The 335,865-nt window shown below is 50.7% G+C and carries 280 protein-coding genes and 3 tRNA genes (1 of these 283 only partly in view); 146 read left to right on the top strand and 137 right to left on the bottom strand.

Annotated elements, in window-relative coordinates; genetic code table 11:
• Positions 1-466: 466 nt before the first annotated feature.
• Positions 467-1,567: a DSD1 family PLP-dependent enzyme gene (locus ACN0YN_RS10690; RefSeq protein WP_417384994.1), complete on the top strand. Its 1,101-nt coding sequence runs from the start codon at positions 467-469 to the stop codon at positions 1,565-1,567.
• A 189-nt stretch (positions 1,568-1,756) separates the two neighbouring features.
• Here the strand turns inward: ACN0YN_RS10690 and ACN0YN_RS10685 are convergent, their stop codons facing one another.
• The gene (locus ACN0YN_RS10685) at positions 1,757-2,263 is read right to left on the bottom strand and encodes a hypothetical protein (RefSeq protein WP_417384993.1); all 507 of its coding nucleotides are present in this window, start codon (positions 2,261-2,263) and stop codon (positions 1,757-1,759) included.
• Between the two features lie 251 nt (positions 2,264-2,514).
• Here ACN0YN_RS10685 and ACN0YN_RS10680 point away from each other — a divergent pair, with 251 nt between their 5' ends.
• Complete coding sequence (locus tag ACN0YN_RS10680; RefSeq protein ID WP_417384992.1) at positions 2,515-3,891, top strand: DUF1501 domain-containing protein; 1,377 nt, start codon at positions 2,515-2,517, stop codon at positions 3,889-3,891.
• A 21-nt stretch (positions 3,892-3,912) separates the two neighbouring features.
• Here ACN0YN_RS10680 and ACN0YN_RS10675 read toward each other — a convergent pair whose 3' ends face one another.
• From ACN0YN_RS10675 to ACN0YN_RS10655, 5 genes are all read right to left on the bottom strand, one after another.
• Complete coding sequence (locus ACN0YN_RS10675) at positions 3,913-9,249, bottom strand: DNA repair ATPase (protein ID WP_417384991.1); 5,337 nt, start codon at positions 9,247-9,249, stop codon at positions 3,913-3,915.
• Positions 9,250-9,390: 141 nt separating this feature from the next.
• Complete coding sequence (locus ACN0YN_RS10670) at positions 9,391-11,490, bottom strand: flotillin family protein (protein WP_417384990.1); 2,100 nt, start codon at positions 11,488-11,490, stop codon at positions 9,391-9,393.
• 4 nt (positions 11,491-11,494) lie between these two features.
• Positions 11,495-12,115, bottom strand: coding sequence for a hypothetical protein (locus tag ACN0YN_RS10665; protein ID WP_417384989.1), 621 nt, complete (start codon positions 12,113-12,115; stop codon positions 11,495-11,497).
• Positions 12,116-12,522: 407 nt separating this feature from the next.
• Positions 12,523-13,344 carry an enoyl-ACP reductase FabI gene (locus tag ACN0YN_RS10660; RefSeq protein WP_417384988.1) on the bottom strand — a complete coding sequence of 274 codons (822 nt, stop codon included), beginning with the start codon at positions 13,342-13,344 and terminating at the stop codon, positions 12,523-12,525.
• Between the two features lie 223 nt (positions 13,345-13,567).
• Complete coding sequence (locus ACN0YN_RS10655) at positions 13,568-15,334, bottom strand: sigma-70 family RNA polymerase sigma factor (RefSeq protein WP_417384987.1); 1,767 nt, start codon at positions 15,332-15,334, stop codon at positions 13,568-13,570.
• A 1,054-nt stretch (positions 15,335-16,388) separates the two neighbouring features.
• Between ACN0YN_RS10655 and ACN0YN_RS10650 the strand changes: the two genes are divergently transcribed.
• Complete coding sequence (locus ACN0YN_RS10650) at positions 16,389-17,537, top strand: citrate synthase (RefSeq protein WP_417384986.1); 1,149 nt, start codon at positions 16,389-16,391, stop codon at positions 17,535-17,537.
• Between the two features lie 127 nt (positions 17,538-17,664).
• Positions 17,665-18,549, top strand: a complete 885-nt coding sequence (locus ACN0YN_RS10645) for a right-handed parallel beta-helix repeat-containing protein (protein WP_417384985.1) — start codon at positions 17,665-17,667, stop codon at positions 18,547-18,549.
• 53 nt (positions 18,550-18,602) lie between these two features.
• On the opposite strand, the gene ACN0YN_RS10640 is transcribed toward ACN0YN_RS10645, so the two are convergent.
• Positions 18,603-19,613, bottom strand: coding sequence for a lysylphosphatidylglycerol synthase transmembrane domain-containing protein (locus ACN0YN_RS10640; protein ID WP_417384984.1), 1,011 nt, complete (start codon positions 19,611-19,613; stop codon positions 18,603-18,605).
• 389 nt (positions 19,614-20,002) lie between these two features.
• Here ACN0YN_RS10640 and ACN0YN_RS10635 point away from each other — a divergent pair, with 389 nt between their 5' ends.
• A complete protein-coding gene (locus ACN0YN_RS10635; RefSeq protein WP_417384983.1) occupies positions 20,003-20,320 on the top strand; it encodes a hypothetical protein in 318 nt (105 codons plus the stop codon).
• A 19-nt stretch (positions 20,321-20,339) separates the two neighbouring features.
• On the opposite strand, the gene ACN0YN_RS10630 is transcribed toward ACN0YN_RS10635, so the two are convergent.
• Positions 20,340-21,917: an AAA family ATPase gene (locus tag ACN0YN_RS10630; protein WP_417384982.1), complete on the bottom strand. Its 1,578-nt coding sequence runs from the start codon at positions 21,915-21,917 to the stop codon at positions 20,340-20,342.
• Between the two features lie 359 nt (positions 21,918-22,276).
• Here ACN0YN_RS10630 and asnB point away from each other — a divergent pair, with 359 nt between their 5' ends.
• The 8 genes from asnB (at position 22,277) to ACN0YN_RS10590 (ending at position 31,607) form a co-directional block, all read left to right on the top strand.
• Positions 22,277-24,250: an asparagine synthase (glutamine-hydrolyzing) gene (gene asnB / locus ACN0YN_RS10625; protein WP_417384981.1), complete on the top strand. Its 1,974-nt coding sequence runs from the start codon at positions 22,277-22,279 to the stop codon at positions 24,248-24,250.
• A 51-nt stretch (positions 24,251-24,301) separates the two neighbouring features.
• On the top strand, positions 24,302-24,559 hold the full coding sequence (locus ACN0YN_RS10620) for an acyl carrier protein (protein WP_417384980.1): 258 nt from the start codon (positions 24,302-24,304) through the stop codon (positions 24,557-24,559).
• A gap of 19 nt (positions 24,560-24,578) precedes the next feature.
• Positions 24,579-26,135 carry a class I adenylate-forming enzyme family protein gene (locus tag ACN0YN_RS10615; protein WP_417384979.1) on the top strand — a complete coding sequence of 519 codons (1,557 nt, stop codon included), beginning with the start codon at positions 24,579-24,581 and terminating at the stop codon, positions 26,133-26,135.
• A 77-nt stretch (positions 26,136-26,212) separates the two neighbouring features.
• Positions 26,213-27,196, top strand: coding sequence for an NAD(+) synthase (gene nadE, locus ACN0YN_RS10610; protein ID WP_417385000.1), 984 nt, complete (start codon positions 26,213-26,215; stop codon positions 27,194-27,196).
• A 62-nt stretch (positions 27,197-27,258) separates the two neighbouring features.
• A complete protein-coding gene (locus ACN0YN_RS10605) occupies positions 27,259-28,272 on the top strand; it encodes a polysaccharide deacetylase family protein (RefSeq protein WP_417384978.1) in 1,014 nt (337 codons plus the stop codon).
• A 333-nt stretch (positions 28,273-28,605) separates the two neighbouring features.
• Positions 28,606-29,211: a 30S ribosomal protein S4 gene (gene rpsD, locus ACN0YN_RS10600; protein ID WP_417384977.1), complete on the top strand. Its 606-nt coding sequence runs from the start codon at positions 28,606-28,608 to the stop codon at positions 29,209-29,211.
• Positions 29,212-29,427: 216 nt separating this feature from the next.
• A complete protein-coding gene (locus ACN0YN_RS10595; RefSeq protein WP_417384976.1) occupies positions 29,428-30,042 on the top strand; it encodes an adenylate kinase family protein in 615 nt (204 codons plus the stop codon).
• An 89-nt stretch (positions 30,043-30,131) separates the two neighbouring features.
• On the top strand, positions 30,132-31,607 hold the full coding sequence (locus ACN0YN_RS10590; RefSeq protein WP_417384975.1) for a sulfatase: 1,476 nt from the start codon (positions 30,132-30,134) through the stop codon (positions 31,605-31,607).
• Between the two features lie 27 nt (positions 31,608-31,634).
• Here the strand turns inward: ACN0YN_RS10590 and ACN0YN_RS10585 are convergent, their stop codons facing one another.
• The 6 genes from ACN0YN_RS10585 to ACN0YN_RS10560 form a co-directional block, all read right to left on the bottom strand.
• A complete protein-coding gene (locus tag ACN0YN_RS10585) occupies positions 31,635-32,675 on the bottom strand; it encodes a transglutaminase-like domain-containing protein (RefSeq protein WP_417384974.1) in 1,041 nt (346 codons plus the stop codon).
• A gap of 94 nt (positions 32,676-32,769) precedes the next feature.
• Positions 32,770-33,513, bottom strand: a complete 744-nt coding sequence (locus ACN0YN_RS10580) for an SDR family oxidoreductase (RefSeq protein WP_417384973.1) — start codon at positions 33,511-33,513, stop codon at positions 32,770-32,772.
• A gap of 165 nt (positions 33,514-33,678) precedes the next feature.
• The gene (locus ACN0YN_RS10575; protein ID WP_417384972.1) at positions 33,679-34,164 is read right to left on the bottom strand and encodes a hypothetical protein; all 486 of its coding nucleotides are present in this window, start codon (positions 34,162-34,164) and stop codon (positions 33,679-33,681) included.
• 28 nt (positions 34,165-34,192) lie between these two features.
• Positions 34,193-34,990 (bottom strand): hypothetical protein, encoded by a 798-nt coding sequence (locus ACN0YN_RS10570; RefSeq protein WP_417384971.1) that lies wholly within the window; start codon positions 34,988-34,990, stop codon positions 34,193-34,195.
• Positions 34,990-35,844, bottom strand: coding sequence for a hypothetical protein (locus tag ACN0YN_RS10565; RefSeq protein WP_417384970.1), 855 nt, complete (start codon positions 35,842-35,844; stop codon positions 34,990-34,992). The genes ACN0YN_RS10570 and ACN0YN_RS10565 overlap by 1 nt, the downstream gene beginning before the upstream one ends.
• An 18-nt stretch (positions 35,845-35,862) precedes the next feature.
• Positions 35,863-36,690, bottom strand: coding sequence for a hypothetical protein (locus tag ACN0YN_RS10560; RefSeq protein ID WP_417384969.1), 828 nt, complete (start codon positions 36,688-36,690; stop codon positions 35,863-35,865).
• A gap of 305 nt (positions 36,691-36,995) precedes the next feature.
• On the opposite strand from ACN0YN_RS10560, the gene ACN0YN_RS10555 reads away from it, so the two are divergent.
• Both ACN0YN_RS10555 and ACN0YN_RS10550 read left to right on the top strand, forming a co-directional pair.
• Positions 36,996-38,294 (top strand): carcinine hydrolase/isopenicillin-N N-acyltransferase family protein, encoded by a 1,299-nt coding sequence (locus tag ACN0YN_RS10555; RefSeq protein ID WP_417384968.1) that lies wholly within the window; start codon positions 36,996-36,998, stop codon positions 38,292-38,294.
• Positions 38,295-38,322: 28 nt separating this feature from the next.
• Positions 38,323-39,105: a BPL-N domain-containing protein gene (locus tag ACN0YN_RS10550; RefSeq protein WP_417384967.1), complete on the top strand. Its 783-nt coding sequence runs from the start codon at positions 38,323-38,325 to the stop codon at positions 39,103-39,105.
• 464 nt (positions 39,106-39,569) lie between these two features.
• On the opposite strand, the gene ACN0YN_RS10545 is transcribed toward ACN0YN_RS10550, so the two are convergent.
• The 3 genes from ACN0YN_RS10545 to ACN0YN_RS10535 are packed head-to-tail and all read right to left on the bottom strand — an operon-like array spanning position 39,570 to position 41,723.
• Positions 39,570-40,118 (bottom strand): hypothetical protein, encoded by a 549-nt coding sequence (locus tag ACN0YN_RS10545; protein WP_417384966.1) that lies wholly within the window; start codon positions 40,116-40,118, stop codon positions 39,570-39,572.
• Positions 40,115-40,678 (bottom strand): SUKH-4 family immunity protein, encoded by a 564-nt coding sequence (locus ACN0YN_RS10540; RefSeq protein WP_417384965.1) that lies wholly within the window; start codon positions 40,676-40,678, stop codon positions 40,115-40,117. Before ACN0YN_RS10540 ends, ACN0YN_RS10545 begins: the two co-directional genes overlap by 4 nt.
• Positions 40,679-40,718: 40 nt before the next feature.
• A complete protein-coding gene (locus ACN0YN_RS10535) occupies positions 40,719-41,723 on the bottom strand; it encodes a 6-bladed beta-propeller (RefSeq protein WP_417384964.1) in 1,005 nt (334 codons plus the stop codon).
• A gap of 320 nt (positions 41,724-42,043) precedes the next feature.
• Between ACN0YN_RS10535 and ACN0YN_RS10530 the strand changes: the two genes are divergently transcribed.
• The 3 genes from ACN0YN_RS10530 to ACN0YN_RS10520 all read left to right on the top strand — a co-directional run bounded on the left by ACN0YN_RS10530 (position 42,044) and on the right by ACN0YN_RS10520 (position 47,208).
• On the top strand, positions 42,044-43,465 hold the full coding sequence (locus ACN0YN_RS10530) for a hypothetical protein (protein WP_417384963.1): 1,422 nt from the start codon (positions 42,044-42,046) through the stop codon (positions 43,463-43,465).
• Between the two features lie 458 nt (positions 43,466-43,923).
• On the top strand, positions 43,924-46,206 hold the full coding sequence (locus tag ACN0YN_RS10525; RefSeq protein ID WP_417384962.1) for a peroxidase family protein: 2,283 nt from the start codon (positions 43,924-43,926) through the stop codon (positions 46,204-46,206).
• A gap of 198 nt (positions 46,207-46,404) precedes the next feature.
• On the top strand, positions 46,405-47,208 hold the full coding sequence (locus ACN0YN_RS10520) for a GNAT family N-acetyltransferase (RefSeq protein ID WP_417384961.1): 804 nt from the start codon (positions 46,405-46,407) through the stop codon (positions 47,206-47,208).
• 9 nt (positions 47,209-47,217) lie between these two features.
• Here the strand turns inward: ACN0YN_RS10520 and ACN0YN_RS10515 are convergent, their stop codons facing one another.
• From ACN0YN_RS10515 to ACN0YN_RS10500, 4 genes are all read right to left on the bottom strand, one after another.
• Complete coding sequence (locus tag ACN0YN_RS10515) at positions 47,218-48,840, bottom strand: hypothetical protein (protein WP_417384960.1); 1,623 nt, start codon at positions 48,838-48,840, stop codon at positions 47,218-47,220.
• A 261-nt stretch (positions 48,841-49,101) separates the two neighbouring features.
• Entirely contained in the window at positions 49,102-49,515 is a 414-nt protein-coding gene (locus tag ACN0YN_RS10510; protein ID WP_417384959.1) for a hypothetical protein, read from the bottom strand.
• 100 nt (positions 49,516-49,615) lie between these two features.
• Entirely contained in the window at positions 49,616-50,260 is a 645-nt protein-coding gene (locus ACN0YN_RS10505; RefSeq protein ID WP_417384958.1) for a pentapeptide repeat-containing protein, read from the bottom strand.
• A gap of 75 nt (positions 50,261-50,335) precedes the next feature.
• Complete coding sequence (locus ACN0YN_RS10500) at positions 50,336-51,013, bottom strand: hypothetical protein (RefSeq protein WP_417384957.1); 678 nt, start codon at positions 51,011-51,013, stop codon at positions 50,336-50,338.
• Positions 51,014-51,147: 134 nt separating this feature from the next.
• Between ACN0YN_RS10500 and ACN0YN_RS10495 the strand changes: the two genes are divergently transcribed.
• Positions 51,148-51,693: a hypothetical protein gene (locus ACN0YN_RS10495; RefSeq protein ID WP_417384956.1), complete on the top strand. Its 546-nt coding sequence runs from the start codon at positions 51,148-51,150 to the stop codon at positions 51,691-51,693.
• 34 nt (positions 51,694-51,727) lie between these two features.
• On the opposite strand, the gene ACN0YN_RS10490 is transcribed toward ACN0YN_RS10495, so the two are convergent.
• Positions 51,728-53,023 carry a hypothetical protein gene (locus ACN0YN_RS10490; RefSeq protein WP_417384955.1) on the bottom strand — a complete coding sequence of 432 codons (1,296 nt, stop codon included), beginning with the start codon at positions 53,021-53,023 and terminating at the stop codon, positions 51,728-51,730.
• A gap of 219 nt (positions 53,024-53,242) precedes the next feature.
• Positions 53,243-54,526, bottom strand: a complete 1,284-nt coding sequence (locus ACN0YN_RS10485; RefSeq protein ID WP_417384954.1) for a glucose-1-phosphate adenylyltransferase — start codon at positions 54,524-54,526, stop codon at positions 53,243-53,245.
• Positions 54,527-54,848: 322 nt separating this feature from the next.
• Between ACN0YN_RS10485 and ACN0YN_RS10480 the strand changes: the two genes are divergently transcribed.
• Complete coding sequence (locus ACN0YN_RS10480) at positions 54,849-58,196, top strand: PVC-type heme-binding CxxCH protein (protein ID WP_417384953.1); 3,348 nt, start codon at positions 54,849-54,851, stop codon at positions 58,194-58,196.
• Positions 58,197-58,477: 281 nt separating this feature from the next.
• Complete coding sequence (locus ACN0YN_RS10475; protein ID WP_417384952.1) at positions 58,478-59,815, top strand: replication-associated recombination protein A; 1,338 nt, start codon at positions 58,478-58,480, stop codon at positions 59,813-59,815.
• Between the two features lie 34 nt (positions 59,816-59,849).
• Here ACN0YN_RS10475 and ACN0YN_RS10470 read toward each other — a convergent pair whose 3' ends face one another.
• The 4 genes from ACN0YN_RS10470 to ACN0YN_RS10455 all read right to left on the bottom strand — a co-directional run bounded on the left by ACN0YN_RS10470 (position 59,850) and on the right by ACN0YN_RS10455 (position 64,370).
• Complete coding sequence (locus tag ACN0YN_RS10470; protein WP_417384951.1) at positions 59,850-60,494, bottom strand: hypothetical protein; 645 nt, start codon at positions 60,492-60,494, stop codon at positions 59,850-59,852.
• A gap of 403 nt (positions 60,495-60,897) precedes the next feature.
• Positions 60,898-62,013: a tRNA-queuosine alpha-mannosyltransferase domain-containing protein gene (locus ACN0YN_RS10465; protein ID WP_417384950.1), complete on the bottom strand. Its 1,116-nt coding sequence runs from the start codon at positions 62,011-62,013 to the stop codon at positions 60,898-60,900.
• Positions 62,014-62,118: 105 nt separating this feature from the next.
• A complete protein-coding gene (locus ACN0YN_RS10460; RefSeq protein ID WP_417384949.1) occupies positions 62,119-63,858 on the bottom strand; it encodes a SulP family inorganic anion transporter in 1,740 nt (579 codons plus the stop codon).
• A 206-nt stretch (positions 63,859-64,064) separates the two neighbouring features.
• On the bottom strand, positions 64,065-64,370 hold the full coding sequence (locus tag ACN0YN_RS10455) for a hypothetical protein (RefSeq protein WP_417384948.1): 306 nt from the start codon (positions 64,368-64,370) through the stop codon (positions 64,065-64,067).
• Positions 64,371-64,736: 366 nt separating this feature from the next.
• Here ACN0YN_RS10455 and ACN0YN_RS10450 point away from each other — a divergent pair, with 366 nt between their 5' ends.
• The 3 genes from ACN0YN_RS10450 to ACN0YN_RS10440 are packed head-to-tail and all read left to right on the top strand — an operon-like array spanning position 64,737 to position 69,239.
• Positions 64,737-68,480: a S8 family serine peptidase gene (locus ACN0YN_RS10450; protein ID WP_417384947.1), complete on the top strand. Its 3,744-nt coding sequence runs from the start codon at positions 64,737-64,739 to the stop codon at positions 68,478-68,480.
• A gap of 35 nt (positions 68,481-68,515) precedes the next feature.
• Positions 68,516-68,926, top strand: coding sequence for a thioesterase family protein (locus tag ACN0YN_RS10445; RefSeq protein ID WP_417384946.1), 411 nt, complete (start codon positions 68,516-68,518; stop codon positions 68,924-68,926).
• 4 nt (positions 68,927-68,930) lie between these two features.
• Positions 68,931-69,239: a putative quinol monooxygenase gene (locus tag ACN0YN_RS10440; protein WP_417384945.1), complete on the top strand. Its 309-nt coding sequence runs from the start codon at positions 68,931-68,933 to the stop codon at positions 69,237-69,239.
• Positions 69,240-69,246: 7 nt separating this feature from the next.
• Here ACN0YN_RS10440 and ACN0YN_RS10435 read toward each other — a convergent pair whose 3' ends face one another.
• The 5 genes from ACN0YN_RS10435 to ACN0YN_RS10415 all read right to left on the bottom strand — a co-directional run bounded on the left by ACN0YN_RS10435 (position 69,247) and on the right by ACN0YN_RS10415 (position 77,699).
• The gene (locus ACN0YN_RS10435) at positions 69,247-72,381 is read right to left on the bottom strand and encodes a tetratricopeptide repeat protein (RefSeq protein ID WP_417384944.1); all 3,135 of its coding nucleotides are present in this window, start codon (positions 72,379-72,381) and stop codon (positions 69,247-69,249) included.
• A 303-nt stretch (positions 72,382-72,684) separates the two neighbouring features.
• Entirely contained in the window at positions 72,685-73,965 is a 1,281-nt protein-coding gene (gene serS / locus ACN0YN_RS10430) for a serine--tRNA ligase (protein WP_417384943.1), read from the bottom strand.
• Between the two features lie 182 nt (positions 73,966-74,147).
• Positions 74,148-75,887, bottom strand: coding sequence for an amidohydrolase (locus ACN0YN_RS10425; RefSeq protein ID WP_417384942.1), 1,740 nt, complete (start codon positions 75,885-75,887; stop codon positions 74,148-74,150).
• A gap of 327 nt (positions 75,888-76,214) precedes the next feature.
• Entirely contained in the window at positions 76,215-76,538 is a 324-nt protein-coding gene (locus ACN0YN_RS10420) for a hypothetical protein (RefSeq protein ID WP_417384941.1), read from the bottom strand.
• A 183-nt stretch (positions 76,539-76,721) separates the two neighbouring features.
• On the bottom strand, positions 76,722-77,699 hold the full coding sequence (locus ACN0YN_RS10415; protein WP_417384940.1) for an NAD-dependent epimerase/dehydratase family protein: 978 nt from the start codon (positions 77,697-77,699) through the stop codon (positions 76,722-76,724).
• Positions 77,700-77,884: 185 nt separating this feature from the next.
• Here ACN0YN_RS10415 and ACN0YN_RS10410 point away from each other — a divergent pair.
• Positions 77,885-77,958, top strand: a tRNA-Val gene (locus ACN0YN_RS10410).
• Between the two features lie 148 nt (positions 77,959-78,106).
• On the opposite strand, the gene ACN0YN_RS10405 is transcribed toward ACN0YN_RS10410, so the two are convergent.
• The 9 genes from ACN0YN_RS10405 to ACN0YN_RS10365 form a co-directional block, all read right to left on the bottom strand.
• Complete coding sequence (locus ACN0YN_RS10405; protein ID WP_417384939.1) at positions 78,107-78,331, bottom strand: hypothetical protein; 225 nt, start codon at positions 78,329-78,331, stop codon at positions 78,107-78,109.
• A gap of 19 nt (positions 78,332-78,350) precedes the next feature.
• Positions 78,351-78,782: a helix-turn-helix domain-containing protein gene (locus ACN0YN_RS10400; protein WP_417384938.1), complete on the bottom strand. Its 432-nt coding sequence runs from the start codon at positions 78,780-78,782 to the stop codon at positions 78,351-78,353.
• 322 nt (positions 78,783-79,104) lie between these two features.
• Positions 79,105-79,308: a hypothetical protein gene (locus tag ACN0YN_RS10395; RefSeq protein WP_417384937.1), complete on the bottom strand. Its 204-nt coding sequence runs from the start codon at positions 79,306-79,308 to the stop codon at positions 79,105-79,107.
• Between the two features lie 22 nt (positions 79,309-79,330).
• The gene (locus ACN0YN_RS10390; RefSeq protein WP_417384936.1) at positions 79,331-80,083 is read right to left on the bottom strand and encodes a hypothetical protein; all 753 of its coding nucleotides are present in this window, start codon (positions 80,081-80,083) and stop codon (positions 79,331-79,333) included.
• 441 nt (positions 80,084-80,524) lie between these two features.
• Positions 80,525-81,613: a GntR family transcriptional regulator gene (locus tag ACN0YN_RS10385; RefSeq protein WP_417384935.1), complete on the bottom strand. Its 1,089-nt coding sequence runs from the start codon at positions 81,611-81,613 to the stop codon at positions 80,525-80,527.
• Positions 81,614-81,717: 104 nt separating this feature from the next.
• Positions 81,718-83,331 (bottom strand): hypothetical protein, encoded by a 1,614-nt coding sequence (locus ACN0YN_RS10380; protein WP_417384934.1) that lies wholly within the window; start codon positions 83,329-83,331, stop codon positions 81,718-81,720.
• Positions 83,332-83,484: 153 nt separating this feature from the next.
• A complete protein-coding gene (locus ACN0YN_RS10375; protein ID WP_417384933.1) occupies positions 83,485-84,591 on the bottom strand; it encodes a sialidase family protein in 1,107 nt (368 codons plus the stop codon).
• Positions 84,592-84,622: 31 nt separating this feature from the next.
• Entirely contained in the window at positions 84,623-85,036 is a 414-nt protein-coding gene (locus tag ACN0YN_RS10370) for a hypothetical protein (protein WP_417384932.1), read from the bottom strand.
• A 55-nt stretch (positions 85,037-85,091) separates the two neighbouring features.
• Positions 85,092-86,015: a DUF1559 domain-containing protein gene (locus ACN0YN_RS10365; protein WP_417384931.1), complete on the bottom strand. Its 924-nt coding sequence runs from the start codon at positions 86,013-86,015 to the stop codon at positions 85,092-85,094.
• Positions 86,016-86,493: 478 nt separating this feature from the next.
• Between ACN0YN_RS10365 and ACN0YN_RS10360 the strand changes: the two genes are divergently transcribed.
• From ACN0YN_RS10360 to ACN0YN_RS10335, 6 genes are all read left to right on the top strand, one after another.
• The gene (locus ACN0YN_RS10360; RefSeq protein WP_417384930.1) at positions 86,494-89,541 is read left to right on the top strand and encodes a redoxin domain-containing protein; all 3,048 of its coding nucleotides are present in this window, start codon (positions 86,494-86,496) and stop codon (positions 89,539-89,541) included.
• A gap of 578 nt (positions 89,542-90,119) precedes the next feature.
• On the top strand, positions 90,120-91,511 hold the full coding sequence (gene mgtE / locus ACN0YN_RS10355) for a magnesium transporter (protein WP_417384929.1): 1,392 nt from the start codon (positions 90,120-90,122) through the stop codon (positions 91,509-91,511).
• 406 nt (positions 91,512-91,917) lie between these two features.
• Positions 91,918-92,985 (top strand): toll/interleukin-1 receptor domain-containing protein, encoded by a 1,068-nt coding sequence (locus tag ACN0YN_RS10350; RefSeq protein WP_417384928.1) that lies wholly within the window; start codon positions 91,918-91,920, stop codon positions 92,983-92,985.
• Between the two features lie 105 nt (positions 92,986-93,090).
• Positions 93,091-94,038, top strand: a complete 948-nt coding sequence (locus tag ACN0YN_RS10345; RefSeq protein ID WP_417384927.1) for a toll/interleukin-1 receptor domain-containing protein — start codon at positions 93,091-93,093, stop codon at positions 94,036-94,038.
• Between the two features lie 171 nt (positions 94,039-94,209).
• Entirely contained in the window at positions 94,210-95,070 is an 861-nt protein-coding gene (locus tag ACN0YN_RS10340; protein WP_417384926.1) for a hypothetical protein, read from the top strand.
• Entirely contained in the window at positions 95,067-95,624 is a 558-nt protein-coding gene (locus ACN0YN_RS10335) for a hypothetical protein (protein ID WP_417384925.1), read from the top strand. Before ACN0YN_RS10340 ends, ACN0YN_RS10335 begins: the two co-directional genes overlap by 4 nt.
• A 324-nt stretch (positions 95,625-95,948) precedes the next feature.
• Here ACN0YN_RS10335 and ACN0YN_RS10330 read toward each other — a convergent pair.
• Positions 95,949-96,021 (bottom strand) — tRNA-Thr (locus ACN0YN_RS10330).
• 379 nt (positions 96,022-96,400) lie between these two features.
• On the opposite strand from ACN0YN_RS10330, the gene ACN0YN_RS10325 reads away from it, so the two are divergent.
• The 5 genes from ACN0YN_RS10325 (at position 96,401) to ACN0YN_RS10305 (ending at position 101,970) form a co-directional block, all read left to right on the top strand.
• Positions 96,401-98,065 (top strand): CocE/NonD family hydrolase, encoded by a 1,665-nt coding sequence (locus ACN0YN_RS10325; RefSeq protein WP_417384924.1) that lies wholly within the window; start codon positions 96,401-96,403, stop codon positions 98,063-98,065.
• Between the two features lie 67 nt (positions 98,066-98,132).
• A complete protein-coding gene (locus ACN0YN_RS10320) occupies positions 98,133-98,930 on the top strand; it encodes an NIPSNAP family protein (protein ID WP_417384923.1) in 798 nt (265 codons plus the stop codon).
• Between the two features lie 493 nt (positions 98,931-99,423).
• Positions 99,424-99,954, top strand: a complete 531-nt coding sequence (locus ACN0YN_RS10315; RefSeq protein WP_417384922.1) for an RNA polymerase sigma factor — start codon at positions 99,424-99,426, stop codon at positions 99,952-99,954.
• Positions 99,941-100,609: a hypothetical protein gene (locus ACN0YN_RS10310; protein WP_417384921.1), complete on the top strand. Its 669-nt coding sequence runs from the start codon at positions 99,941-99,943 to the stop codon at positions 100,607-100,609. Before ACN0YN_RS10315 ends, ACN0YN_RS10310 begins: the two co-directional genes overlap by 14 nt.
• A 146-nt stretch (positions 100,610-100,755) precedes the next feature.
• Positions 100,756-101,970 (top strand): PDZ domain-containing protein, encoded by a 1,215-nt coding sequence (locus ACN0YN_RS10305; RefSeq protein WP_417384920.1) that lies wholly within the window; start codon positions 100,756-100,758, stop codon positions 101,968-101,970.
• Between the two features lie 92 nt (positions 101,971-102,062).
• Here ACN0YN_RS10305 and ACN0YN_RS10300 read toward each other — a convergent pair whose 3' ends face one another.
• A complete protein-coding gene (locus tag ACN0YN_RS10300; protein WP_002647797.1) occupies positions 102,063-102,605 on the bottom strand; it encodes an inorganic diphosphatase in 543 nt (180 codons plus the stop codon).
• Between the two features lie 153 nt (positions 102,606-102,758).
• Positions 102,759-103,115: an FKBP-type peptidyl-prolyl cis-trans isomerase gene (locus ACN0YN_RS10295; RefSeq protein ID WP_417384919.1), complete on the bottom strand. Its 357-nt coding sequence runs from the start codon at positions 103,113-103,115 to the stop codon at positions 102,759-102,761.
• Between the two features lie 389 nt (positions 103,116-103,504).
• Between ACN0YN_RS10295 and ACN0YN_RS10290 the strand changes: the two genes are divergently transcribed.
• Complete coding sequence (locus tag ACN0YN_RS10290; RefSeq protein WP_417384918.1) at positions 103,505-103,936, top strand: GNAT family N-acetyltransferase; 432 nt, start codon at positions 103,505-103,507, stop codon at positions 103,934-103,936.
• Between the two features lie 68 nt (positions 103,937-104,004).
• Here ACN0YN_RS10290 and ACN0YN_RS10285 read toward each other — a convergent pair whose 3' ends face one another.
• From ACN0YN_RS10285 to mfd, 4 genes are all read right to left on the bottom strand, one after another.
• The gene (locus ACN0YN_RS10285; protein WP_417384917.1) at positions 104,005-104,634 is read right to left on the bottom strand and encodes a peptidylprolyl isomerase; all 630 of its coding nucleotides are present in this window, start codon (positions 104,632-104,634) and stop codon (positions 104,005-104,007) included.
• A 268-nt stretch (positions 104,635-104,902) separates the two neighbouring features.
• Complete coding sequence (locus ACN0YN_RS10280; RefSeq protein ID WP_417384916.1) at positions 104,903-109,909, bottom strand: hypothetical protein; 5,007 nt, start codon at positions 109,907-109,909, stop codon at positions 104,903-104,905.
• Between the two features lie 411 nt (positions 109,910-110,320).
• Positions 110,321-111,571 carry a peptidylprolyl isomerase gene (locus ACN0YN_RS10275; protein WP_417384915.1) on the bottom strand — a complete coding sequence of 417 codons (1,251 nt, stop codon included), beginning with the start codon at positions 111,569-111,571 and terminating at the stop codon, positions 110,321-110,323.
• Positions 111,572-111,753: 182 nt separating this feature from the next.
• Positions 111,754-115,191 carry a transcription-repair coupling factor gene (mfd, locus tag ACN0YN_RS10270; RefSeq protein ID WP_417384914.1) on the bottom strand — a complete coding sequence of 1,146 codons (3,438 nt, stop codon included), beginning with the start codon at positions 115,189-115,191 and terminating at the stop codon, positions 111,754-111,756.
• 110 nt (positions 115,192-115,301) lie between these two features.
• Between mfd and aroB the strand changes: the two genes are divergently transcribed.
• From aroB to ACN0YN_RS10230, 8 genes are all read left to right on the top strand, one after another.
• Entirely contained in the window at positions 115,302-116,474 is a 1,173-nt protein-coding gene (gene aroB, locus ACN0YN_RS10265) for a 3-dehydroquinate synthase (protein ID WP_417384913.1), read from the top strand.
• A 174-nt stretch (positions 116,475-116,648) separates the two neighbouring features.
• On the top strand, positions 116,649-116,951 hold the full coding sequence (locus ACN0YN_RS10260; RefSeq protein ID WP_417384912.1) for a hypothetical protein: 303 nt from the start codon (positions 116,649-116,651) through the stop codon (positions 116,949-116,951).
• Between the two features lie 10 nt (positions 116,952-116,961).
• Positions 116,962-117,345 carry a hypothetical protein gene (locus ACN0YN_RS10255; protein ID WP_417384911.1) on the top strand — a complete coding sequence of 128 codons (384 nt, stop codon included), beginning with the start codon at positions 116,962-116,964 and terminating at the stop codon, positions 117,343-117,345.
• A 46-nt stretch (positions 117,346-117,391) separates the two neighbouring features.
• On the top strand, positions 117,392-117,985 hold the full coding sequence (locus ACN0YN_RS10250; RefSeq protein WP_417384910.1) for a response regulator: 594 nt from the start codon (positions 117,392-117,394) through the stop codon (positions 117,983-117,985).
• Positions 117,986-118,158: 173 nt separating this feature from the next.
• Positions 118,159-118,566 (top strand): PilZ domain-containing protein, encoded by a 408-nt coding sequence (locus tag ACN0YN_RS10245; RefSeq protein WP_417384909.1) that lies wholly within the window; start codon positions 118,159-118,161, stop codon positions 118,564-118,566.
• A gap of 134 nt (positions 118,567-118,700) precedes the next feature.
• A complete protein-coding gene (locus ACN0YN_RS10240; RefSeq protein WP_417384908.1) occupies positions 118,701-119,417 on the top strand; it encodes a YggS family pyridoxal phosphate-dependent enzyme in 717 nt (238 codons plus the stop codon).
• Between the two features lie 9 nt (positions 119,418-119,426).
• Positions 119,427-119,741, top strand: coding sequence for a DUF167 domain-containing protein (locus ACN0YN_RS10235; RefSeq protein ID WP_417384907.1), 315 nt, complete (start codon positions 119,427-119,429; stop codon positions 119,739-119,741).
• A gap of 354 nt (positions 119,742-120,095) precedes the next feature.
• Positions 120,096-121,400, top strand: a complete 1,305-nt coding sequence (locus ACN0YN_RS10230) for a PQQ-binding-like beta-propeller repeat protein (protein WP_417384906.1) — start codon at positions 120,096-120,098, stop codon at positions 121,398-121,400.
• Between the two features lie 79 nt (positions 121,401-121,479).
• On the opposite strand, the gene ACN0YN_RS10225 is transcribed toward ACN0YN_RS10230, so the two are convergent.
• Both ACN0YN_RS10225 and ACN0YN_RS10220 read right to left on the bottom strand, forming a co-directional pair.
• Positions 121,480-122,274, bottom strand: coding sequence for a hypothetical protein (locus tag ACN0YN_RS10225; RefSeq protein ID WP_417384905.1), 795 nt, complete (start codon positions 122,272-122,274; stop codon positions 121,480-121,482).
• Position 122,275: 1 nt separating this feature from the next.
• On the bottom strand, positions 122,276-123,748 hold the full coding sequence (locus ACN0YN_RS10220; protein ID WP_417384904.1) for a MotA/TolQ/ExbB proton channel family protein: 1,473 nt from the start codon (positions 123,746-123,748) through the stop codon (positions 122,276-122,278).
• Between the two features lie 392 nt (positions 123,749-124,140).
• On the opposite strand from ACN0YN_RS10220, the gene ACN0YN_RS10215 reads away from it, so the two are divergent.
• The 3 genes from ACN0YN_RS10215 (at position 124,141) to ppk1 (ending at position 128,990) form a co-directional block, all read left to right on the top strand.
• Positions 124,141-125,163, top strand: a complete 1,023-nt coding sequence (locus ACN0YN_RS10215) for an ROK family protein (protein WP_417384903.1) — start codon at positions 124,141-124,143, stop codon at positions 125,161-125,163.
• On the top strand, positions 125,160-126,779 hold the full coding sequence (locus ACN0YN_RS10210; protein WP_417384902.1) for an HD domain-containing protein: 1,620 nt from the start codon (positions 125,160-125,162) through the stop codon (positions 126,777-126,779). Before ACN0YN_RS10215 ends, ACN0YN_RS10210 begins: the two co-directional genes overlap by 4 nt.
• 81 nt (positions 126,780-126,860) lie before the next feature.
• Complete coding sequence (gene ppk1 / locus ACN0YN_RS10205) at positions 126,861-128,990, top strand: polyphosphate kinase 1 (protein ID WP_417384901.1); 2,130 nt, start codon at positions 126,861-126,863, stop codon at positions 128,988-128,990.
• Between the two features lie 577 nt (positions 128,991-129,567).
• On the opposite strand, the gene ACN0YN_RS10200 is transcribed toward ppk1, so the two are convergent.
• A complete protein-coding gene (locus tag ACN0YN_RS10200) occupies positions 129,568-130,866 on the bottom strand; it encodes a Gfo/Idh/MocA family oxidoreductase (protein ID WP_417384900.1) in 1,299 nt (432 codons plus the stop codon).
• Positions 130,867-130,899: 33 nt separating this feature from the next.
• Positions 130,900-131,160, bottom strand: coding sequence for a hypothetical protein (locus ACN0YN_RS10195; protein ID WP_417384899.1), 261 nt, complete (start codon positions 131,158-131,160; stop codon positions 130,900-130,902).
• 282 nt (positions 131,161-131,442) lie between these two features.
• On the opposite strand from ACN0YN_RS10195, the gene ACN0YN_RS10190 reads away from it, so the two are divergent.
• From ACN0YN_RS10190 to ACN0YN_RS10180, 3 genes are all read left to right on the top strand, one after another.
• Positions 131,443-132,042, top strand: coding sequence for a response regulator (locus tag ACN0YN_RS10190; RefSeq protein WP_417384898.1), 600 nt, complete (start codon positions 131,443-131,445; stop codon positions 132,040-132,042).
• A 215-nt stretch (positions 132,043-132,257) separates the two neighbouring features.
• Positions 132,258-132,953, top strand: a complete 696-nt coding sequence (locus ACN0YN_RS10185; RefSeq protein ID WP_350199418.1) for a PIG-L deacetylase family protein — start codon at positions 132,258-132,260, stop codon at positions 132,951-132,953.
• 35 nt (positions 132,954-132,988) lie between these two features.
• Complete coding sequence (locus ACN0YN_RS10180) at positions 132,989-133,480, top strand: DinB family protein (RefSeq protein ID WP_417384897.1); 492 nt, start codon at positions 132,989-132,991, stop codon at positions 133,478-133,480.
• An 11-nt stretch (positions 133,481-133,491) separates the two neighbouring features.
• Here the strand turns inward: ACN0YN_RS10180 and ACN0YN_RS10175 are convergent, their stop codons facing one another.
• A complete protein-coding gene (locus ACN0YN_RS10175; protein WP_417384896.1) occupies positions 133,492-134,529 on the bottom strand; it encodes a hypothetical protein in 1,038 nt (345 codons plus the stop codon).
• Between the two features lie 176 nt (positions 134,530-134,705).
• Between ACN0YN_RS10175 and ACN0YN_RS10170 the strand changes: the two genes are divergently transcribed.
• The 9 genes from ACN0YN_RS10170 to ACN0YN_RS10130 all read left to right on the top strand — a co-directional run bounded on the left by ACN0YN_RS10170 (position 134,706) and on the right by ACN0YN_RS10130 (position 142,891).
• On the top strand, positions 134,706-135,086 hold the full coding sequence (locus ACN0YN_RS10170) for a globin (protein ID WP_417384895.1): 381 nt from the start codon (positions 134,706-134,708) through the stop codon (positions 135,084-135,086).
• Between the two features lie 29 nt (positions 135,087-135,115).
• Positions 135,116-135,532, top strand: coding sequence for an HIT domain-containing protein (locus ACN0YN_RS10165; protein ID WP_417384894.1), 417 nt, complete (start codon positions 135,116-135,118; stop codon positions 135,530-135,532).
• 47 nt (positions 135,533-135,579) lie between these two features.
• Complete coding sequence (locus ACN0YN_RS10160) at positions 135,580-136,587, top strand: Gfo/Idh/MocA family protein (protein WP_417384893.1); 1,008 nt, start codon at positions 135,580-135,582, stop codon at positions 136,585-136,587.
• Between the two features lie 175 nt (positions 136,588-136,762).
• Positions 136,763-137,185 (top strand): cupin domain-containing protein, encoded by a 423-nt coding sequence (locus ACN0YN_RS10155; RefSeq protein ID WP_417384892.1) that lies wholly within the window; start codon positions 136,763-136,765, stop codon positions 137,183-137,185.
• Between the two features lie 183 nt (positions 137,186-137,368).
• Complete coding sequence (locus tag ACN0YN_RS10150) at positions 137,369-137,878, top strand: hypothetical protein (protein ID WP_417384891.1); 510 nt, start codon at positions 137,369-137,371, stop codon at positions 137,876-137,878.
• Position 137,879: 1 nt separating this feature from the next.
• On the top strand, positions 137,880-139,223 hold the full coding sequence (locus ACN0YN_RS10145) for a glutamine synthetase family protein (protein WP_417384890.1): 1,344 nt from the start codon (positions 137,880-137,882) through the stop codon (positions 139,221-139,223).
• A 179-nt stretch (positions 139,224-139,402) separates the two neighbouring features.
• The gene (locus ACN0YN_RS10140) at positions 139,403-140,140 is read left to right on the top strand and encodes a FadR/GntR family transcriptional regulator (protein WP_417384889.1); all 738 of its coding nucleotides are present in this window, start codon (positions 139,403-139,405) and stop codon (positions 140,138-140,140) included.
• A 75-nt stretch (positions 140,141-140,215) separates the two neighbouring features.
• Positions 140,216-141,634 carry a hypothetical protein gene (locus ACN0YN_RS10135; RefSeq protein ID WP_417384888.1) on the top strand — a complete coding sequence of 473 codons (1,419 nt, stop codon included), beginning with the start codon at positions 140,216-140,218 and terminating at the stop codon, positions 141,632-141,634.
• 135 nt (positions 141,635-141,769) lie between these two features.
• Positions 141,770-142,891 (top strand): leucine-rich repeat domain-containing protein, encoded by a 1,122-nt coding sequence (locus ACN0YN_RS10130; RefSeq protein ID WP_417384887.1) that lies wholly within the window; start codon positions 141,770-141,772, stop codon positions 142,889-142,891.
• A gap of 53 nt (positions 142,892-142,944) precedes the next feature.
• Here ACN0YN_RS10130 and ACN0YN_RS10125 read toward each other — a convergent pair whose 3' ends face one another.
• Positions 142,945-144,252, bottom strand: a complete 1,308-nt coding sequence (locus ACN0YN_RS10125) for a Gfo/Idh/MocA family protein (protein WP_417384886.1) — start codon at positions 144,250-144,252, stop codon at positions 142,945-142,947.
• A 327-nt stretch (positions 144,253-144,579) separates the two neighbouring features.
• Complete coding sequence (locus tag ACN0YN_RS10120) at positions 144,580-146,367, bottom strand: arylsulfatase (protein ID WP_417384885.1); 1,788 nt, start codon at positions 146,365-146,367, stop codon at positions 144,580-144,582.
• 205 nt (positions 146,368-146,572) lie between these two features.
• Here ACN0YN_RS10120 and ACN0YN_RS10115 point away from each other — a divergent pair, with 205 nt between their 5' ends.
• Entirely contained in the window at positions 146,573-148,105 is a 1,533-nt protein-coding gene (locus ACN0YN_RS10115; RefSeq protein WP_417384884.1) for a sulfatase, read from the top strand.
• A gap of 3 nt (positions 148,106-148,108) precedes the next feature.
• Here ACN0YN_RS10115 and ACN0YN_RS10110 read toward each other — a convergent pair whose 3' ends face one another.
• The 10 genes from ACN0YN_RS10110 to ACN0YN_RS10065 all read right to left on the bottom strand — a co-directional run bounded on the left by ACN0YN_RS10110 (position 148,109) and on the right by ACN0YN_RS10065 (position 160,053).
• Entirely contained in the window at positions 148,109-148,714 is a 606-nt protein-coding gene (locus ACN0YN_RS10110) for a thioredoxin-like domain-containing protein (protein WP_417384883.1), read from the bottom strand.
• 60 nt (positions 148,715-148,774) lie between these two features.
• Complete coding sequence (locus ACN0YN_RS10105; RefSeq protein WP_417384882.1) at positions 148,775-150,454, bottom strand: tetratricopeptide repeat protein; 1,680 nt, start codon at positions 150,452-150,454, stop codon at positions 148,775-148,777.
• 219 nt (positions 150,455-150,673) lie between these two features.
• Positions 150,674-151,633 (bottom strand): DUF1559 domain-containing protein, encoded by a 960-nt coding sequence (locus tag ACN0YN_RS10100; RefSeq protein WP_417384881.1) that lies wholly within the window; start codon positions 151,631-151,633, stop codon positions 150,674-150,676.
• Positions 151,634-152,096: 463 nt separating this feature from the next.
• Positions 152,097-153,074 carry a DUF1559 domain-containing protein gene (locus ACN0YN_RS10095; protein WP_417384880.1) on the bottom strand — a complete coding sequence of 326 codons (978 nt, stop codon included), beginning with the start codon at positions 153,072-153,074 and terminating at the stop codon, positions 152,097-152,099.
• Positions 153,075-153,772: 698 nt separating this feature from the next.
• Positions 153,773-154,756: a DUF1559 domain-containing protein gene (locus ACN0YN_RS10090; protein ID WP_417384879.1), complete on the bottom strand. Its 984-nt coding sequence runs from the start codon at positions 154,754-154,756 to the stop codon at positions 153,773-153,775.
• Between the two features lie 280 nt (positions 154,757-155,036).
• On the bottom strand, positions 155,037-155,426 hold the full coding sequence (locus ACN0YN_RS10085) for a hypothetical protein (protein WP_417384878.1): 390 nt from the start codon (positions 155,424-155,426) through the stop codon (positions 155,037-155,039).
• Positions 155,427-155,741: 315 nt separating this feature from the next.
• Positions 155,742-155,966, bottom strand: coding sequence for a DUF5989 family protein (locus tag ACN0YN_RS10080; RefSeq protein WP_417384877.1), 225 nt, complete (start codon positions 155,964-155,966; stop codon positions 155,742-155,744).
• 46 nt (positions 155,967-156,012) lie between these two features.
• Positions 156,013-156,429, bottom strand: a complete 417-nt coding sequence (locus ACN0YN_RS10075; RefSeq protein WP_417384876.1) for an SxtJ family membrane protein — start codon at positions 156,427-156,429, stop codon at positions 156,013-156,015.
• A 36-nt stretch (positions 156,430-156,465) separates the two neighbouring features.
• Positions 156,466-158,304 (bottom strand): carbamoyltransferase, encoded by a 1,839-nt coding sequence (locus ACN0YN_RS10070; RefSeq protein WP_417384875.1) that lies wholly within the window; start codon positions 158,302-158,304, stop codon positions 156,466-156,468.
• A 99-nt stretch (positions 158,305-158,403) separates the two neighbouring features.
• Positions 158,404-160,053 carry a CRTAC1 family protein gene (locus ACN0YN_RS10065; RefSeq protein WP_417384874.1) on the bottom strand — a complete coding sequence of 550 codons (1,650 nt, stop codon included), beginning with the start codon at positions 160,051-160,053 and terminating at the stop codon, positions 158,404-158,406.
• Between the two features lie 428 nt (positions 160,054-160,481).
• Between ACN0YN_RS10065 and ACN0YN_RS10060 the strand changes: the two genes are divergently transcribed.
• The 3 genes from ACN0YN_RS10060 (at position 160,482) to ACN0YN_RS10050 (ending at position 164,946) form a co-directional block, all read left to right on the top strand.
• The gene (locus ACN0YN_RS10060; protein ID WP_417384873.1) at positions 160,482-162,707 is read left to right on the top strand and encodes a tetratricopeptide repeat protein; all 2,226 of its coding nucleotides are present in this window, start codon (positions 160,482-160,484) and stop codon (positions 162,705-162,707) included.
• Positions 162,708-162,780: 73 nt separating this feature from the next.
• Complete coding sequence (locus ACN0YN_RS10055) at positions 162,781-164,007, top strand: SGNH/GDSL hydrolase family protein (protein ID WP_417384872.1); 1,227 nt, start codon at positions 162,781-162,783, stop codon at positions 164,005-164,007.
• An 81-nt stretch (positions 164,008-164,088) separates the two neighbouring features.
• On the top strand, positions 164,089-164,946 hold the full coding sequence (locus ACN0YN_RS10050; protein ID WP_417384871.1) for an alpha/beta hydrolase: 858 nt from the start codon (positions 164,089-164,091) through the stop codon (positions 164,944-164,946).
• Between the two features lie 8 nt (positions 164,947-164,954).
• Here ACN0YN_RS10050 and ACN0YN_RS10045 read toward each other — a convergent pair whose 3' ends face one another.
• From ACN0YN_RS10045 to ACN0YN_RS10010, 8 genes are all read right to left on the bottom strand, one after another.
• Complete coding sequence (locus tag ACN0YN_RS10045; RefSeq protein WP_417384870.1) at positions 164,955-167,315, bottom strand: heavy metal translocating P-type ATPase; 2,361 nt, start codon at positions 167,313-167,315, stop codon at positions 164,955-164,957.
• A gap of 27 nt (positions 167,316-167,342) precedes the next feature.
• Positions 167,343-167,615 carry a 2TM domain-containing protein gene (locus tag ACN0YN_RS10040; RefSeq protein WP_417384869.1) on the bottom strand — a complete coding sequence of 91 codons (273 nt, stop codon included), beginning with the start codon at positions 167,613-167,615 and terminating at the stop codon, positions 167,343-167,345.
• Between the two features lie 271 nt (positions 167,616-167,886).
• Positions 167,887-169,938, bottom strand: a complete 2,052-nt coding sequence (locus ACN0YN_RS10035) for a thioredoxin-like domain-containing protein (RefSeq protein WP_417384868.1) — start codon at positions 169,936-169,938, stop codon at positions 167,887-167,889.
• A 200-nt stretch (positions 169,939-170,138) separates the two neighbouring features.
• Positions 170,139-171,479 (bottom strand): ABC transporter permease, encoded by a 1,341-nt coding sequence (locus ACN0YN_RS10030; protein WP_417384867.1) that lies wholly within the window; start codon positions 171,477-171,479, stop codon positions 170,139-170,141.
• Between the two features lie 57 nt (positions 171,480-171,536).
• Positions 171,537-172,250, bottom strand: a complete 714-nt coding sequence (locus tag ACN0YN_RS10025) for an ABC transporter ATP-binding protein (protein WP_417384866.1) — start codon at positions 172,248-172,250, stop codon at positions 171,537-171,539.
• Entirely contained in the window at positions 172,247-173,842 is a 1,596-nt protein-coding gene (locus ACN0YN_RS10020; protein WP_417384999.1) for an HlyD family efflux transporter periplasmic adaptor subunit, read from the bottom strand. The genes ACN0YN_RS10025 and ACN0YN_RS10020 overlap by 4 nt, the downstream gene beginning before the upstream one ends.
• Positions 173,843-174,098: 256 nt before the next feature.
• On the bottom strand, positions 174,099-176,876 hold the full coding sequence (locus ACN0YN_RS10015; protein ID WP_417384865.1) for a TolC family protein: 2,778 nt from the start codon (positions 176,874-176,876) through the stop codon (positions 174,099-174,101).
• Positions 176,877-176,941: 65 nt separating this feature from the next.
• Entirely contained in the window at positions 176,942-177,481 is a 540-nt protein-coding gene (locus ACN0YN_RS10010; RefSeq protein ID WP_417384864.1) for a MarR family winged helix-turn-helix transcriptional regulator, read from the bottom strand.
• Positions 177,482-177,766: 285 nt separating this feature from the next.
• On the opposite strand from ACN0YN_RS10010, the gene ACN0YN_RS10005 reads away from it, so the two are divergent.
• Positions 177,767-179,191 (top strand): sulfatase, encoded by a 1,425-nt coding sequence (locus ACN0YN_RS10005; protein ID WP_417384863.1) that lies wholly within the window; start codon positions 177,767-177,769, stop codon positions 179,189-179,191.
• Between the two features lie 104 nt (positions 179,192-179,295).
• On the opposite strand, the gene ACN0YN_RS10000 is transcribed toward ACN0YN_RS10005, so the two are convergent.
• Both ACN0YN_RS10000 and ACN0YN_RS09995 read right to left on the bottom strand, forming a co-directional pair.
• Positions 179,296-179,793, bottom strand: coding sequence for a hypothetical protein (locus ACN0YN_RS10000; protein ID WP_417384862.1), 498 nt, complete (start codon positions 179,791-179,793; stop codon positions 179,296-179,298).
• 182 nt (positions 179,794-179,975) lie between these two features.
• Entirely contained in the window at positions 179,976-180,392 is a 417-nt protein-coding gene (locus ACN0YN_RS09995; protein ID WP_417384861.1) for a hypothetical protein, read from the bottom strand.
• Positions 180,393-180,788: 396 nt separating this feature from the next.
• On the opposite strand from ACN0YN_RS09995, the gene ACN0YN_RS09990 reads away from it, so the two are divergent.
• Positions 180,789-181,535 carry a sugar phosphate isomerase/epimerase family protein gene (locus ACN0YN_RS09990; RefSeq protein ID WP_417384860.1) on the top strand — a complete coding sequence of 249 codons (747 nt, stop codon included), beginning with the start codon at positions 180,789-180,791 and terminating at the stop codon, positions 181,533-181,535.
• Positions 181,536-181,629: 94 nt separating this feature from the next.
• Here ACN0YN_RS09990 and ACN0YN_RS09985 read toward each other — a convergent pair whose 3' ends face one another.
• The gene (locus tag ACN0YN_RS09985; RefSeq protein WP_417384859.1) at positions 181,630-183,339 is read right to left on the bottom strand and encodes a 30S ribosomal protein S1; all 1,710 of its coding nucleotides are present in this window, start codon (positions 183,337-183,339) and stop codon (positions 181,630-181,632) included.
• A gap of 181 nt (positions 183,340-183,520) precedes the next feature.
• Entirely contained in the window at positions 183,521-184,435 is a 915-nt protein-coding gene (locus ACN0YN_RS09980; protein WP_417384858.1) for a formylglycine-generating enzyme family protein, read from the bottom strand.
• A gap of 188 nt (positions 184,436-184,623) precedes the next feature.
• On the opposite strand from ACN0YN_RS09980, the gene ACN0YN_RS09975 reads away from it, so the two are divergent.
• The 6 genes from ACN0YN_RS09975 (at position 184,624) to ACN0YN_RS09950 (ending at position 189,851) form a co-directional block, all read left to right on the top strand.
• Positions 184,624-185,208, top strand: a complete 585-nt coding sequence (locus ACN0YN_RS09975) for an isochorismatase family protein (RefSeq protein ID WP_417384857.1) — start codon at positions 184,624-184,626, stop codon at positions 185,206-185,208.
• A 58-nt stretch (positions 185,209-185,266) separates the two neighbouring features.
• Entirely contained in the window at positions 185,267-186,466 is a 1,200-nt protein-coding gene (locus ACN0YN_RS09970) for a pyridoxal-phosphate-dependent aminotransferase family protein (RefSeq protein ID WP_417384856.1), read from the top strand.
• A gap of 257 nt (positions 186,467-186,723) precedes the next feature.
• Positions 186,724-186,797: transfer RNA gene (locus tag ACN0YN_RS09965), tRNA-Asp, on the top strand.
• A 184-nt stretch (positions 186,798-186,981) separates the two neighbouring features.
• The gene (locus ACN0YN_RS09960; RefSeq protein WP_417384855.1) at positions 186,982-187,425 is read left to right on the top strand and encodes a hypothetical protein; all 444 of its coding nucleotides are present in this window, start codon (positions 186,982-186,984) and stop codon (positions 187,423-187,425) included.
• Between the two features lie 142 nt (positions 187,426-187,567).
• Positions 187,568-188,377 (top strand): oxidoreductase, encoded by an 810-nt coding sequence (locus ACN0YN_RS09955; protein ID WP_417384854.1) that lies wholly within the window; start codon positions 187,568-187,570, stop codon positions 188,375-188,377.
• 388 nt (positions 188,378-188,765) lie between these two features.
• Positions 188,766-189,851 carry a hypothetical protein gene (locus ACN0YN_RS09950; RefSeq protein ID WP_417384853.1) on the top strand — a complete coding sequence of 362 codons (1,086 nt, stop codon included), beginning with the start codon at positions 188,766-188,768 and terminating at the stop codon, positions 189,849-189,851.
• A gap of 239 nt (positions 189,852-190,090) precedes the next feature.
• Here ACN0YN_RS09950 and ACN0YN_RS09945 read toward each other — a convergent pair whose 3' ends face one another.
• The 3 genes from ACN0YN_RS09945 to ACN0YN_RS09935 form a co-directional block, all read right to left on the bottom strand.
• Positions 190,091-190,537 carry a hypothetical protein gene (locus tag ACN0YN_RS09945; protein WP_417384852.1) on the bottom strand — a complete coding sequence of 149 codons (447 nt, stop codon included), beginning with the start codon at positions 190,535-190,537 and terminating at the stop codon, positions 190,091-190,093.
• 48 nt (positions 190,538-190,585) lie between these two features.
• On the bottom strand, positions 190,586-191,461 hold the full coding sequence (locus ACN0YN_RS09940; protein ID WP_417384851.1) for a HEAT repeat domain-containing protein: 876 nt from the start codon (positions 191,459-191,461) through the stop codon (positions 190,586-190,588).
• 157 nt (positions 191,462-191,618) lie between these two features.
• Positions 191,619-192,368, bottom strand: coding sequence for a LamG domain-containing protein (locus ACN0YN_RS09935; protein WP_417384850.1), 750 nt, complete (start codon positions 192,366-192,368; stop codon positions 191,619-191,621).
• A gap of 204 nt (positions 192,369-192,572) precedes the next feature.
• Between ACN0YN_RS09935 and ACN0YN_RS09930 the strand changes: the two genes are divergently transcribed.
• Both ACN0YN_RS09930 and ACN0YN_RS09925 read left to right on the top strand, forming a co-directional pair.
• Complete coding sequence (locus tag ACN0YN_RS09930; RefSeq protein WP_417384849.1) at positions 192,573-192,968, top strand: hypothetical protein; 396 nt, start codon at positions 192,573-192,575, stop codon at positions 192,966-192,968.
• 134 nt (positions 192,969-193,102) lie between these two features.
• Complete coding sequence (locus tag ACN0YN_RS09925; protein WP_417384848.1) at positions 193,103-193,594, top strand: hypothetical protein; 492 nt, start codon at positions 193,103-193,105, stop codon at positions 193,592-193,594.
• A 6-nt stretch (positions 193,595-193,600) separates the two neighbouring features.
• Here the strand turns inward: ACN0YN_RS09925 and ACN0YN_RS09920 are convergent, their stop codons facing one another.
• From ACN0YN_RS09920 to ACN0YN_RS09910, 3 genes are all read right to left on the bottom strand, one after another.
• A complete protein-coding gene (locus ACN0YN_RS09920) occupies positions 193,601-193,909 on the bottom strand; it encodes a hypothetical protein (RefSeq protein WP_417384847.1) in 309 nt (102 codons plus the stop codon).
• Positions 193,910-193,930: 21 nt separating this feature from the next.
• The gene (locus tag ACN0YN_RS09915; protein WP_417384846.1) at positions 193,931-195,286 is read right to left on the bottom strand and encodes an NAD(P)/FAD-dependent oxidoreductase; all 1,356 of its coding nucleotides are present in this window, start codon (positions 195,284-195,286) and stop codon (positions 193,931-193,933) included.
• Positions 195,287-195,351: 65 nt separating this feature from the next.
• Entirely contained in the window at positions 195,352-196,599 is a 1,248-nt protein-coding gene (locus ACN0YN_RS09910; protein WP_417384845.1) for a hypothetical protein, read from the bottom strand.
• Between the two features lie 368 nt (positions 196,600-196,967).
• Between ACN0YN_RS09910 and ACN0YN_RS09905 the strand changes: the two genes are divergently transcribed.
• Positions 196,968-198,389 carry a sulfatase-like hydrolase/transferase gene (locus ACN0YN_RS09905; protein ID WP_417384844.1) on the top strand — a complete coding sequence of 474 codons (1,422 nt, stop codon included), beginning with the start codon at positions 196,968-196,970 and terminating at the stop codon, positions 198,387-198,389.
• Positions 198,390-198,398: 9 nt separating this feature from the next.
• Here the strand turns inward: ACN0YN_RS09905 and ACN0YN_RS09900 are convergent, their stop codons facing one another.
• Positions 198,399-199,067: an RraA family protein gene (locus ACN0YN_RS09900; RefSeq protein ID WP_417384843.1), complete on the bottom strand. Its 669-nt coding sequence runs from the start codon at positions 199,065-199,067 to the stop codon at positions 198,399-198,401.
• 7 nt (positions 199,068-199,074) lie between these two features.
• Positions 199,075-199,833: an IclR family transcriptional regulator gene (locus ACN0YN_RS09895; protein ID WP_417384842.1), complete on the bottom strand. Its 759-nt coding sequence runs from the start codon at positions 199,831-199,833 to the stop codon at positions 199,075-199,077.
• A 166-nt stretch (positions 199,834-199,999) separates the two neighbouring features.
• Here ACN0YN_RS09895 and ACN0YN_RS09890 point away from each other — a divergent pair, with 166 nt between their 5' ends.
• Positions 200,000-201,472 (top strand): M81 family metallopeptidase, encoded by a 1,473-nt coding sequence (locus ACN0YN_RS09890; protein WP_417384841.1) that lies wholly within the window; start codon positions 200,000-200,002, stop codon positions 201,470-201,472.
• A gap of 44 nt (positions 201,473-201,516) precedes the next feature.
• The gene (locus tag ACN0YN_RS09885; protein ID WP_417384840.1) at positions 201,517-202,734 is read left to right on the top strand and encodes a mandelate racemase/muconate lactonizing enzyme family protein; all 1,218 of its coding nucleotides are present in this window, start codon (positions 201,517-201,519) and stop codon (positions 202,732-202,734) included.
• Positions 202,735-202,829: 95 nt separating this feature from the next.
• Here the strand turns inward: ACN0YN_RS09885 and ACN0YN_RS09880 are convergent, their stop codons facing one another.
• On the bottom strand, positions 202,830-204,527 hold the full coding sequence (locus ACN0YN_RS09880) for a formate--tetrahydrofolate ligase (RefSeq protein WP_417384839.1): 1,698 nt from the start codon (positions 204,525-204,527) through the stop codon (positions 202,830-202,832).
• A 214-nt stretch (positions 204,528-204,741) separates the two neighbouring features.
• Here ACN0YN_RS09880 and ACN0YN_RS09875 point away from each other — a divergent pair, with 214 nt between their 5' ends.
• The 3 genes from ACN0YN_RS09875 to ACN0YN_RS09865 all read left to right on the top strand — a co-directional run bounded on the left by ACN0YN_RS09875 (position 204,742) and on the right by ACN0YN_RS09865 (position 206,911).
• Positions 204,742-205,698, top strand: a complete 957-nt coding sequence (locus tag ACN0YN_RS09875) for a mannonate dehydratase (RefSeq protein ID WP_417384838.1) — start codon at positions 204,742-204,744, stop codon at positions 205,696-205,698.
• Between the two features lie 286 nt (positions 205,699-205,984).
• Complete coding sequence (locus ACN0YN_RS09870; protein WP_417384837.1) at positions 205,985-206,371, top strand: hypothetical protein; 387 nt, start codon at positions 205,985-205,987, stop codon at positions 206,369-206,371.
• A gap of 81 nt (positions 206,372-206,452) precedes the next feature.
• Complete coding sequence (locus ACN0YN_RS09865; RefSeq protein ID WP_417384836.1) at positions 206,453-206,911, top strand: SMI1/KNR4 family protein; 459 nt, start codon at positions 206,453-206,455, stop codon at positions 206,909-206,911.
• A 229-nt stretch (positions 206,912-207,140) separates the two neighbouring features.
• Here ACN0YN_RS09865 and ACN0YN_RS09860 read toward each other — a convergent pair whose 3' ends face one another.
• Together ACN0YN_RS09860 and ACN0YN_RS09855 are read right to left on the bottom strand one after the other, a co-directional pair.
• Positions 207,141-208,448, bottom strand: a complete 1,308-nt coding sequence (locus tag ACN0YN_RS09860) for a Gfo/Idh/MocA family protein (RefSeq protein ID WP_417384835.1) — start codon at positions 208,446-208,448, stop codon at positions 207,141-207,143.
• Positions 208,449-208,672: 224 nt separating this feature from the next.
• Positions 208,673-210,397, bottom strand: coding sequence for a response regulator (locus ACN0YN_RS09855; RefSeq protein WP_417384834.1), 1,725 nt, complete (start codon positions 210,395-210,397; stop codon positions 208,673-208,675).
• A gap of 411 nt (positions 210,398-210,808) precedes the next feature.
• Between ACN0YN_RS09855 and ACN0YN_RS09850 the strand changes: the two genes are divergently transcribed.
• From ACN0YN_RS09850 to ACN0YN_RS09835, 4 genes are all read left to right on the top strand, one after another.
• Positions 210,809-211,684 carry a diacylglycerol/lipid kinase family protein gene (locus tag ACN0YN_RS09850; protein WP_417384833.1) on the top strand — a complete coding sequence of 292 codons (876 nt, stop codon included), beginning with the start codon at positions 210,809-210,811 and terminating at the stop codon, positions 211,682-211,684.
• A gap of 67 nt (positions 211,685-211,751) precedes the next feature.
• Positions 211,752-212,612, top strand: coding sequence for a 3-deoxy-8-phosphooctulonate synthase (kdsA, locus tag ACN0YN_RS09845; RefSeq protein WP_417384832.1), 861 nt, complete (start codon positions 211,752-211,754; stop codon positions 212,610-212,612).
• A 140-nt stretch (positions 212,613-212,752) separates the two neighbouring features.
• Positions 212,753-214,444: a tetratricopeptide repeat protein gene (locus tag ACN0YN_RS09840; protein WP_417384831.1), complete on the top strand. Its 1,692-nt coding sequence runs from the start codon at positions 212,753-212,755 to the stop codon at positions 214,442-214,444.
• 38 nt (positions 214,445-214,482) lie between these two features.
• Positions 214,483-215,523, top strand: coding sequence for a bile acid:sodium symporter family protein (locus ACN0YN_RS09835; RefSeq protein ID WP_417384830.1), 1,041 nt, complete (start codon positions 214,483-214,485; stop codon positions 215,521-215,523).
• 12 nt (positions 215,524-215,535) lie between these two features.
• Here the strand turns inward: ACN0YN_RS09835 and ACN0YN_RS09830 are convergent, their stop codons facing one another.
• Positions 215,536-216,153, bottom strand: a complete 618-nt coding sequence (locus tag ACN0YN_RS09830; protein WP_417384828.1) for a helix-turn-helix domain-containing protein — start codon at positions 216,151-216,153, stop codon at positions 215,536-215,538.
• Between the two features lie 137 nt (positions 216,154-216,290).
• Here ACN0YN_RS09830 and tdh point away from each other — a divergent pair, with 137 nt between their 5' ends.
• Both tdh and ACN0YN_RS09820 read left to right on the top strand, forming a co-directional pair.
• On the top strand, positions 216,291-217,322 hold the full coding sequence (tdh, locus tag ACN0YN_RS09825) for an L-threonine 3-dehydrogenase (protein WP_417384827.1): 1,032 nt from the start codon (positions 216,291-216,293) through the stop codon (positions 217,320-217,322).
• A gap of 53 nt (positions 217,323-217,375) precedes the next feature.
• Positions 217,376-218,560, top strand: a complete 1,185-nt coding sequence (locus ACN0YN_RS09820; RefSeq protein ID WP_417384826.1) for a glycine C-acetyltransferase — start codon at positions 217,376-217,378, stop codon at positions 218,558-218,560.
• 57 nt (positions 218,561-218,617) lie between these two features.
• Here the strand turns inward: ACN0YN_RS09820 and ACN0YN_RS09815 are convergent, their stop codons facing one another.
• The 6 genes from ACN0YN_RS09815 to ACN0YN_RS09790 form a co-directional block, all read right to left on the bottom strand.
• A complete protein-coding gene (locus tag ACN0YN_RS09815; protein WP_417384825.1) occupies positions 218,618-219,010 on the bottom strand; it encodes a hypothetical protein in 393 nt (130 codons plus the stop codon).
• A gap of 326 nt (positions 219,011-219,336) precedes the next feature.
• Positions 219,337-220,212 (bottom strand): hypothetical protein, encoded by an 876-nt coding sequence (locus tag ACN0YN_RS09810; RefSeq protein WP_417384824.1) that lies wholly within the window; start codon positions 220,210-220,212, stop codon positions 219,337-219,339.
• Complete coding sequence (locus ACN0YN_RS09805) at positions 220,209-220,865, bottom strand: MotA/TolQ/ExbB proton channel family protein (RefSeq protein ID WP_417384823.1); 657 nt, start codon at positions 220,863-220,865, stop codon at positions 220,209-220,211. The genes ACN0YN_RS09810 and ACN0YN_RS09805 overlap by 4 nt, the downstream gene beginning before the upstream one ends.
• A 242-nt stretch (positions 220,866-221,107) precedes the next feature.
• Entirely contained in the window at positions 221,108-222,316 is a 1,209-nt protein-coding gene (locus ACN0YN_RS09800) for a 2,3-bisphosphoglycerate-independent phosphoglycerate mutase (RefSeq protein WP_417384822.1), read from the bottom strand.
• 221 nt (positions 222,317-222,537) lie between these two features.
• Positions 222,538-223,887 carry a glycosyltransferase family 4 protein gene (locus ACN0YN_RS09795; protein ID WP_417384821.1) on the bottom strand — a complete coding sequence of 450 codons (1,350 nt, stop codon included), beginning with the start codon at positions 223,885-223,887 and terminating at the stop codon, positions 222,538-222,540.
• Between the two features lie 34 nt (positions 223,888-223,921).
• Positions 223,922-224,665 (bottom strand): type 1 glutamine amidotransferase, encoded by a 744-nt coding sequence (locus ACN0YN_RS09790; protein ID WP_417384820.1) that lies wholly within the window; start codon positions 224,663-224,665, stop codon positions 223,922-223,924.
• 574 nt (positions 224,666-225,239) lie between these two features.
• On the opposite strand from ACN0YN_RS09790, the gene ACN0YN_RS09785 reads away from it, so the two are divergent.
• Positions 225,240-225,797: a fused DSP-PTPase phosphatase/NAD kinase-like protein gene (locus ACN0YN_RS09785; RefSeq protein WP_417384819.1), complete on the top strand. Its 558-nt coding sequence runs from the start codon at positions 225,240-225,242 to the stop codon at positions 225,795-225,797.
• Between the two features lie 11 nt (positions 225,798-225,808).
• Here ACN0YN_RS09785 and ACN0YN_RS09780 read toward each other — a convergent pair whose 3' ends face one another.
• The 5 genes from ACN0YN_RS09780 to ACN0YN_RS09760 all read right to left on the bottom strand — a co-directional run bounded on the left by ACN0YN_RS09780 (position 225,809) and on the right by ACN0YN_RS09760 (position 228,551).
• Entirely contained in the window at positions 225,809-226,153 is a 345-nt protein-coding gene (locus ACN0YN_RS09780; RefSeq protein ID WP_417384818.1) for a hypothetical protein, read from the bottom strand.
• Between the two features lie 31 nt (positions 226,154-226,184).
• Positions 226,185-226,871 carry a hypothetical protein gene (locus ACN0YN_RS09775; protein ID WP_417384817.1) on the bottom strand — a complete coding sequence of 229 codons (687 nt, stop codon included), beginning with the start codon at positions 226,869-226,871 and terminating at the stop codon, positions 226,185-226,187.
• A 114-nt stretch (positions 226,872-226,985) separates the two neighbouring features.
• The gene (locus tag ACN0YN_RS09770; RefSeq protein WP_417384816.1) at positions 226,986-227,642 is read right to left on the bottom strand and encodes a class I SAM-dependent methyltransferase; all 657 of its coding nucleotides are present in this window, start codon (positions 227,640-227,642) and stop codon (positions 226,986-226,988) included.
• 121 nt (positions 227,643-227,763) lie between these two features.
• On the bottom strand, positions 227,764-228,063 hold the full coding sequence (locus ACN0YN_RS09765) for a Rho termination factor N-terminal domain-containing protein (protein WP_417384815.1): 300 nt from the start codon (positions 228,061-228,063) through the stop codon (positions 227,764-227,766).
• A 32-nt stretch (positions 228,064-228,095) separates the two neighbouring features.
• Positions 228,096-228,551: a beta-lactamase hydrolase domain-containing protein gene (locus ACN0YN_RS09760; RefSeq protein ID WP_417384814.1), complete on the bottom strand. Its 456-nt coding sequence runs from the start codon at positions 228,549-228,551 to the stop codon at positions 228,096-228,098.
• Positions 228,552-228,892: 341 nt separating this feature from the next.
• Between ACN0YN_RS09760 and ACN0YN_RS09755 the strand changes: the two genes are divergently transcribed.
• The gene (locus tag ACN0YN_RS09755) at positions 228,893-230,146 is read left to right on the top strand and encodes a hypothetical protein (protein ID WP_417384813.1); all 1,254 of its coding nucleotides are present in this window, start codon (positions 228,893-228,895) and stop codon (positions 230,144-230,146) included.
• Here the strand turns inward: ACN0YN_RS09755 and ACN0YN_RS09750 are convergent.
• On the bottom strand, positions 230,143-231,195 hold the full coding sequence (locus ACN0YN_RS09750) for a CobW family GTP-binding protein (RefSeq protein ID WP_417384812.1): 1,053 nt from the start codon (positions 231,193-231,195) through the stop codon (positions 230,143-230,145). The two genes, ACN0YN_RS09755 and ACN0YN_RS09750, sit on opposite strands and share 4 nt — an antisense overlap.
• Positions 231,196-231,269: 74 nt before the next feature.
• Positions 231,270-232,715, bottom strand: a complete 1,446-nt coding sequence (gntH, locus tag ACN0YN_RS09745) for a guanitoxin biosynthesis MBL fold metallo-hydrolase GntH (protein ID WP_417384811.1) — start codon at positions 232,713-232,715, stop codon at positions 231,270-231,272.
• A 561-nt stretch (positions 232,716-233,276) separates the two neighbouring features.
• On the opposite strand from gntH, the gene ACN0YN_RS09740 reads away from it, so the two are divergent.
• The 5 genes from ACN0YN_RS09740 to ACN0YN_RS09720 all read left to right on the top strand — a co-directional run bounded on the left by ACN0YN_RS09740 (position 233,277) and on the right by ACN0YN_RS09720 (position 237,005).
• A complete protein-coding gene (locus tag ACN0YN_RS09740; RefSeq protein WP_417384810.1) occupies positions 233,277-233,831 on the top strand; it encodes a DUF3239 domain-containing protein in 555 nt (184 codons plus the stop codon).
• 53 nt (positions 233,832-233,884) lie between these two features.
• The gene (locus ACN0YN_RS09735) at positions 233,885-234,268 is read left to right on the top strand and encodes a VOC family protein (protein ID WP_417384809.1); all 384 of its coding nucleotides are present in this window, start codon (positions 233,885-233,887) and stop codon (positions 234,266-234,268) included.
• A 57-nt stretch (positions 234,269-234,325) separates the two neighbouring features.
• Positions 234,326-235,000 (top strand): DUF4253 domain-containing protein, encoded by a 675-nt coding sequence (locus ACN0YN_RS09730; protein WP_417384808.1) that lies wholly within the window; start codon positions 234,326-234,328, stop codon positions 234,998-235,000.
• A 114-nt stretch (positions 235,001-235,114) separates the two neighbouring features.
• A complete protein-coding gene (locus ACN0YN_RS09725) occupies positions 235,115-235,879 on the top strand; it encodes a DUF3050 domain-containing protein (RefSeq protein WP_417384807.1) in 765 nt (254 codons plus the stop codon).
• A 94-nt stretch (positions 235,880-235,973) separates the two neighbouring features.
• Positions 235,974-237,005, top strand: a complete 1,032-nt coding sequence (locus ACN0YN_RS09720; protein WP_417384806.1) for a carbon-nitrogen hydrolase family protein — start codon at positions 235,974-235,976, stop codon at positions 237,003-237,005.
• Between the two features lie 22 nt (positions 237,006-237,027).
• Here ACN0YN_RS09720 and ACN0YN_RS09715 read toward each other — a convergent pair whose 3' ends face one another.
• Positions 237,028-238,659, bottom strand: coding sequence for a mechanosensitive ion channel domain-containing protein (locus tag ACN0YN_RS09715; protein WP_417384805.1), 1,632 nt, complete (start codon positions 238,657-238,659; stop codon positions 237,028-237,030).
• Positions 238,660-238,932: 273 nt separating this feature from the next.
• Here ACN0YN_RS09715 and ACN0YN_RS09710 point away from each other — a divergent pair, with 273 nt between their 5' ends.
• The 9 genes from ACN0YN_RS09710 to ACN0YN_RS09670 all read left to right on the top strand — a co-directional run bounded on the left by ACN0YN_RS09710 (position 238,933) and on the right by ACN0YN_RS09670 (position 248,973).
• Positions 238,933-239,670, top strand: coding sequence for a class I SAM-dependent methyltransferase (locus ACN0YN_RS09710; RefSeq protein ID WP_417384804.1), 738 nt, complete (start codon positions 238,933-238,935; stop codon positions 239,668-239,670).
• 114 nt (positions 239,671-239,784) lie between these two features.
• Entirely contained in the window at positions 239,785-240,285 is a 501-nt protein-coding gene (locus ACN0YN_RS09705; protein WP_417384803.1) for a MarR family winged helix-turn-helix transcriptional regulator, read from the top strand.
• 57 nt (positions 240,286-240,342) lie between these two features.
• Positions 240,343-241,422: a sulfite exporter TauE/SafE family protein gene (locus tag ACN0YN_RS09700; RefSeq protein WP_417384802.1), complete on the top strand. Its 1,080-nt coding sequence runs from the start codon at positions 240,343-240,345 to the stop codon at positions 241,420-241,422.
• A gap of 147 nt (positions 241,423-241,569) precedes the next feature.
• On the top strand, positions 241,570-243,360 hold the full coding sequence (locus tag ACN0YN_RS09695; RefSeq protein WP_417384801.1) for an AAA family ATPase: 1,791 nt from the start codon (positions 241,570-241,572) through the stop codon (positions 243,358-243,360).
• Positions 243,361-243,373: 13 nt separating this feature from the next.
• Complete coding sequence (locus tag ACN0YN_RS09690; RefSeq protein ID WP_417384800.1) at positions 243,374-243,976, top strand: hypothetical protein; 603 nt, start codon at positions 243,374-243,376, stop codon at positions 243,974-243,976.
• A gap of 393 nt (positions 243,977-244,369) precedes the next feature.
• Positions 244,370-245,695: a Gfo/Idh/MocA family protein gene (locus ACN0YN_RS09685; protein WP_417384799.1), complete on the top strand. Its 1,326-nt coding sequence runs from the start codon at positions 244,370-244,372 to the stop codon at positions 245,693-245,695.
• A 21-nt stretch (positions 245,696-245,716) separates the two neighbouring features.
• Positions 245,717-246,487: a hypothetical protein gene (locus tag ACN0YN_RS09680; RefSeq protein ID WP_417384798.1), complete on the top strand. Its 771-nt coding sequence runs from the start codon at positions 245,717-245,719 to the stop codon at positions 246,485-246,487.
• A 147-nt stretch (positions 246,488-246,634) separates the two neighbouring features.
• The gene (locus ACN0YN_RS09675; protein WP_417384797.1) at positions 246,635-247,123 is read left to right on the top strand and encodes a GNAT family N-acetyltransferase; all 489 of its coding nucleotides are present in this window, start codon (positions 246,635-246,637) and stop codon (positions 247,121-247,123) included.
• Between the two features lie 122 nt (positions 247,124-247,245).
• Complete coding sequence (locus ACN0YN_RS09670; RefSeq protein WP_417384796.1) at positions 247,246-248,973, top strand: CocE/NonD family hydrolase; 1,728 nt, start codon at positions 247,246-247,248, stop codon at positions 248,971-248,973.
• Positions 248,974-249,393: 420 nt separating this feature from the next.
• On the opposite strand, the gene ACN0YN_RS09665 is transcribed toward ACN0YN_RS09670, so the two are convergent.
• Both ACN0YN_RS09665 and ACN0YN_RS09660 read right to left on the bottom strand, forming a co-directional pair.
• Complete coding sequence (locus ACN0YN_RS09665; protein ID WP_417384795.1) at positions 249,394-249,852, bottom strand: hypothetical protein; 459 nt, start codon at positions 249,850-249,852, stop codon at positions 249,394-249,396.
• A 212-nt stretch (positions 249,853-250,064) separates the two neighbouring features.
• Positions 250,065-250,385 carry a hypothetical protein gene (locus ACN0YN_RS09660; RefSeq protein ID WP_417384794.1) on the bottom strand — a complete coding sequence of 107 codons (321 nt, stop codon included), beginning with the start codon at positions 250,383-250,385 and terminating at the stop codon, positions 250,065-250,067.
• A 184-nt stretch (positions 250,386-250,569) separates the two neighbouring features.
• Here ACN0YN_RS09660 and ACN0YN_RS09655 point away from each other — a divergent pair, with 184 nt between their 5' ends.
• The 5 genes from ACN0YN_RS09655 to fae all read left to right on the top strand — a co-directional run bounded on the left by ACN0YN_RS09655 (position 250,570) and on the right by fae (position 256,670).
• Positions 250,570-251,901 (top strand): acetylxylan esterase, encoded by a 1,332-nt coding sequence (locus ACN0YN_RS09655; RefSeq protein ID WP_417384793.1) that lies wholly within the window; start codon positions 250,570-250,572, stop codon positions 251,899-251,901.
• A gap of 387 nt (positions 251,902-252,288) precedes the next feature.
• On the top strand, positions 252,289-253,614 hold the full coding sequence (locus ACN0YN_RS09650; protein WP_417384792.1) for an acetylxylan esterase: 1,326 nt from the start codon (positions 252,289-252,291) through the stop codon (positions 253,612-253,614).
• Positions 253,615-253,998: 384 nt separating this feature from the next.
• Positions 253,999-255,060 carry a hypothetical protein gene (locus ACN0YN_RS09645; RefSeq protein WP_417384791.1) on the top strand — a complete coding sequence of 354 codons (1,062 nt, stop codon included), beginning with the start codon at positions 253,999-254,001 and terminating at the stop codon, positions 255,058-255,060.
• A gap of 98 nt (positions 255,061-255,158) precedes the next feature.
• Complete coding sequence (locus ACN0YN_RS09640; RefSeq protein WP_417384790.1) at positions 255,159-256,028, top strand: phytanoyl-CoA dioxygenase family protein; 870 nt, start codon at positions 255,159-255,161, stop codon at positions 256,026-256,028.
• Positions 256,029-256,121: 93 nt separating this feature from the next.
• Positions 256,122-256,670 carry a formaldehyde-activating enzyme gene (fae, locus tag ACN0YN_RS09635; RefSeq protein ID WP_417384789.1) on the top strand — a complete coding sequence of 183 codons (549 nt, stop codon included), beginning with the start codon at positions 256,122-256,124 and terminating at the stop codon, positions 256,668-256,670.
• A 65-nt stretch (positions 256,671-256,735) separates the two neighbouring features.
• Here fae and ACN0YN_RS09630 read toward each other — a convergent pair whose 3' ends face one another.
• The gene (locus ACN0YN_RS09630) at positions 256,736-257,161 is read right to left on the bottom strand and encodes an RrF2 family transcriptional regulator (protein ID WP_417384788.1); all 426 of its coding nucleotides are present in this window, start codon (positions 257,159-257,161) and stop codon (positions 256,736-256,738) included.
• Between the two features lie 133 nt (positions 257,162-257,294).
• Between ACN0YN_RS09630 and hmpA the strand changes: the two genes are divergently transcribed.
• Positions 257,295-258,536, top strand: a complete 1,242-nt coding sequence (gene hmpA, locus ACN0YN_RS09625; protein WP_417384787.1) for an NO-inducible flavohemoprotein — start codon at positions 257,295-257,297, stop codon at positions 258,534-258,536.
• A 146-nt stretch (positions 258,537-258,682) separates the two neighbouring features.
• Here the strand turns inward: hmpA and ACN0YN_RS09620 are convergent, their stop codons facing one another.
• The 3 genes from ACN0YN_RS09620 to ACN0YN_RS09610 are packed head-to-tail and all read right to left on the bottom strand — an operon-like array spanning position 258,683 to position 260,710.
• On the bottom strand, positions 258,683-258,889 hold the full coding sequence (locus tag ACN0YN_RS09620; RefSeq protein WP_417384786.1) for a DUF3565 domain-containing protein: 207 nt from the start codon (positions 258,887-258,889) through the stop codon (positions 258,683-258,685).
• Positions 258,890-258,914: 25 nt separating this feature from the next.
• Positions 258,915-260,378, bottom strand: a complete 1,464-nt coding sequence (locus ACN0YN_RS09615) for a hypothetical protein (protein WP_417384785.1) — start codon at positions 260,376-260,378, stop codon at positions 258,915-258,917.
• 32 nt (positions 260,379-260,410) lie between these two features.
• Complete coding sequence (locus ACN0YN_RS09610; RefSeq protein ID WP_417384784.1) at positions 260,411-260,710, bottom strand: Dabb family protein; 300 nt, start codon at positions 260,708-260,710, stop codon at positions 260,411-260,413.
• A gap of 242 nt (positions 260,711-260,952) precedes the next feature.
• Here ACN0YN_RS09610 and ACN0YN_RS09605 point away from each other — a divergent pair, with 242 nt between their 5' ends.
• The 5 genes from ACN0YN_RS09605 (at position 260,953) to ACN0YN_RS09585 (ending at position 264,593) form a co-directional block, all read left to right on the top strand.
• A complete protein-coding gene (locus ACN0YN_RS09605) occupies positions 260,953-262,236 on the top strand; it encodes a hypothetical protein (protein ID WP_417384783.1) in 1,284 nt (427 codons plus the stop codon).
• Between the two features lie 79 nt (positions 262,237-262,315).
• The gene (locus ACN0YN_RS09600; protein WP_417384782.1) at positions 262,316-262,936 is read left to right on the top strand and encodes a hypothetical protein; all 621 of its coding nucleotides are present in this window, start codon (positions 262,316-262,318) and stop codon (positions 262,934-262,936) included.
• Positions 262,936-263,724, top strand: a complete 789-nt coding sequence (locus ACN0YN_RS09595; RefSeq protein WP_417384781.1) for a hypothetical protein — start codon at positions 262,936-262,938, stop codon at positions 263,722-263,724. The genes ACN0YN_RS09600 and ACN0YN_RS09595 overlap by 1 nt, the downstream gene beginning before the upstream one ends.
• 47 nt (positions 263,725-263,771) lie before the next feature.
• Positions 263,772-264,038 (top strand): DUF6959 family protein, encoded by a 267-nt coding sequence (locus ACN0YN_RS09590; RefSeq protein WP_417384780.1) that lies wholly within the window; start codon positions 263,772-263,774, stop codon positions 264,036-264,038.
• Positions 264,039-264,131: 93 nt separating this feature from the next.
• The gene (locus ACN0YN_RS09585) at positions 264,132-264,593 is read left to right on the top strand and encodes a hypothetical protein (protein ID WP_417384779.1); all 462 of its coding nucleotides are present in this window, start codon (positions 264,132-264,134) and stop codon (positions 264,591-264,593) included.
• A gap of 9 nt (positions 264,594-264,602) precedes the next feature.
• Here the strand turns inward: ACN0YN_RS09585 and ACN0YN_RS09580 are convergent, their stop codons facing one another.
• The 6 genes from ACN0YN_RS09580 to ACN0YN_RS09555 all read right to left on the bottom strand — a co-directional run bounded on the left by ACN0YN_RS09580 (position 264,603) and on the right by ACN0YN_RS09555 (position 270,567).
• The gene (locus tag ACN0YN_RS09580; protein WP_417384778.1) at positions 264,603-265,472 is read right to left on the bottom strand and encodes an aminoglycoside phosphotransferase family protein; all 870 of its coding nucleotides are present in this window, start codon (positions 265,470-265,472) and stop codon (positions 264,603-264,605) included.
• A gap of 42 nt (positions 265,473-265,514) precedes the next feature.
• Entirely contained in the window at positions 265,515-266,507 is a 993-nt protein-coding gene (locus ACN0YN_RS09575) for a hypothetical protein (RefSeq protein ID WP_417384777.1), read from the bottom strand.
• 506 nt (positions 266,508-267,013) lie between these two features.
• Entirely contained in the window at positions 267,014-267,199 is a 186-nt protein-coding gene (locus tag ACN0YN_RS09570; protein WP_417384776.1) for a hypothetical protein, read from the bottom strand.
• Between the two features lie 1,136 nt (positions 267,200-268,335).
• On the bottom strand, positions 268,336-269,340 hold the full coding sequence (locus tag ACN0YN_RS09565; RefSeq protein ID WP_417384775.1) for a D-2-hydroxyacid dehydrogenase: 1,005 nt from the start codon (positions 269,338-269,340) through the stop codon (positions 268,336-268,338).
• Positions 269,341-269,355: 15 nt separating this feature from the next.
• On the bottom strand, positions 269,356-270,162 hold the full coding sequence (locus ACN0YN_RS09560; RefSeq protein WP_417384774.1) for a biotin--[acetyl-CoA-carboxylase] ligase: 807 nt from the start codon (positions 270,160-270,162) through the stop codon (positions 269,356-269,358).
• A 36-nt stretch (positions 270,163-270,198) separates the two neighbouring features.
• The gene (locus ACN0YN_RS09555) at positions 270,199-270,567 is read right to left on the bottom strand and encodes an STAS domain-containing protein (RefSeq protein ID WP_417384773.1); all 369 of its coding nucleotides are present in this window, start codon (positions 270,565-270,567) and stop codon (positions 270,199-270,201) included.
• Between the two features lie 521 nt (positions 270,568-271,088).
• Here ACN0YN_RS09555 and ACN0YN_RS09550 point away from each other — a divergent pair.
• Together ACN0YN_RS09550 and ACN0YN_RS09545 are read left to right on the top strand one after the other, a co-directional pair.
• On the top strand, positions 271,089-271,679 hold the full coding sequence (locus tag ACN0YN_RS09550; protein ID WP_417384772.1) for a DUF2062 domain-containing protein: 591 nt from the start codon (positions 271,089-271,091) through the stop codon (positions 271,677-271,679).
• Positions 271,680-271,757: 78 nt separating this feature from the next.
• Positions 271,758-272,720, top strand: a complete 963-nt coding sequence (locus tag ACN0YN_RS09545) for a carbohydrate kinase family protein (protein WP_417384771.1) — start codon at positions 271,758-271,760, stop codon at positions 272,718-272,720.
• Positions 272,721-272,747: 27 nt separating this feature from the next.
• Here the strand turns inward: ACN0YN_RS09545 and ACN0YN_RS09540 are convergent, their stop codons facing one another.
• The 4 genes from ACN0YN_RS09540 to ACN0YN_RS09525 all read right to left on the bottom strand — a co-directional run bounded on the left by ACN0YN_RS09540 (position 272,748) and on the right by ACN0YN_RS09525 (position 277,607).
• A complete protein-coding gene (locus ACN0YN_RS09540; RefSeq protein WP_417384770.1) occupies positions 272,748-273,431 on the bottom strand; it encodes an SGNH/GDSL hydrolase family protein in 684 nt (227 codons plus the stop codon).
• A 125-nt stretch (positions 273,432-273,556) separates the two neighbouring features.
• Entirely contained in the window at positions 273,557-274,345 is a 789-nt protein-coding gene (folP, locus tag ACN0YN_RS09535; protein ID WP_417384998.1) for a dihydropteroate synthase, read from the bottom strand.
• Between the two features lie 1,259 nt (positions 274,346-275,604).
• The gene (locus ACN0YN_RS09530) at positions 275,605-276,024 is read right to left on the bottom strand and encodes a hypothetical protein (protein WP_417384769.1); all 420 of its coding nucleotides are present in this window, start codon (positions 276,022-276,024) and stop codon (positions 275,605-275,607) included.
• 176 nt (positions 276,025-276,200) lie between these two features.
• A complete protein-coding gene (locus tag ACN0YN_RS09525; RefSeq protein ID WP_417384768.1) occupies positions 276,201-277,607 on the bottom strand; it encodes an HD domain-containing protein in 1,407 nt (468 codons plus the stop codon).
• Positions 277,608-277,692: 85 nt separating this feature from the next.
• Between ACN0YN_RS09525 and ACN0YN_RS09520 the strand changes: the two genes are divergently transcribed.
• A complete protein-coding gene (locus ACN0YN_RS09520; protein ID WP_417384767.1) occupies positions 277,693-279,516 on the top strand; it encodes a TrkH family potassium uptake protein in 1,824 nt (607 codons plus the stop codon).
• Positions 279,517-279,592: 76 nt separating this feature from the next.
• Positions 279,593-280,282 carry a potassium channel family protein gene (locus ACN0YN_RS09515; protein ID WP_417384766.1) on the top strand — a complete coding sequence of 230 codons (690 nt, stop codon included), beginning with the start codon at positions 279,593-279,595 and terminating at the stop codon, positions 280,280-280,282.
• Positions 280,283-280,305: 23 nt separating this feature from the next.
• On the opposite strand, the gene glpK is transcribed toward ACN0YN_RS09515, so the two are convergent.
• Positions 280,306-281,793 carry a glycerol kinase GlpK gene (glpK, locus tag ACN0YN_RS09510; RefSeq protein ID WP_417384765.1) on the bottom strand — a complete coding sequence of 496 codons (1,488 nt, stop codon included), beginning with the start codon at positions 281,791-281,793 and terminating at the stop codon, positions 280,306-280,308.
• 265 nt (positions 281,794-282,058) lie between these two features.
• Positions 282,059-283,447: an ammonium transporter gene (locus ACN0YN_RS09505; RefSeq protein ID WP_417384764.1), complete on the bottom strand. Its 1,389-nt coding sequence runs from the start codon at positions 283,445-283,447 to the stop codon at positions 282,059-282,061.
• Positions 283,448-284,158: 711 nt separating this feature from the next.
• Between ACN0YN_RS09505 and groL (ACN0YN_RS09500) the strand changes: the two genes are divergently transcribed.
• The 12 genes from groL (ACN0YN_RS09500) to ACN0YN_RS09445 all read left to right on the top strand — a co-directional run bounded on the left by groL (ACN0YN_RS09500) (position 284,159) and on the right by ACN0YN_RS09445 (position 296,415).
• Positions 284,159-285,859, top strand: coding sequence for a chaperonin GroEL (groL, locus tag ACN0YN_RS09500; protein WP_417384763.1), 1,701 nt, complete (start codon positions 284,159-284,161; stop codon positions 285,857-285,859).
• Between the two features lie 152 nt (positions 285,860-286,011).
• Positions 286,012-286,302: a co-chaperone GroES gene (gene groES, locus ACN0YN_RS09495; RefSeq protein ID WP_417384762.1), complete on the top strand. Its 291-nt coding sequence runs from the start codon at positions 286,012-286,014 to the stop codon at positions 286,300-286,302.
• A gap of 161 nt (positions 286,303-286,463) precedes the next feature.
• Positions 286,464-288,083, top strand: a complete 1,620-nt coding sequence (gene groL, locus ACN0YN_RS09490) for a chaperonin GroEL (protein ID WP_417384761.1) — start codon at positions 286,464-286,466, stop codon at positions 288,081-288,083.
• A 180-nt stretch (positions 288,084-288,263) separates the two neighbouring features.
• A complete protein-coding gene (gene dnaJ, locus ACN0YN_RS09485; RefSeq protein WP_417384760.1) occupies positions 288,264-289,394 on the top strand; it encodes a molecular chaperone DnaJ in 1,131 nt (376 codons plus the stop codon).
• A 77-nt stretch (positions 289,395-289,471) separates the two neighbouring features.
• On the top strand, positions 289,472-290,029 hold the full coding sequence (gene grpE, locus ACN0YN_RS09480) for a nucleotide exchange factor GrpE (RefSeq protein ID WP_417384759.1): 558 nt from the start codon (positions 289,472-289,474) through the stop codon (positions 290,027-290,029).
• Between the two features lie 38 nt (positions 290,030-290,067).
• Positions 290,068-290,364 (top strand): FmdB family zinc ribbon protein, encoded by a 297-nt coding sequence (locus tag ACN0YN_RS09475; RefSeq protein WP_417384758.1) that lies wholly within the window; start codon positions 290,068-290,070, stop codon positions 290,362-290,364.
• A gap of 182 nt (positions 290,365-290,546) precedes the next feature.
• Entirely contained in the window at positions 290,547-290,753 is a 207-nt protein-coding gene (locus tag ACN0YN_RS09470) for a DNA gyrase inhibitor YacG (RefSeq protein ID WP_417384757.1), read from the top strand.
• Positions 290,740-291,828: a DMT family transporter gene (locus tag ACN0YN_RS09465; RefSeq protein ID WP_417384756.1), complete on the top strand. Its 1,089-nt coding sequence runs from the start codon at positions 290,740-290,742 to the stop codon at positions 291,826-291,828. Before ACN0YN_RS09470 ends, ACN0YN_RS09465 begins: the two co-directional genes overlap by 14 nt.
• A complete protein-coding gene (locus tag ACN0YN_RS09460) occupies positions 291,818-292,450 on the top strand; it encodes a gamma carbonic anhydrase family protein (RefSeq protein ID WP_417384755.1) in 633 nt (210 codons plus the stop codon). The genes ACN0YN_RS09465 and ACN0YN_RS09460 overlap by 11 nt, the downstream gene beginning before the upstream one ends.
• Before the next feature lie 143 nt (positions 292,451-292,593).
• The gene (locus tag ACN0YN_RS09455) at positions 292,594-293,925 is read left to right on the top strand and encodes a Gfo/Idh/MocA family protein (protein ID WP_417384754.1); all 1,332 of its coding nucleotides are present in this window, start codon (positions 292,594-292,596) and stop codon (positions 293,923-293,925) included.
• A gap of 352 nt (positions 293,926-294,277) precedes the next feature.
• The gene (locus ACN0YN_RS09450; protein ID WP_417384753.1) at positions 294,278-294,985 is read left to right on the top strand and encodes an EF-hand domain-containing protein; all 708 of its coding nucleotides are present in this window, start codon (positions 294,278-294,280) and stop codon (positions 294,983-294,985) included.
• Between the two features lie 71 nt (positions 294,986-295,056).
• The gene (locus ACN0YN_RS09445) at positions 295,057-296,415 is read left to right on the top strand and encodes a PQQ-binding-like beta-propeller repeat protein (RefSeq protein ID WP_417384752.1); all 1,359 of its coding nucleotides are present in this window, start codon (positions 295,057-295,059) and stop codon (positions 296,413-296,415) included.
• An 18-nt stretch (positions 296,416-296,433) separates the two neighbouring features.
• On the opposite strand, the gene ACN0YN_RS09440 is transcribed toward ACN0YN_RS09445, so the two are convergent.
• The gene (locus ACN0YN_RS09440; RefSeq protein ID WP_417384751.1) at positions 296,434-296,862 is read right to left on the bottom strand and encodes a secondary thiamine-phosphate synthase enzyme YjbQ; all 429 of its coding nucleotides are present in this window, start codon (positions 296,860-296,862) and stop codon (positions 296,434-296,436) included.
• 14 nt (positions 296,863-296,876) lie between these two features.
• On the bottom strand, positions 296,877-298,025 hold the full coding sequence (aroC, locus tag ACN0YN_RS09435; RefSeq protein WP_417384750.1) for a chorismate synthase: 1,149 nt from the start codon (positions 298,023-298,025) through the stop codon (positions 296,877-296,879).
• Between the two features lie 227 nt (positions 298,026-298,252).
• On the opposite strand from aroC, the gene ACN0YN_RS09430 reads away from it, so the two are divergent.
• Positions 298,253-299,005 (top strand): DUF1614 domain-containing protein, encoded by a 753-nt coding sequence (locus ACN0YN_RS09430; protein WP_417384749.1) that lies wholly within the window; start codon positions 298,253-298,255, stop codon positions 299,003-299,005.
• Here the strand turns inward: ACN0YN_RS09430 and ACN0YN_RS09425 are convergent.
• Positions 298,995-299,495, bottom strand: a complete 501-nt coding sequence (locus ACN0YN_RS09425) for a TlpA disulfide reductase family protein (protein ID WP_417384748.1) — start codon at positions 299,493-299,495, stop codon at positions 298,995-298,997. The genes ACN0YN_RS09430 and ACN0YN_RS09425 overlap by 11 nt on opposite strands.
• Positions 299,496-299,833: 338 nt before the next feature.
• On the opposite strand from ACN0YN_RS09425, the gene ACN0YN_RS09420 reads away from it, so the two are divergent.
• From ACN0YN_RS09420 to ACN0YN_RS09400, 5 genes are all read left to right on the top strand, one after another.
• The gene (locus ACN0YN_RS09420; RefSeq protein ID WP_417384747.1) at positions 299,834-300,637 is read left to right on the top strand and encodes a sulfite exporter TauE/SafE family protein; all 804 of its coding nucleotides are present in this window, start codon (positions 299,834-299,836) and stop codon (positions 300,635-300,637) included.
• Positions 300,638-300,692: 55 nt separating this feature from the next.
• Positions 300,693-301,640 carry a M28 family peptidase gene (locus tag ACN0YN_RS09415; protein WP_417384746.1) on the top strand — a complete coding sequence of 316 codons (948 nt, stop codon included), beginning with the start codon at positions 300,693-300,695 and terminating at the stop codon, positions 301,638-301,640.
• 69 nt (positions 301,641-301,709) lie between these two features.
• On the top strand, positions 301,710-303,062 hold the full coding sequence (locus tag ACN0YN_RS09410) for a cytochrome ubiquinol oxidase subunit I (protein ID WP_417384745.1): 1,353 nt from the start codon (positions 301,710-301,712) through the stop codon (positions 303,060-303,062).
• A gap of 1 nt (position 303,063) precedes the next feature.
• Positions 303,064-304,104, top strand: a complete 1,041-nt coding sequence (cydB, locus tag ACN0YN_RS09405) for a cytochrome d ubiquinol oxidase subunit II (protein ID WP_417384744.1) — start codon at positions 303,064-303,066, stop codon at positions 304,102-304,104.
• A gap of 201 nt (positions 304,105-304,305) precedes the next feature.
• On the top strand, positions 304,306-304,830 hold the full coding sequence (locus ACN0YN_RS09400) for a hypothetical protein (protein ID WP_417384743.1): 525 nt from the start codon (positions 304,306-304,308) through the stop codon (positions 304,828-304,830).
• Positions 304,831-304,850: 20 nt separating this feature from the next.
• On the opposite strand, the gene ACN0YN_RS09395 is transcribed toward ACN0YN_RS09400, so the two are convergent.
• From ACN0YN_RS09395 to ACN0YN_RS09375, 5 genes are all read right to left on the bottom strand, one after another.
• A complete protein-coding gene (locus ACN0YN_RS09395; RefSeq protein WP_417384742.1) occupies positions 304,851-306,014 on the bottom strand; it encodes a sulfotransferase family protein in 1,164 nt (387 codons plus the stop codon).
• 461 nt (positions 306,015-306,475) lie between these two features.
• Positions 306,476-308,008 carry a xylulokinase gene (xylB, locus tag ACN0YN_RS09390; protein ID WP_417384741.1) on the bottom strand — a complete coding sequence of 511 codons (1,533 nt, stop codon included), beginning with the start codon at positions 308,006-308,008 and terminating at the stop codon, positions 306,476-306,478.
• A 74-nt stretch (positions 308,009-308,082) separates the two neighbouring features.
• A complete protein-coding gene (locus ACN0YN_RS09385; RefSeq protein ID WP_417384740.1) occupies positions 308,083-308,847 on the bottom strand; it encodes a 3-keto-disaccharide hydrolase in 765 nt (254 codons plus the stop codon).
• A 94-nt stretch (positions 308,848-308,941) separates the two neighbouring features.
• Positions 308,942-309,709 (bottom strand): glucose 1-dehydrogenase, encoded by a 768-nt coding sequence (locus ACN0YN_RS09380; RefSeq protein WP_417384739.1) that lies wholly within the window; start codon positions 309,707-309,709, stop codon positions 308,942-308,944.
• 271 nt (positions 309,710-309,980) lie between these two features.
• Entirely contained in the window at positions 309,981-310,961 is a 981-nt protein-coding gene (locus ACN0YN_RS09375; RefSeq protein WP_417384738.1) for a threonine ammonia-lyase, read from the bottom strand.
• Positions 310,962-311,341: 380 nt separating this feature from the next.
• Between ACN0YN_RS09375 and ACN0YN_RS09370 the strand changes: the two genes are divergently transcribed.
• Together ACN0YN_RS09370 and ACN0YN_RS09365 are read left to right on the top strand one after the other, a co-directional pair.
• Positions 311,342-313,732, top strand: coding sequence for a DUF1553 domain-containing protein (locus ACN0YN_RS09370; protein ID WP_417384737.1), 2,391 nt, complete (start codon positions 311,342-311,344; stop codon positions 313,730-313,732).
• A gap of 4 nt (positions 313,733-313,736) precedes the next feature.
• Complete coding sequence (locus ACN0YN_RS09365; RefSeq protein ID WP_417384736.1) at positions 313,737-315,176, top strand: DUF1501 domain-containing protein; 1,440 nt, start codon at positions 313,737-313,739, stop codon at positions 315,174-315,176.
• 93 nt (positions 315,177-315,269) lie between these two features.
• Here ACN0YN_RS09365 and purB read toward each other — a convergent pair whose 3' ends face one another.
• Positions 315,270-316,700 (bottom strand): adenylosuccinate lyase, encoded by a 1,431-nt coding sequence (gene purB, locus ACN0YN_RS09360; RefSeq protein ID WP_417384735.1) that lies wholly within the window; start codon positions 316,698-316,700, stop codon positions 315,270-315,272.
• A gap of 77 nt (positions 316,701-316,777) precedes the next feature.
• Complete coding sequence (locus ACN0YN_RS09355; protein WP_417384734.1) at positions 316,778-317,458, bottom strand: metal-dependent transcriptional regulator; 681 nt, start codon at positions 317,456-317,458, stop codon at positions 316,778-316,780.
• A 384-nt stretch (positions 317,459-317,842) separates the two neighbouring features.
• Between ACN0YN_RS09355 and ACN0YN_RS09350 the strand changes: the two genes are divergently transcribed.
• Together ACN0YN_RS09350 and ACN0YN_RS09345 are read left to right on the top strand one after the other, a co-directional pair.
• The gene (locus ACN0YN_RS09350) at positions 317,843-319,603 is read left to right on the top strand and encodes a hypothetical protein (protein WP_417384733.1); all 1,761 of its coding nucleotides are present in this window, start codon (positions 317,843-317,845) and stop codon (positions 319,601-319,603) included.
• Positions 319,600-320,622: a hypothetical protein gene (locus tag ACN0YN_RS09345; RefSeq protein WP_417384732.1), complete on the top strand. Its 1,023-nt coding sequence runs from the start codon at positions 319,600-319,602 to the stop codon at positions 320,620-320,622. Before ACN0YN_RS09350 ends, ACN0YN_RS09345 begins: the two co-directional genes overlap by 4 nt.
• On the opposite strand, the gene ACN0YN_RS09340 is transcribed toward ACN0YN_RS09345, so the two are convergent.
• Positions 320,619-321,803: a DUF1570 domain-containing protein gene (locus ACN0YN_RS09340; RefSeq protein WP_417384731.1), complete on the bottom strand. Its 1,185-nt coding sequence runs from the start codon at positions 321,801-321,803 to the stop codon at positions 320,619-320,621. The genes ACN0YN_RS09345 and ACN0YN_RS09340 overlap by 4 nt on opposite strands.
• Positions 321,804-322,064: 261 nt before the next feature.
• Here ACN0YN_RS09340 and ACN0YN_RS09335 point away from each other — a divergent pair, with 261 nt between their 5' ends.
• Positions 322,065-323,417, top strand: coding sequence for a hypothetical protein (locus ACN0YN_RS09335; protein WP_417384730.1), 1,353 nt, complete (start codon positions 322,065-322,067; stop codon positions 323,415-323,417).
• A gap of 22 nt (positions 323,418-323,439) precedes the next feature.
• On the opposite strand, the gene ACN0YN_RS09330 is transcribed toward ACN0YN_RS09335, so the two are convergent.
• The 3 genes from ACN0YN_RS09330 to ACN0YN_RS09320 form a co-directional block, all read right to left on the bottom strand.
• Positions 323,440-323,910 (bottom strand): SufE family protein, encoded by a 471-nt coding sequence (locus tag ACN0YN_RS09330; protein ID WP_417384729.1) that lies wholly within the window; start codon positions 323,908-323,910, stop codon positions 323,440-323,442.
• Positions 323,911-323,982: 72 nt separating this feature from the next.
• Positions 323,983-325,065, bottom strand: coding sequence for an Mrp/NBP35 family ATP-binding protein (locus tag ACN0YN_RS09325; protein ID WP_417384728.1), 1,083 nt, complete (start codon positions 325,063-325,065; stop codon positions 323,983-323,985).
• Positions 325,066-325,200: 135 nt separating this feature from the next.
• Entirely contained in the window at positions 325,201-325,605 is a 405-nt protein-coding gene (locus ACN0YN_RS09320) for a hypothetical protein (RefSeq protein WP_417384727.1), read from the bottom strand.
• A 1,378-nt stretch (positions 325,606-326,983) separates the two neighbouring features.
• Here ACN0YN_RS09320 and ACN0YN_RS09315 point away from each other — a divergent pair.
• A complete protein-coding gene (locus ACN0YN_RS09315) occupies positions 326,984-327,319 on the top strand; it encodes a hypothetical protein (protein ID WP_417384726.1) in 336 nt (111 codons plus the stop codon).
• A gap of 202 nt (positions 327,320-327,521) precedes the next feature.
• A complete protein-coding gene (locus tag ACN0YN_RS09310) occupies positions 327,522-327,812 on the top strand; it encodes a DUF427 domain-containing protein (RefSeq protein WP_417384725.1) in 291 nt (96 codons plus the stop codon).
• A gap of 18 nt (positions 327,813-327,830) precedes the next feature.
• Here ACN0YN_RS09310 and ACN0YN_RS09305 read toward each other — a convergent pair whose 3' ends face one another.
• Entirely contained in the window at positions 327,831-329,105 is a 1,275-nt protein-coding gene (locus ACN0YN_RS09305) for a YkgJ family cysteine cluster protein (protein WP_417384724.1), read from the bottom strand.
• A 368-nt stretch (positions 329,106-329,473) separates the two neighbouring features.
• Between ACN0YN_RS09305 and ACN0YN_RS09300 the strand changes: the two genes are divergently transcribed.
• Together ACN0YN_RS09300 and ACN0YN_RS09295 are read left to right on the top strand one after the other, a co-directional pair.
• Entirely contained in the window at positions 329,474-330,868 is a 1,395-nt protein-coding gene (locus tag ACN0YN_RS09300; protein WP_417384723.1) for a hypothetical protein, read from the top strand.
• A 761-nt stretch (positions 330,869-331,629) separates the two neighbouring features.
• Entirely contained in the window at positions 331,630-332,865 is a 1,236-nt protein-coding gene (locus ACN0YN_RS09295) for a cysteine desulfurase (RefSeq protein ID WP_417384722.1), read from the top strand.
• Positions 332,866-332,968: 103 nt separating this feature from the next.
• On the opposite strand, the gene ACN0YN_RS09290 is transcribed toward ACN0YN_RS09295, so the two are convergent.
• On the bottom strand, positions 332,969-333,166 hold the full coding sequence (locus ACN0YN_RS09290) for a cold-shock protein (RefSeq protein ID WP_417384721.1): 198 nt from the start codon (positions 333,164-333,166) through the stop codon (positions 332,969-332,971).
• A gap of 498 nt (positions 333,167-333,664) precedes the next feature.
• Between ACN0YN_RS09290 and ACN0YN_RS09285 the strand changes: the two genes are divergently transcribed.
• Both ACN0YN_RS09285 and ACN0YN_RS09280 read left to right on the top strand, forming a co-directional pair.
• Entirely contained in the window at positions 333,665-334,972 is a 1,308-nt protein-coding gene (locus ACN0YN_RS09285) for a hypothetical protein (protein ID WP_417384720.1), read from the top strand.
• Positions 334,973-335,133: 161 nt separating this feature from the next.
• On the top strand, positions 335,134-335,865 hold the 5' portion of the coding sequence (locus ACN0YN_RS09280; protein WP_417384719.1) for a hypothetical protein. 426 nt of this gene lie beyond the right edge of the window; 732 of the gene's 1,158 nt are visible here — the first part of the coding sequence; the start codon lies at positions 335,134-335,136; its stop codon lies off the right edge, out of view.

Genomic DNA, 335,865 nt, shown 5'->3' with positions numbered 1-335,865 from the left:
AAACCCTTAAAAAATATGCCTATGACGGCAAGCCGTCATAAAAACAATAGAGAGTTTGACGCCAATCAACATCAAACAGGTCGCCTGCCTGATGCGCTACAGATTGGCTCAATAATTTTAGTTACCTGAATATGTTCCATCCACGATTCCCGAAAGAATCACTTCCAGAACATACCGGCTTCCACTCTTAAAATTTGGGGCCACCAACCATTTTGTCAAAGATCAACCACCAAAGCTGTCAGCTCTTAAGTGTCCAGTTTTCATCGACAATTAAGTGCCAGAACTTCAATGGGGACGCGGAGTTTATCGAGGTTTTTCAGAACTGTCAACGCAGTGGGAAAAGTTTTTTGAATATTGTCTGAATTCAAGAATTCTGCTCGTGAGACTGCGATTTTCAATCGTTTTCGGTACCATCTCATAATCAACTTTGATGCGTTCAACGACCTTTTGGAGTTTAGGAAGTTTCATGACTCAGTCCGTAATTGGATCACACAAATTCGATCTCGATACCCCGATTCTCTGCATCGACCTGGATATTATGGAATCAAATATTCAGAAGATGTCCGACTATATTCTCAGCCGCGGCAAGACCTGGCGGCCCCACGAAAAATGCCATAAAACCCCCGCGATTGCCCTGGCCCAGATGGGAGCTGGCGCCATCGGCGTCACCTGTGCGAAAGTCTCCGAAGCCGAAGTCATGGCAGCAGCCGGCGTCAAAGACATCCTGATCGCTAATATGATTGTCGGCAAAACCAAGTGGGAACGGGTTGTCTCCCTCTGCCGTCATGCCCGCCCCATCATCGCCTGTGACCATTATGCCCAGATCGAACCGCTGGCGAAAATGTGTGCCGATGCCGGCGTTGTCTGCCGCATGATGCCGGAAGTCAATATCGGGCTGAACCGCGTCGGCTCCCGACCGGGACAGGATACACTCGATCTCGCCATGGCCATCGACAAGCTGGAAGGGGTCGAACTGGCGGGCATTATGGGCTACGAAGGACACCTGCTGCAGATCCAGGATCAGGCCGAAAAGGAAGAAAAGATCGTCGAAGCGATGCGAACCCTCGTAGGCTGTAAAACGGCGATTGAAGCCAAAGGTATCCCCTGCGAAATCGTCAGCGCCGGCGGCACCGGTTCCTACCAGATCACTTCCAACTGCGAAGGGATCACCGAACTGCAGGCCGGCGGAGGCATTTTCGCGGACCCGATGTATGTCAATAAATGCAACCTGACAGGCCTCGACTACTCATTGAGTGTGCTGGCCACCGTGGTCAGCCGTCCGGAAAAAGGACGTATGGTCCTCGACTGCGGCCGCAAAACGATGCACCCCGACTTCCAGCTCCCCCTGGTCAAAGCCTGGCCGGATGCGGAAGTCACCGCGCTCAGTGCCGAACACTGTGCCGTCACCCTGGGACCGGAATCTCAGGATCTCAAGATCGGCGACAAGATCGAACTGATCCCCGGCTACGCCGACTTCACCACGATCCTGCACGAGAACTTCTATGGCTTCCGCAACGATCGCCTGGAAGTCGTCTGGCCTATCCAGGGACGTGGCAAGATTCAGTAATTCAAACCTGTCGGCAGTGAATGCAGTGAACCACCATCATGTTGCGCAGCCTTCTTGCGCAACATGATGTTTCAGGCTGTGTTCATGCCCTTGATCGTCCCCGAGATTTCTACCAGACCTCTGTATCTCAGCAAGAGTAAGCTGAATGTCAGCCGATCCAGCCTCACCTCTCTTGTTGTGGGACACTACTTAAGCCGCTCTTAACGCCAGTCCCACAAAAGAAATGAACAGATAAAACACAGCAACCAGAGCTAACACGATCAGATACTGACAAAGTACAACTCCCATCGCCCGCTTTAAAGTTGTCGGGAGCAATGAAGAAACGATCGCTGAAAAAATCACAAAAGTGATCGGCAAAACCACCAGATTAAAAAGCAATTCCATCCTGGGATCAATCCCCTCTGGTCCGATCGGAATCAGACCGGTAGCGCCAATAATCGCTCCAATCAAGAAGCCGACAATGACGTCGGCAATCGTTGATAACAACAGAATCCCCATGGCATTCAACATGCCAGGCTCAGGAACTCTGTAGGGACTGGCTTCATCAAAGCTGGCTAAATTGTTAAATAAACTGACGGAAGTACGCAGAATGACAGCCCCGATCAACAGTGCGATGGGAAGTACAAACACTACCACACAAAGCAGTGCCGCCACTGGATTCGCATCCCCCAATACCAGCATCGATGAATCAAGCATATATTTCTCCTCAAATGCCCCTCAAAAGCAATCACAATTGTCTACATAAACTCTAAGTACACATGCAACATAAGTAAGTCAACAACATAAATGGATTTACATGTTTTATTCCCGATTTGATTTCCCTCAGCACGCGTTTGTCACAAGTTGATTCCGTATCGTGTTTTCGTTGCACCCTGCTACAGTTTCCGTTAACATAAACACACTTTGATATGTCGCTCTGATAACAAACCTAAAAGGTCCGTTGAAGAATGAATCGAAGCCGACTACAAGCCGCATGTCCCGAATTTCAAAAAACTCTGCGATTCAATCGACGCGGCTTTTTGAAAGCGGGTGGTTTAGGACTCACAGGTCTGACACTCCCGGAACTCCTGCGCCATGAAGCACACGCAGGACCGGCCGCCAGAAAAGAGAACTCGGTCATCATTCTCTGGATGCGGGGCGGCCCCTCGCAGCATGAAACATGGGATCCCAAACCCCACGCACCCGCCGAATTTCGCGGCGACTTTGGAGCCATCAGAACCTCGATACCCGGAATTGAAATCGTCGACCTGATGCCACGCTGCGCGAAGATCATGGAAAAATGGTCCATCATCCGCAGCCTGCATCACACCAACGCGGGACATTCCGCCGGTGATCAGATCCTGTTTACCGGCCATCCACCGGGAACTGACCCGACCATCAATGTCCATCCCAGTTGTGGTTCCATTGTTTCGGAACAGGTGGGCCATCTGACTCCCGAACTCCCTCCGTATGTCATGATCCCGCGTCAGGTCCCCGGTACCGATTCCGCTTACCTCGGCGTTGCCCATAAGCCATTTGAAACATTAGCTGACCCGGCCAATGATGGACCCTTTACTTTACAGAACTTTTCGCTCGTCGAAGGCATCAACGACAATCGTTTTGCTCGGCGGAAAGATCTGCTGAAGGGCTTTGATCAGTTTCGCACGGACCTGGATCGTTCGGGACAACTCACGGCAATCAGCCAGTTTCAGCAGCAGGCATTTGGCATCCTGAGTTCCGACAAGGCGCGAAAGGCATTCGACCTGGATGCCGAACGCGAAAGCACACGGGAACGATATGGCTTCGTTCCCCGCTACGATCCCATGGATCCCACGCGCTGCAGTGCCAGCGCCTTTTCACAGCGGATGCTCTTAGGCCGCCGTCTGGTGGAAGCGGGTGTGCGACTGGTGACCGTCGACTGTCGCTGGTGGGATACCCACGTCAAAGGGTTCGACTCAATGCGAAACGGCTTCCTGCCTCGCTGGGATCAGGCTTATTCCGCGTTGATCGAAGACCTCGATCAGCGTGGTCTGCTGGAATCGACGCTCGTCGTGGCCTGGGGCGAATTTGGTCGCACTCCCCGCGTCAATAAGAATGCAGGCCGCGACCATTACCCGAATGTGTTCAGCGCCGCAATTGCCGGGGGACCAGTTAAGGGAGGCCGCGTGGTGGGATCATCGGATTCCAAAGGTGCGTTCCCGAAAGATAATCCGAAAACGCCACAGGATGTGCTCGCTACAATTTATCAGCATCTGGGAATTGATACTGAGAAGCATTACCTGGATCACTCAGGACGCCCGATTATCACGCTCCCGTTCGGCGAGCCGTTACACGAGTTGGCTTGAAAAGATCATACAGAACTGTCTCTACTCGTCATCGACACGTTTAATGAGGGCGTTGTAGTCTTTCATACAACGGGTCACCAGATCTTTCAGTTCCTGGAACTCGGCCTGGTTGGCATGAGAAGAGGTTAAGAGGGGCTGCATCCAGCCCTGCATCAGATCGAACTGCGTTTCCAGCACATTCAACAGAGAGCGGGGGATTTTATTCACAACCGTGATTCTGTCATCGGAGGTCGTAGCGGATGATTCGCCAGTTGGAGCAGGAGCAGACCCTGGCTGTGCTGACCTGGTTTTGATTGATTGCTCGAACAGGGAAGTTACATCTTTGGTTCCGGTTGTCAAAGCAGCCTGAATCGCATTCAGACTTTCTGACAGATGCTGAAAACGTTCTGCAAATTCTTTAGCATACAAATCCAGACTGGAATCCTTCTCTTTAGTGAGGCGACTGATGCCGGTATTCATACTTTCGCGTATGTCCTGCAGACCTTCACCGACATTGGCCAGCTGCAATATTGCCTGAGCCATCCGGTCTTCGCCGCCTACACTCTTCAGCTGCTGATTTTTGCGGAACGACTTTTTGATATCGTTCCAGCGTTCCAGTTCGGCTTCAGACAAGATCCCCATCAATTCCTTGAACTTCAGCAGGTTGGCTTCGGCATCGGATGTCAGCGTCTGGACGTCGTTTTCATAATTGGAAACAATCAGTGTCTCCAGTTCCTTCTCATTCATCACCGCAAATACTTTTTCAGCGATACGGTTCATATTGCGGTATGATCCCTGCAGCTTGAAGGCGGGTTCGGTACGATAATCATCCGACTGGGCCGCCGAGCGGATGTATTCGCGATTGACGCTCAAAATCACATCACGCACGCGGATCAGCTTCTTCATCGTGGAAACCATCTCGTTGAGTTCTTCCACCGAGTAGTTTCCTTCGAGATCACCCCGTTCGCCACTCCCGTCCTGGGCCATCTGAATGATGGTGTAGATATCTTTCTGGCTGCGTGAAGAGAGTTGGTTGAGCACGGGATTCGAGGTAATGCAGTTCTCCAGGTAACTCATTTCGAACGCATCCGCATGTTCGCCAATCACTTCACCCAGGTTATAGATGTCGGCACGGTTGGAGAGCATGTCCGGGATCTGGAACTTTTCGCCACTCTCCGTATAGGGGTTACCCGCCATCACGACGGCAACTTTGCGTCCACGTAAATCGTAGGTCCGGGTCTCTCCTTTGTAGACCCCTTCTATTTTTCGCTGGGCATCACAGAGTGAAATAAATTTCTGCAGGAATTCGGGATTACAGTGCTGAATGTCATCCAGATAGATCATGACGTTATCCCCCATCTCGAGCGACAGGTTTAACTTCTTGACCTCTTCACGAGCCCCGGCATTCGGTGCCGCAGCCGGATCGAGTGAAGTCACCTGATGTCCGAGTGCGGGCCCGTTGATCTTCATGAAGATGATCCCCAGACGATTCGCAATGTATTCCATCAATGTGGTTTTACCGTAACCGGGAGGAGAGACCAGCATCAAAAGTCCCATCCTGTCGGTCCGTTTATTCTCGCCTGCTTCGCCCATCTGCTTGGCCAGGTTATCTCCGATTACAGGCAGATAGACTTCATCCAGCAGTCGATTCCGGACAAAGGAAGTCAGAACCCTGGGTCGAAATTCTTCGAGCCGCATGGCATCACGAGCATGATCGACGATCTCTTTCTTGAGCGAGAGGTACGATTCATACCGTGGCACATTCACCGATTGAAACTCAGTCAGTCGCTTTGTGTAGCGGTTAAAGTGCAGATGGTATTCTCCATGCTGAATCCGTGCATGTGATCCGGAGAGACCAGAAATCTGTTCGGTTACCACCGCATCAATCAATCGGCTTCGATCCAGACTGTCATCAAGCAGCAGTAACGCCACTTCATCCAGATAATCGAAGTCTTCTTCTGAATTAAGATGATCCAGGTAAGCCTGCACCCAGTCGCGCGCCAGCAGAAACCAGTTTGCCGGATTGCCTTTCGTGGAGGAGAGACTGTCTTTCAACCGTTTCTCTGCATTGTTGTGTTTCAGAAATTTTTCGAACTCCTGATACAGATCGGCGGCTCGTTTACTGATGACAAAAGTGGAGCCATGTACCAGTTCCTGAAACAGGTACTCAGCAGCTTCAGAAACAAGAGCCTGATCGAGGCAGGAGAGCTGTTGTACGAATTGCGAAAGCTGCTGCCTGAGTTCGTTGATGTAATACTGCTGCTGTCCGGTTTGAGGAAAGACCTGCATCACACTGCCGAAACCAGCCAGCTTGGTTTCAAACAGTGTTTTGGTTTCCGTATCACAAAAATAATTCCAGTATAAACCAGCTAAAGCCCGCGCCGCTGATTGATATCGCAGGAGCCCTAGAGCCGGTTTGATTTTCAACAGAGACTTCAAGAGCAGCAATGCATCCTGATCGTGAACCCCTTTGATGTAACCTTCACTGTAACGCGGCCCCATGAATTTCTGGATATATGCGAGCAGTTCCTCATCGGTTTGTTTTGAAAGTGCCAGCAGCGACTGCTCCGGATCGGCTTCAACCGACTTCAGCAGACAGTAGGTTAAATATTCAACACGGTACACATCCTGGTTTTCAGAGACCACTTCCTGATCCCAGACTTCCCTGGTTGCCAGCAGGCGTTCGTCTTCAATCTCTTCAAAAAAATTGGTTCCGGTCAAATGCAGCTGCAGGCTGTCATCTCGAAAGACGGTGGTAAGATCCAATGTCTGGCGGTTCACCGTAAATTTCCGGTTCCCCAGTTTGATGATATTGTCACCGTCGACAAACAACTCCTGCTTGTCTTTTAACTGCCGAACCGTGTCTTCACGAATGCTTTTGAGACGCCCCTGAATGTCGTCGACTTTGACGGTATCCTGCAGCTCACCCAGCTGGCGGACGATGTCGCGAACTTTGTCGATCATCAGATCCGAAGCAAAATAGCCATTGATCTCGTTGATCGTCTTCAGTTGCTCGGCACGACTGCGAATGCCCGTCAGAATGCGATCGGCTGATTTCGCCAGTGAATTTGCCCGTTTGTTGCGGCTTTCTACAATTGCCAGTTTGCGCGATTCAAAGGCTGCGTAGATTTCTTCCCGTTTTTCAGTGAGCTGCTCGACGAACTCATCAAATTCAGCAAAACGGCCCTCCAGTTCCTCAACCTGAATCATCAGTTTGGTAAGGAAGTCATCGCATTTTTCGGGGGAGTCACAGACATCCAGATAGTTCACCACGCCCTGGTTCAGCAATTTCATCTGCGCGTTGAACTCGGCCACTCCTTCAACCGACATCAGTTCTTTGATGCGACGCTTAAGAGCAGCCCGGGACTGATTGATTTTCGAAAAATTAGTGGAGATATTATCGATGATCGCAGTGCGTTTGGTGGTATCTTCCACCTTCAGATTACTGACGATTTCAATCAGCATTTCCAGCTCTTTTGAACTGGCTTCGATCTCTTCTTCGACCTTCCGCGCATCGGAAACTTTTTCGACGGTTTCAATCTGTCCGCCAGCCGCTGCAATTCGATCTTCGTACGGCTTGAGTGCGTCTTCCCGCATCAGGAAGGAAACGCAACGCGCCGCGAGTTTCTCGTTTTTCTCACTGACACTTTTTTCCAGCTGATCGACCAGGCTGTGATCGACATAGCGTAGATCACGCAGCGAAATGACATCGCCTCGCAGGCTTCTCAAGCTGGCCAGGCTCTGTACGAAATCGTCGATTTTGTCAAAGCGACGATGATCGATGTCGGTCAACGTTTTTTTAGTGACCGTTTCTACTTCAGCTGTTTTCTGTTTCGTATTCTGGCGCAGCTGCAGTACTTTTTCGTACTCGGTGACAGCTGCTTCCGCGGCGCGCCTGATTTCGAGGACAATCTCGCCGAGCGCAAATGTTTCTTCCTGATTGATCCAGAAATAAGAATCAAGTACATCGCTGGTGACTTTCACCAGATCAACGTACAGGTTTTCGTAGGCATCTTTCCGATTAATCAATCCCAGCAGTTCGTGACATTCCGCCATGCCACGCACGATATCTTTATTCCCGATTTTGTTGAGGTACGAATCCTGCTTCTGCTGTACCTGAAACGAATCACTGATGTAGGGGGTCTTCCAGAGCTGCAGGGTATGGTGTTTCTGTGGTTCATCCTGACCGGTGAAACAGATCAGCTCTCCCCCCTCGAACAACGTAAACCCGTGGCAGATCATCGGGGTGTCGAGTTTCTGTTCGATCAGGTTATACCGCAGCAGGACATAGGCCCCCTGATCGGGTTGATAAAACACATACAGAAAATCTTCGCCGTTGGGAGACGCAATTCGCTCCTGGTAGAGCATGTCCTGCAGATCGGTTTCGAATGTTTTGGATTCCCCATTCTGCAGGTAGTAACCATTTGAAAATACGAGACCGTGATCATCGGGAAGCAGAATACAGGCATCCTGAATAGAATCGAGGCGTTGTGCTTTCTGCAGTTTTTCGTTGTAGATGAAGTAGCGGTACTTTGTTTCTTTGTAAGGTCGCACTTTCAGTAGAATCAACGAACCGATGAGGGCATAGAAGATTTCCGCATCATCCAGAATCTGATCGGGATCATCGACCGGTTCCGAATAGATACCTTCGCCGGATTCGGTGTTGTTCTCAATCTTGATGGTGAGATCGCCGCCTACGGTTTCGACAAATAATCGATCATCAATCGAAATATGAGGATGCACGCCAGCATAATGCAGATCGCGATGCGTTCGTGTCCATTGAAACTCCTGCTGCGCCGGATACTGGACTTCGTGATCACTGCGATTATCAATATAAACCAACTGATCACTCTGCAGCGCCCACTTGAAAGATTTAAAATCCTTCGGGCCATCTCCCACCTTGAACAGCATATACAAAAAAGGGCCCTTCGCGAAAAACTTTGCGAAGGTCGCTTTTTTATAGTAGCGGTAGATGTCTTTAAAATCTTTTTCAAACGCGTCGTTTCGAATCAGATCAAGAGGCTGTGCATGATAAGTGCCCTCTTTGAATTCGTAAACTGCGAAGACATCGCTCAGATTGATCTCGGTCTTCAAACCAAAATTGACGTTATAACCAAACAGAAATCGATTGCCGACAGCCAGTATGTCGCGGGGAATACAATTGTGCTCAGTGGTAATCCGATCGCTGCCAACCAGCCGGGTTTCGATCGAACCAAATACTTCTTTGCGAAGATCGTTCAGTTTCCCCAGGCGGGCCTGCAGTTCTTTACCGTGGCCTTTCAGGCGATTTTGAATAATTTCGTAGGTACTGCTTTCCAGGGCAATGCTGTCCGCATTACTTTCTGCAGTCTCTTCTGAATCATTTTTCAAATCGGCCATTGGAATGTATTTCCCGGGGAACTCTATACTGATTATTTTTGCAGACGAAAGAACCGGCTTCAATCGGCGATCTCTCCAGATGGTTTATTTCCAGAAAAGACAGCCGATTGAACGACGTTTCTGATGCAGAGAATGAAGTGCTTACTTCTCGACTTTGGCCTTCATGAAGGAAGACACTTTTTTATCCGCAATACCGAGGTTTTTCACGGTTGCAAGCAGACGGTTCAAAGTTGACCGGTCTTCTTCTCCTTCCGCCTGTACCAGCATCTGCGAAATCAACGCGGCAATCGAGAGGTTTTTGACATCTTCAAACGACATGCCAAACCGGGAAATAAAGGTCTGGAGCTGATCTTCAAAGTAGTCGGGGTTGCCGTTGAAGAACGTATTCTTGATGTCTGTCAGAGTTTCACTGTTGTGAACGAAACGATCGATTGATTTACCACTCTTAATCGAATCCACAATCTTATCGAAGAACGTCGTTTCGCCACCCACAATATCGATACGGGCTGATTTCAATGCTTCGCCCACGATCCCCGCCTGAGCTTCGGCGATCTCCTGTTGAGCAGCGATGGCCGCCAGTTCGATTTCCTTGTCTTTGTTGAGCCGAATTTTGAATTCTTCGTGATCTCGACCGACACCGTCGAAGAGTTTCATTGCCTTGGCTTTGTCTACAATACCAGTCGCTTCCGAGCTGTATTTGAGCTGCATGACCTTGGCTTCCGCAGTCCCGGTCTTTTCCGTGGCTTCCGCTTTGGCGATCAAGACATTGGCTTCCGCCTGACCTGTCTTCTCGGTTGCGGTTGCCTTGGCAATCATGACCTGGGCATCTGCCAGACCAACGGCAGCGCCGTCGGCGGTCTTGGCTTCTGCCATGACTTTGATGGCGTCCGATTTTTTCTCGGTAGCAGTTTTTTCTGCTTCTGCTTCAATGATCACTTTTTCAGCCAGCAGCTCGGCAGACGATTTCTTCGCTTCTGCGGCTTTGACTTCTTTGACCAGATTTTCCTGGGCTTCCATTTCCGCCTTGGTGACAGTGACCTGCTTCAGACGATCGGCAGTCGCAAATTCGTGAGTATCTTTGATCCGTTCTTCTTCTTCGACAACGGCCCGTTCCACGATCACCCGTTCGCGAATCACTTCCTGAATATTGCGTTTTTCCACTTCGATGGCTTTATCTTTGTCAATTTCAGCCAGTCCGACCACGCGGGAACGTTCGGTCACTTCGAGCAGTCGATCTTTTTCGACGCGTTCATTTTCGACCGCTTCTGTACGCTGTTTGCTCTTTTCGGCAACAATCACCTGGCGCAGTTTATTCTCTTCTGCGATTGCCAGTTCTTCATCGGTACGAATACGAGCCGATTCGGCTTTCAACCGTTCTTCGTGTTCGACACGTCGCGCTTCTGCACGCTCACGAGCCGTTAAAGAGGCAATTTCACGAGTCTGTTTCTCAACGGCTTCGACCCGCTGGCGTTCCAGTTCCAGGATTGCTTCCTGGGCTTCCACGTCCTGCTTCTTGATGGTTTTTTCTTTTTCCCGGGTAATATTGTTCGCCAGAACATGCTCGCGGGCTGTCAGATCGGTGATCTTCTTGATCCCCTCTGCATCGAGAATATTCGTGGGGCTCAATTTTTCCAGAGGTGTCTGTTCCAGGTAATCAATGGCACAGTCATCCAGAACATACCCGTTCAGATCGGTTCCAATGATCTTCAGAATCTCTTCCTTGAACTTGTCCCGCTCATTATAGAGTTCGACAAAGTCGAAATGTTTACCAACCGTCTTCAAAGCCTCCGAAAACTTGGCATCGAACAGTTCAACCAGTGCTTCCCGGCTGGAAGCGCGTTTACAGCCCAGAGATTGAGCTACATTGCGAATATCGCCTGCCGTATTATTCACACGTACGAAGAAGGCGACTTCGATATCTGCCCGAATGTTATCCCGGCAAATCAGACCCACTTCCCCTTTTCGGGCAATCTCAATCCGTTTCACCGACAGATCCATTTTGTCTGCCTGGTGCAAAACCGGAATCACAAAGATCCCTTCACCAGTGGCGACTTGTAATTTACGGACACCTGTCCGAACCAGCGCTTCCTCCGGCCCCACTTTGCGGTAGAACCGTGTTACCGCAACGGCAAAGCCAAACAGCGCGATTAAAATGATGGCCCCCCCCAGTGAGATTGACCAACCGAAGAGATCTACACCCAGCAGTTGAACTGAGGCAAGGTGAAACAATGAAATGGACATAATCTTAGGACTCCTGGTTAATCTTTACGACGTAAAAAACCTGTTTCTCTGTATTGAAGTCTGCCAATCGAACCAGATCTCCCTTCTGGATTGTTTCGTCTTCCGAACGAATATGCAGCTTCAGGGGAGCTCCGTCTGTTTCCAGTTCCGCCTGACCAAACTGTTCTGAAACCGTGCTGCTGGTGACACGACACGATTTTCCCAGTAATGTCTCAATCTGATTGGGAGGGGTAAACTGAAAATACCCCTTAAATGGTTGTGTGATCAGCTTCGTTACCACCAGACTGATCCCCAGATTCCTCAGGAATAAAGGTAGATAGTCCAGCCAGGTGTTGATCTCTACATCAGCATCGAAATTGACGGAAAGCATCCACATGCTCAATGAGAAAATACTCATCCAGAGCATCACGGGCACTTCACCAAGATTCAGAATCCGCAGCCCGATGAAACCAAAGTCCAGAACCGATGGACTGTCTGATCCAATGTCGAAATCCAGATCCAAATCCAGAAAATCGAAATCCATAATTCCCAAAATAACACAAAGCCAATACAGCACACACAGAGCAACCAGAACCGTTGCCGGCAGGGTGGGCCACTCCAGACTGACTTTGATTATTTCAGACACTGATTACTCCCGGATTCCGGGGTGATGAAAATAATGAGAGGTGACAAGCAACTCTAGCTGATTTAAAAACAATGCAACGTGTACGGTTCATCAAGTATGAACCTTGAAAGAAGACTTGCAGTCAGAAGAACGTGAAATTTGCTGATCGGATCACGAAAACCTGCGAAACCGGCAGTTTTTTTCCCGATATCGTAATCGTTAGCAAAAAGGGAGTCGTGCAGAGGGCATCCAATTTGAGGCACTGGAATGAGCAAATGCAGAAATTTATGCCACTGAGGAAAGATTCTCTCAAGATTCCAAATAGAACGGACAGGACACTCTGTTAAAGTAGACGTAAAAAAAGCCACCTGTTGTAACGATTGTGTTCAACAGATGGCTTGAATTGATTATAGGGCTTGAGGCTTTCGTTAAGCCTGAGCCTGTTCCTGCTGCAGCTCAATTGGCGGAGCTGCCATGACATGGTAACCGGAATCCACGTGATGATTCTCACCGGAAACACCGCTTGCCAGATCACTCAGCAGATACATGCCGGCTTTGCCAACATCGTCTGGCGTGATGTTTTTCCGAAGTGGCGACATCGTCTGATACAGCTTCATCATCAGGTCGAATTCACCGACTGCTGAGGAGCTGAGTGTCTTCAACGGGCCGGCACTCAGGCTGTTGACACGAATCCCCTGTGGTCCGAGTTCGTTTGCCAGGTACATCACCGAGTTCTCCAGAGCCGACTTGCAGATTCCCATTACGTTGTAACCGGGGATCACTTTCTCTCCGCCGAGATAGCTCAAAGTCAGAATACTGCCGCCTGGCTTCAGGATTTCTTTGGCTCGATTGGCAACTGCCAGCAGACTGTAAACGCTGATTTCCATAGAGAGCTTGAAGCCATCACGGCTCACGTTGTAAACGGGGCCTTTCAGGTCATCCATCGGAGCGTAGGCAATCGAGTGCAATACGAAATCAATCTCACCATATTCTGCTTTCACGGTTTCAAAAACCTGATCCAGGTCTTCGTCCTTCGTTACATCGCATGGAATCATGATTTTGGCGCCCTTAGGCTCGACCAGTTTCCGCAGGCGACGTTCCATGCGGGGACGCTCGGGATCTTTATCGGGAAGGTGTGTGAAAGCAATTTCAGCGCCTTCGTCATAAAGTTTTTCGGTAATGGCCCATGCAATTGAATGGTCATTCGCGATGCCCAGAACCAGACCTTTTTTGCCTTCAAAAAGACCCATTTGTACTACTCCGTAAATATGATGAAATCCAGGAAGATTGAAGTTACCGGAACCTTCAATCCAGGGTGCATCCCATTACTATCGCACCTCTCGTTCTTCTGTACTCGCTCCAGATGCGTATAAACTATTCGAATTGATCGAAATAGAAAAGCCAAAGGCGGCTTGTTGTTCGTGAAAACAGCAAACCGCCTTAAATCTGGTACAGGATGGTATATTTCAGGGCTTACTCAAGTGCCCCGACCATGGTGGAAGATTCCTGATCTGACTGCACGCCCTCTTCACCACCGTTTTCCTCGTCTTCCTTATTCGGGAAGATTGCGTCGACGAAACCTCGCAGATGGGCACTGCGTGTCTGATGCTGCAGTTTTCGCAGCGCCTTGGATTCGATCTGACGAATTCGTTCACGGGTCACTTTGAAGATACGACCGGTTTCTTCCAGTGTATAACTGTAGCCGTCACCCAGGCCATATCGCAGACGGATAATTTCACGCTCACGGTATGTCAGGCTCTTGAGAACATGCTCAATTTTGTCTTTCAGCATTTCACGCATCGCAGCATCTGCAGGAGAAGACTCATGTCCATCTTCCAGGAAATCACCAAAGCTGCTGTCTTCACTTTCCCCAACCGGGGTATCCAGGCTGATGGGATGTTTCCAGGTCTTCATGATCCGTTCGGTCTCTTCCACACCCAGGCCGACAGAGTCTGCCAGTTCTTCCATGGTGGGTTCACGACCGGTTTCCTGACGAATCTGTTCGCTGCGTGCTTTCAGAGTAGAAATGCTCTGGAACATATGCACGGGGATACGAATCGTGCGGGCATGGTCGGCAACGGCACGGGTGATAGCCTGACGAATCCACCAGGTTGCATAAGTGGAGAACTTATAACCACGGCGATATTCATATTTTTCCACACCACGCATCAGGCCGGCGTTTCCTTCCTGAATCAGGTCGAGGAAGCTTAAGCCACGATTTCGGTATTTTTTGGCAATGGAGACAACCAGTCGCAGGTTTCCGCCGGAAAGCTGCTGTTTGGCTTCGGTCCAGTCATCAAAACGACGTTTGATTTCACGGGATCGAGTCTGAAAATCTTCTGAAGATTCAACGACCATACTGGTCAGTTCAGACAGTTCACGTTCGAGCAACCGATGATCGGTCGCTTTATGACGCAGTTGCTTATAATCTTCCAGCTGTTCCTGAACTTCTCGCATCCGGCCGGCGATCTGATGAATTCGCTTCAGTACCGGCTGCAGACGCTGTGTACGCAGACAGAGTTCTTCACAGAGGGTTGCCATTTTCTGGCGACGAACGACCATCCGTTTCCGGGCTTCACGCTGCTCTACTTTTCCGAGTTCCCCAGACTGAATGAGCTCAAAGTCATCACTGTTTTTCTGGAGGAGCGCCTTCAAAGTTTCAATATTAAAAGGCATCCGCCCCATAATCTGATCTTTGGTCGCATCTTCGGTATCAGAGGTCCGTAAGGTCCGCTCAAAGGGAAGTTCTCCTGCGAACACTTTTTCCAGAGTATCGATCGCAATCTTGAGTGCGAAATCAGACTCCAGCACCGTGCGGCGAAATCGTTTACGGGTGATTTCAATTTTCTTGGCCAGAAAAATTTCGCGAGAACGACTCAATAGAGGGATGTTTCCCATCTGACTGAGATACATGCGAATGGGATCACGTGAGGAGAGTGATGTTTCCGGTTCGACGATTGAAGCATTGGCATCATCGGAATCTTCATCTGCCCCCGGGGCCACATCTGAGTGGGCATTCGCTGAAGCGTCGACGGCGGCAACTTCCTCATCTTCAATATCCGCATTCGGATCATCAATGAGATCAAGTTCACGTTCTTCCAGTCCCACGACAATATATTCAATCAGCGCGGGATCGCCTCCTTCGTCAGGGAGAAACGTATGAACCTGTTGAAATGTTAAAAAACCTTGTTTTTCCGCTTCCTGAAATAGTGAGTTCAGATTTGCATCGAAACGGTGCACGGGTCACTCCCTTAATTTGTATTATCAAAAAATTTTACGGCCACACGTCCGTGTGTAACCACGGCGTTTCTGTTTATGAGAATAAAAGCACAGTGAAATCAGCAGGCGTCAGAATTGATCTTTTCACTGTTCTTTTCCAATTTGTATTACTATGTCGACTCAATAACTGTAACTGTCACTCTACTCATCACTCACTCATACCTATAGCGATAGAGCTATGAAATAATCGCAAAAAACTCCAAAACACACTGGTGTTATTTTTACCTGTTGCAGAACCGATCTCCCTGACAGGAGCCAGGCTCAAGCTGGACCCGCAGCACAAGCTGATCGATAGAGGTAAGTTGGGCACTGCGTAGAGCATCTGATAAACTAAGTTGCTCAAATACGCTTTTACGCGCTTCGTCGGAGCATCCGATCCGCCAACAAAATTAATCAAGAGGGTTCTCTCCCAAGACATCCTTACTTCTCCCGAGAACCTGAAAAAAGCTAATAAGCCTCCCGCTCATATCGCCCCATCCTACCACAACTTTTCGTAACGTCTACGGAAATCCATAATGCCGATTTAAAAAATTTTAAAAAACCTCAGCAGCGTTACCAGATAACAACTTACGTATGCTAAAAAGATCCCTCCCCCCACCGGAAAACACCAAAATTCAAAAAACAGCTCAAGTCAGTAAACATTGATAAATCACATCCCGTCTCGATCTGAAAGCATTTCAACAGCAGAAATCGGATGTAACCTGATTCTCTACAGATATTTTCACACCACAGGTTGAATAGTCAATCCCCTGATTTCAAACAGGTGCTGAACAGATAGTGAAGTTATTCCGAAAAGATAGTTCATTTCAACAGGATTTCCGAAGACGTCTTGGGAAACATTTTCGCTTGATTGAACTTATGATCGGGCTTGATATACTGGGATGACACGAGTTTTCCATAGTTTGTTTAGTTAAAAGTCGGGCGACGATTACTGTCTCACCAGTGCCCCTGGTATGTGATCCTGAAACCTTACTGAAATTTATTGGCTGTAGTTGAGAAAGTGGAACCAGTTCAAATGAGCGCAGAAGACGTAGAGAAAACATCGAGCGAAGCTGTCAAGGGGCTGAAAGGGATCATAGCCGCTGACAGTTCTATCTGTTTAGTAAATGGAACCATTGGGAAACTGCTGTATCGTGGATATAACATCGACGATCTGGCAGAGAACGCGACTTTTGAGGAAGTTTCTTTTCTGTTGTTAAACGGAGAGCTTCCTACCGCCACTCAACTCGCTGCCTACCAGGCTGAACTCAAGCAGTACCGTAGTATTCCTGCGGAACTGATTGATACCCTGAAACAACTGCCGACTTCAGCACCGCCGATGGCGCTGCTGAGATCAATCACATCACTGGCAGGTGTTTATGATCCCAACGCGGAAGACGAGACATTTGAGAATCGAATGCAGATTTCGATCAAACTGATTTCTCAGATTCCAACCATCGTGGCGGCCATCCATCGTGTTCGCCAGGGACTGGAGCCAGTCGAACCAGATCCGGAACTGTGCCACGCCGGCAACTTCATGTATATGATCAATGGTGAAAAACCAAGTGAAGATGCAACCCGTGCCATGGACCTCATCCTCACTCTGCATGCAGAGCATGGATTGAATGCCAGTACCTTTACCGGTCGTGTCATCATCGCAACACTGCCTGACATTTATTCTGCGATCACAGGTGCCATCGGCGCCCTGAAAGGGAAACTGCACGGCGGAGCGAACACCGAAGTTCTGAAAACACTCTTCGAAATCGGTTCACTCGAAAATGTAGCTCCTTACGTGAAAAAAGTTCGTGAGGCCAAAGGAAAGTTTATGGGCTTTGGTCACGCTGTTTACCAGGTGGAAGACCCACGTGCAAAGCATCTCAAAGAACTTTCACGACGACTGGGAGAAGAGACCGGCGAACCCAAGTGGTACGAGATGTCCATCGAGATGGAAAAACTCGTCTACGAGGAAATCAAGCGAAACTGCAATGTCGATTTTTACTCAGCCAGTCTGCAGCATTACATGGGCATCCCGGGTGACCTGTTTACCTGCATCTTCGCCGCCAGCCGCATCGCTGGCTGGTGTGCTCATATCCTGGAACAGCTGGATGGGAATAAAATTATCCGGCCCAAAGCCAACTACATCGGGTATGAGGAACGACCTGTTATTCCGGTAACTGAACGATAACAGAGTCAGTATCAGACAAAATCAAAAACCCCGGTTTTCCACCGGGGTTTTTTCTGCTGAGAGAAACAGATTCTCATAGTCATAGAGACAAATTTAAAACACTGAACCAGACAGGAAGCCGCCAATCATGCGAAACGCACATCGTTTTGTAGAATTCCAGAACGGGTTACTTTGTATGCTGCTTCTGTTCTGCTTGATTCGGCCTGCTGAAAGTGGCGTCATCTATGTCGATAACAGGGCTGGAAACAATGCGCTGAATGGAATTTCTCCCAAAATTGTTTCCGGTCAAAACGGACCGGTCAAAACCATCAAAAGAGCCCTGGAGTACGCCCGGCCCGGCGACAAAATCATTCTGATCAAGAACGACACCCCCTACCATGAATCGTTTACTCTCTCGGGGAAACGTTTCAGTGGACTCGGCCAGGAGAAGTTTACAATCCTGGGAAATGGCGCGACGATCAGCGGTGCGATTCCTGTCCCCCAGGATGGCTGGAAGCCATTACAGGACGGCCTCTGGAAGGTCACTCCTTTCCGTAAGGGATACTTTAATCTGTACTTGGATGGCAAAACCCTGCCGGAATTTCGTTCCGAAACAGATGATGAGATCAAGCTGTCTGACATTCCCGCTGGTAGCTGGGCAGTCCATAAAGGGGCGATCGTTTACCGCGAACTGAAAAATCAGCTCCCTCCCAAAGAGGCGTTCTCTCTCGCCGGTATGTCCGTTGGTCTGTCGATGATCGATGTGGAAGGGGTGCAAATATCGGATGTGACTTTTGAAAACTTTCGCATTGACGGCATCAACGTCCATGACCGCTGTAAGGATATTGTCCTGGAAAAAGTCACCTGTACCGGCAACGGGCGGTGTGGCCTGGCTGTCAACGGAACTTCTCAGGTGGAAGTGATCGACTCAAAACTCACCGACAATCGAATGGAAGACCTGCTGATTACTGAGCAGGGCGTTGCCAACCTGAAGCAGACAACTCTGGGAAAGAAAGCCGCTCTGGCCCCCTGACCGGTCGCAAACCAAACGTGAACCGTTTTCCGGTAATGCGGTCTCAGTCTGAGCTACTCTTCTCCTTCCAGTTCTTCAAGCTCTTTCTCTGCTTCCTGCTCCGCTTCACTGAGTTTCAAACCTTCACGATGGGAATAGTATAATCCAATCAAAGTAACGGGGATGTACTGTGAAAGCTGGTAGTAGATTGAAGCAGAAAAAGCATCTGCATTTGACACTCCAAAAGCTTTCAGACTCACTGAAAAACAAAGCTGAACGACACCAAAAAAGCCGGGTGTTGAGGGCACTGTCACCCCGAAAGCAGTGACTCCCAGCACAACAAAGGCAGCCAGAGGTGAAACCTGAATATTAAAACTCCAGAGCGCAACATAAATACTGGCCCCGTTGACCAGCCATTGCGCAAATGATGTCCAGATAATGCCAAAGCAGAGGCGTTTGCTTTTCATGGATGCCATTCCCAGTGCGCCCGACCGCATCATCTCCAGTACGAGATGAGTCAATTTGTCAGGTAGAAATGGCAGGTAACTGAAGATGCTTTTAAATACGTTGATAACGGCCTCTGTCCAGATCAGATAAGCTGCTACCGAAACAATCGTGAACAATATCCCCAACGCGATAAATATACTGATCGTCTGATACTCTTCCGGAAGATTGGGGGCAAAATAAATCCCAATTCCCAGGTAGCAGAGTATCGCAACCACATCGAATAACCGCTCCAGCACCACGGTCGAAAGCACGGTAGTCTTAGGGATCTGAAACTGACGGCTCAGAACATAGACTCGTAGAAACTCTCCCAGGTGAGCGGGTAAAATATTATTGCCCATAAAACCAATCATCATGGCCGGAGTGACCTGGGACGCCGTCAGATTTTTTATCGGCTCCAGAAACATTCGCCAGCGTAATGCTTTGAGCCAGAAAAAGACGAACAGCAAAACCAACATGACAGGCAAAGTCCAGTAGTTAGCGCGTTCAAAGCTTGAGGCAATCTGATCCAGATCAATTCCCCAGAGCGCTGCCACTAAGCAGGCGATAGTGACAATCACGCCGAGAATCAACTTAATCAACTTTGACTTATTGATTGGAACTTCTCCCGATTGAGTCTGTAGAGGGTATCACTGCAACCAATGTTGGAGCGGAGTGAGTATTAACGAATTAGATGAAAAAATCATACAGCATTCTTTCTGGACCTGCTATCTTCCATTATCGCCATACCTCTAACTCTTCCCATTTTCACATATCCAGTCCATTTGCAGCAGGAATTTTTTACAATATTGACACCTTTGAGTTAAAACCTCTTGCCAACTTAATGGGAGAATTTTATCCTGCTTCCCTCTTCGTATGCTTCATCGAACCTTTCCTGTTTCAACAAATATACGAAGTCTACCCCCGGAAACATTCCCGTTCGGATTGACTGGAATATTTAATCAAGGGACTGAACGCAAGGAGCTCATGGATGAGCATTTTAAAAGTCTATTACCCGGAAGAACCCCAGACTGAGCCTGTCGTCTCTCTGGAAGAAAACACCCCGATGATTCTGCCGTTTCAGCGCGCTCATGTGAAGAAATCACAAAGCCGCAGACAGGAAGACTGGGTCCTTAAACGTGCCCGTACTATTTTTCTGAATCAGCACTGCACAGAGTGTGGCAGTTCAGCTGTCGAAAAGCTGGAGCTGCGGGATGGACTGCTGAACCAGAAAAACCGTCTGATTCCCGGTACAGCAACAGTCGTCGGATTCCGCTGCCATTCCTGCGATTCAGAATGGCCAGCCTGATCACGCAGCACAGCTGATTTCACATCACCGAAAAATAGTTTTCGACGGCAAAATCAAAGGCATCAGGCGTGAGTTTTCGCGGGACTTCTTTGTAGACGCAGAAGTTCTTGACCTGCAGTAGCAGGTCGCGCGGCTGACAGGCACGAAACGGTCGGTTGACGGCCTTATAATGAGTATCAACCAGATACTGAAATGCCTGTTCGTCGAACTGAAACCCCATCATCGGTGCCATCAATTCGAACAGAGCCCGAAATTCTTCTTCAGAAGGATCGAGGGCTTCAATTTTGTAGGGAATCCGGCGCAGGAAGGCGGCATCAACCAGATCCTTCGGCTCCAGGTTCGTCGAAAAGATAATCAGCTGGTCAAAGGGGACCTGAATTTTCTTACCGCTGGGCAGGTTCAAAAAGTCGTACCGTTTTTCCAGAGGTACAATCCAGCGGTTGAGCAGTTCATCAACAGGCATGCGCTGACGTCCGAAGTCGTCGATCACAAAAGTCCCACAGTTACTTTTCAGCTGCAGAGGCGCTTCACAGATTTTCGTCTGCGGATTCTGAGTGATTTCCAGTTCTTTCATGGTTAATTCACCACCGGCAATCACAGTCGGACGTACAATTCGAACCCAGCGCGGGTCGATCCCTGATAAATCAAACAACCCCTCTGAATGATCCTCCTGAATCACCTCCTCGTGCAGGCCAGGATCGAATATCCGTATAATGTCCCCATCGATTCCCAGGCAACGGGGAATCCAGATCGTTGAACCAAATGCTTTGGTAATCCGCTCGGCAATACTGGTTTTTCCATTTCCCGCTTCACCGAATAAAAACATCCCGCGTCCCGAATTCACTGCTGGTCCCAGACGATCCAGCATCTTCGGGTTGATAATCAGATCTGAAAAAGCTTCTTTTAAATCGGCTTCTGTCGCTTCCTGTTTGGCGATACTCTGTACTTCCATCGCCTTCAGATAATCCTTGAAGCTCACGGGAGCAGCACCAAAATAGGTACATTCCTGTGTATAACGACGGGCACGTTCGCGTCCCAGCTCCGTGATCGTAAACTCGTAGTCCCCCATCTCGGCTGTGCCACCAAAGGCAACCAGTTGATCCTGCTTGGCCCGTTTCAGAATGGCATCCACAATCCCAAAAGGAAGCTTGATCTGCTTACAGATCTGTCGTCCGGTCTGTGTACCTTTCGCAAGCAGATACTTCAGGATCAGGCGTTCAATTTCATCCTGGGTTAATCCGGTCTCTTCCAGGGTTTCCGGACAATGCGGAATAAACTGACCTTCCGTCTCCTCACTGTCTCCTTTCAACAGGGACTGCACCCGGTTAAACAACTGGCTGAGATGCTGATCTTTTCCGATGACACGCATCGGTTCACTCACCCCCTTTGTCAGAGGTAAGTGCGCAGCAACGATGCTACCTTCGGTTTCGCTCTGTGAATCGCTGGAACTCTCATTGGAACTGAGATTCAACATGCTGAGTGATGCGAGCAGTTCTTCCGTATTGACCGCATTCGAAGCAGTACGACTCGATTTTCCGGAGTCACTGTTCTCAGCTTTCGTATTCACTGCCACAGCTTCGGAGTCATTCACTGACATATTCGGTTCACAATCAATTATCTGCGCTGAATTAATATTGAATGGGTCATCTGATTTCAGGAGTTCCAGATGAATCTGATGTGTCTGTTAGAAAATGCGGCCCGAAATGCAATATGCAAAGTAAGCATAGTCCGCAAAACAAAAGAGTCAAACGGCTTCTCCTCTCCCGGGGATCCGATTACATCACTCATAGCGATTATGCATTCCAAGGCGAGTTGAGCGGTTGTTTTTTTTAAACATTGCGACGCTCAGTGACTTCCAGTTTGACTTGATAACCGTGTGACCTAGATTCCTTCTGTAAGAGTCTTTACTTGCGTAACGACGGATATGATCATTCTCATTAGCGTACTGGCACATCTATGTGTGGAATTGCAGGCATCATTCGCACTGACCAGGCTCCGGTCAAACAGTCTGAATTACAGGCCATGATTGAAACTCTGAACCATCGGGGACCCGATGCGTCGGGAGTGTCAACGAACGGACCAGTCGGTTTTGCACACAGTCGATTGAGTATTGTGGACCTTGCCGGCGGGCTGCAACCGATGCAGACACCCGATGGCCAGTTGACCGTCACATTCAATGGCGAGATTTTCAACCATATCGAATTGCGAGCCCAGCTCAAAAGTAAAGGCTACGAGTTTCGCACCCATTCCGATACCGAAGTCATTCTGCACATGTATGCGGAATACGGCCCGGAGTGTGTCCAGCACTTTAACGGGCAATGGGCGTTTGCCATTCACGATCGTAAACGCCAGGAGGTCTTCCTGTCCCGCGATCGCATGGGAATCCGTCCGCTGGTTTATACACAGACGCAGGGTCGAATTTGTTTTGCCTCCGAAGTCAAAGCATTATTTGCATTACCTGATGTGAAACGGGAAGTTGATCTGACAGCGTTAAACGAGCTGTTTACATTCTGGTCCCCCCTGCCTCCCCGCACATTTTTTGCCGGTATCAAAGAACTGCCTCCCGCACATTCGATGATAGTAAAAGAGGGACAGGTCAAAATCTGGCAATACTGGCATCTCGACTACCAGCCCAATGAAGAAAGCCGCTCACTCGATGACTGGGCAGAAGAATTACGGGCTCTGTTAATCAACGCGACCCAACTGCGATTACGCGCCGATGTCTCCGTCGGTGCCTATCTGAGTGGTGGACTCGATTCCTCCGTCACCGCAGCTATTATCCGTAATTATACGAATGCTCCCCTGAATACATTCTCGGTGAATTTCAACGATAAAGATTATGACGAAAGCAGCTATCAACAAGAGATGATCCGCGAACTGGGAACCGATCACCAGACGGTCTGCTGCTCTTACGAAGATATTGGAAGAGTTTTCCCAACCGTCATTCAACACACAGAAAAGCCGGTCCTGCGAACTGCTCCTGCCCCCATGTATCTGCTGTCAAAACTCGTCCGGGACAGTCAGTTCAAAGTCGTGATGACCGGCGAAGGCGCTGATGAAGTACTGGGCGGTTATGATATATTCAAAGAGACGAAAATCCGCCGCTTCTGGAGCCGTCAACCCGATTCAGTAATCAGGCCGCTGTTGCTGAAACGACTCTATCCCTATATGAAAAATCTGCAGGCACAGTCCCCCGCTTATCTTAAAGCCTTTTTCAAAATCCGTCAGGATGAGATCGACAGCCCGTTCTTCTCACACCTGCCCCGCTGGGACCTGACTGCCAAACTGAAAACGTTTTTCAGTAACGATGTCAAACAGCAACTGGTTAACCAGGATCCCTTTGCTGATTTTGAAAGCCAGCTGCCAGGGAAATTCTCCGAATGGCCTTCGTTCTGTCAGGCTCAATATCTGGAAGCAATCAATCTGATGCCGGGCTATATTCTCTCTTCTCAGGGAGATCGCATGGCGATGGGCAATTCGATTGAAGGCCGCTTCCCGTTCCTGGATTATCGCGTTGTAGAATTCGCATCACGTGTCCCCGTTCGATTCAAAATGAACGGCTTAAACGAAAAATATCTGCTGAAATACGCCATGCGGGATCTGATTCCCGACAGTATCCGCAAACGCCCCAAGCAACCTTACCGCGCCCCGGATGCACACAGTTTTATTGATACAGAGAAACAGTCTTCCCGCTTCGAATATGTGAACCACCTGCTGTCCGCAGAGAAACTCCAGGAAAACGGTCTGTTCCAGCCAGATTCCGTTCAGCGTCTTGTCAAAAAGATTGAGCAGGGTCGTGCTATCGGAACACGCGACAATATGGCCCTGGTCGGAATCCTCTCAACGCAGTTACTGGTCGAACAAATGATCCACGGCCAGACCGTTTCTACAAACCATACCCGCCAGACAAGTGCAACATCACTTGCGTAATCACAACAGTCTTTAGATTTACTTAATACAGAAATAATCAAAGGTAACGATATGAACTCAATCCAAAATGATGTGCGAAACTTTGTCGCGGAAAACTTCCTGTTCGGTGAAGATCCGGCTTCACTTCACAATGACGATTCGTTCCTGGAAACCGGCATCATTGATTCTACAGGCGTGCTGGAACTGGTCGCTTTTATTGAAGATCACTATTCCGTCGCAGTAGATGATGATGAACTGATTCCAGAAAACCTGGACTCCATTGATCGACTGATTGCTTTTATTGAATCCAAACTCAAAGAACTGGCTTAATTTCCAGAGGAGCAGGCCCTTGTTGCTGCAATCATTTTTAGAAAACAGTGCGCGCGAGTATCCCGACAAAGTAGCGTTGATCGTTGGTAATGAACGCTATACCTATCAGGAACTCGAATTACAGAGTAATCGCCTGGCACAGGCACTGCTCCAGCGGGGTCTGGAACGGGGTGATCGCGTTGCGATTCATCTCGAAAATTCACTGGAAGCAACGGTCGCCATCTTCGCTGTATTAAAAGCGGGAGGCGTCTTTGTGATGGTCAACCCCACCACAAAGATTGATAAACTGACTTATGTCCTGAATAACTGCAGAGCCACCGCGCTGATCATTCCGGACAGAAAGCAGGACCTGATCCTGGAACATGCTGCTCTGCTGCCTCACTTGAAAACCGTCATCGCGACTGGTTCGAGCTGTGACCAGCCGGAAAGTACCGAATGGCAACTCCTGCGATTTGAATCATGGGATCAGTTGCAGGATCAATATGCAGATCAGCTGACACCACCGGCGATTAATACCATCAGCATCGATCTGGCGGCACTGGTCTACACATCAGGTTCGACGGGAAATCCGAAAGGAGTCATGCTCACTCACTTGAACATGACCTCCGCCGCCCGATCTATTACGACCTATCTGATGAATGAACCTGCTGACATTATCTTAAATGTCCTGCCTCTCTCGTTCGATTATGGTCTGTACCAGTTACTGATGGCTTTCCGCGTGGGTGCCACTCTGGTTCTCGAAAAATCATTCACATATCCACATGCAGTGTTACAGAAAATCATCGACGAACAGGTTACCGGTTTTCCGCTGGTTCCAACCATGTCGGCGATCCTGCTTAAGATGGATCTCTCGAAGTATGATTTTTCCAGACTGCGTTACATCACCAATACGGGAGCCGCCTTACCCACAGAACACATTCTCACCTTCCGCAAGCGACTGCCTCACGTTCAGATTTTCTCGATGTATGGTCTGACGGAATGTAAACGCGTTTCGTACCTCCCTCTGGACCAGGTTGATATCAGAACTGGTTCCGTCGGGATCGCCATGCCCGACTCGGAAGTCTTCATCGTGGATGATGAAGGACACCGCCTGCCAGCAGAACAGACAGGCGAACTGGTCGTCCGTGGTGCCAATGTCATGCTCGGCTACTGGGAAGCACCAGAGCGCACAGCAGAACGATTAAAGCCGGGCGAACTACCGGGAGAGATGTATCTCTACACCGGGGACCTGTTCCGAATGGATACGGAAGGATACCTGTACTTCGTCGGTCGACGAGATGACATCATTAAAAGCCGAGGTGAGAAAGTCAGTCCCAAAGAAGTTGAAAATGTCCTGTTCGCACACCCGGCAATTTCGGAAGCAGCTATCGTGGGTGACCCCGATCCGGTTCTTGGACAGTCGATTCGTGCCATCGTCACGCTGATGCCGGATCAGGAACTGACAGAGAAAGAAGTCCTCGCCTACTGCCGGAAAAACCTGGAAGATTTCATGGTTCCCCAGAAGGTGGAATTCCGGGATGAACTGCCAAAATCACCCAATGGGAAAGTCGATAAGAAACAGCTGGTTCTTCCCTGAATCAAAACTCAAACATGACTGAATCAATACAGATCGCACAAATTGTGAGCAGCAAAACTCAAGAGGATGAAAAAACGATGATTACACAAACCAGATTCTTCAAACCGGAATTACTCAACCTGGACTGTGCCGCAGAAACAGATCGCATTGTCAAATGGATGCAGGAAACCGTCCGTAAAACGATGAGAAAAAAAGGCGCTGTCCTGGGTCTTTCCGGCGGTATTGACAGCAGCGTTGTCACAGCACTCTGTGTGCGGGCTTTTGGTGCAGATCGGGTACTGGGAATCATGATGCCCGAACATGACACGAAAGACGAAAGCCTGACTTATGGTCAGTTGCTGGCAGATCATTTCAACGTGGAAGCGATCGTCGAAAATATCTCCCCCATGCTGCAGGGAGCCGGGTGTTATGAACGCCGCGACGTTGCCATCAAACAGGTAATCCCCGAATACGAACCGCACTGGAAATCCAAAATTGTTCTCCCCAACCTGCTGAAGGAAGGCGGATACCGGGTCTTTTCGGTGGTCGTTCAGACACCCGAAGGCGAATTCATCAAAAAACGTCTGCCTCTCTCTGCTTATCAGACGATTGTCGCAGCGACAAACTTTAAACAGCGCTGTCGCAAGATGATGGAATACTATCATGCCGACCGTTTGAACTACGCTGTTCCCGGAACCCCTAATCGCCTGGAATACGATCAGGGATTCTTCGTCAAAAACGGCGATGGAGCAGCTGACCTGAAACCGATCGCCCATCTGTATAAGTCTCAGGTTTATCAACTCGCAGAGTATCTTGAGGTACCGGAAGTCATTCGGATGCGTCCACCCACAACAGACACTTATTCACTGGAACAGTCTCAGGAAGAATTTTTCTTTGCTGTTTCCTACGACAAACTCGACTGCTGCCTGTATGGCTTGAATAACGGTTTCACGCCAGAGGAGGTTGCCGCAGGAACCGGGCTGCCAGCAGAACAGGTTGCCCTGGTTTATGGAGATATCGAATCCAAACGCAAAGCAGGCCATTACCTGCATCTGCCGCCTCAGCTGATTGAATCCCTCTGAGAATCAGTTGTGTTATGAAGCTGTATCGCCAGATAAGAAATCGCCTGAAAGGAACCTTCCTTGTGAGTAAAAAAGAATTACTTGCCAAAGCGCTTGACTGGAGCGGAATGAATCTGCTGGCCCGCAATGCCTCCGTATGGAATGGTCTGCTGGTGTTGAATTACCACCGCGTTGGTGATATCAACAATTCTGTGTTTGATCATGACCTGTGGAGTGCAACCGCAGAAGATTTCGAAAAGCAGATACGGTTTCTCAGCCTGAATTTCGATATGATCCGCATCCGCGATCTGGATCACATCTGGAAACAGCCCCGGGGACGGTATGTTCTCGTGACCTTTGACGATGGTTACATTGACAATTATGAATGGGCTTTTCCGATTATTAAATCTTACAATGCGCCTGCCACATTTTTCCTGACAACCGGTTTTCTTGACGACAGAAAAGTAGCCTGGTGGGATGAAATCGCCTGGATGGTCCGTAACGCAACACGCGAGCAGATTCTGTCGAATGAATTGACAGGCGACTGTCTGTCTCTGCATCCCGATGATTCTGAACGGTCAATTAAAACTCTGTTGAGCAGATTCAAAAAACTGAGTGGCGATCAGACTGATAATTTCCTGAACTTCCTGGCAGAAGCAACCGGCTCTGGTCGTTGTCCGGAAGAGATCGCTGATTATGTCTGGATGACCTGGGATATGATTCGCGAAATGAGCGACGCCGGCATGGATATTGGCGGCCACACCGTCACACATCCCATTCTGTCCCGTCACTCTCCTGAAGTTCAACAGTTTGAAATTGAACATTGTAAAAAACGAATTGAAACGGAAATCGGACAGGAGATTACCAGCTTCAGCTACCCGGTCGGCGGCAAAGACTGCTTTAATCAACACACCCGGGACTGTCTGACTCAGGCCGGATTTCGCTGGGGCTTCAGCTATTACGGCGGCTTTGCTCCACTTGGAAAACCCGATCCGTGGGACCTGCCCCGCATTGCCGTGGAATCCGAAGAGCCCCACTCCCTGTTTCGTGCTTCAGTTTCGATCCCACAGGTCTTCAGCAGCAAAAAGTGTACATAAGAACCTGTCCGCTGTCAGATTCGGAGCGCACTCCAGCCTCTTTCCTGATTCTGTCTCCCGATATTTTCTGAGTTTTTCCGATCCTGAAGCCCAGTTGGTTGACGATTCATATGGAATTTGCGATAACAACGGACCGCTTTAAAGGTTGTGTTACGCGCTGTAAAGCTCTGTAACCCAAGACCCTGACTGCTCAAACTGGTCTGATTCTCTTGGCATATGACGGTAAACTATTATGTAAAAATAGTTTACTTCGATCAGACCTTAAGTATATTTCTTTGCCGTTCAACAAGTTAACTGTTCGGCAGCTTGTGATTAATCTGGGAGAAACTCTGAATGGGTCGTTACACAGGACCAAAAGGACGGGTCAACCGTCGTCTGGGAGCTTTGGTTTTTGAAGACGCAGGTGCAACACGTGCATTGGACCAGCGTAACCTTCCACCTGGAATGTCACAACGTCGCCGCAAAGCATCTAACTTCGGTCTGGCCTTAATCGAAAAGCAGAAGATCAAATTCTATTACGGTCTGCGTGAACGTCAGCTGCGTCGCTACTTCGACAAAGCTCGCCGTATCAAAGGGAACACCGGGGAAGCCCTGCTGGTTCTCTGCGAACGTCGTCTCGATAACGTTGTCTGCCGAGCTGGTTTTGCCCAGACTCGTCCACAGGCCCGCCAGGGAATCGTACACTCACACTTCCAGTTGAATGGTCAGACTGTCAACAAACCATCCATCTGGGTGAAACCCGGCGATGTCATCTCCGTTCGAAATCGTCCTAACCTCAAAAAGCTTTATGCAGAGCTGGTTGAATCAGGTCGTCCCGGATGTGCATGGCTCACACTTGAGAAAAAAGAACTGGCAGCAACAGTTGTCACCGCCCCCACCATGGAAGATGTCAGCCTCCCGGTTGACGTCGGTCAGGTCGTGGCTCTGATCTCACGCTAACAGTTACCTGCAAAACATTTCAACACTCCGAAAAACGGTCCGGTTTTCGGAGTGTTTTTTATTTACATTCATTAATAACTACCCGACTAGGGTGAGAATTGTCTGCTGAAACGTTATTGTAATGAACTGAATTCAAACAGTCTGTCTGGATTCAAAAAGCAGTAACCACTGTGGCTACTGAAACCACGATCGATCTAGATACATAGAGGCATAACTATGGCGACGGAACGTAGAAAAGCCGTCCTGCTGTTTGGTGCTCCCGGCGTTGGTAAGGGAACCCAGGGACGAATCCTTGGTCAGATTCCCGGATTCTTTCACCTCTCCAGCGGCGATGTATTCCGCTCGATCGATATCGAGTCGCCTGAAGGTCAGGAGATCTACAAATACAGCTCTCGCGGCGAACTCGTTCCCGATGAACTCAGTATTCGCATCTGGAAACAGGGTCTCGATGCCCGCGCCACCCTCTCGATGTACAAGCCTCGTAAAGACATTCTGATTCTCGACGGTATTCCCCGGAATATCCAGCAGGCCAAAATCCTGGAACAGCACATTGACGTCCTGAAAGTGCTGCATCTGACCTGTAGTGATGAAGAAGAGATGATCCACCGTATCCGTCACCGTGCGATTCGTGAAAACCGGGCCGACGATGCCAACGAAAAAGTCATCCGTCGCCGTTTTGAAATCTACCGTGAAGAATCAGCGCTCGTACTCAGCTGTTATCCGGAAGAAATCGTCGCTCACATCGATGCCATCGGCTCCCCCGCGGGCGTCTTACTCGCATGTCTGGAACAGCTCGTTCCCGTCCAGGATGCCCACTTCCGAGGCGAGTAATTTCCACGAGCATTGAAAAGCAGATCTCCTTTCCGGTAAGCTGGTTGTAAATAAGACACAACCCGATTGCTCACCGGAAAGGTAAATCCATGGCTGATACTGAAACACGATTTCCCTCGCTGCTCGTTAAAAACCGGTTCCACGGTATCAGCTTCCTGATGATCTGTCTGGCAACTCTGTCTCTGCTGCCGCATCAGGCGGAAGCACGACCGGCCCGCCAGCATCCCAACTTCGTCATCATCTTCACCGACGATCAAGGCTATCAGGATGTCGGCGTATTCGGTTCTCCCAATATCAAAACCCCCAACCTCGACCAGATGGCAAAAGAAGGGGTCCGCTTCACTGACTTCTACGCAGCTCAGGCCGTCTGCTCTGCATCGCGTGTCGCGCTGCTCACTGGCTGCTATCCCAATCGCGTTGGCATCCGCGGTGCACTTGGTCCTCATTCCAAAATCGGTATCAATGCCGAAGAAACTACCATCGCTGAAGTCGTCAAACCCCAGGGTTATGCCACCGCTATTTATGGGAAATGGCATCTGGGTGACAATCCCAAATTTCTGCCGACCCGGCATGGCTTTGATGAATACTTCGGACTCCCCTACTCCAACGATATGTGGCCTTTCCATCCCACTGCAGGCAATCGCTTTCCCGATCTCCCGCTGATCGAAAACGAAACCGTCATCAATCCCAAAGTGACCGGCAAAGAACAGGCCCAACTCACCACCTGGTACACCGAACACGCCGTCTCCTTCATCAATAAAAATCACGACAAGCCCTTCTTCCTGTATGTCCCGCATTCAATGCCGCACGTCCCCCTGTTTGTCAGTGATAAATTCAAAGGCAAATCGGAACAGGGTCTTTACGGCGATGTGATCATGGAGATCGACTGGTCCGTCGGTCAGATTCGCCAGGCACTCAAAGAAAACGGCATCGAAGAAAACACGCTGGTCATCTTCACCTCCGACAATGGCCCCTGGCTCTCCTACGGCGATCATGCCGGCTCCGCGCTTCCACTGCGTGAAGGGAAAGGAACCGCCTGGGATGGCGGACAACGCGAGCCCTGCATCATGGCCTGGCCCGGACAGATCCCGGCTGGTTCCGTCTGCAGCCAGATGGCTATGACCATCGACATCCTGCCCACCATAGCCTATCTGTCCGGCGGAAAAGTTCCCCAGGATCGGATCATCGACGGCAAAAATATCTGGCTGCTGATGAGTGGCGAACAGGGAGCCAAATCTCCTCACGATGTCCTCTACTTCTACTGGGGTGATCATCTTAACGCCGTCCGCAGCGGAAAATGGAAACTGCATTTTCCCCATCCTTATCGCAGCCTGAAAGACAAACCCGGTTCAGGTGGCACTCCCGGCCCCTACGTTCAGAAGAAAACCGACCTGGCCCTTTACAATCTGGAAGACGATGTCAGCGAAAGCAAAAACGTCGCCGACCAGCATCCCGATGTCGTCAAACGCCTGACCGCATTGGGAGAACAGGCCCGCGAAGACCTCGGCGATACCGGCACTAAACGCAAAGGCAAAAACAACCGCCAGCCCGGTCGTGTGGATTGAACCCCCGTCACAGCCATCGCTGCCAACTTACTTCGCGAGAAGCTTTGCCTTCCTCTGTTCAAGCTGTTTCTTTTCCTTTTGTAACTGTTTCCGTTTCTCGTTGAGTGAAACCTCTCTGGGAAGTTCGATAAACAGAATCTCGGTCCCCTCAATCGTAATCTGTCCTGCCTTAATCCCGGCTGAAGCGTTGGGGAAATACTTCTCCAGTGTCGCGATGGGAACCGTGGGCTGGCCTTCGTGTGTCGCAATGTAAAGGATATGCCCCTTCGCCAGCGGCAGATAGGTGTCGTAGCCGGTATTGAACGATTTGGCGACAGTCAATCCCTTCTGTTGTGCCAGCTTCGTCAGCTTCTGATAGTAGGGGGAATTCCCAATCACAAAACAGGATTTCCCCAGCACCAGTGATGCGGTCGAATCAACGGGCAGCAGACTCGGATCCAGTTTCGAAAAATACGCTCGGGTCTGCTGTTTCCAATCTTCCCACTGCAGAGACATAATCATTGCTTTGGGATCATTGCCTTTATGGTAGGCGAAGCGATTGCCCGGCAGGATGCGCGTCTCGGGTGAATAATTCAGATAGACACGTTTTGCGCCCGGATCGAGCAGCACCCATTTCCCGTCGAGATATACTTCCAGAAACACATGCCCCGACCAGGTCTGAAACGCGTCTCCTCGTTTCAAAGTCCAGATCCAGGGCACATCCATCGTCTTCACCCAGACTGTCGGGATGCCGGCACTTTTCAGCAGGACACCACAGGTGATGGCATAGTCAGCGCAACCACCATAGCAGCCATCACCGATCACCGAATCATAGTTTCGCCACTGATATGCCAGATCAGACTGATATTTCAGACTGGCATTCATCCAGTCCAGTACATTGGAAACCGTTTTCTGATCGCTGTCCGCCTTCAGAGTCAACGCCTGCGCCTTGATCTTCGCCTGATCTCCCAGGCTCTCAGGAGCGATCAGATATTTCTTGGGGGAAGCATAATCAATGACGTCAAATACAGGCTCCGCAGCCAGCAGACTCGAACCAGATAATAACAACGGAATCAAAAAACGCCACATTGAATCTCTCCTGTGAAAGCCATTCAAAACGATTCATTCTATTCGAACGGGGAGTCAACTCAATCATGTATTATCTGGCTCGAAGCCCCACGACTCAACCTTCCACCATCTCCGCTTCAATCACATTTTTTGCGAAGCTCTCGTAAGCAGATCCCATCTCTTTCGCCAGCGAATCGGGAAAGACATGAAATTCACCCGACTGCAGCGCGGATACAATCCCGTCCGCGACCAGTTCCGGTGGCTCGGCAATTTCATCAAAGCCAGCATCATGGCCCATGTCAGTTGCAATCGGCCCCGGATGCACGCTGACCACCTGGGTCCCCTGTTCCTTAAGCTGATCCTTTAAAGCCTGTGTCACCGCATAGGAAGCCGCCTTCGAAGCACAGTACGTCGTGAAATCGGGAAATGTTTTCAGTGAAGCGACCGAATTCAACTGCACCAGTGCCCCGCCTCCGTTCGCTTTCAGTACAGGAGCAAAGGCCTGCGCGACACGAATCAGACCATACACATTCGCATTCATCTCAAAATCGAGAGATTCCAGCGCATCTTCAGACAGGGCCGATGCCGCTTTCAATACCCCGGCATTATTTACCACCAGAGAGACATCACTGGCAGTTTTAGCAGCACTTTCAATCAAATTCGGCTTCGTCAGATCAAACTCCACAGGCACCACGCGCTCCCCATATTCATCGATCAATCCAGCCACCGATGATGTATCACGAACAGCCGCATACACTTTAGTAGCCCCTTCTTTCAGGAGCCCTTCCAGAATCGCCTTACCAATCCCCCGGTTTGCTCCAGTGACCAATGCCACCTGCCCCTGAATCTCATAGCCCATTTCAGACTCCTTTATCGATATTTCTAAAACACAATCTGGTTTCGTCAAGAACCATTTTGAGCGACAGAGGCATTCTACGCCGTGGCTCGAGTGAGACAATCCCCCATCTGATTCTTCATATTTGAATGACTTCGTATTCGCTTCTACTATTGATTAACAGAGTATTTATTCTTCCGTCGCCAGGACGATCAAACCGCAACGATTAGTCCCGGCTTCTGTAAACTTCCCCAGCAATCGTTCTCCTCTTTCCTCATCAGAAAATCGCACCGTTAGTTGAACCGATTGCCCTGGGAGAATGGAATAATCAGCCTTCCCCGTACCACACCAGTCCCAGTTTGCTTTTCGCCAGAGCCCCCGTCTGAATATTTCCTGATATAACCGGATACCGTCCGAAAATGTTCCTTCATATTCAAGAGACGTTTGCCCCGAATTTTTCACAACGACATGTATCTCGTCCTGCACCCTCTTTCTCGAAATGATCTGGGGACGATTCTTTAACGGCAAAGTTCCCTCAAAATACTCACGCCGCCAGGCAGGATCTGGAATCTGCTCGGGAGGGATCGTCAAGCGGACCCGTTGATCCTCCGCGGTAACTCCTGTTACAAAGCAGAAAGTAAACATCAGGACCAGAAGCCAATGGATTGATTTCATAATTAACCTCCCGCAATCACCAATGAGGTTATCCTTTCACAGATTGATGTACTGCTTCACTGTCATGCTCGGCAATCCACACCGCCAGGTCACGGAACGTTTCATAACCTGCTGGCAAGGGATTGAATCTGTAACAACAAATCGAGAAGACCTTCCAGAGTGCATAGGTTGTCGCAGTGGTTAACACGGGATACAGATAATTGCCATCCAGAAACAAGACCACTGAGATCAACAGAACAGGCCAGAACACCAGACAGCCACACCCCTCCATCAGAAACCAGAAAGATTTCAGCTCAGTCAGTCTGTTATCAGTCCGCCATTTCAGCTCGCTCCAGAAACCATCCAGCTGTCTTCCTCGAAAAGCATCCAGAATTCGTGTGGAGGGTGTTAATCGAGAGGCAGCCGGATAGAACTTTTCCGACAGCTCCAGCATCCCATAAAACGCACCAGCGGGAGCACATTCACGATCAATCACTGTTACGGGTTGAAAGGATATATGAGGAGCACGCTCGGCAATAGACTCAACAAGTGCTCTAAAAGTTAAATGCTGTCCCACATGCTCAATCCATTCTTCCGCAGATTGATAGCCTGCACCGAGCCCGAATATTTTTAGACGTTCCTCGCTCGAAAATTCAAAATGAAAAAAACGTTCGATTTGATAGACAAAGTCAGAAAAATCGAATTCCTGCCACTCATTGGCTTTCTTCAAAGACAGATCGATTCTTAATTCCACATCCGAAACCAGTTCCTGAGCTTCTTCTAGATCAATACCCAGAGTATAAATCAGGCTCTCTACGATACCACTTAATATCTGTTTCTCATTCATCAGGTGAGTCCCTTCCCTGCACTGTCTGTTTTCATGTTGCTTCCCCACACCGCCTCACAATCCAGATTGGCAATCAATACCGCCAGGTCGCGAAAGGTCTGCAGATCGGATGGCAGAGGGTTACTCCAACGCTGATAGATCCAGACTGCAAACATACCCACTGGAACAACTGCAAAAATGCTGGCGATATATACCGGTTCCAGCTTCAACAGACTGATTAATACCGCCACTACGGTCGTAAAACAGATCAGACTGGCGAAAGCAGTTACTTGCAGATAACGCCAGCCGGCGGGAAGTTCAACCACTCCCTGTTCCGTGATCCCGCGAAGTTGTGACCAGAAATAAACGACCGAATCTCCCTTCAAAACATCCCTGATTCTCGTACTTGGCCCGAAGTCCGGAGATCGCTTTTTCAACGATTTAACGAGTCCCTGAAGTCCATAAAACGCGCCCGCCGGTCCGCACTCAGTTCCCAGCACTTCTACCGGCTGAAAGGAAATCGCCGTCGCCCGCGCTGCAATAAATTGCGCCAACCTGCCGAAAGTAAAATCAGCGGCATAGAACTCTTCCCACTTTTCATAATCCGCTTTGTAGATATTGAGTTTGAAATACTCCGACCATTCAGAGTGAGAACTCTTAAACCGGAAGTAATATTCCATGTATTGGAAATATGCAAAGAAATCAGATATTTCAATTTCCTCATCCACCCACGTGGGAATCAATGACTGCAGGTAATGATCAATCCGTACTTCCGCTTTCAATGGAGGACGAGTCACAAGCAAATCCGGACCTAAGCATAACTGTTCCGCTATCCCACACAGAATCTGTTTCTCGCTATATCGTAACGGACTCATTGAGATTTCCTCTTAAGATTAATTTGGTGCGACATTCGCTGGAATCCATTCCGCATCACCACCGTGATCGACAATCCAGACCGCCAGATCCCGAAATGTCTGCAACTCGGGTGGCAGCGGATCAGAATAATGAGTATAGACAGAATCAGTAAACCAGATTGAAATCACATACAGGACTGCTCCAAGCAAGATATAAAAGTTCTCCATAAAGACTAACGCGGGGAAGGCTACCAACAGCACCCAGAAGGCAGTCATGCAGCCCCAGCTTGTGATAAAATCCCAGCGTCGCGTAAGTCTTGGCAGACGCACTTCCGATCTCCAGCTGAGCTCACTCCAGAACGAATTCAGTTGATAACCGCGAAACGCGTCAAGTATCTTTGTACTCGGCGTGACCTGACATTTTGCTGAAACCAGCTGATTCGAAATCTGCTCAATGCCATAAAACACACCCGCCGATCGGCACTCTTTATTGATCACCATCACGGGCTCAAACGAAACCGTATTCACAGCTCGCTTCTGAATAAACCGCGCCAGTGCACCAAAAGTAAATTGAGGCGCAATCTCGTTTTCCCACACTTCCACACTGGGCACATTCGCAATCCCCAGTTCTTCAGTCCATTCTTCCAGAGTGCTTAGAAATTTAAAATGCCTCTCCAGACGATAGAAGATATCCGCCAGATCGGTGTCTGCCCAATCATTGTGCGCTTTCATGTGTAGATCAATGCGAGTTTCGGCACTAAAGGGAGGATCCATTTCCATTTCATCTTCATCATACCCCATCGCATCACACCAGCATTCATACATACCATACAGAATCTGCTTTTCAGTATATCGCGTTTCCTGCATCAGAGTCCCCTTTCTGAATACACGTAAATCGGGATGAACGCATTCGCTGTTCGCCATCACTCAGCATAAAACATCTGACCCGCCAGTTATAGATTTTCTTTGACCATCTGCCCTGAATCTGAAATTTTTTATTTCCCCTGCAAATCAATCTATCGCACAATATGAAGATTTGATGCAGGTTTGATGAACCCGCTTTTTGACGCTTGAGTGAATCGTGAACCAAACTCAAAATGTTTCAACCATTTAGAAGTTTTCTTCCTGTGAAGATTCGAACCGTTTAACTCCCTCCAAAGGATGCACCGATTATGTACGCGAACCGGGCCTCGCTGATTCGGATGCTGATGCTGTTGCTGATCTGGAAAAGTTCTCCTCTCCCCCTCGATGCCTGCACCACCGCCGTCATCAGCGGCAAAGCGACGGTCGACGGCCGACCTCTGCTCTGGAAGAACCGCGATGCCCCTGCCCGGCACAATGAAGTCGCGCTGCTCACAGAAGGTCCACTGCGGGCCGTTGCCGTCGTCAATGCCGGCAGTCGTAAGTCGGCCTGGATGGGCATGAACGAAGCCGGCTTCTGCATCGAAAACTCTCTCAGTACCGACCTCCGCCAACCCGGCAAAAAAACGGGGCCCGCCAATGGTCTGTTGATCAAACGCGCCCTGCTGACCTGCCGCACTGTCGCTGATTTCAAACGACTGCTCGAAGAAACCAACCAGAGCGGTCGACGCACGGTCGCCAATTTCGGCGTCATCGATGCCCAGGGGGGCGCAGCCCTCTTCGAAACAGGCCCCACCAGTTTCACCATGTTCGATGCCAACGACCCGGCGGTCGCTCCGAACGGCTACATCGTCCGGTCCAACTTCGCAACCACCGCCCGCGATTTCCCCGCCAATCCGACACCAGAGCAGTTGGGAACCATCTACTCCGCTGAACGCTATTCGCAGGCCTGTTCTCGACTCGATATTCAAAAATCGAAAGGCATTTCCGTCGAGTATGTGATTCGTCATCTGACACGCGACCTCTCTCAAGCCACTGGCGCTCCCCATCCCGGCACCGTGAACAACGCCGCGAAACCACTGCCTGCGACTATCGCCACGAAAAATACGATCAGCCGCACCACAACGGTTTCCGCCGCTGTCTTTCAGGGAGTGAAACCAGGCGAAGATCCCCGACTGGCAACGATGTGGACGATTCTCGGCGATCCCAGTTTTTCTCTCGCCGTTCCCTCCTGGGTCGACGTTCAGACCATCGCTGATCCCCTGACAGACGAAAACGGAGCCGAACTGGGAGAAATCGCGATCACGCTCCGCGACTGGAATAAAACCGACGACGGAGACAGTATCAACACGGACTGTCTGCCGGGCATCTGGTCCGACCTCTGGCCTGTGGAAGACAAAATCCTCACACTCACCGCTAAATTCCAGGCAGCACGCAGAGAGCATGGCTACCCGACGGGTGCCGTCACCCGCTTTCATCAGAAAATGGCGAACCTCGCGATGAACGCCATGCAGCAGGAACTCCGCGAAATGAAGCAGGCAGCGGTGACGCTCCCTGCACCAGCACCGCCCGCGTTTGCTCCTGTCAAAAAGACGATTGTGATTCCCTGAATTCATCTTTTACTCTAAGGTTATTCCCATGTCACGTGTTTCACAATTTCTGCTGATCGTATTCTGCCTCACTCTGACTTCAGTTCCACAACCTGAAATCCTCGCGGAGGAAAGCAAGGCAGAAGAAACCGCGCCGGTCCGAGTTGCCATTTTTGATTTCCCCGGGTCCGGCTCCCTGGGTGATGAAAGCCTTCCCCGTTTTCTCACCCCGGAAAACGGCTTTCAATGCACGATCATTTCTCCCGAAGAGATTCGCAAAGGTCAGCTCAAAAACTTCGACGTCGTCATCATGCCGGGCGGCAGTGGCAGCGGTCAGGCCAAAGCACTCAAACCCGAAGGCCGGGCAGAAGTCCGTAAGTTTGTGAAAAACGGAGGCGGCTATGTTGGCATCTGCGCTGGTGCTTATCTGGCTTCTTCCCATTACAAATGGTCCCTCGATATTATCAACGCCCGTGTCTGGGATCGCTCCCACTGGAACCGGGGCAAAAGCAACGTCACGATCCAGTTGACCCCCGCCGGCTCTGAAGTCCTCAGCAAATCAAAATCAAAGTACAACATCTATTATTCAAACGGCCCCCTGCTCGTCCCCGACAATCAACCTGATCTTCCCGGCTATGAAGTCCTGGCGACTTTCGAATCCGAAGTCGCCCGGAACGGTGCGCCGGCAGAAGCAATGGTCGGCACTCACGCCATCATCCGGTCCAAATTCGGTTCCGGTCGCGTCATCTGTTTCAGCCCGCATGCGGAATTCAAAAAAGGACCACACTCCCTGATCGCCTCCGGCATCTACTGGGCCGCCAGTCAGGACTGAACCAGCTGCGCTTACTGCAGATCCCATCACCATTCGATTCCGTTTTTCCCATTCCAGTGCGCGATGATCAGCTTGACAGCCTCCCGCATCGGGACATGATGCGTGATCTGCGTCGCGCGCGAGGCAAATTATTGCTTGCCCGCTTTTGCTGTCCCTGACTCGACTTAGCGAAATCTGATGAATTATCCCCTGAGCCACCGAAATAGGAATTCCCTAAACTATAGAAGCTCATTTAACGCTACAGATAAAGATTATACTCGATATCACCCGCCCGATTTAGTTCAGTCTGAGCACCGACAAAAAAAGTGCGGGTCGACACGACTTCGGACCGCTGTCGGCCCCCTGTCAGACACCGTTCACACCCCTGTCGCGACGGGTTCGGCCCCGGATCGCCCCAGTTCGCCATACGGTACACCCCGAAGTCAGCAAAAGAGCAGTTGAACTCTGAAAAAAAAATGAGTTTCTCAGAAATCCCAACGGGAAAACCAGACGCGATTGTGCTCCAGGTCCAGGATCAGTATCTGACCATGTTGCCATTCCGCCCCCCGATCATGCGCCACATATCTGACCTGCGTTGACTCGAGCACCTGCTGAAAATCCAATTTGCTGATTTGATGATCGGGTCCTCCACCAGCGGGATCGGCACTCATCCCTTCGACACCAAAACCAGCCTGCCAACCCATGCCCTCCGGGATCGGTCCGGGATTCCATTTCAGTTGTTCCCACGGCGGTGCTTCTGTCAGCCATTGCTCCAGGGTTGCATGATCTACGTCAAACACCAGATGGAATTCGCCCTCTCCCACAAAGTCTAACCAGATATCTCCGGATGAAACCACCTGAGCCGAAGCAGGCCAGGCGATTCCCGTGTAACGCGTGAAGTCACCCCCGGGATCCGTCACGATACGACGTTGTGGCCCCTCTGGTCCTCCACAGCCAGCGAGCCAGATCCCGCCACACAAAACGAATAAGACCAGCACGATTCGACGGCATTGCGGGGGAGTGTATTCACTCATGAATCGCCTTCACGAAGCCGTTCCAGCTCCATAAACCAGAAACAACCTGGCGATATGCCAGGACTATCGATGCGTGCTAAATCATGATTGAGACGTACCAGAAGCGCTTCTGGAATATCACAATCTAACCAGGCATCCTCACCGTTTTGTTCCTGGCAATCACGAACAAACTGGCGATAGATCAAAAGAGACTCTGCCAGTGCCGTGATGGAAGAATTGATCAACACAGGTTTAAAATTGAGATCATGATTCAGATAAACGACCAGTCCGTTTTCTCCTTCATCAAGACAGACTGGATCACCCGATCCATTACTGCCGATTATCCGGTAGCGGCGAAAAGCGGAATCCTGATTCCATAAGTCCGAAACATCAGGAAGCAGCCCCGCTTCTGGAGCCTGAAAATCCAGAAAGGGAGCTGCGGAATCCGGCAGGCCAGCAGACGTCAAAAACTCACGGGACGTTTCAGGGATAGAAAGCCCCGTAACGGATTGCGCTGGAAATGCAATTAGAACTTCATCTTCATCATCACACCAGCGCTCACAAAATGTTTCAGGCGACATGAATTCTCTCTCATCAGAAGGCAACGGTCTACCTGGTAGTTTACTTCACCCGGACCAGTTTCATCAAACGTCCGGAGACGTTCCAGTCCTGGACATACAGGTTGCCATCTTTGTCCCAGTAGGAACCATGGGTGCCGCTGAAGATGCCTTCGCGCCACTGATCCTGGGGCACATTGAAATTGCGATTCGTTTTGGGATCTTCATTGTTCCCCAGCACAGCGACAATGGTGTTGGTCTTGTCCAGAATCACCAGCCGCCCGTGCAGATCGGGTACTGAAACATAATCACCCTGGATCGAAACAGATGTCGGCATCCCCAGACCGGTGATCACTTCTTCAATAAAGTTGCCTTCCAGATCGTAGTGCAGCAGTCGGCCTTTGGGCTGATGGTTGCGGTCGCAGATCAGCAGACGTGGAGGGTTGTAGCGTGTATCCAGTGTCATGCCATGCGCGGTATTGAATTCCTTCAGACCGTTCCCCTTTTTACCAAAGTGGGACTTGTATTTACCATTTTTGTCAAATTTGAAGATGTAATTGCTGGCATAACCGTCGGACAGAATGATATCGCCGTTCGGAGCGACAGTAATCGCCGTCGGCGCGAACTTCTTCAGATCGAGCCCCGATTCTTTCGGGAACGGCATTTTCAGGATCATCTCACCGGTGAGTGCGTTGAATTTGATGCCTTCCGCGTTCGCATTGCGGGCACCATAAATGAATTCGCCATCTTCTTCTTCGCGAATTTCCATATCATGAATGTTGGAATACTCGTCTCCCAGAAAACGACGCACGACTTTGCCATCGGGTGAAAAAACAACCACGCCGATTTTCGCACTCGTGTAAATATTGCCTGCTTTATCGATCACCACGCCGCCGTGGGTTGGCCCCAGCACCGAACGCCCCTGCTCATCAAAGCCCCAGCCGGGCACCGTGTCGAAGGTCATAATCCCGCAGCCCATCCGCACCGGTTCGACTTTTTCCGCCGCCGAAAGCGAGACAGTGATGCTTAATACCACAGCGACCGCAATACAATTCAAGCACTTTTTCATAATCCGGGTTCCTGTTGATTTCATGTCCAGAGAGGAATGGCGGGCCATTCGCATCCGTTGTAAGTAATGACAGACACCCACCATACAACGACGGCTATCTGTACTTCCAGTATCCCCCTCCGCACCACACTTTGCAACTAAACCCGCCTGAAACGGCTTTTTTTGCCCATTTCGGATTTTTTCTCAATCTCCTGGTAACACTTTCTGGCACCTCTCGCTTGGTAGTACATGCAGGGGGGATGACAACCTGCAACACAACAGTGAATCACCTGTGAAACGGATTCACTTCACCATAACAAAACATTTCAGGAGACAGAACAATGAAACGCATCGCACTCAGCCTGATGATCCTCACGATGGTCTTCAGCACCAGCATGTCAGATTTAGAAGCCGGTAACCGGGGCCGCTCCGGTGGCTCAAGACGCTCAGGTGGCTCCAGCTTTTCCCGCTCTTCACGATCCAGTAACTTTTCACGTGGCAGTATGCAGAGCCGGGCACCAAGAATGCAGTCGTCACAACAGCGGACACGGAATTTTTCCAACGTTCGTAAAAGTCCGACGAACTTTAACCGGAAACCAACAATGAACACGATTCGGGATCACCGCACTCCCACAGTTCGTGATCATCGAACCCCGACGGTCCGCGATCATCGTCAGATGAACGTCAGACCAAAACAGGTGAGTTCGGCTCCACGCCCACGTCAGACACTCAAGCCCATTGATACGGGCATCGGGAATGGCAAACCGGCGGGTGGCGGATTCAATCGTCCGACAACGAAACCCTTCACCGGAATTCGTCCACGACCTGTGAACAGCTCCGCACCGAAACCGCGACCGACGATGAAACCCATCGATTCAGGTATTGGTAACGGCAAACCAGCGGGTGGCGTGTTCAATCGTCCCACGACGAAACCGTTCAACGGGATTCGTCCGCGGCCGACAACTAAACCCCTTGATCCAGGTATCGGAAACGGCAAACCAGCCGGCGGTGGATTCACACGCCCTGTGAAAGATCCTTTTACCGGCATCAGCCCACGCCCCAGACCTAAACCCCTCGATCCGGGAATCGGAAATGGTAAACCAGGAACAGGCGGAATCAAACCTTTTCCCAAACCAGGTACAGGAGCACCTAAACCACGACCTAACCCCAAACCTCCGGTAGGAAACGGTCCTCCAAAACCACGTCCACCAAAGCCAAACCCAAATCCAAATCCGGGACAGGGTAACAACGGCGGCGGACATCATGGCGGAAATAACGGTGGTCATCACAATGGCGGACACCACAATGGTGGTCATCATAATGGACACCATGGACATCACTGGCACAACCATCGTCCCCGGTTCTCCTGGTGGTGGTTCAACTACTGCACGCCACTGCAAAACTATGGACCAGGTAACTACCAGTACTGCAACTATGTGTATCCCACCTGCGACTACGTCGCTCCCAACGGTCAGATCATTGAAGACGTCCGCTGGTACCTGGGAATGAAAGGACTGACATTACCCGGTAAGGGCATCGGAATCGAATCGGTCGAAGCCAATTCTCCCGCCGATCTGACCGGACTCAAACCTGGTATGGTCATCACCAAATGTAACGGCGTCGTCATCACCGACGATGCCACCTTCGGACAGGTCATCACTGCCTCAGGCGGCGTCCTGGAACTGGAACTGCTCGAATCGATCGACGGTCCCCAGCTCGAAGCAACCGTGCAGATGACTCGTCTGCCAGCCGCAAGTTTCTAGTGAGCATTACACTTAACCATGGCGTCCGTCAATCTAATATACTCGATCCAAATGGACTTGGAGACGCCACAGTAAAACTGGACACTGTCCAGGGAGCAGGCAACGCATGAGGCAAACTGGCAACCCCGAGAGAACGTCCGATGAGGTGCAAACCTTGTCGGGCGTTTTTTTGTTTCAGGAGGAAAGACAACCGATAATTCGTCCACTCGTACTCCCGACGTTTTAAAGAATCTGAAATTTTTTCTGACGAATTAATGTGGATTGTCGCAACCAGTTTCCGTTTCTAGTCTCCGAGACTCTCTAAGGACTACCCGCAGTCTTGGGTAGGCCGGTTGATCAACTCTTTTTGTAGGGCGGGCCTTCGTCATTACAAAATAACAACCACGCGTCTGGTGGCTTCTGTCGATCAGTTCGGAAGAACTGCGCGCACGCTGCTTCACGCTCCAGGAGATCCCATCATGCTTTTCTCAAAATCAAATCGCCGTCAGGCAACCCGTCAAGCATCATACATTTCCAATGTAGAACACCTTGAAGATCGCCAGTTGCTCTCGGCGATGAATTCTCCCGCAACAGACATAGTAGACGACACCGATTTGTGCACGATGTCCGATACGACTCCCGAATACGCTTCGATCGATGGAACGGGCAACAACATCGACAATCCGGAACTCGGCAGTACCTACACGGAACTGATCAGACTGGCCGCAGCAGCTTACGAAGACGGCCTGTCGTCTCCCGCCGGGGAAGACCGCCCCAGTGCCCGTGAAATCAGTAACGTCCTGGCTGCCGCAGATACATCCCAGACCAACGATCGCTACCTGACTGATATCTTCTGGGTCTGGGGGCAGTTCATTGATCACGATATCACCCTGACCGAATCCGCACACGATGAATACGGCAATCCACTGGAGTCATTTCCCATCAATGTTCCGACCGGCGACATGTACTTTGATCCCGACGGATCAGGAGATGATGTCATCGATATGAGCCGATCGATCTTTGAAGAAGACGCAAACGGCGTTCGACAGCAGATCAATCAGATTACTGCGTTCATCGATGGTTCGGTAATCTACGGTTCGAGCCACGAAGTGGCAGACAGTTTACGCACGTTTCAGGGAGGCTTGCTAAAGACCAGTGACGGAGATTTGCTCCCCTATGGAGATAACGGATTCTTTCTGGCAGGTGATATCCGCGCCAACGAAAATTCCGCTTTGACTTCGATGCAGACCATCTGGATGCGCGAACACAATCGCATCGCGACCGAACTGGCACTGCATAATCCCGACCTGACCGATGAACAACTCTACCAACAGGCACGGCAGATCGTTGCTGCAGAATTACAGGCGATTACTTTCAACGAATTCCTCCCCGCTCTGCTGGGCTCCAATGCGATCAGCAGATACCAGGGCTACGATTCAACCGTTGATCCGAGTATCGCCAATGAATTCTCCACCGCCGCCTATCGCTTCGGACACACGATGCTCTCCTCCGAACTGCTGCGGCTCGATGAAAATGGCAACGTCGCCGACGAAGGCAATCTCGCGCTCCTGAACGCCTTTTTCAATCCGAGTGAAGTGGCCAACAATGGCGTCGATTCACTGCTACGCGGGTTGACCGTCAACCTGGCTCAGGAAATCGATAACCAGGTCGTGGACGACGTGCGTAACTTCCTGTTTGGCCCTCCCGGTGCCGGCGGCTTCGATCTCGCCTCACTAAATATCCAGCGTGGACGCGATCATGGACTTTCTGACTACAACTCAACCCGGGTTGCCCTCGGACTGGACGCCGTCGAAGACTTCTCCGACATCACCTCAGATCCGGACGTCGCTGCCCGGCTCGAACAACTGTATGGCACTGTCGACAACATCGACCTCTGGGTGGGGGGCCTTGCCGAAGATCATCTGCCGGGCTCCAGCATGGGCGAAACCTTTACGGCGATTATCGTCGATCAATTCGAACGGCTCCGCGATGGAGATCGCTTCTGGTATGAAAACATCTTCTCCGGCGAGGCACTTGAAAAAATCAGTAACACCACGCTGGCCGACGTCATCGAACGCAACTCAGATGTCGCCGGGCTGCAGGAAAATGTTTTCTTTGCCCCCACAGTCATGCAGGTCGACCTGACGGAAACACACTCCGACGATGTATCGCTTCGCGTGAAAAAAGGCAACCTCGAAGTCGTCGACAATCAAACCAGAAGGGTCATCGCCAGTCAATCATTAGACAGTGTCGAACGTCTGATGCTGACAAGCGCCGACCCTGGTTCGCTGCAAATCCGCTTTAGAGGTATCAGACCATCAGACCTTCCAGGTGGACTGGTCGTTGAGGCCTCCCGGGGACGCCATGACACATTGATCGTTAACGGCACTCAACAGGACGATACCATCGTCGTCAACGAGAATACGCTTGAGGTCAACGGCCTGGAAGTGGAATTCACCGGCATCGATCGGATTGTCATTCAGCACACGGACGCTAATGACACGGTCGCAATCGCTGACGAAGTCGACATCGATGTCAACGTGCTGGATATGAATCATCGAGATCCCATGCCTCAGGGATCTCCCGGCAGAGAGCAACCACCACAACAGGATAGCCGTCGCCCCGCACAGGGACCGAACCGGGGACCAGAACAACGAGCTGATGAAAATCAGCAGGATGATTTCGGAATGCTCGACCAGGTCTTCGCTTCTTCTGACCTGGAGCAGGTATTAGATATGCGTCCCCCCAAACGTCGTCCGTAACGGTCTGAAATTCAGTTCAGGACTAACAGAAAGGAAACCCGCGAAAGCGTCCGATGAGGCATCTGCCTTGTCGGGCGTTTTTTTTCAAAACGGCTCCCGTAAAATATTCACTCAGCACCGAACCTTCACGAGAACGAAATTTGTCCTATACTGAGAAAAACCCTGATTCCAGCCTTTTACGAAATAGCGACACAAATCATGCTTCGCGAACTCACACCCGACGATCAGCAGACCATTCTCGATTTCGCGTATCAGCGGGAAATCGAAAACATGTTTGTCATCGGCAGCTTTATATTTTCTCCGAACCCGTTTGAATTCAACACGTATCTGGGTTACTTCGAAAACGGCACGCTGGTCGGTCTCGGCGTTTACTTTGGTCGCTGGAACGACATCACGCTCAACGCCGAGAGCACGACGATCATCAATGCCTTTGTGGATGAATTTGTAAAACAGAATCGCCCCGTCAAATATGTCGTCGCCTTCAAACGCCATGCGCTACCGACCATCGAACGACTGAAAGTCCATGGCATCGTGCCCGACAAGATCAGCGAACAGACTCTGAATCTGCTGACGCAGGAAAATTTCAACGACTGTTCCACCGGGGCAGAGGTCCAGGGAACAGCCGACGACATCGACGCCATCATCCGCCTGGGAAACATCATGGAAGGCCGGGACGCAGACCAACCGGTTACCGCAAATGAACGTGCGCGAATCTCTCCCGCTTATGAATGGCTGCTGAAACAGGAAGGTGAGATCATCGCCAAAGCCAACATTCACGGCATTTCACAACACTACGCCCAGATCGGTGGCGTGATGACGCATCCTGCCCACCAGGGAAATGGTTACGCCAAACAGACCGTGAGTGCGATCTGCAGGCACTGGTTCAACCAGGGAAAACAACTCACGCTGTTTGTCAACAACGATAACATTCCCGCCATCAGAGCGTATGCCAGGCTCGGCTTCCAACCCATCGACAACTATATTCACGCGGAATATCCATGAAGCGCAAGCTCACCGCACATACAGCGCACTGAATCGGATCTCGGATTTCTGTTCCCCCTCAAACGTCACCCGCAGCCGATACCGTTCGGGCAGACCCGTGACGTCCATCTGACCATTCCAGACCACAGGCGTCTGAAAGCCACTCTTCGTCACCACCGCAGCCTGCGCTCCCGCATAGTCAGGCAGCGGGACCGCATTTGCACTCAACAGTTCCACTTTCAGCCGCGCATCTTTTCCCAACCCGTCAGCATTCATGTAGAACTGGAGAGGCCCCTCCCCTTTGCGTGAAATCGCAGCGGTCAGAAATTCACTCGTCGTGACCGGCATCTGGTAGTCCCCGTTCCCGGTGGTCGTATCATCCACCCGCAGATCGGCAAACCGGTCGCGGGGCAGCGTGACAATCCCCACTCCCCCCCGAGGCGGAGAACCCTCCCAGTGCCGCGGATCCCAGGCACCGTAATACACAAACGTCTGCGCGCCGATGTTCTCAAAGCCCTGCCCCTGCAGTAAGCCTCCCTGGTCCCACTCGCCGTCGGCCCCCCGTTTCAAAAAAGTCCACTCATACGCAGGCTGACGAAACTGCACGCCGTCATTACTGACTACAAACCCCAGGTCGATGGTCACATCTTTCCATTCCCGGGCCCCGTGCCAGATCCCGGAAATACCCAGCAGCACATTTCCCCGGTTCCACACGCTTACCCCTTCGTGATTCTGTTCTCCCTCGCGGCTTCGCCCCGGTCCCAGCAGGTGATACTGTTGCGGCCGGACGAAACCGACCGTGCTCGCATGCGACCAGGTCTCGAAGTCAGGCGAAATAAACTGCCGCACCACCCGACCATGATAAGGTCGCGATGCCGCAATCGCATTCTGACCATTCACATAATACAGGCCGTCCCATTTATAGAGCCCGCCGACCGGCTCATAATGTAACGGAGGCAACAGCATCTCTTCCACCTGCAGCTCCGCCTGAACCGGTTTCGCAGCATGCAGCGTTTTCCACCGCAGACCGTCGGCACTCGCGTAGGTCGCCAGCGTTCCCAGCCGGACTTTGTTTTTGGGGAACCAGACATGCGCTCCCATTTTATACCGCCGCGACGGATCGGGATCGTCCGGCTCGTAGAGCACTTTGACGTTTAAAATCCCCATGTGCGGCTCAATCTGCACCAGGTTGTTCTTGCGATTCCCCGCGTACTCCACCAGCCCCAGGTCCGGTTTGGTCCAGTGCACGCCATCGCGGCTCTCGGCATAAGCCACCCGCCACGGAGACGAGCGAGGCACACTCTTATCCAGCCGATCCTCCCCCGCCGCCACATACCACATCCGATACACATCGCCCACGCGAATGACCGAACCATAAAACTGCACGGCCCACGAATCCGGCGTCCCGGCTCCCCCGCGCTGCACAACCGGATTCGCCGGATGCCGTTCAGGCGACCGCATCACCAGTTTCAGATTCTGTGAAAAAGGGAGCGAAACCTCATCAAAGGCAAACAGCGTCGTCGCCTGCGTCTCATCAAAATAACGACCGTGTGCATCACCGCCATGTTCATCACCGCTGTCTTCTGCAGCAGCGATCACACCAGCCAGACCAGCCCAGACAATCCCCGCCACCAGCAACAGACCCCAGCGCATCACCCTGCCCCCCGGAAGAAAGAAAAATTAATGAGATGTGTTCAGTGTAGAAGATTGAACCGGGGAAGCAATGAAATTATTGAGTATTTGAGCCTACGAACGAATGCGATCCAAATTGCGGTTCCAACTAACTGGTCCTGAATAGTATATCAAGATCTGGTCGCGGTTAGCGGGCAAGGTCAGCGTGACGCTGGAAGTATTGCGTAAACACAAATCAAAAAAGCAGCAGTGCCATTCGGACCTGCATCATTAAAATTCAAATCAATTATTAAATTGGGGAATACACTTTTCGCGTGGTGCGTACCCTCGGAGCCAAGTCCCTAATTCTAATGGGCTTACTGATAAAGTATTTGCAATTTCTCGCAAATCCTTTCCACTTCGAAGTTCATCAAGTGCCTGTTTCAGGATAGTTTCGCCTGGAGCATCTGGAAATATCATCTGAAGATTTGATGCTTGCGGATAACACCTGGTCATCTGAGTGATAGACCACTTACTGACACCTTCAGCTGATGCCCAGTCATCAACCTCAAGCTGTTTAAGAAAATGTAAAATGAGTACTTCATCAGCCTTTACAATTCGACATTCAAAAGGAGGAGATGCTCGATCACTCCACGACAACTCAATAATACTTTTGAGATATTCTCCCTTCCCAACGGCTTTCCAACTTGCACTCATATAATTTCCTGAATCGTTTAATTTAAAACCCTCTTCGAGTGTGAGATCGTAAAATTCATGCTCGAATATATGACTGGTGATTCTGGTGAAGAGTATTTCATTAACTGTCGGGAAACTCTCCTGTTTTTAACATGCGAAACTGATAACAGGCTTCGTTGAACTGTGCGCCTTCCAGCCGTGCGTCCTGAAAAGATGTGTTACTCAATACACTCCCGTGAAACTGGGCTCCACGCAAATCGGCGTTTGAAAAATCAGAGCCCTTCAACTCAGCATCCCAGAAATCAGCGCCTCGTAGGGATGCTCCCTGAAATGAAAGCTTCACATAAGCATTTCGGAGCACCAGACCATCCAGTTTACATCCCGACAAAGACTCGCGATCGTCTGTCTCAATACGACTGCCGTTGAAAACTCGTTCTCCTGCCTGGTAACGTGCCAGCAACTCTTCCGCTGAGCGGGCCGGTCGAATACCCCTCTGTGCAATCTCATACGCGGCTAGCAGTCGCGAGGCGATCAACTCATCCCCTCTTGGATCACTCAGACTTACTCCCAGCGAGTTCTCCCGCAGACGCAGCAGATGTGCCGACAACTTGCGTTCATCTGCCCCTTTCCTTAGCAAGTGGATGATACCAGTGATGTAGCTGGAATATTCTCTGGTTGCTGCTTCGTCAGCATTGACTCCCAGAGGATCCCACTCACGGAACAGAATGTCATGCACCAGTCTTAACAAGTGAGAGTCCACGTTCATAATGCTTCTCTTGGAAATGGCTGATATCAGCTGCCTTCAATTGCTCAAGAGAATCCTCTCCTGAAAATGTAAGAGCTATTGAGAAAATGAAATTTTCAGAATTCCACGACGTATAAGCTTATCAATACTTTTCACCCATCTTTCATCAGACAGTTTTATTAGTTCCAAATTATCATTGATTATCGAACAGTTTCTGTTTAATCCCCTGATTCTCTGGTTGTGAATTTCCACCAGTTCCTCAAAACAGACTTTCGGATAGTAAGCAATATCACCACCAGGATCTGAATAACACATAAATCGACCATTACTGGATGTGATATCACCGGTCACGTCGTTTAGAAATGTAAAAATAAAATAAGGACGCTTTTTTACCTGAGCGTCGTCAAAATCCAGAATGACTGATACTACTGAATCTCCTTTCTGATGACGTGAAATGATACCGACTCCCGTTAGCTTCAGTTCATTTAAACGGGAACCAGAAATAACTCCCGTAAGTAGTGGTTCTACAAAACCATAGCTGGCTAACAGATTCAGTTCTGCCTGAACTTCAGCCTGATAAATCACAGGTACCTGTTCCAGTTCCATGAGATTATCCTGAATCGAACGAAATACGGGAAATGGTTTTCGCTTCAGTTGCTTTAAATTAAGCTTGATTAGTATCCAAAACAGAACAGCTCTCAGAATATTTGGATACCACATTCCAATATATTCTCGTAAATAATATCTCTCGTAATGCTGTTCATAAAATTGCATTCGAATTGTTTCCCGCAAATAATATCATGGCGATCTCTATTCGTATTTATTTGAGTGAGGACTGAAAGTGTATCATAAAATGAAGCTTCACAATCTCCAGTCGAAAATCATGACTCAATAATCTATTTCACATAATGCAATATCTCACCATCGACACCCCTCTGGGTGAAATCAATTTTTTCGTTTTCGGCGTCACGAAAGCCGTTTCGATTCATCTCGATTCAGTACCGCTGTCCCTCACGCTTTCGCCTGGGATGTCAGTCTCTGGTCGCGTTGGCATCCTGTTGAGAGTTCACTGCCATGAACCGATTGACAATCTGATCTTCGAATGCCGTCTGCTCGAACATCAATTTACCGATCATGCAATTGACTGCGGAGAGCATCTCTACGCACACTCCTGGGAAAACGATCACACGATTCTGATGATTGGCACTGAAGACGAAGAATGCCTTAACGCCAGACTCCCCGAAGACCAGCAGGTTTACCCCGATTCAGTCGGCAGCGATGTCAAAGGCGTCTCGATTGAGCTGCCTGAATTAGCGAAAGGCAGCGAAAACACATTCCAGATGATCGTCGCCTGGAACGATCTACCCGAATCGACAGAGAGTTCCTGCTGGAACGCGGTTGATTTCAAGCATGCGGAACTGTTGAATGAATTCCATAAAAAAAGCAGCCCGTGAAGGCTGCTCAGCTTTTATCGTAATGGAATATTCCTTACTTATTTCTTTCAGCTTCGTACACATCCAGTACGGTCTGCAATCGTTCCTTCTGTTCGGGAGTCACTTCGAATTTCTGTTCCGGAGTGCTTTCGTGATGGACCGTAACAGTCGGGTCGGCGATCATTGCGCGAAGCATGGGGATTTGATCTGGCGTCAGCGGTGCATCCACCCAGAGCCAGCCCTGCTTATCTCGCTTTCGTCTGATTTCCTGTTCCGCCAGACTGGTATCTTCTAATTGAAGCAGTTCCGCTTCTATAAAATTAAGAGAGATTCCATAATGAAACGCGCGACTGACAATTTTTTTCTGTTCGGCGGTTAAGTTGGCAAAATGTAACTTGATTGCTTTACGTGCATCATCAGACAGTCTGAACTGATTTTGAACCAGGACATTTTTCGAATTCGCCAGCCGATCTTTTCGCTGCACTAATCGCTGGTAGTTACTTTCCGCTGACTGGATTTTCTGATTGAGTCGTTCCATCTCTGTGATCAGAGATAACCGCCGTTGATTGAGTTCCTGATAGGCTTTATCCTTACGGCTCTGATCATACTTAAATCCCTGGAATTCCTGCTTGTACTTCGCTTCAGCCTGTTGAAATTCCTGATGCTTTTCGTCGAGCCAGTCCTCAGATTGAATCAGTAAGATTTCCACTTTGACCGGTTCCCATTCAGGACTTCGCAAAGAACCGGCAAAGAACAGTCCCCGCTGATGGGGTTGTACAACTTCAGACTGGAACACGAAACGACCGCCGGCGGTTGTCACAACAAAAGGACCAGATCTGGACTGACCGGGAAGTAACTGTGCGATCCGCAAATAAAGTTTCTCAGGGCGGCCCGCTCGCTCTGTATAATACAGTTGAAAATTGTTGGGAGCGTAGCGGGTTGCCGGGGCGTGCTTATGGCTGATGCGATAGTAAGGCAGAAATGCACCATCCAGGCTCGGGACTTTTCTGAGCATCAACTTGCGGGCTGCCTCTTCAGAGATAGGTGGCAGGGTAATCGAAATCTGATCCCACTTATCTTCTACGCGGCGGATGATTCCCAGAATCAATTGATCCTGATGGGTGATCATGCTCAGTTTCTGATCTGCAGATCGGGGGGACCGCAGATAGCTGCCATTAATCACGCGGATCAGATCATTTTCCTTGAGACCAGCCAGGGAAGCACGCGAGTTTGATTCGACCAGTTTCACGATCACCGCACTCTCTGTGCGCGGGGGAAAATCAGGAATCTCTGTATTTGCTTCGCGTAGCGTTTTTTTATATTCAAAGACCGTCACGGTCTCAAAACCCATCTCATACTTCCTGGTCGGAAAATCTGCCTGCGCAGAATTGGAACCGAACAGCAACACAGCAACCGTGAACAGTACTCTCATCTTCCTGGCCCTCATCATTCACAACGAACACAACATACGTTCACAGTATAAACAACCGGGCACACATTCAAGTTGACCTGTAAAAAAAGGCAGCCCCGAAGGACTGCCTTTCTGATTGATCTATTTAGCTGAGGGGCTCTACAGCTTCCACCCATCCGCGAGTACGGTTCCTTTCGGGACCACAATGATTCCGTCGCGGATTAAGACGTCGGTGTGATCGAAGTCCTGTTCGCTGTGGCCGTTGGGTTCGATGCGGGCATTTTTGCCGACGCGGCAGTTTTTGTCGACGATCGCGCCTTCAATATAAGCGCCATCGCCGATGCCGATGGCCGGGCGGTCGTCGTTTTCCAGGGTCTCTTTGCATTCGTCCTGGTAGTAGTCGGCTCCCATGATCACCGAATTGCGAATCGTCACGTTCTTGCCGATCCGGCATCGCAGGCCGATCACACTGTTCTCGATCACGGCTCCTTCGTCAATTTCACAACCGTCGGCAATCAGGCTGCGTTTGATCGTCACCCCTTCGCAGCGCGTCGGCGGCAAAAAGCGAGGACGCGAATAGATGGGGGACTTCTCAACCACAAAATCGAAAGGCGGATTGGGATGCGCCAGCGCCAGGTTCGCATCATAGAATGATCGAATCGTGCCGATATCTTCCCAGTAACCATCGAACAGATGCGCGTGCACTTTGTGTGTGCGGATCGACATCGGGAAGATTTCTTTGCCGAAATCTTCGTAGTCGGTCTTCTTCAACAGATCCACCAGCAGATCGCGGTTGAACAGGTAGATCCCCATACTGGCCAGGCAGTCGCGGCCGCGGCTTTCGATCCCCTGCTGGTCGATCCATTCGGGAGGCGTGCGGACCATTTTCAGCTCTTCTTCGGTCTGCGGTTTTTCCAGGAAGCCTTTGACGCGACCGGAGTCATCCACGCGCATGATCCCGAATGCAGCCGCCTGCTCGCTGGAGAGGGGCACGGTCGCGATAGAGACATCGGCATTCGACTCGATATGGTTGGTCAGCATTTCAGCATAATCCATGCGATACAGCTGATCGCCGGAAAGGATCAGTACATAGTCGATGTCCGACTGTTCGATGCAGCGAATGTTCTTACGGACGGCGTCCGCGGTTCCCTGGTACCAGTCGGTCCCTTCCATCGTCTGCTGGGCCGCCAGGATTTCCACAAAGCCACCCCCGAAGGAATCAAACTTGTAAGTCTGACGAATATGGCGATGCAGACTGACCGAGTTGAATTGCGTCAGCAGATAGATGCGGCTCAGTTCACTGTTGATACAGTTGGAAATCGGAATGTCAATCAGCCGATATTTTCCCGCCAGCGGAACGGCCGGCTTGGAGCGAAACTGAGTGAGTGGAAACAGGCGGGTTCCCTTGCCTCCGCCAAGGATAAGGCTGACGACATTTTTCATAGAGCGATCCGATTCTAGTGCAAAAAGCACCTTATAGCGTGAGTTCGTACACTTTTGTTAGCAAACTTAATGAACAGATGGAAGAAGAACAACAGTCTTGCTTAGATGGTTCATGTTACTCAGATTGCGGTTCGCAAGCCAGTTGATAATGCAGTGTACTGCGCGGGTCGGACAAATTTTCTGACCAATTTCAAATCTGTATTGATCAGGCAGATTAGGAGAATCTCAGGCTGTGATCTGCTTAAATAGACCGTTAAGATAGTATCAATTCTTCTTCATCCATTTTCATTACCTGCCAGCCGTCTCGCCGAGGAGTGTCATCTTGTCGTACGTTTTCTGTCATAAACTGTCTCTGCTTCCCCGTCCTGTTGCGCTGGTTGCAGTCGTCTGTTTCGCTTCACTCCTGCCTCAACTGGCGTTTAGTGAAACTCCCTATTCGCCCGCCATCGCGGAGGCCTCGAAAGAAGGCGAACAGGCGATCCAGGGTTTCCGTGTTCCCGAGGGAATGCAGGTCAGCCTGTTTGCCGCCGAACCCCTGCTGGCGAATCCGGTGGCCTTCTGCATTGATGAGCAGGGGCGGTTCTATGTCGCGGAAACCTACCGCCAGGGAAAAGGGGTCGAAGACAACCGCAGTCACATGAACTGGCTGCACGACGATCTGGCAGCAGAAACAATCGAAGACCGGCTGGCCTACTTCCGGAAACACCTCAAAGACAAAATCAACGATTATGCTTTGGAGCACGACCGGATTCGTCTGGTCGAAGACCGCGACGGGGACGGCAAAGCCGACCATGCGAGTGTCTTTGCGGACGGCTTCAATCGTATCGAAGAGGGAACCGGTGCCGGCGTGCTGGCCCGCGGCGGATATGTCTATTACACCTGCATCCCCCACGTCTGGAAACTGAGCGATACCGCCCACGAAGGCAAAGCAACCCTGCGCGAAAAACTAAGCAGCGGTTACGGCATTCGCGTCGCGTTTCGCGGTCACGACCTGCATGGCCTGGTGCTGGGCCCCGACGGACGCCTCTACTTCAGCATCGGCGACCGGGGATATAACGTCACCACCAAAGAAGGCAAACACCTGTTCCGCCCTGATACGGGAGCCGTCTTCCGCTGTAACCTGGACGGGAGCGAACTCGAAGAATTCGCCTACGGTCTGCGCAATCCACAGGAGCTGGCGTTCGACAATTACGGCAACCTCTTCACCGGCGATAACAATTCGGACAGCAGCGACAAGGCCCGCTGGGTCTACGTTGTCGAAGGGGGAGATACCGGCTGGCGGATGTATTATCAGTACCTCAGCGACCGCGGTCCGTTCAACCGGGAAAAGATCTGGCACCCTGCCCATGAGGGACAGCCTGCTTACATGGTCCCGCCGATCATTAACATCGCAGACGGTCCTTCCGGGCTGACCCATTACCCGGGTGTGGGTCTCTCCGACCGTTACAAAGATCACTTTTTCCTCGCCGACTTCCGGGGCACCCCTTCGCAGAGCGGTATTCGTTCGTTCGCCGTCAAACCAAAGGGGGCTTCGTTCGAACTGACCGACGCGCATGAATTCATCTGGCAGATCCTGGCCACCGATCTCGACTTCGGCTACGACGGCAGCCTGTATGTCAGCGACTGGGTGAATGGCTGGAACGGACTGGGCAAAGGCCGCATCTATGAATTTACCGATACGAAGCACGCGAAAGCCGCTCTGGCAGCTCACTCGGCAGAACTGATGAAACAGGGCTTCGCCGAACGTTCTCCCGCAGAACTGACAAAACTGCTGGCCCACGTTGATCAGCGGATTCGCATGGAAGCCCAGTTCGCGCTCGTCGATCAGAATCAGTTAGCGGCCCTGCAGCAGGTCGCGATCTCATCAACAGATCAGTTCGCCCGCCTGCATGCGATCTGGGGCATCGGCCAGCTGGGGCGCAAAACCAGTTCCGCCGTCACCGGCATTCAAAGTCTGCTCCAGGACAGCGACAGGGAAGTCCAGAGTCAGACCGCCAAAGTCATCGGCGAAGCGGGGTTCAAACCTGCGATCCCGGCATTGATCGATCTGCTCAAAAATCCGTACGCCCGCGTGCAGTACTTTGCTGCTGTCGCACTCGGAAAGCTGGAGGCCCCGACAGCGGTCGCCGGTCTGTTGGAACTGCTCAAACAGAACAACAACGCCGATCCCATGCTGCGGCATGCAGGTATGCTCGCTTTGACCCGCATCGGAAATACTGACGCGTTAATCGCAGCCGCCAATCATGAATCAGCCGCGGTACGCCTGGCAGCCGTGGTCGCTCTGCGACGTCTGCAGCGAAAGGAAGTCAGCCTGTTCCTGCAGGATTCCGACCCGCTGGTCGTCCTGGAAGCAGCCCGGGCCATCAACGATGAACCCATTACGGATGCGGTAGCGGATCTGGCCGCCGTTTCGATCACTGCCGACATGTCGGATGCTCTGCTGCGACGCGTCATGAATGCCAATTTCCGCATGGGAACTGCAGAGAACGCTGCTGTTGTTGCCAGGATCGCCGCCGACACGAAAGTGCCCGAAGTACTGCGGCTGGAAGCGATCGAGGAACTCAACCAGTGGAACGAACCCGCGCCCCTCGATCGCGTTTTGGGCCGCTGGCAGCCGATTGAGAATCGCGCGCCGATTGAACTGACGGGCATCGTTGGTCCCATCGTCCCCGACCTGTTCCAGAGTTCTGAAAAGATTAAGGAAGCGGGAACGGGGCTGGCAGCGAAGTACGGCATCAAAGAAGCTGCCCCGATGCTGGCGGAAATGGTCGTCGACACGAAACGTCCGGTGGATGTACGGGTCGCTTCGCTGAATGCCCTCGATAAGCTTGGGTATCCAGAGATTGCGGACATCGCTCAAAAGGCAATCAAAGATCAAAAGCCGGCACTCCGCGTGACCGGTCTGAATGTCCTGGCGAAACACGATCCCCAGGCAGCGTTAACGCCGCTCGAGCAGGCGATTCAGAAAGGAACCACCATTGAGAAACAGGGGGCCCTCGCAACGCTGGCCGAGATAAAGCTACCGGCGGCAACCAGTATTCTGATTGACTGGATGCAGAAACTGGTTCAGCAGCAGGTTCCCGCGGAAATACAGCTCGACCTGCTGAAAGCAGCAAAACAGAAACAGTCTCCCGAACTGGATCAGCTGATTGTCAAGTTTGACGAGAAACGTCCCCAGGATGACCCCATTGGCGGATATCTGGAAACGCTGTCCGGCGGGAACGCTGCCCGGGGGCGTGAGATCTTTTTTGGTCGCAGCGACACTTCATGCCGTCGCTGTCACAAGATCAGAAATAATGGCGGGGAAGTTGGTCCTGACCTGTCGGGAATTGGCATCGATAAAGACCGCCGTTATCTGCTGGAGGCGATTGTCGCGCCCAATAAAGCGATTGCCAAAGGTTTCGAAACCGCCGTGCTGGCGATGCTGGACGGAAAAGTGATCGTCGGCATTATTCGCAACGAAACCGATACGGATCTGGAATTGATGGACGCGAAAGGGACGGTGATTCATGTCTCCAAGGATGAGATTGATGAGCGAGCGTCCGGCAAATCAGCCATGCCGGAAGAAATAGTCAAACAGCTCAGTAAAGATGACCTGCGAGACCTGGTCGAATTTCTGAGCCAGCAGAAGCAGAAACGAAAAGGCACGTCAACGAAACATGAAGGATAAGTAACCGTTGTTGCAACCGTTGATTAATTATAGAATCGTCTCCTTGTCTTGGGTGGACGAGCCGAGTAAAATGAGGACATAACAAAACAGAGAAACAACCTCTGTCATGTTGATTCAAAATCGTGAGTTGACCCTACAAATATTAAACTGGGGACCAACCAGATTCGGCCGCGTGTATATCCGGTATATCCGGCTCACACAACCCGGGTCATCAGGTTCCCACTTTGCAATCACGGGTTCTAATAACACCCGCGTATGAATCACTTGGCGGAGGTTTTTTTATGGGCTTGTTCGACCGGCAGGAATCCGGGAATCTGGAAAAAGCCAAACCGCTGGCCGCCCGCATGCGTCCTCAATCGCTCGATGAATTCGTCGGGCAGTCACATTTCCTCGGCGAAGGCAAACTGCTGCGTCGTATTCTGGCCGCCGACCGTATCGGCTCACTGATCTTTTACGGCTCTCCAGGTACGGGGAAAACGTCGCTGGCCGAACTGATCGCCCGCCAGTCCAACCGCCGCTTCGAAGCGTTGAACGCGGCTTCCGCCGGCATCAAAGAAGTCCGTGCGGCGCTCGACCGCGCCCGCGATGAACTGGCGACCGGCGGCAAACAGACGATTCTATTTATCGACGAGCTGCATCACTTCAGCAAAGTCCAGCAGGACGTGCTGCTGCCCGATGTCGAGTCCGGCGTTGTCGCGCTGATTGGCGCAACAACCTCTAACCCGTTCTTCTCACTTGTCTCGGCGCTCATCAGCCGCAGCCAGATCTTCGAATTTCAACCTTTGTCTGCTGAAGAAATTCAAACACTGATGCAGCGGGCCCTGCAGGACGAAAAGCGGGGACTGGCCCGCTACAACGTGACTGTGGAACAGGAGGCACTCGACTTTCTGATTGAAGTCTGCGACGGCGATGCACGACGCTCTTTGAACGCGCTGGAAATCGGCGTCCTGTCGCTGCATGGCTCAGAACGGGTGTTTGATCTGGACGTCGCGCAGGAATCGATTCAGAAAAAAGCGATCCAGTACGACCAGGATGGGGATGCACATTACGATTCCGCATCTGCATTGATTAAAAGCATGCGCGGCAGTGATCCGGATGCCGCGTTGTACTGGCTGGCGCGGATGATTGAAGCCGGGGAAGACCCGCGGTTTCTGGCCCGCCGCATCGTGATTGCCGCCTCGGAAGATGTGGGGAACGCGGACCCGACCGCATTGACGCTGGCCATGTCCGTGTTCAATGCCGTAGAAAAGATCGGCATGCCCGAAGGACGGATTCTGCTTTCGCAGGCCGTCACATATATCGCGACCGCTCCCAAATCGAACGCGTCATACGTAGCCATCGATGAAGCCCTGAATGATGTCCGCAACAAGGCACTGCTGCCGGTTCCCGTTCACCTGAAAGACTCGCATTACAAAGGGGCTGCACAACTGGGACACGGGGAAGGCTATCAATATGCCCACGCTGCGGAAGAGGGTTGGGTCGATCAGGATTACCTGGGAGTCGAAAAAGAATACTATCGGCCGGTTGAACGGGGTTATGAAGCGACAATCCGAAAACGACTGGATGTCTTCAAACAACGGCGCAAAAAAACAGGAACGGATGAAGACACCCGTTCCTGACCCCCTCAGTGCATCTCGCCGGCGAATCAGCAAATCAACAAAGTGGCTGCTGTTTCAAACCGACGATTGTGATCGCCTTGGCAACTTCGCGTTCCTGCAGCAACCCTTCCAGGTTGGGCATGAAGTCCACCGACATGAACCACTGCATCAGAACGTCAAGCATCGGTTCGATTGATTCTTCATCAATCCCGAACTCTTCTTTCATAGGCAGTGCTTCTTCAGGTGGCATGTCCTGGAACTGACTGATCAGCAGGAAGTCACCTTCGTTGGACAGATTCAAGTGCAGGTTACGAATTTCGGATGAAAGGAAATGATCCACGGAAATGTGCACGTCCAGTGGCCCCCCCGCCAGGTAGCGGCGTGCTTCTTCCGGTTGTTCATCAATGATGCGTGCTGCGGTTTCACAGACGGCATACACGACGCTTTCATCAACAAGGTCGCCTTCGACGTTCTCGCTGGACAGATGCTTTGCCCAGGTAACAGAGAGCAGATCCAGTTGCACGTGTGGCGGGACGCTGCGCAGAAACGGAACTTCGGTCAGAAAACCGAATGAATCAAACGGGTCATCGCCCACCTGCTTTGCCAGAGCGATTCGCTCCAGAGTATCCATGAACGCAATCCGGAATGCGATATAGCTTAGAAATGTTTGAGGCAGGACGTCTTTGGAGATTGTAAGCATGATGATAATCGCTTGGCAAAAGTTGTAATTCTCAGATGCTTCAGGCAATGTCATTCACGCTTCAAACACTGTCCTGAAATCAGTTACACTTCGTAAGTGACAGGTATTACTTTGCCAGACAGGTATCCCAAACACAATAAAAAAGTTTTGAAAATACTTTGAAAAACGGTGGATTGATTAAAGTGCATGACTCTCTGTCAACACTGTAATACAGGGCCTAAATTACTCACCAAACCACATTTCGACTAAAATGTGTAACCGGTAAACTGGCCCTGACTGGCATAATCGCTACAGCACAATAGACGGCGATCACATTGTAGGAATCAGCACTATTCCAAACCCGTTCAACCCGCCTGATCGTTACGGTTTCCACTGGAAGACACGACCATTTTTTTACGAAATCTCAGCGAGAACACCGGTTACGACTCAGATCCAGGCCGGTGTCCAGTTCCCGGGAAATCTGCTCCCAGTGATAACGGGCGGTAATTTTTCCGAGCCTGTCGCGCAGATCAGCGTCTGTTGAATCCGGTTGTGTTGATTGGGATAACGCCTCGATCCGCGCGACAAGAGATTCCGTGCTTCCGTCGTAAAAACATTCGGGCGTCTCAGCAAAGATTTCAGGGTAAGCCAGGCGGCTCGGCAGCACGGGCAGGCAGCCTGCTTCGACTGCTTCCAGAATCGAAATGCCGAAAAACTCGTGAATCGCAGTCGAGATCACCAGATCGGCATGGGCTAATACACGCTGATACTCCGACCGGTCTTCCAGAAATCCCCAGTGATCAATACGATCAGCGTACTCAGTATGCAGGCTGATAAAACAGTCGGGTATTTCGGGAGTCGACTGCCCTAAGACACTCAGTCGAAAATCAACTCCCGCCCGATCCAGCATGCGAATTGCATCACAAAACTGTTCCGGATTTTTGTCGTATTCCCAGCGGGCTACCCAGAGCAGCTGCAGTGATCGCTTCTGGTCTGATCGCGCTGTCATTTCCTTTTTCTGAATACCGGGTGAGATTACTGCTGCTTGCTGCACGCATTCTTCCAGGGCAGCGTTGAAAGCATAGTCGGGCATGCGCTGCAGAAAGTCACGAGACGCCTGAAAGAATTCCTGTTGATGAAAATCGGAATTGAACCAGAGTGAATCTGCAGCCAGCGCTGATTTCAGATTGATGAAGCCATATGTCAGATCGCGTGTTTCGCCTTGTGGAAGCGGATAGGTCCATTGATTTTCATGAAAGTATACAATGCGAGGCAGTGCCGCTGTTGCTGCTGGTATCAGCCCGAGAAATGCAGGCAGATCAAACATGTCGGTGACAAAGATCGCATCCCAGCGTTCACCGGCTTCTATCCGCTTGCGGACCTCCAGAGCCAGCGTTACCGCCGCATGCTGCATCCGCCATTTCCAGTGTCGCGCCGGTAGCGTGAGCGTGGTGAAGTCATGCACGCTGTGGGAAATCCACTGCATCAGAAATTCACGATGGCTGCCGCCATGGTAGGCATTGATTGCCAGAACTCGCATCAAACCGTTCTCTACCCGCATCCGGGCCTGAAATTAACGTTTGTAGAAAAAAACGCCTGCAGAAATAGACTCACTGGAGACAAAACTGCAGGCGTTCTGGTTTGATTAAACGTGTTCCAGAGTATCCTGTTCCACGTGTTCTGAGTGCGATCCCTGCTCCTGTTCAAGGTGCTGGATTCGCAGAATCGCATCATTAAAGGTTGCCAGGCAGTTTTCTTCGGTCACTTTTTCAATGATCTTCAAGCGGGTCAAGGTTCGTTGTACCTGAGGCCTGAGACCGGTGAAAAATACTGTTGCTCCCTGATCATGTGCTTTTTCAATAATATCGTCAAGCAGGTAAGCTCCCGACATATCAACCATGGGAACCCGCGCCATGCGGATAATCAGGTATTTGTAATCGACGAGTGAAGACGAAGCCCGATAGATCGTATCGGAAACGCCAAAGAACAATGGTCCCTCCAGCCGCAGCTTGAGAACTTTCTCCTTGAGTTCATTCGGCATGGAAACATCGGCAGGCAATGTCCGATCCATCTGATTCAGGCTGACGACGTTCTGCTCGTAGGCCTGTCCCAGTTCCTGCACGATGCGTACGAAGGCAATTGTGATGCCGACGCCCATGGCGACCAGCAGGTCGACCGAAATCGTCAAAATCAAAACCGTCCAGAAGCAGATGGAATCCATGAACGGCATCCGATGTAATACGGGCAGCACGCGGTAATCAATAATATCCATACCGACTTTGAGCAGAATCCCTGCCAGACAGGCCATCGGGATATAGCTGGCATACGGTGCCAGGCCCAGCATCAGCGCCAGCAGTACCACACCGTGGGTAATGGAAGCCAGGCCGGTTTTACCGCCACATTTGATATTTGCCACCGTTCGCATGGTAGCGGTTGCCGTGGTGACACCACCCACCAGGCCACAACCGATATTCGCAATCCCCTGCCCAAAGATTTCCCGGTCACTGTTGTGCCGTTCGCCGGTCATGTTATCCGCCACCAGGCAGGTCAGCAGGGAGTCAAAAATACAGAGTCCGGCTAACGCGAAGGCACCGCCAATCATATCACCAAAGCGGGAAAAGTCTGGAATATACAGGTGAGGCAGTCCGACCGGCATGGAACCGATAAACTCAATATCTTCGAAACCAAATCCGTGCGCAATACTGGTCCCCACAATCAGCCCCAGCAGCGGTGCCGGCAGCCATTGTTTCTTTGTCACGCGCGGCCAGAGCAGAATCGTAAAGAATGTCGCCAGCGAGACAATCAATGCATGTGGCTTTTCATGCATGATGTCGAAGGGAATCTGTTTGATGGCTCCTATGACGGAATTGGGTGTCGCGAAACCCAGCATCGGAGGAATTTCCAGCAGGATGATAATCACACCAATCCCGCACATGAATCCGGAAACAACGGAATAAGGCGTGTAATAGATGAAGCGGCCGATTTTCATGAGTGCCAGCGCGATGCAGATCAAGCCACTTAAGAAAACCATCGACATGGCGAACACCACATCCGGTTCGCCTGATGCCAGTTTGGTCGCGGCAATGATTGCCGCCAGCTGAACCACTTTGGGACCGGTGGGACCACTGACGCCGGTATTGGAACCGCCAAACAGTCCGACCAGGATGCCACCGCAGATCGCGGCCCACATCCCCGCTTCCGCTCCTAAACCGGATGCCACTCCAAAAGCCAGTGCCAGAGGCAGTGCGATGATGGCAACCGTAAATCCAGCGAGAATGTCATTGGGCACATTGGTGTGCATAATCCTGATATTATGCCACGGGTTAAAATCATTGATATATTTTGCAAAATTAAATTTGGGTTGATTCGAATCTGGTTGTGACATGTTGGGAATCCATAAAACGATTTACCTGAAATCATTCAGATGAAATCAATGAAGAATAGAGCAATGACTGTTGAAACAGCTCAAAGTAACCCAGATCGAACAGCATCATTTCTCAGGTGAAATGAATGAGGAACTGATCTGAGTGAGCGCAACAGGAAAGCGACCAGTGAAGCGAAATGATAAGCAAACCGAAAAAACGGGCTGCTTCAGCAGAGGGAGGGAGGACCGCGGCTGATATGAATCTCATCGCGGTCAGACTGTTTTACGTTGAAATCAACGTTTTGCAGCAGTAAGCCAAAGTGTGGCTGCGCGATTAAGAATTCGGCATCCTGGATCAGTGTTTCTTCTTCGACCGAGTCTTCACTCTCCTCCAGCTCATATTCAGCACAGAGCCAGTCAGGATTTGACTCGGGATTATCCAGTAAACTCGAACCACCCAATAGAAAAACGATGTCCAGTGCAATCACTGTACAGAGCAGGAACATCAGGTGGTGGCGGGTATTCTGAAGCATGTATCAAGGATATTTTATTTTATCACTTTGTCAATAACGCGTTTGTGAACTAACCTGAGAATAAGTGATTCCGTATTTGCCGGCTTCCGGGCTGCATTCGTAAGTACTTAGGAAGTCTACTCTATCTCGTATTTTCTCAGGACTCCAGTATTCACAAAGAGTACTCGGCATGTGAGAATATGAAAGAGTCTGGCAAAATACGTCCTATATTAAAGTATGGTCTACCAGGGAAGAAATAACGGTTAACGCCTGCCTGGCGTATCTGGTTCTCCAGAACAGATTCACCTTCCTGACTGATATAACCACTAAATATAAACCAATTCAAACAGGGCCAACCGCCCTGAATCCCGAAAGCGTGAGGGGCTGATGAGTCGTTTACATCGTGATAATCTGCTGCGTTCCTGTCTGGTCATGATCTGTCTGGTCTGCTGGTTGATTCAGGGCAGCCAGTCAGCATCGGCACAGATGAAAGAAGAATTGTGTGACTGTTCTCCGGAACTGACACTTCTGTTGCGTGTGAACGATGTGCGTCGCACAGCAGATCTGGTCACCAAAGCGGGAGGAAAAATTGTTTATGATCCGAACCTGGGAATTGGAAACGATATTCCGTTCCTGGTCGTGAATCTGCCTCCGACGAAACTCAACGACAAAAAATTCATCGATTCACTTAAGCTTCCTTCCGGCGTGATGGAAGAAATCGTCCCTACTAAGATCGTTCCCCAGGCGCAACCGGACATTGATCCATCAAACGTCGATTCAACCAACTCAGCAGAGTTGCAGGTGGCCCCGGAAGCCGATTTCGATTCGCTGTACGTCCCTCTCGATGACATCAAGGTACCTGCACTGCGAAAGCGGGTTGCCGGCAAAGGTCTGGGAGAAGGGACTATCGTCGCAATCATCGACACCGGTATTGATACCAGTCACCCCGTTTTTCAGGATCGTGTGATCTTCTGGAATGATGCCACACGGGAAGGTCGTTCGCCTCTGTCCAAGAACAGACAGCTGGATGGCAAGATCGAACTGGAACACAACAAGTTCGTCGCGTTACCCGAAAAAATCAAAGAAAATGAGTACGTCTTTTCCGGCTATATCGACGAGAAAAAGCTGGGATTCCAACAGGGTGACCTCTGGACCACACTCGATAAAGAAGGTGTGGATATCAATCGAAATGGCACCAAAGACGACAAACTGCTGGTCGTCGTCGGTATCATTCCGAACCCGGAACTGGCCAAACTGGAAGAAGCCAGCAAGAAAGCGGCCGAAGAACGCAAAGCGGCTGCGGCCAAAGACGAACCTATTCCAGCTGAAAAACCCGATCTGGAAAAACGGGACATGACCAAAGAATACGCGCTGGCATTCGTCGACGTGAACATGGATGGCAAGTTCAGCAAAGAAGAAGCCGACACCCCGATCATGGACTTCAATAGCGCACGGAAAATGCAGCGGGAAGATCTGAAACCACCGTATCAGATCATGCTGGAATTTCCTTCCCGTACCAAGCGCATTGCCTACCCGCTGTTGTTCCGTCCTGATGCGAAAAAACAGGTTACTGAAATCACCGTCGCTTTCGACCAGCAGTCACACGGCACCCATGTCGCAGGGATTGTGGCCGGCAGTGGTCTGCAGATTGAAGGCGCCGCTCCCAAAGCCGAACTGATGGCCATCAAGGTCTGCTCAGGTCGCAGCTGTACCGACCAGGCGATTCTCCGCGGAATCATCTCCGCCTTCTTCAATCCGCAGGGTTATGTTCCTGATGTGGTCAACATCTCGCTGGGCAGCCACGAAGGCTATCTCAAACGTCCTTTGAGTATTCTGTTGCAGGACCTCTCGGCAAAATTTGGAACGACCTTTTTTGTCTCCGCCTCCAACGATGGTCCCGGTTACCGTACGATCAACGGTCTGGGCGGATCCAGCCCGGCAGTCTTTGTCGGCGCTCATGTTTCTGCTAATACCTTACGCGAACATTATCGACTGGCCGAAGGGGTGAATGCCCCCGAGCATGGTTTGCTCTACTTCTCGTCTCTGGGTCCTTCCTACACCGGTGAAATGCGACCCAACGTGGTTGCCCCCGGATCGGCGCTGTCGTCGACTCCGCTGAACTCGGACGGTTCCAGCATGTTCAACGGGACAAGCATGTCTTCTCCCATCGCCGCAGGTGCAGCTGCCGCCATGCTGTCTCTGATCAAAGCAGACAAAGATTACGCCAAAGTCCTGGAACGACAGGAAAAGAAGATTGAAGCCATCCGGAAAAAATCTTCCGACAGTAAATACTCACTGACCTCGCTGGCATTGAGTATGCGACTGGCACTGGAAAATTCCGCCATGCGAATGAAGGGCTTTACCTACGCACAACAGGGAGCAGGTCTGATCGACATCGATAAAGCCTATCCCGAATTTTTGAGGCTCGCCAATCTGACGCTGGAGGCGAAAAAACAGACTGCGGAATTCAGCATCAATCACTATTCAAAATTCAATCGCCTGTATGATCGTTCGAATAATATCGAAGCACACAAACGCGTGGACCTGGATCTGAATATTGACGGCGAAGTCTCTGACCAGGGAAGCCTGTTATTAAAGAATACCCCGGCGATCGTCAAACTGGAAAAAGTAGAAGTTCAGGACAGTGACGGTACCGTTACAATTCTGGATGTCAACGGAAAGAACGACAAGGTCCCCTTCTCGATCGCGTTACCCGGTAAAGAAGAAGCACAGGGCAACCAGATTTCGCTGGTCCTGTCGAACAGCAGTAAATCGTTCTTCTACAGTACCCGTAAACGCGATCTGATGGAGACCGGAAAAACCTATCTCGCTTATTACACCGTCTCACAACACGGAGAGCGCGAATTCAGTTTCCTCGACGTGGTTCATAAACCGATTGAACTCTCGGACCTGAATACGGAAGTCAGTCTTCCCAGTTTGAATCTGCAGGATTCCGAACGGGTCGCTGCGTTCGTTGTACCACAAAAGACGATCTCCGCCGGTGCCTACCATCGGTACCCCATCGCCGTCACACGCCGCGACAGCAGCCTGACTGTGATGCTGGGTTTTGTTGCCAACAGTTCGGGACGGTTACTGGTCAGTGTCTTCAACCCCGATGGTGAAGAAATCGGTTATCGAGTCATTCAACAGACGGCCCAGCTGGGTGGTGACCGTTCCAATGCGTCTCTGACGGTCTCTACCAAAGATGAAGGCATTCATGAAGTGGTCGTCAGTACGTTCAGTGGAAACTGGTTGAACGAATCGAAATATGATCTGCTGATCGAAGCACAGCGGTTCCGTGCCTCGACAGACGACCTGGCTCTGGCAACGGTTGACTCCGGAAAAGAATCGGAAAAACTGATTACGTTTTCCAATTCTTCGAATCAGGTCAAAAGTATGTCCGCCAGCCTGGGAAGCCTGACCCGGGTTGTCCCTCAGGACAATTTCCCGATCCTGGCCAACTATCGTACATTCCGTAAGCTGGATATCCCTGAGTGGAGACCGGAAAGTGGTGAGAGCCAGACCACCAGCGTGCGGCTCACGTTTCCTCCCGATGACAAAAAATATGAAGGCTTCAGTGGACGCATTGACCACAGGCTCTACAAAAAAGGCCCCGACGGCAGTATGGTCGAAGCCCATAAAGGCATGTTTTTTGGACGCGGAAAATCGTTCAACAATATTCCCCGCCCGGAACCGGGTAAACCTTATGAAACGCTGTATGCTGCCGTCGATACTTATTTCACGGTTCCTTATGACGAAGGCCTGAAAGACAGTCAGGGAACGATCACCCTGGATGCATCCTTCCCCGGAATTCCGGTAAAAATGGAAGGCTCATTCGATCTGAAAATTCTGACTGTCGGCAGACCGGATGTGTATATCCTGCAGATCAAAGGTCCGAAGAGACTGATTAACGCCTCTGCTGCGAAAACGAATTACAGTAACTCATCGGAAGCGATTCTGGAAATCCCGACGCAGATCAATGGGATCTCCAAAATCAAAGTCACCTTACCGGTGACCGTCACTCCCGATATCAAATCCTCACTTGCGAAACAGTTGATTCGATCCTCCATCAGTATTTCGACCAGTGATTCCCGGATCTCAGACACGATTCCGATTGAGATTACGCAATAACCGGGCCATCAGCTTTAGTCAGGAACTGAGATCTCATGCAGGATCAGCAACCTCGTATAGGGGCACAACATTCGATTTCGTTTGAAGTGGAGAGCAGCCAGGCGATTACTTTTTCGCGTGAAGCAGAGATTTCCGTGCTCTCTACGCCGTCTCTGATTTGGTTTCTGGAACAGGCCGCGTTACAATTTCTGCTGCCGTGGCTGGATGAAAAGTCGATCAGCGTGGGCACACATGTGGACGTGGAGCATCTGGCTCCGACTCCCGTGGGTGCAACCGTAAACTGTACCGCGCAATTGATCTTTCAAGATGATCCCGTGTATCGCTTCAAAGTCGAAGCGTATGCCGGTGATGAAAAGATCGCGAAAGGTCTGCATTCCCGACGGATCATTCAAACCAGCCAGTTAGTACGACGCCTGCAGGCATTGGAATCGAAAAGCAGAAAGTAAACACATGATCTTCGTCATCGCTGATATTGAAATCGCAGAGGGTAAACAGGCCGCATTTCTGGAAGCCTTTCATCAGTTAGTTCCCCTGGTCCATGCAGAAGATGGCTGTATCGAATATGGTCCCGCGGTCGATGAAGAGACCGACATCCCGGTCCAGGTGAAGAACGGCAGCCAGATCGTAACCGTCATGGAAAAATGGGAGAGTGTTGAAGCGCTGAAAGCACACCTCGCTGCGCCCCACATGCTGACGTATCGGGAACAGGTCGCTGATCTGGTCAAAGGGACAAAGATCAAAGTTTTAAAACCGGCCTAAGCGAAGCTTATGGTTTAGGAGCAACCAGCGGCAGCTCCTCTGTTTCCGGTTCTGTCTGACCTGCGGGTGCTTCCGGCAGAACCGGGATCAGTTCTCCAGTCAACTGATACAGATAAAATCGGACCACTGGTCGATAAGCCGTCGCTGGTTCCGTTTCCAGTATCTCGCGCAAGTGTCCTGTCGCCAGTTCGGGTTGTCCCGCTTCGATTTCACACCGGGCCAGATTTAACAGCAGGGGAATCTGCTGCTGCGAGAGCCCATACAGATAATTCGCGATCGATACTGCATGCTGAGTAGGCCAGAAGCTGTTGGAAATCGGCTGGATCAGTGGCATGGACTGCAGGACTCCCGCAATGCGGGCTTCTTCATGCGCCCGAATTTCCTGACGCCATAAATCAAAACAGCCACGATAATTCCCATTCCCCAGGTTGGCGAAAGCGGCCTGAGCCCGCCAGGGAATCTGAGGATTCTGCACCGCTTTCTGCTCCAGCATGGACATCTGATTGTCCGCTGCTTCCGACTGACCGACTTCCATCAGAATGCTCGCATTCAGATTCTGTGCCAGTGGATTTTGCGCCAGGTAAACGGGATCATCCAGGTAACGCTGTGCCAGCAGGACAAAGCCGTTCTGATATGCCTGGCTGGCCAGTTGCAGTCGTTCGGCCCCTTTTTCCTGCTGGGCATCCAGTTCCTGCGTGATCTGAGTGATTTGCGAATTCAGTTTTTCCAGATGATCTGTATAAGCTCGCAGACGGGCAAATGCATCATCCGATAACTCATCCTGATCTTCGATCATTTCCAGATACGTTTTCAGTTCACGATGTGCCAGATCAACCTTCCCCATATTGGAATACAGGTCGAACAACATCAGATGCGTCGGTGCAAATTCCGGTTCGATTACCAGTGACTGATTGTAGGCATGCAGAATCTGGAAGTAACGCATCCGATCAATGACGATGGCAGGCGGCTGATTTCGGTCCGTGGGTGGTGCCAGCAGTTGTGCTTCCAGGCTGGCCAGATAACCGTAGGCACTCCCCAGGATGCGAAAAGCTTCTGCACTGTTCGGATCCTCAATTAAACCCCGGTTTGCCTGCTGAATTGCCAGAATCGCAAAGCAGGATGAAAGCTCATGGTTTCCGCCGGACTGTGACATCAGCCCCAGGTAGTGACGGGCCGTCTGCACATCGTTCCCCATACTTGAACTCTGAGGGAGCAGATAGCGGCTGTAAAATGATTTGGGGCGAGCCCAGTCGCTGCGAATTTCCGGAAAGTCTTTCTGTTCCCGAAATGCCTGTTGTTTAAAATCGAGCTGATGATCCGCCAGGAATTTCTTTGTGTTTTCGCTTTCATTATCAGTCCGGTAGAAGACAGCGGTCGCTGCGTTCAATTCCGTCAGTTGCCAGTCGGGAGTGGTCAGCAGATCAAAAAACGTGCGATAATCCGGATTCATGCCAGACAGCCGGGGAATCACATGGGTTACCTGATAATGATTAAACGTCTGCTTCCAGACATCAGGCAGACCGCTGCCGGTCTGATCGTCGCGTTGCACACGCAGAGCGCGTCGCGTTTTATCATGTAGTTCAATCAGGTCATCTTCACCCGTTCCGGCAAACAAAGCCAGGCGGTTATCAACAAATGATTTCTGATCCAGCCAGATCAGCAGGTCCCCCTGCTCCAGCACGAAATGGAACGGCCGATTATCCAGCGATTCTGTTAATGCTTCCTGATATCCTTCAATAGTATGTTGCAGAGAAGGACTGAAACCAATGCCCACGGCATGACGTGTCGAACCCTGCCCCTGAAATCGGCCGCAGACCACCAGGTAAGCCAGTACGAAAAATGTCAGCACCGTCAACGCCCGGCCACCGCGGGAAAACAGCAGCTCGCTGGTTTCAATGCTATATGTCTGGCGGAAATTGTCCCGATACCAGATCTGAAAATTCCGGTTGGCAAAGATCGCACAGAGTACACTGGTCACGACCAGTTCGTGGCTGGCCAGGACAGATAAACCGCAAAAACCAACAAAGACAAACAGCTGCCCCCAGCTCATCTTGGACTGGTTCAACACGAAACTGACAAACGTCAACAGAATCAGAATAAAGGAAGCGACGGTGTAGTGATTCAACGATTTCCAGAACAGAGACGATGTCATGGAAAAATAGCCAAGTTCTTCAGGTCGGACTCCGCCGACAAACATCGAACGCAGCATAGGGTAATCGACCGTATAATAACTCAGTCCAGTGGTGAGCGAATGCCAGCCGACGGGATTGAGCAGCGTCGCGATCAGGCTGCCTCCCAGAACCATCCAGAGTGCCTGATAGTCAGTGTCATCATTTAAGACGGAACGGTCCAGCATGGAAGCAACTGTTTCCCCCAGCGCGAACAGCCCGAGTAATGTAATCCCCAGAAAGACTCGGGGATCCAGATTGGCCCAGACCAGAAACAGGGGAACCAGCATCCACATTGCGCGGGATGAGTTTCGTTCCTGCCACTGATGCAGACAACTCAGGGTTAACACGATCCCCAGGATCGTAATGATTTCCGGTGTGACATTCAGTTGCGGAAAACAGGCGATCAAAGCCAGGACAGCCAGGATCGATCCCCACCAGGTGGAAATCTCTCTCTGGCAAAGATGGACGATGATATAAAACGTAATCCCCAGCAGCAGAATCTTAAACAGCGTTAAGCCGGTATCACCCAGAACGCCATACACGGCCGACAACGTTAAATCGAACAGCCAGGCATTGTTGTACCAGGGACGATCATTGGCGGTATAAGAAAAGACATCGTTCGCGGGAGGCCAGAAGCCATGACTCGCGATATACTGCCCGGTTTTGACATGCACCAGGGTTTCCGTATCCGAGATATAAGTGGCTGCAAACAGACAGGCCAGCAGAATCGCCGCCCAGCGTAACATAAAGTCGCCACGAATGGCTTCGTCTTCCACCAGTTCGGGAGTCAACGGCTCCCACTCAGGCAAACCTTCTTCTTCCGCACTCTGACTCACCAGAGCCGCATCAGACTGACCCGCTCCCGACTGATCCCCGTCAATTTCTTCTGGAGACCTGTTTTGTTCGGAGCTGGATTCAGAAGGATCGGGAGAGTTTTCGTCAGGCAAATCTTTGTCTGGATGATCGTTCACGTAATTACTCAAGATCTGAAACGGGGACGAAATAAGAAAAGTACACCGAGAGCAATTTTGGCGGGACTACACACAGGTTGTCCAGCTAAAACCAGTAATAATCAGGATTTGCTGAAGAGCGTCTCCCGTGAAACTAAAAGTATCTGATATACGTATTTAATTGATTAAGATGGTCTTCGAAACGACTCAAAAAACCTCAGGTCAGAAAAGATTAGACTTTTCCCGGCGGGATGCGTCGAAATACAACTCTCCCTCACTCTTTACGAGTTCCAGATCAACTCCGTTTGCCTGAAATCGGAAGTTTTAACCAATCTGATCTTTTCCAATCCAGGGACGCAGCACTTCGGGCACCAGAATGGTTCCGTCCGCCTGCTGATAATTTTCCAGAACGGCAATAATCGCCCGGGCAATCGAAACGGCAGTCCCGTTCAGGGTATGCACAAACTCCGTTCCCTTCTGTCCGCTGGACTTACAGCGGGTTCCCAGTCTTCTGGACTGGTAATCCGTGCAGTTGGAAGCGGAAGTGACTTCGCCGTATTCGCCTGCTTCGCCACGACCGGGCATCCAGGCTTCGAGATCATATTTTCGATAAGCGGGTGCTCCCAGGTCACCGGTGCAGGTATCGACGACGCGATAATGCAGCCCGAGTCCCTGGAAGATTTCTTCTTCGATCCGCACGATTTCTTCATGCATTGCATCGGAAGCCGCATTAGTTGGTTCTGTGAAAGCAAACATTTCCACTTTTGTGAACTGATGCACGCGATAAATTCCACGCGTTGCCTTACCGTGCGCCCCGGCTTCCGTACGGAAACAGTGTGACAGGCCGGCGATCTTGAGAGGCAGCGTCTCGCGGTCCATGATCTGATCTTTCATGGAGCCCCCCAGTGTAATCTCTGCAGTGGCAACCAGGCTGAGGTCGGTATTCTCAACCGAATAAATCTGGGTTTCATCGCCACGGGGATTGAAACCGATCCCTTCCAGAATCTCTTTGCGGGCCAGATCGGGAGTGCTGTGCAGCACGAAGCCTTCCTTCACCAGTTTCTGCATGGCATACTGGCAGAGTGCCATTTCCAGCAGGACCGCTTCGTTTTTCAGATAATAGAATCCGTGACCGGCGACGCGCGTACCTGCTTCGAAATCAATCAGATCATGCTTCTCGGCCAATGCCACATGATCGAGGGGTGTGAAATCAAATACGGGTTTCTCGCCAGAGGTCCGCACTACGGTATTGGCTTTGTCTTCTTTGCCCACAGGCACATCCGGGTGTGCCAGGTTGGGGACGCGTGCCTGTTCGCTCTTCAGCAGTGTCTCGACTTCGCGCAGTTCGATCTCAATCGCGGAGACCTGCTCGCGCAATTCTTTACCCTGTGCGATCAACGTCTGCCGGGAATCGTTGTCTGCTGCCTTGGGAATTTGTGAGGAGACCGTTTTCTGTTCCTGCCTTAAATTGTCGCCCTGAACAATCAGCTCTCTACGGCGCTGGTCCAGTTTGCTCAGTTGCTCCAGATCGACTTCGATTCCACGATTGCGACAATTCTCAAGAATGACTTCCTGATTCTCGCAGATGAACTGCAAATCCAACATAAGAAATCAACTACTCCATGCAGAGTTCAGAAACTGTGTAATAAACGGTACTTGGGCGAAATTCCCCGAACAGGGAGAACGCATCATATCTAATGACAAATTTATTGTCCAAGGGTAACGCTTTATCGCTGCAAAAAATGGCTGATACAGCCGGAATAATGCAAATTTGCCTGTTACAGCGATTACTTGCGCCCCACCTCCGACGCATCAAAGACGATTTTACCATCCAGAACCGTCAGCACCGGTTTAATCTGACGGATTTCTGCTTCGGGACAGGTCAGATAATCTCGATCGAGTACCACCAGATCGGCCATTTTACCCGGCTCCAGACTGCCTTTGATCTTCTCTTCGAAACTGATGTAAGCCGCATCGATCGTCATACACCGGAGTGCCTGTTCGCGCGAAAGTTTCTGCTCAGGTCCGAACACACGGCCTTCGATGTCTTTTCGACTGACAGCGATATACATCGCCAGAAAAGGATTGAAGGCATTCATCGAATGATCGGGGTCGAAGCCGTTCATGTGATCGCTGTTGATGGCGACCGGCACGCCCCCGTCGACAAACGTCTTCAGCCCCATGAACCGGTTAACCCAGTCCGCTCCGTAAATCGTATTGATGGCATCCGCATCGCGATAGAACAGATAGGTCTGCGTATCGTAACAGACCCCCAGCGCTTTCGACCGTTTCACCGATTCCACCGTAGGAAAGTAAGCATGAGTAATGCAGAACCGGCGCCCCGATACCGGCAACTTCCGATTGACCTCTTCCAGCGCAGTCAGAATCTCATTCACACTGCCATCCCCCGTAGCATGGCAGCACATCTGCCAGCCCAGCTTCTGACCGGCTTCAAAGACTTCTTCCATCAACTCGCGGGAGTAAAACAGGTCCCCCTGGTAGTCCGCATCTTCCAGATTGTAAAACTGACGACGCGTTTCGCCATACGGTTCTGAGAGCCGCGTATTGCCCCAGTGAATGCCTCCGTCGACGGTCATTTTCAAAGGTCCCACGCGCACCCAGTCATCGCCGTCGCCGGTAATCAGTCCCAGTTTTTTTGTGAAGGCTTCGACGGCTGCCGCACTGCGAAGCTGCTGGCGAATCGTCATCGTCATCCGCACGGTCAACTCGTTTTGAGCTTTCAACTGTTCGTACTCGCGATACTCTTCGACGCCCGATCCCCGTTCCAGAATACTGGTGATGCCGACCGAATTATAAATCGCATGCAGACGCTTTAGCGCTTCCCGTGTTTCGGCATCGGAAACCGTTTCCCGGGGAATGAGTTTGCGAATCGCTCCGCCGCCCCCTTCCATCATCAGCGGCTTCCCCTGTTGATCAAACAGAATTCGTGCTCCCGCCAGTCGATCCTCTTTCCCTTTGATTCCCAGCAATTCGAATCCCCGCGTATTCAAAACATCCTTGCGAGCCGCATTCAGATACACCGGATGCGTCGTGCAGGCGGCATCCAGTTCTGCAGGAGTAGGGTGGCGACGTTCTTTCAATCGGGTGATGTCCGTGCGCGGGACCGAAATCCAGCGTCCCGGAGGAAGCTCTCTGGCCCGCTCCCGAATCCACGCCTGCACTTCAGCCACCGAGTTCAATTCCTGATGAGGCTGAATCAGTTCTCCCCGCGCGGCCCGGAGTGCATGCACGTGTGATTCGATCAGCCCGGGGATCACTGTTTTTCCCTTGAGATCGATCACGCGTGTCTGTTGATCTTTCAGACGCTCGATGTCTGAATTACTGCCTGTCGCCAGAACTTTTCCGTCCCGGACTGCAACTGCTTCCGCAATTTGTGAACGACCATCCAGGGTAATCACTTTGCCCTGTATGAAAATCGTATCCGCAGTCTCAGCAGCATTGAGATACGAAACGAAAGTCGAACAGAACAGACAACCATAAATCAGGCCAAGGCGCGAGGTAAGCATGCTGACTCCGATGATGCGGGGGGCGGGGAAGTAATCACATTCCATCTGCGAATGGAATGGACTTCGATTCTTACAATGTATCAGATAATGAATTTCATTAACTAATACAGTCTACCCGCAGCGGACAGTCTTCGGCAATCAATGCGGTTGAATTCCAGCGTCAAACTGGATTCAGAAACCAGCCTGGAATTGCAACGATCTCCCCCCTCAAGAAAACAATCTCCTGCAAATGTTGAAAGTTGAGCAGGAAACTCATCTCTCAATCATCCCGCAGGAGCATCATTTCCCGGGGTCAAACGGCTGTGTTGAGCGCGCCGTCTGTGGTGCTTATTCAGGTAGGGGTAGAGGCATCATTTCGCCGTGAATCGGCTGTGTGCTCTTTACCTGATAGCGATCGTACTCATAACGCTGATACAGCCCTGAATTCATCCGGGCATCGCAGCGTTTGCCGCGATACAGGTGGTAAGAATAACGGGGCCAAGGATACGTGCTGCCTTTAAACTGGCGTCCCTGGTTTTCTTCCTGGCACAATTCACAGAAGGAAAGAAAGAATCGACCGCCCCCAGCCTGCGCTGTCTGCACAGCCAGTCCGGTACCGAACATTCCTAATAAGACAGTAGATACAATAACAGTCTTCCGGAATCCCTTCATCGTACGCTCCATTCCCTTGATTCTGCGTGTTGTGTGTGATGATAGAAAGAGAACCACACTTAATACTCATCATCGGGTAGAGCGAGCCCGGAAAATAAGAGCCGCCTCTCACGGAACGGCTCTCACTGCAGATTCACAGTCAGGTTATTCGGGTTATGCTGCTTTTATCAGTTATATCCGAAATCAGACCAGCCCACGAATCCGCTTTTTCGAGGCGATAATATCATCCAGGATGGCATCCAGCTTCACCTGTGGCTTGCGCCCCAGTGTCTTTTCCAGCCGTTCCAGGTCGGGAACCCGACGCTGCACATCTTCAAAATCTTCATTATAAGCCTTGTTGTAAGGCAGATATTCGATTTTGACTTCCGGATTCACTTTGGCAATGATCGCTTCCGCCAGCCCACGAATCGAAACCGGCTCATCGCTGCCGATGTTGTAAACCTGGCCTTTCGCAGAATCCAGATTGGTCAGGTCGATCACACAATCCACGATTTCGTTCACATGGCCGAAGCAGCGCACCTGACTGCCGTCATCAAAGACCACCACCGGTCCGCCATCCAGCGCCTGATCGATAAAGCGGGGAATCACCATCCCATACTGCCCCACCTGACGGGGACCGACCACATTAAAGAACCGGCCGATGCGAACATCCAGACCATATTTCTGGGAATAAGCCAGCGCCAGAAACTCATCGATGGCTTTCGAAGCACCATAGGCCCAGCGGGGGCGTGTGGTAGGTCCAAAATGCAGATCGTCTTCTTCCGTCCAGCGTTCTTTGGGATTTTTACCGTAAACTTCACTGGTAGAGGCCAGGAAAAACTTATGCCCCCCCTGCACGGCGTGCCGCAACAGGACTTCGGTCGGATAAATATTGGTTTCAATGGTCCGCACCGGATTATCGGCCACCAGTTTTACCCCCACGGCCGCGGCCAGGTGATAAATCGTATCGACCCCCTGCACCATTTCCGCCATTAAGACAGGATCGGTAATCGACCCCGTACGAAACGTGAAGTTGGGATGATCGATGATCCCGTCCAGGTTTTGCAGAAAACCGGTCGACAGGTCATCAACGGCAGTAACCTCTTGTCCCTGCTTAATTAATTGCTCACATAAATGGCTGCCAATGAATCCGGCACCACCGGTGACCAGGCAATGAGACATAAATCAAATCTTTCTCGAGAAAGGAAAAAACCGCAGAACAGCTAAATTCGGTCCAAAGTCGGCGAAGGCATTAAAACAGTTTACACGCTAGAGTTGCATTTCGCTACGAACCTGCCATAATACGGACGTGTCATTCAACAAGACACAAGAAAAACATTGGATTTTCCGATGTATATTGAAAATCCGGGCGATTAGCTCAGTTGGCTAGAGCATCTCGTTTACACCGAGAGGGTCGGGGGTTCGAGTCCCTCATCGCCCACTTATAAAGCACTTTGCATATTTGCAAGGTGCTTTTTTTTGAATATATGCTGGCTATGCTTATCTGTTTCTCTACTGAGAAGGGAAATGTCGAATAAGACATCAGCTATTCAAAGTACTGGAATCTCAGAGCGTGAATGCAGTTTGTATCAATATTCGTCTCCCCAGTGTTCTTTAATATACTCTCGCAATCCTCGTTCAAGCGATTCCATACATTCCTCTAGTGAATTGCAGTTTTTATCTTCATAAACAATTCCACCACGATCATATGCCATTGCCACAAAGCCAAACATTTCGATATCCCCCAACTCAATCCAGCCCCCCTGAATCCATGCTGCGATAGCCGGATACTTGGCTTCCAATCCTTCTGGCATAATTCCACTCCCGAATAAATTAAAGGTTGTGTGCCAGGACGCTTTTATCGACCTCAAAGAAATGAGCCAGAGTGCGGATCAGCTGTCGACTGAACGATTTCTTCCCAGACAGAATTTCTGAAATGGTTGATTTAGGAATTTTAGTACTGCGTTGTAAATCAGCCTGACTTATTCCTCGCGAGTCCATCAGATGACGCAACATCTCTGCATCAGACGCTGGTTGAATCCGATAATGTTCATCCTCATAAGCGGCGACCAGATCACTGAGAGCATCCAGATAGAGTTCTTTACCAGCGGAGAGTTTTCCTTGAGAAAGTAATTCATCCATGACCTCCTGAGCTGCCTGGAGATCCTCTTCCGAATGAACTGATGTCAGCGGGAATTTCATCACCAGTTCGAGGTAATCATCTCGAACCTTCCCTTTAAAACGCTTTGAACGTGCTGTGGTCATCTCAGTTTTCCTTTTCGTTTGGATGAGGCTGTATTGGCTGGTCGACCTGGCCCCTGAGTGATTGTGCTGCCTGGTCCTTTAGATCGGCTGCGTAGCCTTCAGAGGTAACGTAATGGAAATTCAGGATCTGGACTATTGTGTGAGGCTCTGCGTATACCGCGAGTGGGGACAGCAGTAAGAACAGAACTGCCACTCGCACGATACATCCTTAAATATTTAAGGACAATCTACTTGATTTATGCGTGCTAGAGTAACAAAAAAGCCAGCTTGTAAGCTGGCGTAGGTTAAAGTCAAATGAAGGGTTTAATTTTACTGAAACGCCCTAGTCCTCGTTGGATAAGATTTCCTCAGCATTCTTTACCATTTCCTCTGAGTATGGAGTAACTTCAAGCGTGATGGTTTTCTTCCCATCATTATTCGCTTTAGCTAATAGCTCATCGACACTCACGACTGGTTCACCGTTTGGCTTTACCCCATATTTGTTATTTAAATATGTCCGAATTGAGACACTCTTATTTCGTTTCATAGTTCACACTCCTTCAATAAATTTAGTCTCTTCTGAAGTGCCGGGCAAGCCCCAAAGCCGCAGATGCTATTATATTATACCTTGGTTTGTTCTTATCTCCAAAAAAGTTCTCTAATTTCGAATCACAATACAAGACAGCCCTTACCTTACTATTCACAATAACTGGCATGGCTATCCAAGCGTATCGATCAGATGATAATTCGTAAATTTCTTTTGCAGAGTAATTGTAGTCTCTAGCTGCTTCTTTGATGAAATCTTCCATTGTGCTCGACTCGCTTCTCCTGCCATATGCAGGATTAGCGGTTGTAACACATTGACCAATCACACCAGTCTTGGTAGAGAAAGTTCTTCCAGATTTTTTTTCCTCTAAATCCTCTCCAGTGTACTCGGTTAACTGTGTAAGAATCCCTTGATATTCATCGTGATGGAAAACACAGATCCTCAGACCATGATCCATATCCTTATTTTTTTTGTTCATCCAATGTTGTAAGACAATGTCGTACAAAGTGTCTTGGGCTGCATCGAGATGAGTGACTGACTTTTGATTTACTACCTCAATCCTCTTCTTTTGCAGTTTAGACCAGTTTGCATAATAGATAAATAAGCCCAAAGCCCCAATTGTACAAGCTGAGGGCCAGTCAGGAGGATCAACAATGAGACATTTCCGAACTAGAACGCCAGAATAAACCATCGCTCCTATAGCAATCAAATTCTCTTCAAACCACCCTTTTGCCCTTAACGTCTCTTTTACCGACTCAATAGAAGGAAAGGGCATTGACTTATTTACCTACGCTGGAATTCATTTTACGAATCAAATGAATACAAATTACACACAAAAATAATGAATGTCCAGCATAGAAGTGCCTTTATAATTATCGGCACGTTTAGGTCAACAGTGATTACATCTGATCCAATTATAGACACTGAGAGCATAAAATAGTTCAAAAAAAGCGAGAGGATACTGATCTTTTATCCACTGTCAAGTCTGGGTGTAAAAGATCTGTATCTACTAGATATAAAACATGAATAAAACCCTGTTTGAGTTCAAAAAAACTTTTTTGAACGGCCCGCAATTACGCAGTGCTAAAACTGGAATTGGTACAATTCCAGCTTGTTTGGGGTAAAGATTTCTGGCCCTTACCGACCAATTAGCAAATATTTTTGCACACTCACTACAGAGTATTCATTCTGATCTACTCTGACGCGCAAAACGGGCTCATCCCTGTACGGTGATCAGTTTGATGGGGACCTGCCAGGCGGTGTTGCCTGTGAAACCGTTCTGGACGAACTGCTTGAGGGTCTTGCCGATATAAATTCCCACTTCCTCGGGAGTCGGTTGAGGACGGATGTAGGAAAAGTCGCGGAGTTCTTCCCGTTCTTTTCCGAATACGTTTGTGACGAGAATGAATACATTTTTTTGCAGCTGGTTGATGCGAGGATCCAGACTGGCTTTCGCAGCAATTCCCAAAGGCATGCTGCGCGCGATGATTCCGACGGTAGACTGAAAGTGAGGCAACAGTTGGCTGACTTCTGCCTGAATGGCTGACGCATCAGTGGGTAGAGAACGGTAATAAATATTCTGCTGGGAAATGTTGTACTTCGAAAAACATTCCTGCAACGAATCGAGGTAGAGATAATCACCCGGATAAGCGCGCTCGCGCATCAGTACCAGAAACTGCTGACACTGTTTTTCGAGATACAGATGCTCAAACGAGATTTGTGCCACTGCTTTTTGATCCTGATCGATCCAGGGCAACTCCGTAATGGAGGGATAGAGCGATCCGACCACCACCGTCGGTAATCCGCTTTCCACGAGGATCCGCTGGGCATCCAGCGAGGTCGAATACAACACAAAGGCATCCAGCCCTTCGGTGGCCAATGCTTCATTTACCGCTTTTTCAACATATTCCCGCTGATCATGTTGAGGCAGGAAATTGAACTGGATTTCAGCGCGAGACAATTCAGATTGAATTCCAATGACCTGCCCATCCGCAAGAACCCCTTCCTTCTTCAGAAAATCCTCGTTCAACAGAAAGTGAACGCGGCGGATTGACTGAGGATCCAGATCACCGGGCTCTCTGATAAAAGTGCCCCGACGCTGTTTTCGTTCGAGTACCCCTTTTTTTACCAGCAGCTGCAATGCAGAATTCGCTCCTGCATTACTCGTTTTCAGCATGCGCGCCGTTTCAGACAGGCCCAGGTAAGGATCACCGGTCGAAAGCCGGCGCGACTTGATGTCATTCTCGATCAAAGCCGCCAGTTCGGTGATCGGTGGCCTCGCATTTTTTCTACGTTCAGTTTTCATGTTAATTAAACCTGACTGGAATGATGCGAGCGGACCATGATTCACTTCTCAAGTAAAAGAACGTTTCCTTATCCAGGTTATGGCGAGCGTCATAGTATCATACTTTATTCTGAATAATTAACCCACAATTGTAAATCTTCAACCACTACAGGCTTCTTCGCAGCCGATGATAATTGGAATTCAATCCGGTTTTCCCCCTCTCGCACGAACCGCGGATTGATTTCACCAGCCAGAAAACGTGTTTCTGTTAATTTCAGTGCAACAGTTTCACCATTGATGATGACATTCAAGGCTTCCCCATTTTTCGGAACGTCCTTCAGGCGGACTTTCAGGTTCAGTGAGGCATCCGTTGCGACAGGGTTCTCGCCCACCGGTAAGATCACACCGATCGTTTTACCGGGAGAAACGACTCGTGAATGATTTGGCGTCAGGATATCCCGGTTCATAAAGGCACTCCCCTGTTTCCACCAGGAATTCACACTGGCATAGCCACGGGCGGAAGTGAAATAGACCTTGGGCAACGACTTCAACTGTTCCGGCTCTCCCAGTTCGCGCCAGAGAGGATGACGGGGATTGAACGAGTTGAATAAATAGACGCCATCCACTCCCTGAGACCATGCATTCGCTGCTCTGCCTCGAAAGCCTTCCGTCGAAGCATAGACCTTTCGGGCTACTTGATCTTTTTGACGCGATTCACTCAGTCCTGCATACACGGGTACCTGGTATTTGTGCCCCAGTTCCACGGAGACTTTCCAGGGATTCAGGCGAAAGTAACCAGTGACCGTCATGATGTCGACCAGATCTTCCTTAAGCCAGGTCTCTACATCCAGCCCCAGTATTTTCGCATACTCAACTGAATCAGGTACACGAATCGCAATCAAGATCGGGCGTCCCCGCTGCAGGCTCACTTCATCCGCCATTGTTCGAATCCGACGCAGCAAATCATTCATCCGCTGCAGTTCCAGTTCGCCAGCCGGCTCTCCCCAGGAAACGCGTTTGAAATAGTTCAGATGCCTGAAAAAATCGAGCTCCACTCCATCCACATCGTAATTTCGACAGACTTCCTCCACATAGCGAAATGCCAGATCACAGATTTCCTCATGTGTGAAATCTACGGCGGTCCAGCGACCGTTTTTAGGTTTCTGTTTTGCCGACCCCACGAGCCACTCGGGATGTTCTTTCTTCAGAGGCGGAAAGAGCAATGGACCATACCATGCAGTCGACGCGTCGTGTGTATCGTTCATTCGAAATGACCAGAACAGTTCGACATCATTCTCCTTGCACCAGTCGGACATCACGGTAAGCGGATCGTGGCCCCCCTGGATCAGTTCAGCCGTCTTGTTATTAGACAGCTTATCTGCCTTTTCCGTAAAGACGCTGCCCACTTTGGTGTCATGCGTGAAATAACTGAACCCCGATGACCACGTGCAATAAAATATCGTGTCCACCTGACTCCCTTTCAGGGGACTTGTGCGGACATCCAGCAGAGCCTGCGGCGTAGCTTCCTTCAGGGAATACACGGGTTCGTTTCCATCGTTATTGAAAATGATCCGCCGTTTTTTCCAGGCTGCTTTCTCTCTTGCCGCTTTCATGGACTGCTGCTGAGACGGGCTCAACGCGGTAGACTTTTCAGCTGCCTCCACAGGCTGTTCTAAATACGTTTGACCGCTTATCACAATGGCAAGCAGCAGGAGAAGCCGCTTCACATTAAACTGCATGAGAGGAACTTTCTGATCAATGTGTGTTTTGATGTTACGAAGATTAGCACTTGAACGACTCAATGAAATATCATCGCCCGCCACTCCAGATAGAAATCCTGAAAATCACAGGTCTATTCTACTGAATTAGCCACTCTTGCGTTATGAATATAACTATTTTCCATAAAACCATTCTACGTTAATCCGAGCCAGATGCAGGCCTTCATTAGTGTGGTACGCTATCAATGCCAGATGATCGTCAATAAACTCAATGCACTGATACCCGAAATCGTTTGTAGGATCCTGAACAATGTTACGCTGATGAAGAAATGTCTTTCCCTCATCTTTGGAAATCGCAGTCGTCAAGGCAGAACGCATGGGAAGCTTTCTGCCGTTTTCTTCGATTGTTGATTTCTCACTGACCCAGATAAAAAGCAGGTCCCCCGTCGAGGGAATGCGTCGTACCGTTGGCAAACCAGCATAAGGCATCTTCAACTCTCGAATCAGCTTCCCCTCGGACCACGTCTCGCCGCGATCTGTGGAATAGGCACGTACAGGATGTCCGCTGTAACTTCGCGCGAACATCATCAATCGTCCATCTTTCAATTCCACGGCATCTGCTTCCTGAACTTCAATCTTTCGCGTCCCATACAGATCTACCGTGTTTTTGCTGGAATGCCAGCTATGCCCCTGGTCGTCTGAGTAAAATGTGAGCCCGACATAGCCATTGTGGTCATTGGAATCCGGCATGTATTTTTTATTTTCACCGACGGCAATAATCCGCCCATCGCGTAACGAAAACAGTTTATCATTGTGTACAAGATTATAACCGGGGTACGCGGAAACGGGGAGTTGCTCAGTCCAGGTCTGACCTTCATCGGCACTACGTCGGTAAAGAATAGCTGCGAAATAGGGTTTGGCGGGATGTGTTGAATAATTGTACGCCAGCAGAATCTCACCATTTTGGATTCGCAACAGGCTGGGATGCACGTAACGCCCTTTCGCTGGCAACTTCGGTTGAGGCACCAGAGTCCAAGAGTCTGACCAGGTCTTCCCCTGATCAGTAGATTTCTTTGCCATGATGCCGCCGTGATCGCCATACTCAGTATAGCAAAACAGAATCGACCCATCCTTCAAGATCAATAAATCGCCGTTGTTGCCGCGGTAGCCACGCTTTTGTTTTTCTTTTTTGACAATTTGCACGACATCAAAATCTGCACCACAGGCAACTGATACCACGCAATAGCAAAGCACGCCTGCCATAATTTTTCGAAAACTCAACGGTCAATTCCTTACAAGACTGGTAGCTGATTTATTCGAGAGAAAAGTCCAGCTGCAACTCGCCCTCTCCGCTTTTCACAACGGCATTCAAAGTGGAATTGTCGTTGTACTTTGGGGGAATCGCAGTGACAGGAGCCGCATTTTTATCCGGCATTACTTCCGCTTCTACTAACTCCGTCCCGCCGGCAGCACTGCGGATTTCAATGCGGTGATCTCCCAAAGGGACTCCTCCCTTATTTTCCACACGATAGGCACCGTTTTCAATTCGCGCCGAAGCCACAGGACCGCTCGGCTGAGGAATAAAGCGGATTGTGCCTTTCTCAATCGGCTGATTCTGATAAAGCACTTCTCCAGTGACGATACGCCTCTCCGGCGCATCGGCAACTCCGCCACACCCCATCACAAAACAGAGGGGGCATAAAAGTAATAATCGCAAGCCAGTCATGTTGCACATCCTATATCAAATCATCTTACTTTCGATCGTTGAAACCAGTAACAGATTAAAACTCACCAACGACTTCTCCTCCCTGGCGGGTCGTCAGTTTTGAAAGTGTCTGTTGATCAATATTTTCAGATAAGAACCTGACGGCACCATCGCCGAGCAGAAAGTGACACCCTCCCGTATGATAACTGGAGAATTCCATATCCCATTTATCCCAGTAACCACCACCGGGAATGGAATTGGGACCATTGATGCCGCCTGCCGTATCCAGAACATTCCAGATGGTATATCCCTGCCCGTCATAAGAGCCTGTTCTGCCTCCTGTCACTTCGCCGACGAACAGCGTATTGCTTGAGCCGTCGATGATATCGCGAATCTTGACGCGGGAATGATTAAACAGAACACCGTCCCCCGCAACAGTCGGTCGGTAATTAGAAATATCGCAGAGCCAGTTCACGGAATCCGCAATCCCTGCCATATTGGTCTTTCCAATATCGTCTTTTCCTCCAGCCGGTCCCGGGTTCGTAATGCCTCCCGTATGATTCGTACGGTCATCACCTTGAGGATCACTGGGACACTGGAAGGTCGCCACTTTGTAGCCCCCCTGCTGAAGACCTCCATTGGGGGCAACATTGTAGTTCAGTGAAAAGTTAAATCCGTTGTAAACATTGGCGAGATCAAGATAAGGCAGCAGATGCGTTCCCCAGGAGAATCGTGCCGGGTTACCGGGAATCGATCCGGAACAACCGCCTCGTGGCAGAGAACAGCCATAGGGAAACACGCCATGCGTCTCATGGTAATTGTGAAATGCCAGTCCGACCTGCTTGAAATTGTTTTTACACGAGGAGCGGCGGGCCGCCTCACGCGCCTGCTGCACAGCCGGCAATAACAAGGCAATTAATATGGCAATGATGGCGATCACCACCAGCAACTCAATCAGAGTAAAGCCACGACTCACACTGTTTTTTCTATGAGCAAACATCTGCCCTCCCGGAAAAATCGAACAAAAATATTGAAATACTGATACGGAATAAAGCACGAATTCTGTTTGATAATAAACATTTACGTCACATTCATATTGAAATCTATCCAGCGACGGTAAAGCATCTTCCCAGCATACATTAATAATTTTTAATAACAAGAAATAATTTTATTTATATAGAACTATTTAAAAAGTGATTCAAGAGCTGTTGAGACTTCATCATTTCATTGTGTCTGAAAGCATTTCTGATACTGCCGGCCGATGAAATCCTGAGCCTTTACTTGTCTGCTGTCATATCACCTCAACTGAAAGCCAGGTACAGGATTTCGTTTTATCAATGCGTTTGAAATCGGGAGTTCCTCTTTGCATTCCCAACCTGCAATCGTGTATACTCACCCTACACCCACAAATATACATCTGCATCTTCCATTGGCTCAGGCGTAACTAATGGAAGGAAATGGAATCGGGGAGAAATGCGATGGTATGTGCTTGCGGCTCAGGAACAGGGAAATGCCGGCTTCGGTGGCAGTTCTGGACACTACTCTCTCTCAGCGCAGCCCTGCAGCTGTGCCTCTGGCAAAGACCGCTGCTGGCAGCAGATCCACAACAGCCAGAGACCAGTCGCCCCCCCGAAGTCGTAACGATCTATGAACCGGGAAGGCTGGGCGGACATGGTGCCTCGCTGCATCGCGTCACGATTACAGGCACGGCACGGAATGCGGACGGTAAACCGCTCAAAGATGCTGACATTTATGTTGCCAGTCGAGGCTGGATTATTCCAGGCGATTTTGAACAGCTGCGCGGTCACACCCGTAGCGATGAGAACGGACATTATGAACTCAAGGACGTTCAACTGTTTGTCATCAACAATCGCGATCCTCACTCGCGACCGGACGAAAGTGACTTTATCGTCTTCGGCACGAAAGAGAATTATGGCCTCACCTGGCATCCTGCCCGTAATTATCGCCCCGCCGCGCGTCCTGAAGAAATCGATGGTCAGGATCGAAACAGTCACGCCACGAGAAACGCCTTCTTTCAGAATGAACCGATTGTCATCGATCTGCAGTTTGATGCGCCGGCAAAACTGAGAGGCGTCATCACCGACAGGCAGGGACACCCCCTGGCAAATGCAAAAGTGCAACTGGGACACGTTGATGATCAGCGAAACCCTTCAGGTAGAGGAACAGGTTCCTGCCGATATCTCAAACAGGAAAACCCTTATTTAAAACTGATCGATTCATTCCTCAACTTTTCCGTAGTCCCTTCCTCAGTGCGTGAAACCTATACCGACGCGCAGGGACGCTACGAATTCACACAACTCCGTCGCGACACCAGTTATGCAGCGAATATTGATCCGGGGCTCGAATTTGCTCCCTGGCAATTCACCCTGATGACGGCAGATCGCGCTCGTACCCCCCGGGATACAGTCGCCACTGGTTATGATGGTGAATTCAACCATCAGTTTACTGCCCCCCGTGATGTCACCGTGCACGTTGTTCAAAGTGATTCAGGACGACCGCTTTCAAATGTCATGGTAACAGCACACCATATCGGAGAAGTGCTACGCGGTGGATTCCAGGCGCGAACCGACAGCCAGGGAAACGCACAGCTCAGACTCATCCCCGATGAATACAGGCTGGTCGCAGAACCCACGCCGGACCAGCCCTTTCTGTATTTGAGTCAGCAGTATTTTGTTCCCGAACGAGACGCAGCTGAAAAAACCGACTCCCCTCATGTCACCATGAAACTCAACCCGGCGGCGATTGTTAAACTGAAAGCCATCAATGCCAAAACCGGTGCCCCCATTCCGGGGGTCCGCTTCAACTACGAAACTTATGACTCGGGAGAACAGATCCCGGTCTCTACTCAGACCGTCTTTGTTGATTACCCGTTCACGAATGACGCCGGTGAAATCCAGGCCTTTATGGAACCGGGAATGCGAAGGTTTGTCGTCGCTGAACCGTATTCGCTGGCACAGGCAGACGGGAGCCGTTCGGAACGCATCAAACTCACACCAGGACAGATCACAGAAGTGATCATCAGCTTGACGCCAGCCGAATCCCTGCCCACACATCTGGCCGCCCGCGATCTGCAACCTCGTAAAAACTCACTCTACGCGCCTGAGATTCAGAAGAAATGGCACATTCAATCGGAACTGCTGCGGCTCACACCGCTGCGTGTCACCACACAGAAAGTCTCGCTCCGCCGGGAATCATCCTTTGATACCAGGAATCTACTCAAGGATTTGCGTGCACTCGATCCTTATCAGTTGCCGGATATCAAATCGTTGCTCAACAAACATCTCCAGGCAGAAACGGAATGGTGTAAGCAGGTACTCACAGCACACGGTACCCTCAAACATGAAGCGCGCTACTTTAATTCTGAGACTCATCCTGCAGTTTTCTTCAACCTGTCAGGCCAGCCATTACCCAACATCACCAGCATGACCGATGGCTGGACTACTCTTCAACATATCAGCAGTTCCAATCACGCAACCATCAACCTGATCCACAAAGGGAGAGTATATCATTCTGTCGAATCTCCCTCCGATTTATGTGAATGGACTTCTCTGCGTCATCGATTCCCTGCATCTATAAACAGCAAACAGCCAGAAGCAGACATCCGCCGCGAAGGTCAAAAAATCTTTTACAACGTAAAAAAAGAGGAGACCGTTTCCCGCCGTGTCCTGGATCAGGAGACCGGTTTTATATTTGAAACCTATTATCAATCGTACCCCAAACAGTATGAACAGGCCAAACTCTATTTTGCCCCGGTGAAGCTGGCCAATGGTCTGATTCTGCCTGGAATGCAGATCCACTGGAAGACCTACAGGGGAGAACTGCAAATTCTGGAAGCAGTGGTGATCGAAAAAGCGGAAATACTCTCACCTGTTCCCGTCGATGCATTCTCAATCGCGTTGCCAGCAGGAACTGAGATTGTTGATTCCCGCCAGTTACCAGACAATATAAGTTACATCGCAGGTAACCATATGTCGAAAAGAGTTCTCAGGGGACCGGTTAGTGATTTTGCAAATTACCTGAGACGGCATCCTTACTACAGCCATGAAATGCAAACTGATCCTCAGCTCGGCAGATACGCCCCCAAATTGGATCCGGCCCTGTGGTTGACGACGGAGAGTCCGACCGCTGCCCCTGACCTAAACGGAAAAGTGGCCCTGATCCACTTCTGGGGCACGAAAAATCCCGGCAGCCTGGAACAGTTATCGGAAATGAACTCTGCGTACAATAAATACGCTGATCAACCTGTTGTGCTCATCGGCTTCCATGACTGGGCCATCTCACCCTCTCAACTGCAGGAATTCGCCACGCAGCAGGAACTGAAATATATGCTGGCCATCGATCACCGCCCGGAAGAAGCAGGCTGGTTCGGCAAAACCATGCACAACTTTCGAGTACGCGAACTGCCTCAGACAGCCGTCATTGATCAACGCGGGAACCTGTCTTTTGTGGGCACTCTACCCGAAGCAATGCAGAAAGTGGACGAGTTGCTGGAAGATAAGAAGTGAAGCGCCAGGTGCGAATTTTCTGATCTAAGCCTGCACGGCATTCGCTACTCTCAAAGTCAGCTCGATAGAAAGGAAGGGGAATCCCTTCAGCACTGATTGCCAGGGCGACAATCTGTCCTTCGTTCTGTTTTGTTCGCTGAACCTGGTTGACAACCAGCGGCACACGAATATTATCAAGACAATGGTAAGTGATGAGACAGGGATGCTAATAAAATACATCTCATTGAGATTGCCGACAAGACGTCGCCACTTACCTGGTTTGCTCTTCAGTGAACCAGCATTGCGAAACAGCCGGAACTCGATGATTGTACTCCTCTCTTTACCTTTTGGTATTCCCCATTCTCTGTAGAAATGTTTCCTGTTCAATGTACATTGAGCCGGGATCAATTCAACTCTTGAAACCTTTGCTGCAGGATTTGTCGCATTCACAGAAATAGTGTAGACTTCCTGCAGAATCCCGGGATCTGACCGCGTTCCCCTCTCCCGGGTAAAAGCAATTGTAGACAAAAAAACTGTTTTTCAGCCGGAAACAGATCTTAAAGCATCTGAATTCCGTTGAATGGAATGGATCGAGTCAGATGAATCAGCCGGATGAATCAACAGAAAAAATTGCCGTTGAACAACCTGATGCCTGGGATCAGCTGGAACAGATCGTCGCCGCCGGTGACCCCGATGCCGCGCATAAGTTTCTGAAGGAACTTCCCCCCGGCGAAGACGCGCGCATCATGGCGCAGTTGTCGGAAGCGGAACAGCATGAGTTCATCGCCCTGCTGGATGACGAAAACGCCGCGTGGCTGATGGAATCACTCCCGGAGCTGCAGGCGGGTCAGTTGCTCTCCAGCTTGCCCCCCGAGCAGGCGGCCCACATCTTCGACGAGATGAACAGTGACGAGCAGGTCGACCTGCTGGATCAGCTGACGGAAGCCCAGTCCGAAGCCATCCTGGAAGAGATGGATCCAAAAGAAGCCGAGAATGTCCGTTTCCTGGCCAAATACAATCGTCTCTGTGCCGGCGGTCTGATGATCACCGAACTGCTCTCCTTCCAGGAGACAGAGACGGTGGACGACGTGGTTTCCGATCTCCGCAAAAATGCAGAACAGTATGCTGAATACAACGTGCAGTATATCTACGTCATCAATGCCGACCTGCAACTCGTGGGAGTGCTGCGACTCCGCGATCTGCTGATGGCCCCTCCCGGCCGCAAGCTTTCCCGCATGATGATCGCCAACCCGCACAGCTTTTCGGACATGACCCCGCTCCAGGAACTGCTGCACTTCTTCGATGCACACCCCTTGTTTGGTCTGCCCGTCGTTGACGAGAACAACGTGCTGGTCGGCGTGGTCCGGCGGGAAGATGTCGAAGCGGCCAGTGAAGAACTCGCCGGTAAAACCTTCCTGCGATTCGCGGGGATTATGGGCGGGGAAGAACTGCGCAGCCTGCCTCTCAAAACCCGCAGCGCGCGGCGTCTGTCGTGGCTCAGTATCAATATTCTATTGAATATTGTCGCCGCCAGTATCATCGCCATGTACGAAGAGACGCTGGAGAGCGTGATCGCGCTGGCAGTCTTTCTGCCCATCGTATCCGACATGAGTGGCTGCAGCGGCAATCAGGCCATCGCAGTCAGCACGCGGGAACTGGTGCTCGGCGTCATCCGGCCCAGCGACTGGTTACACGTCTTCCGCAAGGAATTCGCCTTGGGGATGGTCAACGGACTCGCGCTGGGAATTCTACTGGGAACCGTCGCCTACATCTGGAAAGGCAATCCCTATCTCGGCCTGGTGATCGGCGGCGCACTCGGCCTCAACACACTGATGGCGGTCTGCCTGGGTGCCTTGATCCCGCTGTTACTGAAGGGATTCAAAATGGACCCCGCCCTCGCCTCCGGCCCGATCCTGACCACCCTCACCGACATGTGCGGCTTCTTCCTCGTCCTCTCCTTCGCCCAGGCCCTGCTCCCCTGGCTGACGTGATAAGCACAGCAGTCAGCATACTTCGGGAAAAAGAAAAAGAGCCGCCGAGGAGAGTCGAACTCCTGACCTACGCATTATGAATGGAGCAAGAGGAATAGCATAATTTACTATAATAGATCCAAACGCTACGCATGCAGTGTTTGGGTCTATCGGTATGATTCCTCTTCATTTGTCGGTTGGTTCTATTCTGAGTGTTGGCTGCGGTTTTTGGTGACGTTCTCGGTGACACTTGCAATTGTTTATCTCACTAGTTAGCTATTGTGGCTTGATCTATTGTTCACGTCGATTGTCATGGCTATAATCAATTATCTAGAGCCTATCTGATGCCATGTTTTGATCTGTACCGATCACTATTCAAACAGTGGCATTTTTGTGGAAAATTATCTAGCCATAAGAGTTGCATATTATGACTGATGAAGGTGAGTACGTCTTTCAGTTCGGCGATTTTAAGACACTGCCACTCTACTGTGTGATGATGAAACTTCTCGAAGAAGCCGCTCCATTCTCTAAGGCCCGTGGATCCGTAACTTATGTAGACCCTGATTATGAGCCTAAATCGTACACACCTACTTCATCGCTTTTAAACAAACTTGGTGGTGACTCAGGGGCTGCTATTCGAGCTGTCAAGTCATGGTCCACGCACTCCGGTGATTTCATGTACTACGTTCAGTTCAAGGATGACCCTGATCGCAGGTTACATCGTGCTTTGCACGACCATACTGAAACTCTCTCTATCCTCTGTGATTCCAGATTAAAACTCGACCCAACACCATTGTGGAAACAGTACGACGGTCTTTTCTCTTTTGCAGCAGTACATAGTGAATATCGTGAAGATCCAGAGCGTGATGAAAAATGGCAGCATTATGCTAACCGGCTTAAGAAAGTACATGAGCGAATGACTGAAGATGGTCATGCCCCCTCTCGACTCATACAACGAATGGTTAGACAGATTGAACTTCAGGCTGTTATCTGGCCAACTTTGCCGGAGATTCACATGTCAAAAAACACCTCAACGCCCACGACATCTATTGAGTTATTTTATAGTTATTCGCATAAAGATGAATTCTTGCGTGATCAGCTACAAACACATCTTTCATCACTAAGGCGAAATGGAGTTATTTCCAATTGGCACGACCGTCGAATTTCCGCTGGTAGAGAATGGGAAGGGCAAATTGATGATCATCTCAATTCAGCTCAAGTTATCCTACTGTTGATTAGTGCGGACTTTTTAGCCTCTGATTACTGTTCTGACATTGAACTTGAAAGAGCAATGGAGAGGCATAATGCGGGTGAGGCTCGCGTCATACCTGTGATTCTCCGCGCTTGCGATTGGGCAGGATCCCAGTTTTGCAAGTTGCAGGCTTTACCAAAGGATGCCGAACCAATAACTAGTTGGCAAAATAGAGACGAGGCGTTTACAGATGTCGCAAAGGGCATTCGCATAGCGGTAGATGAACTCGTTAGAAAAGAGTGAGAGAGTCACTCATATCCTCTGATGCAGGTATTAACTTCATTTTGCTGTCTTTAATTAAAGTCCACGAAGCTTACAACAATTTCGGCTAAGAAAAAGACATTCCACATGGCTTCCATCTTCATCTCCTATAATCACAGTGACAGAGAATTCGCAATTCCGCTGGCCCACGCTCTGGTAGAACAAGGTCACACGATCTCAATCGACTACGAATCGGTTTCTCCTGGGTCAGAATGGCGTCGATCACTTGCCAGATCACTCAAGAAGTCAGATGCCTTCGTAATAATCTGGTCAAAGAATACCGAATCCTCAAAGTTTGTTATTTCAGAGATCGGCTCGGCACTCGCGTATGCTGAATCAGGAGAAATGGCCATTATCCCAGTAATTATTGGCGCTATTCCAGTTCCGCCGATTCTCGATCACATTAACGCGATTTATTCTCATGATGGTGACACTACGCACATCGTGTCCGAAATAGAACGAGCGTTAGCTGCTTTCGAAGGAAGGAAAGCTGCTGAGGAAAAGAAGCAAGATGAAGTTAAGGAACGGATTGAGGCAAATGCAGCCGATTTCATCAAAGATGCAATCAAGGCACTGAATGCCAGGGAGAGCTCGAACCGAATTGCAGCGAATGCCTGGTATATTATTGGATTCCTTACACTAGTGGCTGGTGTCGGTTTTTCCATTACTAGTTTTGTTACCTTTTCTGGGTCAACTGGTACATCGTGGGTTGAACCCACCTTGCTTGCTATCAAGAGTCTTGTGGTTATTGGCCTTTTGATCGCATGTGCTAAATACTCATTCACACTCGGTCGAAGCTTCATGATTGAAGCATTGAAGTGTTCTGACCGTAATCATGCGATATCATTTGGCGAATTTTATTTACGTGCTTTTGGAGCCGATGTGCAGTGGGCTGAACTTAAGGAAGTGTTTCAACATTGGAATATTGACCGAGCGTCGAGTTTCACTGATATCAAAACCAATGATTTCGACCTCAAGTACATTGAGGAGCTACGCGATCTTGCCAAAGCACTTTCTGACGTCAAAGGCAAATAAGGATAATAGTCACCTGAGGACCTATGGCGTGGGCTTGCCGGTCGGAGTTGAGACTGGCTTTTATTATGCGGATCTGATGCTTATGGAAATGTTATTGACTGCCTGTGCAAGGGTGGTAGCATTGGCCACAACAGTCGTGTATTAATTATTCGGATTGGATAGGTGATTGTGATGAGTGATGAGATAAAGTTGCCCAGTAAGCAGGAATTGAGTGAACTCCCCGCAACAGAATTAGGGGTGTACGCCCTGCGGTGTGCGTTGAGGGTTCAGCCCCTTTTAGTATTACTGGGCAAACCCATTTCATCATATAGAAAAGCTGTAGTTACCCTCTCGAAATTAAGTGAAAATCTAGTCTATGGAGATTCTACTTATTCCGCCAACAATAAAGCTTCCGAGGCTGCGATGACCGCCCGTTCCACTGCGGCTAGAACAGCCACCGTCGCCAAGGCGTCCAATGCCGCCGCCCATGTCCATCCAAATGCAGCGGCAGCAGCAGCGGCAGCTGATGCTGCCGTAATTGCCACAACTGACACATCCGCCGAAGGGGCCTTCCGCTGCGCCAGGGCTGCAGTCGCATCTGTTAAAGCAAGATCTACCCCCCAAGATCAGTCCATTGCTAACACTGTTTACGCATCAAGGAAGGATTTCGAGCTTCTGGCGAACTTGAAAACAATAACCACCGACGCATCAGAAGCTGGCCCACTGGGGGACCTCTGGCATGGTTCGACACCAGATTGGTATATCGAAGCGAAAGCAAAATATGACAATACAATTGCGGAATGGGAAGGCGAGCTAAAGGAATCAAAAGGACGGGATCTTGCACAAGAGGTTATGGACTCGCTTTTTGAAATGCCCGTTTTCCCGCCAAATCCAGCTATCGAACTTTATATTGATCCTGGAGATGCCAAAAAAGAGACGATACAAAGCGTCTTGGAGTGCCTCAGTGATCTACATATTGCTGCTGGAGGTTTCGGTCTGGAGTTCAATGCTGATGACATGAACATCAAAGCAATGGAGGGTGTCACCAAATGACAGATACTCTGAAACGCTTTGGTGAGATCATCCGAAAATGGCTTGCCCGTTCTATTGAAACGCCGAGCCAATATGCCCTCTCGACTTGGGCAGCAACTCTTTCACTTGCTGAAGTATTGCTGGAGCTTGTTGATTCAAGATTCTTACCAGATATCGAACGTATCAAAGAAGCCAATCTTCAGGCAATTGAAGCTCATACACGAAAAAAGAATGCTGAGGCTGATAAGGAAGAGGCAGAGGCAAAACTCAAACTCTCAGAAGCTGTTGATGCTGCGAATCAGGCTGCCTTACATAAACGGCACGATGCGTTAGCACGCGCTGAGAAACACCAGAAAACTGCCGAAGCGGCTAAAACGCAGGCGGAAGCTGATGCTGTTCGGATGGATGCTGAGACTCGGCGTATTACTGCAATTGCTGAAGCACAAGCAAATCTGATTTCTGCGATCTCCCAGCTCCGCCAGGAGGGGGGAGAGTTTTTCGTGGATAAGAAGAATCTTGAGCAGATCCTTAAACTTGGTTTACCTGAGGTAAATATTCCCGAACCAGAAGAATGAATTCTGCAATGAGAAATTCTTGAAGATCATTTGGCGTCCAATAGTACTTTAAATTAATAAATCTGTATTCATTTAAAGTACCCTATGGCAAAATATTTTTGGTAAGGACCTCTGGTACCCTGTCATTTAATTTATCGCAACTATGGATGTATGTACGCTCATTCCAATGACTTAAAGAAAACTGCTGCGTGGCCAGTGCCTGACATGTGACACCAGCAGTAGTTACGCTCAACAGATTTAAGATCCGAGTTTCTGTAATCGAGCAGTTCCGATTTAGCTGATTTGAGAGAGCGGCTGCCAGCAACAAACGGGAAAAAGAAAATAAGCCGCCGAGGAGAGTCGAACTCCTGACCTACGCATTACGAATGCGTTGCTCTGCCAACTGAGCTACGGCGGCGTTGAGGTTCAGCTTTTTACTGATAGATTCGTCAGCCGCGGCTGAGGTTCGCCGGGCGAGAATCGTGGGGAGCCGGTTTCGGAAATTACGATCCTGAACAGGGCTCTGGCGGTAGCATACCCCCTTTTTTCGGTTTACGAAAGGATTCCGCCCGTTTTTCGTCCCCGATAAAACGATTTCTCAGGCAAATTTGACGCCTGTAATGACTGCCCCGTTTTTGTGATACCACGCACAGCGGCTGTCAATGCTGTCAGCCGCTGAAATCGGTTCAGGCACAAGACTTCAGATCAAACCGCGTTTATCCTTGCTGTCTGCGCGGGGGTTAGCCACAATCGAAGGAAACGTGTTCCTACCCAGATTATCCAGCCGGAGAAAACCCATGCACAAACTGGCTTCTGCCTGCCTGTTAATGGCCGCACTGCTTCTTTCCCCTTCCCTCCTTTCCGCCGCCGAACCACCGCTCGATTTCGCAGGCGTCACCGAAAAACATGTCATGATCCCCATGCGGGATGGCGTGAAACTGTCCGCCTACCTGTATTTTCCCGACGGAAAAGGTCCCTGGCCGGTGTTGATGGAACAGCGGTATGCCAGCCTGCGGAGTAAAGGGGGACGACTCTCTTTCGCCGAGATGGCATCACACGGTTATGTCGTGTGTGGCGTTAACTTCCGCGGTTCGCAGCTGTCGGAAGGAACCTGGGTTGGTTATCGCGATCTGCAGTGGGGCGAGAAACGGGATGGCTACGATGTCGTCGAATGGCTGGCAAAGCAGCCCTGGTCGACCGGCAAGATCGGAACCTTCGGCAGTTCGCAGGCCGGTTATGCTCAGAATTACCTGGCGATCACACAGCCGCCTCACCTGATCTGTCAGTTCATGATCGACACCGGACTCAGTCTGTACGATGAAGGTTATTTCATCGGTGGCGCTGCCAAGCCAAATCGTTTTATAGGGATGGCCGCGGTCTGCCGCGAACCGGAACACAACATGGCGCTGATGAAAGAATGGTTCTCGCATCCGGATTATGATGACTACTGGAAAGCAGAAGACGCTTCCCTGCATTTCGACAAGATGAATGTCCCCTGCTTTACCGTAGGCAGCTGGTACGACTTTATGTGTGTCGGTTCGGTGCAGAGTTTCATCGGACGCCAGCACAAGGGAGGACCGAATTCACGCGGTCAGCAGAAACTGTATATCGGCCCCTGGCTGCATGGTCGCTTCAACAAGGTCAACAAAGTCGGAGAAATGGAATACCCCGAGAATGCCAACTTCGACATGATGACCGAAATGATCCGCTGGTTTGATCATTATCTCAAAGGGGTCGACAACGGAATCGAGAAAGATCCCAACGTCCGCTATTACGCAATGGGAGCCGTCGGGGAACCGGGGGCGCCAGGCAACGTCTGGCGGGCCGTGGATGACTGGCCGATTAAGACAGTCGAAACACCTTACTACCTGCAGCCCGGCGGCAAACTGTCGACGACCAAACCCAGTGAGACAGACGCATTCACGCAACTCATCGCCGACCCACTGAACCCGGCGAAGATTGAAGCCCGCGGTTTCCCCGGTGCCCGTGATGCCCGCAAGGTTGAAGAGCAGGAAAACGTACTCACCTTCACCACCGACCCGCTGACCGAAGCGGTTGAGTGGACCGGCAATGTCAAAGCGGAACTGCTGGTTTCTTCTTCCGCGAAAGATACCGATTTCATCGTCCGCGTGACGGACGTGTATCCCGATGGCCGTTCGATTCTGATCATCGATATGATCCGCCGCGCCCGCTATCGGGATGGATACGAGCAACAGGTCTTTATGGAACCGGGCGAAGTTTACAAAGTCCCCTTCAATATCGGCTGGCTGAGTCAGGTGTTCAACAAAGGGCATCGCATTCGCGTCACGGTAGCTTCGACGGGTGCCCCCTTCTATGAACCAAACCCGAATACGGGCGAGCCGATCACGATTGAATTTCCTGAGAAAGTGGTCGTGGCGAAAAACAAAATTCATCACAGCCCGCAAAACGCATCACGTATTCTGGCCCCCGTCAAAAAGTGAAACGGACGGGCGTCTGTGATCACGAATTCAAGTTTGTATCAGTTTCCTGCAATTAATGAGGATTATCATGAATCAGAATAAAACCGACCGACGACAGTTTCTGGCGGGCACCGTAGGTGCCGCCGTCGCGCTGGGTGTCACGCAGAATGTACACTCCGCAGACTCGAAAGCGAAACAGCAGTTTTACGAACTGCGAATTTACCGTACCCCTTCGGCAGAGAAGCAGGCAATTGTCGGTAACTATCTGGAGCAGGCGTTGCTGCCGGCGTTAAAACGAATTGGAATTACCCAGGTCGGCGTGTTCAAGCAGATCGATGCCAAAGATGAACACTCCCTGTACGTATTGATTCCCTTTAATTCGCTCGAGCAGTTTGCGTCGCTGAATGATGTGCTGGAAACTGACGAAAAATATCATCAGGCTGCTGCTGAATATTTTTCTTTCCCCAAAGAGTCTCCCGCCTTCACACGGATTGAGAGCCGACTGATGAAAGCCTTCAAAGGGATGCCGCAATTGAAAGGACCGGAAGGGAAGGGACCGAATCTGTTTGAACTGCGAACCTATGAGAGCCACAACGAAAAGCTGGCGAAACTCAAAGTGGACATGTTCAATTCCGGTGAGATTGAAATCATGGAAGACGTAAAACTGGGACCTGTCTTCTTTGGTGAAATGCTGATCGGCGGCGATGTTCCCAACCTGACGTACATGCTGTCTGCTCCCAATCGGGCTGCACATGATGAACACTGGGATGGATTTCGCTCTCATCCGAAATGGGAGAAAATGAAGAACATGGACAAATACAAAGGAACGGTCTCGAAGATCACCAATGTCTATCTGGAACCGCTCCCTTATTCGGCGATTCAGTAGTTCTAAACGCATCGCATTTAACAATAGCGTCTTTCAATCTAATAGACTCGGTCCCAATGGACGTGGAGACGCTACCGTAAAACGGGACACAGTCTAAACGCATCAGGATTGGCTGGTGTAATCTATTGGATACCAACTGACATTCGCTGTTTCTCACCCGCTTTTTCCGAAGTTCGGTGAGATTCCCGACAACCGTCCCCCTGGAATCTTACCAGGGGGACATGTCACCCTAAGTGATTATTTACAAACAAGATACAAACAGACCACCTTTTCCGGTCGATTTCAGAAATGTTAAACAGTGGGGGCAAGGCAGGTTAGAATCTGTTCCGAAACCCGAAATATGCTGAATGGAGGTTAGATTCTGATCTGGATACCGTCTATTCTAGTGCATGTGAGTTAGCAGAGTGTTGCTAAGGCTGGCAAAGACGAATTTTGCAGCCAGGCACTCTCCCATGAACTTAGATTTTCCCTCTTCTAACGTATTGGAATTTGCATGCCTGACAAGCAGGCCAATCGGTGGTCGGCAGAAATTGAGGCGGTATATTTACGAGAAGGTCGAGAAATTTGGGCATTATTATATGCACAATGCTCCGATTCGGATCGTGCCTATGACGCGCTCCAGGAAGCGTTCGTACGTTTACAATCACAAGAAATAGAGTCAATTCGAAATATCCGGGCCTGGGTTTTGACTGTTGCTCAAAACTGGCTGCGCGACTATGCCCGTCGGCAGAATCATGCAGCGAGGCCTGCAGACTATTTAGACAGCATTGTAGGTAAAACTTCAGATCCATCGGAGGATCTGGAAAATGAAGAGAGAAACAGCCGAATCCGGCAAGCACTTCAACAACTTCGAGCCGAGGACCGTGAGGTACTCGTACTTCGTTACGCACTAGGATGGTCGTCAAAACGAATGTCGATAGCGCTCAATACTTCGACGTCAGCTATTGATATGAGGCTTTCTCGATCGAGAAAGCGGCTGTGTGAAGAGTTGGAAAAAGTGGGGATAGATCATGAAACCGTATGACACTTCAGGAATGCTCGGGAATGATGATGAGCTGGAAAGTGTCCTGCGCGAATATTTTCGGCAGGAGATGCCTCCAGAACTTCAGGAACTTGCTGATGTCTCCGATGAAGAGTTCGAAAAACGATTTCGGCAGACACAGACACAAACGGTGGGAAACGCAAACGTTGACCCGTTCACGTCTCGACGTCATCGGGCATTTAAACTGGGCCTGTTGACTTCTGCTCTCTGTGCCTGTGTGGCGCTGGGAATTGGATTGATTCAGTTTTTACCTGAACCCAATCCTGTAGTCGTCGATCGCGTCGCACCGGTTCAACCTGAAACAGACAATACTCCAAAAGTCACTGAGAAGACTGACGATTTCGAAGAACTGGAACCCAACACTCTGGTGGTCGTTGATCATGGCAACAGCCCGATGGAAATGACTCCCAAGGTTGATAAGAACGTTCAGGAATCGATTGATATTACACTTTACAATACAGAACTGGGACCTGTTGAACAGCGAACAGAACTCTCATGGACGAACATTACGGTTGAGAATCCCAGAACGGGTTCGAACGTCAAAATGTCCATGCCGGAGTTAACCATTGATTTCGTTCCGGTAAACAAAGCCGGTCTGTCTCTGATTGGAGACGAGAGCGATGGGAACGGTCAGTAATCAACGATTACTGCGAAATCAATGTTATGAAATGCGGGTAAGTAGGAATTTTTAATACGGGCCACTTGAAGGATCAATCCTGAACGGATGCGATTACGTAACCAGATGAGGGAGCGGTCTTTCTCGAATCAATTCAAGGCAGTACAATGAAACAGTGTCGACGGTTCTTAACGAGCGGTCTCATTTTTTCACTGCTGGCCGGTCAAACAGCGTTCGCAGATGACCAGCCGGTATCGGCGGAAAAACCAGACCAGGCAAATGTCAAACAAAACAATTCCAGTCTTTCAAAACAGGCGATGCCTGCTGCAGCCAAAGCAGCTGCTGAAACCGGCCAAGCAAAAGCCCGGTTTCAGGTTACCAGCAGCCCGACAGGTGAAACCCACCTGCGAAACTTCGTAGGCATCGTGACAGAACCGGTTCAAGCCGCCCTCGCTGCTCAGTTGAACGCCATGATGAAAGAAGGACAGGGAGTCAGTGTCAAACTGGTTCTGCCTGACTCTCCTGCCAAGCAGGCTGGCCTGCAAATGTATGATGTTCTGACGACATTTAACGATCAGGCAATCACCTCTTCTGACACACTTCGCAAATATGTGCTGGATTCCGAAAAAGGAAGCACAGTGAAATTAGGTGTGATCCGTGCATCTAAACAGCAGACAATCGAGGTCACTTTAACCCAGAAACTGTATCGAAATTATAAATTCACCGTGAAACCGGTGGGACATGACATCTCACCTAAGAATCCAGATGTGCTGGAAGACTCGGTTCCCAAAACACGTCCTAAACAGGATGGACCGGTCGCTGCCCGCTCCGGTGAAAAGAATCCGAATAGTAGCAAATCGCCACTCGGGTTCCACCATGTTCCCATGTCGACAATACAGAACCTCTGTATTTTGCTGGTGGGCAGTATCAATGACGGGTACTCGGTCAAAGTCAGCTATCAAGACGAAAGTGAAACACTGCAGACACTGGAGTTCAAAGGCAGTATCGAAGAGATTTCCGATCAGATTATCGATATGCCCAGTCATGTGCAGATGATGATTAATGAGCGACTGCAGGAACTCAAACTGGCGCTGCAGGGGAAAGCCAGTTTTCGGCTGCAGGTCAAACCATATATGCAAGGCAAGAATCGTTTTACCCGTGTCTTTCTCAGTCGAACCACAAAAGACAGATCGGTCCGCATGGTCGAACTCGATCACCACCTGGGAAATCGCCCGGCTTTAAATGTCAACCAGATTCTGGGCAATCAGGTTTTCACAACTGAACTGAAGCAGCTGACGCCGGCGATTCAGGAACAAATTCGAGCTGCCCTGCATCGTGTTCGCATTCCGACGATCCAGATTCATGCGGATAACCCGATTTAATCGTTCGGATATTCTGAATCGAAAAAAGCAGCTGTTCCTGATTATTGGAACAGCTGCTTTTTCATTTGAATGCTGACGCACATGTTGGTTTCTTATAGAAAGCCGCGACGTCGCTGACTGCTGTAACGCTGCAGAGAATCTTCAATGATAGGAAATGCAGCGGAAGCAGACTGGAACTCTTCAACCTCGACCGTTTTTCCTTCCAGCATTTTATAATCCTGGAAAAACCGCCTCAGCATTGCCAGCCGGTGGGGGGGCAGTTCTGAAGCTTCTGTAAACGGGTTATATTCCGGATCGTTCACAGCGACAGCCAGAATCTTGTGGTCAGGCTTACCGCTGTCGATCATGGTCATCACGCCAATAGCCCGGGCATCCAGAATTGTCAGGGGGTCCACAGGTTCCTGACAGAGCACCAGTACATCCAGCGGGTCATCATCTTCAGCCAGTGTCTGGGGAATAAACCCATAGTTGGCGGGGTAATGGACTGCAGAATAAAGCATGCGGTCCAGCCTGAGCAGTCCCGTAGTTTTATCCAACTCATACTTCACTTTGGAAAAGGTCGGAATTTCAATCACGGCGGTGAAATCGCGAGGCAGGTTTTGCCCCGGTGTCACATCATGCCAACAGTGGGTCACTGTTTCTCTCCTGAATTGATTCGATAGATAACAAAAAGAACAGCCGATGTTGCGCGTCATCAACTGCAACGTATCTCATATCACCAGCGCGTCTCATTCTTTCCAACTCGGCCCGGATAGTCTCTGAAACGCAGCAGCATATCCGGGCACAGACTAATTTACTTTAAACAGTTCAACGCGGAAGTGTAACGTCGCTCCGCCTGGAATGACTGGAGGTGAGCCCTGGGCACCGTATCCCAGTTCGGAAGGAATAATCAGTTCGATTTCTCCCCCTTCACCGATCAACTGCAGACCTTCGGTCCAGCCTCTGATGACACCATTCAATGGAAACGAGATGGTCTTTCCACGACTGTAGGAGCTGTCAAATTCAGTGCCGTCTTCCAGTGTGCCACGGTAATGAACGGTCACATGATCAGTTGGTCCCGGTTTAACATCGCTACCTTCACGGACAATCCGGTACTTCAATCCGCTCGCTGTGGTTAAGTAACCTGGCGTTGTTTCGTCACTCACGTAAACTTCCATTTCTTCTGATCTGGTACTTCTCTGTGGCCGGGAATCGGAACTGACCGACACCGAACCTGATTCCTCTTTTGGTTGAAAGTAGCCTTTGCAACCAGTAAAAGTCAGACAGATTAAGCCACATAAAACTAAAAACTGAGATTTTTTCATAGACTCATTACCTTATCTACCGGCAATCAATTATACTGCGGCCGTGACATCAGTAATGGTCATTAGCGATACCATAACTAATAGGCCTTCGAGTTGCACCACCAGAGAGTCTGCCTTTTCCCGACTTCAGAAAAAGAGTCAGAGCTCCTGATTTGATGAAATTCGATGTTCGCACTTCACAATGAGTGTGAACAAATCAACTTTTTTTCATATAACAAAGTTCTTCTTAAATGATTGAGAATATTCACATCCGTACTACAAAACATGAGGATATCAGCAAGCTGGCTGAATTTATTGTCCCTTTTGTGGAGCAGGAAAAAATCTTACCTCGCACGTCGGAAGAACTCGATGTATTAGTGGAAACCGGGTTTGTCGCGGTTGAACAGGTTGAAGAAAACGAGGAAATTGTCGGCTTCGCTTCACTGGAGATCTACTCCAGAAAACTGGCTGAAATTCGCAGCCTGGTCGTCGCCGATCATCGGCAGGGTATTGGTGTCGGTAAAAAACTGGTTTCGGCCTGTGTCGACCGGGCCCGTCAAAGAAATATTCTGGAAGTGATGGTGGTAACATCCTCAGACGTCTTTTTTCAAAACTGTGGCTTTGACTTTACTTTGCCTGGGGAAAAAAAGGCGCTCTTTATTCAACCACATCTCAATGATTGAGTGGTATCGAAACAGCATTCGTTCAATCATGTGTCAGGTATCGTCTGCTACACAGGTCAACAGGAACGTTATCTCACGACGATCGTTGCTCTGGTAATGTAATCCAGCCGGGGAAACTCCCGTTTCAGATAGTGGTTGCCTTCGTATTGAATTCTTGACTGAGTTGGTCCACGACCCGTAGGAGAGCCATCACCATATCCGGAGTACAGTGCCTCCACAATTTTCATATCTGCTTGTGATACGAATCCGAAAGGCGCGAATCCATATCTATCGAGCCTGCGATTATCACCATAGTTAATAAAAACTTGAGTTGTTCTTGAATCGCGTTCGCTGGTCTTGGCAAACGAGACGTAACCTTTGAGATTAGGTTTTCCCACCGGGTCGTCCTGAATCCTCCGATCCCGCCACTGTTTCTGAACTTCCGGATCACCGTTGATACCAAACTGCGCCATAAAGCCATCTATAACTCGAAAAAAAGCACAGTCATTGTAAAACCCGGATTGAACCAGTCTGTAAAACTGATCTGCCCCGTGCGGACTCCAGCTGCGTGTTACATCAATATGAAATGTGCCTTGTGTGGTCTCCATTTTGACACGGTAGTTTTCAGGTGCCTGAGCCTGGAGTGAAGCTTGATTTCCCGCCCAGAGAGAAGCACACAAAGCGACTGCAACAATCAGAAAGTTCTTTCTTGATATCACGCTTTTCATTCCTTTCAAAGACGCTCAATGAAAATTTATATCGGCGAAAGTTTAGTTGAAATCCGGTTTTTATCACAAGATCGATTCAGCAGCCCTGTCTGTACAGAAACGTATATCTGGTGAATCGTTAAAACAAAAAAGCCGCCGCGAATCAGGGGGGGAGAATTCGCGACGGCCAGAGCCCGGGGCTGCTGACGATCAGCCCCTCTGCAGATCCCGCGATCTGCAACTTCGGGGAGTTGCCCACGAGTGGACAACTCCGTTTTCCTTAGTATCCGAGGAGAGCCTCCTCTTCTTCTTCCTGGATGATGATACGGGGAGTGACCATCATCATCAGGCTTTCAGTTTCACGTCCCACACCGGTATTCTTGAACAGACGGCTGACATAAGGCAGTTTATTCAGAATTGGAACACCGGCCATGCTACGACCTTCACGGAGTCGTTTCACACCACCCAGGAGAACAGTACCACCGTCGGGCACACTGACTGTGGTTGTCACAGTCACCTGCTCAACAACAGGCTGCTGAATGGTTGTGGTTCCCAGACCGCCACCCTGCTGACCTTGCTGGCCCTGTTGACCCTGCTGGCCAACCTGGCCCTGCTGGCCACCTGTTTGTCCGGTCCCTCCGGCACCACCGATACCACCAACCCCGGTTCCCACTCCGTTACCGAAGTTACCACCACCCTGCTGACCCAGCTGACCGCCCTGTTGGCCTTGCTGACCCTGCTGGCCCTGCTGGCCGACACCGCCTGTACCACCCTGGAAGGAGAAGGTAAAGACGTCGGTGACGTTGGTGAAGTTAGGATTGACGGAGAGTCGTACATAGCGACGGTCTGCAGAGATCACAGCCGAGACTGTTAAGGAGACCCCTTCAGGAATGTTCGCGATGACAGGTGTAAAGCCGACTGCAAAGTTACCTACGGTTGGCACCAGACTGATCACGAATGGTCGCGATACGTTACTGGTCACAAAGGCAACCTGACCGTTGAAGAGTGTTACTTTCGGAGCAAACATCAGGTTCGACCGTTCATCTGCCTGAGCGGCGTTGATGAAGAAGAAGGCTTCGATGTCACTCAGAATCGCCAGACCCACATTCACACCGGCGTTGGCGTTGAAGCTACCGAATTCAGGTACACCGATTTCAAATGATCCCTGACGGAACTGCACGTCCAGGTCGGGAGTGAATGACTCAGGAGAAGCCATCCCGACAACAGTACCTTTCTTAGGCCAGGTATCATAGTTGAGCAGTGTTCGCGTTGGTGGGTCACTGAAGGGAGCGACACCTTGTCCGCCTGTCTGACCGTTCGTGGTATTCTGCCCCTGCTGACCCTGCTGGCCGCCAGTATTCTGACCACCACCATTCTGGTTCGTACTGTTTAACAGGTTGACCTGACCGAAGCCTGGTACGGGGTTCCCGCTGTTATCAACAGTCGGGTTACCAACGGTATCCTGAACGTTGAAGTCAAAGTCGACACCAATTCGTTCGAAGAACCGGTCTGATACAGTCACGAAGCGAACTTCGATGGTAACCTGCAGGTCCTGCAGTCTTCGCAGCTGCTCCAGCAGGTTGGCAATTTCATCATGCACTTTCTGTGTCTGACGAATGACCAGACTCAAAGTGGTTTCAAAAGGACGCACGCTGCCTGCCCCACCGATCTCTTCCCAGGAATCGGGTTCGACGGTTGAGACAATCAATTCGGTCAGTGAATCAAAGTCGATATTGGATCCACCACCGGCAACCTGAGCTGTCGCTCCGTTGTTGTTCCAGGGATTGGAGCCCGGTACACCACCCATCACAGGATCAGCTACCTGGAAGTTTCCAGGTGTACCCTGGTTACCACCAAATCCAGAACCATAGCTGATCGCTCCCATCTGACTGTAGGGATTAGCGGCCATGCTACCGTTAGCGGCAAAGTTCGGGATCGGTACAACCAGGTCAGCAACAGGGTAGGTCTGTGTAGTCAGAGTTCCCTGCTGACGGATGCGGCTGGTGATCTTCAATACTTCGTTATCAATTGTGTAAGACAGATTCAGAGGTTCGAGCAACAGATTCAAGGCACTTCGCAGCTTGATTCCATTGACGTTGATTGTGACGGGAGCACTCGGTGTGACCCCTTCTTCTTCAAGTCCCAGACTGTCCAGGAAGATGTTGATCCCGGTCAGAGCCTGAATTTTGTTCATCACGTTTGTCAGAGGTTCATCTTCGAACAGCAGGTTGACCGGACGATCCAGGCTCTCTTCGATCTGCAGTTCCTTCTCTGTTTTCTGGTTATGATTTTTAGCATGGTATTTTTCACGTTTTCTAGACAATTCAGCCCACTCTTTGGCATCGTGACCAAACTTGATATCCGGTGTGTAGGCATCTGCCAGAGATTCTTCCACATCGTTCAACTGATTCCAGACATTCTGTTCTTTACGATCACGCATCGCATTGTTGGATGCATCCCGTCTCAGGAACTTGGCTTTCCATTCCATGGTGACGGTCACAGGGTTTTGTGGATCAAGGTCTTTGGCCTGTTTCGCAATCACTTCTGCTTCCGCATAGCGTCGCTGATCGACCAGTTCATTAAATTTCTCTACCAGATCGGCCAGTTCCTGTTCGACCCGAATTTTATTCTTGATGCGAGCATCAATATACTCTTCGACTTCCTGGTTCTGCTTTTTCAGCTCTTCCAGAGGAGCGACCTGCTTACGGAAGGAGTCAATGGACTCGCGGGTCCGCTGCAGTGATCCGATCAGAGTCGCAGTTGATTTCTTATCCAGGCTGGAGCTTTCGACTTTCGCCATGGTCTGATCGATAATACTCAACGCGTCGGTCGGAGCCGATTCACGCATTCTTTCTGCTTTGAAGATGGCATTCAGCACATCAGATCGCAGGCGGCTGAACTCGATGGCCTGTTTCTGCTGAACCAGGTCAATCGTACTTGGTTCACCAGCAGCATCAACAGGTCCGTCGGCAGAGGTCTGGTTCTTCACCAGGCGGATCTTGTCTGCCCGTGAAGGTGCCAGTTCGCGAACGGCATCCTGCAGCTGTTGTGCACGATGATTGTCCAGTTTTTCACCTGACTGATATGCGGCCAGGAAGGACTGGTAAGCGGCTTCCCGATTACCTTCAGCCAGACGTTGCATACCAAGGTTATACAGTTCCAGAGCAGAGGCACCAGGATGAATCACAGCGATTTCGCTGGCTTCATTCTTCTTCATCTGGGCAACCTGTCCCTGTTGTGCAGCCGTACGTGATTCGAGGTCTCGCAGAATTGCCTGTGGACTGTCTTCACCGGGTTTGAATTCGACGCCAACTCTCAAAGCATCCTGGGCATTCACCCGTGCAGAGTCGAGACGACCGGCTTTCAGATCAGTTCTTGCCTGGGCAACCAGTTTCGATGAGATCTGTTTTTTACGTTCATTTTCTGCTGCATACAGCTGTTCCTGTGAGAGTCCGCCCGGTTGTCCGGCCATATTACGGATATCAGCCAGAACCTGTTCGGGACGATCTTCGAACAGACTGTAAGCAGTATCTACCTGTTGAGCTGCTTCGGCTTTCTGTCGAGCATCTTCGATTCGCCCTTGAGCTAAATCGTTTCGTGCTGCAGCGACCAGCTTGCGAGCATACTCAGGATTGTTCATTTCACTGGCGGAATTGCCTGGATTGAACTTGTTTTCCGTGCTGGTTCCGACTCGCTTGATGAAAGCAGAAGGAGATTCGCCGTTGGAAGCAAATTCAATATTCAATGTCTCTGCCAGTTTCTGAGCAGAGGATGCCAGCATCAACGCTTCATCTTTATTACCCTGTTGCAGAGCAACCTGTGCCTGTTCCATCAGACGGTTGATTCGAGGACGAATCGCATCTTGATTTTGCTGCAGACCTTTGATGCCGGAAATTGTAGCAGCTTCGTCGGAGATACGATCGATGGCTGCGAGCACCAGTTCAGGGCGGTCGTCAAACAGATCGTAGGAAACTTTCATTCCCTGAACCTGTTGAACTTTCTGACGAGCTCCTGCAAAATCTCGTTTCTTAATATCCAGGCGAGCCTGTCGCAATAATTCAGTAGCCTGTTCTTTGGTAGCTCCCTCAGCCGCAGTCATCTGGGTAGAACCCGAATTTCCTGCAGCAGCAAGTGAACCTGCACCAGACTGTGCTCGTTTAATTTCGTCGAGTACCAGTTCCGGGCGATCATCAAACAGTCGATAGGCAACATCCAGCTGGCTGGCCTGTTGTGCCAGAGCCCGTGCGGAATCCAGTTGACCCGTCTGCAGTTCTGCGCGAGCCTGTTTCAGCAGTCGTGCAGCCTGTTCTTTTTCAGAGGAAGCAGCAGGTGACTGTGCCATCTGTTGTGCCGGCTCTGATTTACCTGCGAAGATTTTGGTGCCGGTCTTACGTTCGATTTCTGCCAGGATATGTTGTGGGCGTTCTTCGAACAGTTTATAGGCAACATCATAATCCTGAGCCTGCAAAGCGAGTGTGCGGGCATCATCATAGTTACCGGCATTCAATGACTGGCGAGCCTGCTTAAGGAGTACGGAAGCCTGCTCTTTTTCAGTCAGTTTTCTGTCCTGGCTGCCATCAAAAGGATTTGCAGCGGAAGGTGAGAAGGGATTGCTTCCCGCTGGTTCTTCGATACCGGCGACCTGAACGATCTGTGCGTTCTGAGTATTAAATCCTCCCGCCTGTTGAACAGGAGCATTTTTCTGCATGCGTTGTTCCGCGCGAGCGATGGCTGCGAGAACCTGTTCGGGACGTTCTTCAAACGGACCGTATTCCAGTCGCATGGCTGCGGCCTGGCCTGCCTTCTGACGGGCTTTGGCCAGTTCATTCAGCTTAATGTCTTCACGAGCGGACTGAAGTAACTGTCGTGCCAGTTGCTTCTGTTCTTCTGGAGATTTTCCGGAAGGACTCGAAAAGCTTGTCGCGAATTCGGTGTCGGTTGCAGGAGACTGTGCTCGGACAATCTGTTTATTCCGGGGAGCTGCCGCTCTTGTCCGAGCCCTGCCCAGGTACTCGTTCATTTTGCGGAACTCGGCGGAAGACAGCCGTCCCGGAGAGACAGAGGCTTTTTCGAGCACCTCTACCGCTTCGGCGTATTGTCCTCGTTCATAATACTGAGTCCCGAGACTCAGGTAGTAACGAGCTGAGCGTAATTGACGCCCAGAAACAGACTGACCGTTATTCTCGACATCAGCAGCGACCTTCCTGGTCGTGTTGCCGAGATTGGCCAGCCACATCGACGCTGCGATCAACGTCGTACAGGCCAGTACTCCAAATGCCTTGCCCAATGTAGGTCCCTCCTTCAAGCCAGAACACCAACTGTGATTATGTTTTTTTTGAGGAGTCATCATGACTTCCAACTCGCTATCTATTATGGGTAGGATTTTAGTCCGAATTCTGAATTTAGTGCCATACGAGTTTTGCAGGACCAACCAGGATTCCAGAAAAACGAAACGCTATTGAATGTTTGCCATCAGGCAAAATTTAACAAACGATTGTCAGAGAAATGATAGTGTGATTTGATTTTTTGAGAGTAGAGAGAAGTGTGTGCGGGTAATAATCGATTTGCCGAATTCAGGTCAATATGATTTTGACAAATATTTCAATTTAATTTGCATGGTTTTCAAAATACTTTTTCACTCTGTATTTCATGAAGCAAATCTTAACCTGAGCTTCATGATCGGCCTTCACAGGGCCGCTTAATTTGTAATATTTTCATCTGGAGTTTCGTATTCAAACATCGATTCGATGATTGCTTTTTTGTAGAGCTTGTCGAGGGTTTCTCTGGTTGCTTTCATACGGGAATCATTAATCATGGATTGCTCCAGTTTCTCCTGCACATCAGCAAATGGTGTGTGCCCTGCCTCTTTCCGATCTAAAACTTTTACGATCTGAAACGAATTATCGGTTTCGAAGACCTGGCTGGTCTGTCCAATGGGTAACTGAAACAGCGCTTCTTCAACGTCTGATTCAGCCAGGCTGCCTCGACCGGTCCAGCCCCATTGTCCTTTCTTTTCAGCCCGTGGCCCATCTGAATACTTTTCGGCCAACGCACCAAAATCTTCTCCAGCCTGCAGTTTATGAATCACTTCATCAAGCACACCAACGGCTTTGTCTTTACCGCCATGCTTTGCATAGCTGATCCGAATTCGCTGCCAGCGTGCTTTCGCAGGGTAGGCATAATCCTGAATATTGGATTTATAACGCGCCAGAACTTCTTCACGGCTGAAATCATTTTTCGCTTTCGCTTTGACGGCCATGAACTGAAGAGCAGACTGCTGCTTTGTGAACAGTTCTTTCTCATAATACAGCGAACGGCCCTGCTGGTTCAGTTTTTCTTCGAGTTCCTGAGGAGAGCCGGCACCCACACTTTTTTGCAGTTCGGGAACTCGCTCTTCTTCAAACGCTTTGTCCAGATGTTCCTGGAGCATCTCCAGCTGTTCTTTTTTGAGAGTGGTTTTCATCTCATGAATCAGCAACTGCCGGTCAATGTGGCTTTTCAGGTCACGTTTCACCAGAGCAGTTCGTAGTTTCTGATATTCTTCAGGCTCCATTCTCTGTTCAGCCTGCTTCAACTGAAATTCATAGACACCAAGAATATCCGAGACAAAAAGTGGTGTCCCGTTGACCATAGCGACCACAGTGCTGTCTTTTAATTCCTCAACGGAATCATCAACGGCTTTGGTTATGGAAGTATCAGAAGATGATGCGACAGTGATCACCGGTGTTTCGAACGGGTTCTCAGATTCCTGAAAGTCCCCTTCCAGAAGATTTTTTCTCTCATCCGACCGACTGGCCATCTGCGTGTGTTCCAGCTTCTGCTGTTTCAGCGCAGACTCAAGACGTGGAGGGGGTGGCCCCAGCACCGGGTTGTCGACTTTAGGAGTCGTTTCACACCCTGAAATGCTGAGAACAGCAATCATCCATAAATATATTTGCGCGTAGCGCATCAAGATGCATCCTGCATAATGAACGAATTATTTACCGGGAATTTGAGAGACAATCAGTATTTAGTTTTGAATTCAGCCCGAATTACAAGGGAGGTGTAAGGAAGGGAGACAGACTGAATCAGGATTTACATCACTCTTGTCTCAACCAATGAACGTTTTGGGGAGTTCATCTGTTGAGCCTGTCAGGGCGATGCTGCGGGATTATAGGCAGGATCAAAAGATTGTTGCAATACCGTTTTAAGCTCCTGCATCACTGCTTCAACATTCTCAGTAGAATTCGGCAATGGAATGTAGGCTGATTTCTGATCCACAATCCGGACGGGAATCCGGCCTTGATTGCTTTTTGACAGTGCCAGTATGTGATTTTTGTCCCGATAGCCTAGTACAGCGAAGTTATTTTCCAGGCGAATACTGTCAACCTGCCAGCGTTGAGACAGGATTTGTAATTCTTTCAAAATCAATAATTGTCTCGCAGGATGGGGGATGGAACCAAAGCGGTCTTCCATTTCTTCTTCCAGAGCATTCAACTCATCGAGCGTGCGCACTGCCGAGAGTTTTCGATAAAGCTCGATTTTAATACGCCCGGGAGGAACGTAATCGGAAGGCAGATACGCAGCGCAAGGCAGATCAATCGCCACGTGGTGATGTTCACGAATCGGTTCATTTTTCAGTTTCCGGCAGGCGTTTTCCAGTAACTGACAATAGAGTTCGTAACCAACGGCTGCGATATGACCACTCTGTTCGGTTCCCAGGATATTACCGGCACCACGGATTTCCAGATCGCGCATGGCAATTTTGAATCCGGCCCCCAGTTCGCTGTACTCTTCAATGGCCTTCAGTCGCTTGGCAGCAATCGGAGTCAGAATCTGTCCGTCGCGCAACAGCAGATAGCAGTAGGCCCGATGATGTGATCGTCCTACGCGTCCCCGCAACTGATGCAGGTCAGACAATCCATGATTTCCCGCATCATGGATAAAAATGGTATTGGCATTGGGAATATCCAGCCCGCTTTCAATAATCGTCGTGCAGACAAAGATATCCACCTTGCCGGACACAAAGTTCAGCATCGCTTCTTCCAGCTCTGCCTCTTTCATCTGTCCATGGCCGATCCCGATACTGGCTTCCGGGACAATCTGCTGGATTCGATCGGCGTATTTCTGCAGATCATGAACACGATTATGCACGAAATAAACCTGCCCATTACGGTTCAGTTCCCTGACCATCGCATGGCGAATCAACTCCGGATCGAAACGGGTGATCCTCGTCTCAATGGGAACACGATCACGGGGCGCTGTGGTCAGATTGGAAATATCACGGATTCCCAGCAGAGACATATGCAGTGTTCGCGGAACGGGAGTGGCACTTAAGGTCAGCACATCGATCTGTAACCTTAAACGTTTCAGCATCTCTTTGGCTTCCACACCAAAGCGCTGTTCTTCATCGATGATCAACAGCCCCAGATCTTTAAACTTGATATCCTTCTGAATCAGACGGTGTGTGCCGATCACCAGATCAACGCTGCCAGTCGCCATGCCTTCCAGAATCGCCCGCTGCTCTTTTTTTGTTTTAAAGCGGGAGAGTCCTTCAATGGTAATCGGATAGTCGGCCATTCGCTCGCTGAAAGTCCGGGTATGCTGTTCTGCCAGCACCGTTGTCGGCACGAGGACGGCAACCTGTTTCCCGGCGTCAATGGCTTTGAAGGCGGCACGAATGGCGACTTCCGTTTTTCCATATCCGACATCGCCGCAGATCAGACGATCCATGGGTTGAGGCCGTTCCATATCGTGACGAACATCGCTGATAGCATGCAACTGGTCGGAGGTTTCCGTATAGGGAAACGATGCCTCAAATTCTTTCTGCCAGTGACTGTCAGGAGGATAGGAGATGCCGGGTTGCCCTGATCGCATCGCCTGCAGACGCAGCATGTCACTGGCCATATCCCGGACTGCCTGGGCCGCTTTTTCTTTTTTACTGGCCCAGCTCTTCGTACCCAGTTTTGATAACTGAGGTACATGTTTGCCGCCACCAATATATTTCTGAACCAGATGCACCAGTGAAACGGGGACGTACATCTGCACTTTATCACGAAATTCCAGGGAAAGATGCTCTTCTCGATACCCTTCCTTTTCCAGCAGTTCCAGACCACGAAAACGGGCAATTCCATGCGAAAGATGCACAACGAAATCGCCTACATTCAAATCCAGAAAACTGTCAATCGCCCGGCTCTCGACTTTGCGTTTGCGAGGCTTGTGCCTGATGTCAGCTCGCCCAAACAGCTCGTGATCGCTGAGTACCACCAGATGTTCGGGGACGATGCGAAATCCCAGCGCCAGGTTGCCGATACAGGTTTTGACGCGTTGAGAAAGATCCAGGTCAGACTCATCCAGCAGTTCCTGCAGACGATCCTGTTCCCCCTGATTGTGGCAACAGACCAGCACGGTATCCTGCAGGCCGGTGATCGACGCCAGTTCTTCCAGCATTTCCGACTTGGCCCGCGTGAATCGCTCTACCGATTCGATTTGCAGATGACAGGAGATCTCAGTCGATTCAGCAGAGATCGGTGCAATGGTGACAGAAGGAAAATCAGTGCAACGCGACATCGTTGCCGGCACACTGAACAGACCACGTGGATTTTCCAGGCGATCCAGATAACGTTTGCCCTCTTCGATCAACTCGGGAAGTTCCACCAATGCGATGCAGGCATCAGGTGGAAGATTATCCAACAGACTTTCCGAGGCGCTACCGTCTTCGTCACGGGTGAGAGTTTGTGGCTGCCTGTCGGTTGAAGAGGCAGGAACAGGTGAAATCAATGTCAGGTCAACCTGCTGACAGGTTTCGAGAGTTCGCTGAGTTTCCGCATCGAACTGCCTGATCGATTCCACTTCATCCCCGAAGAATTCAATGCGAATCGGCAGGGCGGCATCCGGGGAGTAAAGATCCAGAATCCCCCCATGCATACTGAATTCGCCGGGAAGCTGAATTGCCGTAGTCCGTTCAAAACCACGCTCCAGCAACCATTTCATAAACGCGTCCGTATCGATTTCATCACCGACCTGAATGCGACGCGTCGCTTCCTGCCTCTGTTTTCGACTTGGCACAGGCTGCAACAGTGCCGGAAATGAGGTGACGATCACCTGGGGAGACGACGTTTTTTCCCCTGACTGCTGCAACTGACTCAGTACGCGCAGGCGTCCGCCAAATACCGAATCGGCAACATCATGTTCGTCCGGGAGAGTCTCCCAGGCAGGAAAGATTTCGGGGATGATTCCCAGGAAACTGGCCAGGTCACCGGTAAATTCATCGATTTCAGAGAGACGCGGAAGCACGATCAGCAGTACGGAATCCAGAGCGGAAGCGATACTGGCCGCAGTCAGCGCGCAAGATCCTCCCCAGGCTCCGTCAATTGTCCCGCTCTGTCCGGACCGCAGAGCTGCTGTTACTTCAGCAAATCCATCACTACGACTGAGAACGGGCACCAGATCCTGCATCGACTGAATCTGACTGTCACGGGGTGTCATCATGTTCGGGAATATTTTAGCAGGCGGCACCAGATTGTCACGTGCCTGCTGCCGAAAAACCGTTTCTGATGCTCGATTTGTGTCGATCCGACGTGACTTCATCCCGTATCAGAGTTACGATAGAAGCATGATGAATCGGCCTGCCGAAAGCCTGAGTCAAAATGGTTTTCAATCGGCTATTGACGCGATTTAAAAGCAACAAAGGAAGTAACGTGTCAGAGAATTTAGACGTGAATGTCGCCCTGGGACCTCGCAGTTACCATATTTCGGTTGTCAGCAACCAGTTTGCGCAATTTGCTGAGACTCTGGAAACCTGGATGAACCAGAATCCCGCCTACCGGAATGCGCTGGCTGACGGCAGCAAGACGGCATTGATTATCACTGACAGAAATCTTGCGACGCTGCATACCACCCAGATCGAAAACAGTCTGAAATCAAAAGACTGGAAATTTGAAACCGCGATCATTGAGCCGGGTGAAAAATCGAAATCGCTCGAAGTGATTTCCAGTCTTTACGATAAACTGGTCGCCATGAAAGCAGACCGACAAACCGTCGTGATCGCAGTGGGGGGCGGTGTCACGGGAGATGCTGCCGGTTTTGTCGCAGCAACTTATGTTCGCGGCCTTCCCTTTGTCCAGGTCCCGACTTCACTGCTGGCGCATGTTGACAGTTCAGTCGGTGGTAAAGTGGGAGTGAATCATCCCCAGGCAAAGAATCTGATTGGTGCATTCTACCAGCCTTTAGGCGTTTTCATCGATACCTCGACACTGGAAACACTGCCTCTCAGGGATTACCGCAGCGGCCTGGCTGAAGTAGTGAAGTATGGCGTGATCCTGGATTCTCGCTTCTTTCATTATCTCGAACAGAATATCGAGGCGCTGAATCAGCGCGATCCTGAAGTCCTGCGCAACATCATCGCCCGCAGTTGCGAGCTCAAAGCGGAAGTTGTGGAACAGGATGAACATGAACGCTCCGGACTGCGTGCGATTCTGAACTATGGACATACTTTTGCGCATGCTTTCGAAGCACTCTGTGGTTACGGGGAACTGATGCACGGCGAAGCGGTTTCTATCGGCATGATCTATGCCAGCTATCTCGCTGAGAAACTGGAACTGATTTCTCACCAGGAAACAGAACGGCAAATCCGGCTGCTAGAAGCCCTTGGTTTACCGGTACTTCTGCCGGCTGGCGTCCAGTTGGATAATGACCAGATCATCGATCGGATGAAACTCGATAAAAAAACGGTTGGCGGGAAACTGCGATTTGTACTGCCAACCAGCCTGGGCCGCGTCGAAGTCTTCAAAGAAATTCCAGAGAGTCTGGTCCGGGAAGTTCTCGAAGAACTGGCTCACCCCGCTGCAACAGATGACGACTTTCAAATTTAGAGTATCGCCTGATTTCAATGTCGCGTCGTGATTCACATGACAGACGCTACAGAAAAACGATAACCAGGCGGGACCAGTCGCTACTGCCAGATTTCCTCTGCCGCAGCCTTTCCACGTCTCTGCTTTTTCAGAATTAAGAGCAGTTTTTAACTGGAAACAGAGGTGCGCAACTGCATGCGCGGTACCAAAACAACAGGTAAATACCTCAAACCGCATGTCTCAGGAACGGAACAGAAACATACTAAAGTACAAATTTTGCTGGATTCTTTGCCGATTTTAAACGCTCAATCGACACAGAACTTAGAACTCCTACAAAAAAAACCTCCTACGGTAACTGTTTCTGATGATCTGCCCACATCGCTGAAAAAGGAACCTAATCTTACCTGTAGGCCTGATGATATTTTCACAGAATCTTTGCACTTCAGCGAAATTTCATTTCCCGCAATTCACGCTTGTACTATGCAAAATCCCGGTTAGGAAAATGTAAATGTCGAACACAAATACAACAAACAATGCAGGAGAGTGGCGTCTGATTGACGGTGATCGAATTCTGGATATGGCAATCGGAGATACCGAATTTCTTGCAGAATTGATCGAGCTTTTTATGTGCACTGTTTCCGACCAAATGTGTGAAATCGGTCTGGCTATAGAGCGAAAACAGGCAGAAACATTAGCTCTGACTGCACATGGCTTCAAAGGAACCGTCGCCAACTATACGAAAGGTGAACCCTATCTGCTGCTGCAGACTTTAGAGGATGATGGAAAGTCAAATCGATTACAGGATGCTTCAATCAGTTACGCTGCTTTGGAGAACGAAATGCAGGAGTTGATCACAGAGTTGAACACATTCATGGCTCAAGTCAGCCGTTGAAATCACTTTACCCGCTAAACATGGTTCTGAACCAGAGGTTGATGTAATGAAAATCTTAGTTGTCGATGACGTTGGTTATTCCTGCCACTTTCATGCGCGACTCATCGAAAAGTTCGGTTACCGGTGTTGTTCCGCGACATCCGGCTTTGAAGCATTGAATCTGCTGAAAACGGACAATGATATTAATATCGTCATTACAGACCTGATGATGCGCGGTATGGATGGTGTCGATTTATTCAAAGAAGCTCAGCATCTGGAACGATTTACAGATGACGGCCAGTTAGAGCCCCCCCAGTTCATTCTGATGACGGCATTACGCCTGGAGAAGAATTCAAATGACAAAGATGTACAACGACTTAAACTGGCACAGGAACTGGGTGTTGCCAAAATCATGTTTAAACCCCTGGATCAGGGAGAACTGCGTGAAACATTAAAAGAAATGATGATGGGCGCTCCTGATGGTTCAGCAAACAATCAGTCAGTTGATTTATATACCCCCGCTCAAAAAATCAAAGATGCAGTCAAAAATATCATCGAATCAGGCAATTCTGGAGCTGCGGAACAGTTTATTGAATGCCTGAACGGAGAGGTCTATCAGCTCCAGGAATTTCTGGCAAAGCTGGAAACTGTTCAGAATTAAATGTTTACTAAACACAACAGCATCTCGATAGATCAAAATTTATTGATTCATGGAAGGAGGGATTTGACTGTAATAATTCAAGACCTATAGTTGGAGTAATCCTATACAAACCTTGACCTTTTCAAATTGAATAGGCACCAACTTCCATTTCATTTCTTAAATGGGTGTGTCCCATGAGTCTGATAAATCTAGACCAATATACTGTTAAACAGAACCGGGCCGTCTCACGTGTTCTGGATACATTAGACCGTATTGATCAACGAACCAGCGTGCACTATTCCGAAAAACGGGCACACGAAAGAAAAGACTTTCGAGGAACCGTCTGGATCTCACTCCCGGACAGCGATGCCGTGGACGAGCAGGAGACCACGACGATCAAAGTCTGGTCTCGTTCAATCTCACAATCCGGCCTCTCGTTCATTTACCCGTTTCCGATCTATCGCAACAATATTCTGGTAGGAGTTCCTGTACAGGGGACTCAGATCGCCTGGTTCCGCTCAGAAATTGTCAGACAGAAAGAAATTCAGGAAGAAGAATTCTGGGAATTCGGGGTTCGCTTTACAGGCAAAGTGATCGCTTAAATCTCTGTTTGATATCTGGCTCCCGATTGCATTTCGAAAGTGCCAGAAGATATGATTCAGAGCGTAACCTCAGCATCATTCGTTGCTGAATCTGAGCAAGAATTCTAATAATTTGAACGGGATGATTACCGGTAATGGAAGACCTCTCTGGCCTCCTGCAAAAGAATTTGCTGGGGATAAAAAACCGGATTCAAGCGGCGTGTACCAGAGCAGATCGTGCCACCGAATCGGTAACACTCATCTGCGTTACCAAATATGCCCGACTGGAATGGGTCTCGGAACTGACCAAACTTGATTACCGTGATCTGGCAGAAAGCCGCACTCAGCAACTCGAGGAACGATCTGAACTCCTTCCCCCGGATGTACACTGGCACTTTATCGGCCCTCTGCAGCGCAATAAAGTCAGAAAAACAATCCAGCACAGTCATCTGATTCATTCGGTCGATTCGGAGAAATTACTGAATACCATCGATCGGGTCGCCGGAGAATCTGGCTTGAAGCCGCGTGTTCTGATTGAAGTGAACCTTTCAGGCGAAGCAAATAAAAAAGGCTTTCAAAAAACCGAACTGCAGCAACTCTGGCCATCGCTCTGTCAGAACAGTCACGCCCAGATCAGTGGCCTGATGACAATGGCCCCGCATGTGGATGATCCGGAAGCCGCCCGCCCTGTCTTTCGGGAACTCTCCGTTTTGCGTGATACACTTCAGGCGATTTCTCCCTCGTCCATCCAGCTGCAGGAATTGTCGATGGGCATGAGTGGCGATTTTGAGGTGGGTATCGAAGAAGGAGCCACCCTCATCCGTGTCGGTAGTGCCCTGTTTGAAGGGCTGGACACCTTAACCGGGAATTGAGAATTCAAAGTGAATCTGGCATTAAATCTGGAAATGGACGGCACTGCGATTCTACTGCCTGTTCGTGCGCAACCCCGATCCAGCAGGAACGGGATTGAAGGCATTCATGACGGTCGGCTCAAAGTCTGCGTCACACAGGTCCCTGAAAAAGGGAAAGCCAACAAAGCCCTGCTCAAAGTGATCCAGTCAGCGCTCAATCTGAAACGATCCCAAATAGAGTTATATAAAGGGGAAACGGCGGCCTTAAAGGTCTTTCGGATTCACGAAATCTCCAGAGAAGAGTTGTACACACGGATCGCAGAGGCAGCAGGTCAATCCCGCTAAACGCTGTTTTCTCAGGTCGTCGCCTGCGGGCAGTACCTTTCAGCCCAAAACTCTGTCATTCAAAATTGACTTCCCGAGAGACGGGAACAGGTCAACATAGATTGCAGCCACTCAGACGGGGTCATATAATTATCGGTGCATTCGTGTCTTTCCCCAAGAGGTCTTTGTTGTATCTTTTGAATCACAATTCACTGGAAAACAGCGGCGATCTCTCAAACTAAAAGAGCATTCCCTTAAACCTCCGTGTCTCTCATACAATGGTACTCGGCCCAATTGTTCTGAAGACGCTACTTAAACCCGGACACAGGCAGGATTCCTCCCTCGCCTGGAGATCTCAAAAAGGACTATTTGATTATGAGCTATTCGATGCCTGTTCGCCTCCTGCTGGGCGCCATACTGGTTTGTGGTCTCTCCCTGTCAGCGAAAGCAAACGAACCAACCAAACTGTCTGACTCCTGGGAGCAGTGGCGTGGTCCCAATCGTCAGAACCATTCTGCTGATACCGGACTGATTGAAGACTGGAATGCAACTCCGCCGAAACTGATCTGGACGGCCAGTGGCATGGGCAAAGGATATGCCAGCGTTTCGATCAAGGATAATCGACTCTTCACCACAGGAAACCTCCCGGAAGGTCAGGCGGTCATCGCCGTCAATACCGACGATGGCAAGATCCTCTGGAAAACCAACCTGCTGGAACTGAATCCCGAGCATGGTTATCCCGGAGCACGCTGCACCCCTTCCATCGACGGCGATCGGCTGTATGCTATTGCCTCGAATGGCGCGATTTTCTGTCTGAGTACTGCCGATGGTGAAATTATCTGGCAGAAAAACTTCGAAGAAGAGTGGGACGGAAAAATGATGTCCAAATGGGGTTTTTCCGAATCGCCACTCATCGACGGTGACCGCGTCCTCTGCACACCAGGCGGAAAAAATGCCATGATGGTCGCCCTCGACAAAACTACAGGACGGGAGATCTGGCGAACTCCTGTTACTGATCTCGGAGATAAAGGGAAAGATGGTGCCGGCTATTCTTCCATCGTGATCTCCAACGGAGCCGGTGTTAAACAGTACGTTCAGCTCACCGGACGAGGCGTGATCGGCGTACGTGCCAGTGACGGGAAGCTGCTCTGGCACTACAACCCGGTCGCCAATGGTGTCGCTAATATTCCCACTCCTATTATTTCCGGCGATTACGTCTTCTGTTCAACCGGTTACAAAACGGGCAGTGCCCTGCTGAAACTCTCGAAAGATGGTGACGGCGTCAAAGCGGAAGAAGTTTACTTCCTGGATGCCAAAACCCTGCAGAACCATCATGGTGGTATGATCCTGTATAAAGATCATATCTACTGTGGACACGGTCATAACAATGGATTCCCGCTTTGCCTGAATCTCGAGTCGGGTAAAGTCGTCTGGGGTGGAGACATCCGCGGGGAAGGAAGTGGATCAGCGGCCGTTTTATTTGTAGACGGAAACCTGATCTTCCGCTATGAAAACGGGGAACTCGCCCTGGTGGAAGCAACGACTGAAGGCTACAAGTTGAAAGGTTCCTTCCGAGCAGATCAGGTCCTCGGTAAAGCCTGGGCTCACCCGGTCGTATGTGGCGGAAAGCTTTACCTGCGAGAGCAGGATGTACTGATGTGTTACGACCTGCGAAAGTAAGGTCCCCCACAACGCATACTGAAATAATAAAAGCTCTGTCGATCCGTTCGACAGAGCTTTTATTTATGATTCACAATAATTAACCGGCCGCATTTTTAAAACGACTCAGATCAATTTTCCCATTCCCTTCCACAGGCAACTTGCCGTTAGGACAGTAGCGGGAACGAGCCACGCTGGATGCGATATTATAGGTATAGACGGCATCTTCCCGGATCAGGAAGATCACAGTCCCTTTGTTCTGGGCACCGATCTTATCCAGCAATTCGACGAATGGTAAACTCTTACGAAGGTCGTCGCGGCGGACATGCAGGTCTTTCGAGGGCCCGTCCAGTACGACGATTCCGTTTTTGGTGCATTCGATAAACGTGGGATTCAGATCCACGCCGGACCCACCCGGCTGAATACGAACTTCTGCAGCGACCGGATTTTCCCGTTTATTCAATTCAACCTTGAGCTTGTCTATTTCCTTCTGCAGCGTCATCGGTTCGTCTTTAATTTCCGCAATCCGTTTTTCAAGACGATTGGCTTCCGCCAGCAGCTTTACTTTCTCTTCCGGAGTGATATCCGTCGGGATTTTGCTTTTTTCCTGCTTCAGCTTTTTGAGTTCTTCGAGAGCCAGAATCAGGTCGCGATTCAGTTTAGACAAGTCTTCCACCTGGGTTTGAACCTGTTCCAGTTCCTGCTGCTTCTCGGTAATTTCCTTCTGATCTTTCTCGAATTCTTCAACGCGCTTCAGGGAATCATCCTGTTGATCCATCTGACTGAGTGCCATGGCTGTGATCATCAGCGTCAAAACACCGATCACACACGCCAGAATACTCAGAAACGGAAACAGGGAAACCGTTTCTTCACTATCCTTCTTCTTTCTACCCACGTTATCTTACTCTCTTCGAATTCCCGAATAATCCCCAGCCCTTACGAGGTGCTTCCACCTGCTGAATCAGTACCTGCTTTTCACCCAGGTTCGTCAGAACCGTATTCAGGCCGTTCAATCCCTGCTGAACTCCATTAAAGGATTGAGACAGGACACCGGCGGCTTCTGCCATTTCCGTTGCTTCGCCGTTCATCTTTTCCAGATGTGAGGTATGAGCAGACTGCAGAGCGGTCATTTTCTCTTCCACACTTTCCAGGTGTTTCATGACCTGTTGCACCTCTGCCAGTTGTGCTTCCTGTTGTTCACGAATTTTATCGTCGATCTTACCCCAGGATTTGACAACCTGCTGTGACAGCGTATCCCCGATCCCTTCCAGTTTTTCGATCCACGTCTGCAGCTCGGCATGATGGTTTGCCATCGCTTTATCGATGGTTTTCTGAATCAGACGACGATGGTCTTTTTCATCACCTCCGCCGCCACCATGATCGGGTTCTTTAAGCCGTTTCAGCAGGTTTTCATTACAGTATTCATCCACCCAGTTCAGCAGGTCTTCCTCTGACTTCTGCATGGAACTGCTGGGAAACATCACCAGCATACTCATCACCAGCGCGACCAGTGTCGTATCGAACGCGGTAGACAGACCACCGGTCACACTCCCCAGAGATTCCTTCAAAGCAGAGATATCGGTGGCATTATCCATCCCGCCGGAGAAGCCCCCCACGGCGGCACTAATCCCGATCACGGTTCCGATGAACCCCAGAATCGGGATCGCCCAGATGAATACTTTGAGAATGGTATAGCTGGAATCGACAGCCGTGGCATCGATTTCCGACTGCGACTGCAGACGGCTGGAAACTTCAGAACTGCTTTTCAAGACACTGAAATGTTCCAGGCCCCGTAAAACCCGGTTCACCAGAAAGCTTTCGCGGGGATCAACGGGCAGGTTTTTGACATGATCGATAAACCGGGCAACGGTCTTCTCTGAAATATCCTCAGAAATATCCGTAGGCAGCGTATCGAACAACATCGAATCTTTCTGTTTTCCCAGCTTACGGTATTTCAAAATCAGAATCGTGGCTGACCAGCTCATCAAAAAGACCAGCGCGAAGGGGACCCAGCCTCGATCCAGAAACAATTCACCGAGGTAAAATTTTCGGAAAGGAAACATGATCGCGATAAATGCGATAGAAGCCCCGACCGCAATCACACCACTCTTAGAGAGGCTGACTTCAGTACCATCGGCCCAGCCACTGGAAACATTTTTATTTCCACTGCGACTGCTGCTGCCGGAAGATCTGCTGGAGCTCGTTGAGCTGGCAGCACTGACATCGATCGAAGTATCAATTATCGGTGTCTCAGGTTTTTTCACCAGCATCGTATGGTGACAATAGGGACAACGAACTTTTTTACCCACGTTTTCATCGCGGACTTTGAGCTTTTTCGAACACTTTTCACAGGGAAACTGGAAATACATTGAGGAAACCCCAGGGCGTAGTAAACTTTAGTGTAGCACTCAGACTTTCATTGTAGTCTCAGCAGTAATTCATACAGAATAGTTTAGCCAAGCTACCCCAGTCCCAAAAGTCAACAGCCATCAGCAATCATCTAAACATGGCAAACAACCGGCTTTCCTGCTGAATTTCCAGATATTGAGATCGCTGACGGGACGGACCACCGTTTTCACTGCAAACAGAAATCTCAGACTCCCCCTTGTTAATTGTGTTCTAAATACGTCAGAATACACGACATAAGAACTATCTGTTATAATAATTGCGAGTAGAATGCTTGCGAGAGCAAACTGTTTAAGCTTTCCGTTGACCGCTTCTGAGCGGAGAGTAAATCCTTAAAAGTATAGAAATCAAATTCATGTCTGCAGATTCCGTTGAAACCACCAGCCGCTACTGGGCCGGCTTCGACCTGGGTGGCACTAAAATGCTGGCCAAGATTTTTGACTCAGAATATAAAACACTAGGGAAAAAACGGCGTAAAACCAAAGGACATACCGGGGTCGAAATGGGGCTGGAACGGATGGTCCAGACGATCCATCAGGCTCTGGAGGAGGCCGGCCTGACTCCCCAGGATCTGGCAGGCATTGGTGTCGGTTGTCCTGGCCCGCTGGAACTGCACGCGGGAATCATCTTCGAAGCCCCCAATCTGGGCTGGTATAACGCGCCTGTGAAAGACGTACTGGAAAAAGAGTTCGGTTGCCCCGTTGTGATCTGCAACGATGTCGATGCCGGCGTGTATGGCGAATACCGGTTCGGTGCCGGCAGAGGCGCTCAGTCTGTCATGGGAATCTTCCCGGGAACCGGTATTGGCGGCGGCGCCGTCTACCGCGGTCAACTGATTCAGGGGAGTAAAAGTTCCTGCATGGAGATTGGCCATATCAAGGTCCTGCCGGAAGGCCCCGAATGCGGGTGTGGGCAACATGGATGTCTGGAAGTTCTGGCGAGTCGTCTGGCAATCTCAGCCGCTGCTGCACAGGCCGCTTATCGAGGAGATGCACCAACCCTGCGTTCGATGGTCGGCACAGACCTGTCAGATATTCGCAGTGGGATCCTTGCATCAGCGATCAAAGGTGGTGATGAAAGTGTCAAAAACATCATCCTGCGGGCAGCGGAATATATCGGGATTGCCGCTGGAAACCTGGTCCATACATTTTCCCCGGAAATCATTGTGCTGGGAGGCGGTCTGGTAGAAGCCATGCCCGAACTGATTGTGCCGGCCGTCACGGAAGCCACTCGACGCAATGTGATGCCGACTTTCAAAGACTCCTTCAAAGTCGTCGCCGCACAACTGGGAGATGACTCGTCTGTCATGGGGGTAGCCGCATGGGCCCAGAACGTCATTCAGCAAAACTCTTCGATGAAAATTGAAACGCAGGTATGAACACAAAAGATTCATCTCCGACTGAGGCATCCCCGGGTTCCAGTCGAATGGAATCAGGCACGAATCAGTTGATTGCCGTCATCGATATCGGTACCGGCGCCATTCGTATGGCGATTGCCGAGATCAAAGAAGATGGCTCGGTGTATGCATTGGAACGGCTCGCCCAGGCGGTGACTCTGGGGAAAGATACGTTCCAGACCCGAAATATTCAGAAGTCAACGATGGAGGAATGTGTGCGCATCCTCAAAAGCTACCGTCGGCGTCTGGATGAATATCAGATCACGCGCGACGAGCAGATTCGCGTGGCTGCCACCAGCGCGGTCCGGGAAGCCGACAACCGCCTGGCATTTACAGACCGGATTTTCATCGCGACCGGATTTGAAGTCTCTCCCCTGGATGAAGCGGAAGTCAACCGAATTACCTACCAGGGGATTCGCCCTTACCTGGCAGCAAAACCTAACCTGGACGAAGCACAAACTATTGTGACGGAAATCGGGGGTGGCACGACCGAACTGCTGCTGGTACAGAAAGGCAACGTACTGTTCTCGGGTAACTATCGCCTGGGCGCATTGCGTCTGCGGGAAATGCTCAAGGGTTATCGCGTTCCCCTCTCCAAAGAACGCACGATTATGGAGAATCAGATCGAGCGTGTGATCCAGCAGATCACCCACGAAGTTCCCGGCGACAAATCCGTCAAACTGGTCGTACTGGGAGGTGATGTCCGCTTTGCGCTCGCCCAACTCCGCCCGGACGATGAAATCCCGGATCCAGGAAACTCACCAGATGAACTGGACCGTCTTAAAGTTTCTGAGCTCAGCAAGTTTACCGATAAAATTCTGCAGAAGAACGAAGACGAACTGGTTCAGGAATACCACCTCTCCTTTACCGATGCAGAAACGCTGGGGCCCGCACTGCTCGCCTATACCAAGCTGGCGGAAGCCTATCAGCAAAAACACATTTATGTCACCAAAGCCAACTTCCGTGATGGTCTGTTGAAAGAAATGGCCGACCAGAGTAACTGGTCAGAAGAGTTCAATCAGCAGGTCCTGCGTTCCACAATCGACTTCGGAAAACGCTTCGATTTTGATGAGACGCATGCCAGTCATGTCGCTTTTCTGGCGGATACCCTGTTCCAGTCATTACAGAACGAACACAAACTCGACGCGCGGAATCGATTGCTGCTGTACATCGCCGCCTACCTGCACGAGATCGGGATCTACGTCAATCAACGCGGCTACCACAAACATTCCATGTACCTGATCAGCAATGGCAATCTGTTTGGTCTCGGACAGACCGACCTGCTGCTGGTCGCGCTGATTGCCCGCTATCATCGCCGGGCTTCTCCGAAAGCGACGCATCCGGGATACTCCACACTCGATCGTGTCAGCCGCATTGCCATTGCCAAAATGGCCGCCATCCTGCGTGTCGCTGATGCACTGGATTATTCCTACAGCCAGCGGGTTCAGGAAATTGAATGTGAAATTGACCAGGGACAGTTAATCATCTCGATCCCTCATGTGGAAGACGTCTCGCTGGAACAGATCGCGCTCGTCGAGAAAGGTCCGCTGTTTGAAGAAGTCTTCGGGTTGAAAGTTCACTTGAGAAAGAAACAGTAAATCGGCTGGAAGAATTTTGCGAACACCTTTTAAACTCCCATTCATACACACTACAGACTGAAATTAAACAACAGGTTGACCATGGCCAACGATGCAACGAATTATATCAACCGGGAATTAAGCTGGCTGGAATTCAATCAGCGGGTTCTGGATGAAGCCCATGATCCGGAAATCCCCTTGCTGGAACGACTGAAGTTTCTGGCGATCACCAGTTCTAACCTGGACGAGTTCTTCATGGTCCGCGTGGGGGGACTGCATCTGCTGCAGGCCAGTGGAAATAAAAAAGCAGATCCCTCAGGCATGACACCGCGTGAAACACTCGATGCGGTCAGCCTGCGTGCGCATCAGATGATGGTCGAACAGTATAAGTGCTTACTCGAAGAAATCGAACCACCTCTGGCAGCCGCCGGTTTCCAGCGCGTCAATCCACAGGAACTCTCCGATTCTCAGCGGCGGATTGTCGAACACGTTTTCCGGGATGAAATCTATCCGGTCCTCACACCAATGGCGGTGACTTCAGATATGGAGTTTCCTTACCTGGTGAACCACACGTTAAATCTCGTCGTCCGCCTGGCCCCCGATGACAAAGGTAAAGGCAAAAACAAATCAGGGGAAAACCGGTTTGCGATCATCCCTTTTGGCAGAACCGAATTCCGATTCATCACCCTCCCCTCGGAAGGCGGCTATCAGTATCTACCGATGGAAGATGCCATCTGTCTGTTTATCGAACAGTATTTTCAAGGCGAACACGTTCTGGAGAGTATTCCCTTTCGTGTGACCAAAAATGCGGATGTCAGCCTGCAGGACGAATTCGCTTCTGACCTGCTGCATCAGATGGAAGACATGCTCGACCAGCGTAAGCAGGGGGACTGTATCCGACTGGAAATCGCAGAATCGGTTTCCGTGGAGACCTTGGAATTTCTGGAACGCGGCCTGGGTGTTCTTGATGAAAACGTTTACCGGATTCCTGGACCGCTGGATCTGACGGCGTTTATGCGGCTGACAGAGACATCAGGCTTCGATGCCCTGAAAGATGTCAGCTGGCCACCGCAGCCTTCCCCGGAAGTCAATCCCCGCATCAGCATGTTCGAGAATATTACCCAGCAGGACATCCTGCTGTGCCATCCCTATGAAAGTTTTGAGCCCGTCGTGCGCCTGGTTGAGGAAGCAGCCGTCGATCCGGATGTACTGGCCATCAAGCAGATTCTGTATCGCACGAGTAAACACAGCCCGATTGTGGCGGCATTGATTCGTGCCGCGGAACAGGGAAAACACGTCACAGCAATCGTTGAGCTCAAAGCCCGCTTCGATGAAGCGCGGAATATTGAATGGGCCAAGAACCTGGAACATGCTGGCGTGCAGGTGATCTACGGCGTGAAAGGGCTTAAGACGCATGCCAAGATCTGCTGTATCATCCGCCGCGAACCACACGGTATACAACGCTACCTGCATTTCGGGACCGGCAACTACAACGATGCGACTGCAAAAATCTATAGTGATATCAGCTACTTCACCAACGACGAAGTGCTGGCGTCTGATGCGATCAACTTTTTCAATTCGATCACCGGCTATTCGATCCCGCAGAAATATCAGAAACTGGAAGCAGCCCCCATCAGTCTGCGTGATAAACTGCTCGATCTGATCCATCATGAAACAGAGCGAAAGAAACAGGGACAGAAAGCCCGGATCGTGGCGAAGGTCAATTCCCTGGTCGACCCGGAAATCATTGATGCCCTGTATGAGGCTTCGGAAGCGGGCGTGAAAATTAAGCTCAATATTCGCGGCATCTGCTGCCTGCGTCCCGGCGTCCCCAAGCTCAGTAAGAACATCGAAGTCGTCAGCATTATCGATCGGTTTCTGGAACATGCCCGGATTCTTTACTTCTATCATGGCGGAGACGAACGCGTCTTTATTTCCAGTGCAGACTGGATGCCACGCAACCTGGACCGACGCGTGGAACTGCTCGTTCCCATTGAAGAAGAAAAATGTCACCGCAAGATCATCAAGATTCTCAACAGCTACTTTGAAGACAATGCCAAAGCCCGCGTCTTGAACAGCGAAGGAGTTTACGAGCGGATTACTCCGAACAAAGAAAAGAATCTGGTACGCTGCCAGCAGGTACTGCACGAAGAAGCGGTCGAAGCGATCAAGCAGGCTGAAAAAGTGGGACGCACCGTCTTTGAACCGCATATGGCTCCAGAAGAAAAGTAACAGCCGCGAACCTGTTTCAGAATCCCGTGTCACTACACAAGAAGACAGTGAAGTTGTAAGACCACTCTCAGCCGTCTGTCTTCGTTGAACTGGAATTCGCTGGAATGTTCAAATTCTTATCCTCTGCAATAAGAATATGTTACCGTTTTTAGATTTTCCCGTTCATGAGAATTTCCGCAGGTTCCGTTCAAATAGGTATTGCCTCGATTGAGGGATCTGCAAAAATAACAGTAGAGAATGTATCGCACCCACGCAGTGCGATAGGACTAAAGCCTGTATTCAAATTGGAGCTACAAGCCATGAAGAAACAGGGAGTTTATCCAAGAAAAGGAGGTGATTGAGTGGACAGTTATTGTTGTAGCCAGAAAGGTGGTTGTTCTTAGCGACTACTGGCGGGTTGTCAAAGACAACCACCACTCGTGAGGATCACCTCGATCCAAACGAAAATTAACCGGAGGCTGATCTGCGCCAGCGTGGATCAGCCTCTCTTTATTTCCAGAGTAGTTCATGCAAAAAACCGCACCGGAGACTGACTCCGATGCGGTTTTTATTTTCTGCAACTGTAAGATCAAAATGATCAGACTTCGTTGGGAACCACGAATGGTGCGCGGTATTCACGTGTCAGATATTTATCTGCTTCTGCATCGTTCACAAACTGTTCCGTCTTGGGATCGAAGTTCAGCTGACGTCCCAACCGGAAGGCAATATTCCCCAGGTGAGCAATACCGGAACTGGTATGGGCTGTCTCGACGGGACCATTCAACGTTTCAGCCTTACGTGACCGAACAGCATTCAGGAAGTTCGTGAAGTGAGGAACGACGGGATCGTCGCCACTGTTTTTCGGACCAGGTTCCCCTTTGCGACCCAGGAAGATCTCATAGGAGTTATAGCCTTTCACAACCATATACCCTTCTGAACCGTAGAAGATATTCCCCACGGAGGCGCCCCCTTCATCGTTGGTCATCCAGGGACGAACTTCAAACTGAATCATTTTATTTTCTTCAGGATAGAAGTAATTGGTAGAGAGCACTTCGGGGGTGACCTTGTCGTCATCCCAGAGGAACTTGCCTCCCATTGCCGTGATTTGAGAAGGCAGCTTGACATCCAGACCCCACAGGCACATATCCGTTTCATGCACGCCCTGGTTTCCTACATCACCATTGCCATAATCCCAGGTCCAGTGCCAGTTATAATGGACATAACGCTGTGAGTAATTGGTTTCCTGAGCAGGTCCCTGCCAGAGATTCCAGTCGAGGTAGGCAGGAGCCTTCTCATCCGGTTTGTGTCCGATGGAAGGTCGCCAGCGAAAGACCAGACCGCGTGCCATATACACATCGCCAATCGTACCTTTGCGGAGGTGTTCGACACCTTCCTGAATCGCGGGCTGGCTGCGGAGCTGGACGCCGTGCTGCACGATCCGTTTGTATTTCTTAGCCGCTTCAATCATTTTGCGGCCTTCAAACAGATTGTGAGAACCCGGCTTTTCGACATAAACATCTTTACCGGCCTGACAGGCCCAGATAGTCGCCAGTGAATGCCAGTGGTTCGGTGTGGCTACTGTTACCACATCAATATCATCGCGGTCGAAGACCTTCCGCATATCGGTTTCGGTTTCGACTTTGCGCCCGTATTTCTTTTCGAACTCAGCGGCCCGTTTGGCAAGAACCTGTTCATCGGGATCACACAACAGCACCACATCAGCGCCTTCGATTTCACCAATCGCTTTGATATGTGTTCTACCGCGACCATTCACTCCCAGAACAGCAACTCTGATTTTACTGTTAACATCTGCCCGTGCGGCACCAGTCAGCAGGGATGTGGCTGCGACGGCCCCTGCACTGGTCTGGAGAAAACTGCGACGTGTGACCTCACTCATAATAAACCCTTTGTCTTTTGAATAATAAAAACGTCAACCGGTTTCAGGCTGAACGAAAAATACCTCCTGAGTCAATACATTATCGTAAGCTGCCTGCCCGCCAAAGTCCAGACTTTGGACTGTTGATCCTGAGCTAACAAAACTGGATATTTTCTGAAATTGTTTCTCAACAGTAGACTTAACGTTGTTTACTTTTGGCAACAACAGGCTGTCTACAGGGACAAACGGCGTTTTCAGGGTTTTTGAAGCGACCGACTGCTCCGTATTTGAACTCACGTTGAAACCGGTAAACATCGCTGAAAAATCTGTTCAGGATCTGAATGATTTATCAGAGCGTTTCCATGCGCATCGCTGGAAAATTCAACCTGCCTTTCATGATTTGTGTGATATATTTTTACAGGATCAACTATGAATCAAAAACGAATCACAACCTGTCTTTTAATCCAAGCCTGTAGTCGAATCGTCACTGCAGACACAGTCCACCTGAATTAAAGACATGACAAAACGCTTTCCCGTTTCATGCGGAGAGCGTTTTGTTTTTTCAAAACACAAAACAAGCTTAGAAAGAAGCTGCCTATGAAGGTATTAGTCGTTGATGAAGTAGGATATACCTGCTACGTGCACACCAGACTGCTCGAGGAACTGGGGTACGAAGTCATCTGTGCCTCGTCCGGATTTGAAGCACTCTCGATTCTCGAAATGGACAGTGAAATAAAAATCATGTTCTCCGAGCTCGTGATGCGCGAACTGGACGGTCTGGATCTGTTTCTCAAGGTTCAGAAACAGGAACGCTATAACGACGACGGGCAGCTGGATTCTCCCATGTTTTTCCTGCTCACATCACTCCAGCCCGGCAGCCAGTCTCAAAATCGTCAATTAGAACGACTGGAACTGGCCAAGAAACTGGGCATCACAGGTGTCATTTACAAAACACGCGACCGGGAAGAATTGAAACAGGCTTTTGGTCACAATCTGAAAGCGGCACTGGGTGAACTCTCCGAGGCGGCACCGCTTGACATTCACACCCCGGCACAGCATCTCTGTGAGATCATCAAAGACATCATTGAATCAAAAAATCTGGATGCGGCCGAAGAATTTTTCGATCTGATCAAAACACAGACCGAATACCTGGAATACTTTATTGAAAGCTCTCAGAAACAGGTCGAGACTGCTTAGCACTCGCTAGATGGTATCATAACTTCTCCGCCGAAAGTTTACCTGACAACTGCCCCTTCACCTGCTCACCTGATTACTCTCCCGTCCTTTGCACTTCAATCCAGTGAAAATCATGGTAACCTGATTACCGGCAGTGTAAGATTCATAACAGAGATAAGCGCGACTCTGTTTTTGAATCGCTTCCACTGCAACGCATTTTCACGAAATCAGAAATCATGGCTGATCAGAAAACACTCCTGGCAATTGGCGCCCACTTTGATGACTGCGTCTACGGTGTCCCGGGAATCATGCTCCAGGCTGTTGCCAAAAACTACCGTGTGGTGCAGCTCATCCTCATCGGCGACTACAGCAACTGGCCTCCCACTAAAGGCCGCGAAAAAGAATTCCGTCAGGCCGTCACACAAATCGCCAGCGAATATGGCGTGGAAACCCGGTTCCTCGACTTCGCCTCCCATCAGTACGACACAAACGCAGAAACCAAACAGAAAGTCGCCGCGGCAGTTTATGAAATCAAGCCCGACATTGCCCTGCAACTTTGGGAGTACGACCACCATCACGATCACACAGTCGCATCGCAGCTGAGTAAAATTGCCTTGAATCACGGCGGCCGTGTATTGAATGAAGATCGTTTCCGGGGACCGCGCACCATTTATCATTACGATAACGGCCCGGGACACACCATCGGCTTCGAACCGGACACCTTTGTGGATGTGACCGAATACTGGCAGAAATCCATGGAATGGCTGGGGCGCTATATGGCATTACAGAGAAATATCAAATACGATCCTTCTCAGACAAACGGTGCCCTGCAGGGAAAAGAAACACTGGCCCGCTATCGCGGACAGACGTGCCGCGTCAAATACGCTGAAGCACTCTGGGCGCCCCGCAAGCAGCCCGTCAACATACTTTAAAACTTCAAACTCTTCTGATCAGGAAACGCACTCTCATGAGCCTCGCCGAACATATCAAGTCCTGTCTGCAACTCCCCGCCTTCGTGGTCAACGGGTACCTCGAAGATCTGACGGACGCCGACCTGCTGGTGCGCCCCACAGAAAAATCCAACCACATTAACTGGCAGTTAGGACATCTGATTCAAAGCGAACACTTTCATGCGTCACAGGTCTGCCCTGACGTGGTACCGGATCTTCCCTCCGGTTTCAAAGAGCGTTACGCAAAAACAACCGCGTCCAGTGATAATCCTGCCGACTTTCTCAGCAAAGCAGAACTGGTGGAACTGATGCACAAACAGCGCGAAGTCACCCTCAATGCGCTGTCGAAACTCAGTGATGAAGAACTGATGCAGCCCGCTCCCGAAGCGGTAAGCTACCTCGGCCCCACAGTAGGATGTGTGTTTGCAGGCGAAGCCACACACTGGATGATGCACGCCGGTCAATGGTCGGTCATCAGACGCATTATCGGAAAGCAACCCCTGTTTTAATCAGATGCTTTTCAGGGAACCGCTTTCTCTTCGGGCATCGTAAACGGCTCCGGTTGAATCCATCGCGAGTAACTGCGCGGCGAAACGGGCAGTTGCTCCGCTGCTTCCGCAGTATTCACTGTGGTCGCATATAGATAACCGTTCATTTCTCCCACCAGTTGTGTATGCAGGATCTGATTTCGGGGATTCTGATGGACTAACAACCTGATGCGTCCCTCAAGGGCAGTCGCGATCTTAAAATCTCCCGCAGCCGATTCCTTGAATGTGAATGTTTTTTCGAATTCATCCCGCATACGTTGCGTCGCTCGAAATGTGCCTCCGGTAGGACTGACCACTTTTTTGCCGCGAAACAGAACATTGCGATCGTCATAGGCCATCACAATCAGATTGCGACCTTTGTCAGCCTGCAGCCAGTCGGAAAACTTTTTCCCATGCCCGTCAGTGGTGCTGAAGGAATAGTTCGCATCGAGAAACACAAAACGGTCGACTTCAGGGGGAATCGTATCAGATCCGTTCAGAAATCCCCATAAAAAGCTCCCTCCGCCACTGTGGCAGGCCAGTGTGAGCCGCGGTTCCTTGAGCGGTATCTGTTTCAGAATCCCAGCGATCACATCGCGAATCAATCGAGGATTATCAGGATGGCGGGCTCTCCATGCCGGCCAGCTCAATCCTTTTGCATTCAGGCAGACCAGAATCAAATTCTCACGCTGATTTATAGACTGCCACTGACGATGCTGGGCTGCAATGTGCTGGATATTAAAATGCCAGTCGCGCCCTTCTTTCTGTTCGCATCCCAGTGTCTGTTCCATCGTGTTTCCGTTCGGCGTAGCAAACAATACCACTCGATTGATACGCTCCGGCTTTATTCTTTCAGGACGGGGCGCAACAATGATCGCCCGCACTTCCGGCCCTGGCTTTAGATACTGATACTGCTCTGCAAACCACGGGCTCTGCTCGAAGCCGTCCCAGAGCGGTTCTGCAGCAGAGAGATTTCCACCGCAGACAACAGGCAGAAACAGAAACAACAGTTGAAACAGGTAACGCCGCATGTTGAATTCCTCAGAATCTACCACTGGAAAAAAACAAAGGTGACACTTCCGTTGAGTAGGAATCTTCCCGACCAGCTTCTAAGATACCATACACCATTGAAAAAGAAGCTTCTGAACTGGAAACTTTTAAAACGAACTTTTCATTTTACATATGAGTACAGGACACTCGAAAACAAATGAGCCCGCTTTCGGTAGAAGAACTGTTTGATCACCTGGGAGAAACACAGCTGGAACAACTGGTCGCCGCCTTTTACCGTGGCGTCCGCAGCGACGAGATTCTCAGTCCGATGTATCCCGCTGACGATCTGGACGGAGCAGAATATCGGTTGAAAGAATTCCTGGTATACCGACTGGGTGGGCCACAACGTTACCTGACAGAACGGGGTCACCCTGCACTGCGAATGCGACATGCTCCGTTCGCCATTGATCAAAGTGCCCGCGACCGCTGGATGGAACTGATGACCGCCGCCATGCAGGAAGTCAAACTGGCCGACGAGGTCAGACAGACACTGGAACCCTTCTTCGATCATATGGCAACGTTTCTGATCAATCGATAATCAACTTCCCCATCTAAAGAGCTGAAAACATGAAACTGGACGAGCGACTGAAAGCAGACTGCCATGCCATCTGTGAACTGACAGAATCGACACTGCTACTGTTGAACAATTCCCTGGTCGACTGGTTCATCCTGGTTCCCAATTGCGAAGAAATTGAATTGACCAGCCTGCCCTTCCAGCAGCAGACTGCGATTCTAGGTGAAGTCAACCTGGTTGCCCGCTTCATTGAGCAGAACTGTTCTCCAGATAAACTGAATATCGCTGCATTGGGAAATGTCGTCAGCCAGCTACACATCCATGTGATCGGACGCAAGCATACCGACCCTTACTGGCCTGCTCCTGTCTGGGGACAATCCCCCACTGAGCCTTACACCACAGAACAGGTTCAATTGATCAAAGACCAGTTCACTGCTTTTCAGAACTCAGCCAGTCACCAGATCAGTTAGTACAGACTGCAATCACTGTTACTTTTTTAATATCACAGAGCATTAGCATGACATCTCAACCACTGCGAATCGGAATTCTGGGACTGATCCACGATCACGTCTGGGACCACCTGCCTCAACTGCAACATTCTGAAAACGCGGAACTCGTCGCTGCATTTGATACGAACGCGCCTTTGCGTGAGCGAATTCAATCTGAATATGGTTGCCCCGCATACGCCACTGCAGAGGAACTGTTTACCAGTCATGAACTGGACGGCGTCTATATCTTCAGCAGTAATCAGGAAGGAGCGGCGTTAGCGATTCAGGCATTGAATCGCGGCCTGCCGGTGATGATTGAAAAACCGATGGCGGCGAATCTCGCACAGGCAGAACAGATGCTGGAAACCGCGCGTGCGCAGGGAGTCTGCCTGATGGTGAACTGGCCTTTCGCCTGGTGGCCTCAAATGCAGCATGCCGTCAATGCTGCGCTGGCCGGTGAAATTGGTGCGCTCTGGCAGGTCAAATATCGCGCCGCACATGCGGGACCGAAAGAACTGGGTTGCAGTGACTATTTTTGTGAATGGTTATTCGACCCGGAGCGCAATGGTGGCGGTGCGATGATGGACTACTGCTGTTACGGCAGCGTGCTGGCCAGTTGTCTGATGGGTTTTCCTGAATCCATTCTGGCAAGCGGCGGATCGTTTCGCCCCGAACCTCTGGGAGTCGAAGACAATGCCATCATCGTCATGAATTACCCGGAAGGCATGGCGACTGCGGAAGGCTCCTGGTCGCAAGTGGGCAAACTGACCGCTTACGCCACCGCGATTTACGGCACACAGGGAACCTATATTGTGGAACCGCAGAAAAAAGGACGCCTGATGCTGGCAACAGCCGATCAGCCTGAAGGGGCCGAAGTCAAAGTTCAATGTCCGGTGCTCTCGTTACAGACAGCGACGGAGCACTTTGCGCATTGCATCAGGACGGGCGAAACTCCCTGGGGCCTGTGTGCCCCGGAAACGAGCCTGGAAGCACAACGGATTCTGGAAGCGGGAATGCAGCAACTGAAACAGAGATAAGCTTAGATGAGTCCTGTTTTTAGAATCAGGGGCTTTCATTGCTCAGTCCAGCGTCATAGAATGGAAGTAGACAATGAGCCTGAATCCGGTTGAGTGCCGCGTTTTCAAAAGCAGTCGAACCTCAACCGCTGAGGTTCCATGAAATACGCACAGACTCTTACACAAGGATTTAATCATGTCACCGTCGCATGCAAAAGCGGGTGAAGTGCTAACCGTTTGCCCTCTCGGATCCGATCTGGAATCAACTAAAACAACAACCCTGGTCAAAACCGAAGATCTTGAGATCGTCCGCCTGATCATTAAATCAGGGAATTCTCTGCCCAGTCATTCCGCCTCCGGTGTTTTAACCGTCCAATGTCTGGAAGGCTATGTCCGTTTTAAATGTATGGGTGAAGACCATGACCTGAAAGCCGGTCAACTGATCTATCTGCCTCATGCGGAAACACACAGCGTTGAATGTATCGAATCCGCTGCGCTGCTCTTAACAATAGTACCGACCCACACCAGAAAACCGCCGATGAATACGATTGACGAAGCCTCTGATGAATCGTTCCCGGCAAGCGATCCACCGGCCTGGACCGGAGTGAAGGGGTCCTGAACTCAGATTTCAGGCCCGCTTCAAAGCATATTTTTCATCAACGTTTTTCTGGAAAAGGATCGCGTATCTTCCCAGGACAACCCGGGTCTCTTAAAATCGAGAGAGGCCTGTGTAAAAACTGGTGTCGGGGGCATCGTTTTTTCAGGGTTTGCTGTTACCCGATTACTGGACGACGAGTGCGCAATGAGAACGATTCTACTGATCATCGTATTAGGGCTTTTTTTCACAGGTTCGCAAAACCAGAAAGTGGCTTTTCCTCTCTTGTCATCTCAAGTATCTGATCTGCATGCGGCAAAACCACCAGCCCAAAAGAACGCAACGCAGGAAAAGATTTCACAGTTCATGCGGACCAAGCTGGACAGTTCTAAAGAGGTATTGGAAGGACTGGTTGTGGAAGACTTTGAGTTGATCCAGAAGGGAACTCAAAAAATGATCGAGATGAGCAATGCCACGGAATGGCAACTTGTCGAAGGTCCGATCTTTGCACAGCAGAGTTCTGAATTTCGAAATGCAGCCAAAGATGTTTTAAATTATGCAAAGAAAAAAAATATCGACGGTGCTTCCCTCAGCTATCTGCATCTCACCATGACCTGTATCGCTTGTCACAAGCAGATCAAAAAAACTGCTGTTGTCATGAATGAGCTCTTGCCCCCCGAACAGGTTCTGGTAAAACTCAAGTCAGAGAAAAAATAAGATGCAACGCGAACTTCTCGAGAAGCAGCTGCGGGAACAGAAAATTGAGCTGGTGCGTGCCATTTATGCCGGCCCTGATGGTATCACCCGTGGCAAGGCCTTTCGCCCGAGTGATCTGGATGCCGTCCTGGAAAGTGGCATTGGTCTGACCCAGGCCCAGATGTCGGTAACCGTCTTCGATCATCTCTCACCTTTGAGTCATTATCAACCGGTGGGGGAAGTCCGCATCTGCCCTGATATCAGCACGTTCCAGGTTTTGCCTTATCTGCCGGGTCATGCGCGAATGCTGGCGGATGTGAAAACGCTGCAGGGCGCTGACTGGGAACTCTGCCCGCGCAGCCTGCTTAAAGATTTTCTCCGCAAGCTATTTAAGCAAGGCATGCAGATCCAGGCTGCCTTTGAAAATGAATTTACGTTATTGGAGCAAACAGAAGCAGGCTGGGAACCGGTCGACCAGTTGAACTGTTTCAGTTCTGCTGCGATGGATCTGGCCAGTCCGTTTATTCTGCCGCTGATTTCTGCATTGGAGCAGCAGGGCATCAAAGTAGAAAAATATTACCCCGAAGCGGGCCCGGGGCAGCAGGAAATTCCGGTACAGCATCAAGCCGGGTTGCAAGCCGCCGATCAGCAGGTGGTCTTCAAAGAGACCGTTCGAGGAGTCGCGCAGGCGAACGGGTATCGTGTCTCTTTTATGCCTAAAATTTCTCCCGCCTTTGCCGGCAATGGATGTCATATTCATTTCAGCCTGTGGGATGAAAACCAGAACCTGTTCTACGATCCGAAGGGGGAATTTCATCTCTCGAAAACTGCGCTTCATTTTATGGGAGGCATTCTCAAGCACCTGCCTGCATTGATGGCATTTACCGCCCCTACTACGAATTCTTATCGTCGGTTTGTAGAGCGCTGCTGGAGTTCAAGCTACACCTGCTGGGGTCCCGACAATCGTGAAGCGACGGTCCGCGCTGCATCCGGATTCCAGGGACAGGAGGCAGCCACCGTCAATCTGGAATACCGTCCGTGTGATCCCACCTGCAATCCTTACCTGGCACTCTTGGCTCTCATCTGTGCCGGTCTGGATGGAATTGAGAACCAGTTGGATCCAGGCGATCCCGTTCTGACTGACCCGGCTCTGCTGACTTCGGAAGAACGACGATCATTGAATATAAACGCTTATCCTCTCGATCTGGAAGCTGCTCTGTCGGCGCTGGAACAGAATACAGTACTGCGGTCAGGCTTTGGAGAAAGTCGGATTACTGATTTTCTCACGATGAAACGGGCAGAAATCAGGATGATCGATTCGCTGGAAGATGATGGTGAACGCCAGGCCTATGAGTTTCGATTTTAAGCATTTGATCAGCAGATTCTGATTTTCAGCAATTGGGGAAACTACCATATTTTTCCCGATCTGGCGTCACAATGATTTTACATCAAATCAACAACCGCTTATCATTCAATTGAATAGTAATGTTATCTGCTGCAAGCCTCTTCCAGTAATACTCACCCCTTCTCCCGATGCAGGTCACTATGCCGGATCTCTCGACTACTGTCTCGCAAGATACGTTTTTTCCATCCTCTCCCCAGAGCAGTCAAGTTGCAGAAAAGATCTGTAAACAAATCCAAAAGGAAAAGCTCACTCCCGGAACCTTTCTGGGAACCGTTCAAAGTCTGACGGATCAATATGGGGTTTCACGCTCTGTCATCAGGGAAGCTGTCGGCACACTTCGTGGATTGGGCATTGTCACCGGACGCCCGAAGGTGGGAATCTCGGTTGCCCAGGGAGATATTGGTTCCATCCTGCAGAAAGTTCTGATCCCCCAGGTATCACAACATAAAGGCTGGCTGGAAATCGCCCGCTTCCGCGTTGTGATTGAAATCGGGGCAATGCCACTTGTCGTGGAAAACATCACTCCTCATCAGCTGGAACGGCTGCAGGAACTAATTTCGGAACAGTCTGAACTTCTCGAGAATCAGAACCTGAATCCCGAATTTCTGCTCAAGGAATTTTCACAGAAAGATATGCTGTTTCATGAAATCCTTCTGACTGCTGCCGACCAGAATCTGATTTCTCAGTTTCACCAGGTCGTCTTGAATTATTTTCAGCAGGGAACTCACCACTTTCCTCCTCCCACCCGACTGTTTGTGGAAGACCACCAGCTGATTGTTGATGCCATCAAAGCCGGGGATTCTATTCTTGCAGTAGAACGGATGACTCGACATCTGCAACCGGTTCTCACCATGATCAGTTCCCTGACAGAACATTAACAGAGCATACTTTTCTAAACCTGAAAACACTATCTGAAACAGAAGCGCATCTTTCATTGAAGTAAGGTCTTTTCCATGAAATCAGTTCTGACTGTTCCGATTCTTCTCTGTACTTTGTCCCTGCAATGTCTGGCTGAAGACAATGCCCTTGATATAGGCAGCAGGCGTGAGCTCTTTGTAGATCGTTTTCTGATCGATCAACTCAATAATGTTGAACTGAAGCTGCATTCACCACAACTCATGCCCGCTGTGACTCCACCACGGCCTCACGGTCATTATGCTACAGTTTTGAAATCAGACAGGGGGTATCAGTTTTACTACCGCGGTGATACCAAACCTGGTAATCACTGGAAGCAAGGCTGGGAGCAGTATCACGAAGGCGAAGTCACCCTGTATGCAGAGAGCCCGGATGCGATCCACTGGACACTGCCTGATCTCGGCCTCTACCCCGACCATCCGACATTTCCTGCAGGAAACGTGGTGTTGATGAATGAGTTTCTGGTCAATCACAACTTCACTCCGTTTATCGATACCCGCCCAGGTGTTCCTGAAGCCGAAAAGTACAAGGCTCTGGGAGGACTGGCTTACCAGCCCAATCAGCACCTGGATGTCAAACAACGCCGCGGACCAGGAGGACTCAAAGCCTTCACTTCTCCCGATGGCATCCATTGGAAACCACTTCAGGAAAAGCCGGTCATACCAGAGGAGTGGGGGAAATATTTTGATTCCCAGAACTACGCGTTCTGGTCTGAAAGCGAGCAGGCGTATGTCTGTTATTTTCGTCGCTTTATCAAAGGCTATCGTGGCATCGCCCGCACGACTTCGCAGGACTTTATCCACTGGACCCCGCTGGTCGAAATGCAGGCAAATCTACCGAACGAACACCTTTATACCGCCTGCACGCAACCCTACTTTCGTGCCCCGCATATCTATTTCGCTCTGCCAACCCGGTTCATGGCCAACCGGGGCGCAGCCACCGACATTCTGTTTATGAGTGCCCGTGGCAGTGCACAGTTTGACCGCGAATTCACACAGTCCTATATCCGTCCTGGAATCGGTCAGGATGGCTGGGCGAACCGGGCCAACTACGCTGCGATCGGCATTCATCAGACCGGCCCTGCAGAGATGTCGTTTTTTCTCACAGGTGGTCGTCGTTATGTGACTCGACTGGATGGAATCGCTTCTGTCAATGCGCCTCTCGCCGGGGGAACGCTGGTGACCAGACCAATCAGGTTTTCTGGTGATGAACTGGAGATCAACTATTCCACCAGTGCCGCCGGACAGATTCTGGTGGAGCTGCAGGACGCGGAAGGAAAGCCACTTCCCGGCTTTACACTGGAAGATTGCGAACCGATTTACGGTGATCACATTGCCCGTATCGTGAAATGGAAAGCAGGTTCCGATGTCTCCAGCCTGGCCGGCAAACCGGTCCGACTTCGCTTTGAGATGCAGGACGCCGACCTGTTTGCATTGAAATTCAATCCCGCACTGTAACGCAGAGTCTGACTGCCCCCTGGATTTCGACAAAAAACGGAAATGCCGTCGAGCAGTCGGTTTTGACTCTTCCTGAGAATCGGTATGCTTAGTGCAAGAAGTCTATTTTTGCTACTTTGCTTGAAGGATTATCCAATGAAACCATCTCGAGAAGCGATGATTCTCGTATTCTGTCTCACACTGATCACCGGTTGTGCTGAAAAAGCCGAAGTCAAACCGACTGCTTCCAAAGAGACAGCCAAACCGGATGAAGTCACTCCCCAATCCAATGTGCCGGAAAACGAACTCAAAGCCGCTGAGTCGCTCAAAACCGCCGGTGCGAAGTTAAAACTGGATAAAGAGGGCTACGTGATCGAAGTCGATTTCCGAGGTACAAAAATCGATGATGCAGCCTTAAAAGACATCGCAGGCTTATCCCGCCTCCGTTCTCTGCTGTTAAATGAAACCCCCATCACAGATGCTGCCCTCGAACCGGTGGGAAAGGTGGCGACACTGGAAAACCTGGATCTGAGAAACTGTTCTCTGAACAACAAAGCCATTTCTTATCTGACAGGTCTTTCAAAGCTCAAAGCACTGCGACTGTCCGGCAACTCGGATATCGATGACGACGCCATGGCAGACATTAACCAGTTAACCAACCTGAAAGCATTGATGCTCGATTTTCTCTGGGTCAGTGGCGATGGCCTGACTCAAATGAAAGATCTGAAGAATCTGGAAGAACTCTACCTGGCAAAAACGCTGGTTGATGATGAAGGACTGGCGACCCTCACCCAGTTCCCCAAACTGAAGAAGACAAGACTTTCACAGAACCAGATCTCGGATGAGGGACTGGCTGTGCTGGCACAGATTCCCCAGTTGGAAGAGCTCGATCTAAGTGAAAACAGCCTGCTCTCTGATGCAGGCATGAAACATCTGTCCGGGCTGGGAGAATTGAAGAAGCTCAATCTCTGGAGGGTCGGTCTGACCGATGATGGCGTTGAACCTTTGAAGGGACTGACAAACCTGGAATGGCTGAACCTGGATAATACCCGTCTGACTAATGCCGGTCTGAAATATCTCAAAGACATGCAAAAGTTGGAATTTCTGCACCTCGGATCGACGGCAGTTTCTGATGAAGGATTGAAAGACCTGGAAGGGCTTACCAGTCTCAAAGATTTGAAACTGACTCGAACGGCGGTCACCGAAAAAGGGGTTGCTGAATTGAAGAAGAAACTGCCTAATACGGAAATTCAGCTGAAGTACATCGAAGGCCAGTAAGTCCGGCTCACCCAAAACTGAGGAGCCGGACATTACCCCAAAGGCTTCTCAGATTAAACCACTTCCCAGCCGGCACGGTACTCTTTAGTAATGTACTGGTCGGCTTCGGGACAGTTGGTGGCTTTCAGGCTGGCAGCATCCCAGTCCAGTGCTTTCTTGGCACGGTAGGAGACATTGCCCAGCAGCACTGATTCAGTCAGAGCACCAGAATAATCAAAGTTGCAGGTTGTGGGAGAACCATCTTTGCAGGCCTTGATCCATTCGGCATGATGACCGATCGAATTGGGAATCGTCTGTTTGGGAGGCGTAAAGTCAGCAAATTTTTCCTTGGGGAATAACTTGTAACTGCCGTAGTTGGCAAACATGCTGCCTTCCGATCCGACAAACATCACTCCACTGCCGGGAACGCGCTCGCCGGCAACTTTTTTCGGAATCATGTTTCCGTCGTACCAGGTCAGGTTGACGGGAACCAGATCTCCCCGCTTGGGGAACTTGTAGCGAACCGTCAGACCGTGCGGACAGGCTTCCGGATGAACTTCAGGACCTTCCGCTTCACAATGCGTGGGATGACGCAGTTTCAAAGCCCAGAATGGCAGGTCCATGTAGTGACAGGCCATGTCGCCCAGCGTTCCCTGACCGAACTGCCACCAGCGACGCCATTGTGCGGGATGGTAACGTCCTGCAGCGTAGGGACGTTCGGGAGCTGGTCCCAGCCACAGATCCCAGTTCAGATTTTTGGGAGGAGCCTGAGTTTCTGTGGGCAGATCTCCACCTCCCCAGCCTTTACCAACCCAGACATGGACTTCACCAATATCACCCAGAACACCGGACTCTACAATCTCAACCACACGACGATAATTGTCGCCGGCGTGAATCTGTGTTCCCAGCTGAGTGGCAACGCCCTGCTTCTTTGCTTCTTCTGCAATGATCCGTGCTTCCTGAACCGTGTGGGTCAGAGGTTTCTCACAATAAACGTGCAACCCTTTGCGGATCGCGCGGATGGTCGCGGGAGCATGATGATGGTCGGTCGTACCGATCACGACGGCATCAATTTTTCCTTCTTCGCTTTCCAGCATTTCACGATAGTCGGCATACAGGCGGGCATTCGGAAAACTGGCAGAGGCACGATCGAGATAGTTGCTGTCCACATCAACCAGTGCAACGATATTTTCACCTTTAACACCATCCACGTCAGCGGCAGCGCGGTTTGCTGTCCCGATGCAGGCGATGTTCAATTTCCCATTAGCAGACTTCGAAGCCGCAGGAGCAACTCCCGTCCAGACACCGGCTGAGATCGCAGCGGCACCAGCTGTAGTGGTCTTTAGAAATTCGCGACGGCTGAAATTTGAATTCTTTTGCATTAATCAATCCCATTTAACGAGGTCAGGCATAAACGAAGATGACTGACGGGTGTGAGTATTGATTGACTGTCAGAGTCAATTCATCTTGGTTCGGAAAGCATCTGTCTTACAGTTCCTACGTGCCGGGAATCAATGCGCTGGAGGTTTTCCCAGGGAATCCGGCAGAAAAGGTAACAGCACTCACCCTATATATTAATATTCCTTATTTATGGTAATTTGAATCTGCATCTGTGACCATTCCAGATGCTGCCCGTTTTTCACTTTCTTTGAGAAAGTACCGTTTGAAAAACCAGCCCCACTTACCTCATTCCCTTTGAATTCAACAACTTAAGGAGCAGTCGACTCCGAAGACTTTTGGGTGATGTAAACCATTTTCGGTCCACGTTCGGTCTTACCTTCTACAATTTTGATATCGATGGCCTGTTCCCCCGCATGCAGGGTCACGTTCTGAAAGACATGTTCCTGCTTTCCCGCCGGAACTTCTGCATGAAACAGATCGTGGCCGACCTCTGCTGTAATCTCAACAGCGGACTGATCCTGCTCTTTACCGAACAGCACTTTGATATCATAAGGCCCTGTCTGTTCTATGGTCACCAGCCACTTTCCTCGCGCATCACTGGTCCACCCCTTGCCTTTGGGTCCTGAGTAACGCCAGTCCTGTCGAGTCAGAACTGTCGTCTCTTCTTTCGGGTTCCCGATATGAATCCGGGGTGGGGCGTAATTATCGGGGCGTGTGGAACTCACTTCCTGAAACCAGTTGTTGTACTGTTCTGTCAGGTGGGAAGCCAGTTTTGTTTTTGTCCCCGCCAGATCCTGACGTTCTGCCGGATCATCCTGCAGATGAAACAGCTTGCCTGGCTCATCCGGTTTGGAGAACGTCATTTTATAATCCTGCGTGACCACCGCGGCATTCGTCCGGGGATGAGGTTCATCTCCCCGGTGCCACTGCAGAAACAGAGATCGTTCGGGCCACTGACCGGCATTATTTTTCAGGAGAGGCAGCACATTGACGCCGTCCAGCTTTAACCCCTCTGGTTTTTTCACCCCGGTGGCTGCCAGGATGGTAGGAAACAGATCGTAATGGGCGGCAATCGTGGAATTCACAGTCCCCGCTTTGAGTTGAGCCGGCCAGTGCGCAATCAATACAGAGCGGATGCCCCCTTCATTCACACTCCCCTTCATTCCACGATGTTCGCCCACGTATCGTGGACCATTCGGACCGTTATCATTAAGGAACAGGACGAGCGTATTGTCCAGGGCACCGATTTTTTTGAGATGCTGATATAGTTTGCCGATATTCTGATCAATGTTCTCGATCATCGAGAAGACTCGCGATGTTTTATCGAACTGTTTTTCATTTTTGCGTTTTGGATTTAAATCGAAGCCATATGCGTCTGTCAGATCCATTGCCTGGTATTTTTTGCGAAGACCTTCAGGCACATCATCAAACGGGCCATGCGGTGCATTGGTGGCGATATACATGAATGTCGGCTTGTCCTGCGATTCATTCTGCTCGATGAATTTCATTGCATGATCAAAATAAATATCCGTGCAATAGCCGTGCATCTGTTTCTTTTCACCATTGTGGAACAACACAGGATCGGTATATTTTCCGGCCCCTTCAGGCGGATCACTGGGCTGCCCGATGCCGCCTCCCCGATGTACGAGCACTTCCTGGAACCCCTGATCCTGTGGCCGGAGCGGATACGAATCTCCCAGATGCCATTTACCGAAGATGCCCGTACGGTAGCCGGCAGGTGCGAGTGCTTCGGCAATCGTCACTTCAGTTGGCTCCAGCATGGCGCGACCAATGTAAGTATCGATGGCCCGGGTACGATAGTTGTAACGCCCTGTCATCAGGTTGGCGCGGGTCGGCGTACAGACCGGACTGACATAGAATCGGCTGAGTCGCGCCCCATTCGCAGCCATCATATCCAGGTTAGGCGTGCTCAGATGTTTGTTCCCCTTGAAACCATAATCCCAGCCCCCCTGATCGTCGGTCATGATCAGAATCACATTGGTATGCTGCGCCGCCTGAAGTTGCGTCGTCAGCAGAGAGACAGTTGTCACAAGCAGTAATGCATAGACAATTCGACAATTTTTCAGGTAAAGCATGATATCGGATCCGGAGGCAAGGATGGAAATATTGAATGCGGGTTATCTGGAGTGAATCTCGCGATCCCAGGCTGTCAGAGATTTTAAATCGATGAAAGGCGCTGGTATAATCTCAGTCTATGCATTTCATCGGGACTCTGCAAACAGATTCTTTGCCGCCTCCCCAAAAAGCAATTGACCTTTCCATTTTGAAAGACGGGAACCCATGCAAGCGAAGCGCTTCTGCTGCCTGATTCTGTGTCTGACTGCGATTCTGAATACAGCCCGGGCAGACGAAAAACGCCCCAATATCCTCTATATCATGTCTGACGACCATGCCGCACACGCCATTGGCGCGTATCAGAGCAGGCTGGCAGTCCTGAATCCGACACCCACACTGGACCGGCTGGCCAGTGAAGGCATCCTGCTGAAAAATGTGTTTTGCACCAATTCGATCTGCACCCCCAGTCGTGCCACCTTGATGACAGGACAATACTCGCACGTCAACGGCGTCACCACGCTCAACGGTGCGATCGGACCGGAAAATCAGCACCTGGCAAAACTCATCAAGTCAGCGGGCTATGAAACAGCGATGGTCGGCAAGTGGCATCTTAAAAAAGAGCCGGCTGCATTCGACTTCTATACGGTACTGCCGGGACAGGGCAGTTATTTTAATCCCGTCTTTCGAGTCCGTGGCCCCCTGCCCTGGCCGAAAAACGAATTCCGCACGGGTGGGTATGACTCAAAACATTCCTCCGATGCAATCACGGATATCTCCCTGAAATGGCTGAAGAATCGAAAGCAGAAAGACAAACCGTTCTTCCTGATGCATCACTTCAAAGCCCCGCATGACAATTTTGAAAATGCGGAACGCTATGACTGGTTGTACCAGGATGTCGCTGTTCCCGAGCCTGATTCACTCTGGCACCGTGGTCAACATGGACCGTTGCACCATGCTCTGTATGGCACTTCGATCGGACCTCGCAATGAGCGACGAAACATGGGCCATCACATGTTTGTAGACCCACTTCTTTCTTCTGAGCAATATACACGGGAAGCGTATCAGCGTTATCTGAAGAAATACCTGCGCTGTGTGCGCGGCGTTGACGACAACATTCAACGCCTGGTGGAACATCTGAAACAGACGGGCGAACTGGACAACACGATCATTATTTACACCGCGGATCAGGGTTTCATGCTGGGCGAACACGACTATATTGACAAACGCTGGATGTATGAAGAATCATTACGGATGCCTTTCATTGTTCGTTACCCGAAATGGATCAAAGCAAATTCGAAAAATGAAACCATGATCAACAACGTGGATTTCGCACCGACCATACTGGAAATGGCAGGCGTTGAAAAACCCGAATTCATGCAGGGACGTTCATTCCTGCCGATCCTCAAGGGCGAGGATACTCCTGCTGACTGGCCCGAAGCAACCTACTATCGCTACTGGATGCATATGGCTCACCATGACAATCCGGCCCATTACGGAATCCGTACGAAAGACTTCAAGCTCATCTTCTTCTACGGCCTGCCTCTGGATGCCCCCGGTGCTGTTAAAACTCCGACATCTCCCTATTGGGAACTTTACGATCTGCGCAAAGACCCACATGAAATGCAGAACGTGATTGCAGACCCCGCTTATCGGGATGTGCTTGACAAACTGAAAGGTCAGTTAAAGCAACTGAAAAAACAGACGGGAGACACTGACGAACGTTACCCGGAACTGCAGGCTCTCGGCAACGCATCCTGATATTTACTTGCCGGCATTTTCAGCTGAGTCTGTTTCAGGAAATAGTTTCGTTAAGGCGTCAGCGATCGATACTTCGCCATAGAGACGATCTGGATTGACATTCCCCAGAGTGACAGCCAACTCCCCTTCACGATTATAAATTTGACAGAAGGGAAGTGTGCTGCCTTCGATCCCATACTTTTCGTCACGTACTGCATCTGGCTTGACCGTGCTGATGAAGTTCTCAAAGGGAGCACGCTGTTCGGTTAAATACTCAATCACCGACTTGCGATTACTCTCATTATCTTCATCCAGATTAATTGCCAGGATCACCAGTCCTTTGTCCGCATACTCCTGATGCCATTGACTTAAATGATGAAATGAGTCCAGGCACATCGGACACCAGGTCGCCCAGTAATCTACAAACACCACTTTCCCGCGATGTTTTTCAATTTCTGTCGGCAGGGATTCGGGTGTGATTTCCTTAAGTTGAATTTCAACCGGTGGCAATGACTGAATCAGAGCCTCACGCGCAGTCAACGGTTGCTCTTCTGGCTCCGGAGACTCAACTGAACCGCAGGCTGAAAGTAAACAGAGCATCGTTGAGCAGAGAATCAGTTTTCGTATCATGAAAGTTACCATTGGATCCAGATCAGAAAAATCAGTCAGTTACATTAAAATATAATATCATTATTCGAGTTGAAAACGCTGCATGACGCTATGAATTTCGCGTTGTTTCTGTTTTGTCGCGGATTTCAGTTTCAAAGCTTCATTCAGATAACGGGCAGCATGTGCGGGTTGATCCTGTTGCAGATAGATATCAGCCAGTGCCAGATATGAAGGCAGATGCTCGCGGGAGAGTTCAATGGCATGCTCGTACGATTGAATTGCCTGCTCGGCATTACGCTTGCCCCACCAGGCGTTTCCCAGATTATGATATACTCCGACCTTCAGATGCTGCAACTTTCCATCCAGCAGTTTCAGTGACTGCTGATACAGTTGGATCGCTGCATCATATTGTTGCATCGTCACCAGATCGTTGGCCTGGTTAATCAGAGCTCCTGTAAATTCAGGGTCAATTGCCAGAGCTCGTTCATAACAGGCGATCGCTTCTGCAAACTGACCATGACTGGCGTAAACCAGTCCCAGATGCACATGAGCAGTCGGCGACCGGGGGTTCGTATTCACCCATTGCCGAAAAAAAGTCTCCTCGTTTTCAAAATAAAAACCACGAATCCCGCTGATACAGGCCAGACACACCCCCGCCAGCAGGCCTGTGATGATAAACAGTTTCCGCACCAGAAAACGATCCCAGTACTGACTGACAATTGCCGCGGTCAGCGCCAGGGGTGACAGCATTGCCAGGAAAACGTAACGTTCTGAAAAGGCGCATTCCTGTTCCAGAATATTGGAGGTCGGCAGAATCATCAGCAAAAACCAGGCCCCCCAGAAACAGGCAGACCGGCCCAGCTCGTCTGATTTCCTTCGCACAAAATAGACGAGTATCCCCGTCAGCAGTAATGCGACTGAGATACGAACCGGATCGAACCAGACTTCAACAGGCGGCTCATACACCAGCTCCACGAACGGGAAAAAACTGGTCTGCAGTGAATACAAAAGCGAATAAAACGGCCCCAGTGGCTGCTCTGCCAGCATGAGTTTCACTTCCGTTCCACTAAAGAGCAGCCAGCGCAACAGCAGGTACCCCACTGTGAGCAACAGAAAAGGAGTATAACGCCGTAACCAGTCTGCCTTCTCCTGCTTTTCCGGCAGCCCCGTCAGTTTCAACCAGTCTGCGATCACAAATAACACAGGCAGCACAATCGCCTGTTCTTTAGCAAGAAATGCCAGTCCGCAGGTGATGACGGCCCACCAATAATGCTTTCGCGTCCCTTTCAGGAAGCACCAGGTGGAAAGCAGGATCAGAGCAGCTGGTAATAATGTTTCACGCCCCGAGGCGACAGGATAGACGCAGGAAGAAGCCGCGGGATGCAGCCCAAACAGAGCTACGGCAAACAGAGCTGGAACGACCTGGATTTTAAACACAGGTAAGCGGATCAGCAGCCAGGCAACGCCGACAGTGGTCCCTGCCAGAATCGCATTGAACAGATGAAACCAGCGGGCATCATCCCCATGCAGTGTTTTCTGGAACATGATCGATGCCCGGGTCAGAGGGCGATAGTAAGGCAGCGTTGGAAAACTGGGTTCCGTGAAGACCATAATGAGATCATCGACTGATTCCACAGGCTGCTGTGCCAGTACCTGTTCGGAGTCATCATACAGAAAGGTGTTCGCATAGAAGGAGCCGTACAACGCGGAGATAACGGAAATGACTGCAAGTAAAATCAGAGTTTCCGCTTTACGAGTCATAACAGCCTGTTCGGACAAGAATAGTTTCTAAGTAGTCGCCTGAACCAGCAGTTTTGATACAGGACCTGGAACAGATAAGATAACTGATCCTGCGATGTAGGTACAATGAAAAACGAAAACCGCCCGCTCCTGTATCAGGAAAACGGGAACGGGCGGGCTAGCTACACTCTGATCGTATCAGAGCTGGCTTTTAAGGTTTCAATTACATACTACTCAGTGTCACTGATTGATACTGACGACGTTCCCGTCACTGAACGTATGCAGGTTCTGCCATGTCAGTCCATCAATACTGTCACCAACAAAGTGTACCGAGCCGTCCACCATCAGAGCGTGGACCCCACCGATATGCCAGCTGCGGGCAATCCCGGAATTGGAACCACCAGAACTGGTACCGTTACAGCCATTTGGCGTCGACAGATTGAGAATCGTATAGGCAGTCCCACCCAGTGCGGGTTCCGCCCAACCATACTTGGCCTGATATCCCGCTCCTGTAAAGCCACAGCCTGCATCTTTCGTCCGGTTCTGAGCGAACTCGGAAAATGAGATCGTATTGGACGTCCCATCTGTGATCAGACGCAGCTTCATTGCAGGATGGACCAGCGTTGTTCCCGCTTCAGTTAACAGACCATTTCGTTCGGCAAACACTCCGGAAGTTCCATGCTGTCCACAGAATCCGGAAGGATGTGTCGAACCGGCCCCTGGATAATTGTGCGTTGCCAGACCATTGCCATTGACAGAAGAGTCATGGGTGCGATTGTCGCTGGGACAGATGTAGACCGGAATCTGAGTGGCTCCAGCAGGTAAATTCGTGGCATCATCATAGCGCAGGCTCATGTTGATTTGATTATAAACATTAGCCTGATCGATATAAGGCAAAAGCATGGTATGCAATGTATGAAAACTGTGAGGTATTCCGGTCGTATTGTATGCGGAAGCAGAATACGAACCGCAGCAACAGCCTCTCCCGTTCGGAGAAATAGTAGCCCGCGGAAAGACTTCCGCAGTTCTATCGAGATAATTTGCCAGTGCCAGGCCAATTTGCTTCAAGTTATTTTTGCAGGAACTGCGGCGAGCCGCTTCCCTGGCCTGTTGCACCGCCGGCAAGAGCAATGCAATCAGAATGGCTATGATGGCAATCACAACCAGTAGTTCAATTAACGTAAATGCCTTGCGAATCATCTTAAAGATCACTCCTTCAACAGCTAATACAGAATTTGAATCAGATGCTGAAAAAGATTTTACGATCCTGGCAAAATCAACAGTTTCTACTGGAATTAAATCGACATAAATCAAACTGACTCGAGAGCGCCATTATTTGATGAACCGGTAAATAATTATTTAAAGTACAGTCAGACCGATGAACTATTTACGTTCCTCTGCAGTTCCTGACAGGTTCGGCCTTTCTAAGAATGTGGTTTTCCTCCTTTCAATTTCTCATCTACATTCATGGGAACGTATGAGCTCACAATACTTAGAAGAACAAATCTCTTCCGGCAATCCCTTTTCTTCCACAGATCGTGGTAAGAAAAGTTAAAGTTGAAAGGTCTGAAGATGGATTTCCACCTTCAGACCTATTGAGCGGCTCAACTGGTATCTCTAATATCTCAAACTGACCCGGGTCAGATCAAGAGTTTTTCAACCATTATTGATTAATACTGACAACCTGACCATCACTAAATGAATGCAGATACTGCCAGGTTGGACCATCGATGCTGTCACCAACAAAGTGCACTGATCCATCCACCATCAGAACGTGAACGCCTCCGACATGCCAGCTGCGGGCAATCCCGGAGTTAGAACCGTTGGTGCTGGTACCGTTACAACCATTTGGTGTCGATCCAGATCGGATTGTGTAAGCGGTTCCACCAACGGCTGGACGAGCCCAGCCATATTTTGCCTGACTGGTTCCAGTTGTAAAACCACAACCGGCTGTTTTTGTTCGGTTCTGAGCGAACTCGGACATGCAGATTGTGTTAGAGGTTCCATCGGTAATCAGTCGCAGTTTCATAGCGGGATGAGTGAGTGCCGTTCCGGCTTCATTCAACTGTCCATTCCGTTCTGCAAACACTCCTGAGGTTCCATGATAGCCACACAATCCATAAGGATGTGTCGAGCCAGCACCTGGATAGTTGTGGGTCGCCATCGTGATTGTATCACCGGCTCCATTTGTAACCACGTTTGTGTCAGAAGTCCGGTTATCACTGGGACAGATATAAACGGGAATCTGTGTTTTGACAGCAGGACCATTGACAGTATCATCATAACGCAGGCTCATATTGATCTGGTTATACACAGTTGCCTGATCCAGATAAGGCAGCAGCATCGTATGCATCGTATGAAAACTGTGTGGCACTCCCGTTGTATTCAGAGCGGTTGCGGTGTAATTCTGGCAGCAACACCCTTGTCCGTTTGCGGAAATGGTCGCACGGGGAAAGACCCCCGAAGTTCTATCGAGATAGTTAGCCAGCGCGAGGCCGATCTGCTTCAGATTATTTTTGCAGGTACTGCGACGGGCTGCTTCACGCGCCTGTTGCACGGCTGGCAACAGCAACGCAATCAGAATGGCGATAATTGCGATTACCACCAGAAGTTCAATTAATGTAAATGCCTTACGTTTCATCAAGTGTCTCTCCTTCTATAAAAAATAATAAGCTTAAATTAGAAATTGATGACGAAACAATGTTTGACACCTTGGCAGATAATGCTGTCTCAGAAAACATCGAGCGGCGATGAAACTGACTTTGGAGAAATATTGCGGAAGAGGCGGGTAACTATTATGCGATAGAGGTTTTTATCTGGTTTTGAGATCAGTCAGTTAGCGAAGACACAATTTAACTTATTGCCTGTAAAGGGTCTGGGTCTCGAGTCGTTACTTGCCTCCTCTGCTACCGTAATGGAAATGAATAATAGACATGAATCCTGAAGTCGTTTCTCACTCCAGGAAAAATCAGCCAGACTGACTGGAATTGGCACATCAAACGATAAGCCAGCCAGCATGGGTATCACGGTCAGTACCGATTGGATCGGTTTCTGGCCAGTTTTTGATTACTTAGAAAAGGTCACTTTAAAATTTAACACTCGATCTTTACACACGTTTCGCAATAAATGTTAAGACCGGTAATAAATATTTCACTTAATATTCAACCAGTGTCGAGAGTAGACGTCAATACGAGCTGACATAAAATCGTGGAAACAAACAAGCGTACACACTTGAACACACCCCGAGTCACTAAGTCAAAAGAGCCTGGAATCAGGACATCTGCTTCCAGGCTCATGAAAACCACCAGTTAACTCAATCAGAACGTCTATCACCAGGCTTTATTTATTGATGCTGACGACCTGATTATCGCTGATTGCGCCAAGATATCTCCAGGTAAATCCATCGATACTGTCCCCAACAAAGTGTACCGATCCATCAACCATCAATACATGCACACCACCGGCATGCCAGCTGCGGGCGATTCCAATATTGGATCCGCCGGTACTGGTACCATTACAGCCATTTGGTGTAGAGACTTCGCGAATTGTAAAAGCAGTTCCGCCTGCAGCGGGTCGTGCCCAGCCATATTTTGCCTGGCTGGTACCACCGATGTTGCAGTCGATTTTGGTTTTATTCTGAGCGAACTCTGAAAAAGCGATCGTGTTAGATGTTCCATCTGTAATCAGACGAAGTTTCATTACAGGATGTTCCAGTGCAGTACCGGCCTCATTCAACTGGCCTGCCCGTTCCGCAAAAACACCCGTTCCCGATCCAGTTGTCCCATGTCGTCCACAAAGTCCATAGGGATGATTGGATCCGGTACCAGGATAACTGTGAGTCGCCATCGTGATGGTGTCACCGGCCCCGTTTGTCACAACGTTGGAATCGGAAGTCCGGTTATCGCTGGGACAGATATAGACAGGGATTTGCGTTTTCACGGCAGGCCCATTGGCTGTATCATCATACCGCAGACTCATATTGATCTGGTTATAAACGGTTGCCTGATCAATATAAGGCAGCAACATTGTGTGCACAGTATGAAAACTGTGTGGGATACCCGTTGAATTGAAAGCGGTAGACCCATAGCTTCCACAGCAGCAGTTGCGCCCGTTAGCCGAGATGGTAGCGCGTGGGAACACACCCATCGTCCTGTCAATGTAATTAGCCAGCGCCAACCCGATTTGCTTCAGGTTGTTTTTACAAGTACTCCGTCGTGCTGCTTCTCTTGCCTGTTGCACCGCTGGTAAGAGCAATGCAATCAGAATGGCGATAATGGCAATCACCACCAGAAGCTCGATTAACGTAAATGCCTTGCGTTTCATGAATAAACTCCTTTACAACTACAACAAAAAAATAAAAACGCAGATTCAGTGACAACGATTCAAACACGAATCGCCTCACACCAGATACAAGATTTATGCTCAACATCTCAAACGATAAATTCGCTTAAGAGAAAGTTGCTTTCATCTTCTACTGATTAAATTTCAATGACCGACCTGTAGAATCAGATCAGTAGTTGGGTTTATTATTTTATGTTTTAGCGCAGAGTCCCTGGATCTGTATGAGAGCCAGGGACACTCCGGCTTGTTGAAAGGAATTCGATTATTTAGAAGTTAATTCAAAGTCAAAAGTTTTATTTGCTTCAGTCACCTCTGCAGTTAACTCACTGTTAACACCATATTTTTTATAGGGACCTGTTTCAAAAGCGGCTGCCCCTCCTTCTTCTTCTGCCTTTTCATCCTTTTTCTCATTCACCATCACGGCATATTTCGCCGGGTATACATTTTCGAGACTGTATTTGCCGGCCGAATCCGTTGTCGCAACGTATTGGCGATATTCTGCAGGTGCGCCTGCATCGAGTCTTTTAAAGATTACTTCCACGCCATCAGAGGGTTTGCTATCCAGGGTAATCGTACCAGTCACCGTGACAGCGGTTCCGAGATCTGCTGTGGGATCTTTACCACAACCTGAAAGAGCAATGAGAGAAAACAACAGAACTGAATACAGAGCTGGTCGCACTTGGTGTCTCCTGAATCTTAAGATGTAGTAAATTCGAATGAATTATTCACAAGAAATTTCAGACTGTTTTGATGTGCTGCCTCTAGGCTACCAATAAACATTCATAAAGGAAAGATTTTTTTTATAATAGATATAAAGAAAATGTTATTTTATAAAAAAATACAACGAACATTTCCGCCTGTACAGTAAGACTGCTCGTGTCATCAAAATCAGATAGATTCAGTTTCTTTGAAGTAAGACAAACTGAAAGATCTGTGACAACAGAAACACAGACGCATAATTTTCGGATTAAATGGGATAGATAAACGGTGCGATCGCGCTCCCACTGATGAGAATCAGTAAGCCGATTAATAACAGCGCAATAATGATTGGCGCTAACCACCATTTTTTGTTGTGCTTTAAAAAATCCCAGAACTCAGCCAGGATTCCAGGAGCCTTCGATTCAGATTGTGCCATAAAATCAGAAGTCTGTTCTTCAGATGCATTCGATTGCGAATCGGCCTGTTCTGACATTTTTCACCTCTGATTTTTTATCTCTAAAATCACAACTCAATCGGCTTCAGAACTGACGAAAATAGTCCTGTTCCCTCCTGATGCGACGTTCTGACTTCCAGTAAGAAGTCGCCTGCGTATCAAAGCGTCTGCCAACCAGATTGTGTCCCAGCAGACGCAAGACCAACCCGATGGGCGCGATGATCAGATAATATACCACAGCAATCAACAGACAGGAAACAATCCAGCGAACGGGAAACAGCAGGATCATCCATCCCAGATAAACTGGTTTGACAGTCGCAGGGGCAATCAGCCCGAACAATACAATCAGCAACGCCATTCCCGACAACGTCACTGTCAGAGGAAGCCAGGCCGATGCCCGAAAGCTGAAAAACGCAATCAAGGCGAGCAGACATCCCAGCGCCACAGAGAAAATGCGCAACTCGCGTGCTGAAGGTTTCCAGTTGATTTCTGCTAAAGCCATCTTCAGATACTGCTTTCTAATTTTCCTGCGAGAACATTAATCCGGCGCGTACTGATCCAGGTGCAGGTCATCTTCAAAGACCCGCGCATCAGGCTGCTCTGTCTTGAGAATCACAAACTGTTCCAGCACGAGTACATCCATATTCGTTGCCATAAAACACTGATAAGCGTCTTCTGGACTGCAGACGATGGGCTCGCCACGTACATTGAAGCTGGTATTGATAATGACCGGCGACTCTGTCATTTTTTCAAACGCTGTGATCAGTTTGAAATACCGTCCATGACGATCTGCATCGACCGTCTGCAGGCGGGAAGAAAAATCCACATGCGTAATCGCCGGCACACTCGAACGGATCAAATGCAGCTTCTGCAGGCCTGTGAGCTGTTCGCTTTCTGCGGGGAGTGTATTGCGTTGATGAATCTGAACGTCAGCAACCTGCAGCATATAAGGGCTGTCCACTTGAGGTGGAAAATCAAAATAATCAGCGACCCTGCTTTGTAAAACGGAAGGGGCAAAAGGACGAAATGATTCCCGAAACTTGATCTTTCGGTTCATGATTGACTGCATTGTCGTACTGCGTGCATCGCCCAGAATGCTCCGTCCGCCCAATGCACGAGGCCCAAATTCCATACGCCCCTGCATCCAGCCCACCACTTTCTCATTCGCGATGTAACCGGCTACTTCGTTACACAGTTCCTCTTCATCCTGGCGATAGTGGTACACAACGCCCCTCTCATCCAGAAATTTCCGGATCTGTGCCTCAGAATAACGAGGCCCCAGGAAACTTCCCTGCTGCTGATCTTCGGGTTGGATCTTGCGTGGTTTCCTGAGCAGTTGATTCCAGATAAACAGCGCCACCCCTAACGCGCCGCCAGCATCTCCAGCGGCCGGCTGGATCCAGATTTCTTCAAAGGGACCATCCCGCAGAATCTTGCCGTTGGCAACGCAATTCAAGGCGACTCCACCAGCCATGCAGAGCCGCGACTGTCCGGTCCGGGCATGCACATGCTGAACCATTTTCATCAGAATCTCTTCGGTCACTACCTGGATGGAAGCAGCCAGGTCCATGTCGCGCTGCGTGATTTGTGATTCCGGCTGGCGCGGCTCGCCGCCGAACAACTGGTGAAACTTCTGCGAAGTCATGGTCAGTCCATGACAATAATTGAAGTAGGATAAATCGAGGCGAATCGAACCGTCGGCCTTGATATCGACCAGTTTTTCACGAATCAGATCGGCAAAACGGGGCTCACCATAGGGAGCCAGCCCCATCAGTTTATATTCGCCTGAGTTCACTTTGAACCCGCAATAGTAGGTAAAAGCAGAATACAACAACCCGACGGAGTGAGGAAAATAGAGTTCGCTCTGAATTTCGATCTGATTCCCCCGCCCGATCCCAAAACTGGCGGTCGCCCATTCTCCGACACCATCGACCGTCAGAAAAGCTGCTTCTTCAAAGGGTGAAGGGAAGAAGGCACTGGCGGCGTGTGACTCGTGATGTTCCACAAACACAATCCGCTTGTTGTACTGCTGATTTAATCCCTCATAGATCACGCGAGGCAGATGCAGCTTGGTTTTGAGCCAGCTGGGAATTGTATTCAGAAATGCTTTGAAGCCCCACGGCGCGAAAGCCAGCGTTGTTTCCAGCAGGCGTTCAAACTTTAGGAACGGTTTTTCATAGAAACCAACCAGATCAATCTGATCGGGTGTTAAACCTGCTTCTTCCAGACAGTAGGCGATTGCCTGTTCCGGAAATGCTGCATCATGTTTGATGCGGGTGAACCGTTCTTCCTGGGCAGCCGCAACAATCTGGCCATCCACAACAATGGCGGCGGCTGAATCATGATAGAAAGCAGAGATCCCCAGAATCGCGGTCATGCAGAACTCAGTCTGAATATTGAGCTAATCAAAGCGTGTTGAACTGATTAATAGTAGAACACCGTAGTACCACAAACAAAAGTGCAACTGCAAGAGCGGTTATTGTCCTGTCCCCTGAATCAGCGTCAATTCTTTCTGGATGGGTAGATTGTTCCACTCTTCGCGACTGCCATCGGGCCAGGTGAGTACCAGGCTTTGAATTGTAGCGGCATTCCCGGCAGGTACGATCACACGCGGATCGCTGGACGCCTGATAGCTGCCTCCCGCGGGAATGACCAGAATCTGTTCCACATCGTCAGTCACAACTTTCAGTGTGCAGCCCAGAGGTTCCCGCGGACCTTTCACACCGATGAATCGCAGACGGACACTCTTCCCCTGCATCGGACTCTCATTTTGCAGGAGCGCGGCGGGTTTGATCTCATGCGTTGCCAGCAGGTCCGCATCCCCATCATTATCGATATCCCCGGCTGCGGTCGCACGTCCAAGAAACTTCTCTTTAAAGTAGTCACCCGAGTTCTGTGAGACATCCTGAAACCGCTTTCCCTGCTGATTATAAAAGAGCTGTTGGGTCATTTCGTATTCATGCTCGGTTCCAAGTGTGCTCAGATCCCAGATATGTCCGTTCGCGACAAACAGATCAGGCCACTGATCCAGATTGAAATCGGCAAAGATGGTCCCGAATGCCAGCATCGGGCGGGATGTCGTATCCAGGCCGAGGCGGGAATTTGTGGTCAGATAACCGCCCACCTCCAGTTGTTCATAAAAATCGTTGGCTGCATTTTCGAAATTCGTGACGAACAGATCCAGCAGACCATTGCGATTGAAGTCGGCACAGGCAATTCCCATTGAGGACTGCGGTTCCCCCTGGTCCCCCACCGCAACACCGAGCACCAGCGCCTGTTCTTCAAATTTCAGATTCCCCTGGTTCAGGAACAGAAAGTTATCGGTGGTGTCGTTGGCAACAAAAATATCGAGCAGGCCATCCCGATTCAGATCCACAATCTGTACGGCCAGTCCTTTTCCGCCGGTCGCCTGAATGATGCCTGCCGACTCGGAACGATCAGCAAACCGACCATCCCCCAGATTTTCATACAGGAGATCCTGCTGCGCAATTCTGCCGATCGGACCACAGGAAATCTTTACCCGCTGAGCGCCAATCGTTGTATAGCAGGGAGGATCGTCGCGGGAATACTCGACATAATTGGCAACATACAGGTCCAGGTCTCCGTCCCCGTCCAGATCACCAAAGGCGGCACTGGCGCCCCAGCGTTCGTCTCCAGTCAGGGTTGTCTCGGTGATATCGGAAAAAGTGCCATCCCCGTTATTTTGCCAGAAATAGTTTTTCCCGTACGTGCATAAATACAGGTCGACAAACCCGTCATTGTTATAGTCTCCAGCGGCAACCCCCATGCCGAAGTCAGACCGTTCTACTCCTGCCGCCGCAGCAACGTTTTCAAATTTCAGCGCTTGCGGGAGCTTTCCTGAAGAACGATACAGCTGATGCACTTCACCTGCTTCTTCAGCCGGGCGATCAAAATGGGAACCATTGGAAAGAAATACATCCAGACTGTGGTCACCATCAAAATCAAACAGCGCGACGCCACCTCCATTCTGTTCGACCATGTAATGCTGCGGACTGGGATTTCCATAATAAGTAAATTTGATACCGCTCTGGTGAGCGATGTCCACAAACTGAAACGGGGATGGCTTCGCAGGGACCTGCGTGGTCGACCGGTTTACCTTGATCACGGGGGCAACCTGACTGTCAGGCGATTGCTCTGGTTCGGATTTGTTCTCTTCACAACCATAGACAGAAAAAATGCAGAACAGGAACAGTACTACCGGAAGTCGGTGATCTATTTTGAACGGGACCAAATTTATCTCACCCCTGAAACGGCAACTAATTTGAATGCGACGGACTGCCAGATCATTATTTGTAAGAGTCCACTCAGATTCAATCGAATTCTCTGATTCTTCCGCGAGCACACCGATGAAGAACAGGGGACAGACTTCTCTCAACCTGAATCAGGATTGATTTGCTTTCCCTCAATAAACATTGTTAAATAGGATCATACAACGGTTGCAGTACCGAAGCGAGTCAATCCTCGGCGGAATTCCCTGAGTCGATCCTCCGGAAGATCACCCAGACACAGGATGGCATAGTAAGATCACCATCAATGAATGATATTGTTCCTGTAGAATCAGCCCCTTCCTCTCTGACATCTGAAAATGTAGAGCAACATTCTGCACTGAAAATTTCTGTACTCTATCTGGTTCTTCTGCTTCTCGTCTTCTCCCGTTGTCTGTCCTATCCACTTCTGGACTGGGACGACGAAATGCATCTTACACAGAACCCCAACCTGAATCCCGTCACTCTCAGCAGCCTGGGAACCATCTGGTCCGAACCTTACGAAGGTTTGTACATCCCCCTCAGCTACACTTTTTTTGCAGCGGAAACCGCAATCACGCGTCTGCTGGGAGGACAGAATCAGGACGAACTCTCACCCTACCTGTTTCATGCAGGCAGTCTGTGCCTGCATCTCATCAATTCGCTGCTGATCTATCGGATTCTGTTACTGCTGATCAATGACAGACGTGCTGCCTGCCTGGGGGGCCTGTTATTTCTGCTGCATCCCCTGCAGGTGGAATCGGTCGCCTGGATCAGCGAAACGCGGGGACTGCTGAGTAACTGTTTTTCTATCGCCGCCATTTATTATTCGCTCAAATTTGCAAGTCGAAATGAGACGCGCGAGCTGCCAGCTGCTTCTCCCACTTCAAACTCAGAAGCAGTCTCGCGAGGACCTCTGATTGTCGCCAGCGCCTGTTTCCTGCTCTCCCTACTGGCCAAACCCAGTTCTGTCACGACTCCACTGATCATTGGCATTCTCATACTGGGATTTTTCCCTGCTCAATTCAAATCTTTGCGTCTCTGGATTGGCGGCTGGTTGATCCTGGCGGTCGCGTTCATTCTGTTGAATCGGGGAGAACAGGCAGAACTCATCTTTGAAAGTCCGCTCTGGGCACGCCCGTTGATCGCTGGCGACTCGCTGGCTTTCTATTTATGGAAGCTGGTTGCCCCCTATCCACTGGCGATGCAGTATGACAAAAGTATCCGTCTGATTCTGGACGAGGGATCATTGTACTCGGCCTGGCTCATACCCTGTGTTCTGTTAGTGGCTGCCTGCTTTGCCAGACAGCGTCGAATCTGGTTAACGATCGCGGGAATCTTCATCGCGGGTCTGCTGCCGGTCCTGGGACTGATTCCCTTTGCGTATCAGTTTGTTTCCAATGTTGCAGACCGCTATGTTTATCTTTCCATGCTGGCCCCTGCGCTGGCGGTGGCCTGGCTGCTGCGAGGCGTTTCCAGTCTGGCGCCGCGGATCGTGGTTATAGTCATCCTTATGATTTGCGCCGGCCTGAGTTTTTTTCAGACAGCGACCTGGGCCAGCAACCAGAGCCTGTACCAGCATTGCCTGGCGGTGAACCCGCGTGCGTTCATCGCATTGAGCAATCTCGGACATCTGGCTTATCAGGCAGATAAATATGACACTGCCCGGCATTACTTTGAAAAGTCTCTGGCAATAATCCCCGATGATGCAGGTACTCATCAGAACTTGGGCGCCACCCTGTCGAAACTCGGTAAGGAGTCAGAAGCACTCAAACATTATCAACGCGTGCTGGAAATCGATCCGCAGCATCCCGGAGCCCACCAGGCATTGGGAGTGTATCAGGAATCACAAAACCAGCTCGAAACTGCCTTCGAGCATTATCTGCAGGCCGTACAGACAGACCCGCAAAACAGCAGTGCACTGCAGGGACTGGGAAATATTGCCCGCAAACAGCAGAAATTTGACGATGCCTTAAAATATTATCAGCGGGCATTACGCTTTCAACCTGATGACGCTGGCCTGCACCAAAACCTGGGAATGCTCTACCTGGAACGGGGAGAAGAGCAGCGTGCCCAGCAGGAATTTGAACTGGCAAAAAAACTGGGGGCCATCAATCCCGCCAGCGAATTCAACCTGGGTCTGATGGCTGCCAAAAACCAAAATCTGCCTCTGGCAATCCAGCATTATGAAACGGTTCTGAAAAATATCGATCCACAGACTTCGGCAGAACTGTATCAGACCGTACGCCAGGAACTGGCGCTCACTTCCAATCTGCTGGGCACCATTCTCCAGCAACAGGGACAGCACGCGGAAGCAGTACGCCGATTTGAAACTGCAATCAATTATGCGGATGACTTTGCTCCTGCCTATTACAATCTCGCAGAATCATTGCAGCAACTGCAACAAACGACAGCTGCACTCTCCGCGCTGAATAAAGCCCTGAAACTGGTCCCGGCAGGATCGGAGCCGGCACGAGATATCCAAAATCGAATTGATTTGTATCAAAAACAATAGAATCCACGTGTTCGCAGAACTTATAATCAAAGACTCCAGCTTCTGAAACCTTTTCCGTCAGATCGAAACGCCCTTGAACCAGTCTTCCGAAAATCCAACCACTCAGAACACAACCGGGACGACGGAACGCAGCAGAAAAAAAACTATTCTGTTTCGTTTCGCTGCTCTGGGAGTGGGACTGCTGCTCAGTCTGGTCGTCGTGGAAACGGTCGTACGTATCTTCCATGTCGACCCTCCCCGACTGATTTCCAAGCGACAACTCACCGAGCTGACCGGACTGACCAATCAGAAGCCGATCACTTACTATCAATGCTATCCCGACAATCCTCACGACGAATTCTCTCCCCTGCCCGATACCTCACAGGGAAAATGGGAACTGTTGACCTATACGCTCAACCCGAAACCACTCCCCCTGGACCGTTTGAATGAGACCCCCTGGTGCGTGAAATACACACATTCTACAAAGGGAATCAGGGACCGTGAATATCCAGACAAAGCGCCTGAAGGAGTGATGCGCATTGCCTGTGTGGGAGATTCGTTTGTCTTCGGCGAAGGGGTTCCCATTGAAAAAACCATCTCCCGTCAACTGGAGTCTCAACTGGGCAAAAAATATGAAGTCATCAACGGCGGTCAGGTCGGTGCAAACACGATGGATGAGCTGCAGATCCTGGCGGCCATTGCACAGGGAGCCGACTGCCATCGTGCGATCTTTGTCTTTATCCCGAATGACATTCCGCTGCACCCGCGACTCGCGGACCGTCAGAAGTACATCAACGACCTGGTTCAGATCCGCGATCAATACCTCGACGATTACAAAAAGAACAGCTGGCATGGAGGCAATCTGAAATCAGTGGCCCTGCTCACTGCTCCTTTCGAAATGGACAAAATCAAGCGGGAAACCGTGCAGTGGTATCTTGATTCGTACAACCCTGAATTCAACAAAGAAAACCTGCGTGTTTTCAAAGAAACAATTCAGACCATCCCCAAGATCCCGGGCTGCCGCTCCGTGTTTGTCATCTACCCTCTGATGGAAGGTTTTGAATCGGAGTACCCGCTCAAGCCCATTCATACTCAGGTCGCAGCGATCGCGGAACAGGCAGGCTTACCTGTTCTGGACCTGACCAGCGCCTTTGCAGGACAGAAGACCTCTGATCTCTGGGTACACGCCACAGACCATCACCCCAACGGCACAGCCAATGCGATTGCCAGTCAAGCCATCATCGATTGGCTGAAAAAAGATGTCCCCTGGTTTCTTGAACCAGACACACCACAAGAGACAAAGCCGGACACCGGGTTCTAGCGACTAAGCAGACCTGCTCTCAGTAAAATCATCACAGTACAGAAAAACTTCACTATAAAATTGCGATAAGAAAGTAAAACGATGCGACAGCGAGACATTCGATTCATTATGCTGATACTCACAGTGATGATATCTCCATTGCAGATCACCCAGGCTGAAGACACCGCCGCCGACTATAAAACCCTGAATGACATCCCGTATTACACAGAAGAGCAGACGCAACAGAACGAATACAAACAGGAACGCTGTAAGCTGGATCTGTACTACCCCACAAAGATCAAAGGATTTCCCACGGTCGTCTGGTTTCATGGCGGTGGCCTGAAAGGGGGAAGTAAATCGATTCCGAAAGAACTGCAGAACCAGGGACTGGCAATTGTCGCCGTCAATTACCGTCTGTTTCCTAAAGCCAAAAAACCCGCCTATCTGGAAGATGCTGCCGCCGCCGTTGCCTGGACGTTTCAGCATATCAAAGAGTATGGCGGCAATCCCGAACTGATTTTTGTCGCCGGTCATTCCGCAGGCGGCTATCTGACCAGCATGCTGGGACTGGATAAACGCTGGCTGGCCGCGCATGACATTGACGCGAATCAGATCGCCGGACTGATCCCCTACAGCGGGCACTGCATCACACACATGACCGTGCGCGAAGAGATGGGAATTAAACGCGATCAGCCCATCATCGATGACATGGCGCCGCTGTTCCACGCCCGTAAAGATGCTCCGCCGATCCTGTTGATTACCGGCGACCGGGAACTGGAATTTCCCACACGTTACGAAGAAAATGCCTACATGCATCGCCTGTTACAGGTGGTCAAACATCCGCAGGCACAACTGTTTGAGCTGGACGGTTTCACGCATGGCACCATGGTCAAACCGGGACATTTCCTTCTTCTGGAAGAAGTCAAACGCATTGTCAAAGCGAAAAAACAGGCAGACTGAACCAGTCCTCAGGACTGTGAACGCAACCTGAGTGCATTGCCAATCACAGAGATCGAGCTGAAACTCATGGCCGCAGCAGCAATCATCGGGCTTAACAACGCATGCATTCCCAGGAAGGGATACAGAACCCCTGCCGCAATCGGAATGCCCAAGACATTGTAACCGAAGGCAAACAGCAGGTTCTGATGAATGTTCTTCATGACCAGCCGACTGAGATCGATGGCATCGACGACGCCCCGCAGGTCCCCTTTGACGAGTGTCACTTCGGCGCTTTCAATGGCGACATCGGTGCCGGTCCCCATCGCGATGCCTACGTCGGCTTCGGCCAATGCGGGAGCATCGTTAATGCCGTCACCCGCCATCGCGACTTTGTGACCTGCATTTCGCAGCGCTTTAATTTTTTCGTATTTGTCCTGTGGCTTCACTCCTGCTTCCACATCATCGATGTTGAGTGACTTCGCAACCGCACGGGCTGTCTTTTCGTTATCCCCCGTCACCATCACAATCGAGAGCCCCAGTTCGTGTAACTTCTGAATTGCCTGTGCGGTCGTCTCTTTGATGGGATCGGAGACCGATAAAAAACCGGCAAACTCATTCGCCACTGCGACAAAAATCACGCCCTGCCCCTGTTCACGGAGCTGGTCTGCCTGTGTACTCAATTCTTCTTTGATGCTGATGGACTGATCCTGCAGAAAAGCAGCACTGCCAACCAGCACCAGTTTCCCATCGACGGTCCCCTGCACCCCCGCACCGGTGACGGAATCAAAGTCGCTGACGTTCGTCAGTTTCAGTTCACGTTCTTTGGCAGCGACCACGACGGCCTGTGAGAGGGGATGTTCGCTGTGCTGTTCGACGGAAGCAGCAATCTGCAGCAGATCCGCTTCGCTGTAATCGGCGGCGGGCACGCATTCCGTCAGTCGTGGCCGACCTTCGGTGAGTGTCCCCGTCTTATCGACAACCAGCGTATCGACTTTCTGCAGGGTCTCAAGCACTTCCGCATTTTTAATCAGGATGCCATGCTTTGCACCTCGTCCCACACCCACCATGATTGACATGGGAGTCGCCAGTCCGAGTGCACAGGGGCAGGCGATGATTAACACCGCCACCGCATTGATCAGAGCGTAGGCAAAGCGGGGTTCCGGTCCCAGCCAGCTCCAGAGCAGGAAGGTCAGCACGGAAGCAGCCAGAACAGCGGGCACAAAATAAGAGGCAATCGTATCCACCACCCGTTGAATCGGTGCGCGGCTGCGCTGCGCACTGGAGACCATCTGGATGATCTGTGAGAGGAGTGTCTCTCCCCCGACTTTCTCGGCTTTCATCAGGAAGGAACCAGTCTGATTGACTGTTCCGCCGATGACATCGGCCCCCTGCTCTTTGGAGACAGGAACCGATTCGCCGGTAATCATCGATTCATCGACCAGGCTTTTTCCCTCCTGGACAACGCCATCCACGGGCACTTTTTCTCCGGGACGCACGCGCAACAGGTTACCGGCCTGCACTTCTTCCAGAGCAATCTCCCGTTCTTCGCCATCCACGACCAGATGGGCGGTTGGCGGTGAAAGTGAGAGCAGTTCCTGGATCGCACTGTTGGTCCGTTTGCGCGCCCTGAGTTCCAGCATCTGTCCCAGCAGCACCAGCACCGTGATCACCACGGTCGCTTCGAAATAGAGTTCGACAGTTCCTTCATGTTGAAAAGAAGCGGGAAAGATTCCGGGCGCCACTAATGCGATCAGACTGTAGATATACGCAGTGCCCGTACCAATCCCGATCAGCGTGAACATGTTCAGATTCATGCTGATGATGGAGCGGTAAGCGCGTTCGAACAGAGGCCAGCCGGCCCAGAACATCACCGGCGTACTCAACAGGAACTGAATCCAGCCAGAGACTTTTGGTGAGATCCAGCTATGCACGGGAACTCCAAACATCGGCAGCATTGCCAGCAGGAACACCGGCAATCCCAAGATCAGCCCGCCCCAGAAACGACGGGACATCCGCTCATACTCGGCCGCTTCTTCCGGCGATTCCTCTTTCTGAGGCATCAGCGGTTCCAGATCCATGCCACAAATCGGGCAACTGCCGGGGCCTACCTGCTCAATCTCCGGATGCATGGGACAGGAATAGATCGTACCGGCGGGCACATCTTTAGGTTCCTGCTTGTGAGACGCATGCTGTCCGTGGTGATCATGCTGCTGATGTTGTTCGTGGTGACAGCAGCTGTTTTTTTGCTCCGGCTCAGGCTCTGCATGCTGCGCAACGAACTTGTCGCGACACCCCTTGCTGCAAAAATACCATTCCTGACCATCGACGGTTTCGTGCAGAGCAGTGGATTCGTCGACTTCCATGTGGCAGATCGGATCTGTGGCAGTCATGAAGTGCTTTTCTATTAGAGTTCTAATTTAATGATTGAGTTTCGCCTGTTCCTTCTCAATCATTTTTTCTTTCAGGCTTGTCGTACTGGAAGGGCCGAACACCTTGATGGCGTGAAACACAATGCCAATCCCCCAGCCACACAAAGGCCAGATGAACCAGTATTTGTCGGGAGACCGCGTCAGGTTTAACGCGATCAGGCCGGCATTGACTACTACGTAGACACCGCTATGAATCACAAACCCCATTTTCTTCTCGACCCGTTCTTTCGCCAGATCGTAATTTTTTTGATTTTCAGTCATTACGGTTCCTCCTGTCTCAGATTTTATACCGCAGACCCTGGTAAAAAAAGAGTTCGCTTGTGAGTTGTCTGCCTGGAATAAGAATCGCAATTGCTATGCCAGTCTGGCACGACAGTCCCACATTGTCCGTAAGTAGCTGAAATTCCGGTATTAGAGGTAAATCACTGTGATTGGCATCGTTCTTTACCGGACTTGAGGATTAAAAAAACGGTTGCTGTCCAGTCAGAATGAGAGATCAGCAACCGTTCGATTAATTATTTTTTGAAGGAAATTACTCTTTTGAAAGATCCAGAGACAGGGAAACCGTGTCGTTTTTAGACTCTTTTTCAGCCTGTAGAGGAATGTTCCATTGTGCAGAGTGCTGTTTACATAAGCCGCCTACTCCATCGCGACAGTAGCCAAACCGCAGATTCAAAACGTAGGTGCCCGTCAGTTGCTTCATGGCGGGTAACTGCAGTACCAGTCGATCTCCTTCGACGGCCCCTTTTCCCCGAGCCAGAACCACGTCAGGATTCTCTGCTGACTTGAGGGTAAACTTCACCGGTGCCAAAGGGGAAAGTTTATATTCTGCAGGCAGTCGGGGAGAGACATTAATTTTTACAGCAACACCAGGAATCACTTTCTGGGATGCCACTTTCAGCGTTTTGTCTGCAGCAGCAGTAAAACTGTCATCGACGGTTTTCGGCAGACTGGGAGGCGTTAAACCTGCGATTTTGAATTCACTGACTTTGTTATCATCCAGATTCACCACACAGATTCGCTGGTTGTTGGTATCAGCCACAAACAGTCGATTGCCCACTTTCGCCAGACCTGATGGTTCAGAAAACTCAACCGGGTTCAGGCTGTTTCCATCCTTGCCGGTTCCCAGAAACGTTTTTACTTCGTTCGTCTTCAGATCAATGGTCTTCAGTTTATGATTATACGTGTCGGCGATAAACAGACGCCCGTTATCATAGAGCACGCCCAGCGGATGCTGCAGACGGGCTTCTTCGCCGACTCCATCTTTATCGCCGAATTCGAACAGTGAGCGTCCCCGTTCGAGATCTGATGTTCCAGCGACGGTCGTCACAGTTTTGTTTTTCGTGTCCACTTTGCGAACCGCAGAACCTTCACTGTCGACTACGTAGAACACTTCACCGTCAACAGCGATGCCTGATGTCTGCGCAAACGCAGAGGTTTCGAGTGGTCCGTTGGTAATATCTTCGCGTCCGGAGCCGGCGTAAACGCCGATCTCGTCGGAGCCAAGTTTGTGCGACCAGATCTGATGTGGTCCCGCCATGCAGATGTAGAGTACATCATCGATGACCGCCAGAGCCCAGGGACTGTTGAGAGCGGCTTCTTTCAGTTTCCCGCCAGCAGAACGAAAACGCGCCTGTTCTCCGGTACCTGCCAGAGTCGCGACCTGTTTTTTATCGAGATCGACGGTCCGGATCAGATGATTTTCCGTATCAGCCACATAGAGCGTGTTCCCCACCAGAGTCATTCCCTGCGGGTGATCGAAGGCAGCGGTTTTGTAATCGCCGTCTTTGTTACCAATCTGACCGGAGCCGATCACATCGATCAGTTTTCCATCCAGCGACGCAATGACGATCCGGTTATGATTACTATCGGAAATGAATAATCTTTGATGTGCCGGATCAGCCAGCAGTTTGCCCGGAAACTTGAGTGGCGTCGGTTTTAATTTGGCCGACTCCAGTTCAAAATGCACGGGAGTCTCATCGAGTGTGCCTTTGGCGCGATGATAGGCGATCACTTTCTCCAGAACTTTATCGAGCAGTTCCCGATTGCCTTCACCTGACAGATGCCCGCAGTAATTTCCTTCCGGGTCAATCAGGACCATCGACGGCCAGGCACGCACCCCAAACTTCCGCCAGACCGTCATGTTGGCATCATTGATGACCGGGTGTTTGATTTCGTAACGCTGAATGGCGCGGCGAATATTATCGGTCTCTTTTTCATTATCAAATTTGGCAGAGTGACAGCCGATAACGACCAGTTCGTTGGGATACTTCTTTTCCAGGTACGCCAGGTCAGGCAGCACATGCATGCAGTTGATACAGCAATAAGTCCAGAAATCAATCAGGACGACTTTGCCTCTCAGGTCTTTCAGTGTGATTTCACCGGAAGTATTCAACCACTCGACGCCACCATCAATGTTGGGTGCTTTGGGACGATCCGGAAAGGGATTTTTGATTTCGGTATCTGCCGGATCACCGGGAGTTTTTTCATCAGCCTGAGCGGACGAAACACAGCCGGCGAACAGCAGAGTAATAAGTGCAACAGTGCAGGGGATCTGATTCAGAAAAGCTGGCTTTCCTGGCATGCCTGATTCTCCATCTTCTGGTTGGCAAACTGGGGCAGGTTCAAAATAGGATGCGGGTGCTGCGATGTGAGCACACTGCTATTGTAAGTGGCAGGCAGTGCAGGGGAACAGTTCAACCTGATTTTTTCACAGAGGAAATCAGATTCTTTCCATTCCATATAATGAAACGAACTGTGAAACTGCAGAGAGAAACCAGAAGTTTACTCGTGCCTGAGTGCTTCAATCGGGTCGAGGCGTGCTGCAGAAATCGCCGGGTAAATGCCGGAGATAATCCCGATGGTCACCGAGATTCCAAAAGCAACAGGCAGGCTCCAGAAAGCAATCTGGGGTTGCAGATCAAAAAACATGCGGCCGACTTCCGATCCCGCTGAGCTCCCTTCCATGACAAAATTCTGCACGAACCACTGAATCCCCAGAAAGGTAACGGGCGTCAGCAATCCAAACACCACTCCAATCAATCCTCCCGACCCGGCAAGCACGATGGTTTCCGTCAGGAACTGTTCGATGATGTCTCTTTGACGCGCGCCCAGCGCGCGTCGCACTCCGATTTCACGTGTGCGCTCAGTCACGGTCGCCAGCATGATGTTCATAATCCCGATGCCACCCACCACCAGACTGATGGCGGCGATCGATCCCAACACGACGTTAAAGATCATCCGGATCTGTTCTGCCTGTTTTAACAGTTCCAAAGGTACTACTACTGCATAGTCTTTCGTGCGCGGGTGTGACTGATCGAGTGTCTCTCGAATTGCCTGGGCGGTTGGCAATACAGCATCTTTATGATTCACACGCAGCGTGATCTGATTGAGTTCAATGTGTTCGGCTGTCATACTGCCAGCCTGATTTTTGATATCCAGATCCCCTTCGCGCGCCTGCAGGGTTTTGATGGGAATATAGACGTCTTTGTTATAATCCTGCCCGGAAAGGCTGCCGCCAATCGCCGCGGAGGCGGTTCTGTCTTTCGTAACGCCTACCACAATGTAAAACATGGGACCGATACGAATGGACTTGCCGAGCGGGTCCTCAAATTTAAACAGGCTGTTGGCCACTTCATTCGCAATGACGGCCACATTCAACAGTTTCTCTTGATCACTGCCTGTCAGGAACCGCCCTTGTGAGAGCATAAGATGATTCATATCCAGATAGTCGGCGGTGCAACCCACGACGCGGGCATTCATGGCTTCTTTGAGATAACGGATTTCCCGATCGACTTCGCGAATCGGGGCGGCACTGGTAATGGTGGGCAGGGTCTCTGTCAGGATTTTATAATCAGAACGCAGCAGGCCGTACTGCAGCACGCGGCTGCGTGTGGAAGACTGCGTGACCTCATGCGGCGGCTTGACACTGCGGACGATGACATTTGTGGCCCCCAGTTCGAGCACCTGCTTCTGTGCCTGGGCACTGGCACCTTCGCCAATCGCCAGCATCGCAATCACGGAGAATACACCAAACACGATACCCAGCATCGTCAGCCCGGACCTCAGCTTATGCAGCATCAGGCTTTTTAAAGCGAGCCGAACGATACGAATGATACGGGACATGCGAAGTGCCTGGATGTAAAACAGAATGAAGAATTAAAAGGGCGACGCTCCGTCGCGTTAAGAGGCAGGGACGGCCTGTTGCAGAATGGTTTCACTTTCGATGAGACCATCTTTCATCACAATCTGACGCTTGGTCTGTTTGGCGATCCCCGGTTCGTGGGTCACCATGATAATCGTACGCCCCTCCGCATTCAGATTGTGGAGGATACCCATGATTTCCGCTTCGGTAGCGGAATCCAGGTTACCCGTAGGTTCGTCTGCGAGAATAATTTGTGGATCATTGACTAAGGCGCGGGCAATAGACACGCGCTGCTGCTGTCCCCCGGACAACTGAAAAGGGCGGTGATCCATGCGATCACCCAGCCCGACCATGCGGGCCAGTTCCATACACCACTCCCGCTCAACGCGTCCAATCGCCGGGTAACCGGCCCGGTAGAGCAGGGGGACTTCAATATTTTCGAGTACGGTATATTGCGAGATCAGATTGAACGACTGAAAGATAAAACCGATCATATCGTTCCGCATCTCGGAGAGTTCATCATCATCCAGGGTCGAGACATCGCGTCCGCCGAGGATGTACTGGCCGCTGGTGGGACGGTCCAGCGCCCCCAGCAGGTTCAGCATGGTACTTTTACCGCTTCCAGAAGAACCCATGATGGCTACAAAATCCCCTTCAGGAAAGTCTGTAGACACACCTCTCAGCGCTTTGACGACGACCGATCCCAGATCATAGAACTTGGTGAGATCGACAACTTGAGCAGCAAGTTTCATGGTCGTTTCTCTCCGCCAGGTCTCGGGCCTCCTGATCCACCACCAGGGCCGCCTGCACCTCGGAGCTTACTGAGTTCGCCTGCATCCAGAAAACCATCCTTGTTGGCATCGAGTTCATCAAAGCGTTCCTGCATGCGTTCCGGAGCTTCCTCTTTGGAAATTTTCCCATCCGAGTCCTTATCCAGACGCTGCAGCATGCCGCCTGCATTTCCGCCAGCAGGTTTTTTCTTTTCTGATGATTCGCCACTCGGTTTTTGACCGCCAGCATTTCCAGGAGCGGGACCACCCGACTTTGCATCGACACTACCGGGGCCCTGTTTCTCAGCCTGCTTTTTCTTTGCCATGGCCAGTTGTTCTTCCAGATCGATCAGCTCATCGGCAAAGTGGGTCCGTGGATTTAAAATCACTTCTTCACCCGCTTCGACACCCGACATGATTTCGATCATGGTATCACTGGCCTGTCCGATTTTGACTTCTCTGCGATCTGCCGATCCATCCGGACTTAGAATAAAGATATAGCGCTGTTCGCCAATCGTGATCACAGACTGTACTGGCACCTGAAGAATATCGGGGCGCTGATCAACGCGAATTTCAATTTCGGCAGTCAAACCTGGTTTGAGTTTGGTGATGTCACCATTATCAGGCAGAATGCGGATTGTGGCTTTGTACTCTTTCAAGTCGGGCCGCATCCAGTTGGATGAAATCGGCACTGAGGAAACCTGATCGACAACCCCGCGATAGAGTTGTTCCGGAAAGGCATCGACGCGAATATCAACAGGCAGACCCTGCTTGATCATACTGATTTTTGATTCGTGAATGCGGGCATCCACTTTCATCTGCGAGAAGTCAGGGAGTTGAATAATGGATTGACGTTCGCGAACTTCCGTTCCTTCTTCAATGACATCTTCACCACTGCTGCGACGACCGCTGTCCTGGTTGGCATAGACGACCTGACCATTCTGGGGCGCAATCAGTTTACAGGCCACGATCTGCTCTCGGATCCGTTCCAGCTCACTCTTTTCCACTTCGTAGGTCAGTTGACTGGCTTTCAGGCGTGCGTCAAACTGAGCGAGTGTGGCAACCCCCTGGCGTTTGACACGTTCCAGGTTTCGTTCTTTTTCAGTGACGTCCGCTTCCAGCTCTTTATGCTTGCGGGTCTGAACGTAGTCTTTTTCTACTTTGAGATCTTCCTTGGCGATCTCCAGATCAATCTCTGCTTTCACGACAGTAATGCGGTCAGCTTCCACGTCGTTCTGGTTTTTATAGCCTTTTTTGGCGATGCGTTTCGAAAATTCAAATGTCTCTTCAGCTCGCTGCAGGTCTTCACGCGCTTTGGTGATCGCGCCCTCTTTCACGTTGAGATCGCGCTGCGATTCCCCTTCGAGAAATTTCGCCAGATCAAGTTTCGCCAGTACCAATGCCAGTTCCGCAGCCGAGGTATCGCTTTCATTCTGGGTCTTCTGGATCGCCACGTTCTCTTCAGCCTGTTTCAGTTCGGCTTCGGCCTGGGTCACCTGAATCTGCTGCTGTTTTTCTTTATCGACCAGCAGGGATGAGTCAAGTTCACAAACGACGTCCCCTTTCTCAACCATTGTCCCTTCGGGAACAATACTGATGATGGTCGTAAAGCCTTTGACTTTGCTGGACAGGGTCACATTGTTCAAACTGTCAAGCTGACCGCGTTCGGTCACTGACACCCGGAACGGACCTCTGGTCACCTTGTCGGTGATGTAAGTGGTATTCTTCTTTGAACCAGAAGAAAAAGCAGAAAAGAGTGGTGCGCGCAAGACGGGTATCGTCAGGACAAGGATCCCGACAACAAGCAGTGTGATGATCAGCACTACTGATTTACTGGGGCGCCTGCGCTGGCTCTTCTTCTGTTTCGGTGAGTGCGTTGAGTTCGGCTGCAGGCCGGAAGACGACTGGTTGGATGTCTTCTCCTGCAGTGACTCTTGTTTCTGTTGTTCCTGGGGTGGATTGGCGGTGCTCATTGGTAGGCCTGATTATTCCCGCGCGGTGTTGATAGAAATCGTCTTTCCAAATGCCATTTTCATCTATCTCCATGATACCCATATCTCGATAGATGTTAAGTCGGTTTTGTTCATAATTTACCCAGTTGCTGATTAAACTGTTTTGTGCTTCCAATACGGAAGATAACGCATTTAACAGATTTAACCCCTGGTTTCGACCGGCCTGGGCAGGATCGGAGGTCGCCTCGACTGCACTGTCGTACTGCAGTGCTGCCAGACGAATCTGAACCCGAGATGTTTCAAAGTTTTGACGGAGTACATTCAGCTGTCGCCAGCTCTCACGAATATCATATTTGACATTGTCCTGTGCCTCCATGAAGGTACGACGCTGTCTCTGATATTCGATTTGAGATTCACGATAGGCATTTCGTTCCTGTACTAATGACAATGGAGCCGTAAATTCGACACCTGCCCGCAATCCAGCCTGACTACCGCGGAAGTCGAGAGGCTTATTTTGGCCGAGAGGCGTACTTACGTCTCCTTCTACTACGACATTTAACACCGCTTCGAGAGAATTAGACCGCACTTCCATCAATCTTCTGGCATCCATCACGAATCCGCGCTGGTTCATCAGGTCGAGCCGGTTCTCCAGACCAATCTGTACCACTTCAGAAATATCCATCGTAAATGGTTCCAGGGTAATGAGTTCCACCCGTAGACCGATTTCGATCACCTGCATCCCCTGCGAAGTTCTGAGCATGTCTTCCCGCAGGTTAGCCATTTCCAGAATAATTTGTTTTTTCTGGGCATTGGAGAGCGTTTCCTCGCTCAAAAAGCCTTTGAGTCCCTGCAGACGACTTTTGATCTCCTGAATTTCCTTGCGGACACCAGAGTACAGTCGTATATCATTTGCCGTACTTTGGCGGACCCGGTCCCGATCGTCGTTCGACAGGAAGCGGCGTTTGCGTAAGGCCAGAATTTCCTCAGAGACCCCTTCCTGGCTGTCGCCCAGCAACAGATCCACATTCTTGATGTCCTGTTCCAGCGTCAGCAGAGCATCTTTTTCGAGGCGATTCTGCAAGACTTCCAGGCCTTCCACCACCTTGAGCAGTTCAGCCGTTGTGGGCGGGACCAGATTGGGATCTTCCCAGTCTTCGACATAGACCTGAGCCCAGACTTCGACATAGTCATAGATCTCCTGTTCAATTTCCGGCAGCAGGGGATCAATCAACTGGAATGGCTTCAGCAATGATTCATCAATGCTCATGGGCATGTTGGGAGGCAGACCCAGAAAGAGTTTGAAACTTCCCAGTGAATCCTGATAGGACCGCTCGAGAGTACGCAGACGATTGATCGACTGTGCCAGTCTGGTTTCCAGCTGGGCGACATCCAGTGTGACCACTTCGGTACGAATGCGCTGCACGAGTTCGCCTGCTGTCGCCTGAAAAGAATCTTCATCACTCAGTGCCAGCAGTCGTTTTTCCTGAGCTGCGGTCATATCACCTTTCCAGGAGAGCAAACGCGACTCTTCATCGAATTCGAGTTTCTCTACCAGGTCTGGCGGAATGATCCAGTTCTCGGGCAGTTTTTCCAGACGCTCCGACTGCACTTTCGGTTTTTGTGAAGAGAGCGCTCTCAGGATTTCCACCTGGCGTTCGAGTCGCTTGATGTTATCACGTTCGTTGTAAATCACCTGCAGCTGCTGTAACAACTGTAGAAACCCGTTTCCGCCTGCCACGTTCTGTGTAAAAAATATTTTACGGAAGCGCGCGAGCGTTCGTGTCTGATATAAAACGTTTCGTTCATCCTGTGTCAGATTATTCAAGACCACTTTCCGTCCCGCCCCGAACAGCAGGGGTTGCACGAGTGAATAAGAAAGCACACTGACAGACGTTGTCTGATTTGAACCGGAAAAGAGCCAGAGCGTATTATTCGCCAGCTCCGCCGCCCATTGTGCACCACTGGGCAGTACCTGGTTAACGCCAATACGGCTGCCGAGGTCCAGTTCCTGAGTCCCGTTTTGCAGTCGACGACGATTCAGATCCACCTGGGGATTCTGTCCCCCTACGCCCAGGTAACGCACATCAAACTGGAACCGTCCGAACGTCAGATCCAGAGCGGCCAGAAACAGGTTTTCAATTTGAAACTGATACTCCCGGCTATTAATGTTAGCAATCTCAATGGTTTCCCGCAGGGTCACATCTTCGAGCGCCGGTAATTGCGTACCAGGCAACGAATTCCCCGAAGCAGCGATTTCGGCACTTAATTCAGGGCTGATGCCGTACTGCACGAGCCAGTCCGGGTTTTCGATACTGAGAGCACGGCCAAATTTGTGCCAGCTCTTATAGCCTTTTTTGCACTGCAGCCAGTGCATGTAAACATTGGCCGCCGGATCGTCGGGAGGCAGGGGTTCGTGGTTCGGATCATAGGGATCATAAAAACGACTGCGGGGATCAGGTTCCACATCATAACGTGGAACTTCCCACGCCGGATCGTTGGCTTTCTCAGCCAGAATTTCATAGCTGTCCGTGTTAGCCTGATCGGCCCAGAATGTAGGAGAACAACCGGCTGTCAGTACGACCAGACAAACCGTCATCGCGACAGAAAGAACTGGCTTGTACGTTTCACAACAGGAAATCAGACTTGTGCGCCTCATGAATGAGCATCCGTTACAGAATTAGTTAATAGCCTGGTAGTTTTGAAGAGAGATATAAGGAATGACTATGCGGCGGGTGAGCCCTGAAATGGAAACGGTCCCGTTGTATCGGGAAACGACTTCACGGTTTCCCGTTGCGAACGCTGAATGTGCGCCGACTTTAACAATGACTGCAGCATGCCATTCAACTGTCTGCGCTGATCGGCAGAGAGTGTTCCCAGCAGGCGCTGCGATACGATCCCGTGAAAGGTCTTCACCCGTTCCAGTAATTGAGCACCCTGCTCAGTCACTTCGAGCACGCGCTTCCGCCGATCCTTTTGAGACTGACGGCGAATGACCAGCTGGTCGCCTTCCATGCGTTCAATCAAAGTACAGATATTGGACTCCGATTGCCCCAGCTTGCGTGCCAGTTCTGATTGTGAACAGCCGGCCTCGGTGACCGAGTCGATTACCTTCAATGCAGAATAGCGAACTTCATTGATTTCCAGCTGTGAGAAACTTTGATTCAAAGCAACCCGTATCAGATGTGCGGTGCGGATTAAAAGATCGATCTGCTCGACGCTCTCATGATGCTGCAGGGAACGCCAGTCAGCGGGACCAGACATTGAATCGAATTTCGAATTATTTTCCACTTCCATATATTTCAGCCTTCAACTGATTCTTCCAACCCATTTCCAATAATGAACGCTGCAAACGACGGACAGCGCAAATGCCCTTCTTCATATTTCGGACATGAAGTATTAGTATCTGAAGGAGTTATCGGCATAACCCGCAAAGTTTTACATAAGTAAAAACCGATTTCAGGTTGCACTGCCGCTGGAAAGTCGGAACAATCAATAAGAAACAGTTAGATTGAATTACTCGAAACCCCATCCGGGAGAACGCTTTACATGAAACGATCCGCCCTCGCTCGTCACTCAGCATCCAAGTACGCGGCCACCCTGTTTGCCCTATTTTCACTCTTGTCCTCAACCCACGGAATTTACGCAGCTCCCAAACCGAATGTCATCGTGATTTACGCCGACGACCTTGGATATGGGGATCTGGCCTGCTTCGGGCACCCGACGATCAAGACTCCTGCCCTGGATCAGATGGCAGCAGAGGGGATGAAATTCACCCAGTTTTACTCGGCTGCGCCGGTGTGCACTCCCAGTCGAGCCGCTTTGATGACGGGGCGCTATCCCATCCGCTCAGGCATGTGCAGTGACAAACGAAGAGTGCTGTTCCCCAATTCAGGCGGCGGAATTCCTGCGAGCGAAGTCACTTTGGCGGAAGCTTTAAAAGCAGCCGGTTATCAGACGGCGTGTGTCGGTAAATGGCACCTGGGTCATTTGCCTCAGTTTCTGCCTACGAGTAACGGCTTCGACAGCTATTTCGGGATTCCTTACTCCAACGACATGGATCGAATCGCAGACCGTAAGCTGGGGCGTAGTATTTTCCTGAAACCGGAAGTCAAATACTGGAACGTCCCCCTGATGCGTGATCAGGAAATCGTTGAACAGCCGGCTGATCAAACCACAATCACAAAACGCTATACGGAAGGAACAATCAAGCTGATTCAACAGTACAAAAAGCAGCCCTTCTTTATCTACCTCGCACACAATATGCCTCACGTGCCTCTCTTTCGTTCCAAAGAGTTTCAGGATCAAAGCCGTCGCGGATTGTACGGCGACGTGATTGAAGAAATTGACTGGAGCGTCGGTCAGATTCTGGAAGAACTCAAAACACAAGGCCTGGACCAGAATACGATTGTCTGGTTCTGCAGTGATAATGGTCCCTGGCTGATCTTTAACGAGCAGGGGGGATCAGCTGGTCTGTTGCGGGACGGAAAAGGAAGCACCTGGGAAGGGGGGATGCGTGAACCAACGCTCGCCTGGTGGCCCGGTCATATCCCTTCCGGTTCCGTATCGCAGGAGCTGGGGAGCACGCTGGACATCTACACCACATCCATCAAACTGGCGGGAGGAAACGTCCCCACTGACCGGGTGGTGGATGGAGTGGATCTCACCCCTGTTTTGCTGGAAGGGGGGAACAGTCCCCGCGAAATCATGGCCTACTATCGAGGCACAAAACTGATGGCGTTACGCAAGGGTCCGTGGAAAGCACACTTTATCACGAAACCCGCCTATGGAAACGAGCCATTTCAGGAACACAATCCGCCGGTTCTGTATCACCTCGAACATGATCCGTCCGAAAAGTACGACGTGGCCAAAAACCATCCTAATGTCATCAAAGAGCTGAAAGCGGCAGCAGAGCAGTTTCAGAAAACAGTAAAACCGGTTCCGTCACAACTGGAAATTCCACTGCCGAATTAGCCGGTTTCCGGATACGATAACAGACTGACAGAGCAATCTGGATCGAGAAGAACAGAGAAGGGGACGCTATCAAACAGCGATAGCGTTCTTCCGTGGGGCTCTACCTACCAGTAGCAGATATAACGGGGGCCATCCGGTTCTTCCCTGATGCGAAAATGGACTGCTTTACTGTATTTTTCCTGGTCGAAACGGTCCCATTCCGCACAGAAGAGGGGTAATTGAATCGCATCAAATCCCGGTCGCGGATCAGGCAGACGCATGTAGGCATCATGAATTAAAGCCATCGCGACCATCAGGGGGTGCTTATCAGTATCGGGCTGAGAAAGCAGGAGTTCCAGAGAGCGGGCTGCCTGCAGACAGTCTTCGAAGCGAGCCTCTCGCATACACTCAGAAGCCATGCGCTCGACAAATTTCAGCAGGTTATCTACGCCACGCTGATTCAGCAGAAAATCTTTACGGCTTTCAAACTGCAGTGCTATTTCGATCTGTTCCTGGAGCTCTTCATCGGTTTCGCAGGGAATCGACATGCGGCCGTAGCCATCGGGAGCGATTGACTCAATGGCTTTGATCGTCTGTGCCATATCAGGTGAGTTATGATTCATTTTTTTAACTGTCAAAGAGGTGATAAAATACATTCGAATACAGGAATCAGATTCACTGCTGTCAGATTATATATGAAAACTGAAAAACGATTCATCCCCGTTTTGAAAATAAAAAAAGAGCCGATTGAGTCTGGCCTCAATCGGCTCTTTATAAATGATCTGTGATCTCACTGCCTGACTGCTTATTTCAGGAAGAAGTCATCTGGCCCTTTGTGCGTGTAATATGGATACTGCACAATCCCCAGTGGCTGATTTGGCTGTGGATAGACGGCCGCAGGAGGGACATACTTGTATGTCTGATAGTGCTTCGGACGTTTATTTTGGTGATAGGTATTTTTATGACCGGTTTTCCAGCCACCTGCACCCGGTGGGCAGTAAGCGCCGCCATGGCGATAATGTCCCATCTGCTGGATGGGAGCCTGCTGGCCTGCATACTGTTGATGCATTGCCTGCTGATGCTTCTGCATCATTTCAGCCTGCTGCTGCATCAGGAACTCTCCGTCGGCCGACTGACCCCGAATGACCTGGCTATTCGAACATCCCACGCACAATGGTAGAATCAGACAAGCGGCCATCTGACATAAAAAGTGAGGCTTCATTGGCTTCCTTTCCCCCGGTTTCACTGAATTTGAGCGTGTTTCCGTTCGCGCTCATCATTGGGTATAATTTGATACCTGCTGAGAATTCTACGGATACTGACTGGTTTGAAATCGTACAGGATCTGCAAAAGACTTAATTCTTTTATCGGCCATTCCGAGTCAAACAATAGTTAAAATCACCAAGAATCGGAAAACCGGCGTAATATTCAAATCTGATCGACCTTGCAGAATCGTTAAAACCGGGATAGATTATCGGAGTTTCCTACTCTACAAAATCATACCAGTGAAATTAGTTAAAGTGGGCTGTTTTAAAGTTTGCGTTTTTTTCAGGCAAGACATCGTCTGTGACGAAGTGCTCATATTGCTTTGTTCTTTGCCAACAAGGGAGTGTTCGGCGTGTTTGTAGCTGCATCATCACGTTGCTTTTCTGATGAATCATTTGAAGTCAGTTGTGAGCGTCTCACCGATCTGGAGTTCGATAAAATCGAAATCTGGATGAGTGAAGAGAGCGACCATCTGAAACCATCTGAAGTCGTCACATCACCGGAAGAGTTTTATTCGCGTTTTCGGGAAACAACCCGGTTGACCCCGATCGCCTTCTGCCTGGAGAACGATATCAAGCCGGCGGAATTCAAATCCCTGTGCAAAGCGGCCAAGATGTTGCGGATTGCACAGATTACTATCCCGGCATCTCCACTGGGAACGCCATTCAATACGGAAATTGATCGACTCAAAGCATTACTGGAAATTGCCAGCCGTGACGGGATTCGACTTTCCATCAAAACGAAAACAGGGCAACTGACCGAAGACCCGCGGACCGCGACAGAACTCTGTCAGTCTGTGAAAGGTCTGGGACTGACGCTTGACCCGAGTTACTATACCTGTGGCCCCTTCAGTAATACGTCTTACGACCTGGTATTTCCGTATGTCTGCCACATTCATCTGCGTGATTCCACTACCGATCAGATTCAGGTTCCTGTCGGACTGGGAGAAATCGATTACAGTCGCCTGATCAGCATGCTGGAACGTCAGGACTATCATCAGTTTCTTTCTGTTGAACTCCTCCCGGAACTGTTAAAAGATACCGACCGGGCACTGGAATTGAGAAAACTGAGAATGCTGCTGGAATCCGTTGTGATCTGAGCTTCTGCCAGTCACCATACAGAAACAGACAGAGCCTTCCGCATCAGCTGAAGGCTCTGTCTGTTTTATTTTGATCTGAAGTGGAAGAGATCGCTTATTTGTAATCGTTGGGATTACCAAACAGACCACCGCTTCCACCACCGGTTGATTCATCCGCATTTCCACCCAGCAGTGGTCCTTTGCGTTTGCGTTCGTAAGCAGGCTGCTCTTCAACTGGTTCTTCAGCTGCTTCCGGCTTGTCGATCATTGCTTTAATCGACAGGCTGATCCGTTTACGGTTGGGATCGACTTCCAGAACTTTCGCAGTCGCCTCCTGGCCGGTCGATAAAACTTCTGTCACACGTTTCACGCGACGATGATCCAGTTCGCTGATGTGAATCAAACCTTCCAGGCCTGGCTCCAACTCGATGAATGCACCGAAGTCTGTCGTACGGGTGACCTTTCCGGAGACGGTTGAACCGGTGGCATAACGGTCTTCGGCCATTTTCCAGGGATCCTGCTGCAGTTGTTTCATGCCCAGGCTGATGCGATTCTTTTCTTTATCGATCTTCAGAATTTTCACATTGATCTGCTGATGTTCGCTGAGAGCATCTTTGGGATGTTTGATCCGGTTCCAGCTGATCTCGCCGATATGCAGGAAGCCATCAATGCCTCCCAGATCCACGAACGCACCATAATCTTTGATGTTCTTCACGACTCCGGTATGTTCCTGACCGATGGCCAGTTTTTCCCACAGCTCTTTCTGAATTTCTTCGCGTTCTGATTCGAGATACTTGCGTCGGCTCACAACCAGATTGCGTTTTTTGGGATTCACTTCCGTAATCTGAACCGTCAGTTTCTGGCCCACGAAAGGCTCGAGGTCACCCACAAAATACAGGTCGACCTGACTGGCGGGGAGAAAGCCTCTCAAGCTTCCCACGTTGACTTCCAGTCCCCCTTTGTTCGATTTATTGACAACACATTCGACAACCTGGCCGGCAGAGACCGCATCCCAGTCACCGGATGGTTTATGATGTCCGCGTGGCAGTGAAAGCTGGATCAGACCTTCTGCTTCTTTCACGCTGGTGACTTTGACGTCAACTTCCTGGCCGATGACAGGTGTTTTCTCGCCGAACTGACGCAGGGGAACAATTCCGGGAACTCCCATTGCTTTGGCACCGAGATCGATAAAGACATCGTCGTTGTTGATGGATTCGACGATCCCTTTTAACTTATCGCCTTCGCTAATGCCTTCTTCAGCGGCACCCGATTTTGCAGCAGGTGCAGCGGGAGCATCTTCTGATTTGGCTTCGGCAGCAGCTTCTTCATCACTCAGAGTTTTGGGAAGTTCCTTTGCTCCCTGTCCTGATAAAGCTGCTGCGAGTTCGGCTTCCAGATCCCCATCCAGATCATCAACACCAGGAATATCAACTGGCTTCGCAGCTTCTGCAATCTGCATCATCGCTGCTTCCTGAAGCTGTTCCTGGGTGGGTTCAACCGCTGGTTCTGTCTCGCCATCTTCTGCTTTCGCAGCAGGAGCAGCGCTGGAGCCCTTTGCGGGAATGGCTTTGAACTGATTCGGATCGACCGTCGGCTTCAACTGAACTTTGCGTTCCGTTTTTTCCGCTTCCTGTGCTGCGGCTGCTTCTGGTTCCGCAGGTGTTTCGGCCTGGGGAGTTTCTGCAGGAGCTGAAGAGGTCGCCTCATTCACGCCGGCATCGGACTCCTGAGGAGTCTCTGTCTGGTCCTGATCGGCTGGTGATTTCGCTTCCAAAGCTTCTTCACTCGTATTAACTTCTTCAGTAGATGGTCGTTCTGAACTCATGGGAGATGAACTTTCTCGCCTAATTACTTACTTCAAGATACAGGAATGTTTCACAGGCTCGTCAGGCCCGCTGCAGACAGACATCCACCCGACTGCAGTAACTTCTTCATTTCAGGCTCGAAAACCTGTCGGACTAATTAAAAGGGTATCACCGCTGCAGCAGACCTGCAATTCGCAGGGCCTAGTTTTCCGATTTTTTCACTTTTGCCTTCACACAACGTAACCCCAGTGCAGGACTGACTGAAGTTGCTGCCTCTTTCTTTCGAAAGCCGGATCGCAACTGGTCGTATCGGTCCATCCAGCTGCCTCCCCGCACGACAATGGGCTGATCAACTGTCACAGTACCCCAGACACTGCCATCCGCGGGCGCATTTTGATAACTGTCATGCCAGGGATCTGAAACGAATTCCCACAGGTAACCGTGCATGTCGTATAACCCCCAGGGATTGGGCTTGAGGGCTCCGACTGGGGGATCATTACCGGCTGCATTCCCAGTATGCCATGCATATTCGTCCAGAATACGAGCCAGTTTTCCCTCATCTCCGGCTTTTTGAGCCTGATCCCCGAAACTGTATTCCGTGTCTGTCCCGGCCCGGCAGCAGTACTCCCACTCGGCTTCACTGGGCAGTCGAATCTCTTCGTCCGCCGCAATCAGTTTCGCGTTCCTTAATTCAGCAGTCAGTTTCCGGCAGAATTCATTCGCGGTTTTCCAGTCAAACATTTCCGCAGAATTGCGCGGGCCTTTCCAGCGACTGGGGTTATTTCCCATCACGGCCAGATACAGATTCTGGGGGACTTCATACCGACTCATCCAGAAATCATCCGACATTGTAACTTTATGAACAGGTCTTTCTGCAGCCTCCCCTTTCGCCGATCCCATTTGAAACGTCTGAGGAAACTTTCCTTTACCGGGAGTGATCGGCACCAGTTCTTTGACGAACTGTTTCAGCAACTCAGTTTTCTGGCTGGCCTCAGCAGTGGGAGAATCCTGTTTTTTCTCTGCTGACAGCTGATTCAGCCCGATGAACGTGGAAAACAAAAAAGCGACCGGAACAGCCAGTCGCCTGACCAATGTGATATTTTTCAGATGGTTCATATGCTTCACTACTGGTTCGGATTTTGTTAGGGTACAACTGGAAACATATTTTACCAATGCCGGGTTGAATTCGAAAGCAGACAGGGTGCCTGAAACCAGCACACCATGCAAACATCACGGCATTCTCAATTCTCATATATCGCGGTTCGGGTTTCGCTTTCAGGTTCCTAGTTGAGTCAGGTCTATTCATGTCAGAGTCTCCCCACTTAATTCCGCGCAGCATTGATCTCCTGTCGCATCAGGAATGTCAGCTGGTTGTGGTCGATGTTCAGGAAAAACTGCTCCCGGTCATCCCCGACGCCAGCAACCTGACGTATCGTATCCGCCAACTGCTCCAGGCAGCCCGCCTGTTTGAAATCCCGCTACACTGTTCCGAACAATATCCCAAAGGTCTGGGAGCCACCGTACCCGAATTAGCAGAATTACTGCCTGCACCCCGGGAAAAACTGCGATTCAGTGCCGCCGCGTGTCTAGGCTGGGAAACGGCCGCCAATACCATCGACAGCCGCACCCGAATTGTGTTGACTGGAATTGAAGCACATATTTGCGTGCAGCAGACGGCTCTGGATTTGTTAGCCGCCGGTTATCGCGTTATCATTCCAGTAGATGCGATTGCCAGTCGGAACCAGCTGGACTGGGAAATGGCAATCAAACGCATGGAAAACTCAGGAGCCTGCATCACCACAACGGAATCGATTCTGTTTGAATGGTGTGAGGTCGCCGGTACTCCGGAATTCAAACAGATCAGCAAACTGGTGACAGAAAAACCGTAGACGCCAATCAGGGAAATCCATCTTTTTTGAGCACTTCAAATCATAAAGAACCACTCTCATGACTATTGAACATCATCTGCATCCCCCCATTAATCCTCCCCAACGCATCCTGATGGGCCCTGGTCCCAGCGATGTTGCCGCCAGTGTGCTGGCAGCGCTGGGCGCACCCACAGTCGGTCACCTGGACCCGTATTTTCTGAAGGTGATGGATGAAGTTCAGGATATGCTGCGGACCATTTTCCACACCACGAACGAACTCACTCTCGCCGTCAGTGGCACCGGGAGTGCGGGAATGGAAGCCTGCGTGGTCAATCTGCTCGAACCGGGAGATAAAATCGTCGTCTGTACGAACGGCGTCTTTGGCGGCCGCATGGCTGATGTCGCAGGTCGTATCGGTGCGGAAGTGGTGCAGATTCATCGCCCGTTCGGTGAAGTCTTCTCAGTGGAAGAAATAATTGATGTGCTGCAGAAAGAGAAACCCAAGGTGCTGGGCATCGTGCATGCAGAAACATCCACGGGCGCTGCCCAGTCGCTCAAAGAGATTTCAGAAGCCGTGCATGAAGCAGATGCGCTGCTGCTCGTCGATTGTGTCACCTCCCTGGGAGGGATGCCGGTGAAAATTGATGAATGGAATATCGACGCTGCTTATAGTGGGACTCAGAAATGTCTGAGCTGTCCTCCCGGACTCTCTCCCGTGACATTCAGCTCGCGCGCGGTCGCCGCCATGGACGCACGTAAAACCAAAGTTTCCAGCTGGTATCTGGACATGTCGATGGTCCGTTCCTACTGGGGCGATTCACGCGCCTATCACCATACTGCACCAATTAACATGAATTTCGGGCTGCATCAGGCATTACGCCTGGTACTCGAAGAGGGCATGGAGAACCGCTATTCGCGTCATTATGCCAATCACTGCGCCCTCAAAGCGGGTCTGCAGGCGATGGGAATTGAATTTGCGGTCGCCGAAAGCGATCAACTTCCGATGTTGAACGCCGTGAAAATTCCCGATGGCGTGGATGATGTTACAATCCGTGGTCAGTTACTGCAGCGGTTCGGCATTGAAATTGGCGGTGGTCTGGGACCTCTGAAAGGCAAGACCTGGCGCATTGGTCTGATGGGAGAAAGCAGCCAGACTTCACATGTGCTGCTGTTTCTGGCGGCTCTGGAGCAATGCCTGTTACAGGCCGGCTATCAGCTGACTCCCGGTGCCGGCGTAGCTGCTGCAAATGATTTTTACCGCACAACAATTACAGCCTGACCTCAAGTCAGTAAGAACTTTCGATTTCTACAGGAATCGCAGGCTGTTTTATTAATGAGTCCGGCCTGGATTTCCGATTCCTAAGATACGACTCTCATATGACTTGCTGTCCGATGAAAGTCGCGGTATAGTGAAAAAAGAACAGGACGTCATGCGTCTGTGTTCGAGTGGAGAATTTTTCGAACATTCTCACGAATTTTGTGTCGAATGAGTGGCAATCGAGAAAATGATCGCCTAGAATTTCCGACCACCTGTAAGGGGCCGTAGCTCAATCGGTTAGAGTACCGGACTGTCGATCCGGGGGTTGCGGGTTCAAGTCCCGTCGGCCTCGCTTACAACGCTCGTTGTCAATATTTGACAGCGAGCGTTTTTTTGTGCGCCAGGAGTCTGATCCCACTTCAGAATCGGGAGATTGATACTTCATCTCGCTTATCAATTTGTGATTTCTGGTTGAGTGCTCACTACATTAAGTTCGTATCAACCTGCTTTTAGATTTCCAGATACTGTGAATCGTCATGAAATCAAAAAAATCCTTTCTTGTCTGCCTGGCGACACTCGGAAAACCCCTGATAGATTTTTCCATCCATCTGCAACCAGACCAGAGTTGTGACGAAGTCATGCACCTGATGAACGAACTTGCCGATGATCTGGAAATCTTTCCCTCGCCTTATAATGATCCGGGTGATTCAGAAAGCCACTCGCTCTGGGGAACGGCGACGCGGGAGGCACTTGCACGTGAATTTGGTTGGATCATCCACCGAGTGAAATTTCGAGCAGGTAATCTTGAACCAGATCAAGGGGAGGGAACGAATCAAAATTACTTTCACTGGGAAGAAATGACACCAGTTCAATATTATCCGGAAAGCATCAGAGGAAAAATCAAAAGCATGGGGATAGATCAACCAGGCGCAGACGACGATGGACAAGACGATGTGATTACGTATGGAGATTCCATCTGAATGAATGCGCGGCAGAACACGCTCACTTCCCAAGACCTCAATTGACAGTATACCCGTGTCTGATACGATTCGAATCTGATTCGTCCGCTGCTTTCGGATCATCAATCCATCGAACCAGGTACATGAACGGAGTCAGAACACCATGCAAACGGTATTAATCACAGGAGCGTCCGCCGGATTCGGAAAACTGGTTGCGGAAAAACTGCTGGCCAAAGGGTACACCGTCTATGCCGCCGCCCGTCGGGTCGAGAAGATGCGCGACCTGGAATCCCTGGGCGCGCATATCATGCATATGGATGTGACGGATACCGAATCGGTCAACGCAGGTGTCGCGAAAGTGATCGAAGAACAGCAGCGCATTGACGTGCTGTTCAACAACGCGGGCTACGGTTCGTATGGCACGATTGAAGATGTTCCCCTGGAAGAGATTCAGCGTCAATACGATGTCAACGTGTTCGGCATGGGCCGCCTCGTACAGGCGGTGCTGCCGCAGATGCGGAAACAGGGCTCCGGTCGAATCATCAATACTGCGTCCGTCGTCGGCCACGTCTCGACCGCGGTGCTGGGCTGGTATGCATCGACGAAACACGCGGTCGAAGCCTTCTCCGATGCGCTGCGGATGGAAGTCAAAGCGCTGGGGATCGATGTCGTCGTGATCGAACCGGGAGCCGTCAAAACCGAATTTGACGAAGTCGCATTCGCCACGCTGGACAGCCTGGACCACGCGGAAGATTACAAACCGCTGGTTGCCGCCTTTCGCAAATTCACCGGCGATCTTTATTCAAAAAGCCCAGGGCCAGAGAGTACTGCGAACGCGGTAATCAAAGCCATCGAAGCGAAAAAGCCCAAAACCCGCTACGCAACAACGCTGGATGCCAAACTGCTCCCCCGGGTCAAACGACTCTTCAGCGATAAACTGTTCGATAAGATTGTCCTCAGTCAGATGAAGTAGAGTTTATTCTTCCTGCCTTCCCCAAAGCCTGAGTTCTACTTCTCATCTCATCAGATCACCGTGCTAATTACTGTGACGGCAGTCTCAACATGCAGGTGCGCGTTCCTGTCACATATACATCAGTATGAAACATGAGCAATCGTGATCCATTCAGGGACGACTTCCCACATTGCTGGCTGGTTTAAGAGCGAGCTGTTCGCTGATCATCCAGCTGTGTGATCGACAATCAGCAGATCTGCTTTCCATTTCAGACAACCTGTCGCACTTTAGCCAATTTTCGCCTTTTTTGGGGGTATTTTTGAAGTTGGCATAGCCTTTGCAATTCTCTTCCATCGTGGCCAGGAATGAAACCACTTTAATACGAAACTACAATATGGAAGGAAATGAAATGTTACGCCGAAACATAAAACTGTTAGCCGCTGCCGCCGTTCTGGGAATCAGTCCTGCAATGCTGTCTGCCCAGTCTCCTCTGGATGGAGCAGGCGCTGCACTGGAATCACAGTCCAAGGCCGCAGGCCAAGTCACTAATCCAGCACCGAAAGTGCCGGGTAAAGACGCACAGATTGATGCCAAGTCTCAACTGGATGCTCAGTCACAACTGAAGAACAATCAGTTGGATGCCAAGTCCAATCTGGATACCAAGTCTCAGTTGAACAACAACCAGCTGGACACTGAATCAAATCTGGACGCCAAATCAAAACTGGATGCGGATTCACAGCTGAAACCCAAAACACAGCTGGATGCCGATGTGGATGCGAAAGCAAAGGGAACTGCTCCCAACCTGCAGACGCCTCCTCAGACACCTGATGCTGCAGACGGTGCCATTCAGAACGTGCCTGGTAATGTCCAGATGAAGGGGAAAGTTCAGGGCGATGCAGACGTTGATCTGAATCAGCCACAACGTCATCAGACGAACCGCCCTCAAACTTTCGAAAATCAGAGCGGCGTTGAAATCGACGATTTTGTTCGACAGGGAACCGCTCATCTGGATATCGATGATGCAACCCGTGCCCGATATCGTCACCACAATGGTCACTGGTGGTACAAGACCGAACAGGGTGCCTGGTTAATTCACACGAATGGTCAGTGGGAACCATTTGATCCTGTAACCTACCGTAGTCCCGGTCAGCCTATGGACCAGGATTATTATCAGGATGATGCAAACTATCAGTCCAGTAACTATTACGATGACGGAAGTTACTACCAGGGAGGTTCTTACTACAACCCCGGCTATTACAATAATGGTTATGGAAACTTCTACCGAGGAAATCGTTACTACAACGGTCGTGGTTATGGACGCGGTTTTTATAACAACCGGGGAAATGGCTATAACGGCAACTGGGGAAGTGGTTACCGTGGTTTGAACCGTGATCAACGACGTGGTGCCGCCATTGGTGCCGGCATCGGCGGAGCGATCGGTGGTAACCAGGGTGCAGCCATCGGTGCTGGAATTGGTGCTGGTGTCGCTGACTAATTGAATTGAAAAACAAGGAACTATTTCCTGACCGCAATACTGAATGATGGAGTGAAGTATTGCTCTTGAAGCAGGCCAGCAGATGCCCCTCTGCTGGCCTGCTTAGTTTTGCGCGCGGACAACTGATCTTATAAATCAGTCAAACTTTTAGACCGTGTCCAGTTTTACTGTAGCGTTTCCAAGTCCATTTGGTCCGAGTATATTAGATTGAAAGACGTTATAGTTAAATGTGACGCGCTCTAGTTTTGATCTTTCATAAATTCATCAACGTGAATGGAAAAATAATATCCGGTCAGTGGTGTCGGCTTTCCGGTCCGAGGGTCGCTCCTTGTTTTCAATTGTAACTGGGCACGTTCAGCCAGTTCTTTTTTCATGTGAGCCCGCACCCTGGTTTTTCCGTCAACCGTACTGGTGGCCAGCGAGACCGACAGATCGGGGCGCCCCGTTTTTCCTTCAGACGGAATATAAAGCGAAATCGAATTGATCGGTTTCAGTTTCCCTTCATCGGTAATATCCAGCACCACGGTCACACGACCGGTCCCATGATCGGTGACGGACAGTTCATATTTGAGTCCGAGTTCTTCTTTCGACTGACCGATTCCAAACTCAATCGCCCGGGCCTCCTGCACCATCAACATCAGTGCCAGAAAACTGAACAGCAGCGTGAATTGTTTACGAAGCGACATCGTTTCTCTCCCCGTTCTAGAAACCAGCAATGCTCACAATTCCGAGCGTTATTTTTTCTGAGCCTTCAGAAACTGCTGGATCTGTTTGAGCGTCTGCTGATGCTGTTGTTCCGCTTCGGATTGATCCTCTGCGGTTTCAATGATTTTAATTGTTTCTTCAAGGCGTTTTTTCAAAGCGGCATCATCAGTGTTGAGCCGGGAGCGCAAATCAGCCAGCAGGGGAGTCGCTTTTTTTCCAAAGGCCGCCAGTGCGCCGGCGGCATTCAGTCGAACCCAGACTTCTTTGTCATCCAGCAGCTTTGCGATGGCATTCATATTTCTGGTACTGTAAGGATTGAGACTCGCCAGTTGACCGGCATCCCAGCCGCGCACCGTAATATCGGTACTGACGAGCGCTTCGGAAAACCGTTTTTCCAGATCGGCTAATTCCAGCAGCGTGACCCCGGCGGGTATTTTGAGTTTCTCCAGCGGGATCGTCTCGTCTACATAAATACTGAGCATCGGGTACGGGTTCCAGATTTTTTCCCCCTGGTCTTTCTTCGCCACCGCCCGGGCAATGCCGCCTACCAGATGCAGATCCCATTGATAGGGAATCGTCTGTGTCGCTCGAAATGACTTTGCCGAAGCGGGGCCGGGGCGCAGTACGACTTCATGCTGTTTCTGATCCGTCGCGGCAAACTTCTGCAGGACATCGTTCAACGCATCCATATCGCCGCGATAATAAGCGTACTCATTGCCATTGACCCAGAGATAATAGACGCGACTCTCATGATTGATGACGGGCACAATCCCCGGCCAGTCACTGTAATTCAGCGCATTCAACGGTTTATTGCCAAACGTCTCTTCTCCCATGCCCCAGACGAGGGACGGGATACAACTCACCATCAAGAGGGTAGACAATAAAACCGGAAACGAGCGTCGCATGGCAGTACTCCTGAAATGAGAAACCGGGAACTTTTTCAGAAGAGACGTAAGCCAGGAGGAATTTGTTTCAAAGATTCTGATGCAATTCAGGAAATCTCGTTTTTTTGCTGCGTGCTTGGGATCAATACTACAGAATACGCCACCTCCAGACTTTTGATCAGGGCTCGGGAATAATCTGTTTCACCCAGGTGGCGTTTTTAATCTTGCCGTCATAATGATTTTCCGACTCATCGTGGGCAACGTCACCGGTCCCTTCATCGAAGTGATAGAGTACCAGGGTATCCTTGTCCGGCTCAAAGCGCTGCGCGGGTTCAAAGTCTTCCGCATAGCGGGCGACTTTGGAAATGCGAACTTCGTCGATGGCACCTTTAAAAAACTGGTGAGGCAACCCTTTACCGTTCGGATCTGCGCCAATCATGAAATCGTGGGGAGAAGCCACATGCTTTAATGTCGTTTCGTTAACGGACTCCTGCTTCTTCCCATTGACGAACAGTAAAACATTTTTGCCATCGTAAACGGCGGCCAGATGCACCGGTTTGTCATTCTCTGCCAGTGCATCAGAGACAACCGAAGCATAACCGGCGTTTGACTTGCGACCTTCGTTGATGTGCATCATCCAGTGACCGCCCGAATAATGAATGCCCACCCCCGCCAGTTGCAGATTGGCCACCACGGACGCTCGAATATAATTGTCATCCCGCGCCTCAGGCTTGGCCCAGGCTTCCAGGGTAATCGGATGATCGCCGTCATATCGCAGTTTCGGGATAACCACCTGGCCTTTGCCCTGAAACTCCAGACTGGATTTACCCGCTTCTGGCTGGGAATTGTCTTCCCCCTGTACAGACAACAGAGTAAAGTGAACAGGCAGCAAGAGACAAAGTATCAGAAACAAAGGGCGAACAAACATTTTCCAGCTCCCTTCTGAAATATTGACAAGGCAGAACATACTGAACAAACATCGTAGCCTGATTCTGGTCGGTGATGCCAGATGAAAACGGAAATTCATGAGGAAATCCACGAACCTGCGCCAGAGAAAGGGAAGTCTTTTGAGAAAGTTCTATGCTACAACGATTATCCTCTGCTGCTTTATTGGCAGAAAACGAGGTGAATCATGCTGAAACAGGTTACCGTTTTTCTCCTGCTGTTATCTTTGGGACCGGGCTGTGATGATCGGCCGGATATCGCGCTGAATTATGTTGTTAACATACCGGAATCCATTCCGCAACATGCTACGTTTCATCCCAAACACGACGCACCGGAACAGAGGGATGCCCATAAAATGTATTTAGAGGCACATCGCACAGGATGGGATCATTGTAAGGCACAATTCCTGGAAAATGGATTTCGAGACGAACCTGATCCCTATTCGGATTCTCTGATGCAACAATTTAAACTGCAACTGGACGCAAAAAACGCCGGATATTCGGAATGTAAAACGGCTATCAAATTGTTAATTGATCAGTATGGAGAAAACGCTGTAAGAGAAGCGTTGCGAAAATCAAAATGAACATCTACAAGAGACTGATTACAGGATAGCTGGCGGCATCATGCTGTAATACTCTCACTGGCTGCTTCTATCCTGATTGTCATTCGCAGCAGGCAAAAAGATGAAGCAGGTATAAACGAACTTTCTGAAAACCAATGAGTCACAAACCCGTTCCGCCCACCGGGCCTTATCATGATTTCTGGATTTTTGCAGAAGGTTCTCGCGCTTATGCCGACTATGGTGATTTAGCGGGTCGAAAAGATGCCCCCGTTCGAGTTCCCGATGATGTGCTCCGCTATTTTCACGACTGGTTCAACTGGGTTCCCACACTGAACCCTGCGCTCAACAGTGAGCAGCAAGCCGGCTGCGGATTGAATTACTATGGGCCAACCATCGTCAACCGACAGGGAGCGGAGCAGTGGGAACGAATATTGCTTCATCTCAAGGAACTCTATCAAGGTGCTCCCGATCGCATACACCTGACTGGCCTCTGGACCGTGGATTCAGCAGACCTCACTCATGCAGGTGGCTACTATGAAGTCCTTGAGATTGAAAAATCGTGGCTGATTGAAGTACTTTCGCTGCTACATGAATTTGCCCGACAGGCTTCCATCGGTTCTCACTTTGTACTGCATCTCGGAGTCTGATTCACCTTAAGGTTCTTCAGTCACATCAGGTCTGGCTACGTCTGTACTTCCACTGCCACCTCCCATCCAGAAAGCAACACCCAAACAGAGTCCCACCAGCAGGACGGAAATCGGAATCGAATACGTTCTCAACAGATTGGCGATGGAGATTCGCTGCAGTAAACCGCCGGGAAGTTTGGTGCCCCTATCCTGTTCGATTTCCCAACCCTGTTCCCGGGCCAACTGGCGCATCTCGCCTTCCGTTTTCCAGATGAAACCGAACATCGCCAGAATTAAAAAACCTGCCGCGATGGCAGCGATCAGATATTTCAGCATTGTCGGCTCCGTAACTGAAGTTCAGGATTCTTCCGATTTGTGTTTTTTTCTCCAGCCCGATTTGACATCGGGGGGCTGATGATCGGAATAGAGTTGTTTGATGTGGACTTTCGGATCGCCGGTAATTAATCGGGAACGGCGGGTTTTCCAAATGTAGTTCCAGCACCAGTCGAGCATCACCTTAAAGCGGTTGCGAAAGCCGACCAGGAACATCACGTGCAGAATGTTCCAGGAGATCCAACCCAGAATGCCGCCGTAATGGATTTTGCCGATCGCGGCGATGGCATTACCGCGTCCGATCATCGCCATCGAACCTTTATCGTAATAACTGAACTGCGGCCGCTCTTTTGGTGCGTTGCCGTTGATTTCCTGCTTGATGATCTCTGCAACGAAACGTCCGGTCTGAATGGCTCCCTGCGCCAGTCCGGGCACCGGCTTCCCGGTTTTGGCATCCGTCGCATGCGCAGCGTCGCCGATGACAAAGACTTCAGGACGCCCGGGAATCGACATATCAGGCCCCACAATAATCCGACTGCCTCGATCCACCTCGACATCCAGTGTTTTCGCCAGATCCTGTCCCTGAACTCCTGCCGCCCAGAAGACGTTCTCGGCGTTAATGGTCTCATCGCCGATCTTCACGCCATCTTCCGTCACGTCGGTCACGTGCACATTCAGATGGATTTCGACCCCCATCTTTTCCAGCACCTTCTGCGCACGGGCGCTCAGATCTTCGGGCATGGGACCTACCAGCCGCGAACCGCCGTCAACGAGAATGACCCGGGCCATATCACAGTGAATGTTTCGAAATTCGCGAGGCAGAGTTTCCGAGGCGACTTCTTTGATCGCGCCGGCCAGTTCGACTCCCGTTGGTCCGCCCCCCACAACCACGAACGTCAGAATTTTGCGGCGGGCTTCTTCGTCGGCTTCCCATTCCGCTTCTTCAAACGCAAGATAGAGCCGCCTGCGGATTTCCAGCGCATCATCGATGGACTTCAATCCGGGGGCGTGGACTCGATACTCATCGTGACCGAAATAAGACTGCCGGGCACCGGTGGCGATCACCAGGTAATCGTAATCGAGTTCGCCGCCATCAAAGCAGACCAGCTTTTTATCAAAGTCGATTGCGGTGACTTCGCCTAAAGCGACGTGCACGTTCTTCTGCTTCCAGAGAATCTTTCGAATGGGAGCCGCGATGTTCGCCGGATCCAGTTCCCCCGTTGCCACCTGATACAGCAGTGGCTGAAACAGGTGGTAATTCCGCTTGTCAATCAGATCGATTTCGACCGCTTCATTCTTAAATGCTTTGGCAACATTAATGCCGCCAAACCCGCCTCCGATGATGACGATCCGTGGCAGGTCCTTAGAAGTCTGATTCATAGTGATCTCAATTTCTGAAGTGAGTAGAGCAGCGCAGAATTCCGGGAGACGTCAGGCGCCGACTCTCAGTCGAAAACGTGCCCGTGATCATAGCGTTCGTCTTTGCCGGCGGCTTCCGTCAGAGCAGCGACGTTCGACTTCGTAAAGAAGCCCTCGTAGGCATGACAGCGTTCGACATACTCGGTGATCAGAATCGAATACTGGGAGTGCTTGGAGAAAATCTGCTTCAGGTTGGGTTCATCCAGACATTCTCCAACGACATGCGCCAGGAACGGGATGCCTTTATCTTTGAGCGTCTGCACAACGTAGTCCACGTTCTTTTCGCCTCCCCGATGATCGCCGTCCAGCACTTCATACGCGACGTGATGCAGACGGCGTCCGTAATTGCGGACGAAGTCTTCTGTAGGCATCGGCAGATTTTCAAACGAGTTCACAAAGGAAGGGGTGTTGTTCGCGGTGAAAACTTTCGCGGGTGACTTCTTATCGTTATCGACATAACCGTTCCGCGTCACGTTTGTGGAAGAGTTCATCTCTGAAATGTTATAAGCACCCCAGAAGTAATGGTTGGACATCGTCAGAAATTCGAGGATTGCATCTTCCCGCTCGCCGGCCAGAATCCGGGTGGCCAGGTGGTCGACGCCGAGCACGAGTTTATTCAGCTGATGCGCTTCGCCAAACGCGAGCACCTGGTTCAGCGACTCCATGACTTCGGGTGCCAGTTCGAATGGCTTTCCCAGCTGCAGTACATCGTAGTCGTCGATGTCTTCCTGTGTGTAGCCCACCCGGTTACAGGTGAAATCGGAAGGGAAGGTGAATACAAAATGGGCGTCGGTGAAGAACGGATTTTTGGTTTCGTGGTGGTAGTTAAAACGCACGCTATGAGATTCGAGCGTGCTCCGCGTTTCGTTGACATCTTTCGTGCTGAAGATTTCACCGATGTAACGGGCGTTGGGTTTTTTGCTGGAGAGCGGATAGAGCCGATTGAACATCGTGATTTCGTCGGAGTAGTCCTTGTCGAGAGGCTCCAGGATGAACATCCGCGGATAATCGGGATGCGAGGTGAGGATGTATACATTGTGCGTATTATTTCGGAAAGCCGCCGAAAAACGGTAAGGTCCCATCAGATAGAGTTCATGCAGATAAGGCAGGACTTCACCCGTTTCCACCTGCAGTACGATCCCCCGCATCGTCCCCAGAAGATCTTCGATGCCGCTGGAGATACGGCGTTCGAAAATCTTCATCCGGTAGTCTTCAAAAAACTCCGAATTTTTTTTGTCGCCGCCCGGTTGATACTCTAATGTATTGATGCTCACTGGAATCTTCCCTTCCTGAAACTGTGACGCGTTTGATTTTTGGCTTGGAAACCTGAGAGGAACCGCAGCCCACACGACTTCCTGATTCGATTTCATAGACTGCAGCAGGTGTTATGTTACCGCGCCAATCCGATTTTGTAATGTTTGTATTGCTTTCTTTTCATTTTTTTCACAGGCCGTCGGGCTGCCTCCTGCGGAATGGCGTTGCGGCGAAAGTGGAATTTCGCCACGCAGATTCGGAATGACAGTCCTTCCACCTGAAGTTATGCTGAAATACTGGAAACCATCTCGATTTCATTGTGGAGAGACACGAGCCGATGAAGCGCCTTCCAAGCGATGTATTATCTGAATTCAGGAAATTATTTTTTGTGATCCTGACCCTCTCTGTTTTCCTCGGCAGTCAGGGGAAGCTGGCCGCAGCAGAACCGGCGCGTTCTCCCAATATTGTGATGATTATTTCAGACGATCAGACGTTCCGCGATTTCGGCTTCATGGGCAACAAAGAAATCCAGACGCCTCACATCGATCAGCTGGCAGTACAATCGGCCCGCTACGTGAATGGTTATCTGCCAACCAGTGTCTGCAGTCCTTCGCTGGCGACCCTGCTGACCGGCCTGTATCCGCATCAGAGCGGGATTCACTACAATCATCCGCCTCCAGGGAACAGTGCCTTCAACAAAATGACCTCACGCCGGGAATACGAGTCGACCCGCAGCCAGGCGTTTCGACTGATTCAAAACGTCGACACACTGCCACGCATTCTGGCGGCGAACGGGTATCGCTGTCTGCAGACGGGCAAGTTCTGGGAAGGCCACTATCGCAATGCCGGCTTCACAGACGGGATGACCATTTTTAAACCGGTTCCCGGACAGTCGTTCGGCGGGAACCGCAAACTGGCCAGCGGAGAACTGGCGGCGCACGGCAACGGGGACTGGGGCTTGAAGATCGGCAGGGAGACGATGCAGCCGATCTATGATTTCGTCAAGGACTGCGAACAACAGTCAACGCCGTGGCTGATCTGGTATGCGCCCTATCTGCCTCACCAGCCTCACGATTCACCCCGCAAGTATTTCGACCGGTATCGCAACAATCCGCGTGTGGCGAAAAATGAGATCGCGTATTACGCGAGCTGTTCGCAGTTCGATGATACCGTGGGTGAACTGGTTCAGTTCGTGGAACAGCAGGCCGACCCGAAGAATACGCTGTTTCTGTTCGTCATCGACAACGGCTGGTCTCCGGGTGAAAAACCGATGAAGCCACGCGAGAACTTTCATCACACCAAAGAGAGTAAACGCTCTCCCTACGAAGATGGTCTGCGGTCCCCCATCCTGATCCGCTGGGACGGACACACTAAACCAGCCAAGCATACAGCGCTGGTCAGCAGTATTGATATCGTGCCGACACTGCTGCATGCAGCCGGGCAGGGGAAACAGGCAGCCGCGCTGCCGGGAGTGAATCTGCTCCCTTCCGCGCGCGGTGAAACAACATTGCCTGAAGATCGAGCCGTGTATGGTGAGGTGTTTCCGGGAGATGCGGAAGCATTAAACCAGCCGGAACACGAAGTCGCACACCGCTGGATTCGTAAAGGAAATCTGAAACTGATTACTTCGCACAACCCGAACGCGCAGGGGAAAACCTGGAACGATTACACGCGCGGCGACGTGCTGTTTGATCTGATACACGATCCGGGTGAGACGCAGAACCTCATCCACGATCCGAAGTCCGCCGCGTCGCTGGCAGAACTGCGACGGTTACTGGATGCCTGGTGGAACCCTGCGAAACCGGATTAGCGATTGAGATTATAAAATCCCGTATTTCGCGAAGGCTTCCGTCGCCGACATGCCATTCTTGATGCTGTCGCGGAACGTGTTTTCTTCGTGCACTTTTTTCCAGGCGGACTGAATCACTTCCGCTTCGACCGCCTGTGGCACGACGGCAATGCCATCCACGTCGGCAAAGACCAGATCGCCGGGCGCAAAGCAGACGCCGCCGATTTCCACGGGCACATCAATGTCGATAATGCGCTGTCGATCCTTACTGTCATAAGGAGAAGTGCCCACGGCCCAGACGGGAAACTGCATGGATCGCATCTGTCTGACATCGCGAACCGCACCATCAATGATGGCGCCGGTACAACCTCGATGTTTGACGGCGGTCGACAGCAGCTCCCCCCAGATGCCAGATCGCATTGAACCGCTGGCAGCGGCTATAAACACTTCATCGGCGTTGATCGAATCCACCGCTTTCAGTTCCAACTCGTAGGGGCTCGGATCGACGTGGTACATGTCAGCCCAGAGACTGGTTTTGCAGCGTCCCACAACGACCGATTCCACCGTCATCGGCAGCAGTTCTTTACGCGGCGACTGATTCGTATAACCCAGCGAATCGAGTGCATCACAAATGATGGCTGAGTGCAGATGCTCCCGCATCATGTCGAGAGTAATCGTTTCCGGTTGTGGCTGATTCATGGTTGTCTCATGTCTGGGGTTGAAGTTGTAAAGAAATCTGATGCGCCGTCCGCACCACGGCTTTGATAAACCGCTGCAGCGCTTTCGCATCGGCACGCGCGGTTGGCACACTCAGACTGATTGCAGCGACGATCTGCGTTCCTTCATAGAGTGGCGCTCCGATGCAGGTGACGCCCACATCATTCTGATCCTGCTCGACAGAATAACCGTCGGCCTGAGTCTGTTGATGAATTTTACGAAGCTGTCTGGTATCGATGACGGTCTCCGTCGTTCGAGCGACCAGTCGAGTTCGCGCGATCAACGCATCCCAGGCATCATCCGTCAATTGTGAAGTGATCGCACGGCCCAGGGAAGTGGAATAAAACGGATCGGTGCTGCTGGGCTCGACAATCCGTCTTAAAGGATGAGTACTCTCCAGCACTGTCAGGTAACGAACATGGGTGCCTCGCAAAACGCCGAGATTGACGGTCTCCCCGGTCTGCTCATGCAGTTCCCTCAACAGGGGCGCTGCCTGCTCCGTTAATCGGTCTTCCAGAGAACCGGAAGCCAGCCGCCTCAGTTTTGGCGTAATCTGGTACATGCCTTTCTCAACGCGGCTCACATATCCCATTTCAACCAGTTCTTTAAGAATTCGATGCACGGTTGGTTTAGGCAGTCCAAGTTCCTGTACCATTTCCAGCAGAGCCAGCGGTCCGTCCGCGGAAGCCAGCACCTCAAGCACCAGAAATGCCTTACCCAGCGATGTGACTTCTTTGGTAACCAGCATGACAATGGACGTTCAGAAAGACGGAAAACGGAGGATTTACCGGCTGCTTGCAACCAGACCTGCATTCCATTATACTGAATACTGCGTTCCATTTTAAGATATAACTGCTCGTTTTCTTCTGGAATTCCGGCAGTCCAAAATTTATTTTTTTCTACAGGAGCCGGTGATGCGTGTCGGAATCATTGCGTTGCAACACGAGTCCAATACGTTTATTCAGACGGCGACGGAACTGTCCGATTTTGAATATGATGTGCGGGCGACCGGGGACGCGATCTACCCGATATTTAAAGACGCGGCGCATGAAATTGGCGGATTTTTTGCCAGCCTGGCGGAAACGGACATCGAAGCGGTGCCGATTTTTGTCGCCCGGGCACTTCCCGGCGGCACAATCACTGAGTCAACGGTACAGATTCTTGTGGAACAGATGTTGGAAGAATTGAAAAACGCAGGTCCCCTGGATGGTCTGCTGGTCGCACCGCATGGTGCAGGTGTCAGTGAAGGGGCCCGTGATCTGGATGGATACTGGCTGACACAGGTCCGCGATGCTGTCGGACCAGATCTTCCCATCGTCTGCACACTGGATGCACACGCGAATGTCTCACAGGCAATGATCGATGCCTGCGACGCGACGATTGTGTACCGTTCCAATCCCCACATCGACCAGAAGGACCGGGGTATCGAAGCGGCGCGGCTGATGCAACGCATTCTCAACGGGGAAGTCAAACCGACTCAGGCCGCCTGCCTGGTTCCCGTGGCAATCAATATTGAACGGCAGCATACGTCGTCTGAACCCTGTGTTTCACTCTATCGCCAGGCGGATGAAATGCTGAAAACGCCGGGAGTGCTCAGTAACAGCATTATCCTGGGATTTCCTTATGCCGACGTGCACGAAATGGGTTCCGGTTTCATTGTCGTGACTGACAACGATCGGGAACTGGCACAACAGCTGGCAGACCAACTGGGTGAAACGTTGATTAAGCGTCGCGATGAATTCCAGGCACATCTGATCGGCATTGATGATGCTTTGGATCGCGCGGAACAGCTGCAGGGACCGGTCTGTTTTCTGGATATGGGGGATAATATCGGCGGGGGTTCCCCGGCGGACGGCACGACGATTTTACATGCGATCAAACAGCGCGGCGGCCCCACCAGTTTTGCCTGTCTCTACGATCCGGAAGCAGCACAACAGGCAATCGCCGCCGGCCCGGGTGCGAGTCTGTCTCAGCTGAAAATGGGAGGCAAGACCGACGATCAACATGGTCCGCCGCTCATCGCCGATGTGACGGTGGTCAGTGTGCATGACGGGCATTTTAAAGAACCGGAAGTCAGGCACGGCGGTAAAACCGAATTTCATATGGGACCCACTGCGGTCGTCAAAACCGACTTTGGCCTGACGATTATGCTCAACAGTCATCGCACGCCCCCGTTCAGCCTGGGGCAGTTGACTTCGTGTGGCATTGAACCTGCCGCATATCAGATCCTGATTGCCAAGGGTGTGCAGGCACCGCTGGCGGCTTACAGTCCGGTCTGCCCGAATTTGATTCGCGTCAATACGCCGGGCGTGACCTCTGCGGATATGGAACAGTTTCAGTATCAATACCGCCGTCAGCCACTGTTTCCGTTTGAACCGATCACTTAAATTGAATTCCACACCAGGTCTCTTTCACTTCAGAAAGACAGCGCATGCAGATTACAAAAATTGAAACTTCGATTGCCGATTCGATCATGCCCGGTCTGCTGCTGGTGCGGATTCATACCAGCGAGGGCATCGTTGGTTGTGGCGAAACGTATTACGCACCGCATGCGGTGGCAGCGATGATCCATGACTGGATGTCGCATTACCTGATGGGGAAGAACCCGCTCGATATTGAAGCCCACTGGCGGTTCCTGTATGAACGGGCGACGAACTTCGGTTCGCGGGGGACCGAGCTGCGGGCGATCTCGGCGATTGATCTCGCGTTGTGGGACATCTTCGGCCAAGTAACATCACAGCCGGTCTGGCAGTTGCTCGGAGGCTGTGTGCAGGAATCGATTCGCACCTACAACAGTTGTGGCGGCCCTTCTTATGGGGGTGCCAATCAAGAAAAGAAGACACACACCTGGCCCGGACATGGTTCCGTAGGAAATCAGGGGCCGTTGAATGATTACTGGTCTGCCGTGAATGAACCGGTCGAACTGGCACGCGCACTGATTTCGGAAGGGTATCAGGCGCTCAAAGTCTGGACACTGGATTTCGCCGCTCACAAAACAAACGGGCCGCTGCACATCACCCACAAAGATATTACCCGGGCACTGGAACCCTTTCAGAAAATCCGGGAGTCGCTGGGCAGCAATATTGAACTGATCATCGACGGGCACGGCTTCTTTCAACTTGCCCCCGCGCTGCGCATTGCGAAACGTCTGCAGGAATATGACATCCTGTGGGCCGAGGACCTGCTGCGGATTGACTGCGTGGATACACTGGCCGATTTCCGCGACAAAGCAGGCATCCCCGTCGCCGTCAGTGAGATGTTCAACGGTCCGGACGACTATCGTCTGGCGCTGGAAAAAAGAGCCGCGGACTTCGTGATGATCGATCCGACCTGGGTGGGCGGAATTTCACAGACAAGGAACATCACCCGGCTGGCGCAGTTCTACAACATTCCCGTGGTCATGCATGACTGCACGGGACCGCTGACATTACTCAACGGCGTACATGTCGCTGCGAGTTCGAACAATGTGGCCTGGCAGGAAAGTTTGCGAGCCCACCTGCGAATACTGTATCCCCAGTTGATCGACACGCCGATCGAAGTGGAAGCGGGGCGGATCAAAGTGCCGCAGAAACCAGGGTTGGGAGTCGCCTGGTTGCCTGAACTGTTTACGCCGGGGACAAACCAGTATCGTGCGACAGAGCTGACTTAGCAGTTTCTATGGTCCACTCTAAGTTCGAATGGACCATAGCTATGACGCATAACCGCGACTAACGCCGTGCGGCTAATTTTTAGACAAGCTGCCCCTCAATGCAGTCCGATGATTTTGCCGGAATCGTCGATGTCGATCTGCAGTACGGCCGGGTCTGAGGGGAGGCCGGGCATCGTGCGGATTTCGCCGCTCAACGCGTAGAGAAAACCGGCTCCCGCGGAGAGGCGCAGATCGCGAACCGGGAAAGTGAAGCCGCTCGGTCGTCCCGATAGATGCGGATCGTGGGAGAGCGAGTATTGTGTTTTGGCGATGCAGATCGGCAGATCGCCGTATCCCAGTTGTTCGTATTCCTGCATCCGTCGACGGGCCAGCGGTTCGAAGTCGACGGAGTCGGCTCCATAGATGCGGGTCGCGATCGTTTCGATTTTCTCCGCGATCGGCATTTCGAGCGGGTAGAGGTACTGAAACTCATTGGGTTGTGCAGCAGCCTCGACGACCGCTTCGGCCAGCGCGAGTGAGCCTTCGCCCCCTTCGCTGAAGGCCCGCGTGATGACGGCCGCGGAAGCGCCCTGTTCGAGCGCAATCTTCTGAATCTCTTCCAGCTCGCGTTCGGAATCATCGGGGAAGGCATTGATGGCGACCACGGTGGGGAGATGAAACTGCTGAATGATCTCCAGGTGCGCCCGCAGATTGACGGCTCCCGCATGGAGCGCTTCCAGATTTTCTTCGAGCAGTGCCGCGGGCAGCGGTTTTCCCGGTTGAACGTTGAACAGACCACTCTGCAGCTTCAGCGCCCGGGCCGTACAGACGAGGACTTCCGCGTCGGGGTGCAGACCACTGGTGCGACATTTAATATCGAAGAACTTTTCTGCGCCGCAGTCTGCACCAAAGCCGCTTTCCGTGACGACATAATCGGCCAGTCGCAGGGCGATCTGGTCGGCGATGATGGAGCTGTTGCCGTGCGCTATGTTGCCGAAGGGACCGGCGTGAACGAGAAACGGAGTCGCTTCACAGCTCTGCACCAGATTGGGTCTTAAAGCATCGACGAGCAGGGCGGCCATCGCACCGGCACAGCCCAGCTGTTCAACGGTCACCGGCTGGCGGTCATATGTCATGCCGACGACAATGCGTGCCAGTCGCTGGCGCAGATCGCGGGGATTGCTGGCCAGCGCGAGGATTGCCATCACTTCCGAGGCAGCGGTCAGGTCGAAACCGGTCTCGCGGAGGGGGGCTTGCGGCAGCTGATCCAGTCCACTGATGATGTGGGCCAGCCCTTTGTCGCAGAGGTCCAGGGTCCGTTTCCAGGTGATGGTCTTCGGATTGATTTCGGGAGTTTTCCGCCGGGCGATGTGGTTATCGATGATACTGGCCAACAGGTTCGTGGCCGAAGTGACTGCGTGCAGATCGCCGGTAAAATGCAGGTTGATATCGGACTGGGGCTCCAGCGTGCAGTTGCCTCCACCGGCTCCGCCCCCCTTGATGCCGAATATCGGCGCGAGTGAAGGTTCGCGGAGTGTACCAATTGTGGTGTGCCCGAGTTGTGAAAGGGCCATCGCCAGACCGATCGTGGTCACCGTTTTGCCTTCACCCAGGGGAGTGGGGTTGATGGCGGTGACGCCAATGTACTTTGCCAGGGGACGATCGGCCAGTTTGTCTGCGAGTCCGTGGACCAGCTTGGCTTTGAGGCGGCCGTACGGTTCGTAGTCGCCTGGCCCCAGACCGATTTCTTTCGCGAGGGAATCAATGTCTCTGAGAATCGGCCCGCCGGGGCTGGATGGAGTAATACGATGCATCTGAGAGCGCCTGTCAGATAAATGAATTCGTTCGCTGGTTGATAAAGTGTGTCGGATTCTACCTCAATTTCAACATTTGAGAAAAGAGAGAACCTGTTAATTCTGTACGTCGATGATTGTGAAATCAGTGGAAAAACATGAAAATGAAACCAGAGTACACATACATTAATCAATATTTTTTGAACTTCATCTGAGCTGAGAACGGGAACCCACAATGCAACTGACCTCTGTCGTGACGCCATTTACCGATGATAATCTGCAGCTGCTTTCACAAATTGGTGTCACGCATGTCACGATCCGTTATCCGGGACCTGGTCTGGAAAAACTGCAGTCGATTCAAAAACAGGTGACCGACTGCGGTCTGCAGATTGCCGCGATTGAAGGTTATCTGCCCATCGAAAACATCAAGCTGGGGAATGCACGGTTTGATGAAGAGATCGCGGAAATGAAAACGCTGCTGCAGAACATGCAGGCAGTGGGCATACCGTTTGTCTGCTACAACTTCATGGCGGGGACTGACTGGGTGCGCACAGAACTGAAAGCACCAGAGCGGGGCGGCGCGCTGGTCACCGGCTTTGATGTCGAACAGGCCGAGCAGGCGGTTTCACTTTCGGAAACCACACGTGATCAGGAATCGGACCCGATTACCGCTGAGGAACTCTGGACCAATCTGGAACGCTTTCTGAGAGAACTGCTGCCGGTCGCAGAAGCATGTGGTGTAACACTGGCAATGCACCCCGATGATCCGCCGCTCGATGTATTCATGGGAAAGGCGCGCATCATGAATTCCGTGGAGTGTTTTGAGCGATTGATGGCGCTCTCTTCGAGTCCGGCGAATGGCATCTGTTTCTGCCAGGGCACGTTTGCGGAAATGGGCGTTGATATTCCCGCTACAATCGAGCGACTGGGAACTCATATCCGCTATGTGCATTTTCGGGATATCCGGGGAACGCGGGAACGGTTTGTCGAAACGTTTCACGATAATGGCCCGACCGACATGTTCGCCGCCGTCAAAGCATATCAGAAAATCGGTTTCACAGGACCGATTCGCCCCGATCATGTGCCTCAACTGGTGGGTGAAGAAGCGGGAGAACCCGGATATACGATGCTGGGTCGCCTGCATGCCTTCGGATACCTGCAGGGGCTGATTGAAGCAGCTCAGAAGGCGTGAAAGCGGTTCCTGTACCCCAACGGGGCTGATTTTCCGGAAAACCTGAATCCATCACAGTTTATTGATTTGTCAGAGATTGAAAAAACATGATCTGGCTGGTGGCTGTACGCGGAATTCCCGGTATAATCGGTAAAGAGGGCACAACTTACCCAGTTGTTGACGTCTGACAGGGAAGTCGAAATCAGAGGCAGGAGGCACCTTTCTGGAAGAAGTGCCTGACCAGAATGAACTGTGCCCGGTTCATCAGAAACGAAATTCGATTTTCCACTCATTAGGAGTCAGACCCATGCGTATTCGAATGCTGTTCACTGCGGCGGCTCTCGTCGCCTGTTTCACATTGATGTCCTCCGTTTCCGAAGCGGGCGGACGCATCACTTACTACAGTTCCCCCTTCCCCTACGTGGGACCGGCACCCGTTTACTCGGTGCCCGCACCGGTGAGTACTGCCTACTATGTGCCCGCGATGACCGCGTATTACACACCAGCGCTCGTACCCGCGCCGGTTGTGACTCCGGTTTACTATCAGACACCTGTCGTGGTACAGCCTGTAACTACCTACTATGCACCCGCAGTCTCGACCTACTCTTACTACGGTCCAGGCAGAGTCGTCTACAAGAGCCGCGGTCCCCGGTTTTTAGCCCCCAACTATAAAACCGTTGTGAAATACAGATAAGCGACTGCGATTCAAAGTCACAAAACAGAAAGAGCCTGCTGAGTTAATCTCGGCAGGCTCTATGTTATTGAGGGGAGATTGATGACAGCTTTCGACGACGATTTGTGGGCCATAGTGCTTGCCAACGAAGATACTAATTTGAATTCTCCTGCTTCAGTAGAAGATATCACATCGTTCGAAAAAAATCACCAATTCGCACTTCCACCAAGCCACCGCGAATTTCTGTTGAGAGGTAATGGCGGTACTGTCGGGTATGTTCGACTCTTCGGTGTAGCACTACCAAATGCACTTGATCTTGATCAGCAGGTGTCAGAGATGCGACAAGATCTCGAAGAAATGGCGAATGGTCCGGTGATACCTTTTGCCAGCGATTGGGGCGGGAGTTATTTCTGCTACGATCTAAGAAAGCCGGGGGCTGATGGTGAACTCCCAGTGTTATATTGGGATCACGAATACTCTGAAGAACCAGAGGATCTACCCATGGTGTGTTCTGGATTTGCACTAAACTTTGTAGAATTTATTCAAAAAGTCATCTCCTGAATTCCGTCTTACTTAGATCTTCTTTTTTCTCCTCATATCAAACTGGTATAAGTTTAAACAATATATCTGAACCATCATATTGACAGGTATCACCGGAAATAAATCGAATCCTGTTGTTTACTGACTGCCCATGTGGAAGTGATCACAGAAAGAGCCTGCTGAAACCAATTCAGCAGGCTCTTTTTTTATCTTGTGACGTAGCAAAGTTCGTCAGACTGATTCTTATCGTTTACAGCGTCCAGCCTTCGCGGTATTCGCGTTTGATGTACTGGGCGGCTTCGGGGACGTTGGTGACTTTGAGATTGTCGGCGTCCCATTCCAGTTTCTTCTGACCGACGCGGTAGGAAACATTGCCCAGCAGCACGGTCTCGGTGAGGGGACCGGCGTAACCGAAGTTACTTCCGGTCGGAGTGCCATTGCGGATCGCGTTGAGCCATTCGATGTGGTGGCTCTTGGGCCGAGTCAGATAAGGTTCGACCGGTTTGGCTTCTTTGCCGGCTTCCATGAAGACCTTGTTCGTCCCATAGTCGGCGAGCAGGCGTCCGTCATCCCCTTCAAAGAGAACTGCACTGTTTTTCTCATACACTTCGGCGCCTTTGGGTTTCCAGCCGCCATGATACCAGGTCATATGAACCGGAGGCAGATCTTCGCGGGCCTCGTATTCGTAATCGACCTTCATCAGGCTGGGGCATTCATTCACGCCGCCATGTCCTTTTTCCCCGACAGCGACGACCGTTTTGGGATATTTCAGTTTCAATGCCCAGAAGGGGAGATCCATATAGTGACAGCCGAAGTCACCCAGCTGGCCGTTTCCAAAGTCCCACCAGTAGCGCCAGTTGAAGTGGAAACTCGTTTCGTTGTAGGGACGGAAAGGAGCCGGCCCGATCCATTGATCGTAGTTGACGTAGGAGGGGGGATTGTTTTCTTTGGAGCGTTTCCCTTCAAGGCTAACTCCGCCCCCCACCCAGACATGCACGCGACGGACGGGGCCAATCACACCAGACTGAACCATCTCCACGACTTTGCGATAATTGTCTGTGGCGTGAATCTGGTTCCCCATCTGAGTGGCAACACCGGCTTTGGCAGCCAGATCGGTCAGGACGCGTGCTTCATACACAGAATGGGTGAGCGGTTTTTCACAGTAAACGGGCAGGCCTTTTCGCAGGGCTGCAGCGGCAGCCGGGGCATGCATGTGATCGGGAGTGCTGACGAGTACGCCGTCCAGGTCATTGCGTTCGAGTACTTTGCGATAGTCATCGTAAGTATCTGCTTTGGGAAATTCTTTGGCTGCGACCTCCAGACGTTTCGCATCAATGTCACATAGAGCAACGAAATTTTCTGATTTCGTGCCACTGATATTCGCATAAGCGCGGGCGGCCACGCCGATCGAAGCCAGATTCAGTTTTTCGTTCGGACTTTTACTTTGGGAAGCGGCTTCCAGCGGCAGCAGAGGCAGCGCCCCTGTTAAGGCAGGCACAGCAGTCCCCGCAATCAAGGCTTTCTTGAGGAACTCGCGGCGGTCGACAGTATTTGACATGAATATCTCCTGGTGAGGAAGTGAGCTGCAGTGTGACTGATATGAATATGCCGGGCGATGAGTCGTGTTAAAAACTCGTCATCTCAAATGAGACGGCCCCAATAATTTAACTTTTTTAATATATCGCAGGCTCGGAGCGAAATCGAGACTGTATTTTGAAAACGGAAAAATGAGCGAGTGGAAAAGGGGAATCGACAAGTCGAGAACAGCGTGAAGCAGGAACTTCAATTCGAAGTTTCAGAGGTGATATCTTCCGAGATGCTGACGGCTTTTTCGACGCCGGAAATCAGCTGGTCGAGCCGGAACGGTTTGTAGAGGACGCATTTCAAACCAAGCTGCCGGGCTTTGACGATCGAGTGCGTGGGATCGTACCCAAAACCTGTCATCAGGATCACAGGCAGGTGCTCATGAATCTCCCGGATCTGGGAGAAGCATTCGTACCCGTTCATATCGGGTAGCCGGATATCGGCGATGACCACATCGTAGTGAAAGCTGCGGACCATCAGGAATGCTTCTTCTCCATCGTGAGCGGTTTCTACCTCACAGCCCAGTCGGCCCAGCAGTTCGTGTGCGGCTCGTCTGACAGTGGCATCACTGTCGACGACCAGAATCCGCTTGTTGACCAGTTTGGGATTCACCTGTCTCATCGTGGGCACTTTATGATGATGAGGTGTCTGGGGAGCCATTTCGTCTCCCACCTGTTGAATCAGTTGCTTAATGTGGCGAGTATCTTTAAGGATACGCTGCAATCGCTCGCACACACTTGGCTCGTGACCGATATACCGCTCCAGAATCCAGGCCGTATCGTTGAGGATCTCATCCACCGGATCAACGACCCCACGCATAATTAACTCAGTACTGGCAGAAGCGGTTGTCAGTTTTTCGACTACCAGCAGGTCCAGTGTATTTAAAGCAATCGCGACTTCGCGACTGAAGAGCTCCAGGAAGTGCAGATCATTCTCATCAAAGGCCCCCGCATGCGGGCTTTCCACATTGAACGTGCCCAGGACTTCATCGTGCAGATTGAGGGGAACCGTCAGCGAACTGCGGGCGTTGGGAGCCCCGGTCATATAGAGGGGATCGTGTGCCGTGTCTTCACAGAGGTAACTTTTCCCCGTGGCGGCGACAAAGCCGGTCACGCCGTTTCCTTCGGGGTCTGCATAAAGCGTACGGTTCGTTGCCACCTGCTCCATGCCGACTGCCAGCAGGACTTCCAGACGATTCGAGGCTTTATCCAGCAGACGGATTTCCACGGTCTCAAATTCGAGCAGATCCTGAGTGTAATGCAGAATCTTGGCTTTCAGAAGTTCGATGCGATCTTCTGTTGTCATCTCGAAAATTTCTTCGGGAGAGAGATCGCCGAGCTCGAGTCCGGCCTGATAGATGGCATTGAGTTTCTGACGCTGTAAGACTTCTTCCGAAATGTCACGCACGCTGGCCACCAGGTACGCGGGCTCCTGCTTACTGTCGGAAGAGGTCAGGACCGGCATGACTTCGACATCAAAATAACTTTTATCGCCGACCCGCAGACCGCTCTTGGCAATCTTGCGTGTGGAAAAAGCGGAGTGAAACGGACTGAAGTCGGGGCCCAGGATTTCAGGGGCACCGAAGGCATCGTAGAAGGAATGACCGATCAGCGAGTTTTCCTGACAACAAAGCTGGCCCAGCTGATGATTCGCCCAGATGATTCGCAGGTCAGCATCCAGCACGACGACGGCGTGCGGAAGAAATTCCAGCAGCGTACCCGACTGAATCAACGCCAGGGGTAAGGTACCGGTAGTGGCTGGCACGACCAGGGCAGAAATATTCCCCTGATCAAATTCCGCGATGCCTTCCGCCAGATTTTCGGGGGTTACGACCACATAGTCTTCATTGGAGAACTGTTCTCGCAACTCAGAAGTCTGCTCGTCTGAGGGCCCACAGAAGAGAATTTTTTGCGGATTGGTCACTACGAAAACAGCCTTTGTCCACTAAGACATTTGATGCTTCACTAAACTTTGTATTACCAACGGGGACATTTGTTGTTCCAGTCTACTTAATTTGTAGTAACAACCGGAATAAAAACAAGATGCCTCAATCCTGTATTACGTAGATTCAGGTACGATTGATAGAATACCTGCCGTAGTATTTATGCTTTTCACCAAAATCTTGAACAACATAAACAGTATAACGATATCGTACCTATGAAATCGGCTTTCTGTCAGCCAAAATTAAGATCCAACGAAAGGAATCTGGGAATTTCTTCAAATTCTGCCCGATTCCGGATATTTTTTCTCAAGTTTTTCCGCCTGTTTTGATGACTGAGTCCCTTTCCAGCGAACCGTTTCACCCCCCTGCCGCCGCAGAAAGAATGACTGCAAATGAGTTTACCCTGGGTCGCCATTCAAAGAAATCCGATCTCCGGAACAGGTAACCGAGCCTCACTGATTATGGATCTGATCCGCCAGCTGAAGCGGAAAGGCATCCGCCCTCGGCTGTTTTCCAATCGGGAACGCATGCAGGAACTTTTGAAAAACCAGTCAACGGAAACTCCGCCACTCTGTGTGGTCGCCGCCGGCGGTGACGGAACAGTTCAGGATCTGATCAACCGATATCCTGATCAGCGAATCGCGATTTTACCATTGGGAACCGAAAACCTGATGGCCCGGTATCTGGGAATCCAGAAATCCGGCACATTCGTTGCAAATATGATCAGCCAGGGAGCGACGCGCGAAATCGACCTGTGCCAGATGCAGCAGCAGCGATTTATCCTGATGGCAAGCGTGGGTTTCGACGCTGCAGTGGTCGCCGATCTGACCGAATTTCGCAAAGGAAATATTTCCCATCTGAGTTATCTGAAACCAGTCTGGCGTACGATTCGGTCCTATCCTTATGAACCGCTGCTGATCACCACCGATCAGAGTACTGACGAAATCACCGCCTACCATGCGATCATCGTTAATATTCCCGCTTACGGGCTGAATCTGAATTTTTCTCCTACAGCAAATGATGAAGACGGGCTGCTCGACGTGATTCTGTTTAAGAGAAAAGGGCTGTTCAGCACTCTGAAATATCTGTACCAGATCATTCGGGGCACACATTTGAATTCACCTGATGTGCAACGGATACAGGCGAATCGCATTCAAATTCGCTCGGCACAACCCGTTCCGGTTCAGACCGATGGGGATGCTTCCGGTCTGACGCCACTGGAAATCAGGGTGCTTCCCCGGGCAGGCCGATTTATCGTCCCTTGCTGAACTGGGAGAATTCCACCATAATTCGCGAAGCTTCATTTCAAGTAATACTGTTGGAAAGGATTCTCAGGTGGCACAAAACCCGGTTTCAATCGGTCAGGTTCAATGCGGAAAACAACTTCCACTGGTCTTCATTGCCGGACCGTGCGTGATTGAAAGTGAAGAAGTGGTCCTGGCCACGGCCAGACGACTCGCTGAAATCGCTTCGCAGGAAAATCTGTCGCTAATCTTCAAGTGCAGTTTCGACAAAGCCAATCGGACGAGTGTCGACAGCTTCCGTGGTCCGGGTCTGGAACGCGGCCTGGAGATCCTGGCAAAAGTGAAACAGGAAACAGGACTGGAAGTCACAACCGATATCCATGAACCGGGTCAGGCGGCGCCTGCAGCTGAGGTCTGTCGGATTTTACAGATCCCTGCATTTCTGGCACGTCAGACCGATCTGCTGGAAGCAGCTTCCAAAGCCGCAATCAAATATGATGGCGTGGTGAATATCAAAAAGCCGCAGTTTGTGGCCCCCGAAGACTGTATTCACGCGGTTAAAAAATGTGAGGCATTCGGGCTGGAGCGACTGATGCTGACCGAACGGGGAACCACATTTGGCTATGGGCGGCTGGTGAATGATCTGCGTTGCATTCCCATCATGAAGTCGATGGGCCCCCCTGTGATTTTTGATGCGACACACAGCGTCCAGACACCAGGGGGAAAATCAACCGGAGGACAGCGGGAAATGATTCCGTTCCTGGCCCGGGCCGCTGTGGCCTGCGGCTGTGATGGCATCTTCGCTGAAACACATCCTGATCCTTCACAGGCGCTCAGTGATGGCCCGAATATGCTGCCTCTGGATGATTTTGCAGCTTTTGCCACCCAGATGCAGAAATTCCGCGATCTGTTCAATGAAATCGTTGGGGCATCAGACATTCCATCTGCTTGAAAATTGGTTATAGTATCTGGTACAGCATGTTCTCCTCTGATATTCATTGAATTCCTTCCAGAGGCCTTACTGATCTTTGACAGTCACAGTCCCGTCTGATGCGAGACGGTTCTGTACAGTACCATGAAGCTGCAACTGATATGACCTTCTCGAATCTGATACGACGCGTCCCTGCTCTCCGGCTGGGGTTGATTCCTGGTGTTTGCTGTTTTGCCCTGCTGATCTCCCTTTCAGGCTGTAAAGATCAGAAAACGACGACCAAGCCTGCGAAAAAAGGCACATCCCAGACGGCAACCGGCACGTCGGGTTCTTCCAGTCAGACGAAATCGGACTGCAACAACTACATCGATAACGCAATGAGCATGCTGGAACCCGAACGACTGGGCATCAGTTCGTTCGTAGGTCGTGCCGTGGGCCTGTTGAATCAGTGGGCGTCAAATTGTGGAAATTTTGATACAGATAAACCCACCCTGACCGATTCCCAGAAGCCATTTTTCAAAAAGTACCTGGGAGAAGCCCAGCTGGCGAAAATGGATTTAATCCGATTTACAGAGTCGGATGCAAAATTCGTCCGCGATTCACAGCTTTTTAACGGAATGATCAACGCCGCGATAGAAGGCAAAGCGAATGATGTCGAACGCATCACGGCTGCCTTCTATTACTGCATGGGGAATGTGGCACTCGTGACCAACGAACAGAATGTGCTCCCGTTGTCCCCGTATGAAATCTGCATTCTGGGCGCCGGTTCTGCAGAACAGCGTGCCTGGATCTATATCGACATGCTCAGACAACTGCGACTGGACGCGGTCCTGTTGAAGCCTGCCAAAGAGGCCCCCTTTAAACTACTGATCGGCGTTCTGCTGAATGATGACATTTACCTGTTTGATCCCACGCTGGGTCTGCCGATTCCCGCGAAGGACCAGCCAGCCGATGCAATCCTGATCCCGAACCCGGCGACCCTGGCCGATGTTTTGAAATCTCCTGAGATCCTGAAAGATTTTTATGGAGAAGACGCGGCGAACCGTTTTTCCGCCGAAGAACTGAAAACGCCCCAGGCCATCATTATTGGACGTAGTTGTGAATGGTCGACCCGGATGCGACGCCTGGAAGATTCGCTGTCGCGCAAACAGACGTTCGTACTGTTCCGCAATCTGGAAGAACTAAAAGGGGACCCCGGTTTCATCGCACATCTGCAGACCATTGGAAAAGGAATTCTGAAAGAAGCGGAAATCAAAGTTTCTGAATATCCCGACAAACAAGTCGATGCCAGTGAATCCGTCACCGGCGATCTGGCAAAACGAATCTCTTCGATCAAATTACCATTTCGCGCACCGGTCCCTTATGATGTGAAGTTGAGAAAAGAGACCCCCGAAGGTTTTGTCGTTCCCTGGGGCGCCCCTTCCAGGAAATTACTGAAAACGCGCACTGCTCAATTGCTGGGAGACCAGACAGAAGCCATTTCGAGTTATGTCACAACCCGACTGGAGGCTGGTTTTCCTTCCGACCTGGTTGTCCCGCAGGAAACGCGGTTAATGCATTTGATGGCAGCCCAGCAGGCCACCTATTTCCTCGCGATCGGCCAATACCTGCAGGGAAATTATTCTTCTGCCAGCCAGACGTTTAACGATTATTTCCGGCTCTATTCCCGCGTGGATCCGGAGCGCACGGTTGCCGCCATTTATCTGATGGCAATCTGTGATGCCCAGTCGGGCAAATTATCCAGTGCGATTGTAGCCGTCGGCGAGAATAAACCTCCCGAAGCACTTAAACCGGTGTTCCCCTACCTGGAACAGCGGTGGCGCGCAATTCGCGAAAATGCATCAAAAAAATAAACGCTCAATACGGCACTCCTCCAACTGAAATCTGAGTCATGCTTGCCTTCCTTCGTCGTCGCTGGTTTTTAGTCTGCATTACAATTGTGATTACGATCGGCGTCTATGCAGGCCATGAAGGATCTCAGGAAACTTTGTCGCAGGTGAAGCAGTTCATTCGCCCCTCCTGGTTGACGGCAATCGTACTGTTTCTGATGTCGCTGAGTCTGAACTCCGAACACCTGCTGACATCGATCAAAAAACCAGGACCGCTGATTCTATCACTGGTGACGAATGTCGTCTTATTACCGGTCATAGCCTGGGCGTTATTGCCGCTGCAGTTGTCGGCTGATTTTGGAATCGGGCTGATTATCATGGCCTGTGTGCCCTGCACGCTGTGTGGCGCATCGGTCTGGACCCGTCGCGGGGGAGGCAATGATGGCGTCTCCCTGATGGTCACCATGATCACCAATGGGGCCTGCTTCATCACAGTTCCGTTCTGGATTCTGCTGATCACGTCGCGTGAGATCGAATTCGATCGCGTCGCCATGATTACCAAACTGTTTTATGCGGCGATGCTGCCCGTCGTCTTCGGACAGATTCTCCGGATGAACCGGCAGATCAAAGCATTTGCAGACCGGATTACATCCCGGCTGGGAACGGTGGCATTGATCTTTGTGTTGTTTATGGTGCTGCTCGCGGCAGTGCAGACGGGCTACGGTATCCAGACCTCCGAGATGGGAATTTCGCTGGCAGCGGTTGCCGTCGTCTGGATCAGTTGTATTGCAGTGCATGTCAGCGGATTTGCTGCCAATCTGCTGCTGGGAAAATCATTTGGCTTTGCCCCCCGCGACCGGATTGCCAGTGCGATTGCCGGCAGTCAGAAAACGCTGCCTATCGCGGTCTTCGTCGCCACCGATGCCTCCATGTTCGGCAACGCGGGCATTCCGTCTGCCGTCTTTCCGCTATTGATGTTTCATACGTCACAGTTCTTTATCGATACGATTCTCGCTGATCGACATCGCGAGAAATATTTCGAACTCGAACTGTCAGAGCCCGAAGTGGAAACCGAACCGAGCCTGACCGCCTGCGAACAGTAGATATCACTGTCATCAGTTCTGGTAGATGACGACCAGAAACAGAACCGCTTCGCCGCGCCCAACGTTGACAATGGCATGAGGCACATCGACGCGATAGCTGGCAGAGTCACCTGGTCCCAGTAAAGTGCTGTCCTCTCCCGAATCGACCTGGACTTTGCCTTTCTCAACGGTCAGGAATTCACGGGTGCCCCGAAAATGGGGCGCGCTCTGCAGTTTCCCGCTGGTGTGCAGCTGGACTTCGTAGAACTCGACATCCTTTTCCAGATGCAGGGGAGAGAGTGTACGAATGCGACACTCAGAATCCGAGCGGTAATGAAACGTTCGATCCTCAGCGCGGATGACTTCAATGGAAGAAGTAGAAACCGGTGCTTCCACCAGTTCGCCTAATGCGATGCCGAACGCCTGAGAGATTCGCACGGTGACCGCCAGAGTCGGGTTTGCTTCACCACGTTCAATCTGACTGAGCATCGATCGGCTCACGCCACAAGCGGCGGAGAGAGAATCGAGCGACCAGCCCCGCTCCTTGCGCAGTTCCCGTACGCGCTGCGAAAGCTGCCCGCTGATTTCATCAGGGGACAACTCGGAACCTGCTGCTGCAGTAGACTGTTTTCTGGCGGAGTTTGCCGACATGGCACTACATTCCAATATAATGGATTTATTCTCTTGCAAATTGGATACACACTTTCTATTATAATGGATAATGAGTCAATATAAAGGATTCTCCCGTGTGAATTTCTTCAATTTTCCCGAGTGAAATGGGTTCTGTTATGAAGGCATTGGTCAAAAAAGAGTCAAAGCCGGGGCTTTGGCTGGAAGACGTTCCTGTTCCCACGATCGGCATCAACGATGTGCTGATCAAAGTCGACCGCACGGGCATCTGCGGGACCGACGTGCATATTTATAAATGGGACGACTGGGCGCAGAAGACCATTCCCGTCCCGATGGTGGTCGGTCATGAATTCGTCGGCGAAATAGTGGAGGTCGGATCAAATGTGGTCGACTACACGCCGGGAGAAATTGTGAGTGGTGAAGGGCACGTTGTCTGTGGACGCTGTCGGAACTGCTTTGCCGGTCGACGGCATCTGTGTGCTCATACGCGGGGCGTGGGAGTGAATCGTCCCGGTGCGTTTGCAGAATACATTTCTCTGCCGATGACAAACATCTGGCATCACGACGATTCGATCGACCGCGATATTGCATCGATCTTCGATCCGTTTGGAAACGCCGTGCATACTGCGCTCTCCTTTGATGTTCTGGGAGAAGATGTGCTGATCACGGGGGCCGGCCCGATTGGAGTGATGGCAGCGGCTGTCGTCCGGCATGCAGGTGCCCGGCATGTGGTGGTCACCGATGTGAACCCGTATCGACTCGACCTGGCGCGTAAGATGGGTGCCACACTGGCGCTGGATGTCCGCGAGAATTCCATTGCCGATGCACAACAGCAGTTAGGCATGACCGAAGGCTTTGATGTCGGGCTGGAAATGTCAGGCAATCCGCAGGCGTTTCGCGACATGCTGAATAACATGTGTCATGGCGGCAAAATTGCAATGCTGGGAATTCCGGAAAAAGAAATTGCCATCGACTGGAACGTGGTCGTGTTCAACATGCTGACGCTGAAAGGAATCTACGGTCGCGAAATGTACGAGACCTGGTATAAAATGACAGTGATGCTGCAGAGTGGACTGGATATCAGCCCGGTCATCACACACCGTTTCCATGCCAGTGAATATGAAGCGGGTTTTGAAGTGATGATGTCCGGTCAGTCCGGCAAAGTCATTCTTGACTGGAACAATATTTAACGAACTTCAAGCAACTTAATTGATACTCATTTAACCAGAACGGGACTTGTCTCATGTATGGATCGATCAAACAGGAACTGGAACAGACACTCTCGACGATCCGCGAGGAAGGGCTTTATAAGTCAGAGCGGATTATCACCACGCCTCAGGATGCTCATATTCGTGTCGCAGAGGGAGAGCCGGTTCTGAATATGTGTGCCAATAATTATCTGGGACTGGCAGAACACCCGGCTGTCATTGCCGCCGCTCATGCCGGCCTGGATGAGTGGGGCTACGGTCTCTCTTCGGTCCGTTTCATCTGTGGGACACAGTCGATTCACAAACAGCTGGAACAGAAACTGAGCCAGTTTCTGGAGACCGAAGATACGATTCTTTATACGTCCTGTTTCGATGCCAACGGCGGCCTGTTTGAAACGCTGTTAACGGCTGAAGATGCGATTATTTCCGATGAACTGAACCATGCCAGCATCATCGATGGCGTGCGGCTGTGTAAAGCACAGCGGTTCCGCTACAAAAACAACAACATGCAGGACCTCGAAGAACAACTGAAAGCAGCTTCGTCGGCCCGCTATCGCATGATCGCGACTGACGGCGTGTTCTCGATGGACGGTTACATTGCCAATCTACCGGCCATCTGTGATCTTGCGGAAAAATACGATGCCCTGGTGATGGTCGATGACTCCCACTCGGTTGGCTTCATGGGACAGCATGGCAAAGGGACCCATGAATTTCATGGCGTGATGGATCGAATTGACATCATCACAGGTACGCTGGGCAAAGCGCTCGGCGGTGCCAGCGGTGGTTACACCAGCGGACGCAAAGAGATCATCGAACTGTTAAGACAGCGTTCACGCCCCTACCTGTTTTCCAACTCGGTGGCTCCAGCGATTGTGACGGCTTCGATTGCCGCCATTGATCTGCTGACTGCTTCCACGGAACTCCGCGACAAACTGGAAGCCAATACGAAACATTTTCGTGCAGGAATTTCACAAGTCGGTTTTGAAGTCCTGCCCGGCGAACATCCGATTGTCCCGATCATGCTGGGCGATGCGGCTCTCGCAGCCCGCGTGGCCGATGCGTTACTGCAGAAAGGCATCTACGTCATCGGCTTCTCGTTCCCGGTGGTTCCCAAAGGAAAAGCCCGGATTCGAACGCAGATCTCAGCCGCCCATTCGATTGAAGACCTGGATTTTGCGATTGAGAAATTCAAAGAAGTCAAAGCCGAACTGGGGATTTAGAATACATCTGAAGGTTAAACCGATAATAATTTATAGAATTCAGCATTTCTCATAATATCACTCTGTATTTGAGTTTTTATATAACTCTAAATGATAACTCAGCGGCTCTGGAAATCGATTGGTAATTTCTTTAGGTGAAGTCCGTGACTCACAAGCTTCGGTAAATGAATTATAGCAAACCGCATTAGCAGGATTCTCGACTAGACCAGTGGGACCAACAAATATGGGCTGCACGTCATTCGCCCAGAGTGGACGAATTAATGTCAGAACCCATCCATTCTTTTCGTGCTTTTCCATTTCGACTGCACCTCTCAGAAATTTAGCAGCATTCTTTCTATGTTCTGCCGCCTTAGTATCGTTGCCCGATGCCTCTGCAAATGCAGCTTCTGCGTTATAGCGTTCTGACATATGAATCCGTCGTCGCCAGACTCGATATTCGTTTTCATCCATTTGCATCTTTCCCATTTTTGAAAGTGATTATCATAAAATAGCTTTTCAAATGCACTCCAAACCTGATGGATAATTATTTCGATTTTACAGTATTTATGCCAGACACCCCAAGTCCTTCATGTATTTATTTCATTTCATTTTTTTCAATGTAATAAGTTAAATGAGTAGTCGTTCCTTAATCTACATCTGCTTTTTATTGTTTTCTTAATTGTATTCAGCAGTTTTACATTTAGCTCTATTTATACCGTATGACTCATTTTCTTCCTAAGAAATCAATGCACGATTGAATCATTCAAATTATCACAAAAAGTCCAGCGATGCTGTTCTTATTTTACAACTTCCCGTTTTTCCGGGGCAAAGCCCATCACCGCGTATTCGTAGCGTGTGCGGCCGCTGCTGTCGGTTCGCATGCGTTCGGCGACCAGAGGCAGACCTTGCGTCGCAGCAAACCGCACGGAGGCCCGGGCGTCGCCGTAGGAGAAGAGGATGATCACCAGGCTTTTGGGCTGAGGCACCGTTTTATAGACCGCATAAAAACGATCCACAAAGTCCTGTGGCGTATCCGCCCGAAAATCGGTGGACTTAGCGCCGATCTTCAGCCTGAAAACGCCGTTCTCCGTCAGATAGAGTTCCCAGATATCGCTGCGTTTGGTGAGCTCATCATATGTCAGAAAATGTTTGACCACATCAATGGCCTTGCCTCCCGCCAGTTCCTGCAGCTGTTTTTTGATGCGCTCGATCTCCGCTTTCGTCTGTTCGGAATCCGGATCCGGTTTGGCCTTTAACAGCGGGTCCAGTAATGAATCGGGGAGTTGAAACAGCTGCTGCGCCATTTCGCCGACGAGATCGCGCTGCTCCCGCGTGTGCTTCAACTCTTCGTTGAGTTCACGATTCTGTTTCTCCGACAGTTGCGCACTTTCACGCGCCTGGTCCCGCGTTTTCATCGCATTCTGCTCTGCCTGCATCGCATCGCGTAAGGCCTGCTCTTTTGACCGTTTCAGTTCGGCAATTTCTTTCAGTGCGATTCGTTGTTCTTCCCTGAGCGTTTTTACTTCCTGCTCGGCTTGCGTCACCTGCTGTTGAGAACGCTGCTCAATGCGAGCCGTCGACTCCTGGGTGTCCATGAACTGCGCAAAGATCACGATCAGGAGCAGGTCCAGCAGGGGAGTCAGTTGAAATGTCAGGCGGCGACGGCTGATCATGCGGGTGTCTCGCCTCCCCCGGCCAGCACGAGTTCCCGTTTGGCGCGGACCACGGTATCACGGACATGCTGGCGATTCTCTACCAGTCCCAGAAAGGACATCTCGAGGACACTGTTCACAAACATCAGCAGGATGGCGGCAGCCAGGCCGGCAAACGTCGACCAGATGGCATCACCGAAATGGCTGACAATCGAACTGATGGCATTGGTCGTTTCAGGCCCCGCGTTGGCCTGCAGCGCGGCTCCCATCGCGAGGATGGTTCCCAGCACCCCTGCCAGGGGATACGCTTCAATCATGGTGCGACAGATGTTGTAACAGGTCTCAAAAAAATGCGAATCCAGGTAGCGGCGCTTTTCATCCAGGATGTGCACCCGTTCGGAAAGTGCTTTGCGGTCGGCGGGATTCGCTTTGGGATCGAGCGTTTCATTCACGTCTGCCAGGAAGGCTTCGATCTGATCGGACAGGTGGCCCGTCGAATCGAGCAGGCTGCGGTGTTTCAAGCCACGGGTGAAATCGTCCAGTGAAGAAGCGATGCCCCGCAGGTCGCGGCGGGACCAGACCCAGAGCACAAAGAAAAAAAACAGGTGTGCGCCACAGGCCAAGGTAATGACCATTGTGGAGAGCCCGGAAAGCTGGCTTAAATACTGCGACATCGATTCCACCTGCTAAAGTTTGTGATTCTGCTGTCTGATGTTTCAGGAACGGCGGCGGCCTGTTTTTGAAACGGTGCTATTAACAGAATCGATCATAAAACCCCTGATTCCTTGAAGATTCCTGAAGATATTCTCCAGCACCTCTGCAGTTCTTCCAGTCACAACGAATATAACGAAAAAGGATGCAGACCTCACGCGGAAGACTGCATCCCTGATTCGTTTAACGCTGATTGATTCTCAAATCAGGCACCATATTTTTCCAGGCGACCGGCGTGAGCCATGGCCAGCCACATCAGGTATTTGGCTTCAAACTGCCCCAGTCCGCCTTGAATGCACTCGGATTCGCCGAAACTCTGACAGCCGTCGAAGCGGGCGTTTTCCGCAGAGAGTAGCACGGGCACGGGATGCCAGCTGTGCGACTTCATTTTGGAAGGGGTGCTGTGGTCACCGGTGACGATCAGCACGTCCGGGTTCAAAGCCGTAATCCGCGGAATGCAGGTATCCACTTCTTCCGTCTTGGCGACTTTCGCAGCAAAGTTACCGTCTTCGCCTGTGGAGTCGGTGTACTTGTAATGCACGAAGAAGAAGTCGTAGTCATCCCAGTTTTTTTCCAGACAGTCCATCTGTGACTCCAGTGTCTGGCCAGCGTCTTTCACATCCATACTGACCAGGCGCGCCAGTCCCCGGTACATCGGGTAGACGGCAATCGCAGCGGCGCGGGTGCCATAGACTTCTTCGAAGGTCGGGATCTCGGGCATCTTGGCAATGCCACGCATGGTGAGCAGATTCGCGGGACGATCGTCTTTCAGAATTTCGCCAGCCTGTTTGAGGAATTCTTTACAGAGTTCAGCGGTCTTCTGAGATGCTTCGTTTGCACCGACGGGTTCCAGTGGAGGCACGCCGGTTTTCTGAGGATCGGTATCGTTGATGTCTCCCCCCAGCCCTTTGCCACGGAGCACGATCACCAGACGATATTCTTTGACGTGCCTTACGAAAACTTCTACGCCGGGAATCTCGATTTTGTCGAGCTTCTTGCAGAGCTCGGCTCCGATTTCACTGGCGATGCGACCTGCGCGACGGTCGGTGATGTTTCCATCATCGTCGAGCGTACAGAAGTTACCGCGGATGGCGACATCATCGGGACCGAGTTCAAAGTCGATGCCCAGAGCTTCGAGTACGCCACGACCAATATTAAATTCGAGGGGATCATAGCCGAACAATCCCAGGTGACCGGGGCCACTACCAGGAGTGATGCCGGGAATCACGGGGATACTGCGTCCCAGGGTTCCCTTTTTCGCGAGGGCATCCAGGTTGGGAGTGTTCGCGGTTTCCAGTTCGGTTTTTCCACCCGGTTCCAGAGGCAGGCCCCCCAGTCCGTCCGAAACGAGGAGTACAATTTTGGAATCATTCTTCTTTTGCAGTTTTTTCATTAACGCGTGCAGGTCTGCCATCGCAATCTCAATACCTTATGATGGAACGTTTATAAATTCAGTGGTCCACAAATGAGAACCAGTACTGTCAGCGGGATACGAAAGCGTATCAAATTTTACCTTAGCGTCTGCCTGTCTAATCGACTCGGTCCAAATGGACCTGGAGACACTGCCAGTAAGACTGGATACAGTCTATACGATACAGAAATCAGAGCCGGTTGTTAAGCAGTACGCCGCGACAATCAGGGATCGGGCGTCAATTGAGGCGTGTTCTGCTTTAAACCGGCGGCATCGACCCATTTCTGGAAGAAGCTCAGGCTTTCGGTCGCCATCAGCTCGGCACTATAGAACTGACGAACACGTTCGTACCCCTGCCGGGCCAGCTGGAGGCGATATTCCCGGTCCTGATAAAGCCGTTCCCAGGCATCAGCGAGCGCCTGCGGATCTCCGGGAGGAACCAGCAGGCCGCCTGCCGTCTGTTCGATCAATTCCGGGAAGGCACCATGGGCCGGCTGAACGACGGGCACCCCGTTCGCCATTGCTTCCAGAACGAACAGCCCCTTGGGTTCGTGGTAGTCGGTCGGAACCGAGAGCACCGACAGACTCTTGTAGAACGCGATTTTTTCTTCGCGTGTATCGGGACTGCCCCAGTATTTGTACGACTCGTTGAGGGCCGGCAGATTTTTTGTTGTTTCGTGAAAATACGCTTCACTTTCTTTACCCAGGAATCCCCCCACACACAGGCGACTGTCGGGATGGGCTTTGTGAAAGATCTCGAACGCCTCAACGACGTTGTGCAGTCCTTTCTCTTTACAGATCCGGGCGAAGAAACCGATGGTGAAGGGCTCATCCGTGTGATCAGCGGGAGTGCCGTCGTGTCCTTCCAGATTGATGCCCAGCAGCACTTTATGAATGTGATCGATGGGGACATCCAGATAATCGGACATGAACTCGCGATAGTAGTCGCTGTGAACCAGTACGCCATCCACCTGCTGCACATTGTTGCGAATCAGTTCCAGCGAACGGCTGCGATAAGGTTCCCCCAGTTCTTCCAGAAAGACATCGTCTCCCTGCAGAATACAGAACAGGGGCCCCTGAAAATGTTCCCTGATTTTTTTAATCGTACCAGAGAGCAATGCGTTACTCAGGCAGATCACATCAGGCTTGAGGTGAGAACCCAGGAACTGCGCCAGCTCTTCGATTTCTCTCCCTTCAGCGCCCTGGTCTCCCTCCAGCAACGTGACCGTCAGCGCGCCCAGTTCGTGGGCATCATTGCTGACGCCAAATTTCGTGGCCAGGTTGATGATCCAGGGCGTGTTGAGCCAGTGTTTCATGAAACCGGGCAGCTTACGCCAGAGCTTCGAGCGGTAATTCAGATAGACATTGATGCCCCCCAGAAATACGGGAGAACCTGTCATGTTTTCTTCATCCACACGGATCGGCGTGTAGGTCGGGACGAGAGTGGCTTCTGCTCCCTGCAGCATCATGGCCCGGGTCCAGGTGTTGTCGTGCATACAGGCACCACAAAACATCCCGGCACCTCCCGAGGTGATGATGGCCACATGTAATTTTTGGGGTGATGGTTCTGACATAAACTCTCTGCCTGGCGGTGAGCGGGAGATCGCTTCAGGTTTGATCCAGATGGAGTGGGGCAATCTGTTGCACAAATCGTTTTAACAGAGCGGCGGCTTCAGGTGTATCATGAATAGAATCGCGAAACTCATCCAGCGACAGACCCGCGATTTTTTCGACATACTCAGGATAGCTGTTCAATCGCCCGAGAAACGACTGACGATCCAGTTCCGGATGAAACTGCGTGCAGTAAATGGGTCGATCGACGAACCGGTAGGCCTGATTCTGTACTCGATCTGTCGAGGCCAGCAATTCGGCACCGGGAGGGAGATCAATCACAGTATCTTCATGTCCCATCAGACCTTGCAGCACTGGTCCAGAGGCGCCAAACACGGGATCGGCGGCTCCGGCTGAAGTGAGTCTGACATGATGCACGCCGATCTCGGCTTTGTCGAGATCGTGTATCACGCGTCCCCCCATGGCCCGGGCCATCGCCTGAAACCCCCAGCAGGAGGCAAACGTCGGCTTGCGGGAATCATGAACCAGACGCAGACTGTCGAGTGCGATTTCCAGCCAGTCCCCTTCACCGGCGGCTGAATAATGGCCACTCCCTCCGACCAGAACAATATCCACTTCCAGCAGATCATGTTCCTGTAGTGCGCCTCCCAGGAGATCGAAAACTGCCACCTGACTCTGATCCACTTCCAGGGTGTCTGCGAAGCAAGCCACTTCCTGGCTCAACATGGGGTCGTCTGCGTTTCGCACCTGTAACAATAAATAGCGAAGTGGCTCTAACATCAAAGTCCGTTCAATCTCGTTTTAGTTCATTTCAGTTTTCAGTGCTCATATCACCAGTAGCAACCGAGTTCGAGAGCTTGTTGCCATTGTAGCCTGAAAGCATTCAGAGATGACCCGAAATTCTCAACTCAGCAGTTGATTTCCGTGATTCAGGTCCCTGTTTTCGCTAACATCACGATCTGTTTATATTACATTTTCCAAACTCGAAATGATATCCAGACAGTCAGAATTCACCCGATACGACAGTCTGTCAGAGACAAACCGACGCGGTTTTGCAGACAACCGGAAAATCTATAGAATTTTTCCCGAAGATTTCATTTAGTATTTATATTTGACTTGACAATTTTGATCCATCAAAAGATAGTAGACCCATCAACAAAATTCGTTTTTATCTCATGCATTATCTCCTGAGAGGATCATCAGTTTTCCTTTTCTTTAACCTCTTCAATGCATGATTATTCACGCCAGTCAGCTCGTCTTGACTGGCGTTTTTTTGTTTCTGCCGTCTTTCTTCCGGGTATAATGACAGGTAACGGGTCTCGACGAACACTTCATTCAATGGAAGGAACTAGTCATGTCCAGGTTACCACTTCTCAAAACACTGCTCTGTTTCAGCCTGCTTGCTCTCGCACTGCCCGTATCCGCCGAACCGGAAACCGAGACGAACCCCCAGGAACTGAAATCCATTTCCCTGGGACAGATTACGCCTCTCTATCGCAGCAAGCTGATTTATCTGGCAGGTCAGCCAACCAAAGAAGATTTGCCCCTGATTCAGAAGGATGGCGTTAAAACCGTGGTCAATCTGCGAACTGAAAAAGAACTCGACTGGGATGAAGCCGGTTTAGTGCGCATGCTGGAACTGGATTACGTGGCGATCCCGTTTCTGACACCGGAAACACTCACACCCGCTGTCTTTGACCAGTGTCGCGGCGTATTGAATGACCAGGCTCGACACCCGCTGATTCTGCATTCAGCTTCCGCCAACCGGGTTGGAGCGATCTGGCTCGTGCATCGTGTGTTGGACGATGACGTTGAGTTTGACGCCGCATTAAAAGAAGCGAAACAGGTTGGCCTGAGAACCCCCGGTTATATCGATCAGGCAAAAGCGTATATCGCCGCGCAGAAGAAATAGTGATTCTGACATCAGGTACCTGATACTGCTTTTTTGAGGATGTCGACCCCTTCGTCAACCGTGCGAAAATGGTATTCCTCTTCTCGCACACTCTTGATGGGAGCATACAGAGAATAGACCAGACCGGCCGCTGCATTGTTCGCATAGACTTCAGCCAGTCGAGTCTGTTTATGAAATACATCGACCTTCAGGTATCCCGGTTCAAACAGATCCAGTTCAACCGAGAAGTCTGAACTGAGATCGAGCACTGCTTGAGATAATTTCCGTAAAGCCTGTAATTCCAGTGAGGCCTGTGGTTCAAAGTTCTGATGCCAGTCCGGAGGAATCTGCCAGGTATCGGGGTTAGTCTGTTTCATCGGAGGTTCTTCATGAGGATGGGTTCCCGATTCAAGCAGTTGATTCCTGGTAATCAATCCTTGAAAACAGGTTGTTTAAATATTCAATCCAGAACAGATCACTCCCGTAGCTGACAGGTTTGAAACCGTCATACTCGGCGGATTGCCAGTTGATCTCAAACGCTGCTGCCAGACAGGAAATCATTTTTTGAATTTTTATTAGCCGAAGTCGGTCCTTCACTGGATTGGTTGTGACAAACCAGAGTTCCGGAATATGGATTTCCAGCTGCGTCTGTGTCAAAAAGAGAAACATTTTGAATTGCCTGTTTTTCTCAAGAAAGAAATGACAATGGACCGGGAGTTTCAGACTTTCAACGCCGCCTGGACACCATTCCTGCTGCGAATTGACAGGCCCGTGAAAATAGAGCGCACCGTTCAGGCACTGATCAACCTGTGATTGAAGCTTACGATTCTGGCTAAAATCAGCCTGCTTCCTGAAGTCTGACCACAGCACCAGATCGCCAGTGTCGGTTGCATCGAAAACACGATAAGTCTGAGCTGGTATTTTCAGCGTTCTCTCAATGTGACTTAAATCTCGCGATAATTCTTTTATCTCATCCGCGGGACAGATCAGTGAAACCTGCTCCCAGCCACATTGGATGCACTTCTGCGTTACCATGTGACCGCATAAATCTGTGAGCAGAGTCGCATTACATTGAGGACAGTCTGAAGAACACATCGTAGACTTATTCCCTGCCGAATGGAATCAGGCAGCCTGGGGAGAAAAAATGACGTTGCAACAGACGCGCATTCTATCAAAAGATTTCAATACAGGGAATTTTTTTGAAGTCTGTTATTTCAAAGCGGGTGGTACAAGTACGTGAGATGCTTCTAAGGAATCCGTCTCCGCTGTTTTTTCCCAGAGGTAGATTTCCAGGGGAGGCAGATTCCACAAGACGAAGGCGCGGCTCTGGGGGGCGCCGAAACAGTCTTCGGCGAGCTCGCAGACACTGTTGCGAAACTGGTAGGTGACGAATGCACCGCCCGGGGCAAGTACCCGATGGATGGTTTCGATCAACTGGCGACCTTCTTCAGGCGTCATCACCGAAAAGGGAACGCCGGAGACTATCACATCGGGAGCCTGCAGCTGATTTCGCCTCAGGATTTCTTCGAGATATAACGCAGAGTCTTCCACTACGGTCAGACGGGGGTCGGCGAACTCCTGCAGATGATTTACAAACTCAGAAACGACCTCCACGCACAACAGCTGTGTGGCCGCAGGAATGGCATCCAGCAGAGTTTGTGTAGTCTCCCCTGTCCCCGGGCCGAGTTCCACAACGCAGCGGGCGGACTGCAGGCAGGCCAGGGAACTCAGTTTTCGCTGCAGGTAACCTGAACTTGGAACAAATGAGGCAACCTGTAACGGGTTCTCAAAGAACCCCCGGAGAAAACAGGGGATAAATGACGAACGTGATGCCGACTCCTGTGCTGAAAGTTGAGTGCTGCTCATTTCTGTTTCCTGCCGAGTTGGTTGAATTACCAAAGATTGAGCCAGGTCTCGAATTCCGTCGGACCTGCACTCTCCTTTCAGTCTTAGATATCAAATTTCCGGTGAATCAATTCTACACTATTTAACGCTTGTCACGAAGGGCTTTGATCAGTTCCGCCTTCTTCATCTTGCTGCGACCTTTGATATTATTTTCAGCAGCCAGATTCTGAAGCTCTTCGACCGTGCGATCTTCCAGTCTCGTATTCGGGTTTCCTGTACCTTGTGTCGTTTTGTTGGGCGTCTTTCCAGACTGTCTTCTCTGTTTGTTGACAGTCCGGGCAGCAATCTCTTCTGCTTTGTCTTCCGAACGGCCTCGATCCAGCGCACTCTCTTTAATGTGTTGATACTGTCTTTCTTCTTTTTGATTCCATGTCGTAGGCATTGTTCCTGCTCCTGTCTGCTGTCAGTTACAGATCAATTCGATCCGTTGTGGGAATCGACATAGTCTCTGACAAATTCCTTCAGTTCCGGCTTATTACATTCAAAGCCGATCTCTTTTGCTTTCTGCAACGTCTGTTCGCCCGTCTTTCCCTGTTCGACGGCCAGATTCATCATGACCGCCGCACCAGCCCGTTTACCGCTTTTGCAGTGCGCATAAATCGGTTTGGGAAGCGCAGCATACTTTTCGCGAAACTGATCAATCTGCGCGTCATTCAGAGAATTCATCGACATCGGGATATGCAGGTACTCCATTCCCGCTGCATGCACGACCTGATCTTCCGCCTGAGGCGAAATCGGCTGATCCTGTTCGTGAGGTGCGCGGAAGTTGACAATGGTCTTAAAACCTTCCTGTCCAAATTCATAAATTTCCTGAGAGTCAGGCTGCGGGCCGACAGTGATTTCTTCGTTGATTTTCATTGTGCCTTCCATTTTGGTCTCCTTATCTGAGAGCTCGATTGATTCCATAAACTCGGCAACAGAAAATAAATCGCAAAATCCATGCCAGCATGGTTTCACATGGCGGATTTTCTCAGAATCTGTACACACCACTTTCCATGAGCGTTTCTCACGATTTGAATTGAGAAACAGTGATCGTTCAGCTACCAGACTGGTTGTCAGGCTACCGATCCGATCGTTTTCTGAAAAAAATAGTGTGATATTTTCGGTTCCAGTACGCCTTATCTGATGGATGGTCATTCCCGGTCGGCTATCTGCAGACTACAGTATGACTTATGGCACAATCACTGGGGTTCTTTTCAGGGAGTACACTCATGCGAAGCAGGTTTCTACTTACAGTTTTTGCTGGCACATTACTGCTTTCCACACATCTGGTGAGCGCAGCCCCGCTGGCGGAGGAGTACCTGAAAACAGGTCAGTTGAGTGAAGGCGCGACAGCGCTGCAGGCACAACTGAAAAAGAATCCGGATGACGACCAGGCGCGGTTTGGTCTGGGGGTGATTCAGTTCTTCCAGTCTCTGGAACATCTGGGAAACAACCTGTACCAGTATGGGTTGAGAACCGAGCGGGCCTTTGGTGGTATGCCTGGAGAAATCAGGGAAGTCCTGCCTCAAAACCCGGCCCCCAAAACCCTCTCTTACACTGAGACACGAAAGATCATCCAGACCTGGGTCAATGATTTGAACGCCGCCGAACAGACGCTGTCAGCCGTAAAAGATTCTGATGTCAAACTCCCTTTGCATGTGGGATTGATCAAGGTTGATTTGACAGGCACGGGTAAACCGATCGATGCCGGATTTCTTCTGGGTGGATTCAATACTCCCGAAGAGCAACAGCAGGTCGCCGCTTTCGTACTCGATTTTGATCGCGGTGATGCAGACTGGCTGGCGGGCTACTGTAACTTTCTGTGTGCCTGGGGAGAAGTTTTACTGGCCGTTGATGGCGAAGAGATGTTCAACTGCACGTCCCACCTGTTCTTTGAAAAGGTCGACACTCCCTATCCATTTCTCATGGACGGCACCCGACGATTTGACACCGTTTACAATCCTGCCACGGGAGTGAACCGACCGCTCGTCTCTGACATTCTGGCCTTCATTCACCTCTGGCGATTTGAATTGAAAGAACCGGAACGGATGAAAGCAGCACTCGCGCATCTGGAAGACATGCAGCGTCACGCGAAATCGATGTGGAAATATTATCTGGCGGAGACTGACAATGAAAATGAATGGATTCCCAATCCAAACCAGACCGGCGTTTTAGAAATCAAAGTTACGCAGGAAATGGTGGATACCTGGCTGGTGGTGCTGGATGAAGCGGGTGAGGTCTTGCAGGGAAAGAAACTGATTCCCTTCTGGCGCGGGCAGCCGGGCGTCAAAGGGGTCAATTTACGTCGCGTGTTTACAGAACCGCGAAAGATTGATCCGTTTCTCTGGTTCCAGGGGACCGCGGCGGCTCCTTATCTGGAAAAGGGAACAATCACCGACTTTGCCAACCCGGAACTGTGGCGCCGCATCAACCAGACGTTTGGCCGCAATCGCTTTTTCACCCTGGCGTTCTGGTTTAATTAAGTCGTCTGATCCGAGGCTGTCGTTTCCAGACAATCATCAAACAGCTGAGTCAGTTCCTGAGCGTCAAAACCAGATCCGATGGCGACGATCCGGGTGCGCGGCGGTCGCGTGACCCAGTCGTCGAGGGCCGTCAGTTCCGTACGCCGTCCGACGGCCTGCAGGGCAAATCGCTGTTGTGGATCATCGCTGCAGTAAACGATGCCTTTACAGCGATAGATGGAAGCGGGCAGTTGGCGGCGGACCATCTCCTGCAGATTTTTAACGGAAAAGGGCCGATCGGTTTCGTAGCTCCAGGTTTCAAACAGCTGACTGACGGCGTGTTTCTGTGGAGAGGTTTCGCTCATCGAGATCTGTTTTTGTGCTTCCAGATGAACAGGATCAAACCGACCCACGGCCAGTAGAACTTCCAGTGGAACGTCACAACACTCTGCAGTGACAATCCGAATCCGCTGCAGATGCTGACCAATCCATTCATTGATCACTTCCAGATGTGTCGGTCCCACCAGATCGACTTTATTCAGAATCACCATATCCGCAAAGCCGATCTGCCTCAGCTTGAGTGCGGTCAGCTCTTCATTGTCAGCATGTAAGAAGATGGCTTCCGCATCGACAACACAGGTAATACTGTCCAGCCGCAACAGTTTTTCGTAGCGGGCATTCAAGAATGTCATCACGACCCCTTCCGGATCGGCGACGCCGCTCGCCTCCAGAATCACGTAGTCGATCACATCTTCACGCGTCAGCAGTTGCTCCAGCGAATTGACCAGGTCATCGCGTATTTCGCAGCAGATACATCCATTCGTGAGATTGATGGTATTTTCTTCAACCCCTTCGACGAGTTCCGCATCGATGTTGATGGCACCGAAGTCATTGACGAGCACCCCGACGCGCAGACCATGATCGCCGTTCAGAATTCGATTCAACAGCGTCGTCTTGCCTGCACCCAGGAATCCGGTCAGCAGTGTCACCGGTACGGGGTCGCGGCCTTCTATTTCAATCGGTTCAAGCCGCGGGGCCGGCGCGAGGATCGGACGTTCGTCTTCAGTCATATCGCAATTCTTTTTTTAACAGACAGACACGACAACAGGGAACTACGATGCGTCTATAGTTCTCCCATCAAGAGTTACTTATCGTCGTCAACTTTAATACCGCGTGCTTCGAGCATCTCGCGCGGATTGAGGGTGATGCCGGGCCATTTCTGAACCGGTTTGCGATACGCATCGGGCGGATAATATTTGTGCGGATCGATTTCCAGCTCCCGCAGAAATTCAGACTGCTGTTTTTCACGAGGCAGTCGAGGTGTGGGCAATTTGATTTCCGCAGGCAGTTTTTCTCCCGGCTTGAGCAGCCAGCGCGGGTCCATCGAAGCAGGGGCCGCACCATCGGGCAGCAACGCTTCGCGAGACCAGATCGCATCTTTGGTCACATTGATGACCTGCACATCGGGTCCGCCAAACATGAACAGTCCATCCCAGTTCGCACGAACTTCAGCCGTCGATTCTGCTTCGAGCGCGGGGCCGGCATATTCGTAATGACAGATGGCGGCCATGCGGGGCTGCGTCTGTTTGAACAGATACCCGGCGGCATAATACATCGTGTGGAAAATGTCGATCGTATATTCCCAGAGTTCTGCAGGCGCGCCCAGTTTCATCGACGACAACTGAGGAACATCGATGGTTCCCTCGGAGACAAAAACGTCAACACCTTTTCCATATTTGGCTGACAGTTCATCCGGACGTCCATCGCCGGTCCAGACAAAGGAGAGCCCGGCGTCTTCCCAGTCCAGACGGTAGGCAGACGCGCCGTCTTTCACATGCGAGCGAGGCCAGTGTCGCACCTTCACACCATCTTTGTCGTAACAGAGTCCGTTCTCCTCTTTCCAGTCGAACTCGGTCACTTCAATCTCCATACCATCGCCGATCGGGCAGGCATTGAAGTTTTCTTCATGCCAGCGGTTCATCTCGCGCATATGCTTCACCATATGCTTGATCCCCAACTCAGGTGTGCGACCGGAAGGACCATACACCCGTAGCGGCGTATATCCTCCAGAAAACGCGCGAAAGGGATAAAAGTAAGGCAGATCGGCAAAATGATCGGAGTGCAGGTGGCTGATGAAAATATCATTGATCAGTGGTGCAGGGACCTGCATGGCAACGGCATTCGAAATACTGCCATTTCCCAGATCGAAAAAAAAGCGTCGTGGTTGCGTTTCACCATTCCCCAGTTCGACCAGAATGGAAGTGCCGGACTGCAACCGCGTGGGAGGCCAGGGCGTACTGCCCAGAAATGAGATGCGCATTTCGTTTTTCGGCAAGATTTCCGTGCCCGGCATATAGACATTGCGATTTTTGATCGCCGGCCAGGGCTTGTAATAGTCGGGCAGACTGATCCCCCCGCCGGGACGAGGGCCATACGGGTTTTTCATTTCACAGTCACCGTCCGCCGCAGATGCCATTCCGGGAACGGAAGCAGCCAGTCCCGCTCCGACGGCAGCAGCACTCCCTTTCAGAAAATTACGTCGGCCCTGATCGTTTTCCGGCTGCTTCTGATTCTTATCGTTTTGCGTCAAGGCGCTCTCCTCTGTCGGTTGTGATAAACTCTTAGACTGCGTTCAGTTTTACGGTATCGTTTTCAAGGCTGTTTGACCCGAGTCGATTCGATTGCGAGACGTCATCCTGAAATGTGATGCGCTCTGGCTGATTACGTCTGGCCAACAGCGTTGTGGCAGGGGTATTTCATATTTTGAACAGGGAATCAGCAAAGGCTGCTGTGATTGACGGTAACTTCGTAACGCTTGCGACGTAAGAAAGTTCCATGGATGTGAAAGAACGTTTATCGATTGTATCGGTTCTCTGAATGCGATGCCAAGAGTTTCTTTGCGATTTTGAGAAATCATAGTGACCCGTAACTCAATTAAGATGCATCATCGATCTGTCTCTCATAACTGATTTTAATGGAAGCTGGTCGCTCACTTTTCAGTCAGATCAGCGCGAATTCATCAATCCTTGTTTGAAGCCCTCGTAGAACATAAGTATATTCACCAATGTGGGCAGCGTTTTCTGTTTCTCACAGGCATCATCAATGACGAACACTACTTAATATCTATTACCACTGAGTTACGGACTGCAAGATGATTAAAATCGACTTTAGAGTGCTACTGAAATGTTATCCCGGTGAAGTTCTATTTTATGCCGTGGGAGTGATTGTCGGAATTGCTTTACTCACTGTCTCTCCTGCGTTAGGAGGAGTGGTTGCCGGGATTGCAATTGTTGCCGGCTTTATGAACGTCTACACCTGGAAGGGTCACTTTGCCGCTGGTGCGCTGATGCCGGCTGTTGTGGTGAATCCGGATAAAAATCTGATTGCCGTCCTGGCAGATATGAATGCTCAGGGAGGCAAACCTTACCTGATGTTAAAGATTGCCAAGCGCCCCATTAAAGGCGCCACAGGTGCACCGTTCAAAAAAGGATCGAAACTGGCGACAGTCACCACATTTCACAATACGAATCTCGTCGACAAAAAACGCTGGACCGATATCAACCCGATCGTTGTGAATTGTGCGACGGGCAATCGTAAAACGATCAAGCGTGCCCTGAACGCGATTGATGAAGAAGAGTGGGACGATTTAATGCGAGCAGTAAAAAAGATGAAACAGCCGATGAAACCGGGGATTTATCCTGTATGATCTGATGATCTGATGATCTGATTCAGTAAAACCAGCCTGAAAGGGGATGACCAATGCGTGCGCAGCCGATGATCGTCGTGAATGATGTGGAAGCCAGCAGTCTCTGGTATCAGCGTTTACTGAATGTGAAAAGCGGACATGGCGGCGCTGAATACGAACAGTTGATGAATGCAGAAGGAACACTGATTCTGCAACTGCATCTGTGGGACACCCACGAGCATCCATTTCTGGGTGATCCGCAAGCCATCAAAGGGAACGGCGCACTGCTCTGGTTCGAAATCGACGATTTTGAAGATGCCGTCCAGCGGGCCGAAGACCTGGCAGTGGAAATTCTGGACGGACCACTGGTCAATCCCCTCGCGCAACATCGGGAGATCTGGATTCGCGATCCGGACGGCTATACGATCGTACTGGCGACAAAATACGGGGATCTGTGATCTCATACGAATCATTTTTCAGGCTTCCCTTTCTGATTCAACAGGATTGCATGCACTATGACATTCACATCGATTCAAGTCCCCGGAACAGAGGCGGTCGAACGGTTAAATGAGTTGAGAGATCAGTTTGCGAAAACAGGAAAATACCCATTCCTGATTGGGCCACACCAGGATCAGGAGACAATGATCAAATCTGCTGAATTCAACCGGCAGTCACCTGAGGAAATCATACGCGCCTCTCAGAAGCTCGATCTCGAAGAATGGGTGGCAGAACGCAAGGCGGAAGTGGAAGAGTATGGTTATTCTCCCTATGAGGACCTGGGAGAATGGCCTGGAGAAATCCATGACAAAGGTTCCCTCATTTTGCACAAAAACGCTGTGACGGGAAAATTTCTCCCCGAAGTCTATATCGGACTGGCAGAGGTTGAAACGTCCTGGCAGCTTCCCGCCGTTTTAAAATTTGGTGGCTGGAATGATTGCCCTGATGCGGAGGTTCAATGTGCCTTCCATCGCAAGTGGCAAACCGAGTTTGGAGCAGAAATCTGCAGTGTCGGGGGTGGTGTTATCGAATGCACAGTCAATCGACCTCCGCAAGATCAGCACTCAGCCATGCAACTGGCCTGGGAACAGTACTGGTATTGTGCAGATATTGTGGATCAGGGTTGTGAAACGATCAGTAATCTGGGTGCCACGCTTCTGAAATCTCCCTACTGGTTCTTCTGGTGGGATTAAGAGAAATCCCTGCGAAAGCCCTACCAGAACAGCCGGTGAGAACTATAATCTCGAAAGTTTGTTACAGGATCCATGTACTGAAGTACTTGATATTAGCGGGGAACAGGGCTGTCCATGTCGCAGGAAATTACATCAGAAATTATTGCTTCCTTTTCCGAACAGCTGGAAAATCATCCGATCTATGAAGCGATCGCCTCACTCGATGATCTGCAGCGATTCATGGAGCACCATGTCTACTCGGTCTGGGACTTCATGTCGCTGGTCAAGTACCTGCAGGCTGTGATTGCACCGACCGGCGCCCCCTGGCTGCCTCGTGGTGATGCCAGTGTCAGACGGTTCATTAATGAAATCGTACTGGAAGAAGAATGCGACGAAACTGCGGATGGCGCGTTTTCCAGCCACTTCGAACTCTACCAGACAGCGATGACCGAAGTGGGTGCCAGCACGGAAACCCTGACGCAATTCATCAGGATCGTCGATCAGCAGGGCATTGAAGCGGCTCTCCAGTTCCCCGGGATGCCGGAACCGTCACGGCAGTTTACGAAACAGACCTTTGCCTTCATCGCAGACGGAGCGCCGCATAAAATCGCTGCGGCGTTCGCGCTGGGTCGCGAGCACATTATTCCCGGCATGTTCCGTTCGATTCTGAAACAGACCGGCGTCACGGAAGAACAGGCTCCGGTATTTCACTACTATCTGAACCGGCACGTCGAACTGGATGGCGACTTCCACGCCCCGCTTTCACTGCGTTTGCTCAACGGGTTGTGTGACAATGACCCCGTGAAAATTCAGGAAGCAATCACCGCGGCACAGGCTGCTGTGGAGGCACGGCTGCAATTATGGGATGGCGTGCTGGAGTGTATTCAGGCGAAGGTGTGACATTCTGATTCTCCAGGATTGATCAGACAACTTCATTTTGCAGCTGTTCTCTCTATTAATCATCTATCAGAATCCTCTCTTACGGAAGTGCCTCATGAGTTATCCCACATTCAAAGCGGCTCTCGCGCATGTCGCTCCCGTGTTTCTCAATAAAGACACGACCGTCGAGAAAGCCTGTTCGCTGATTCGTGAAGCCGCCGGTAACGGGGCGCAGATCATTGTCTTTCCCGAGACGTACATTCCCGCATTTCCGGTCTGGTGTGCATTGCAGGCACCGATTCATAATCATGATCTGTTCTGCGAGCTGGCAGCGAACTCCATCAAGGTGGATGGTCCCGAACTGGCTCTCATCGCTAAGACGGCTCGCGAATGTGAGATGTTTGTTTCGATGGGCTTCAATGAGGGAACGACCGTCAGTAGCGGCTGTATCTGGAATGCGAACGCGTTGATCGGCGATGACGGCAGTATCCTCTGTCATCACAGAAAGATCGTCCCGACCTTTTATGAAAAACTGGTCTGGTCTCCCGGCGATGGCGCGGGGCTGGAAGTCTGTCCGACGCGACTGGGACGACTGGGCATGCTGATCTGCGGTGAGAACACAAACCCTCTGGCCCGGTTCACGCTGCTGGCCCAGGGAGAGCAGGTCCACATGTCGACGTATCCGCCGGTCTGGCCCTCACACGATCCGACGGTCCATGAAAACTATGATCTCAAGAATGCGATTCTCATTCGCGCCGGGGCGCACTCATTCGAAGGCAAACTGTTCAATCTGGTCGCCGCCGGTTATCTGGACCAGGCAGCCTTCGACCTGCTGAAACAGCGTGATCCCGATTCCGCCCGCATCCTGGAAGGGAGCCCCCGTGGTATCTCGGTCGCGATTGGACCGAACGGCACTCCCATCAGTGAGATCATGCAGGCGGACGAAGGAATTCTCTACGCCGACATCGACCTCTCCCTCTGCGTCGAACCGAAGCAGCTTCACGATCTGGCGGGGGGATACAACCGTTTTGATATTTTCCAGCTGACCGTTGATCGAACGGCGCAGCGGCCCATCCGGTTTCGAACGGATCACGGTTCACAGGATGACGAAGCGTCTGAAGGTGACACGCTGACGTTTCATTCCTGAACGGCAGCCGAACCGACTGACACTATTTTTGTGTCAGAGCAGCCTGACTCCCGACCAGCTTCTCTGCAGTATAAACGTGAATGTCCTGCTGCGGGAATGGAATTGAAATTCCGGCCTGATCGAACCGACGTTTGACTTCGCGGGTGACAGCGGTTTTCACATCCCACCAGTTCTCCGTTTTAGCCCACGGACGACAGACAATATTCACGGAAGAATCTGCCAGCGCGTGTGTCACAACAACCGGTGCCGGGTCTTTGAGAACCAGTTCGTGCTCCTCGACCACGTCTTTGATAATCTGTTCGGCCTGTTCGAAATCGTCGTCGTAGCCGATGCAGAATTCGAGATCGACGCGACGAACTTTATTGGCAGTGATATTAGTGATCACATTATTCCAGATCGAGTTGTTGGGCACATGAATGGTCTGGTTGTCAAAGGTACGAAAGGTTGTGGAAACCAGGTTCATCTGTTTGACGGTTCCAGTGACGCCCCCCGCGGTCACGACATTCCCCACATCAAAGGGACGATTGATCAGAATCATTAATCCGCTGGCAAAGTTGCTGAGAGTCCCTTGCAATGCCAGACCGACGACGAGTCCGGTTGCCCCGATGGCTGCCAGAATCGGAGTCACATCCACTTCCAATGCAGTGAGTGCAATAGCAAACCCAATGAGCAACAGCACGTTTTTGATCACACTGCTGATGAGATTTTCAGCGAGTTGGGTCAGCCTGACCTTACGCTCTAATACCCAGCGAATCATCATTGATCCCACTCTGGCAACCAGCCAGGTAATCAGCAGAATCACAATAAATTTACCAAGATTCCAGGCCATCCGCTGTCCCCCTTCTTTGGAGATGATCCAGCCTTTAATCCCGGACAAGGTGGCAGTGGCATCAGAGGTATCCAGTTCAATTCCGGAAACGGCGGTAATGTATTTTCGGTAAGTGTCGACATCGCCTCCCTTCAGAGCGAGTGAAGTCAGTACGACTTCCAGCCGATCGCTCAACGCGGTCCTTTCGTCCTGCAGTTTTGTCAGGTTGACCAGAAACTGTTCCTTCATCGCTTCTGCAGATTGCGTGGGAGTCGCAGAGGTATCGACTTCTGGCGTGGTTATTTTTTCAGAACCCGCTGTTTCCGAACTGCTGGCGACGGGTTCCGCATCTGCCGTTGACTGTGCGGCATCACTCTGATCCGGTTTGGTGGCATCAACGGCCACATCCACGCCCAGGTTTTCCTGCGCTGTTTTGACCAGTTCGTCTTCTGTCTTCTTTGCCAGTTTGTCGGCGGTCTTCTGAACGGATTCCGCTTTTTTCAGCGAATCGAGGGCCCGTTGATCATCGTTGGTACTCAACGCTTCGTTTGTTTTTTTCACTCCCAGTCGGGCGGCTGCAATCTGACGTGCTTTATTCTGCAGTAATTTAAACCAGGCATCCGCTTCAACCTGCAGTTCCTGTTTTGTCAGCGGTCGGACCATGATTTTTAACTGGTCGAGTGGAATTGTGGGATCGATGGTGGTGACCGGTTTCAGGTCTTGTACGGATTGAGTCGATTGTACCTCTTTTGACTTTTCCGTCTCTTTTTTTTCCTGGGCAAAAGCCGGCAGACAGGGAACGGCACAGAACACAACCAGCATCAACAACAGCTTTTCAAATCGCACTTCTAAACTCCACTACTATCACGTGAGAATACATATCAATTGGCGCACCCGCAGCCCGGGTATTGCTATCCTAGCATATAGTATTCGTCCTTCCAAATTTTTCTCAAAAGGCGCAGCTGATTCACAAAAAATGCGACACGATGTCACACTGAATTCAAAATCTTTTTGAATTCAGGTAGGAGATCTTCACAGGCTTACGTTATATTTCTGTAAACCTGACGAGGTAATTCACCCCATAACATCTCAACATCACCTGGTTAAGGCAGCCGCTCCATGACGACGAACTACGACCCCATCGCCGAGCAGTACAAACGATCCAAACAGCAGCCCTGGCGGACGTTCATTGAAGGTTACACACTGCTGAATCTGGCCGGCACTCCAGCAGGGTTGTCCGTGCTGGATGTCGCGTGTGGTGAAGGATTCTACACCCGCATGCTCCGCGAACGCGGTGCCACGCGCGTCGTAGGCGTCGATCTGTCACAGGGGATGATTGAACTCGCTCAGAAACAGGAAACGCAGAATCAGCAGGGCATCGACTACATCGTCGGTGATGCCCGGGAGCTGCCTGTCACAGAACAGTTCGATCTGGCAGTCGCCGCTTACCTGCTGAACTATGCCCGCACGCGCGACGAACTGCAGTCGATGTGCAACGGCATCGCGAATGCACTCAAACCGGGCGGACGCTTCGTGACCGTCAACAGCAGCCCGATGTTTCATTTTCCCGGCAGCCCGTCGTTTCGTCATTTCGGGTTTGAAACCTCTGCCAGCGATGACTGGATCGAGGGGACGCCGATCACCTGGACCTTTCATCTGGAGGACGGTCCGTTTGATATTGAAAACTATCACCTGACCGCTGACACCCATGAAGCCGCCTTTCGCGAGGCCGGCTTTAATGAGGTCCGCTGGCATGCCCCGCAACTCTCACCGGACGGACTGACCGACAACACGCCGGACTACTGGTCCCCCCTGTTGACCAATTCCCCTATCACGTTCATTGAGTGCGTGAAATAGCTTCCCCCGGCCCTAGACGCCCCGGTTTCGACTCCGGAGATATTTTCCGCCCCATTAATCGTCCCGACAATAGTTGTCTTGACAAGTATTGTTGAGACGTTCATAATTTCCAGCATGACAGCACCCGTGCCCCAACCCAATATCGAACAGGTTCAATTCGACTCGCCCGAGCAGGAAGTCTATCTGCAGCTCTGGCGGACCTACGACTGCCTGAAGGCCCTCGAAGAAGCCCTGTTCGTGCAGTACGACCTGTCTGCACAGCAATACAATGTATTGCGTCTGCTGCAGGCCGTCGCACCGGGTACGATGCAGACAATGGAACTGGGACGCCGGCTGATTTCCCGTGCCCCCGATACCACACGTCTGCTGGATCGACTGGAGAAGCGTTCGTTAATTCAGCGCAGTCGGCTCCCCGAGAATCGGCGGGTGGTGGAAATCGCCATCACAAAGCAGGGGCAGTCTCTGCTGGCAAAGATGGCGAACGCGGTGGTGGAGATGCACCAGAGCCAGCTGGGCCATCTGAGTGCAGCCCAGCAGAAACAACTGGTGAAACTGCTGAAACGTACCCGGGAGCCGCATGAAGATGCGAGCTGTGACTGGCTGGAATCAGATTGATCGACCGGGCAGCGCATTCTTGTCGATCAAAGAGATAAAGTAAATCGAGATAATGAGATGACGAATCAGGCCTGGCGGAATTCTGTGAAACAACTTTGGCCCTTTGGTCTCTGGCTGCTGGCGTTTTATACGGTCTGGCTGACGATCATCATCGCCACTGATGGCTGGCAGTCACTGCAGCATCACTGGCCGATCGCTTTGGCGATGGCTTTGGGCTCGTATATCGCCGGTTCCACTCCCATGGGTGGGGGAACCGTGGGTTTTCCCGTGCTCGTATTACTGTTTGACATGCCCGGTTCCCTGGGACGCAATTTTGGTCTGGCGGTGCAGTCGATCGGCATGGTATCAGCTGCGATCTATATTTTCTCTGCAAGACGTCCGCTCGACTGGGGACTGTTGCGCCCCGCGCTCGTTGGTGCGCTCATTGGTACGCCCCTGGGAGCGGCCTGCGTCGCGCCGTTTGTACCCGACCTGTGGGTGAAACTGACGTTTGCCGTCGTCTGGTGCAGTTTCGGTATCATGCATCTGATGAAAATGCGCGAGCTGGTCTCTGCGACGGGCGTCAGTGATCGCTGGCGGAACTACGACCGCTGGCTGGGACTGGCGGTCGGCTTCACGGGAGGCATCGTCGCCTCGGTGACCGGGGTGGGCATTGATATGATGGTCTATGCGACGCTGGTGCTCCTGTATCGCGCCGATCTGAAAATTGCGATTCCGACGTCAGTGGTCATCATGGCGTTTGCGTCGGTCGTGGGAATTACGACAAATGCAATTCTGTCGCACATCAATCCCGGCCTGTATTACATGGATCCCGAAGTGTATGCCAACTGGCTGGCGGCCGCCCCGATTGTCGCGCTGGGGGCCCCCTTCGGTGCGCTGGTGGTGAATCTGATTCCGCGCACGCCGACACTGCTGCTGGTTTCCCTGTTGTGTATCGGTCAGTTCTTCTGGACGATTGCGCATGAAGGGGTCTCCGGACTGGTCCTGCTCTGTGCCATCGCGGGGGTACTCGCTGTCAACTTTCTGTTTCACCTGCTCTACCACTGGGGACGCAACGAAGGTGCCTTCCCCGTTCTCCAGCAGACCACTGTAGAATCGCAGGCCGTCCAGCTTGCCAGTGAAGAGAACGTCGGCTGACATCTGCTCTCTCAGCAAAACAGAAAACTTCGCAATTCACTCTGAGATAACGGTTCTTACTTGGCTCATGTAATCTTGTCGAGTAGTATGAAGGGCAACAGTTCAAAAACACTTCCCCCTGTTGACGTTCAGAAGAGAAGCGGGTTCATGAGCAATGCGAAGAAGCTGGAATCGATGCTCGAATTCCTGTGCAACGATGTTTACGAGGTTCTTTCATCTGACATAGATGAGGCACTGAAATATACAGCCCCGGGTCAATTTGCAAATCGTATTTCCGGACTGCTGCAGTTAGCCGTTGATGTCGAGGGGGAACACCTCAAATCTGTAATTAATGCGGCGGCGATATGCGATGTCCTATTCATTCTCCGTCGAAGTATTCTGACAGACGAGTTGGTAGATGACTCTGAACTGCAGGTCTCCGCGGAACTGATGAAGTATTCCCTGCATCGTTTCAGTTTCATGGAAGATTACAAACCGTATCTGTATGGCTGTGATGCTGAAGAATTTCGAGCACTGCTGATCCAGTGGGAATCGGACAACAGCTGGTTAGGAGGTGCGATTCTGGACGGTGCCTTACATGAACCTTTCCGATTGCTGGTCATGATTGCCTGTATAATCAAAAAATCTCCTGAGTTATTTCAATCTTACAGCAAAATGCAGCTGCTGACTGCGAAACTGGTATTGAATGCCAATGGAATTCAAAAGGAAGACCAGACCTTTTTCACAAAGCAGTGTAATGACCTGCGCGAATTTGAGGAAGTAATCTTCGAATATCTGGACGCATCGGCCGAATCGCAGAAGAAGAAAAAGACGGACGAGGTCAATAGCGTAAGTGATGTGCCAATCCAGATCACTCCCGAAGAATCTTTAAAGCAGGGACTGCAGGAACTCAACACGTTGATTGGTCTGGATGCGGTCAAAGCGGAAGTCACGCGCATGGCCAACTTTCTGAATATCCGCCAGCAGAGACAGTCGCAGGGGATGCCTGTCGCCTCGCAGACGCTGCATTTCGTCTTTACGGGAAATCCGGGAACCGGAAAAACGACGGTGGCCCGGATCATCGCGAAGATTTTGTACGGTTATCAGATTTTAAGAACCCCGAATTTCCTCGAAGCGGACCGGGCAACCATGGTGGGAGGCTACGTCGGTCAGACGGCGATTAAAACTAACGAAGTCATCGCGAAAGCCACCGACGGCGTGCTGTTCATCGACGAAGCCTACACACTGGCAAAATCGAGCGGGCAGGATTACGGCCAGGAAGCCATCGATACACTCCTTAAGAAAATGGAAGATCTGCGGGAGCGTCTCGTCGTCATTGTTGCCGGCTATCCGGTCGAAATGGCGGACTTCATCGAATCCAATCCGGGTCTGGAAAGCCGCTTCAGCCGCTATATTGTGTTTGAAGACTACCACGTTTCCGATCTGTGTCAGATTTTTGAAATGATGTGCAACGCCAACGCGTATCAGTTAACGCCCGCCGCCCGCGGCAACCTGGCAATTCTGCTGAACCGGATCTTCACCGACCGCGATCAGAATTTCGGGAATGCCCGCCTGGTCCGCAACGCCTACGAACGTACGCTGGGCAATCATGCCGACCGCCTGTCAATGAGCACCGAGCCGATCACCCGCGAAGCGCTGTCCACCATCGAAGCGGTCGACCTCCCGTTTCGCATTGCCAGGGGAATGTCAGGGCCCGTCGATCTGAAGACGTCACGCTGGAGAGTGAACTGCCCTAACTGTGAAAACACGACGACCGCCAGTCTCCCTTTTCTGGGACAGATCGTCAAATGCAATGCCTGTGGCACCCATTTCCGCTGCCCGTGGTGGAACCTGGACCGCAGTTCGGTCCCCGGTTTAAACGGCTTTGAACTCTACGAACGCCCGAGTGATCTGGATGGATACGATATTCAACCGGAAGAAGCAACTGCAAAAACTTAAGAGAGGTCGAACCATGTTGCCTGTATTGAAACGCGTCTGTCTATGCAGTCTGATTCTCCTTGGCAGCACCTTCACACAAGGCGAAGAACAGCAGCAAACCAGCAATGACTGGGCAGCCCGACCGGCGGGGAAGTATGAATTCCTGCAGGCGCCGTTTGAATCAGGCAAAGAAGAGGCCATTCGTCAATCGCTGCCGTTTCGGCGAATCAAACTGAAACACATGTCACCCGGCGGTTATTCCGTTATCACAGGCAAAGGAATTCCCGCGATCATCTATTACGTGGAATTTCACGCGAACGGCGATGCGGTTCTGCACGCGATTTCGGGACTGGACAGGAATGGCGTCTACACAGGAAAAATCTCACTGACCGAATACGCCCGCCTCTGTCTGCTCTACGAAACACTGATTGCAGAAGCCGGCGATCCCGCGAAATTCGGTTTGGAAATCCAGTCTTCCCATCCCGTGATTTCCGAATTGACACTGACGCTCAATGAAAACAAACCAGACCGCGTACATCGAAACGACCTCAACTTCGGTGATTTTAAATTCTGGGTGTTTGAAAATGTATTCGAGAATATTGAGTCCCGGGTAAAGTGGGTCAAAGCAGAGGAGTGACTATTATGCAGAAAATAAAACTCTTTTGAGCGAAATGACATCAGAGAGTGTCTCTGACTTCGAACCTGTCTACGTAAAAGATAAAAACAGTTTGTGCAATCAATACGGACTGGATCATAACCGAGACTAAGGCCCTGCGGCTCATTTTTTTCGCCATGTGTTCCGGTTCAAATATGTTACGAACGTTTATCCATTTTTCGTTCAAAATGATGAGCCACCTGGCACTACGACACTTTTTCACATCATTGATTCCCGCTTGATAACACTTCTTACGTAACTAAAACGCATATTTTCGGAACGTGATAAAAAACTGCAGTCATATTCTGGCCATGAATCGACTATAATGAAATCAGCAAAACACCAACCTGCATCTCAATTGAGGGGAGACATCATATGACCGCCCATCAAATTACCCGTCGTGAAGCACTGCAGACAACGGCTGCCCTGGGAGCGGGGCTCTGGCTGGGAACCTCGACGCAACCGACGCGGGCTGCTGCGAATGAGAAACTGAATGTTGCGGTGATCGGCATTGGTGGGCGCGGGGTGGCGAACCTGAATGGGGTCGCCAAAACCGAAAACATTGTTGCGTTGTGCGATGTCGACGACAAACGGGCGGGCAAAGCGTACGAACGATTTCCCCAGGCAAAAAAATACGCCGACTACCGCCGCATGCTGGATGACATGGAAAACCAGATTGACGCGGTCGTCGTGAGTACTCCCGATCATACGCACTTCCATCCCTCCATGATCGCGATGACGATGGGCAAGCATCTGTACTGCGAAAAGCCGATGGCCCATTCGGTCTGGGAAGTGCGCGAGATGACGAAACTCGCTGCTAAGAACAAGCTGGCGACTCAACTGGGTATGCAGCGACACGCACTGGCCAACATGCACCGGGCTGTCGAACTGATCAAGTCGGGCACGATTGGCGATGTGAGTGAAGTCTACAGCTGGATCAGTTCCACGCGAGGTTTGCCCCCCGAGCCGGTCAAAACGGCTCCCGTTCCCGAAACGCTGGACTGGGATATGTGGATCGGCCCGGCGAAGTTTCGTCCTTACGCCGTGAACTCCAAAGGGGAAGGCGTGCTGGCACCGTACAACTGGCGTTTCTGGTGGGATTATGGCACCGGGGAGACCGGTAACTGGGGCTGCCACATTCTGGACATCCCGTTCTGGGCCCTCGATCTGAAATACCCGACCCGCGTGGAGGCATCGGGACCAAAGATCGACGCCGAGCGCACGCCGACCGAAATGTTGACGAGTTTCGACTTCCCGGCCAACGACAAGCGGGGCCCCGTAAAACTGCACTGGTCGCAGGAGAAGAATGGCCCTGCGATTCTCAAAGAAAAGGGAATCAGCCTGAAAGGAGCTAACACGCTGTTTGTCGGTTCCAAAGGCATGCTGCTGACCGGGTTCGGCTCATTAAAGCTCTTCCCCGAAAAATCCTTCGACGGGTTCAAAGCGCCAGAACCATTCATTCCCGATTCGCCCGGGTTCTATAAGGAATGGACAGACGCCTGCAAAGGAGAAGGTCCCGCGACCTGCAACTTCGACTATTCAGGACCGCTCTCGGAAACTGTGCTGCTGGGCAATACCGCCTACCGCGCCGGCGGCGGCTTCGACTGGGATGCCGACACACTCACGGCCACCGGCAATGAGAGCGCGAAACCATTTTTGCATTCCAAATTTCGCAAGGGGTGGGAAGAGTTCACGAGTTAGGAAATTCAGAGATTTTAAGTGATGAAACAACGCACCCGAATTTGGATCTCTCTGCTGTGTGTGATCTTACTGGGGTGTTTTATTTATCTCTTTACAGATGCCCGTGAACGAGCACGAATCCTAACACGATCACGTGATTATAAGAGTGCGATTCATCTGCTGAACCCGGTAATCATGACTTCTCCTGATTTCGATTTCAAAGCGTTTGAAGCCGGAACAATACCAATGCCTCCCTTGATCCGCTGTGATCAGAATGGGAATCCGCTTTACAGTTGGCGGTTTGCCGAATTTCTGACCCTGCCGGTACCGATCGCGCATGATCTTCACTGGAAAGCAGAGGAATATAGCTTCATCAGGGAAGAGTCAGAAACTCGATTCCATTTCAGCGGTAAGGGAGAACACAATACTCGTATCTTTGCTATGGGGGGACCAGATACCGCCTTTGATCAGAACAATCCGTCACCAGCAAAAGCATTGCCAGAAGATCTCATTCTGTTTGCGGACGTGTACGATAGCAACACACACTGGATGCAACCGGGCGACTTTAATGTGGAATCGCTGCCTGACCAGATCAACGTACCGGGAGGCCTGGGATCTGCAGACTATTCTGGGTTTTTCGTCTGTTTTGTGGATGGAAAGATCTGGCGATTGAGTGATGCGACTCCAATTGAACTCATCAAACGTTTTTGTACGATTACTGGTGCCCGTCAGGCGAATCGAAGTCTACTGGAACCTTATTGTCTTGAGAAATTCGAGTTTACCGGCGGGTCTCTTCTCTGGTTGAATGAATAATAAGCGTCTCATGAATCATGAGTGAAACGCAATTGAGCAGCGAACCAGAATCAGAGAACCGGCGTCATTAATCAACAGAGCACTCCCGCGGTTTCGGGCAACCGCTGATCTGTCTCCTGTTTCCAATTCACAAAAGGTATGGCGGCGATGAATATTCGGCGAGCGACATTAGCGGATCTCGAGGCGATGACCGAGATTTATAACGAAGCCATTCTGACGACAACAGCAACCTTCGATATGGAACCGATGACGCGGGACGAACGCTTGCCCTGGTTTGAATCGCATGATGCACGACATCCGATTCTGGTCGCTGTCGTAGAGAAGCAGATCGCGGGCTGGGCCTGTCTTTCGCAGTGGCGTCCCCGACAGGCTTATGCGGATACGGCGGAAACCTCGTTTTATGTCAAAGCCTCTCATCGCGGTCAGGGGATTGGACGACAGTTGAAGCAGGCGATTATTGAAGAAGCACGTCGCCTCGGTTTTCACACGTTGATCGCCGGCGTCGCGGAAGGGAACGAGGTCAGCCTGCATCTGAATCAGAGTTTTGGATTCGAAGTCGTGGGAACCTTTAAAGAGGTGGGAAAGAAATTCGGCAAGGTTCTGGACGTGACGTATCTGCAACTCATGCTGAACTGACATGCGATGAAGGGCACCAGAATTCACTTCGGAATTGCACTTTCGGTCCGAAGCTGGTAAGAAAAATAGAGCGACCTGCCTGATCCTGTTCTAATTTCTCCTGCTGAGGAAAGACTCTGCCCATGAAACGCTCGCATGTCCTGGCTGTCTGTCTCTGTCTGTTCGTCGCGTCCTGGCTTAACGCTGCCGAATCGCCTGCCATCACAAAGGAAACCGTCATGGTCCCGATGCGGGATGGCGTGCTGCTGGCAACCGACGTCTATCGCGATCCCAGTCTCAAACAGGCTCCCGTGCTGTTGATGCGAACTCCTTACAACAAAGACCGCGTTAAAAAATCGGCAGAGCGGTTTGCGGCGGCCGGTTATGTGGCCGTCGTGCAGGACTGTCGCGGCAAGTTTCAATCGGAGGGTGAATTCTACCCATACGATAATGAAGGCCGCGACGGCTACGACGCGATTGAATGGCTGGGGAAACAACCGTGGTGCAACGGTCGCATCGGCATGTGGGGCGCATCCTATGTCGGTGCCACTCAATGGCTGGCAGCCAACGAACGGCCGCCGGGACTGGTGACGATTGCACCGACGGCAACCTTCAGCAGTTTTTATCGCAACCTGTATCTGGGCGGCGCGATGCGGCTTTCGCTGATCACGCGCTGGGCATCGGGAAATTCTCAAAAGCCGGAAGAGGCGACTGTCACAGACGACTGGCGGAAAACGCTGCTGCATCTGCCGATGAGTGAAATCGACGAACAGATTGGCTGGTCGATCCCCTGGCTGGAAGGCATGCTGACGCATCCGGAACATGACGGCTACTGGAAGCCAACCGAGATGTCGACAGAGATGGTCGAATTGAAACTGCCGATGCAGCATATTGTGGGTTACTACGATTTCTTCTCGCGGGAAACGGTAGGCAACTTCAGTCGGATGCAGCACTGGTCCACCGATCTGGCAACGCAGCAACGCCAGCAACTGATTCTGGGTCCCTGGGATCATGGCTCAATCGGTCGTGCGCAAGTGGGGGACGTCAATTTTGGTGAGAACGCGGTCATCGACAAGGATGGCGAGAACCTGAAATGGTTCGAACAATACCTGAAAGCGGACGCTGCGAATTCGCCTGCCGTCGCGGTGCCTGTGAGATATTTTTCGATGGGCGATAACGTCTGGCAGGAAGCACAGACCTGGCCGCCCCAGGGTTTTACGCCGACTCCCTTTTATCTGCATTCCGAGGGGAGTGCGAATACCGGTGCGGGGAATGGCAGGCTCGATTATTGTCCGCCTGTCACTGCGGAACCTGCTGACAGTTTCAAAGCTGATCCGGCTGATCCCACACCTGCCTGCCCGGTGACGGAGAAACGTCCGTTGATCGCAGCGACCTGGGCTCCCGTAGATCAGCGTCCGATTGAGAAACGAAACGACGTGCTGGTTTATACGTCGGAACCTCACACGGAGCCTGTGACGTTCGCCGGTAATGCCGAGGCCAAGCTGTATGTTTCCGCTGACACGCCTGATGCGGACTGGGTGGTGAAACTGATTGACGTGCACCCGGACGGATTCGCACAGAATCTGGCAGTCGGAATTTTGCGCGGACGGTTCCGTTATTCAGAACAGAAACCGACGGCTCTGCATCCGGGTGAAGAATACGAAATCACCGTCGACCTGGGACCGATCGCCGCCCAGATCGGAGCCGGACATCGACTGCGCGTGGATATCTGCGGTGCCTACTTCCCGCTGTTCGACCGAAACCCGAATACAGGGGAAGGACCATTCGGCAAGGAAACGAAAATCGCGACCGAAAACGTGTATCACGATGCAGTCCGACCGTCGCGGATTATTCTGCCTTGCCGGGAGTGAGAGGATTGCTAGCGTTGTGAATAGAAAAATCAGCAACAAAGCCAAAACGACCGGACAATCAGATGAAGTGGTTTTGAACAGTAAAAGTCAACTCATGTGTGTTTTGTCGTGTATCGCATCAATTGTCAACTTGACGTTTTTTACTGCCTGCTACTTCCTCCAGCAAGATACTGTAAGAAACCACTCCGAAAGTATACTGCTAACTTTAGTGATATTATTCTGTGTTAACGTTGCTTATGTTTCATACACGCTAATTGCCAAAATGAAATCCACTAGCATATTTATTGCGGCTTTAGTTTCTTTCTCCATGATTTTATCAATCATATTAATTGTGATGATCCCACTTGCGATGCTGCAAGTATTTTTTGGTACATTGCGATAGCAGTTACTCAATGTCATTTCCAGCCTGGAGCAGACTGCTCAATTCGATGGAATCGGGACGACTTTCAGATTGACTTTGGAGTCGTCAATGATGCTCAGCACGTCGCGGCAGTATTCGTGGCAGTTGATGCAGGTATTCAGTGAATGCATGTAGGAATACGTGGCACCGTCGAGATTTTTTTCTTCGGCCATCTTCGCGAGTTTCTGTGCCTGTTTGCGCAGTTCGGTCCGATGGTGGGCATACACGGGATCTTCGTGAGCCGCCCACGCTGTCGCATTGCAGATGCTGCTGAGTTCGTTGGCGCCGCGGTGAATCTGGTCAAAATTTTTCGTGACCAGACCACTGGTGATTTTCTGACTGCAGGCCAGTTTGGCCAGCATCAATGCCGCCTGCTGATCATCGGGGTCGGCTTCCGGTTTGTCGGACTGACTGGAAGCGGAAACGGCGCCCGCAACTAAGAGAACGACCGCAGTCACCAGTAACCATCGTTGCGTCATGCTCATAATACATCCTCAAATTCATGCAGCGGAAAAGATTGCCTGATCATTACAATCGGCCTGATGGTTTATATCGGCGCCGGAGGTCCGATTTCTAAAACGGATCGCCGGGAAAGATTCAAGAAATCACATCCGACTGCAGCAGCGTTGAAGAAAATGTAGATTTTACAAGGAAATGGGAGATGCCCAGCCCAACAGTCGAGGTATGCGACTCAGAAAAGCCCCAGACTTCGAAACGCTTCGACTGCAACAGGGAATACAAGCAGAAACACCAGACAACCGACTGCGATGATTCGTTCATCCCAGTCGGGGTGCTTGCGGATGATGTGATTCCAGGAGAGAACTCCCATCAACAGACCCAGCAGAGCACCGATAATCTGCGCGATCCACTGCTGTAACTGTTCGACAGTGGAGAGCCTGGTCATCCCGTCCAGTTGCATCGCCGCTGTGTTCAGCCACAAAAACAACACGGATGTTGTGAATGCCACTGTCAGGACATGCAGAATTTTCTGGAACGGTGATTCGCGGTGCATAGAGTAGACTCCTGCCTTCATTTTATCACTACGTTGTGGATTGCAACAGATTCTTTTCAAGTATTGAAGTAAGGAAACATCCATGTCTTTGCAGCTCCACTTTGGCTTCCGTTCGATGCGGACTCTGATAGAATAAAGATAGCTGCCTGAAGAATCAGAAATCACTATCAAACAGGAATATCACATGCGTCACTTACTGTTGAGAAATATGGCCTGCCCCCTGGTTGCGACGGCGATTGTGTATGCGTTGTGTCAATCTGTCGCAGCTGCTGAGAAGTACGAACTGCAAGTGGTAACGGATCGACCCGATGCCATCTACAAAGCCGGGGAAGAAGCGACGTTTCTGATTTCACTGACTAAAGACGGAAAACCGCTGACCGGTGAGAATGGCGAGACGGTGATGTACCGTGTGGACGACTTCATCAGCAGTGGCCCCGATTATCCGAATGGAAAACTGACTGTAGGCAGTGAGCCGGCAACAGTGAAAGTGACATCCCCCAAGCCGGGCTTTCTGCGCTGCATCGTCACGATGGATGAAAACAAACAGCTGACCAAAACAGCCGGGGCTGCGTTCTCACCGCTGGAGATTCAACCCAGCCTGCCTGCGCCAGCTGACTTTGACGAATTCTGGGCAGAACAGAAGCGCAAGCTGGCGGAAGTTCCCGCGAAAGCGAAGCTGACCCCCGTCAAACAGGGGAACTCTAAAATAGAGTGCTTCGATCTGCAGGTCGACTGCCTGGGGGGAGCGCCGGTTTCCGGCTATCTGGGCAAACCGAAAGATGCGCAGCCGAACAGCCTGCCTGCGATTCTGTGGGTGCACGGCGCGGGTGTCCGCAGTTCTTCACTGGGCAAGGCCGTCAAAGGGGCAAATGAGGGGATGCTGTCGCTGGACATCAACGCGCACGGGCTGCCCAATGGTAAGTCAGCGGACTTTTATCGAGAACAGTTTGCGGGTCCCCTGAGAGGTTATCCGCATTTTGGTCGCGAGAACCGCGAAACGACTTATTTTGTCGGGATGTTCTTACGACTGATTCGCGCAATGGATTATCTCACTTCTCAACCGGAATGGGACGGGAAAACGCTGATTGTCATCGGCCACAGTCAGGGGGGCGGACAGGCGCTGGCCGCGGGAGGCCTGAATGAACGTGTCTCATTCATCGCGAGCGGCGTACCTGCGATCTGCGATCATTCCGGGCGCGCTGCCGGCCGCATCAATGGCTGGCCCAAACTGGTAACCACACTACCTGACGGCACGCCTGCCGCCGAGGAACTCAAAGCGGCCCAGTACGTAGACGGCGTCAACTTCGCCAGCCGCTGTAAAGCCGATGCGATCATGAGCGTCGGTTTCATCGATGTCACCTGTCCTCCTTCCAGCTGTTACGCCGCCTACAACCAGCTGAAAGGGAAGAAGCAGGTCATCAACAAACCCCTGATGGGCCACGCCGCCCCCCCTGAAATTCACAAAGCATTTTTTGATGCAGTGAAAGCACATGTGAAGGAGCAGGCAGGGAAGTGATGCGTATTCAGGTTGTTTTATAAAGGTGTTACTGGTTCCTGGAACCTTTCTACTTTCGTGTCATTTCGTGTTTTTCGTGGTAGAAAGTTTCTCTTCGAAAGTTTCATCGGTTCCCGTTGCGGTGTGAAACCAGTTCGATTCTCGACAGGTGGGTGGACACGTGGGTCATACCCCTACGGAGGGAGGTCGGTTTTGTGTCTCTGGTTCGCGTGTCTGCACTGACAATTTCCTGTTGTCTGCGACAACCCCGGATTGCATCCGGGGGCATCCATTGCTTCATCGCAGCAATTCCCCTTGAATATGTTTCCGTGCGGTGCCTGGCTTGATAGAATCATTATTACTTACCTGAAACAACCTTCCGCGACGATCCCGAAACAGGAACACACCATGCCTCCACGAACTCTGAGAAAACTGTTACTGACCTGCCTGCATCTCGCTCTCTTCCTGTCCCTGTCGGCGTTCGCCGTGGCGGCGGACAAATACGAATTGAAAGTCGTGACCGATCGTCCCGATGCACTTTATAAAACAGGTGAGACGGCGAAGTTCCTGATTTCGGTGCTCAAGAACGGCGAGCCGGATTCTGGCTATTCAGTTGAGTATTTCGTAGATGATTTTATATCCGGTGCAGCAGACTTTCCCAAAGGTAGACTGACATTGGGCAAGAAACCGATCCTTTCGTTACCCGTGACATCCGACAAGCCTGGTTTTCTGCGGTGCGTGGTCAAGGTGGGTGCGCCGGTGAATCAGACAAAAATCGCAGGAGCCGGGTTCTCACCGCAGGAGATTCAGCTCAGCCAACCGGTCCCGGCCGACTTTGATCAGTTCTGGGCCGATCAGAAACAACAGCTGGCTCAAATCCCGATGGAGGCAAAGCTGACGCCTGTCAAACAGAAGGACGCTGAAGTCGAAGCATTCGACGTACAGGTGGACTGCGCGGGGGGTGCACCGGTCTCCGGTTATTTCGGTAAGCCGAAGGATGCGAAAGCGAAGAGTCTGCCGGCGATTCTGTGGGTGCACGGCGCCGGGGTGCGAAGTTCGTCGCTGGCCAATGCCGTCAAAGGGGCCAGCAACGGCATGCTGTCGATGGACATCAACGCACACGGCCTGCCGAACGGGAAGCCGAATCAATTTTATAAAGACCTGGCTGACGGCAAGTTGAAAGGGTATCGGCAGGAAGGGCGTGAGAGTCGCGAGACGGTTTACTTCCGCGGGATGTTCCTGCGTCTGGTACGGGCGATTGATTTTCTGACATCACAGCCTGAGTGGGATGGAAAGACCGTGATTGTGATCGGCCACAGCCAGGGGGGCGGTCAGGCACTGGCAGCCGGCGGCCTGGATGACCGCGTGACGTTTATCGCGACGGGGGTCCCTGCCATCTGCGATCATTCCGGACGCGCAGCCGGTCGGATTAACGGCTGGCCTAAGCTGGTCGAAACAGGTGCGGACGGAAAACCCGATCCCACCCAGTTGGAAGCAGCAGCGTATGTCGACGCGGTCAACTTCGCGACACGGGCGAAAGCGGATGCGATCATGAGCGTGGGTTTTATCGACGCAGTCTGTCCTCCATCGAGCTGTTATGCGGCTTATAACCAGTTGAAGGGGAACAAGCAGATCATCAACAAACCCCTGATGGGCCACGCTGCCCCGGCTGATATTCAAAAGGCATTTTTTGATGCGGTGCTGGAACATGTGGAGGAGCAGGCGAAGAAGTAGGAAGTTGTTCCCAGGAACCATAAAACATCTCGAAGTTCATTTCGATGTTGAAATTATTGTTCTGCGGGAAAAAGACTGGCCACATCTCGGACATCAGACAGGATGGTCCCGAGATGTGGGCTACGTTTTAACCAATCAATAATGCAACGCCACTGTTGCCTATGTGGAAATTTATTACTGATGAAAATAATATCGATGTCGATCCACCATTCCCCCGGAAATTTCTGGATGATGCGTCCTGAATGATTGAAGACGAAAATGGAGAGCGATAGACGATTTTTCTACCAGCTGATTATGACGATGGTACGATCAGCTGACGTTGACGGGGTTGATCAGTGAAATAAGTTCTCCAAACCGAACTATCGTATTCTAGGATCCCCTCAGATGACATACCTCTTCGAGAGCAAAGATTGGGAATGCTATTTACAATTCGCTGGAGAATCCCCTCTAAGTATACCTCAACTATTTCAAGATGTAATTTCATCGGATGCTGAAGTCCGCCAATCAGCCAGAGGGACAATTTTCCAGTGGCCCGAAGAGATGCTCTGGGAACTTGGTCAAATTGGAGCAATTCCATCAGTCGTGGACTGTCTATTGGACCTTGCATTCCACCCTGATGTAACTCGTCCTGGAGAACTGCTCGGACTGACTGCAAAGCTCGTATCTGGTCTTCCTAATTTTCTTCTATCTGAAGAGTTCTATGCGGACTCTCCACTCATTCTGGCGGAAGGCATTTGGTGCGCGTTTTCAAGTTATGCCGATCGATTTTGTAAAGCTGTCACTTCATCCGACGCAGAAATTCGGATTGGGGCCGTGCGGTGTCTCCAAACATTAGGGCGGCCAGAGGATGGAACAGCAATTGTTCAACAGATTCTGTGTGAAGTGGATCAGAATGTGATTGAAGCGTGCCTGGAAGCGCTCTCTTATTTTCCTTTTACAGACTGTATCGAAATTGCGAAATCACATACCTCTCATAAGGATCAGAAGGTTCAGTGTCGAGCCTGGCTATTACTGGCTGTCAATGACAATTCATATCCCAATGAAGCGATCAAAGAACTCGCGCGTCTGGTGATGGATTCATCTAACGATCTTTCGGAGTATACAAAGAACGTCCTCAGCGAATCAAAGGGACACGTCCTTTTGGGTTGTGTGCTAATCTGGATTGAGGAATTAAAAACAATCTCTGCCGATCAACTGAGCAGCTTTGTGCATTCGGCGATCACCGCCACGTTCAAATGTATCAACTATAGTCGAACGCAACTCTCGACAGCAGAAAGACTACTATTAACTGCCCTCTGCAACACAGATCATTACTGGAACCAGAAAAATTCGGAGTCGACTCAGAAAACTGAAGCGTATCTATCCACAGCCTTGCGCCTTCCATTTGAGAGAACTGCACTGGAGGATAGGCTTCAAAATGAAAGCGTTTATATACGAAGACATTAAAAGGGAGCATAGCATGGCCAGTTCGTACATCAGCGTCTGACGAAGGTGTTATCGTTTCCTGGAACCTTTTTCTTCTTAGCCATTCAAAGGTCAATGTCATGGACGTGTCGTTTACAAACATACGTGAGGAAGTCGCTGCGGCGAAGCGGGTCGAAACAGACTGGGCCGCGTTGAGTACAGGACAACAGATTCGTTCGCTGGAACTGGATGGATATGTCGTCGTGCCGGACCTGTTGTCGGCGGAGCAGATCGCAGGGATCCGTGCAGAGCTGATGCGACTGCCGACACAAGGAACTGATTACAGCGCGCATCAGCGGGGATTCAGCGGTGTGCAGTGGACCGACTCGCCGACCGCGATCTCGGTGATTGCGCTGCCGGCGCTGATCTCCTTTCTGGAACGGCTGTTCGGGGATGAGCTGATCTGTACGTCGTGTACCTACGCGGTTTCACAGCCGGGGCATCCGGGAATCGCCATCCATACGGACGCGCAGCCTTATGGTTCGAAAATCTTCGGGCTGGGTGCCAGTTCGCCCTGCCTGGTGCGGGTGCTGTATTACCTGGATGATCTGACGCCTGAGCACAGCCCGTTCAAAGTGATTCCTGGTTCGCATCTTTCACTGCACGCGGACGGCAACCCGTATCGACGTTACCTGTCGCACGAGGATGAAATGATGGTCACCTGCCGGGCGGGGTCGGCGGTGATCATCAACCAGAAAGTATTCCATGCCAACTATCCGAATTTTAGCGATACCGACCGGCACCTGCTGGCGATTGCCTATCGCCCGGCGTGGGCGGGGCCGATTGGAGAAGTGCCCGACTACGACCCGGAGCAGGTGCAGACGTTACCCGAAAACGTGCGACCGCTGTTTCGCAGCCTGAACACGCAGAAGATCGACTATGATCTGCCGAACCGGCCTGACAACATGGCACGGTCGGCGCCGGGAATCAGTCCGCAGCGGTATGAGTGAGTAAGTGAGTGAGGGCAGGTTGCAGGTTGATCGCTGATTGGGTAGGGTGAGGGTTCTCTTACCAAATGTGTTCAACCTGCAAGGAGTGTTTTGATGAGCGAACGAATTATCATGCGTACGGGGGAATGTCTGGTTGCCGGCGGTCCGCCGTTTACGGCTGCGGAACCGGAAGTGGTGATTGGCGAACTGGATGGCCCCGTGGGGACGGCGATTGCCACGCTGACCGGCGGGCAGTCTGCGGGTCACTCGAAAGTGTTCGCGATTCTGAATACCGACATTCAGGTGCGCCCCGTCACGCTGATGGTGAGTAAGGTCACGGTCAAGAGCAGTGCCTACACGAATATTCTGATGGGAACCGTGCAGGCGGCAATTGCCAATGGTGTGCTGGATGCGGTGCGGGCCGGTGATCTGCCGAAAGAGAAAGCGAACGACCTGGGCATTATCTGTTCGGTCTGGCTGAATCCGGGAGCAGCCACCGATGAGAACCTGGATCACAAAGCGCTGTTCGAGATCCATCGCAAAGCGACCGCACAGGCGATTCATAAAGCGATGCACAACGAACCGTCCATCGACTGGCTGCTGGAACACCAGGACGAGATCACGCACAAGTACTACCAGAAGGGCCTGGACGGTACGCTGTAACTGCCACGTGATGTGTGATCGAATCACACTAAAAAGCTGTCTTCCCCGGTGATATCGTTTCTGGTTCAGACTTTGATATCACACAGGGGGATGATGGTGCTCGTTGATTCCAGCAGCTGTTTGATCGTGACGCGCGAGAAGGCGGCTTCGGTTTCGGCGTAGACGCGATCCAGTTCCGCGTGCAGCGGGCAGAGACTGGTGTGCGATTTGAGCCCCAGCGGACAGGCGTTGATCCGCTCCAGCGGGGCGATGGCGTTGACGATATCCAGAATTGTCAGGTCGCCGCTCTCTGCTTTCAGTTCATAGCCCCCTTTGGGGCCGCTTTTGGAACTCACGATCCCCGATGCCGCCAGGTCCTGCAGCACGCGGGTCAGGTAACGGCGGGGGACTTTTGTCTTCTCGGCCAGGAAGTCGGCTGACGCCGGTTGTCCGGGTTGTCCTGCCAGACAGGCGACCGCGCGCAGGGCATATTCGTGAGTTTTTGAAAGCATTTTGGAGTTCCGGGTCGTTTTTTAAAAATATCCTCAATTCTACACCTTGACATGCAGAATTATATTCTATACCTTTTGGTGTAGTATAACAGTTTCAACCTGTATTTCAAGGTTTCTCTGGGGAGAACTCATTATGTTAAGCGCGAAAACGATCCAAATTGTCAAAGAAATCACGCCGGCCGTCGCCGCAAATGCCGAGACCGTGACCCGGGTATTCTACAAACGCATGTTCAGTGAAAATCCTGAAGTGCAGGCCTATTTCAACCAGGCCCACCAGCATTCGGGCGGACAGCAGAAAGCGCTGGCCGGTGCCATCTGTGCCTACTTCACACACATTGACGATCTGGCAGCGTTGACGCCCGCGGTGGAACTGATCGCGCAGAAACACTGTTCGCTGGGGATTCAACCCGAACAGTATCCGATTGTCGGCAAGCATCTGCTGGCGGCCATCAAGGAAGTGATGGGGGACGGTGCGACAGATGAAGTTCTCGCCGCCGTTGGGGAAGCGTATCAACTGCTGGCGGATGTCTGTATTGGACGCGAGCAACAGATCTACGCCGACCAGCAGGCGGCAGTGGGTGGCTGGAATGGTTACCGGGATTTTGTTGTCGATCGTAAGGAACCGGAAAGTGATGTGATTACTTCGTTCTACCTCAAGCCGGCCGACGGTCAGGCGATTCCCGCTTATCTGCCGGGACAGTACATCACGGTGAAGATTGATGAAACCGCAACGCCAACCTCGCCGCGAAACTACAGCCTTTCCGATCAGCCCGGCCAGGGTTATTTTCGAATCAGTGTGAAGAAAGAAGGTCCATTGACGGCGGATGCACCTGGTGGCGTGATTTCGAATTATCTTCACGAACAGGTGGAGCCGGGAGACACGCTGCAGATTGGTCCTCCCTGTGGTGAGTTCACCCTGGCAGCAGATGTGCCGTCAACGCGTCCCGTAGTGCTGCTGGCGGGCGGAATTGGTGTGACCCCGTTACTGTCGATGGCCAAATCACTGGTGGCCACTCAACCGGAGCGGCCCGTTTTTCTGCTGCAGGCCGCCCGCAACAGCAGCACGCATGCCTTCGCAGAAGAAGTTCAGCAGTTGCAGCAGAGTGGTTCGAACGTGCAGACGCGCGTGATCTACGATCAGCCCCTGGAAGGGGATGTGGAACAGCAGCGGTGTGATGCAACGGGAGTTGTCAGCGAAAGCCTGCTGCGGGAATGGACGCCGTTTGAAGAGGCCGAGTACTATTTCTGCGGGCCGAAAGCCTTTATGCAGAACGTGTATCGCAGTCTGCAGGCCCTGGATGTGGGCGACGATCGGATTCACTTTGAATTCTTCGGTCCGCGTCAGGATATCGAGAGCGCAGCGGCGGTGGGCTGATACGTTTTTATAGAGACGATCGATACGAGACGGCTTCTGGATGGATGGTCATTCAGGAGCCGTTTGTTATTTGGAAGTTGAATGACAGTTGAGGCAGAACCGGGGCTAATGCTCTGCGGCTAATTTTGTGTTCGCTGCGAGTAATATTACCTCTCATCGGGTGGTGCGTTTTCGTCGCATTTTTTGCAGTTGAGCTGATGCCCCAGCATCGAGTCTCTGCCGGCAGCGGTGGTGACCCAGGTGCGTTCTTCGAGCGGCGGGTTGTGGCGGACATGCTGATTGTGGCCGCAGGCGAGCTCTGCGACCCAGTGTCCTTCTGCGTCAGTGTGATAGCCGGTAATGGGCTGCTGCATGGAGAGTCCTGCTGAAAACGATTGCTCAGTCGCTGGCACTTTTTTTGAACAGCTCGTTGATTGATTTGAGCGTTTCTTCGGTGAGGACCTGGCCCCCCTTCGGGCCGACGTTGTTGCTTTCGATGATCGCGCTGTAGCTGCCGCCTCGCACGGCGCGTTCGTTGGGCACATAAGAACCGGGGCCACAGAGCTGTATGATAAACGTCTGCAGAGCTGGGCTGCGGGATTTCATTTGAGTACCGAAGTCGGTGAAGAGTTCGAAATCGTTGGTGGCCAGCGCCACATCGCCCAGTCGCAGGGTATGCAGTTCCATCTGATACGGCTTTTCCGTGCCGGCGTGCTGGGCGTCGTAACGATCGAGGACACGCTGTTTCCAGTTTTTGATCCAGACCTTCGAAGGATCATCGGCGTATGCGACGACCTCTTGTTTCACGCGGGCATAATCTTCGTCGGAAACGATCTGCCGGGGGAGTTCGATGGTTCTGACTTCGTGAATCAGAATCGGATCGGCGTGTTTTTCCTGTTGCGCGCCGGCGTAAGCTTCTTCCCAGGCGTAAACGATGCGGCGTGAAATCTCATCCAACAGTGTCAGTTCGCGGAGTTTCATCATGCGGGCTTCGGCCTGTTTGCGATACATGGGGCGGGGAACCTGATCGCCGGCGGCACCGGTCCAGCCGAGCACGCAGAGCTGATCGCCATATTTCTTTTTCAGTGTTTCGCGGACGGGGTGCCAGAAGTCGGCGTTGACCGCGGATCTTCCTTCAACGGCCTGCGCGGGACAGGCGACATTGATCGCAGTGGCGATCAGTTTGCCCGCGTTGTTCCAGAAAAAGAGGACTTCGATGCCATGATCTTCGTAGCCTTCGATGCCACGAAAATCTTTGGCGCTGGTGCTGCCGTACATTTTTGCCCAGCCCCCCTCGTACAGGGACCGTCGATTCTGTGCGACAACCGCGTGCCCCAGTCCCCAGCCAGCACGGGCGGGCTGGCGATTGTTCCAGGCCTCGAGAATGGCATCGGCAATTTTCTGCGAAGCGAATTTCACGAACTCGGCTGGTCGGGTGACGCCGGTTTCCGGCAGCGTGTAGCGTCCTTCAATCATCGTCGGGGCAGTGTGGGTGTGCGTGGCGTTCATGATGATCTTCTTAAGATCGAGGCCGGGCACTTTGCCTTTGAGTTTCTCGCGCACCGCTTCATGAATGCCGCCACGAATGCAGACCAGATCGCAGGAGACGAAGACCGCGTGTTCGACTGACTTGTCTTCCTCACGTGATTCCAGCACCAGCGCGGTCGCGGTGACCGGGCTTTCCACTGTTTTAGCAATGCGGGTTCGCATCTGCCCCGTCAGCGAGACCGGCAGTTGGGGAGTGATATCGGTCGTCGCAGCGCCGACGTATAATTCCGCTGCCTGCGATGGCGTCACCAGCAGCAGAACCAGGAGTATCAGTGAGTACAAACGCTTCAAATCTGAAAACAGGTGTGCGGACATGGGAAACTCCTCCGGGTTAACTGTAATTGGTTTCAGGCGCTCTCAAGGGGTTCGAAGTCGGCTTCCTGGAAATCGTCGACGCTGGTGAGCCAGTGCTCCTGAATGAATGTCTGATGCGCAGCGTGATTGCTGTAGAAGTCGTATTGTTCCTGCGTGTCAAACCACATGCTGATACCGAAGGTATGCTGATTTTTTGGACTGGTCTGGCGTCGAATCACGAAGTTTTTGACATCCGGAATTTCAGCCAGTGCAGCGGCGGCAGAAAGAAAAGTGGTTTCTTCCTCAGAGCCATGCGGGTGTTTCAGACGAAAGGTGACGGTGTGTTCAATCACGGTGTTTTTCCTGTTGTAGTGCGATTTAATTTTACGGTATCACTGCACTGCATGTTAAATTAAGAATGTTTATTTTACCATCGTGTAACAGTTCGTTTTTTCTACCACGAAAAGCACGAAATGACACGAACGACTTCTGGTGACCGGTATCTGAACGAGGTAGCATGAATAATAAACCAGTCATTGATTAATTCATTCCAGGTAATATGACATCGAAGCATACACATACTGATAGCGAGCTTATGAACCACTTACGAATCAGACCATTTTTTATTTTGAAGTTTTTCATTGTGCTCTGTCTCTGCAGTCTCACGGTTCAGGGAGCAGAGCCGGATCGGAATGCCTTGCTGAAACAGCAGATCGATCAGGCATGGGAAGTGACCTGGACCCGTTTTTATCGACCGGAGACGCATCTGTTTTATGATTATCTCAGCAGCTATGAGCCGGGCAAAGAACTCGGCCATCTGCCGACCGCGGCAGAGGTCAAGCGGCAGTTTCCCAATCCGTGTGGATACAGCACCGGGATGGAAGACGGCATGATTCTGGGTGGTGCCATGCTGAGTACCATTGTTGACATGTACGACGTCACCGGGAAGGAAACACTGAAGACGGATATCGACAACGTGTTTCAAGGCATCAAGCTCTGCGCGACCGTACATGGCGTCCCCGGTTTCATTGCCCGCGCGGTCTGTGTCGAAGATGGGAAAAGCGTCTACATCAACTCGTCCCGCGATCAATACACGCACTGTGTGCACGGCTTATGGCGGTACTATCACAGCCCACTCTGCGATGCTGAAACGAAACAGGAGATCCGTGCGATTCTGTCTGCGGTCGCCGACCGGATGATTGCCAATGTGACGGCGGAGACGAACTATGATTTTCTGCGGGCGGACGGAAAACGCTGTCCACTGGGGATCTGTCGCATGTGGAACGTGCGCCCTCACGAAGCAGCGAGGCTGCCTATGATCTACGCGGCGGCCTGGGATGTGACGGGGGAGGAAAAATATCGGAAACAGTACCGTCACTACCTGACGCCGGCAATCCGACAGACCCAGTCGATGAAACCGGACGAACATCATTCGGCTTACGTGTATGTGCAGATGCAGTGTTCGTTCGAGTTACTGCATCAGCTGGAACAGGATCCCGAACTCAAAGCCGACCTGCAGGGACTGATGAAACGGACGGGGAACAAGGCACTCTCGAAAATCAGTCATGCCCGCAAAGCCCTGTATGACCTGGACCTGACAGTGCTGGGGCCCGACTGGCGAGCAGCTGAAAAATGGATCACGCAAGGCGAGTACCGCAATCCGCAGTGGGGTGATTACCGACGCGTGTGGCATGCGATCCGCGAAGCAGGGGAACTTTCGCTCGTCCCGTTGATGGTGACCGACCTGGCGATCACCGACGCACAGAAACAGGACCTGGAAAAGATCATCCTGCGGATGGACTACGAACAGACCTCCAGTTGCGGCATCATCTACCATCTGGCCGCCTACTGGAAAGCCCGCAAACGCGGGTTGTTTTGAGGGAATGGTGATACTTTTTTCTACCACGAAAAACACGAAAACACACTAATTGAATTTAAATGGCTGCAGGTTTTGACTGATGACACAGCAGGAAAAGATAGACCGGTTCTGGTTGTGGTTTGAAAGCCAGGCGGAACGGCTTTTCGAACAGCCTTCGCTGGAAATCATTGATGAACTGACAGAACAGCTGGCGACGGTTGACCGCGGCATCAGCTGTGAAGTGTCTCAGGTAACGACCTGTTCTGATCGCGAACTGATTCTGACCGCGCACAGCGATACTTCTCGTTTTAAACTGATCGGGACACTGGTGCAACGGGCGCCGCAGATCCCGGGCTGGCGGGTTCTGGCTTTGAAACCGCCCCGTGGATTTGCGTTTCACATTGATGGGAAAGAGCGTCTCTCGATCAGTGACTGGCGGTTTGTGCCTCTCAAATCCTCGCCCGACTTCAGCGAATTCGGCGTACGCATTGAGATGCCCGAACAGGATGCCCACTTGCTCGATGCGGATTCATTATCGCTCATCCTGGAATCAGGGGTGGGTGAGGTGTTATTGTCGCTATGTGCCCATATTGAATTCAGAAGCAGCAAGACAGCCGGCGCGCTGTCGATCCATTCTCTGGCCGAAACGATCTCTGACTGGGCCTTCGTGCGGGGGCCGGAATCCGTGCGAGCCTGGTTACCAACACTGGAGCAGCACTGATGTTTGCCTGGCTTGTCGAAGAGATGGCGTCGATCAACACCAACAAGTTTCACCTTGTCGATGGCCCGCTGCCGCCTGAAAAACGAAAACTGGTGGAAACGACGAAAATCCCCGTTCCCCCTTCGTACAAAAACTTCGTGATTCAGTTCGGTAACGCGCGGCTGTATCGGAAAGGGAGTAATTACGTCGTGCAGATCTACGCGGTTCCGCAGGACGCAGAATCGGAAGAGGGAGAACCGCTGTTGAATATTGGCAAAGCGGGGATGGGCTGGGTTTACTTTAAAGAGTCACTGCTGGTGGAAGGAGAAGAGTCTCCGATCTTTGAGTGGAGGTACCAGCAGGGGCTGCGCCAGACGGCGGACGGCTTTGAAGAATGGTTGAGAAAAAAGTGTACTGCCACCCGAAAGCAGTTCAAGAAAAAAGATTGGCGGCTGATCGAAGAGGGCCCCGCACCTTTCACAGAACAGGAACAGGCCATCGTGGATGCGCGCAGCCAATTTCGCTGGCGCGTGGTGGGAATTGCCGCCAGCGGCGATCTGCAGTTCGAAGTTCATAACGGTTCGGAGATGGTGCTCCCCTATCTTTCGATTGGGATTCGAGGAAAAATCCACGGAGGCGTTTATCTGCCCATTGCCGAGATCCAGCCGGGAGAGACTCGGGTGATAGAACGCGGTTGCTATAAAGACTATGCCGCCGCCGAGGAAGTAGAAGCATACGAAAAGCCGGAACCTGGCCCTGAAGATCGTCAACAGTACTGGGAGTTTAAAGCGCTGAAGAAGACGGAGTGATTGCATGCGAAATGAAACAGTAGAGATCTACTCGGACGAGTCGAATTATGCCATCATGCGGCATCCGGGGCGGATCACTGATACAGGGTGACTCACTGACGAGCCTGTGCCATGCCGCTGATGCCGTGCGACGAGAAATCGATCGTGGTGATCTGGAAGAAGCGAAGGCCGAGCTTGAGATGCTGAGAGAACTGCTCTGGTTCCGATTGCAGCATTACGAAACCGTGCTGGTTGAGCATGAATGTGAGTTGCCATTTCCACGGGGACTGCAGCCCGAGCCTCCCCTGGATGTGTTTGATGACGAGGATGAGTAAAACAGCCGGTTATTTTTCTACCACGAAAAACACGAAAGTAGTGGTGCTTTTACATGACACACAACGTGATGTTTCTAATGCCTGGATAAAGCCATGGGATATACCGAAGACGATATTCAAATATTTGATAAGCGTGACCATATGGGATTTGTCAGATCTCATCCGAAGATGTTTCTGCCTCACGAAAATGTGAGCTGTGGTTTTTTTCTGGGGATGATGACTGATCAGGTCGTTTCGATTACTGAAACACCAATACTCGCATGTCGCTTTCAGGACTGGTGGTGCCTGGCCGCAACAACCGACTGGATTCCCGAAACACACCTGAAGGATCTGCCAAACTATTTTCAATCAATGATCGCCTGCCCGGAATGGGCGATTAACACGGTCCGATTTGAAATTGTGATGAATGTTTTCCTGGACGACGTGTTTACTTTCACACAAAAGGAAACAACGCTTATCAAGGGAGAGTTACCGGCGGCAGAAGTGATTGCCGAGGCGCGAAAGTGCAGTAGTGACTGGCAGCGGATCCTGTTGTTTCGGAAATCAAACCCTTGAGGATCTGAATCACGTATCTTCCAGAACGCGTTGGAGCGTGGTCAGGCCGAGGGGCATGTGACGGGGTTCGTTGCTGTCGAGCAGGGTCAGGCCCATGTGCAGAGCCCAGCCCTGGGCGCGTCTGATCTGCGCCGGTTCGGCATTGTAGAGGGAAAAGAATTCCTGCCGTTTACCTGCTGTATCGAGAAGCAGCCAGGCACAGGCCAGGTCGGTGGCGGCGTCGCCTCCGTTCAGATCGCCCCAGTCGATGATGCCGACCAGTGCTCCGTCTCGAATGATGACATTGCGGGGATGCAGGTCGCCATGCAACCAGACGCGATCGGTACTGGCGGGAGTGGAACAGAGTTCTTCCCAGAGTGCTGCCAGTCGGGGGACATCCACTTCGGGTCGGTTCTCCTGCCGTATGAGTCGTTCGACGACTCCCGGATGGCGGGTGTGCAGGGGGACGCCTCGAAAGGGATTTTCGGGGGCATCGGACGACGCGGGCTGATGCAGGGACTGTAACGTTGCGACCAGCAGTTGTATCTCAGCGGCGCTGAAATCATGCGCGTCGGCGGTGGTGCCGGGAATCCAGCGGACGATGCTCCACGGCCAGGGGAACTCGGAGTCTGGCTGGCCGAAATGAATGGGCACGGGAATTTCGAGCGGCAGGCGGTCCGCTAAAACGGGAAGCCAGAGCTGTTCGTGCAGAAGTAGTTTGACGGCCAGTTCGCGGCGGGGGAGACGGACCGCGTATTCGGTTCCCAGTAGAAAGGTAACGTTGTCCCAGCCTTCATCGACGAGCGACAGTGGCAGATTGGCCAGCGCAGGAAACTGAGCTGACAGGAGTCGTTGGGCTGTTGAGAGGTCGATCTGAATTTCTGCGCGGGGCTGGTTCACGGGGGAGGTGCTTCTATGGTCTGAGTGAAACCTGTTAAAGCTCTAAAATGATTCTCTGTCTCGCAAGGGCTGATGTTTAGAGGTTCGCGTTTTATAAATCGAAATCAAAACCAGCGTTACTACTCCCAGACTCAGCAGGACCAGCCAGAACAGAAAGGGGCTGTTTCGCAGTCGAGGGAACAGTGTTTCGCTTTTTTCATCCAGCGATTCCGGGCGTTTCAGAGTTTCGAGTTTCCCGTCTTTTTCGATGGCAACGGGATCGTTGAAAAGGAACAGAGAATCCAGTTGAAGGACGGAATCATCTTTCCAGACCTGATAATCGCTGAAATCGATGACGTAATGCTCGGGTTCGCGGTCGGTCAGTTGCGTCCGGGTATCGAAAATATACTGGCGGACGACCGGACCGATCTGGGGATGCTGCTCGGGTATCACCTGGATTTTCACGGATGTCTCGAGACCTGGAATCTCATCGTTCCATTCTTCCACGAGCATTGTTTTCAGATTGAGGCGCACTTTCACGCCTTGTTCGCCGGTCGCCGGGCTGCAGATTCTGGTCTGCAGAACCGGTTTTCCGTCCTGCGAAATCACTTCTGTATCCGGCAAGACACAGAAATTCGGGATGGAGTAATGACCGACTTCATAGAGACTGTTGACGGGCGAAATGAATTTCTGATCGAGAGTCGTCATGATAGACAGATCATGGGCAGGATGTTCTGACACCAGAATTGACCGGCTGGGGGAGCGGACGTACTGAATGATCTTATCCTTACGCACCAGATAACCCGAGGTCACGCCGGGATTGCCGGGAGCAAAGATCGGAGTGCCTGCCAGGGGAGTCTGCAGATAATCGATGCGCCAGGAGTCATTGATTTTATAAAGTCGTGCGACGGTCTGTGTTGACTGCTCAGCCTGACCTTTTGTCATCGTAACCAGGCAGCAGAAACCGGTGTGCTTCCGTTGTGTCGCTTCAAAGCCGCGCACGATTTCAGAAAGATCGGGAGCCGCCAGGGCAACGGCGAGCAGGAAACAGGACATCAATATACTCCACAAAACAGTGTGAGTTTCAACTGAAGATGAAACCAACGGCAATCAGAGTCGATTGATTTCATTATAACAACTGAACATGGAGATACTACCGCATTCTGCTTTGGGGGGAGATTGATTCACTGATTTATTCTGGATGTGGACTGCTGTCTGAGTTGGATGTTTCGTGACATTTCGTGGTAGGAAATTTCAGTTCGAACGTTTCATCGGTTCCCGTTGTGGTGTGATACCGGTGCGATACTCGCCAGGCGGGCGGACACTTGGGTCGCGCCCCTACGATGGAGGTCGGTTTTGTTGATCTAGTTTGTTTGTCTGTTCTGACGGTTTCCTGTTGTCTGCGACAACCCCGGATTGCATCCGGGGGCACCCCTTTGCATCAAATCAGCCGCGGTAAATGCAATTTGATGACTACCACGAAAAGCACGAAACCACACGAAAATATATCACTTTCATCTGGAGTTACCCGTTCTACATTGAGAGATCCGGAGAGGGTTCTCTCATGTGGCATCGGCACCATCGGTCAAGCCGAGCGGTGGCACACGGACGACTGATATAACAGGAATGAACACAATACACAAAAGACGTTCCCGTGTGCCACGGTCCGGCTCGTCCGGCCGTGACGGAAAGTACAGGACGCTCGAATCTGGAAGGATCGCGGGAGCGGTGACATCCTGCTTACCCACTTTTACTTTCGTGTCATTTCGTGTTTTTCGTGGTAGAAAATTTCAGTTCGAGCGTTTCATCGGTTCCCGTTGTGGTGTGATACCGGTGCGATACTCGTCAGGCGGGCGGACACATGGGGCACGCCCCGACGGTGGAGGTTGGTTTTGTTGATCTAGTTTGTTTGTCTGTTCTGACGGTTTCCTGTTGTCTGCGACAACCACGGATTGCATCCGGGGGTACCCTTTTTTACTTTCGTGTCATTTCGTGTTTTTCGTGGTAGGAAATTTCAGTTTGAACGTTTCATCGGTTCCCGTTGTGGTGTGATATCGGTGCGATACTCACCAGGCGGGCGGACACATGGGTCACGCCCCTACGGAGGAGGTCGGTTTTGTTGATCTAGTTTGTTTCTCTGTTCTGACGGTTTCCTGTTGTCTGCGACAACCACGGATTGCATCCGGGGCTACCCCTTGTTTGTGTTTAGTGGTTTGGGATTTTCATCTGCGGGGGTGGGAGGCATCTCTTTTATAATGCTTCACGAAACGTGAACTGTCATTGTGTTACCAGCATCGTTGGACGAGCCGACTGTTGCATACGGACGGTTTTTCTCTGGTTGGACTGGTTCTGTTTTTTTTACTACGAAAAGTATGAAACGACGCGAACGTTTCATGTGACTTTACGCAATGGGGAATGAGGTGGAGTGATGGATTGTTTTCATAGTTTACTCAAGCATACGTTTTGTGAGAGACCTGTCATCGGGATCAGTCTGTGTTCGTTGATCGCAGGATTATTCTCTGCAGAGGCGCGGGGGTGTCAAGGGGGGATGAACAGAATCAGGTGGCGATACAGGTTGATCAAAGGACGATCCGGGGCGACATTTGGACCGCTTCAGGACGATGTGGTGCGATATGCAGGCGACCCGCAGGCATACATTCGGAACTGGTGAAATCATGCAAACTGCTTATCTGGAAAAAAGGGGCTGTTTTATGGTGAAGCTGACGAACAAGTGTCGCGTGTTTCAGTGCACTGTAAACTGGGCACGCGCGCGACTCAGAACAGCGCTTATCGCCGTTGGCGCGGCGGCGTCAAGGGGAAGTTGTGCAGTGAAGCGTATGGACGGTGCGCGAAAGAGCAGTCGAATTTTTTAACCACTGTGGTTTCAGTACCAGAGACTTTTGTCGGCGAGAGTCAGGAAGGGCTGATCATTGATGAAGCAGCGAATATTTTCCAGGAGGGTTTCCAGATGACGTTCGGGAACGCGGGTCGAGGCGGCGGCGATGTGCGGGGTGATGATCACGTTATCCCTCTGCCAAAGCGGATGATTCGCGGGCAGCGGTTCGATCTCGAAGACATCGAGGGCAGCGCCGGCGATCTCTTTCTGCTCCAGCGCAGTGGTGAGGTCCTGCAGATCAACGATGGCACCGCGGCCGATGTTGATCAGGTATGCGGAAGATTTCATCTGTCGAAACTGTCTGGTGCGAAACAGTTTTTCGGTCTGTGGTGTATGGGGAGCAGCGATGACGACAAAATCACTGACAGCCAGGAGGTCGGGCAGACGATCAATGTCCCAGACATCATCGACAACGCCGGGCACTTCGCGGGTGATGGGATCGACGGCGTAGACAGTCATGCCAAAGGCTGCGGCGCGGTGACAGATTTCCGCACCGATGGAGCCGGCTCCCACAACGCCGAGCGAACAGTCGGAGAGATGCAGATGGCTGCGATCGACTTCGCTGACCTGACCGGGTCCGGTGACGAAATCGGGTTTGCCGGCAACACCGCCGATGGGCTGCCAGTCTGCTTCATACTGCTGACGGATGTAGCGGTGCAGATTGCGGGCGAAGCAGAGGACGAAGCCGAGCACATGGTCGGCGATGACATCATAGAACAGGCCGCGCATGTTGGTGAGCTGGCAGGGATGTTCGACCAGTTCGGGGAAGACATAATGTTCGAGACTGGCGGTAGGGGACTGGACCCACTGGAGATTTTCTGCAGCGGCCAGCAGTTCGGGAGTGATCTTACCGAAGAAGGCGTCGGCATCTTTAATTTCACTCAATGCCTGCGAGAGATCACGGGCATTACAGACGGTGAGCTGGTTCGAGACTTCCTGAATTCGCGCAAGCCGCGCGTCATCAATGGCGGGATAGATGAGTAGCTTTTTCATAATACGATATCTTAATCAGAACTGTTCGATGGTGCCACTGATGATGCGTTCGATACCGGTTTCAGTCTGGAGGATGAGGAAGCCCTGGTCGTCGACTTCGAGGCAGGTTCCCTGTTTGACTTCGAGGCCGGTATTGATGCGAAGGGAGCGGCCGGTGAGCAGGCAGTAGCGTCGCCAGTCAGCCATGAAAGAGTTGGTTTCGCCGGCAACATCGTAGAGACGATTTTCGATGCCATTGATCAGATCGATGAGGATGGAAGAAAGAGAATATTTCTGGCCGGTCGTTTCGTAAAGGGAAGTGCCCAGCGACTGAAGTTCTGCTTCAGCGGAAAGGAAGGAGTTATTAAGATTCACCCCGACACCAATGACAACCAGCCCGGGTTGAGTGGCTGCCGTTTCAACCAGAATGCCGGCCACTTTTTTCTGCTGCAGATAGACATCGTTAGGCCACTTGAGCTGCAGAGAGAAATCGGGCAGATGCTTCTCCAGCGTTTCACAGACCGCCAGTCCGGTGGCGAGTGCAATGAGGGGCTGCTGTTCGAGCTGAATCTGCAGAGTTCGGGTATCGACGATGAGAGAGAAGGTGAGTCCCCCTTCAGGAGACCACCAGGAATTGCTGCCTCGACCTCGTCCGGCGGTCTGACTGGCGGTCAGGACCAGACTGGGAAAGCTGGTTTCGCGGCTGGTTGCAGATCCTGCGGGGACACAATGCGTACTGAGCGCCCAGGAGTTGGTGGAGGCCAGACTTTCGAAGTAGTCCAGATGCTCGATAAAGGTTTCGGTCTGGATTGCTTTCAGATCGTCGGCTGTGAACGGCAGCATTCCAGGCTCACTACAATTCAGAAAAAGAGAAGACAATCAATTCGCGGAGATGGCAGTGACGGCGTCTTCGCGGGTTCCGTACAGAGGCCAGAGGCTGCCGACTTTGATGCATTTTAAGATGTTCTGCATATTTTCGCAGGCATTACAGAAAACGGCCTGACCGCCGGTCTGCCGGGCGCGCTGCAGGAGCCGAATGATGGAGCCGATGATGATGGAATCGAGATAATCAACCTTGGAGAGATCAATGATCACATTTTTAATTTCCGGCGCGTCAAAGAGCCTGAGTACTTTGTTGGATTCAATCTGGACATTGCTGTACAAAAACTGCAGCGTCGATCCCTGAGGAATGACGACCAGATTCGGTGCAGAGACTTCAACCTCAAAAATTTCCAGATTTTCTACCATTATCAATCCTGTTTGCGTACTAATCAGATACCAGCTGAAAACGTCAAAAAGAACAGGATATCAAGAGCACTACCTGTTCTCAGAAGAGAGCATAACCAACATGTTTAGAAATTTCAGGCTCTGATTACAAAAAACATACTGTTTCCGAAAAAGTGTACAAAGTATACAATACACAGATGTTGCAACACTGTTTTCAGGGGGCAGGACTTTACTGCGGCTGGAGATTGAGCCGTTGATATCAGTTGCCTAACCAGAAAAAGCTTAACTAGAATAGATCTCTATTGTTAATCATAGAGTAAGTGATGGGGGCTGGAGCCGTTGATTCGTATAATCGGCTCGACTGTAACAGTCAGCTGTGATAATACAACGACTGGGAAAGAACATCCGATAAAGTAGCGGAATTTTGCCCGGTTCCAGCCGATAAAATAATCCAGAAACACCGATTAAGTAAAATGTGGTCTTTATCCAGCCTGTGAACCGACTGGAAAAGTCTCATCGATAAAACCTGTTGAAATAGCGATATGTCTTCACAGAAACCAGCCTGGAAATACAGCCCTCGAATGCTGCTGCGTTCGATATTAATGCTGGACGACAGTGCCCATTCGATTGCTTTGGGAACAGCCATCGGGATGTTCATTGCGCTGACGCCTACGGTTGGGATCCAAATGCTGATGGTCGTCTGCGTGGCTTTTCTGACCCGCCCATTCTTTAAGTTCAACCAGGTCGCTTCCCTGATCACCGTCTACATTTCGAATCCACTGACGATCGTGCCGATCTACTGGTTCGACTATAAAATTGGAACCTACTATGTAGGCGGTTCGCTGACCCAGAAAGATTTCGCGAGGATCCTGGAATTTGAGGGATTCAGTGGCTGGTGGGAAACGGTGAAGCAGCTGCTGCTGGAAGTGGGCTCTCCGCTGATTATTGGATCGCTGATTGTCGCTACCTTTTTCTCGCTGATGACATACCCGATCATGCTCAGGCTATTGATGCATTTCAGAAAGCAGAAACCGACCGACAGCCCGGACGATCCGGAAACTCAGACCGTGCTTCCCACCCAGGCAGCTGACCCGGGGCAGAACTTAAAATCTGTGCATCTACATTCCAGTTAGGTGTTGATCTCTACCTGCACTCTCGCATAATAATCAGTTCGTGAAATATCTGACTGTATCGAGAAAAAAGGTTATCGAATGTCGTCTCCCAGGTTTGACTGTTTGTGTGCGGGCATCATTGTTGCAGACCATGTGTGTAAAGCCATTGATCATCTGCCCCGACCGGGAGAACTGGTGCTGACTGATCAGATGGAACTGACGATTGGCGGCTGTGCCTCGAATGTAGCTACAGATCTGGCTCGACTCGACAGGCAGGCCGCGATCGCGGGAATTGTCGGTCAGGATGTTTTCGGGCGTTATGTGGAAGAGAGCCTGATTCAAGCGGGTGTGCACTGCGACTACCTGATGAAGTCAGACCAGTTGCCGACCAGCGGTTCCTTTGTGATTAATGTGCAGGGGGAAGATCGCCGCTTCATTCACTCTGTCGCAGCGAATGCCCTGTTTACAGGCGAAACGGTCACACCGGAGCAGATTGAATCGAGCCGCATTCTGTACCTGGGGGGTTACTGTCTGTCAGAAGAACTGTCGCCGGAAAACGTCGCGGAAATGTTTCGTCTGGCGAAGGAGGCAGGCGTGACGACTGTTCTGGATGTGGTGACTCCCAAACCGGCGGACTACTGGAGCATGCTGAAACCGGTGTTACCATTAAGTGATTATTTCCTGCCTAATAATGACGAGGGTGAGTTAATCACAGGTAAAACGGACCCGCTGGAACAGGCACGTGCATTCCACGAAGCGGGAGCCAAAAACGTGATCATCACCTGTGGCGGCACGGGGAGTATTCTGATGAATGCCGAACGGACGATTCAATCTGATATTTACCCGGTCAACCTGGTCGATGGAACAGGGAGCGGCGATGCGTTTGTCGCGGGCTTCATTCACGGGTTACTCGAAGGTGCCAGCCCGGAAGACTGCCTGAAATTTGGATCTGCTCTGGGACACAGCTGTGTCCGGGCAACCGGCGCGACAGCGGGAATCTTCACACGCGGGGAACTGGATGAGTTTGTCGAATCGCATGACCTGCAAGTCAGAACCATCTGACCTGCAGGCTGCTGTGAAAGGGATCGGTTATTTCTGGTCCATGTAAGGCTGAACGGCTTTTTTCCAGATCAGATAACCGGCGTGTTCCATGTGCAGACCATCGGATTTGAAGAGTTCCGGCCGCGGTTTTCCGTCTTCACCCAGCATCGGTTCCCAGACGTCTGCGAATTCGAGCAGATCATCTTTTGCACACTGAGCAGCGATGAGTTTGTTGGCCTTTTGAATGGTATCCGCCAGTTTCCAGCGACTGAGACTGGGTTTAATGGCGATGAAGACGATCCGGGTTTCCGGCAGGCTTTTATGCACTTTGGCGACAAACTCTTTGAAATCGTTTGAGACTTCTTCCGCTGTTTTCTTGCGGGCCAGATCGTTATCGCCGGCGTACAGGAAGATCAGCTTTGGTTGATGTTTGATGATAATCCGATCGGCAAAGTGGGTGGAATCAACAATTTCTGAGCCGCCAAAACCACGATTGAGTACAGGCTGATCGGGGAAGTATTTATCGAGATCCCACATCCGGATGCTGGAACTGCCGACAAACAGGATGCCCCCTGTTTTGACTCCCTGTTCCTGATCCTGCTTTTCAAACTGAGAGATCGACTTTTCCCAGCGATCAAAATTGTGCTCTGTTTTTTCAGCAGCGAAGCCATTAATGGAAAGCAGGGTCATCAGCACCAGGGTCAAAGACCGCGCGAAGAGATTCAGATTCATATCGATTCCTTATATTATTTTGTTCTGATGGAATTAGAGCGAATCACATTTAACCATAGCGTCATTCAATCTAATATACTCGTCCCAAATGGCATTGGAGACGCTGCAGTAAAACTAGACACAGTCTAGGTTGTGCTTGGGGAAGTCACTGCCTGCCAGGCAGCAATGGCATCCCGGTTGGCGGCAATATCGTGCAGCCTTAAGATTTCGACCCCCTGTTGTGCCAGGGCCACGGAAACTCCGATGGTACCAGCCAGTCGTTCTTCGAGCGAGCGACCGAGCAGTTTTGATAAAAAACGCTTGCGGGAATGACCGATCAGCACGGGAAATCCGAGCGAATGAAAAGCAGAAATCTGCGAAAGAATCTGCAGGTTATGGTCTGCCGTCTTGCCGAAACCGACGCCGGGATCGAGGACAATTCGCTCCGGTTCCACGCCCGCATCCAGAAGTGCCTGAATCCGCAGCTGAAACCAGCTTTTCAGATCAGAGACGACGTCTTCGTATTCCGGATTGTCCTGCATCGTTTGCGGCGTCCCCTGGATGTGCATACAAATCACCCCCGCCTTTGATTCGGCAGCCAGAGGAATCATCGCAGGATCAAAGGTCAACCCGGAAATGTCATTGATAATCACAGCGCCCGCCTGCAGCGCCTGTCGTGCGACTTCTGCTTTGGTGGTATCAATCGAAATGGGTGCTGTCGTTCGAGCCGAAAGTGCTTCTATGACAGGGACAACCCGGCGCAGCTCTTCTTCCAGAGGAACAGGGTCGGCACCGGGCCTGGTGGATTCTCCCCCGATATCCAGGATGTCTGCCCCGTCTTCTACCAGTTGCAACCCTTTTTGGACGGCAGACTCAACTTCAGTGGCTTCACCTCCATCAGAGAAACTGTCTGGAGTGACATTCAGAATACCCATCAACAACGGTAACTGACCAAAGACCAGTGTTTCAGAAGCACACTTCCAGATTCGCTGAGATTCGGATTGACGGGGTGGGGAATCTGGAGAAGGTATATTCACAATGTGATCTACTCATATACAAGGTGTGGTCAGAATTCATCCGGCAGAATGGTTCTCTACAAACGGAGTAAAGACGAGCAATTCCTGCCCCGCCAATGATGGTTGATTTTCGGAAACATGACTCAGAGAAATCGAATGACTGTTTTTACTACTCGCGGATATGGGTTGCAAGGAAATTAGCGGAAAGAGGACCTTGAAAGACCTGTACACCCTGCGTTTTGAAGAACAATTGGTAAATTTTATCAAGGCTCGAAAATATGACCTATGCTTCAGTCAGAGTCCTCAGGTCTGGCGAACAAGGAGTAGTCATAACTGCTTGAAAATCAAGTAAAAACAGGCACTATTTGAGACTTCAGGAAATAAAGGATTTTTAGAGAAACTTTATTTTTAGTGTTGTCTTTACTTTGACATCGTATTTCGTTCTGGTATTGTAATCAGCGTATTTGCTGTAACCGGCAAATCTTACCAAACCAGAAAAACAGACCTGTTTTCCCCAAGTGCGTAGGCTTGGGGACATCGCCGGGGGGTGAAGTAGTGACTCATCTTTCAGCGAAGTGGAACCACTTTAATTATTGAATCTGAGGAGTACACCATGATTCGAAAAACTGTCACACTTTCTTTGGTCGCTGTTCTGACAATGATCGCTGCTTCTTTCAGCGTTTCTGACGCTGAAGCTTTCGGTTTCCGTAACCGTTGCTGCAAACCAGAACGAGTAAAATGCTGCAAGCCAGTTAAAGTTCGTTGCTGCAAGCCCAAAAAAGAACGTTGCTGCAAACCAGTACGCGTTCGTTGCTGCAAGCCAGCTAAATGCTGTGCACCAGCTCCTGTAAAGTGCTGTGCACCAGCTCCAACCTGCTGTGCACCAGCTCCTGCTTGTGCTCCAGCTCCTTGCTCAAGCTGTGCTCCTGCTACACCAGCAAAGCCTAAAGTAGAAGAAGCACCAGCTCCTCCAAAGAAAGCTCCCGCACCAGCTCCTAAGAAAGCCTAATGCGGAATGAGCTCCTTGCGGAGCAAACATGAATTCAGACGGCCCCATTGCTTTAAGCAATCGGGCCGTTTTTTTATTTCCCGGTTGAATTCAGAGAGCAATTCGGTTCAGAAGTAATAGAACCGGATCCACATTGGGGAATCAAAAGAGCGATTCCATTCCCAGGAGATCAGGCAGATCTGGCATAGTCCTGTTCGACAGGCTCTTCCTGCTCAGCGGTCTGGGTCGCGAGCAGTTTACGGAGCTTTTTCTCCAGCTTCGGGAGCATTTTATTCCCGGCATTCGTGACTTTATAGAAGACCCCGGAATCTCGGCTGGCAATCTGGAACTTGAGCAGATCAAAGGCGATCAACTTGCCATGAATGCGAGGCAGATGTTCGGCAACAACCCCCTCGACCTCATTCTGGCGAATGATCCAGCCATCTGACTCCGGATCCTGCTCCTTTGTCTGGACCTGCATTTGACTGTAGTGACTCAAAACGAGACACCACTCGGGATTTTCCAGCATCTGTTCCTGTTCGAAATCTATCATGTTGTAGATATCGACACGACCCCGAATCCAGTGTGATGGAATTCTCTTAGTCGACACGACCGACACAACAGGACCTCTGTCTTACCCCTTTGGGCAAAAAATCGCCGAAAACAGCTCAAGATTTTCCAAACTATTTCAGGTGAGACCATCATCAACGGATCGTAATGATTCACAGGAGTTCACAGTCAAGACTGTCACTATATTCGGTGAGAGATTCAGTCTTTAACCCAGAACTACATATTGGTTTTGGAATCGGAGACTTCACCCAAAGCCGCATTGAGCGCATTGGTCATCTCAAAATCGTGCAGATGGTCTCGAGTATAAATACGGAAGATCAGAAAACTGACCGGGAGTGCACGAAACAACTCATCGTCGTGCAGTTCCTGAGTCTTTTCTGTCCCCTGGTCCAGCAGGAAGTTCTGACCTCCCGCGGGCAGTCGGCCACTGGGACGATGATAGTGCCTGGCAACATCGATGCGCAGAGGAATCTGTTTCAATTTCGCGGGCAGTTTGGCACGAACCCGCTTTTCCACGAGTTCCGGTTCAGAAAAAATCGAAGTATGGACAGAGGTGCCTGAATGAAAATTGATTGATCGTTCGCAGGCCATTTTCCACTCAACATTCCGTGAAAGAATCCCCTGCCAGCGTTCTCCCAGATCTTGAACCGCCGGGTCTGAACTCTTTTTAAAACGGCCTACATCAACCAGAAACGAGGATTCCGTGAACCCCAGATACTCGTCCAGATGCTCCAGCGGATTCCCGTGAAACAGGTGCTGCATGGTTTCCGCAAAGATTTCTTCCAGCGCCAGATCCAGTGCGCGAACGGTTCGGTGATAATAGATCGTACGAAACAGATTCGCCCGGGTTTCGATAAAATTCACAAGCGCCTGTAATCCGCGCCCGTGAATGGTTAAACCTTCGGCTGTAAAGAAGCTGTAATGGATTAGCCGGGAGACATCGACCGCACGAATATTATACCCTGACATATACGCATCACGCAGGACGAAATCCATATTGTCCACGGTATAAATCCCGCTGAACATGGCACGTAGTTTGCAAAGCCAGTCCGGGTTCCCCTCTTCACTCTGTCGATCTCCAGAGGGGCGACGGATCAGCCAGCCCACCTGTTTCGGATCCAGTTCTTCCAGCGGGTTGAGCCGCCCATTGGGATTTCTGCGAATCCCGCGAATCAGATCCCCCAGTTCATGCTCGATAATATGGGCCCCGATATCTTCATGAGTTAATCCAAACTGATCGAGATAATGATCATCAAAGAAATGACCAAATGGTCCATGGCCGACATCATGCAGCAGTGCCGCCAGACGTACCAGGCTCTCCACATAGGGCAGAGAAGGGACATTGCGACAGGCACTATTGAGTGAATCATACCAGGCATGAATGGCGACCGACGCCAGATGCATTGCCCCAAGCACATGTTGAAACCGCATGTGTTCTGCAGACGGGAAAACCCACCACGCTGTCTGTAGCTGATGAATGTGCCTTAATCGCTGCACCCAGGGATGATCGATAATATCCTGTTCTGAGGATTCTTCGTCGGGTATACCCGTTTTAGATGTAAACGGAATATACCCGTGAATCGGATCATGGGCCAAACTTTCGGAAATAAAATCGCGTACCATAATCTCACTGTTTCAATTGTATTATTAAGCGAATAGAATCTGTACGAGTCTTCATAAATTCTTATTTATTGCAGCTAATATTCTTATGACGTTGTCGCACCTTCCCAGCCGGATTCAGTTCGAGACACATCATCCCAAACGGTGTAAACTGCTGCGCCGTTATGAAATCATTGCATTGATTGTCGCGGTGATTGCCACTGTTATTCTACATGGCCTGCTGAAGATTACCACTATCGTCCATTGGGAATTAGGGGTGATCATCTTCGCGGTGATGTTGTACTTCACATTCAGCCTGGGGGTTCGCTATTACTGGCATCTCTCCCGCAAAGAATTTCTTCGTAGGCACTCTATTAATGTCTTTCTGTCATCTCTCTGGGTTGGTAGTGTGGTGCTGATTGTCATTTTTCAGGACCTGCTCCCGGACTCTGCTCCTGATCGCCTGGTCCTGATCCTGGGAGCCTCTGAATTCTGTATCATCCTGAGAAGTCTTTATGAATCCATACTCCTGATACGGCGTGTCTCTTCGCGTGGCTGGAATCCGGCTCTGATTGTGGTCTCGTCATTTCTGGTACTGATTTCAGTCGGTACGATTCTGCTGATGTTTCCCTCAGCCCGAGTTCAGGACCCCACCACCGTCAACACAGAGGGTGCGCCATTTCTGACTGCTCTGTTTACCTCGACCAGCGCCAGCTGTGTGACCGGGTTGATCATTGTTCCCACAGGCACCTACTGGAGCAGAACAGGCCAAACCATCATCATGTTTCTGTTTCAGATTGGTGGACTGGGAATCCTGACGTTTGGTGCCTTCTTTGCGGCGGCATTCGGTCGGTCGATGCAGATTCGCGAGAGTGTCACCTTCGGTGAAATGCTCGAATCTCACCAGCGTGGCGATGTCAGACGACTGCTGATGGCGATCCTGGGAATTACGATCTTTACCGAATTGACGGGAGCTGTCTGCATTTCAGGGTTATGGCCGGAACTCTCCTGGGGAGATCGTATCTTTCACAGCCTGTTTCACTCGATCAGCGCCTACTGCAATGCAGGCTTCAGTCTGATGGATGACAACCTGCTTGGTATGGGTCACCACTGGCAGGTCTGGGCTGTGATGCCGACGTTAATCATCATTGGCGGACTTGGCTTTGCCGTGAACTATAATTTCATGTTGTACGGCATTACTCATTTCTCCAATATGAGAGTACGCAAACCCCTGTTTCACCACCCGACTCAGAAAGTCAGGCTGACTATTTCATCACGTCTGGTTTTCTTCACAACCCTCTTTCTGCTCCTGGGGGGAACCATTGGTATTTACCTTCTAGAATCGGTCCATGGAAACCATGAGATTCCTTTCTGGGAGCGTTTGAATCAAGCCTGGTTTCAGTCGGTAACAATGAGAACTGCCGGATTTAATACAGTCGACCTGGGTGAATTTCAACCTCAGTCGAAACTGTTCTCTGTACTGCTGATGTTTGTAGGCGCCTCACCCGGTTCCACAGGTGGCGGAGTCAAAACGACTGTATTCGCACTATCGATTCTGTCAGTCTGGGCTCTGCTCAAAGGCAGGGACCGTGTCGAAATCATGGGGAGAACCATACCGCCAACACTGATTCACAGATCATTAACGATCATCTCACTGGGAATTCTGGTGCTAATGACATCCACGCTGCTGGTCGTATTATTTGAAAATCGAGAGGACATCTTTCTGGATCACCTGTTTGAAACGACCAGTGCTTTTGCAACCGTCGGCGTTTCGACTGGGATTACTGCAGAATTGACAACCCCCTCACACTGGGTGATTATTTTTACCATGTTGATTGGAAGGGTCGGGCCACTGACGGCTCTGATCGCATTATCGAACCGTGGCCCTTCCTATCGGTATCGCTACCCGGAAGAAAGTGTGAACCTGGGTTAATCCCTGTGACAACAACCGTTAAAATAGAGATTCATAAAGCTAATTCAAATTTCATCCCCAAGGGAGTAATGATCCAGTGATAAAAGTAGCCGTCATCGGTTTAGGACGATTCGGAACGGAACTGGCAAAACGCCTGGGTGCCAGTCGAGTAGAAGTCATTGCCATCGACAATTCCGACAAGCTGGTCAACGAAGTCAAAGATGATGTTGCCATTGCAGTCCGCCTGAATGCGACGGACGAGTTGGCATTGAAAAGTCAGGATATCGACAAGGTGGATGCCTGTGTGATCTCCATCGGCGAAAACTTTGAAGCGGCTCTATTGACAACAGTCATTCTCAAAAAACTGGGTGTCCCTAAAATTATCTGTCGCGCACAGACCAAGTTCCACGCGGAAATTTTTACCCAGGTCGGTGCAACCGATGTCATTCAACCCGAAGTACAGGCGGGTGCACACCTCGCACGCCTGCTGGCAAATCCTCACCTGGAAGATTATATCCAGGTAGGCGATGGCTACACGATGATCGAGCTGATCACACCGAAAGAATTCATTGGGAAAAACCTGACGGAGCTTTCTCTGCGTTCGACCTACTCAGTGAATGTCGTCGCAATTCGCAAACGGAATTCGCCTGAAGTGGAACAGAAAACAGGAAAATTATACACGACCGACTGTGTTCCTCACCCGGATTACCAGATCAAGGAATCAGACATCCTGTTAATTATTGGAACGGATCAGAATCTGCTGCGGCTTCCCACCAGTAATACCTGAGCCGGCGATTGTCCTCTGACAGATCAGGCCCAGTCTTTAGAACGTTCGATGGCCTTTTTCCAGCGTTGATACAGATGCGTTCGCCGCTCGGATTCCATCGCAGGCTGAAATTCAACATCCAGAGCCCAGTTCTGAGTCACTTCCTTCTGATCATGCCAGAAGCCGACTGCGAGCCCTGCCAGATAGGCGGCCCCCAATGCCGTCGTCTCATGCACAACTGGTCGTTGCGCGGGCACATCCAGCATATCTGCCTGGAACTGCATCAACAGCTGATTGGCAGCTGCGCCTCCATCTACTTTGAGGTTTTTCAGCTTGATTCCGGAATCCTGCTCCATTGCATGCAGGACATCACAACTTTGATAAGCCAGCGATTCCAGAACGGCTCGCGCTACATGTGCTTTCGTAGAGCCGCGCGTTAAACCGATTAAAGTTCCCCGCGCATTCTGATTCCAGTAAGGCGCTCCCAGACCAACGAACGCAGGCACAAAGAATACGTCTCCTGAATCTTCTACCTGCGCGGCCAGACTTTCTACTTCTTCGGCTGATTTAATGATCTGCAAACCATCACGGAGCCACTGAATCGCAGCGCCGGCAATAAACACAGATCCTTCCAGACAGTAAGTAACTTTCCCATTGATACTCCAGCCAATCGTCGTCAACAGCCCCGTGGTAGAGGGAACAGGCTTGTCGCCCGTATTCATCAGCATGAAACAGCCGGTCCCATATGTATTCTTGGCAGAGCCTGTTTCAAAGCAGCCCTGTCCGAATGTTGCTGCCTGCTGATCGCCGGCAATTCCCGCTATTTTGATCGGTGCGCCGAACAGTTCGGGCGATGTTTCTCCATAGACTTCACTGGAACTTTTCACCTCCGGCAGCATTGCCCGTGGTATATCGAATATCTTCAGCAGTTCATCGTCCCATTCGTGCGTATGGATGTTGTACAACAGAGTTCGACAAGCATTGGTGGGATCGGTGACATGGACTTTGCCCCCTGTCAGTCGCCAGATGATAAAAGAGTCGATTGTACCGAACAGCACTTCACCCTTCGCAGCTTTCTCCCTGAGCCCTTCAATCTCGTTCAACAGATATTCAATTTTAGTACCTGAGAAATAAGCATCGAGGACCAGTCCCGTTTTCTCACGGAACAGTTTTTCGTATCCTTCCGCTTTCAGCTGATCACAGCGTTCTGCGGTCAAGCGGCTCTGCCAGACGATCGCATTGGAAACCGGTTTACCTGTATCACGATCCCAGATCACGATCGTCTCACGCTGATTCGTAATACCGATGGCAGCGATCTCCGAATGGCTGGCACCAGACTGCTCTATTACTTTTTGAGCGGTTGACAGCTGCGATTCCCAGATCGCGTCAGGATCATGTTCGACCAGGCCGGGCGAGGGAAAGATCTGTTCAAATTCCTGTTGAGCAGTCACCTCAATTCTTCCCTGATGATTAAACAGGATCGAGCGGCTGGATGTCGTTCCCTGATCCAGCGCTAATACATACTTAGCCATTTGAAACTCCTTGAGGCGAACACAAACTCCAAAGCAAGATACTTGAATGCTTACATCCTGTTACATTAAGTAAGCAGAGCCGGGTACACAAGGAATTCCTGAGAAATCTTACGGAGTGCGAGGTTTGCAGGTCTCTTTAACTCGATCCGATGTTCTCAGGAGTGCGCATAAAAAAACTGATGGCGAGAGAAATCATTTCTCAAGCCATCAGTCAGTCACACTTAATGGTACCTCCTGCAAAGTACCAGTGTTTCAGCAGTCTGTCCTAGTGGTATGCTTGCATTCCGTGCTCAGACAGGTCCAGACCTTTCAACTCATCTTCTTCCGATACTCTCAGTTGTCCGATCACTTTCAGGATCGTGAAGAGAATGAACATGGTGACAAAGGCGTAAACAGGGATAACAACAGATCCCAGAATCTGAACACCCAGGTCATAGTCTCCAAAGATACCAGTGGCTACTCCACCCCAGACACCACACAAGCCGTGGACAGGGAAAGCACCAACAGGATCGTCGATTTTCAGTTTTTCCAGTGCCAGGATGCCGAAGACAACCAGCAGACCAGCGACGACTCCGATGATCAGAGCTTCGATGTTGGTCACACTGTCACAGTTAGCAGTAATACCAACCAGACCAGCCAGAACACCGTTCAGAGCCATGGAAATATCAGGCTTACCGTACATGATCCAGCCAAGGATCATGGCTCCTACACCACCGGCTGCAGCAGCCAGAGTTGTATTCGTTGCAATTAACATCACAGCGTTAGTATTGTCTGTTCCGGCGAATGCCAGCTGACTACCAGGGTTGAATCCATACCAGCCGACCCACAGGATGAATACACCCAGTGTTGCCTGTGCAATATTGTGTCCTGGAATTGGAACTGACTTGCCGTCTTTGAAGCGACCGATACGGGGTCCCAGAACCAGAGCACCAGCCAGACCGGCAAATCCACCAACAGCGTGTACAACAATTGAACCAGCAAAGTCATAGAAACCTTTGGCATCCAACCAGCCACCGCCCCATTTCCAGTAACCGCTGATTGGATAAATAATCCCGGTCAGAATGATACTGTAAATCAGGTAAGAGCTGAATTTCAGACGACCGGCGACAGCACCGGAGACGATAGTAGCAGCGGTAGCAGCAAACGCGACCTGGAACAGGAAGTCAACCTGTGGGTGAAGTACGCCTGGACCTGCTTCACCGGCATCACCGATTCCAAATCCTGCGTATCCAAAGTAGCCGTTTCCTGCATCACCAGGATACATCAGTCCGTAGCCGACGGCGAAATAAATCAGCACGCCAACACAGACATCCATTAAGTTCTTAAAGAGAATATTGATCGTGTTCTTGGAAGAGTTAAATCCTGACTCAACCATTGCGAAACCGGCCTGCATGAACAGAACCAGAACAGCACACAACAACAGCATGCTGTTATCAAGAGCGTAGTAAACTTCAGATAATGAAAGTGGGGGGGCTTCTTCAGCGGGAGCTTCCTCAGCGGGAGCTTCCTCAGCAGGAGCCTGTGTCTCCGCCGTCGCTTCTGCTGCGGGCTTTTCTGTCGGTTCAGCTTCATCAAAAGCCAAAGTGGGTTGAGAGAACGCTAATACTACGACAAGGCTTGCCGTTAAGCCTGTGAGCGCATGTTTCCAATTCATTTTGTCGCAAACCTTTCCCGGAGTCTAATCAGTCGTTGTTTCTTCTACGGTTTTGACAATCGTTATCCTGATTAAGGCCCCTAAATACCAATCAATAATTTGAGCACTTTCTTTGGTGGTTGGACTTAATGCAAACAGTGTGCCTCAATCATATTCCGGGAGAGGTTCAATGCACTTATCGTGTTTGTTAACAGTCACTTAAAAACTATCACAATAAATTCATATTTGTTGGTTTTAACATTTTGTAACATTTTCAATGCAGGTTAATCAGGCATGATTCAGCGATCCTGCCTTCTGTTTAAGCAGATCGACTGCATTTTTCTTCCGCAATCTGAATCCGCCCATTTTCATTGGACACTTATGAGCGGATCTCATGATTCCAGAATCAACCTGCGGCCTCTTGATCATCTGGCTTCAGCGACACCCCGCTCGCTGCCAACTTGGCAGTCAGACTGCGAATCTCGAAACACACTGTTATTGCAATCCCTTGCAATAAAGTATCTTACGACTCCTAAATCTGATTGGCATGATGATTGCATTTATCCACCGGCGTGGTCAGGGTCCAGACAAATCCCTGCCAACTTTGTTGTATTACACCTAAACGTACTCACGTGACAGAGAGTGCATGCAAGTCAATCTGTCATCTGCGTGAGAGATCATCGTGGTCATGGGCAAATATTATTGGCCATTATTGCTGGTTGAGGAGAGACTGTGGCAAAACTTTTAAGCTTTGACGAAGAGGCCAGGAAGAGTTTATTGGCAGGAGTCGCCAAATTGTCGCGAGCTGTAAGCAGTACGCTTGGGCCGCGAGGGCGAAATGCTGTCTTGGACAAAGGCTGGGGAACACCAAAAGTAACTAAGGACGGTGTCACCGTAGCAGAAGACATCGAACTGGAAGATCCCTTCGAGAACATGGGAGTCCAGCTGGTAAAAGAAGCAGCTTCAAAAACAAATGATGTTGCCGGCGACGGAACCACCACTGCAACGGTTCTGGCAGAAGCCATTTTCCGTGAAGGTCTGAAGTACATCGCTTCAGGTGCTGATCCAATGGCATTGAGCCGTGGTGTTCAGCAAGCCGTTGAAGCAGTCGTCGAGCAGATCGGAAAGATCTCCAAGGAAGTCAAAGGCAAAGACAAAAAAGCCATTGAAACCGTGGCTACGATTGCCGGAAACAATGATCCGGAAATCGGAAAAATTCTGGCAGACGCCCTGTTAAAAGTGGGCGCTGATGGCGTGATCACTGTCGAAGAAGGACGTGGCGTCTCAACCGAAGTCGACCTGGTCGAAGGGATGCAGTTCGAACGCGGTTTCCTGTCACCTCACTTTGTTACCGATGAAGATAACCAGGTATGTGATATGGAACGGGCTCACATTCTGATCTACGAAGAAAAGATCAGTTCAGCCCAGGCTCTGGTACCACTGCTGGAACAGGTTTCCAAAGATGGCTCTCCACTGCTGATCATTGCAGAAGATATTGAAGGTGAAGCACTGGCAACTCTGGTTGTCAATAAATTACGCGGCATCCTCAAAGTTTGTGCCGTGAAAGCTCCCGGATATGGCGACCGTCGCAAAGCGATGCTGGAAGACATCGCCGTGCTGACAGGCGGTAAAGCAATTTTCAAAGATCTGGGCATCAAGCTGGAAGCTGTTGAACTGAAGGATCTTGGCCAGGCCAAGAAGATCCATATCAGCTCTGACAACACTACGATTGTCAGCGGCGGCGGAAACAAAGCTGCTGTCAGCGGTCGTGCTGATCAGATCCGAGCTGAAATCGAAGTCACCGACAGCGAATATGATCGCGAAAAACTTCAGGAACGCCTGGCCAAACTGGCAGGGGGAGTGGCTCAGATCAATGTAGGTGCTGCTACCGAAACCGAAATGAAGGAACGCAAAGACCTGATCGACGATGCTCTCGCCGCAACGCGTGCTGCCATCGAAGAAGGTATTGTTCCCGGTGGTGGAATTGCTCTGCTGCGATCCAGCAAAGCACTCGACAGCCTCAAACTGTCTGGCGATCAGGCACTGGGTGTCGCACTGGTTCAGAAAGTTCTGGAAATGCCTCTGCGAGCGATTGCAGAAAACGCAGGACAGGATGGCTCTGTGGTTGCAAACCGTGTCAAAAAAGACAAAAGCAGCTCATACGGTTATGATGCTCTGAATGATCGTTATGGCGACATGTTTGATTTCGGTGTTGTCGATCCTGCTAAAGTGGTTCGCTCCACACTGCAGAACGGTGCCAGTGTTGCCTGCCTGCTGATGACAACTGATTCCATTGTTGTCGAAGAACCCAAGGACGAAGAAGACGATCACCACCATGATGACCACCACGACATGGGTGGTATGGGCGGCATGCCCGGAATGGGTGGTGGTATGCCTGGAATGGGCGGCATGCCCGGCATGGGTGGCTTCTAAGTCACAATCGCCATCCTCTTCTCAAATTCATGAAAGAGGATGGCAACAGGGCCTGCATCGGCTCATGACGACATAAGACAAATTACTTCCGGGAACTGCTCCCGGATTCACACATACAACCAGACTAATTGGAATACTTGGGAGTTAACATAATGGAACTGAATCCTCTTGATGACCGTATCGTGATTGAACCCAATGTTGCAGAAGAAAAAACTGCTGGTGGGATTGTTCTGCCTGACACAGCTCAGGAAAAACCACAGAGCGGTACTGTAATCGCTGTGGGTCCTGGCCGTCTGCTGGAAAGCGGTGAACGTTGTCCGGTTGCCGTTGAAGTCGGTGATGAAGTTCTCTACGGAAAATACGGCGGAACTGACATCGAAGTCAGTGGCAAAGACGTGAAAATCCTGCGGGAAAGCGACATTCTTGCTAAAATCATCAAGTAAAGAACGTATCTGAATCGAACAACCAGGACAGAGATCTGCATTGCAACACACAAGCTTATCTCTGTCTGCTTCGAGTATCTTAATCAATCACAAATCACGCAGGGGAGAACGGAGCAATCCGATCGAAAGTTCGTTCCTGTTAAACAGAGGAGTTTATAAGCGTGGCAAAGCAACTATTGTTTGAAGATCGCGCACGTACCAAGCTGCAAAAAGGCGTGCAAACTATCAGCGACGCTGTAGCCATCACCATGGGCCCTACCGGGCGCAACGTGATCATCGATAAAAATTTTGGCAACCCCTTGGTGACCAAAGACGGTGTTACAGTCAGTAAAGAAGTAGAACTCGAAGACCCGTTCGAAAACATGGGAGCGAAACTGGTTAACGAAGTGGCTACCAAAACCAGTGATATCGCCGGTGATGGAACTACAACTGCGACCGTTCTGGCCCGCTCTATCTATCAGGAAGGCCTGCGTGGCCTGTCGCTGGGTGCCAACCCCATGATCGTTCGTCGTGGCATCGACAAAGCAGTCGAAGCTGCTGTCGCTGCGATCGAAGCACTGGCGAAACCTGTGACTGAAAAAGCAGAAATTGCCCAGGTTGGTGCCATCTCTGCTAACAATGACAACGTCATCGGAAACCTGATTGCCGATGCTGTTGAAAAAGTAGGCCGTGACGGCGTGATCACCGTTGAAGAAGGTAAGGGTAACGAAACCACTCTCTCTTTCGCTGACGGGATGCAGTTTGACAAAGGTTACATTTCTCCTTACTTCGTGACTGATACAGAAGGTATGAAATGTATTCTGGAAGACTGCTATATTCTGATTCACGAATCCAAAATCTCCGCTCTGCGAGATCTGGTACCTCTGCTCGAAAAAGTTTCGCAGACAGGGAAACCACTGTTGATTATTGCTGAAGACGTTGAAGGCGAACCACTGACCGCACTGGTCGTCAACAAACTTCGTGGCGTGCTCAACATTGCTGCTGTTAAAGCTCCTGGCTTCGGTGATCGTCGCAAAGCCATGCTGGCCGACATCGCTGTACTGACAGGTGGTACCGTTATTTCTGAAGATCTGGGAATCAAACTGGAATCAGTGGAACTGGCTCAACTGGGTCAGGCCAAACAGGTTGAAATCACCAAAGATTCCTGCACCCTGATCGAAGGTGCCGGCGAAACTGAAGCTCTGCAGGCACGGGTCGCTCAGATCCGCGGACAGCTGCAGAAAACGGACAGCGAATACGATCGTGAAAAGTATCAGGAACGTCTGGCAAAACTGACTGGTGGCGTTGCCATCATTTCTGTCGGTGCAGCAACTGAAGCAGAAATGAAGCAGACCAAAGCCCGTATGGAAGACGCTCTGCATGCAACTCGGGCTGCTGTGGAAGAAGGCATTCTCCCCGGCGGTGGCGTTGCTCTGCTGCGATCCATTGAAGCCGTTGAAAAAGTCAAAGGCAAAAACGACGACGAGAAAATCGGTATCAATATTGTTGCCCGTGCTCTCGAAGGCCCAATTCGTCAGATCGCAGAAAACTGCGGAACTGATGGTGCCGTTGTTGCCGATGAAGTCAAACAGCTGACCGGCTCCAAAGGTTATAATGCCAACAGTGGCGAATACGTCGACATGTTCAAAGCAGGAATTATTGATCCGGCCAAGGTCGTGAAAAACGCCCTGAAAAATGCTGCTTCAATCGCCAGCCTGATGCTGACGACCCAGGTACTCGTCACCCGCAGTGACAGCACCGAAGGTAAAAAGCTGGCTGACGTCGAAGGCAGTGTTCGATAGTTTCTGAAAACGACTGAGTCCAGTAACTGGAATTCAGGAGAAACGTTGAGATAACAGACGGGCCGCCGTAAAATGGTGGCCCGTTTTTTTCGGTTCTGATTAGAACTACAATTGTGAGAACTTCACCAGAGCGGACATGGTGGTGTTCAAAACTTTTAGATATACGACGAGTTGTGATTTATGGCATCGAAACGCGATTATTATGAAATTCTCGGCGTATCGCGCGAAGTGACCACCGTAGAAATCAAAAAAGCGTACAAGAAACTGGCGCTGGCAAATCATCCGGATCGCAACCCCGGGGATGAAGAAGCCGTCAAACGTTTCAAAGAAGCCGCTGAAGCATTCGAAGTTCTGGGTGATGATAAAAAACGCGCCCATTACGACCGCTATGGGCACGCCGATTTCGGAGCAGGCGGCGCGCATCAGTTCCACGATGTGTCCGACATCTTCAGTGCTTTTGGAGACTTGTTTGGAGGTTTTGGCTCCCGGTCTTCCCAGCGCAGCGGGAATCACCCCCGCCAGGGCGAGAGTCTGCAGACGACCATTCAGATTGATCTGCTCGAAGCTGCCTCAGGCGTCGAGCGGGAAATTCAAATCATGCGGCAAGAGCCGTGTGAAACCTGTAACGGTTCCGGAGCCAAACCAGGGACATCTCCTGACACCTGTGACTATTGTGGCGGAGCCGGTCAGGTCGTACAGTCCCAGGGATTTTTTCGCGTACAAACCACGTGCCCCCGCTGTCGTGGCGGAGGTACGATAATTAAAGAAAAATGTAGCGACTGCCGGGGTGACGGTCGGATCAATCTGGAAAGCTCACTGACAGTTGACGTTCCTCCCGGTGTCGATAATGGAACCCGGCTTTGCCTGAGAGGTCAGGGGAATCCCGGCTATAACGGCGGACCCCGCGGCGATCTGTTTGTCAGCGTGGGCGTCGATGAGCATCCGCTCTTCAAGCGACACGACGAACAACTCAGTTGCCACGTTCCTATTACTTATACCCAGGCCGTTCTGGGGGCAACCATTGAAATTCCCACACTGGAAGGGCGGCACGAACTCAAAGTGCGTTCGGGAACCCAGCCGGGTGAAGTGTATCGCCTGAAAGGTCTGGGCATGCCGAATGTCCACGGCGGTCGTCGCGGCGACCTGCATGTGGTCGTTCAAATTGATGTCCCCAGGAAAATTTCAGAGCGGGAAGAAGAGCTGCTGCGTGAACTGGCAGAGATTGAGCACGCGGAAGTCTCATCCCACCGCAGCCCGAACCGTAATTCGTTTTTTGACAAATTGAAGGAATACTTCACACACTCTGATTAGAGAGTGTGAAATTTGAGTCCGTCAATTTGGTTTCTATATAATCAAAACAGTTTGAGAGAACGTAGCAGGTCAGAAACATGACAGACATGGAACAACCAGAAGAGATTCAAAACCAGGCCGAAGAAATTCCGGTTGAGGAGAATGAAGTGGCAGAAGAAGCGCCAACCGTTGAAGAACAGTTGCAGACCGCAATTTCTGAACGAGATGAGAATCAGAATCGCTTTCTGCGTTCTCAGGCCGAGCTGGATAATGTCCGCAAACGCTACCAGAAAGAAATGGAACAGGTCCGCCAGTATGCGGCGGCTCCCTTTATCCAGGATCTGTTACCGGCGCTGGATAATCTGAAACGAGCCGTTGACGCTGCCGAAAGTGCCGACCAGGTTGGTGACCTGAAACAGGGCGTCGAAATGGTGGTAAAACAGATCGTCGATGTCTTCTCAAAGCATAATGTGACAGCCATCGATGCCCTGGGAAAACCGTTCGATCCGAATCTGCATGAAGCACTGCAGCAGATGCCTTCTGATGAACATCCACCGATGACAGTCATTCATGAGCTGGAACAGGGTTTTATTCTCAATGACCGAGTGGTACGCCCCACCAAAGTCATTGTTTCATCCGGTCCTGCCCAAAGTTAATTACTTCTCATTGCCTTTTTAATTGTGAGTCTCTATCGATGCCAACTTATGATTATGAATGTTCCCAGTGTGGTCATAAATGGGAAGAATTTCAGTCGATTACCGCAAAACCCCTGAGGAAATGCCCCGAGTGCGGAAAACTGAAAGCGAAACGTGTGATCGGTGCCGGTGGCGGAATCATTTTCAAAGGTTCTGGCTTTTACCAAACTGATTACCGGAGCAGCTCTTACAAAAAAGACGCTGCCGCTGATTCCAAAGCCCAATCATCCAGTTCGGATTCAAAAAGCGGCAGTGATTCAGGTGCTTCCAGCAAGAGTGGATCTTCCGATTCCTGATTACCTTTGATATTTTCACGGGAATGATCTATAAGAGAATCAAACTCCTGGTCCATCACCCCTGTATTGACAGGTGGTCAATGTCAGGCGAGCACGTGAGCGTGCGGACCATTTCGACCAACGTGCCATTTCAGGTCTGATAAGACTCTCTGAATTCGCTCCACTTTTTGTCTGAGGATCCGATGATCCAACCACAAACATGTCCCATATGTCGAAAAGTCGTCACGCTCCAGGCGAACGACGATCAGTCCCCCTTTCCATTCTGCAGCAAGAAGTGCCGCGATGTTGACTTCTTTCGCTGGTCGGATGGCCGCTATGCGATTGTAGAAGAACTCGATCCGCGTCTCATCGAGTTGCAGCAACTGGAGCAAGAAGGTGAAGACTATTAAAGAGACTTCATCGGACGTTCCAGTTCTCCCCGAAAACCCTGACAGCGAACACACTACTGGCCTCTCTCCCATTGCAAAAGGAACGATTTACGGCCTGTTATCGGCGCTGGCATACACGGCAGCCAACATCTCTTTGCGCGAAGCGGCTGTCGATAACAATGCGGACTGGGCCATCTGGATTTCTGCTTTAAAATCAGTCCCTGCCACCATTGTGGGCTGGGCTCTGGTTATCTACCGCGGATCTCAGGGACTTCCCGCACTGCCTCCACGACGACTGGTCATCCCCTTGATTCTGACCGGGCTGGTGATGCAGTTTGGCGGCAACGTCATGTTTCAATGGTCGCTCAGTCTGGGAGGACTGGCCTTTACCGTCCCCCTCTGCTTCGCCACATTGTTGACCACGGGAGCTTTGCTGGGACGGATCTTTCTGGAGGAAGCGATCACGCCGCGCATGTTTGCATCCATGCTCATTCTCACTGCGGCGATCGTGATCCTCAGCCTGGGAGCCCATCAGGCTGAGGAATCCGTTTTCGAAAATATGGAACATCATTCCAACGCAATGGCGACTGTGGCATTGACGATTTTTGTAGCAGGCTTTGCCGGCTGCTCGTATGGTGCAGGCGGCGCAGTGATTCGCGGTTCAGTCCGCGGTGAAACATCTATCTCCGCCACTCTCGTATTGATCAGCACAACAGGACTGATCTGCCTGACAGGTGTTGCCGTTTATCGACTGGGAATCTCCATATTCTGGATCACCACCCCCTGGCAGTACCTGGTTATGCTGGTAGGCGGTATCATGAACGCCATCGCGTTTTTCGCCATTGGTGCCTCCATGAAATATCTGACGGTCACCCGGGTCAACCTGTTAAACGCATCTCAGACAGCAATGGCAGCGTTTGCCGGTGTCCTCTGTTTTGGTGAGCAGTTAACTGTGTGGCTGTTATGTGGAACCGCTCTGACAATCGGCGGTTTATTCCTGATGGAAAAGAAACGACCTACAATCCCGAACAGCAGCCTGACTCAGCCAGCCAATATTTCAGACCCACAGGAAAAAGGTCCTTCAGATGAATCATGATTCCGCTTCACCCGACTGGCCCCGCATGCAGGCGGAGATTCCCGTCCCTCCCGAATTACCCTATCCGGAAGTGGATTGCGACTGGCAGGCACTCCATTCTTCACCGATCATCGATCCAACAGCCTGGGTTACACCGGACGCTATTGTTACGGGTAGAGTTCGCCTCAAAGCACGCAGTACGGTCTGGCATCAATGTGTACTGCGCGGCGATCTGGAATATATCGAAGTCGGAGAAGAGACCAACGTGCAGGATGGATCGATCCTGCATACCGATTATCAACACCCCTGTATTCTCGGCGATCGTGTGACACTGGGACACGCTGCCATCGTGCACGGCTCGATCGTGGAAGATGACGCCATGATCGCCATCGGTGCTACAGTCCTCAGTCGATGTGTCATCGGTAAAGGTGCGTTAATCGCAGCAGGTGCTCTGGTACGGGAAGGCATCCACGTTCCCCCCGGTACGCTCTGGGCTGGTTGCCCGGCCCGGCAGATCAAAGTACTCACCGAACAGCAGCAGGAACGTCTCAAAGCGACCTGGCAACACTATGTGAATCTGGGCGCTGCCAGTCTGCAGCGTTTCGGTAGAGATCATATCGATGCACTGATGACTGAGATTTAATGGCCGATGAACCTGTTCACAGGTTCAAACTCTCTTATAAAAACCTCTTACCACATCTGCTTTTTGCCTCGAAAACAGTCGACTGAGTATGGTATCCTGAGGATTCAGTTTTTCAATGAAACTAATTAATTCAGGATTATCCAATGAATACCGACCGACCTCAGACTTCCCCCACAACGACGCGACGTGAATTTATCAAGAACGGCACTGCAGCAGTTGCTGCTGCTTCTACTTTTACGAGTGCCGCATTCGCTGATTCCTCTCAGCTGACATCCCTGCAAACCGGTCTGTTTGCCGGAAGCAGTGATGTAATTCGTGTCGGTCTGGTTGGTTGTGGTGGACGGGGAACCGGGGCCGCCGCACAGGCGCTGGCAGCAGATCCAAATGCCAAACTGGTTGCCATGGGGGATACCTTTTATGACCACCTTGATAAGAGCTTCCAGAACCTGAAAAAGAATCCGGTCGCCGAACAGGTTCAGGTCGACGCCGATCACAAATTTGTCGGCTTTGATGCATATCAGAAAGTGATCGACTGTGTCGACGTCGTGCTGCTGACAACCCCGCCTCACTTCCGTCCCATGCAGCTGCGGGCTGCGATTGAAGCGGGTAAACATGTCTTCGCAGAGAAGCCGGTTGCCGTTGATGCCCCCGGTGTGCGTTCCGTTCTGGAAACCTGCAAGCTGGCTAAACAAAAAAATCTTTCGATTGTCTCCGGACTCTGCTGGCGATATCACCAGGGTATGCGGGAAACGTTCAAGCAGATTCACGAGGGAGCGGTCGGCGATGTAATGGCCATTCAATGCAGTTACAACACCCGTGGATTATGGATGTTTGAGCGGCAGCCTGAATGGAGCGACATGGAATGGCAGATGCGAAACTGGCTGTATTTCACCTGGCTTTCCGGGGATTTCAATACAGAACAGCATGTTCACAGCCTGGACAAAATGGCGTGGACGATGAAAGATCAGACCCCGCTTGCCTGTAGTGGGACCGGCGGCCGACAGACGCGTACTGGCAAAGAATATGGCAATATCTATGACCACTTTGCCATTGTCTATGAATATCCCAATGGCGTGAAAGGGTTCAGCCGCTGCCGTCAGCAGGATGGCTGTGCCGTCGATGTCTCTGATCATGTCTTTGGTACCAAGGGACGTGTCGATGTCTTTAAACATCGCATCTATGATCCAAAAGGTGAAAAGACCTGGGAATTCCGAAACAAAAGTAAAAACATGTATCAGGTCGAACATGACGAATTCTTCGCAAGCATTCGCTCAGGTGAACCAATCAATAACGGCGATTACATGACAAAGAGTACCATGCTGGCGATCATGGGACGTATGGCTGCTTATACCGGGAAATCGATTACCTGGGAAGAAGCCATGAATTCAAAAGAAGACCTCACTCCTGCCAGTTATGATTGGGGTCCGATTCCGGTCCCCCCCGTCGCGATGCCCGGGGTCACCGCGTTCAAATAACATCAGTTTGATCGTAGTTTTCCATCCGATAGATTTTAAAACGTCTGCAGTTTACCTGCAGGCGTTTTTTTTGCGACAAATTGTCTCTACACCAGATTTTCATGTTCGCAGAAATTCTTTGAGATTATTGAGTTTTTCGAAACATTTTCTCGTCTCCCGGGTTTGATTTTTGTAGCTTAAATGTGATCGAGGTACACAGTCACTTCCACAAACATATCAATGCATCCTGAAGGATATTGATCGGTGGAAAATCGACCTTGAACCTGATCTCAATTTGACAGATTACCAGTGCTGTAAACCCACTGGATCAAGAGACTTAACATTTCTAAATTACATTTCTGGAGACCCTCAAATGCGTATGTCACGTCTATTATCAGTTGGTGCTGCTTTGTTTGCAATCAGTGCCTCCACACTTGTATCTGCACAGCCTCCTGAAGGGGGAGATCGTCCAGGCAGAGGCGATAATCCCGAAGGACGTCAACGTGGAGATCGTGACCGCGGTCCCCGGGAAGGTGGCCCCCGTGATGGCAGAGGAGGTCCAGGCGGACGTCCTAATTTCATGCTGATGCTGCCAATCTTCATTACACTCGATGTCAACAAAGACGGTGAGCTCTCTAAAGAAGAGATCGAAAACGCGACTGTCGCACTTCAGAAACTGGACAAAGACAAAAACGGAAAACTGACCGAAGATGAACTGCGCCCCGATTTTGGTGGCTTCGGTCGTCGTGACGGTGATCGTCGTGGCCCGGGAGGATTCGGTGGTTTTGGCGGTCGTCGTGAAGGTGATCGTGGAAATAGTGGCGGCGACTTTGTTGAACGCATGATGGCCAATGATAAAAATAAAGACGGCAAACTTACCAAGGAAGAACTCCCCGAAAGAATGCAGTCTTTGTTTGATCGAATTGATGCCAACAAAGACAAGGAAGTCGATAAAGACGAGTTGAAGAAAATGTCAGAACAGTTCAACGCTCGCAACCGATCAGGTGGCAGAGATCGTGGCGACCGCGGTGGTCGTGAATCAGATGGGGATCGCCCCAAGCGTCCCGAATCTGACAACTAATCTGCGTCCTGACTCAACAACCGCTGTAATCCGTTTGGTTCATTAACGTATCCAGTTCCAGGGAAGATGCCATGCAGCTTAAAATCGCTGTCTTCGCTTTGTTGATGTTAATTTCCTCAAGCGTTCAGGCAGACTGGATGCGTTTTCGTGGACCAAATGGCTCAGGGGTTTCAGAAGAAAAGCAGGCGACGCCTGACAGATGGAGTCCTCAGCAGAACCTCAAATGGAAAGTGGCTCTGCCAGGACATGGTTCATCCAGTCCGATCATTGTAGGTGATAAAGTTTTTGTCACCTGCTGGTCGGGCTACGGGATGACTCGCAATGATCCCGGAGATCAAAAAGATCTGCTCAGACACCTGGTCTGCCTGGATCGAAAATCGGGGAAAATCCTCTGGGACAAAACGGTGAAACCGGTACTTCCCGAAGATGTCTACACAGGCATGTTCGCCGAGCATGGATATGCATCGCATACCCCCACTTCAGATGGCAAAAATGTCTACGCCTATTTTGGTAAATCGGGAGCAGTCGCCTACGATCTGGATGGCAACAAGTTGTGGCAGACGATCGTCGGAGATGAACTGGATCCTCGCAGATGGGGTTCTTCATCAAGCCCGATTCTTTACAAGGACCTGCTGATTGTGACCGCTTCGGCTGAAAGTGAAGCCCTCGTGGGTCTCGATAAAAAGACCGGTAAAGAGGTCTGGCGCCAGGAATCAACGGGCTTTAACGCAACCTGGGGCACTCCTGTTCTGGTTAAAGGGGATGATGGTGAAACCGATCTGGTTCTGGGTGTCCCCTATGAAATCTGGGGCATGAATCCAGAAAACGGCAAACTACGCTGGTACTGCCAGGCTATGGACACAGACACCTATTGCTCCAGTGTGATTGCAGAGAACGGCATCGTCTACGGCATTGAAGGTCGTAACGGTGGATCGATTGCCGTCAAAGCAGGGGGCAAAGGGGACATTACCAAAACAAACATCCTCTGGACGGGTCGAGATGCCAACCGGATTGAAACACCGGTGCTGTACCAGGGACGAATTTATTTCTTCTCGCGCGGTATCGTCAACTGTATCGACGCTAAAAACGGAGAACGGATCTTCCGTGGTCGGCTGGAATCAGGAGATTCCGTCGCCTCGGATAACCGGGATGAGGAAGCCGGCGGCAACCGCTTTGGTGGACGCGGGGGTCGAGGTGGCGGCGGAGGCTTTCGAGGCAGCGATTATTCGTCACCGGTCATTGCAGACGGAAAGATTTATTTCACATCCCGCTCCGGTGAAACCTATGTCATCAAGGCCAGCGATCAACTGGAACAGATCTCTGTGAATCGCCTGACCGATGACAATGAAGATTTCAGCGCATCACCTGCCATCAGCGATGGAGACCTCTTTATCCGCTCAGACAAACATCTTTACTGCGTGGGAAAGTAAAGGTCGTCAGAGTCGAATCTATTCGGACGTTTCACCCTGAATCGTTACGACCAGACGGCGGCTCCCCCCATGATTGCGGTGCTCGCATAGATAGATTCCCTGCCAGGTCCCCAGACAGAGACGACCTTCGCTGATCGGGATCGTCAGAGAATTTCCGAGCAGAGAGGCTTTGACATGTGCAGGCATATCGTCGGGGCCTTCACAGGTATGCACGTAAGGAAATGATTCCGGTGCAATCTTATTGAAAGACATCTCCAGATCGACGGGGACATCGGGGTCCGCATTTTCATTGATCGAGAGTGAAGCGGAAGTATGCATAATAAAAACATGCATCAGCCCGACTTTGATTGTTGAGAGTTCGGGGATTTCACTGAGCACTTCTCGAGTGACAATATGAAACCCACGTCGAAACGCAGGCAGACGAATCTGCTTTTGTATCCAGGCCATGTTGGATTTCTCTCTTAAACGTTGTGAGTACGATCCGGAGCCGCCGCACATTGAGCTCGCCAGCGGAGCCAGTGGTCCACCAGTGTGATCGCAATCATTGCTTCCGCAATCGGAACAAAGCGGGGCAGCAGACAGGGATCATGCCGCCCTTTCGTGCGAATCGTGGTTGCCTCTCCCTGGCTGGTGACCGTCGGTTGTTCAATCAGCAGACTGCTTGTTGGCTTGACGGCGGCACGAAAGACAAGTGGTTGCCCTGTGGAGATTCCCCCCAGACTGCCACCATGACGATTCGTGGCTGTCGCGATCACAGGTGATTCACTGTCGTCACTTTCCTCTGCAACAAAGTGATCGTTGTTCTCACTGCCACGCATGGTCGCACAGCCGAACCCTGAACCATATTCGACGCCCAGAACGGCGGGAATGCTGAACAGGGCTTTGGCTATATCCGCTTTCAGTTTGTCGAATACAGGCTCTCCCAGTCCTGCAGGAACATTGATGGCGGCAATTTCTGCAACGCCGCCGATGGAATCCCCATCTTTTCGGACCGAATCGATGAAGTCAAACATCTGGCGCGCCAGATCATGATCGGGGCAACGGACCGGGTTCATCGTGCCATCCGCATAAGTTTCGACCTGCTCCGAAGTGATCGACGTTGGATCGGAGATTTCTGCTTTGAGATGCCCCACTTGAGTCACATAACCAATGACTCGTCCGCCGAATGCGGCATCCAGAATCTTCTTGGCGACCACTCCCGCGGCAACACGGACATTCGTTTCGCGTGCACTGGAACGACCACCACCGCGATAATCACGGAAGCCGTATTTAGCATCGTACGTGTAGTCCGCATGACCGGGGCGATACTTGTCTTTGATATCGCTGTAGTCTTTACTGCGTTGATCTTCATTGCGGATGAGAATCGCCAGGCTGGTTCCGGTGGTGATGCCCTCAAATACACCGGAGAGGATTTCCGGGTGATCTGCTTCTTTCCGCTGCGTGACAATCTTGCTTTGTCCCGGTTTGCGGCGATTGAGGTCAACCAGCAGATCTTCCACGCTGATCGGAATTCCCGGGGGAACGCCATCAATAATCACTACATTGCCCGGACCGTGGCTTTCGCCTGCTGTTGTAATCCGAAACGCTTGTCCAAAACTGTTTCCTGCCATACCCTGATTGTAGCGGGACTTCGGGGAATTTCATCCTTCCCGGCTCTCTCCGCGGTATGAATTCAGCGAGAAGGTAGGAATTGTTCCGAATATTCCCGCTTCAAACCTGCAGGAATTGGTAATGCCCGCTAAAATACCGGCTCAACAGGGTTCATAAAACCGGACCCTGTTTAAATGTATCGAACCAGCAGGTCTGGTCATGGAACAGAAAAGAAAGACGAGAGACAGTGTCGACCCAGCCACCACAGCAATTTCAGACGCCTCCCGTTTCAGGCTGCATGATTCTGAGTCTGATGATTTTCATGGGCTGTATGCTGCCTCTGATCTTCGTCGATCTGGCTGAGACCGCCTTACGCAATCTGCACCTCAGTCCTCAGGCTGCCATCCTGGTTCTGTTTGGGATGATCTTTGGCTCGCTGATTAACTTCCCCATCTCTCGCTTTCCACTCGACCGGGAAGTAAACGTCCCTGTCTTTGAATCCCTGGCGGGTATGCAGTTGATGCCGAGAATGCAACGAATGCGACAGGAAGCAGTCATCGCCGTCAATCTGGGGGGCTGCGTGATTCCCGTCCTGCTGGCGGTCTGGCTCTCTCGTTTTATTATTGGAGGAGGCCTGACACCAGTCCTGGTAACCATCGTGGGAATCTGCCTGAATACGATAGTCTGTTATCGTACTTCGCGGCTGGTACCGGGAATGGGTATCGCGATGCCTGTCTTCATTCCGCCATTGGTGTCGGTAATCGCGACGATCCTTGGTTTTGGGATCATCGGACCTTTAACGGGCAATGCCGATATGAATTATCAGGCACTGTATGCCCCCATCGCTTTTGTGATCGGCATTTCAGGTCCGCTGATTGGAGCTGACCTGTTTCACTGGAATGACTTCAAAAAACTGGATTCCCCATCAATCAGCATCGGCGGAGCAGGGACCTGGGACGGAATTGTGCTCTCAGGCATGATTGCTGCTCTCATTGTTTAGGCGGAGCCGTTCTCAGCAGACCCTCCACCAGGGGGACCACATCTCGCTTGTAAGTGTATCCATCCTTACCATATTCACGACGCTCGTTATCGAAGCGTTTCACCAGTTTCCCCTGCCGATCATAAACATAAGTCGCCGGCATTGATGCCAGATCCAGCGTGGGAAACAATTCCTCCGCGGGCACATTATTGATGATGTTGGTCATGTAGGCTTTCTGTTCGGTGAGAAATTTTTCGACCGGCGCGCGATAATACTCGGGTGGATAATTCTTACCTCCGAAGTAATCACAATTGAAGGAAATACAGACGACCTCAACCGGGTTCTGGTCCTGCAAAGCAACAAGATCAGGAAATTCTCGCAGACAGGGAGGACAGGAGGTCGACCACAGATCGACCACCACAATTTTCCCCTGACTTTTACTCACGACCTGCTCGACGTAGCGCCAGTCTGCAATTTTCAGCGAAGGTTTCTCAACCGAGCCCCCGCTCACTGTACCTGCCCCTGTTTGTTCTTTGGTGTCAGAGCCACAGCTGGAAAACAGAAATAAAAGTGTCGCAGCAATCAGTGGAAGCCGGATTCGCTTTTTTTGAAAAAAGATTGTGAATGTTTGTTGTAAATTGAACTTCATTCTCTTGGTACTCTCTCGGGGAAAGCTTTACACTTTAGTCTCTGTTCAAGTTTACTATACTGTGCTGAAAACGAACAGACGAGAACAAGAGACGAAACATATAAGCAGCAGGGCCCTTTGGTCCCTCAATCGAATTCGATTCCCACACCGTGAGAACTGTCAGAGCTTCTAACTCAATTTCTGAAAGAAAGTAGAAACCGTTGGTCTGGTGGCATTATCTTTTACTGGCGGGCATCGGCTGTATTGCCGGCATACTGAATGTTCTGGCAGGTGGTGGCTCGCTGATCCTGATGCCGATCATGGTATTCTTGGATATCCCCGGTGCCGTCACGAATGGTACGGTTCGTATCGCGATTTTAGGTCAGAACCTGACAGCCATCGCAGGCTTTAAACAGAAAGGCTTCTCCGATTACCGCCTCAGTCTGACTCTGGCTCTGTGCGCATTGCCGGGAACCGTCATTGGAGCTTTTTTAGGCACGAAACTCACCAATGCCTGGTTTAACAAAATTCTGGCAATTGTCATGCTGGGAGTCCTGGTAACAATGGTACTTGGTAATCGCAAAAAGAAAAAACCGGAACCGAAAGTTATCGATTCGTCTTCCGATATCGCTGACAGTGAAAACCATTCTGCGAGTGAGACTGCAAACGATCGCATACCAGTTACCGGTTATCTGCTGATGATCCTGGCAGGGTTTTATGGCGGATTTATTCAAGCAGGTGTCGGCTTCATTCTGATTGCCATTATTCACAATGTGATGAATATCGATTTATTACGAACTAACATGCACAAGGTGTTTATCGTTGCCGTTTATACGGTCGCAGCCATTGGAATCTTTGCCTGGCAAGGACAGATCTGGTGGGGGACCGGACTGATCCTGATGATTGGTATGTCGGTTGGGGGCTGGATTGGATCCAATCTGGCTGTGAAAAAAGGGGATGCCTTCATCCGCACGGTTTTATATATTGCTCTTGTCTGCATGTCGATCAAATTACTGTTTATGTAACAGCAATCGTTTATTTGTGGATGATCTTCTTTTTCAGATCATGAAACGGGTACTTATGTTGTGGCGACTGAAACAAACGACGGTTTATCTGTCCTTTTTAATCCTGGCTGGAATGGTTTCCCTGAATGGCAGCATCGCAGCTGAACCTGAAAACAGACCCGAATTTGATGCTAAACGCGCGTTTGGATATCTGACTAAAATTTGTCGCCTCGAATCACGCATGAGTGGTTCACCCGGCATGGCAGCGCAGCAGAAACTTATTCTGGACCATTTCAGGGAACTCAAAGCCAAAGTCCAGTTCCAGTCCTTTGATGCACCACACCCCATTACCGGTAACCCGGTCCGCATGAATAACATGATTGTCAGCTGGCATCCGGAAGCCAAAAAACGAATACTGCTGGCCTGTCACTACGACACCAGGCCGTTTCCAGATCGCGATCGAAACAACCCGCAGGGCCTCTTCATTGGTGCCAACGATGGCGGTAGTGGTGTCGCCTTTCTGATGGAACTGGGAAACCTGATGCCATCACTCAAAATCAGCCAGGGCTATGGAGTCGATTTCGTCTTCTTTGATGGCGAGGAACTGGTCTTCCGCCAGAATGATCCTTATTTCCTGGGTTCAAAATATTTTGCCACCCAGTACAAAAATGAACCGCGTGACTTTGAGTACGTCTATGGAGTTCTGCTGGACATGATTGCCGACAGGAACCTGGGAATCTTCATGGAAAAAAACAGCCTGAAGTATGCACCTCAATTAACTCGCAGCATCTGGGAAGCAGCCCGCAAGACCGGAGTACGGGAGTTTATTCCTCAAGCCAAGTTTGAAATCCGGGACGATCATCTCCCCCTGAATGAGATCGCCGGCATCCCGACATGTGACATTATTGATTTTGATTACCCAGCGTGGCATACCACGCGCGATGTTCCCCGCAACTGCTCGGGAACCAGCCTGGAAAAAGTAGGAACCGTGATTATCTACTGGCTGCAGAATCTCCCTGAGTAAAAGAACCATTAATATGAGTACATTGCCTGATTCAATGATTACCGCCAGCTACGAAATGGAATCAGTGGCATGATTGATTCACTGTTGTTACATCGCGTGCAATTTGGTTTCACGGCTTCCTTTCATTACCTGTTTCCCCAGTTGACGATGGGGCTGGCCCTATTAATCTTCATACTGAAATGTATAGGCTTGAAAGGTAATCCCTGGGCCGATGCCGCCGCGCGGTTCTGGTTGAAGATCTTCGGGCTCACGTTCCTGATGGGGGTCGTCACAGGCATTCCCCTCGAATTCCAGTTCGGAACCAACTGGGCACAACTCGTGAAATCGACCGGTTCGATCCTGGGTCAAACTCTGGCGATGGAGGGGGTCTTTGCGTTCTTCCTGGAGTCAACCTTTCTCTATCTGCTGATCTTCGGTGAAAAGAAACTGGGGAAGCGTATGCATTGCCTGGTCTCCTTCCTTCTGTTTCTGGGAACCTGGTTGAGCGGCTATTTTATCATTTGTACGAATGCTTTCCTGCAGCACCCGGTCGGCTATCAAATCGGTGAAGATGGCGTTTATCAATTAACCAGTATCGGAGCATTACTCAGCAATCCCTGGGCAATCAAACAATATCTTCACACCATGACAGGATCTGTCATCACGGGCAGTTTCACCATGGCATCGATTGCCGCCTTTCATCTTTTGAAACAGCAGCATCAGGAAGTTTCTCGTCGATACCTGACCATCGCAGTGCTGGTTGGTTTTCCCGCCAGCATGATTGCCGCGATGCCCACCGGGGACTGGGAAGCCAAACAGGTACAACAACATCAGCCTGTCAAATTCGCAGCCATGGAAGGGCACTTTCATACTGAAGACGGTGCTGGACTGATCATCCTGGGGCAACCCAATCTTCAGGAAATGAAAATCGATAACCCGATCATCATTCCCAAAGCACTTTCGTTTCTCACACACGCCAGTTGGAATGCGCGTGTGAAAGGGTTGACCGAATACGATCGTGATCTCTGGCCAGACAACATTGAGTTGCTGTATTTTTCCTATCACATCATGGCGGGGCTGGGGACGTTGTTCATCGCATTGATGGGCGTCAGCCTGGTACTTGTGTTGAAAGGAAAACTGCATACGAGCCGTCTTGTCCTCTGGCTGCTGATGCTCTCGCTCCCCTTTCCCTTTATTGCCAATACAGCAGGCTGGTTTACGGCGGAGATCGGACGTCAGCCCTGGTTGATTTATAACCTGATGAAGACCGCAGACGGCGCTTCCAATAATATTTCACAGGGAAATGTCATGTTTACGCTCCTCGGGTTTATGGGCCTGTATCTGTTACTGTCAGTTTTGTATTTCTTCCTGGTAACTCGAATCATCGGCCGGGGACCTGAACTTCTCAATCAGCCAGAATCAGAAACTGAGGGAGCAGTATAACATGGAAACAGTCTGGTTGATCCTGCTGGTATTAATGATCGCGACCTATATCGTCCTGGATGGATTTGATCTGGGAGTGGGAGTTCTGCATTTGCTGATTGCCCGCGATCGTTCGGAGCAGAAACAGATCATGCAGTCAATCGCCCCGGTCTGGGATGGGAATGAAGTCTGGCTGATTGCTGCAGGGGGCACGATGATGATGGCCTTCCCCGGTTTTCTCAGCTCCATGTTCAGCGGATTTTATCTGCCGTTAACCATGGTAGTCTGGCTGTTGATCTTTCGAGCCATCAGTATTGAACTGCCTCACTATCTCTCAGATTCCTTATGGATTCATTTCTGGAATATGATGTTGTTCGTGGCCAGCGGATTACTGATCATCATCTTAGGGGCCGCCATGGCCAACATTTTTCGAGGTGTCCCCCTGGATGCCAATGGCAGTTTCTTTGAGCCTTTGTGGACGAATTTTCGCATCGGGCAACAGACGGGAATTCTGGACTGGTACACAATCCTGAGTGGCGTAACCTCAGCGACCTTCCTGTTACATCATGGTGCGCTCTGGCTTGTGGCAAAAACGGATGGCAGAGTTCAGCAGCATGCCCGTCAGGCAGCCGCCTGGCTCTGGTTCGGTTCAATCGGCCTGACCGTGATCATTCTCATTGCCAGCTGGTATGTTCAACCCCTCGCCCGGACCAGCTTTTCAGAAACACCCTGGAAAATTATCCTGCCTCTGGCTGCAGTCCTGTCATTGCTTGCATCTGGTTATCTCCGCTGGAAGAATAAAAACATGCCGGCATTTCTGACTTCAGGCCTGTTTATTTATCTCGTGATTTTCACAGGAGCCGCTGCGATCTATCCCAATATTCTGCCCGGATTAAATCCCGAATATCATCTTACGATCTATAATACTTCGCCTGGACCGGAAAAACTGACCACCACCTTGTACTGGTGGATTCCCGGAATTCTGCTCGTAGGCGTGTATTTCACGATCCTGTTCCGATCCCTGCCTGCCGTGATATCAGCCAGTTCGGAAGAGGACCACTAAACCCTACAACTCAAGCGTGTTGAGAAAAAGCACCATTCCCGTTCATTCACTCCAGTAGGCCCTCAAATGAGGCAATTCTGGAAACGTAAAGAAACCACACTGTTCCCGCCTCTTATTCCGTCTGCAAAATAAATTCCATCACACACGTTTCATCTGAAACTGAATTTGTTAGACTGAAAACGAGAGGACTGGAAGTTTGAAATGTTAACATTTCAGCAGGCAAAGGGATTCCCCCCACCATCACTCAAGGACGCAGTAATAGTGACAGATACGATCCCAGGCATAATCGTTGGTACACTTCTTGTGCTGTTTGGAGCAGGACTGATTCAACTGCATCGTACTTCCTGGTTCCATCGACAGCACGATGATGATCTCGGGGACGATGACTATCAGTTCTTCGCGAAACAGTATCGGCGACGGATGCAAACATCGAGCCTGTTAATTGTGATCGGCTTTCTGATCGTAATCGGCGATTCCCCTTATATGCCCTGGAAATCGTATCCTGGATTATTCGCGGCTTACTGGGGAGGGATCCTGCTGATCGCATTCTGGGTGATCCTGTGTGCGATTGGCGACATGAGTGCCTCCCGCATTCGATCAACGCATCTGATTTCGCGGGTTCACGATCAACAGCGCCTGCTGGAAAAACAGCTTTCAGAACTGCGTAAGAACCATCAGAAATCGGTAGACGAAGATACCAATTCGTCGCCTGACCAGGAGAAATGAAGGTTTATTAAGCGGGCTGCTCAGGAAGCCACACGTGCCTTCTGCACCAAGTCTTCTGAGGCAAGTCGCTCGTACCCGAACATCTCGAATGCTTTCTGCCAGCGCTCGTAGATTTTCTTCTCCTGGGCGGCATCCATTTCGTATTTGTTTTTCTTATAGGATTTCTGATCCTTCAGATACGGCTGCATATTCTTCTCCAGCCCTTCAAAGCCTGAGAGATTCAGATGCTCATAAACTTTTCTGAGTTCACCTACGGGATCTTCTTCCAAGTCTTCAAACCGGACTTCATGCAGTTGCCCTTCAGGGACAGTCTGTCGATCACGCTCATAAACATTCAGGTGATTCACGTAAATGTTCGACATGTCCTCTTCCAGCTTTTCCATATCCAGTGGAGCAAAACCGTTATCGCCAAACATGGTTTTCCGCAGATGGAGTGTCGAATTATAAACTTTATAGGGATCCCGATAGATATATACAAAACGAGCATCGGGGAACATTTCCAGCAGAAATGGGATCCGGAATGTGTGAGTGGGTGACTTCAACAGCACATGTTTGTTGGCACCTGCTTTGTACGTCAGTTTCTTCATGAAATACAGAAACGTCTTTTTCCAGATCGATGTTTCCCGTGGAGTGAGCCGATCAAGTTCGTAATACCGATCATAGACTTCCGGCTGATCGCTGAAAGTGATCGCCAGGTAAGGCGACATCAGATGCAACAGCATGATCGATGTTTCATCTTCCTGGGGCAGATCCCAGGTCACAGGCATGTTATCCATGGGCCGCTGTTTCGGGATCAGATGTTTTACAACATGCTTCAGAACCCGTTCAGTCAGGAGAAAATGCGCGGGAAACAGCATCGCTCCCATATTCGGATAAATAAACTGATCGTCCTTCGACATCAGATTATGCAGCAACGTGGTCCCACTCCGCCAGTGACCAATGATAAAGACGGGGGACTCAAGCTGTGTTTTTTTGACTTTACGGCTGTAGATCAGGTTTTCCAGTAGACTGAAAAACGAGTTGGACACACTCAGCAAACCGGAAGAAATGAGCCGCCCCAGACCTGACCAGCGAATTGTCGGACGCAGCCTCATCAGCTTGACAAAATTTGTGAATCCGATTCCAGACCAGACACAAAAAGGGCCTTGGGTCGATCCACTGTTCTTTTCCTGGGGTTTAGTCATCTGGGGAGACTGTCCTGCTTTTTTTCAACACACTTCATAGCCCGACTAGCAAACGAATGCCCGTTTTCAGCATGGTTGATGAGCTCAACACTGCTGGAAGGTCAAGATTATACTCGATTTATATGAGATTGTCTTCAGGCAGGCAGAGTAGAATAGCGGCTAAGAGATTGTTTTTCTACCACAATATCCAAATTTGAACTGATCCGAATTACTGGATCTATAATGAATTTATTTCGGCATCCCGTGTATCAGACTTCGATGAACTCTTTCCCGTTTCACAGGATTACGGAATACAATACGTCAAACGCAGCATAATGCATGCGTATTTACCCTGTTTAAATTAACTGTTTACCCCCAGTTACACAATTGATAGGGACTAAAATGTTTCACTCCCGCCTACGCACAGCTCATAGTGAAACCATGTATCTATCATTCGGACTTGCCGCCAAGGGTGTCTAACTCTAATCCAGCAGGTGACATATCTGCTGAAAATCAGGTTTTAAAGAAGAGTAAAGCTTTTGATAGACTGGGAATGCCTGATTATAAACTTTCTTATCCTTAGAATTGACGCTGGTACTTTCCACCACCCGAATCGTCGCAGAACAGGCCTCTACGACATCTTTATAGGCACCAGTCCCCGCAGCAGCCAGTAGCGCAACTCCGTATGCAGGGCCTTCTTCCGCGTTGATAGTGACGACTTTTTGTCCGTAGACATCGGCCTGAACCTGTCGCCAGAAAGGACTCCGGGCACCACCCCCAGACAGACGGATCTCTTTCACAGGAATATTCAGTTCCTGAATGATTTCGAGCGAATCCCGCATCGCATAAGTGGCCCCCTCGATCACCGCTCGACTCAGGTGAGAGCGACCGTGCCTCAAACTCAGACCAATCCAGGCTGCCCGTGCGTAAGGGTCTGCATGCGGAGTCCGCTCCCCCGTCAGATAGGGTAAAAAGAACAGACCTTCGCTGCCTGCTGGCGCCTCCGCTGCCTGGGCCGTAATCAATTGATACGGGTCTACTTTCTGCTTTTTGGCGGCAGCGACCTGCTGTTCACAAAGCTGATTGCGATACCACTGTAGACTTCCCCCGGCTGACAGCACCACCCCCATCACATGCCACTTATCACGAACCGCGTGACAGAAAGTATGCACGCGTCCTGCGGGGTCAATCTGAACTTCATCACTGTGAGCAAACACGACACCGCTGGTTCCCATGGTTGCAGAGATGACGCCACGCTTCACAATCCCGTTTCCGATTGCTCCTGCTGCCTGGTCGCCGCCTCCCCCGACAACCGCGACCCCGGCAGAGAGCCCCAGTAGACTTGCAGACTCTGTAGTTAAATGCCCGCTGACATCCTCTGATTCATAAACTTCGGGCAAAAGTGATTCGTCCAGTTCCAGTTTACTCAACAGGGGACGGCTCCACTTTCTCTGTTTCACATCCAGCAATAAAGTACCTGAGGCATCGCTGACTTCCGTGGCGAATTCCCCGGTCAGTCGAAAACGAATGTAATCCTTAGGCAGGAGCACCTGAACTGTTTTGTCAAAATTCCTGGGTTCATGATTTCTTAACCAGAGAACCTTAGGAGCCGTGAAACCGGTCAAGGCGGGGTTCGCAACCAGGCCGATCAGTTTTTTTCGACCGCCGGCCCTTTGCTCAATCTCGGCACACTCCGCAGCGGTCCGCTGATCGTTCCAGAGTAGAGCAGGACGGATGACTTCGTGTTTCTTATTGAGAAACACACTGCCATGCATCTGCCCGCTCAGTCCAATGCCTTTAACATCGGCTGGCTTGATGTTGCCCGATTTCAAAACCTTGCGAACACTCTTGATCGTTGCCTGCCACCAGTCCTCCGGATTCTGTTCCGACCAGCCCGGATGCGGACTATAGAGAGGATACTCCACGGTGGCGGAAGATAGAATCGTTCCATCTTCCTGCATCGCCAGTGTTTTTGTTCCACTGGTTCCAACATCAACGCCCAGAAAAACTGCCATGCCTCAGGTCCTTCTCAAAGTCAGTCACTCAATTGTTGTAAACAGAAACCAGACAGAAATTCCAACCCTGAAACTTATTCGGGACAGACACAGCCAATCGGCTGGATCTCGGAAAGTTCACGTACCCAGATATTTCGGAACTGAGTATCGTTACGATGGAACTGAAGTTGAATCGGCAGTTTTTCTTCATGAGCCGTATAGAAAGGTGGCTGATGATAGAAAGTCGCTCCCTGCAGTTCGGTATGATTCTGGACGACTACGCCATTCTGAATCACTGTGACATAAGCAGGTTTGACCAGCTGTCCGTAGTCGTTGAAGCGGGGTGCGGTAAAAATAATATCATAAGTCTGCCATTCACCCGGTTTTCGGCAGGCATTTACCAGAGGGGGATACTGCTTGTAAATCGAACCGGCCTGGCCATCGAAATACGTTGTATTCTCGTAGGAATCCAGAATCTGAACTTCATACTTCCCCATCAGAAAGACGCCACTGTTGCCGCGCCCCTGGCCTTTTCCTTCAATTTTTTTAGGCGTCGCCCATTCAATATGCAACTGACAGTCTCCGAATGACTGTTTGGTTTCAATATTTTTGTTGGCAGTTATCGCATAGCCGTCTTTGATCTTCCACTGATCGCCGTCTTTCCATTTGTCGAGGTTCTTACCATCAAACAGCACAATCGCATCGGAGGGGGGCTGATGGGGAGGCGTCTGTACGACTTCGGGTTCTTTCCAGATCAGACCATTCTTGTATTCTTCCACCAGATTCCCATAGGTGTGATAAGCAGTTCCCAGAAAAACTGCGACCACCAGAATCCGAAATGCTTTATGTAAACCTGTCATAACGTTCTCCCGTTTTATCATTAATTTGGATTTGAATATTGATAAAGAATGATGATTCTGCTGTTCAGGCTTTAAGAGAATCCCGTCAGCAGAATCAGTAATCGAGGCTGGCGCCCCCTTCGGCTTCAATGGCCTGCCCCGTCAGAAAACTGGAATCCTCGGTCGCGAGAAATAATGCCAGCTTTCCCATTTCTTCGATAGTGCCCATGCGTTTGAAAACCTGCAGATCGGCTACCGTTTTCAATGCGTTCTCAGCATCAGGCAGAGTTGCGGCCCAGTCTCGCATGAGAGGCGTATCGATATTGCTCGGCAGGATCGCATTCACGCGCACTCCGGCTTCACCGAGTTCGATGGCCAGTGACTTGGTAAAGCTGACCTGCGCCCCTTTGGTGGAACAGTATGCTGTCGAATGATGCTGTCCTAAAACGGCTGTCATTGACGACATGTTAATGATCGTCCCTTTGTTTTTTCGCAGATGGGGCAGGGCATATTTCGCGCCGGCAAAAGTACTCAGGAAGTTGACTCGCATCAACTGTTCCATTTCCTCAATACTGGTCTCTTCCAGCGACATGGCGGGAGGATGCACGCCGGCATTGTTGATGATGCAGTCCAGTCTGCCAAACTGTTCCACGACCAGATCGATCGCCGAGCGAATCTGTTCATGCTCGCCAACATCGCATTGCACGAACATTGCCTGGCCTGGTCCTGTTTCATTCAACTCGCGTGCCAGGTCCTGTCCAGCACGCAAGCCGCGTGCGAGGATTGCGACCTTACCTCCCTCTGCACAAAATACACGCGAACAGCCTTCACCAATACCTTTACTGCCACCAGTGACGATCACGACACGATCTTGAAATCTCATATTTCCCTCAACCGTTTTATCTTGCAGGAACAAACTTGGAACCGATGCTAGAAACGTTCCAGTTCGTCATTTACGGTAACAATTACCGGGAGGGAATTCCAATCCAACGCAGTTTTGAATTGAGGGGACACGACTAAATAAAAGAGCTTTATTTTATCCGTGTGTTGATTGTAACGGTTTTAAAGCGCATCACATAAATTCATAGAAAAGCTCGTTCTGATATACTCGTCCCAAATGGCCTTGGAGACGCTACAGTAAAACTGGACACAGTTTAGAAAGTTGACCGCTGCGAACCAATGCGCAAGATTTCAGGTAATTCTGCCAGATTCAGATTTCCGCCACTGAGAACGGCGACAACCTTCTTACCCGCAAATCGTGCTGGATGATTCAAGACCGCAGCCAGCGCTGCCGCACCGGCTCCTTCCGCCAGATTGTGGGTCTGCTTCAAAATATGGTAAGCGGCGATTCGCATGTCATCTTCGCTGACCAGCAGAAAGTCGTCCAGGACGGATTTCATGATCTCCTGTGTGAATTCCGCGCCGGCGCGAGTGGCGACTCCCTCGGCCCAGGTAGCTGCGGTAGGCGTAGTCTGCATCGTTCCCGTTTTCCAGGAAAGCTGGTTGGCAGGCGCATTTTCGGCCTGCACTCCAATCACTTCCGTCTGAGGGCGCATCGCGCGGGCCACAATTCCCGTTCCACATACCCCACTCCCCATGCCGACAGGAACCAGGATGACATCCGGATTGGGAAGCGTATCAAAAATTTCTACTCCCTGTGTTCCCACACCGGCAATCAGCTTCGGTTCATTGGCAGAATGAACATAACGCCGCCTGCCATCCACCAGTTCTTCTTCGAGAAACTGTTTGGCTTCATTGAAGTCTTCTCCCGCTTCAATGATCTCTGCTCCCAGCATGCGAATCGCTTCGACTTTATCCGGATTATTATTGCGGGGAACGACGATCGTACATTTCACACCATACTTTCGCGCCGCATAAGCCAGGGACTGTCCATGATTGCCTGTGGAGCACCCCATGATTCCTGCCTGCCGTTCTTCCTCTGAAAGTGTACTCACCAGATTGATACCGCCCCGCACTTTGAAAGCTCCGACCGGCTGGTGATTTTCGTGCTTCAGAAACAGTTTCGCTCCAGTCAGTCGGCTCAAGCCAGGCCATTCAATCAGAGGCGTCGGTGGTAAGATACTATGGACACGAGGCATTGCCTCCAGAATATCCTGATAAGTCGGGGCTCGCATGTTCCATTCCTGAAGCTGGATATTGATCGGTAGAGCAGTGTATAAAAACGGAGACACAGTTCTACCTTTGAAGTTCGTTACCGGAGCGACAATTGTCAAGTTTGGGAAGCCATAAGTTCAGCCCCGGATCAATTTGGAATTCTTGCATCTGCTCTATATGCCTGATATGATTTTACTTGAGATCGCTGACTCTGAAACATAAATCTGTCAGCGTCGATGAACCTGCCTGCTGAACATTGGTAGTTCAGCTACCGTTAACACCATTCGTTACGGACCGGTATCACCAAACAGTTCTCAACGCGTTTGATGTGCCAGGAATTCCGGGAAGAAATCCATCCCCCGGCGCTTCTCACGTGTCCTCAACTGAGGGCGACTTAAACATGCCTTGGGTAATACTGCGATCACTGGTAGTCTGCTGCTTTGCCATTTTGAGCCTGGTCATTCCACTCGAAGCGCTGGCAGGGAATGTCGATTTTAACCGGGATATCAGACCGATTCTCTCCCGTAACTGTTTTTACTGTCACGGCCCCGATGCCACTCACCGCGAAGCAGACCTGCGGCTTGATCAGGAACAGGGACTGAAATCAACAGACGAATCCGCGATGATTCACCCTGGTCAACCGAGTCAAAGCGTATTGTTCGCGCGGGTTTCCAGTAAAGACTCTGACCTGGTCATGCCCCCTGCTGATTCCGGGAAAAAGTTAAAGCCAGCTGAAATTAACCTGATCCGTCAATGGATTGCCGAAGGTGCCCCCTGGTCTCAACACTGGTCGTACATTCAACCGCAGCCAGTCAAAACCCCAACCGTCAAAGATCAGAACTGGCCCGTCAACTGGATCGACAATTTTATCCTGGCACGACTGGAAACAGAAAACCTGAAGCCGGCTGAAGAAGCGGATAAAATCACTCTCATCCGCCGACTGAGTTTTGATCTGACAGGACTGCCACCCACTACTGAGGAAGTGAAACGCTTCGTTGATGACACCGATCCTCAAGCTTATGAAAAACTCGTCGACCGTTTACTATCCTCTCCTCAGTATGGCGAACGAATGGCGATTTACTGGCTGGACCTGGTCCGCTTTGCTGATACCGTCGGCTACCACGGAGACCAGGACCACCACATCTCTCCTTACCGGGATTACGTGATAGACGCCTTCAATCAGAACCTGCCGTACGATCAGTTTGTGCGAGAACAACTGGCTGGTGATTTGTTGCCTGAACCATCCCTACAACAGAAAATAGCGACCGGATATAACCGCGTATTGCAGACATCGCATGAAGGGGGCGTCCAACGCAAGGAATATCTGGCGATGTACGCCGCCGACCGGATTCGTAATTTTTCCGGTGTATTCATGGGTGCCACCATGGGTTGTTGTCAGTGCCACGATCACAAGTACGATCCCTATACGATCAAAGACTTTTATTCGATGGTCGCATTCTTTGCGGATATCGATGAAGACCGACACTTAATACGGGGCTCTGACCGTATTCCCACGATCCGTGAGCCGGAAATCTTTCTCTATACCGATCAGGAAAAAGAGCAGATCGCTCAACTCGAAACAAGTATTAAAACAAAACAAGCGGAATTGAAATCCGCAGCAGAAAAACAGGATCAGAAAAAGCTCAAACAGGAACTGGCGAAGCTGAAAAAATCGCGTGAGGCGATTGACCGTAGTGCGATAAAAACGATGATCACGGTCTCAATCAAGCCCCGGGAAATTCGTATTCTACCGCGTGGCAACTGGCTGGATGAAACAGGCCCCGTCGTGCAACCTGCGATCCCCGAATTTCTGGGAACCGTGCGCAGCGAACAGGAACGACCGACTCGCCTGGATCTGGCTGACTGGCTCTCCGACAAACAAGGCTACGGGCCGCTCATGGCCCGTGTGATGGCAAACCGCTTCTGGTATCTCTTTTTTGGTCGCGGAATTGCACCTGTTCTGGATGATTTTGGCGGACAGGGAGGTCCCCCTCATTATCCTGAACTGCTTGATCAACTGGCGATCAAATTTCTCGACGATCAATGGGACATCAAGCAGATGGTCAAGTTCATCGTCATGAGCAGAACGTATCGACAGTCCTCAATTGAATCAGACAAACAACGAACTGCAGACCCCTTTAACCACTGGCTGAATCGGCAGGCACGATTTCGACTCCCCGCGGAAATGATTCGCGATAATGCACTCGCTGTGAGCGGCTTGCTGGTGAAGGAAGTTGGTGGCCCCAGTGTAAAGCCTTACCAGCCTGCAGGCTATTATCGGCACTTGAATTTCCCCAAACGAAAATATGCAGCAGACACCGACGAACGTCAGTGGCGACGCGGACTGTATGTGCATTGGCAACGCCAGTTCCTGCATCCAATGCTCAAAGCATTTGACGCCCCCAGTCGCGAAGAATGTACGGCACAGCGTCCCCGTTCAAATACGCCGATTGCTGCAATCACACTGCTCAACGATCCGACTTTTGTCGAAGCATCTCGAAAATTTGCGGAAGACATTGTGCAGAATGGCGGAAACCCGGATTCTGCAAAAATTCAGTATGCCTTCAGAAAAGCGACCTCTCGCCAACCAGAGAAAATGGAACAGGAGGTTCTGCTGACGTTATTGGACTCCAACCGGACTGCATTTTCCACCAAACCCAAGTCAGCCGATTTATTGACTCACACCGGACTGGCAAAAACAAATTCATCACTGGATGCGATTGAACTGGCAGCCTGGACTGAAGTCGCGCGGGCACTGTTAAACCTGAATGAAGTGGTGACGAGGAACTGAGAACATGCGGAACTGGAATCAATTTCAAACTGGTTTGAATCGTCGTACATTCCTGAATAACACTGGCGTCGGTCTGGGTGCCGCCGCACTGGGAAGCCTGCTGACTGGAGAAAATTTATCAGCGGCAAACAAACAATCTACTAATGGCGGTTTCCTGGGTTTACCGCATTTCGCTCCCAAAGCAAAGCGGGTCATTTTTCTCTGCATGGCCGGCGGTCCTACTCACCTGGAAACCTTCGACTACAAACCCAAACTGGCAGAGATGGATGGAAAACCATTCCCTGAAAGTTTTACTAAAGGTCAACCCATCGCGCAGCTGCAGGGGAAAGAACTCAAGTGCCAGGGTCCTTTAACCAGATTTCGCAAGTATGGTCACAACGGCCAGGAGATCAGTGACTTCCTTCCCTGGACGGCAAAGATCGCTGACGAAATCTGCATAATCCGTTCGATGGTGACCGAGCAGATCAATCATGATCCTGCCCATACTTTTCTCAATACAGGTACAGCCATCAGCGGTCGACCATCAATGGGCTCCTGGATCACTTATGGGCTCGGAAGTGAAACGGAAGAGTTGCCTGGTTTTGTGGTACTCACCAGTGTCGGTGGGCGGAATCCACAACCGATTGCATCGCGGCAGTGGGGCACGGGGTTCCTTCCCAGTCGTTATCAGGGCGTTCAGTTTAACTCGACCGGCGATCCGGTAAACTATCTCAAGAATCCAGAAGGCATCAGCAATTCCCAGCAGAAACAGTTAATTGAAACCGTTCAGAAGCTGGATCGTTATCGAAACGAACGCGTCACCAATCCGGAAATTGAAACCCGCATCGCTGCTTATGAAATGGCTTTCAAAATGCAGACCTCGGTTCCCGAACTGATGGATCTTTCCGGCGAAACCAGGCAGACTCTGGAAATGTATGGTGCGGAACCGGGTTCAGGCAGCTATGCCAATAACTGTCTGCTGGCACGGCGTCTGGCAGAGCGGGGTTCACGATTCATCCACCTCTACCATCGAGGCTGGGACCATCACGGCGATCTGGTTCGCTATATGAATACCTGCTGTGGCCTGACCGATAAACCAACCTGGGCACTCATTACTGATCTCAAACTTCGGGGTTTGCTGGATGAAACCCTTGTCATCTGGGGAGGGGAATTCGGCAGAACCCCCATGTTTCAGGGCAAAGGAGGCATAGGCCGTGACCACCATATTAAGGGCTTTTCCATGTGGATGGCCGGAGGAGGAATAAAAGGTGGAATTACCTATGGCGAAACTGATGAACTGGGCTATAATTCAGTAGAGAACATTGTACACGTCCGTGATCTGCATGCGACAATGCTGCATTTGCTGGGAATCAATCACCATCAATTCAGTGTCGAATTCCAGGGTTTGGATACCAGACTCACAGGTGTAGAAGAAGCACACGTCATCGATCAGATTCTGACGTAGCATGGCACTAGAAGTCCCTGAGGGGCGCCCCGATGAATATTCATCGGGGCGTTTTCTTTTCACAATCTTTGTAACTGAAGCTAAATTGAGCAGTTACACTTTCAAATCTTCTACAGACTGCTGCAGATCTGCCTGGTACTTCTCCCGGACCGGATCGATGATCTCGGCGATAAAGGCATCAACCTGTTCCGGTGCCCGACCAATGTACTTGCGGGCATCAAGGGCACTGTTCAAATCACAGTCTTTGAAAGCCGGGTCTTTCTGTAGACGTTCAATCAGATCATTCTTGCCGCCATGCACCTTCACTTCGGCGCCCGCTGCCTGGCTATGAACGCGAATCAGTTCATGCAGTTCCTGGCGATCACCGCCGGCTTCGACTCCAGCCATCAGGAATTCTTCGGTCGCCATGAATGGCAGCTCTTCATTCAAATGTTTCTCAATGACTTTAGGATAGACCACCATGCCATCCACAATGTTGCGGTATAAAATCAGCACCGCATCGATTGCCAGAAAGGATTGAGGAAGTGACAGCCGCCGATTGGCACTGTCATCCAGTGTCCGCTCCATCCATTGTGTCGCCGCGGTATCTTCTGCATTCGCAGTCAGGCTGATTGCAAACCGGGCCAGCGAACACATCCGTTCCGAGCGCATCGGATTACGTTTGTAAGCCATGGCTGAAGAACCGATCTGGTGTTTTTCAAATGGTTCTTCCAGTTCCTTGCGGTTCTGAAGGATGCGAACATCGTTCCCGGCTTTATGAGCTGACTGACCAATACCACTCAAAGCAGACAGAACCTGAGCATCCACTTTGCGTGAGTAAGTTTGTCCGGTAACCGCATAACGTTCTGCGAAACCCATTTTCTCCGTAACGCGCCGATCCAGTTCATCAACTTTGGCATGGTCACCTTGAAACAGTTGCAGGAATGTTGCCTGGGTTCCCGTCGTTCCTTTGACACCGCGAAAACGAAGTTTTTCCAGACGATATTCAATTTCTTCCAGATCCAGAATCAGATCATAACACCAGAGTGTAGCCCGCTTACCGACTGTCGTGGGCTGTGCAGGCTGCAGGTGTGTGAAACCCAGACAGGGCAAATCACGATATTCCGCAGCAAATTTTGCCAGTTGATCGATGACTGAAACAAGACGTTTGCGAACCTGTTCCAGGCTTTCGCGAATCATAATCAATTCACTGTTATCAGTAACAAAACAGCTGGTCGCCCCCAGGTGGATGATCGCCAGCGCATCCGGGCAGCGTTCCCCATAAGTATGGACGTGTGCCATCACATCATGACGACGCTTTTTTTCTTCTCTGGCAGCGACTTCAAAGTCAATATCATCAATGGCTGATCTAAGCGATTCCACTTGAGCGGCTGTGACAGGCAGTCCCATTTCATGCTGCGATTCGGCCAGCGCCACCCACAGTCTGCGCCAGGTGGAATGCTTCTTCTGCGCCGACCAGATCTGACTCATTTCCTGTGAGGCGTAACGACTGATTAACGGATTTTCATAGGTAAGATGACTCAATTTTTTCTCTTTCTTCTACACTAACTGGTGAAGCAACTTTCACCCAGATTCAATACGAGTACGTCTGACTGACGATACTAATTTTCCGGAACGGGAACCACTTTCATGTTCTCGGCAACATGGATGCCCATGGAGATCTGCTGGCCACTCCATTCGGAAATCACAATTCCGGCTTCGATATTTTTTTCTGTTACTTTCCCCACTGATCCGATCTCCAGACCGGTGCGGGAAAGAAACCGCAGGAATTCCGGTTCCTGGTCGGTCACCTGTACGATCCGTAGTTTGACTCCTGCCGGACAGGCTGCGAGAGTTGTCAGATTAGGATAAGCCCGCCGCATTTGTCCATCAATCGAAGGAATCGGATCGCCATGCGGATCGGTCTCAGGAAATCCCAGGTATTCATCAATATGATCCACCAGGAAATCACTCACTGCGTGTTCCATATTTTCTGCTTCCGCATGGATCTGATCCCAGGAGAGCTTCAATGTTTGGAACAGAAACAATTCGATCAGTCGATGCCGTCGCAAAACGCGGATGGCAGACTGTTTCCCTGCATCAGTTAAACTGGCCCCTTCGTAAGGACGATACTCCACAAGTTTAGACTGCTTCAGAGTTTTCAGCATACTGGTGACTGTGCCGGGAGCCACATTCATATATTTGGCTAATTCACCCGTACTGATCCATTCTGAGCTGGATTGCAGACTGATCTGCAAAATCGCCTTCAGATAATTCTCGACGGTCAAACTAGTTACGTTCACAAGATTTCCTGCTTCTTCAGATAGATAACTCTAATTCAGTTGAAGCGACCTCGAACACAAGGTACAGAGCCCTCAACAGAATCAGCTGGCACATGCCTGTTTATCCTAGCAACATCGTATTTCACTTGGAATCAATACTACACTCGAAATCAATGGCATTTCGAGATAGCGATGAGTTCCCTCCCTATATGGTGAACTCACTCAAGTCATACTGAAATAAACACTTACTGATATCTAATTCAACAGCACGGAATCATTCCTTTTTCCAAAAAACCGGTAGTTTGAATCATGCTGAATGTTAGAATCTGCCGATTTTAATGATTATACGGTATCCTCTCCTCCACTCACATTCTCTCTTTTCAATATATATGTAAGGAAGGCCGGATGATTAGCTGGCGCCAGGTTGGTATCAGGTTGCTGATCGTGTTCCTGTTCACGGGAACATATCAGGATGCCCGTGCGCAAACCATTGTCCGTGAAATCGGATTACCGCAGGAACAAGTCAGACAAACCGCTGTTGTCGGGCTGCTGGGTGAATTTAATCGCTGTGCCGCCTATGAACTCTCAAATGAAGAGCTGCAACTCAGCCAGGTTGTCTCGGGGGCAGGAGGACTCACCACTGATTCTTCAGGTGTCATCCGCGTGATTCGGGGCGGTCGCAGCAGCCAGGATCTGTTCTTCAATTCTGACATCGATTTTCCCCTCATGCATGGGGATGTTCTGATTGCGTTGAAATCGTCGTCAAACGTCATGAATGTCTCGTTCAGCACACCAGCTCAAACAGCACAGCTGCAACAGCCCCGGAACTCTGAATTGATTCAGATTGCGATTCTCAACCTGTTAGATCGCCCTGTTGTTTTCGGGGTCAGACCTGAAATTGCAGATCTTGCAGGCATTCTGAAATGTCTTCGACAACCGCTGGAACAATATGCCCAACTGGCTGAGTCGATTCAAATCATCCCCCCTTATCGCAGTCGGGGCAATTCCGATTTCAAATCGAGAAAACTGACTTCCCGATTTCCCTCGGGAACAGTCATTGTATTAAAATCACCGCAGGTACTGAATCTGTCTATGGTTCCACAATCCCTGCCGGCACCACGTCGATTATGCCCCACACAAAGTACAAATCCAAATCCTTTCATGGAGACGTCGACACCGGGAACTCTGGAGAAATCTGTTTCTCCAGTGGGAGAAGAAGCACCCGAATTACAGAAGGTGACACATCCGGAAGAAACTTCACAACCCTCTGAAGATTCATCCCTGAAAGTAGAAACCAATCCACCACTGCTGCGTGGACCAATGTTGCAACAGACTGCCGCCAGTCTGGCAGAGATCCCCAATCCAGTGAAACCACATTCAGAAGATCACAAAACGGATATTCTGAATGACAATACCGATGAAAAGAGTCAACTCCTGGCAGATTCTTCTTCCGTTCCAGACCTGGATTTGAAGGCAGCTCCCGCGCCTCCGGTGGAATCAATAGACCGACGTCTGGACGAAGACCTGTCTAAATATGAAGAGATTGATACGTCTGCCGAATCATCCTTCTGGCCACCGGGAACCGCTTATATTCTGCTTGCTGGAATCGCATTCCTGCTCTGGAAATATCTGCACAGGAAACCTCGGAAACAGCAGGTAAATGCTGAGCTGGAACAAACTGACCAAGACGAGCACAGCACAATCATTACTCAATGGGAGACGCTGCCTCCGTTGCCGGAAAAATCATTGCTGGAACAGATTCTCGAAAACCAGATACCTGTGATTGATGAAACTCCTCAAATTCCGACACAAGCATTCATTTATGGACGACATCAGTCTCGTGCTCTGCGAGTCGACAAAGCAGAACCCACATTAAAGGGACCGCACTTCAACCAGAAATCCCGTCGTGATTCGAAAACTCCAGAGCAACCTGAGTTTTCCAGCGCGGGCACGGTCATTGCTCCGGAAAAACCACAAGGCAAGAAAACCAGATCACCTGCGTTCCGTTTTGACCGCTCACATCAAAATACTTCTAAGGCTGGTGAAGAAAAACAGCCACCCACTGATTCAACGCGTCTGGGACACACCAGCCAGTCAGAGAAGAAGGGGCATTACACAATTCTTGACCGAGTGCTGCAGGCAGTACAGGGAGTATTACCTAAATGAGCAGCGCCTTGCAGATCGATTCCACCTGCCTCCGCACATTACAGAATGACGCGAGTCACAAACTGACACGACGTTCGATCGAAGCGTTGTATACGATCCTGGAAGACAACAGTGAAAATCGGGCGATGTTGCACAAAATAGGTGTTCCGTTTCTCAATTCCGAAGAAACGCTGATCATCCCCGGCGGAAATGCAACACAGATTTCACGTTTTTCGAATGTGCCCCTCTATACACTGTTTGCAAATGGTGAACTGGTATTGAACGATCCGGTGCACCGCCAGTTGCTTTCGACTTTGATTCAGTCTGTACTCCCCAAAGCCAGAACCAGCGGGGAATATTGTGCATTCATCGTACCAGGCAACGACTCGCAATCACCACTCAACAAACTGACGGCCCAGTTGATCTCTTTACAGGGATTCACGCCTTTTGCCACCACCATCACACTGGCAGCCGGTTTGTCTGCCTTTCCAGCAGCAACTCGATTTTCAGGTTATGTGATCTACCTGGGACATTCTCATTCCGAAATGGGACTGGTCCACCAGAGCCGAGTGGTCGCACGACATTCGGTACCATTTGGGAGCGAATGGATGGACGAACAACTGGCACATTCCTGGAAAATGTTCAAGAGAGACTCGGAAGGAAAACAGCGGATCGACTCAAAGCAGGCTAAAGAGAAAAGACTCAGTCCACAAATCAGCCTGAGTCCTTATCTGTCACATCACTCGGTAGTGACCTCCTGGTATGAATCATTGCTGGACAGCCTGCTGGATGAATTTGCGACTCAACTGGATGCGATTCAAACCTATATCGCCACTCTGAAACGGTTACCAGTCGTCTGCCTGGGTGACCTCGCACAGACAGCCGGTTTCAACGAACTACTCAGTCAGAATCTGGTAAACCACAAAATCCCCTTCAATCAAAGCGAAGTGATTCTGGTTCCGGATGAACAGACAGCGATTACGCGCGGCACGCTGGTCGTCGCCGCGATGGAAGAAGAAGCCACGGCGCGGGCTGCTTAATTCTGTTTGACCAGATCGGCTGTCAGTTGTTCCACAAACCGCAGATAGTCTGCTTCCAGCGTTTGAATATTTGTTTTAAACGCTTTCTTGAAGTCCTGTTCCCGGGCATCAGCAGAGTATACCTGCAGAGGATCGCGTTCCGAAATCGTTTTGAGATAACGGGCATAACGGGCCGGTTGAGTCTCCACCAGAAAAAATGTGAGCGCCCAGGCTTCCGCATAGGCATCCAGAGTCGAAGAGCGAAACTTTGAATCATCGCGAATGAATGCCCGTAGTGAACCATTCTCTCGACGTGTACGGGAATAATTCACAAACCAGATCAAGCGATCTCGATTGATTCGAGAGAGAGAATTGGCGCTGCCTCCCGTATGTGTCCGCAACTCATCAGATTCAAATGTGGTTGCCAGCCCCTCAACGACCCAGCGTGGATTTTCGCCGATCCGGGTATGCAGTCCGGTATTGAAGGCAACCTGATGTGTGGCTTCGTGAATCATCGTATCCCGCAACGCTTCTGCCATATTCTTACCATCCGCGGAAACCCGTGCATAGCTCAACGGTGTCCCATGCTGATTCAGATCAGCATCATGCAGCGCAGTCGCCGCTCCCTGATCGAAGAGAGCAGTACGATTGGTATGCGGGTGATAGTACCCGAGCAAACCCTGGCCGGCACGCACGCCATCTTTTTTACAATAGTCAAAGAATTGTGCCTGGTCGGGAAAAATGACGGCGACCATCAGAAACTCAGGTGCTTTGACCTGATAGCCACGCAGGGAAAAATAGTGTGAGAACGATTCATAAAGATCTTCGAACACACCCCCATACGCTTTGGCTTTCCCCCGCGGGGCACAAATCAGGTAGTGTCGCGTCGCAATAATTTCGTACAACGGGCCGAATTCATTCTGCAACTGCAACTTCATCTTGTTCAAGGGAAGCTTTTGAAATTCGGAAGCGACTCGACGAAAGGATTTGACTTTCTTTAATGAGACTTCCGATAGCATCCCCGACTGATCCATCATCCAGCAGATATCATCGTTATGCGCAATCGACTTCCCTACGAACACCGTATTATCGGTTTTCATCTCAATCAGTGAGGGTGGTTTTGCGCAGACGGGTTCTAAAGTTAGCCAGAACAGACTGGCCCCCAGCAGAGTGAGTGGTATCAGACGCAGGCAGGACAGCATCGGGACGACCTCAAATCGGATGGCGGGAACTCGGGAGTTGAGAGAAGTTTGTCTCTATAGATAGTCTAACCGCCGATTCGGAGTCCGGCCCCTGAAAACAGAGATAGACTCCGATCCCGAAGTGGGGTCACAGCAAACATAACGGTTATAATCAATAGATAAATGGAGAAGCGAGATCACGGGGTATTTTCCTGTCACATTGAACAGTTACAATAGAAAAGACAGGTTTTATATTTTCCATCAATTCAATGGGATCGAATTGTGAGTCGACTCTTACAACTGACAGCAATAACGCTTCTGACTCTTACGCACTGTCATCTGCAACTCTCTGCAGTTGAACCGAATTCGGTTCAGAACCAGGCGGAACTGAAAAGCCAGGTGGATCAACTTATCACACAACTCGACGACAACCAGCGCCAGGTCAGAGAGCAGGCGGAGAGCAAACTGATCAACCTGGGAAAACCCGTACTCTCGCTGCTGCCTCCTCCTGAACTGGCGGCAACAGCATCGGTACGAGAAGCGATTCGGCGTGTGAAACTCCAGATAGAAAAACAGGCAGCCCTGGATTCACTACACTCATCATTGATAACTCTCAAAGGCAGCTACGCTCTCAAAACCGTCCTGCAGCAAATCTCCACACAGTCTGGGAATCAACTGGATCTGCACAAAATCAGCGAAGACATTCTCAATAAAAAAATCCAGGTTGAATTTGATAAGACTCCCTTCTGGCAGGCCATCGATAAATTGATTCAAAAGCAGGCTCTAACTTACCAGATTAACGGATCCAATGATTCGCTGCAGTTCCAGCTGCGATCTGAACCTGATTCCATCAGACCTTTTATCGATCAGCGAGTCTATTATGATGGTCCCTTCAGAATTGCTGTGCTCGATCTCAAGAGCCGTCCCCTGAGAGGAAGCACCGGAAATTTGCTGTCTGTCAAATTTCATGTCGAAGTCGAACCCCGCCTGCGACCCCTGTTTCTCAGCTACGCTGCCAAAGAAATCCATTGCCGTACCAGTCAGTCAAACCAGCTCTCTCCCTTCACTCCACAGGCAAAGCTGGAACTCCCTCTGGGGGAAGGGGGGAAGAATGTTAATTTTACCATGACGTGGATTCTCAACAGTGAGCAGAAGAATTCGACATTCGATATCCGGGGCGCACTGCAAATGGAACTAGCCGTGGAAACACTGCCCATTACGTTTGATAATCTAGATCAGTCAGAGGGGGCCATTCGACGTCGGGGTAATGTGTCCGTAGAACTCGTCGATGTCGAACAGACAAAACTTCCAGCCAGCCAGACTTTGAATGTGAGAATCGCTCTGAGTTACGATTATGGTGGCCCGGCGTTTGAGTCCCATCGCACCTGGATCTATCACAACCGGGCTTACCTGGAAAATCCGGATGGTCAGAAATACTGGTTAAACGGTGCTTCACATACGACGCTGGAAAGCGCGGGCAAAATCGGGGTTTCGTATGAATTTAAAGAACTGCCGCTGCAATTAAACAAACCGCGGTTCACCTATCTCGCTCCCACTTTAATCACCGCTGCTCCGATCAGGTTTCATTTTGAAAACCTCAAACTCCCGAAGGACAGTGAGAAAAGTAAACCCTGATCTCAATGATCCAAGCCCCGGGTCAGTTTCCTTCCACCACCTGCTTGGCTTCACTCTGGACACGTTCTACCATTCCGAACAGTCCATTTTTGCGTTGAGAACTCAGATATTTATCGAGTTGAAGTTGTGAGAAATACTGCCTGACGTCTGTATTCAGAATCTCTTCTGGGGTTTTATCATTATAGATCGCCAGCAGGACTGCGATCAGCCCTTTCACAATCAGCGCATCACTGTCTGCATTGATATGCAGCACATTCTGACCTTCTGTATTTTTCAGCTCCGTTGTCAGCCAGACCATGCTCTGACAGCCATGCACTCGATTTGCTTCAGTCTTTTCCGACTCGGGCATGGCAGGTAGTTCAAATCCCAGATCGATCAGAAAGTCACAGCGTTCTTCCCAGTCGTTCAGAAATCCAAACTCCTCTATCAGTTCGTCGATGGTAATCATGTTCTGAGTTATATCTGCTGTTGTAGAGTTTTCTTTCGAGGACATATCATTTTCAATTACAGTAACAAGCGTTTCACTACCAGAGACCAGACAATAAAGCCTCGACCTCTTATATTATTATAGTATTTCGAGAGGAGGTCTTGAAGGTTTTTCAATCAGGGTACGGGCAATTTCAATCGCAGTATTTTCTGCCACTTTCAGTAAATACTGTTGGGATTCGAGCCCTGCTGTCAGTAACTCTGAGATATTACCCGAATCGGATTTCTCACGAATCTCTGCATTCATCGGGATTTCCCCCAAACAGGGAATCTGCAGTTCTTTGCCCTTCTCCTGAGCGCCTCCGCGTCCAAAAATATCGCCCGACATATTTTCGACGATGCCCAGTACGGGAATCTTCACCTGTCGAAACATCTGGACGGCTTTGACAGCATCCAGTAAGGCGACCTGCTGGGGGGAACAGACCACAACAGCGCCTGCCAGATCAATTAATTGTGAGAGGGTCAATGAAACATCTCCCGTCCCCGGCGGCATATCAATAATCAGGTAATCGAGTTCTCCCCATTCAGTATCCTGCAGAAACTGTGTAATCGCCTTATGCAGCATCGGTCCGCGCCAGATCACCGCCTGATCCGGTTCGACAAAGAATGCCATCGACATTACTTTGAGTCCCCTGGCTTCAACAGGAACAATACGGGTGACTGCCTGCCCCTCTTTATTGTGAAACTCTTGAGCGACGGGTTTTTCTCTCGTACCCACCAGATGCGGAATGCTCGGACCATACACATCAGCATCCACCAGTCCGACTCGAGCCCCAAACTGTTGCAAAGCATAAGCCAGGCTTGCTGCGACCGTACTCTTACCAACACCACCTTTGCCGGCACCAACCGCAATGATATTTTTTACATTGAGCCCGATTCGCCCACCAGACTGCTTGCCGCGGATATTAATACTGTAATTGATGCTGACATTCTGACATTCCGGAAAAGTCTGCTGGATTGCCGCTCGTATTAACTCCGACAGTTCAGATTCCTTCGGATACGAAGGTACCGGTAATTCAATCTCAATCGAAGCCCCAGATGATTCATCTGCAGTGGCTGATTTTAAAAATCCGGAGGCAGACAGAGGTTTTTCGAATACAGGATCAATAATGGAAGAGAGACAACTCTTAAGATTCGCTTCATTCAGTTCAGCATTCGCCATCAGCTTTTCTGCTTTCCTTGTATTATATCAATATCTGTTGAATGGGTGGTCGGAACGTTGCAGGGGTTCTATCTGAGAATCTGACCCTGCTGACTGAAACGCAACCAGGCTCGTATCAGCTTATTAGCTGGATCACTAATCAACCTGCAAAGGAAATTCCTGTTCCGGTCTCTGCAGATTAAAATGCCAGCGGCAGATCTTCGCAATTCGCTCTGGTTCCAGACTTCCCAGCTGTAAATGAAGGACTCCCAGTTCCCGTAAGGCCCATTCCAGATTCAGCTTTGGATCTTCTGAGAAAATGATCACAGGAAAGGAACCACGAGATCCCATGAATCGTTGTAAAAACTGAAGACAAACCTGCTTGCCTACACTTAAATCAAGGATGACCAGGAATTCTTCTGAATTTTCTCTCAGAACATGTTGAAATAAATCGAGCTCGGCAGAAAACCCACGAATCTGCCAGTCAACTTCCCCTTCAAACTGCCATTGAAGCTCAGATACAATATGTGCCCGCTCCTCTAGAACAAACACTCTTCTCATAAAGCTCCCATCAGGTTGAACATAAGGTCAGATCAACTGTCGCAGCTGATCGCAGACTGCCAGTCTATAACACAATCGTATACACCGCCGCCTTGATTACAACTCATATGCAGCCTCCGGTTTCACCGGCTGAAGTTTTTTTTCCAGAATCTGATGCGATGCCTCCGAATACACTCAGATGCTGAATGAGAAAATATACATAATATCACTTATCCACAGTGTAATTGGTAAATCTGCACCACCAACTAACTACAGCACTTAAACCATGGTCGTCATAATCGATACAAGCGTATTTTCAGGACCCACTTTGCGTTCAGAAGGGTCAATTTCGTGTTTCTTCAAGGACTCCCTCAGAAATCTGGCCGAAAAAATAATCAGGTTTACCTTTTTAATTACGTGAGGCTATGGACTCCCAGGTTGATCAGAAAACCTCATCTGAATCAACCATGATTGAGTACCTCACTACCGTCCACGAAGCGAATCCTTGGAGATTGCCTAAATGAAATTGTTAAGTTATGTTGCCGCCTTAGCGGTTGTTTGTTGTGCTGGTGTCAATGCTGAAGCTGCTGGCTTCCTGGGTAAAGGATGCTGTGCTCCTGCCCCTACATGCTGTGCCCCAGCTCCTAAAACCTGCTGTGCTCCAGCTCCTAAGTGCTGTGCCCCAGCACCAAAGACCTGCTGTGCTCCAGCTCCCAAGACCTGCTGTGCCCCAGCTCCTAAAACTTGCTGTGCCCCAGCTCCTACTTCTTGCTGCAATACATGTGACACCTGCTGCGGTCACAAGAAGATCTTCAACGGAGGTTTCCTGCGAGGATGTAAAGATCGTTGCGGTAAAATGTTCAACCGTTGCAAAGACCGTTGCTGCAAAGTAAAGGTTAAATGCTGCAAAGTTAAGAAAAGCTGCTGTGCACCAGCTCCAACTTGCTGTGCTCCAGCTCCAAAACCAACTTGCTGTGCACCAGCTCCTAAGTCTTGCTGTGCACCATCTCCCAAGTCTTGCTGCAACTAGTCAGATTTGAGGGTTTCTGTAATCCCGGCACTACGGGATTGGCCTATCAGGTCCGAAGGGCAGCTTCAAAAATCGTGAACGTCAAGTCCGAGGGAAATTATTCCCTCGGACGGACTTCACCAGAAGCTGAGTTTTAAAGTTCAGAAATCTAAGTTATCTGATCATTTGAGCTGACAATTGAGAATATTTAAAAATGGTGTCTCTCTTTTTGAGAAACATCATTTTTTTATTGATAGACCTTTCTGCCGGTTCACATCAAATCCGGCTCCTTTGCATTTTCGGCTCAACTTCCTAAACTTGATTCCTATCTGTTTGGATCATGATCCATTTCTCAATTGACTCTTCTTTCTGCCAGCCATCTGTATCAAAATGAAAATTGAAGACCTGCTGAAACGCTTCCAATGGGAGCAGATCCCAGATACCAACGGACGATTTACCTTGAATAAATCGGAGCCTTCCCGCTCGGTCCAGGAACTGGTGAATTCAGAAGAGATTGAGATTAAACAGTACCCGTCAGCACATCAGCAGGAACAGATCTTTGTCGTGGAACTCGAAGATGGCGGGCTGGTCTCCTACCAGAGAAAAGATGGTTCACTCATTCATACTTTGAACTCACTTAACATGTTCAAACGTAAGCAATGGGAACTCGGGATCATATCCTACAGTCCACGTGGGGTTCCCGACGACACCAGTCACGACTCCTGATTTTTACAGGATTCACCTCATTTCAAATACAACCCTCATGTGATCTGGTCGAATCGATTTCAGAAAAGAGATCCCTTTTTTCAAAAATTTTGATGGTTTTCAGATAAAACTTGTCTACGATGTTTGTGGGCAACCTCATTCCGATCCATTCTCATATCGTTGATAAGTTCATATCAAAGTACTTAGCGATGAGGAGTGCGGTGTGCCTAAAGCAATCTGGAATGAGGCGATACTGGTAGATTCTGAAGACACTGTCATCGTTGATGGTGATGTGTACTTTCCACTCGAATCCGTCAACAGTAACTTTCTTAAGAAAAGCTCTTCTACTTCTACCAGTCCCCAGAAAGGCAAAGCATTCTTCTACGATGTGGTAGTAGATGACAAAGTCAATCGTGATGCCGCCTGGTATTATCTTGATCCACAAAAAGAGTATGGAGAACTCAAAAATCGAATCGCGTTCTGGAAGGGCGTAGAGCTACATAGAGATTCCTGACTGGACTGTCTGGATAAATTATAAACTATACCAGCTGATCAGTTTTTTGATATCTTGAGAACGAGACAGGTTTTTAACCCTGCTCCGAAAATGAGGCAGCCCAAATACGGGAGAGTAACCGTGATGATGATCGGCAATCGCCATCGCTTCATTCACATCTTCCGGTTTCAAGTTCGTTCTACCTTCCCCCGCTGCAATCCACCGTGCAATCCACATGATCGCGGGAAACATTAGTGCCAGATGATAAAACCCCTCCGCGAAGGGAATATCATAGTAGGCAGCCCCCAGGAAATGCAGGCCTTCGATTTTCACACGATAATAGCGTAAAAACAATTTCTCGCTTTCTGCTGGTACACCGCCAAAAGAGTGTTCGACCTGTGAGAAGGGAACCGGTGAAAACCGTTCCTGCAGACAGGGGATCCGGCCTGTACCCAGTGTGAACTTCAGCGCAGACTGCAATAATGCAAGCCGTCGTCCCAGCCCTCGAGAAGATTCTGCATACGTGTCTTTACGGGCATATTGAGCCACCAGAAGTCGAAACTGAATCCCCCCCAGTCGACTGGGTTTCACCGGATCCAGCTCCAGATCGTCAGGCAGTTCCTGCAGGGTCGCCTGAAAAATCAACTCCAGAAACTCTTCCAGCCGCTCACCCCGAATCGTTTCGAATCGAGAATGTTCGATCAGTTCCACAAAGCCGATCGCGCGCAGCAGACAAATCTGAAACGGCGTCTCTTTTGATTCAAAAAACTGATTTAATTTTGCCACAACTTGCAGGGTATCAGGCCAGCTCACCGATTCCCGGGAAGTCAGCCGGGGTGCAGGAGGAGTTTTGCGACGTTTGGGAAGTACCTGATTCACAATCTTGCGGATCGCAGGCTCCTGCCGATCAACCCGTTCACCCAGATTCGAAACAACCGAAGGGCAACTGAATCGCAGACTGACAGCCACATCATTACCAGCCGGATGAAACGCATAAGGATAAACCTGACAGGCCAGTGGCTTCGCGGGTTCTCCAAACTTCGCATGAATGCGGCACAGTCCCTCTTCATTCAGGAAAATACAGGAACCATCTGCCTGGTGAGCCAGTCGATATCTCTTGCTGGTTGGAGACAGCCCCATCTTTTCGATGACAGGTTTTCCCGCCGGTAACGATTCGTCCTGGTCCCAGCGCTGCTTTTCAATGCGTTCTTTTTCTTCAACCGTGATCTCAATCTCATGCTGTTTGCAGCAACCACCACAATTATGGCAATTCCAGTTCTGGATCACAGGCAGCTTCAAGCGGGGCGACGACATACATACTCTTTAATCAGTGGCGGAATCTGTTCAAATACACTGTGGTTTATTGTAAAGATTACAAAAACCAAACGCAAAGTAGCCTGAGCGGCTGATTTTCTTCCCAACTTTTAAAGAGGAAGAATCAGAATCGCAGTTTCGGTATAGACACATATTCAAGATTCCCTAAAATCCCGCTCGCTTACTGGAAACAAGACCGTTTTTGTTGTTGTCTCCCCGCAGAGACCGTTCACATCAATCCCCGCTGTATGTGATGCAAAAACTCCCGAAATCCTGTATCCAGCAGGCATCCCGTCCATAGATTTTTCCCTATTCTGCAGATGACCAGTCTCTTCCGGGAAAGTACTTGGAACTTTAAGGACCCAATCATGTCGATACGTTATCTTTTCAATATGAGCTGGTGCGCTCTTCTGAGCTGCGCTGTCACCGGATGCTATTCCCATCATCAATATCCGTATGGTGGAGCTTATCCCGGCCCTTACGGAGCTCCTGGTCCTTATGAAATGGCCCCTGGAACGGTGATGCCCGGCAGCATTCCGCCTGGCAGTTATCCCGTGCAACCAGAACTTGGTCAGCCGGTTCCTCCGCCACAGGGATCACTCCCCTCTTCTAATTCACAAGCTTATAGCGACGCGTTCCCGGGAAACACCAATAATACCAACTACGATGGCGTCGATTCCCAGTGGAAACAGCCCGCCAACAGTAATCCCGGAGCAGCCACCCCCTTTGATGCCAATTCAACCGCTTCAGGACGAAACCTCAATCCCGGCAGCGGAGTCAATAATTCCCTTCCCGGTAACCCGGTCCCCAGTTATCAGGACCCTAACCAGATCCAACCCAACAATCAGTCATTCAATAACGAATTTCCCGGCAACAGCAACCCTGCTCCCGGCAGCAACGCATTCCCGGGAGATTCCGGGGATACCTTCGAAAGTAATTCAAGGCCGCAGCCGTCCGCAGGAACTTCAAACCAGATGAATGACCAGTTCGGCCCCAGTGGCGGCGATCAGTTTCAGAACAACCAGTTACCCGACCAGTTCGAACAACCGGATCAGTTCCAGCCATCAGGCAATGAATTCGATTCCAATAAGAACGAAGGCTTCAGTGTTCCCAATCCCGTTCAACCACAAAACCCGGTTGAACAGCAGAGTTTCGAAAGCGGCGACGATGCCTTCGGTGCGAATCCCCAAAAATTCAAAGCCAATCCGATTCCAGCCGACGATACATTCAACCAGAACTCGTTTGACAGCAGCCAGGAATTTCAACCCCCTTCCAAACCATTTCCAGGCAACAACGGCGACGACGAAACGTTCGGCCCGAACAGCAGTTCAACCATGAAGCCATCGTCAGGACAAGTCAGTCATGCTGATCACCAGCGATCCGCATCAGGACCGGAACTGGTCAGAGACGATTCCTTCATGACGCCGGCCCGGTTTCAACCCGCTTCATTCGACCTGCCTGTCGGCGGCAGCCAGCAATCCCCCTCTCCCTTCAATTACGATAAACAAAACTACCGCTGGTTACGCGGAGTCATTGAGTATGATGAACAGGAAAAATCCTGGAACATCACCTACAATGTCACTCCCGACAAATCAGATAAATTTGGCGGGAACATCGTGCTCATCGATCAGGGAAAACTCAACCGCTTTACCAACGGCGATGTCGTCCTTCTGGATGGCACGATCGATGGTTCAAAACAGGACCGCATGGGAAAACCCTGTTATCGTATCTCCAAAGCACAACGCCTCATTCCCAAAAAATAATCGGTGAAACTGAGATATCAGATTTCCAGCTCCAAAGCAGAAAACCCCAGCCCTGTCCGCAGGGCTTTTTTTATTGTCTATGCGTGAAATCACTTTTTTTTATCCACTGCCAGCATTCTCACCTGTCGAAACCATCACCATAAAACCTGCGGATGGCAGACGAATCTGAAATTTGAACCAGTAAAACCGTTCCGGAGAAACAGTGATCAGTTAAGCGTAAAACGTCATTTTTGCGCCAATATTCCGCCACTATGCGCCTGCTGATCGTCACAAACATACGATACCTGTACCACATGCTGACCAGACACAGGCATAACATGGACGCGGCATACTGATGTCGAACTGAAAATGATCCACTAAACTCTACGAATCGGAACATCATCATTGCCTCCTGCTTGATTTTCATTTTTCTGCTCCTTTCCTCAGACTGCTACTGCTAGAGCGCATCACATGTAACCATAGCGTCTCACAATCTAATATACTCGGTCCAAATGGACCTGGAGACGCTATAGTAAAACTGGACACAGTCTCATTTTAAGGAAAGTCTCCAGATCGCTTAGATGAACAGGAAGCACTCACAGTCTCACGCGAACTTCGTACTCTGATTCCGTGTCCTGCCCGTAACAAAGCGTTGCCCTGTCAAACGTTACTGTAATAAGTAAAAAACCGCATTTTCGGGGCTCCCTTTTCATTGGCTGAATTCGTGTTAAAATTCCTGATGAACAACCTCATTAATATTTAACAGTCTGAAGCAGGCAGCAATGGTCGCCAATCTCGCATCCGTTCGGGACGATTTCCCGATTCTGAATCAGAAACTCCCCAATGGACAGCCACTTGTCTATCTGGACAGCGGCGCATCTGCGCAGCGCCCCCGTTCGGTGATCAATAAAATTACAGAAGTCTACGAACAATATTATTCCAACGTGCATCGCGGCGTGCATCAGCTGGGGGATCGTGTCACGACGGAAATGGAAGCCGCCCGTTCCCGGATTCAATCCTTCATCGGTGCGGCAGCTCCTGAAGAAATCATCTTCACCTCCGGCACCACCATGTCGGTCAACCTGATCGCCCAGACCTGGGGACGCCATTTCCTCAACGGGGGTGACGAAATCATCCTCAATGAAATGGAGCACCATGCGAACTTCGTCCCCTGGCAGGCCATCGCCCGAGAGCGCGGTGCGGTCCTCAAATTCATCCGGCTGACATCCGACGGCCGTCTTGACCTGGAACACTACCAGAGCCTGCTGACAGCAAAAACAAAACTCGTCGCCGTGACAGGCATGTCGAACGTGCTGGGAACCATTAACCCCATCTCTGAAATGGCACACAAGGCCCACGAAGCCGGTGCGCTGATTTTTGTCGACGGCGCACAAAGTGTTCCCCATCAGCCGGTCGATGTGGTCAACAGCGACATTGACTTCCTCGCCTTTTCCGGTCATAAACTGTTCGGCCCCTCAGGCATCGGCGTCCTCTACGGGCGAAAAGCACTCCTGGAAAATCTCCCTCCCTTCCTGTACGGAGGCAATATGATTTCGGAAGTGCATCTCGAAGAATCTCACTGGGCTGGACTACCGGCCCGCTTTGAAGCGGGAACGCCTCCGATTGCTGAAGCAGTCGCGCTGGGCACCGCAATCGAGTATCTCACCGATCTCGGCTTTGACGCGATTCAGGAACAGGAGCATCTCCTCGGTGAATACGCACTGCAGAAACTGCTTGAAGTTCCCGGCCTGGAAATTTACGGACCGCAGGAACTTGAGCAGCGGGGAACCATCTTCAGCTTTAATGTCGCGGGGGCGCATCCGGAAGATCTCGCCACGCTCCTGGACCGAAAAGGGGTCGCCGTCCGACACGGGCATCACTGCACCATGCCCCTGCACCAGCATCTGAACATCGCTGCCAGCGTGCGTGCCAGCCTGGCGTTCTATAACACCACAGAGGAAATCGATGCCCTGATCGACGCCATCGACTTCGCCCGTAAGCGACTGCGGCTGACTTAAGTCAGGCGGCATTCATATTGAATCATGTGGATATAAAAAAAGAAGCCGGCGTTTTTGCGCCGGCTTCTCTGAGTTTCTGAATGTTACCATTCTCTAGTCTAAACTAGATAGGCTTAACATTTTCTGCTCTTGGTCCCTTTTCCCCACGTCCTTCTGTAAAGGAAACGCGTTGCCCTTCGTAGAGCTGCTCAAATGACACACCTTCGAGGTTTGACGAGTGGAAGAACAGATCTTTTCCACTTTGTGTGTCGATAAACCCGAATCCTTTTTGTGTCACTTTTTTGATAGTACCTTCAGCCATCTTCTTTTCCGATTCTTTAAAAAACAAAAAATGCGGCCTCTCCCGAAACAACTGGTTCAGAAAGTTCAGCCGCAAGATTTGATTCTAACCGCGCCCCATAATAAAACAAGCTGAGTGAACAGGAATCTCCTGTCCCGCCACTTCTGAGATAAAATATTCCAATGAGAAGTGCCTGTTTTCCAGCTCCACAAGCCCAAAAAAAACTTTTATTCTTTTACTCAATTCGTCTGGTTTGCCAGAATTCCTACCCAATTCCCCGAACCGGTCTGAAAACTGGTCAAACTAACAAACCGCAGATATCACCCGCCTCCCCTGAACTCGCAATATCGCAGCCTGCCTCCCTGGAAACACAATTCAGTTCTCCACAGGGATTCCGGGGATCTCAACCCCCACATTTCAGATACTACTTGACAATTGTATCAGTTCAGCAGACGATAAGAGTAGGTTCTGATAACAGAGCATCACTTCGAATCATTTCATCTCAGAAAGCGAGTACTCATGATGGATCCTCGCCCTGTATCACCTGTTTTTCGCGCGCAGCCCAGAGGCCTGCTGGTAATACTGCTGGCTTTCGTGGTCACCACAAACCAGGCAGACGCACAGCGACGCACGACCCGTCTCAACGCCAGTCCAGCCAATACGGTGGAAGCAGCTGTATTGGAATTTGCGCTCAACGCAGAAGAAGTCGAACAGCTGGTCGGCAAAACGGCTGACATCACCGCTTCAAATGGAAAAGCAGAGCAGGGTGTGGAGATCACCCGCTTCTTAACCGGCCGCGACAAGAGTCAGATCAAATCCATCGAAGTCAAAGCCCCCAACGCAACCCGTAGCAAACGACTGCTGGTCACACGCCTGGATGAAATGAAGATCGACGACAAAGTCTACCAGTTCCAGTATCTCTCCTCGATCAAAGCAGCCATGCTGGAAGATATCAGTAAAAAGAACGCAGCCATCTCTGAAAAGCTCCGTGCCTCCAACGAAGAATTATGGGAAGAAATCCCCGAAGAAGAGCAACTGAAATACGTCAACGAATACAAAGACTTTCTCGACAAAGTCGGCAAACATTACGCCGGCTTCAACATGAAATTGTATGAAACCAGATACTTCCTGTTTTATACCGACATGCCCGCCAATCAGGTTGCCCCCTATCTGGTGCAACTCGACAAAATGAATGAACTGCTCGGTCAGTCGTTCGGCTTCAAACCCGGCCACAACATCTGGCGCGGCAAAGCAGTGATCGTGGCGTTTCTCGCGAAATCCGCGTTCCTGGAATTTGAACAACAGTTTTATAATCGTACGGAAACCGGTAACGCGATCGGGCTCTGCCATTCACACGGCGATGGGAAAGTCATCGTCTCCTGCTATCGTGGCAACGATCCGAATTTCTTTGGCGCCGTACTCGTCCACGAAACGGCACACGGTTACATTCACCGCTACAAATCGACCGTCAATATCCCAACCTGGATCAACGAAGGCATTGCTGACTGGATCGCCATGATGGTCGTCCCCAGTTCGAAAGAAGTCCGCTACCGCCAGGTCGAAGCAGCGTCCCGCCTGAAACAGGTCCAGACGTTCGGCGGGCAGTTCTTCAATAACGAACGCCTCGAGAGCTGGCAGTACGGCTCTGCCAGCGCGATCATTCAACTTATGCTCAAAGCCAGTCCGGAACAGTTCAAACTCTTCTTCAACGGCATCAAAGAAGGACTCACCTGGCAGGACAGCCTGCAACGCGCTTACGGTTTAACGGTCGAACAACTCAGCCTGGCCTACGGCCGCAGCATTGGCATCCCGGCTCTGACTCCCTGAAAAAGTGGAGAACAGATTCACCCTGGCAACGGAAAAAGTCACAACGACATGACTGAGAGACGAGTGTGGGAAGAAATCGAAATCAAAACAGCTGATCCCACTGGGATCAATCAAGGTCATCCTGTTTGGCAGAAGATCTCTATACAGGGTGAGATACCATCATGAATCAGAGCATCACTCTTGAGAGTCAACGCCTGGATCATTCCTCATCACCCGGATTAAGTCGCCGCAGATTGTATTTATCGATGACCCTCGGATTGGTATTATTCATCTGCTTCGTACCTTTGATCTTAAAACGCTGGGGGCCTGCATCTCTGGATGATTTAATCCGCAGTCATGGCGGAGAAATCGAATACTCTCATCCCTGGACAAGTTTTTTAGGTCCCCAGTTCGGAGGAATCAAATCGATCTCAATTCCGAACTCAGCCGACTACCAGATCGACGATGAGTTCATTAATTCCCTGGGTGAGCAACGACATTTATCTGTGTTGACATTAGGCAACGCTGAAAATCCGTCTCTCGTCACAGACCAGGGGCTTACCGCGTTGAAAAATTATCCGCTGCAATATCTCAGCATTACCGGTGGATCATTCACTGATTCAGGATTCAATCAACTGCAGAAGATCCCCACTCTGTCAACCCTCTCACTTTACGATTCAGAGATTACGGGAGAACAACTTCAGACGACTCCTGCCTGGACAAAACTGGAGATACTTCAACTCTCTGGATCAAAGATCACTGATAACGGATTGAAAAATATTTCTGCGATTCCCAACCTGTTCTTTCTCAACATCAGTAATTCAACCTTCGATGAAGACAGTTTCCGGCATTTGTCAAACTTAACAAAATTGTCAGACCTGAATTTAAATAACTCGATATTCTCCGCCGGCAGC

Source organism: Gimesia sp. (genome assembly GCF_048260065.1).
Lineage (GTDB): Bacteria > Planctomycetota > Planctomycetia > Planctomycetales > Planctomycetaceae > Gimesia.
Note: the sequence above shows the minus strand (reverse complement) of the source record. Positions and strands in the feature narration are given on the sequence as shown.

Coding starts and splice junctions, on each gene's coding strand:
- ACN0YN_RS10305 (WP_417384920.1), top strand. CDS start 100,756: ATGAAACAGTGTCGACGGTTCTTAACGAGCGGTCTCATTTTTTCACTG.
- ACN0YN_RS09655 (WP_417384793.1), top strand. CDS start 250,570: ATGCGTCACTTACTGTTGAGAAATATGGCCTGCCCCCTGGTTGCGACG.
- ACN0YN_RS10060 (WP_417384873.1), top strand. CDS start 160,482: ATGAATGATATTGTTCCTGTAGAATCAGCCCCTTCCTCTCTGACATCT.
- ACN0YN_RS09925 (WP_417384848.1), top strand. CDS start 193,103: ATGAGTCACAAACCCGTTCCGCCCACCGGGCCTTATCATGATTTCTGG.
- ACN0YN_RS09605 (WP_417384783.1), top strand. CDS start 260,953: ATGAACCACTTACGAATCAGACCATTTTTTATTTTGAAGTTTTTCATT.
- cydB (WP_417384744.1), top strand. CDS start 303,064: ATGGAAACAGTCTGGTTGATCCTGCTGGTATTAATGATCGCGACCTAT.
- ACN0YN_RS09700 (WP_417384802.1), top strand. CDS start 240,343: ATGACGAATCAGGCCTGGCGGAATTCTGTGAAACAACTTTGGCCCTTT.
- ACN0YN_RS09285 (WP_417384720.1), top strand. CDS start 333,665: ATGATGGATCCTCGCCCTGTATCACCTGTTTTTCGCGCGCAGCCCAGA.
- ACN0YN_RS09760 (WP_417384814.1), bottom strand. CDS start 228,551: ATGGAAGGCACAATGAAAATCAACGAAGAAATCACTGTCGGCCCGCAG.
- ACN0YN_RS10230 (WP_417384906.1), top strand. CDS start 120,096: ATGAGCTATTCGATGCCTGTTCGCCTCCTGCTGGGCGCCATACTGGTT.
- ACN0YN_RS10010 (WP_417384864.1), bottom strand. CDS start 177,481: ATGTCTGGTCCCGCTGACTGGCGTTCCCTGCAGCATCATGAGAGCGTC.
- ACN0YN_RS10420 (WP_417384941.1), bottom strand. CDS start 76,538: ATGAAGGGATTCCGGAAGACTGTTATTGTATCTACTGTCTTATTAGGA.
- ACN0YN_RS10215 (WP_417384903.1), top strand. CDS start 124,141: ATGTCTGCAGATTCCGTTGAAACCACCAGCCGCTACTGGGCCGGCTTC.
- ACN0YN_RS09365 (WP_417384736.1), top strand. CDS start 313,737: ATGCGGAACTGGAATCAATTTCAAACTGGTTTGAATCGTCGTACATTC.
- nadE (WP_417385000.1), top strand. CDS start 26,213: ATGATTACACAAACCAGATTCTTCAAACCGGAATTACTCAACCTGGAC.
- ACN0YN_RS09680 (WP_417384798.1), top strand. CDS start 245,717: ATGAAACAACGCACCCGAATTTGGATCTCTCTGCTGTGTGTGATCTTA.
- ACN0YN_RS10255 (WP_417384911.1), top strand. CDS start 116,962: ATGTCGAACACAAATACAACAAACAATGCAGGAGAGTGGCGTCTGATT.
- ACN0YN_RS09370 (WP_417384737.1), top strand. CDS start 311,342: ATGCCTTGGGTAATACTGCGATCACTGGTAGTCTGCTGCTTTGCCATT.
- ACN0YN_RS10490 (WP_417384955.1), bottom strand. CDS start 53,023: ATGGGTTTTGAGACCGTGACGGTCTTTGAATATAAAAAAACGCTACGC.
- ACN0YN_RS10550 (WP_417384967.1), top strand. CDS start 38,323: ATGTCACGTGTTTCACAATTTCTGCTGATCGTATTCTGCCTCACTCTG.
- ACN0YN_RS09395 (WP_417384742.1), bottom strand. CDS start 306,014: ATGACTAAACCCCAGGAAAAGAACAGTGGATCGACCCAAGGCCCTTTT.
- ACN0YN_RS10440 (WP_417384945.1), top strand. CDS start 68,931: ATGATCTTCGTCATCGCTGATATTGAAATCGCAGAGGGTAAACAGGCC.
- ACN0YN_RS10690 (WP_417384994.1), top strand. CDS start 467: ATGACTCAGTCCGTAATTGGATCACACAAATTCGATCTCGATACCCCG.
- ACN0YN_RS09685 (WP_417384799.1), top strand. CDS start 244,370: ATGACCGCCCATCAAATTACCCGTCGTGAAGCACTGCAGACAACGGCT.
- ACN0YN_RS10110 (WP_417384883.1), bottom strand. CDS start 148,714: ATGATACGAAAACTGATTCTCTGCTCAACGATGCTCTGTTTACTTTCA.
- ACN0YN_RS09385 (WP_417384740.1), bottom strand. CDS start 308,847: ATGACAGGTTTACATAAAGCATTTCGGATTCTGGTGGTCGCAGTTTTT.
- ACN0YN_RS09520 (WP_417384767.1), top strand. CDS start 277,693: ATGACGTTGTCGCACCTTCCCAGCCGGATTCAGTTCGAGACACATCAT.
- tdh (WP_417384827.1), top strand. CDS start 216,291: ATGAAGGCATTGGTCAAAAAAGAGTCAAAGCCGGGGCTTTGGCTGGAA.
- ACN0YN_RS09555 (WP_417384773.1), bottom strand. CDS start 270,567: ATGGTAGAAAATCTGGAAATTTTTGAGGTTGAAGTCTCTGCACCGAAT.
- ACN0YN_RS09770 (WP_417384816.1), bottom strand. CDS start 227,642: ATGAGCAGCACTCAACTTTCAGCACAGGAGTCGGCATCACGTTCGTCA.
- ACN0YN_RS10040 (WP_417384869.1), bottom strand. CDS start 167,615: ATGACTGAAAATCAAAAAAATTACGATCTGGCGAAAGAACGGGTCGAG.
- ACN0YN_RS09650 (WP_417384792.1), top strand. CDS start 252,289: ATGCCTCCACGAACTCTGAGAAAACTGTTACTGACCTGCCTGCATCTC.
- ACN0YN_RS10165 (WP_417384894.1), top strand. CDS start 135,116: ATGAAACTGGACGAGCGACTGAAAGCAGACTGCCATGCCATCTGTGAA.
- ACN0YN_RS10360 (WP_417384930.1), top strand. CDS start 86,494: ATGGTATGTGCTTGCGGCTCAGGAACAGGGAAATGCCGGCTTCGGTGG.
- ACN0YN_RS09540 (WP_417384770.1), bottom strand. CDS start 273,431: ATGAATCTGAATCTCTTCGCGCGGTCTTTGACCCTGGTGCTGATGACC.
- ACN0YN_RS09445 (WP_417384752.1), top strand. CDS start 295,057: ATGCAGCTTAAAATCGCTGTCTTCGCTTTGTTGATGTTAATTTCCTCA.
- ACN0YN_RS10580 (WP_417384973.1), bottom strand. CDS start 33,513: ATGGGCTATGAGATTCAGGGGCAGGTGGCATTGGTCACTGGAGCAAAC.
- aroC (WP_417384750.1), bottom strand. CDS start 298,025: ATGGCAGGAAACAGTTTTGGACAAGCGTTTCGGATTACAACAGCAGGC.
- ACN0YN_RS09665 (WP_417384795.1), bottom strand. CDS start 249,852: ATGACGCAACGATGGTTACTGGTGACTGCGGTCGTTCTCTTAGTTGCG.
- ACN0YN_RS09375 (WP_417384738.1), bottom strand. CDS start 310,961: ATGCGAGCCCCGACTTATCAGGATATTCTGGAGGCAATGCCTCGTGTC.
- ACN0YN_RS10195 (WP_417384899.1), bottom strand. CDS start 131,160: ATGTTTACCGGTTTCAACGTGAGTTCAAATACGGAGCAGTCGGTCGCT.
- ACN0YN_RS10315 (WP_417384922.1), top strand. CDS start 99,424: ATGCCTGACAAGCAGGCCAATCGGTGGTCGGCAGAAATTGAGGCGGTA.
- ACN0YN_RS09810 (WP_417384824.1), bottom strand. CDS start 220,212: ATGATCAGCCGTCGCCGCCTGACATTTCAACTGACTCCCCTGCTGGAC.
- ACN0YN_RS09725 (WP_417384807.1), top strand. CDS start 235,115: ATGTCGCAGGAAATTACATCAGAAATTATTGCTTCCTTTTCCGAACAG.
- ACN0YN_RS09630 (WP_417384788.1), bottom strand. CDS start 257,161: ATGCTTTCAAAAACTCACGAATATGCCCTGCGCGCGGTCGCCTGTCTG.
- ACN0YN_RS09955 (WP_417384854.1), top strand. CDS start 187,568: ATGCAAACGGTATTAATCACAGGAGCGTCCGCCGGATTCGGAAAACTG.
- mgtE (WP_417384929.1), top strand. CDS start 90,120: ATGAATCAGCCGGATGAATCAACAGAAAAAATTGCCGTTGAACAACCT.
- ACN0YN_RS09945 (WP_417384852.1), bottom strand. CDS start 190,537: ATGTCGCTTCGTAAACAATTCACGCTGCTGTTCAGTTTTCTGGCACTG.
- ACN0YN_RS09660 (WP_417384794.1), bottom strand. CDS start 250,385: ATGCACCGCGAATCACCGTTCCAGAAAATTCTGCATGTCCTGACAGTG.
- ACN0YN_RS09795 (WP_417384821.1), bottom strand. CDS start 223,887: ATGTCAGAACCATCACCCCAAAAATTACATGTGGCCATCATCACCTCG.
- ACN0YN_RS09295 (WP_417384722.1), top strand. CDS start 331,630: ATGGTCGCCAATCTCGCATCCGTTCGGGACGATTTCCCGATTCTGAAT.
- ACN0YN_RS10500 (WP_417384957.1), bottom strand. CDS start 51,013: ATGCAATTTTATGAACAGCATTACGAGAGATATTATTTACGAGAATAT.
- ACN0YN_RS10495 (WP_417384956.1), top strand. CDS start 51,148: ATGCAATATCTCACCATCGACACCCCTCTGGGTGAAATCAATTTTTTC.
- ACN0YN_RS10400 (WP_417384938.1), bottom strand. CDS start 78,782: ATGACCACAGCACGTTCAAAGCGTTTTAAAGGGAAGGTTCGAGATGAT.
- ACN0YN_RS09300 (WP_417384723.1), top strand. CDS start 329,474: ATGTCGATACGTTATCTTTTCAATATGAGCTGGTGCGCTCTTCTGAGC.
- folP (WP_417384998.1), bottom strand. CDS start 274,345: ATGGGTATTCTGAATGTCACTCCAGACAGTTTCTCTGATGGAGGTGAA.
- ACN0YN_RS10035 (WP_417384868.1), bottom strand. CDS start 169,938: ATGCCAGGAAAGCCAGCTTTTCTGAATCAGATCCCCTGCACTGTTGCA.
- ACN0YN_RS09450 (WP_417384753.1), top strand. CDS start 294,278: ATGCGTATGTCACGTCTATTATCAGTTGGTGCTGCTTTGTTTGCAATC.
- ACN0YN_RS09575 (WP_417384777.1), bottom strand. CDS start 266,507: ATGTCCTGTTTCCTGCTCGCCGTTGCCCTGGCGGCTCCCGATCTTTCT.
- ACN0YN_RS10120 (WP_417384885.1), bottom strand. CDS start 146,367: ATGCTTTACCTGAAAAATTGTCGAATTGTCTATGCATTACTGCTTGTG.
- ACN0YN_RS09690 (WP_417384800.1), top strand. CDS start 243,374: ATGTTGCCTGTATTGAAACGCGTCTGTCTATGCAGTCTGATTCTCCTT.
- ACN0YN_RS10685 (WP_417384993.1), bottom strand. CDS start 2,263: ATGCTTGATTCATCGATGCTGGTATTGGGGGATGCGAATCCAGTGGCG.
- ACN0YN_RS10450 (WP_417384947.1), top strand. CDS start 64,737: ATGAGTCGTTTACATCGTGATAATCTGCTGCGTTCCTGTCTGGTCATG.
- fae (WP_417384789.1), top strand. CDS start 256,122: ATGAGCGAACGAATTATCATGCGTACGGGGGAATGTCTGGTTGCCGGC.
- ACN0YN_RS10535 (WP_417384964.1), bottom strand. CDS start 41,723: ATGAAAAAGTGCTTGAATTGTATTGCGGTCGCTGTGGTATTAAGCATC.
- ACN0YN_RS09330 (WP_417384729.1), bottom strand. CDS start 323,910: ATGTCCTCGAAAGAAAACTCTACAACAGCAGATATAACTCAGAACATG.
- ACN0YN_RS10585 (WP_417384974.1), bottom strand. CDS start 32,675: ATGTGGCGTTTTTTGATTCCGTTGTTATTATCTGGTTCGAGTCTGCTG.
- glpK (WP_417384765.1), bottom strand. CDS start 281,793: ATGGCTAAGTATGTATTAGCGCTGGATCAGGGAACGACATCCAGCCGC.
- ACN0YN_RS10100 (WP_417384881.1), bottom strand. CDS start 151,633: ATGATTCGCAAGGCATTTACGTTAATTGAACTACTGGTTGTGATTGCC.
- ACN0YN_RS09980 (WP_417384858.1), bottom strand. CDS start 184,435: ATGAACCATCTGAAAAATATCACATTGGTCAGGCGACTGGCTGTTCCG.
- ACN0YN_RS09440 (WP_417384751.1), bottom strand. CDS start 296,862: ATGGCCTGGATACAAAAGCAGATTCGTCTGCCTGCGTTTCGACGTGGG.
- ACN0YN_RS09875 (WP_417384838.1), top strand. CDS start 204,742: ATGCAACTGACCTCTGTCGTGACGCCATTTACCGATGATAATCTGCAG.
- ACN0YN_RS09950 (WP_417384853.1), top strand. CDS start 188,766: ATGTTACGCCGAAACATAAAACTGTTAGCCGCTGCCGCCGTTCTGGGA.
- dnaJ (WP_417384760.1), top strand. CDS start 288,264: ATGGCATCGAAACGCGATTATTATGAAATTCTCGGCGTATCGCGCGAA.
- ACN0YN_RS10030 (WP_417384867.1), bottom strand. CDS start 171,479: ATGTCCCGTATCATTCGTATCGTTCGGCTCGCTTTAAAAAGCCTGATG.
- ACN0YN_RS10000 (WP_417384862.1), bottom strand. CDS start 179,793: ATGAATCATAACTCACCTGATATGGCACAGACGATCAAAGCCATTGAG.
- ACN0YN_RS09865 (WP_417384836.1), top strand. CDS start 206,453: ATGACAGCTTTCGACGACGATTTGTGGGCCATAGTGCTTGCCAACGAA.
- ACN0YN_RS09800 (WP_417384822.1), bottom strand. CDS start 222,316: ATGGCAGACCTGCACGCGTTAATGAAAAAACTGCAAAAGAAGAATGAT.
- ACN0YN_RS09315 (WP_417384726.1), top strand. CDS start 326,984: ATGAAAATTGAAGACCTGCTGAAACGCTTCCAATGGGAGCAGATCCCA.
- ACN0YN_RS10570 (WP_417384971.1), bottom strand. CDS start 34,990: ATGAATGAGAAACAGATATTAAGTGGTATCGTAGAGAGCCTGATTTAT.
- ACN0YN_RS10150 (WP_417384891.1), top strand. CDS start 137,369: ATGAGAACGATTCTACTGATCATCGTATTAGGGCTTTTTTTCACAGGT.
- ACN0YN_RS10630 (WP_417384982.1), bottom strand. CDS start 21,917: ATGTCAGTGAATGACTCCGAAGCTGTGGCAGTGAATACGAAAGCTGAG.
- ACN0YN_RS10660 (WP_417384988.1), bottom strand. CDS start 13,344: ATGGGTCTTTTTGAAGGCAAAAAAGGTCTGGTTCTGGGCATCGCGAAT.
- ACN0YN_RS10050 (WP_417384871.1), top strand. CDS start 164,089: ATGCGACAGCGAGACATTCGATTCATTATGCTGATACTCACAGTGATG.
- ACN0YN_RS10635 (WP_417384983.1), top strand. CDS start 20,003: ATGAGCATTTTAAAAGTCTATTACCCGGAAGAACCCCAGACTGAGCCT.
- ACN0YN_RS09350 (WP_417384733.1), top strand. CDS start 317,843: ATGATTAGCTGGCGCCAGGTTGGTATCAGGTTGCTGATCGTGTTCCTG.
- ACN0YN_RS10140 (WP_417384889.1), top strand. CDS start 139,403: ATGCCGGATCTCTCGACTACTGTCTCGCAAGATACGTTTTTTCCATCC.
- ACN0YN_RS10670 (WP_417384990.1), bottom strand. CDS start 11,490: ATGTCCATTTCATTGTTTCACCTTGCCTCAGTTCAACTGCTGGGTGTA.
- ACN0YN_RS10240 (WP_417384908.1), top strand. CDS start 118,701: ATGGAAGACCTCTCTGGCCTCCTGCAAAAGAATTTGCTGGGGATAAAA.
- ACN0YN_RS10220 (WP_417384904.1), bottom strand. CDS start 123,748: ATGTATTTCCAGTTTCCCTGTGAAAAGTGTTCGAAAAAGCTCAAAGTC.
- ACN0YN_RS10275 (WP_417384915.1), bottom strand. CDS start 111,571: ATGCGCTACGCGCAAATATATTTATGGATGATTGCTGTTCTCAGCATT.
- ACN0YN_RS09670 (WP_417384796.1), top strand. CDS start 247,246: ATGAAACGCTCGCATGTCCTGGCTGTCTGTCTCTGTCTGTTCGTCGCG.
- ACN0YN_RS09780 (WP_417384818.1), bottom strand. CDS start 226,153: ATGAAACAGACTAACCCCGATACCTGGCAGATTCCTCCGGACTGGCAT.
- ACN0YN_RS10675 (WP_417384991.1), bottom strand. CDS start 9,249: ATGGCCGATTTGAAAAATGATTCAGAAGAGACTGCAGAAAGTAATGCG.
- ACN0YN_RS09695 (WP_417384801.1), top strand. CDS start 241,570: ATGAGCAATGCGAAGAAGCTGGAATCGATGCTCGAATTCCTGTGCAAC.
- mfd (WP_417384914.1), bottom strand. CDS start 115,191: ATGAAGTCACGTCGGATCGACACAAATCGAGCATCAGAAACGGTTTTT.
- ACN0YN_RS10200 (WP_417384900.1), bottom strand. CDS start 130,866: ATGAGTGAGGTCACACGTCGCAGTTTTCTCCAGACCAGTGCAGGGGCC.
- ACN0YN_RS10340 (WP_417384926.1), top strand. CDS start 94,210: ATGAGTGATGAGATAAAGTTGCCCAGTAAGCAGGAATTGAGTGAACTC.
- ACN0YN_RS09585 (WP_417384779.1), top strand. CDS start 264,132: ATGGGATATACCGAAGACGATATTCAAATATTTGATAAGCGTGACCAT.
- ACN0YN_RS09775 (WP_417384817.1), bottom strand. CDS start 226,871: ATGTGTTCTTCAGACTGTCCTCAATGTAATGCGACTCTGCTCACAGAT.
- ACN0YN_RS09505 (WP_417384764.1), bottom strand. CDS start 283,447: ATGAATTGGAAACATGCGCTCACAGGCTTAACGGCAAGCCTTGTCGTA.
- ACN0YN_RS10540 (WP_417384965.1), bottom strand. CDS start 40,678: ATGTCGCCTGAAACATTTTGTGAGCGCTGGTGTGATGATGAAGATGAA.
- ACN0YN_RS10470 (WP_417384951.1), bottom strand. CDS start 60,494: ATGCTTACAATCTCCAAAGACGTCCTGCCTCAAACATTTCTAAGCTAT.
- ACN0YN_RS10160 (WP_417384893.1), top strand. CDS start 135,580: ATGACATCTCAACCACTGCGAATCGGAATTCTGGGACTGATCCACGAT.
- ACN0YN_RS09460 (WP_417384755.1), top strand. CDS start 291,818: ATGAATCATGATTCCGCTTCACCCGACTGGCCCCGCATGCAGGCGGAG.
- ACN0YN_RS09410 (WP_417384745.1), top strand. CDS start 301,710: ATGATTGATTCACTGTTGTTACATCGCGTGCAATTTGGTTTCACGGCT.
- ACN0YN_RS10015 (WP_417384865.1), bottom strand. CDS start 176,876: ATGAGGCGCACAAGTCTGATTTCCTGTTGTGAAACGTACAAGCCAGTT.
- ACN0YN_RS10180 (WP_417384897.1), top strand. CDS start 132,989: ATGAGCCTCGCCGAACATATCAAGTCCTGTCTGCAACTCCCCGCCTTC.
- ACN0YN_RS10105 (WP_417384882.1), bottom strand. CDS start 150,454: ATGACTCGTAAAGCGGAAACTCTGATTTTACTTGCAGTCATTTCCGTT.
- ACN0YN_RS09705 (WP_417384803.1), top strand. CDS start 239,785: ATGACAGCACCCGTGCCCCAACCCAATATCGAACAGGTTCAATTCGAC.
- ACN0YN_RS10155 (WP_417384892.1), top strand. CDS start 136,763: ATGTCACCGTCGCATGCAAAAGCGGGTGAAGTGCTAACCGTTTGCCCT.
- groES (WP_417384762.1), top strand. CDS start 286,012: ATGGAACTGAATCCTCTTGATGACCGTATCGTGATTGAACCCAATGTT.
- ACN0YN_RS10520 (WP_417384961.1), top strand. CDS start 46,405: ATGCTTCGCGAACTCACACCCGACGATCAGCAGACCATTCTCGATTTC.
- xylB (WP_417384741.1), bottom strand. CDS start 308,008: ATGGCAGTTTTTCTGGGCGTTGATGTTGGAACCAGTGGAACAAAAACA.
- ACN0YN_RS10595 (WP_417384976.1), top strand. CDS start 29,428: ATGGCGACGGAACGTAGAAAAGCCGTCCTGCTGTTTGGTGCTCCCGGC.
- ACN0YN_RS10385 (WP_417384935.1), bottom strand. CDS start 81,613: ATGAAAACTGAACGTAGAAAAAATGCGAGGCCACCGATCACCGAACTG.
- ppk1 (WP_417384901.1), top strand. CDS start 126,861: ATGGCCAACGATGCAACGAATTATATCAACCGGGAATTAAGCTGGCTG.
- ACN0YN_RS10525 (WP_417384962.1), top strand. CDS start 43,924: ATGCTTTTCTCAAAATCAAATCGCCGTCAGGCAACCCGTCAAGCATCA.
- ACN0YN_RS09470 (WP_417384757.1), top strand. CDS start 290,547: ATGATCCAACCACAAACATGTCCCATATGTCGAAAAGTCGTCACGCTC.
- ACN0YN_RS09600 (WP_417384782.1), top strand. CDS start 262,316: ATGACACAGCAGGAAAAGATAGACCGGTTCTGGTTGTGGTTTGAAAGC.
- ACN0YN_RS10210 (WP_417384902.1), top strand. CDS start 125,160: ATGAACACAAAAGATTCATCTCCGACTGAGGCATCCCCGGGTTCCAGT.
- ACN0YN_RS09930 (WP_417384849.1), top strand. CDS start 192,573: ATGCTGAAACAGGTTACCGTTTTTCTCCTGCTGTTATCTTTGGGACCG.
- ACN0YN_RS09730 (WP_417384808.1), top strand. CDS start 234,326: ATGACATTCACATCGATTCAAGTCCCCGGAACAGAGGCGGTCGAACGG.
- ACN0YN_RS09340 (WP_417384731.1), bottom strand. CDS start 321,803: ATGCTGTCCTGCCTGCGTCTGATACCACTCACTCTGCTGGGGGCCAGT.
- ACN0YN_RS09345 (WP_417384732.1), top strand. CDS start 319,600: ATGAGCAGCGCCTTGCAGATCGATTCCACCTGCCTCCGCACATTACAG.
- ACN0YN_RS10455 (WP_417384948.1), bottom strand. CDS start 64,370: ATGCTTCAGAATACCCGCCACCACCTGATGTTCCTGCTCTGTACAGTG.
- ACN0YN_RS09545 (WP_417384771.1), top strand. CDS start 271,758: ATGTCGTCTCCCAGGTTTGACTGTTTGTGTGCGGGCATCATTGTTGCA.
- serS (WP_417384943.1), bottom strand. CDS start 73,965: ATGTTGGATTTGCAGTTCATCTGCGAGAATCAGGAAGTCATTCTTGAG.
- ACN0YN_RS09720 (WP_417384806.1), top strand. CDS start 235,974: ATGAGTTATCCCACATTCAAAGCGGCTCTCGCGCATGTCGCTCCCGTG.
- ACN0YN_RS09415 (WP_417384746.1), top strand. CDS start 300,693: ATGTTGTGGCGACTGAAACAAACGACGGTTTATCTGTCCTTTTTAATC.
- hmpA (WP_417384787.1), top strand. CDS start 257,295: ATGTTAAGCGCGAAAACGATCCAAATTGTCAAAGAAATCACGCCGGCC.
- ACN0YN_RS10080 (WP_417384877.1), bottom strand. CDS start 155,966: ATGTCAGAACAGGCCGATTCGCAATCGAATGCATCTGAAGAACAGACT.
- ACN0YN_RS10005 (WP_417384863.1), top strand. CDS start 177,767: ATGAAACGATCCGCCCTCGCTCGTCACTCAGCATCCAAGTACGCGGCC.
- ACN0YN_RS10650 (WP_417384986.1), top strand. CDS start 16,389: ATGAGCGCAGAAGACGTAGAGAAAACATCGAGCGAAGCTGTCAAGGGG.
- ACN0YN_RS09915 (WP_417384846.1), bottom strand. CDS start 195,286: ATGAATCAGACTTCTAAGGACCTGCCACGGATCGTCATCATCGGAGGC.
- ACN0YN_RS10125 (WP_417384886.1), bottom strand. CDS start 144,252: ATGCAAAAGAATTCAAATTTCAGCCGTCGCGAATTTCTAAAGACCACT.
- ACN0YN_RS10090 (WP_417384879.1), bottom strand. CDS start 154,756: ATGAAACGCAAGGCATTTACGTTAATCGAGCTTCTGGTGGTGATTGCC.
- ACN0YN_RS09595 (WP_417384781.1), top strand. CDS start 262,936: ATGTTTGCCTGGCTTGTCGAAGAGATGGCGTCGATCAACACCAACAAG.
- ACN0YN_RS09790 (WP_417384820.1), bottom strand. CDS start 224,665: ATGTTAGAGCCACTTCGCTATTTATTGTTACAGGTGCGAAACGCAGAC.
- ACN0YN_RS09475 (WP_417384758.1), top strand. CDS start 290,068: ATGCCAACTTATGATTATGAATGTTCCCAGTGTGGTCATAAATGGGAA.
- rpsD (WP_417384977.1), top strand. CDS start 28,606: ATGGGTCGTTACACAGGACCAAAAGGACGGGTCAACCGTCGTCTGGGA.
- ACN0YN_RS10045 (WP_417384870.1), bottom strand. CDS start 167,315: ATGACTGCCACAGATCCGATCTGCCACATGGAAGTCGACGAATCCACT.
- ACN0YN_RS10370 (WP_417384932.1), bottom strand. CDS start 85,036: ATGACTGGCTTGCGATTATTACTTTTATGCCCCCTCTGTTTTGTGATG.
- ACN0YN_RS09755 (WP_417384813.1), top strand. CDS start 228,893: ATGCGAAGCAGGTTTCTACTTACAGTTTTTGCTGGCACATTACTGCTT.
- ACN0YN_RS10075 (WP_417384876.1), bottom strand. CDS start 156,429: ATGGCTTTAGCAGAAATCAACTGGAAACCTTCAGCACGCGAGTTGCGC.
- ACN0YN_RS10325 (WP_417384924.1), top strand. CDS start 96,401: ATGCACAAACTGGCTTCTGCCTGCCTGTTAATGGCCGCACTGCTTCTT.
- ACN0YN_RS09525 (WP_417384768.1), bottom strand. CDS start 277,607: ATGGTACGCGATTTTATTTCCGAAAGTTTGGCCCATGATCCGATTCAC.
- ACN0YN_RS10365 (WP_417384931.1), bottom strand. CDS start 86,015: ATGTTTGCTCATAGAAAAAACAGTGTGAGTCGTGGCTTTACTCTGATT.
- ACN0YN_RS09615 (WP_417384785.1), bottom strand. CDS start 260,378: ATGTCCGCACACCTGTTTTCAGATTTGAAGCGTTTGTACTCACTGATA.
- ACN0YN_RS09970 (WP_417384856.1), top strand. CDS start 185,267: ATGACTATTGAACATCATCTGCATCCCCCCATTAATCCTCCCCAACGC.
- ACN0YN_RS09935 (WP_417384850.1), bottom strand. CDS start 192,368: ATGTTTGTTCGCCCTTTGTTTCTGATACTTTGTCTCTTGCTGCCTGTT.
- ACN0YN_RS10590 (WP_417384975.1), top strand. CDS start 30,132: ATGGCTGATACTGAAACACGATTTCCCTCGCTGCTCGTTAAAAACCGG.
- ACN0YN_RS09550 (WP_417384772.1), top strand. CDS start 271,089: ATGTCTTCACAGAAACCAGCCTGGAAATACAGCCCTCGAATGCTGCTG.
- ACN0YN_RS09850 (WP_417384833.1), top strand. CDS start 210,809: ATGAGTTTACCCTGGGTCGCCATTCAAAGAAATCCGATCTCCGGAACA.
- ACN0YN_RS10350 (WP_417384928.1), top strand. CDS start 91,918: ATGACTGATGAAGGTGAGTACGTCTTTCAGTTCGGCGATTTTAAGACA.
- ACN0YN_RS09815 (WP_417384825.1), bottom strand. CDS start 219,010: ATGGATGAAAACGAATATCGAGTCTGGCGACGACGGATTCATATGTCA.
- ACN0YN_RS10310 (WP_417384921.1), top strand. CDS start 99,941: ATGAAACCGTATGACACTTCAGGAATGCTCGGGAATGATGATGAGCTG.
- ACN0YN_RS10135 (WP_417384888.1), top strand. CDS start 140,216: ATGAAATCAGTTCTGACTGTTCCGATTCTTCTCTGTACTTTGTCCCTG.
- ACN0YN_RS10575 (WP_417384972.1), bottom strand. CDS start 34,164: ATGAAATCAATCCATTGGCTTCTGGTCCTGATGTTTACTTTCTGCTTT.
- ACN0YN_RS09640 (WP_417384790.1), top strand. CDS start 255,159: ATGGACGTGTCGTTTACAAACATACGTGAGGAAGTCGCTGCGGCGAAG.
- ACN0YN_RS10645 (WP_417384985.1), top strand. CDS start 17,665: ATGCGAAACGCACATCGTTTTGTAGAATTCCAGAACGGGTTACTTTGT.
- ACN0YN_RS09785 (WP_417384819.1), top strand. CDS start 225,240: ATGTCCAGGTTACCACTTCTCAAAACACTGCTCTGTTTCAGCCTGCTT.
- ACN0YN_RS09940 (WP_417384851.1), bottom strand. CDS start 191,461: ATGCGACGCTCGTTTCCGGTTTTATTGTCTACCCTCTTGATGGTGAGT.
- ACN0YN_RS10250 (WP_417384910.1), top strand. CDS start 117,392: ATGAAAATCTTAGTTGTCGATGACGTTGGTTATTCCTGCCACTTTCAT.
- ACN0YN_RS09380 (WP_417384739.1), bottom strand. CDS start 309,709: ATGAGATTTCAAGATCGTGTCGTGATCGTCACTGGTGGCAGTAAAGGT.
- ACN0YN_RS09805 (WP_417384823.1), bottom strand. CDS start 220,865: ATGTCGCAGTATTTAAGCCAGCTTTCCGGGCTCTCCACAATGGTCATT.
- ACN0YN_RS10415 (WP_417384940.1), bottom strand. CDS start 77,699: ATGTCTCATTGCCTGGTCACCGGTGGTGCCGGATTCATTGGCAGCCAT.
- ACN0YN_RS09560 (WP_417384774.1), bottom strand. CDS start 270,162: ATGCTGCCGTTCACAGCCGACGATCTGAAAGCAATCCAGACCGAAACC.
- ACN0YN_RS10320 (WP_417384923.1), top strand. CDS start 98,133: ATGAATCAGAATAAAACCGACCGACGACAGTTTCTGGCGGGCACCGTA.
- ACN0YN_RS10245 (WP_417384909.1), top strand. CDS start 118,159: ATGAGTCTGATAAATCTAGACCAATATACTGTTAAACAGAACCGGGCC.
- ACN0YN_RS10025 (WP_417384866.1), bottom strand. CDS start 172,250: ATGAAACTTGCTGCTCAAGTTGTCGATCTCACCAAGTTCTATGATCTG.
- ACN0YN_RS09870 (WP_417384837.1), top strand. CDS start 205,985: ATGCGTATTCGAATGCTGTTCACTGCGGCGGCTCTCGTCGCCTGTTTC.
- ACN0YN_RS09290 (WP_417384721.1), bottom strand. CDS start 333,166: ATGGCTGAAGGTACTATCAAAAAAGTGACACAAAAAGGATTCGGGTTT.
- ACN0YN_RS10445 (WP_417384946.1), top strand. CDS start 68,516: ATGCAGGATCAGCAACCTCGTATAGGGGCACAACATTCGATTTCGTTT.
- ACN0YN_RS09975 (WP_417384857.1), top strand. CDS start 184,624: ATGTCAGAGTCTCCCCACTTAATTCCGCGCAGCATTGATCTCCTGTCG.
- ACN0YN_RS09620 (WP_417384786.1), bottom strand. CDS start 258,889: ATGCAGCAGCCCATTACCGGCTATCACACTGACGCAGAAGGACACTGG.
- ACN0YN_RS09885 (WP_417384840.1), top strand. CDS start 201,517: ATGCAGATTACAAAAATTGAAACTTCGATTGCCGATTCGATCATGCCC.
- ACN0YN_RS10260 (WP_417384912.1), top strand. CDS start 116,649: ATGCGCGGTACCAAAACAACAGGTAAATACCTCAAACCGCATGTCTCA.
- ACN0YN_RS09675 (WP_417384797.1), top strand. CDS start 246,635: ATGAATATTCGGCGAGCGACATTAGCGGATCTCGAGGCGATGACCGAG.
- ACN0YN_RS10555 (WP_417384968.1), top strand. CDS start 36,996: ATGTACGCGAACCGGGCCTCGCTGATTCGGATGCTGATGCTGTTGCTG.
- ACN0YN_RS09835 (WP_417384830.1), top strand. CDS start 214,483: ATGCTTGCCTTCCTTCGTCGTCGCTGGTTTTTAGTCTGCATTACAATT.
- ACN0YN_RS10515 (WP_417384960.1), bottom strand. CDS start 48,840: ATGCGCTGGGGTCTGTTGCTGGTGGCGGGGATTGTCTGGGCTGGTCTG.
- ACN0YN_RS10510 (WP_417384959.1), bottom strand. CDS start 49,515: ATGAGTGCAAGTTGGAAAGCCGTTGGGAAGGGAGAATATCTCAAAAGT.
- ACN0YN_RS09985 (WP_417384859.1), bottom strand. CDS start 183,339: ATGAGTTCAGAACGACCATCTACTGAAGAAGTTAATACGAGTGAAGAA.
- ACN0YN_RS09890 (WP_417384841.1), top strand. CDS start 200,000: ATGCGTGTCGGAATCATTGCGTTGCAACACGAGTCCAATACGTTTATT.
- ACN0YN_RS10405 (WP_417384939.1), bottom strand. CDS start 78,331: ATGCCAGAAGGATTGGAAGCCAAGTATCCGGCTATCGCAGCATGGATT.
- ACN0YN_RS10185 (WP_350199418.1), top strand. CDS start 132,258: ATGGCTGATCAGAAAACACTCCTGGCAATTGGCGCCCACTTTGATGAC.
- ACN0YN_RS09765 (WP_417384815.1), bottom strand. CDS start 228,063: ATGCCTACGACATGGAATCAAAAAGAAGAAAGACAGTATCAACACATT.
- ACN0YN_RS10505 (WP_417384958.1), bottom strand. CDS start 50,260: ATGAACGTGGACTCTCACTTGTTAAGACTGGTGCATGACATTCTGTTC.
- ACN0YN_RS10145 (WP_417384890.1), top strand. CDS start 137,880: ATGCAACGCGAACTTCTCGAGAAGCAGCTGCGGGAACAGAAAATTGAG.
- ACN0YN_RS09820 (WP_417384826.1), top strand. CDS start 217,376: ATGTATGGATCGATCAAACAGGAACTGGAACAGACACTCTCGACGATC.
- ACN0YN_RS09895 (WP_417384842.1), bottom strand. CDS start 199,833: ATGCTGGTTACCAAAGAAGTCACATCGCTGGGTAAGGCATTTCTGGTG.
- ACN0YN_RS09840 (WP_417384831.1), top strand. CDS start 212,753: ATGACCTTCTCGAATCTGATACGACGCGTCCCTGCTCTCCGGCTGGGG.
- ACN0YN_RS10115 (WP_417384884.1), top strand. CDS start 146,573: ATGCAAGCGAAGCGCTTCTGCTGCCTGATTCTGTGTCTGACTGCGATT.
- ACN0YN_RS09455 (WP_417384754.1), top strand. CDS start 292,594: ATGAATACCGACCGACCTCAGACTTCCCCCACAACGACGCGACGTGAA.
- ACN0YN_RS10380 (WP_417384934.1), bottom strand. CDS start 83,331: ATGCAGTTTAATGTGAAGCGGCTTCTCCTGCTGCTTGCCATTGTGATA.
- ACN0YN_RS09920 (WP_417384847.1), bottom strand. CDS start 193,909: ATGCTGAAATATCTGATCGCTGCCATCGCGGCAGGTTTTTTAATTCTG.
- ACN0YN_RS10530 (WP_417384963.1), top strand. CDS start 42,044: ATGAAACGCATCGCACTCAGCCTGATGATCCTCACGATGGTCTTCAGC.
- ACN0YN_RS09995 (WP_417384861.1), bottom strand. CDS start 180,392: ATGAAGCCTCACTTTTTATGTCAGATGGCCGCTTGTCTGATTCTACCA.
- grpE (WP_417384759.1), top strand. CDS start 289,472: ATGACAGACATGGAACAACCAGAAGAGATTCAAAACCAGGCCGAAGAA.
- ACN0YN_RS10545 (WP_417384966.1), bottom strand. CDS start 40,118: ATGAGTGAATACACTCCCCCGCAATGCCGTCGAATCGTGCTGGTCTTA.
- ACN0YN_RS10170 (WP_417384895.1), top strand. CDS start 134,706: ATGAGCCCGCTTTCGGTAGAAGAACTGTTTGATCACCTGGGAGAAACA.
- ACN0YN_RS09750 (WP_417384812.1), bottom strand. CDS start 231,195: ATGACTGAAGACGAACGTCCGATCCTCGCGCCGGCCCCGCGGCTTGAA.
- ACN0YN_RS10070 (WP_417384875.1), bottom strand. CDS start 158,304: ATGACCGCGATTCTGGGGATCTCTGCTTTCTATCATGATTCAGCCGCC.
- ACN0YN_RS09325 (WP_417384728.1), bottom strand. CDS start 325,065: ATGGCGAATGCTGAACTGAATGAAGCGAATCTTAAGAGTTGTCTCTCT.
- ACN0YN_RS10560 (WP_417384969.1), bottom strand. CDS start 36,690: ATGCAGGAAACGCGATATACTGAAAAGCAGATTCTGTATGGTATGTAT.
- ACN0YN_RS10465 (WP_417384950.1), bottom strand. CDS start 62,013: ATGCGAGTTCTGGCAATCAATGCCTACCATGGCGGCAGCCATCGTGAA.
- ACN0YN_RS10620 (WP_417384980.1), top strand. CDS start 24,302: ATGAACTCAATCCAAAATGATGTGCGAAACTTTGTCGCGGAAAACTTC.
- ACN0YN_RS10175 (WP_417384896.1), bottom strand. CDS start 134,529: ATGCGGCGTTACCTGTTTCAACTGTTGTTTCTGTTTCTGCCTGTTGTC.
- asnB (WP_417384981.1), top strand. CDS start 22,277: ATGTGTGGAATTGCAGGCATCATTCGCACTGACCAGGCTCCGGTCAAA.
- ACN0YN_RS09710 (WP_417384804.1), top strand. CDS start 238,933: ATGACGACGAACTACGACCCCATCGCCGAGCAGTACAAACGATCCAAA.
- ACN0YN_RS10130 (WP_417384887.1), top strand. CDS start 141,770: ATGAAACCATCTCGAGAAGCGATGATTCTCGTATTCTGTCTCACACTG.
- ACN0YN_RS09830 (WP_417384828.1), bottom strand. CDS start 216,153: ATGTCGGCAAACTCCGCCAGAAAACAGTCTACTGCAGCAGCAGGTTCC.
- ACN0YN_RS09565 (WP_417384775.1), bottom strand. CDS start 269,340: ATGAAAAAGCTACTCATCTATCCCGCCATTGATGACGCGCGGCTTGCG.
- ACN0YN_RS09400 (WP_417384743.1), top strand. CDS start 304,306: ATGTTAACATTTCAGCAGGCAAAGGGATTCCCCCCACCATCACTCAAG.
- ACN0YN_RS10460 (WP_417384949.1), bottom strand. CDS start 63,858: ATGTCACAACCAGATTCGAATCAACCCAAATTTAATTTTGCAAAATAT.
- ACN0YN_RS09645 (WP_417384791.1), top strand. CDS start 253,999: ATGACATACCTCTTCGAGAGCAAAGATTGGGAATGCTATTTACAATTC.
- ACN0YN_RS10390 (WP_417384936.1), bottom strand. CDS start 80,083: ATGCCCTTTCCTTCTATTGAGTCGGTAAAAGAGACGTTAAGGGCAAAA.
- ACN0YN_RS10345 (WP_417384927.1), top strand. CDS start 93,091: ATGGCTTCCATCTTCATCTCCTATAATCACAGTGACAGAGAATTCGCA.
- ACN0YN_RS09590 (WP_417384780.1), top strand. CDS start 263,772: ATGCCATCATGCGGCATCCGGGGCGGATCACTGATACAGGGTGACTCA.
- ACN0YN_RS10095 (WP_417384880.1), bottom strand. CDS start 153,074: ATGAAACGTAAGGCATTTACATTAATTGAACTTCTGGTGGTAATCGCA.
- ACN0YN_RS09960 (WP_417384855.1), top strand. CDS start 186,982: ATGAAATCAAAAAAATCCTTTCTTGTCTGCCTGGCGACACTCGGAAAA.
- ACN0YN_RS10190 (WP_417384898.1), top strand. CDS start 131,443: ATGAAGGTATTAGTCGTTGATGAAGTAGGATATACCTGCTACGTGCAC.
- ACN0YN_RS10395 (WP_417384937.1), bottom strand. CDS start 79,308: ATGAAACGAAATAAGAGTGTCTCAATTCGGACATATTTAAATAACAAA.
- ACN0YN_RS09735 (WP_417384809.1), top strand. CDS start 233,885: ATGCGTGCGCAGCCGATGATCGTCGTGAATGATGTGGAAGCCAGCAGT.
- ACN0YN_RS10475 (WP_417384952.1), top strand. CDS start 58,478: ATGGGCTTGTTCGACCGGCAGGAATCCGGGAATCTGGAAAAAGCCAAA.
- ACN0YN_RS09860 (WP_417384835.1), bottom strand. CDS start 208,448: ATGTCAAATACTGTCGACCGCCGCGAGTTCCTCAAGAAAGCCTTGATT.
- ACN0YN_RS10425 (WP_417384942.1), bottom strand. CDS start 75,887: ATGCTTACCTCGCGCCTTGGCCTGATTTATGGTTGTCTGTTCTGTTCG.
- ACN0YN_RS10020 (WP_417384999.1), bottom strand. CDS start 173,842: ATGGTTGAGAAAGGGGACGTCGTTTGTGAACTTGACTCATCCCTGCTG.
- ACN0YN_RS10290 (WP_417384918.1), top strand. CDS start 103,505: ATGATTGAGAATATTCACATCCGTACTACAAAACATGAGGATATCAGC.
- ACN0YN_RS09900 (WP_417384843.1), bottom strand. CDS start 199,067: ATGAATCAGCCACAACCGGAAACGATTACTCTCGACATGATGCGGGAG.
- ACN0YN_RS10485 (WP_417384954.1), bottom strand. CDS start 54,526: ATGAAAAATGTCGTCAGCCTTATCCTTGGCGGAGGCAAGGGAACCCGC.
- ACN0YN_RS10335 (WP_417384925.1), top strand. CDS start 95,067: ATGACAGATACTCTGAAACGCTTTGGTGAGATCATCCGAAAATGGCTT.
- ACN0YN_RS09320 (WP_417384727.1), bottom strand. CDS start 325,605: ATGAGAAGAGTGTTTGTTCTAGAGGAGCGGGCACATATTGTATCTGAG.
- ACN0YN_RS09880 (WP_417384839.1), bottom strand. CDS start 204,527: ATGCATCGTATTACTCCATCCAGCCCCGGCGGGCCGATTCTCAGAGAC.
- ACN0YN_RS10565 (WP_417384970.1), bottom strand. CDS start 35,844: ATGAGTCCGTTACGATATAGCGAGAAACAGATTCTGTGTGGGATAGCG.
- ACN0YN_RS09305 (WP_417384724.1), bottom strand. CDS start 329,105: ATGTCGTCGCCCCGCTTGAAGCTGCCTGTGATCCAGAACTGGAATTGC.
- ACN0YN_RS10680 (WP_417384992.1), top strand. CDS start 2,515: ATGAATCGAAGCCGACTACAAGCCGCATGTCCCGAATTTCAAAAAACT.
- ACN0YN_RS09740 (WP_417384810.1), top strand. CDS start 233,277: ATGATTAAAATCGACTTTAGAGTGCTACTGAAATGTTATCCCGGTGAA.